This is a genomic window from Microcystis aeruginosa NIES-2549 (assembly GCF_000981785.2).
GTDB lineage: Bacteria > Cyanobacteriota > Cyanobacteriia > Cyanobacteriales > Microcystaceae > Microcystis > Microcystis aeruginosa_C.
Genome location: NZ_CP011304.1, coordinates 2,706,337 through 3,167,709 on the forward strand (window position 1 = coordinate 2,706,337; position 461,373 = coordinate 3,167,709).

415 protein-coding genes, 3 tRNA genes and 18 pseudogenes (1 of these 436 only partly in view) are annotated in these 461,373 nt (G+C 42.9%); 214 read left to right on the forward strand and 222 right to left on the reverse strand.

The genetic code is table 11. The features are described 5' to 3' along the window. The first annotated feature begins 53 nt into the window (after positions 1-53). The 7 genes from myaer_RS13300 to myaer_RS13330 all read left to right on the forward strand — a co-directional run bounded on the left by myaer_RS13300 (position 54) and on the right by myaer_RS13330 (position 4,872). Positions 54-1,232 carry an agmatinase family protein gene (locus tag myaer_RS13300; protein ID WP_046662446.1) on the forward strand — a complete coding sequence of 393 codons (1,179 nt, stop codon included), beginning with the start codon at positions 54-56 and terminating at the stop codon, positions 1,230-1,232. 6 nt (positions 1,233-1,238) lie between these two features. Further along, complete coding sequence (gene hypA / locus myaer_RS13305; protein ID WP_046662447.1) at positions 1,239-1,595, forward strand: hydrogenase maturation nickel metallochaperone HypA; 357 nt, start codon at positions 1,239-1,241, stop codon at positions 1,593-1,595. A 58-nt stretch (positions 1,596-1,653) separates the two neighbouring features. Next, a complete protein-coding gene (gene hypB / locus myaer_RS13310) occupies positions 1,654-2,343 on the forward strand; it encodes a hydrogenase nickel incorporation protein HypB (RefSeq protein WP_012265166.1) in 690 nt (229 codons plus the stop codon). A 217-nt stretch (positions 2,344-2,560) separates the two neighbouring features. After that, positions 2,561-3,055: a phosphohistidine phosphatase SixA gene (gene sixA / locus myaer_RS13315; protein ID WP_046662448.1), complete on the forward strand. Its 495-nt coding sequence runs from the start codon at positions 2,561-2,563 to the stop codon at positions 3,053-3,055. A gap of 366 nt (positions 3,056-3,421) precedes the next feature. After that, a complete protein-coding gene (locus myaer_RS13320) occupies positions 3,422-3,859 on the forward strand; it encodes a hypothetical protein (protein WP_046662449.1) in 438 nt (145 codons plus the stop codon). Beyond that, complete coding sequence (locus tag myaer_RS13325; protein WP_046662450.1) at positions 3,856-4,272, forward strand: type II toxin-antitoxin system VapC family toxin; 417 nt, start codon at positions 3,856-3,858, stop codon at positions 4,270-4,272. The genes myaer_RS13320 and myaer_RS13325 overlap by 4 nt, the downstream gene beginning before the upstream one ends. A gap of 312 nt (positions 4,273-4,584) precedes the next feature. After that, positions 4,585-4,872 carry a YggT family protein gene (locus tag myaer_RS13330; protein WP_002763635.1) on the forward strand — a complete coding sequence of 96 codons (288 nt, stop codon included), beginning with the start codon at positions 4,585-4,587 and terminating at the stop codon, positions 4,870-4,872. On the opposite strand, the gene myaer_RS13335 is transcribed toward myaer_RS13330, so the two are convergent. Then, positions 4,869-5,309 carry a hypothetical protein gene (locus myaer_RS13335; RefSeq protein WP_046662451.1) on the reverse strand — a complete coding sequence of 147 codons (441 nt, stop codon included), beginning with the start codon at positions 5,307-5,309 and terminating at the stop codon, positions 4,869-4,871. The two genes, myaer_RS13330 and myaer_RS13335, sit on opposite strands and share 4 nt — an antisense overlap. Before the next feature lie 471 nt (positions 5,310-5,780). On the opposite strand from myaer_RS13335, the gene grxC reads away from it, so the two are divergent. From grxC to myaer_RS13370, 6 genes are all read left to right on the forward strand, one after another. Beyond that, positions 5,781-6,041 carry a glutaredoxin 3 gene (gene grxC, locus myaer_RS13340; RefSeq protein WP_002803525.1) on the forward strand — a complete coding sequence of 87 codons (261 nt, stop codon included), beginning with the start codon at positions 5,781-5,783 and terminating at the stop codon, positions 6,039-6,041. A 15-nt stretch (positions 6,042-6,056) separates the two neighbouring features. Continuing rightward, complete coding sequence (gshB, locus tag myaer_RS13345) at positions 6,057-7,037, forward strand: glutathione synthase (RefSeq protein WP_046662452.1); 981 nt, start codon at positions 6,057-6,059, stop codon at positions 7,035-7,037. A 150-nt stretch (positions 7,038-7,187) separates the two neighbouring features. Next, complete coding sequence (locus myaer_RS13350) at positions 7,188-7,499, forward strand: DUF2499 domain-containing protein (RefSeq protein ID WP_002734463.1); 312 nt, start codon at positions 7,188-7,190, stop codon at positions 7,497-7,499. Further along, a complete protein-coding gene (locus myaer_RS13355) occupies positions 7,492-7,797 on the forward strand; it encodes a DUF3593 domain-containing protein (protein ID WP_046662453.1) in 306 nt (101 codons plus the stop codon). Before myaer_RS13350 ends, myaer_RS13355 begins: the two co-directional genes overlap by 8 nt. Positions 7,798-8,061: 264 nt before the next feature. Further along, positions 8,062-9,081, forward strand: a complete 1,020-nt coding sequence (locus myaer_RS13365) for a glycosyltransferase (RefSeq protein ID WP_046662454.1) — start codon at positions 8,062-8,064, stop codon at positions 9,079-9,081. Positions 9,082-9,205: 124 nt separating this feature from the next. Next, complete coding sequence (locus myaer_RS13370) at positions 9,206-10,081, forward strand: Tab2/Atab2 family RNA-binding protein (RefSeq protein ID WP_046662455.1); 876 nt, start codon at positions 9,206-9,208, stop codon at positions 10,079-10,081. Positions 10,082-10,125: 44 nt separating this feature from the next. Here the strand turns inward: myaer_RS13370 and myaer_RS13375 are convergent, their stop codons facing one another. Further along, positions 10,126-11,595 carry a carotenoid oxygenase family protein gene (locus tag myaer_RS13375; protein ID WP_046663770.1) on the reverse strand — a complete coding sequence of 490 codons (1,470 nt, stop codon included), beginning with the start codon at positions 11,593-11,595 and terminating at the stop codon, positions 10,126-10,128. Between the two features lie 114 nt (positions 11,596-11,709). Beyond that, entirely contained in the window at positions 11,710-13,881 is a 2,172-nt protein-coding gene (locus myaer_RS13380) for a glutamine synthetase III (protein WP_046662456.1), read from the reverse strand. Between the two features lie 414 nt (positions 13,882-14,295). Between myaer_RS13380 and myaer_RS13385 the strand changes: the two genes are divergently transcribed. Further along, complete coding sequence (locus tag myaer_RS13385) at positions 14,296-15,192, forward strand: PEP-CTERM sorting domain-containing protein (protein WP_046663771.1); 897 nt, start codon at positions 14,296-14,298, stop codon at positions 15,190-15,192. Between the two features lie 56 nt (positions 15,193-15,248). On the opposite strand, the gene myaer_RS13390 is transcribed toward myaer_RS13385, so the two are convergent. After that, positions 15,249-15,521 (reverse strand): Txe/YoeB family addiction module toxin, encoded by a 273-nt coding sequence (locus myaer_RS13390; protein WP_012264430.1) that lies wholly within the window; start codon positions 15,519-15,521, stop codon positions 15,249-15,251. Further along, complete coding sequence (locus tag myaer_RS13395; RefSeq protein ID WP_002763657.1) at positions 15,505-15,804, reverse strand: type II toxin-antitoxin system Phd/YefM family antitoxin; 300 nt, start codon at positions 15,802-15,804, stop codon at positions 15,505-15,507. The genes myaer_RS13390 and myaer_RS13395 overlap by 17 nt, the downstream gene beginning before the upstream one ends. A 377-nt stretch (positions 15,805-16,181) precedes the next feature. Between myaer_RS13395 and myaer_RS13400 the strand changes: the two genes are divergently transcribed. The 5 genes from myaer_RS13400 (at position 16,182) to myaer_RS13425 (ending at position 17,795) form a co-directional block, all read left to right on the forward strand. Next, on the forward strand, positions 16,182-16,394 hold the full coding sequence (locus myaer_RS13400) for a type II toxin-antitoxin system HicB family antitoxin (protein ID WP_002734412.1): 213 nt from the start codon (positions 16,182-16,184) through the stop codon (positions 16,392-16,394). Then, a complete protein-coding gene (locus myaer_RS13405) occupies positions 16,391-16,615 on the forward strand; it encodes a type II toxin-antitoxin system HicA family toxin (RefSeq protein WP_046662457.1) in 225 nt (74 codons plus the stop codon). The genes myaer_RS13400 and myaer_RS13405 overlap by 4 nt, the downstream gene beginning before the upstream one ends. A 77-nt stretch (positions 16,616-16,692) precedes the next feature. After that, positions 16,693-16,965: a hypothetical protein gene (locus tag myaer_RS13410; RefSeq protein ID WP_002773681.1), complete on the forward strand. Its 273-nt coding sequence runs from the start codon at positions 16,693-16,695 to the stop codon at positions 16,963-16,965. Between the two features lie 363 nt (positions 16,966-17,328). Then, complete coding sequence (locus myaer_RS13420) at positions 17,329-17,574, forward strand: type II toxin-antitoxin system HicB family antitoxin (RefSeq protein WP_002753457.1); 246 nt, start codon at positions 17,329-17,331, stop codon at positions 17,572-17,574. Next, positions 17,574-17,795 (forward strand): type II toxin-antitoxin system HicA family toxin, encoded by a 222-nt coding sequence (locus myaer_RS13425; RefSeq protein WP_002732388.1) that lies wholly within the window; start codon positions 17,574-17,576, stop codon positions 17,793-17,795. The genes myaer_RS13420 and myaer_RS13425 overlap by 1 nt, the downstream gene beginning before the upstream one ends. A gap of 96 nt (positions 17,796-17,891) precedes the next feature. Here myaer_RS13425 and myaer_RS13430 read toward each other — a convergent pair whose 3' ends face one another. From myaer_RS13430 to crtE, 5 genes are all read right to left on the reverse strand, one after another. After that, on the reverse strand, positions 17,892-19,328 hold the full coding sequence (locus tag myaer_RS13430; RefSeq protein ID WP_046662458.1) for a folate/biopterin family MFS transporter: 1,437 nt from the start codon (positions 19,326-19,328) through the stop codon (positions 17,892-17,894). Positions 19,329-19,876: 548 nt separating this feature from the next. After that, complete coding sequence (locus myaer_RS13440; protein ID WP_046662460.1) at positions 19,877-20,521, reverse strand: DUF3226 domain-containing protein; 645 nt, start codon at positions 20,519-20,521, stop codon at positions 19,877-19,879. Between the two features lie 2 nt (positions 20,522-20,523). Continuing rightward, positions 20,524-21,672 (reverse strand): AAA family ATPase, encoded by a 1,149-nt coding sequence (locus myaer_RS13445; RefSeq protein WP_046662461.1) that lies wholly within the window; start codon positions 21,670-21,672, stop codon positions 20,524-20,526. A gap of 64 nt (positions 21,673-21,736) precedes the next feature. Beyond that, positions 21,737-22,189: a divergent PAP2 family protein gene (locus myaer_RS13450; protein ID WP_046662462.1), complete on the reverse strand. Its 453-nt coding sequence runs from the start codon at positions 22,187-22,189 to the stop codon at positions 21,737-21,739. Positions 22,190-22,206: 17 nt separating this feature from the next. Beyond that, complete coding sequence (gene crtE / locus myaer_RS13455) at positions 22,207-23,136, reverse strand: geranylgeranyl diphosphate synthase CrtE (protein ID WP_046662463.1); 930 nt, start codon at positions 23,134-23,136, stop codon at positions 22,207-22,209. A gap of 467 nt (positions 23,137-23,603) precedes the next feature. Between crtE and myaer_RS13460 the strand changes: the two genes are divergently transcribed. From myaer_RS13460 to myaer_RS13475, 4 genes are all read left to right on the forward strand, one after another. Further along, complete coding sequence (locus myaer_RS13460; RefSeq protein ID WP_046662464.1) at positions 23,604-25,001, forward strand: serine/threonine protein kinase; 1,398 nt, start codon at positions 23,604-23,606, stop codon at positions 24,999-25,001. Positions 25,002-25,234: 233 nt separating this feature from the next. Then, a complete protein-coding gene (def, locus tag myaer_RS13465) occupies positions 25,235-25,810 on the forward strand; it encodes a peptide deformylase (RefSeq protein ID WP_046662465.1) in 576 nt (191 codons plus the stop codon). 31 nt (positions 25,811-25,841) lie between these two features. Beyond that, complete coding sequence (locus myaer_RS13470; RefSeq protein WP_008203353.1) at positions 25,842-26,039, forward strand: hypothetical protein; 198 nt, start codon at positions 25,842-25,844, stop codon at positions 26,037-26,039. Positions 26,040-26,273: 234 nt separating this feature from the next. Continuing rightward, on the forward strand, positions 26,274-26,591 hold the full coding sequence (locus myaer_RS13475) for a 2Fe-2S iron-sulfur cluster-binding protein (RefSeq protein ID WP_002768334.1): 318 nt from the start codon (positions 26,274-26,276) through the stop codon (positions 26,589-26,591). An 81-nt stretch (positions 26,592-26,672) separates the two neighbouring features. Here myaer_RS13475 and myaer_RS13480 read toward each other — a convergent pair whose 3' ends face one another. After that, entirely contained in the window at positions 26,673-28,313 is a 1,641-nt protein-coding gene (locus tag myaer_RS13480) for a CTP synthase (RefSeq protein WP_046663772.1), read from the reverse strand. Positions 28,314-28,577: 264 nt separating this feature from the next. Between myaer_RS13480 and myaer_RS13485 the strand changes: the two genes are divergently transcribed. Continuing rightward, on the forward strand, positions 28,578-28,931 hold the full coding sequence (locus myaer_RS13485; RefSeq protein WP_046662466.1) for a membrane protein: 354 nt from the start codon (positions 28,578-28,580) through the stop codon (positions 28,929-28,931). A gap of 54 nt (positions 28,932-28,985) precedes the next feature. On the opposite strand, the gene myaer_RS13490 is transcribed toward myaer_RS13485, so the two are convergent. The 5 genes from myaer_RS13490 to myaer_RS13510 are packed head-to-tail and all read right to left on the reverse strand — an operon-like array spanning position 28,986 to position 33,419. Next, the gene (locus tag myaer_RS13490) at positions 28,986-29,756 is read right to left on the reverse strand and encodes an ABC transporter permease (RefSeq protein WP_046662467.1); all 771 of its coding nucleotides are present in this window, start codon (positions 29,754-29,756) and stop codon (positions 28,986-28,988) included. A gap of 12 nt (positions 29,757-29,768) precedes the next feature. Continuing rightward, on the reverse strand, positions 29,769-30,977 hold the full coding sequence (locus tag myaer_RS13495; protein ID WP_046662468.1) for an ABC transporter substrate-binding protein: 1,209 nt from the start codon (positions 30,975-30,977) through the stop codon (positions 29,769-29,771). Positions 30,978-30,981: 4 nt separating this feature from the next. After that, positions 30,982-31,764 (reverse strand): ABC transporter ATP-binding protein, encoded by a 783-nt coding sequence (locus myaer_RS13500; RefSeq protein WP_046662469.1) that lies wholly within the window; start codon positions 31,762-31,764, stop codon positions 30,982-30,984. Then, on the reverse strand, positions 31,761-32,876 hold the full coding sequence (locus myaer_RS13505) for an acyl-CoA dehydrogenase family protein (protein WP_046662470.1): 1,116 nt from the start codon (positions 32,874-32,876) through the stop codon (positions 31,761-31,763). The genes myaer_RS13500 and myaer_RS13505 overlap by 4 nt, the downstream gene beginning before the upstream one ends. A gap of 12 nt (positions 32,877-32,888) precedes the next feature. Beyond that, on the reverse strand, positions 32,889-33,419 hold the full coding sequence (locus tag myaer_RS13510) for a DUF4242 domain-containing protein (RefSeq protein ID WP_046662471.1): 531 nt from the start codon (positions 33,417-33,419) through the stop codon (positions 32,889-32,891). Between the two features lie 371 nt (positions 33,420-33,790). Between myaer_RS13510 and myaer_RS13515 the strand changes: the two genes are divergently transcribed. Then, positions 33,791-35,158, forward strand: a complete 1,368-nt coding sequence (locus tag myaer_RS13515; protein ID WP_046662472.1) for a serine/threonine-protein kinase — start codon at positions 33,791-33,793, stop codon at positions 35,156-35,158. Here the strand turns inward: myaer_RS13515 and myaer_RS13520 are convergent. The 3 genes and pseudogenes from myaer_RS13520 to myaer_RS13530 form a co-directional block, all read right to left on the reverse strand. Next, positions 35,150-36,589, reverse strand: a complete 1,440-nt coding sequence (locus myaer_RS13520) for an aminotransferase class I/II-fold pyridoxal phosphate-dependent enzyme (protein ID WP_046662473.1) — start codon at positions 36,587-36,589, stop codon at positions 35,150-35,152. The genes myaer_RS13515 and myaer_RS13520 overlap by 9 nt on opposite strands. Positions 36,590-36,719: 130 nt before the next feature. Then, positions 36,720-36,935: pseudogene (locus tag myaer_RS22695) on the reverse strand (RNA-guided endonuclease TnpB family protein); the annotation flags it as partial. A 14-nt stretch (positions 36,936-36,949) separates the two neighbouring features. Then, complete coding sequence (locus myaer_RS13530) at positions 36,950-37,531, reverse strand: hypothetical protein (RefSeq protein WP_046662474.1); 582 nt, start codon at positions 37,529-37,531, stop codon at positions 36,950-36,952. Between the two features lie 205 nt (positions 37,532-37,736). Here myaer_RS13530 and pyrH point away from each other — a divergent pair, with 205 nt between their 5' ends. The 4 genes from pyrH to myaer_RS13550 all read left to right on the forward strand — a co-directional run bounded on the left by pyrH (position 37,737) and on the right by myaer_RS13550 (position 40,562). Then, complete coding sequence (gene pyrH, locus myaer_RS13535) at positions 37,737-38,459, forward strand: UMP kinase (RefSeq protein WP_002762234.1); 723 nt, start codon at positions 37,737-37,739, stop codon at positions 38,457-38,459. Between the two features lie 13 nt (positions 38,460-38,472). Next, positions 38,473-38,994 carry a ribosome recycling factor gene (gene frr / locus myaer_RS13540; protein ID WP_374704973.1) on the forward strand — a complete coding sequence of 174 codons (522 nt, stop codon included), beginning with the start codon at positions 38,473-38,475 and terminating at the stop codon, positions 38,992-38,994. Between the two features lie 348 nt (positions 38,995-39,342). Then, positions 39,343-39,633 (forward strand): nucleotidyltransferase family protein, encoded by a 291-nt coding sequence (locus myaer_RS13545; RefSeq protein ID WP_043996335.1) that lies wholly within the window; start codon positions 39,343-39,345, stop codon positions 39,631-39,633. 164 nt (positions 39,634-39,797) lie between these two features. Continuing rightward, positions 39,798-40,562, forward strand: coding sequence for a hypothetical protein (locus tag myaer_RS13550; protein ID WP_149039033.1), 765 nt, complete (start codon positions 39,798-39,800; stop codon positions 40,560-40,562). A 157-nt stretch (positions 40,563-40,719) separates the two neighbouring features. Here myaer_RS13550 and myaer_RS13555 read toward each other — a convergent pair whose 3' ends face one another. After that, positions 40,720-41,577 carry an Rpn family recombination-promoting nuclease/putative transposase gene (locus myaer_RS13555; protein ID WP_046662477.1) on the reverse strand — a complete coding sequence of 286 codons (858 nt, stop codon included), beginning with the start codon at positions 41,575-41,577 and terminating at the stop codon, positions 40,720-40,722. Between the two features lie 278 nt (positions 41,578-41,855). On the opposite strand from myaer_RS13555, the gene cbiD reads away from it, so the two are divergent. From cbiD to myaer_RS13580, 5 genes are all read left to right on the forward strand, one after another. Beyond that, positions 41,856-42,968 (forward strand): cobalt-precorrin-5B (C(1))-methyltransferase CbiD, encoded by a 1,113-nt coding sequence (gene cbiD, locus myaer_RS13560; RefSeq protein WP_046662478.1) that lies wholly within the window; start codon positions 41,856-41,858, stop codon positions 42,966-42,968. A gap of 155 nt (positions 42,969-43,123) precedes the next feature. Next, the gene (guaA, locus tag myaer_RS13565) at positions 43,124-44,749 is read left to right on the forward strand and encodes a glutamine-hydrolyzing GMP synthase (protein ID WP_046663774.1); all 1,626 of its coding nucleotides are present in this window, start codon (positions 43,124-43,126) and stop codon (positions 44,747-44,749) included. Between the two features lie 88 nt (positions 44,750-44,837). Then, positions 44,838-46,079, forward strand: coding sequence for a DUF262 domain-containing protein (locus myaer_RS13570; RefSeq protein WP_046662479.1), 1,242 nt, complete (start codon positions 44,838-44,840; stop codon positions 46,077-46,079). Positions 46,080-46,093: 14 nt separating this feature from the next. After that, entirely contained in the window at positions 46,094-46,732 is a 639-nt protein-coding gene (locus tag myaer_RS13575; protein WP_046662480.1) for a HEPN domain-containing protein, read from the forward strand. A gap of 85 nt (positions 46,733-46,817) precedes the next feature. Then, positions 46,818-48,086, forward strand: coding sequence for a DNA cytosine methyltransferase (locus myaer_RS13580; RefSeq protein WP_046662481.1), 1,269 nt, complete (start codon positions 46,818-46,820; stop codon positions 48,084-48,086). Positions 48,087-48,174: 88 nt separating this feature from the next. Here myaer_RS13580 and myaer_RS13585 read toward each other — a convergent pair whose 3' ends face one another. The 5 genes from myaer_RS13585 to myaer_RS13605 all read right to left on the reverse strand — a co-directional run bounded on the left by myaer_RS13585 (position 48,175) and on the right by myaer_RS13605 (position 53,181). After that, positions 48,175-49,794: a S8 family serine peptidase gene (locus myaer_RS13585; RefSeq protein WP_046662482.1), complete on the reverse strand. Its 1,620-nt coding sequence runs from the start codon at positions 49,792-49,794 to the stop codon at positions 48,175-48,177. Positions 49,795-49,838: 44 nt separating this feature from the next. Then, positions 49,839-50,924, reverse strand: coding sequence for a calcium/proton exchanger (gene cax, locus myaer_RS13590; RefSeq protein ID WP_046662483.1), 1,086 nt, complete (start codon positions 50,922-50,924; stop codon positions 49,839-49,841). Then, a complete protein-coding gene (locus myaer_RS13595; protein ID WP_046662484.1) occupies positions 50,921-51,382 on the reverse strand; it encodes a cupredoxin domain-containing protein in 462 nt (153 codons plus the stop codon). Before myaer_RS13595 ends, cax begins: the two co-directional genes overlap by 4 nt. Before the next feature lie 162 nt (positions 51,383-51,544). After that, positions 51,545-51,853, reverse strand: a complete 309-nt coding sequence (locus myaer_RS13600; RefSeq protein WP_002757875.1) for a DUF6679 family protein — start codon at positions 51,851-51,853, stop codon at positions 51,545-51,547. A gap of 485 nt (positions 51,854-52,338) precedes the next feature. Then, positions 52,339-53,181 carry an alpha/beta fold hydrolase gene (locus tag myaer_RS13605; RefSeq protein ID WP_046662485.1) on the reverse strand — a complete coding sequence of 281 codons (843 nt, stop codon included), beginning with the start codon at positions 53,179-53,181 and terminating at the stop codon, positions 52,339-52,341. Positions 53,182-53,414: 233 nt separating this feature from the next. Between myaer_RS13605 and myaer_RS13610 the strand changes: the two genes are divergently transcribed. Both myaer_RS13610 and myaer_RS13615 read left to right on the forward strand, forming a co-directional pair. Continuing rightward, complete coding sequence (locus myaer_RS13610) at positions 53,415-53,867, forward strand: hypothetical protein (protein ID WP_046662486.1); 453 nt, start codon at positions 53,415-53,417, stop codon at positions 53,865-53,867. A gap of 192 nt (positions 53,868-54,059) precedes the next feature. Continuing rightward, positions 54,060-54,332, forward strand: coding sequence for a lipopolysaccharide assembly protein LapA domain-containing protein (locus myaer_RS13615; protein WP_046662487.1), 273 nt, complete (start codon positions 54,060-54,062; stop codon positions 54,330-54,332). Between the two features lie 97 nt (positions 54,333-54,429). Here myaer_RS13615 and cmr6 read toward each other — a convergent pair whose 3' ends face one another. The 3 genes from cmr6 to cmr4 all read right to left on the reverse strand — a co-directional run bounded on the left by cmr6 (position 54,430) and on the right by cmr4 (position 57,938). Beyond that, positions 54,430-56,373 (reverse strand): type III-B CRISPR module RAMP protein Cmr6, encoded by a 1,944-nt coding sequence (gene cmr6, locus myaer_RS13620; RefSeq protein WP_046662488.1) that lies wholly within the window; start codon positions 56,371-56,373, stop codon positions 54,430-54,432. 63 nt (positions 56,374-56,436) lie between these two features. Next, positions 56,437-56,826: a hypothetical protein gene (locus myaer_RS13625; RefSeq protein ID WP_046662489.1), complete on the reverse strand. Its 390-nt coding sequence runs from the start codon at positions 56,824-56,826 to the stop codon at positions 56,437-56,439. A 332-nt stretch (positions 56,827-57,158) separates the two neighbouring features. Beyond that, positions 57,159-57,938, reverse strand: a complete 780-nt coding sequence (cmr4, locus tag myaer_RS13630) for a type III-B CRISPR module RAMP protein Cmr4 (protein WP_046662490.1) — start codon at positions 57,936-57,938, stop codon at positions 57,159-57,161. 306 nt (positions 57,939-58,244) lie between these two features. On the opposite strand from cmr4, the pseudogene myaer_RS22505 reads away from it, so the two are divergent. Then, positions 58,245-58,370 (forward strand): annotated as a pseudogene (locus myaer_RS22505) (IS982 family transposase); the annotation flags it as partial. A gap of 2 nt (positions 58,371-58,372) precedes the next feature. Here myaer_RS22505 and myaer_RS13640 read toward each other — a convergent pair. The 4 genes from myaer_RS13640 to tnpA all read right to left on the reverse strand — a co-directional run bounded on the left by myaer_RS13640 (position 58,373) and on the right by tnpA (position 65,101). Beyond that, positions 58,373-59,500 (reverse strand): type III-B CRISPR module-associated Cmr3 family protein, encoded by a 1,128-nt coding sequence (locus tag myaer_RS13640; protein WP_046662491.1) that lies wholly within the window; start codon positions 59,498-59,500, stop codon positions 58,373-58,375. Then, positions 59,473-62,487, reverse strand: a complete 3,015-nt coding sequence (gene cas10 / locus myaer_RS13645) for a type III-B CRISPR-associated protein Cas10/Cmr2 (RefSeq protein ID WP_046662492.1) — start codon at positions 62,485-62,487, stop codon at positions 59,473-59,475. Before cas10 ends, myaer_RS13640 begins: the two co-directional genes overlap by 28 nt. 898 nt (positions 62,488-63,385) lie before the next feature. Next, the gene (locus tag myaer_RS13650; RefSeq protein WP_046662493.1) at positions 63,386-64,003 is read right to left on the reverse strand and encodes a PEP-CTERM sorting domain-containing protein; all 618 of its coding nucleotides are present in this window, start codon (positions 64,001-64,003) and stop codon (positions 63,386-63,388) included. 666 nt (positions 64,004-64,669) lie between these two features. Then, positions 64,670-65,101 (reverse strand): IS200/IS605 family transposase, encoded by a 432-nt coding sequence (gene tnpA, locus myaer_RS13655; RefSeq protein ID WP_071846466.1) that lies wholly within the window; start codon positions 65,099-65,101, stop codon positions 64,670-64,672. A 50-nt stretch (positions 65,102-65,151) separates the two neighbouring features. Between tnpA and myaer_RS13660 the strand changes: the two genes are divergently transcribed. Together myaer_RS13660 and myaer_RS13665 are read left to right on the forward strand one after the other, a co-directional pair. After that, positions 65,152-66,411 carry an RNA-guided endonuclease InsQ/TnpB family protein gene (locus tag myaer_RS13660; RefSeq protein ID WP_046662494.1) on the forward strand — a complete coding sequence of 420 codons (1,260 nt, stop codon included), beginning with the start codon at positions 65,152-65,154 and terminating at the stop codon, positions 66,409-66,411. Positions 66,412-66,747: 336 nt separating this feature from the next. Beyond that, a complete protein-coding gene (locus myaer_RS13665) occupies positions 66,748-67,101 on the forward strand; it encodes a hypothetical protein (protein WP_149039034.1) in 354 nt (117 codons plus the stop codon). Between the two features lie 172 nt (positions 67,102-67,273). On the opposite strand, the gene myaer_RS13670 is transcribed toward myaer_RS13665, so the two are convergent. Then, positions 67,274-67,699, reverse strand: a complete 426-nt coding sequence (locus myaer_RS13670) for a lysozyme inhibitor LprI family protein (protein ID WP_046662496.1) — start codon at positions 67,697-67,699, stop codon at positions 67,274-67,276. A 170-nt stretch (positions 67,700-67,869) separates the two neighbouring features. Here myaer_RS13670 and myaer_RS13675 point away from each other — a divergent pair, with 170 nt between their 5' ends. Beyond that, positions 67,870-68,889: a methyltransferase gene (locus myaer_RS13675; protein ID WP_046662497.1), complete on the forward strand. Its 1,020-nt coding sequence runs from the start codon at positions 67,870-67,872 to the stop codon at positions 68,887-68,889. Positions 68,890-68,931: 42 nt separating this feature from the next. On the opposite strand, the gene myaer_RS13680 is transcribed toward myaer_RS13675, so the two are convergent. Together myaer_RS13680 and myaer_RS13685 are read right to left on the reverse strand one after the other, a co-directional pair. Further along, positions 68,932-70,365 (reverse strand): phosphoglucomutase/phosphomannomutase family protein, encoded by a 1,434-nt coding sequence (locus myaer_RS13680; RefSeq protein WP_046662498.1) that lies wholly within the window; start codon positions 70,363-70,365, stop codon positions 68,932-68,934. A 68-nt stretch (positions 70,366-70,433) separates the two neighbouring features. Next, positions 70,434-70,778 carry a hypothetical protein gene (locus myaer_RS13685; RefSeq protein WP_046662499.1) on the reverse strand — a complete coding sequence of 115 codons (345 nt, stop codon included), beginning with the start codon at positions 70,776-70,778 and terminating at the stop codon, positions 70,434-70,436. A gap of 373 nt (positions 70,779-71,151) precedes the next feature. Here myaer_RS13685 and myaer_RS13690 point away from each other — a divergent pair, with 373 nt between their 5' ends. Continuing rightward, on the forward strand, positions 71,152-71,985 hold the full coding sequence (locus myaer_RS13690; RefSeq protein WP_046662500.1) for a photosystem II manganese-stabilizing polypeptide: 834 nt from the start codon (positions 71,152-71,154) through the stop codon (positions 71,983-71,985). 667 nt (positions 71,986-72,652) lie between these two features. Here myaer_RS13690 and myaer_RS13695 read toward each other — a convergent pair. Further along, the gene (locus myaer_RS13695) at positions 72,653-73,753 is read right to left on the reverse strand and encodes a type I restriction endonuclease (protein ID WP_046662501.1); all 1,101 of its coding nucleotides are present in this window, start codon (positions 73,751-73,753) and stop codon (positions 72,653-72,655) included. Between the two features lie 205 nt (positions 73,754-73,958). Here myaer_RS13695 and myaer_RS13700 point away from each other — a divergent pair, with 205 nt between their 5' ends. From myaer_RS13700 to myaer_RS22060, 4 genes and pseudogenes are all read left to right on the forward strand, one after another. Next, positions 73,959-74,408: a DUF29 domain-containing protein gene (locus myaer_RS13700; RefSeq protein WP_046662502.1), complete on the forward strand. Its 450-nt coding sequence runs from the start codon at positions 73,959-73,961 to the stop codon at positions 74,406-74,408. A 12-nt stretch (positions 74,409-74,420) separates the two neighbouring features. Beyond that, a complete protein-coding gene (locus tag myaer_RS13705; protein ID WP_046662503.1) occupies positions 74,421-75,170 on the forward strand; it encodes an amino acid ABC transporter ATP-binding protein in 750 nt (249 codons plus the stop codon). A 242-nt stretch (positions 75,171-75,412) separates the two neighbouring features. Beyond that, positions 75,413-75,535, forward strand: a pseudogene (locus myaer_RS22510) (response regulator); the annotation flags it as partial. A 190-nt stretch (positions 75,536-75,725) separates the two neighbouring features. Beyond that, positions 75,726-75,920: a winged helix-turn-helix domain-containing protein gene (locus myaer_RS22060; RefSeq protein ID WP_235614860.1), complete on the forward strand. Its 195-nt coding sequence runs from the start codon at positions 75,726-75,728 to the stop codon at positions 75,918-75,920. Here myaer_RS22060 and myaer_RS13715 read toward each other — a convergent pair. Together myaer_RS13715 and psbD are read right to left on the reverse strand one after the other, a co-directional pair. After that, entirely contained in the window at positions 75,917-76,444 is a 528-nt protein-coding gene (locus myaer_RS13715) for a DUF3011 domain-containing protein (RefSeq protein ID WP_046662504.1), read from the reverse strand. The genes myaer_RS22060 and myaer_RS13715 overlap by 4 nt on opposite strands. Positions 76,445-76,589: 145 nt before the next feature. Continuing rightward, complete coding sequence (gene psbD, locus myaer_RS13720; protein WP_002737445.1) at positions 76,590-77,645, reverse strand: photosystem II D2 protein (photosystem q(a) protein); 1,056 nt, start codon at positions 77,643-77,645, stop codon at positions 76,590-76,592. Between the two features lie 559 nt (positions 77,646-78,204). Between psbD and myaer_RS22065 the strand changes: the two genes are divergently transcribed. The 7 genes from myaer_RS22065 (at position 78,205) to myaer_RS13755 (ending at position 84,622) form a co-directional block, all read left to right on the forward strand. Beyond that, positions 78,205-79,518, forward strand: a complete 1,314-nt coding sequence (locus myaer_RS22065) for a DNA cytosine methyltransferase (RefSeq protein WP_066029916.1) — start codon at positions 78,205-78,207, stop codon at positions 79,516-79,518. Beyond that, positions 79,433-80,371: a Bpu10I family restriction endonuclease gene (locus tag myaer_RS13730; protein ID WP_046662505.1), complete on the forward strand. Its 939-nt coding sequence runs from the start codon at positions 79,433-79,435 to the stop codon at positions 80,369-80,371. Before myaer_RS22065 ends, myaer_RS13730 begins: the two co-directional genes overlap by 86 nt. Before the next feature lie 220 nt (positions 80,372-80,591). Then, positions 80,592-80,846, forward strand: coding sequence for an AccI family restriction endonuclease (locus tag myaer_RS13735; RefSeq protein WP_046662506.1), 255 nt, complete (start codon positions 80,592-80,594; stop codon positions 80,844-80,846). Next, positions 80,839-82,416: an HsdM family class I SAM-dependent methyltransferase gene (locus myaer_RS13740; RefSeq protein WP_046662507.1), complete on the forward strand. Its 1,578-nt coding sequence runs from the start codon at positions 80,839-80,841 to the stop codon at positions 82,414-82,416. The genes myaer_RS13735 and myaer_RS13740 overlap by 8 nt, the downstream gene beginning before the upstream one ends. Before the next feature lie 302 nt (positions 82,417-82,718). After that, a complete protein-coding gene (locus myaer_RS13745; RefSeq protein WP_002756830.1) occupies positions 82,719-82,988 on the forward strand; it encodes a hypothetical protein in 270 nt (89 codons plus the stop codon). Between the two features lie 346 nt (positions 82,989-83,334). After that, positions 83,335-84,003 (forward strand): energy-coupling factor ABC transporter ATP-binding protein, encoded by a 669-nt coding sequence (locus myaer_RS13750; protein ID WP_046662508.1) that lies wholly within the window; start codon positions 83,335-83,337, stop codon positions 84,001-84,003. A 73-nt stretch (positions 84,004-84,076) separates the two neighbouring features. Then, a complete protein-coding gene (locus myaer_RS13755) occupies positions 84,077-84,622 on the forward strand; it encodes an NYN domain-containing protein (protein WP_174236790.1) in 546 nt (181 codons plus the stop codon). Between the two features lie 144 nt (positions 84,623-84,766). On the opposite strand, the gene sfsA is transcribed toward myaer_RS13755, so the two are convergent. Then, positions 84,767-85,486 carry a DNA/RNA nuclease SfsA gene (gene sfsA / locus myaer_RS13760; RefSeq protein WP_046662510.1) on the reverse strand — a complete coding sequence of 240 codons (720 nt, stop codon included), beginning with the start codon at positions 85,484-85,486 and terminating at the stop codon, positions 84,767-84,769. 941 nt (positions 85,487-86,427) lie between these two features. On the opposite strand from sfsA, the gene myaer_RS13770 reads away from it, so the two are divergent. The 4 genes from myaer_RS13770 to myaer_RS13785 all read left to right on the forward strand — a co-directional run bounded on the left by myaer_RS13770 (position 86,428) and on the right by myaer_RS13785 (position 89,617). Further along, positions 86,428-87,390 (forward strand): orange carotenoid-binding protein, encoded by a 963-nt coding sequence (locus tag myaer_RS13770; protein WP_046662511.1) that lies wholly within the window; start codon positions 86,428-86,430, stop codon positions 87,388-87,390. A 167-nt stretch (positions 87,391-87,557) separates the two neighbouring features. Next, positions 87,558-87,947 carry a hypothetical protein gene (locus myaer_RS13775; RefSeq protein WP_046662512.1) on the forward strand — a complete coding sequence of 130 codons (390 nt, stop codon included), beginning with the start codon at positions 87,558-87,560 and terminating at the stop codon, positions 87,945-87,947. A gap of 167 nt (positions 87,948-88,114) precedes the next feature. After that, the gene (locus myaer_RS13780) at positions 88,115-88,630 is read left to right on the forward strand and encodes an alpha/beta hydrolase (protein ID WP_046662513.1); all 516 of its coding nucleotides are present in this window, start codon (positions 88,115-88,117) and stop codon (positions 88,628-88,630) included. 72 nt (positions 88,631-88,702) lie between these two features. Next, complete coding sequence (locus tag myaer_RS13785) at positions 88,703-89,617, forward strand: DNA adenine methylase (protein ID WP_046662514.1); 915 nt, start codon at positions 88,703-88,705, stop codon at positions 89,615-89,617. Between the two features lie 73 nt (positions 89,618-89,690). Here myaer_RS13785 and myaer_RS13790 read toward each other — a convergent pair whose 3' ends face one another. The 3 genes from myaer_RS13790 to myaer_RS13800 all read right to left on the reverse strand — a co-directional run bounded on the left by myaer_RS13790 (position 89,691) and on the right by myaer_RS13800 (position 90,411). Further along, positions 89,691-89,975: a type II toxin-antitoxin system YafQ family toxin gene (locus myaer_RS13790; protein ID WP_046662515.1), complete on the reverse strand. Its 285-nt coding sequence runs from the start codon at positions 89,973-89,975 to the stop codon at positions 89,691-89,693. Further along, entirely contained in the window at positions 89,968-90,186 is a 219-nt protein-coding gene (locus myaer_RS13795; RefSeq protein ID WP_002798317.1) for a hypothetical protein, read from the reverse strand. The genes myaer_RS13790 and myaer_RS13795 overlap by 8 nt, the downstream gene beginning before the upstream one ends. A 75-nt stretch (positions 90,187-90,261) precedes the next feature. Then, a complete protein-coding gene (locus myaer_RS13800) occupies positions 90,262-90,411 on the reverse strand; it encodes a type II toxin-antitoxin system HicB family antitoxin (RefSeq protein WP_080949758.1) in 150 nt (49 codons plus the stop codon). Positions 90,412-90,634: 223 nt separating this feature from the next. Between myaer_RS13800 and myaer_RS13805 the strand changes: the two genes are divergently transcribed. Then, complete coding sequence (locus tag myaer_RS13805) at positions 90,635-91,318, forward strand: DALR anticodon-binding domain-containing protein (RefSeq protein WP_046662516.1); 684 nt, start codon at positions 90,635-90,637, stop codon at positions 91,316-91,318. A 109-nt stretch (positions 91,319-91,427) separates the two neighbouring features. Here the strand turns inward: myaer_RS13805 and psaK are convergent, their stop codons facing one another. Further along, positions 91,428-91,694, reverse strand: coding sequence for a photosystem I reaction center subunit PsaK (psaK, locus tag myaer_RS13810; protein WP_002756861.1), 267 nt, complete (start codon positions 91,692-91,694; stop codon positions 91,428-91,430). A gap of 120 nt (positions 91,695-91,814) precedes the next feature. On the opposite strand from psaK, the gene myaer_RS13815 reads away from it, so the two are divergent. Further along, on the forward strand, positions 91,815-92,453 hold the full coding sequence (locus tag myaer_RS13815) for a phosphoribosylanthranilate isomerase (protein WP_046662517.1): 639 nt from the start codon (positions 91,815-91,817) through the stop codon (positions 92,451-92,453). 167 nt (positions 92,454-92,620) lie between these two features. On the opposite strand, the gene myaer_RS13820 is transcribed toward myaer_RS13815, so the two are convergent. The 4 genes from myaer_RS13820 to myaer_RS13835 all read right to left on the reverse strand — a co-directional run bounded on the left by myaer_RS13820 (position 92,621) and on the right by myaer_RS13835 (position 97,129). Continuing rightward, positions 92,621-94,117, reverse strand: coding sequence for an IS5-like element ISMae6 family transposase (locus myaer_RS13820; RefSeq protein ID WP_046660474.1), 1,497 nt, complete (start codon positions 94,115-94,117; stop codon positions 92,621-92,623). A 284-nt stretch (positions 94,118-94,401) separates the two neighbouring features. Then, complete coding sequence (gene folE / locus myaer_RS13825; RefSeq protein ID WP_002738197.1) at positions 94,402-95,100, reverse strand: GTP cyclohydrolase I FolE; 699 nt, start codon at positions 95,098-95,100, stop codon at positions 94,402-94,404. A 49-nt stretch (positions 95,101-95,149) separates the two neighbouring features. Continuing rightward, positions 95,150-95,878 carry an SDR family oxidoreductase gene (locus tag myaer_RS13830; protein ID WP_046662518.1) on the reverse strand — a complete coding sequence of 243 codons (729 nt, stop codon included), beginning with the start codon at positions 95,876-95,878 and terminating at the stop codon, positions 95,150-95,152. A gap of 345 nt (positions 95,879-96,223) precedes the next feature. Next, positions 96,224-97,129: a hypothetical protein gene (locus myaer_RS13835; RefSeq protein ID WP_046662519.1), complete on the reverse strand. Its 906-nt coding sequence runs from the start codon at positions 97,127-97,129 to the stop codon at positions 96,224-96,226. A 48-nt stretch (positions 97,130-97,177) separates the two neighbouring features. Here myaer_RS13835 and myaer_RS13840 point away from each other — a divergent pair, with 48 nt between their 5' ends. Together myaer_RS13840 and myaer_RS13845 are read left to right on the forward strand one after the other, a co-directional pair. Continuing rightward, entirely contained in the window at positions 97,178-97,585 is a 408-nt protein-coding gene (locus myaer_RS13840; RefSeq protein WP_002784438.1) for a hypothetical protein, read from the forward strand. Between the two features lie 77 nt (positions 97,586-97,662). Further along, positions 97,663-98,022 carry a hypothetical protein gene (locus myaer_RS13845; RefSeq protein WP_046663777.1) on the forward strand — a complete coding sequence of 120 codons (360 nt, stop codon included), beginning with the start codon at positions 97,663-97,665 and terminating at the stop codon, positions 98,020-98,022. Here the strand turns inward: myaer_RS13845 and nblS are convergent. The 3 genes from nblS to myaer_RS13860 all read right to left on the reverse strand — a co-directional run bounded on the left by nblS (position 98,003) and on the right by myaer_RS13860 (position 100,712). Continuing rightward, positions 98,003-99,994, reverse strand: coding sequence for a two-component system sensor histidine kinase NblS (gene nblS / locus myaer_RS13850; protein ID WP_046662520.1), 1,992 nt, complete (start codon positions 99,992-99,994; stop codon positions 98,003-98,005). The two genes, myaer_RS13845 and nblS, sit on opposite strands and share 20 nt — an antisense overlap. A 115-nt stretch (positions 99,995-100,109) precedes the next feature. Continuing rightward, the gene (locus tag myaer_RS13855) at positions 100,110-100,457 is read right to left on the reverse strand and encodes a DUF4359 domain-containing protein (protein WP_046662521.1); all 348 of its coding nucleotides are present in this window, start codon (positions 100,455-100,457) and stop codon (positions 100,110-100,112) included. Between the two features lie 75 nt (positions 100,458-100,532). Next, positions 100,533-100,712 (reverse strand): hypothetical protein, encoded by a 180-nt coding sequence (locus myaer_RS13860; RefSeq protein WP_046662522.1) that lies wholly within the window; start codon positions 100,710-100,712, stop codon positions 100,533-100,535. A gap of 292 nt (positions 100,713-101,004) precedes the next feature. Between myaer_RS13860 and myaer_RS13865 the strand changes: the two genes are divergently transcribed. The 4 genes from myaer_RS13865 (at position 101,005) to myaer_RS13880 (ending at position 108,530) form a co-directional block, all read left to right on the forward strand. Next, positions 101,005-102,138: a glycosyltransferase gene (locus myaer_RS13865; RefSeq protein ID WP_046662523.1), complete on the forward strand. Its 1,134-nt coding sequence runs from the start codon at positions 101,005-101,007 to the stop codon at positions 102,136-102,138. 248 nt (positions 102,139-102,386) lie between these two features. After that, the gene (locus myaer_RS13870; RefSeq protein WP_046662524.1) at positions 102,387-103,586 is read left to right on the forward strand and encodes a proton extrusion protein PcxA; all 1,200 of its coding nucleotides are present in this window, start codon (positions 102,387-102,389) and stop codon (positions 103,584-103,586) included. Between the two features lie 6 nt (positions 103,587-103,592). After that, a complete protein-coding gene (locus tag myaer_RS13875) occupies positions 103,593-106,895 on the forward strand; it encodes an efflux RND transporter permease subunit (RefSeq protein WP_046662525.1) in 3,303 nt (1,100 codons plus the stop codon). A 57-nt stretch (positions 106,896-106,952) separates the two neighbouring features. Then, entirely contained in the window at positions 106,953-108,530 is a 1,578-nt protein-coding gene (locus tag myaer_RS13880; RefSeq protein WP_046662526.1) for a cation:proton antiporter, read from the forward strand. A 350-nt stretch (positions 108,531-108,880) separates the two neighbouring features. Here the strand turns inward: myaer_RS13880 and myaer_RS13885 are convergent, their stop codons facing one another. Further along, positions 108,881-109,711, reverse strand: a complete 831-nt coding sequence (locus myaer_RS13885) for a hypothetical protein (protein WP_046662527.1) — start codon at positions 109,709-109,711, stop codon at positions 108,881-108,883. A 363-nt stretch (positions 109,712-110,074) separates the two neighbouring features. Here myaer_RS13885 and myaer_RS13890 point away from each other — a divergent pair, with 363 nt between their 5' ends. Both myaer_RS13890 and myaer_RS13895 read left to right on the forward strand, forming a co-directional pair. Beyond that, entirely contained in the window at positions 110,075-110,569 is a 495-nt protein-coding gene (locus myaer_RS13890) for a hypothetical protein (protein ID WP_046662528.1), read from the forward strand. Positions 110,570-111,001: 432 nt separating this feature from the next. Then, positions 111,002-111,592 (forward strand): Uma2 family endonuclease, encoded by a 591-nt coding sequence (locus myaer_RS13895; RefSeq protein WP_046662529.1) that lies wholly within the window; start codon positions 111,002-111,004, stop codon positions 111,590-111,592. Positions 111,593-111,851: 259 nt separating this feature from the next. Here myaer_RS13895 and myaer_RS13900 read toward each other — a convergent pair whose 3' ends face one another. The 3 genes from myaer_RS13900 to myaer_RS13910 form a co-directional block, all read right to left on the reverse strand. Continuing rightward, positions 111,852-113,054 (reverse strand): glycosyltransferase family 4 protein, encoded by a 1,203-nt coding sequence (locus tag myaer_RS13900; RefSeq protein ID WP_046662530.1) that lies wholly within the window; start codon positions 113,052-113,054, stop codon positions 111,852-111,854. A gap of 13 nt (positions 113,055-113,067) precedes the next feature. After that, positions 113,068-114,168 (reverse strand): chorismate synthase, encoded by a 1,101-nt coding sequence (gene aroC / locus myaer_RS13905; RefSeq protein ID WP_046662531.1) that lies wholly within the window; start codon positions 114,166-114,168, stop codon positions 113,068-113,070. 259 nt (positions 114,169-114,427) lie between these two features. Next, on the reverse strand, positions 114,428-115,651 hold the full coding sequence (locus myaer_RS13910; RefSeq protein WP_046662532.1) for a DHH family phosphoesterase: 1,224 nt from the start codon (positions 115,649-115,651) through the stop codon (positions 114,428-114,430). Between the two features lie 382 nt (positions 115,652-116,033). Here myaer_RS13910 and myaer_RS13915 point away from each other — a divergent pair, with 382 nt between their 5' ends. From myaer_RS13915 to myaer_RS13930, 4 genes are all read left to right on the forward strand, one after another. Next, entirely contained in the window at positions 116,034-116,729 is a 696-nt protein-coding gene (locus tag myaer_RS13915) for a Uma2 family endonuclease (protein WP_046662533.1), read from the forward strand. A 289-nt stretch (positions 116,730-117,018) separates the two neighbouring features. Then, positions 117,019-118,158, forward strand: a complete 1,140-nt coding sequence (locus myaer_RS13920; RefSeq protein WP_046662534.1) for a citrate synthase — start codon at positions 117,019-117,021, stop codon at positions 118,156-118,158. 198 nt (positions 118,159-118,356) lie between these two features. Next, complete coding sequence (locus tag myaer_RS13925) at positions 118,357-120,099, forward strand: ABC transporter substrate-binding protein (protein WP_046662535.1); 1,743 nt, start codon at positions 118,357-118,359, stop codon at positions 120,097-120,099. Further along, positions 120,099-121,367, forward strand: coding sequence for a glycosyltransferase (locus tag myaer_RS13930; protein ID WP_046662536.1), 1,269 nt, complete (start codon positions 120,099-120,101; stop codon positions 121,365-121,367). Before myaer_RS13925 ends, myaer_RS13930 begins: the two co-directional genes overlap by 1 nt. A gap of 294 nt (positions 121,368-121,661) precedes the next feature. Here the strand turns inward: myaer_RS13930 and myaer_RS13935 are convergent, their stop codons facing one another. The 4 genes and pseudogenes from myaer_RS13935 to myaer_RS13955 all read right to left on the reverse strand — a co-directional run bounded on the left by myaer_RS13935 (position 121,662) and on the right by myaer_RS13955 (position 126,115). Beyond that, the gene (locus tag myaer_RS13935; protein WP_046662537.1) at positions 121,662-122,900 is read right to left on the reverse strand and encodes an RNA-guided endonuclease InsQ/TnpB family protein; all 1,239 of its coding nucleotides are present in this window, start codon (positions 122,898-122,900) and stop codon (positions 121,662-121,664) included. After that, the gene (locus tag myaer_RS13940) at positions 122,872-123,498 is read right to left on the reverse strand and encodes an IS607 family transposase (RefSeq protein WP_235614748.1); all 627 of its coding nucleotides are present in this window, start codon (positions 123,496-123,498) and stop codon (positions 122,872-122,874) included. The genes myaer_RS13935 and myaer_RS13940 overlap by 29 nt, the downstream gene beginning before the upstream one ends. 211 nt (positions 123,499-123,709) lie before the next feature. Continuing rightward, positions 123,710-124,189 (reverse strand): annotated as a pseudogene (locus myaer_RS13945) (pentapeptide repeat-containing protein); the annotation flags it as partial. A 930-nt stretch (positions 124,190-125,119) separates the two neighbouring features. Next, entirely contained in the window at positions 125,120-126,115 is a 996-nt protein-coding gene (locus tag myaer_RS13955; RefSeq protein ID WP_046662538.1) for an L-lactate dehydrogenase, read from the reverse strand. Between the two features lie 235 nt (positions 126,116-126,350). Between myaer_RS13955 and myaer_RS13960 the strand changes: the two genes are divergently transcribed. Beyond that, complete coding sequence (locus tag myaer_RS13960) at positions 126,351-126,692, forward strand: DUF952 domain-containing protein (protein ID WP_046662539.1); 342 nt, start codon at positions 126,351-126,353, stop codon at positions 126,690-126,692. On the opposite strand, the gene myaer_RS13965 is transcribed toward myaer_RS13960, so the two are convergent. Then, positions 126,669-127,982 carry a cytosine deaminase gene (locus tag myaer_RS13965; RefSeq protein ID WP_046662540.1) on the reverse strand — a complete coding sequence of 438 codons (1,314 nt, stop codon included), beginning with the start codon at positions 127,980-127,982 and terminating at the stop codon, positions 126,669-126,671. The two genes, myaer_RS13960 and myaer_RS13965, sit on opposite strands and share 24 nt — an antisense overlap. Before the next feature lie 437 nt (positions 127,983-128,419). Then, positions 128,420-129,307 carry a 7,8-didemethyl-8-hydroxy-5-deazariboflavin synthase subunit CofG gene (cofG, locus tag myaer_RS13970; protein ID WP_046662541.1) on the reverse strand — a complete coding sequence of 296 codons (888 nt, stop codon included), beginning with the start codon at positions 129,305-129,307 and terminating at the stop codon, positions 128,420-128,422. 112 nt (positions 129,308-129,419) lie between these two features. On the opposite strand from cofG, the gene myaer_RS13975 reads away from it, so the two are divergent. Beyond that, the gene (locus tag myaer_RS13975; RefSeq protein ID WP_046662542.1) at positions 129,420-131,084 is read left to right on the forward strand and encodes a transglutaminase domain-containing protein; all 1,665 of its coding nucleotides are present in this window, start codon (positions 129,420-129,422) and stop codon (positions 131,082-131,084) included. On the opposite strand, the gene myaer_RS13980 is transcribed toward myaer_RS13975, so the two are convergent. Together myaer_RS13980 and myaer_RS13985 are read right to left on the reverse strand one after the other, a co-directional pair. Next, complete coding sequence (locus tag myaer_RS13980) at positions 131,081-131,347, reverse strand: hypothetical protein (RefSeq protein ID WP_002763196.1); 267 nt, start codon at positions 131,345-131,347, stop codon at positions 131,081-131,083. The two genes, myaer_RS13975 and myaer_RS13980, sit on opposite strands and share 4 nt — an antisense overlap. Positions 131,348-131,453: 106 nt before the next feature. Then, on the reverse strand, positions 131,454-131,966 hold the full coding sequence (locus tag myaer_RS13985; protein ID WP_158524800.1) for a transposase: 513 nt from the start codon (positions 131,964-131,966) through the stop codon (positions 131,454-131,456). A gap of 26 nt (positions 131,967-131,992) precedes the next feature. On the opposite strand from myaer_RS13985, the pseudogene myaer_RS13990 reads away from it, so the two are divergent. After that, positions 131,993-132,423: pseudogene (locus myaer_RS13990) on the forward strand (ISKra4 family transposase); the annotation flags it as partial. 363 nt (positions 132,424-132,786) lie between these two features. Further along, positions 132,787-132,918, forward strand: a pseudogene (locus myaer_RS22070) (flagellar assembly protein H); the annotation flags it as partial. A 206-nt stretch (positions 132,919-133,124) separates the two neighbouring features. On the opposite strand, the gene myaer_RS14005 reads toward myaer_RS22070, so the two are convergent. From myaer_RS14005 to myaer_RS14015, 3 genes are all read right to left on the reverse strand, one after another. Continuing rightward, entirely contained in the window at positions 133,125-134,468 is a 1,344-nt protein-coding gene (locus myaer_RS14005) for a chloride channel protein (RefSeq protein ID WP_046662544.1), read from the reverse strand. 148 nt (positions 134,469-134,616) lie between these two features. Next, entirely contained in the window at positions 134,617-136,062 is a 1,446-nt protein-coding gene (gene cobJ, locus myaer_RS14010) for a precorrin-3B C(17)-methyltransferase (protein WP_046662545.1), read from the reverse strand. Further along, positions 136,059-136,811 (reverse strand): Uma2 family endonuclease, encoded by a 753-nt coding sequence (locus myaer_RS14015; RefSeq protein WP_235614749.1) that lies wholly within the window; start codon positions 136,809-136,811, stop codon positions 136,059-136,061. The genes cobJ and myaer_RS14015 overlap by 4 nt, the downstream gene beginning before the upstream one ends. 341 nt (positions 136,812-137,152) lie before the next feature. Here myaer_RS14015 and myaer_RS14020 point away from each other — a divergent pair, with 341 nt between their 5' ends. Further along, entirely contained in the window at positions 137,153-137,860 is a 708-nt protein-coding gene (locus myaer_RS14020) for a hypothetical protein (RefSeq protein WP_046662547.1), read from the forward strand. A gap of 166 nt (positions 137,861-138,026) precedes the next feature. After that, a complete protein-coding gene (locus tag myaer_RS14025; RefSeq protein WP_046662548.1) occupies positions 138,027-138,458 on the forward strand; it encodes a DUF29 domain-containing protein in 432 nt (143 codons plus the stop codon). 66 nt (positions 138,459-138,524) lie between these two features. On the opposite strand, the gene myaer_RS22360 is transcribed toward myaer_RS14025, so the two are convergent. Continuing rightward, positions 138,525-138,653, reverse strand: a complete 129-nt coding sequence (locus myaer_RS22360) for a hypothetical protein (protein ID WP_268807274.1) — start codon at positions 138,651-138,653, stop codon at positions 138,525-138,527. Between the two features lie 489 nt (positions 138,654-139,142). Between myaer_RS22360 and myaer_RS22515 the strand changes: the two genes are divergently transcribed. The 12 genes from myaer_RS22515 to bchB all read left to right on the forward strand — a co-directional run bounded on the left by myaer_RS22515 (position 139,143) and on the right by bchB (position 150,657). Further along, complete coding sequence (locus tag myaer_RS22515) at positions 139,143-139,685, forward strand: hemolysin (RefSeq protein WP_046662549.1); 543 nt, start codon at positions 139,143-139,145, stop codon at positions 139,683-139,685. 238 nt (positions 139,686-139,923) lie between these two features. Beyond that, positions 139,924-140,148 (forward strand): DUF433 domain-containing protein, encoded by a 225-nt coding sequence (locus tag myaer_RS14040; protein WP_002745983.1) that lies wholly within the window; start codon positions 139,924-139,926, stop codon positions 140,146-140,148. Beyond that, positions 140,145-140,477 carry a DUF5615 family PIN-like protein gene (locus myaer_RS14045; RefSeq protein WP_046662550.1) on the forward strand — a complete coding sequence of 111 codons (333 nt, stop codon included), beginning with the start codon at positions 140,145-140,147 and terminating at the stop codon, positions 140,475-140,477. Before myaer_RS14040 ends, myaer_RS14045 begins: the two co-directional genes overlap by 4 nt. Positions 140,478-141,306: 829 nt before the next feature. Further along, positions 141,307-142,056, forward strand: a complete 750-nt coding sequence (locus myaer_RS14055) for a septal ring lytic transglycosylase RlpA family protein (protein WP_046662551.1) — start codon at positions 141,307-141,309, stop codon at positions 142,054-142,056. Between the two features lie 436 nt (positions 142,057-142,492). Further along, a complete protein-coding gene (locus myaer_RS14060) occupies positions 142,493-143,194 on the forward strand; it encodes an ABC transporter ATP-binding protein (protein ID WP_046662552.1) in 702 nt (233 codons plus the stop codon). 124 nt (positions 143,195-143,318) lie between these two features. Further along, positions 143,319-144,980 (forward strand): NAD(P)H-quinone oxidoreductase subunit 4, encoded by a 1,662-nt coding sequence (locus tag myaer_RS14065; protein WP_046662553.1) that lies wholly within the window; start codon positions 143,319-143,321, stop codon positions 144,978-144,980. Positions 144,981-145,134: 154 nt separating this feature from the next. Beyond that, positions 145,135-146,178, forward strand: coding sequence for a DNA cytosine methyltransferase (locus tag myaer_RS14070; protein ID WP_046662554.1), 1,044 nt, complete (start codon positions 145,135-145,137; stop codon positions 146,176-146,178). Between the two features lie 271 nt (positions 146,179-146,449). Further along, positions 146,450-146,785: a hypothetical protein gene (locus tag myaer_RS14075; RefSeq protein WP_046662555.1), complete on the forward strand. Its 336-nt coding sequence runs from the start codon at positions 146,450-146,452 to the stop codon at positions 146,783-146,785. Positions 146,786-146,942: 157 nt separating this feature from the next. Then, on the forward strand, positions 146,943-147,416 hold the full coding sequence (locus myaer_RS14080; RefSeq protein ID WP_080949762.1) for a tRNA (cytidine(34)-2'-O)-methyltransferase: 474 nt from the start codon (positions 146,943-146,945) through the stop codon (positions 147,414-147,416). A 225-nt stretch (positions 147,417-147,641) separates the two neighbouring features. Then, positions 147,642-148,229 (forward strand): pilus assembly FimT family protein, encoded by a 588-nt coding sequence (locus myaer_RS14085; protein ID WP_046662556.1) that lies wholly within the window; start codon positions 147,642-147,644, stop codon positions 148,227-148,229. Positions 148,230-148,378: 149 nt separating this feature from the next. Next, positions 148,379-148,975 (forward strand): ParA family protein, encoded by a 597-nt coding sequence (locus tag myaer_RS14090; RefSeq protein WP_002740297.1) that lies wholly within the window; start codon positions 148,379-148,381, stop codon positions 148,973-148,975. Positions 148,976-149,130: 155 nt separating this feature from the next. Further along, a complete protein-coding gene (gene bchB, locus myaer_RS14095; RefSeq protein ID WP_046662557.1) occupies positions 149,131-150,657 on the forward strand; it encodes a ferredoxin:protochlorophyllide reductase (ATP-dependent) subunit B in 1,527 nt (508 codons plus the stop codon). A 48-nt stretch (positions 150,658-150,705) separates the two neighbouring features. Here bchB and myaer_RS14100 read toward each other — a convergent pair whose 3' ends face one another. From myaer_RS14100 to myaer_RS14115, 4 genes are all read right to left on the reverse strand, one after another. Further along, positions 150,706-151,833, reverse strand: coding sequence for a class I SAM-dependent methyltransferase (locus myaer_RS14100; protein WP_046662558.1), 1,128 nt, complete (start codon positions 151,831-151,833; stop codon positions 150,706-150,708). 460 nt (positions 151,834-152,293) lie between these two features. After that, positions 152,294-153,178, reverse strand: a complete 885-nt coding sequence (gene lipA / locus myaer_RS14105; protein ID WP_046662559.1) for a lipoyl synthase — start codon at positions 153,176-153,178, stop codon at positions 152,294-152,296. Between the two features lie 300 nt (positions 153,179-153,478). After that, positions 153,479-153,802, reverse strand: coding sequence for a Grx4 family monothiol glutaredoxin (gene grxD, locus myaer_RS14110; protein WP_046663783.1), 324 nt, complete (start codon positions 153,800-153,802; stop codon positions 153,479-153,481). Positions 153,803-153,889: 87 nt separating this feature from the next. Continuing rightward, the gene (locus myaer_RS14115; RefSeq protein ID WP_046662560.1) at positions 153,890-155,854 is read right to left on the reverse strand and encodes a DNA polymerase III subunit gamma/tau; all 1,965 of its coding nucleotides are present in this window, start codon (positions 155,852-155,854) and stop codon (positions 153,890-153,892) included. Between the two features lie 242 nt (positions 155,855-156,096). Here myaer_RS14115 and myaer_RS14120 point away from each other — a divergent pair, with 242 nt between their 5' ends. Next, positions 156,097-158,319: a molybdopterin oxidoreductase family protein gene (locus myaer_RS14120; RefSeq protein ID WP_046662561.1), complete on the forward strand. Its 2,223-nt coding sequence runs from the start codon at positions 156,097-156,099 to the stop codon at positions 158,317-158,319. Positions 158,320-158,449: 130 nt separating this feature from the next. On the opposite strand, the gene myaer_RS14125 is transcribed toward myaer_RS14120, so the two are convergent. The 3 genes from myaer_RS14125 to myaer_RS14135 form a co-directional block, all read right to left on the reverse strand. After that, on the reverse strand, positions 158,450-159,346 hold the full coding sequence (locus tag myaer_RS14125) for a tRNA (5-methylaminomethyl-2-thiouridine)(34)-methyltransferase MnmD (protein ID WP_046662562.1): 897 nt from the start codon (positions 159,344-159,346) through the stop codon (positions 158,450-158,452). Continuing rightward, positions 159,306-160,100, reverse strand: coding sequence for an alpha/beta fold hydrolase (locus myaer_RS14130; RefSeq protein WP_046662563.1), 795 nt, complete (start codon positions 160,098-160,100; stop codon positions 159,306-159,308). Before myaer_RS14130 ends, myaer_RS14125 begins: the two co-directional genes overlap by 41 nt. Before the next feature lie 310 nt (positions 160,101-160,410). Continuing rightward, entirely contained in the window at positions 160,411-161,010 is a 600-nt protein-coding gene (locus tag myaer_RS14135) for a superoxide dismutase (protein WP_002762409.1), read from the reverse strand. Between the two features lie 441 nt (positions 161,011-161,451). Between myaer_RS14135 and psbH the strand changes: the two genes are divergently transcribed. From psbH to glgB, 3 genes are all read left to right on the forward strand, one after another. Beyond that, the gene (gene psbH / locus myaer_RS14140; protein WP_002736544.1) at positions 161,452-161,646 is read left to right on the forward strand and encodes a photosystem II reaction center phosphoprotein PsbH; all 195 of its coding nucleotides are present in this window, start codon (positions 161,452-161,454) and stop codon (positions 161,644-161,646) included. 104 nt (positions 161,647-161,750) lie between these two features. Beyond that, the gene (locus myaer_RS14145) at positions 161,751-161,999 is read left to right on the forward strand and encodes a TatA/E family twin arginine-targeting protein translocase (RefSeq protein ID WP_002743526.1); all 249 of its coding nucleotides are present in this window, start codon (positions 161,751-161,753) and stop codon (positions 161,997-161,999) included. Between the two features lie 316 nt (positions 162,000-162,315). Further along, a complete protein-coding gene (gene glgB, locus myaer_RS14150) occupies positions 162,316-164,595 on the forward strand; it encodes a 1,4-alpha-glucan branching enzyme (RefSeq protein ID WP_046662564.1) in 2,280 nt (759 codons plus the stop codon). A 601-nt stretch (positions 164,596-165,196) separates the two neighbouring features. Here glgB and myaer_RS14160 read toward each other — a convergent pair. Continuing rightward, entirely contained in the window at positions 165,197-165,598 is a 402-nt protein-coding gene (locus tag myaer_RS14160; protein ID WP_002803963.1) for a fasciclin domain-containing protein, read from the reverse strand. Positions 165,599-165,730: 132 nt separating this feature from the next. Then, positions 165,731-166,093 (reverse strand): annotated as a pseudogene (locus myaer_RS14165) (transposase); the annotation flags it as partial. Positions 166,094-166,537: 444 nt separating this feature from the next. On the opposite strand from myaer_RS14165, the pseudogene myaer_RS14175 reads away from it, so the two are divergent. Further along, positions 166,538-166,687, forward strand: a pseudogene (locus tag myaer_RS14175) (IS982 family transposase); the annotation flags it as partial. A gap of 116 nt (positions 166,688-166,803) precedes the next feature. Here myaer_RS14175 and myaer_RS14180 read toward each other — a convergent pair. The 3 genes from myaer_RS14180 to myaer_RS14190 all read right to left on the reverse strand — a co-directional run bounded on the left by myaer_RS14180 (position 166,804) and on the right by myaer_RS14190 (position 169,895). After that, positions 166,804-168,657 carry a hypothetical protein gene (locus myaer_RS14180; RefSeq protein WP_080949764.1) on the reverse strand — a complete coding sequence of 618 codons (1,854 nt, stop codon included), beginning with the start codon at positions 168,655-168,657 and terminating at the stop codon, positions 166,804-166,806. Positions 168,658-169,078: 421 nt separating this feature from the next. Further along, positions 169,079-169,630 carry a TolB family protein gene (locus myaer_RS14185; protein WP_046662565.1) on the reverse strand — a complete coding sequence of 184 codons (552 nt, stop codon included), beginning with the start codon at positions 169,628-169,630 and terminating at the stop codon, positions 169,079-169,081. Further along, positions 169,614-169,895, reverse strand: a complete 282-nt coding sequence (locus tag myaer_RS14190) for a helix-turn-helix domain-containing protein (protein WP_046662566.1) — start codon at positions 169,893-169,895, stop codon at positions 169,614-169,616. Before myaer_RS14190 ends, myaer_RS14185 begins: the two co-directional genes overlap by 17 nt. Before the next feature lie 491 nt (positions 169,896-170,386). Here myaer_RS14190 and hisA point away from each other — a divergent pair, with 491 nt between their 5' ends. Then, complete coding sequence (gene hisA / locus myaer_RS14195) at positions 170,387-171,148, forward strand: 1-(5-phosphoribosyl)-5-[(5-phosphoribosylamino)methylideneamino]imidazole-4-carboxamide isomerase (protein WP_046662567.1); 762 nt, start codon at positions 170,387-170,389, stop codon at positions 171,146-171,148. Here the strand turns inward: hisA and myaer_RS14200 are convergent. The 3 genes from myaer_RS14200 to myaer_RS14210 all read right to left on the reverse strand — a co-directional run bounded on the left by myaer_RS14200 (position 171,145) and on the right by myaer_RS14210 (position 176,854). Continuing rightward, positions 171,145-172,914, reverse strand: coding sequence for an HlyD family efflux transporter periplasmic adaptor subunit (locus myaer_RS14200; protein WP_046662568.1), 1,770 nt, complete (start codon positions 172,912-172,914; stop codon positions 171,145-171,147). The two genes, hisA and myaer_RS14200, sit on opposite strands and share 4 nt — an antisense overlap. 133 nt (positions 172,915-173,047) lie before the next feature. After that, complete coding sequence (locus tag myaer_RS14205; RefSeq protein ID WP_046662569.1) at positions 173,048-176,017, reverse strand: peptidase domain-containing ABC transporter; 2,970 nt, start codon at positions 176,015-176,017, stop codon at positions 173,048-173,050. 75 nt (positions 176,018-176,092) lie between these two features. After that, positions 176,093-176,854 (reverse strand): peptidylprolyl isomerase, encoded by a 762-nt coding sequence (locus myaer_RS14210; protein ID WP_046662570.1) that lies wholly within the window; start codon positions 176,852-176,854, stop codon positions 176,093-176,095. Between the two features lie 421 nt (positions 176,855-177,275). On the opposite strand from myaer_RS14210, the gene myaer_RS14215 reads away from it, so the two are divergent. The 3 genes from myaer_RS14215 (at position 177,276) to myaer_RS14225 (ending at position 178,097) form a co-directional block, all read left to right on the forward strand. Further along, positions 177,276-177,360: transfer RNA gene (locus myaer_RS14215), tRNA-Ser, on the forward strand. A 107-nt stretch (positions 177,361-177,467) separates the two neighbouring features. Continuing rightward, a complete protein-coding gene (locus tag myaer_RS14220) occupies positions 177,468-177,983 on the forward strand; it encodes a GNAT family N-acetyltransferase (RefSeq protein WP_046662571.1) in 516 nt (171 codons plus the stop codon). Between the two features lie 40 nt (positions 177,984-178,023). Next, positions 178,024-178,097, forward strand: a tRNA-Pro gene (locus tag myaer_RS14225). A 219-nt stretch (positions 178,098-178,316) separates the two neighbouring features. On the opposite strand, the gene myaer_RS14230 is transcribed toward myaer_RS14225, so the two are convergent. The 4 genes from myaer_RS14230 to rpsT all read right to left on the reverse strand — a co-directional run bounded on the left by myaer_RS14230 (position 178,317) and on the right by rpsT (position 187,206). After that, a complete protein-coding gene (locus myaer_RS14230; protein ID WP_046663786.1) occupies positions 178,317-182,348 on the reverse strand; it encodes a DNA-directed RNA polymerase subunit beta' in 4,032 nt (1,343 codons plus the stop codon). A 306-nt stretch (positions 182,349-182,654) separates the two neighbouring features. After that, a complete protein-coding gene (gene rpoB / locus myaer_RS14235; protein ID WP_046662572.1) occupies positions 182,655-185,966 on the reverse strand; it encodes a DNA-directed RNA polymerase subunit beta in 3,312 nt (1,103 codons plus the stop codon). A 116-nt stretch (positions 185,967-186,082) separates the two neighbouring features. Further along, positions 186,083-186,862, reverse strand: a complete 780-nt coding sequence (locus myaer_RS14240) for a TatD family hydrolase (RefSeq protein WP_046662573.1) — start codon at positions 186,860-186,862, stop codon at positions 186,083-186,085. A 50-nt stretch (positions 186,863-186,912) separates the two neighbouring features. Further along, on the reverse strand, positions 186,913-187,206 hold the full coding sequence (gene rpsT, locus myaer_RS14245) for a 30S ribosomal protein S20 (RefSeq protein WP_002783892.1): 294 nt from the start codon (positions 187,204-187,206) through the stop codon (positions 186,913-186,915). Positions 187,207-187,494: 288 nt separating this feature from the next. On the opposite strand from rpsT, the gene gmd reads away from it, so the two are divergent. Continuing rightward, entirely contained in the window at positions 187,495-188,577 is a 1,083-nt protein-coding gene (gmd, locus tag myaer_RS14250) for a GDP-mannose 4,6-dehydratase (RefSeq protein ID WP_046662574.1), read from the forward strand. Positions 188,578-188,645: 68 nt separating this feature from the next. Here gmd and myaer_RS14255 read toward each other — a convergent pair whose 3' ends face one another. Then, positions 188,646-189,602: a glycosyltransferase gene (locus myaer_RS14255; RefSeq protein ID WP_046662575.1), complete on the reverse strand. Its 957-nt coding sequence runs from the start codon at positions 189,600-189,602 to the stop codon at positions 188,646-188,648. A gap of 268 nt (positions 189,603-189,870) precedes the next feature. Here myaer_RS14255 and myaer_RS14260 point away from each other — a divergent pair, with 268 nt between their 5' ends. Further along, positions 189,871-190,062, forward strand: a complete 192-nt coding sequence (locus tag myaer_RS14260) for a DUF2949 domain-containing protein (protein ID WP_002758191.1) — start codon at positions 189,871-189,873, stop codon at positions 190,060-190,062. Between the two features lie 289 nt (positions 190,063-190,351). On the opposite strand, the gene myaer_RS14265 is transcribed toward myaer_RS14260, so the two are convergent. From myaer_RS14265 to myaer_RS14275, 3 genes are all read right to left on the reverse strand, one after another. Continuing rightward, on the reverse strand, positions 190,352-190,810 hold the full coding sequence (locus myaer_RS14265; protein WP_046662576.1) for a nitrate reductase associated protein: 459 nt from the start codon (positions 190,808-190,810) through the stop codon (positions 190,352-190,354). A gap of 74 nt (positions 190,811-190,884) precedes the next feature. Further along, positions 190,885-191,724 carry a prephenate/arogenate dehydrogenase gene (locus myaer_RS14270; protein ID WP_046662577.1) on the reverse strand — a complete coding sequence of 280 codons (840 nt, stop codon included), beginning with the start codon at positions 191,722-191,724 and terminating at the stop codon, positions 190,885-190,887. A gap of 5 nt (positions 191,725-191,729) precedes the next feature. Beyond that, positions 191,730-192,092, reverse strand: a complete 363-nt coding sequence (locus myaer_RS14275; RefSeq protein WP_046662578.1) for a cupin domain-containing protein — start codon at positions 192,090-192,092, stop codon at positions 191,730-191,732. Between the two features lie 104 nt (positions 192,093-192,196). On the opposite strand from myaer_RS14275, the gene myaer_RS14280 reads away from it, so the two are divergent. From myaer_RS14280 to myaer_RS14365, 15 genes are all read left to right on the forward strand, one after another. Beyond that, positions 192,197-192,649: an SRPBCC family protein gene (locus tag myaer_RS14280; protein WP_046662579.1), complete on the forward strand. Its 453-nt coding sequence runs from the start codon at positions 192,197-192,199 to the stop codon at positions 192,647-192,649. Between the two features lie 333 nt (positions 192,650-192,982). Further along, positions 192,983-193,813, forward strand: a complete 831-nt coding sequence (rfbF, locus tag myaer_RS14290; protein WP_046662580.1) for a glucose-1-phosphate cytidylyltransferase — start codon at positions 192,983-192,985, stop codon at positions 193,811-193,813. A gap of 273 nt (positions 193,814-194,086) precedes the next feature. Further along, entirely contained in the window at positions 194,087-195,367 is a 1,281-nt protein-coding gene (locus myaer_RS14300; RefSeq protein WP_046662581.1) for a hypothetical protein, read from the forward strand. Positions 195,368-195,693: 326 nt separating this feature from the next. Further along, complete coding sequence (gene rfbG, locus myaer_RS14310; RefSeq protein WP_046662582.1) at positions 195,694-196,812, forward strand: CDP-glucose 4,6-dehydratase; 1,119 nt, start codon at positions 195,694-195,696, stop codon at positions 196,810-196,812. 74 nt (positions 196,813-196,886) lie between these two features. Beyond that, complete coding sequence (rfbH, locus tag myaer_RS14315; RefSeq protein WP_046662583.1) at positions 196,887-198,227, forward strand: lipopolysaccharide biosynthesis protein RfbH; 1,341 nt, start codon at positions 196,887-196,889, stop codon at positions 198,225-198,227. A gap of 180 nt (positions 198,228-198,407) precedes the next feature. After that, positions 198,408-199,343, forward strand: a complete 936-nt coding sequence (locus myaer_RS14320) for an NAD-dependent epimerase/dehydratase family protein (protein ID WP_046662584.1) — start codon at positions 198,408-198,410, stop codon at positions 199,341-199,343. Position 199,344: 1 nt separating this feature from the next. Continuing rightward, positions 199,345-200,292, forward strand: a complete 948-nt coding sequence (locus myaer_RS14325; RefSeq protein ID WP_046662585.1) for a glycosyltransferase family 2 protein — start codon at positions 199,345-199,347, stop codon at positions 200,290-200,292. Between the two features lie 48 nt (positions 200,293-200,340). Continuing rightward, positions 200,341-200,586: a hypothetical protein gene (locus myaer_RS14330; RefSeq protein WP_046662586.1), complete on the forward strand. Its 246-nt coding sequence runs from the start codon at positions 200,341-200,343 to the stop codon at positions 200,584-200,586. A gap of 457 nt (positions 200,587-201,043) precedes the next feature. Continuing rightward, on the forward strand, positions 201,044-201,349 hold the full coding sequence (locus tag myaer_RS14335; RefSeq protein ID WP_046662587.1) for a hypothetical protein: 306 nt from the start codon (positions 201,044-201,046) through the stop codon (positions 201,347-201,349). A gap of 136 nt (positions 201,350-201,485) precedes the next feature. Next, positions 201,486-202,205: a Uma2 family endonuclease gene (locus myaer_RS14340; RefSeq protein WP_046662588.1), complete on the forward strand. Its 720-nt coding sequence runs from the start codon at positions 201,486-201,488 to the stop codon at positions 202,203-202,205. A gap of 115 nt (positions 202,206-202,320) precedes the next feature. Next, positions 202,321-203,112, forward strand: a complete 792-nt coding sequence (locus myaer_RS14345) for a DUF874 family protein (protein WP_046662589.1) — start codon at positions 202,321-202,323, stop codon at positions 203,110-203,112. 116 nt (positions 203,113-203,228) lie between these two features. After that, the gene (locus myaer_RS14350) at positions 203,229-203,996 is read left to right on the forward strand and encodes a Uma2 family endonuclease (protein ID WP_046662590.1); all 768 of its coding nucleotides are present in this window, start codon (positions 203,229-203,231) and stop codon (positions 203,994-203,996) included. Between the two features lie 34 nt (positions 203,997-204,030). Next, complete coding sequence (locus tag myaer_RS14355; protein ID WP_046662591.1) at positions 204,031-204,777, forward strand: Uma2 family endonuclease; 747 nt, start codon at positions 204,031-204,033, stop codon at positions 204,775-204,777. Between the two features lie 61 nt (positions 204,778-204,838). Next, entirely contained in the window at positions 204,839-205,879 is a 1,041-nt protein-coding gene (locus tag myaer_RS14360) for an NAD-dependent epimerase/dehydratase family protein (RefSeq protein WP_046662592.1), read from the forward strand. Positions 205,880-205,889: 10 nt separating this feature from the next. Continuing rightward, positions 205,890-207,095, forward strand: coding sequence for a class I SAM-dependent methyltransferase (locus myaer_RS14365; RefSeq protein ID WP_046662593.1), 1,206 nt, complete (start codon positions 205,890-205,892; stop codon positions 207,093-207,095). Positions 207,096-207,136: 41 nt separating this feature from the next. Here the strand turns inward: myaer_RS14365 and myaer_RS14370 are convergent, their stop codons facing one another. From myaer_RS14370 to myaer_RS14390, 5 genes are read right to left on the reverse strand one after another with little or no spacing between them, the layout of a single operon-like run. Further along, entirely contained in the window at positions 207,137-208,234 is a 1,098-nt protein-coding gene (locus tag myaer_RS14370) for an N-acetylneuraminate synthase family protein (protein ID WP_046662594.1), read from the reverse strand. A gap of 49 nt (positions 208,235-208,283) precedes the next feature. Beyond that, positions 208,284-208,937 (reverse strand): HAD family hydrolase, encoded by a 654-nt coding sequence (locus myaer_RS14375; RefSeq protein ID WP_071846469.1) that lies wholly within the window; start codon positions 208,935-208,937, stop codon positions 208,284-208,286. A 7-nt stretch (positions 208,938-208,944) separates the two neighbouring features. Beyond that, a complete protein-coding gene (locus myaer_RS14380; protein WP_080949767.1) occupies positions 208,945-209,688 on the reverse strand; it encodes a class I SAM-dependent methyltransferase in 744 nt (247 codons plus the stop codon). Between the two features lie 31 nt (positions 209,689-209,719). Further along, positions 209,720-210,901 (reverse strand): FkbM family methyltransferase, encoded by a 1,182-nt coding sequence (locus tag myaer_RS14385; RefSeq protein ID WP_052734185.1) that lies wholly within the window; start codon positions 210,899-210,901, stop codon positions 209,720-209,722. 26 nt (positions 210,902-210,927) lie between these two features. Further along, on the reverse strand, positions 210,928-212,112 hold the full coding sequence (locus myaer_RS14390) for an FkbM family methyltransferase (RefSeq protein ID WP_046662597.1): 1,185 nt from the start codon (positions 212,110-212,112) through the stop codon (positions 210,928-210,930). A gap of 216 nt (positions 212,113-212,328) precedes the next feature. Here myaer_RS14390 and myaer_RS14395 point away from each other — a divergent pair, with 216 nt between their 5' ends. The 3 genes from myaer_RS14395 (at position 212,329) to myaer_RS14405 (ending at position 215,565) form a co-directional block, all read left to right on the forward strand. Beyond that, the gene (locus tag myaer_RS14395) at positions 212,329-214,140 is read left to right on the forward strand and encodes a thiamine pyrophosphate-binding protein (protein WP_046662598.1); all 1,812 of its coding nucleotides are present in this window, start codon (positions 212,329-212,331) and stop codon (positions 214,138-214,140) included. Positions 214,141-214,210: 70 nt separating this feature from the next. Next, on the forward strand, positions 214,211-214,636 hold the full coding sequence (locus myaer_RS14400) for a GtrA family protein (RefSeq protein WP_046662599.1): 426 nt from the start codon (positions 214,211-214,213) through the stop codon (positions 214,634-214,636). After that, the gene (locus myaer_RS14405; protein ID WP_046662600.1) at positions 214,633-215,565 is read left to right on the forward strand and encodes a glycosyltransferase family 2 protein; all 933 of its coding nucleotides are present in this window, start codon (positions 214,633-214,635) and stop codon (positions 215,563-215,565) included. Before myaer_RS14400 ends, myaer_RS14405 begins: the two co-directional genes overlap by 4 nt. A gap of 267 nt (positions 215,566-215,832) precedes the next feature. Here myaer_RS14405 and myaer_RS21350 read toward each other — a convergent pair whose 3' ends face one another. The 4 genes and pseudogenes from myaer_RS21350 to myaer_RS14415 all read right to left on the reverse strand — a co-directional run bounded on the left by myaer_RS21350 (position 215,833) and on the right by myaer_RS14415 (position 217,454). Continuing rightward, positions 215,833-215,997, reverse strand: coding sequence for a hypothetical protein (locus tag myaer_RS21350; protein WP_158524801.1), 165 nt, complete (start codon positions 215,995-215,997; stop codon positions 215,833-215,835). Further along, positions 215,995-216,152: pseudogene (locus myaer_RS22700) on the reverse strand (ISKra4 family transposase); the annotation flags it as partial. The pseudogene myaer_RS22700 and the gene myaer_RS21350, both read right to left, overlap by 3 nt. Positions 216,153-216,461: 309 nt before the next feature. Next, complete coding sequence (locus myaer_RS14410; protein WP_046662601.1) at positions 216,462-216,857, reverse strand: hypothetical protein; 396 nt, start codon at positions 216,855-216,857, stop codon at positions 216,462-216,464. 282 nt (positions 216,858-217,139) lie between these two features. Continuing rightward, entirely contained in the window at positions 217,140-217,454 is a 315-nt protein-coding gene (locus tag myaer_RS14415) for a hypothetical protein (RefSeq protein WP_002758945.1), read from the reverse strand. Positions 217,455-217,744: 290 nt separating this feature from the next. On the opposite strand from myaer_RS14415, the gene myaer_RS14420 reads away from it, so the two are divergent. From myaer_RS14420 to myaer_RS14430, 3 genes are all read left to right on the forward strand, one after another. Then, entirely contained in the window at positions 217,745-218,248 is a 504-nt protein-coding gene (locus myaer_RS14420) for a hypothetical protein (RefSeq protein WP_002735260.1), read from the forward strand. Positions 218,249-218,734: 486 nt separating this feature from the next. Continuing rightward, positions 218,735-219,949 (forward strand): hypothetical protein, encoded by a 1,215-nt coding sequence (locus myaer_RS14425; protein ID WP_046662602.1) that lies wholly within the window; start codon positions 218,735-218,737, stop codon positions 219,947-219,949. A gap of 48 nt (positions 219,950-219,997) precedes the next feature. Then, complete coding sequence (locus myaer_RS14430) at positions 219,998-220,597, forward strand: hypothetical protein (RefSeq protein ID WP_046662603.1); 600 nt, start codon at positions 219,998-220,000, stop codon at positions 220,595-220,597. 21 nt (positions 220,598-220,618) lie between these two features. Here myaer_RS14430 and myaer_RS14435 read toward each other — a convergent pair whose 3' ends face one another. The 6 genes from myaer_RS14435 to myaer_RS14460 form a co-directional block, all read right to left on the reverse strand. Then, positions 220,619-221,824, reverse strand: a complete 1,206-nt coding sequence (locus tag myaer_RS14435) for a tetratricopeptide repeat-containing serine protease family protein (RefSeq protein ID WP_046662604.1) — start codon at positions 221,822-221,824, stop codon at positions 220,619-220,621. A gap of 28 nt (positions 221,825-221,852) precedes the next feature. Continuing rightward, the gene (locus myaer_RS14440) at positions 221,853-222,758 is read right to left on the reverse strand and encodes a S1 family peptidase (protein WP_046662605.1); all 906 of its coding nucleotides are present in this window, start codon (positions 222,756-222,758) and stop codon (positions 221,853-221,855) included. Between the two features lie 106 nt (positions 222,759-222,864). Further along, complete coding sequence (locus myaer_RS14445; RefSeq protein WP_046662606.1) at positions 222,865-223,488, reverse strand: COP23 domain-containing protein; 624 nt, start codon at positions 223,486-223,488, stop codon at positions 222,865-222,867. Between the two features lie 160 nt (positions 223,489-223,648). Continuing rightward, entirely contained in the window at positions 223,649-224,737 is a 1,089-nt protein-coding gene (locus myaer_RS14450; protein ID WP_046662607.1) for an isocitrate/isopropylmalate family dehydrogenase, read from the reverse strand. A gap of 440 nt (positions 224,738-225,177) precedes the next feature. Next, positions 225,178-225,414, reverse strand: a complete 237-nt coding sequence (locus myaer_RS14455) for a NifU family protein (RefSeq protein ID WP_046662608.1) — start codon at positions 225,412-225,414, stop codon at positions 225,178-225,180. A 73-nt stretch (positions 225,415-225,487) separates the two neighbouring features. Continuing rightward, positions 225,488-226,135, reverse strand: coding sequence for a DUF3386 domain-containing protein (locus tag myaer_RS14460; protein ID WP_039900206.1), 648 nt, complete (start codon positions 226,133-226,135; stop codon positions 225,488-225,490). Positions 226,136-226,475: 340 nt separating this feature from the next. On the opposite strand from myaer_RS14460, the gene myaer_RS14465 reads away from it, so the two are divergent. From myaer_RS14465 to myaer_RS22525, 5 genes are all read left to right on the forward strand, one after another. Further along, positions 226,476-226,712 (forward strand): type II toxin-antitoxin system HicB family antitoxin, encoded by a 237-nt coding sequence (locus myaer_RS14465; RefSeq protein ID WP_046662609.1) that lies wholly within the window; start codon positions 226,476-226,478, stop codon positions 226,710-226,712. Positions 226,713-226,980: 268 nt separating this feature from the next. Next, positions 226,981-228,846 carry a formylglycine-generating enzyme family protein gene (locus myaer_RS14470; protein ID WP_046662610.1) on the forward strand — a complete coding sequence of 622 codons (1,866 nt, stop codon included), beginning with the start codon at positions 226,981-226,983 and terminating at the stop codon, positions 228,844-228,846. Positions 228,847-228,956: 110 nt separating this feature from the next. Then, a complete protein-coding gene (gene avd, locus myaer_RS14475; RefSeq protein ID WP_046662611.1) occupies positions 228,957-229,310 on the forward strand; it encodes a diversity-generating retroelement protein Avd in 354 nt (117 codons plus the stop codon). Beyond that, complete coding sequence (locus tag myaer_RS14480; RefSeq protein WP_046662612.1) at positions 229,307-230,365, forward strand: reverse transcriptase domain-containing protein; 1,059 nt, start codon at positions 229,307-229,309, stop codon at positions 230,363-230,365. The genes avd and myaer_RS14480 overlap by 4 nt, the downstream gene beginning before the upstream one ends. 22 nt (positions 230,366-230,387) lie before the next feature. Further along, on the forward strand, positions 230,388-230,534 hold the full coding sequence (locus myaer_RS22525; RefSeq protein ID WP_327348259.1) for a hypothetical protein: 147 nt from the start codon (positions 230,388-230,390) through the stop codon (positions 230,532-230,534). A gap of 433 nt (positions 230,535-230,967) precedes the next feature. Here myaer_RS22525 and myaer_RS14490 read toward each other — a convergent pair. Continuing rightward, a pseudogene (locus myaer_RS14490) lies at positions 230,968-231,282 on the reverse strand (Rpn family recombination-promoting nuclease/putative transposase); the annotation flags it as partial. A 76-nt stretch (positions 231,283-231,358) separates the two neighbouring features. Further along, a complete protein-coding gene (locus tag myaer_RS14495; protein WP_080949810.1) occupies positions 231,359-231,850 on the reverse strand; it encodes a DUF29 domain-containing protein in 492 nt (163 codons plus the stop codon). 148 nt (positions 231,851-231,998) lie between these two features. On the opposite strand from myaer_RS14495, the gene purL reads away from it, so the two are divergent. Together purL and purF are read left to right on the forward strand one after the other, a co-directional pair. Further along, a complete protein-coding gene (gene purL, locus myaer_RS14500; RefSeq protein WP_046662615.1) occupies positions 231,999-234,269 on the forward strand; it encodes a phosphoribosylformylglycinamidine synthase subunit PurL in 2,271 nt (756 codons plus the stop codon). Between the two features lie 137 nt (positions 234,270-234,406). Beyond that, entirely contained in the window at positions 234,407-235,870 is a 1,464-nt protein-coding gene (purF, locus tag myaer_RS14505; protein WP_046662616.1) for an amidophosphoribosyltransferase, read from the forward strand. 214 nt (positions 235,871-236,084) lie between these two features. Here the strand turns inward: purF and myaer_RS14515 are convergent, their stop codons facing one another. Both myaer_RS14515 and aroA read right to left on the reverse strand, forming a co-directional pair. Beyond that, positions 236,085-237,800, reverse strand: coding sequence for an ABC transporter ATP-binding protein (locus tag myaer_RS14515; RefSeq protein ID WP_046662618.1), 1,716 nt, complete (start codon positions 237,798-237,800; stop codon positions 236,085-236,087). Positions 237,801-237,995: 195 nt separating this feature from the next. Further along, positions 237,996-239,336, reverse strand: coding sequence for a 3-phosphoshikimate 1-carboxyvinyltransferase (aroA, locus tag myaer_RS14520; RefSeq protein WP_046662619.1), 1,341 nt, complete (start codon positions 239,334-239,336; stop codon positions 237,996-237,998). 59 nt (positions 239,337-239,395) lie between these two features. Here aroA and myaer_RS14525 point away from each other — a divergent pair, with 59 nt between their 5' ends. The 4 genes from myaer_RS14525 to myaer_RS14545 all read left to right on the forward strand — a co-directional run bounded on the left by myaer_RS14525 (position 239,396) and on the right by myaer_RS14545 (position 242,389). After that, a complete protein-coding gene (locus myaer_RS14525; RefSeq protein ID WP_080949768.1) occupies positions 239,396-239,671 on the forward strand; it encodes a hypothetical protein in 276 nt (91 codons plus the stop codon). A 3-nt stretch (positions 239,672-239,674) separates the two neighbouring features. Next, entirely contained in the window at positions 239,675-240,022 is a 348-nt protein-coding gene (locus tag myaer_RS14530; protein WP_071846528.1) for a type II toxin-antitoxin system PemK/MazF family toxin, read from the forward strand. Positions 240,023-240,063: 41 nt separating this feature from the next. Next, positions 240,064-240,606: a peroxiredoxin gene (locus tag myaer_RS14535; RefSeq protein ID WP_046662621.1), complete on the forward strand. Its 543-nt coding sequence runs from the start codon at positions 240,064-240,066 to the stop codon at positions 240,604-240,606. 442 nt (positions 240,607-241,048) lie between these two features. Beyond that, positions 241,049-242,389, forward strand: a complete 1,341-nt coding sequence (locus myaer_RS14545) for an AAA-like domain-containing protein (RefSeq protein ID WP_046662622.1) — start codon at positions 241,049-241,051, stop codon at positions 242,387-242,389. A gap of 498 nt (positions 242,390-242,887) precedes the next feature. On the opposite strand, the gene myaer_RS14550 is transcribed toward myaer_RS14545, so the two are convergent. Continuing rightward, positions 242,888-243,826 (reverse strand): WD40 repeat domain-containing protein, encoded by a 939-nt coding sequence (locus myaer_RS14550; protein WP_046662623.1) that lies wholly within the window; start codon positions 243,824-243,826, stop codon positions 242,888-242,890. A 459-nt stretch (positions 243,827-244,285) separates the two neighbouring features. Between myaer_RS14550 and myaer_RS14555 the strand changes: the two genes are divergently transcribed. Together myaer_RS14555 and myaer_RS14560 are read left to right on the forward strand one after the other, a co-directional pair. After that, positions 244,286-245,416, forward strand: coding sequence for a glycosyltransferase family 4 protein (locus myaer_RS14555; protein ID WP_046662624.1), 1,131 nt, complete (start codon positions 244,286-244,288; stop codon positions 245,414-245,416). A gap of 16 nt (positions 245,417-245,432) precedes the next feature. Then, the gene (locus myaer_RS14560) at positions 245,433-246,503 is read left to right on the forward strand and encodes a glycosyltransferase family 4 protein (RefSeq protein WP_046662625.1); all 1,071 of its coding nucleotides are present in this window, start codon (positions 245,433-245,435) and stop codon (positions 246,501-246,503) included. A gap of 224 nt (positions 246,504-246,727) precedes the next feature. Here the strand turns inward: myaer_RS14560 and myaer_RS14565 are convergent, their stop codons facing one another. Next, positions 246,728-247,681, reverse strand: coding sequence for a DNA-methyltransferase (locus tag myaer_RS14565; protein WP_046662626.1), 954 nt, complete (start codon positions 247,679-247,681; stop codon positions 246,728-246,730). 244 nt (positions 247,682-247,925) lie between these two features. After that, entirely contained in the window at positions 247,926-248,708 is a 783-nt protein-coding gene (locus myaer_RS14570; protein ID WP_046662627.1) for an MBL fold metallo-hydrolase, read from the reverse strand. 408 nt (positions 248,709-249,116) lie between these two features. Between myaer_RS14570 and gnd the strand changes: the two genes are divergently transcribed. Beyond that, complete coding sequence (gnd, locus tag myaer_RS14575) at positions 249,117-250,538, forward strand: decarboxylating NADP(+)-dependent phosphogluconate dehydrogenase (RefSeq protein WP_046662628.1); 1,422 nt, start codon at positions 249,117-249,119, stop codon at positions 250,536-250,538. 245 nt (positions 250,539-250,783) lie between these two features. Here the strand turns inward: gnd and myaer_RS14580 are convergent, their stop codons facing one another. From myaer_RS14580 to myaer_RS14600, 6 genes are all read right to left on the reverse strand, one after another. Next, positions 250,784-252,445 carry a GUN4 domain-containing protein gene (locus tag myaer_RS14580; RefSeq protein WP_052734186.1) on the reverse strand — a complete coding sequence of 554 codons (1,662 nt, stop codon included), beginning with the start codon at positions 252,443-252,445 and terminating at the stop codon, positions 250,784-250,786. 111 nt (positions 252,446-252,556) lie between these two features. Then, positions 252,557-253,060: a hypothetical protein gene (locus myaer_RS14585; protein WP_046662630.1), complete on the reverse strand. Its 504-nt coding sequence runs from the start codon at positions 253,058-253,060 to the stop codon at positions 252,557-252,559. A 51-nt stretch (positions 253,061-253,111) separates the two neighbouring features. Next, positions 253,112-255,124, reverse strand: a complete 2,013-nt coding sequence (locus myaer_RS14590) for a phospholipase effector Tle1 domain-containing protein (protein WP_046662631.1) — start codon at positions 255,122-255,124, stop codon at positions 253,112-253,114. 365 nt (positions 255,125-255,489) lie between these two features. Then, positions 255,490-256,659 carry a DUF6014 family protein gene (locus myaer_RS14595; RefSeq protein WP_046662632.1) on the reverse strand — a complete coding sequence of 390 codons (1,170 nt, stop codon included), beginning with the start codon at positions 256,657-256,659 and terminating at the stop codon, positions 255,490-255,492. Between the two features lie 61 nt (positions 256,660-256,720). Further along, a complete protein-coding gene (locus tag myaer_RS22530) occupies positions 256,721-256,855 on the reverse strand; it encodes a hypothetical protein (RefSeq protein ID WP_327347163.1) in 135 nt (44 codons plus the stop codon). Positions 256,856-256,887: 32 nt separating this feature from the next. Beyond that, complete coding sequence (locus myaer_RS14600) at positions 256,888-258,789, reverse strand: ABC transporter ATP-binding protein/permease (protein ID WP_327347165.1); 1,902 nt, start codon at positions 258,787-258,789, stop codon at positions 256,888-256,890. A 640-nt stretch (positions 258,790-259,429) separates the two neighbouring features. On the opposite strand from myaer_RS14600, the gene myaer_RS14605 reads away from it, so the two are divergent. The 5 genes from myaer_RS14605 (at position 259,430) to myaer_RS14635 (ending at position 285,975) form a co-directional block, all read left to right on the forward strand. Beyond that, positions 259,430-260,083, forward strand: coding sequence for a sulfotransferase family 2 domain-containing protein (locus myaer_RS14605; RefSeq protein ID WP_079206648.1), 654 nt, complete (start codon positions 259,430-259,432; stop codon positions 260,081-260,083). 87 nt (positions 260,084-260,170) lie between these two features. After that, positions 260,171-266,569 (forward strand): non-ribosomal peptide synthetase, encoded by a 6,399-nt coding sequence (locus tag myaer_RS21700; RefSeq protein WP_201261996.1) that lies wholly within the window; start codon positions 260,171-260,173, stop codon positions 266,567-266,569. Next, positions 266,566-280,731 carry a non-ribosomal peptide synthetase gene (locus myaer_RS14625; protein WP_046662633.1) on the forward strand — a complete coding sequence of 4,722 codons (14,166 nt, stop codon included), beginning with the start codon at positions 266,566-266,568 and terminating at the stop codon, positions 280,729-280,731. The genes myaer_RS21700 and myaer_RS14625 overlap by 4 nt, the downstream gene beginning before the upstream one ends. Positions 280,732-280,896: 165 nt before the next feature. Next, the gene (locus tag myaer_RS14630) at positions 280,897-285,114 is read left to right on the forward strand and encodes a non-ribosomal peptide synthetase (protein WP_046662634.1); all 4,218 of its coding nucleotides are present in this window, start codon (positions 280,897-280,899) and stop codon (positions 285,112-285,114) included. 381 nt (positions 285,115-285,495) lie between these two features. After that, complete coding sequence (locus myaer_RS14635) at positions 285,496-285,975, forward strand: hypothetical protein (protein ID WP_046662635.1); 480 nt, start codon at positions 285,496-285,498, stop codon at positions 285,973-285,975. A 172-nt stretch (positions 285,976-286,147) separates the two neighbouring features. On the opposite strand, the gene myaer_RS14640 is transcribed toward myaer_RS14635, so the two are convergent. Both myaer_RS14640 and myaer_RS22535 read right to left on the reverse strand, forming a co-directional pair. After that, entirely contained in the window at positions 286,148-286,306 is a 159-nt protein-coding gene (locus tag myaer_RS14640; protein WP_041804430.1) for a microviridin/marinostatin family tricyclic proteinase inhibitor, read from the reverse strand. 212 nt (positions 286,307-286,518) lie between these two features. After that, positions 286,519-286,728: pseudogene (locus myaer_RS22535) on the reverse strand (MvdC/MvdD family ATP grasp protein); the annotation flags it as partial. Between the two features lie 85 nt (positions 286,729-286,813). On the opposite strand from myaer_RS22535, the gene myaer_RS14645 reads away from it, so the two are divergent. Together myaer_RS14645 and myaer_RS14650 are read left to right on the forward strand one after the other, a co-directional pair. Further along, positions 286,814-287,602: a class I SAM-dependent methyltransferase gene (locus tag myaer_RS14645; RefSeq protein WP_046662636.1), complete on the forward strand. Its 789-nt coding sequence runs from the start codon at positions 286,814-286,816 to the stop codon at positions 287,600-287,602. A 38-nt stretch (positions 287,603-287,640) separates the two neighbouring features. Beyond that, on the forward strand, positions 287,641-288,375 hold the full coding sequence (locus myaer_RS14650) for an SDR family oxidoreductase (RefSeq protein ID WP_046662637.1): 735 nt from the start codon (positions 287,641-287,643) through the stop codon (positions 288,373-288,375). Here the strand turns inward: myaer_RS14650 and myaer_RS14655 are convergent. The 10 genes from myaer_RS14655 to myaer_RS14700 all read right to left on the reverse strand — a co-directional run bounded on the left by myaer_RS14655 (position 288,372) and on the right by myaer_RS14700 (position 301,734). Continuing rightward, positions 288,372-288,947, reverse strand: a complete 576-nt coding sequence (locus myaer_RS14655; RefSeq protein WP_046662638.1) for a ribonuclease HII — start codon at positions 288,945-288,947, stop codon at positions 288,372-288,374. The two genes, myaer_RS14650 and myaer_RS14655, sit on opposite strands and share 4 nt — an antisense overlap. Further along, positions 288,944-291,115: an Rne/Rng family ribonuclease gene (locus myaer_RS14660; protein ID WP_046662639.1), complete on the reverse strand. Its 2,172-nt coding sequence runs from the start codon at positions 291,113-291,115 to the stop codon at positions 288,944-288,946. Before myaer_RS14660 ends, myaer_RS14655 begins: the two co-directional genes overlap by 4 nt. Positions 291,116-291,803: 688 nt before the next feature. After that, a complete protein-coding gene (locus myaer_RS14665) occupies positions 291,804-291,995 on the reverse strand; it encodes a hypothetical protein (RefSeq protein WP_046662640.1) in 192 nt (63 codons plus the stop codon). Positions 291,996-292,006: 11 nt separating this feature from the next. Beyond that, complete coding sequence (locus myaer_RS14670) at positions 292,007-292,762, reverse strand: DUF2232 domain-containing protein (protein WP_046662641.1); 756 nt, start codon at positions 292,760-292,762, stop codon at positions 292,007-292,009. Positions 292,763-293,211: 449 nt separating this feature from the next. Then, entirely contained in the window at positions 293,212-294,795 is a 1,584-nt protein-coding gene (locus tag myaer_RS14675; RefSeq protein WP_046662642.1) for an SUMF1/EgtB/PvdO family nonheme iron enzyme, read from the reverse strand. A gap of 306 nt (positions 294,796-295,101) precedes the next feature. Further along, positions 295,102-296,397, reverse strand: coding sequence for a CO2 hydration protein (locus tag myaer_RS14680; RefSeq protein ID WP_046662643.1), 1,296 nt, complete (start codon positions 296,395-296,397; stop codon positions 295,102-295,104). A gap of 57 nt (positions 296,398-296,454) precedes the next feature. After that, positions 296,455-298,005 carry an NADH-quinone oxidoreductase subunit M gene (locus tag myaer_RS14685; protein ID WP_046662644.1) on the reverse strand — a complete coding sequence of 517 codons (1,551 nt, stop codon included), beginning with the start codon at positions 298,003-298,005 and terminating at the stop codon, positions 296,455-296,457. Positions 298,006-298,083: 78 nt separating this feature from the next. Next, positions 298,084-298,809: a carbonic anhydrase gene (locus myaer_RS14690; protein ID WP_046662645.1), complete on the reverse strand. Its 726-nt coding sequence runs from the start codon at positions 298,807-298,809 to the stop codon at positions 298,084-298,086. A gap of 80 nt (positions 298,810-298,889) precedes the next feature. Further along, the gene (locus myaer_RS14695) at positions 298,890-300,743 is read right to left on the reverse strand and encodes an NAD(P)H-quinone oxidoreductase subunit F (protein WP_046662646.1); all 1,854 of its coding nucleotides are present in this window, start codon (positions 300,741-300,743) and stop codon (positions 298,890-298,892) included. A 46-nt stretch (positions 300,744-300,789) separates the two neighbouring features. After that, positions 300,790-301,734 (reverse strand): LysR family transcriptional regulator, encoded by a 945-nt coding sequence (locus tag myaer_RS14700; RefSeq protein ID WP_046662647.1) that lies wholly within the window; start codon positions 301,732-301,734, stop codon positions 300,790-300,792. 350 nt (positions 301,735-302,084) lie between these two features. Here myaer_RS14700 and myaer_RS14705 point away from each other — a divergent pair, with 350 nt between their 5' ends. Further along, positions 302,085-302,816 carry a Uma2 family endonuclease gene (locus myaer_RS14705; protein WP_046662648.1) on the forward strand — a complete coding sequence of 244 codons (732 nt, stop codon included), beginning with the start codon at positions 302,085-302,087 and terminating at the stop codon, positions 302,814-302,816. Between the two features lie 118 nt (positions 302,817-302,934). On the opposite strand, the gene grrM is transcribed toward myaer_RS14705, so the two are convergent. The 4 genes from grrM to myaer_RS14725 all read right to left on the reverse strand — a co-directional run bounded on the left by grrM (position 302,935) and on the right by myaer_RS14725 (position 307,176). Next, complete coding sequence (gene grrM / locus myaer_RS14710) at positions 302,935-304,095, reverse strand: cyclophane-forming radical SAM/SPASM peptide maturase GrrM/OscB (protein WP_046662649.1); 1,161 nt, start codon at positions 304,093-304,095, stop codon at positions 302,935-302,937. A gap of 78 nt (positions 304,096-304,173) precedes the next feature. Then, a complete protein-coding gene (locus myaer_RS14715; RefSeq protein ID WP_046662650.1) occupies positions 304,174-305,295 on the reverse strand; it encodes a murein transglycosylase A in 1,122 nt (373 codons plus the stop codon). Positions 305,296-305,518: 223 nt separating this feature from the next. Beyond that, positions 305,519-306,850 (reverse strand): hemolysin family protein, encoded by a 1,332-nt coding sequence (locus myaer_RS14720; protein WP_046662651.1) that lies wholly within the window; start codon positions 306,848-306,850, stop codon positions 305,519-305,521. Positions 306,851-306,882: 32 nt separating this feature from the next. Next, positions 306,883-307,176 carry a hypothetical protein gene (locus myaer_RS14725; protein ID WP_046662652.1) on the reverse strand — a complete coding sequence of 98 codons (294 nt, stop codon included), beginning with the start codon at positions 307,174-307,176 and terminating at the stop codon, positions 306,883-306,885. 610 nt (positions 307,177-307,786) lie between these two features. On the opposite strand from myaer_RS14725, the gene ltrA reads away from it, so the two are divergent. Beyond that, positions 307,787-309,517: a group II intron reverse transcriptase/maturase gene (gene ltrA, locus myaer_RS14730; RefSeq protein ID WP_046661207.1), complete on the forward strand. Its 1,731-nt coding sequence runs from the start codon at positions 307,787-307,789 to the stop codon at positions 309,515-309,517. A 294-nt stretch (positions 309,518-309,811) separates the two neighbouring features. On the opposite strand, the gene myaer_RS14735 is transcribed toward ltrA, so the two are convergent. Both myaer_RS14735 and myaer_RS14740 read right to left on the reverse strand, forming a co-directional pair. Next, entirely contained in the window at positions 309,812-310,027 is a 216-nt protein-coding gene (locus myaer_RS14735; RefSeq protein ID WP_046662653.1) for a hypothetical protein, read from the reverse strand. Positions 310,028-310,091: 64 nt separating this feature from the next. Beyond that, positions 310,092-310,682 carry a hypothetical protein gene (locus myaer_RS14740; protein WP_103672893.1) on the reverse strand — a complete coding sequence of 197 codons (591 nt, stop codon included), beginning with the start codon at positions 310,680-310,682 and terminating at the stop codon, positions 310,092-310,094. Between the two features lie 299 nt (positions 310,683-310,981). On the opposite strand from myaer_RS14740, the gene myaer_RS14745 reads away from it, so the two are divergent. Continuing rightward, positions 310,982-311,875: a DNA adenine methylase gene (locus myaer_RS14745; protein ID WP_016515558.1), complete on the forward strand. Its 894-nt coding sequence runs from the start codon at positions 310,982-310,984 to the stop codon at positions 311,873-311,875. A 9-nt stretch (positions 311,876-311,884) separates the two neighbouring features. Here myaer_RS14745 and myaer_RS14750 read toward each other — a convergent pair whose 3' ends face one another. From myaer_RS14750 to myaer_RS14780, 6 genes are all read right to left on the reverse strand, one after another. Next, the gene (locus tag myaer_RS14750; RefSeq protein WP_046662654.1) at positions 311,885-312,715 is read right to left on the reverse strand and encodes a hypothetical protein; all 831 of its coding nucleotides are present in this window, start codon (positions 312,713-312,715) and stop codon (positions 311,885-311,887) included. Continuing rightward, a complete protein-coding gene (locus myaer_RS22085; protein WP_036386251.1) occupies positions 312,693-312,953 on the reverse strand; it encodes a helix-turn-helix domain-containing protein in 261 nt (86 codons plus the stop codon). Before myaer_RS22085 ends, myaer_RS14750 begins: the two co-directional genes overlap by 23 nt. A 113-nt stretch (positions 312,954-313,066) precedes the next feature. Further along, complete coding sequence (gene tkt, locus myaer_RS14760; RefSeq protein ID WP_046662655.1) at positions 313,067-315,073, reverse strand: transketolase; 2,007 nt, start codon at positions 315,071-315,073, stop codon at positions 313,067-313,069. A gap of 82 nt (positions 315,074-315,155) precedes the next feature. After that, positions 315,156-316,406 carry a beta-ketoacyl-ACP synthase II gene (fabF, locus tag myaer_RS14765; protein ID WP_046662656.1) on the reverse strand — a complete coding sequence of 417 codons (1,251 nt, stop codon included), beginning with the start codon at positions 316,404-316,406 and terminating at the stop codon, positions 315,156-315,158. A gap of 69 nt (positions 316,407-316,475) precedes the next feature. After that, entirely contained in the window at positions 316,476-316,727 is a 252-nt protein-coding gene (locus myaer_RS14770) for an acyl carrier protein (RefSeq protein ID WP_008203202.1), read from the reverse strand. 435 nt (positions 316,728-317,162) lie between these two features. Further along, complete coding sequence (locus myaer_RS14780; RefSeq protein ID WP_046662657.1) at positions 317,163-317,882, reverse strand: heme oxygenase (biliverdin-producing); 720 nt, start codon at positions 317,880-317,882, stop codon at positions 317,163-317,165. Positions 317,883-318,695: 813 nt separating this feature from the next. Here myaer_RS14780 and myaer_RS14785 point away from each other — a divergent pair. Further along, positions 318,696-319,436 carry a response regulator transcription factor gene (locus myaer_RS14785; protein WP_046662658.1) on the forward strand — a complete coding sequence of 247 codons (741 nt, stop codon included), beginning with the start codon at positions 318,696-318,698 and terminating at the stop codon, positions 319,434-319,436. A 198-nt stretch (positions 319,437-319,634) separates the two neighbouring features. On the opposite strand, the gene myaer_RS14795 is transcribed toward myaer_RS14785, so the two are convergent. The 3 genes and pseudogenes from myaer_RS14795 to ylqF form a co-directional block, all read right to left on the reverse strand. Beyond that, the gene (locus myaer_RS14795) at positions 319,635-321,119 is read right to left on the reverse strand and encodes a glutamate synthase subunit beta (protein ID WP_046662659.1); all 1,485 of its coding nucleotides are present in this window, start codon (positions 321,117-321,119) and stop codon (positions 319,635-319,637) included. 157 nt (positions 321,120-321,276) lie between these two features. Then, a pseudogene (locus tag myaer_RS22705) lies at positions 321,277-321,465 on the reverse strand (hypothetical protein). A 31-nt stretch (positions 321,466-321,496) separates the two neighbouring features. After that, positions 321,497-322,336, reverse strand: coding sequence for a ribosome biogenesis GTPase YlqF (ylqF, locus tag myaer_RS14800; RefSeq protein ID WP_046662660.1), 840 nt, complete (start codon positions 322,334-322,336; stop codon positions 321,497-321,499). Between the two features lie 107 nt (positions 322,337-322,443). Between ylqF and myaer_RS14805 the strand changes: the two genes are divergently transcribed. Together myaer_RS14805 and myaer_RS14810 are read left to right on the forward strand one after the other, a co-directional pair. Beyond that, the gene (locus myaer_RS14805) at positions 322,444-322,986 is read left to right on the forward strand and encodes an NUDIX hydrolase (RefSeq protein WP_046662661.1); all 543 of its coding nucleotides are present in this window, start codon (positions 322,444-322,446) and stop codon (positions 322,984-322,986) included. Between the two features lie 239 nt (positions 322,987-323,225). Beyond that, the gene (locus myaer_RS14810) at positions 323,226-324,167 is read left to right on the forward strand and encodes a hypothetical protein (RefSeq protein ID WP_046662662.1); all 942 of its coding nucleotides are present in this window, start codon (positions 323,226-323,228) and stop codon (positions 324,165-324,167) included. A gap of 25 nt (positions 324,168-324,192) precedes the next feature. Here the strand turns inward: myaer_RS14810 and myaer_RS14815 are convergent, their stop codons facing one another. Next, positions 324,193-325,134: a TIGR04168 family protein gene (locus myaer_RS14815; protein ID WP_046662663.1), complete on the reverse strand. Its 942-nt coding sequence runs from the start codon at positions 325,132-325,134 to the stop codon at positions 324,193-324,195. Between the two features lie 328 nt (positions 325,135-325,462). On the opposite strand from myaer_RS14815, the gene myaer_RS14820 reads away from it, so the two are divergent. Beyond that, complete coding sequence (locus myaer_RS14820; RefSeq protein ID WP_012264871.1) at positions 325,463-325,660, forward strand: hypothetical protein; 198 nt, start codon at positions 325,463-325,465, stop codon at positions 325,658-325,660. A 1-nt stretch (position 325,661) separates the two neighbouring features. Here myaer_RS14820 and myaer_RS14825 read toward each other — a convergent pair whose 3' ends face one another. From myaer_RS14825 to myaer_RS14845, 5 genes are all read right to left on the reverse strand, one after another. Continuing rightward, the gene (locus myaer_RS14825; protein WP_046662664.1) at positions 325,662-326,828 is read right to left on the reverse strand and encodes a cysteine desulfurase family protein; all 1,167 of its coding nucleotides are present in this window, start codon (positions 326,826-326,828) and stop codon (positions 325,662-325,664) included. Between the two features lie 170 nt (positions 326,829-326,998). Further along, entirely contained in the window at positions 326,999-328,243 is a 1,245-nt protein-coding gene (locus tag myaer_RS14830) for a M23 family metallopeptidase (protein ID WP_046662665.1), read from the reverse strand. A gap of 39 nt (positions 328,244-328,282) precedes the next feature. Continuing rightward, positions 328,283-329,002, reverse strand: a complete 720-nt coding sequence (locus myaer_RS14835) for a biotin--[acetyl-CoA-carboxylase] ligase (protein ID WP_046662666.1) — start codon at positions 329,000-329,002, stop codon at positions 328,283-328,285. A gap of 476 nt (positions 329,003-329,478) precedes the next feature. Further along, complete coding sequence (locus myaer_RS14840) at positions 329,479-330,123, reverse strand: histidine phosphatase family protein (protein WP_008205937.1); 645 nt, start codon at positions 330,121-330,123, stop codon at positions 329,479-329,481. A gap of 49 nt (positions 330,124-330,172) precedes the next feature. Beyond that, positions 330,173-330,811, reverse strand: coding sequence for a histidine phosphatase family protein (locus myaer_RS14845; RefSeq protein WP_046662668.1), 639 nt, complete (start codon positions 330,809-330,811; stop codon positions 330,173-330,175). A gap of 681 nt (positions 330,812-331,492) precedes the next feature. Here myaer_RS14845 and ndk point away from each other — a divergent pair. The 6 genes from ndk to myaer_RS14880 all read left to right on the forward strand — a co-directional run bounded on the left by ndk (position 331,493) and on the right by myaer_RS14880 (position 340,395). Next, positions 331,493-331,942 (forward strand): nucleoside-diphosphate kinase, encoded by a 450-nt coding sequence (gene ndk / locus myaer_RS14850; RefSeq protein ID WP_002800982.1) that lies wholly within the window; start codon positions 331,493-331,495, stop codon positions 331,940-331,942. Positions 331,943-332,497: 555 nt separating this feature from the next. Continuing rightward, a complete protein-coding gene (locus myaer_RS14855) occupies positions 332,498-333,424 on the forward strand; it encodes an RluA family pseudouridine synthase (protein ID WP_046663797.1) in 927 nt (308 codons plus the stop codon). A gap of 682 nt (positions 333,425-334,106) precedes the next feature. After that, a complete protein-coding gene (gene dnaK / locus myaer_RS14865) occupies positions 334,107-336,269 on the forward strand; it encodes a molecular chaperone DnaK (RefSeq protein ID WP_046662669.1) in 2,163 nt (720 codons plus the stop codon). Positions 336,270-336,414: 145 nt separating this feature from the next. Further along, entirely contained in the window at positions 336,415-337,290 is an 876-nt protein-coding gene (locus myaer_RS14870; RefSeq protein WP_046662670.1) for a J domain-containing protein, read from the forward strand. 97 nt (positions 337,291-337,387) lie between these two features. Further along, the gene (locus myaer_RS14875) at positions 337,388-338,536 is read left to right on the forward strand and encodes a quinone-dependent dihydroorotate dehydrogenase (RefSeq protein ID WP_046662671.1); all 1,149 of its coding nucleotides are present in this window, start codon (positions 337,388-337,390) and stop codon (positions 338,534-338,536) included. 269 nt (positions 338,537-338,805) lie between these two features. Further along, the gene (locus myaer_RS14880; RefSeq protein ID WP_046662672.1) at positions 338,806-340,395 is read left to right on the forward strand and encodes a DUF3352 domain-containing protein; all 1,590 of its coding nucleotides are present in this window, start codon (positions 338,806-338,808) and stop codon (positions 340,393-340,395) included. Here the strand turns inward: myaer_RS14880 and myaer_RS14885 are convergent. Then, positions 340,369-341,616: a bifunctional folylpolyglutamate synthase/dihydrofolate synthase gene (locus myaer_RS14885; protein ID WP_046663798.1), complete on the reverse strand. Its 1,248-nt coding sequence runs from the start codon at positions 341,614-341,616 to the stop codon at positions 340,369-340,371. The genes myaer_RS14880 and myaer_RS14885 overlap by 27 nt on opposite strands. Before the next feature lie 304 nt (positions 341,617-341,920). Further along, complete coding sequence (locus myaer_RS14890) at positions 341,921-342,646, reverse strand: 2-phosphosulfolactate phosphatase family protein (RefSeq protein WP_002759138.1); 726 nt, start codon at positions 342,644-342,646, stop codon at positions 341,921-341,923. Positions 342,647-342,986: 340 nt separating this feature from the next. Here myaer_RS14890 and myaer_RS14900 point away from each other — a divergent pair, with 340 nt between their 5' ends. Continuing rightward, positions 342,987-344,195: an RNA-guided endonuclease InsQ/TnpB family protein gene (locus myaer_RS14900; protein WP_046662673.1), complete on the forward strand. Its 1,209-nt coding sequence runs from the start codon at positions 342,987-342,989 to the stop codon at positions 344,193-344,195. A gap of 383 nt (positions 344,196-344,578) precedes the next feature. Beyond that, on the forward strand, positions 344,579-344,773 hold the full coding sequence (locus myaer_RS14910; protein ID WP_046662674.1) for a hypothetical protein: 195 nt from the start codon (positions 344,579-344,581) through the stop codon (positions 344,771-344,773). Positions 344,774-345,053: 280 nt separating this feature from the next. Here the strand turns inward: myaer_RS14910 and myaer_RS21355 are convergent, their stop codons facing one another. Continuing rightward, positions 345,054-345,224: a hypothetical protein gene (locus tag myaer_RS21355; protein WP_158524802.1), complete on the reverse strand. Its 171-nt coding sequence runs from the start codon at positions 345,222-345,224 to the stop codon at positions 345,054-345,056. 276 nt (positions 345,225-345,500) lie between these two features. Between myaer_RS21355 and myaer_RS14915 the strand changes: the two genes are divergently transcribed. Together myaer_RS14915 and recA are read left to right on the forward strand one after the other, a co-directional pair. After that, complete coding sequence (locus tag myaer_RS14915) at positions 345,501-346,454, forward strand: aldo/keto reductase (protein ID WP_046662675.1); 954 nt, start codon at positions 345,501-345,503, stop codon at positions 346,452-346,454. Between the two features lie 126 nt (positions 346,455-346,580). Continuing rightward, on the forward strand, positions 346,581-347,648 hold the full coding sequence (gene recA, locus myaer_RS14920) for a recombinase RecA (protein ID WP_046662676.1): 1,068 nt from the start codon (positions 346,581-346,583) through the stop codon (positions 347,646-347,648). 23 nt (positions 347,649-347,671) lie between these two features. Here recA and myaer_RS14925 read toward each other — a convergent pair whose 3' ends face one another. Both myaer_RS14925 and myaer_RS14930 read right to left on the reverse strand, forming a co-directional pair. Next, complete coding sequence (locus myaer_RS14925; RefSeq protein WP_046662677.1) at positions 347,672-348,268, reverse strand: hypothetical protein; 597 nt, start codon at positions 348,266-348,268, stop codon at positions 347,672-347,674. A gap of 44 nt (positions 348,269-348,312) precedes the next feature. Next, entirely contained in the window at positions 348,313-349,182 is an 870-nt protein-coding gene (locus myaer_RS14930) for a bile acid:sodium symporter family protein (RefSeq protein ID WP_046662678.1), read from the reverse strand. Positions 349,183-350,068: 886 nt separating this feature from the next. Between myaer_RS14930 and myaer_RS21360 the strand changes: the two genes are divergently transcribed. The 3 genes from myaer_RS21360 (at position 350,069) to myaer_RS14945 (ending at position 352,170) form a co-directional block, all read left to right on the forward strand. Further along, the gene (locus tag myaer_RS21360) at positions 350,069-350,221 is read left to right on the forward strand and encodes a hypothetical protein (RefSeq protein ID WP_158524803.1); all 153 of its coding nucleotides are present in this window, start codon (positions 350,069-350,071) and stop codon (positions 350,219-350,221) included. Between the two features lie 172 nt (positions 350,222-350,393). Continuing rightward, positions 350,394-350,867, forward strand: coding sequence for a CRR6 family NdhI maturation factor (locus myaer_RS14940; RefSeq protein ID WP_046662679.1), 474 nt, complete (start codon positions 350,394-350,396; stop codon positions 350,865-350,867). 94 nt (positions 350,868-350,961) lie between these two features. Continuing rightward, positions 350,962-352,170 carry a 4-hydroxy-3-methylbut-2-enyl diphosphate reductase gene (locus myaer_RS14945; RefSeq protein ID WP_046662680.1) on the forward strand — a complete coding sequence of 403 codons (1,209 nt, stop codon included), beginning with the start codon at positions 350,962-350,964 and terminating at the stop codon, positions 352,168-352,170. Positions 352,171-352,375: 205 nt separating this feature from the next. Here the strand turns inward: myaer_RS14945 and myaer_RS22090 are convergent, their stop codons facing one another. The 3 genes from myaer_RS22090 to myaer_RS14960 all read right to left on the reverse strand — a co-directional run bounded on the left by myaer_RS22090 (position 352,376) and on the right by myaer_RS14960 (position 353,674). After that, the gene (locus myaer_RS22090) at positions 352,376-352,570 is read right to left on the reverse strand and encodes a hypothetical protein (RefSeq protein WP_046662681.1); all 195 of its coding nucleotides are present in this window, start codon (positions 352,568-352,570) and stop codon (positions 352,376-352,378) included. 68 nt (positions 352,571-352,638) lie between these two features. After that, positions 352,639-352,824: a hypothetical protein gene (locus tag myaer_RS14955; RefSeq protein WP_002798718.1), complete on the reverse strand. Its 186-nt coding sequence runs from the start codon at positions 352,822-352,824 to the stop codon at positions 352,639-352,641. A 4-nt stretch (positions 352,825-352,828) separates the two neighbouring features. Next, entirely contained in the window at positions 352,829-353,674 is an 846-nt protein-coding gene (locus myaer_RS14960; protein WP_046662682.1) for a hypothetical protein, read from the reverse strand. Positions 353,675-354,139: 465 nt separating this feature from the next. Between myaer_RS14960 and bchL the strand changes: the two genes are divergently transcribed. From bchL to myaer_RS15005, 8 genes are all read left to right on the forward strand, one after another. Beyond that, a complete protein-coding gene (bchL, locus tag myaer_RS14965; RefSeq protein WP_046662683.1) occupies positions 354,140-355,009 on the forward strand; it encodes a ferredoxin:protochlorophyllide reductase (ATP-dependent) iron-sulfur ATP-binding protein in 870 nt (289 codons plus the stop codon). A gap of 238 nt (positions 355,010-355,247) precedes the next feature. Continuing rightward, positions 355,248-356,012 carry a DUF5331 domain-containing protein gene (locus tag myaer_RS14970; protein WP_046663799.1) on the forward strand — a complete coding sequence of 255 codons (765 nt, stop codon included), beginning with the start codon at positions 355,248-355,250 and terminating at the stop codon, positions 356,010-356,012. A gap of 16 nt (positions 356,013-356,028) precedes the next feature. Beyond that, complete coding sequence (locus tag myaer_RS14975; protein WP_046662684.1) at positions 356,029-357,429, forward strand: ferredoxin:protochlorophyllide reductase (ATP-dependent) subunit N; 1,401 nt, start codon at positions 356,029-356,031, stop codon at positions 357,427-357,429. A 170-nt stretch (positions 357,430-357,599) separates the two neighbouring features. Beyond that, positions 357,600-358,892, forward strand: coding sequence for an AAA family ATPase (locus myaer_RS14980; RefSeq protein ID WP_046662685.1), 1,293 nt, complete (start codon positions 357,600-357,602; stop codon positions 358,890-358,892). 1 nt (position 358,893) lies between these two features. Beyond that, complete coding sequence (locus myaer_RS14985) at positions 358,894-359,538, forward strand: RloB family protein (protein WP_046662686.1); 645 nt, start codon at positions 358,894-358,896, stop codon at positions 359,536-359,538. Between the two features lie 111 nt (positions 359,539-359,649). Further along, a complete protein-coding gene (locus myaer_RS14990; protein ID WP_046662687.1) occupies positions 359,650-360,453 on the forward strand; it encodes a nucleoside phosphorylase in 804 nt (267 codons plus the stop codon). 416 nt (positions 360,454-360,869) lie between these two features. Continuing rightward, entirely contained in the window at positions 360,870-361,271 is a 402-nt protein-coding gene (locus tag myaer_RS14995) for a hypothetical protein (RefSeq protein WP_046662688.1), read from the forward strand. Between the two features lie 147 nt (positions 361,272-361,418). Continuing rightward, positions 361,419-361,709: an addiction module antidote protein gene (locus myaer_RS15005; protein ID WP_046662689.1), complete on the forward strand. Its 291-nt coding sequence runs from the start codon at positions 361,419-361,421 to the stop codon at positions 361,707-361,709. 12 nt (positions 361,710-361,721) lie between these two features. Here myaer_RS15005 and myaer_RS15010 read toward each other — a convergent pair. Continuing rightward, positions 361,722-362,612: pseudogene (locus myaer_RS15010) on the reverse strand (CHAT domain-containing protein); the annotation flags it as partial. Positions 362,613-362,775: 163 nt separating this feature from the next. Here myaer_RS15010 and myaer_RS15015 point away from each other — a divergent pair. Then, on the forward strand, positions 362,776-364,002 hold the full coding sequence (locus myaer_RS15015) for an ISL3 family transposase (RefSeq protein ID WP_046662691.1): 1,227 nt from the start codon (positions 362,776-362,778) through the stop codon (positions 364,000-364,002). 25 nt (positions 364,003-364,027) lie between these two features. On the opposite strand, the pseudogene myaer_RS15020 reads toward myaer_RS15015, so the two are convergent. Continuing rightward, positions 364,028-364,627: pseudogene (locus tag myaer_RS15020) on the reverse strand (IS4 family transposase); the annotation flags it as partial. Between the two features lie 101 nt (positions 364,628-364,728). Beyond that, positions 364,729-366,441: a hypothetical protein gene (locus myaer_RS21705; RefSeq protein ID WP_327347196.1), complete on the reverse strand. Its 1,713-nt coding sequence runs from the start codon at positions 366,439-366,441 to the stop codon at positions 364,729-364,731. 346 nt (positions 366,442-366,787) lie between these two features. On the opposite strand from myaer_RS21705, the gene myaer_RS15030 reads away from it, so the two are divergent. Beyond that, positions 366,788-367,195 (forward strand): GxxExxY protein, encoded by a 408-nt coding sequence (locus myaer_RS15030; protein ID WP_002759175.1) that lies wholly within the window; start codon positions 366,788-366,790, stop codon positions 367,193-367,195. A 147-nt stretch (positions 367,196-367,342) separates the two neighbouring features. Here the strand turns inward: myaer_RS15030 and myaer_RS15035 are convergent, their stop codons facing one another. The 3 genes from myaer_RS15035 to myaer_RS15045 form a co-directional block, all read right to left on the reverse strand. Continuing rightward, on the reverse strand, positions 367,343-369,865 hold the full coding sequence (locus myaer_RS15035; protein WP_046662692.1) for a glycogen/starch/alpha-glucan phosphorylase: 2,523 nt from the start codon (positions 369,863-369,865) through the stop codon (positions 367,343-367,345). Positions 369,866-370,064: 199 nt separating this feature from the next. Then, on the reverse strand, positions 370,065-370,358 hold the full coding sequence (locus myaer_RS15040; RefSeq protein WP_046662693.1) for an RNA recognition motif domain-containing protein: 294 nt from the start codon (positions 370,356-370,358) through the stop codon (positions 370,065-370,067). Between the two features lie 221 nt (positions 370,359-370,579). Then, positions 370,580-370,834: a DUF3493 domain-containing protein gene (locus myaer_RS15045; RefSeq protein ID WP_046662694.1), complete on the reverse strand. Its 255-nt coding sequence runs from the start codon at positions 370,832-370,834 to the stop codon at positions 370,580-370,582. Positions 370,835-370,901: 67 nt separating this feature from the next. Here myaer_RS15045 and myaer_RS15050 point away from each other — a divergent pair. After that, positions 370,902-370,973: transfer RNA gene (locus tag myaer_RS15050), tRNA-Thr, on the forward strand. A 206-nt stretch (positions 370,974-371,179) separates the two neighbouring features. Here the strand turns inward: myaer_RS15050 and myaer_RS15055 are convergent. Both myaer_RS15055 and myaer_RS15060 read right to left on the reverse strand, forming a co-directional pair. Then, entirely contained in the window at positions 371,180-371,680 is a 501-nt protein-coding gene (locus myaer_RS15055; protein ID WP_046662695.1) for a hypothetical protein, read from the reverse strand. A 38-nt stretch (positions 371,681-371,718) separates the two neighbouring features. Then, a complete protein-coding gene (locus myaer_RS15060) occupies positions 371,719-372,687 on the reverse strand; it encodes a DUF4351 domain-containing protein (protein WP_046662696.1) in 969 nt (322 codons plus the stop codon). Between the two features lie 248 nt (positions 372,688-372,935). Between myaer_RS15060 and myaer_RS15065 the strand changes: the two genes are divergently transcribed. Both myaer_RS15065 and myaer_RS15070 read left to right on the forward strand, forming a co-directional pair. Beyond that, positions 372,936-374,441 (forward strand): AAA family ATPase, encoded by a 1,506-nt coding sequence (locus myaer_RS15065; RefSeq protein ID WP_046662697.1) that lies wholly within the window; start codon positions 372,936-372,938, stop codon positions 374,439-374,441. A 12-nt stretch (positions 374,442-374,453) separates the two neighbouring features. Continuing rightward, positions 374,454-374,963 (forward strand): SH3 domain-containing protein, encoded by a 510-nt coding sequence (locus myaer_RS15070; protein WP_046662698.1) that lies wholly within the window; start codon positions 374,454-374,456, stop codon positions 374,961-374,963. 166 nt (positions 374,964-375,129) lie between these two features. Here myaer_RS15070 and myaer_RS15075 read toward each other — a convergent pair whose 3' ends face one another. The 5 genes from myaer_RS15075 to myaer_RS15095 form a co-directional block, all read right to left on the reverse strand. Then, the gene (locus myaer_RS15075; protein WP_002800917.1) at positions 375,130-375,603 is read right to left on the reverse strand and encodes a phosphate-starvation-inducible PsiE family protein; all 474 of its coding nucleotides are present in this window, start codon (positions 375,601-375,603) and stop codon (positions 375,130-375,132) included. Between the two features lie 261 nt (positions 375,604-375,864). Then, positions 375,865-376,704 (reverse strand): nitrate ABC transporter ATP-binding protein, encoded by an 840-nt coding sequence (locus myaer_RS15080; RefSeq protein ID WP_045361277.1) that lies wholly within the window; start codon positions 376,702-376,704, stop codon positions 375,865-375,867. Positions 376,705-376,783: 79 nt separating this feature from the next. After that, a complete protein-coding gene (locus tag myaer_RS15085; protein ID WP_046662699.1) occupies positions 376,784-378,802 on the reverse strand; it encodes a nitrate ABC transporter ATP-binding protein in 2,019 nt (672 codons plus the stop codon). Between the two features lie 70 nt (positions 378,803-378,872). Then, positions 378,873-379,703 carry a nitrate ABC transporter permease gene (ntrB, locus tag myaer_RS15090; RefSeq protein WP_046663803.1) on the reverse strand — a complete coding sequence of 277 codons (831 nt, stop codon included), beginning with the start codon at positions 379,701-379,703 and terminating at the stop codon, positions 378,873-378,875. Between the two features lie 112 nt (positions 379,704-379,815). Next, complete coding sequence (locus tag myaer_RS15095) at positions 379,816-381,174, reverse strand: CmpA/NrtA family ABC transporter substrate-binding protein (RefSeq protein WP_046662700.1); 1,359 nt, start codon at positions 381,172-381,174, stop codon at positions 379,816-379,818. A gap of 266 nt (positions 381,175-381,440) precedes the next feature. On the opposite strand from myaer_RS15095, the pseudogene myaer_RS15100 reads away from it, so the two are divergent. The 3 genes and pseudogenes from myaer_RS15100 to myaer_RS15115 form a co-directional block, all read left to right on the forward strand. Continuing rightward, positions 381,441-381,761 (forward strand): annotated as a pseudogene (locus tag myaer_RS15100) (photosystem II q(b) protein); the annotation flags it as partial. Between the two features lie 207 nt (positions 381,762-381,968). Beyond that, the gene (locus myaer_RS15110) at positions 381,969-382,199 is read left to right on the forward strand and encodes a hypothetical protein (RefSeq protein ID WP_046663804.1); all 231 of its coding nucleotides are present in this window, start codon (positions 381,969-381,971) and stop codon (positions 382,197-382,199) included. A gap of 2 nt (positions 382,200-382,201) precedes the next feature. Continuing rightward, entirely contained in the window at positions 382,202-382,558 is a 357-nt protein-coding gene (locus myaer_RS15115) for a type II toxin-antitoxin system PemK/MazF family toxin (RefSeq protein WP_046662702.1), read from the forward strand. Positions 382,559-382,742: 184 nt separating this feature from the next. Here myaer_RS15115 and myaer_RS15120 read toward each other — a convergent pair whose 3' ends face one another. From myaer_RS15120 to pstS (myaer_RS15160), 8 genes and pseudogenes are all read right to left on the reverse strand, one after another. Continuing rightward, positions 382,743-383,558, reverse strand: a complete 816-nt coding sequence (locus myaer_RS15120) for a hypothetical protein (protein ID WP_046662703.1) — start codon at positions 383,556-383,558, stop codon at positions 382,743-382,745. A 439-nt stretch (positions 383,559-383,997) separates the two neighbouring features. After that, on the reverse strand, positions 383,998-384,372 hold the full coding sequence (locus tag myaer_RS15125; RefSeq protein ID WP_046662704.1) for a putative quinol monooxygenase: 375 nt from the start codon (positions 384,370-384,372) through the stop codon (positions 383,998-384,000). A 234-nt stretch (positions 384,373-384,606) separates the two neighbouring features. Continuing rightward, positions 384,607-384,861: pseudogene (locus myaer_RS15130) on the reverse strand (toll/interleukin-1 receptor domain-containing protein); the annotation flags it as partial. A gap of 282 nt (positions 384,862-385,143) precedes the next feature. Then, positions 385,144-385,908 (reverse strand): type I methionyl aminopeptidase, encoded by a 765-nt coding sequence (map, locus tag myaer_RS15135; RefSeq protein ID WP_046662706.1) that lies wholly within the window; start codon positions 385,906-385,908, stop codon positions 385,144-385,146. 341 nt (positions 385,909-386,249) lie between these two features. Next, the gene (gene pstB / locus myaer_RS15145) at positions 386,250-387,059 is read right to left on the reverse strand and encodes a phosphate ABC transporter ATP-binding protein PstB (RefSeq protein ID WP_046662707.1); all 810 of its coding nucleotides are present in this window, start codon (positions 387,057-387,059) and stop codon (positions 386,250-386,252) included. Between the two features lie 11 nt (positions 387,060-387,070). Next, positions 387,071-387,955: a phosphate ABC transporter permease PstA gene (pstA, locus tag myaer_RS15150; protein ID WP_046662708.1), complete on the reverse strand. Its 885-nt coding sequence runs from the start codon at positions 387,953-387,955 to the stop codon at positions 387,071-387,073. 4 nt (positions 387,956-387,959) lie between these two features. Then, on the reverse strand, positions 387,960-388,934 hold the full coding sequence (gene pstC / locus myaer_RS15155; RefSeq protein ID WP_046662709.1) for a phosphate ABC transporter permease subunit PstC: 975 nt from the start codon (positions 388,932-388,934) through the stop codon (positions 387,960-387,962). Between the two features lie 175 nt (positions 388,935-389,109). Next, positions 389,110-390,123: a phosphate ABC transporter substrate-binding protein PstS gene (gene pstS / locus myaer_RS15160; protein ID WP_046662710.1), complete on the reverse strand. Its 1,014-nt coding sequence runs from the start codon at positions 390,121-390,123 to the stop codon at positions 389,110-389,112. Between the two features lie 714 nt (positions 390,124-390,837). Here pstS (myaer_RS15160) and myaer_RS15165 point away from each other — a divergent pair. Beyond that, the gene (locus myaer_RS15165; RefSeq protein WP_004268311.1) at positions 390,838-391,854 is read left to right on the forward strand and encodes a PstS family phosphate ABC transporter substrate-binding protein; all 1,017 of its coding nucleotides are present in this window, start codon (positions 390,838-390,840) and stop codon (positions 391,852-391,854) included. Between the two features lie 106 nt (positions 391,855-391,960). Here the strand turns inward: myaer_RS15165 and myaer_RS15170 are convergent, their stop codons facing one another. Further along, complete coding sequence (locus myaer_RS15170) at positions 391,961-392,293, reverse strand: hypothetical protein (RefSeq protein WP_046662711.1); 333 nt, start codon at positions 392,291-392,293, stop codon at positions 391,961-391,963. A 254-nt stretch (positions 392,294-392,547) separates the two neighbouring features. Here myaer_RS15170 and myaer_RS15175 point away from each other — a divergent pair, with 254 nt between their 5' ends. Continuing rightward, on the forward strand, positions 392,548-392,934 hold the full coding sequence (locus myaer_RS15175) for a hypothetical protein (RefSeq protein WP_046662712.1): 387 nt from the start codon (positions 392,548-392,550) through the stop codon (positions 392,932-392,934). Between the two features lie 265 nt (positions 392,935-393,199). Here the strand turns inward: myaer_RS15175 and pstB (myaer_RS15185) are convergent, their stop codons facing one another. The 5 genes from pstB (myaer_RS15185) to pstS (myaer_RS15205) form a co-directional block, all read right to left on the reverse strand. Continuing rightward, positions 393,200-393,997 (reverse strand): phosphate ABC transporter ATP-binding protein PstB, encoded by a 798-nt coding sequence (gene pstB, locus myaer_RS15185; protein WP_046662713.1) that lies wholly within the window; start codon positions 393,995-393,997, stop codon positions 393,200-393,202. A gap of 146 nt (positions 393,998-394,143) precedes the next feature. Continuing rightward, positions 394,144-394,947, reverse strand: a complete 804-nt coding sequence (gene pstB / locus myaer_RS15190) for a phosphate ABC transporter ATP-binding protein PstB (RefSeq protein ID WP_046662715.1) — start codon at positions 394,945-394,947, stop codon at positions 394,144-394,146. Positions 394,948-395,147: 200 nt separating this feature from the next. After that, positions 395,148-396,041, reverse strand: a complete 894-nt coding sequence (gene pstA, locus myaer_RS15195) for a phosphate ABC transporter permease PstA (RefSeq protein ID WP_046662716.1) — start codon at positions 396,039-396,041, stop codon at positions 395,148-395,150. 170 nt (positions 396,042-396,211) lie between these two features. Further along, entirely contained in the window at positions 396,212-397,171 is a 960-nt protein-coding gene (gene pstC / locus myaer_RS15200) for a phosphate ABC transporter permease subunit PstC (RefSeq protein WP_046662717.1), read from the reverse strand. A 94-nt stretch (positions 397,172-397,265) separates the two neighbouring features. After that, positions 397,266-398,387, reverse strand: a complete 1,122-nt coding sequence (pstS, locus tag myaer_RS15205; protein ID WP_046662718.1) for a phosphate ABC transporter substrate-binding protein PstS — start codon at positions 398,385-398,387, stop codon at positions 397,266-397,268. A 510-nt stretch (positions 398,388-398,897) separates the two neighbouring features. Between pstS (myaer_RS15205) and myaer_RS15210 the strand changes: the two are divergent. Then, positions 398,898-399,372 (forward strand): annotated as a pseudogene (locus tag myaer_RS15210) (hypothetical protein). A gap of 145 nt (positions 399,373-399,517) precedes the next feature. On the opposite strand, the gene myaer_RS15215 reads toward myaer_RS15210, so the two are convergent. From myaer_RS15215 to myaer_RS15225, 3 genes are all read right to left on the reverse strand, one after another. Beyond that, the gene (locus myaer_RS15215; RefSeq protein ID WP_046662719.1) at positions 399,518-401,059 is read right to left on the reverse strand and encodes a ferredoxin--nitrite reductase; all 1,542 of its coding nucleotides are present in this window, start codon (positions 401,057-401,059) and stop codon (positions 399,518-399,520) included. Between the two features lie 279 nt (positions 401,060-401,338). Continuing rightward, entirely contained in the window at positions 401,339-402,373 is a 1,035-nt protein-coding gene (gene trpD / locus myaer_RS15220) for an anthranilate phosphoribosyltransferase (protein ID WP_046662720.1), read from the reverse strand. Between the two features lie 79 nt (positions 402,374-402,452). Further along, on the reverse strand, positions 402,453-402,980 hold the full coding sequence (locus myaer_RS15225; RefSeq protein WP_046662721.1) for a GIY-YIG nuclease family protein: 528 nt from the start codon (positions 402,978-402,980) through the stop codon (positions 402,453-402,455). A 241-nt stretch (positions 402,981-403,221) separates the two neighbouring features. Here myaer_RS15225 and myaer_RS15230 point away from each other — a divergent pair, with 241 nt between their 5' ends. Continuing rightward, positions 403,222-403,809, forward strand: coding sequence for an L-threonylcarbamoyladenylate synthase (locus myaer_RS15230; protein WP_046662722.1), 588 nt, complete (start codon positions 403,222-403,224; stop codon positions 403,807-403,809). Continuing rightward, positions 403,764-404,621 carry a sensor histidine kinase gene (locus myaer_RS15235; protein ID WP_052734189.1) on the forward strand — a complete coding sequence of 286 codons (858 nt, stop codon included), beginning with the start codon at positions 403,764-403,766 and terminating at the stop codon, positions 404,619-404,621. Before myaer_RS15230 ends, myaer_RS15235 begins: the two co-directional genes overlap by 46 nt. Here myaer_RS15235 and myaer_RS15240 read toward each other — a convergent pair. Next, a complete protein-coding gene (locus tag myaer_RS15240) occupies positions 404,557-405,027 on the reverse strand; it encodes a GNAT family N-acetyltransferase (protein WP_046662724.1) in 471 nt (156 codons plus the stop codon). The genes myaer_RS15235 and myaer_RS15240 overlap by 65 nt on opposite strands. A 476-nt stretch (positions 405,028-405,503) precedes the next feature. Between myaer_RS15240 and myaer_RS15245 the strand changes: the two genes are divergently transcribed. Further along, positions 405,504-406,499 (forward strand): carbohydrate kinase family protein, encoded by a 996-nt coding sequence (locus myaer_RS15245; RefSeq protein WP_046662725.1) that lies wholly within the window; start codon positions 405,504-405,506, stop codon positions 406,497-406,499. A 10-nt stretch (positions 406,500-406,509) separates the two neighbouring features. On the opposite strand, the gene myaer_RS15250 is transcribed toward myaer_RS15245, so the two are convergent. From myaer_RS15250 to myaer_RS22545, 5 genes and pseudogenes are all read right to left on the reverse strand, one after another. After that, entirely contained in the window at positions 406,510-407,580 is a 1,071-nt protein-coding gene (locus myaer_RS15250; protein WP_046662726.1) for a YheT family hydrolase, read from the reverse strand. 65 nt (positions 407,581-407,645) lie between these two features. Beyond that, positions 407,646-408,014 carry a DUF1818 family protein gene (locus tag myaer_RS15255; protein WP_046662727.1) on the reverse strand — a complete coding sequence of 123 codons (369 nt, stop codon included), beginning with the start codon at positions 408,012-408,014 and terminating at the stop codon, positions 407,646-407,648. Positions 408,015-408,020: 6 nt separating this feature from the next. Beyond that, entirely contained in the window at positions 408,021-408,596 is a 576-nt protein-coding gene (locus myaer_RS15260) for a hypothetical protein (RefSeq protein WP_046662728.1), read from the reverse strand. Positions 408,597-408,787: 191 nt separating this feature from the next. Continuing rightward, on the reverse strand, positions 408,788-408,985 hold the full coding sequence (locus myaer_RS22540; RefSeq protein ID WP_046662729.1) for a S26 family signal peptidase: 198 nt from the start codon (positions 408,983-408,985) through the stop codon (positions 408,788-408,790). A gap of 107 nt (positions 408,986-409,092) precedes the next feature. After that, a pseudogene (locus myaer_RS22545) lies at positions 409,093-409,206 on the reverse strand (S26 family signal peptidase); the annotation flags it as partial. Positions 409,207-409,532: 326 nt separating this feature from the next. Here myaer_RS22545 and myaer_RS15270 point away from each other — a divergent pair. Continuing rightward, on the forward strand, positions 409,533-409,820 hold the full coding sequence (locus tag myaer_RS15270) for a hypothetical protein (RefSeq protein ID WP_046662730.1): 288 nt from the start codon (positions 409,533-409,535) through the stop codon (positions 409,818-409,820). A 143-nt stretch (positions 409,821-409,963) separates the two neighbouring features. Here the strand turns inward: myaer_RS15270 and myaer_RS15275 are convergent, their stop codons facing one another. Beyond that, entirely contained in the window at positions 409,964-410,440 is a 477-nt protein-coding gene (locus myaer_RS15275; RefSeq protein WP_002735370.1) for an NAD(P)H-quinone oxidoreductase subunit N, read from the reverse strand. 290 nt (positions 410,441-410,730) lie between these two features. Here myaer_RS15275 and myaer_RS15280 point away from each other — a divergent pair, with 290 nt between their 5' ends. Next, positions 410,731-411,600, forward strand: coding sequence for an ABC transporter permease (locus tag myaer_RS15280; protein WP_046662731.1), 870 nt, complete (start codon positions 410,731-410,733; stop codon positions 411,598-411,600). Between the two features lie 48 nt (positions 411,601-411,648). Here the strand turns inward: myaer_RS15280 and phoU are convergent, their stop codons facing one another. From phoU to myaer_RS15295, 3 genes are all read right to left on the reverse strand, one after another. Further along, positions 411,649-412,317 (reverse strand): phosphate signaling complex protein PhoU, encoded by a 669-nt coding sequence (gene phoU / locus myaer_RS15285; RefSeq protein WP_046662732.1) that lies wholly within the window; start codon positions 412,315-412,317, stop codon positions 411,649-411,651. 119 nt (positions 412,318-412,436) lie between these two features. Next, complete coding sequence (locus myaer_RS15290) at positions 412,437-413,738, reverse strand: sensor histidine kinase (protein ID WP_046662733.1); 1,302 nt, start codon at positions 413,736-413,738, stop codon at positions 412,437-412,439. Positions 413,739-413,785: 47 nt separating this feature from the next. Beyond that, complete coding sequence (locus myaer_RS15295; RefSeq protein WP_046662734.1) at positions 413,786-414,538, reverse strand: response regulator transcription factor; 753 nt, start codon at positions 414,536-414,538, stop codon at positions 413,786-413,788. A 74-nt stretch (positions 414,539-414,612) separates the two neighbouring features. Between myaer_RS15295 and myaer_RS15300 the strand changes: the two genes are divergently transcribed. Both myaer_RS15300 and myaer_RS15305 read left to right on the forward strand, forming a co-directional pair. After that, positions 414,613-415,380: a creatininase family protein gene (locus myaer_RS15300; protein WP_046662735.1), complete on the forward strand. Its 768-nt coding sequence runs from the start codon at positions 414,613-414,615 to the stop codon at positions 415,378-415,380. Between the two features lie 69 nt (positions 415,381-415,449). Next, positions 415,450-416,214: a hypothetical protein gene (locus myaer_RS15305; RefSeq protein ID WP_046662736.1), complete on the forward strand. Its 765-nt coding sequence runs from the start codon at positions 415,450-415,452 to the stop codon at positions 416,212-416,214. A 459-nt stretch (positions 416,215-416,673) separates the two neighbouring features. On the opposite strand, the gene glcD is transcribed toward myaer_RS15305, so the two are convergent. Both glcD and myaer_RS15320 read right to left on the reverse strand, forming a co-directional pair. Then, positions 416,674-418,140 (reverse strand): glycolate oxidase subunit GlcD, encoded by a 1,467-nt coding sequence (gene glcD, locus myaer_RS15310; RefSeq protein ID WP_046662737.1) that lies wholly within the window; start codon positions 418,138-418,140, stop codon positions 416,674-416,676. Between the two features lie 429 nt (positions 418,141-418,569). Then, positions 418,570-419,121, reverse strand: a complete 552-nt coding sequence (locus myaer_RS15320) for a 2'-5' RNA ligase family protein (RefSeq protein ID WP_008199737.1) — start codon at positions 419,119-419,121, stop codon at positions 418,570-418,572. A gap of 160 nt (positions 419,122-419,281) precedes the next feature. Here myaer_RS15320 and myaer_RS15325 point away from each other — a divergent pair, with 160 nt between their 5' ends. The 11 genes from myaer_RS15325 to rpmE all read left to right on the forward strand — a co-directional run bounded on the left by myaer_RS15325 (position 419,282) and on the right by rpmE (position 424,860). Beyond that, positions 419,282-419,548, forward strand: coding sequence for a YciI family protein (locus myaer_RS15325; protein ID WP_046662739.1), 267 nt, complete (start codon positions 419,282-419,284; stop codon positions 419,546-419,548). 439 nt (positions 419,549-419,987) lie between these two features. Next, positions 419,988-420,218: a translation initiation factor IF-1 gene (gene infA / locus myaer_RS15330; protein ID WP_002737109.1), complete on the forward strand. Its 231-nt coding sequence runs from the start codon at positions 419,988-419,990 to the stop codon at positions 420,216-420,218. Between the two features lie 127 nt (positions 420,219-420,345). After that, the gene (gene rpmJ, locus myaer_RS15335) at positions 420,346-420,459 is read left to right on the forward strand and encodes a 50S ribosomal protein L36 (RefSeq protein ID WP_012593611.1); all 114 of its coding nucleotides are present in this window, start codon (positions 420,346-420,348) and stop codon (positions 420,457-420,459) included. A 93-nt stretch (positions 420,460-420,552) separates the two neighbouring features. Then, positions 420,553-420,936, forward strand: a complete 384-nt coding sequence (gene rpsM, locus myaer_RS15340) for a 30S ribosomal protein S13 (RefSeq protein WP_002735415.1) — start codon at positions 420,553-420,555, stop codon at positions 420,934-420,936. Between the two features lie 39 nt (positions 420,937-420,975). Then, positions 420,976-421,368 (forward strand): 30S ribosomal protein S11, encoded by a 393-nt coding sequence (gene rpsK / locus myaer_RS15345; protein ID WP_002735413.1) that lies wholly within the window; start codon positions 420,976-420,978, stop codon positions 421,366-421,368. Between the two features lie 193 nt (positions 421,369-421,561). Next, positions 421,562-422,503 (forward strand): DNA-directed RNA polymerase subunit alpha, encoded by a 942-nt coding sequence (locus tag myaer_RS15350; protein WP_046662740.1) that lies wholly within the window; start codon positions 421,562-421,564, stop codon positions 422,501-422,503. Positions 422,504-422,524: 21 nt separating this feature from the next. Then, positions 422,525-422,875, forward strand: a complete 351-nt coding sequence (gene rplQ, locus myaer_RS15355) for a 50S ribosomal protein L17 (RefSeq protein WP_046662741.1) — start codon at positions 422,525-422,527, stop codon at positions 422,873-422,875. A 2-nt stretch (positions 422,876-422,877) separates the two neighbouring features. Next, complete coding sequence (gene truA, locus myaer_RS15360) at positions 422,878-423,693, forward strand: tRNA pseudouridine(38-40) synthase TruA (RefSeq protein ID WP_046662742.1); 816 nt, start codon at positions 422,878-422,880, stop codon at positions 423,691-423,693. Positions 423,694-423,733: 40 nt separating this feature from the next. After that, positions 423,734-424,189 carry a 50S ribosomal protein L13 gene (rplM, locus tag myaer_RS15365; RefSeq protein ID WP_002735375.1) on the forward strand — a complete coding sequence of 152 codons (456 nt, stop codon included), beginning with the start codon at positions 423,734-423,736 and terminating at the stop codon, positions 424,187-424,189. Positions 424,190-424,193: 4 nt separating this feature from the next. Continuing rightward, complete coding sequence (gene rpsI, locus myaer_RS15370; protein WP_002737094.1) at positions 424,194-424,607, forward strand: 30S ribosomal protein S9; 414 nt, start codon at positions 424,194-424,196, stop codon at positions 424,605-424,607. Between the two features lie 19 nt (positions 424,608-424,626). Further along, on the forward strand, positions 424,627-424,860 hold the full coding sequence (gene rpmE / locus myaer_RS15375; protein WP_002760058.1) for a 50S ribosomal protein L31: 234 nt from the start codon (positions 424,627-424,629) through the stop codon (positions 424,858-424,860). 310 nt (positions 424,861-425,170) lie between these two features. Here rpmE and myaer_RS15380 read toward each other — a convergent pair whose 3' ends face one another. After that, positions 425,171-426,112 (reverse strand): hypothetical protein, encoded by a 942-nt coding sequence (locus myaer_RS15380; RefSeq protein WP_046662743.1) that lies wholly within the window; start codon positions 426,110-426,112, stop codon positions 425,171-425,173. Positions 426,113-426,202: 90 nt separating this feature from the next. Here myaer_RS15380 and myaer_RS15385 point away from each other — a divergent pair, with 90 nt between their 5' ends. Continuing rightward, positions 426,203-427,024 carry a nucleoside triphosphate hydrolase gene (locus tag myaer_RS15385; protein WP_046662744.1) on the forward strand — a complete coding sequence of 274 codons (822 nt, stop codon included), beginning with the start codon at positions 426,203-426,205 and terminating at the stop codon, positions 427,022-427,024. 96 nt (positions 427,025-427,120) lie between these two features. Here myaer_RS15385 and myaer_RS15390 read toward each other — a convergent pair whose 3' ends face one another. Continuing rightward, a complete protein-coding gene (locus myaer_RS15390) occupies positions 427,121-427,321 on the reverse strand; it encodes a hypothetical protein (RefSeq protein WP_002735656.1) in 201 nt (66 codons plus the stop codon). A gap of 497 nt (positions 427,322-427,818) precedes the next feature. Here myaer_RS15390 and myaer_RS15395 point away from each other — a divergent pair, with 497 nt between their 5' ends. Further along, positions 427,819-428,772, forward strand: a complete 954-nt coding sequence (locus myaer_RS15395) for an ABC transporter ATP-binding protein (protein WP_046662745.1) — start codon at positions 427,819-427,821, stop codon at positions 428,770-428,772. A 16-nt stretch (positions 428,773-428,788) separates the two neighbouring features. On the opposite strand, the gene myaer_RS15400 is transcribed toward myaer_RS15395, so the two are convergent. Then, positions 428,789-429,544: a tetratricopeptide repeat protein gene (locus tag myaer_RS15400; RefSeq protein ID WP_046662746.1), complete on the reverse strand. Its 756-nt coding sequence runs from the start codon at positions 429,542-429,544 to the stop codon at positions 428,789-428,791. Positions 429,545-429,588: 44 nt separating this feature from the next. Between myaer_RS15400 and nblB the strand changes: the two genes are divergently transcribed. Beyond that, complete coding sequence (nblB, locus tag myaer_RS15405; protein WP_046662747.1) at positions 429,589-430,254, forward strand: phycobilisome degradation protein NblB; 666 nt, start codon at positions 429,589-429,591, stop codon at positions 430,252-430,254. Positions 430,255-430,319: 65 nt separating this feature from the next. Then, complete coding sequence (locus tag myaer_RS15410) at positions 430,320-431,411, forward strand: tetratricopeptide repeat protein (RefSeq protein ID WP_046662748.1); 1,092 nt, start codon at positions 430,320-430,322, stop codon at positions 431,409-431,411. Between the two features lie 104 nt (positions 431,412-431,515). Here myaer_RS15410 and myaer_RS15415 read toward each other — a convergent pair whose 3' ends face one another. Together myaer_RS15415 and myaer_RS15420 are read right to left on the reverse strand one after the other, a co-directional pair. Further along, the gene (locus myaer_RS15415; protein ID WP_046663805.1) at positions 431,516-431,989 is read right to left on the reverse strand and encodes a DUF29 domain-containing protein; all 474 of its coding nucleotides are present in this window, start codon (positions 431,987-431,989) and stop codon (positions 431,516-431,518) included. A 100-nt stretch (positions 431,990-432,089) separates the two neighbouring features. After that, positions 432,090-433,076: an RNA polymerase sigma factor, RpoD/SigA family gene (locus myaer_RS15420; RefSeq protein WP_046662749.1), complete on the reverse strand. Its 987-nt coding sequence runs from the start codon at positions 433,074-433,076 to the stop codon at positions 432,090-432,092. Positions 433,077-433,778: 702 nt separating this feature from the next. Here myaer_RS15420 and myaer_RS15425 point away from each other — a divergent pair. Beyond that, on the forward strand, positions 433,779-435,203 hold the full coding sequence (locus tag myaer_RS15425) for a Ni/Fe hydrogenase subunit alpha (RefSeq protein WP_046662750.1): 1,425 nt from the start codon (positions 433,779-433,781) through the stop codon (positions 435,201-435,203). Between the two features lie 89 nt (positions 435,204-435,292). On the opposite strand, the gene myaer_RS15430 is transcribed toward myaer_RS15425, so the two are convergent. From myaer_RS15430 to myaer_RS21370, 14 genes are all read right to left on the reverse strand, one after another. Further along, entirely contained in the window at positions 435,293-435,955 is a 663-nt protein-coding gene (locus tag myaer_RS15430; RefSeq protein WP_046662751.1) for a Na(+)/H(+) antiporter subunit B, read from the reverse strand. Then, complete coding sequence (locus myaer_RS15435) at positions 435,955-436,497, reverse strand: DUF4040 domain-containing protein (protein ID WP_046662752.1); 543 nt, start codon at positions 436,495-436,497, stop codon at positions 435,955-435,957. The genes myaer_RS15430 and myaer_RS15435 overlap by 1 nt, the downstream gene beginning before the upstream one ends. Positions 436,498-436,505: 8 nt before the next feature. Beyond that, positions 436,506-436,775 (reverse strand): monovalent cation/H(+) antiporter subunit G, encoded by a 270-nt coding sequence (locus tag myaer_RS15440; RefSeq protein WP_045358951.1) that lies wholly within the window; start codon positions 436,773-436,775, stop codon positions 436,506-436,508. Then, on the reverse strand, positions 436,772-437,023 hold the full coding sequence (locus myaer_RS15445) for a hypothetical protein (RefSeq protein WP_002771873.1): 252 nt from the start codon (positions 437,021-437,023) through the stop codon (positions 436,772-436,774). The genes myaer_RS15440 and myaer_RS15445 overlap by 4 nt, the downstream gene beginning before the upstream one ends. Beyond that, positions 437,020-437,403, reverse strand: coding sequence for a Na+/H+ antiporter subunit E (locus myaer_RS15450; protein WP_046662753.1), 384 nt, complete (start codon positions 437,401-437,403; stop codon positions 437,020-437,022). The genes myaer_RS15445 and myaer_RS15450 overlap by 4 nt, the downstream gene beginning before the upstream one ends. Next, positions 437,400-438,836 (reverse strand): cation:proton antiporter, encoded by a 1,437-nt coding sequence (locus myaer_RS15455; RefSeq protein ID WP_046662754.1) that lies wholly within the window; start codon positions 438,834-438,836, stop codon positions 437,400-437,402. Before myaer_RS15455 ends, myaer_RS15450 begins: the two co-directional genes overlap by 4 nt. After that, positions 438,833-439,180: an NADH-quinone oxidoreductase subunit K gene (locus myaer_RS15460; RefSeq protein WP_002801104.1), complete on the reverse strand. Its 348-nt coding sequence runs from the start codon at positions 439,178-439,180 to the stop codon at positions 438,833-438,835. The genes myaer_RS15455 and myaer_RS15460 overlap by 4 nt, the downstream gene beginning before the upstream one ends. Before the next feature lie 615 nt (positions 439,181-439,795). Next, on the reverse strand, positions 439,796-440,278 hold the full coding sequence (locus myaer_RS15470) for a hypothetical protein (RefSeq protein WP_235614754.1): 483 nt from the start codon (positions 440,276-440,278) through the stop codon (positions 439,796-439,798). 69 nt (positions 440,279-440,347) lie between these two features. After that, positions 440,348-440,581 (reverse strand): hypothetical protein, encoded by a 234-nt coding sequence (locus myaer_RS15475; protein ID WP_046662755.1) that lies wholly within the window; start codon positions 440,579-440,581, stop codon positions 440,348-440,350. 51 nt (positions 440,582-440,632) lie between these two features. Beyond that, entirely contained in the window at positions 440,633-441,064 is a 432-nt protein-coding gene (locus myaer_RS15480) for a hypothetical protein (protein WP_046662756.1), read from the reverse strand. 27 nt (positions 441,065-441,091) lie between these two features. Next, positions 441,092-442,138: a class 1 fructose-bisphosphatase gene (gene fbp, locus myaer_RS15485; RefSeq protein ID WP_002801107.1), complete on the reverse strand. Its 1,047-nt coding sequence runs from the start codon at positions 442,136-442,138 to the stop codon at positions 441,092-441,094. Positions 442,139-442,466: 328 nt separating this feature from the next. Beyond that, entirely contained in the window at positions 442,467-443,249 is a 783-nt protein-coding gene (locus myaer_RS15490) for a DUF3153 domain-containing protein (protein WP_046662757.1), read from the reverse strand. Between the two features lie 2 nt (positions 443,250-443,251). Beyond that, positions 443,252-445,504: a ribonuclease R family protein gene (locus myaer_RS15495; protein WP_046662758.1), complete on the reverse strand. Its 2,253-nt coding sequence runs from the start codon at positions 445,502-445,504 to the stop codon at positions 443,252-443,254. 52 nt (positions 445,505-445,556) lie between these two features. Beyond that, positions 445,557-445,721, reverse strand: a complete 165-nt coding sequence (locus tag myaer_RS21370; protein ID WP_158524804.1) for a hypothetical protein — start codon at positions 445,719-445,721, stop codon at positions 445,557-445,559. Between the two features lie 203 nt (positions 445,722-445,924). Here myaer_RS21370 and myaer_RS15500 point away from each other — a divergent pair, with 203 nt between their 5' ends. Continuing rightward, positions 445,925-446,746, forward strand: a complete 822-nt coding sequence (locus tag myaer_RS15500; protein ID WP_046662759.1) for a hypothetical protein — start codon at positions 445,925-445,927, stop codon at positions 446,744-446,746. A gap of 703 nt (positions 446,747-447,449) precedes the next feature. Further along, positions 447,450-448,490, forward strand: a complete 1,041-nt coding sequence (locus tag myaer_RS15505) for an acyltransferase family protein (RefSeq protein WP_158524805.1) — start codon at positions 447,450-447,452, stop codon at positions 448,488-448,490. A 189-nt stretch (positions 448,491-448,679) separates the two neighbouring features. Here the strand turns inward: myaer_RS15505 and myaer_RS15510 are convergent, their stop codons facing one another. After that, positions 448,680-449,876, reverse strand: a complete 1,197-nt coding sequence (locus myaer_RS15510; protein ID WP_235614755.1) for a DUF4377 domain-containing protein — start codon at positions 449,874-449,876, stop codon at positions 448,680-448,682. A gap of 616 nt (positions 449,877-450,492) precedes the next feature. On the opposite strand from myaer_RS15510, the gene myaer_RS15515 reads away from it, so the two are divergent. The 3 genes from myaer_RS15515 to myaer_RS15525 all read left to right on the forward strand — a co-directional run bounded on the left by myaer_RS15515 (position 450,493) and on the right by myaer_RS15525 (position 451,998). After that, on the forward strand, positions 450,493-450,837 hold the full coding sequence (locus tag myaer_RS15515) for a YbaB/EbfC family nucleoid-associated protein (RefSeq protein WP_046662761.1): 345 nt from the start codon (positions 450,493-450,495) through the stop codon (positions 450,835-450,837). Between the two features lie 59 nt (positions 450,838-450,896). After that, positions 450,897-451,619, forward strand: coding sequence for a pyridoxine 5'-phosphate synthase (locus tag myaer_RS15520; protein ID WP_201262018.1), 723 nt, complete (start codon positions 450,897-450,899; stop codon positions 451,617-451,619). 67 nt (positions 451,620-451,686) lie between these two features. Then, on the forward strand, positions 451,687-451,998 hold the full coding sequence (locus tag myaer_RS15525; RefSeq protein ID WP_002783106.1) for an MgPME-cyclase complex family protein: 312 nt from the start codon (positions 451,687-451,689) through the stop codon (positions 451,996-451,998). A gap of 40 nt (positions 451,999-452,038) precedes the next feature. On the opposite strand, the gene myaer_RS15530 is transcribed toward myaer_RS15525, so the two are convergent. Further along, positions 452,039-453,679: a DUF655 domain-containing protein gene (locus tag myaer_RS15530; protein WP_046663806.1), complete on the reverse strand. Its 1,641-nt coding sequence runs from the start codon at positions 453,677-453,679 to the stop codon at positions 452,039-452,041. A gap of 228 nt (positions 453,680-453,907) precedes the next feature. Here myaer_RS15530 and myaer_RS15535 point away from each other — a divergent pair, with 228 nt between their 5' ends. From myaer_RS15535 to myaer_RS15560, 6 genes are all read left to right on the forward strand, one after another. Beyond that, positions 453,908-456,334 carry a dynamin-like GTPase family protein gene (locus myaer_RS15535; protein WP_046662763.1) on the forward strand — a complete coding sequence of 809 codons (2,427 nt, stop codon included), beginning with the start codon at positions 453,908-453,910 and terminating at the stop codon, positions 456,332-456,334. A gap of 175 nt (positions 456,335-456,509) precedes the next feature. Continuing rightward, on the forward strand, positions 456,510-457,370 hold the full coding sequence (locus myaer_RS15540) for a formylglycine-generating enzyme family protein (RefSeq protein ID WP_046662764.1): 861 nt from the start codon (positions 456,510-456,512) through the stop codon (positions 457,368-457,370). Positions 457,371-457,416: 46 nt separating this feature from the next. Then, positions 457,417-457,725, forward strand: coding sequence for a nucleotidyltransferase family protein (locus tag myaer_RS15545; protein ID WP_024970637.1), 309 nt, complete (start codon positions 457,417-457,419; stop codon positions 457,723-457,725). Then, positions 457,712-458,053, forward strand: coding sequence for a DUF86 domain-containing protein (locus tag myaer_RS15550; protein WP_002734383.1), 342 nt, complete (start codon positions 457,712-457,714; stop codon positions 458,051-458,053). The genes myaer_RS15545 and myaer_RS15550 overlap by 14 nt, the downstream gene beginning before the upstream one ends. Positions 458,054-458,196: 143 nt before the next feature. Further along, positions 458,197-458,772 carry a Uma2 family endonuclease gene (locus tag myaer_RS15555; protein ID WP_045361533.1) on the forward strand — a complete coding sequence of 192 codons (576 nt, stop codon included), beginning with the start codon at positions 458,197-458,199 and terminating at the stop codon, positions 458,770-458,772. Between the two features lie 49 nt (positions 458,773-458,821). Next, positions 458,822-459,718 (forward strand): AEC family transporter, encoded by an 897-nt coding sequence (locus tag myaer_RS15560; RefSeq protein ID WP_046662765.1) that lies wholly within the window; start codon positions 458,822-458,824, stop codon positions 459,716-459,718. A 618-nt stretch (positions 459,719-460,336) separates the two neighbouring features. Here the strand turns inward: myaer_RS15560 and myaer_RS15565 are convergent. Continuing rightward, positions 460,337-461,373, reverse strand: partial view of an O-antigen ligase family protein gene (locus myaer_RS15565; protein ID WP_046662766.1) — the 3' portion only. Its footprint extends 238 nt past the window's final position; only the last 1,037 of its 1,275 coding nucleotides appear in the window; the start codon falls outside the window, past its right edge; it ends in the stop codon at positions 460,337-460,339.

Genomic DNA, 461,373 nt, shown 5'->3' on the forward strand with positions numbered 1-461,373 from the left:
TTTGAGGCAGTGTCTTTGAAGACTCCCGGGTTATTGTATTTTGAGGTAAAATGATGTCCGAGGAATCTACTTTTCAACCCCCGCATTCAACCGAAGCTGAACAGGCCCTAGAAAAAGAACGCCATTTGCCCCTAACCGGTTGGCAACAGGAAGTTTCCCAGGGGTTAACCTACGGTTTAGAGGCGGCCGATAGTATTCGCGATCGCAGTATTCCCACCTTTTCCAGGGGTGAGTTACCCCACTATGCGGGAATTAACACCTTTATGAAGGCCCCCTATTTGGAAGATGTGCGGAATGTGGGCAATTATGACGTGGCAATCGTCGGTGTTCCCCATGATTCGGGGACAACTTACCGACCCGGAACTCGTTTTGGTCCCCAGGGAATTCGGCGGATTTCGGCCCTTTATACGCCCTACAATTTTGAATTAGGAGTAGATCTGCGGGAACAAATTACTCTCTGTGATCTGGGGGATATTTTCACCATTCCTGCTAATAACGAAAAGTCCTTTGATCAAATCTCTAAGGGGGTTGCCCATGTCTTTAGTTCCGGCGCCTTGCCGATTATTTTAGGGGGTGATCATTCCATTGGTTTTCCGACAGTGCGGGGTATTTGTCGGCATTTAGGGGATAAAAAAGTCGGTATTATTCACTTTGATCGCCATGTGGATACCCAGGAAACAGATTTAGATGAACGGATGCACACTTGCCCCTGGTTTCATGCCACCAATATGAAAAATGCTCCTGCTAAAAATCTCGTCCAATTAGGGATTGGCGGTTGGCAAGTTCCCCGTCAAGGTGTTAAAGTTTGCCGCGAGCGGGCCACTAATATTTTGACCGTCACCGACATTGTAGAACGAGGCATTGATGCGGCCGCCGAATTTGCCTTAGAACGAGCTTTAGATGGCACGGATTGCGTTTGGATTAGTTTCGATATTGATTGCATTGATGCCGGTTTTGTCCCCGGTACAGGTTGGCCAGAACCTGGCGGTTTATTACCCCGTGAAGCCTTAGCTTTATTAGGTAAAATTATCCAAAAAGCTCCCATTTGTGGTATGGAAGTGGTGGAAGTTTCCCCTCCCTACGATATTAGTGATATGACCTCTTTGATGGCTACCCGTGTTATTTGTGATGCCATGGCCCATCTGGTTATTTCAGGTCAATTACCGCGTAAAGAAAAGCCCTATTATATTCATCCTGAAGCCAATCTGGCCGTTGACGAACCTTGGCAGTAATTTCCTATGCACGAAACTGATATGACCAAGGCGTTAATTATGACAGTTCGAGATTGGTATGATAGCCAACCTGAAAAGCTCAAAATTGAAAAAATTCATCTCATGGTTGGTGAATTTACCTGTGTCGAACCGGTCAGTTTACAATTTGCCTTTGAAGTTCAAACTGATAATACTTTTCTTGCTGGTGTGGAATTAGCGATTAAAAATATTCCCCTAATTGCTTATTGTCATTGCTGCCAAAAGGATTATAAACCCCAAATTGGCCAGCAATATTCCTGCCCAACTTGTCGATCACCGATGGAGGATATTCGTTCAGGTCGAGAGTTAAAAATTGATCACATTGAATATTCTTTAGATTCTTAAACAAAGTTGGGCGATCGCTTCTACAAGTTCGATGATCAATTATTCATTCTCAACTAAAATGCACCAAACTTTTGACGCAGCCCTAGAAATTAATCTACTTCATGCCAATCAAACAGGAGCCGATCACAACCGGGAACATTTTGACGAGTGGGGCATTACCTGTTTAAACCTGATGAGTAGTCCTGGTGCGGGTAAAACTGTATTATTGGAAAAAACCCTCGCAGCCTTAAAAGATCAATTAAAAATGGCTGTTATTGAAGGAGATATGACTACAGAACTAGATGCAGAGCGCCTGAGACAATATGGAGTTCCCGTGATTGCCATTAATACGGGTCGCTCCTGTCACTTAGATTCCAAAATGGTAGCTGGGGGAATTCATCGTTTCAAAGAAGATTATAACCCCAAAGAGTTTGATTTATTGTTGGTGGAAAATGTGGGAAATTTAGTTTGTCCCGCCGAATTTGAGGTAGGGGAACACGCCAAAGTTGCTCTATTAAGTATTACTGAAGGAGAAGATAAACCCCTCAAATATCCAATTATGTTTCAAGAAGCGGATTGTCTGATTATTACCAAATTAGATCTGGCTCCTTATTTAGAGATTGATTTAAAACGTTTAGAGGCAAATGTTCGTTCTATGAATCCTGATGTAAAGATTATCGCTCTTTCTGCTCAAACAGGAGAAGGTTTAGAAGAGTGGTTAAATTGGCTAAAAAGCCAAGTCAATATTCCGAGGTTTTTGAATTGTTAATCAGTAACAGTTTTTGAGATTGATTTCTGTTTTAATTAGGCAGGTGTTAAAAATTCTCAGATTCCTTCCTTATCAAGGGGGGATCAGCACCCCCTTATTAAGGGGGACAGGGGAGATCAAAGGCAAAATCTATCTTCTATTTAATTAGAACCACTTACTTGCTAATTTATTAGTAAGCTAGAGATATTATCATCGCAAAGACCGACCCGACACTGATATGAAACTTTATTTTGTGCGTCATGGATTAGCAGGGCAATCTGGGGATTATCCCAACGATAGGGAACGTCCTTTAACCGAGGAAGGTAAGGCAAAAACTGCTAAAGTTGCCCAAAGATTAGGACAGTTGGGGGTGAAATTTGACCTAATTTTGACCTCTCCCCTGGTGCGTGCGGTGCAAACCGCCGAAATTCTCCAAAAAGCGGGTTTAAGCCGTAAAATTGAGCAATTTAATCCCCTATCTCCCAACGGCAATATTCAAGATTGGGTGCAGTGGTGGCAAAAGTCGGACTATCAGCGAGAGGAAAACGCGATCGCACTGGTAGGCCACGAACCGGATTTAGGCTATTGGACGGAAATGCTAGTTTGGGGCAAGTTTCAAGGAAAATTATCGCTCAAAAAAGCGGGAATAATTGGTCTAGAGGTTCCCAATCAACAAAATCCCCTAGGCAAGTGTCAGTTATTCTGGTTGACAGCCCCAAAATTACTCCTCTAGGAATTAACCTAGGTGTATCTATCCTTTTTGGGGACTAAGTACAGCCTTTCTCATAAAGATGAAGTATAACCTAATTTGGTATTGACGACCGGCTCCCCAAAAGGAAAACTTCCTATCTCACCATTAAGATAAATGCTGTAAATAAACCATGCCAAGAGAAAATATCTGGTATGTTGATAAGGCTATATTTTGAGCAACTTTTGTCAATTTAGCCAGATAATCAAGTTATTTTTTTGATTAGTTAGGGTAAGAACATTACTACAGCCTTGTCATCGGAGTCAGCGATGGGAATTTGGCCGCTATTGTTTTCCTAATGGCGGGTTATACTAGAAGTCAAATCCTTTCCGTTATTTATTCGTTAAAAAAATGACACGAGATACTCTACATATAAGCACTCAGGTTTTACCCGGTAATAAAATTGAAATTGCCACCCCTGAATTAAATGTGGGTGAGGTGGTTGAAGTTTTGATACTTGCCAAAACTCCTCAAAATAATCAAGATAAAAATCAATCTGATCCCTTAATAGGTTTATTTAAAAGTTACCCCGATTTAGCAACTCAATCTGAAGAAAGTGTACAAGGTTATCCAGTTTATCTAGAGCAGACGGAGGGAGATTTAGCTAAGAATGGAAAAAATATTGAGCAACTTAATAATAATTCCAATATCGGTCAAACACAGTTGGGTTTTGGAGAATTTATTCAAAAATTTCGCCAAGAACATAATCTAGAACAAAATGGTATTGAATCAGAAGAACTTTTGGAGGGAGTGCGCGATTTATCCTCGGGAAGCGAGATAATTTGGTGAATTTACGTTTTTTACTCGATAGTAATATCTTATCAGAGCCTTTACGACCTCAACCGAATACAAAGGTTATGGAAAAACTACTTGAACATCAGCAAGAAATCGCTACAGCGACAGTTGTTTTGCATGAGCTTCTATTTGGCTGTTATCGTCTTCCTGATTCAACAAAACGAAAAAATATTGAGGAATATCTCAAAGAAACTGAATTAATATTACCTTTATTATCTTATGATCACAAGGCTGCCATCTGGCACGCACAAGAAAGATCACGTCTTGTTAAATTGGGCAAAACACCGCCTTTTGCTGATGGTCAAATTGCAGCAGTTGCCTACGTTAATCAACTTATTTTAGTCACTAATAATATCTCAGATTATCGAGAATTTCAGGGACTTAAAATAGAAAATTGGCATTATTAATTCAGGGAACGTAAACCTGATAACTTCCGTCCCCTTCAAAATTTGTTAATCCTCTGTATTGTCCTCTTAATTGCACTTTTTAGACAGCAATGCACCTAAACCTATCGGAGTCTCCCCAAAAGGAAAACTTCCTATCTCACCATTCAGATAAATGCTGTATCCAGTTTTCTTACCCGGTGTCCGTCAACCGGGAGGAATGCCGATAGCTGGTTAAAACCAGTAAGACAGGGCGGAGAGAGTAACTAAAGACCATTTTTTTGGTAAGATCAAAGCTAAACTAACCATCACGCCCTCTTGAGGAAAGATTTATTTATGAGCGATATAGGGTTTATTTTGACGATAATCAACAATTTCCTGCAAATTTACTCGGTAATCCTAATTGTTAGGGTTTTACTGACTTGGTTCCAAAATGCCGGTTGGGCCTATCAGATTATGTCTTTTCTCAGTCCGATTACCGATCCCTATTTAAACCTCTTTCGCTCGATTATCCCACCCCTAGGCGGGATGGACTTGTCCCCGATTCTCGCATTCCTGCTGCTCAACGTCGTTCAGAGTGTCGTAGCCACAGGGGCCAGCAGTCTGGTCAGCAGCAGTTTCTAAATACGCGGATCCACACTACTGGTAAAACCGGAAGCTTTGAATTTTTCCAGTCGCAAGGGGGTTGGTTGATTGGTAGAAACAGAAATTCTGATCTCGAAATCACTAATCCCCGGTGGCACTTCGGGAATTGCCCCGACTCGGCTACGATTTTGTAAAGCCGGTTCCCCGTTAGCATCGTAAATCCGACCAAAAACATCGGCATCATAGACGGTTTTTCCAGAATTATTTTTAGCCTTGCCGGTGATTAAAAAACAATTAGCAGGAAAACTGGTTCCCCCACTGGTGACACTCCCCTCGGCTAATTCGGGGGGACAGTCTTTATAAGATACATCTAATAGTTGAATTGGGGTCAAAGCTTGAGCAGTAGGGATGATAAGCCAGCTAGACAGCCAGAAGAGAGCAGAAAGGAGCAAAACAGTGAGCGAGCGTGGTGTCATAGAAGAGTGATTTTACGGTATGATTTCCCCAATACTTAGATTATCGTGGATCGTCACCCTTTGAAATCAGCTTTTTTAGGACTCTCATGGGAATGGATTCCCACAGACGCTCCCGATAGTTGCGACGGGTTTACCTGTGAGGTAATAGGTGTAGGGCTAATTCATGAATTAGCCCTACAATGGGCGTTGTCAAATTGAAAGATGCTCCGAATCAGCACCGGAACTGAAATTACTTTGATAGCAAGGATTGCATTGCATCTTTACCTATTCTGATCTGACAACGCCGTAAATGAAAGTGAGGATGATTCCCCCCCTGTTAGTTGCCGTATTCGCTTTCAAAACGGTGAAGAATGGGAAATACAAGGAATATATCAGTGGAATCGCCCTAATTGGCGTTTTCTGACCTGAAGGAAGATCACTGCTCGGTTATCGGCTAAAATTTAAGATATGTAAAGAAGGGAGATAAATTTTATGGCCGCTAATGTTGAGATCTATACTTGGAGTTCCTGTCCTTTCTGTATCCGCGCCAAGGCATTACTCAAGAAAAAAGGAGTCGAGTTTACCGAATATTGTATCGATGGCGATGAAAGAGCGCGAGCCAAAATGTCCGATCGAGCCAATGGTCGTACAAGTGTACCACAAATTTTTATAAACGATCAACACATCGGGGGCTGCGATGACATCTATGCTTTAGATAGAAGTGGTGGTTTAGCTCCCCTGTTGCAGAATTAAGGATAAAAACTATTAATGAAACTAGCCTTTATTATCGATCCGATCGAATATCTAGATCCGGGCCATGATACCAGTGTAGCTATCATGGAAGCAGCCCAACTATTAGGTCATGAAATCTGGATAACTTCCATCACGGCTCTCAGTGCAATTGCGGGAAAAGCTTGGGCAAAACTAACCAGAATTGAACTGGTTCCTGTGGAGTTAAAAGATAATCATTGGGTGGCTGTATCTCAATGGTATCAAAGACAAGAGACAGTTTTTACCTGCCTAGAAAACTTCGATTTTGTCTGGATGCGAAAAGACCCACCCGTGACAATTGCCTATCTTTATGCCACCTATTTATTAGACCTGATCGACCCACAAAAAACCCAAGTAATTAACTCAACTAGGGGTTTACGCCATGCCAATGAAAAGTTATATACTATTCACTTTGCTCAGGTAATGCCCGCCACAATTGTTTCCCAAGATAAAGCAACGATTAGGGAATTTGTCAACCAAAAAGGGGCGGCAGTTATGAAACCTTTAGGGGGCAAAGCAGGGGAGGGAATTTTATTTCTTAGTCCCGAAGATCGCAATCTCAATTCAATGATTGAAATTAGCACAAAATGGGGACAAGAACCGGTAATGATTCAAGATTATTTACCAGCTGCCCAAGAAGGAGATAAACGCATTATTGTTCTCAATGGTGAACCCATCGGGGCAGTTAATCGCATTCCCACCGGTTCGGAATTTCGCGGTAATATGGCGGTGGGTGGACGGGTGGCAAAAACAGAAATCAGCGATCAAGAATTAGAAATCTGTGCCACTTTAGCCCCAAAATTACGAGAAGATGGCCTATATTTTGTCGGATTAGATGTGATTGGTGGCTACCTCACGGAAGTTAATGTCACCAGTCCCACCGGCATTCGCGAGATCGATCGATTAAACAATGTTAGTTTAGGTCAACAGGTGATTAAATGGCTAGAAAGTTTTGCTGGTGCCAAGGAGCTGCCTTGACACACAATATTTAAGGCTCTTAAAATATCCTTCAGGTAGAACAGGGGAACGAGATAAGAGAGTAGGAAACTTCTATTTAATACTGCTCACTTAAAACTCAAATCTGATAACTGATAACTTACCCACTGATAACTGATAACTGTAAAAAAAATGAATGCTTTATCAATACCGACGTGGATAGTTCATGTATCGAGTGTCGTAGAATGGATAGCGGCAATCTGGTTAGTCTGGACCTATGGCGATATCAGTAGCGATCGATCGTGGCGAATGTTATCTTGGGGAATGTTACCCGCTTTAATAGGGGCAATGTGTGCCTGTACATGGCATTTTTTTGATAATATCAGTGCCTTATCCTGGTTAGTCACCCTACAGGCAGCCATGACTGTCTTAGGAAATTTTACCCTCTGTGCTGCCGGTTGGTGGCTGTGGCGTTCCAGTAAAATTAGCGTTAACAATGAATAAAGAGAGTTTATTTGCCATTTCCCTGTTTCCCTATCTGGGGTTTCTTTGGTTGGTCACTCGTTCGGGAAAAATGCCACTTTTAGCCTTAATTGGCTTTTATGTGCTGTTAATCTTCGTTTTTATCACCATTCCTGCCGGTATCTACGCCAAAATTCACTATGGTCAAGAATTAGCCAACGTCGATTGGTTACACGGCAGCGCCGAATTTTTCCTCACCCTCTCCAATATTCTCGTCGTCCTAGGTTTTCGTCAGGCAATTTTAGCCAAAAAGCAAACAGAGAAAGGGGAACAGGGATAAGGGGTGTGGGGTGTGGGGTGTAGGGTGTGGGGTGTGGGGTGTAGGGTGTAGGGTGTAGGGTGTGGGAAGTGGGGAAGTGGGGAAGTGGGAAGTGGGGGGTATTTTCAGGGAACAGTGGACAGTGAACAGTAAACAGTAAACAGTAATCAGTGAACTGATGACTGATAACTGATAACTGATAACTGATAACTGATGACTGATAACTGATAACTGATAACTGAATTGTGATACAATCGCCCCAAAAGGCCCCTGCGTCAGTCAACTATGTACCCGATTACACCGTCCATCAGTGTCAATGAACCAAACCCGCAGGCTGCTATCCAGACTTTATCGGTAGTGGTTCCCATTTATAACGAAGTGGACAGTATACCCCATCTCGTCGAGAGTATCGCCACGATTTTGCGTTCTTATCAAATTAACTACGAGATTATCTGTGTTGACGACGGTTCTAAGGACGGTTCCACCGAGGTTTTAACTAATTTAGCCAAAAATCGCGATGATCTCAAGGCGGTGATATTGCGACGCAACTACGGACAAACCCCCGCCATGGCTGCCGGATTTAATTATGCCACGGGACAGGTCATCGTTACCCTCGACGGCGATTTACAGAATGATCCCAATGATATACCCCTATTATTGGCCAAATTGGAGGAAGGTTATGACCTCGTGAGTGGCTGGCGCAAAAATCGCCAAGATGACCGGGTAAAACGGCTGTTACCCTCAAAAATAGCTAATTGGCTAATAGCAAAGGTAACAGGGGTCAAATTACACGACTACGGTTGTTCTTTGAAAGCCTATCGAGCCGAATTAGTGGCCGATATGAATCTCTACGGGGAATTACATCGCTTTTTACCCGCGTTAGCTTTTATTGAAGGGGCAAAAATCACCGAAATTCCCGTTAATCACCACGCTAGACGGTTCGGACAGAGTAAATATGGTTTAGGTCGCACAATTCGCGTGATTATGGACTTATTTACTGTCTTTTTTATGAAAAAGTTCCTCACCCGTCCGATGCACATTTTTGGACTCTACGGACTGTTATCGATGGTAGTGGGGATTATTTTAGGCACTTATCTGACTATTCTCAAACTCGGTTTCGGACAAGAAATCGGCGATCGACCTTTGTTAATCCTGGCCGTGTTATTCTTTTTAACTGGGGTACAATTACTCTGTTTTGGTCTTTTGGCAGAAATTTTGATGCGAACTTACCATGAATCCCAAAAACGTCCTATCTACCGCGTTCGTACTGTTGTCGGGGATAGGGGATTTTTCAGTGAGCAGTAAACAGTAAACAGTGAGCAGTAATCAGTGAAAAGAAATCTCGGAACTTGCCACTTAATATTGTTCACTTAAAACTCAAATCTGATAACTGATAACTGATAACTGATAACTGATAACTGAAAAAAATATGACTATTTGGGAACTTGATTTTTATTCGCGGCCGGTGCTGGATGAAAATAATAAAAAAAGATGGGAATTATTAATCTGTGAAACTCCGGCAACAATCGATCGCTCCTCCGATACAATATTTAAATATGCCAGTTATTGTCCTAATACGATGGTTAATTCCCAATGGTTAGGAGAGGCAGTTACTGCAGCTATCAAGGCAGCGGGAGTAACTCCCAAAAAAATTCGCTTTTTCCGTCGTCAGATGAATAACATGATTAGCAAAGCTTGCGAGGATATCGGTATTCCCGCTTCCCCTAGTCGTCGCACTCATGCTCTCACTAGATGGATAGAAGAAAGAATGGCCAATTTCTACCCTCAAGAAGTTGGTTATGATCAAAATTTAACTAAAACTGCTTCCGTGAATTATCCTCCTTTAAACGCTGTTCCCCTTCCCGATGCTGTCCGGGGAGATAAGGCAGATAAATGGGCCTTTGTCACGCTAGAATTGTCTTCTTTTAATGATTTAAAAGATTGGGATATTAGCTTCGGAGAAAATTTGCCCATACTGGGAATGGGATTAGATGAGAATCTAAAAATCCCCGGTTTAGTTATTTTTTCCCCCCGTGCTTTACCCCTAGCTGGTTGGATGTCAGGGTTAGAAATGGCCTATTTAAAGTTAGAAACCAGTTCTCGTCCTCTGCTACGTTTAGAAACGGGTGCTAGTGATAGTTGGATTCTCGTCAATGTCACTAATGCCGAGACTTTAAACGAAGCCAAAAACTTTGAAGAAGCTAAACAAAAAGCCAATAATCTGCATTTTTTAGCCATTCAATCTAACCCTGAATCGGAATCCTTCGCCGGTTTTTGGCTACTACAAGAAGGCTCTCAAGAGTAAAGTTTAGTCAGGGTGGGTTTTCAATCCACCCCTAGGGAATTAACTTAAAAACATTGTCCAGTCCAACTACCGTGTAACCCGTAGGGAATATGATGTTTAAGATGGATAACCACTAGGGAATTAGTGATATCTTTAGCATCTAAGATTACCACATTCGATCGATGATTGGCTGCATCGTAAGTAACTACCAATAACCAACCATCATCTTCAGCGATTCCATCGGGTTTAGGCACAAAAATTGGCTCACCTGCGAATCCCCGGGGAGCAAAAGAATGTAATTGTTTTTCTCCCGTTAATAGGTCCAGTTTTAAGATTGCTTGCAAAGGAGCATTACCAGTGGCATGATGAGCGGCAGCGATGTATAAATAACGGTAATCTCGACCAACTTTTGCCGGATTGATGCTGGGAAATTCACAACAATGCTCTAGAATACATTCTCTTGTAACCGTATTTTCTGATAAATTTAGTGTAAATCGCCACAGATGTCCGGGTGCTAAACTATCAAAATTTACCGATTGAAAACTGCTATTTGAATCCAGTTGTGGTAAGGATTGATAACAAATAGAATCAATATAAATTTTCTCCCCTTGTTCAAAAGCATTGCTATGGTGGAAGACAAAACCCGATGGAGTTTCTAAAACTTTCACTTCTCTTTTGTTAGGATCCCGGGAGATAATAATAATCTTAGTTAACTTGTCCGGTTGATTGATGACGCATTCTCCCGCACCTTTTAACCCAAAAAGAAAGGGAAAAGGATTATAACCAACCGGGTTTTGGAAAAAGATAGCGTAGTGGGGAGTAATAACAAAATCGTGGATAAAACAGAAGCCCGGTACACTGTGGGTATGACGACGTAATAACTTACCCGTGGGACTAATTTCGTAGAGAGTAATTGAACTAGACAAACCCGTTTTGATGGCAAAATTTACCAGACAAGGTTGATGATTATCGAAAATACAAGCGGGATCGATGCGAGGATGAGCGGCAAAAGAATCGCCTTTTTCTAAGATACCATCGAGATAGTCTAAACCAATAGTATCAAGGGTTTTAGCATCGAGGCGATGGGGTTCGGCCGCTTCCCAAAGTGCCAGTAATTTATCACCCCAGTAGATAACATTAGTATTAGCAATATTTTTCAGACGCAAATCAAAAGCATTGCCGAAAATTCCCCCCGGTTTTTTCGTGCCGAAAACACCGCGATAAAGGGGTTTTCCCGCTTTCTGTTCCTGGAGATAACCCTCGGTTTTCACAAAACGATTACGATAATGTACGCGGCCATGGTTGAAGCTAATCGCGCTGATCATACCATCCCCATCAAAGGGATGAGCGATCGCAGTGCCAGCGATATCCAGTAAACCGGGGCCGTTTTTAAAGACTGTACCCTGTAAATCGGGGGGAATTTGCCCCTCAATGTCCTCTACCTCGTAATCGTACTCGTTAGGTTGGGATTGATAGCCTTTTTGCCAATCCTGACGATTATAGGATTTTTCGCCAATTGTCGGAGTTAGTACCATAGTAGTTTTAGATTTATATTTACTTTTCTTAACATAACTTAAAACTACCAGAGCTAAAAAGAAGGGGGTGGCCAATCATTTTTTCAGCCTATTTACCCCCTCCTTGTCGTCTTGTTATTTAACAAACAACATTTCTTGATAGGTAGGTAGGGGCCAGAAATTGTCGGCCACTTCTCCTTCCAGCGTGTCAGCATATTCGCGCACCTTATCCATCAAGGGACGGATTGTTTGAGCGGAATACTGCATATGTTCCTCGATCGAGTCAAAATCGTCTTTAGCCATGGCCTCACTCAGTTTGCCAACGCTATCCATCAGTAATTTAATTAAATTCGAGACGGTTTGGGCCCTTTCCTTATCCATCTCGATGCCGATCGCCGCAGCATTAGCGATCGCCAAAGACAATTCCGACAAGTAGCGAACGGCAGCGGGATAAATAATCGTTTTAGCCATACTTACCACCAGTTCCGCCTCCACCTCGATGGCCAGCAAATACTGTTCCGCATAGACATCAAAACGACTTTCCAGTTCAACGGGGGTAAACACACCCATGCGGGCAAACAGTTCTTCGATATAATCAGCTTTCAGCACGGGTAAAGCATCGGCAGTGGTGCGGAGATTAGCCAAACCGCGCTCTTCTACCGCCATTTTGTGCCATTCTGGGGAATATCCGTTACCTCCGAAGATCACATTTCTGTGTTTGTCCATGATCTCCTTGAGAACACCCTCGGCGGCAGTATTGAGGTCTTCCCCGGCTTTCATCCGGCTTTCTAGGTTATCCGCCACCCAAGTCAGGGAATCGGCTAGAATCGTGTTCATCGCCACCAGCGGCCCGGAAACTGACTGATTAGAACCCACAGCGCGGAATTCAAAGCGATTGCCCGTAAAAGCAAAAGGAGAGGTACGATTGCGATCGCCAGGATCCTTGGGGAATACCGGCAGGGTATCGACACCGAGATCCATCAACCCCGGAGCATCAGAACCCTCAATTCGGCCTTGGCTAATTTGGTCGAATACCTTTTCTAACTGGCTGCCCAAATATACCGAAATAATCGCGGGAGGAGCTTCATTTGCCCCCAAACGGTGATCATTGCTGGCGGTAGCCACCACTGCGCGTAAAAGCGGCCCGTACTTGTGAACACCACGAATCACCGCCCCACAGAATAACAAAAACTGCATATTAGCGTGGGGAGTATCGCCCGGATCCAACAGATTGCCCTGGGTGGCGTTGCCGACGGACCAGTTAACGTGTTTTCCCGAACCGTTAATTCCTGCAAAGGGTTTTTCATGCAGTAGGCAGACAAAACCGTGTTTTTTAGCCGTACTTTTCAGCAAAGTCATAATTAACTGCTGATGGTCACTGGCCACGTTAGCAGCCTCGAAAAAGGGCGCAATCTCGAACTGTCCGGGAGCGACTTCGTTATGGCGGGTTTTGGCCGGAATGCCGAGGCGATACATTCTTTCCTCCACTTCCTGCATAAACACCTGAACCCGTTCGGGAATCGCGCCAAAATAATGATCGTCGAACTGTTGACCCTTAGCGGCGGGTTTACCAAATAGGGTGCGACCGGTGAGCAATAAATCGGGGCGACTATGGGCAAAATGAGCATCTACGAGGAAATATTCCTGTTCAGCACCGCAGCTGGAGTTAACGGGGGCGACTTCCGTATGTCCTAAGAGCTTCAGCACCCTGGTGGCGGCTTTACTCATCGATGAAATCGAGCGTAAAAGCGGCGTTTTTTTGTCGAGGGCCTCTCCTGTCCAAGAGATGAAAACCGTGGGGATACACAGGGTGACACCATTATCCGTCTCCATGACGTAGGCGGGACTGGTGACATCCCAAGCGGTGTAACCCCGAGCTTCAAAGGTGGAGCGAAGTCCGCCGTTAGGAAAGGAAGACCCGTCCGGTTCTCCCTGTACTAAGACTTTGCCCGTAAATTCTGTGATCACCGAACCGTCGCTCTGCACGGAGATAAAACCATCGTGTTTTTCGGCGGTGGCGTTGGTCATCGGATAGAAGACGTGAGCATAGTACAGCGCCCCTTTGGACGTAGCCCAATCCTTCATCGCTGCCGCTACCGTGCCGGCGATGGAAACGTCTAATTTTCCCCCGGTTAAAATCGTGTTTTTGACTGATTTGAATACGTCTTTGGGGAGACTGGCCTGCATTTTGCTCAGGGTAAAGACATCGGTTGCCCACAGAGCCTCTAAACGTTGAGGAATTTTGCTAGGTAGGGGTTTACGGTCTGTGACTTGAGAGATAGCTTGAACACGGGTTCCATAACTCATAAGTATTTTTCCTATTGTGTTGTGTCGTGGATAAGGGGTTACTTTAACTTAGGCGATGACAAGTTTCCTACTGATTTTGATGTTGAATTCTGGTCAGAGGCTATTCTCCGCTTAATAATTTTGATCCCACGGCACAAGCTTCTCTGCGGTTTTTATCTGCTTGCGCCGGCCTCTTTTCCGATCAATTAGCAACACCAGCCTTAATCTTAAGAACAGATGATCGAGAGATTTGTATCAAAGATTACAAATATCCTAAACCCGATCTTCCACAAGCGATCGCTCCTCACTCCCCCTCAACCCAGAAGATTTGACGAAAAACAGAGATAAAACCCTATAAAATCGATGAAAATAGCGATATTTGACAAAATCGGGGGGGGTGATAAGCTTTTTCACATAATTTACCCGAATAAACCGATGGCTACTCAAAAAAGCTCATTCTTAAGCCGCTCCTGTTCCTTAAAGCCTTTCTCAGATTTTCTCGGGACAACAATCGGCATGGCCACTGCTGTCACCCTCGGAACGGTAGTTAGCTTGCCCGCACAGGCAACTACTCTATTTAGCCAGACAAATATCGTCACCAACCCAGGTGCAGGATTCAACGGCTCAGATGTCAGTCAAGCCTCTGCTACTGTGGATAGAGCGGGGCAGACTGCAACCGGTAATTTACGCTTGGCACAAAGCTTTACCATTTCTGATGCAGGACTGTGGGCGATCGATACGGTATCGGTGATGGCTTACATGACATCAACCGGTTATGGGTTTCCCCCCACTTCACCTTTTACTGGCATCTCAGTTAATATTTGGGACAATGCCCCCGGTCTTGCCGGAAGTAATATTCTCGGTTCGTCCACAACTCTACTATCTACTAACTGGACTGGCGTTTACCGCACTTTCAATGGCGTGTTAGACAATGCCCAACGCCCGGTGATGAACATTGCCGCCAATTTCAGTGGTTCTGGTCTTACTCTCGCGCCAGGCACTTACTGGGCAGACTACCAACTAACGGGGCTGTCACCCACAGGAGGTACAACTGCTTTTACTCCTTTTCTAATGACAACTTCAGGGGGAAATCCCGTAACTCTAACTGGAAATGCACGGCAGTTTAACACCTCGGCTGCCCCAGGTGATTGGATTACCATCAGCGAGGGTAATCCGGCTCAAGGGCTTTCTCTTCCCTTAACCGTAACAGGACAGAACGTTCAAGTACAGCAAGTTCCCGAACCTAGTACCGTTCTAGGATTGGGACTGTTAGGCTTGGGTGCATTGGTTAAACGCCAGTTAAAGCCAAAGCAAGGCAGTGATAAAGCTTAATTGCCATAGAAAACGGGTTTCTTTGAGAAACCCGTTTTCTGGAATACATAAGCTGTTTAAGTATAGTGATATCGTGCTGCTAAAAACTCAATGCGGTCATCTTTGACTCGATAGACTAGACGGTGTTCTGTGGTAATTCGGCGTGACCAAGTATTAGCTTCAAGATACTTTATGGGTTCTGGTTTGCCTATCCCAGTAAAGGGATCGGCGGTGACAGATTCTACGAGATCGAGTAGGCGAAAGGCGATTTTTTTATCTGTTTTGTACCACCATCTTAAATCTTCTCGAAATTGGTGATCAAAGACAATTGCCCTACTCTTGGCGTTCAATTCCTAACTCCTGACAAAGTTCTGTAACTGTCTGTCCCGGTATTGTTTGAACGTCCCTCTCCATTGAACGTTCCAGTGCTGCCAATAACTTTCGAGCATTCGCAGGCGATCGCAAAAGATAAACGGTTTCTAATAAGCCAGTTAATTCCTCTGCGCTTAATAGTGCCATATCTTTATGACCAGGGCGAGTAATAATCGCCATACTATTCTCGCTTTCCAGTCGATCCAGAAGGCTCGCTAAATTTTCTTGAGCTTGAGTGTAGGTAGTTTGGATAGAAAACATAAGGCGAGGGCAACGAGTTGATTCGATTTTAGCTTATTTCATCAACTGAGAAAACGGGTTTTTTAAAGAAACCCGTTTTCTGGACTTAGGGCGATCGATCTTCACTCCTACCTCATCCCAGAATAATTGACGAAAAACATCGATAAAACCCTATATAATCGCTTAAAACAGCGATACTTGACAAAATCGGGGGGGATAGGCTTTTGGATAGAATTTACCAAAAGACAGGACTTGGTTCCCTAATCCGTGCCATAGAAAAGGGGTTTCTTTGAGAAACCCCTTTTCTGGAATAAGCCGCGATCGCTAGGAGTTGCTAACTCGCGCTAGACTGGATTCAAATAATTAACTTCCAATCAATTCAAAGCAAGGACAAACCCATGAAATATCGCGTCTTAATTGAGCAAGATGAAGATGGCATTTATGTGGCTGAAGTTCCCTCCCTACCCGGCTGTATTTCTCAAGGCAATACCCGGGAAGAGTTACTCGCCAACATTCAGGAAGCAATTGCTTTATATCTAGAAAGCCTAGAAGCGCACAATGAACCGATTCCACCACCAATTTCTGAGGAACTGGTAGAGGTTAAATTATGAGTGAACTCCCTCCTATCGCTGGTCGCCAAGTCGTTAAAGCACTAGGCAAGATTGGCTACGAATTAGATCGGCAGCGAGGAAGTCATATCATACTCAGACAAAAAGCCTATCCCTATCGACGCATCACCATCCCTGACCATCGAGAAGTGGCTAAGGGAGCACTGAGATCTATCATTCGTCAAGCGGGATTGACAGTGGCAGAGTTTAAAACTCTCCTTTAGCTTGAGTCACCAGAGTCGAAACAACCGCTCATAAATCGCCAATTCAAAAATAGACTATTAAACAATGTAAACGCTATATGAGTCAATCTGCTACTGCAATCAATACTAAACTAATTGATTCCCTTGCTCAAATTATCCTTTCCTTAACTGACGAAGAACAACAGCTTCTGCTACAAAAAATTCAGCATCCAGCCTTATCTGATGTCGATTTTCATCAAGGTTTTCCCTTTGATGTTCAAATTCCTAATACAGAAACGCTCGCCGCCATTGAAGAAGTAGAAAAACATCCTGAGCGTCTTAAGCGTTATACTAGCGTTGGGCAGATGTTCGAGGATTGGAACAGTGATTAAGACAACCCAAGTGCCGATTCCTGCCTTGATGCGTAGTGTCGAAGAAATTAAACTTGAATGGAGTTAAATATGGATTTTGTTCCTCAGCTTCCCCGGGATTCTGATCAACTTAAGCAAACTTTGGCAAAAGCACACCGCAATTGTCAAGAGATGGAATTAGTTGGATTACAATGAGAAGAAGCGATTAGTCGCTTAGAAGCGGAAAATCGTCAAAGACGAAGACAGCAGTTAGAAAACCTAGAAAACGGGTTTCTTTGAGAAACCCGTTTTCTGGAGAAACAGGGCAAAATTATCGCCAAGTTCAAAACAACTGATAATCACATCGACAATCTTCGAGACAATCACCGAGCTTTATTCCTGTCAATGATGCTAACAAAATATCTAAAACAAGCAATGGAACTGGCAACCTATGAAGTTCTAGAAGACGGTACTTTTTATGGAGAAATTCCGGGATTTGAGGGAGTATATGCTAATGAAACAACCCTCGAAGCTACTAAGGAACAGTTACAGGAAGTTTTGGAAGGCTGGGTTATTTTAGGACTACGCTTACAGCATCAGTTACCGATTGTTGACGGTATCAATCTAACCCCTCAACAAAAAATCGCCTGATGCCACCTTTTGCCCCCATCAAAAGGAAAGAGTTAATTCGCCAGTTGAGAAAGCTGGGATTTTCTGGTCCTCTGGTAGGAGGAAATCATCAATATATGGTGCAGGGAAAATTAAAAATCTGGATTCCTAATCCACACCAAGGAGATATCAGTAAAAGCTTGCTGGCTAAAATTTTACAACAAGCAAATATTAGTAGAGAAGAATGGGAAAAATTACGTTAAACAATTCTGTCTTGGAAAAGTTAAAAACTGTTATCAATTAAGCAAGATGAATGCCATAGAAAAGGGGTTTCTTTGAGAAACCCCTTTTCTGGACTGTCAATCTCTTGTCTCGATTAATTCGGGGACAAGTTCGGGAATAAAACCGGGTTCAGCTAAAGAACCGGTAACATGATGTTCAAAGACTTCTGCGGGGGGAAAAGTTTTCTTGACTTCCTGAGATTGCGGATCCGTAGAAGGTAGCCATTTAATTAGGGGTAAAGGTAGGAGAGTAGAGAGATTAGTAATCACCACCAATAACCAAAGGTTATCAAAATTAGTTTCGGTGACTCCCAACCAATGGGTTAATAAAGCGCCGATTTCTTGGGAAACTAATCCCGACATATTCCAGATAGACATTAATAAAGCGAATAGAGATGCTTCAATGCCCACGGGACAAAGACGCGCTGATAAAATTAAGACGGGTAAAAAGGCAATTTGTCCCATGACGGTGAGGATGAGACTATCCCCCAAACTAAACCAATGATCGTCAATACCGAGCGCTCGATTAGTATGGGTAACTAAGAGTAGGGTAGTCATGCCTAAAAGCGCAGAAATCACCGTACTCCAACCCAAAATTAAACGAAAGGAAATCGCTTTTAAAAACCGTTGATATACCCAGATGCCCAGGATCGAGGCTAAACTGGTGACTAAGCGCACTCGTCCTAAAAATTCCGGTTCAAATCCTAACTCGTTGGTGGTGAAGTAAAAAAAGGCAGAATCGGCGCTAGGAGTAGCCTGCCAGAGAAAAATAAAGGCAGTGGGTAATAAAATTGATTTTTGTCTAATTGCTGACCATAATTGCCCTATTTGCTCCTTGACTTTGGGCGTGGATTGTGCATCATCATTATTCTTGACTTTTTCCTCTGTAATTAAAAACGCCATGGCTGAGGCAATCAGGGGAAAAATAGCCGTGAGAGCGAAGACGGGACGAGTGCCGAGGTGTGCGAGTAACCAACCACCGAGATAAGCTGTAATTAAGCCGCCTAGGGCCGATATTCCCCAAGTTAAGGACTGTAGAGAGCCGGATTGAGTGAAGGACTCTCTGCGGGCCCTTTCTACTACCAAAGAATCGACGATGACATCACTAATGGTGACAGAAAGGGAACCAAGCAGGATCGCCGCCGTCGCTTGCCAAGCATTCTCCACCACAGTGGCTAGGGCCAACCACGCTAAAACACCGAGAATTCCTGATAAAATGAGGTAAGGCCGACGACGATAGCCGAAAATAGGCAAACCATCCGAAAGAAAGCCAAAAGCTGGTTTAATCACCCAAGGAATCGCCGCCACTCCGATTAATGCCCCCATCTGGGAGGGACTCAAGGCCAAATCGTCTTTTAAAAAGAAGCTAACCGCTAATCGGGAGAGTCCGAGAATGCCTTGCACGAAATAAACCCCTAAAATGCCGATTAATTCGGGATTAGGGTCATTTCCGAACAAGATAGTCTCTTTAAGGAATTTTTTCCCGCGATCGATGCCAAGGCGATTAATAAGCATGAAGTTTCATAAATATTTGTTACTGTCTCTATAATAATGATTGAGCGCTCGATCGGTGCGTTAGCTGTTAGGGTTTAACTGTTGAGCTTTAGGTTTTGGCGGTTGGGTATTGGGTTTTAGGGTTTTAGTTGAATTTCCCCTGCTCCCCACTTCCCCATCCCCAATCGGCATAAAAGGCTTATTTTGATGTTATGTGGAAATTTTCTGGCGATCGCTCTATCTGAAAGTAATATACAGAAAGATTTTAAAAAAAATGTGTATTTGGTGTGATATACAGAAAGTTTCCGTATAATATGGTCAGGCGTGCAACTAAAAAAGGGGTTTCAAGCTAACCTGGGAATAGTTGAGACAGTTATAGCGGGCATTATCGTTGCAGCAATTTTGGGTATTACAAAGTTTGTCGTCAAGTCAAATGGTATTTCTCAATTGCCATCTCAAATAGTCTCTAATTCCTTATTAGTAGATAATCAAGATGAACTATATAGAAAATTAATAAAGCACAGAGAAATATTATGAGGCTGTCATTCCCATCTGGAGCCATAGTTCTCTCAAATCTCGTATAACTCCTGTAACCATCTCAAAAAAATTGCCGATTGGGGATGGGAGCAATTAAGTATTTTTTGTTTTACTGCATCGTGAAGTTGTTTCCCCGGCGGATCTTGCCAAGCTAAATAGGTATGAATATTAGCCTTATCTAGATGATAATCTCTATAGGTTGCCCCTTGTTGTTTTGCCTCTATCACCTTGTTTTGTGTATATTGCCAAAGATTATTATCGGGAACTAAATAGGCTAAAAAAGTCTCTAACATCCCTCTAGATTGATTGTCAGGCATCATCCACACACCGAATTTTATACCCGATTCTAGAGTTATAATTAATCCCTCTGCTGGTAAATTTTGAGGGAAGTTAGGTATATTTGGTAAACAGGCATTATATAAACTTTTCCAACGATTATCAGGTTCTTGGTCTGCATCCATAATAATTCCTAAATGAGTTAGTCCACTATCATTGATTTCGTTGTAAATATTATCGCTATCGAGTAAACTCTCAATGCTACCAGCGGGTTTAATATAGATAATAGCTGTGTCCTTTGTCTCTCCCCAAGAGATGCCATGGGCTTCTGCTAATTCGGGAATCACTCTCATGTCTTCTCTTCCCTCTACCAAAAGTTTTTTAGGATGTATTCTGGGCATTTTTAGCGAACCTCAATATCTCTTTCAGAAGCGAGGTAAATTTGTCTAGCATTGAAGGAAACTGCTTTTTCTTTGTCCCTATCTATCCTTTGAATAGTAATCTCGTTATCGGTAATTTTTTCTTCGGTAATTAATTCGGCTAAACTTTGCCAACAATCCCGGCTGTGAGTGGTGGCGAATACCTGAATATTGAGTTTTTTAGCGGTTTCCCAGACGACTTTCCACATATCAGTCATGACAGTAAAGTGCAATCCGCTATCAATTTCATCAACTAATAAAATTCCATTTTCAAGATTAACCATCGCTAAAACTAATCCTAACATTCGCCAAAATCCATCGCCTAAACTGCCAATAGGTATAGGTTGATCATGATTTTTAATTTTGATTAAAAACCCACCTCTAACACCTAGGTTATTTGCAGTTGAATACTTGCCAGAACCAATACTGGCTATTCTTTCAATTTTTGGCTCAATAATTTTCAAAGATTCAATAATTAAATCTTCTAAAGGAGAGAGAACAATGTTGTCAAAAAGTGCCGCCATATCAGAACTTGTTAGAGAAAATGGTGTTAAGAACCTCAATTCAATTTTATTATCAATACCTATTTTATGGGAAATTCTGCTTAAACTAGCCATTCTTCTGGAATCTCTGGCAAGAGTACCGTTGGCAAGAAGTTCCAGTTCAATAGGTTTTTGTGATTGACTCCATCTAATACTTAAAAGAAGTTTATTCCATTCCTCATCGTCGAAAATATTATCATTATTTAAATCATCATTTTTGTCTGAAAATAGAGATAGTTGTATAGGAATACTTTTAACAGAAATAGTAACACTTTCCTGATGTGATTCCCTAGATCCAATGATAATAATTTCCTTACTTGGGATGATTTCATGCCCAGGAAATAAATGACAAATTTCAAAAACTTTAGTGCGACCAGCTAACTTATTTTCCAACCAAGCGAACTCACCTCTATAGCTAATAGTTTCAAGAAATATATCTATATTATTCTGAGCATACAAAAACTGAATCGCTTCTAAAATAGAAGTTTTACCGCTATTATTTTTACCTACTAAGAGATTAATTCGACCAAGATTGGCCATCTCAAAATTTTGAAAACCGCGAAAGCCTTCAATTTTTAGGGATTCTAACATGAGTAATTACCCCGGATTTTCCGTTATTAAATCTAGTTTATCTCAACCTCAGAAAACACCTCAATTAACGACAGAGCAGCACCATGGCGATACCGATACCTAAACTTAAACCGACCAGCACTTGAAAAGGAGTATGACCAATTAATTCCTTTAAACGTTCCTCGTTAAATTCCTTGCCCTCCTGGAACATTTCATCGATAATTTGATTGAGAATCCGGGCCTGTTTTCCTGCTGCCTGACGCACTCCAGCCGCATCATACATAACAATAACCGCAAAAAGTGCGGCGATGGCAAATTCGGAACTAGACCAACCCACCTGTAATCCTACTCCAGTAGCCAAGGCCCCCACCAGCGCCGAGTGAGCGCTAGGCATTCCCCCCGACGAGACTAAATAGCGCAGACTCACCTTACCATCGCGGATTAACTCAATCAGCGCTTTTAGTCCTTGGGCAGTGAAACAAGCTAAAAGAGAGATTAGCAGTATTTGATTGTGTAACACCTGCTGGAAGTCCTGCATCATCTCACTCGTTTAATTTAATTTTTACGATTAACAATATACTCGGCGATGGCCCGTAAAGGTTCAGCGGCCTCATCGTAGCTACTCAATTCACCGATGGCACTATCTATTAACTGTTGAGCTTGCTGGCGGGACCCTTCTATCCCCCAGAGACTAGGATAGGTGGCTTTTTGTGCCTGTAGATCCTTACCGGCGGTTTTGCCTAATTCCTCCTTTGTCGCCGTGATATCGAGAACATCATCGATAATTTGGAAAGCCAAGCCAATATTTTGGGCATAACGGGCTAATTTAGCTATATCTTCCCCTTTTGCCCCCGCTAAAACTGCCCCCGACACCACAGAAGTCTCCAAGAGGGCCCCGGTTTTCTGAGTATGGATAAAACCGAGAGTTTCCGCCGAAATATCGGGTTTTCCTTCGGATTCCAAGTCTAAAACCTGACCCCCTACCAAACCCGCTGCCCCGACCGTGCGACCTAAACGAGCAATTACCTCTAAAATCTGTACGGGATGCACATTACGAGTCTGGGTAGCCACATACTCGAAAGCGTAGGCCAGGAGACCATCCCCGGCTAAAATAGCGATATCTTCCCCAAAAACCTTATGGTTGGTTAATTTCCCGCGTCGGTAATCATCGTTATCCATGGCGGGTAAATCGTCATGAATTAATGACATAGTGTGAATCATTTCTAGGGCGCAAGCGGTGGGTAAAGCCATCTCTAGGGAACCCCCCATCAGTTCACAGGTAGCCAGACATAAAATCGGTCGCAGACGTTTGCCCCCAGCAAGGAGAGAATAGCGCATCGCCTCGTAGATTTTGGCAGGATTGCCGATAACTAAAGAGCTATCTAAAGCTGACTCGACAATCAACCGCTTTTCCTCCAGATAGGAAGCCAGAGAAAAGTTCTCGTTTTTCCTCACTTCTACCCCTTGTTCGCCCCTAGTAACCATGTCTTTTTGTCTTGAACCGACTGCTTTTAAAACTATATCAGGAAACTCCACCTCGATGGGAATTAAACTGACTGCTCCCTTGTACCCTAAGCTGTTGAGTATCTAAATTACCCCTTCAGACTGCATGGCAGCTCCGCAGTTGACAGCCTGAGCATTTGTACTAAGATTTTCTAGACGGAGAGAGGTCTATTGGCTCTCTTATTCTTTGTGTAACCAGTTTAACTTATAGAGGAGCGCTTAATCTTTGTGTTCTTTGTGTCTTTGTGGTTCGTTCCACTCGCTCGCCAGCAGCAATGTATCTTAGAATACATTTTACCCACCAAACCCAGAAGATCCGTCAATTTTCTTTTCTGATGCCTATTTTCTCTTTTAACCTGAAAAAATACCTCCCTCAGCCTAGTAGAGGGATTGCGGTTGGGAAATTTCTCGATTAGCCTATAATTAGGGTTATCCTAGTAATATATTGTATGCTGCCAGGGCAAATTTTAGGCGATCGATACCAAATTCAAAGTCAGTTAGGTAAACAAACCGGAAGACGCACTTTTCTCGCCCAAGATCTAAAAACGGGCGCTACTGTTGTTGTCAAATTATTAATCTTTAGTACCGATTTTGAATGGACAGATTTAAAACTTTTTGAACGGGAGGCCGAAACTCTTAAACATCTAGATTGTCGCTCGATTCCCGAATATATCGACTATTTTGAAGTTCGCACCGATACCTACCAAGGTTTTGCCCTTGTTCAGAGTTATATCGAGGCTAAATCTCTCAAGGAACAGATAGAAACTGGTCGCAAATTTAGTGAAGCAGACCTACAAGAATTAGCTAAATCTATTCTAGGTATTTTAATTTATCTCCATGGACTTAACCCGCCAATTATCCATCGAGATTTGAAACCTAGTAATATTTTACTAAAAGATCGATCGGGTCATAGTATCGGTAATGTTTATTTAATTGATTTTGGTTCTGTCCAGACTGTTGCTCAACAGGAACAGGCCACTTTAACTATTGTCGGAACCTACGGTTATATGCCACCGGAACAATTTGGTGGTCGCACCGTTGCCGCTTCTGATTTATACAGTTTAGGAGCCACTTTAATCTATCTAGCTACAGGCATTCATCCCGCCGATTTACCCCAAAAAGATGGCAAAATTCAATTAAATAATTTAGCCAATTTAAGCCCTGCTTTTGTTCATTGGTTAGGGCAGTTAATCGAACCTAGTCTCGAAAAAAGGTTTGTTTCAGCACAGGCAGCAAATCAAGCTTTAAATACTCTCCACGAAATGCAATTAACTTCCTCGAACCTTGAAAAACCCGCCGGGAGTCGGGTACAGTTGCAAAAAAATGAGGAGAAAATTAAAATATCTTTACCTCCCGAAGGTTTTACCCCTAAATTAATTTTTCTTGGAGCTTTTGCCATCGCTTGGAACGCTTTTTTATTAGTATGGACAGGAGGAGCCGTTTCTATTCCTCTGTGGATGAGTTGGTTTTTTCTGCTCTTTTCTTTGCCTTTTTGGTTTGTGGGTTTAGGAATGCTTGGCGGGATTATTTATTGTCTCAAAGGGGAGGAAATTATCACTATTGATAGTCAAGAAATTGTGGCCATTCAGCGAATTTTTGGTTTGACACTTCCGGGCAAAAAGAAAATGGCACGAGAACATATTAATAAACTGGTGAAAGCTGATAGTTATCATACCAAAGATGGTGATGGCGATCGAGTTTATGTGCCGATGGCTTTAACTATTTGGGCGGGGACTAAAGAATATACTATTAGCAGTAAGACAAAAGAATATCTGAGTCAACCCGAAATTGAATGGTTAGCAGCGGAATTGAGCCAATGGTTAGGAATACCAATTACTAATAAGTAGCTGGTTAAAATCAGCTTTTTTCTCCCCTCTCCCCACTCCCCCACTGATTACTGCTTACTGATAACTGAAAAATCTCCCCACTTCCCACTTCCCATCCCCTGATATGGACGAACTGTGTGTGATCAGTGTAAAATTTTATGAAGAGTCTGGGCTTTTTTCTCCCTTTTCCAGAGAAATGCCCCAGAGCCAGTGACTAAGATCAACATTGTGTAATCCCATCGATAATTAAGTTTATGAGCGCCACTATTACCGTAGAAAAACGCAAATTAGAAAAACCCCCTTTAGAACTGCATTATCTCGGCGATCGAGTCCTGCGTCAACCGGCCAAGCGGATTGCTAAAGTCGATGACAGCATTCGCCAATTAGCCAAAGAAATGCTACAAACTATGTATAGTGCCAATGGTATCGGGTTAGCGGCTCCGCAAGTGGCAGTCAATAAACAATTGATTGTCATCGATTGTGAACCCGATAAACCAGAAAATCCGCCCCTAATTCTGATTAATCCCCAAATTATCGGTTATGGTCGGGAATTGTGCAAAGCGGAAGAGGGTTGTTTGAGTATTCCCGATGTGTTTTTAGATGTCATCCGTCCCCAAGCGATCGAAGTGAGTTATAAAGATGAACAGGGGAAACCGCGAAAACTGCAAGCTAACGGTTTACTAGCGCGGGTAATTCAACACGAAATGGATCATCTCAATGGTGTCATGTTCGTGGACAGAGTAGATAACGATTTGGCACTGAATGAAGAATTAAAAAAACACGGTTTTTCCGTGCAGGCGGTGAAACCCGTCGAGAAAGTGACAAAATAAAGGCATTAGTTAATTTAGGTGAGGAGTGAAGATGACCCCGAAAAGCGGCGTTTTATTGTTATTATCCTGTATTGCAGCAATCGCTGGTGTGGGTTGTGTCTTTGAAATTAGTTCGGGAGAACCGGATTTAGGCAATACCACTACTGGCTTAATTTTAGCGGCAAGCATACCACTAACAGCCCTATTTTTTTGGGCGGCGGTTAAAGACACGAGAGCCAATTACAAATAGAATAACTTCCCCTCGGTTGCAGAAGAGAGAATTTATTTCTCTCTTTTGTTTGTTTTAACTACAGGACAAATTGCCAGAAAAAGTTACTACTTTTGAGGATTTTATCAGCTTTTATGACAATCAATTATCTACCGACCGGTGAAAATCTGATTAGGTAAAGATTTCCCCCCTCTCTCCTATATCCGCAATCTAGAATGATAAAATAGGTGACGTTAAAAGCATCATTCATTAGCTATGACCACAACCTACAAAGTAGAAATTTCCCATTTAGGAACAACACAAACGATCGAAGTTAGGGAAGATCAAACTATACTACAGGCGGCCTACGATGCGGGGATTGACTTACCCAGTTCTTGCAATGCGGGCGTATGTACTACCTGCGCCGCTCAACTTTCCCAGGGTAGCGTCGAACAAGGTGAGGGCATGGGATTATCCCCCGACCTGCAAAAAGAAGGCTATGCTTTGTTATGTGTGGCCTATCCTCGCTCGGATATTAAACTGGAATCTGGCAAGGAAGAAGTAGTTTATCAACGTCAATTCGGAAAACCCTAGGCCAAACTGGGGTTAAGATGAGAAATTTTCGGGGGTTTCCCCCCAAAAAAACAGATTTTGAGCCAATCAGACCAGCAAACCCTAACTAATAGCCGAATGCTGACTAATAAGGGAGAACTTTTGCTCTGCACTCTTGAGGGCCGCTTTCATGAAACCAGAAAAGAGAGGATGAGCTTTATTGGGACGAGAGCGAAATTCGGGGTGAAATTGGGTAGCAATAAAGAAAGGATGTTTTGGTAGTTCGATAATTTCCACCAAACGACCATCGGGAGAAGTGCCACTCACCAGATAACCAGTCTCGAAAAAGAGACTACGATAGGCATTATTGAACTCGTAACGGTGACGATGGCGCTCATAGATAACCTCTTGACCGTAGAGAGAGAAAGCTAGACTATCGGGATTTAAACGACAGGGATAGAGACCTAAGCGCATTGTTCCCCCTAAATCTACCACATCTGCCTGTTCTGGCAGTAAATTAATCACTGGATTCGGTGTATCCTCTTCAAATTCGGAACTATTGGCCCTTTCCAATCGGGCCACATTGCGACCCCATTCGATAATCGAACACTGCATCCCTAAACAGAGACCCAAAAAAGGAATATTATTGACCCTAGCATACTCGATCGCCTTAATTTTGCCATCCACACCCCTAATACCAAAACCACCTGGTACAACAATACCGTCAACACCGCTTAAATGGGCTTCGGCCGAATCATTATCCACATCTTCGGCACTTACCCAACGCAATTCTATCTCGCTATTAAGAGCAATAGCGGCGTGTTTGAGGGCCTCCACCACCGAGAGATAAGCATCCCCCAACTGCACATATTTACCAACGATAGCTATCTCTAATTTTTGACTGGGGGATTGCATCTGTCGGATGAGATTTTCCCACTCCTCCAGATGGGGGTATCGGGGACTGAGGTTTAATAATTCTAGGGTTTGTTGCGCTAATCCCTCTTTTTCCAGATTAAGGGGAACTTCGTAGATACTGCTGGCATCCTGAGCAGTAATCACCGATTCCACCGGCACATCACAGAAAGCTGAGAGTTTTTCTTTTAACCCCGGTTGTAGGGGTAGATGACAACGACAGACTAACACATCCGGTTGAATACCGATCGATCTTAATTCCTTGACCGAGTGTTGCGTCGGTTTAGTTTTCATCTCCTTGGCCGCCGGAATCCAAGGAATTAGGGTAACGTGCATATAAACCACGTTATTTCGACCTACATCCTTCCTAAATTGCCTAATTGCCTCTAAAAAAGGCAGAGATTCGATATCTCCCACCGTACCACCAATTTCTGTGATGACAATATCGGGGTTGGTATCCTTGGCCACCCGGAGAATCCTTTCCTTGATTTCGTTGGTAATATGGGGGATTACCTGCACCGTTCCCCCCATATAGGCACCACGGCGCTCTTTATTCAATACCGCTTGATAAATCGAGCCAGTAGTCACGCTATTGAGACGGGAGAGTTCCGTATCGGTAAAACGTTCGTAGTGGCCAAGGTCGAGGTCGGTTTCAGCCCCATCATCGGTGACAAATACCTCTCCGTGTTGAAAAGGACTCATTGTACCCGGATCCACGTTGATATAGGGGTCTAATTTCAGAATTGAGACGGAATAATCGCGACTTTTCAACAATCTTCCCAAACTAGCGGCGACAATTCCTTTCCCAATACTGGAGACAACTCCCCCAGTAACAAAGACAAATTTACTCATAAAATTTTTCCTGCGATCGATTATACCTAGCAAGGGGTAAGAGTTTTCGGGATGGGGTTGACCCTGAGAGAAGCCGAAGGGCGGTGTCATTTTCCCAGATTTCATTATAACCGGAGGATCTATACCCCGATCCTCGTTTTAGCTCCCTCTCCAAAATCTATGGGACCACAGCTTCATCCCTCTTCAGTCGCCTTCATCCCGATCATCTAAATTTTCCGCTACAATCGAGAGTACTAAGACTCAGGCAATTGTAAAGTAATATTAATGATAGATTTTAATACTCTCGCTGAATTTTCCCGCAACTATTGCGTCTCGATTTGTGCCTTTTTAGTACCCGCTAACTTAGTAACCACCCTTTTAACGGTTCTTTTTCTCTATTTCGGTCGTCCTACCCGTCAAATCTTCCCCATTGCTTCCCTAGCTTTGTTGTTCGCTGTCACCATGTTTCTCCACGTCGCCACTTGGTTAATGATTGGTGTGGTTATGGCCCCCACTTTTATCCTCTTTGGACTGGGTTTAACCTGTTTTGTGATCAATTTTCAAGCCATCAGCGATCGCCAAAGCTTGGAACAGTTATTACACACCGGGGTTAGTCGTCTGGCCCGCTCTTTCAACTAAGGAAAAGTGCCAAGACTTCTCACTTCCCACTTCCCCCATAGTTGAACCAATAGGCTAATCTTGATGCGTCCAAGAGCGATGGGCCAGACGCAAACCCCAATCGAGCAGATAACCAATCGCGCCAATAACGAGAATCACCGCCATCAACTCTGAATAAGCGAGTCGATCGCGTGTATCGAGAATATAATAACCCAAACCCGCACTAACCCCCAGCATTTCCGCCGGGACAAGAACGATCCAGATAATACCGATAGCCAAACGGAAACCAGTTAAGAGATGGGAGAGGATCGCAGGCAGAATAATCTGGAAAACCGTTTCCCCTCGCGTAGCACAGAGACTGCGGGCTAAAGTCAACCAAGAGCGATCAACCGCATTAACCCCAGCAGCCGTATTGAGAAGGATCGGCCAGATGGCCGCCACCGTCAGCAAAAAATACACGGGTAGATCACCAATGCCCAAAACCATCACCGCTAAAGGCATCCAAGAAAGGGGCGAGATCATGCGTAGAAATTGAAATAGGGCCGACAAAGCCGATTCAAGGGAGCGATACAACCCGATTAATATCCCCAAAGGCACACCGATGGCACTAGCGAGAACCAAGCCCACAATAACCCGGCGGCAACTGGTGAGGATATGGGGCATAATCTCCCCCCCAACAAAAAGACGTAATAAAGCGACAAAAGATCGCTCAGGGGAAAAATCATTTAAAATCGCGTTTGAGTGCCATAGAGGACTGGTAAATAGCCACCAGAGCAATAATCCAAAACCGATACCCCATAAGGGTAGTAAAGCTCTTGGCGGGGAGGTCAAAGATTGTGACTTCATAGGTTCGGATTCTTAAAATTTGATCGTCTCGATGCGGGAGAGATTATTCGGTAAGCCGAAAGCTTTCGGTCCGCCCACCTGTTGCAAGGCATTACGGACAAAAGAGTCATCCACGAGATCCCGCGCCACCTGTCGGGGTTGCAGTTTTTGGAGAAAATCCGTATTTCCTTCTACCTGAGTGGTTTTGAGCAAGCGTACCAGTTCCTCCGTATAGGAAGGGAAAGGATAGGGCTGGAAATCGATCCGGTTGACCTGCCAGTCTGGATTCTCGATCGCTCCGTCTTTTTTATAGAAATTGCGATCATAGTAAGTAAGCGCCCGTTGCAATACTGGCAGCGGGTGAGGGGTATATTTTCCACCATCTTTAGAGAGAATCCGGGCCACTTCCGAGCGATTGCCCCGGGACCAGAGTTGGGCTTTAACGAGGGCGTTTACCACCCTCTGCGTCCATTGTTTCCGTTGCCTAATATCCTCCTCGTGAACAAAGACAACGCAACAGGCGTGATTCTTCCAGACATCGCCGGTGAAACGGAGCACCCTACCGGTTTTTAGATTTTCCGCCGCTGCGTTGAAAGGTTCAGCAACGATATAACCACCGATGCTCTTATTGGCGAGGGCTGATACCATATCCGGGGGCGGGAGAACCACTAGATTAACCTCGTTAGAAGCGATCGGCGCGTCTTTGGGTTTGCGAACTATTTTCAGCCCGTTACGTTGTAAGAGTTGTTGCAAGACCAAATTATGAATCGAATACCAGAAAGGAACCGCGATCGTTTTGCCTCCCAATTCCCTGGGATTTTCAATATCGGGAAGGACGGTGAGGGCTGAACCGTTGGTATGGTTCCAAGCGACGATTTTAGCGGGGAAATTGCGCGCGTAACGAATCCAGATCGAGGTGGGAAAAAGAACATGAATAACGTTCACCTGCCGAGCGAGAAAGGCTTCAACAATCTGCGCCCAAGAGCGGAATAGGCGCGGTTGTTCTGTAGTTAAACCTTCCGCTTGATAAAGTTTTCGCGAGTGGGCCACCAATAGGGGGGCGGCATCCGTAATCGGTAGATAACCGATTTTCACAGGCTGATCTTTGGCATTGGCGTGAACAGGGAGATTCCAATTATCGGCGGCGATCGCTGCCCCGAAGGAACTGGTAAACAGTGCCGAAAGTTTCAGGAAATCTCGACGGCTCATGCCGCAACAAGCACAATTATCGTGTAGGTTCATAGATTTACAGTGTCATCACAAGGGCTAATTCTTGAAAAATTGACAGGCGTAGATCACTCAAAAGCTTGGCTGACTCGAAACGGGGTTTCGGCATCGTGATCGTCCATTCTCGGCGGATGCCCACCGGATGACGGCCCATGAGAAGAACTCGATCGGCCACTAATAGGGCCTCGTCGATGTCGTGGGTAACGAGGAGAACCGTGCTGTTATAGAGAGCTATGACTTCTAGGAGGAGTTTTTGCATCTCGAAACGGGTGATCGCGTCGAGGGCGCTAAACGGCTCATCCAGGAGCAGGAGAGAGGGGCGGCGGGCGAGGACGCGGGCTAGAGAAACTCTCTGAGCCATACCGCCCGATAGTTGATGAGGATAGGCACGCTCGAAGCCCTCTAGTTTGACGCTTTTAACGGCGGTGTGAACCCTTTCGCGCAATTGCTGATGATCGAGGCGGGGCATCCGCTTTAATTTCAAACCAAAGGCCACGTTTTGCCAAACGGTTAACCAAGGTAAAAGGGCGGGGGATTGAAAGACGATCGAGCTGCGGATGTCTGGTGCTTGTAGGGGTCGTGAGTGCAATTGTATTTCTCCGCCATCGGCACTTTGCAAACCAGCGGCGGTAGCAAGGAGGGTAGATTTACCGCAACCACTGGCCCCGAGCAAACAAACCACCTCACCGCAGCGCACCTGTAGGTTAATATCCTCAAAAACGGTACGGTAGCCATGGCGGGTTTTATAGCGTTTATGGAGATTTTTTAGATTGAGGACGGGGTAATCCGTGGCGATACTCATTCCCTCACCCCCGCTCGCTCGAGTTCGCCAGTGAGAATTTTATCGGTAGAGGACTGACGTTGTAATTCTCTTTCCAGTTGAATCAGGCTCGGAGTTAACACTGGTAAAAAGGCGACCTCGCGCAGCCGTCGGGCCGTGTCGCTATTACGAAAATAGCCTTTTCCTCCCTTAATTTCCGCTTCTAACCCTACGGATTCCACCGCTAACCGGGTAATGTCCACTCTGAGGGTGAATAGTTGGCGTGTTCGTCCGAGATCGAAGCTTTCTAGGGTGCTGAATTGCTCGATTGTCTTTTCTAGACGAGTCAGACGCTCCCGGGCGAAGAAATAACGATCGCTGGCTACCGCTGCCTTTCCCCCTAAACTTTTCTCTGTCTCCGCGAGGGATTTACGCGTAATGCCAAGGGCCAGTCCGCATTGTAACAGCAAGAAACAGGGGCGGACTGAGGGTAAAAATTTTGCTGCTTCCAAGCTGATAATCCAGTCGTGAGATAACTGAACTCGATCGAATTCAAGGGTACTGGTGCGGGAAGCTTGTAAACCCAATAATTGTAGGTCTTCACCCCGTTTTAACCCCTCTGCGAAGGAGGGAAGGGCGAGGATAAGAGTTTCTCCCGATGTAGTTTGAGCGGCAACGGCCACTATAAATTCTCCCTTAGAGTCGAGGTTAGAGGCCCAGGGCAGGAAGCCATTAACAGTGACGTTTTCTCCCTCGATCTTTGCCTGTAAACGCAGCTCCTCGATCCCGCCGAGGTACTTCATGGCGTTGGAGAGTCCTGTGGCTCCGGCTATCTCTCCCTTGAGAACAGCAGGTAGAATTTTGTTTTGTAGGTAAGTGTTATTACTGGCGGCCAGATATTGAATGAAGACGCGCTGACACCAGAAAACAAAACCGGTGGTCAGGCAGCATTGGGACACAGAGGAGATCGCCTCTACTGCCTGTAATAAGGAGCCACCCCGGCCTCCTAAGTTTTCAGGTATAGCATAGCCGAACCAGCCCGATTCTCCTAGCTTGGTTAGGGCCCAACCGACGTTGAGATTAGCTGTACCGTTGTTGAGGTCAGTGGCTCTTTCTTCCAGAAAAGAAAGAATTTCGGAGCCTCGATCGAGCATAATTGTTCTCTCCTAGGGGTGAATATTTTCAATCGAGGTCAAACTATCTATAGGTGCGCCGACCACTTCTCTGGCTCTTTTTACCGCCGCTTCATCGGGACTATCGTAGAAACAGAGACATTTACTCAAGTCTTCGCAAACATAGGTACGCTCGAAACTGACTTCCGGCACTTGAGCATAAAGGGGGGTTTTCTCGGCTTTTCGTTGCAGGTAAGTTTCCATCGTTAGCCCCGGAGGTAAATTCCACTGTACTAGATAGTTGGCTTTGTCTTTGCGCTCTCGCACAGTGGCTAAGTCCTGCCCAATCAAGCGCATTTCCTTGATTAGTTGCCAACCTAGCCCAGCGTTTTCTAGTACTTGTTCGAGGGAGGCGCGATCGATCGCTTTGATAATCAGGAATAACCGCCCTTCTGTTTCACCGATTAGGGCTTCGATTAATTCTCCCTGGGATTTTGATGCCAGTGTGGCAATGCGCTCCAATATCTCGCTCACCTCTTCTTTTGTCCTTTCTTGTCGATCATCCTCTACTAGATATAGAGTCATAATTCATCTCAAATACATTTACAATACATTTGAGTTTAATGTCTTTGAGAAAAAAAAGCAATATTTTCAAGAGCCTCAAAACGAGGTGACACGGGAGGGGATGGTTCAAGACCGTTTCGCTCAAGTCGTGGCCAGAACCCTTGCCTTGGGTGATATGCGTAACCCGATTTTTTCGATAATCGCCCTTATCTGGCTGGATTTTTTTCAGCCAAAGACTTGACAAACTCCAAAATTTCTGCTAACCTTGTAGTAGAATGGGAATCCGTGTCGGCCTACGAACGCTCTTTTTAACCCTTTCTCAAGAATAAAAATTTTAACCCGAATTGCCGGTAGTAGCTAAACTAAGAGCAGTACCACGGGAAACGGTGACTATGGAAGTTATTTGTACGCGTCCCCACTGTCCGAGACCGCGTAATCAATGCCCAGACCTAGACGATAGCAATCGCTTAACCTCGATCGAGCAGAAATATTGTACTGCTTGCGGGATGCCATTAATTTTAGGGGGACGTTATTTGCCGGAACGTCTATTGGGAAAAGGAGGATTTGGGGCGGCATTTTTAGCAGTAGATCGTTATAGTCCCACAAGAGCTAGATGTGTAATCAAACAATTTCAACCTTCCGGTAATTTAAGTCCGCAAGCTTTAGAAAAAGCGAAAAACTTATTTTTTCAAGAAGCGCGGGTTTTAGAAGATTTAGGAAGAAAACATCGCCAAATCCCTGATCTCTATGCTTTTTTCCCTTTAACAGTCAAGAATCAATTAACGGGAGAAGAAGAGCAATTTTTCTATCTGGCCCAGGAATATATCGACGGTAAAAACCTAGAAGAAATTCTCCAACAGCAACAAAAACCCTTTCAAGAAAGTGAAGTTAAAAACCTTCTCCAAGAATTACTTCTTATCCTCAAATTTATCCATGAAAATGGTTCCATTCACCGGGATATAAAACCATCTAACATCATGCGCGACCAAAATGGTCGCCTCTATTTGCTCGATTTTGGGGCAGTAAAACAGGCTACCAATAATCCCAATAATACACAAGAGAAATCCACAACAATTTATTCAGCCGGATTTGCTCCTCCCGAACAACAATTAGGCAATCAGGTATCGGCAGCCACGGATTTATATGCCCTAGCAGCTACCTGTGTTATGCTCTTAACTAATCGCGATCCTGACGAGCTATACGATCCGCGAAAACAGGTCTGGAATTGGCAAAATTATGTCTCGAACATCAGTGCAGATTTAGCACGAGTATTCAATAAAATGTTACTGGCAAATCCGCTGGATCGATTTCAATCCTGTGAAGAAGTTTTAACCGCTTTAAATACACCTCCCCCATCTCCTCCACCTTCTCCAATTCCTCCACCTCCTCCAGCTTCTCCAGTGATTAGAAAAACTTCCCGCTTTTCTCTTGGGGAAACTTTCGCTAATGCTGCCTTTACAGGATTTGAGGGGACATTATTAGTAGTTGCCTTAAATAGTTTAGTCCCCTCGGCAGGAATTGTCATCGCCTTTATGATCTTAGGTGGCTTAGTTTTGGCATTATTTAAAAAAGTGATTGAAGGAAAAGATCTACCAATTATCGCAGCAATTACCCTCACCCTCCTCTTCTTTCTTTCGCGACTGCAAGGAAGCCTAAATTTTCCTGAAATTGCTATCATTGCCGTGATGGCAGCCATCGGAGCAATTGCTATTACCGCCTTTTTCCGGTTAATATATCAGATAATTTTGCGATTATTTTAAAACCCTAAAAGTTGCAAAATTATCATCACTACCGCCAGTAATCGTGCCACCGAGGTCTAAAATAGTTTGCAGATAGTCGAGGATTTCCTGAGAAATTAACTCTCCCGGCATCAAAACGGGAATACCGGGGGGATAGGGACAGATAACATCGGCACTAAGACGATCGAGGGCATTTTTCCGGGATACTATCTCTGTAGGGGCAAAAAAAGCCTTTCTAGGAGAAATAGCCGAATTTGCCGTGACTGGAGGAGGAGTGGGGGGTAAACTGGTAGAGCAAGGGGATTGAAGGCATTGAAAAGCAGTAATTAGGCGATTAATGTGTTCGCGATGATTGCCGATGGAGATAATAAAAGTAAGTTGGCTTAAAGTCGGTAATTCCGCCGTGACAGCGTATTTTTCTCGCAAAATATCGTCTATTTCGTAACCAGTTAAGCCAAAATCTTTGACGATTACCGTTAAACGAGTGCGATCGAACCAGTGACAACCCGGGATAGAATGGGGAAAGTCTAAAACAGAGATATTAGGGATTTTATCGAGTTCTTTTCGGGCAGTAGCGGCTAAATCGAGGGTTTTGGTTAGTAAATCTAGGCCTTGCGTCGCCATTTGCTTTCTAGCACTATCAAGGGAGGCGAGAAGCAAATAACTAGGGCTAGTGGTCTGAACTAATTGTAAGGCTCGATCGACTTTTTCGGAACTAATGCGATCGCCTTTTAAGTGTAACATCGATGCTTGAGTTAAGGCCCCTAAAACCTTATGGGTGGACTGAATAGCCATATCGGCGCCGAGAGAGAGGGCAGCCGGAGGTAAATCGGGATGAAAGGCAAAATGGGCCCCGTGAGCCTCATCAACGAGCAGCGGGATGGAATAATGATCGGTAATCTGGGCGATAGTTTCTAAGTCACAGCAAACCCCTTGATAGGTGGGAGAGACTACCATCACCGCTTTGGCATCGGGATGGAGTTTCAGGGCATTTGCGAGGGATTGGGGGGTTATATTTAAATTTAGATCGATAGTGGGATTATATTCGGGATTGATAAAGATAGGTTGCGCCCCGGAGAGAATTAAGCCCGAAATTGCCGATTTATGAATATTTCTCGCCAAAATAATTTTATCTCCCTCGTCGCAAGTGGCTAAAATCGCCGCAATAATGCCACAACTGGAACCATTGACCAAAAACCAGCTTTTATCTGCCCCAAATGTCTCGGCTGCTAAAATTTGCGCTTCTTTAATCACTCCCGTCGGGGCAAACAAATTATCAAGGTCGGGTAATTCGGGTAAATCGGCTTTAAAGACGTTTTTTCCCAGTAAATTACTTAAATCTTCCCCGATTCCTTCCCCCTGCTTATGCCCTGGAGCATAAAATGGTACATCTAAACTATTGACTTTTCTTTGCAGTTGTGCTAATAACGGAGCGGATTCTGACGAAGGCATTGTGGGAAGGGATTGGGAATTAGGAATTATGAATTATCAAGTGGGAAGAATAAATAAAAGCTGACTCCTGACTCCCCAAAAGGAAAACTTCGTAGCTCACCATTAAGATAACTGCTCTAACATCTCTAGGGACATTTAAGGCTTTTTGGTCCCTATGTCCACAGCAACAGTCAGACTTTTGGCTTTGTTGGTTGCCATTGAGAAATTAAGCGAGAATACCGACCATATTAAGCGGATTTCGCCGATAGCATATCTCTGGAAGAACGCCATCCTAAGTCTGATATAGCACGGGATAGCTTACGGTTTTAACCATTCCCGATGTGTTGAAATCTTCTAGAACTATCGTAGTGAAAAAGCCAATTAGGCAAGGGATTCTCCCACTTCTAAGAGGGGACAAAAGGGAAAATAGGGAGAAACCGTCCAACGATAGAATTTTTTGCTGCTGGTGGACTGGAGATTAAAACGCAGGGAAACAAAGGGGAAAAAGGGAGATACGGAACAATTCCAACTGAAAGCCGGCTTAGAAGTGGTATTATCGCCCTGCAAAGACCAAGCGGGGCATTGAAAAACCTCCAGGACGAGGGATTTTCCTTCATCGGTAACTTGAGCGCAGCTGCGACTAATGCCCGAAACCAAACAGAGACTATTACCGATACAATTGTCATTAGAAGCCACAATCAGGAGATTTTCCCCGGTGGTGGTTAGTTCAAAAGCGATAAAATCTCCAGCTTGCCAACGACTAAGGACTTGTCCCTGGGCATTCTGGTAGATAGCGCTGCAGTTTTCGGGATCGAGAAGACGATTACTATCGGGGTCTAAGTAACCGCAAACCTTGCCCATCAGACGAGTTCCATCCTGAAACCCATACACCCAATCAAAGGTATTGATGTTAGCGGCCTTTTGATTGTTTTTGTTAACCAATAGTAATCGATCGCTGACCACGGTTATTAATTCTCAATAAAACTAAGCTTCTCTTGATAACAAAGGTATCACTAAATACTAATTTGCCAAGGAAAAGATTTATTAATCTTAACTTGTCGGCCCCGGGGGAGAGTGAACTGGTCAGCTTAAATCAAGGCCAAAACCTGCTATCTTATGGGGAGACAAAAATTATCTAGATCTTGTTTTAGCGAGTGGTAGTAAGGGCATGGCGTACAAGCGGGTATTATTAAAACTGAGTGGGGAGGCCCTGATGGGCAATCTCGGCTATGGGATCGACCCGATGGTGGTTTCCGCTATCGCTCAGGAAATCTCCGAAGTGGTTGACCAAGGCATCCAATTGGCGATCGTGGTCGGTGGCGGCAATATTTTTCGCGGGGTGAAAGCCGCCTCGGCCGGCATGGATCGGGCTACGGCCGATTATATTGGTATGATAGCAACAGTCATGAACGCCATGACCTTGCAGGATGCCCTAGAACGAGCGCAAGTACCGACCAGGGTATTAACGGCGATCGCTATGCAGGAATTAGCTGAACCCTACATCCGCCGGCGGGCCATCCGTCATCTGGAAAAAGGTCGGGTGGTGGTTTTCGGTGCGGGATCGGGTAATCCTTTCTTTACCACCGATACCACGGCAGCCCTGCGCGCTGCCGAAATCGATGCGGAAGTGGTGTTTAAAGCGACGAAAGTGGATGGGGTTTATGATTCCGATCCCTCTCACAACCCTAACGCGCGACGCTTTCAAAGTCTCACCTACGGTCATGTGCTGACCCATGATCTGCGGGTGATGGACGGAACTGCGATCGCTCTGTGCAAGGAAAATAATATCCCGATAGTCGTTTTCGATCTGTCGGTGACAGGTAATATTGTTCGCGCTGTCAAAGGTGAACCCGTTGGAACATTGGTAGGAGGATTCTGTGAAGTTAGCTGAAGTTCAAGACCATATGCAGAAAACCGTCGAATCAACCCAGAGAGGTTTTAATACGATTCGTACTGGCCGGGCAAATGCTTCTCTTTTAGATCGGATCATGGTGCAGTATTATGGCATGGAAACTCCCCTCAAGTCCCTGGCCACTATTAGCACTCCCGACGCAACCACGATCGCTATTCAACCCTTCGATCGTACCAGTATGGGGGCGATCGAAAAGGCGATTTCTCTCTCGGACGTGGGTTTAACCCCCAGTAATGACGGTCAGACCATTCGTTTGAATATCCCTCCCCTCACTAGCGATCGCCGCAAGGAATTGGTCAAATCGGTGGCGAAATTGGCCGAAGAGGGAAAGGTGGCGATCCGCAATATTCGCCGGGATGCGATCGATGCTATCCGTAAACAGGAGAAAAGTCACGAGATTTCTGAGGATGAATCCAGGGATTTACAGGATCAGGTGCAGAAATCCACCGATAAATTTATCGCCAAAATCGAGGATTTATTAGCGACAAAAGAAAAAGATATCATGACGGTTTAAGTTTTTTTCTACTCAGGGATAGAACAGGCTTTTTGTCTGTTCTATTTGGCTTTTTATCTCTATTTAAAAGGTATAGAGGAGTGGGAAGGTTTGGGGATGAAGTCTTTCAGTATCGTGGGCATCTCAGGTTATCGAAAATTCGGGTTTAAAACCCCCTAGTTTTATGATGGGGTAATGTGCTTTTGCTTACACTGATTTTTGATTTTTGGGAGTCATATAAGACAAGACAGTAATTCCTGGTAAAGGTCATCGAGCAAAGAATTTATAGATTAGTAAGAAAGAGTCCATTTTTCTCTAAAAATAGGAAAAACTCATCTTGCTTAAAAAAATATTCGGGAAATTATGAAAATGAAACGCTATCAACTTCTTCAAGAAAAACGAGAGAATATTATAAAAATTGCTCGAAAACATGGAGCATTTAATATTCTAATATTTGGATCAGTTGCCAGAGGAGAAGACGGTAATGACAGTGATATTGACTTTTTAGTAGAAATGGAACAAGGGCGCAACTTATTAGATAGAATTGGTTTAATTCAAGACTTAGAAGATTATTTAGGCTGTAAGGTTGATGTGGCTACTATTAACAGTTTACGAGATTGTTTTCGGGAAAGAATCATGAAAGAGGTGATTCCTTTATGAATGATGACTTAATTTATTTAGGTGATATTTTAGACAGAATTGAACGAATCGAATCTTATACACAGGAGGGAAAAGACAGATTCTATCAATCTTTATTAATTCAATCATCAAATTATTGCCAATGAAAAGAATTACAATTAGTTGACAACATGGAGGTTAAACAAGTGAATCAAATTATTTGTATCGGCGATTGCATTGCAGGAAAAACACATCTTTGTCTAGAAATTCTTAATCCTGATGGTCATTATATCAAAGTTGTAGAACCCGATTATAAATTCATGAAATCTTTTATACTTGACGATAGAGGAATTACAATAGCCGGAACAAGAAACGGAGGAAAATGCGGGTTTTCTGAAACATATATGGAGTTTAAGGCTTATTTAACAGCTGGTCTTCAAACAATTGACTTAGATATAATTGATACATTAGGAGAAATTTGGCGAAAATCTTGGCAAGATGTTCATGATGAGATGTGGCAAGAAACATTAAATAAAATTCAGACAGCAGATGCGGTTTTAGTTATTTTAGAACCTTATCGAGAGATTATTAATCCTGAAAAAGACAATCTAGATCATTTTATTACTCGTCAACAATGGATCAAAAGATTTGAAAAATGGGTTGACTTTTTGCTCAAAGAATGCTCTCAAGTTTCTCACTTATTAATCTGTTTAAATAAAGTGGATCTCTGTCCGATTAATCTCACGGAAGAAGCTAAAAAACTAGCTTATGATCCTCATTATCAATACCTTAATTGGCAAGAAAAAGACAGTTATGTTTATCATCGTTATTTTACCCCCGTACAGTCTCAAATTCAACGACTAAATCAGCATCGAAAAAAGGCTGCACGTTTCTTTATTACTAGCATTTATCAGCGAGATTTACTAGAACTTCCGTTAATTTATATCAGTAGTTATGTAAATTTCTCTTAATTATTTCAAGACAACTTTATTATACAATGCTATAGGCGATCGCTTTGATTTAATTCCTCAAATATAGCGTTATTGGTTGTGTACGGGTAAAATGCTATGATCAGGAAAGAAAATTTTCATCAATGACAAGTATTATTTATTAGATTGCAGGGTGTAACTATCTAATATTTTTTTTATTTTCTTCAAGATAATTAAACCAGTTAATTAAATCAGATTGAGAGGTAAAATCTAATAAAGCTTCTCCTAAATCTTCTAATTGTTCTAAAGATAATTCTTGAATTTTGTTGACCCAATCAGTTGAAATATTACCAACTCGGCGATTAATTTGTTTAAGAATTAGATTGGCTTCGCCTTTTTTAAAGCCTAAAATCTCACCTTCTGTGATTCCTTTAGCGAGAATTTCTTGATAAATAACCGATTCCTTCATAATTTCCTCCTTGAGTAATCTTTTAATGATAGATTGATTTAAAACTAACCCTGCAATAATACCAGTTGAGGCAGCAATGTTATTTCTCTCTATGTTATCAGAAATTTTTTCAATTTGACGAGCTACTTGTTGTAATACTTTTTCTGGATTATCAGTTTGAGACAACACCGCAAACGGAAGTAAACCTGATACATCTAGAAAAGTTTCACTGGGAACTTCCCAGAGTCTAACTACATTATAACGATGTTGTAGTTCTAATAACTCAAAGGTATTAATTTTGACAGCAGCAGATTGATTTTTTCTCAGATAAATAACCACTTGATAAACTCTTTTTCGAGGAAACCGACGATAAATCCTCAGACGATAATCAGCCATTCTAAAAGGAATATCTTCTTTCGGATCTGTCTGAAATTCGATGTGAAGAATTAAGTCTTCTGATTGTAAAAAAATCAAACTATCTACTCTAATTGGATCTAGCAGTAACTCAGTCGGTTCCAACTCGGTTAATGTAATCGGTTCTCCGATTAACCAAGTGGCTATATCCCTTGAAAAAAGTGACGCTAAGATTCGACAAACATTATCATACATTCTTTCATCATATCATAAATTAGTCTCATTGTAGAATTTGCCATCTCAATTGTTAAGCAACAATCGACCAAATAAGTCGAGTTTGTAACTATTCTAATTGCTAGTATCCCTTAAAATTCTTATAGGCAAGTGTATCACAAAATTGGCCAATTGCCAATAGCGTTTGACATCCTCTGCACCCAGGGTGAGGATGTCAAACAATCATCAAAAATAGCAGAGGTTGCCCCTTAGTTATATAATGAGATCACGGCTAATTTGATTGGCTATCGATCCTATTCATGTCTATCTCCCCACCCCGTTCCGGTTACACTTTACCAGTTTTTGCCTGTGCCAGTGCGATCGCATCTCTCCAGCATCTCCACGGCGAAAATGAGCTAAATTCCGTTACTTTTAATCTTTTAGAACCGCCAGAAGCCGTTACAATTGCCATCGAACAAGTTGCCCGACTCAACCCCGATGCTGCCCTAGCCATCACCCGCAGCGATCCGGGGGACAATTTAGATTTAACTAGAAATACCCCTATATGGGCGTTAGTAGAAATAAAGACGGGTAATCAAGAGATAGAGATTCAAGGCGGCGAAGGAATCGGCCTACAGATTGATAATGGTGGAAAATCAGCTATTTATAGTTATGCCCAGCGTCTGCTGCAAGAAAACCTCAGACCCCTGTTACTGCCCCAAGAAAGCATCAAAGTGACGATTATCCTGCCGGAAGGCAAAAAACTGGCCACAAGGACTTCTAACGCCGCTTTTGGGGTGGTAGAGGGATTATCTTTGTTGGGTACCACTGGCATTTCCCAACCCCTGAGCGCTCCCGGACAGTTGGAAATCTTTCGCGAGCAATTAAAAATTTTATCCCGTCGTTTCGATCGCTTGGTGTTTTGTATCGGGGAAAATGGCTTAGATTTAGCCACTCAAATGGGCATTAATCCTGATATTTTGGTAAAAACAGCCAATTGGATCGGGCCGATGTTATTAGAGGCACAATTACAGGGAATCTCTGAAATTCTTTTGTTTGGTTATCACGGTAAATTAATTAAACTTGCCGGGGGAATCTTTCAGACTCACCATCATCTGGCCGATGGTCGTCGGGAAATTCTCACCGCCTACGCCGCTAAAATGGGTTTAGCTACCCCCCATCTCCGGCAAATTTTTGACAGTAGCACCAGCGAAAACGGTCTGGAATATCTGCGTCAATTAGACCAGCAAACGGGCGATAATTGGGTGGAACGCATCTATGGAGAAATGGCTAATACTATTGATCGCCGTTGCCAAGAATACGTTTATAACCACAGTAACGGTCATCTTGGGGTCGGTTGTATTTTATTTGATCGCTCTCGTTCTTTGATCAGCAAAAGCGAAAATGGCCTTAAATTTTTGCAAAATCTATAAGTTACTCCCCAGTGACCGTGCTATGATCGTGGGAATATTTAGTTTTAAAAAATGAAACTAATAAGGCTAGACTATTATAGCTTATTTTCAGAACAATAGCCGATTTAGGTTACAAATCTTTAACCTTTTCCTGCCAGTTTCTTTTTTTGATCGCAGTGACAACTCAAACCCCCCTTCCTACCCCTCAAGAGACTTTGCCCTCAGAGTCCTTCACTAATAGCCTTAATCGTCAAATAATCATCATTCTTGACTTTGGCTCCCAGTATTCTGAATTAATCGCCCGCAGAATCAGGGAAACGAACGTTTACTCCGAAGTTCTCTCCTATCGTACCAGTGCCGAACAATTGGCCCAAATCAACCCGAAAGGAATAATTCTTTCGGGCGGTCCCAATTCCGTCTATGATCCGGGGGCGCCCCACTGTGATCCCGAAATTTGGAATTTAGGTGTACCCATCCTCGGAGTTTGCTACGGGATGCAATTGATGGTACAGCAGTTAGGGGGCAGGGTAGAACGGGCAAAACGGGCCGAATACGGCAAAGCATCCCTATTTATCAACGATCCTACCGATTTATTAACCAATGTCGACAACGGTTCCACCGCTTGGATGAGTCACGGGGATTCCTGCGTGGAATTGCCCCCAGGTTTTCAAATTCTCGCTCATACCGATAATACCGATTGTGCGGCCATTGCCGATCACCAGAAAAAACTCTTTGGAGTGCAGTTTCACCCGGAAGTTGTCCATTCTGTGGGAGGAATCGCCTTAATTCGCAATTTCGTCTATCATATCTGCAAATGCGAACCCACTTGGACCACGGAAGCTTTTGTCGAGGAATCGATCCGAGAAATTAGGGCAAAAGTGGGCGATAAGCGAGTTTTATTGGCTTTATCTGGCGGTGTGGACTCCTCTACCTTAGCATTCTTGTTGCATCGAGCGATCGGTGATCAACTAACCTGTATGTTTATCGATCAGGGATTCATGCGTAAGGGTGAACCAGAACGATTAATGCAGATATTTAACGAGCAATTCCATATTAGAGTCGAGTATGTCAACGCTAGAGAGCGATTTTTAGCGCAAGTGGCCGGTGTCACCGATCCCGAAGAAAAGCGCCGTCGTATCGGCCATGAATTTATTCAGGTGTTTGAAGAAGAATCGAATCGTTTGGGACCCTTTGATTATCTGGCCCAAGGAACTTTATATCCCGATGTGATTGAATCGGCCGATAGTAATGTCGATCCCAAAACCGGGGAAAGAGTCGCGGTTAAAATTAAAAGTCATCATAACGTTGGTGGACTGCCGAAAAATCTCCGGTTTAAATTGGTCGAACCCCTGCGAAAATTATTCAAGGATGAGGTGAGAAAATTAGGTCGATCGATCGGTCTTCCGGAAGAAATTGTTCGTCGTCAACCTTTCCCCGGCCCTGGTTTAGCGATTCGCATTTTAGGGGAAGTCACCGCAGATAAATTAAATATTTTGCGCGATGCAGATTGGGTGGTGCGCGATGAGATTAATAAGCAGGGAATGTATCACGATTTCTGGCAAGCTTTCGCGGTTTTATTGCCTGTCCGCAGTGTGGGAGTGATGGGAGATCAACGCACCTACGCTTATCCTATTGTCCTACGTTTAGTCAGCAGTGAAGACGGAATGACTGCCGATTGGTCGCGGGTTCCCTATGATTTATTGGAGACAATTTCTAATCGCATTGTCAATGAAGTTAAGGGAGTTAACCGCGTGGTTTATGATATTACTTCTAAGCCACCCGGAACTATAGAATGGGAGTAGTATTGAATTATTGATTGATTGTTATTCCCGTCCAAATATTGGGGCGGGATTTTTGCAGAATAGACAATTGAGGAGATTAATTACTACCATGGCACAGTTAGAGATGTTGGAAGAAAGAGAAGAGGTGGATTTTGCGGAAGAAGAAGAAGATATTGAAGGAGAATCAGCAAACCAAAAAAAGCTACAACTCAAAGAAATCTCCGAGACTGTTGTTGCTGGAAGTGATTGGACTACCGCAACGATCCGCGATCAATTAACTCGAGAAAATATTCAACTCAATCCGCGCTTTCAAAGACGAGATGCTTGGAATATTACTCGTAAAAGTCGATTTATTGAATCCCTAATTCTAGGGTTTCCAGTCCCACTGATTGTCTTAGCTGCTAATAATAAGGAAAAAGGTAAATTTATCGTTCTTGATGGCAAACAACGCCTACTAACAATTTTACAGTTTTATGGTGACAGTGACACACCTAATAATAGTTTTACTTTAAAAGATTTAGAATTTCTAGATAATCTCAATGGCTGCCAATATCAAGATCTAAAAAATGACTTCAATTTAAATGATTTCTTAGACCAACTGGATAATCAAACTATCCGCACGATTGTTATCCGTAATTGGAAAACGGAGAGTTTCCTCCATAAAATTTTTCTGCGTCTCAATGTGGAAAATACCCCTTTGTCTTCTCAAGAATTAAGACAAGCATTACACCCAGGGGGTTTTATTAATTTTTTAGATGATCGAGCGATCGAAAGTCAAGCATTAAAGAAAATATTTAAATCTTCCTATCCCGATTTCCGGATGCGCGACACTGATACACTATTGCGTTATGTAGCTTTTCATTATTATTTATCCGATTATCGCGGTGATGTTAAGATACTTCTAGATAAAACCTGTCAAAATTTCAATCAAGAATGGGAAAAACGCTCAGATGAAATTATCAATGTTGTTGATCAATTTGAAAAAGCTGTCCAAACAACAATTAATATTTTTGGAGAGAAAAACTTTTCTCGTCTCTGGTTATATAAAGAAGGAAAGTATCGAAGTCAGTTCAATCGAGCAATTTTAGATGTGATGGTTTTTTACTTTTGCGATGATCTAATTAGAGCAGCTGCCGAGAAAAACAAAGAACAGATAGAAAATGCTTTTAAAGAATTATTATCTAACCCTGACAATGAATTTAGGAACTCAGTAGAAAAAACTACTAAAAGTATTAGAGCAACTTACAATCGTTTTAATTTATGGGGTCAAGCTTTATCAAAAGTATTAGATATTAACTTCAATATTCCTCAGATGGAAGACAATCGTATTATTTTTAAGGGGTTAAGATAGTTAGTTTTTTTACTATGCCGAAATCTCTAAGATTTAGACAACTAACCAAAGAATTGAATCGACTAAAAAAACAATTCCTACCTCGTAAATTTAGCGAGATAAATGAATATTCTGAAAGACAATTAGCTTTAACTTTTGCCTATCGAGTTTTTGCTCATGCTGAGATTGAATCTTATCTTGAAGATCGAGTTTGGGATACAGTACAGACAGCAAAAAATATCTGGGATAATCAAGGTAAAGCTAGTGGAGTTTTGTTATGTGTAATCGCTTTTTCTGGTCAAGAAATGGAAGCTCCTCCCGACACCCTTACTCCTCTTAAAGGTAAGAAAAATCTGCCTGAAGATAAACTAAAAATAACTAAAAAAATTGACATAGTGATTAGATGTTTTAAATCAGTTATCGATCAAAATCATGGGATTAAGGAAACTAACCTATTAAAATTACTCTTACCAATCGGCATCGATAGTGATGACTTAGATAAAGTTTGGTTAGCCAATATGAATACTTTTGGAGAAGAACGCGGTGAAATCGCTCATTCTTCGGCAATAAAAACGAAAAAACCGCCTAACCCTGCCGACGAATTAGAAAGAGTTAAACAAATTATTCAAGAATTAGAGAAAGTCGATCAATTGATTACTAATTTGCTCAAGTAATTCCACTCTTAATAAAACTTAAATTGTTAATTATATCAGAAATACAGTATAATAAAAGGCAGACAATAGAGAGCTAATCATCAAAGTGAAACATAGACCAATTGCGATCGATTTATTTGCCGGCTGCGGTGGGATGTCCCTTGGTCTAGAAGCGGCGGGATTTGATATTGCTGTAGCGGTGGAGTTTGATGCAGTCCATTCCTTGGTTCATCATTTTAACTTTCCCTATTGTCAAACTATTTGCCGGGATATAGCCAAAGTAACAAGTAGAGAAATATGGGAATTATTAAAACTAAAAGGCTATGCCACCGATGTTAGTTTAATTGCCGGTGGTCCCCCCTGCCAAGGTTTTTCACTGATTGGTAAACGACAAATAGATGATCCTAGAAATTCTCTTGTATTTGAATATCTGCGGATTGTAGGGGAAATTAAACCAAAGTATTTTATCTTTGAAAATGTCCCCGGCATGGCGACGGGTAAACATAAACAATTTTTAGAGGAGTTAATCTCTGAATTTGAAGCTATTGGCTATGCAATCAATCAGCCAATTAAAATCCTTGATGCCAGTGAATACGGCGCACCACAAAAGCGCAGAAGATTAATCTTAATTGGTAGTCGAAAAGACGTGACGATGGCTAAATATCCCCTGGCAAAGACCGTCGATTTGAACTGGGCCAAAAAATCAGCTTTTACCAGCGTCTATGATGCGATTTCAGATTTAGAATTAATACCGGCCTTTATCGATACTGATTTAGGCATACCCGCATCAAAATTAGATTATAGTGGTAAGAGGAAAAAATATTCAGTGCAGCCAAGGGATATTTTTAAACTTTGCCATCAAAGAACAGTAGATACAAAAATCTATGGACATATAGGCTCAGTTCATACCCAAAGATCAATTGATAGATTTATCTTAACCGAACCGGGTACAGTGGAACCAAAAAGTCGCTTTTTCAAGCTTTCTCCCACTGGTTTATGTAACACTCTCCGGGCCGGAACTAATAGTGATAAAGGGGCCTATACTGCTCCTAGACCCATTCACTATTCTATTCCTCGTTGTATTACTGTACGAGAAGCCGCCAGATTACATACATTCCCCGATTGGTTTCAGTTTCACCGCACAATATGGCATGGTTTTCGTGAGATTGGTAACGCAGTTATTCCGCTATTATCGAAAGAACTTGGCTCCTCTGTGATGGGAGCAATGAATATCAATACCGCTAATCTCAACCGAGTTATTTTAGAAAAAATGCCCGAAGACTTATTGCTGTATAATATGTCTCAGGCATCAAACTATTGGGGAATCTCTGACGATGTTATCCCGAAAAGAAAACGAGGTGTCTCTCAGAGATAGTACGATTAACTGCCAATCGAACTTGACAAACTCGCTCCCATCTTCTCACTCTCCTATACTTTTTAAACAGGATTTACTATCATTTTTATTATTCGGGAACCGTCCACCAAGCGAGAGCAAAAGCTTGTTCTTTCTCGTTAACTTGTTGACGATATTGAACCCGAATTTTATACTTTCCAGAGATGGGGACAGGACAAAAAATATGCTCTAAACTATCACTATCACTCAGGGAAGCACAGGTGTATTTAACATTATTATCCTCTTGAGCAGGTAACAGATAAACATCTAAATTATTCAAGCCGCGATCCTGGAAACTTTCATCGATATCATAGAGATTATTGCGATTAGTATCGATTAGTTCTACCAAACGATCCCAAGCTAAAGTTATCGAAACAAAACTATTAGCTTTTAAGGGCTTCTCTAGGGCATAATCTTGATAACTATTAGCGGTAACTGTAGCGTAATCCCAACCAATGGCAGGAATAGATTCTGTGGCGGACCATTGACCATTACTAAACTGTTGGTAGGCGCGAAAAGTGTTAAGATGTCCCGTCCCCATCTGCATATCTAAAGGAATTTTCGGGTTCTTATAAGCATCAGACTCTAACCAAGTTTTTTGGTCTTTAGTTAAGACTGTCCGTCTCATACCTAACCGTAACCCATCCCCCGTATCTTTAATTTTATCGGCAGCATTAAGCATTACTGCCTTCATCACTTGATGATGACGAGAATCGAGACTCCAATGGGGATTTTTTTGATTAATTTGTTGATCGCCGTATTCTTGTAAAAGCGCCACGGATGCCGTAATATGAGGAGCGGCGAAACTGGTGCCACTAACAGTATTTAATTTACCTTTGAGGTCATAAAGCTCTATTTTATTGCCGGGGGCAACTAAATTAATTGACCGCCGCAAACCATCATTAATTTCCCGTTTAATTAAACTGCGACCAATACCCACCGGTAAAGCACTAATATTAGCAAAATCAACTTTAGTAAATTTTCCTTCTCTTTTGGCTGTATAGGCGGTAGTAATGCCGTTAAAATGATCGGTGGGAATGGGAATTCCTCCCTTACCTTGATTACCGGCAATTACATAAAGAACATCATCAACTCGCGATGACCAATCAACACATTGAGTTAATAAAGCTTGACCATCTAATTTTGGTTCCTGTCGCTGATCTCTTTGCAAAGATTCCCCAAAACTAAAGTTAATTGCTCGCACATCACCGCTATTTTGTCGGGCAATATTTTGACTGGTAAGACATTCTTCCGGTTGTCCGCCGCGTCGCAAAGAACCCACCGCCCCCGAATATAATCTCGCTTTTGGGGCCACTCCGGGGATTTTTTTATCATCACTGACCATCACCGTTGCCACCATAGCGGCGTGATTATCGAGATAGGTGTTGGGTTTGGCAATTTGATCGCGAAAAAAAACACCAGCTAATTTATAGGGAGGCTGCCAAGCTGCCACTTTATCATAACCGAACTGAGCCGGTCGGCCGATTTCCACTTGACCAATGGCAATTTTTCGCCCTAATAAATTATAGGGTTCCCCCCGCAGGCGATCGGCATAAATTCCCTGTTCACCGATGGAATTAGAAAGAACTAGGGAAGGAAGCAGAATTATCGTTACTACTAACCCGACGACAAACCAAAACCCTCTTTTCATCATCAGCAATCCTGCGGCGGTAAGGTGATATCGATCCATTTTAAGACAGAAATCTCAGAAAATAGCGAAATCTCTTTTTTTTGCTAGGTGGGATGGTAATAAAAAGCCACGGACAAAATTAAATAGGTGGCTAGTAATAGGGTTCCATCTAACCAATTGGAACGACCAGTAAAGCTGATTAAATTAGTGACAACCACCGCTACAATTAAAGCCACCACGTTAAAGGGATTAAAGTTTAAATCCATCGGTTGCTGCCAAAATTGACCGATAAAAACTAATAAAGGAGCCACGAATAAAGCCACCAATAAACTATCCCCCATCGCCACGGAAACCGTTAAATCCATCTGATTTTTTAGGGCTAATTGAGTGACGGTAACTATTCCAGAAACATCGCTAATTAAAGGAATAAAAATCACCCCGATAAAGAGAGGAGTGAGATTAAATCCTTCCATAACCGATTCCACTACATTAACAAATAAATCTGACTCATAGGCTACAGCTACGGTGGAAGTAAGCAGCACAAGTAACCAAATCCACACTTGAGCTTTTTCTTCCTCACTAACCTGATTGTCGGGGGTATTTTCGTTACTTAATCCCACTTCGTAGAGATAGCTATGGGTTTTGAGGGAAAATAATAAAGTTAACCCGTAAACTATTAATAAAACCGTAGCGGTGACTAGGGAAAGACTGAGAATATCGGCAACTTCCACCACGTTAGAAGTATATATTACCAAAGTTGGTAAAGCGATCGCTATTACTGCTAAAGTCATGGAAGAACCATTTACCCGCGCTAAAATCGGTTTAAATTCTTGCTCTTTGTAGCGAATTCCTCCCGTGAGCATTCCCATGCCCATAAATAATAATAAATCGCTGAGAATACTACCGGTAATACTGGCTTGTACGATGTCCACCAAGCCTTTTTTTAAGGCAATTAAGGCAATAACTAAAGTGGTAGTATTACCGAAGATAGCATTAACTAATCCTCCCAAAGTTGGCCCGGTGACTACGGCAACCCTTTCGACAGCCGTACTTAACCAAATTGACAGGGGAATGATCGATAAAGCGGCAGTGATAAAAATAGCTTGATCTCCCCAATTAAGACGACTAGCGACCACCGATAGGGGAATAAATAATAGGAAAGCAAAGGAGACAATTTTTCTTAAATTCATGGGTTATTAATGGCGATTTCTCCCACCATTCCCGCTTCGGCATGACCCGGAATAGTACAGATTAATTTATACTTACCAGTTTTGAGAGGAACTATGACCCATTCTGCCTGTGCATTAGGTTTTAATTCTAGTTCGTGAATTGCCCCTTTAATCTCCACTTTTCCCGCTTCAACTTTCTGCGTCCAACTAGCATCAGCGAAGTCTTTAGCGGTAAAATAATGTTTAGTGGGACTGGGATTATCGAGGATTAATTTGTATTTTTGCCCAGCAATAAAGTCTAATTGACTAGGAAAGAATTTTAATTCTCCTTGCCCGGAGCCTAGACTAATTTTAACTTCTAGAGGGGCGGATCCGGCAAAGGCCGGAAAAGTTACTAACCAACAACTAATTAAAACTATTACTACTGCCACAAATTTTTGATAGATATCCTTGGCATGGAAGTAGGGACTAGAATTCATTTTGCTCCTCCAGCTTATAATAGAGAAAATCCGGCGGCTTTGACGATAATTTTAGAACAAGTGGTGATTCTTTCCGGCTCTCTTCCCTTCCATTCCCTAAAAGTCCCTTGGCCACTGTTCAAACCGCGGGACTTCTAGCCACTGTCAGTTAAATCGACAAAATTAATCTAAGCTATCGGGAGAATGGGGATAAAGTTGTTCTGCTTCTGGACAATCTTCCGAGACATTAATATCAGGATTCGTCCGCGACACCGATGCCAGTTTTCTGCTCACCGCACCGATACTTTCTAAACGCACCATTTCTTCCCAAGAACTAATTTCGTCTTCTTCTTCTGTTTCGTAGCGAATGGTGACGAGATCGCTTTCTAGATCGACAATACGAGCATTATCAATCCATCTTTGCTGATCGCGCAAGAAAATGCAGACTTCCTGACCATCCATACAGAATTGATAAATCTTGCGGTGTAACATAAATTGCTCCTAAACAGCTTCTTTTGTTGGATTTAACTAACGGGAAGTGAAAAAATGCCAATCTCAGCAATAGCTCAAAAATTCCCGCGGATAACACAAAAGGGAGAAAAATTCCGCTAGTAGTGGCAAAAATGGGAAAGAAAAGTCAGGTTTCCGGTTTGGGGCTACGTTCTTTAAAGACATCGATTCGATTAATAGACGGCCTCGGCGATCACTAAAAAATCGCCCTTATAGAGTCATTGTGACATAAATTTTCACTTCCTAACAGTATCTGTGGATGGAATGGGGAAATGGGGGAATTTCACCCAAAACCCTAAAACCCCAACACCTAACACCGATGCTGATTTAAGTAGCTGGTTATAATTAAATTAAAAATGGATTTTGCCTTTAATCCCCCCTGCCCCCCTTGATCAGGGGGGTGCCGATAGGCGGGGGGATCCCCCCTGCCCCCCTTGATAAGGGGGGTGTCTGACAACTTTTAACGCCTACCTACTTAAAATAGCCATCATCTTTTCGGCCACCGCTGCTGTTTGTTCGAGCATGGCAAAATGACCACAACCGGATAACTCAATCACGTTGCCGCCAGTTTCAAACAAGGGATGAAAACTGGCCAGATGGTTAACGTACTTAACTTCCATAATCGTATCCTCTTTCCCCGCCAGAAAATAGACCGGTTGCGGGAGACGGGAGACAATCTGGGGTAAAAGATGAACTTCGCTGATAGTGGTGGTTTCCAAAAGTGATCCTAGGGCTGCTTGGTAATCGGCCCGGACAAAATCAATCACTCGCTGTTTGCCCCATTTTTTACTTAGGGTTTGCTTGACCATCATCCGCGAGAATAAAACATCAATCAAGGGAACACTAGGCAACCAAGGCGGTCTTCTCTGTAAAATCTGTCTTCCAGCTTCCCGAAATCGCTCAAATTCCTCCTTTAGATAGATGCCGCCGCCGGCATTCATACAGATTACCCCTTTAATGCGTTCAGGACAGATATCCGCGGCCCACAAAGCCACACTGCCACCGAGGGAATGACCGACTAACCAAGCAGCATCGAGGTTTAAGCGGTTAAGAAGGGTGATAACGTCTTGGGAGTAGGATTCAAGATTATAACTACTAGGAGGACTGTTAGAGGTGATTTTTTGGGAGTCGCCAAAGCCCCGGAGATCGTAAACTAGACAGGGATAATCTGGGGAGAGAATATCTACCAAAGGCTGCCAGTAGTGACGACTCAGCAGCCAACCGTGTATAAAGACTAAAACCGGTTTATCCGCTCGGGGCGAAAATAACTCGTAACTGTGGGATACTCCCGATATGTCGATGGTAGGCATATAATCAATCTCAACCTAAATTAAACCGTTGATAGGGGTTACTAGGAAAACTTCTAGGGAAAAATAACTGTATTTAGCCTTGTTTATAGAGCAGAATCAGGGAAGCTTAGGATATTCCCCCCTATAGCTGATGACTAACCGCTATAGACAATTTCAAAAGCTTCTACTTAAAGTATAAAACACTGGAGATACCTCTCTAAAATAGGATAAAAACCCTAGACCAGGATTCATCTATGAAATGCGATCGCTTTTTGACTTTTTCCCTAGTGTTAAGTCTGGGATTAGCTTTTCCCCCCTCTTTACCCGCTCAAAATCCCCCCGCTACCACCTTTCAACCAGGTCCTTGGCAGCCGGTTGCGAGGGTGAATATCAGTCGTCCTGTGGAGATTAAAATTATCAATCAAACCGATATTGACCTCAATTATGACCTATCGGCCAATATTGATTCCTCTCCCCAATTATTATCTCCTGGTACGGAGACAACTCTAAGAGGTTTGGTAATTCCAGCATATATTCTGATTAATCGAGCTAATGCCGCCGCGGATCGCTATTCTTCTAGTTTAATCTATGCCGTAGAGGTCAATGATGATAATTTAGTCACGATTACTGTCACCAAAGTTCCGGGGAGTACCCCCGGTTATACCACCTTTAACATCAATCAACAGGGTGCTATTTATATTTACTAGCTCTAGCTTAGGGCGATCAGACTACAATTATATGATCGCGATCGAGATTTATTTGAGATCGATCGACAATTGTAACGTTTTAGTCAATTAACGGTAATTTCCGCCCCACGGAGGTTAAGTTAATAGGGGTCTAACTCCCAAATTAGCCTACAAAAGATTAAAAAATCTCCTACAAACCTGGCGAGGACAAGCATGAATACAATCACTAATTTTTTAGCTAGTGCTATTGTCGGTGGTTGGATTATGACTATGGCAGTTTTTGCCATCCAAAATATCCAACCAGTTTCTTTAAAGTTTCTACAATTTGAGTCAATTAAACTACCCATCGGCATTTTATTGGCTTTTTCTTTGGCAATGGGATTTTTTATCGCCGCAGTTATTCCCGCTTTTTTGCGAAAGTCGAAAAAATCTCCTCGCAGTCGCTTTTCTCCCCCAGAATCGGGGTTAGACGAGTTTGATTTTTAAATAGGACTGTCTGAATAATAGCAAATCCGTTTTTAATAGTCTGGTTAACTCCCAAGCGAACTTTAAAAACCCACTTCCCACTTCCCACAGCCTAGGATTATAAAGGGAAGATTTGAGCGAAATTTTGAGAAATAGTTTTAGCTTTCAATTCACTGACGAAATTTTTACGAGGAGCTGCCGTCGCTCCGAATACAGTAACTATTTGGTAATCTCCTAAATCAGCAATCCACACAGGAGAAGGTTTAGCTCCACCACTGACTTTACCACAGAGATTACCATCATATTCTCTTTGACCATTTTTACTGGTAATTTTCAAAGTATCACTGTGAAGAATCGCTAAAGCATGGGGTTTACCTCTTTGTTCATTTCCTGCACAGACAAAAATTTGACAGTTACTATCGGCTGCATCAATCCATTGATTTTGTGAAACTTGATCTACTGTTCTGAGATTATTAGTATTGATATTGGTTTCACTAATGTTATCCAAAATACCATAAAAATCTCGCAATCTTTGCTGAAATTGTTGTTTAAAACCCTGCAGATCATTGGGAATTGCCCAAAAATCTTCTTCACTGTCAATATACAATGTCGAACCACGAAACCAGGGGGCGTGTTCACGACTTTTGCGAGAATAACTAGGTCGTCTTGCACCTTGACCAATACCACCCATATCAGCTAAAAACCAAGTCAAATGTTTAGCTAATTTTTTGACAGCTTCTTCTTTATCTTTTGGGGTTTCAGAAGATAAAGATAAAACTAAAGTTCCCTGTTGTTCACCACAGGGATCATTTTTACCCTGAGCATTGGTTCGAGGTTCTTTTTGGCTAACTTTACCATCAAGAATATTCACTTGTAGATAACCGTATTTTTTAGGATTAATACCGCCAAATAATTCAGTTTCAATGTTTTGAACTTCGTTAATAGGTAAAACTCCAGATGCCAAAACACGAAACCAGTATCGCAGCATCGATTTAAAGGCTGTCGGACGAACTTCTGCGACGGGTGCGCTCCGCATTTGCCATTCATTGCGTCGCTCATTCCATTGCCATTGGGTGAATCGTTGATAACCATGAATTAATTGACCTTCTAGCTCGAAATCCAAGCGATAAAACCCCGAATCATGGCTATTTTTATTATTATCAGGATGACTCGTATCATCAATTTGCTTTAATTGACCGTAACCACTATTTACTTGTGAACCTATGCCAAGCTGTAAACCTTTTTTAAGCCATTGTTTTACCTGTTCCAGTATCTTTTCATCACCACAGTTACTAGCTAGACGTAAACCAATTAAAAAAGTTGGTTCTTTGAGAGACAAAAAAGGATTAGGGTTAGGAGAATATTGCGTAGAGTCATCTTTCCATGACCAAATATTATTAGCCATGTCCACTTCTAATCCACCATTTTTAGTCGGTAAAGGATAGGCATCAAAAAAGATAACTTTACCCGTTTTATTTTTTTTCTCTTTGGCGTTTATATCACCAAAATAGAGAGTGGTTTTTTCCACAGCTTCTTTCCATTCCAGATTATTTTCCGCCATGATTTCTCGGATGGCTTGGTTTCTGGCAACACCGCGCAAGGTACTAGATGGAATATAGGGCATTCCGAGGGCATCAAAAGCAGGTAAAAGAATACTTTCCGGTCCACGATGACCACTGACACGAATACGCCAAGTGGATTTGACTTGAAAAGTGATTCCGTCTTTCGCTAACAGTTGGGTACGTTGATTGAGTTGGTCAAGACGCTGAGTATAGTTAGCATTTTCTTGGGCTGTTTGCAGAATTTGGACTTTGGTAGCGTCTTTGTAATCATGGTCAGCAGCACGCATCCAACGGAGATATTCGACAAAACTGGCTGATTGGTCAGGTTGAGGTTCCTTTTCGGCGTTTAACCAGGGTGAGGGTTGAGGAGGATTATTATTGCCGCCGCCACCACTGGGAGGCTTTTTGGGGGGTTGGTGGTTATTTTGCTGCTGTATAGCCGGATTTTTTAGGATGGGTTTTTGGGGGCGATTAGGGCGTGGTAAGGGGCTATGGGACATAATGATTATAATTTCCTTTCTGGTTCAATGAATGATAAAAACTGTGGTGACAATTTACCTGAGCTAGTCGCCACTTTCCACATCGGAATAGATGGCGTTAGCCCAGAAGCTAAATTCTTGGGCGATTTCCAAGCCTAAACCCGTTAGACCCAGATAATCATCGGTAGATAAATCTTTAAGAGTAGTTAATCCTTGAGAATTAGAAAGATGATTTCTTTGAGATAACTCTTCTAGGCATTGAAAATACTTGGCAACTACCTCTTTTTTTCCTTCTTGATTTAGGGCAGTTTCCTCGGCTTTTAGGCGCATCATTCCCCAAGTAGAAAGATAGGTATAAAGTTCAAGAGCTTGTTTTTTTTGTTCTTTGCGGCGACTATCATCACCAGTATTTAAGTACAATTCTTGTAAGGCATTGAACACGGGCTTGCTAATCGTTCTGGGGTCGAATGTCATGGTTATTTTGGCTCCAAACGTTAAAAAATATTCCCTGACCAAAGGGCATCAAGAGAGATGGCAATATCGGTAAATGTCGGGTTCAGGTTCCGAGTTTTATAGGGTAATTAGACAGCTTCTCTTATCTGTGCTTTCCCCTCGAAACGCTGACGGATAAAGTTGGACAACTCCTTGCCACTATCTCTGTGTAAAGGGAATTATGGACTCATTTCGAGAATATTAACCTTCGGTAATTCTACACGCCGATCGATTAAAATTACCCCGGCAATCATGCGGTGATAATCGACCACTGACTATTGAGCGATGGTGAGATTATCGGTCATAAATTACCTCTACAATTGTTGAACAAAACCGCGTCCTAAACTTTCCTGTCCACCTATTTGAATAATTTCATTATCTGCTAATAACCGTTTAAAATCAGCTTGTGATTGTTGTCCAGTTCCATTAGCTTGAGAGGTAATACCCCAAGGAAAATACATTAAGGTATCGGGGGGAATAGCTTCTTCATAACGAAATCCACCATCGACGGATTTATGCTCATCTAATTTAATTTTAACTTGTCTCCATAAACTCATTTGAATGAGAGTCGTGCAATGCTGATCGGGTAATACTAAGACTTTATTAATGCCACTGCTAACAGAGTTTTGGGGAATAAAACTTGTCCAAGTTGACCAGTCTTTTAGATCATTATCCTTGAGAATGGCATCCTTGAGATAGATGTTCGTGTTGGGCTTTGTAAAACTACAGCTATATTCGGGGGGAATTGTCAGACGAGTATTAGTTAATCTTGTCCAACGACGGAGAAGTAAAGGAGAAGTGATCCAGACGACACCGTGACTTAGAGAAGAGACGGGCAACCAGAGAATCGAGCCATCTCCTATCCAGATGTCTCCCTGTACCAAGTTTTCTGCACCTTGATCGATTTCATTACCGAATAACTTAAATTTTAGGGTTTCTTCGGTAGCTAAAGAACGGATTTTCCCGCGAATTGTACTGGAGGGAATATAGGGTAAAGTGGTATGGGATTCACGAGCAATACCGACTAGATTCCCCTCTTGAGTGGTTCCTCCGGTGTGTAGGGGAGAAAGTAGGTAAAAGTGAATTAAGTTCATGATTAATTAACCTGAGTTCAGCATAAGGAAAAGGACAGGTAGTAAGCTGAAAGTAACCTAAAATTCCGATAACCTGTCCTATATTTAGTCTAGATGCTTTATTTTATCTTGTAGATGATTTCTGTCACCAGTTTGAAGGGCATTGGCCGCAGAAGTTAAGTAAGTAGTTATAATTAAATTGAAGATAGATTTTGCCTCTGATCCCCCCTGCCCCCATTATTAAGGGGGGTGCCGATAGGCGGGGGGATCCCCCCTGCCCCCCTTATTAAGGGGGGTGTCTGACAACTTTTAACACCTACCTACTTATTGCATCATGGAGTAATCAAACGAGTAAGGGCAAAAAGTCTCTGTTTAAGTGAGATCATGACCATTTTGATTGCTTTTCATCAGAATCATTACCGCAATTTTCAGCACTTCTATCTCGATTCTGTAGGTTAACTATTCTCCTTATAGTTGATCCAAAGTAATTCTGAGTAGCCTAATTTGCGCCAGCGTTGGTGATATTCGGGACTATCGGGCTGATCTTGAAATAGGCGATCGGGTTGATTTAAATAGTATTGACTACCCGGGGGGGCGGCAAAGACTTGGGGGGCAGGAATGCTAGTATTTTCTTTTGATTGAATGCGGCAACTGATCGGGATAGCTCGATCGGTTGCGACACTGACTAAATGTCCTGCTTTCTGATTACTATTAACAGTATGGGCGAGTTTCCATTCCCAGGGCCAAGAGCGACAAATCGCTTGATTATTATCGTGACGGCGTTCGAAAATCCCGGGGGTAGCGAGATAGGCGATCGCTTTCCCCTCCGCTTGAAAATTCTTCCGCGATTGTTGTTTTAATTGTTCCCATTGTTGACCTAAATCATCGCATTTTTCCAGCATAACTCGGTGTCCTTCTCCTCCTAACCTTAAAGTTGTGGGAGTGGGAATATTAACATCGATTCCGATCGCTATACTCCAACCGGGTAGCATTCGGATCGCTTTTTCAACAAAGTATCCATCGGCATCTTTTAGCCGTTTGCTTCCGGGTTGCATGGCGTTATGGTAACGAATTTCTTCTCGCCAGGGTTTATCTTCTCCTTCGTGCTTTACTAACCACTGAGAGGGATCGATCGCTCCTGTTTTTAAATAATCGAGAATAACTTCAAAAGGTAGATACTGACGATATTTACTTTCGTTCTCTTCTTGCCCTTCATTTTCTCGATTTTGGCAATTTTTGCGAGGGTTAGCCTTAGCTAAGGGGGCAGGTTTCAATGGATCCCAAAATATATGGTTTTCTGAAATCGCTAAATTATCACTCCAAGAAATAGGAATTAATGGGTCAGAATTAGCGAATCCTAAAGGACGGGGTAGATATAAAGTATCTCCCGCAAAAGATAGGAATGGGCCGGTGATTTTAAAATAGCTATTTTTAGAGCGATTTAGTAAAGAGCTTAAAGCACCAGCGATCGTGTAACTGTTGGGGGGAAATGTACTTCCCGCCCAGGCTGTTTCCTTGGAGCTAAAGGGTTTCGCATCGCGGAGGAGAAGGACATCTAGGGGAGTGATTGTGTACCAATACATAAAAGGGAACCTCCGATCTTAATCTCTCTTTTTCGAGTCATAAAAGCTGCTAATTTCATCCAGCTATCCACGGCTTCCTTAAGATTGTTGGCATCATTTTCCGTGGTTAACCAAAGATGTTTGAGAAAGTTGCTTAGATCTTCTGGAAATTCTCTGTTGTCTGTTGTTAGATTTTCCTGACGGCTAGAGAAGGCCTTGACCCAAACCTCGATCGCTTCTATCATCGGTGCGGGATGCTGTTGCCAAAGGCCGGCCACTGCCTCGAATAAACTGGCATCGGAATTACTGGCGAGAAGTTTTTGCCAGAGGGGGAAAACATCAAACTTAGCCGTAGATTCGAGGCCGTTACCGTTGCCGTAGAGAACGCGGACCTGTACAGCGTCTTTTTTGACTTTTTTGCCGTCAAAGCCTTTATAGGTGTGTTCTTTGGCTTTTTTCTCGGCTTCCCAGAGATTTTCTAGGGCGATAGCAAGGGGTACGGAATGGTGAGCGATGACCATACCGAAACTGATAGTCGCCCGCTTTCCCATGGTAAATAGGGGACGTTTGGCGAGATTTTCGGCAGGTTTTTCGCCTTTCCATTGCCAATAGTCACCGGCGTTATTAAATTCCCCATGGGGGTCTTTTTCTCCCTTAAAACATTGCCGGATATCCCATAACCATTTGTCCCATTCCCAGAGATTAGTATAGGCGAGAACATCATCACCGCCACCATAGATTAAGCGTCCTGCATAACGCTGTTCGGTGAGGTAGGGAACGAGTTGATTAGAGAAGTCTAAAAGGGCGCGACTGAGGGCATGATGAGTAGATGGTCCGATGCGTTTATCGAGGGTGACAAAATCGCCAAAAGCTTTTTGAACTTCTTTTTCTAGGGTATCGGTTTCGGTCGGGGGATGATCGGCGTATTGATGAAGTGACTTGGGGATATAGTCTCGATAGGGTTTCATTTTTTGGCCTTTTAACCATTCCCCCATTCCGTCACCATCTCCTGCGGCGATAACATACCAATCAGCCGGGTTATTGTGGGGATAGTTTTGGTCAATTAATTGGCTTAATTGATGGCGATAATTAGCCATTTCTTCATCGGGTATCTCCAGTTCTTCTACTAACCATCCCGCATTAAGAAATCGAGGGTGATAACGTTTATATTCCGGTTCGATGTGATTGTCAATGTAAGGGATTCCCCAGGGTTGGGTAAGTGCCGTGGGAATCTTTTTACCGTCTTCTCTTAACCTACGCGAGATGGTGCGACAAACTCGATGGAAATAGTCTAGATCACCACCTGTTTTGAGATAACCGGCGACTCCCACAGTTAAATCGGGATAAGCGGCATCTAGACGCTTTTGGTCGCTATTTTTTAAGAGTTTTGGCAGGATTAGGTGTAATCCGCGTTTAACGGTTTCGGTGGCGTTGAGTTGTTCGATACCATTAAATAATCCGGCATTTCGTTGCCAATATTCTTTGCTTGCTTTTTCGCTAATCCAATCATTGTTACCATCGGGATGGACGACAGGCCCCAGTCCAGAAATGGTGGAACGGGGACCGAAAGCGGTGGGAATCTGCCAATCGCGGGCATTTTTGACGGCAGCAAGGGCAGAAAGGTTTTGCTCGAAAGCACTACTCCACCAAGAACCAACATTTGAACTAAAAGGAGGTCTTTTCCACTTCTGATGAGCTAATTCTCCGGCTTTTTGCAAAAATTCCCGCTCTTTTTCTAAAAATAGAGCTTTTTTATCGTAGAGATTATAAAGTTCGTTTTGTTTATCTCGCCAGCTTTGCGCTTTTTCTGGGTCTTCGGCTTGATTTTCGGCGATATTTTCGTTTTCTTGGTAAATTTCGCCACTGGTGAGGGTTTGGTCTTCTCTACCGATGGGAACCCCCACATAATAGGTTTGCCATTGGGCATTTAACCAACTGTCCCAGGTACGACTATTTTCTTTTAATTGAAGTTTCTCGAAAACTTGCCGACTAATTTCTTTCCATTCTTTTAATAATCTAGATTTAGCGGTTTGCATGGCCGCCGCGACTTTATCTTTGGGCAAGATGAGAATAATAACGTTGGGAAATCCGGCGGTTAGTAATTGTTGATCCCCCGGTGGGTCGATCCAGGAGCTAAAATCGGAGTATTTTTCTAATAACCATTGATCGATTAAGGGTTGTGCGTAGAGAGAGGGATAGATCAAACTATCGGGGCCGTATTGTTGGGCGAGTTGCCAGCAGACTTTAGCAGATAGATAGTGTAATATCCAAGAACCTGCCCAAAAATCGCCCATTTTGCGGCTGGCTTTGATTAGTTCTTGCACAGGGGAAAAGCTGAAACTAACGAGGTAAGGGTGGGATAATTGTTTTCCCGTCGGCCATTTATTGACCACATCCTCGGGGGTGAGATCATATCCCGCTAGGGACCCAGCGATGGCCGCCGTTACACTGGCATGACTCCAGATCGATCCGTCTGGTATTCTGGTTTCGGCGGGCATTAAAAGCAGATTTTCGTCATCGAGTAATTTCGTCGCCGCTTGGGGAAGACAGCGCCATAACCACCAAAATAGTTCTTTAGCTTCGTTTTCTGAGATTCCTGTGCGTAGTCTGGCGGGAATCTGGTTAAATAGTCGTGTTTCCTGTTTTTTTAAGTAATCGGTGCGGTTAGAAGCGATTTTCTTATGGGTTGTGTTAGCTAATTTGAGAGCTAAAGGTTCTCCAGAGAGGAGATGACGCAATTCTAGTCCTGTTTGTTGATCGTAGTTAACGAATTGGGTTAAACTAGAGATCGCCGCTCGATCGCTGGCTGAGGTGATATAGTCTGCCAGTTTGATTCGTTTAAGAATTTTTTTAGTCGATTCTTCGGAGTTATGTTTTCCCCACAACTTCATTACTTCTAAATCTCTCCAAAAGCTGTCACCGCTGCGTCCTGAGTTGCTATGTAGAGCTTTCAAGACGGGAGCTTGTAGTAATCCCCAGATTTTCGCTTGCCAGTATCCTAGAGCCACAAACGCCTCAACTTTTTGCTGACTGATCTTCTTTATACAATCAATATGCCCAGGAAGCCGCCAGAGATAACAAGATGTTAAAAAGATTTTTGGTAAAATGCTTCAAAAGCTTATTCTGTCTGAGTTTCTGTTGCCATAGATTTTTTTCTATGATTATTGTCTTTGGATAGTTTTCAGTGTATGAGCTAAGACGCATCTTAACTTCCTATCCTTAGATTAGCTGAATCTCCCCTAATCCCTTTACTTTTGCTTCTTGCCCCTTGGCCCTTGCCTCATCTCAATAAGCAATTTAAATGCGCGGGCAGCTGACAAACTCGTTATCCGGTAGAATCCCTCGATGTACCACAGGCTGGAGATTTTGGCGGTTTATATGGCTGATTTACGACCATATATAGCTATAATTAGCTTATCGGCCGCAACTGGCTTCTGAACTTCAATCCTGTTCGGACGTTTGCTGACCGACTCTCTCTACTCAGTAGAGAAATTAATTGAATGGAAACCAGTGTTGTTCGATCGGCTTAAATTCGTTGATAATTTTCTCTACTCAGTAGGCAAATTAATTGAATGGAAACTTGACAAGATATTTATAGGGATGTTAAATTAACATCATCTCTATACTCACTGAAGAAATTAATTGACTGGAAACAAAAGGGTTCTCCCTCTTTCAAGTTTTCAACTGCCTGACTCTCTACTCAGTGGAGAAATTAATTGACTGGAAACAAAAGGGTTCTCCCTCTTTCAAGTTTTCAACTGCCTGACTCTCTACTCGCGCTTAGAAATTAATTGACTGGAAACATTTGTAGGGTTAATTCATGAATTAACCCTACTCTCCACTCGCGCTTAGAAATTAATTGACTGGAAACCCCCGCGTAGGCGGGAATACCTGTGCTACAATAGCTTACCCCTGGAGTTTACGCGATAATGCACCCAATGAACCCACCGCTAACAGTCCTAAAATGGTACTAGGTTCGGGAGTGGTAGTCGGATTACTAGCTGGAGTCACTTTGAGTTCAGACCATTGAATAAGATCATTAATATCACCCGTGCCAAAAATTACGGAAAAGGAAACAGTTTGTCCCGCAGCAACGGTAAATTGATTATTAAAATTTCTTGATCCGGTTGAAAAAGGCGAGGTTTCTACCGAACTTGAACTTCCATTGCTTAGGGTAAAGCTTTCATCACCTTCTAGACCTTCAATAAAACCAATATTATAAGAGGTGAGTTGAACTGCACTAGAAAAGGTCAGGTTAAAGCTGGTAGTTACCTGTCCGGGAGAACTAGGACCACCTAATACAGCAACACCATCACCATCCGCAAAAAAAGAACCTCGTGGCTGGTTATTGGATATGGTCAAGGTAATGCCATCAACTGTTTTAGTGATAGAGGATAAAGCGTTATCACCTCCATTAAAGGTAAAAACGGCAGCCTGAGCAGAGTTATTGATGGTCAAGGCGAGAGGGACAAGAGTTACACCGAGTCCAAAGGTGGCCAATTTGGCAATATTCAAGATATTCATGGTTTTATGGACAATTAAATAGATAAATGTGGGAATATTCTACCCACCACCGCATTTTGTCAAGATATCTTTTTTTTTGACTTAAATACCCGACTTTTATCGTAATTATCCACTTAAGTAGGTAGGCACAATTATTTGTAGGATGGGTTAGCGGTAGCGTAACCCATGCGGGAGTTGGGTTTCATGCTTCAGCCCAACCTACGTTCATTTTATATTTAATTCCACCCACCTACTTATTTCATAGCTTGCCTTTTATATAGAATATCCTGAGTCGTTCAACCATCCGTAGGGGCAATCCCCTTGTGGTTGCCCCGAAAAGATTATGATATAAGTAAGGCAATTTCTCAGCATGGATGAGGACAATAGCAGATGGCAAGTTTTACCAAATCAGATACTATTGTTTTAAGGTTAAGAACCAGAAGTGTTGAATGTTAAGATTTTGAAGATCATGACCAAGTTATGTATTCGCTCTGATGATACCAAAAAGGACTGCTTATTGACTCTATTCTCAATATTGAATCTAATTTAGCACTGTAAAATACTGGTTTTGTGAAGTTTTATTGCAGGATTCAACACTTCTGACCGATAATCTATCTCAAGGTCGCGAGAGGACTCCCGTTAAACTCCGTAGCGGTTAACGGGAGATGAATCACGACCAGAATAAAACTAACGCGGTAGCGTTTCCACTTTCGGGGAGTTTTGGTTCTCGACGTATTTTTTTAGTTGTTCGATGGTAATGTCGCCACAACTGGCCACGAAATAAGCTCCCGTCCAAAAATAAGGTTTATTGTAGAAATACTTTGCAGCCAAATCCGGAAATTCTTTTCTAATTAAGCGACTACTAACTGTTTTAAGGTTAGCGATTAATTTGGATAAAGCGATGTCAGGTTTGTAATCGATAATCCGGTGAACGTGATCCGATTCACCGTTGAAATCAAGTAAAGTGCTTTCCCATTTTGTCAGCGTTGACACAAAGATTTCTTTCAGTCGGACTAAGATTTCATTATTAATAGCTTTTCGTCGGTATTTGATCACGAATACGACAGGAGCGGTAAGTTTATAAACAGAACAAAATCTATGATTGTAATCAGTTGAAATATTGGGCGGTAAGTGTTATGATTTAACTATACATCACGAAACTAACAACAATGATAACGCTTACCTACCAGTACAAACTAAAGGTAAACAGACAACAGGAACGGGAGATAATCCACATTCTTGATGTTTGCAAAAGCGTTTATAATTACGCTCTTTCAGAACGGAAAGATTGGTTAAACTCTCGAAAGTGTCTTGCGGATCACTGTTCGCTAGTTTCCGAGTACATAATTCCTGCGGATCAACCCTATCCTAATTACTTCGTTCAAGCTAAAAATCTAACGGAAGCTAAAAAAATCTATCCGATATTAAAGACGGTTAACGCTCAAGTTTTACAGCAAGTATTAAAAACTTTAGATAAGGCGTTTAACCAGATGAAGTCGAAAAGTTTTGGCTTTCCTAGATTTAAGAAAAAGATGCGGAGTTTTGTTTTTCCTGCGCTGTCAAAAAACTTCTTAGGTGACGAATACTTAAATTTTCCACAATTGGGAAAAATTCGGATTAGGAAATCTAGGGAGTACCCGTCTGGGTTTGAGCCTAAACAAGCTCGAATTATCCAAAAAGCGTCGGGATTTTACGTTTCGGTTTCTTTCCAATCTACGGAATTAGTTCCCGATATGACAGTAGGGAAGACCTGTTTAGGAATTGACGCGGGAATTGAAAGTTTTGTTGCTACTTCACGGGGAGATTTAATCAAAGACCCTCGATTTTTGTTGAAAGTACAGAGTAAGCTTAAATTGCTACAAGGACGCTTGAAACGGAAAACTAAAGGCTCTAGCAATTGGTTAAAACTTCAGGAGAAGATAGCAAGATTACATGAAAAAGTGTCTAATACTCGTAGAGATTGGCACTTTAAACTAAGTCATTACCTTTGCGATCTCGCTGATAATATCTTCGTTGAAGATATTAACTTCGTTTCTTGGTCTAGAGGGATCGTTAGAAAACAATCTCTAGATTCGGCTATCGGTAGTTTTATTAACGAGATACTACCGTTTGTTATTTGGAAACGGGGAAAATATTATCTTAAAGTCGATAAAAACGGAACTTCCCAGGATTGTCCGAATTGTGGCGCGTTCACTGGTAAAAAGTCGTTATCGGAAAGAGTTCACCGGTGTGATTCTTGCGGTAACATCGAACCAAGAGATACGGCATCAGCAAAGGTAATCGAGAACCGAGGAAAAAACGCGGTCGGACTGACCGTGTTAGAAAACGCTCGCGGAGGCGATTTGACGGGGATCGACCGGTTAAACCAAGTCGATCTAGTTAAAAGCCTAAGAACCGAGAATCCCCCGCTACACCGCGCGAGCGGTTAGCGGGGGAGAGTCAACAGGATACTTTAGATTATGTTCAAGAAAAAACTGGGTTTTCTGGCGATTTTCCATCAGAATGAGGCATGGGCAAGGGGCTTAAACCCTTTGTTGGCAAAACTTGTCGATACCTCAGTAACGTGAAAAGCGCTACATACCATTTTTCTAAAGTAATGGCAAAGATGGTTAATTGCCCTCACCCCCAACCCCTCTCCCAGAAGGGGAGAGGGCAGTAGGATGCCTGCCACTAATAAAGAAAAATGGTATTACTTGACAAACAGTTGTTTGTTAAGGGACACTTGTGAAGTATTCTTTTTGACATTTAGAGGGTTGTAACTAACTATGCAACTAAGAGCGTTTTTCATGGGTCTGACTGTAGCTGGTTTGGTTATACCCAGTGTATTAGGAAGTACATCAAAAGTTTTAGCTGAAGACATTACCTTTACCTTGGAAAATAAAACCAGGGTAAATATGACAGAATTTTACGCTTCTCCTAGTGGGGTTAAAAGTTGGGAAAACGATATTTTAGGTGATGATGTTTTAGGCTCTGGAGAGCAGGTGGAAATTAATATCAATGATGAGCGTACAACTTGTAACTATGACTTTCAAGCCAAATTTGCTGATGGCGATGTAGTGGAAAAATATAATATCAATATTTGTGAATTGGCAGGTGGTAGTTACGAATTTTATGATTAGGTCGAATAATTACTCTCTACTTGTGCTTAAGAAATTAATTGAGATGAACGTAGTGGATTGTTTCAGCTAATTTGGTGTATTAGAAAAATGCTAGAAATTCTATAATCTAAGACTTTAAGCCGAAATCTATTGTCCTATTTTAGCTGAAACAATCCACTACAAATAATTTTACTTAGCGATCACTATCTTCTAAATATCTCTGCAAATCTTTGGTACGCTGCTCGGTGACATCTGCCAAACAAAAACCGTAAACCATCGGAGCCATAGATCCTCCTTCAAAGGCACTTCTTTCAAATTCGCAACTGCTGTCTCTAAACTTAATCCAAGCTTGTTGGGCGCTAATTAATTTTTGTTTGTGAGCAGCTGACAGTTTTGGCAGCAGTTGTTGATAAACTTGGTTTAACTTGCGATCGGCATTTTGATAAGCTATGCTGGCACAAATGTTCATTTCGCTTTGAGTCTGCGGATTGTTACAGTTAGGGCGTTGAGCTAGTTGCCGGTCCCTCGCTCCAGATGTTGGACCAGCAATGCTACGGGTAGCCATCCCGACGGTGAACAAACTTGCGATGCTTAACACTGTTAGTAAAAACTTACCCATATCTATTTATTTTAACGATAGTAAAAATAAGATAGCAGAAATGCAATAGAGCCGAAGATACGAGTCTTGGACGATATGAAGGTTCAGGTTCCCCGCGTCGGGGGTATTCCCACATTTTATCTAAAAACACTATATGGTAATGTTTAATTTTATTCGCGTAAAAGTTGCTTATGTCCTTACCTGAACTCCCTCTTCATCTTCAATTAACCCAAATGGTTTCGGGTTACTGGCTATCTCAGGCCATCTATGCTGCGGCTAAATTAAGTCTAGCCGAGCATTTGAGCAAAGGAGCGAAATCTTGTCAAGAGTTGGCCTCCCTAACGGAGACTAATCCTGCTGCTTTATATCGACTGATGAGAGCGTTAGCTAGTGTGGGAATTTTTCAAGAAACTGAATCTCAACAGTTTATACTAACTCCCTTAGCTGAACATTTATCTAGTGACCATCCCCGGTCAGTGAAAGCGACAGCGATTATGTTAGGAGAAGCCCCCCATTATCAAGCCTGGGGAAATGTGTTACATAGTATTAAAACGGGACAACCATCCTTTGATGATGTCTTTGGGATGGGGGTCTTTGAATATTTTCAAACTCATCCGCTAGATGCAGAGATTTTTGAACAGTCGATGAATAGTTTTTCTTTGTCGGAGGAGAAAGCTATTTTAGCTGTGTATGATTTCTCGGAATTTCAAACCCTAGTAGATGTGGGTGGTGGGTACGGTGAGATGTTGGGGACAATCTTAGAGCAATATCCCCAACTAAAAGGGATTCTTTTTGATGAAGAATATGTAATTTCCCATTGTCAACCCACTTTAGAAAAACACGGTATTGTTGATCGTTGTCAAACCGTTGGAGGTAGTTTTTTTGAATCCGTACCGTCGGGAGGAGATGGCTATTTATTAAAACATATTATTCATGATTGGGATGATCGACGGGCGATTGCTATTTTGAAAAACTGTTGTCAAGTTTTAGATAGTAACGGTAAAGTTTTGGTCTTGGAAATGGTTGTTCCTGCGGGTAATAATCCTTCGGCCGCTAAAATGTTAGACTTGAATATGTTAGTTATGTGTCCAGGAGGTAAAGAAAGAACCGCAGAAGAATTTGAGGAATTGTTGAGCCAAGCAGGTTTAAAATTAAATCGAATTATTCCAACTCAAGAAGATATTTGTATTATTGAATGCGTTAAAAAATAACATAGAAAACGGTTTTCTTTCAAGAAAACCGTTTTCTATTGTTTAGATATAGGTAGCCCAAGATTTTGCCCAGGCGAGAATTTCATGAACTCGATCGAGGGTTGAAGATTCACAGTAGAGACGCAAAACCGGTTCTGTGCCACTAAAGCGAATTAACAACCAACTGCCATCTTCTAAACGGAATTTATAACCGTCTATAGGATTACAATCAGTCACTTGTTTACCGGCAATTTCCCTTAAGGGTTCCTGATCCAAAGCAGTAATTAACTGATGGCGAGCTTCCATATTAGCTAGGGGTAAATCAATACGATCATACTGAGAATAAAAACCAGTTTTATCCTGTAATTGCGCGTAAAGATCGCTTAGATCTTGGCCCGATTCTACCACTGCTTCCAAAACGTATAAAGCTGATAATAAGGCATCCCGTTCGGGAATGTGACTACCATAACCGACACCTCCCGACTCTTCCCCACCAATTAACACAGGAGTGGTCAACATTCGATCGGCGATATACTTATAACCGATCGGGGTTTCAAAGACCGATAAACCGTATAAACTGGCTAATTTGGGGATTAAATCGGAACCGCTCACCGTTTTCACAATTTCCCCTCTCATTCCCTTTTTGCCGGCTAAATGCTCGATTAAAATCGGGATGAGATTTTGGGTGCTTAAAAAATTCCCCCGACCATCGATCGCCGCCACTCGATCGCTATCCCCATCGAAGACCAAACCTACTCGCAAAGGGGCTAAATTTGCGCTGTGAGCCAGCTTATCGATAATTTCCGTCAAATTTCTCGGTAAAGGTTCCGGAGAGCCGCCACCGAACAAAGGATCGCGATTGCCGCGTAATTCCGTGATCCCCACCCCCAAAAGACGCTCTAAACCGGTAGCCGCCGCACCGTGCATAACATCGGAATAAACTTTTAGTTGTCCCGATTCGATCGCCTCGGCAATAGCGGCAATATTAACTTTTTGGCGTAAACCCTGACAATAACCTGACCATGGCTCAAAAGTGCTTAATTTACCCGCAGCTGCGTTAAACTGCGGCGGATTAGACAATAAAGCTTCAATTTGTTGGGTAATTTCTGGCGAGACAGAACCACCAAAATAACCTTTAACTTTCAAACCGAGATATTTAGCCGGGTTATGACTGGCGGTTAACACGATCGCACCGAGAGCATTTTCTGATCGAGCTGCCCAACTAAAAGCGGGAGTGGGAGCGTAGGATTGGGAGAGAAGCACATCAAAACCAGCTTTTTGCAGCGATTCCGCCGCAGTTTGAGCAAAATCCTCCGCCATAAACCGCCGATCATAGCCGACGATAATCGTCCGCGAACCCGTGATCTGACCATAATTATCCGCTAAAACCCGAGCCGCCAAGGGAGCGAGGAGAGCGACTCGATCGAAAGTAAAATCGGCGGCGATAATCCCGCGCCAGCCATCGGTTCCAAATTTAATCGGGTTCACGGTGGTCATGATTTATGAACTACCCCTAAAATATCCATTTTCCCAATACTGTAACCCGCTCCGTAACCTCTGGAAACTCATTTTTCTCGATCATCGGTTTTTGCCGCCGGATCGAGCGCACCGACTTCACTGGCTAATAATTTTTCCATTAACATTTGTAACTTCATCCGTTCTATATAGGGCCATCCCCCGGTTTCCTCGATATCCCGGAGTAATCCGTATAAGTCCTTACGAGTATTGGGTAAAGATGGCTCGAACATCTGCTCGCGAATTTGCCGATGTAAATTTTCTAAAGTTCGCAGCAACATTAACAAACCGTTACAATCTTGCTGATGCTCTTCGGCGATCGCTGTCACCGTCGTTACAAGGGAATGTAGTTGGCCATCTAATTGGCTGTTATCTCCCGGCAGTGCGCTATTCATGTTCCTATCTGAAAACAGTCACACCAATCATATCAGTCATCAGCTATCAGTTACTTAGAGCCTCCTGACTTGAAAGAGGGTGTGGGGTGTGGGGTGTAGGGTGTAGGGTGTGGGGTGTAGGGTGTAGGGTGTAGGGTGTGGGGAGAACAAAGCTGCCTATTGCCTATTGCCTATTGCCTATTGCCTCTTGCCTATTGCCTCTTGCCTCTTGCCTCTTGCCTCCTGTTTCCCGTCCCCTGTCCCCCATCTTCTCAATGGTCACGGATCTTTGATAAACTGAGTTTCGGTGAATTGGCCCGACCGATTCGATAATTCATCAGGCTATGGATCAAGGGTAGTAATTGTAAAGATTGACAAAGAGAGGTTGACATAGATGAGATTTCGTGCCTTGTTAGTTGCCTTTTTAGCCTTGTGCTTAGGGGTGTTGACAGCTTGTAGTGACGCGCCTAGTGCCGTCCTGAATAGAAACGAGCTAACCTATGATGAAATTTTAAACACGGGATTAGCTAACAAATGTCCCCAGATTTCCGAGTTCACCCGGGGTACTCTCCCCTTAGAACCCGGCGAAAGTTATGTGGTGACAGATTTATGCTTGGAACCCCAAGAATATTTTGTCAAGGGTGAACCCGTTAATAAGCGGGAAGCAGCCACCTTTATACCGGGTAAACTCCTAACCAGAGATACCACCAGTTTAGAACAGATGACAGCGAGTTTAACCGTAGGTGAAGACGGTGTTTTAACCCTCAAGGAAGAAGACGGTATCGATTTCCAACCCATTACCGTACAATTACCCGGAGGTGAAAGAGTTCCCTTGTTCTTTACCATTAAAGGTTTCACCGGCAAAACCGAAGCCGGATTTAGCTCGATTAACAGTTCCACCGATTTTGTAGGCGACTTTAAAGTTCCCTCCTATCGTGGCGCTGGTTTCTTGGATCCCAAAGGTCGGGGTGTGGTGACGGGTTATGATAATGCTGTCGCTTTACCCGCTAGTGCTGATAGTCAAGATTTCCAGCGTGCTAACGTCAAAGCGACGGAACTGGGTAAAGGTACTATGTCTTTACAGGTAACTAAAGTTGACGCTTCTACTGGCGAATTTGCTGGTGTTTTTGAAAGTGAACAGCCTTCTGATACAGATTTAGGCGCAAAAGATGCTGAAGAAGTGAAAATTCGCGGCATTTTCTACGGTCGTCTCGAAGCTCGTGCCTAATTAATAAATTCAGAGTTTCTGGAAATTAAGGCGAATTTCTCCCTAGAGAAGTTCGCTTTTTTTCTAAGCTTTGACACAATTAAGTTAAGTAGGTAGGTGTTAAAAACGATCAGTTCCCCCCTTATGAAATTGTAGGGCTAATTCATGAATTAGCCCTACACCTATTACCTAGCTATATTCCACTGCTAAATCGAGCGACCCCTTCGGCCTGGCTCAGGGCAAGTCTTGTTCCCCACTTAAGCCCGCCATAAAAGGCACTATTCGTTCATTAAACACTATAGGAAAGATGCCATGCAATCTTTCCTATCAAAGTAATTTCAGTTCCGGGCTGGTTCGGAGCATCTTTCAATTTGACAACGCCAGGGGGGATATATCTTCAATTTAATTATAACCAGCGACTTAGCTGAAAAGGGTGACAAAAAACTAAGTTATCTCCTCAAATCTGTTGAAGTTTTAATGAACTTCTACTTATCAGCTTTTTCCTCTCTCCTGTTTCCTGTCTCCTTTGCCTGACCACTTACTTAACCGTAACTTCCTATCCCTAGATAAAATTTTACAACTATAATCAGCGATTACTAAAAATTATATCATTAAAAACCCCGATCTGACATTAAAGAGATAGGGACTAATTATTTTAGATACTTTATGTTTTTTCTGACCTGCTTCTCTAAGTATCTTTAGTCAGATAGCGGATACGAGATTTCAGAAATTCAGCGACTCCATAAATTTCATCAAGACTGTTTATATTCGTGGTTGCTTCTTTACCAGTTTCGACGTTATCGGGAATACTGATTGATTTCTTGCCAGTTCTTTCATTGAAGCGCAGACGACAGACTGTTTTGGTTACTTTTCCATCTAAGTTGATACCAAAATAACTTCTAGTGTCTTTGAATTGAATGCGTGCGGTATTGATTTCTTCGCGTAGAATTGATTTAATAATGTAAAATCCTTCCAATTCTTCGAGGGTCGTATTAATTCCATCTCCCCCTGTTTCTTCTGGTGGAGTATCTGCTGCTGCATCAGCAGGATTTGGTTCGGGTTCTTTTCTAAAAACTTCCTCAAATTTTTCTTTGATGATATCATTGATATACTCTTTGAGAGAACGCTTAATAATTTCTGTGAATTTTTCGACAACCGATGCAGTTCTCACTCCAGAATACACATGACTAACAAAAAACTTAACAAAGTCGGGGGAAGGATCATTTAATTGCTGGGCAATCACTTTTTTAACTTCTTTGGTGTACAATAAATTGCGAGCAGCCTCTTTTATTTTGCCAGAATTGAAGTCAGATGTGCTAGTGCTAGATTTAGAAAATCGTTTTAATTCGTTAACAGAAGATTCGTCAAAGTCGAGGATGTTAAACTCAAAAAATGGCTTATCGTCCATGATATTATCCTTGACAGTATCCGTATAAAAACGATAGATAATCCCATTAGTTAAAACTCCAAAGTTAGCTCCAGTTGCATTAAAATATCGATGCAGTTGGGAACTATGTTTAGGATGCTCAAGATTTTGATGACAGCTTTTACATTCCATCAAAATAATCGGTTGATTGTCCAAACAAATAGCATAATCTACTTTTTCCCCTTTTAATCCAGTTAAATCGGCACTATATTCGGGGTGAACTTCCATCGGATTGAATACATCGTAACCCCATGCTTGCAAAAAAGGCATAATAAAAGCTGTTTTGGTTGCCTGTTCGTTTTGGATTTGAGAACGAGAGGTTTCAACTTTTTGAGCAATTTCTTTGAGTTTATCGATTTCCATGATAGCCTCATTATCTAGGATGTGTGATTTATCTTCTCAGCCTAACCATAATTTAACCTTTTTTTTACCTCATGGTCAAGCATTTTTGACAGTCATCATCATTAATTCAAGAATATTTACACTAATCCAGCGCCATTCGGATATTTTATGCTATCATTAGTAGGAACGGGTTATGTTTAATAATGTCCCCATTTGATCAAAGACAATGCTTGCTTTAGAACAGCTTTATGAACGGGAGTATGATCGCTGGTTAAGTGAGACGATCGAGTTATTAAAAAATCGTCAGTTCGATCGGGTAGATTACGAACATTTAATCGAGGAGTTGGCAGCTTGGGGACGAAGGGAAAAAACTACTGTTAAAAGTTTAAGTTTATCGATAATAATCCAGCTGTTACTCTATCAATTTTGGACAACAGAAAGAGAAAGAAATAGTAATCATTGGGCGGCAGAGATTATCACTTTTCGAGTACAATTAGAAGATAAGCTCACAAGCGATTTAAGCAAATTTATAGAACTAGAGTTAGACAATATCTATGAAAACGCCCGCTTAATTGCCGAAAAAAAGACAGGATTAAAAAATTTACCGATAATTTGCCCCTATTCTCTGACACAAATTCTTGAGAAACAGTGGTTTCCCGATACAGACAATCAATAAACTCTCAAAAATATGGAATCTCACAACAGTGAACCGATTATAATTGCCGAAGCTGTGGAAAAATGGTACGATAACCGCTTTCATGCTTTGCGGGGAGTCAATCTCACCGTTAATAAACAGGAAGTTGTGGTGATTATGGGGCCGTCTGGTTCAGGAAAATCCACCTTTATCCGCACTTTTAACGGGTTGGAATCCTATCAAAAAGGCCGCATTATTATTGACGGAATAACTGTCTCCCACAACCTGAAAAATATCGAGGCAATCCGTCAGGAAGTCGGCATGGTTTTTCAACAATTTAACCTCTTTCCCCATCTGACGGTATTAGATAATGTCACCCTCGGTCCGATGTGGGTGCGCGGTTGGAAAAAAGCGCAAGCGGAGGAAATAGCGAGAAAACTCCTCGAAAAAGTTGGTATTCTCGAACAAGCGCTTAAATATCCCCCTCAGTTATCGGGAGGACAACAGCAGCGGGTGGCAATCGTTCGCGCTTTGGCCATGCAGCCGAAGGTGATGTTATTCGATGAACCCACCTCAGCTTTAGACCCAGAAATGGTGCGAGAAGTCTTGGAAACGATGCAAAGTTTAGCCAAATCGGGGATGACCATGGTTTGTGTCACCCACGAGGTAGGATTCGCGCGAGAAGTGGCCGATCGAGTGGTATTTATGGATCAGGGTTTAATTTTGGAAATTGCCCCCCCAGCAGAATTTTTTAATAATCCTCAATCCGATCGAACTCAGCAATTTTTAGCAAAAATTCTTTGATTTTCAGTGGGAGAGTATCGACAAAGTAAACCTTCAAATAGGTGTAGGAGCTTTTAAAATTTACTGACACACCAAAAAAAGTTTTTAATAAGTAACCTGAGTTCGGGATAAGCTAAAACCCTGATGCTACCGTAGCCTGAAACTCCTATTCTTTCGTGGAAGCTATGGCAAAATTCCCTTATCCCGAACTGACGTTAGAATACATCAGGGCCAGCGATTACGACCTGTTACTATTAGATGTCATGTTGCCGCAATTAGATGGCATTAGTTTTTGTCAACAATTGCGATCGCGTGGTGATCAGATGCCGATCCTAATGGTGACGGCCCGGTATACAGTTAGCGATAAAATTTCTGGTTTAGATGCAGGAGCCGACGACTATATCGTTAAACCGGTGGATTTAGGGGAATTATTCGCCAGGGTGCGGGCTTTACTCCGTCGCAATGTGGCCTCGCTGCCGCCGATTTTAGAATGGGGTCATTTACGCCTAGATCCCGGGTTATGCCGGCGTTGCCATCCATCTCACCCCCAAAGAATACTGTATTTTAGAACTGCTGCTGCGCCACGGTTATCGCTTAATCAGTCGCCGCACCATTATCCAGCACGTTTGGCCGATGGGGGAATCCGTGGAGGAAGATACGGTCAAGGTTCACCTGCGCGCACTACGACAAAAGCTAAAAGCGGCAGGAGCGTCCGAAAATTTTATCGAAACCGTCCACGGTGTCGGCTATCGTCTCTGTAAAATCGACTAACCCCGATCCTCACAAACAAAGTCCACTACTCGATCGATTTCCCGGGATGAGCGGATGCGACGACTACCGCTGCCGAGTTCGCCGCCACGACAATTGGCCCACCAACGCTCGCGACTGCCATTGACAATCGCGTCAAATTCTCTAATTCTGCCACTATCATAATAACTGCGGCGATCGACGACAAAACGACCGATATTGGGGAGGCGAAATTCTTCATAAACATTACCTTCCCAACCGCCACCAACATTACCGTGATGGTCGTCCATGCGTACCTCAAACTCGCCCCGACAACCATTTATGACCACAATATTGCCGTTTTGGAAATCCCAATTACCCTCACAGGGAGCAGCGGAGCGAGTGCGGGTTAATCTCACCTGGGCCCATCGAGCATTGACGGGACAGCGAGTAGTGCGACCGCTTTGACTTTCACAATTAATTCTCATGGTTCTGGCCGCTGCTGGCTCGCTCCCTAGGGGATAAATTAGCAACAAACCGAGACTAGATAATAAAATTTGGCGAAACATTGTCTTAATCTCCAAGAAATTCTCTAGTTTATCTTACAGGGGTATCCAGAAAATGAGTAGTAGTGCTTGAAGTGCGTTAATCAACAAAAAAGAAGGGTGATTTAACTTCACCCTTCCCCCTATTCGGTAAATTTTCTTGCCATCCTTAGAGAGCGTTACCGCGAGGTAATACTTCTTCAGGGAAGATAAAGTTTTCGTGGGGTTGGTCTTGGGGAGCCATCCAAGCTCTCAGACCTTCGTTAAGCAGAATATTTTTAGTGTAGAAGGTTTCAAATTCCGGGTCTTCCGCCGCTCTCAATTCCTGAGAAACGAAGTCATAGGCCCGTAGATTAAGCGCTAATCCCACTACACCCACAGCACTCATCCATAAACCAGTCACGGGGACAAAGAGCATGAAGAAGTGTAACCAACGTTTGTTGGAGAAAGCGATGCCGAAGATTTGCGACCAGAAACGGTTCGCAGTGACCATGGAGTAGGTTTCTTCCGCTTGGGTGGGTTCAAAAGCCCGGAAAGTGTTGGAACCTTCACCGTCTTCAAACAGGGTATTTTCTACCGTCGCTCCGTGAATAGCACAGAGAAGCGCACCACCGAGGATACCGGCTACACCCATCATGTGGAAGGGGTTCAGGGTCCAGTTGTGGAAGCCTTGGAAGAAGAGAATAAAACGGAAGATACCAGCCACGCCGAAGCTAGGGGCAAAGAACCAGCTAGACTGACCGAGGGGGTACATCAGGAAGACACTGACGAACACCGCAATCGGGCCAGAGAAGGCGAGGGCGTTGTAGGGACGAATGCCGACTAAACGGGCGATTTCAAACTGACGTAGCATGAAGCCAATCAAGCCGAAAGCACCGTGCAGGGCGACAAAGGGCCATAAACCGCCGATTTGACACCAACGGGTGAAGTTACCTTGGGCTTCCGGTCCCCAGAGAAAGAGGATGGAGTGACCGAAGGCATCGGCGGGGGTGGAGACGGCTACAGTCAGGAAGTTGCCGCCTTCCAGGTAGGAACTGGCTAACCCGTGGGTGTACCAGGAGGTGACGAAGGTGGTGCCGGTTAACCATCCACCTAGGGCCATGAAGGCGCAGGGGAAGAGTAGTAAACCAGACCAACCGATGAAGACGAAACGGTCTCTTTTGAGCCAGTCATCGAGAGCATCAAACAGCCCTCTTTCTGGGGCGCGTCCGACAGCAATGGTCATGGGGGTTTTCTCCGAAAAATGTATATTATTGCTAAGATTCCGCGCTCTCTTCTCCATCTATCCGAGCAGGCCAGCAGATGTGTAGAAGAATTGTGAGAAATCTTTACTTTTCTTAACTTACACTATATTGGAAAAAATGGCTAATGTTTTTTAGGTCGATCTTAAGAAAATCTAAAATTTTTCGGGGAGACCACTTGCTGGGCGTTGCGGGAGGAGACCACTTCGTGCGCGTTGCGGGGGGATTTGGGGAGATGGGGAGATATGCCGCCTCAATTGCTTGGTATTGTCGTCTTCACGTCTTGAGTGGAATGCTGGACACCTCTGTGGGGTAATTATCCCCAAATTGAGGTGATTAAACCGCACGGTGCGCTATTAAGTCCTATTAAGGGGTGTTAGACCGATGGCAGTGGGATACTATAATAGAGGGGGTTGCTCGATCGCAGGGGGCGGTATAATTAATAGTTAGCGCAGCCATGTCTTCCCACAATCCCTTCTTAAGTGGTAGAATACACGTTCTAATTATGGTTGTGTTTTAGGTGAAAATGAAAAGGGATTGAGAATGGATGTAAAGCAGTTAAAGGTGATCGACCTTTTTGCGGGTGCGGGTGGGTTTGGTCTAGGGTTTAAGTTGGCTGGGTATGATTTATTATGCTCGCTGGAATTTGATCAATGGGCTTGTGATACCTTAAGAGAGAATGATAAACAGCAGGTTGTTGTAGAGAAAGATATTCGTGATTTCCAAGCACCTGATGAAATCAAGTCTGTTTGTTCTATTACGCCTGACTTAATCATTGGAGGGCCACCTTGTCAAGGCTTTAGTATTGCTGGTCCAGCGCAAAAAGATCCAAAGGATCCTCGAAACAGCTTGTTTGTTGATTTTGCTCGATGGGTTGAATATTTACAACCTACAGCCTTTGTAATGGAGAATGTAAAAGGGTTATTGTCACGAAACAATGCGGCACATGAGCGCGTGATAGACATTATCCAAAACACATTTGAAAATATTGGTTACAGTGTAGAACTTTGGGTATTGAATGCCGCCAATTTCGGTGTGCCTCAAACTAGGGAAAGAATATTCATTGTTGGAAACAATTTAGGTATAGATAAAATCGGGGAACCCCAAATAAACCATAATCTAGATATCACAGGTTATCCAGAACAAAATGAACAATTATCATCATTCCCAAAGGGAGAATTTTCTCTTGTCCCCGCGATAACTTTGTGGGACGCAATATCTGACTTGCCAAATCTACAAGCTAGTGAAGGGTGCGAGGTGCAGGCATATTTGCATAGACCGACAAATTCTTATCAGGAATGGGCAAGAGAAAATTCTAATGTGCTGTTCAATCATGTAGCAATGAATCATTCACCTCGTCTGGTCGAAAGATTCAAACATATAGGATGGGGGGAATCAAGCGCAGATGTCCCTCCAGAACACATGCCACGCACACGTAACGGCAATGGCAATCTGTCTCATCAGGCTTATGACCAGAACAATCGCAGGTTGCATCCTTATAAACCGTCTCATACCATTGCCGCTTCTTTCTATGCCAACTTTATACATCCTTTTCAACACAGAAATATTACGGCACGAGAAGGAGCACGCCTTCAATCATTCCCTGATTGGTACAGATTTATGGGCAAGAAAACAACTCCTTCCCATAAATTACTAAAACGCGAAGGGCGGTTGGAAGATGCCCATTTATGCCAATATAACCAAATAGGCAATGCCGTTCCACCTTTGTTAGCTAGAGCGATAGCAATTCATTTACGCAAGGAGTTGTTTGATGTTAGTACACGGTTCCAATCTGCTTCAAAAAGAAGCACATCAGACGAAATACTTGGACGCAGAGAGCCGTCAATACCTCGCTGAGATTAGAGAAAAATACAATGCTTGGCATCTAGCCAATGCCCAGTTAATTGGGCCATCTGCGAAGTGCCTAGATCAGGATCAAGAAATAGTTCAACAACGTGTTGTTCTGCTTGAAGAGTATAAAGATTTTCTTGATCAACAACATTATGCAGAAAAGTTTGACTCTCGCTCTAATCTTCATTCCTCTGTTCTGGAAGAATTTTTGTACTACTTGTTCCGGGATTTAGTAGCAGACTTTGGGAAAAACGCACTTATCGGCAAATCCCATGCCTTCAAGGACATATTTTTTACCCCACCTAATTATCAAGGTATGATGGAACGTGCTCATGCTCGCATTGAGCGCAAAGATCATGACTTTGTAATTGGGGTAACCATATCGGCAAACCTTGATTTGAAGACAAATCGCGACCATGAAAAGGATGGGCAATTGAGAATTGCAGAGGAACCGGGCGAATATACTGCGCGTTGGCAAGAAAACTCTGAAATACACTACTTTGATATAGCTGCTGTAGCTATTGAATGCAAAACGTATCTGGATAAGACAATGCTTGAAGGGTCATCGCGTGCTGCTGAACAATTGAAAGCTCGTAACCCTAATTCTTTGTACATAGTTGTCATGGAATGGCTTAAGCTTACCAGTGCCGTCAATCTCCACAAGTATGAGGTTGATCAAATATACGTTTTTCGGAAACAGAAAAACACAGACAGGGAATTTCGATTTGCTGGCAGTTACCACAAGAAACCTATTGATCCCAATGTCGTATGGCATCTGTATAAAACTGTCCGCAATCACCTTACAAAAGATTGGGAAGGTGGGGTAGAACAAGGATTAGAGCGGGGGTGGTTACTCTAGAGCGATCGCAGATATTGTCGGGTGCATTAACCAAATCTAACGCAGCCTTTGATCGCTATCGCTGTAGTCAAGAGTGCAATCTCCGATCTTTTTGGGTGCGTTAATAAAATGTAACGCGCCTTATTTTGTTTTAACGCAAGCGATTGTCTCGCAGTAGATTCAGATCGGGTATAATGCCAGATAAGGCAGCAATTTAAGAAAATTTACAATCAAGGATATTTTGGCACTGGTTTCAAACGATAACAATGATGGAAATAATTTTTCAATAGAAAGAGATGTAAAAAATCAAGGTAAAACTACGATCAAGATCAATGGGCAAATTGGAAAAGAAGTCATTGGAAAAATTGATATGCCTGAACACAAATCAGCTAGGAAAGAATTAGACCGAGTACGTCTGCTTTTTTATGTGACTTTTGCAGGCGGCAAGGGATACCTTGATAATAAAATATTTCTAAGGGATGTTATTAATGCGTGAGTTAAAATATATAGCTGAAACTCCACTTAATCATAGGAAGGATTACGGTCAGTTTTTTACACCTATGTGCGTTGCTCGCCTCATGGTACAGTGGGTTTTAAAAGATAATCCAGAAACAGTATTAGACCCAGCGTTTGGCTTAGGCGTTTTTTATGATGAAGCAATAAAAATACCTTCAGGTAATCAAGTACATTTCATTGGATATGAGATTGATAGAAATATATTTGAGTTTCTCAATCGTAATGGTGACAGTCCTTATTTGAGAGTTATCAATAGTGATTACCTCGAAGCTGAAACTGAAAAATTTGACGGTATCATTTGTAATCCACCATATATGCGATTTCAGAAATTTCTTAAGCGTCATGATATATTACCAAAAATTGAAGAAAAAATAGGGAAGAAACTTATCGGTTACTCTAATATCTCTTCCGTATTCCTTGTCAAGTCTTTAAGAGAACTTAAAATCAATGGTAACTTGGCATATATTATGCCTTTTGAGTTTTTTAATACTGGCTACGGACAAGAAATCAAAAAAAGTCTCCTTGAAAATCATTTATTGAAGCAAATAATAATCTTTGACAATGAAAAAGAAATTTTCCCAGAGGCAACGACAACTGTTTGTGTGCTTCTTTGTAAAAATGACGGAAAAAAAGAAACCATTAAAATTTTACAGATCAAAAAAAGTGATGAAATAGATAAAATATCTGATATTAGTAAATTCTATCAGTGGGAAATCGAACCATCGAATTTACCATACAACCAAAAGTGGACACCTATTATTTCATCATTGTTCACTGAACAAGTATCTCCAAATGGCTTCTGTAAGTTGTCCCTATACGGTACGTTTACGAGAGGTATTGCTACTGGCGCAAATGAATTTTTTGCGTTAAAAAAATCAAAAATTGAGCAACGGAAGTTGAGTGATAATAATATTTGTAAGTGTATTACAAAAAGCTCTCAAATCCGCAAAGCAATATTTACTGAGCATGATTTTAATATACTATACAATGAGGATAAGCCAGTCCATTGTTTAGATGTAAAAGACCACGACAACTCCGAAATACGAAATTACATAAAAGAAGGCGAAAAATTGGGATACCATGGGAGGTATCTTACAAAAACAAGGAAGACTTGGTACAAAATTGAAAAGAGAAAACCGGCTCCAATTTTATTCGGAGTCTTTAGCAGGGGCAGGTTAAAAGTAATACGCAATTTCACAACAGCAATAAATTTTACCTGCTTTCATTCCTTTTATCCAAATAAATTCGGAGAACAATTTATTAATAAATTATTTGTGTATTTGCTCAGTGATATTGGACAGGAAATAATAAAAATCAATAAACGAAGTTATGGTGATGAATTAGACAAGTTTGAACCAAGGGATTTGAATGATAGCTTATGTCCAAGCCAGAAACAATTTGAAATGATCAGTGATGAAGATGCTGAAGAAGTAATTAGTATTGCACAAAATGATCACAAAAAAGCAATTCTCATGAGTAATGCTCTGATCAAAAGACTTATGGACTCCCAACAATGCGCTGCACCAGACGGCAATTCCGCCGCACCCTAAGTGCGATCGCCGTTGTGCTGTAGCTGTAGGGTGCGTTCCCTGATGCAACTCCTACTGCTGCACCGATAGATTTTTGGGGAACGCACCATGCTCATTCATTCAAGCAAGTGATTGCCAGCTAACAACGCCTCTGCACACCGACTGCCGAGAGTCAATCGGTTATGATGCTAGGGTTATCCCCACAGTGAACAGCAATCAGTGAACTGAAAACTCACATCTGATCACTGATCACTGATCACTGACTTCCCAAGCCCTGCTATACAATGGTTTTTGATTTGTTTTTTGGAAGGGAACGCTAAACTATGTATTCGATCGATATTACCCTGAAACTCTCCCCCATCCCCATTTCCGTGCAGCGCAAGGAAGAAGCAGCAGCAGACGCTTTGTATCAAACAATTATTAACGCTATGCGATCGCCGAATCCGGAATTATTAGAATTAACCTGCGAAAAACAAACCGATAAAAAGGTGGCGGTTTTGAGCGATCAGATCAGTGCGGTGATTGTGTCACAAAAATCCGGGGCTGCCTCCACTGGTAGAGCGCCGGGGTTTGTCGCTTTAGCCACAGAATAGTTCTTTAATCAGTTATCAGTGAGCAGTAATCAGTAATCAGTGACAAGAAAACGGCAACCGCCTACATAACACTTTCCACTGAAAACTCAAAACTCAAATCTGATAACTGATAAGCTGTTCATAATTTAAATTGCTTGTTGAGACGAGGCAATAGGCTTCGGCCGTGAGCTCAGCCGAACGGCAAGAGGCAACAGTAAAGGGATTGGAGGAGATTCGGCTGATCATTAAGAATAAGCGGTTTAAATAAGTCTTAGCTTAACTGATAACTGATAACTGATAACTGATAACTGATAACTGATAACTGATAACTGATAACTGATAACTGATAACTGATAACTGATAATTCATGACTATAAAAGTAAAAGATCTCTGGTTTAGCTGGCCGAATGGGAAATCAGTATTAAATGGCTGCTCTTTGCAAGTTCCCAGAGGGGAATTTTGGATGTTGTTGGGGACAAATGGCAGCGGTAAATCAACCCTGCTGCGGCTCTTAGCGGGATTATTAAAACCTAGTCGCGGGGAAATAGAGATACCTAACCCCCTCGGTTTTGTTTTTCAAAATCCCGACCATCAGTTAGTTATGCCAACAGTGGGGGCAGATGTGGCTTTTGGGTTGGTATCCGAGGGTTTATCCACGCCAGCAATTCGGGCCCGGGTGAGGGAATCCCTAGGGGCGGTGAATTTATTAGAAATGGAAAAACGACCGATCTATGCTCTCAGTGGCGGACAAAAGCAAAGAATCGCCATTGCGGGGGCTTTAGCTCGTCATTGCGAGGTTTTGCTCTTTGATGAACCCACCGCCCTTTTGGATGGGGATACTCAGTTAGAATTAGTCTCTCAAGTGCAGAAATTGGTCAAAAACCGGGGGATTACGGCCCTTTGGGTGACGCACCGCCTTGATGAATTGGATTACAGCGATGGAGCATTTTTGTTAGAGGGGGGCAAGGTAACGGATCGGGGAAATCCCCTAGAATTAAAAGCGAGATTATTGGCCAGTGCGGCGGGAGAATCCTAAATTTTTTGTTAATATCATTAGGATGCTGTTTTTTAGAACTGCCCTTAATGCCACACAAATTACTCTCAAAGCCATGCTTAATTCTTCCGATCGTTCTCTCCTGCTGGTTGACGGCTACAACGTCATCGGCGCTTGGTCGTCCCTGAAAAAAATCAGCGATCGCCATGGTCTCGAACCGGCGCGAGACAAGTTAATTGAAACCCTAATCGGTTACACCCACCATCAGGGTTATCAAACCCAAATCGTCTTCGATTCCTACTTTCAAGACACCCCCGGCAGCCAGGAACGCTACACTAACCATTTATCGGTTTATTTTACCGCTCACGCTCAAACCGCCGACACCTATATCGAGAAAACCTGCGCCGATTTTTGGTACAATCGCGCCCCGGCTATCGGACGCATTATCGTCGCTACCTCTGATAATGCCCAAAAAATGACCGTTATGGGTTATGGGGCCCAGTGGATTTCCGCTCAACGTCTGGAAATCGAGGTGGATTTAACCGGTCGTCGTCTGAGAAAATCCCAGAGTTCTTCTCAAAGTCCCAAAGGGCGTTTTTTATTCCATTCTCTCGATGCTCAGGTGCAACAGAAATTAGAGAAAATGCGCCACGGAATTTAGTTATCAAAAACCTTGACAAATTACCTCAAATATGTATCGACAAAATCACCAGTAGAGGCACAGGTAACTGTGTCTCTAAGCTTTTCAAGGTCAGTTGCGGTTCAGGGGATTTTGTCAAAAGCTGGTCCCTCTAAACCACTGGTTTCACAGTTGCAATTGTGCTAAACCTAAATAATTAATTCCCGTGGGTGTCACTTGGAAGCGACAGGGTAAAACCTTGACTCCTTTAGCCACTGCTTGACGCAATAACTGCCCGTATTTAGCATCTTTACTATCCCCCGGAGCAAATCGGTCACAATCACCCCGATTGATAAAGTAGAGCATAATCGCTTCCGCTGCCGGCAATAAAGCCATTAATTCCTGTAAATGCTTCTGTCCCCGCGTGGTGACAGTATCGGGAAAAAGTGCCGTTTCTCCCTGATTCCAAGTGGTATTTTTGACCTCGATATAGGTGAGAGAATTATCCCCATGGCTCAAAAGAAAATCAATTCTACTGCCATTATTTTGACCGTAGGCCACTTCCGATCGCACCTCGGTGTCATTTTTGACCAAATCGGGAAAAACCCCTTGCAACAGGGCATTTTTCACCACCTGATTAGGAAGATTGGTATTAACTCCCACCCAAGTCTCCCCCAGTTGAATCATCTCCCAGGTGTAAGCTAATTTTCGCTTCGGGTTATCACTGCGAGAAAGATAAACCAGTTGACCTTCTACGCATACATCCGTCATCGGTCCGGTATTAGCGCAATGGGCCGTAATTAATTCTCCGTTGTCCAATTGTATCTCGGCAAAAAAGCGTTTGTAACGTTTAATTAAAATACCCTTGACAAGAGAAGGGTATGTGTGAACCAACAAGGAAGTCATCAAATTTTCGCCTGGCTATATAAGGTAAAGAATAGCCTTTTTTTGGGATCTTAACCTTAGTTTTGCGAGAAAATAGCTGATAGTCCCCAGTCAATCCTCAAAACCTCAAGGAGTGACAGAACAGTTAAAGAGCTTGAAATCGCTATGTCTTTCGGGAGAACGATTAGATTCTTGGCTCTCTTAGGTTTGGTGGGCAAAATGTATTCTAAGATACATTCTTCCTAGCGAGCGAGTGGAAGGAACCACAAAGACACAAAGGACACAAAGATTGATCGATCCTATATAAGTTAAACTTATCACACAGAACCTAGAAGAGCCGATTCTTTCAACCGACAAATATAAATACGATGGGATAAAGTATTAAGTTGTTGACTTTTAATGGTATTTAAAGAATAGGCGATAGCAATCAATAAAACAAGAGCTAAAAAACGAGGTTCGCTAACTTTTGTCTTTTCGATAACAATTTTACACTTAATTACGGTAACTTAAGAAACCTCTGTAAATTTCTCCTGCTGCTTTCAACGACAATTGGTAGAGGAAATAGGGCGGCTCATCTCTCTAATTGTATCGTTCTACGACGAGAGTAAGATCAGTAGGAGGATTTGCGGGGTAAGATATTGTGCTTGTGTCAAGCTGGCTTGTCAACAGGTCTAATAGAATGATGGTAACATTTCAGAGTTATAACCACTCTATTTCTTTGGGTACCATTTGGCTAGAGTCTTTATCCTGCCTACCTTTGAACTTCTTTGTCACCCCTTGAGCGCAAAACTAGATAAGTGATAGAACAGTTGTTCAACCATTAAGATTTTGTGATAATCCCGGGTAAGTGTGATCTAAACTACAGCTTTTTTTGGGAAAGTTTCCCCAGGGGTGCTGCCTTGGCGCGCAAATATGATAGAATGCCAGTAAATTGATACAAAACTTTACTTCAAGGTGAATCTATGCCGTTTACGATCGAATCAGCGCGGAGCATTTTCCCCAACACGCTATCAGCGGATGTGGTTCCCGCCACGATTGCGCGTTTCAATCAGCTGAATACCGAAGATCAACTAGCCTTGATTTGGTTTGCCTATCTAGAAATGGGCAAAACCATCACCGTTGCCGCCCCCGGCGCTGCTAGTATGGTGTTTGCCGAAAAAACCATGAATGAAATTCGGCAGATGTCTCCCCTGCAACAGTCGCAGGTGATGTGCGACTTAGCCAACCATGCTGACACCCCGATTTGTCGTACCTACGGCACTTGGTCTGCTAACATCAAACTGGGATTCTGGTACCAATTAGGACAATGGATGGAAGATGGCAGTGTTGCCCCAATTCCCAAGGGTTATCAACTATCTGCTAATGCCAGCGCCGTTTTAGACGGGATTAAAAAATTAGAGTCGGGACAACAAATCACGGTTCTGCGGAATTGTGTGGTGGATATGGGCTACGATCCCAAGAAACTGGGCGATTATAACCGTATTTCCGAACCCGTGGTTCCTCCCCAAAATGTTGCCGAACGGACTAAAGTTAGCATTGAAGGCGTTACCAATGCCACCGTCCTCAACTATATGGACAACCTCAACGCTAACGACTTTGATGTATTAATTGAATTATTCACCCCTGACGGCGCTCTGCAACCACCTTTCCAACGTCCCATCGTCGGTAAAGAGGCAGTATATCGCTTTTTCCGCGAAGAATGCCAAAATTTGAAATTAATCCCCGAACGCGGTGTAGTGGAACCCGCCGATGACGGTTTTACTCAGATTAAAGTGACGGGAAAAGTACAAACCCCCTGGTTTGGTGCGGGTGTGGGTATGAATATGGCATGGCGCTTCCTCCTAACTCCTGATAATAAAATTTTCTTCGTAGCGATCGATTTATTAGCTTCTCCGAAAGAATTATTAAACTTTGCCCGTGGCTAAATAGCTACTGAGAGAAATCATTAAAAATTCTGATGAAATTTATTAGAGTTCCTTGTCAAGTGAACTCTTTTTTTTCTACAATTAAAAGGCTGACTTAAAAAAATTGGGAAATACACTGGTTTCTTCTCCGATCTAGGTAAGAATAACTAAACAATCATTCTTAACAGATGTCGGCGAAAAGAGTCGAGGTAGTTCAAAAACCCAAAATTATCATCCCTAAAACTAAAATCATGCCTATGAGTGAAATAATTTGGTCAGATACCGAACAAGAAATTGCTCAAACTGCTTTCCAAAAAGCCTATCAGCGAGAAACTAGCACTTTAATAGAACATATTAAAGAACAGTCTGGTCAGATCACCGTTTTAGATGATATCTGGCAAATGCACGATTATCTGAGCGCCCGACGACATCAGATTGATGGTAAATATGACTATCGCTATACTTCCCTAATTTTTGTCTTTGCTCAACTATTAAAGGAAGGATGGTTAAAGCTAGACGATCTCAACGGTTTGGAAAAAGATAAACTAGCGAAAATCGCTGCTCTCTCGCGAATGTAAATTAATGATTAGCATTAAGCTATCAGCTTTCTGCTTCTAGTTGGGTGACTAAAAAATTCATCTCTAGATAATCCACACCGTCTTAAGTTTTTCCTAAGCGGCAACCAATCCCGCTAGAATGAGTCAATCATCCCGAGCGCTTCTCGCTTGTTTTGCACCTTTGGTTTATGTTCAAAAATCTTTTACTTCCCCTAGGAATATCTATCTTTCTCGGTGTTTGTCAGTCTTTGTCAGCCGCCGAATCAGCTATCATCAAATACCACATCTTCCAAGGGTCCGTATCGGTATCAGAATTAAAGCAATTGAGCGAAACAGGCGAATTAGCCCCCGCTTTAGCGTCACAATTAAAGATGGCTAACCAAAAACCCGAAGAATTCCGCAAAATCCTTAATCGTCGGGTAGCGGTGGATGCCGTCTTTCTTTCCAAATTTCTTAATAGTTTTTTTGGCGAAAGTTTGCTAGACTACGCCGCCGAAATTGTCCACACCCCCAATCGAGCCGCTAGTCGGCAAGCTTTACGCGGTGCTTTAGTCACTTCTGCCCTCAACGATAACGAGATTCAAGTCATCGAAGTCCTCGATAATTATCCCACCAGCGAGGTTCATGTGGATGGCAATCGTCTGCTGGATTTAATCAACCAAATTGAATCAGTATTGAAAAAAATGCCCCGTTTACCTTTCTGATCCCAAATCCGCCTTCAGGTTTTCTTGAATTGCGCTGTAAATTGAATAAATTAGGATAATCTGGTAGGAATAATGACCACTTCTTTGTCTCAAAGGAAAACAGTTAGCGGCAAACCTTTTTTAAAGTGGGCGGGAGGCAAAACTCAACTGGTTCCTAATATTCTATCTTTAATTAATTCCCAGATTTCTCAAGATTGTCAGTTTAACTACATTGAACCTTTTGTCGGAGGTGGGGCGGTTTTATTCTCAGTTTTAAATAACTTTTCTCCTGTTCAAAAAGTTATTATTAATGACATTAATCCTGATTTAATCATGGCTTATAATGTTATTAAAGATAATGTCAAAGAATTAATAGTAAAGCTTAAAAAAATTCAGCAGGATTTTTATGAACTTAAAAATCTAGAGGAACAACAAAAGTTTTTTTTGGATAAAAGAATAGAATTTAATTCTCCCAGCTGCGATGACTGTCTAGAAAAAACAGTTTTGTTATTATTTCTCAATAAAACTTGTTTTAATGGACTTTATAGAGTCAATAGCAAAGGACTCTTTAATGTCCCTTTTGGAAAATATGTCAAACCGTTGATCTGCAATGAAGAAAACTTATTAGCTGTCAACCATCATTTACAAAAAGTAACGATCCTACAAGGAGATTTTGTCCAAACCCTAAACTATGCCAATAACAAGACTTTATTTTATTTTGATCCTCCCTATAAACCGATTACAAAAACATCAGCTTTTACCTCTTATACTAAAGAAGATTTTAACGATGAGGAGCAAATAAGATTAAAACAATTTATCGATCGAGTGGATCAGGCCGGTTATAAATTTATTTTAAGTAATTCCGACGTTAAAAACTTTGACTCTGACAATAATTTTTTTGATGATTTATATAAAGATTATAATATTCAAAGGGTAAAAGCTCGACGAAATATTAATTCCCAGGGGAATAATAGGGGAGAAATCTGGGAATTACTGATCAATAATTGACAAAAATTAAGCCTAACAGAAAAGACGACATGAATAAAAATATTTCTTCAAGAGATCGAGGGTGGCAAGACTATTAATATACTTGATCATGAGTTCCAATATCGATTAAATTGATTTCTTCTTGCAAGGTTTCTTGATTTTGCTCAAAGCAAAAGACAATACGACAATCATATTCAACCGAACAAGCCCAAGCTCCTGATAATTTTCCTTTAAGTTTATGAGTGCGTAATATAGGATTATAGGGATCCTCAGCAAGTAATCTTAATTTAGCCTCAATTTTGCTTTTTAAATCGGGTCGGCTTTTAATGATTACCTTAAAAGCTCGTTTAAAGGATGAGCTTAGAATTAATTTAGTCATTGTTTAATTCTGCGATAATATCATCAATGTTTCCGCGAAAGACTTTCCCTTGTTGGTAGTCTTGACGCGCTTGATGGATATTCTTGGCGATTTCTTCTCGTCTTTTTTCAATTTGTCTATGTCGAATAATACTGATTAAATCATCTTGTTCATCACAGGAAAGATTGTCAATCATTTCTAAAATTTGATGAAATTGAATAGTTTGTGACATTGTGGCTTTTCCTTTTTCAAATTAAAGAATAAATTTATTATCAGTACCTAAGCAAAATTAATTACACAGAGCTAACTACCTCTTGCATGAGTGCCTATTTTTTAAGCTTTCCTTGGCTTCTTCAATGGTTTCTCCTTGACCATTTGCACCTGGGATTTCAGGACAAATCGCCCAGTATCCCCCTTCTGTTGCCGCTTCAATGATAGCAGTAAACTCCCCTTTCATGATAGTCTCCTTCGATAATATATTAGATATAGCACCCACGCAAAAGTGAAGTGCAACCCCCTGGATTGACAGAGGTAAGCCCCTAGAGATAGTCTGAAGTTTCTGACAAGAGAAAGACTATCCGAGCGCCTATATCCATCTTAAGCCAAAAATTTGCTTTGACCACAGTGCCTATCTCGCCAATAGCAATTAATTTGGCACGACTACGTTTACCCTTCTGAGTATGAATTTTATCTGCAATCATCCCTCGATCGAGCATTGCTTAAAACAACAATTAATTAATATTTTTCCAGAAAACAACCATAAATTAACTTTCTATCGTTGCCCAAAAACTGATAGTATCCTCTATCGTTCACCTCTGTTTTATTATTTTACGCCCGCTCAATGTCAAACCATATTTAACCATTTAATCGCCCTTTTTCCGCAAATTCAGCTTAGGGAAGGATGGCTAGAATTATTATTAGATCAGCAATTTTTGTCCTTTTGGTTACTGAAACTAAACGATTTAATTGATAAATTTTTCTGGGATCAGCTTCCTCTCCATCCCGAAGGAGAATTTTTCTTTTTATTTCAATATACCCACGCTCGCTATTCTAGTTTGTTACAACTGCTCAATCGGGAAAAAATTAGATTAACCGAGTCTGAACCATTATCCTGGCATCATCCCGCCGAAATAGCCTTAATCCTGCAAATTTTAACCGTTTGTGATTGTTGGGAAAGCCAGAAACTCTATCCCTTAACTGCGAATTTTTGCGAAGCGATGCTCAATTTTGAGCGTAACTGTCGCATTATCGGAGAATCGGCCCCAATTCAGCGATCGAGATTAATCCTGATTAGCGTCAGTCAAAAACTACTTAACTGTCTTCTCCGTCAAAAATGGCAACTGCTGCCGATGACGGAACTTTGACACTCCCCGAAGCACTCAAGCGAGGGATTCTTCATTCACGGGGAGATGCCTTGCAAAAGCAGTGCCTTTACTGTTTACTGGTCACTGATTACTGATTACTGATTACTGATTAGAGAATACCCGCGTTAGAAAGACCGAGAACCAGTCCCGCACCGAGAATATGGCCAAAACTCATGGTAGCCAATAATTCCGGCAGACCGAAGCTTTTTTTCGAGGCTAACTGCGGCAAGGGTAAAGCAGGGCCGGCCCCAGTATTTTGGATAGCAAAATAACCGATAACGAAGGCTACTAGGTTAGCTAACGTCATGGTAATCCCGACGGATAAATTCCAGGGAATGGTTTGAGCGGTGGCTAAAAGTAAGGCGGAAGGGATCATTTGCGCTCCAGTCTTGATAAGATTTTGTTAATCACAGGGCATTATAAAAAGCTCTTGACCCGAAACTGCTTTTTGTTTGAATACTTAACAGTTTTTGTAACGTTTTGCGAATAAGATTAAATGCGAATTAAAATTTGCGGCATTACCCAACCAGACCAGGGACGAGCGATCGCCAATTTAGGAGCTACGGCCTTAGGTTTTATCCTCGTACCGAGTTCGCCTCGTTACGTCAAAATAGAGCAAATTAACGCTATTATCGCCGCAATACCCGACAAAATTGATTTTATTGGGGTTTTTGCCGACGAGCAACCGGAAATTATTCAGCAAATAATTGTTAAAACCCCCTTGACAAGTGTGCAGTTACATGGTATGGAATCTCCCGAATATTGCCAAAGGTTGCGGCAATTATTACCCGACCGGGAAATTATCAAAGCTTTGCGGATTAAAGACAGAGAAAGTTGGGAAAAGTCGGCAATTTACTTCAATAGCGTCGATACTTTACTTTTAGATGCCTACCATCCCCAATTGCTTGGCGGTACGGGACATACCTTAGACTGGCAAGCCTTAGCCAGTTTTTCGCCCCCCTTGCCCTGGTTTCTGGCCGGAGGACTCAACCCCGATAATATTGGTGAAGCTTTAACCAGGCTGCACCCCGATGGTATTGATGTCTCTAGCGGCGTTGAGCGATCGCCTGGTGATAAAGACATCAAAAAAGTCGCCCTCTTGTTAGAGCGACTGCAAAAATCCAGTGATCAGTGATCAGCTTCTCAAGGCAAGAGGCAACAGGCAAGAGGCAAAAGACAGAATCTGACAATTCTCCTACCTAAAAAGAAGGTTAGAAACTAAGCACATCAAAGCTTTTAGCTTAACCAATTAGGGTTTGCTGAAAAAGTCATTGAAAAGTACAGGTCTCTTAATCAATGATTTCACTTAGCTACAAGCATAAGCTTTAGTTGTTGATTAATTTTTAAGTTATAACTTATCCTAATCATTGACCGAGAAAAAGTGCTGTTTTTCCATTTCAGACATAAAAAAGCCCAAAAAACCTGCCTCAACAGGTTAGAAAGATTCATGACTAAAAAAGTAATAGCAATCGCTGAAAAGGAAGTATGAGGAAGTTTAGCCATCACTTTACCTAAGCTAAATCTTCTTTTCCCCTGTCCAAATTTGCCCTCTATACAATTCCGAATCCTCTCATCATCGGTAGCTTGTTTCTTTTGTTCTTTACTAACATTTTTGGCTGGTCTTCCTAATGGGGGACCACTGATTCTGATTCCCCTTTCTTTACACCAAGCTCGGTTTTCTCTGGTTCGATAAATTTTGTCCACATGAACTGATTCTGGATAGTATCCTGTATAGTCATAATAAGCTTCTATTTGTGCTTTTAAATCTCCTGATTCATTAAAGTTATCCCAACTAATTCGGTCTAAAAATATGTAACCATCTATACAGCTTGCTGAGAATTTAGCCCCAAATTCTACGGGTTTTCCAGCTTTTCCTCTGACTATCGGACGGATGTGGGGTTGAGTTAAGCTGACAATTCTGTCTTCAATACTCTGTTTGTTATTTTGGTACATCCAGAGTTGTTGACGATAAACTTCTGTGACTACTAACAACAGTTTATAGTCTCTTTTTTTCAAGCTTTGTAGAGAGGCTCCTTCTGCTAAAAGTTGTTCAATATGGTCGAGATTTCTTTTCAGATATTGCAGTTGTCTTTTCAGAGCTTTTCGTCTTTGTTTGACGGTAGGTTTTCTTTTTTTCGCTACTTCTAAATAACTTTTTCTGGCTAGAAGACGATAGGTTCTCGGTTTTTGAACAAGTTTTCCTTTTAAAGTTTCATAGAGAATATCAATAATTTTTTCGGTTTGTTTTCTTCCTTGATTTAACAGGTTTAAATCCGTAGGATAACTAATATCTGCGGGCGCACAACTGGCATCTAAAATTAATTTACCTCGATTTTCTGGTTGACTTTGGGTTTCGCTCTCTAACTTTTTTTCGGTGTTTTCTTCTTCTTTTATTTCTCTCGAATTTTTGACCATAAAGCGATTCACTTTATTAATTAGTTCCAGAGTGATTCTTTCTCGAAAGTGAACCAACATTGACGCTTCAAACCGGGGTTCATTGCTGTAGGATGAAAACCCCAAGAAGTATTGTAAATAAGGATTTTCTTTGATTTGTTCTACCGTTTCTCTATCGCTTGTTCCTAATTTTTCTTTAATAATTAATGCTCCGAGTGCTGTCCTGAATGTTTTGGCGGGTGTGCCCATTTCTTCTGAAAAAAGTGATGCGTATTCCGCTTCAAATTCTGACCAGGGAATGAGGTTGGCCATAATTACCCAACGATTGTCTTGGGATAATTTCCCCTCAAAGGGCAGCTCGAAGTTTTCTGGTGGGGTTGAGGGTAACTCGCTTTTACGGTACATTAGCACTAATTAGAGAAGATGCAAGGGTGATGCAAGGGTTTTAAGAGATTCTAGCAGATTTAAGTGCATTTGGGAAGCTCTCAATCAAGCTAAAAGCCCTTTCCTGTAAGGTTTTTACCATTATTCAGCAAACCCCAATTAGGTCTTAGATTCGGTCGAGTTAGAAGGTTTTGGGTTTTAGGGTTTTAGGGTTTTAGGGTGTTGGGGTGTTGGGGTTTTAGTTGAAATTTCCCCATTCCCCCATTCCCCCATTTCCCCATTTCCCAATTTCCCCATTTCCCTGACTAGAAGAAATTGGGTTTATGACGGATCAGGTTAAGATACTCCTCGCGGGTTTTCTGCTCGTCTTGGAAGACTCCTAACATGGCGCTGGTGACAGTCCAAGATCCCGGTTTCTGCACCCCGCGCATCACCATGCACATATGAGTTGCTTCCATGACGACTGCAACCCCTTGGGGGTCGAGAATTTCTTGAATCGCTTCGGCAATCTGACGGGTGAGGCGCTCTTGCACCTGTAAACGACGGGAATACATTTCCACAATGCGGGCCAATTTACTTAATCCGACCACCTTTTGGTTAGGAATATAGGCAACGTGGGCCCGACCCATGAAGGGTAACATATGATGTTCACAGAGACTAAAGAAGTCAATATCGCGCACTAATACCATCTCATTATGACCTTCATCGAAGATCGCACCATTAACGAGGGTTTCTAGGGATTGTTGATAGCCCTGGGTGAGAAACTGCATCGCTTCGGCCACCCGTTTGGGGGTTTTTAATAAACCTTCTCTTTCGGGATCTTCCCCCACCGAGATCAGGATATTTCTGACCGCATCCATCATCTGTTCTTTATTTTCGTCGGAAGTTGGATGAATTTGGGCGGTTTTGCCATTGTGGGTGTTGCGATCGGGGCGAGTGGTCACGCGTGCTTGGATAGCGTCGGTTAGATTACCGTTTAAACCGTTAGAAGAAGCTATGGTCATAATGAGGATGCCTGTAGGCGAATTGATCAATAAATAGAAGTATTTTGGGTTATAATGCCCCCGCACTGGGCATAATGGTCATCGTTTCCACTACGGCCTGTTTGGGCAGTAACACCGCTTGCAGAATGGCCTGAGCGATGATATCCGGGGTTAACATGGCCGAGCGATCGAAATCTGCTTTGACGCTATCGCTGTCCCAGATGGGAGTATTGACAGCCCCGGGGGTGATAATCGTGACGCGAATGGCGTTAGCCCGCTCCTCGATCGCTAAAATGCGAGAAAATGCCACTAATGCCGCTTTGCTGACACTATAGGCCCCCCAATCGGGGAAAAAATTATCGGCGGCGATCGAAGAAACGTTAATAATCGTGCCTCCCCCCTGTTGACGCATAGCAGGTAAAATCCCTTGCACGCACTGGTAAACACTGGTTAAATTCAGGTCGATCACCCGCTGCCAGTCTGACAAAGGTGTGTCGGCCAAGGGGTTTGTGTAACCCATGCCGGCATTATTGATCAGAATGTCGATCGGTCCGGATTCTTGGGCGATTTTAGCGATACTAGGAGCTACTTCCGGGATATCTGCCAAATCTAAGGGGTAAGCTTGGGCTGATACGCCTAAATCTGCCGCCATTGCCGCCACGGTTGCCAATTTTTGTTGATCGCGACCGATTAAAACCAGATTAATTCCCGCCTTGGCGAAAGCGAGGGCGGTTTCTTTGCCGATGCCGCTACTGGCTCCGGTGATCAGCGCTCGCTGTTGACGAATAACAGAGTTCATGGTATAATCTGAAATCTCTTAATTCCGGGTAGTTAGGGCAAAATTTTGGCGGTCAGGGAGACCCTAGAAAGGTTTAAGGGAATTGGGTTGGATCGGAGCAATTTTTCTCGCACCAAAATTGCCGCGTCCACCTGGGACGGGGGGAAGCATTGACTATCGGGTAGGTTCAAGATTAAGAATCGTTACAAAATTTTACCTAGCCAATTATAGCACTGTTAAGTCAGGGATCACTAATTTTTGTGTATATTCAGATAGATATCTAACCAGGGAGAGAAAAAAGCGGCCTGGTGGGCGAGAATTCTTGAGGCTGTCTTGGTGGAAAACTCCCTCTCCCTGCGCTCAAAACTACTCACCGGAGGAGATGGCGGCGCTGGGTTGACTGCGATTGACAATCACCACTCGATCGCCGACAACGGGACTTCTAGCTAGGAGAATTCCCTCGTTATCCTTCATTTCCAAGCGGCGAAAATCGAGACTTTGGCAACGTTGAAAAACCGAATTAGCCAATTTATCCTGTTGTGATGCCTCCAGGCTATACCAATTATCGCCCAAAATAACTACTAGACGACTAGCTAAAAAGTCCGCTTCTACGCTAGAAATAATCCCGGCGGGATAACGAGTAGTTAAATCGGTAATTTCCTCTTGAATGGCTGCGACTAAACTTTGTTCGGGAGTTAATCGCGGTTTTGCTTTGGTAATCGGGACCGGAATCGGTGCCTCTGGTGCGGTTAATTCCGGGGGAGTTTCGATAATTTCCCCGGCTGCCGGTGGAGGACTGGGGACAACTTCAGGCATATTTTCGGCAATTTCCGCCGGATTTTTCGGTAAACTGATCACGGCTACTAAGAGGATAGTGACTAAACTTCCTGTTAACAAGCCGGTGATTAACCAATCGGGAATTTTTTCGCTAATTCCCCCGGGTAAAAGTCGGCGAATTTTGTTCAAAATTGCCGTCCACCACCCTTCCACCTGATCGAAATCCGGTAAAATATCGTCGATTCCCTCGGCTGCTTCGATGGGAGAATCTGGGGTTAAACTTTGCTCAACTCCGGCGAATTCATCTGGTTTTAAAGCAGCGGCTAACTGTTGCGTTGAGTTAAGAAGATTATCAACAGCAACTTTTGGGGGTAACACTGTCCCCGTTCCCGTGTTAAGTTGGGAAACGATCGAATTTAACTGCTCGATCGCCTCCTGTAGTCGGCTCACCGTTTCTGCTTGGCTGAAATTCTCTCGCTCATTTGGTTGAGTCATAATTAATTCTTCTTAACCCGCTGCCATTCTTTTTCAAAATATCATTGTATGCGCCGTTTTCTCGGTTTTTTAACCAGTATTTTCCTTGTCTTCCTGACTGCTTGTGGTAGTGTTACTCCCCCGCAAGAATTTGCACCCCCTGGAGAAATCGTCACTAAAGCCCTTTTATTACAATTTCGTCACACATCCGATCGCCTTAGTCAATCTTTACAGATCGATGAGCCGCAGGTAAAAATTGCTAAAATTAATGTCACCAGTCTGGAACCGATTTATGTGGGCAATTTGCCCGCTTATCACTTGCAGGGAGATTACGATCTAACTCTGCAATTGCCCCATCAAAAAGATACCAAACAACACAACAATTTTGATCTTTATTTACAAAGACAGATCGAGGGGAAAACTTGGCGTTTACTCGAAGAAGTTGCCTCCCAATGGCGCAGCTATTTAGTCAAATAACCGGAAAAAGCCGAGGGATTTTGCTATAGTCTATGATCAACAGCAATGACAATCCTCAAAGGGAAAATTTAGCGATCATGATTACCTGTCCTCGTTGTCAGCACAAGGTCGATAGTCAAGCCTTACGATGTCCCTACTGTGCTAATATTTTAAAGGCCTATGGTCATCCCGGCATGACCCTGCATCAAGCCGTCACGGGCGAGTTTTTATGTGAAACTTGTCTCTACCATGGCGATGATAGCTGTAATTTTCCCCAACGTCCCTACGCTACCAGTTGCACTTTATACAAAAATAGCCAAATAATAGCCGAAAAAATTCCTCCTCTCCCGCTGCCTAGGGTTTTTAAAAATTGGTGTCTTAGAAATAAGGGATTATTACTATTATTAACCATGATTTTGGGCAGTATTGCCCTGGCTTTTATAAACTCACGTCGTTAATTTTCTTGCTGGCGATCAAGCCTTGATATAGAGCTAGATCGAACCAGAAAGTTGTGCCAATTCCCACTTCACTAATCAAATTAATTTGACTATAGTGCTTTTCAATAATATTTTTGACTATCGATAATCCTAATCCCGTCCCTTCTAGGGTATGAACGCGATTTTCTACCCGATAGAAGCGATCAAATATGGCACTTTGATCCTCGGCATCAATGCCAATACCAGTATCGGATACTTCCACGCGAATTTTGATAGTTTCTTGGGGATTATCTTTGGTTATTTTATAGGCACGAATCACCACTTTACCGCCGGCAGGAGTAAATTTTAGGGAGTTACCGACTAGATTAGTTAATACCTGTAAGAGTAGATCATAATGGCCTAAAATTGGTAGTAAATTGGCTTCAATTTCCGAGCTTAATTCTAGTCCTTTATCCCTAGCATTGAGTTGATAGGTCCTTAGGGTTTGTTCGATTAATTGTCCGATATCGATCGCATCTAAGTTATAGTTACGCGAGGATTCTAACCGAGAAAGATCGAGAACATCATTAACTAAACGAGTTAAGCGATCGGTTTCATGATTAGCGGTTTCTAAAAACTCTCTTTTTTCTGTATCGCTGAGATCCTCACCAAATTCTGTCAGGGTTTCAATGAAAGATTTGATGTTAAATAAAGGGGTTCTTAACTCATGGGAAACATTGCTGATAAATTGACTTTTTGCCTCATTTAATTCTGTTTCTCTGGTGATATCCTGTAGCGTCATGGCAATTCCCCGGACATTCTCCCGATACTGATCGAATACCTGAGTTAACAAAATGCGAATTGTGCAGGGTTTCGGGTTAGTTAAAGATAATCTAAATTCCGCAGGAGAATAGTTATTATTTTCCCCATCAATAACAGCATTTTTCTGATTTTGATTAGCGGTTTCTTCAGTCTGGAGGGGTTCTCCCGCCGCAATTTGATAGAGAGGTTTAGTTAGTTTAACCGTTAACTCCGAAGGAAAAAGATGTAGAACATTTTGACCGATAATTTCCCGATCTTCCCAGCCAAATATTTCCCGAGCTGCGGGATTAATTAATAATAATTGAAAATTAGTATCTAAGAGAATTGCTCCATCAGCAATAGTGGACATTAACGTATCTAGTTTGGCTTTTTCGGCGGTCATTTCTTCGATATTTTGTTCCTCGTATCGCTCTAACTTTTCCGCCATTTCATTAAAACTGAGAATTAATTCCCCCAACTCTCCTCCCAGGGGTAAATCAACGCGCTGCTTAAAATTTCCCGCTGCAATATTTTTGACCCCGACTAATAACTCCTTGATCGGTTTGGTGATAGTTAAAGCATTAAAAACCGCTCCGAGAATCACCATAGCCCAGATCGAGACAAAAACGGCAATAGTCACATCACGGGTTAGATTAGAAGAAGCCACCACAATAGCGTTAGGATTGATCCCGATCGCCAATACTCCCAAATATTTGCCTTCGTGATTCAAGGGAACAAAGACATCGGTTACTTCACCGTCGGGGGTTTTATGCTGACGGACGAGGGGAGTTTCCCCATTTTCGCCATAATTTTCCGGTAATTGAATGCGACGCTCGATCGTCAGGGAATTCTTAACTTCGGCGGTAGAATAGGGAATGCCGAAAAATATTTGACCCTCTTCGTTAGCGTAGATCAAATAACGAACACTGGAGGTACTACTGTAAAAACGGGCTGAAAAACGGGCTAAATCGGTTAAATTATCTTCAGCAATGAGAGGGGAGACATTAGCGGCTAATAACAGCCCCAAATCCCGGCCAAAACGGGTATCATTGAGACGCACATCCTGCTGGATCGTGTTAACCGCCCAAAAGGTTAAACCACTCATCAACAAGGAGACGGCTAAAGTAGCCGCAGCCATTAATTTAGTTTGGAGAGTGAATTCGGACCACCAACGGGCGATCGCTTTTCGGAGACTGGGCAGAAAATTAGACACGGTTAGGCAGGATTAATCTGTATTCTTGACTACTCTATCGCTCAAATCGCGGGTTAATATGATCATCTTAACTCATTATTAAGCTGGTAGCCGTTAAACCGGCACTAATCAAAGTCTAAGTCTCCGAGAAAGTCAAGAAATGCCCAAAAGCGCCGACAGTTCTAATTTTAGCCACCCCCGGTACTTCTGTGGTGTAGATACTGAACACACCTAGATTTTGCCGTTGACTAGAGGTTTCAATCGCTGGTTTTAAGATTTGATTTTTGATCACATTTCTGGCTGCCACCGGCAAAGAATCGATCGAGTCACAGAGACTGATTTTCTCGCAAGCAATTTTGTCGGCATGAGCGAGAAGTTTTTCCGAGGCGTATTCGCTGTAAAGTTCTTGGGGGGGATTGGTAAATCCCATAATCCCCGCTACCACCCCCAGGGCGATCGCTCCCTTGAAGAAATTACCCCCCATAGCTAGTTAGCTCCTTGATTTTGTCTTCTCCACTCTATTTTGACAAGACATTTTCGATCTGACTAGGGAGCGGTGTTAATTTCTTAAACCAATACCGGGTGCATAGCACTCTAGTACATTTCCCGTGAGACTGCAGCTAATTAACAGATAATCACAGTGAGAACAGGCGGTGCTAATGAGATGATGTTCTAAAATATGCTGTCTTTCGGCAAAATTTCCACAATTAGGACAGCGTACTTGTTGTCGGGTGATCATAGCAAACCTCGTTAATTAGTTATCTTTTGTATATAAAGCTAGTTTTTCTTGATCCCAATTGGTTTAAGTCTATTTTTTCCTTGATCCCCATTATGGAGTCGCTAATCTGATCTGGCTAGTAATTTTTACTAAACTTTGCAATTTTTCTTGAAAAATTTAATAATTTCTTTCTAGTTTTTTTTACCGTGATCGGATATGTGTCGTAATTTTGGGGAAGAGAAAGCCAGAAAGCGAACTTTTAAACTGCCGATCCCTTACTGCTATAATTACGGCTGAGATTATTGATTATCCTATGAAGTATGCTCTGGTTCACGAGTGGTTAACCCCAAAGGCGACGGGGGGATCGGAATTAGTGGTTAGGGAGATTTTACAATGTCTAGAGGCGGATTTATACGCTTTGATCGATTTTGAGTCCACTAATCCCGATAGTTATCTCTATGGTCGCTCGATCGGGACAACTTTTCTGCAAAATTTCCCGAAAGCAAGCAATGGCGTACAAAAATACTTACCTTTTCTTCCCCTGGCGATCGAGCAGTTAAATTTAGAGGATTATGATGTAATTTTATCCTCCTCCCATTGTGTGGCTAAAGGGGTTTTAATTCGACCGGATCAGGTGCACATTTGTTATTGTCACACCCCGATGCGTTATGCTTGGGATTTAACTTTTGACTATCTGGCTAATAGTAAGTTAGGACAGGGATTACCCGGTATTTTCACCCGTTATCTCTTGCATGGGTTGCGTCAGTGGGATGTGATTTCTGCTAATCGTGTGGACTATTTTCTGGCTAATTCCCACCACACCGCTAGACGAATTTGGCGCTGTTATCGACGGGAGGCAAAAGTTATTTATCCTCCCGTACAAATCGAGCGTTTTCCCTACCAAGAGAAAAAAGAAGATTTTTATTTAGTAGTCTCTCGTTTGGTTAGTTATAAAAAAGTCCCTTTAATTGTGGAGGCATTTAATCAATTGGGATTACCATTAGTAGTTATTGGAGATGGTCCACAGATGACTTTAATCAGACAGTTAGCTAAGGATAATATTCAGATTTTAGGTGCGGTTTCTGATCGAATAGTAGCAGAGTATATGTCGAAAGCAAAAGCGTTTATTTATGCTGCCTGTGAGGATTTTGGTATTGCTTTAGTGGAAGCGCAAGCTTGTGGCACTCCTGTGATTGCATTTGCTGCCGGAGGTGCTTTAGAAACCGTGCGGGATCTGCGGGAAAATTCTCCCCAGGCAACAGGATTACTTTTTGGGGAACAAAATCCCCAATCCTTGCAGGAAGCGGTTAAATATTTTGTCGATCATGCGGATAAAATTGATCCGGAAAATTGTCGGCAACAGGCTAATAGATTTACTCCAGAGGTTTTTAGAAATGCTTACAGTTTGTTTATAGAGGAACATTCAATATCTAAAAATTATTGCTAACTTTAATTAGATCAGTTATCCTAATGGTGAGCTACGAGGTTTTCGTTTTAGAGAGTCAGTCATTGGTAGTTGATAACAAATTAGGTTACACTTCCTCTTGATGAGAAAGGCTGTATTTCCCCAATGATGAGGACGCAGCCAATGCGCCCAAAATGTAATATCATGGATATTTCTCTAAAATTGAGATCTAGCCAACGCTGATAGCTTACCGTGGTGATTGTGATGACAGAAAAGTGAGGATTATAGCCGTGCCTTGGAATCGAGTTAATCAATGGGTAGAAAGACGCTCTTTAGTGGCCCTAGAATCAGCTTATCAGAGAGCGCTAAAAATTAAAGCGATCGAAGATAAACATTTTGGGGGACAAAAAATTTCCCCGGCTGCCGTGGGAGGAAAAAGTGTTTATGATTACTTTCAAAGTACCCTAGATCGAGAATTATTACAGATACGTTTCGATTTAACTCAAGTGCGTCTGGGTAATTTTATCAATCCGCAAACTAACCCAGAAAATAATAACATTTTAGAGACTTTAAAGGTGATCGAGGATATTATCGGTAAATATCGCCTAGACTTAGGGGAATTGCTGCCCCCATTACCGAATAATGAAACCCCCAATCTGCCTAATGCCAATCTCACTGGTGATACCCCTAGCGATAAAACTAAGCAGACAATTTCTCCTGCAACTGGTAATAAATTTTTTAACTTCCAGCAAGAATTAACCCCCGAATACGAACAAACCGTTATTAAACAACTCCGTACTTTGCGACAACAACAACGGATTGCTATTCGTTTTATCCTGATTATTATTTTAGTTCCTCTCTCGGTACAGGTTATTAGTAGAAACTTTATTTTTAGCCCTGTTTTAAACTATTTTGGTGTGGATAGAGCGAAAATATCAGAAGTTTATATTTCTCAGGAAATTGGCGAAAAATATCTCAGGGAATTTGCTAGACTTCAAGAAATTGAAGAAATCAAGCAGGTTTTAGGAGTAGCAAAAGCAGGGCATGAATCAGAAGAAACCTTTCGAGAACAGGTCGAGGAATTATTTAAAGAAGCGGGTTATGAAAGTCAAGATGGTTGGAAAAACTTACTATCGGATCTGACTGGATTAATAGCCTTTATTGCCATCTTAATTTTTGGTCGTCAACAATTGGCAATTACGCGAGCTTATGTTAGTCGTTATTTTCTCAGCTTAAATGATATCACCAAAGCCTTTATCTTTATTCTCTTTACCGATATATTTGTCGGGTTTCACTCGGCGGAGGGTTGGACGGTAATCTTAGAAACTTTGTTCCGGCACTTTGGTTGGCGCGAGAATATTACATTTATCAGCTTGTTTGTGGCCACTGTTCCCGTTATCCTAGATACCATCTTTAAACTATTAATATTTAATTATCTGACCCGTAAATCTCCCACCGCCGCAACTATCCTAGAAAAGATGAACCAGTAACGCCCTATGATCCTTAGCATTGCCGATACCTTCATTAAAAGACCCGTTCTGACCACGGTTTGCTCGATTTTAATCGTTTTGATCGGAGCGATCGCTGTTCCCTTTTTACCCCTAGAAAAACTGCCGCAGTTGGCATTTATTCAGGTAGCGGTAAATGCCAACTATTTGGGAACCGATGCCAAAACCGTACAGGATAACGTTACCACGGTACTCGATCGCCAGATTAACGGGACAGAACAGATTGTTTATATGCAGTCCCAGAGTACCAACACCGGACAAAGTACGGTGAATGTCTTTTTCCCGGTAGAAATGGATCGTAACATTGCCCAAGTCTTGGTACAAAACCGTGTCAGTACCGCCGCCGCTAGTTTACCTGAAGAAGTGAACCGGCAGGGGGTGACAACCAATACCCAATCCCCCAGCGTTACCCTTGCCTACGGTATTTCCGCCAAACCGGACGAAAAGGGCAATTATCCCTACGATACAGTCTTTTTAAGTAACTTTGTCGATCGGGTCATCGATGCGGAGATTCGCCGGATCGAGGGAGTTGGTAGTACAACAATCATCGGGGAGAGGGAATACGCCCTGCGTTTTTGGCTTAATCCCGATGCTTTAGCCGCTAGGGGCGTATCGGCGGAACAAGTAGTACAGGCAATCCGAGAACAGAATATTCAGGTGGGTGCGGGGACAATTGGCGGTGATCCCAGTCCCGAAGAGCAGCAATTCCAGATCGCCATTCGCGCCGTTGGTAGGGTTGCCACCGGGGAGGAAGCAGAAAATATCGTCGTCAAAGTCGGGGAAAATGGCGATTTAATCCGAATTAAAGACGTAGGACGCGCAGAAATCGGAGCCGAAAGCTACAGTACCGCCGCCTATTTCGACAAATCCCCCGCCGTCGTCTATATCGTCTATCAGTTGCCCGGTTCCAACGCTTGGAATACCGCCAAACTGGTGAAAGAAAAAATGGCGGAACTAGAACCGAGTTTCCCCCCGGGGTTAAATATCGCCATTACCCTCGATAATACGGCTTTTGTCGCGGCTTCCCTAGAAGAAGCCTTTGGCACTCTGGTGGAGGCGATTTTACTGGTTATTCTAGTCATTTTTATCTTCCTTCAGGACTGGCGCACCACGATCATTCCGGCGATCGCTATTCCCGTATCTTTGATCGGAACCATGGCCGTCGCCCTAGCTTTAGGCTATTCTCTCAATAACCTCTCCTTGTTTGCCGTCATTCTAGCCACCGGTTTAGTGGTGGACGACGGCATCGTGATCGTAGAGGCGGTATCGGAAAAATTACGGCAGGGGATGCGGCCATTGCAAGCTGCCCTCGATGCCATGGGCGAGTTAACCTCGGCGGTAATTGCCAGTTCTCTTGTACTACTAGCGGTTTTTATTCCCGTCACCTTCTTCCCCGGTACGGTGGGGATCGTTTATCGACAATTTGCCGTCATCATCTCCGCTTCAATTATCATCTCCACCTTTAACGCCCTCAGTTTTTCCCCCACCATGTCGGCGATTATCATGAAACCGCCCCAAGGCACCCGCGGACCCTTGGGACTGTTTTTCGATGGCTTTAATCGAGGTTTCAACGCAGTTAAAGAAGGCTATCGACGCTCGATCGAATTTCTGATCCGGCTTCGGTTTCTGGTGTTACCCTTCTTTATTGCCGCCCTCTTTCTCACAGCTTGGAGTTATAGCACCACTCCCCAGGGTTTTATCCCCGAAGAAGACCAAGGTTATGCCTTCGTTTTGGTGCAAGCACCCGCCGGGGTTTCCCTGCGCTACACCGACCGGGTTATCCGTGAGATTAACGAAGAAATTCTCGACGGTATCGAAGAAATCGATCACTTTGTCGGTATGGCGGGCTTTAGTTTTGCCGGAAGTGGTAGCAACCAAGGGCTATTTTTTGTCAAGTTAAAAGAATGGTCGGAACGGCCCGGCGAAGATAAGTCGGTTTTCGGGGTTCTGCGGAAAATTAACCAACAATTAGCCACTAAAGTCCGAGATGCTCGCGCTTTCGCCGTTAATGCGCCCCCCGTGGATGGATTAAGTTCTACCGGCGGTTTCGAGTTATTTATCCAAAACCGCGCTTCTTTCCCCATGGACGCTTTGATTGCCAACGCTAATAACGTCATGGCCGAGGCCCGAACAAGACCGGAATTATCGGGAATTTTCACCCAATTTACCACCGACACGCCGATGCTGGAACTTTCCATCAATCGCAACCAGCTACAGGCGCAAAACGTCGATATGCAGGCCGTTTTCGGTACCCTGCAAACCTATCTCGGTTCCAACTTCGTCAACCAATTCGTCTTAGGCGATCGCTTGTATCGAGTCTTTGCCCAAGCAGAAGCGGATTATCGTTCTAATCCCGAAGATATTAACCGTCTTTACGTCCGTTCCCGTACCGGGGCCAATATTCCCCTATCGGGTTTAGTTAGCGTCAAACGCTTCACCTATCCACCGATTATCACTAACTTTAACCTCTATCCCTCGATTAACGTTCAGGGTAGTCCCGCCCCCGGTTTTAGTACGGGACAGGCGATCGCGGTGATGGAAGATGTCTGCCGCAAAGTCCTGCAGCCCGGTTTCGGTTACGCTTGGACGGGGACAGCTTTCCAAGAAAAAACTTCCGCTGGGGCTGCCCCAGTTATCTTCGGATTAGCCTTTATCGTGGTTTTCCTTGTTCTTGCGGCCCAGTACGAAAGCTATATCGACCCGATTATCATCATGATTACCGTTCCCCTAGCGATCCTAGGTGCCATGGGGGCCTTACTGTTACGGGCGAATTTCCTACAAGTGGGTAGTCTCTTCCCGACGGTGAATAATAATATTTATGCTCAGGTGGCTTTGGTCATGTTGATCGGTTTAGCGGCTAAAAATGCCATCTTGATCGTGGAATTCGCTAACCAGTCCCGTACTTTGGGTTTAAGTATTCCCGATGCGGCAGCCCGGGCCTCGACGGAACGCTTAAGACCGATTCTGATGACGGCTATTTCCGGTTTAGTCGGTTTCTTGCCCTTGGTTATCGCTTCCGGCGCCGGGGCGATGAGTCGTTGGTCCCTGGGAACTGCAATCCTAGGCGGTTATCTGATTTCCACGGTGTTGAGTTTATTTCTCGTCCCGGTTTTGTATGTGCTGATCAAACAGTTCGAGGCCCGATTCCTCTCCTCGAAACCCCCCAAAGGTGGCGGTTCTGGCAATAGTAAAACTCCCTCTCTCGGTGGCGAAAGAAATACATCAGAAACCTCCATAGAAGAAGGGGCCATTTCTTCTTTGAAAATCTCTCCTCAGTCCCCGAATGACTAGGGTGTTAGGAGACTTTTTCAGTGATAACTGATAACTGATAACTGATAACTGAAAATAATGAGTCTAGAATCTACAGCTAATGAGGCGATCGCTCATAATTTAGAGCAATTCCTGCTAGTTTTGACCATTTCCTTGAGTGTCGCCACTTTATCGAGAACCGTTGCCTTCCTCCGCAAAATTCCCTACACCCTGCTGTTAGTTATTGTCGGTATGGGTTTAGCTTTTTTAGATTTGCGTCTAGTTAATCTTTCCCCGGAATTAATTCTGGAAATTTTTCTGCCTCCCCTCCTTTTTGAAGCCGCTTGGAATATTCCTTGGGCTAAATTAAAGGAATATTGGGTTACTATCGTCCTTTTTGCCGTTATCGGGGTGATTATCTCCGTTTTGGGGGTCGCCTATCCCCTACATATCTTTGCTAATTTACCCCTATCGATCGCTTTCCTGTTGGGTGCTGCCCTAGCTGCCACCGATCCCGTCTCTGTAATTGCCCTATTTAAAGAATTGGGGGCCAGTAAAAAACTGACGATCCTGATGGAAGGGGAAAGTCTCTTTAATGATGGGGTCGCTGTGGTGGCTTTCGTCCTCTTGGTGGGGATTCCCTTGGGAGTCGATACCTTTTCCGTCCCCGTCACGATCGCTCGTTTCTGCACCTTTGTGGGGATTGGCATCGGTGTGGGTTGCGTGATCGGTTTCGGCATTTCCTACCTTACCCAACGCTTCGATTTGCCTTTTGTGGAACAGTCTCTGACTCTAGTTTCTGCATACGGAACCTATCTCGTCACGGAAAAATTAGGCGGATCCGGTGTGATTGGGGTGGTAATTGTCGGGATTATTCTCGGTAATCTCGGTTCGCGCATTGGTATGAGTCCCCGCACGCGCCTGGTAGTTAGCGAATTTTGGGAATTTATCGCCTTTTTTGTCAATTCTATCATCTTTTTACTGATCGGTGATCAAACCCGTTTTGAGAGTCTCGGCAGTCACTTAACTGGGATTTTAATAGCGATCGCTGCTATGGTGGTTTCCCGTCTGTTCTCAATTTTTGGACTAGGGGGAATTAGTAACCTAATTACGGGTAATAGCGTCAATTTTAAGGAAAGAACGGTGTTATGGTGGGGAGGATTACGCGGTTCGGTTTCGATCGCCCTAGCGTTAAGTGTTCCTACGTCTATCCCCTACCGTCAAGAAATTATTGACGTGGTTTTTGGGGTGGTTTTATTTACTTTATTGGTGCAAGGATTATCTATACAATGGCTATTAAATGCCCTCAATCTTATCGGTGATCAACCGATTCGTAGCGAATATTCGGCCTTAATTGCTCGTCAAATTGCCTTAACTAGGGTTGCCAATTATCTGCAACAACCAGAACGTTTTCCCGATATCGATACCGAATTTTATCGCGACAAAAAAACTCTGGTGGAAGGACAATTAAAGTCCTTGGGCGATCAGTTGCAAAAATTACTAGAGGAACACCCACAATTAAAAGATGTGGTAGCCGAACAATTTCAAGATACTTTACTCGATATCGAAGCTAATACCTACGCAGAATTAATTCGAGCCGGTCGTTTAAATGAAAATCTCGTTCCCCTTTTAGTCGAGGTAGAAGAAGAAAAAGAGATGGGGCATGATAGTTATTAGGGCAATTAGGTCTTTGGGCATCTCGAATAATAGATTTTCTTAAGAATTGCGTCGCCTGCAACCCTAATTAGGGTCTGCTGAAAAAGCTTTTCCTGGAGGCAGGGTGTGGGGTGTGAGCTTCGGCCGTGAGCTCACCGTCGAAGTCTCGCCGAACGTCTGAGGTCCGAACGGTTTCATCCCGTCGCTAAAAGCGAGGGTCTTCACCCCGACATTTTTGATAAAAATATCAACTTTTGTGAATTTAGTAGATAAAATCACCAGCTTATGATATATTTCAATTAGTGTGAGGAGCGAACCAGAATAGAGAGCCGAGACGAAACATGGACAGTCGCCGGCTCTCTTTCTGTTGTTTAGGAATTATTTTTTTCTTGGCGATATTTAATAAAAGTGGGCAAATCAACCCGAAAAGAGGAATATTTCGGGGAATGAGAGATGATGGGTGCGGGCCAATCCCTGTCTTTCTTATTTAAGGATTCTGCTGGCTCAATTGTCTCTAATTCCGCTAAAAACTCATCGATGGGAGCCACTTCATCGCTTTCTTGGCTCTCTGTCTGAGACCAAGGCTCGATCTCGGCTGCCTTGGCGACAATGGCTAAATCTGGGGGAGAATTGCGATCGCTACCGCGCTGGAAATACTGGGCTAAGGCCGCCTTATACTGGAGGGTGTAGCGTTGCTGACGTTGAAGACGGGTGCGTAATTCCTGCAATTGCTGGTCATAGTTGCACAGTTTTTGGCTTTTTTCCTGATAACTTTCCTGAATTAAGGCACATTCTCGCTCTAAACGGGCTAATTGTTGACGTGTGCGGGTCAATTCTGCGGTCAAATTGGCAATAATCATCGGTTGCCGTTGTTCTGCTTGACGATACTGTTCGATTTCCCCTAAAGCTCGCTGTAATTGTTGCTTTTCGTATTGCAGTTCCTCGTTTTGCTGCTGGATTAGGGTATCACAACTTTGCCAGCGACGATTTTGCTCGGCTAACTGCGATCGCAATTCCGCAAGAGCTTGCTCCCGTCGCCAGATCTCCGCTTGTAATTCTTGATTTTGTTGACGTAAATGAGAGGATAGAGCTGCCCAATCTGTCTCATCTGTTGATTGACTCTCATGCTCGACAATTTCAGCAGTGATGACATTATCCGCATGGGTGAGATGATCGAGGTACAGGTCGGAATTATCGTTCATAAAAGCCAAAGGATGAGGAAACCTAGAAGTTTAGAGACGTTAAAAGCCTTCTATCGTTCCAAAAAAAAATGGGAACCGCATTGTTAGAGACTGCCGCGCGGTTCCACTGCCGATCCTTAAGAGGAGAACACTATAAATAACCATAAGCTTATTAGGAATTTTTGTCAATACTTAATGAGAATATTTTTTAATAAGTTGGGGGGGAGAGGAGAATCAACTAATTCCTAAGATAGCTGTTGCGGGTATCTGGCCCGAGGCCGGGGAAGAATTAGCCACAGCAAAATTGATACAGGCATCGGTCGGGCGGGTTAGCGGCTCGATGTGCTTCAATAATTCTATAGTTTTTATTTTCCTTGTCTTACCATGCCACGTCCCCCGAAAAAAACCCCTAGCACCCCTGAACCCCCCGAAGAGCCAATTAAAGCCACTCCTCCCCTACAACCTCTACAAATTATTAAAAAGGGTTCTAGGGCTGCAGTACCCCCCAAACCCCCAGAAACCCCTCCAGAAATCATCGAGGAAAAACCAGCCGCAGAAACGGTAAAATCAGTCAGTAGCGAGATAAAATCTCCTTTCCGTCCCCGTTCCGATTCGGCTCCTCTATTCCGAAAACCGATTCCCAAAGCAGAAATTCCCGTCATCGAAAAAGCGACGGGAGCCAATGGCGAAGTATTTAATCTGACCGATTCTGTCCTGATTACCGAACCTTTTGGTACTCGTATTGCCGCTATTATCGATAGTTTTTATGCCGATGCTCAAGGCGAAATCTGGGCGCGACTCAAACCGGTGGAAGTTAATCCCGATTGTCGCTGGGAACAGGCCTGTATTCGCTCTCAGGGTTTGGTAAAAGCTGAGTAAGACAGTTATCAGTTATCAGTTATCAGTTATCAGATTTGAGTTTTAAGTGAGCAGTATTAACAAGTAATTTAGGCTCTCCTAGACTGGTTATAGCAAATTAGTAGTTTAAATGAGCCTCACCCCTTAAATAGGCTGGAATCCAACCAAGCAAAAAGCTTTTTTTATTAAAATTGCTTTTTTGAATTCTGGTGAACTTTACTTGACAAGGCTTGCGTGGATTATTTTCTGCTAAAATATCATAACTACTCTGGAAGAGCCGTAATTTATAGCGTTTCCTAAGCTAGTGAGGCACACCTATTTTTCTTCCCTTTTGCCTAAAATCCCTAACTTTTGTACCTCAGCAGACTGAAAAACGCTATATTTTTCATGATAATCTGTTTTTATCTGATATCATGTTGAGAAAAATTCACTCTCTAAATTTGGGTTTAAATTATGATAACTACACTCATTGAACGAGAAGCAGAACCAATTTTAATTAGTGACTTAACCTGGAGAGAATTTAAAGCTGTTGAACAGCTGATCGATCGCCCAGGGTTAAGGTTATCTTTTTTAGATGGAGTTTTGGAGATTAGAAAAATGCCAGGGAAAAAACACGAAACTATCAAAGAACGTATTGGTGCTTTACTAGAAATTTATTTAGAATTTTTGGGATTAGATTTTACTCCTACTGGTTCTGTCACCTTAGAAAATGAATTTGAAAAGGTTAAAAGAGAAGGTGATAAATCCTATGAGTTGGGAGCCAATAGAAAACATCCTGATTTAGTGATTGAGGTGGTTGTTAGTAGTGGAGGAATTAATAAACTGGAAGCATACAAACGCTTACAAATTCCCGAAGTTTGGTTTTGGATGAATGATGAGTTATTGTTTTATAGTTTAGGAAATGATGGATATGAAGCTGTTAGTAAATCGCAACTTTTACCGAGTTTAGATGTAGGTTTATTGATGCGTTGTATTAATACAGAAAATCATGCTCAAGCACTGCGGGAATTTAGAGCAGGGATAAAAATTATTGAATCAGCATAACAATAGAAAATGCTGATTTTTTCCGCCTATCTAAAAATTATGGGTTAACTTAACAGTTGCAGAATGCCAAGAATTAAATTTTCAATATTCCATCAAAAGGGACCAAGTATTTAACCGTTTCATCGCCTCCGTATTATTAGAAGAAAGACGAGCAGGCAATATTCCTGCTTAGGAAGGAATTAGGATTGTAAGAGAAAGGATTTAATAGCGATATGAATCCTTTGAAAGACAGTATTTTTGGGAAAATGCTCTCATTTCATCAACTCAATAACCAATCTAGATGATCCTGTAAACATTGTTTGAGGTCGTAGCGTTGCTTGATAGTTTCCCTGGCATTTAAACGCAGATTTTGCCAACCCTGGGGATAATCTAACACTTCATCGACGCGATCGGCTATTTGTTGGGGAGAAAAGAAATCCACTAATAAACCATTTTCCCCATCGGTAATTAATTCTCGCACGGGGGGAGTATCGGAACCAATCACGACGCAACCCATGGCCATAGCCTCTAACATTGACCAAGAAAGCACAAAAGGACGAGTAAGATAGATATGGGCTGCTGATGCCTGTAAAACCTGTTTATATTGACCGTAGGGCAGAGAACCGGTAAAATGCACCCGGGATAAATCCAAAGAAAGGCTTTCTAACATCAATTGTTTATAGGTTTTGCCGTCCGGTAGAGTTTTTCCATAAGCGACTCGATCCTCCCCGACAATCACCACATGACAGTTAGGCCGACGGGCTAAAATTAGGGAAACAGCCGTCATAAATTGGGGAAAACCGCGATAGGGTTCCATTCCCCGGGTTGCATAGGTGACAATCTCCTTAACACCCGATAAATCTAAACCTATCTCTGGAATCACTAACTGCACATCGGGACGGGGACAGAAATAGTCCGTATCGATGCCATCGTGTAAAACCGTCAGTTTCGAGTGAAATTCGGGGGGAAATTGTTGTTTTTGCCAGATAGTCGGCGATAAACCTCGATCGCAACTGACCAGATCGATGAGGATTGGCGCATTTTTAATTCTAATCCGGGCCTCGGCATCAGCATTAAGGGGATCCGCCGGATCAAAATCAGCATCGGAACCATGGGCATGATAAAACCATTCAAAATAGGCTAAAAACTTAGTTTTCGGGAAAATATCCTTGATAAATAGGCCCGGCCCCCAGCCAGAATGTGCATAGACAATATCGGGATAAAATCCTTGTTGTTTCAGTTGTTGGCAAACACCATAAACCGCTTGACCTTGCAAAACCGCACTTTCCAGGGGACGGACATAATGATGGGTTTGGGGAGAAACAGCGCGACTTTCCTTGTAAATAAATTTTTTTACCCCCGCTATCTCTCCCTGCTGCCGGGTAGTGCCGAAAATCACTTGATTTCCGGGGTCTTGAGCTAAAACCGTGCTTAAATGGCGAAATTGGGCGGGAAAGTTGGAATGAAGGAATAAAAATTTCATCGCGGCTAAAGGTTTAGAAAAAGCGATCGCTAATCGTACATTGTCCCTGAAAACGGAGCAGATGATCGCATAATACCAAAGCCATCATCGCTTCCACCATGGGGACAGCTCGGGGTAAAACACAAGGATCGTGTCTTCCTTTGGCTGCCAGGGTGGTTTCTTCCCCGCTGCGCGTCACGGTTTTTTGTTCTTTACCGATAGTTGCGGTGGGTTTAAAAGCGGTGCGGATAATAATATTTTCACCGTTACTGATTCCTCCTTGGATGCCTCCCGAACGATTGCTCGTGGTGCGAATTTCCCCGTTATCATCGATAAAATACTCGTCATTGTGTTCGCTGCCGGTTAAGAAGGTTCCCGCGAATCCCGATCCGATTTCAAATCCCTTACTCGCGGGTAAGGACATCATCCCCTTAGCTAAATCGGCTTCTAGCTTATCAAAAACGGGTTCTCCTAGACCTTTCGGCACATTTCTGGCTACACATTCCACCACACCGCCGATCGAGTCTTTATTCAGGCGAATTTGGTCGATCAGGGCGATCATTTGGGCGGCCGTTTCCCCGTTGGGACAACGCACTATATTACTTTCCACCTCGTCGAGGGTGACGGTGTTGGGGTCGATGATTGCCTCAATATCTTTAATTCGCTTCACATAGCCGATAATCTCGACATTATAGACAGATTTAAGGATTTTTTTAGCGATCGCTCCTGCAGCCACCCGGCCGATGGTTTCCCGGGCCGAAGATCTGCCTCCTCCTTTCCAGTTGCGAATGCCGTATTTTGCTTCGTAGGTGGCATCCGCATGGGAAGGTCGGAATTTCTCGGCCATTTCGTTGTAATCTTGCGAACGAGCATCCTGATTCCGCACTAAAATAGCGATCGGTGTACCGAGGGTTTTGCCGTCAAAAACGCCCGAAATTATCTCACAAATGTCATTTTCCCGACGCGGGGTCACGATTCTGCTTTGTCCCGGTTTGCGACGGTCTAAATCGATTTGAATCTCCTCTTCGGAAATTTCTAAGCGCGGAGGACAACCATCGATAACCACTCCTACCCCACCCCCGTGAGATTCTCCAAAAGTGGAAACCCGAAATAGTCGTCCGAAAGTGTTACCCATAATCTCAATATCTACTAAGCCTCAAGCTTTTATTGTACCTGAGCGGTTATCAGTTTGTTAGCCATCAGCCGTCAGCCGTCAGCTATTAGACGCTGATTCTGCTATCAGGATACATAGCTTTTTACTTCCTCTCAGATTAACTGATGCCAGTTCGCCCTGCTAGGCACAACAATCAGTAACCTCTGTCCGTTACATTTTATACAAAACGACGCGCGACATATTTTCTGTTCTAGATTTTTGGAAAAATCAAAGCCGATAACTAGGTGCGAATTACCTTTTCATCAGGGTTAACTAGATGGGAAAGTTTCTGTTTAATTTGGGTGTCATACAGTTCCCACTTAAGTTTTGCGTATTCGGCATTATTATTAAAACCACCGAGAAAACCGATAGGAATTTCAAAACCTCCGGCCATATAACGACCACCACCAAAAAAGCGACCTTGGTTATCCTGTCCGAAAGCTTCCTTGAGAAATTCATCGGGATCTAGGGTAATTTTACTGGTACGCATAGAACCGATGACTAACTCGATATCCTCATCTTCATCGTGAACGATACCATAAACTAAAGCCGTGTGAACATTTTCTTCTGTCACCAAAAAATCGGCAGCCTGGGGAATCGCATCCCGGTCATCATAACGCAAATAACCCACCCCAGCGATCGAATAATTATTTTTAATAATACGGTTTTTCAGGGCCCGTTCAATCACATCCATCACCCGTCGGGATCTGGCCGATTGCAGGACCGCGTTTAATAATTGAGCATCGTAGAAACGACTGAGATAACCAGCAGCGATAAATTCACACTCTTGCGCTTGCATTAAATTATTCGTATCCGATCGCAATCCGTGCATCAAAGCTGTGGCACACTTAACATGGACGGTATCGCTACTATTAAAACTTATTAACCCTTTTTGGATATATTGGGTTAACATCGTCGCTGTTGCCCGGATTTGGGGACGAATATCGACAAATTCCGCCTCTAGATCCCCTTGGCGAGTATGATGATCAATCACGACAATAATGGGAATTTTTGCCTGTTTAACCAGAGTGGTTAACTGACTATTGGTTCCCTGACCATCGACAAAAACACAACCCTGATAAACCGAAAGATCTCTATCCTTGAGGGTATGGACTCCCCAACGTTTAGCCGGTAAACCCGTTAGTTTTACCAAGGCGACATTTTCCTGATGGGAGAGAGTACCCGCGTAGACTATATCACAGTGAATATCGTACTGTTCGGCGATAATTTGATAGGCCCAGGCACTAGAAAGAGCATCGGGATCCGGGAAATCCTGCATCACCACAATTTGATTTTCGCCACGATGATTTTCCAAAGTACGTCGCAGGCGATCGATCAGGGAAATAAGTAGGGTATCATTACTAACCGTGACTGGAGGAAGGGGACATACTGCCGACGCTTCCCCTACCACTACATCGGTTTCGAGGGACTTGGCAGGAACTAGACTCAGCAATTCAGCCATCATTTTTAGAAAAGTTCGCTTAAAGGTAGATTCAGTCAGGATTTTTTGAGTTAATTAATTCTAGACGATATTCTGGCTCGATCGGTTCATCTCAATTATTAAGCTTTTCTTGCCCCTAGCTCCTTACTCTGGGGCCATAACTCTAGTCTATCGAAAGACCGCTGCCGTTTGTTCTGGGAGAGGGGTTAGGGGTGAGAGCAATTAACCATCGCTGCCATTACTTGAGAAAAATGATATAACTGGACTTCCCCACTTCCCCACTTCCCACTCTCCCATACTTTTTAAACAGGATTTAGGATCATCACCGTCCCTAAATATTTGCTCCGATTTTTTGTAGTAAAGTTATACTATTAAGGAAGCAAAGACGAAATTCTAGGGTTAAGCAATGGTTAGACAACTCGACGACAGCCCGAAAACCACAATCGTCTATCCCGATAGCGATGGTAAACCGATGGCCGACAATACAAGACAATTTCGCTGGATTACGACGATTAAAGCGAATCTAGACTGGTTATTTGCCAATAATGCCGATGTTTTTGTCGCCGGTGATTTACTCTGGTATCCCGTGGAGGGAGATAATAAGACTCGACAAGCACCCGATGTCATGGTAGCTTTTGGCAGACCAAAAGGCGAAAGAGGTTCCTATCAACAGTGGAAAGAGAACAATATCCCCCCGCAAGTGGTTTTTGAAATTCTCTCTCCGGGTAATACCCAAACGGAAATGACCAGAAAACTACTGTTTTATGACCGTTATGGTGTGGAAGAATACTACATTTATAATCCCGATAAAAATGATTTGGGTGGCTGTATTCGTCGGGAAAATCGGCTCGAAAGTCTGGAAAATCTCGATAATTGGGTCAGTCCTCGCTTGGGCATTCGTTTTCAATTGGCCCAACCAGAGTTACTCTTGTATTATCCCGATGGTCAACCTTTCACCAGTTACAACCAAGAACGACAACGGGCCGAAACGGAACGACAACGGGCCGAAACGGAACGACAACGGGCCGAAACGGAACGACAACGGGCCGAAAGGTTAGCGGCAAAACTGCGGGAGTTAAATATTAATCCCGAAGAAACTTAAAAAAATTATCGATTGATGGAGTCGATCGAGATAGTCTCGATACAATGAAAGTAGATAAATATCAAGTCCACTAGCTAGAGTCGGAACGGTAAGCCCAGAAAAAATGCGCTAGGGCAGGGCTGACTAAATCGACGAAGCAATCGCTAAATAGGGGTAATTTCCGTCCATTTCTCCCCAATCCTGAACAGGAGAGGCAGAACCGAAAATTTTCTATAAAATTTTCGGTAAGGGTGGAAAGATCAAGTAAGTTAGCGTTAGGGCTTAATCTTCGCCACGGAAAGGTAGAACTATGACAGTTTGTGAATATCGGCCAGGTTTAGAAGGAATTCCCGCCGCCCAATCGAGTATCAGCTTTGTGGATGGGCAAAAGGGAATCTTAGAGTATCGGGGCATTCGGATTGAGGAACTCGCCGAAAAAAGTACCTTCCTCGAAACCGCCTATCTCCTTATCTGGGGTGTTCTGCCCACGGGGGCGGAACTGGAAGAATTTGCCGATGAAATCCGTTATCATCGACGCATCAAGTACCGTATCGAAGACATGATGAAATGCTTCCCCGAAAAAGGTCATCCCATGGATGCGCTACAAACTTCGGCGGCGGCTTTGGGGTTATACTATGCCCGTCGGGCTTTGGATAATCCCGAATATATCCGTCAGGCAGTAGTGCGGCTATTAGCGAAAATCCCCACCATGGTGGCGGCGTTTCAATTGATTCGCAAAGGTAATCACCCCATTCAGCCCAATGATAGCCTTGATTATGCGGCCAATTTCCTCTATATGTTGACGGAAAGACGACCAACGGATTTAGCGGCGAAGGTTTTCGATGTCTGTTTGACTCTCCACGCCGAACATACCATGAATGCCTCGACTTTTTCGGCCATGGTGACGGCCTCCACTTTAACCGACCCCTACGGTGTCATCGCTTCAGCCGTGGGAACTCTCGCCGGCCCCCTCCACGGTGGGGCCAACGAGGAAGTATTGTTAATGTTAGAGGAAATCGGTTCGGTGGCTAATGTTCGTCCCTATGTGGAAAAATGTATCGCCAATAAACAAAAAGTTATGGGTTTTGGACACCGGGTATATAAAGTTAAGGATCCCCGGGCGACGATTTTACAAAATCTTGCCGAACAATTATTCGCGGAATTAGGTTCCGATGAATACTACGATATCGCGCTAGAATTAGAAAAGGCAATGGTGGATATCTATGGTGAAAAAGGTATCTATCCTAATGTGGATTTCTATTCGGGATTGGTCTATCGGAAATTAGGTATCCCCAATGATTTGTTTACCCCGATTTTTGCCATCTCCCGGGTGGCCGGTTGGTTGGCCCACTGGAAAGAACAATTAAATACTAACCGCATTTTCCGTCCTACCCAAATCTACACTGGAGAACACGAAGTCCCCTATACACCGATCGAAGAACGTTCTTAGATTTGATCTCCTATTCTTGATGGAAACACGGTTTCTCGCCTTTGTCAATCTCACCTAGGCGAGATTTTTTGTCTCATTTCCTGTTATATTGATGGGGCAAGGAAACAGTCCAGCGGCTTTCAGCTTGGTCAGTTTCGGTGTATATAGCCAGGCAAGGTCTTTACTTCTAGATAGTCGGACAGAAAAATATTAAAGATTATGGTGAAATTTTGGCAGGGATTAACGGTATTTTTAATTTCTTGTTTATTGCTGATTTCTCTAACTGCTTGTGATAATCAAGTTAGACGCAATCAAGTGGTCATATCGGTATTAAGTGACCCAAAAACCTTTAATGCTGTTTTATCGGCCGAATCCCCGAATATTTTTGGTTTAACCTACGAAGGACTATTAACAGAAAATCCCATTACTGGCAAAAAAGAACCGGTCTTGGCAGAATCTTGGACAATTTCCGATGATAATTTGAACATTATTTTTACTATCAGAGAGGGTTTAAAATGGTCAGATGGTCAACCCTTAACCGTTGATGATGTGGTTTTTACCTATAAATATTTATATCTAAATCCTGATATTCCTAATAACTACCGCGATAGTTTAAGAATAGGATTAAAAAAAGAATTTCCAGTTATCACTAAACTAGATAATCGCAGAATCGAATTTAAACTACCCGAAGCTTTTGCCCCTTTTTTAGATGCTGTCAGTTCACCAATTTTACCTAAACACGCTTTAGAAAAAACTATTCAGAAAAAAAGCCCGGATGGTAGGTTAGAATTTCTCTCCACTTGGGGGTTAGATACTCCTCCCGATAAAATTGTTTTTAATGGTGCTTATAAACTAAAAGAATATATCACGGGACAAAGGATTATTTTTGAGAATAACCCTTACTATTGGAAAAAAGATGCCCAGGGACAACAATTACCCCATATAACTTCAGTAATTTGGGCAATTGTTGAATCTCAGGATACAACTTTACTACAATTTCGTTCGGGAAGTTTAGATTCTATTGGGGTAACTCCCGAATTTTTCTCCCTCTTAAAAACCGAAGAAGAAAGAGGAAATTTCACTATTTTTAACGGTGGACCTGCCTACGGAACCCAATTTATCGGTTTTAATCTCAATCAAGGCAAACGCGACGGGAAACCCCTAGTAGAGCCAATTAAATCCAGGTGGTTTAATAACTTAAATTTCCGTCAAGCTATTGCCTACGGCATTAATCGTCAAAGAATGATTGATGATATCTATCGAGGATTGGGAGAAGCACAAAACTCTTTTCTTTCTATCCAATCGCCTTTTTACGATAAAACCCTGAAAGGTTACGATTATAATCCCGAAAAAGCCAAAGAATTATTATTAGAGGCGGGATTTAAGTATAATAGTGATAATCTCTTAGTCGATGCTGATAATAATCCCGTTAGATTTAACCTGATTACTAATGCGGGTAACAAAATCCGGGAAGCAATTGGCGCACAAATTAAAAATGATTTAGCCGCAATAGGAATTCAAGTGGATTTTCAAGCGATCGCTTTTAGCAATTTAGTTGATAAACTAAGTAATAGTCTAGATTGGGAAGCACATATTTTAGGTTTTACCGGCGATAATGAACCCCACGCCCCCAATATTTGGTATGTAGATGGAAATCTCCACGCTTTTAACCAACAACCTCAACCCGGCAGCCCTCCGATTCAAGGCTGGCAAGCGGCGGATTGGGAGAAAAAAATCGCCGATTTATACGTCAAAGGTTCCCAAGAATTAGACTTTGAGAAGCGCAAAGTTATCTATAATGAGATTCAACAACTTCAACAGGAATACGTCCCCTTTATTTATCTAGTTAATCCCCTCGCTTTGGGGGCCGTGCGTAACTGCTTTGAAGGAATACAATTCTCCGCCTTGGGTGGAGCATTCTGGAATCTCGAAGAATTAAAGAAAACCTGTGGAGGTGTTTAATGACTCATTTTGGCATTCTTTGTCCCACCGCTTCTGGACATATTAATCCTCTCCTACCTTTAGGAAAAGAATTACAAAAACGCGGTCATAAAGTTACCTGTTTTCTAACTATTGATGGTGAAGAAATGGTGCAAGCAGCCGGGTTAGATTTTCAGGCAATTGCACCCGACAAATATCCGAAAGGCACATCAGCCAAAAATTTAGCCGAAATTGGTCAATTACGGGGAACAGCCGCCGTCCGTCGCACGGTACAATCAGTGACTAATTCTACCGCTGCCCTCTTTGAAACTATCCCTCAAGAGATGCGTCGCTTGGGAATTGATGCCCTAATTGTCGATCAAGTCTCCCCCTCAGGGGGTACAATCGCAGAAAAATTAGCTATTCCCTTTGTCAGTTTTGCTGGGGCATTGGTTTTAAATCGTGACCCGCTTATTCCGCCCTTTATGACTACTTGGGACTATAATCCCTCATTTATCGGGGTTATTCGCAATAAAATTGGCTATAAACTCCTTGACTCTCTGACTCGTCCTCTGAATGAGTTAATCAACCGGCAGCGTCAAGAATGGGGATTAATTCCCTATCAAAACATCAATCAACGCTATTCCCCCCTTGCCCAAATTAGCCAACAACCTGCCGAATTCGAGTTTCCTCGGCAAAATTTACCCGCTCACTTTCACTTTACCGGTCCCTTTCACGATTCCTCCACCAGAAAAACGATTCCTTTTCCCTACGAAAAATTAACCGGACAACCCTTGATTTATGCTTCCCTTGGTACAATTCAAACTCGCCTACAATCGACTTTTAATGCGATCGCCGAAGCCTGTGCCGATTTGCCGGTACAATTAGTTTTATCCTTGGGCAACACCGACTCTAACATTCAAATAACGACAAAAAACGCCCTAGTTGTTCCCTACGCTCCCCAATTAGAGCTTTTAACTAGAGCCTCTCTTACTATCACCCCCGCAGGCTTAAATACTACCCTAGAATCCTTTGCCCAAGCTGTACCGATGGTGGCCATTCCCATCGCTAACGACCAACCGGGGGTATCTGCTCGGATAAAATGGTCGGGGACAGGGGAAGTGATTCCGATTTCCCGTCTAGAAGTTCCCCGTTTACACAAGGCGATTGAAAAGGTGTTATCCGTCCCCAGTTACCGAGAAAATGCCCTGAGAATGCAAAAAGCACTACAGAAGACTGGAGGAGTGAAAATGGCCGCCGATATCGTCGAAAAAGCCATTTCTACCGGCCAACCAGTCCTATCGGTATAATGGCTAGGGTCTGCTAAAAAAGTTTTTCCTGCGGACAGGGTGTCGGGTGTCGGGTTTTAAAAACGTTATCGAAAACAATTGACAAAAATCGCCCTTTACAACCCGTCCATCGCCTAACACAAACCGAAGAACTATAAAGATTAGATTGAACATTTCTGGGATTTCTGTCTAACAGCAATGGTCAGCGGTGATGAATGAACTAGAACATCGCCGCTTCATCGTGTTAGCTGGCTTGTGCTTAGAGTGTAAGTTTGCGGAGAAATCATGCGTATAGTAACTGATTATTAATAGTTACTAATTCTGTACGCAAATATTGCATCTAGAATTAGCTTTGTACGCTTTGACCCGTACTGGGTTAACTACGAACCTCTCTATCGGATTCCCGCTAAAGGCGGCCTCTCCGACTACCTTTCTTCCAATATTTAAGGAACCATTAATATCTGCTCCATAGAAATAACCCGACGAGCTTCTGAATAGTCCTCTTTTAATTCTCTTGCCTAAATAGCTTTTTTGCTTTTGAATAGACTCTAAGTCCAAGAAACTACATTTAGAGGTATAGCTTTCATTAGTTGTTTTGACCTCTATTCCTACTAAATTTGCTTTATAGGTAAGTTGTTCGATCAACCTTGAATGAGGAATATTTACGAATGACTGGTTATTTCTATCTCCAATATTAATGTTTTGTTTCCAGCCTTGATTATGACCAATAACTAAAAGGTTAATTTGATGAGCTAGTAATTTATCAATAATATATTTACTAGCGGTGTGGAGGTAATAATCCACCTGGCAATTACGCTTTAAAGTTAAACCTTGTATTCTTTTACTGGTCTTCTGTAGACTGGGTAATTCCGATTTGAGTTTAGCTAGTGTCTTGTTGTACTTTTGATTGCAGGATTTTAAGGCTTTTCCACATACTAAAGTTGGCTGAAATTCGGGAATATTAGAGGTAACAGCAGCTAGGTTATTTAAGCCTAAATCGATAAAAGCATATCTTTCTCCCTCTTGACTTGATGAGGATGGTTGTTCATAGACAATCTCTAAACAATAAGCACCCAATTTAGGAATAATCCTGACCTCTAAGACTTCCTTTAAATTAGTTTTAAATTCTAAATTAGTCCCTGATAGCTTGATTAAACCTTGCTTCAACGCTTTTTTAGAAATGGCTTGATAGTTATAAGTTAAAACGTTTCTACCTTTTTCTTTGTCTTTGTATCTTGGCAACTTAGGCTCTCCTGTAAATTTATCTGGCGATTTTTTGTATTGTTCTTTCGCTTTTTGGTAGGATTTAAAGGTTTTTTCTACTTGCTTTAATACTAACTGACTTACTTTGGCGGGTAAGGCTTGATAATCTGGACTCATTTTTAAGGCATGATGTAACTCAGTCATTGTTAAAAATGGTTGATGTGAAAAGAAAACTTGACGGTTTAAATAAACAGCACAATTATACAGATTCTTCGATAAAAATCCTAATTTATCAATGACTGAATAATTTTTGTGATTAAATTTAATTAGATGTTTTTGAACTAATTTCATCATTCTCCTCAAGGCATTTAATTAAACATTCTGTCTTTCTATTTCGTTGTCTTAATGAGTATAATCGAGCGCAAAATGAGGTAATTATGCTCACGAAGTCTTGCATTAAATCGTCTTTTCTTTCTTCTGCTAGATTAACGACCTCTATATCTCTATTTGTTTGAGTTAAAAGAACTTTCAGATAATTAAACCCTACTCTGCTTAAACGATCTTTATGTTCTACGACAATCAAATTATCATCAGTTTGTTCTAGAAGTTTTAATAATAGCTTTCGATGATCATTGACTCCACTTCCTACTTCTTTAACTACTCGAACAATTTGATAGCCTTTCGCAATACAATAAGCTTCCAATCTTTTTGCCTGAGTCTCTAAGTCAGATTGATTTTCTGAACTAGAAACTCGCGCATAAATAGCTACTTTATTTTCACCGCAAAAACGGTCATCTTCAAAAATAATAATTGTTCCTGTAGGAAGACGTTCTCCTTGTAACTGCCCTCGATTCCACATTCTCCAAGCAGTGTCATAACTGATCCCTTTTTTCTTAGCATAATCTGATAGTTTTATATGAACTGCAATGTAAACTTGTACTAACCACATTAGCAGTTGTTTGCAGTTATTTGCATATATTTTTTATAAAACTTTACAATACTCAGACAAAGTGCAGAAAGTCAAAATCCGTAACTTTCTTGAATCCATGCTGACAACTACTCAATTTGCGCCCCTGCTAAAGCAATGATTACTGATAACTGTTTACTGATCACTGTTTACTGGACGGCTACGCCGTGCCTTTGGCAACACTGAAAAAAGATTACCAGGAAGCGCGTTTACCATTGGGCATAACTGTTAACCAATTGGTTTTTGCTAGGGCGATTTGTTGCGGATTTACTTGAGCATCAGAGAGATTAGCTCCGCAAAGATTAGCGTTTTTGAGATGAGCGTAGCGAAGATTGGCTCCGATGAGATTCGCCCCGCGTAAATCGGACTCTTCCAGGTTTGCATAACCGAGATAGGCATTATTTAAATTGGTATTTTTGAGAATAGCTTGACTGAGATTAGCCCGGCCCAGATCCGCATTGGATAGATCCGCTCCTTGTAAATTAGTGCCTGTTAATTTGCATTGAAAGAAATTTACCCCCAAAAGTTTTGCTTTAGACAGATTGAGATTCGATAATTCCTCCTGGGCAAAATTGCGCCGGCCGTTATTGTAAGCATCGAGAATCGCTTTTTCATCTAAGCGGCGTTTTCTCTTCAGTAAGGTTATATCTGCGCTGCTGTGGTCTTTGTTTCTATTGCGGAGATATTGTTTAGCTATAATCGCCCCTGAAAATAAGTCATCACTTGATGCAGTCTCAAGACGAGCTAATTGAGATAGATAGTTTGCTCCATCAGATGGATTCGGGATTTCTTGTTGAAAAACTTCTCGCGCCCTGGCTATCAATGAAGCAGGGGCCTGCTCACTTTGTATCTGAACTAAATCTTCAACTTGTTGCCGAAGTTTATCGCTGTCTTTGAGTCTAGTTGCAAGGTCTTGTTTCATCTTCTGAAGTTCATCCAGTTGCTTGGTAAACTTCTCACGAATTTCCTTAACTAACCCAAGATAACTTCCAACACCAAAAAGCGCAAACCCTCCAGAGACAGTAGCAAAAACTATGGTTGACAACTGAACCATAGTTGTCATGCCCTGAACTTGCTTCTGAATAGTATCTTCGACTACACTAATCCTTTTTTCTAAACGTTCAATGTCAGACAGAGATTGTGGAACTGTTGATTGGGCAATTATCGGTTCGGGATTTAAAACTGAAAGTAGTGCAAGCATGAAATATGCAGATAGCACATATGACCGACGAGATTTCATAACCGCATTCCTCCTTAGAACAACACTATCTTGTAGTTGACACTCCTTGATCTAAAGATGCAAGTATCTTAAGAAGTAAATTTTTAAAGGGTTGGCCAAAAACCCACTAGACAATCGCTCAATTGAGTCTGTGCTTACTTTTCTGGTTCTTCAGTTTGTCTTATGCAACGGACAGGATTATAATAGATTAAACCCTTATAGAGAAAGATATTTGGCTATTTTTGTCAATTGTTTTTGATCTAGAGGGAACTAATCAATTAAATCTCTTGCCAGATAAGGATTTAGTCGATTTATGCCCCCCCATCGAACCATACCAAGTAACGAAGAGCCCAATGTTTTTAGATTTATTCAGCCAACCCTAAGTTAAATTTTGAGTTGGTCGATTAAATCGCGCATAATTTTGGCCGAATTATGTAACTGTTCCATTTCTCTGGGACTGAGAGCAAGATTCAGAGTTTTTATCACTCCTTTCTCGTTAACCACCGAGGGAATACTTAAACACACATCTTTGAGACCGTATTGACCATCAAGGAGAGTGCTAATAGTCAGAATTCTTTCTTGGGAACGTAAAATCGCTTTAACGATATCTGTGGTAGCTAAACCGATCGCATAGCTAGTATAACCCTTGCGTTTGATAATTTCATAGGCGGCGTTTTTAACCTGAAGAAAAATTTCTGTTAAGCTTTCTTGGTCGGCTGCGCTTAAATCCTGCCAATCTCCTTCTAGTAACCTTGCTCCTCCGATATTGGCCGAACTCCAGACAGCAAGCTCACTATCCCCGTGTTCACCGATAATATAAGCGTGGACGTTACGCGCATCTACATGGAGTTGGGTGGATAAAAGAGAGCGTAAACGGGCAGAATCTAGCACCGTACCCGAACCAATCACCCTAGAAGGCGGAAAATGGGTGATTTTCAGGGTAACATAGGTCATGATATCGACGGGATTACTCACCACCAAAATCAAAGCACTGGGGCAGTAAACAGCCACATCCGCAAGAATACGGCGAAAAATCGCCACATTTCGTTCAAGGAGATGTAATCTGGTTTCTCCCTCTTTTTGGGCAGCCCCGGCAGTAATAATCACCACATCGGCATTTTGTCCCACATCGGCCACGGTTCCCATTTTCAAGTCTGTGGGTTCAATAAAAGGCATTCCGTGCCTTAAATCCATCACTTCCCCTTCGACTTTATCCGTGGCGATATCTTGCAGAATTAATTCATCAAAACAGTCTTGAATTAACATCGAGTAAGCGCAGGCCATCCCCACCTGACCAACACCGATAATCACCCCCTTGCGAGGACGCAGAGGTGCGGGTTTTTCAGCGTAGGGATTGGGGGTAAATATTTTATCTAGCATAGATTTTTGCAGTTATTGCCTCGGTAAGCCCATTTTAAAGGGAAATGGTTAATATCAGGTAAAAAGAGACTATAAACAGATTTTGAGGCCGTTATCGGCAATTTTTTTCTGGTCAGTGGTCGGACAAATTTCTTGTCTTTATTCCCTGACCCCTAGTTTAAGAGAATTGAGGGCTGCTGACAGCTTCAGGCTATATCCTAAAATTAGGAATAAGGTTACAGTAGGAGGCGAACCGATGATCTATCACATCACTACAGAAAGAGGTTGGCAAATAGCTCGTGAAATGGGGGAATATCGGGCGTATTCCCTAAAAAATGAGGGATTTATCCATTGCTCCACCTTAGAACAAATTCCGAAAGTTGTGGCCGCTTTTTATCAAAATCAGCCAGATTTGCTGGTTTTAGCCATTTCTCCCGAACAATTGCAGTCCCCGGTCAAATGGGAGCAGCCCCAACATCCTAACCCAGAAAATGCCACTTTAGAGCTAGAAAAAGAGACCTTTCCCCATATTTACGGTGCTATCAACCTAGAATCGGTGGTTTTTGTCAAACCCTTACAGGAGTTCATCAATTCCTAGAACTAAATCATCTAACTCTTGGTAATCGGGGAGAGTAGTATCGATGCTCAACCCGCGCCGAATCACGAGGCGATCCCACTGTGGTCGCGATAATAGCTCGCTAAAGTAGCGAGCCTTGAAAATTAACAAATTTGCCTCTAGACCCGTCTTAATGCGCCCTAAATGGGGCAATCCGAGCAGATTTGCTGGGGTGAGGGTGACACTATTTACCCAGTCAGCGTAGGGTGTATCGAGATGAGCAATCCGCACCGCTTGGGTAAAGACTTCTAAACCATCGTGATCCCCAAAACCATAAAAGGGATCGCGACAGTTATCACTGGCAAAAGCCACCGGAATTCCCGCTTTTTTCATCTCTTTTATCTTAGTTGTCCCGCGCCAAAAAGGGGTTTTTTCCTCTTGACGATCCTGTAGGTAGAGATTGCACATCGGCAAGCTAACGATAGCAATGCCCGCATTTTTGACTAAATTTAGGGTTTCTTTGATTATTTCAGGCGATTGTACCGCTAAACTGCAACAGTGACCACAGATGATTTGTCCAGAAAATTGCTCTTTGATAGCAGTACGCGCGATCGCTGCTAAACAGGTAGAATCGGAATCGCCGTTTTCATCCAGATGAAAATCGAGATTTAAACCCCTTTCTTGGGCTAATTTGAAGGTAATATCAATTTGTGCCTGTAAATCGGGATTTGTGTAGGCTACTCCCCCTAATATGCCCCCAAATTCGGCAATTTTATCGGCTAAGGCCGCTCCCTCGGAGGTTTGATAGTAGTCAAGGGAAACTAGAGAAACCGCTTGCAGGGTGATTTTACCGGCCCATTGTCGTTGCAATTCTGCCAAAGCGGTTAAGCTAATCTGTGCCTGTTGACCAAAAGAGTCGATATGAGTGCGAATAGCGGCGGTTCCGTGGGCATAACTGCATTTAACGCCGAATTCCATGCGACGATACACATCCTCTAAGCGCCACTCCCGTCGGGAATCCTCTAGGGCCATTTTTAAGGCGCCGTCAAAAGTGCCATCATGGTTAGGACAACGATGCCAACTATGACCTTTATCGAGATGGGTGTGCATATCGATAAAGCAAGGAAAAACAATCTTTTTTTTGAGGTCAATAACGGGAATATTATCTTCGGGGGGGATGGTTGAGGTGATGCGATTAATGTTACCGTCATTAATTTCCAGATTAACTAAGGTTAATCCCTCGGAGGTTTGGGGAGAAAACCCCTCATTTTCTAGCAGGGAAACGGGAATATGAGCATTTTTGAGCCAGTAGCGCTCGCTTGAGGGAATCATAAGACCTCTGGTAAAAATCAAAAATTGTTGTTAGGGTTAGGAGTCGGTCGTCGGTGCATCTCACATTTGCAGGAATACCGACAATCAGCAATTATCAGTAACTCTTAGATGATTACAAATGTATCAGCAGCTGCGTGTAAGCATCCCACCGAAAAACTAATGCGCGGGGGGTTTGGGGGCGGCGCCACGCCCCCAACGGGGGGTTTGGGGGGTAGAACCCCCCAAAAGCTTGGATTGAGTGATAAAATTCGGAAGTAATGCCCGATCTTAGCCGAGAGTTTCCCCGTAAAAATCCCAATTGGTAGATTTACAAAAATGAGATGCAGCCTCGGTCGTCGGTCGTCAGGAGAATTAAGAATGAATAATAATCAATTATGCGGTATTAAGTAAGGAGTGTTAAATGGCATTAACAGTGCTATCTTTTCCCTGATCACTGATTACTGATAAACTGGCAGACGCGGCTTTAATTCCCAGCCATAAACTGCTAAAAACTTCTTTAATTTATCGGGGTGTAAATGGAGGTAATCGGGATTAACTTCATCGATAATGCCAATACCGCCTAAATCCCGCGCTCCTGCCGCTAAACAATCCAAGAGAAAAAGAGGATCGGGTACTAGATTCGGGGGAATTTGAATGACAATATCCGGTGGCAAAATTTCCCTAGCTTGCCTAACCAGATCGGGTAATTTTTGCAGATTAAAAGGATTATTTTGCCACTGTTCTCTTTGGCCCGGATTGTAGGGTTGTAGGATCACTTCTTGAATATGTCCCCAACGTTGATGAAGAGCGGCAATAGTTTCTAAGGTTACTAAGCGATCGCATTCTGTTTCACCAATTCCTAATAATAACCCCGTGGTAAAAGGAATTCCTAATTCTCCCGCCCATTGTAACTGCTCTAAGCGCAGGGATGGCACTTTACTAGGAGCCTGACGATGGACAGTATTTAATAAAGTCACCGTCATTTGTTCTAACATTATGCCCATAGATAGATTGACATTTTTTAGTTTTTCCATCTCAGCAAAAGTTAAAATCCCCGCATTGGTATGGGGATAAAAACCCATATTTAAAGCCAATTCTCCCAAATTATAAATATGCCGAAACCATAACTCTCGATTGGCTGCTAAAGGATGAACTTCGCCGCTAAGAATTAAAATTTCCGTAATTTCCGAACCCTGCAAAGCAGTTAAAATCTCTTTTGCCTTGTCTAAACTTAACCAGCCATCAGTGCCTAAATCCCTGCGAAAATTACAATAACTGCAACGATTGAAACACTCGTAGGTAGGTACAAGGGTATGAGAGGGACTATAGGTGACAATTCTTGACATTTTTTTCAGAATTGGAGTTCATTACGAGCATTCAAGGGCGATAAAATTTGCTATCGTGGGGAGAATTGCTGTTTTATTCACTTAAAAACACCCTCCCTTTTCGCTTCCTCCTATGATTTTCGATCCTGCCAGTCTTCCCTCCCATCGTCAAACGATTCGTCCGATTAGCGCCACAGCCCTGCACGGAATTGTATTTCAAGATAACAAATTAATCGCTATCGACGCAAAAAACGGCTATTTATACCAAATTGTCCTCGATAATGGTCATACAAGCGTACTTAATTCCCATCGCTGGCAAGAATTCGTCGGGACGACGGGATTGGCAATCGATGATCAAAATAACCTCTGGTTTACTACCCGCGAAAATCTCTACTGCTGCACTCTCGAAGATTTTACTCCGAAATTTTTTACCCGTCTTCCCTACACCGCTAACGGAGTCGCCGTAACCGGTAACACAATTTATGTCACTTGTCAACGTTCTGGACAAATCTTTATATTTGATCGCCAATCGGGACAGGAAATTACTCGTTTGTACGCACCTGGTATCGGCATCGAAAATATCACTATTCGCGGGGAAGAACTTTGGTTAACGGATACCCTAGAACAAACGGTTTACTGTCTTGATCGCGGCACGGGAGAACAGCTTTTTAGCATGATAACTCCTTTTGAATCGCCGACGGGATTAGCATTTTATCGCGATGCTAACAGTGGCAAGGATATCCTATATGTAGCCTATGCTTTCCAAGAACCCTTTATCCGCGATAATCCCAATTCCGAACAGGTTTACGAACTTAGTTATCGTCCGCGTACTTTTGTCCATCCTCTATATTTTCACCACGATCCCGCTAAAAAATACACCCTTTCTAACGGTTATCTGATTGAATTATCCTACGTCGAGGAATTGGAACCTCTCTATAATGTCGAACTAAAAGATGTGGAATGGCGCATCGCTTTACCCTTAGAAACACCACGGCAAAAAATTCGCAGCGTCGAAGCGGTGGGATTGCCTTTTATTGAAGAAATTCAAGACGGGCAGCGGGTGGCAGTATTTAAGTTCGAGCAAATAACCGCCAAACAACGTCATATTTTTGGGTGGAAAGTAGTCTTAGAAGTATGGGGAATTAAATACCAAATTACCCCCAAAGATTGCGAAGATTTACCCCCCTTACCCGCCGATTTTCCCGATCGCTATTTGATCGATAATGATGATCTGGCTATGAATACAGAAATTATCCTCAATGCTGCCGAAGAAGCGATCGGTCGGGAAACCAATCTACTCAGAAAAGTTTATAGTATTCGCAACTACGTCTATGATCAGCTTTCCTACGGCATCAAACCCAACATCGACACCCCCGATATTGCCCTGCGGCGCGGAGTGGGTTCCTGTGGGGAATATGTGGGTTTATTATTGGCTTTGTGTCGTCTCAATGGTATTGCCTGTCGTACGGTAGGACGCTATAAATGCCCACCCCATCCCCTTGAACGTAATTTACCCCTCGAACCGGATTACAATCACGTCTGGATGGAATTTTATCTTCCCTCTATCGGTTGGGTTCCCATGGAGTCCAATCCCGATGATATTTTTGAAGGCGGTCCCTATCCCAATCGTTTCTTTATGGGTTTAGCTTGGTATCACACGGAAATTGCCAAAGATATCCCCTTTGAACGAATGTTCAGTGAAGGACAACCGGTGTTAAAAACCCAAGTCCCCATCGGCGATTTAGCGATTAATCACGTTCAATTCGTCATTCTTGAGGAATTAGCCCCAAAAGACTAGAATTCTGAGCCATCATCTAGGATGCCCATTTCTCTATCTCTTTCTTCTTTGAGTTCTTTGACCATTTGCAAACCAGCACCCACACAGAAGCCTAGGGCTGCCCCGGCACCGGCAAAATAACGTCCATAGATGATTTGATAGTTATAGGGATTTTTATAGTTGACTTGGCTGGGATTGCGTTCAATGCGGCTGATGCCATAACCGATACCTGCCCCGACTAAAGCCGTTACTAGGCCTGAAAATAGAACTAGACGAAAGTTCATGATCTTATCTCCCGATGGACTCTGACTTTAGATTATCGCTGAAAATTAGTTCCTGGCAAGCGATCGCAATAATTCGTTAAGTAGTCGTGCCAAAATATAGCGGTTTTCAGATGAATGAGGTAAGTAATGGTGACTGGGAAGTGTCAACAAAAGGGGAATTACAATAGCAACCATGTGTGAACCAGCCATGAATATCTTTAAGGGTAATTGCGCTTAAAGCACCACAAACGGCTTGCCTGAGTTCTGAATAGTTGCGAGGTTCCAATGTTTTCAAAATTTGCTTAATTTTAGACCAACAATTTTCAAGAGGAGAAAAATCAGGAGAATAAGGTGGAAGAAAAATTAAATGAGCACCAGCGGTTTCAATCAATGGACGAATATATTCCTCTTGGTGAATTTTAGCATTATCCATAATTACGTAAGCACCATCCCAAAGGAGTGGGACTAAAACGCTGGCAATAAATGCCTCAAATTGAATCCCCTTGGTGGAACCTACAATCTGAACTAAAGCTAATAATCCTTTCAATGCTATAGCGGCAATGTAAAAACCAGCGATCAGCAAAATTTGGTTTTGCAAGTGAAAAGAAATAGTGTACAATGACGAGAGACTAAAACTCAAAATTATCTCAATTAAGGAATAATTCAATGTTATCAGAAAATGAAAAAATAATTAAATAGTTATGTCAAGAGTTAGGGCAATGTCTTTATGAACAATCCCAAGTTGAGAAATTTAATAACTCGGCAGAGATAGAGGAGACTGTTAGAGATTTAATGATTCAGTATGTCAACCCAGAAATAGGTATTTTTTTGTCAAAACAAGCACAGGAGAAACAGCAGGTCGGACAAGAAAAGTAAAAAGTATTTTGGGTGAATTACCAATTACATAAAAACAAGCGAAAAAATTAGAAATAAAGCCTCGGACTCACATGATTCCAATGTTAGAGAAGAACTGTTTGCTATTAAGTGGCAATGAATCATTAGAGAAATCGGCGCAGAAAATCAAATCATTGACAGGAATTGCTGTTCCTCACAGTACCCAACAACGCCTCGTACATCGCTATCATTTTGAAGAATTATCGTTGGCAAAAGATGTCGGGTTATCGGCAGAAAAAATTGTCCTATTAGTGCAAGATAATGCTGGGGGCATAGAAGTCAAAAACTTGAAGTTACCGATGGAATCATGATCTATTTTCTACTTTGCTTATTCGCCAGAATTACAGCCAGCCAAGAGATTGTGGTCTCTAGTAGATGAACCTCTGGTTAATGAGCATTTTGAAAAGATCGAAGAAAGGTCAGAAATTCTGATAACTCGTTGTCAGTATCTCGAAACAATGACTAATGGAATTAAAAACTTGACTAACTATCATTGGCTAACTTATGATTGATTGTTATCAGCGTTTCAAAACAGGATTTGGTAGAAAGTGTATCAGGAAGCTTGAGAAGAAGGTGAATTAGCGGCAAAATTAGCCTCTATTCCTCGTTTATTGGCATTAGGATTAAACTTTGAACAGATAGCACAAGCTTTAGAATTAGAGATCGAACAGGTTAGACAAGCGACTCAAGGGGAATAGGAAAAGTTCCAAGCGATCGCATTTTAATAATGGTTTCCCAATCTCGATCGCTATCAATCAACAGTAAATTATTCTCCAAACTTTGATAAATTAATATAATTTCTGGGGTCTATCTATTTAGCGATCGAGGTAGCTACATTAGGACTATTGGGGCGCAAAGAACTTGCACCCTCTGGATATCACGGTAATTCCCCTGACCGTGGCCCCTAGCGGAACATTGCCCGCAGGGAACTGGAGACTTGATTGGCTGCCCGTGCGGCCACCAATCCCGAAAGGGCAGCAACCACCACTGTGGCAAGGCAGGTTAGCTGGGCTGCTCCCGGTCCACCCACCCCCAGCACCATCGCCATGGCGGTCAGAGGTAGGCGATAGCCGCCAGCAATACCGGCCGCTGCCCCCGCCGCACCCGCCAGATCCCCCGAAATCTCAAAGGTGGTTGCGAACACCCGGCCAGTGAGGTCGCCGATCGCCAGAAAAGGGACAAACACGCCGCCACAGCCACCGGCCAAAACCGCAGCGGTGGTAGCCGCGGCCCGGAGCAGAGCTACCGCCAACAGGTGGTAAGGAGTTGTTTCAGTGTTTTCGGCCCAGAGGATAGCGCCCACCCCCGGTCCAAAAGCCGCTGCTGGAGTCGCCACCTGTCCGATCACGATCGCCAAGAATAGCATCACCAGGCCACCGATGAGGAGACGAGTGGCGGGCCTGTCCCGCAAGCCTCTGGCCCAGTAGATCGCCTCACCGGTGAGGGCTGTAATCGTGCCAGCGATCACTCCGATCAACAAAGTGGCAGCCACCGCATCCCAGAAGTCAGTCGGGGCAATCTGCGGCACCACCAGCCGGATCAGTTGCAGCTTAAAGGCAGCGTTGACCCCCCATCCCACCAGTCCCCCGGCTAACATCGCCGCCACTCGCTCCGGGGTGATCGGAACCTGACGTCGCTGACTCAACTCAAACATAAAAAAGCTGCCCACCAGAGGGATTCCCATCAGAGCCGAAACACTTGCCGCACCGCCGCCGATGGCCAGGGGCCGCACCAGTTGACCCAGGGCTGGATTGGTGCTGCCTAACCAGGTTCCCGTCGCCACGCCAATATGAGCCGCCGGTGATTCTGTTCCCATGGGCGCCCCCAGTCCAACAGTGGAGAGGATGGCCATGGCCCGCAACGGTGCTAGATTCCAGGGGAAGCGCTCTTCGGCACCGGATGCGTTAACCACGTCACCGGTCAGATCGGCGCGAGCAATGTCATGGGGGAAGGAGTACCAGGCCATGAGAGAACCCCAGCGGCCAGAGGCAGTCGCCCCGCGGGGAGCTAAGGTCTGCACAGGTTGGCCCCTACCCAGTCCAAACAGGACTAGCACTGCTAAAGTAACGCCCACCAGAGGCAGCAGCAGTAGCCAGACGTTGCCTAGGTTAGAGGCAATTCTGAGGGTTTGCTTAATTGCCTCAGTCAGCAGTACCGCGGCCAGAGAACCGATCAAACCGCCGAGCAGACCAGCAACGGCCCATGGGCCTACCCTGGTTAAGAGAAGTTGTAGTTTGTTATTTAGCATCGCGCAAGGAAAGTTAAGCTTTTATTGTTCTGATAGCAAGTCCATTTGAGTAGTCAAGCAAAACACCCTGAAAGTCTTTACTATATTATCTGTAACTACCTTCTGCCTATTGCCTATCCCAACCAAGAAATTAATTTTACACGACTACTTAATAGTGACGTGGAGTATAAACCCATTGCTTGCTTTTACCCTGCTCAATAAGGCGAGTTTTACTCGACCCGATCAAAATTATGGTTCGCATATCCCCATCGTTAATAGTCATATCCTCTAGGAATTTTACCGTCACCGTTTCCCCTTTTCGTCCTAAATTACGCGCTAATACCACGGGAGTTTGCGGCGATCGCCATTGTAATAAAATCTCTTTTGCCTTCTCTAATTGCCAAGTGCGCTCTTGAGACACAGGATTATAAAATGCGATCGCTAAATCTGCTCGGGCCGCTAACTCAATGCGCTGAGAAATCACCTGCCAAGATTTGAGAATATCCGATAGGGAAATCGCACAAAAATCATGGCCTAAAGGTGCGCCAACCCTGGCGGCCGCCGCCTGCATGGCCGAAATCCCCGGACAGACCTGAATGGCCACCTGCTGCCATGCCGGTTTTGCTTTTTTTTCTAATACCTCAAACACGGCCGCAGCCATGGCATAAATTCCCGGATCTCCAGAGGAAACTAAGACAACCGATCGCCCCTTAGCCGCTAAATCTAGGGCCATTTCTGCTCGATCGAGTTCCACCCGATTATCCGATTCATGGCGGACAATTTCTGGTTTTCTCAGGGATTCTACCAAATCCAAATAAGTTTTATAACCCACCCAATCCGTGGCTTTTTCCAACACTTCTCGAACTTCTGGCGACATCCAATTTAGCGCACCCGGTCCGGTTCCGACTATGGCTAATTTACCTTGACTTTCCTGGGCCAAATCCCCCGGTAGTAAACCAGATTTTTCCTTAATTTGCTGGCTTTGCTCCCAGAGATAAACTAAACAGTCACTGCTAGGTTTTGCCAAGTTTAAGTTATTTTTATCGATAATCTCAATGCTCAGTTTTGCTGCTGATGAAATTGGTAAATTACTATTTTTTAACCAGTCCGCTTCACCGATTAATTTTACTTTTTCACCCGCCAATAAATCGGACAGAAACTTCTTAGCATCATCGGGATTAACTAACTGATAACCGGGTGGTGGCGATAATAAGGTCGTTTTAAATCTAATATCACCAGTGGTGGTAATTGCGGGGGAAATTTGCAAAACCGAGGCAATTTGACGAGCGAGATCATTAACCCCTTGTAAACCCCCCAACAAAGGCACTACGGCGCTGCCATCTTCGGCGATTGCTAATACAGGTGGTTCTTGCCATTTATTAATTAATAAAGGTGCTAAAGTACGAATTAAAATACCCGCCGCACAAATGCCAATAATTGGCGTTCCTGTCTGGAAAAATTCTCGCACCGTTTCGCCAAAATTAGTATAGGTAAAATCAGCCGAATGGGTACGATCTATTAACCCATAAACCACTGCTTCCGGTAAGGCCATTTGCACTTGACGAGCAACGGTGATACTGGTTTCTCCTAAAATCAGAATAGCTGGAGGTTTCATTTGGCTTCCCCCGACTGCGTTGCGGTTAACTTTTGGATAAATTCTTGATGTTCTTCCGAGTTAATTCCAGCTTTTAAGATGTCCAACACCCGTGACATATTGCCGTTGAGCATGGCAGATTCGACAAGCTCACTGCAAGCTGAAACATCTAACCACAAACCCGGAAATACTAGAGAACAAATCACCCCTTCTTGGTTGGGTAACAAAGAAATATAATCACCATCTTGTAAACTAAACCAATCAATTTTTTGATCAAATACCTGCCAAATAAGGTATTCTTGAATGCCACCGCGTCGATAAGCACGTTTTTTATCCCCTAAATCTATGGCGGCACTACTAGCGGCAATTTCTACCACTAATTCCGGCGCTCCTTCTAGGTATCCCTCTACAGTTAGGGTTGATTTTCCACCGCTTTCTTGACTAATTAATAACACCCCATCCGGCTGTAGTTCGTTGTCGATATCCAAGCGAACGGTTGGCTCAATACCCATTTGTACTTGGGGTGTAGCAGCTTGATAAACTCCCAACCAAGTGATTAAACGTCCGTGGGGTTCAGCATGAAATTTAAACCTTAATGGGGATGCCATATACACAACTCCTTCGATCAGTTCGGCTTTTTTTAATCCTGGCATAGCTTGATAACGGCGCTCGAATTCGGGACGAATTAAGCGATCCCCATTTTCTAACGGGGGTAAATGTTGAGTGGTTACAGTCTGAGAATTTAAGGATTTAACCGGGGAAGAAGTCATGGTGGCAGTCTTTGGGAACAAAACAGCATTGATTTTATTATAGATTGTTTCATCGGACTTCTTAAGGGATTTAATTTTTAACTGAAATTTCGCCGGAAGTCCTGAGCTTTTAGCGATGGTATGAATGGCGACCAACAGATAGACAATTACCCAAAACTATACCATTTATCTTAGTGATGAGGTACAAAATTTTCCTTTTAGTAAGTCGGTAGTCGATACCAAATTAGGTTACACTTCATCTAGTTATGAGAAATGCTGTCATAACTGATATAGCGCACCTAAATGAAATGTAAACGTCCTCTTCTAGAGCCTACCCATTCACGAATAACCGATAACTGATAATGTTGGTTCCCCTTACCCGTCAATCGATCGAGCAAATTGTCCCAATTATCGCCACAGGTCCCCAGTACGCTCACTATTGGGGTAAATGGTCTGATTTTCTGCGCCGTTTATTCATTTCTATCATCGCTCTCACCGCAGCCTGGTTAATCGGTAATTTATTCGGCCCCGGTGGTTTAACAATTAAACTGATTTTCGACATTATCGCCGGTTTATATTGGCTCTGGGGTCCGGTTTACTGGGCCAGTGTTCGCAATAATACCTATCGTCGTCTTCCCTACGGGGGATTTTGGCGCGGTCGCGTTTTCGATGCTTTTGTGACTGAGGAATTAATCGGGGAAGAAGAAAGGGTCAATAAACGCGGGGAATTAGAGATTATCGAAAATCGCCAACGCTGTATTAATCTAGAAATCGGTGATCAAACTGGCTTTTCGGCGATCGTTCGCGCTCCCCTCAAACGCATCCATAAATCGATCCGTCCCGGGATGGCGGCCGAAGCTTTGTTAATGTCTCGAGACCCCGATTTAGGGGATATCAATCAGCTTTCTGATGTCCATCTTCCCCAACTCGACCAGTGGATAGGGGAATATCCTGTGCTGCGACGGGATATTTTTCAGCAAGTTAGTCGCGAATTGGGAGGGGGAAAAGAACCCCGGCCAAAACCTTCTCGTTATTCTAATAATGTCATCCGAAGACGCAAAACCCGTTAATTGTTCGGCAATCTTTGAAAAGATACCAGTTTCTCAGTCATCAATGAATCATAATTTACAGATTTTGGCTAATTTAATCCTTGTTTTTGCCGTTTTTGAACCATCAAAAATTAATTATGCAAGAGGTTTAATATAATGTTAATTGAGCTTAGAAGGAGATAAATCGATGACGGCATCCTATGAGCAAGACTTTGGACTTTGGGCCGAACAAATGGCCGATTTATTAGCCTCCGGTCGGTTTTCCGAGTTAGATATTGAGAATTTAGTCGAAGAGGTGCGGGATTTGTCGAAACGGGAGCGCGATCGCTTACTCGCTAGTCTCAGATTAATTTTGCATCATTTATTAAGGTGGGACTATCAACCTCAACGGCGATCCAGGGGTTGGTTGGGAACTATTCAGCGAGAAAGAGCTAATATTAGGCTTTATTTGGACGATAGCCCCAGTTTCAAGCGATATTTAACCGATGAAAGCCTATTTAAACTCTATGCTGTTGCTTGTTGCGATGCCTTTAGAGAGACGGGATTAGAGTTTCCCCCCATTTGTCCCTACGGTATTGAGGATATTTTAAATCGTTCTCTTCATTTGTCGGAACGATAGACGAATCTCCTCACCTAACGACTGTATCTTAGAATACATTGTGCCTACCAAAACCAGCCGAAACCCCTAGTGATTTTCTTCTTCTCTATTTTCAATATTTATTGCTGACATTTCTGAAGGCAAAGGAGTTGCTAAACGAATATTGACATCAATCATCAATTGATTTTTTTCAATCTTTATATTCGCTCTTTTCACAACAATGAAAGCAGAAATAGAATCACTGGCATCGTATTCAAGAGAAAAATCTTTTTTATAACCAGCATCCTCTAACCATTCAGCAATATTACGCCAATTCTCTACCTTGCCATTATTATTACCAACCAGTTCTTTAACGTATTGATAGAGCGTAGTGCATAAATCTACCTCAACTCCTTTACGACTCTTCTTGAGTTTTTCAGCAATTTCTGTGGGACTATAACCGCAGAGTAATCCTTGTAAATGTTTTTTTCAGTAGGAGTCAGTCGCTTTCCCTTAACAGAAGCAAGATCAAGATAAAGAGTTTCTAAGTCCCATTGACTCATAGCTCGGGAAAAAGGGTCATTATTGGTATCCATAAATTTTTGCCTAAAAATTTCCTAGTCAGATTCTAGCATAATTCCTAGTGTTGACTAATTGAATGATGTAGAACTATAACTTATTGTAAATGATTAGTAAACAACCACTTTTTAATTGAGGTAATTAAATATGCCTAGTTATACTCCTCCTACCAGTTATACTGGTACTAAAAATAGCGATAGAATCTACGGATCTGCTCAAAATGATTATATTTTTGGGGCTGGTGGGGATGATAAATTATATGGCGGTCTTGGAAATGATACTCTTGCGGGAGGTGAAGGAAATGACTATCTTGATGGAGGCGATGGTGACGATATTTTGCAAGGATCGGACACTCTTAATTATTACTACGGCATCCCCGGTCTAACTGTCCCAGAATATGATACTTTAGTTGGAGGTGCGGGTCGTGATACATTTGTAATTGGGAATAATCGAGGTAATCTTAATATGGGACCAGGTTATGCAGTAATAGCTGATTTTACCTCTTTTGTTGATCGCATTCAAGTTAAACAAAGTGGAGTATCTGCAGTAACTGGTATTACTCTTAAAAAACAAAATATGGTTGGAGGAGGTGCTTCAGATACACTTATTTATAATGGTACAGATTTGATAGCAGTTGTTCAAGATAATAGTAGTTTGGAATTAAATAGTAGTTATTTTAACTTTGTTTAATGCAACTATCAGATTTTGTAGGGTGCGTTAGGTGGCCACCAATTCTGATCAAAAACCAAAATCAATAATCCGCGCTCCACGCAGCAAATTTATTATTAAATTGGTGCATTATGCTTTCGCACTTCACACCCTAAGAGTGGTAAGAAGTTGAAGGGTGATCGTTCTTGTCGGTGGGGTGGAGTGCGATCTCTGTCATCGAATAAGATATAATTGGGAAAGTCCAAATAATTAAAGCATTATGAGTTACCAAAACATTATTACCATTGAACCAGGAAAACGCAGCGGAAAACCCTGCATTCGAGGAATGCGTATAACTGTGTACGATATTCTAGAATATTTAGCAGCAGGAATGACAGAAGCAGAAATTCTTGAGGATTTTTCAGAATTAACCTCCGAGGATATCAAAGCTTGTTTGGCTTTTGCTGCTGATCGAGAGAAAAAATTATTTATCACCTCTTTATGAAACTGTTATTAGATGAAAATTTGTCAGATCGTATTATTGATAAAATAATTGATTTATATTCTAATTCTCAGCACGTCAAGACTTTAGGACTGATCAATACTGATGATGCACTTATCTGGGAATTTGCCAAATTCAACGATTTTGTAATTGTCTCTAAAGATGCCGATTTTCATCAGCGCAGTCTATTATATGGTCATCCACCCAAATTTATCTATCTTCGTATTGGTAATAGTCCCACTGCAAAGATTATCGAAATTTTAAGGGATAATTTTTTAATCGTTATTAAATTTTACAATAGTGAAACAGAAAGTATGCTGATATTAAGTTGAGTGTGAGCGCTTAATCTGGTAGGGTTTGTGTTTGCGGCCACCAATTCTGTTAAAAAATCAAAATCAATAATCTGCACCCCACGCACCAACTTTGTCATTAAATTGGTGCGTTACTACGATTAATTTTCTCACTGGATTGACCGAAGGAAACCCAACACACAATTAGATAGGGTTTGCCGAAAAAGCTTTTCGTGGGGTTAGGAGTCGGTCCGGATGAAAAAATTTTCACCCCCACAGATGAAAGAGGTTTCTTTCCCCAATCCCCTATCCCTTTTAAACAGGATTTAGTAATTTAGTATTAGCCTGTATCAGCATTTCTGATTCTATAGTTAAGTTTGACTAATAACAGTTTATTTTTAGTTTTTTGTCAAGCCCCTATTATAATTTTTAATCTTTGACCCTTAGTCCCATTGAACATTGATCTTAAAAATCTGGTTTTTTGTAGCGAAGACAACAGTTTTATTAACTGTTATCTGCTGCTATAGAGGGAAATCGGGGAGGGCTGATAATCCTTGAAACCCTTATCAATACTAGCATTATTCCCCCTCGAAATTTCACTAATTCCCCAAGTTTTCCTAACCTTGCCCCCCCTAGGACACAAAAAATTAAAAACTTACCATCCTAACTTGGTTTTTGGCGCAAGTCAACCCTTTATTTAAATTTTTGATTCTTTTTGCCGATAACGATATAAATTCTCGTAATGACCAACCAATTTTCCGTGATACGGTTGAACAGAAAGCAACCAAGTTAGCTCTGCAAGCAAAAAGGAATGTTAGCAAATTCCTTCAGCTTTGCATTGGGAACTTGCTAACGCACAATAAGAAAGTCTATGAACAAACAACAATTGAACAAACTACAAGCTATAACTGCCCTCACTTTAGTGGGGACTACAGCCTCAATAATTTGTTCCCAGACAGTAGGACACAGTAACAGCCTGACGGATATTAGCCTAGCTCGTCAAACTGTTATCGAGTCCACTTCTCAAACCGTTCTGCCCGCTTTTTCTAATAGTCGAACATCTGATTCAGATATTAAAATATCACGTTCGGCTCAAGATAATGGTAACGAAATTCTAAAAACTTTGGAGTCCCTAGTGGACAAAGAAAATACCGTCCCTGCAAGCGTTACACCCCAGACCCAAGAGGCCATTCCTTCGACGGTACAACCCCAATCACAACCCAATCAAGTCAAGCCAGCCCCAGCCAATGGCCAATCTACTAATCCTGCCTCAGTCACACCAGCAGAGAAGCCGAAAACAACCCAAGCGGTAAAAACCAGCAGTCGCCCGCGTAAACAGGGAATGGCCTCTTGGTATGGTCCTGGTTTCCACGGTCGTCGCACCGCTAGTGGTGAGACTTTTAACTCTAGTGGTTTAACTGCCGCTCATCGCTATCTGCCTTTCGGCACTAGGGTTAGGGTAACTAATCTGCGTAACGGGCGCTCGGTGGTGGTGCGAATTAACGATCGCGGTCCGTTTAGCGGTGGTCGCGTCATCGACCTTTCCAGAGGTGCGGCAGCGATTATCGGTGTCTTCCAATCGGGAGTTGCCCCAGTTGTCTTGGAAGTTTTAGGCAGATAATCAGTTATCAGTTATCAGTTATCAGTAAACAGTAAGCAGTAATCAGTAAACAGTGAAAAGACAGCACTGTTAATTTGTGTCTGGGAAAATTTAGTACAAATGCTCAGACTTCCTCCTTATCTCTGACTTGAAAGAGGGTGTAGGGTGTGGGCTTCGGCCGTGAGCTCAGCGTTCGACTGAGCTCACGCCGAGGTCCGAACGGGTGTAGGGAAGGAAACCTCTTTCCTCTGTGGGGGTGAAAATTTTTTCATCGGGACTGACCAAAAACTCACATCTGATCAGTGGTAACTGGTAACTGGTAACTGATCAGTGATCACTGATAACTGATAACTGGTAACTAATCAGTGATCACTGATAACTGATCACTGGTAACTGATCACTGATAACTGATCACTGATCACTGCTATAGTGATCCTATTGGGATTTGACAGGGTTTATGTTAGAAATTAACGATTTATCGGTTAATTATGGCGGAATAAAGGCATTACAGCAGGTTAGTTTAAGGGTAGAAACCGGGGAAATTGTCACCCTCATTGGAGCGAACGGAGCAGGAAAAACGACGACTCTAAAGACGATATCTCGGCTTTTAACGGCAAAGACTGGGCGAATAATCTATCAGGGTCAAGATATTACCCATTTACCGCCCCATGAAATCGTTAAACGGGGAATTGCCCATAGTCCGGAAGGGAGAAGAATCTTAGCGCGTCAAACAGTCTTGACAAATTTGCAGTTAGGGGCCTATACGAGAAGCGATCGCCTAGGAGTAAAAAGCGATATCGAAGAGCAGTGGCGACTGTTTCCCCGACTATCGGAGCGCCGAGAGCAGTTAGCGGGAACCCTAAGCGGTGGGGAACAGCAGATGCTGGCGATCGCAAGAGCTTTAATGAGTCGTCCCAAGTTATTGTTACTAGACGAACCCAGTTTAGGACTAGCGCCGCAGATAGTGCGAGAAATCTTCAGTATTATCCGTAAATTAAATGAATCGGGAGTAACTATCCTGTTAGTGGAACAAAACGCCAATTTAGCCCTAGAAACTGCCAATCGCGGCTATGTTTTGGCAGCGGGACGCTTGACCATCGCAGGAGAAGCCGGGGATTTACTCAAGGATGAGCGAGTCAAACAAGCTTATTTGGGTTAATCGATGATGATGCGCCAACTATAGACAAAATTCTATAGTAAAGGTAGGAGAAAAAATATTCACAAAATTTTACAAAGTCGCATAAAATGAACACATAACGAAATAGGTATTTTTTCTTACTGCCATGCTAACGGCTAACTTCCCCTGGCTCACTGCCATCATTTTGCTCCCCTTGCTTGCCTCTTTCCTAATCCCTGTAATCCCCGACAAAGAAGGAAAAACTGTTCGCTGGTTCGCGCTTGGAGTCGGACTAGCAGACTTTATATTAATGTGCTACGTCTTTTTACAAAAATATGATTTAAGCAACCCCAACTTACAATTAGTAGAAAAAATCGATTGGGTTCCCCAAATTGGTTTAAGTTGGGCGGTGTCGGTAGATGGTATCTCGGCACCGTTAGTTTTATTAGCAGGATTGGTGACAACCCTTTCTATCTTGGCAGCGTGGCAAGTGGACCGCAAACCCCGTTTATTCTACTTCCTGATGCTGTTGCTCTACGCCGCTCAGATTGGTGTTTTCGTCGCCCAAGACTTATTATTATTCTTCTTAATGTGGGAAATCGAGTTAATTCCCGTTTATCTACTCGTTTCCATCTGGGGTGGTCAAAAACGTCGTTATGCCGCCACTAAATTCCTACTCTACACCGCCGCCGCTTCTATCTTCATCCTCGTTGCCGGTCTAGCCATGGCCCTTTACGGTGGTGGTGCGATGACCTTTGATATGGCGGAATTAGGATTTAAAGATTATCCCCTCGCTTTAGAATTAGTCCTTTACGCCGGTTTATTAATCGCTTTCGGGGTCAAACTCGCCATCTTCCCCCTCCATACTTGGCTCCCCGATGCTCACGGTGAAGCTTCTGCACCTGTATCGATGATTCTCGCTGGTGTTCTCCTCAAAATGGGTGGTTATGGTTTAATCCGTCTTAATATGGGGCTTCTACCCGATGCACACATCTACTTTGCCCCGATTCTAGCGATTCTCGGTGTCGTTAATATTATCTACGGTGCTTTCGCTTCCTTCGGTCAACAAAACATGAAACGCCGTCTCGCTTATTCCTCGGTTTCACACATGGGATTCGTCCTTTTAGGGATTGCTTCCTTTACCGATGTGGGTATTAGCGGCGCTATGTTACAAATGCTCTCCCACGGTTTAATTGCCGCCGTCTTATTCTTCCTTGCCGGTGTCACCTACGACCGCACCCATACCTTAGCTTTAAACGAGATGGGTGGGATTGCTCAAGCGATGCCGAAAGTCTTCGCTCTCTTTACTGCCGGCGCCATGGCTTCCCTAGCGTTACCCGGAATGAGCGGTTTTGCCAGTGAAATTACTGTATTCATCGGTGTCACTAGCAGTGAAGTTTATAGCCAAACCTTCCGGGTTGTGACTGTCTTCCTCGCTTCCGTTGGTTTAATCCTCACCCCGATTTATCTACTCTCCATGCTTCGTCAAGTTTTCTACGGAGATGGTTCTTCCTGCGATATTACTAACATTACCCCCAACAAAAGCAACGAACAAGCAGTTTGTTTCGGTACTAGCTGTGTCCTTCCTGACGAATCAGAATATATTGACGCTAAACCCAGAGAAATCTTTATCGCTGTCTCTTTCCTCGCTTTGATTGTCGCTATCGGTTTTTATCCCCAACTGGCTACCCGTATCTACGATGTCAAAACGGTGGCAGTTAACTCGGAAGTGCGTCAAGCTTACACAGAAATCGCCGCTACTCGTCAAAATATCTACGCTGAAACTCAACCCGACGTAAGCGCCAAAGTTGCCAGTATATTCCAATAAATTGGCAAGTCTAAAGTGAATAGGTTATCAGGAGTGGAAATTCTGCTCCTGATTTTTTTGGCGAGGAAAAAGATGCGAGCATTTATACTAAAATCTAAGATAGCTGGTTTAATATCGTCTCTGGGATCAAAACAAAAGCTTAAAATAGAGAAATATGTGGACTTTTATTGATTTATTTGCCGGTATAGGAGGATTTAGAATCGCCCTAGAAAATCTCGGTTGTCAATGCGTTTTTTCTTCGGAAATCGATCCTCACTCCCAAAAGGTTTACTTAGCTAACTATGGTCATTTACCCGATAATCAAGACATCAGAAAATTAGAGGTAAAAACTGTCCCCGATCATGATATACTCTGTGGCGGGTTTCCCTGTCAAGCCTTTAGTATCGCCGGCAGAAAACACGGTTTTGAAGATGCACGCGGAACCTTATTTTTTGAAGTTGCCCGGATCCTACACGAAAAGAAACCGAAAGCTTTTATCTTAGAAAATGTCCAGGGTTTAGTCCATCATGATCGAGGTAAAACTTTAAAAACTATTTTAGATATACTAGAAAAGGATTTGCATTATTTTGTCCCTAGTCCCCAGATTTTAAATGCCAGATATTTTGGGGTTCCTCAAAACCGTCCCCGAATTTTTATCGTCGGTTTTCGAGAGGATTTAAATATTTACCATTTTTCCTATCCCCAACCAACCCATCAAGAAACTTGTCTCAAAGATATTCTAGAAGAAAAGGAAGTCAGCGTTAAATATTATCTCTCTAATCAGTATTTAGAAACCTTGTTTAAACACAAGGCCAGACACGAAAATAAAGGTAATGGGTTCGGTTATGAGATTATTTCTCCCGATGGTATCGCTAATGCTATTGTGGTGGGAGGTATGGGAAAAGAAAGAAATTTAGTTATCGATCAAAGACTGACTAATTTTACTCCCGTTACTCGCATTAAGGGAGAGGTAAATAAATTATTCGTCCGCAGAATGACCCCCAGAGAATGGGCAAGATTACAGGGATTTCCCGATAGTTTTCAGATTGTTGTTAGCGATGTCCAAGCTTATAAACAGTTCGGCAATTCTGTGGCTATTCCCGTGGTAAAAGCGGTGGCAAAAGAGGTGATTAAGGTTTTAGATTTATCCAGAAATTCTCAAGAAAATATCGGGGTTAAAGACCTACAGGGAAAACAATTAGAACTATTGTCAATCTGAGGAACAATAACAATTTTGTCTAGGGGTTTGGGTATATTAAGAATAGTTATTATTCGCTCAATCTGATCGCTGTTTATGCTTGACTATAACTGGATTAACAGTAGACTTCTTGAATAATTAATTTTCGAGAGTTCAAAAATGGGAAAAATAGCCATGAGGTAACAATAAAAGAGCAGCAGCGGTGATGGTTTCGCCGGTTGTGCTTGTTAAAGGTATCTTGCTTATACTACACTTGTAACACCAATAGGTTTAGTATTCGGGAGAAAAAATTATGCGGACAATCACACGTACCACCACTACCGATATGGAAGTCACCAGCATTCGTCTGGAAAGAGTACTTAAGGACAAGCTGAAAGAGATTTCCGGCAATCAAGGTTATCAAGCACTCATTCGCGATGTCCTATGGAATTTCGTTCAGCAGAAATCAGGAGATTATCGACCGCAGTTTTGTGCTGGTGATATAAGGGCAGTATTTAACGCTACAGCTAGAAAAAATGAGATTTGCGCTCTTACAGGTAATTTAATCCCCGCTAATGAAACAATGTTGTTAGGTTTGACGATTCATGGCGATTTAGTTCCGTTGAGTATGGATAGTTATCCCAATTAAATTAAAATAAGTTTGACTAGGGTGGGGCAGAATCTGGTATAGTTAGTCCTCACCCAAGGGAGATGGGAATTATAAATTATAAATTATGAATTATGAATTGAGAGGTGGGGAGTTTTTTGCTGTGAACAGTGAACTGATAACCGATAACTGATAACTAATGACTGAATCGATTTTACGAGTGGTTTTAATTAATCCGCAAATTCCGCCAAATACGGGGAATATTGCCCGTACCTGCGCCGCAACGAGGACAGAATTGCATTTAGTTGGTCCCTTGGGGTTTGAAATTAGCGATCGCTATCTAAAGCGGGCCGGCTTAGATTATTGGCCCTATGTAAAACTTATGTACCACTTGACAATAGATGATTTCTGTGCATATCAACAAAAGAGCGGCGGACGAGCGATCGGGTTTAGCGTGCGCGGCAGCAGCAGTTATGTCCAGTACACCTATCAAAGCGGAGATTGGCTACTTTTTGGCAGTGAAACCGACGGTATTCCGGCAGATTTATTAAATAAGTGCGATGACACGGTTTATATTCCCATGGCAGAACCGGGGGTGAGAAGTTTAAATCTTTCCGTTAGTGTGGCCATCGGATTATTCGAGGCTAGACGACAATTAGGATTTATTCGTTAGCGGGACATTTGGCTATATAAACAGGGAAAATAGACTGAATTGATCATAAAATTGCAAAATTGCTTTTATTTAGCTCATTTTTGCTTATATCACGAAAAATTGTGATCGCCGTCAATTTTGTCCGTAATAACAGCAGTAAATTATGTGGATTATCCTAGCGCAAATTAATTGTTGCTCCTTTCTAATCCCATAATTTATTGAAAATAAAAAGGCAAGATGAGGCTTATGAATATCTTCGACCTTTCTTCTAATACTTTTCGCAATTTACAGCTTTTTAATCGGCAAAAATCCACCTCTGGCTTAACTCAAGTCGAGATGTTAGTTACCCTAGTTTTATTAGGAATTCTCTTAACCATTGCCCTTTCTGTTTATCATCGTTTCATGGCTTGGATTCGCTTAAATATCGCCACCTTTGAAATATCCCAACAATGGAAAAATACCCGTTATCAAGCCACAGGAGGAGGTTCTCACCCTATATCTTTGTGCATGGCCGCAAGTGAAACCGAACAGATTAAAGTGGCAAAAGTGGAAGGGAACGAATGTGAAAATGTCACCGATTGGACTCCCATCACTCGCGGTGTTAGCATCGATACTAATAATTCTACCCTACGCCGAGTTAACGGATCGGCGGGTAATCAAGGGACAATTTATCGCGCTAGTTGGGGCGACACAAGAGAGGGGTTAGGGGGTTCTTGGGGACAGTTAGGCAGAATTACTTTAGTTGCTGCCGGTACACCCGACAAACGCTGTTTATTTTTATTTCGTGTTGATGGTAGTTGGGATATTCGCCAAGATAATAGATGTGTGCCTTAAACCGGAAAAAGTTATCGATATGATATCGAGAGAGCCACGCTCAAAAATCTAGAATCCCGACTGATAGCCTTTCTGCGGGGAAACTTAAACGGTTTTCAGTCCGTCTGGGAGTACACTAGAAAATACTCACTTATTCGATCGAGCCGTTCATGATTATTTCCGTCGTAGCACTAAAGGGAGGGGTCGGGAAAACCACCACATCGATTCATTTGGCCGCCTATTTTCAAGAAAAAGCGCCCACCTTATTGATTGATGCGGATAAAAATCGTTCGGCTCTCCATTGGTCCCGGGAAGATACCCTTCCTTTTATGGTAGCGTCCCAAGCCGGAGCGACGGGACTGGTGAAACAATACACTCATATTATCGTCGATACCCAGGCCCGGCCAGAGCCAGACGAGTTAAAAGATTTGGCCCAGGGCAGCGATTTATTAATTTTACCCACCACTCCCAATCATCTCGATATCGATGTCACCATTAAAGCGGCAGAATTGCTGTCCACGATGACCGATAATTATCGAGTTCTTTTAACCCAAGTGGATTCACGGACAAAAACAGGAAGAGAAGCGCGGAAAGCTCTAGAAGAAGCAAAATTACCCCTATTTAAGCGAGAAATTCCCCGTTTAGTTGCTTTTGAACGAGCGGCCGAAAAGGGAGTCATCGTCAAAGATTATCCCGACCCCCGGTCGAATTTCGGTTGGCTTTGTTACCAAGCGGTCGGTAAAGAAATTTTTGCCCTCATGACATAAATTGTTAAAAAAGTTAATATTAATATTTGTGTCATTTTTCCCCGAAAAGATACTTAATCTGCATGGGGACTTTTTGTAATCTTCCGTTAAGCGTTCACTCCTAAATAGGTAAAGTCTGAGACAATCAAAAAAGTCTGACTGTAGGAGAACCCTCTATGAAATTGGCCTATTGGATGTATGCGGGTCCCGCTCATATTGGCACTTTAAGGATCGCCAGTTCCTTTAAAAATGTTCATGCTATCATGCACGCTCCTCTGGGAGACGATTATTTTAACGTCATGCGCTCGATGCTGGAAAGGGAGCGTAATTTTACCCCCGTCACTGCTAGTATTGTCGATCGTAATGTTTTAGCCCGGGGTTCCCAAGAAAAAGTCGTCGATAATATTGTTCGCAAAGATCGCGAAGAAAGTCCCGATTTAATCGTTTTAACCCCCACCTGTACCTCCAGCATTCTCCAAGAGGATTTACAAAACTTTGTCGAAAGAGCGCGACAGGATGCCGAGGGGGATGTGCTGCTGGCCGATGTTAACCACTATCGCTATAATGAACTACAAGCGGCCGATAAAACCCTCTATCAAATTATCAAATATTATCTCGATAAGGCCCAGAGAAGAGGGGAAATTATCTCCCAGAAAACCCCTAAACCTTCGGTTAATATTATCGGTATTACCACCCTCGGTTTCCATAACCAACATGATCGCACGGAATTAAAGCGGTTAATGGCAGATTTGGACATTGAAGTTAACGAAATTATTCCCGAAGCTGCCTCGGTGGAAAACTTAAAAAATCTGCCCCGCGCTTGGTTTAATCTGGTTCCCTATCGAGAAGTGGGATTAATGACAGCCAAATATCTCGAAAGTGAATTCGCCATGCCCTACGTTGATATTACCCCCATGGGAGTGGTGGAAACAGCCCGATGTATTCGCAAAATTCAAGAGGTAATTAATCCCCAAGGTGCAGCAGTAGATTACGAAGATTTTATCAATGAACAAACTCTGCATATCTCCCAAGCTGCTTGGTTTTCTCGTTCCATTGACTGTCAGAATTTAACGGGCAAAAAAGCGGTGGTTTTTGGTGATAATACCCACGCAGCCGCTATGACAAAAATTCTCGCCAGGGAGATGGGAATTCATGTGGTTTTAGCGGGTACTTATTGCAAGTATGACGCCGATTGGTTCCGGGAACAAGTGAGTGAATATTGCGATGAAGTGTTAATTAGTGATGATAATGGGGCGATAGGAGATGCTATTGCTCGATTAGAACCAGCGGCGATATTTGGTACTCAAATGGAACGTCATGTGGGCAAACGTTTAGATATTCCCTGTGGAGTAATTGCCGCACCTATTCATATCCAAAATTTCCCCCTCGGTTATAAACCTTTCTTAGGTTACGAAGGCACTAATCAGATCGCTGATTTGGTCTATAATTCCTTTACTTTGGGTATGGAAGATCACCTATTAGAGATATTCGGTGGTCATGATACAAAAGAGGTAATTACTAAAGGTATTTCGGCAGATTCTGACCTAAATTGGAATAAGGAAGCTACGACAGAATTACAGAAAATACCCGGCTTTGTGCGCGGGAAAGTCAAACGAAATACCGAAAAATTCGCCCGGGAGCGAGGGATTGGTGAAATAACTTTAGAGGTAATGTATGCCGCTAAAGAATCCGTAGGAGCTTAATTATTTCTTAGGGCTGAAAGTTAACAGCATTCAGCCCTATTTTTTTAGTTATTTGCTTAATCCCTGAAGTATTCTTTCCTCTACTCCTTTCCCCTGAATTAAAACCCCAAATCTTCCTAAACCAGTGGGATTGATTAATTGATGTAGGGCGTCTCGACGCTGAAATATAGTTGATATATCGATTTTTCCTTGAGAAAGTTCATTTAATCTATCTCCTAATCCCAAAGCCATTAAAAATAATCCTTGCTGAGTAAAACCGAGATTTTTTAAGCCTAATTTCTCCCCTTGACGTTGTAAAGCAGTAAAATCCACATGAGTGGTAATATCTTGTTCTCCCACCCACAAATAAGGATGATCATGATGCTGATGTTGTCGATAACATTGTAGGGTTCCTTGACTTCTTTGGGGATGATAATATTTTTCGGCAGTGTAACCGTAATCTATGGTTAAGATATAACCTCGATCGAGTTTCCGATTAACCGTTTCTAACCAGTCTAAAGCTAATAAGTTGACCTCGGTTTGATAACCCTCCGGATAAAGTGGGGAAGGAATATGTATCCCCACTAAATCAAAATAATCTTTGATTCTGTCAGTAGATAAATCTGCGATAATCTCCTGAAAAGGTTCCCCCAATCCTAGATAAATTTCTCGTAATTCTCCCGACTCAATCACAACTCGATGGACAGGAAAAGCATCGATTAACTCATTACTAAACACACAACCCACAAGGGAATTATCGGCTAAATTCGGCCAACTTTGCCAAGATACCGGGGAATATCCCGCTAAAGTTGCCCGTTGTCTTTCCCTGAGTTTCTGAGATTGTTCGATAATTATATAACTGAGATTTTGATAAAAATCAGCATAGCTATGACTTAAATAATCAAGAATATCCTTCGCTAAAATTCCCGAACCTGCTCCCACTTCCACTAAAGTAAATCCTCGCGAATTGCCCAAAAATTCCGCCATCTCGACAAATTGCTCCGCCAACAATTCACCAAAATCTGCCCCTAGGGACGAGGAAGTAAAAAAATCTCCTTTTGAGCCAATTTCTACTTTTCCAGAGGTGTAATAGCCATAATCGGGGTGATAGAGAGCTAAATCCATCCAGCGCTCGAAGCTAATTCGACCTGCTACTGATTGTTTAATTTCCTCTAGGATGATTGCTTCTAAATTCATCTTGATCAGGGAATTATGAATTAGGAATTATGAAATGGGAAGTGGGAATTAGGAAGTGGGAATTAGGAATTAGGAATTAGGAAGGGTGCATCTAACATTTGCAAAAATACCGACAATCAGCAATTATCAGTGACTCTTAAATTATTACAGACGTATCAGCAGCTGCGTGTAAGCATCCCACCGAAAAACTAATGCGCGGGGGTTTGGGGGCGGCACTTCGACACATTTCGACACATTTCGACAAGCTCAATGTAAAGGCTCAATGTAAAGGCTCAGTGACCGCGCCACGCCCCCAACGGGGGGTTTGGGGGGTAGAACCCCCCAAAGGCTTGGATTGAGTGATAAAATCGAAAGTAACGCCCAATTTTAGCCGAGAGTTTCCCCGTAAAAATCCCAACTTGGTAGATTTACAAAAATTAACTTAAAACTTACATCTGATAACTGATAACTGATAACTGATTTAATCTCCCGCATGATAGGAACTGCGGACTAGGGGGCCGGATCTAACCTGGGAAAAACCCATTTTTTGGGCGATTTCTCCCAACTCGCTAAATTCTGCGGGAGTCCAATATTTCTGTACGAGCAAATGTTCCAGAGAAGGACGCATATATTGACCAATAGTAACTCGATCGCAGTCGATCGCGCGTAAATCTGCCAAAGTCTCGATAATTTCCTCTTTTGTCTCACCGTGACCGACCATTAGGCCAGATTTCGTCGGAATTGATCGATCGATTTCCTTAACATAACGCAAAACCGCCAAAGAGCGATCATATTTAGCCCCGCGTCTAACCGGCTTTTGCAAACGGCGCACCGTCTCGATATTGTGATTGTAACAGGCAGGTTTTGCCCCCACCACCGTCGCCACCCGTTCCTGTTGACTTCCCTTACCTCCAGCAAAATCCGGGGTTAACACCTCAATTAAAGTGTGGGGATTGAGTTCGCGAATGGCTGTCATCGTCCGCACAAACCAACTAGCCCCGCCGTCTTCCATATCATCTCTGGCCACAGAAGTCAAGACAACGTAACTTAAATTTAACAATTGCACCGCTTCCGCCACTTTTTGCGGTTCCTCCAGATCGAGAGGCATGGGTGCATGACCCTTATCCACTTGACAAAAAGCACAGGATCGTGTACAGGTGGGACCCATCAACAAAAAAGTCGCCGTACCTTGGGCATAACATTCGCCGCGATTGGGACAGCGACCCTCCTCGCAGATAGTATGAATGTTCCTTTGTTTGATAATGCGCTGAACCGTGGAGATTTCGCTAGATTTGCCGAGTGAACGCCGTAACCAAGGAGGTAAAGAGGTGATTTCCTCGCGCCACTGTGGGGGTATATTGGACATGAGAAGTTAACTAATGTTGGGGGTTGGGGACTTCAGTTATCAGTTTCTGAAGGCAAGGGGCAAAAGTAAAGAACCTGGCAATTATCCTACCTAAAAATAAGGTTAGAAACCAAGTACATCAAAGCTTTTAGCTTAACAAATTAGTTTTTAGATTCGGCCCTTGTTAGCAGTTAGCAGTTAGCATTTATCAGTTTTTAGTGGACAGTCTTAAGTAGAAAATTGCCGTCTTTTCACTGTTTACTGATCACTGTTTGGTAGGTTTGGACTAGGTTAGGATAGCTAACCTAACCTAGAAAATTTTTAGGAAGCTAAGGCTACCTCGACTATTTGTTGTAGTTCCCCATTTTGATAGAGTTCGATCATAATGTCGGAACCACCAATAAACTCACCGTTGATATAGACTTGGGGAATAGTCGGCCAATTGGAATACTCCTTAACTCCTTGTCTTAACTCCTGATCTTGCAGAATATCGACAGTTTCGTAGGAAACCCCCAGAATATTGAGAATTTGTATGACGTTATTCGAGAAACCACACTGAGGCATTAATTTATTGCCCTTCATGAACACAAGAACTTTGTTATTCTGAACTAATTGATCGATTCTTTCCTTAGTTTCGGGTGTCATAGGTCTAGTAGCTAGAATTTGAGCAAGAATAGCCAATCCTGAGACGTGGCATATCTTATCAGTTTAGCACAAGCCGTTGAGATAGCTTTAAAAAGGCAGGTCTTCGTCCTCCTCCAAACTGTCTAAAATTTCGTTAACATCAGGTCTCCCGCGCACGATAGTCATATTTTCCACAGACTTATTAACTTTAGTTTCTGCGGCCGAATTTTCCGGCAGTGAATAACCCATATTGACCACTTCACCATCAAAAGATTTCGCTAACTTTTGAGCAGCCGCCAAAATTTCGCTAACATCTACATCTTGATCTAATGTCTCTAAAGATGAATCAAAATTTAAGATTTTTTGGGGCAGTTCTGTGCTAGGAGTTTTTGGGTTTCTGGCTGCGGTGATCTTTGCTTCTTTTTTCTCGATAATTGCTTCTTTGACCGGGGGAATATCCACCACAGTCATAACTTTATTTTCGGGAGTTATTGGTGGGGTTGGTGCGGTTTCCGGTGATGCTTGTATCCTGGCCGCCGGTGATGGGGAAACTTCCGCAGCCATGGCAGCAGTGGCGAAACCTACCTGTAAATGAACTTTAATCCGGCGCCGAAAAACTGCCTCGAAAGCTGACTCAATATTAGTCAAGCGCAGCCGGGCCATTTTTAATAATTGTTCCGAAGATATGCTTAAATAAGCACTCGATTCTTCCATATTAAAAAGACTGCCGTGCTGACGCAAGAGAGTGCGAGTAGTGGGGGGTTCCATTACTTCTAAAACCTGCTGCCAAATTTGTTCATGATTGTCATCACTGGCAACAGTTTTAACCTCAGTTTTCGGCACTGCGACGCTAGTTGTCGGGGTGATAACCGCCGGTTTGATCGGTTGATTCACCGGCGCCGGTGCTGTGATCACTTCAGGGGGCCTCTCGACGCTGGTTTGGGGACGGGAAGGCACTGTCGTGGTAACTAGAGGAATCACCTGTGCTTGCGGTAACAGTCCTAATAGAGTGACTTCTAACCAGAGACGGGGTTGAGTGGTGTTTTTTAGTTGCGTTTCGCTGTCTTTAAGCAGTTGTTGACCGCGGAGAATTTCCTCTAAAGACCAAGTACGCGCTTCCGTACACAGTTCCTGCCAAGTGGGAGCGGTGACAGCCACCATTTCTGGACGATTAGGGGCGGTTTTGGCTAAAAGTAGGTTTAAATAGAATCCCGCTAGATTTTGCAAGACGATTAAAGGTTCCTTCCCGCGATTCATCAGATGGCGACATTGTTCGATAACTTGATCGGGAATATTGCCATGAATGACTTTAAGTAGGGTTAAGAGGTCTCTTTCGGGGACTGCACCGACTAAATCCCAGACTCGCTCGGCCGTAATCGTTCCTGCGAGTAAACTTAATTGATCGAGGAGACTTTCGGCATCGCGTAAACCACCGTTAGCGATCTGAGCCACAAGGGTTAATGCTTCTAGGTTAATATCGATCGCTTCTATTTGGGCGATTTTTTGCAGGTGCGCCACCATCGCATCGAGAGCAATACGGCGATAATCAAAGCGTTGACAACGGGAGATGATGGTAGGCAAGACACGCTGAGGATCCGTGGTAGCAAGCACAAAAATCACTCGATCCGGCGGTTCTTCCAGAGTTTTCAGCAAAGCATTAAAGGCCGCCGTACTGAGCATATGGCATTCATCGATGACATAGACTTTATAACGACATTGGACGGGGGCAAATTGCGATCGCTCGATAATTTCCCGAATGTTATCCACACCGGTATTACTAGCGGCATCAATTTCGATCACGTCTAGGGCCGAACCATTGGCGATCGCTTGACAGACGGAACACTTACCGCAGGGAATCGGTGTCGGATGGTCACTAGACAGACAGTTGAGGGATTTGGCTAAAATTCGCGCCGAGGAGGTTTTCCCCGTGCCTCTGGGTCCAGTAAATAGGTATGCAGGAGCGATTCGCTCACTGATTAAGGCATTACTCAGGGTCGTGGCGATCGCTGATTGTCCCACCAAATCGGCAAAGGTTTGGGGACGATACTTATGATGTAGAGGTTCGTAGGTCATGACTGGCTGAAAACTTTTTCCGCACCCTAGAGACTACTATTATCCTATCCCGATTCTTTTTCAACACGAGAACAAGTGTATGCTTTTGATCTAGACAGGTTTAATGCGCGATTTGCATCACGAAAATGGCAATTTGGCTAAGGCTTGTAATAAATTGTATTAATAACTACAATTTGGCCGAGAAAATCTGCCGACTATCTTAGTATGCCCAAAGACAGCGCCACTAATCAGACCAACTGCTTATGACTGAATCTACAAAAACCCAATGTCCTTACTGTGGAGTAGGTTGTGGTTTGACAGTCACCCCCCCCGCGTCGGCCGGACAAGCATGGAAAGTCTTCGGGGACAAGTCCCACCCCTCCAGTCAAGGTATGATCTGTGTTAAAGGGGCTACCGTAGCGGAATCAATCGATAAAAATCGCCTCAAAACCCCGATGATCCGCGATTCTCTCCAAGAGCAATTCCGTCCTTGTACCTGGGAAGAAGCCCTTGATCGCATCGTTAACCGCATTCAAACTCTAATCGCTCAGGGGGAAAAGGAAAGTATCTGTCTATACGGTTCGGGACAATTTCACACCGAAGATTACTACATCGCCCAAAAACTGGTCAAAGGCTGTCTGGGAGTCAATAACTTTGATGCTAATTCCCGTCTCTGTATGTCTTCGGCCGTGGCCGCTTATCTGGACAGTTTCGGATCCGACGGTCCCCCCTGCTGTTACGATGACCTAGAATTAACCGATTGTGCCTTTTTGGTGGGGACAAATACGGCCGAATGTCACCCCATCATCTTTAACCGTCTGCACAAGTATCTCAAACGCAACCAACAAGCGAAATTAATCGTCGTTGATCCCCGCAGCACCAAAACCGCCGAGGCCGCTAATCTCCACCTAGCCATTAACCCCGGGACCGATATTGACCTATTTAACGGGATTGCTCACCTGTTACTGAATTGGGGGGCGATCGATACCTATTTTATCGATAAATGTACCCGAGATTTCCACAAATACGCCGAAATTATCCGCCATTATCCCCCCGAAATAGTCGCCCCTAAATGCGGTATCCCCATTGAGGATTTAGAACAGGCTGCCCGCTACTGGGCCGAATCGAAAAGAGTCCTTTCCCTTTGGTCGATGGGTATCAATCAATCTAGGGAAGGCACGGCCAAAGCCCGCACTTTAATCAATTTACACCTAATGACGGCTAATATCGGTAAGCCCGGGGCCGGTCCTTTTTCCCTAACCGGACAACCTAACGCCATGGGGGGACGGGAAGCCGGCGGCCTCTGCCATCTTCTGCCCGGTTATCGTTCCGTCAAAAATCCCCAACACCGGGCCGAAGTGGAACAAGCTTGGGGTTTACCTGCTGGTCGGATTTCTCCGGTCCCCGGTCGCGATGCTTGGAGTATGATTACCGGTTTGGAGACGGGAGATGTCAAACTTCTCTGGATTGCCGCCACTAATCCGGCTGTTAGTATGCCTGATCTAAAACGTACCCAGGCGGCCCTGTTAAAATCACCTTTTACTGTCTATCAGGATGCCTACTATCCCACAGAAACCAGTGCCTACGCCCATTTATTACTGCCAGCAGCCCAATGGGGTGAAAAAACGGGAACAATGACCAATTCTGAGCGCGTGGTGACTTTAAATAAGGCTTTTCGTCCTCCCGTCGGTCAAGCTCAGGCCGATTGGCAAATTTTTGCCGAAGTTGGTCGCCGTTTGGGGTTTCAGGCACAATTTAATTTTCAGGATTCGGCCGAGGTACATTCCGAGTTTGTCCGCTTGACATATAAACGTCCTTGTGATATGACGGCGATTAATTATGATCGCCTGGCCGAGACTCCCCGACCGTGGCCCGATTCCATCGATGAAATTTCCGCCCCTAAAACCGCTAATTCTGGGGAATTACTAGGTAATTTAGTTAAAAATGACCATAAAAGCCAAAAAACAGCCGCAAAACGCCTTTATACCGATGGTAAATTTAATACTGCCGATGGTCGTGCTGTTTTCGCCGCCTACCACAGTAAAGGTCTAGCGGAACCCCCCGACGAGGAATATCCCCTAGTGTTGACCGTGGGGCGTTTGTACGGTCACTGGCACACCCAAACCCGCACCGGCCGCATCGAGAAAATTGTCAAAATGCACCCCGCACCTTTTCTGGAAATTCATCCCCAAGATGCGGCAAAATTGGGCATAGAAGCTGGGGAATGGGTGGAGGTGCGTTCTCGTCGCGGTTCTGCCCGTTTTCCCGCTTTAATTACCAAAGCAATTGCTCCTAATTGTGTCTTTGTGCCGATGCACTGGGGGGCTTTATGGGCAGAAAATGCTGAGGCCAATAGTCTCACCCATCCGGCTGCTTGTCCGATTTCCCTGCAACCGGAATTAAAAGCTTGTGCCGTCAAATTAATCCCGATCAAGTCTTTAGTTAATGCCGAATTATCTCCCGGTCAATTTCTGGCAACTCCCTAATCAAATTTGGCTTTCCCTTTGGTTACTTTTGTTATACCAATTGGCTACAATCTCATAGGTAGTTTTTGTTGAGAAAATTGCTATTACAAGAACAAAATCCCCAATTATCAGGCATTTAACTAGACTATTCTCATTTCGAGATTTCGATCGAATTAAACGATCTTTGCCAACGTTTTTTCCAGTGGCTAGTCGGTTCTAAATCAGAGAGGGCCTGTTCGCTGCGACGACGTTGTATAATCACTTCGGCTGGGTCGCTTAAAGTCGCGTCTCGATAGGGAATAGCGGCTTTAGTTTGCAGATGTTCCCGTTCCTGTGCCGATAAAGATGGGGGTAAGGACAAAAAACTGGCTATTGTCCCCGGCGATCGCCGACCGACGCTATCGGTGGCCCCAATCTGCAATCCCGCTAATTGTAACGCCCTTCGCACCGAGGCAGCACAGGAATAGGTGACTAAATAACCCGTCGGACTCAGGCATTTGGCCACTAAAGCTAAAAACTCCACCGTCCACAGTTGCGGACATTTACCCGGGGAAAAGGGATCGAGAAAAATTGCCTCTGCTTGAAAACCCGCCTCAATCACCTTGGTTATCGTCTGTCGCGCATCCCCGATTAACAGTTTAGCTGTGAGATTAGGCAGGTCTAGCCGGTGATTATGGGCAAAATCATTTAAATATTGGGGAATTGGTTGACTCCAACTATTTAAGAGATTTTCTCTAATAGCCGCGAGGGGAACCACTCGATCGCTTTCTAAAGCTAATAATTCTACCCGACAATCCCCCCTAACTTGCCAAATGGCCGCTAAGGCCGCGGCGGCATTATACCCTAAGCCGTAACAAATGTCAAGAATTTTTAGATTATTGCTCTGGGTTGCTTTTGCTGCCAGACGACTGGAGAGGATAAATTTTTTCTCGGCTTCTTCCCTTGCCCCGGAGGTAGAATGATAACATTCTCCGAATTCGGTCGAAAAAAAGGTATAAGAACCATCCTCAGTGACTTTTTGCGGGTAAGCTTCGGGGGAGACAAGCATGGTGATGGAGAATGTCTTTGAGGTGAATATCGGTTTCCAGCAGGCAAGCGTGACCACTATTGGGTAGAATCGTTAATTTTGCTGCGGGTAACTGCTGAATTAGGCGTTTAGCCTCCGCTACCGATGGTAACAGTCGGTCCCCTTGACTGGCTATCAATAACACCTCCAATTGCAGAGCTTTTAACTCGCTGGCACTAACCTGAAACCGTTGTAACTGGGATAAACGCCAGCTAATCGTCTTCGGTGGGACGTATTGCATGGCTTTGAGGAGAGAGCGGCGATCTTCCCTAGACATTCGACCCAGAGCGGCCAGAAAGGGTAAAATAGTTAGGGCCGAGCTGCTGTGGATGAAATCGGGCATCATCTGGGTGATACCGATTCCCAAGCTTAAAAGAGGTCTTTGATTAAAAGAAGAAGCGGGGTTAATTAAAATCAGTTTTTTAATTAATTTTGGTGATTTTGTCGCTATTTTCAAGGCTAAACAGCCACCAAAAGACTCTCCGCAAAGATAGACTTTTCTCGATTGTTGCTTTAATTCTTGGGCCAATAAAGCGATCACGCAGTCGCTTAATTCCTCCCAATCACCGAGATATTGCGGGGAAATCGCCAAACAACGCAGATCGAAGTAAGGGGCAAGGTTGTTAATCTGACGATGGTACAGTTGACCGCTGCCATCCATTCCGGGTAAAAATACAAACAGGGGATAATCGGGACGGGGATGACGGGGAATAATCCAACTGACAGGTTGTTCCATTGTGCGAGAAGCGCGATCGATGTTAAAAAAGTTTTTTCTGGTTATCTATTTTTAAGGATAATTAATATTAGAGAGATTTGCCAATTTTAAGAGTAGTATTAACCCCCAACCTATGGATGGTTTCTCCCTGCTCCCCAACCCCTGATAACTGATAGCTGATAACTGATAACTGATTAAGTAGGTAGGCACAATTATTTGTAGGATGGGTTAGCGGTAGCGTAACCCATGCGGGAGTTGGGTTTCATGCTTCAGCCCAACCTACGTTCATTTTATATTTAATTCCACCCACCTACTTAACTGAGCTAAATTTTTAGGCTGCGGCTAAATTAGCAGCCACGAAATCCCAATTAACTAACTTGGTTAAAAAGTCGCTGATGTAATCGGGACGACGATTTTGGTAGTCGAGATAATAAGCGTGTTCCCACACATCCATAGTTAGGAGGGGAACCTGTCCGGCGGTTAAAGGATTGTCAGCGTTGCCGGTTTTGGTAACTTTGAGAGTACCGTTATCGAGAACCAACCAAGCCCAGCCGCTACCGAATTGAGTAGCGCCCGCAGTTTTGAAAGCTTCGACAAATTTCTCGAAACTACCGAAATCTGCGTTAATTTTATCGGCTAAAGCACCGGTAGGCGCACCGCCACCACCCGGTTTCATGCAGTCCCAATAAAAACTATGATTCCATGCTTGGGCGGCATTGTTGAAAACCCCAGCTTTAGAGGCATCACCGGCAACCTTAACGATAACTTCTTCTAAAGAGAGAGCATCGAGTTCCGTATCTTTGACCAAACCGTTATAGTTATTGACATAAGCGGCGTGGTGCTTGTCGTGGTGGAATTCTAGGGTACTTTTGGTGATGCAAGGCTCTAAGGCAGTGTAATCGTAGGGTAAAGGGGGAAGTGTGTAAGCCATCTGTGGTTCTTTATATCCTCTCTTGAGAGCTTGTTTAAGGTAGTGTTGATAAAACTTTACATCCTTGATCATAGCACCGAAGGAGACTTGATCGGTTATTAGTGATCAGTGATCACTGATCAGCTTTTTTCTCCCTTCTCCCCCATCACCCCAACCCCTGACTGATAACTGATTACTGAAAAATCACCCCAACCCCTATTGACCGTCTCCTAAATCCTGAGAAGATCACCAAACAATGTTAAAATAATTCCCATACTGTAGGCGCTTGCAGATTCTTGTGGGCGTGGCAGGGCAGGCGAAAAACGATTCCGTTAGGAATTAGACCAAAAAAGTTCCACTGGCAACAGCAGTAGATTTTATCTCACTGGGTTGGCCGGTTGGCAGTTCGTCAAATTACGGATCAATACAAAATTATCATTTACAGATCTTTCTTGGTAACTTATGGCACAGCGTACACGCTTAGGTGAAATCCTTCGTCCCCTCAACTCGGAATATGGTAAAGTTTCCCCCGGTTGGGGAACTACCTTGCTGATGGGAGTGTTTATGGCTCTGTTTTTAGTCTTTTTGCTGATTATTTTACAGATCTACAACTCCTCCCTAATTTTAGAAGGATTTAATGTAGATTGGGGTCAGTAAGCAGATTCCAACAATCTCGTCGGCATTTTTGGCCGCAGAATTGTCCCGCGGACTTTGGCAGGTGGGTTATTGCCCACCGCGATTTTTTTATTAGGAGCAAAAACATGAATATTTTTGGGATTGGATTGCCAGAAATGGGATTAATTCTCTTGATTGCCCTGCTAGTTTTCGGACCAAAAAAATTACCAGAAATCGGTCGCAGTTTAGGCAAAACGATTCGAGGATTTCAAGAAGCATCAAAGGAATTTGAAAGTGAATTTAAGCGAGAGGCCCAGCAGATTGAAGACTCGGTAAAAATCAAAGCTGAATTAGAAGAAAGTCAATCTCCTAGGGATCAAACTCGTTCCAGTTAAGAACCGTGTAGAGATGTAGTGTAGGTCAAATTCGAGGCTATCCGCTAGATTAACATCGAGAATGACCAGAGCCGGATTAAATTGGCAGTTTTACCATCGGCCGCCACTTTTACTCGCTAGTTTTTTTGACCAAAAAAGCGGGAAATCAGGTTTCGGAGCGCAAAATCGTCTTTAAAGACGACAATTTTGGCAGCAGTCAAGGCCATAGTTCGATGAGTAGGCAGAATATATCATTAGTTTGAGAATTCCCAGAAGACAAGGAAAAAATGACTATTTCCTTGCTATAAGTATTGTAGATGTCAAGAGTGGTAAATGAATGTCTATAGTGGTATCCCCCGAACAAGTCCATCAAATCGTCAACAACCTCCATCACGATCCCTTTGAGGTTTTGGGGGCCCATCCCCTAGAAGAAGAAGGAAAAGTAAATAAATGGGTTGTTAGAGCCTATTTACCGAAAACCACGGCTGCTTGGGTTATTTTACCGTCCCAAAGACAAGAATATCCCATGACGACCGCTTATCACCCCCATTTTTTCGAGTGCGTCATCGATATCGGTGAACTGAACAATTATCAATTACGCATCCAGGAGGGAGAACAGGAACGGGTCATCTATGATTCCTATGCCTTCCGTTCTGCCAAACTGAGCGATTTTGATTTACATCTGTTTGGGGAAGGCAACCATCACCGCATTTATGAAAAATTAGGGGCGCATTTAGCTGAAATCGAAGGTATTAAAGGGGTTTATTTTGCCGTTTGGGCCCCTAATGCCCGCAACGTCTCGATTATTGGTGATTTTAATAGCTGGGATGGTCGGGATCACCAAATGCGGAAACGTAATAATATGGTCTGGGAATTGTTTATCCCAGAAATCGGTGTTGGCACTAAATATAAATACGAGATCAAAAATTGGGAAGGTCATATTTACGAAAAATCTGATCCCTACGGTTTTGCCCAAGAAGTACGCCCGAAAACCGCCTCGATCGTGGCTAATTTAGATAGCTATACTTGGGATGATAGCGATTGGATGGAAAAACGCCGCCATAGCGATCCTTTAACTCAACCGGTTTCCGTTTACGAATTACACCTCGGTTCTTGGCTGCACGCTTCTAGTGCCGAACCTCCCCGTTTACTTGCCGGGTCCGGGGAAGCGGTTCCCGTGTCGGAATGGAACACTGGGGCGCGTTTTTTGAGTTACTACGAGTTAGCCGAAAAACTGATTCCCTACGTTAAAGAATTAGGTTACACCCATATCGAATTATTACCGATCGCCGAGCATCCCTTTGATGGTTCTTGGGGTTATCAAGTGACGGGTTATTTTGCCCCCACCAGTCGCTACGGCAATCCTGAAGATTTTATGTATTTTATCGATCAATGTCACCAAAATGGCCTTGGTGTGCTAGTGGATTGGGTCCCCGGTCACTTCCCCAAAGATGGCCACGGGTTAGCTTTCTTTGATGGTACTCATCTTTATGAACACGGCGACCCGCGCAAAGGGGAACACAAGGAATGGGGAACCTTAATTTTTAACTATGGTCGCAACGAGGTCAGAAATTTCCTGGTGGCTAATGCCCTATTTTGGTTCGATAAGTACCATATTGATGGTATTCGCGTGGACGCGGTGGCTTCTATGCTCTATCTCGATTATTGTCGTAAAGATGGGGAATGGGTGGCTAACGAGTACGGTGGCCGGGAAAATTTAGAGGCCGCGGAATTCCTGCGTCAAGTCAATCATGTAATTTTTAGCTATTTCCCCGGAATTCTCTCTATTGCCGAAGAATCCACCGCTTGGCCGATGGTATCCTGGCCCACCTATATGGGCGGTTTAGGCTTTAATTTAAAGTGGAATATGGGCTGGATGCACGATATGCTCGATTATTTCGGCATGGATCCCTGGTTCCGTCAATTCCATCAAAATAATGTCACTTTTAGTATGTGGTATAACCACAGCGAGAATTATATGCTGGCTTTGTCCCACGATGAAGTGGTTCACGGCAAAAGTAATATGATTGGCAAAATGCCGGGGGATGAGTGGCAAAAATTTGCCAATGTCCGGGCATTATTTAGTTATATGTTTACCCACCCCGGCAAGAAAACCATGTTTATGAGCATGGAATTTGGTCAGTGGAGTGAGTGGAATGTTTGGGGTGATTTGGAGTGGGGTCTTTTGCAGCATCAACCCCATCAACAGCTAAAACGCTTTTTCTCGGATTTGAACGCCACCTATAAGAGTGAACCTGCTTTATATACCCAGGATTTTGGTCAGGATGGCTTTGAGTGGATCGACTGTAGTGATAATAGTCATAGCGTCGTTTCTTTCCTGCGCTGGAGCAAAAATTGGCAGGAGTTTCTGGTGGTGGTCTGTAATTTTACTCCCCAACCCCACAGCCATTATCGCGTTGGTGTACCCCATCCCGGTTTTTATCAGGAAATCTTTAACAGCGATGCGGGTAAATATGGCGGTAGTAATATGGGCAACCTCGGCGGTAAATGGTCGGAGGAATGGTCCTATCATAGCCGTCCCTACTCGATTGATCTCTGTTTACCACCTTTAGGGGTTTTAGTTCTCAAAATCAGTCCTAATGCTTCTGGGGAATAGGTAAGTGGGGTGTAGGGTATGGGGTGTGGGGTGTGGGGTGTGGGAAGTGGGGGAATGGGGGAATTCAACTAAAACCCTAACACCCTAACACCCTAAAACCCCAACACCCAACCCCTAACAAAAAAATTTAGAGGTCATCTTGCGGAAAGTGGCCTCTTTTTTGGCTGAATTTTCCAGAAACTATTAAGTTGTTAGATTAGCGAGCAGTGTTTGCACCCATTCTTGAGCGAGTTCTTCCACGTTACCATTACTGTCGAGATGGCTAAGAATATATTTTTGTCGTTGGTGAGCTAATTCAGCGAGACTACCGATATGAACAAAACTTTCTGGTAAACGATCATTCTCAAAGGAATATTGACCGACGTGGATAAACCGGCATTCTAAGGCGAAAATTAATCAGGGGGAGAAACTGGTTAACCATTTTTCATCTCCCTTAATATTTCCTTACTTTTTCGTTAATATTTATGGTAGCAAAGCCATTAGATGGTCTGAACAGGTAGTCGATCATCGCAACCATAAACAAGCAAAAGTTTCTGTATATTTGGTTACTAAATAATACAGATTTGCCCTGGATGCAGCCCGGGGAAAAGCCGGTCAAAAACTAACCCATCAGGATCACCGTATCGATGACGTGGATGACACCATTATCCGCCTCGATATTACCTGCGACAACCGTGGCATTTTTCACCTCAAAACCTTCGCTACAATCGATGGGAATCGGTGAACCCTCCAGAGAAGTCACTACAGCCAATTTCGCCAAATCTTCCTGCATATATTTGCCCGCAACGACGTGATAGGTGAGAATTCGGGTTAATTGGGGGATATTCTGCACTAGGGTTGTAATCGTCCCGGGGGGCAATTTGGCAAAAGCTTCATCGGTGGGGGCAAAAACCGTGAACGGGCCAGGACTTTTTAGGGCGTCCACGAGATTAGCGGCTTGTACCGCCGTCACTAGAGTTTTAAAATTATCGGCACTGACCGCAATATCGACAATATCTGCCATAAACTTGACTCGATCCTCAAAAAAATCATCTATTTCAGATTTTAAACTTAATCTTGTCCCAAAGATCTAAAATCCAAAATCCAAAAACATTTCAAGTTTGTCGATGCTTTAAGTTCTACTGCTAGTGGTCTGTCAAGATGTTATTGACGGATACAATCTTTTTAATTTAATTCGGGCATCTTCAGTGGTAAATCGCCAATCTACAGGAGCAGAATTTTCATTTCTGCGTTTTTCCCCAGCTGCTACTTCTTCTGTTAAGATTTCCTTGTCTTCAATACGCCGATCAAGGCACTGTCGGCTTAAAACACTCAACTCAATTTCAGCCATATTTAACCAACTTCCATGTTTAGGAGTATAATGAAACTCCAATTTATCCAGAATGCGTCTTGCTTCGACTGGGGTAAAAGCTTGATAAAGAGATGCTTTGACATGAGTATTCGGATTATCTTGAACTACTTTAATTTTCTTGGCTTGAGGATGACGTTGAGCAACTAATTGACATCCTCGCCGCCGTAAAACGGACGGCGATTCCTCACCACGCCACTTTTTTAGGGTGGTCGCTGAATGGGGTTGACGCTTCACCGAAAAACGCTTAATTGCTTAAGTCTGACTCTTTCTCCACGTCCGTTTTGAGTGTCCGAATGCCCTCCGGCCACTTTGAACAAGTCGAAAAAATCTAATGTTCAACCTTATTTCCTAGAAAGTTTTACTCGTTCAAGGCCGAATTTGAATTCTTTTCTGAACAAAACCCCCTACTATCTGTTGTCAAGGTTCAGTTTTTAGCTTGGTTATCGCTTTTTTATTCTAGCTTAAAGCCGTCCTAAAAGGACGGGGTTTTAACCCAAATTTTCGATAACGTCAGTTGGGGATAAGGGTGGAAAGAAAAGGCGGGGGCCAGTAAGCTGAAAAATATATAAACTCAGCACCCCCAACCCATCTATGTCTAGTCGAGAAGCTCTTTTCTGTCATGTCGACGACGGATGCCGTGTATTTGAACCTAAATTAGAACAGACAAGGCTTTGGCCCGATAATAAAGCTCGTAAACGTGGCAAAATCTTGACTTTAAGCGAAATTATGACCATCTTGATCCCCTCCCGACTCCCGACTCCTAACCCCACCAATAAACTTTTTCAGCAGACCCTAGTTACAAGATAACTTTGATCTGGCTAATAACTGATAACTGATGACTGATGACTGATGACTGATTAAAGACAGTTTTGCTGCCAGAGTAGTTCTTTTTCGATTCCCTGTTTTTCTCCGGGAGGGACTGTCCTTTCCCGCATAATATAAAGTTGCAGGGATTTAATCTGTTGATCACTACCGTGCTGCTGATTCCAGTTTTGACAGAGATACTGACCAAACTCTCCATAAACTGACCGACCGATAGCTCGATTAAGATTAATAAAATATTGTCGCCACTGCATGGTTTTATACAAATGATTGCGATCGCTTTCCGTGGGTTTATCCCAAATTACCGGCTGTCCTTCCCTAAATATATCCACCGTGGAACCATCGGCTAATTGACTGACTGCCACAAACCAAGCATCATCGCGAGGCGGACCAGGAGCAAAAATAGTCCAATATTGGTCTAAACGGGTAACTCTTGCCAAAATATCAATTGTATTAAAAGTACGACGGGTGAGCAAGCGATCGAGGGATTGAACTAAAGGTGTATTTAAATCGCCCCTATCGACCGATTGCCGGACAAAACTGCGTAAATTCCAGATACTGGTCAACAATAAGAAGAAAATTACCAAAATATTTAAAGGTAAAGAGGATTTAATCGTCAGGGGACGAAACTTGAGCGGTTTGGTGAAATTGCCCATAAAACGACGATGGGAGGCAATCCACTCATAAATTCTCGTTCCCAGGGCCATGAGGAGCGGTAAACGCAAAATTGGCTCTAAAAACCAGAAAATTGGCGAAAGACTGACAATATAAACCACTGCTGACCATTTAAACCGACGTTTTCCCTGCCAATCTTCCACCACCCAAGAATTTTGGGCCACCATATCCTCGTATATTGAGGGGTTATCCTGAGCGACTAACAGGGGAGTGCCGGGTAAAATAAGAAAAGTGCGGAGAAGATGAACAACTTTTTTGCAAAATCCACAATCTCGATCATAATTAATCCTTAAACCTTCTCTTTCTGGGTTTCTCATCCGTTTTTGTCCCCAATCCCAGACAAGACTAGGGATGATGGGCAACCAATGGGTAATACTCAAAAACGGGAAAATTCCCAGATGAAAACTGAGACCAAAACCGATATGTAAGAGAATAAACGAAAGAATAGCGACTATTTTGAAGAAACTATTGCGAAAGGGGATAAAAATTAGCAGTGGACCCACCCATTCAAAGATTAAGGCTGAAAAGGTGAGGATTTTTAGTAATTGTGGCGGTAAAGATAGTAAGAAACCGGCAAAAGCAGTACCGTATTGATCGTAACTGAGAGAGTAATAAACGGCTGTACCGTCGGGCCACCAAGTCTCACTTTTGGTTTTAAAGGCCGCTGACCACATATAGATGTAACACACCTGTATCATAAAAGCCACCGTGGCAGCCGAAACCACACGCTTGGGTAAGGGGTTAGGATTGGTGTTTAAGGCACTTTCCACGGAATAACAGGCGCCGAGAGGTAAAAACATCGCCCAGAATAATACTGCCCGGATTACGTCATCGGCGGCAAATAGTAACAGGGGGTTGCGATGATGTAAAGAGACGATTAGCGCCCAAGTGGCGATCGTGACTAAACGGGTATGATAGCCAATTAGAAGCAATAATGCCATCCCTATAGCCACAATAAACAGGATACTCTGCACCAGTACCGAGTCACTGAGAGCAAAAATCGACCAGTAAAAAGGACTAGCAGAGACTTTCGATAAGCTTTCTAGTGGTAAAACCCCTAATTCGCTGTAATGGGCAGTTACTTGGCTAAAACGAACCGATAAATCTACTAAAACCACTAACGCCAAGGCAATGCGAAATAAAGCCAGCGATCGCAGGTCAAACCCGAAAATCTCTGCCAGTCTTTGTCTAAATGATTTTGCCATTATCGCCATAGGATGATGATTGCCTCCACTTCTTCAATAAACCTACTTTATAGCAAGTAAAAAGGCCAAAGGCAAAAGAAAGCTGTCGGCCTTATCAGTTATCAGTTATCAGTTATCAGTTATCAGTTATCAGTTATCAGTGAGTAGTATGTATTAAGTGAGCATCATTAGACATCTCCAAAAATTATAACCCAGTCACAGCTTGCTTTTGGTCTATGTACTAACTAAGCAGTTCAATGGCTGTAATGTATATCTATCGTTGCTAATTCAATTTTACTGAAAAAATATGAGGCAATTAAAATAATTTTTATTCAGGTAGATTCCTTAACTAGAAATACTTTTGGTCTTGGGATAATATTAGGTCGAGGTCTATTGGCAGTAACAGTGCTGTTTTTTCACTGATTACTGATTGCTGTTTACTGATCACTGATCATCGGGACGGGGAAGAATTGATCGGGGGTAAAGAAGGAGAAATTTCACCACCTCGATCGAATATTTCCAGATTCCATTGACCAAAACGATTACTTTCAAAAGCAATAAAACGACCGTTACCACTAATCGTCGGACGACGCACTTCTCCTAAAATATTGTCGGTGATATTTTTTGCTTGCAGAGTTTGTCGATCATAAATATATATATCGGGTTTACCGGACTGTTCCGATACATAAACAATATAGCGACCATCGGCACTAATATCCGGTTGATCTTGATAGGTTTTTGCTTGATTTAACCCGGGTAGGGGAACTAAACGATTAGCCACTCGATCGAATAAATAAATCGTTCGTTGACCCCTGCGATCGGAGGCAAAGACCAGATAACGACCATCGTAGTTAAAACGGGGATTATCTTCAGAGGAAGGAGTATTTAAAGTATTTCCTAAAAGCTGTTGGGGAGGGGTGACAAAACCCGCATCACTACATCCCCCCAGACTGATGATATTAACCGCAAGCAAAAGTCCCAGAAGTTTAGGAAACCTGATCATCGGTCGCTGCTGGGGAAGGAAGGATACAACAATTAATATCATCAAGACAAACTTTACCCCAATGCAATGCCCAGCGCACCAATTCCACCCGATTATCGGTTTTTGTTTTTGTCAAGATATTGCTAATATGATTATCGACGGTACGCTTACTAATCTCTAGCTTTTCCGAGATTTCTTGATTAGTTAAACCATTAGCCACCAAATCGAGTATTTCTAGCTCTCGATCGGATAATGAAGCGGCTGTTTGAAACTTCCCAGCAGACATGAGTATAATTCCTCTAGTATATCTACTTATCATTCTAGAAGAAATTTTTCTCCTAGGAATCGATAATCAGTAATCAGTGATCAGTAATCAGTGAAAATACAGCACTGTTACTGCCATTTGATGATGCACACTTAATACATACTGCTCACTGAATACTCAAAACCTGACAGGAGGACAAACTGGCTGAACTCCTTACAGCACAGGCTTTTTGGGGTGTTCGAGCCAAAAAGTTCGATGCAGCTGATCCCCCGTTGTTGATAAAGATTTCTAGTAAGTTCGCCCAAATCCCTGATTCTCTCCTTAGCTTTTTGGCTGAAAGCGATGTATCTGTTTGTAACTGAAGAGCCTCAAAACTTTTGTGGACAATGCTTTGAGAGGGTTTGTTCCCCTGTCAGACTCAAAACTGATCACCGATCACTGATAACTGATTCAAGGCTGACGGCTGGTACTATATAATAAAAAACGCTCCTTAGTTAGATATTAAGAAAAACATGGAAGTTATCCCCGCTATTGATATTCTCGATGGCAAATGTGTGCGACTTTATCAGGGAGATTACCAACAATCGCAGGTTTTTAACGATAATCCCGCAATAGTGGCGCGAGAATGGGTCAATCAGGGGGCAACCAGATTACATTTAGTTGATTTGGATGGAGCTAAAGAGGGTAAATCGGTTAATTTGTCAACTATTGAAACAATTCTTAATGATATTGCCATTCCCGTGCAGGTGGGGGGTGGACTGCGAGATCTAGAAACGGTGAGTAATCTCCTGAAAATCGGGGTAGAAAAGGCGATTTTAGGGACAGTAGCCGTAGAAAAGCCGGAATTAGTCAGCGAACTTTGTCAAAGCTTTCCGGGGCAAATAATTGTCGGTATTGATGCTCGCGATGGCAAAGTAGCCACGCGGGGTTGGTTAGAAACTTCCGAGGTAGAGGCGATCGCTCTTGGTCAAGATATGGCAAAAAGAGGAGCCAGCACGATTATCTACACTGATATTCATCGAGATGGCACCCTTTCTGGTCCTAATCTCGCCGCTTTGCGAGAATTAGCCGAATCTGTCGAAATTCCCGTGATCGCCTCTGGGGGCATTAGTTCCCTGACAGACCTACTGAGTTTATTGTCTTTGGAACCTTTAGGAGTAACGGGAGTAATCGTGGGCCGCGCTCTTTATACCGGTGCGGTTAACCTCTCGGAAGCGATTAACGCCATCGGTTCGGGCCGTTGGCAGGATGTACCCCCGAATTTTTTCGTTTAACGGACTTGTTTGAGAGTATCCACCTGTTTATTGAACATATCGGTAAATAGTCCCAAAACGGTGCGATTTTCATTGACTTTGATGTTAACGCTCACGGACATCCCCGATTGCAGCGGTAGAGTGGATTGATCTTTCAAAACTAAATCTTGACTGTTCAAGCGTACCCGGACGGGGAACCGATAAAAACGGTGATTTTCGTCGGGAGGTAGAGCATCGGAACCGATCGAGATTACTTCTCCCTTAATATCGCCGTATTCACTGTAGGAAAAGGAATCAATGCGAATATCGGCCTTTTGTCCCACGCGCACAAAACCGATGTCTTGGTTAGTCACGTCCACCTCTGCCACTAAACAACCTTTAGCGGCATCTTTCACCTCAGTGGGACAGCCATCGGGAACAAGTTTTAATAATGCTTCCGCTTGACTTGGTTGGGGAACAAACCCGGGCCGGGCCTTGAGATCGAAGACCACACCATCAATCGGGGCGGTAATTTTTTGATATTTAATCGTCTGTTGTGCTTGACTAATTTCACTATCTAACTCAGCAATGCGCTTGTTATTATCAATGATAACGCGACTGATCTGACTATCGATTTCAGCGATCCGTTTGTAATTGTCCGCCATTTTATCGCGCACATCTTTTTCCGTGATTACCGTGGTATTAATCAGCTTTTCTCGCGCTTGGGAGATCAACAGGAAATAACGCTTTTCTTCCTGTTCCAGGCGGGAAATTTCGGCGATGCGGGTTTGTACTTCTTTCTCTTGTTTTTCTCGATCGATTTTGCCGTTAGCCTCTTGCTGCTGCAGTTCATTCTGGCGGTCAGTGACCGACTGTCTTTGCTTGTTGATCTGATAACGGGCGACCGCTCCTTCTTCTTCCAAGGGTTCAATATCCTTAAGAATATTACGCTCGATATCCAAGCTTTCTTCGCCCTGTTTCATCGCATTGGCATTACGAGTCTTAATTTCTTCTAAGACGAAGCGATCATTGATTAATTGCGAGCGGGCATCGGCCAACTGTACCCTGGTTTGGGCCAATTGTTTTTCTAATTGTTCCATTTCCAATCTAGCAGCCGCTTGTCGAGAATTGGCCTCCCGTTGGGCCGCCTCTAAACGAGCTAATTGCTCCCCTTGTAAAGCAGAGCTAGAGGCAACTTCACTGACCTGTGCTTGATAAAGTTGATTTTCTGCCACCAAAGCGGCACGATTACGCGCTAAATCGGCGATTTCACTCGGTAATTTTAATTGAGTGATCGAACTTTCCACTTGTGCCGGCGTCAGATCCTGCGCCATTAAGAGACGATAGAATTGATTTTCCTTCTCGGCAGTGGCGCGAATTGTTCTCAAAGATTCCAACTGCACTTTCGAGGCACTGGAATCCATTAAAACCAGTACATCACCTTTGTTAACTCGATCGCCGTCTTTAACTGTAACTTCCTGTACTACCCCATTCACCGGTGATTGTACTTCTTGCACTTTGCCCTGGGGTTTAAGTTGTCCTTGGGCGCCCACCACCTGCTCGATTTTGGCGAATGCTGACCAAATTAAAGCGGCAGTGGTGACACTCATTAATGTCCAGATAATCGTCCGCGACCAAATGGGCGATTGTTTCAGGATCACCGATTGTTCCGGTGGGCTGAAAGTGGGTAAAGAAGGGGTAATACTTTTATTTTTCGTGGTAGTAGCCACGTTTTTACCCGCTTGGGTCAGTTCATCGCTTTTACCGTTGCCGTTGCCGTTGTGGCCGTTGTTAGAATTACCGTTCATGAAGATTCTCCTATATTTATTTTTTCAGTGTTGCCAAAGGCACGGCGTAGCCGTCCAGTGAACAGTAAACAGTAATCAGTGAACCGATAACCGTTTACTGATAACTGATAACTGATAACTGATAACTGACTGACTAGATTTGCGAATCCTGTTGTTTATAGAGGGTATAGTAAAGGCCTTTTTTGGCCATTAATTCCTCGTGGGTGCCTTCCTCCGCTACTGTCCCTTTATCCATCATGACAATAACATCGGCGGATTTAATCGAAGCTAAACGATGGGTGATAAAGAAGACCGTATGATCCTTGAAAGCTTCTTTGAGATTCAGACACACTTGCCGTTCGGTATTATAGTCGAGGGCGCTGGTGGCCTCATCAAGAATGAGAATTTGCGGTCTTTGCAGGACGGAACGAGCGATCGCAACCCGTTGTCGTTGTCCCCCGGATAGGGATGCCCCCCGTTCACCGACGCGGGTATTATAGCCATTGGGTAGGGTCATAATAAATTCGTGGGCTGCAGCTGCTCTCGCTGCCGAGACAATTTCCTCCACAGTCGCATCGGGGTTAGTCAGGGCGATATTTTCCTGTACCGTACCGTCAAATAATAGGGTTTCTTGGGGAACCATGCCGATTTGACGACGCAGGGAATAGAGTTCCACTTTGTTGATATCATAGCCATCGATGAGAATCCGTCCCGATTCTGGTTCGTAGAGACGGGCCAATAGTTTAGTGATGGTACTTTTCCCGGCGCCACTTTCTCCCACCAAAGCGACAAAGGTGCCGGCGGGGAATTCTAAATTGACGTTGTATAGTTGCAGGGCGCCGTGGGGATTGAAGCGGAAAGCGAGGTTTTCGTAGGTGACATGGCCTTTAATTAAGGGCATGGGTATATTTTGGCGATCAAGTTCCGCTTCTTGGGGAGTATCGACGATATCGGCTAATCTTTCCAGGGATAAGCCGGTTTCTTGGAAGTTTTGCCAGAGTTGGGTCAAACGCAGAATCGGCGAGGTAACGTAGGAAGCGATAATCCGGAAGGCGATTAATTGACCAAGGGTGAGTTTTTGGTCCAAAACTAAGGCCGCCCCCACCCACAGCACTAATAAACCCGATAATTGGTTAAAGAAGTGACTAAAGGAACCGGCCAAAGTGGAGGTCATTACCGTTTGAAAACCTTCGGCCACATAGCGCGCATAACGTTCTTGCCACTGCCAACGGGAACGCAATTCGATATTCTGTGCTTTCACCGTTTGAATTCCCGTCATTACCTCCACTAGATAGGATTGGGTTTCGGCATTTCGTTCGGCTTTTGCTCGCAGTTGTCGCCGCACGATCGGTGCGAAAATAGCTGTGGAGAGAACTAAAATCGGCACGACTCCCAGGGCCCAAACGGTTAGGATCGGGCTATAGATCAACATAACCACGATGTAGATAACCGAGAAAATGGCATCTAACACCACTGTTAGGGCTGTCCCCGTTAAAAATTGCCGAATATTCTCTAATTCGTTGATTCTTGTCGAAATTTCCCCCACTGGCCGCCGTTCAAAGTATTTCAGGGGTAAGCGCAGCAGGTGATCGATAATTTCTGAACCAAGGGTCATGTCGATGCGGTTAGTGGTATCGACAAACAGGGATGTTCTCAAAAAGGTTAAAATTCCCTCAAAAACGGCAATTACCAAGAGGAAAACCCCGAGGGTGTTCAGAGTTTCCGGGCTATTCTGCACGATCACTTTATCGATGATCACCTGAATCATCAAGGGATTGGCCAGGGCAAATAACTGCACGAAGAAAGAAGCAATAAAAACTTCTATTAAGACTCGTTTATGTTTCTTGACAGAAGGCCAAAACCATGATAGGCCAAAACGCTGTTGCTGGGTGTGTTTGGTGGGTTTAAGCAGAATTACTTCCCCTTTTTCGCCCCAAGATTCCAGAAATTCGCTGGTTTTGCGTTTAATTATCCCCCGTTCGGGAACGGCGATCGTGGTTTCCCGTTGATTAATTTCGTAGAGGATAACGATGCTATCTTGCCAGCGAATTAGGGCAGGAGGGTTGATATTGGGCAAGGAAGAAGCATTTAGGGGTACTAATTGGCTATCGAGTCCTACTACCTCGGCCACAGCCCCACACAGGGGCAGGGAAAGGCTGCCAGTTCTTTGCAGTTGATCCCCTAGAATGCGTTGGATCACGTCCTTGCGAAAGGGGATATTAAAATATTTGCAGAGCATCTGAAAACAGGCACTCACCGCTTCTAGTTCCGTTTTTCCCCTGAAAAAAGGATAGGATTTGCCGTTTTTCTTGACAGTTTTTTCAAGGTCGATATCGCTGGTGATGTCGCTTATTCTTCCTTGGGGGATATCTAATACCTGGGTGGGTTTATTTCCCTTGATGACTTGGGTTTCTAGGATATCATCCGTTTCTGTTGCTGCGGCCGCTTCGGTTTCCACTGTCAAGAATTCATCTAACTGGTCGGAGGAAAGACCTAATAATCTGGTGTTAGTCAGATTATTCTGGGTGATAACTGTGCCGATAGGATAATTATCGGTATTTTCGCTGACTAACCAGAGATAATCATCGTCAATCTGGTTGTAGGACACACAAGCTTTGTTTAAAAGAGCCTGAGCAATTTCTTTGAGGTCGCCCCCACCCCAGGCCTGTTGATTAAGATAGGAGCCTAGGACAGCATAAACTTCAGCGATCGAGCTTTGTTTAAAGAAATATTGCTTAAATTCAGGATAATTATTGATTAAAGACCAAAAATCCTCTTGTTTTAAGGTTAAACAGATAGTGACTTCCGAAGAAGCGATGACTGTTTCACAGGGGGTACCGCGCAGAAGACTGATCCACCCGAATAAATCTCCTGGCTGCAATTTAGCCAAAGTGACCGGCAGCGGATTGTTAACCCTAGCATCGTAACCCAAAAGTCTGGCCTCTCCCTCGTAGAGAAGGACGAGGTGAGAGGGTAAGAGATCGCACTTGAGCATCGCATTGCCCATCTCATAGCGAAAGGGTTGTAATTTCTGGCCAAGGGAACGTCTAACCTCGACGGGCAGGCGATCAAAGGGCTGTACAGTCTCCAGAAAAGCGGTAAAATCTAAAGTGGTGTAACTCATTAGCTAGGCGAAAATTGACTAAGTTGGCAAATAATTAGGCGAGAAGACTGGGTTTACCCAGTGTTGCAAGGGATGCTATATAAGTGATAGCTGCTCGCCATTGACTGGGGTTGATTCGGAGATAAATTTCACTGTTTGCATTTGAGCCGTTAACCATTGTTGGAATAAATCATTGCGTAAGCGTTGACGGGTGGGAGGATCCAGTTCACAGGATAAATATTTTTCTAGCCGGACAATCACGACCCATTCTCCCACTTGCGTCGGTGGCCACACTTGCCCCGGTTTACTTGCCTTGAGAATTTGCCCAATCTGGGGATGGGGGGCGCTCAGTTCCACCGGTCCAATTAGTCCTCCAGTTTCCGCTTCTGAGCCTTGGGAGTATTTTTTGGCTAGTTCAGCGAAGCTATTTTCTCGATCCTGTATCCGGAAAAATAGTTCCTGGGCAATGCCGAGATTTTTTGTCCGAATCAGCGAATAAACCACCTTATCCAACTGATTTTTGACTTGCAAGAAGTAGGATTCTACTTTGTTATCCCAAGTCTCCTGTTTAAATTTTTCCAATTTAATGTCCCGAAGAATTAGATATTCTAGTTGTTCGGAATCCATTCCGTTTTGTTGTAACCAAGATTTCATTTGTTCATCGTTGGCAATTTGATTATTTTGATAGAAACGGGAATAGGCGGCGTTTCTTTCTTCGGGATTGCAGCTGATATTGGCGATCGCTTTCTCGATAATTACTTCCCGGATTAACTGCGGTAACATACCATATTTTGCCAAAAGAGGCAATACCTGTGACTCGCTAACTTTTTGGTCGCCGATTTCAATAATTGAACTCATAATAAATACATTTTCCTCACAGAAAGGCTTAAAACTATAAACTCTAGAAGCTTCTAAATTTTATTGAGGTGATTATACGTCAAAAGAGGGATTTCAAGGTATTCCCCCCTATTCTAATTTGAGTTTTCCCCCGTGAAAGCCGAAAATTACAGAAATTAAAGGAATAAGTCGGTCCTCTTGGTGGGGGTGGTGAGGGGAATTGGCCCGGCCAGTAGGCCTGCCTAAAATCCTGCTCAGAAACCCCTAATCACGCCTCTAATTGACTAGAATAGACTTCTTGCAGAAGTGGGGGAAGGGGAAAAGCGGAAATTTTAACCCTTAACCCTTAACCCTATAATATGCACCCCTTTTGCCTACATTTGCGGAAAATTTTTTGATTTATGCAAGAGATATAATGATAGGATATAGGTCTAGCTGCCTTGGAGAGGTGGCAGAGTGGTCGATCGCGCTCGACTTGAAATCGAGTAACCAGCAATGGTTCGTGGGTTCAAATCCCACCCTCTCCGTACTCAACCAATCAAATTGAGACTCAGGTTGCCCGATTGTTCGTAGACAGGGGAAAATAAAATATACTAGGCTAAAAAGATAACATTGAGGCAGTAGCCCCCCCGGCATGGTTTTTTGGAAAAGATTGTTTAATAGCTCGGAAGTCACTGCATCACCTGACTATTCGGGAGACTTGGTAGAGGTTGGCCAGAATGACCTCGGACAGACGCGAGTGTTTTTTAGTACCGATCGAGAGCTAGATCTGTATGAGTTAGAAGAACTTTGTGACTCGGTAGGTTGGGCCCGTCGTCCTTTACGCAAAGTTAAAAAGGCGATCGAATGTAGTTTTTTAGTGGTATCGATGTGGGAAGTGCGAGGTAATCGCCGTCGTTTAGTGGGTTTTGCTCGTGCCACTTCCGATCACGCTTTTAATGCCACGGTCTGGGATGTGGTTGTTCATCCTCACTATCAAAGTAAAGGCTTTGGTAAAGCATTAATGAAATTTATGATCAGGAAGTTGCGGGGCGAGGATATCAGTAATATAACTCTTTTCGCCGATCCACAGGTGGTGGATTTCTATCGTCGTCTCGGTTTTGTTCTCGATCCCGAAGGTATCAAAGGTATGTTTTGGTATCCCGATTAAGAATGCCGCTCTTAGGCTATACTAAAAAAGGAATTCACTTCGGGATGTAGCGCAGCTTGGTAGCGCGCCTGCTTTGGGAGCAGGATGCCGCAGGTTCAAATCCTGTCATCCCGACTGGAGAAAAAATTATTAAAATCTTAACCTTGTCTCCTTTCCGGTTGACAAAAAAGGCTGCCTTCTTTTATTGCCAAACGGAGGTGAATTAGCCAGAAAATTAGGGACTTTGGGGAGAAAAGCAGGAGATTTTTGGGGAATAACAAGGATTTTTCTCTAGAAAAATTGCCCTTGCCTCCCCGTGTCTCCCACTGCTCTTTGTAATATCTCGACAGACGATTATTCTTCTTCTTCGTAATCCTCCTCGAAATCTTCTTCCTCCCCTTCCTCATCAGCTGCTGACCAGCTGTCGCTGATAGGTTGGCGACTAAAGCGACTGCTGCCGCGGGAGGAGAGGAAAGCCATCTCATCATCCTCTAAATCGACCACATCACCCTCAGCGTAGGCGCGAGCGGTTTGATCGTCAAGAATCATATCGCTATCGTCACTACTATCGCCGAAACCGGGACGGGGGGGGAAGCCGATCGCGCCGGGGGCAGCGTAATAGCTACGATTGTTGTAGTTATATTCCTCCTCTGGGGGGGTGTAATCGCTGATCCCCGCCGTGTTTTCGTGGGAATTGAAGCCAGTACCCGCCGGAATCAGACGACCGATAATCACGTTTTCCTTGAGACCGCGTAACCAGTCGGACTTGCCTTCGATCGCCGCTTCGGTGAGGACGCGGGTGGTTTCTTGGAAGGAGGCGGCACTGATAAAGCTATCGGTATTCAAGGAAGCTTTGGTGATCCCCAGTAGTACAGGCGTATATTTAGCCGCCGCCCCACCGGTGATCGACATGGCTTCGTTTACTGTTTCCACCTGTCGCAGTTCCAACAATTCCCCGGGTAACATACTGGTATCGCCGCCGTCATCGATCCGCACCTTAGAGGTCATCTGACGCACAATCACTTCAATATGTTTATCGGCAATATCGATCCCCTGGGACTGATAGACCGACTGTACCTGATCGACGAGGAACATCTGGGTTTTTTCCAAGGCTTTCAGGGCTGCCTCGTAACTGCCCAAGCTATCCACATAATAATTAAAGAACACCTCTAAAATCTCGTGCGGATTAGCCTGACCATCGGTTAACGCCTGACCCACATCAATACGCTGATTATCGCTCACCAGAGGGTTTTGACTGCCTAAAAGCGGATATTCACTGATCGTGCCGTCATCCTCGACCACCTTAATATCGACGATCTCAGAATCTTGGTACTCCACTTGACAAAATCCCGGTTTGCGTGCTAGGACACAAGCCTCTTTCGGCTTACGCGCTTCGAGCAGTTCTTCGATTCTGGGTAAACCTTGAATGATATCCCCAGTTTTCGAGCGCTCAAACACCAACAGGACCAAATTATCGCCCCTTTGGACTAGATCTCCCTCATCGATGTGCAGAATGGCCCCCGCCGATACTCGGTAGGGTCGGGCGCTACGCAGACGGATTTCGTAGCCGGTGGCGGTTTTGTCAACGGCCAGCACTTGACCGGAATTGGGGGCTAAAACTCCGGCACCGATCTCGGTTTCGGCGATCACCAGATCCCCAGCTTTGACGGTGGGAGCAACAGCCTTGCCCTGAGCTACGTCGAAGGGGAGCGGGAGAATAAACTCGTCACGGTCACTCACAATTAAAAGACGGCGCACCGCTTCGCTACCCTTGCGAATCCCGCGAATTTCTCCAACTTCCTTACACTGGATCTCGGTTCTGGCCACCACTGCTCCAGGTGGAATTTCATCGCCATCTTGGACGAGAACGCGAGTCTGAATATTCCCCCCTAAAGGATCACTATCACTATCCCGACGCAGCACCAGAGATTCCAGAATAACTAACTGTAAACGCTGACAATCGCTGTCCTCAATCGGTTCTAACTCGATATCAGCCGTCAGATGGGAGACTGATTCTGGTTCTTCGCTAGAAATTTCTAGGACTAATTGGGTGCTAATCAGTTGACAACCCTCAACGGATTTAACTCTTTCCCCGTCTTTAAAGAAGATGCGCTGCACCGATCGCAGTTCGATATGTCGTCCTCCTTCTTGGTTAGCGGAACCTTGGGTGGGAGAAGTGGATTGGTCCTGTACGGTGAACTCCTGTACCGGTCGCAGCAGTAACCCCAAACCCTCGTTAGTTTCTACCCATTCGGCTTGCCGTAACTCCTCGATCGTCACTTCGGGAGTCAACTGTGTTCCGGGGTAAATTAACTGTTCTTGGGCAATTCCGGAGGATTCTGGTTCGAGATCCATAAATAACAGCCCCGGTTTGACAATAATCTCCCGGAGGATGTCATTTTTCTGGATAACTTCCACCACACCGCTAGAGTTACAGAAGATGTCTTTAACCACTTCTTCCCCTGCCTCCACATACTGCCCATCTTCCACCTGTAAGAGGGAGATATCTTTATTGACTTCGTGGGTTTCTTCGGGAATCCAGAGGATCGTGCCGCCTTTAGTGATTTCATAACCCTGTTTGCGGCTGCCTTTGGAGACTTCGATATCGACGTATTTAATCATGCCGCCGGTGTGGGTTTGATAGCGATCATCGATTAACTCAGCGACAATGGCATGATTCTGTACTTTTGTCCCCGGAGTGGTTTTCAGCAGGAAGCGTTGACCATCGGCCGTATGAATAATAAATTGTTCCCGACCGGCACTACTTTCTACTTTTACTTCGGCCTGATCCAAAGACACGGAAGCGGTGACGATATCGATTTCCCGGCTATTGGGGGCTAAACGCACCAAACCGCCGTTAGTGGATACCAACTTAGTTTCCGCCAGAACATCCCCCACTTGTACTTGATCGCCGTTACTGACCACGGGTTCAGCCCCTGGGGGCAAGTTATACACTTCTCCGGAGAGAATCCATAGTAATCCCCCCCGTTGGGCGATGCGGGTGGTGTTGCCTTGGCGATCGGTTTTTTCTTCTGGGACTAATTGGGAGAATAGCACCTCGCCGGCTAAGTCACTGGTTACGTCTTTTGTGGCTTTTTCCGTGGATTTTTGGACTTTATCGGAGGTAATTTCCGCTAGTAACTGTTCCTCGCTTACTGTTGCCCCATCGGTGACGAATAGCAGCGACCCCGGAGTCAAAGAGTAGGTGACGGTTTCCTTAGTTTTATCCTTGGGCGTTAATTTAATTTCCCCCGGTGCCTCCACTTGATCCCGTTCATCCCCGTGGCGAGTGCGCACGTTACGGATACTTAACCCCGGCAGAAAACGCACAGTTCCCTCGAAGGGACTCCGCACTTGCCGGGCCACTTCTCCGGTAAATACGCCCCCGGTGTGGAAGGTACGCATGGTTAACTGAGTCCCCGGTTCTCCGATCGATTGGGCGGCAATAATTCCCACTGCTTCCCCCATATCCACCGGATGACCGTGGGCCAGACTCCAACCGTAACAGGTTTGACAAACCGAGCGGGCTGCTTCACAGGTTAAGGGGCTGCGGACTTTGATTTTATCGACCAGTTTGCCCAATTTTTCGGCGGTTTCGTCATCGATAATCTGGTTGCGGGTGGCGATCACTTCTCCATTGACCACCACATCTTCGGCCAGGGAACGACCTAATAGGCGATCGCTTAAGGGAATTAACACACGATCGCCATCGGTCATGGCGGTTAATTCGATGTAACGATTGGTGCCACAATCGGCCTCGCGGACGATGACATCTTGGGACACATCGACGAGACGACGGGTCAGATAACCGGAATCTGCCGTCCGTAAGGCTGTATCAACTAAACCTTTGCGGGCCCCGTAGGAGGAAATAACGTATTCGGTAACGGTCAATCCTTCCCGGAAGTTAGTCTTAATCGGGAGGTCGATAATTTCCCCCTGGGGATTAGCCATTAATCCCCGCATTCCCACTAACTGACGCACTTGGCTCATATTACCCCGCGCTCCGGAGAAAGCCATCATATAGACGGAGTTGAGGGGATCGGTGACTTGGAAGTTGCGAATTACTTCATCTTTAAGGGATTCAGATGTACTATTCCAAGTGTCAATTACTTTTTGGAAGCGTTCCACTTCAGTGATTTCCCCGCGCACATAACGCTGTTCGGTTTGCCGGATTTCCTGTTCGGCACTTTCGATCATTTGTCGTTTAGCTGGCGGTACGGTTAAATCATCCACACTAATGGAAACCCCTGCTTTGGTAGCGAAACGAAAACCGAGGTTTTTCAATTCATCGGCCATTTGTGAACAGCGCGCCGAACCGTAGTTTTGATAGGCCCAAGCGATCAGTTTTTTCAGTTTTCCTTTGTCAACAGTTTGGTTATAAAACATCTCGATCCGGGTAACAAGTAAACAGCTATTAGCTATCAGCATTCAGCATTCAGCTATCAGTTAGAAAAGGGAACAGGAAACAGGGAATAGGAAACGGGGAATAGGCAAATTTTTACTTTACTGTCCTTTTTTTGGCTTTTTCCTGGAAAATTCTCTCCTGTCTCCTGACTGGAAAGAGGGTGTAGGGTGTGGGGTGTGGGGTGTGGGGAAAGAAACCTCTTTCATCTGTGGGGGTGAAAATTTTTTCATCGGGACTGACTCCTGACTTCTCACTGATAACTGATAACTGATAACTGATAACTGAAATTACACTTCCGATTCTTCTTCCTCAAGGTCTTCCGTGGTTAAGGATTCGTAGGTGGGGCGAGAGGGGGCGCGACGGCCGACATCGACCATCAGATCCACCTCCACATCGCGGGAAGTACCATCGGGGGCATTTTCCACCTTGTGAACGGCGATATCGAGGCCGAGGGATTGCAATTCTCGCATCAAAACCTTAAAGGATTCTGGCGTACCCGGGCGGGGAATCGGCTTGCCTTTTACGATCGCATTTAAAGCCTCATTCCGTCCTTGCATATCGTCGGATTTCACCGTTAGCAATTCCTGCAAGGTATAGGCCGCCCCGTAGGCCTCCAGGGCCCAGACTTCCATTTCTCCGAAGCGCTGGCCTCCCTGTTGAGCTTTACCGCCCAAGGGTTGCTGAGTAACCAAGGAGTAGGGACCGGTAGAGCGGGCGTGAATTTTATCATCAACCAGGTGAACCAGTTTTAACATATAGGCCATACCGACGGTAACGGGACGGTCAAAGGGTTCGCCGGTGCGACCATCATAAACCGTGACTTTGCCGGCGTGTTCTTCCTTGAACACCCAATCGCGATTGGGTTTTTTCGAGGCATTTTCGAGCAATCCGTGAACGGTTAAACGGCTGGCTTCTTCCCCATACATTTCGTCAAAGGGAGTAATCTTAAAGCGTACGCCCAGATTTTCGCCGGCCCAACCCAGTAAACATTCAAACACCTGACCGACGTTCATGCGACTGGGAACCCCTAGGGGATTGAGAACGATATCGACGGGGCGACCATCGGGTAGGTAGGGCATATCTTCTAGGGGCAGAATGCGAGAAATAATCCCTTTATTGCCGTGACGACCCGCCATTTTATCGCCCACTTGGATTTTGCGTTTTTGGGCAACGTAGACCCGCACCACCATATTAGCCCCGGGGGGTAATTCATCCCCCTGTTCGCGGGTAAATACCCGCACATCTACTACCCGGCCTTTTTCGCCGTTGGGGACGCGGAGGGAGTTATCGCGTACATCCCGTGCCTTTTCGCCGAAAATTGCCCGCAGTAGTTTTTCTTCAGGAGGTTGGTCTGATTCGCCTTTCGGGGTGACTTTCCCGACGAGGATATCGCTGGCTTCTACCCAGGCACCGACGCGAATAATGCCGCGTTCATCGAGGTTTCGCAGGGCATCTTCACCGACGTTGGGAATTTCCCTGGTGATTTCCTCAGGTCCAAGTTTAGTTTGACGGGCTTCGATTTCGTATTTTTCGATGTGGATACTGGTATAGACATCTTGTGCCACCAGTCTTTCACTGATTAAAATTGCGTCTTCGTAGTTATAGCCTTCCCAGGGCATATAGGCGACGAGGATATTCTGGCCGAGGGCGATTTCTCCTCCTTCGGTGGCGGAACCATCGGCGAGGATCTGTCCGGGGACAACCTGTTCACCTTGATAGACTAAAGGACGCTGATTTAAGCAGGTATCTTGGTTAGAGCGTTGATATTTCTGAATTTCGTACTCGATCTCGCTCTTGCCAAAAATCTCTTTGTCTTGATCCGCTACTTTGATGCGAATCCGGTTAGCATCGACGTAGGAAACGACCCCATTGGTACGCGAAACGATGACCATGCCAGAGTCGCGAGCGGCCTGTGCTTCCAATCCCGTTCCCACAAGGGGACGTTCGGGACGCAGCAGGGGAACCGCTTGTCGCTGCATATTAGAACCCATGAGGGCGCGGTTAGCGTCGTCGTGTTCGAGGAAGGGAATCAGGGAAGTGGCCACCGAGACAATTTGCACGGGGGAAACGCAAACGTAGTCCACTTGTTCGGGGGAAGTGGTGGAGAATTCCTGCCGATAGCGCACTGGGATAGTTTCGCCGAGGATATAACCATTTTCATCGGTGGCCACGTCTCCCGGTGCGACTCTGAGATCGTCTTCTTCGTCGGCGGTGAGGTATTTAACGGGGAGATCGTAGCGGACTCGGCCATTTTCCACCACATAACAGGGGGTTTCAATAAAACCGTAGTCGTTGACGCGAGCGTAGGTGGCCAGGGAACCGATTAAACCGGCGTTGGGGCCTTCTGGGGTTTCCACCGGACAAATGCGACCGTGGTGGGAGGGGTGAATGTCGCGCACGGCAAAACCGGCCCGTTCCCGGGTGAGACCGCCGGGGCCAAGGGCGGAAATGCGGCGTTTATGGGTCAATTCCGCTAGGGGGTTGGTTTGATCCATGAACTGGGAGAGTTGCGAGGAACCAAAGAATTCTTTAATCGCCGCTACTAGGGGTTTCGGGTTGACTAGGGAAGCGGGGGTGAGGTTTTGGGATTCGCTGACGGTCATCCGTTCCCGAATGATTCTTTCTAAGCGGTTTAAACCTACTCGCACTTGGTTTTGTAGCAGTTCACCCACGGAACGGACGCGACGATTGCCGAGGTGGTCGATGTCGTCGGTGTTGCCGATGTCAAATTCGAGGTTAATTAGGTAGTCGATCGCCGCTAAGATGTCGGTGGTGGTGAGAACGCGCTGGTTATCGGGGACGTTGAGGCGTAGTTTTTTGTTGAGTTTATAACGACCAACGCGCCCGAGATCGTAGCGTTTATTGTCAAAAAAGCGCGATTCGAGCAGTTGTTGTCCGCCGGTGACGGTGGGAGGTTCTCCGGGGCGTAGTTTGCGGTAGAGGTCGAGGAGGGACTCTTCTTCGCTGGGATTGCCTTCTTTGTCGAGGGTTTTTTGGTAAAATTCGGGATGGCGTAGGGAGTCAAAGATTTCGTTATCGCTCAATCCGATCGCTTTCAGGAGAACTTGGGCGGATAGTTTGCGAGTTTTGTCGATTCTGACCCAGACTAAGCCGTTTTTGTCGGTTTCAAATTTTAACCAAGCTCCTCGGTTGGGAATCAGGGAAGCAGAGTAGGTGCGGCGACCGTTTTTGTCGATTTCGGCTTTGTAGTAAACGCCGGGGGAACGGACGATCTGATTGACGATGACTCGTTCGGCCCCGTTAATGATAAAAGTCCCCCGTTCGGTCATCAGGGGTAAATCGCCGATAAAGACTTCCTGTTCGATGTTTTCTCCCGTTTCTTTGTTGATTAAACGGGTGGGAACGTACATCTGAACGGAATAGGTGCTATCGCGTCGTTTGGCTTCATCGACGTTGTATTTTGGTTCTTTGAGTCTGTAGTCCTGGCCGAGAAAATGTAGTTCTAATTTACCTGTATAGTCGCTGATGGGGGAAAAGCTGTTCAGTTCCTCGATTAGTCCTTCTTCCAAAAACCACCGAAAACTGGAGTGTTGGATTTCGATGAGGTCGGGTAAGAGATTAAAGGTAAGATTGTTCATTATGGTTACAAGGGCTGATGACACGATAGCGACGGTCGGATATCAGTGAGCAGTTTTCTTTGGTTCAGTTATTTCTGTTTCCTGAATCCTGTTTCCTGTCTAATAAACTATGTTTTTTAACTGGGGAGTTGAAATAAGTTGCGGGCGTTGTGGGTGGTTTGTTCGGCTAGGGTTTCGACCGGATAGCCGCGCAGGCGGGCGACGGTTTCGGCCACATGGAAGACGAAAGAGGGTTCACAGGGTTTACCGCGGTGGGGATTGGGGGAGAGAAAGGGGCAATCGGTTTCGATCAGTAGGCGATCGCTGGGGACGATTTGGGCGGCAGCTTGCACGGTTTTACTGTTTTTGAAGGTGACAATGCCGCTAAAGCTGATGTAAAAACCCAAATCTAAAAACCATTGAGTTTCTTCGGGGTTGCCCGTCCAGCAGTGCATCACGCCGCGAATTTGGCCCACTTGTTGCCGAAAGGCGCTGATTTCCTCCCGCATGACCATGGCCGCATCTCGACAATGGATAATCACGGGTTTATCGAGACGATGGGCGATTTCTAGTTGCGTCCAAAAGACCTGTTTTTGCTGCTCTTGATTATCCGCTTTATAGAAATCTAAACCCATTTCCCCGATCGCCACAACGCGCCGATCAGATCGGGCTAGGGATTCGATCTGATCGGCACTATTATCTCGCCATTTTTGGGCATCTAGGGGATGTAAACCGACGGCGAAGGAAATTTCCTCAAATTGATCAGCAATGGCTTTAATCGCCGCAAATTCTTCCGGTTCAACACAGGAGTGAACCAGATGAACGACTCCTACACTTCGCCAACGTTCGGAGATAGCGGGCAAGTCGGCTTGCAAAACGTCAAAGTTCAGATGAACGTGCGTATCTATTAATTGCATCAACCCCCGATCGCTTGTTGCGTCTGTCCTGATTACAGCTTACTCGTTTCTTAGGAAGCTTGGCTAACTTTTTGCAAAGCTTTGGCTAAACTGGCTTTTTTTCTAGCACCGTTGTTTCGGTGCAAGACGTTGCGCTTGACGGCTTTATCGATTTTACTGTAGGCTTCAGATAGAGCTTGTTGGGCGCTTTCTAAGCCTTCTGGGCTGGGGTTGGCTCCGTAGGCCGAGACAGCGACAAGACATTTTTTGATCAGGGTTCTTACGGCTGACTTGTACGCTTTGTTGCGTAGACGATTTCTTTCGGAGATTTGGACTCGTTTGAGTGCAGACTTTGTATTAGCCACAGTCGTTTCTTGTTCTCAATACTGGTATGGTTAATCGGGACACAGACAAACCATCATAACAGATTTGTGCTATTTGTTGCAAGAGTTTTCTGGACAAGATTGACGCAACCCCACAGACGGGGAAGGATTGAGGGTTAAGGGGACTGCTAAACCTAAATTCACGTTCAGGGGATTTTGCCGTGACTGTGCCGATAACTAATGGCCAAACTTGTCCTGAGGGGCTAAAGTGTGCTATAAGCAGTCAGACCCTACCCTGGTCTTTATTCTTTCCGATTAGGTAAATTACTAATGACTCAACCGAAACGCGCCCTCATTACCGGCATCACCGGTCAAGATGGTTCCTATCTGAGCGAATTGTTACTAGAAAAAGGCTATCAAGTCCACGGTATCATCCGTCGTACCTCAACTTTTAACACCGATCGCATCGATCATATCTACACTGACCCCCACCAGCCCGATACTAAATTATTTCTTCATTATGGCGACCTCACCGACGGGACGACCCTGCGGCGTATTCTCGAACAAGTGCAGCCGGTAGAAGTGTATAATTTAGGGGCCCAATCCCATGTGCGGGTTAGTTTTGATGCCCCAGAATACACCGTTGATGCTGTGGGGGTGGGAGTTTTAAGATTACTAGAAGCAATTCGGGATTACCAAAAAAGAACCGGCATCGAAGTGCGTTTCTATCAAGCAGGTTCCTCGGAAATGTTCGGGAAAGTCATGGAAGTTCCCCAAAAAGAAACCACGCCATTTTATCCCCGCAGTCCCTACGCTTGTGCGAAAGTTTACGGTCACTGGCAAACAATCAACTATCGGGAATCCTACGACTTATTTGCCTGTAACGGCATTTTATTTAACCATGAATCCCCCCGGCGTGGAGAAACTTTTGTCACGCGCAAAATTACCCGCGCTTTGGCCCGAATTATTGCTGGACAACAGAAAAAACTCTATTTAGGAAATCTCGATTCTAAAAGGGATTGGGGTTATGCTAAGGATTATGTGCGGGCGATGTGGTTAATGTTACAACAGGAAGAACCGGATGATTATGTAGTGGCGACAAATGAAACCTATTCTATCCGGGAGTTTCTCGATATTTCTTTCCAATACGTTAATTTAAATTGGCAGGATTATGTGGAGTTTGATGAACGTTATTTGCGTCCGGCGGAAGTGGATTTATTAATAGGAGATTCCACAAAAGCCAGGGATAAATTAGGTTGGCAGCCGTCGGTGACGTTCGAGGGACTGGTAAAATTAATGGTAGATGCGGATTTAGCGGCTTTGGGGATTAATCTTAATAACGCTGGTGATAGCGAACAGTTATTAAAAGATTTGGCTTATCTTCGCAATCGTTCCTTAATTGCCGTCGATTAAAAAGTCGGGTGGGTTAGGGAAGCGCAACCCATCCCCCGTCTTGATCCATCGCCATTTTTACCTGACTTTTAGGAATAAATAGGGTCTTTTTCCAGCAAACCTAGCAATTTTTGCATTTTAATCCAAGCCCTTCTCATTTGCCAGAATTTACTTTTTTCCATTGCGGCTATTTTACTGTCAGCTTCTCGATAATCCAATTGGGTTTTTTGCAATTCTTGTTGCAATTCTTGTTCATGAATTTCTAATTGTTTAATTCGTTCTCTAGCCTGTTCCAACTGAGCGAATATATCGACTTTTAAGGTGACTAAAGCGGCAAAAATGGCTTGGATATTTTGGGAGTAAAGTTGGGGATGATTATAGAAAAGCTGCGTATAGGAATAAATATAGTGTTCTGCGGTCATTGAGCGACTCATAGAATCAGCTTTTTGTCGATAGAAAAATAACACTTCTGGGATACGATAGACTTCTCGACCTAATTCGATCAGAGATAACCAAAAATCGTGATCTTCCCAACCATAAATTAAATTAGTATTATAGCCCCCCACAGTTTCCCAGTCGGATTTCCGAAACAAACCGGAGCAAAATATCATATTATCTACTAATATATCTGGAAATTTATACTCAGGCAGCGGCCAAATTCCTTGTCTATCCCCAAAATACTCCGCTTCGCAATAAACTATCCCTAATTGCTCATTACTTTCTAGCAAAGTAACCGCTTTTTCTAGATAAGAATCGGCAATTTTATCATCGGCATCAAGGGGAAGAATATAGGTTCCTTGCGCTTGGGCAATTCCTAGATTTCTCGCTGTGGCAACCCCTTGATTTTCTGTGCGGATGATCCGGGTTTTTGGCTGTTGATAATCTTGTAAAATCTCGATGGTTTCCGGTTCTGTGGAGCCATCATCGATGACAAGGATTTCAAGGCTTTGGTATTTTTGTACTAAAAGAGATGAGATCGCATCATCAAGATAGCGACCTTGATTATAGCAAGGAATAATTACGGAAACTTGAGGAGCATGACTCATTGGGGCAATTCTCTCCTACTCGATCAAAAACTAGGTTATCAATAGCTTATCCCAAAAGTTCCCCTTTCTCGTTTTTCTACGTCAAGGAAGTGTTGATATCCCCACTAGCAATTTCGGGATAGTAGGACATATTCTGGATAAATCCTTAAATTATTCTGATGGTTGGACAAAATCACCCAATTGGGTGATCCCCGTGAGGGAAGTATCTCTTTTTAATAGAGGATAAGTTATTCAATAATCCGATTATCGTTACAAATGATCCTTAGTCATGGAAGCTCATCAACAAAAACAACTCCGCACTTTCCTCTTGGAAAAATTAGCCATTTCCCCCCGTTCCTTCGATATGGCTGTGCGTCTCTGTGAAGCATCGGTGGGTTCTTTGCCGATGGTTTTATGGCAGTACGGTTTAATAGATTTGTCGCAATTGAATCAAGTTTTTGACTGGATGGAAACTGTCTAATTATTTTTCAAGATAGGACATTAATTATCATTTTTATTAAGAAAATTGACCAAGCTCTAGAGCTGCAAGTTACTGCAATTTAAGTAGGTGGGTGAAATTAAATATAAGATAGACTTAGATTAGATTGAGGGGGAAAACCGAACAACCGCATGGGTTACGCTGTCGCTAACCCATCCTAGAAATAATTATGCTTTCCCACTTATTTAATTTTATACCCCTTGATCGTCATTTTGCTTGTCATGACAGTAAGATAGGAAAAAACTTAATTAATATGGCATAGGTTCTTGAGTTAGGCATCGACTAAATGGAACTCTTTCAGGGCCGGATAGAAGTTGAGATTTTCGTGACCCAGACGACTAAGTTTAATCAGGGCAAAACGTTGGGATGGTTGCAATTTTTGCCATTGTTCTAAACTAATTTCGATCTGGAATTCTCGGGCTTTTTGTAGGACTGTATCGGGAATCTGGCTATCATCTAGCCAAGCGGGATGGGGATCTATCGCTAGTTCTCCTGGGGGATTACCAGTTTTTTCGATGATTAATTTTTGCAGAAAATCTCGATAGATTTTGGCTTCTGCTGCCGTCGTACAAGCCATATTAACTAATACCATTCTTTCCGGTTGACTCAACTGCATCCAATGGGATAATTTTAATTTAACTCCACAGGTATCTAGTTTCATTCTCACGGTCATCGGGATACAACGCAAGGAGTCAACAAATTCGGCTTCAAAGTCGAAAAAGGTGGTCATATCATTTCATCGGTTTACTGAGGATAAATTTATGATACAGTGTCGCGGGATAACTGCTAATCAAAATGATATTTTTATTGAATAAAATTGGCTCGATATTGATGACTAGAGACGAGAATTTTCTCTAGTTCCTGCCATTTTTCTCCTGCAATATAGTCAATAACTTTATCAAGATTTTGCCGATAATTGGTCAAGGATATCAATAAAGCTTGACGATTGTATTTAGCCATCATTAAACCTAATTCGGGATTACCGCCACCGACGCGACTGGTATCGCGAAAACCAGAACTAGCTAAATTTTCCGCTAATTCGCGAATATTCAGGTCTTGTTCTTTCGCACAAGCTTGGATTAAACTGGTACTAATCATTACTGGCAGATGGGAAATCCAAGCCACGGCTCGATCGTGTTCTTCGGGGGAAGAATAATAAATTTGACAGCCTAATTGTTGTACTATTTCGGTTAAGATTTCCACGGCAAAATTAGGAGTAGATTCAAGGGGAGTAATCAGATATGGGGCATTGACAAATAAATCAAATTGTGCCGCATTAATTCCCTGTTCGGTTTTCCCTGCCATAGGATGACTACCGACAAAATTTGGCCATAATTGACTACAATTGTCCACAATTGCCCCTTTAACCGATCCCACATCGGTGACAATGGCTTGGGGTTTTAAATAGGGAGTTAATTTTTGCAAAGTTGGCACAATTAAATGTATGGGAGTACAGATAAAGATTAAATCGGCAGTAGCCAATAACTCTAAACTGGTACTAGATTCATCTACCACGCCTTTTTGTACAGCGATATCACAGGTGGATTGTTGACGGGAAACTCCCAAAACCTTATAAGCTTGCGATCGAAAATCTAACCCCAAAGAACCACCGATTAAACCCAGTCCAATAATGCCAATATTCATTAGTTTTACTCAAAGATAATTTCGTCTTCCACTCGCCAAGCGGGATCAACAATGCACAAAAAAATTAAGGGTTCCTCGCCACAATTATGAATATATTGTTTAGCTAGAGGAGGTATATAAATGGCGGCACCGACAGTCACTAATTGCACTTCCTCATCGATGTGCATTTCCCCTTGTCCTTGCAAAATATAATAAACTTCCGCAGTTTTTAAAGCGTGGGGAGTAGAAGTTTCCCCCACATCTACCTGGGCGTGGGCTAAACTATAACGTAGATTTAACGGCTGTTTATCGGGATGCAATAACTCCCGCAATCGGGTATGATCACCGGCGATGAATTCCTCGCATTCGAGCAGTTTTCTGATTAACATGGTAGAGTTAAACCTCGAAGATTGTTTTTATTTTATCATTGAGTCAAAGGCTAAAGACTAATAGCCGTTATCATAGAAATATTCAGCATCGCCAGAATTAACGAATGACTTGGTTAGAACATAGTGTACAGGTAGAAGTGGACGCGCCGATCGATCTGGTTTGGGATCTCTGGTCAGATTTGGAACAAATGCCCCAGTGGATGAAATGGATCGAATCGGTGAAAATTCTCGAGGAGGATCCAGAGCTTTCCCGTTGGAAGTTAGCCAGTGGTGGTCTAGAATTTACTTGGTTGTCACGGATAATGAAAATTGTCCCCCACCAGATGATTCAATGGGAATCCGTGGACGGTTTGCCTAACCGCGGGGCGATTCGTTTTTATGACCGTCATGGTAGGAGTATTGTGCGACTGACAGCAGCCTATGCTATACCGGGTTGGTTAGGAAAATTGATGGATAATCTTTTCCTCGGTCGAGTGGTGGAATCGACCCTGCAAGCTGATCTAGAGCGTTTTCGCCTTTATGCGCTCAATATTGTCAATAATACGCCGCCAAGCTGAGGTAATCATCCGTAGTAAGCTGTTGACTATCTAAAGCACTTGTTAAGACTGTCTATGAGTAAGGAGAAGGCGAGCAGTTGTACTGTCTTAATACCAAGTTTTAAGGCAGTACAGCTTATTGCTGACTACGGACGACCGACTCCCCAAAACGGAAACTTCCTACCTCACCATGAAGATAACTGCCATAAGATTTAAGAGCCTGTTTAACTATAAACTGGGTACACTCGCTTAACAAAAATTTTTTTAGACAGATCTTGGACAGAATCGGGAATCCAGTGTTAAACTGCCTCGATAAGATGATGTCACTCTCAAAGCCCTTCACTATATAATCCAATGGTAATACAATCGGTCAGTTTAACAGTTAAGGACTATAAGTCTAACATTCCCGTGGCCATCTTGTGTGGTGGCAAAGGAACCCGACTACGGGAAGAAACCGAATTTCGACCTAAGCCGATGATTGCCATCGGAAATCGACCGATTATTTGGCATATCATGAAAACTTATGCCCAATATGGGTTAACTGACTTTATGCTCTGTCTAGGGTATAAAGGGGAAATAATCCGGGACTATTTCTTTAACTATGATTGGAATCAAAGTGATGTCCTCTTAGAGTTAGGCAATAAAAAAGTGACCAAACTCGATAGTGGACACCAGGAGGAAGACTGGCGTATTTGGTTAATTGATACGGGACCCGAAACCATGACGGGAGGCCGTCTTAAACGTCTCACCCCTTACATAGAGAGAAGTGGAAGCGAGATCTTTTTGGCCACCTATGGGGACGGGGTTTGTGATGTGAATATTGCGGATCTGTTGGACTTTCATTACTCTCATGGGAAATTAGCCACGATGACGGCGGTTCGTCCTTCTTCTCGCTTTGGCGAGTTAATCATTGAGGGTAATTTAGTCACCCAATTCCAAGAAAAGCCCCAAACGGCTGAAGGATGGATTAATGGGGGGTATTTTGTCTTAAATCGCAAGGTTTTGGATTTAATTGAGGGGGATGCGACGACTTTTGAAGCACAGCCCCTAAGAACCCTGGCTGCTTTGGGAGAACTCGCCGTCTATAAGCATGAAGGGTTTTGGCAGTGTATGGATACTTATCGAGAAATGGAAATGCTCAATCACCTTTATGACACTGGACAAGCTAGATGGAAAATATGGTAAAGGAAGCATTTTAGCCTGGCAAAAAAGTCTTTATTACTGGTCATACGGGCTTTAAGGGGTCTTGGCTGGCCTTTTGGTTACTCCATCTGGGGGCAGCGCTAAAAGGCCTCAGTTTAGCTCCCAATACCACCCCCGCCTTATTTGACCAATTAGACTTAGCTCAGAACCTGAGTCATCATAACCGAACTCAAGTCATTGACAGATAATCAATCCTTTAATAGCAGGGGGGACTAAGTGGACATAGTGAATTCAATACATCTCCAGATTAAGCAGATGCTCAAAAAGCCATCAAAAATTGATGGCAGATTTTTGGTAATTGCTGCAGTCTTAGGATATTTTGGGTTATTGTATGTAGCTAATTTTTTTGTTCCCTATCACAATTTTTGGTGGAGACTTGGGGTTCCTGCGGCTACAAACCCCTTTATCGATCTTGCAGCCGTATTAGGTGCTTTTGATTGTGATCGATTGACTGAGGAAGTTTCGCTAACAAATAATTCTTGCTTCAATCAAATATCTTATCCTAGTAGTTGGTCTTCGTTAACTTGGCTGGGGTTAGAGCAGCGTGATACTATATTTTGGGGAGTTTTCTTTGCTTTAATCTTTTATGGGATAACTTTAATTATCATTGGCAGATTAAATTATCAAGAAGCTGTAGTTTATGCCCTAATTTTATGCTCACCACCGGTAATGCTTTTAGTGGAACGTGGCAACGTAGATATTGTTATCTATTCTTGGCTGGGTGTCGCACTAATGATAATTAAGAATAGCCGAGAATTAATTTTTAGGTTGTGTGCCTACTTATTAATATTTTTTTGGGGAGTTGTTAAACTATTTCCCATTTTCGGTCTGGCAGTAATTATTAAAGAAAAAAGAAATCTATTTCTGTTCTTGTCGGCTATTTTTACCACTGCTTTTATTACTTATTTTCTCGCTAGTATAGGGCAGTTGAAAACTATCTCAAGCGTTCATGATGGGAGAATTTGGTATAGTTTTGGCTATAAAGTCCTCTTTGGTGCAGTCACATATATTCTATCAAAGCTTACTAGCGGCGAAACTGATCTTAAAAATACGATCATATATATGATGTATATAATTATGATTTTATTTACTATGTCAATCTTGACCAGATTTTTATTGTCGAAATTTAAAATTTTTCGAGAATGGCTTAGGTCTGATTTTGTGTCAGCAGATTCGAGCAAATCTTTAGATAAAAGTCCATATATTGATTACTTCCGTCTTGCGGCAGCAATTCATTTAGGAAATTTTCTTGTTATTGGCATGCTTTATGATTACAAATTAACTTTTCTAATCTTTGCCCTTCCTCAAATCTTGGATTGGATTAAGCAAGAAAATCAATTGAGCTTACCTGCCAGTATGGGTTTAGTCGCTATGGTGGCAACCTTTTACGCAAGTCCATTTTTATATCCTTGGTTAGTTGATGAAATGATCAATTGGCTCTTAGCTGCCAATTTATTATACATGGCAATTCTCTCTATGCCTGAATGGCTAAAAAGTTTAGTCCATAGGAGATTATCTGGCAAATTTTCCGTATAAAAGTTTAACCCCGGGCTAATATATAGCAAAATTAGATGAATTGTCAAATCCCCTTAAGCAATTGACATCCTCGGTCAAGTTCCTGTATAGTAGCTCCCAAAGAGTTAGGGGGATGGGTTTAAGCCTTGACGAAAACTCTTTGGGAGCGATTACTTGCACAAAGCTGCTGCAATTAACTGAAAACCCAGTATAGCGAGTCTATTTGACTTGTGAACAATAATAGCTCCCCTCTCCTTCCAGGATGAGCCTGATGGGTTTTGGCAGTGTATGGATACTTACCGAGAAATGGAAATGCTCAATCACCTTTATGACACTGGACAAGCTAGATGGAAAATATGGTAAAGAAAGCATTTTGGCCGGGCAAAAAGGTCTTTATTACTGGTCATACGGGCTTTAAGGGGTCTTGGCTGGGGTTTTGGTTACTCCATCTAGGAGCAGAGGTAAAAGGCCTCAGTTTAGCTCCCAATACCACCCCCGCCTTATTTGAGCAATTAGACTTAGCTCAAAACCTGAGTCATCATATAGGAGATATTCGAGAGCCTGAGTTAGTGGCTCGTTTAATCGCTTCATGGCAGCCGGATGTAGTCTTTCATTTAGCGGCACAACCCCTAGTGCGGCTTTCTTATCTTGAGTCGGTGGAAACGTGGAACACAAATGTTATGGGGACTATTCACGTTTTAGAGGCCCTCAAGAGCCTGAATCATCCCTGTGCCGCCGTGTTTATTACTAGCGATAAGTGCTATGAGAATCGGGAATGGGTCTATGGTTATCGGGAAAATGACCCCTTAGGGGGTTATGATCCCTATAGTTCTAGCAAAGCGGGGGCGGAACTGGCGATCGCATCTTGGCGCAGTTCCTTCTTTAAAACTCCTCAAACCGCCATCGGCATTGCCAGCGCCAGGGCCGGAAATGTCATCGGTGGCGGAGATTGGTCTCTAGACCGGATTGTACCCGATGCAATGCGGGCCTTGATGAAGTCCGAAGCGATTCCGGTGCGGAACCCTCTAGCGACTCGCCCTTGGCAGCACGTTTTAGAGCCTTTAGGGGGCTATTTACGGTTAGCTGAGTCGATTTATGAGCAGTTGATGACGGCTAATTGGCAGCAAGACAGCCGGGGGTTATATGGGGCGTTTAATTTCGGTCCGTCTCTGACTTCTAATCGTCCGGTTAAAGAGTTAGTTGAGTCTATCCTACAACTTTGGCCGGGGACTTGGCTCGATCAAAGTGATCCGAAGGCTGTTCATGAGGCTAAATTGCTTAATCTAGTCACAGATAAGGCTTTCCATACCCTAAAATGGCAACCCGTCTGGGATTTTCGGCAAACCCTCAAGGAAACCGTGACATGGTATTATCAAGCGGCGCAAATGGACTCTCAAGATAAGGCACAATTCCAGGAACTTACCCGCCAACAAATCGAATATTATCAAAGTTGTCTGAGCGATTAGTGAACTCAAGGCTGATAATAGTGCAAATTAAGTGATAATTAAGTTCAAATTTCTCCCCTGAAAGGAAATTAACCATGACTCAATCTATTTCTCCCCTCAATACCAATACTGAAGCAGAACTGCGAGAGCAAGTCTTTCAAGCCGTACAAGAATATTATAAGCACAAATTTCACCCCCGGGCTTTTGTGGCGGGGCAGACCTATATTCCGGCATCGGGTAAGGTATTTGATGAGCAAGAATTAGTCAAATTAGTGGATTCTTCCCTAGATTTTTGGTTAACGACGGGCAGATATGCGGCAGAATTTGAGGAACGTTTTGCCCAGTGGATGGGGGTAAAACATTGTTTATTAGTCAATTCCGGCTCTTCGGCCAATTTAGTGGCCTTAAGTGCCTTAACTTCCCCTAAACTGGGGGAAAAACAACTTAAACCGGGGGATGAAGTCATTACCGTCGCCGCAGGTTTCCCGACTACAGTTAATCCCATCTTTCAAAATCAGCTAATTCCGGTCTTTTTAGACGTTAAATTACCCGGTTATGACCTTGATATTGATCAACTGGAATCGGCCTTGTCAGAGAAGACTAAAGCGATTATGATCGCTCATACCTTGGGAAATCCGTTTAATTTAGAAGCGGTGATGGCTTTTGCCGAAAAACATGACCTCTGGGTAGTCGAGGATAACTGTGACGCGGTGGGAAGTCTCTATAAAGGGCAAAAAACTGGCACCTTTGGGCATTTAGCAACGGTTAGCTTTTATCCTGCTCATCACATGACTATGGGAGAAGGGGGAGCGGTTTTAACCAGCGATACCCGCTTGAAAAAGATTGTCGAGTCATTCCGTGACTGGGGGAGAGATTGTTGGTGTCCTCCGGGTGTAGATAATACCTGTAATAAGCGCTTTGGTTGGCAGTTAGGAGATTTACCCTTTGGTTATGACCATAAGTACACCTATTCTCATGTGGGTTATAACCTGAAGATGACCGATATGCAAGCCGCCGTCGGGGTAGCGCAACTGGATAAATTGCCCGGATTTATCAAAAAGCGTCGGGAAAATTTCGACTTTTTGCATCAAAAGTTACAGGAGCTTCAAGATGTTTTAATTCTGCCTGAAGCCAGCCCGGATTCTGAACCGAGTTGGTTCGGGTTTCCGATTTTTGTTAAGGAAAATGCTCCTTTTAGCCGCAATGATTTGGTTAAGCATTTGGAGGAAAAACGCATCGGCACAAGGCTATTATTTGGGGGAAATTTACTGCGACAACCTCTTTATAAGGGGTTAAATTATCGAGTTATTGGGGATTTAAGTAATGCCGATAAAATCATGAGTAGTGTTTTTTGGCTGGGCATTTATCCCGGATTAACCGAGGAAATGTTAACCTATGTAGCAACGACCATCAGAGAATTTTGTCATGGCCAATAAAATTACCGAACTTTTGGGACAAAAGTTCAGGTTAAGGAAAATATGGCGGCTCTTCTCGTTTCTGTGTGGAAGGAAGAAGAATAGGGATGATTTTCCAAAAGTATAATGTTCAAAGTCTTGCTAGGCAAGACTTCTAGGAATTATAAGCACTGATTATAGAAAGTCGAGAAGACTCAAAATATGAAAGTATTGATTACTGGTGCCAGTGGTTTTGTTGGTTCCCATGTAGCAAGGCTTTTAATAGCCGAAGGGTGTGAGGTACACGCACTTGTGCGAGAAAACGGCGAACAATGGCGAATTCAAGATATTCTTCCATCACTACATTTATGGCAATCTGACTTAGTAGCATTTGAAACAGTGAATGCTTATTTACAGAAAATCAAGCCTGAATTGTGTATTCACTTAGCTTGGTATGTTGGGTCAGGAAAACAACTAAATTCTCGGGAAAACTTGAATTCATTTCAGGCAAGTCTTAATTTATTCTCTCAACTAGCTGAAGTAGGTTGTAAGCGGTTTGTGGGTATAGGGACTTGTTTTGAGTATGATTTCAATCTAGGATATTTTTCTGAATCAAGTCCGACAAAACCCATCACCTTATATGCAGCGACCAAGGTGGCACTATTCACTATTTTACAACAACTAGCCCAGAGCGCCGAAGTAGAGTTAACATGGGTTCGTTTGTTTTATCAGTATGGTCCAATGGAGGATGAGCGACGGTTAATTCCGTCGGTTATTTGTTCACTGCTGCGGGATGAAGTGGTAAAAACAACTAAAGGTGAACAAGTTCTGGATTTCCTTCATGTTGAGGATATAGCATCGGCAATTTGGGCAGTTGCGAAGAGCAACGTTTCAGGTGTAGTTAATGTTGGTTCTGGTCAACCTGTAACCGTTGGACAAATAGCACTTGAACTTGGTAATTTATTAGGTAAACCTGATTTAATTCATCTGGGTGCTTTACCTTACCGTCCCAATGATCCCATGTTTATTTGTGCTAATAATGAGTTGCTTAGGAGAAAGACTGATTGGACACAAAAATATAATTTAACGACGGGATTAAAAAATACAATTGAATGGTATAAAGACCATTTAAACATAAATAAAATTGAGGAAATTTAAGATGAGTAAAAAATTAATTAGTGTTGTTACTCCCTGCTACAATGAACAAGATAATGTTGAGTTTTCATATACTGAGGTCAAAGATATTTTTGCAAGATTAGGAAAGTATGAATACGAACATATTTTTATTGATAATGACTCTCAAGATAAAACAGTCAGTATATTAGAGAAAATCTCTCAAAGCGACTCTAGAGTCAAAATTATCATTAACGCTAGGAATTTTGGCTTTGTTCGTTCTACCTATTACGGCCTCTTACAAGGAACTGGAGATGCGGTTATTTTAGTCTTCGCCGATTGTCAAGATCCTCCCGAACTAATCGTCGATTTTTTAGAAAAATGGGAGGAAGGCTATCAAGTTGTTAAAGGAATTAAAAGCTCGAGTCAAGAGAATTCTTTGGTCTATGGTATAAGAAAATTTTATTATTTTTTAGTTAGGACTCTATCAGAAGAGATTGACTTAACTGCTAATTTTACGGGCTTCGGTTTATATGATCACAAAGTGATAGAAGCATTGCGTTTGATCGATGATCCTTATCCCTACTTAAAGGGTCTTATTTCAGAAGTCGGTTTTAAGAGCACTAAAATCGAATATCATCAGCAAGTCAGAAAACGAGGTAAGAGTAGTTTCAATTTTTATCGAATGTACGATCTGGCAATGCTGGGCATCACTACCTATTCTAATTTTCCGCTAAGATTGGCGACAATGATCGGGTTCGCTCTATCTCTAGTGAGTTTTCTGGTCGGTCTGGTGACTTTGATTTTGAAGCTTCTGTTTTGGAACCTTTTCCCCATAGGAATAGCAGCGATCATTATCGGATTGTTTCTTTTTTCTTCTGTACAGTTATTTTTTATAGGTATTTTAGGAGAATATATTGGTTTGATAAATAGACGAAGCTTAAAAAGACCTCTAGTGGTAGAGAGAGCGCGAGTCAACTTTGATATTAAATAGTGAACAGTATTTTTAGACAATTTCGTACCGAAATGAGAATTTATTAACATGGAACGCCATACTAAAATCAGATTTATTAGCACAATTATAGTTATAGGCTTTGCCATCGCCGTTTTTTATCACTACAGGATGGGAGCTTATTTAGGCAATCAACATCCTCTTAATACTTTTTTATTTACACCTAACGATAAGTTTAATGACTTTTGGAACATGGTTAAATTTATCAAAGAACTTAATCCCTACAGAAGTGATGTTTATATTTTTGGTATATATAGCAAAGAGCGGGGTGGTTAGGACAATCAATCGCTGAAACCCTTGACCGATAAGAGTTTGAAAATTGAAAGCGTCCTAACTAACTCGTTCTATGCCATATTATCCATTGGGGGAGTTATTTTTCTTCCCGTTTACTATATTTAAGAGCAGAGATTTAGCACTATTAGTATTTTTGAGTATTTTTGGCTCTACCGAACCTGTCATGTAAAACTATCAACAATTCGTGCTTGTAAAGTTTGTATACTAAGGCTTTGAGTTTTTGTTAGATTGATATTTATCAACTTTAGAGCATTGCTGGGCAGAGAGGGAGCTTGAGGAATTTTCTACAGTGTAAGTTCGGAAGAACCTTTTTGATTGGGTTTCACTACTTTTGAGACCCTATTCTGTACTATCGTTAATAATAGTAGGATTGGTAAGTTTATACATTCTGACTAAGGAGAAACTTTTCTGGAAAAAACTAGCTCTTTTAGTTTTTGTGATGAATGTTATCCCCCCCACATCAGGAGATTATCGACTGCTCAATCTTTTTATTCCTTTGGCTTTTTTTATTAATGAACCAAAGTCAAGTAAGTTTGATTTAGCCTATCTGATCCTGTTTGGTCTTTTGCTCATTCCCAAAAATTACTTTATTATTCCAGCCATGACCGATATCGGACTTAGCATAGGAGTTATTATTAATCCATTGTTAATGTTAATATTTGGGTTTTTGATTATTAAGGAAGGATTAAGTAAGACAACAAGAGATATACCCAAACAAAGCCTTGATAGGTCAGTTCGAGAATAAGTTTAACCTGATTGCCCAATTGTGAGAGACAATAGACAAAATATGACTAATACTGACAATTGAGAGCGCTAGGGGTTGACATTGATGATAGTTTATGATAGGAAAGTAGCACCAGTTGTTCACCCCAACTAATCCAATGGCTGAAGAAACCCTCCTAATTGCAGCTAACCCACAAGGGATCAAGCTACCACCGACCCAAGATGAGCTACCTTCTGATGATGGTATTCCCATGGAAACCCAGCGACACGGACTGCAAATGCAGTTATTAGTTAGACCTCTCTCCCAATGGTTAAAAACTCAGGGACGAGAAGCGTTTGTCGGAGGCAATATGTTTGTTTACTTTAGCCCTAATCAAGTGCGTAACGAGGATTATCGCGGGCCCGATGTATTTGTAGTTGTGGACGTGCCTCGAAAAGAAAGGAAAAGCTGGGTCGTCTGGGAAGAAGAGAAAGCCCCTGATGTGGTGATTGAGTTGCTCTCTGAAAGTACAGCGCAAAAAGATAAAGAAGAGAAAAAACTCATCTATCAGAATCGTTTGCGGGTGACAGAATACTTTTGGTATGATCCCTTTGACCCAGAAGATTTAGCGGGACATCGCTTAGAAGGGGGTGTTTATAAATCTTTAAACCCAGATGCTCAAGGCAGGTTCAGCAGCGAAATATTAGGGCTAGTGTTAGTGCGGTGGCAGGGAATTTATGGGGATGAACAAGAGCCGATTACTTGGCTACGTTGGGCAACAGCAGAGGGGCAATTGCTCCCCACCATAGAGGAGTTGGCCGAGCAGGAAAAGCAACGGGCTGAACGCTTGGCAGCAAAATTAAGAGCGCTAGGAGTTGAAGTTGATGATAGTGTATGAAATAATTGCAGGCATTGTCCACCTACAGGTCTATTTGATAATTAATTTAATGCACCTACTTAGTCGTGGACAGTTTATGAGAGCTTATTAAATATAGGAAGGACTGTTTACGACAATGACACCATCTACAATTAATTTGTTCAAAAAATCAACGATAATCACCTGGGAAAAACTGCCAGATGATTTTATTCTACCTGACGAACCTGTGGACAACAACTTGCAACCCCTATTAGCAGCAGCTTTACGAGAATCGTTAGAATTAGCAGGACTAATTCTAGAATCGATGCTAATTGCCTCTAATTTTGGCTTGTGTGCTACCGTTAAAACTCAAACTGTTGTCAAAGCACCTGATTGGGTTTATATTCCCTCAGTAAAACCGATTGCTAGTGGAGAAATTCGGCGCAGTTATACTCCCCATCTCCAAGGAGAAATTCCTACCATCGTCCTAGAGTTTATCTCGGAAACCGAAGGGGGTGAGTATTCCATCAATCCTCACTATCCCTATGGAAAATGGTATTTTTACGAGCAAATCTTACAAGTACCTGTCTATGGAATATTTCAGCCAAAAACAGGAGAATTAGAAATTTATCGATTGAATCAAGGAAGGTATGAACAACAAAAACCTGATGAAAACAATCGTTATTGGATAGCAGAGATTAACTTATTTTTGGGAGTCTGGCAAGGAACCAAAGCTGAATTTACTACTAATTGGTTGCGCTGGTGGGATAAGTCGGGCAATCTGTTATTATGGGGGAGTGAGTTAGTAGAGCAAGAAAAGCAACGGGCAGAGCAAGAAAAGCAACGAGCCGCGCAAGAAAAACTGAAGGCCGAGCAAGAAAAGCAACGGGCCGAACGCTTGGCGGCACAATTGCGATCGCTGGGAGTTGAAGTTGATGATAGTGTATGAGATAATTGCAGGCATTGTCCACCTAGATGTCTATTTTATAATTAATTTAATGCACCTACTTAGTTGCGGGCAGTTTATGAGAGCTTATTAAATATTAGGAAGGACTGTTTACGACAATGACACCATCTACAATTAATTTGTTCAAAAAATCAACGATAATCACCTGGGAAAAACTGCCAGATGATTTTATTCTACCTGACGAACCTGTGGACAACAACTTGCAACCCCTATTAGCAGCAGCTTTACGAGAATCGTTAGAATTAGCAGGACTAATTCTAGAATCGATGCTAATTGCCTCTAATTTTGGCTTGTGTGCTACCGTTAAAACTCAAACTGTTGTCAAAGCACCTGATTGGGTTTATATTCCCTCAGTAAAACCCATTGCTAGTGGAGAAATTCGGCGCAGTTACACTCCCCACCTCCAAGGAGAAATTCCTACCATCGTCCTAGAGTTTATCTCGGAAACCGAAGGGGGTGAATATTCCATCAACCCTCACTATCCCTATGGAAAATGGTATTTTTACGAGCAAATCTTACAAGTACCTGTCTATGGAATATTTCAGCCAAAAACCGGAGAATTAGAAATTTATCGATTGAATCAAGGAAGATATGAACAACAAAAAACTAATGAAAACAATCGTTATTGGATAGCAGAGATTAACTTATTTTTGGGAGTCTGGCAGGGAAAAAAAGCGGAAGTAACAGCCTATTGGTTACGTTGGTGGGATAAGTCGGGCAATCTGTTATTGTGGGGGAGTGAGTTAGTGGAGCAAGAGCGTCAACGAGCCGAACAAGCTGAGTTAGAACTTGAGCAAGAACGAATTTCTCGCCAACGTTTGGTGCAAAAGTTAAAAGAGTTGGGAGTCAATCCTGAAAATCTATAGCCCATTTTAGATATTTGAATTAGTGAAATTACTTATGACAGCCATGCAACTACTTCAGTCAAACCCCTTACCAACTATTACCTGGGAAAAACTGCCAGAAGATTTCATTCTACCTGACGAACCTGTGGACAACAACTTGCAACCCCTATTAGCAGCAGCTTTACGAGAATCGTTAGAATTAGCAGGACTAATTCTAGAATCGATGCTAATTGCCTCTAATTTTGGCTTGTGTGCTACCGTTAAAACTCAAACTGTTGTCAAAGCACCTGATTGGGTTTATATTCCCTCAGTAAAACCCATTGCTAGTGGAGAAATTCGGCGCAGTTACACTCCCCACCTCGAAGGAGAAATTCCTACCATCGTCCTAGAGTTTATCTCGGAAACCGAAGGGGGTGAGTATTCCATCAATCCTCACTATCCCTATGGAAAATGGTATTTTTACGAGCAAATCTTACAAGTACCTGTCTATGGAATATTTCAGCCAAAAACGGGAGAATTAGAAATTTATCGATTAAATCAAGGAAGGTATGAACAACAAAAACCTGATGAAAACAATCGTTATTGGATAGCAGAGATTAACTTATTTTTGGGAGTCTGGCAAGGAACCAAAGCTGAATTTACTACTAATTGGTTGCGCTGGTGGGATAAGTCGGGCAATCTGTTATTATGGGGGAGTGAACGAGTCGCACAAACTGAATATCAACTCGAACAGGAGCGAATGTTACGGCAAAAATTAGCTGAAAAATTAAGAGAATTAGGCGTTGAACCAGAAACCTTGTAGGAGACTTGTCAAATGCTGATAAAATCATGGAAGGAATCTTGGTAATGATTCGGGGCTGAAGATGCAACCTAACCTAACAAATGACTTAAATCACATTCTTGCCCATACTAAAACCCTGTGGGAGGAATTGCGGGGACAACGGATATTTATTACCGGAGGTACAGGCTTTTTTGGCTGTTGGCTTCTGGAAAGTTTTATCTGGGCCAATGATCAGCTAGACTTAAAAGCATCGGCAGTGGTTTTAACCAGAAATCCTGATAGTTTCAGGCAAAAAGCTCCTCATTTAGCCAATCATCCCGCTATTCAATTCCATAGCGGTGATGTTAGGTCATTTCAGTTTCCTGAAGGGGAGTTTTCTTATATTATTCATGGTGCCACTGAAGCGAGTGCCAAGCTCAATCAAGAAGATCCCTTACTAATGTTTGATACGATTATTGAGGGAACACGACATACTTTAGAATTTGCTAAATTTTGTCAGGCTAAAAAGTTCTTATTAACCAGTTCCGGTGCCGTTTATGGCAAGCAGCCATCAGAAATCACCCATGTTTCTGAAGACTATTTAGGCTCTCCTGATTTAACTAATCCGGGTTATGCTTATGCAGAAGGAAAACGAGCCGCGGAAATGCTCTGTACTCTTTATGCTAAACAACAGGGATTAGAAACGAAAATTGCTCGTTGCTTTGCCTTTGTCGGTCCCTATTTGCCCCTGGATACCCATTTTGCTATTGGTAATTTCATTCGAGATGGTATGACGGGGGGGCCGATTCTCATCCAGGGGGATGGTACTCCTTATCGTTCTTACCTCTATGCGGCGGATTTGGCGATTTGGCTGTGGACAATTTTGTTTAAGGGAAAATCATGCTACCCTTACAATGTCGGTTCAGATGAGGATTTAACTATCGCTGAATTAGCAAAAGTTGTTGCCACTACATTTGCATCAAAAGTCGAGGTAATTATAGCTAAAGAACCTATCCCCGGTAAACCTGCTGAACGTTACGTTCCTTCAGTAAAACGAGCCTTTTCTGAGTTACAACTTAAACCCTTGATTCCCTTAAGGGAATCAATTATCCGAACGGCTAGTTATAATTCATCGAAATTTTAGGATTTACACCATGAATCAGAAAAAATCCCTGCGGAATTGTCCAATTTGTCAAGAAGAAAATGGGGAGATTCTTCACACACAAAATTTTGTTTTACCTGAAGGTCATCCCCTCTCAAATGGATATGATATACTATGTTGTGATCGCTGTGGTTTCGTCTATGCTGATACAACAGTAAGTCAGAAAGATTATGATGTTTTTTACGCCAAATTATCCAAATACGAGGACAAAAAAACCGCTACGGGAGGAGGGGAATCTCCCTATGATGCCGCACGACTTCAAAAAACGGCTGAATGTATTGCTGAATTTTTACCCGATAAGAGCGTTCGCATTTTAGATATTGGCTGTGCCAATGGTGGTTTATTAGGCTATCTTAAAAAACTAGGATATAACAATTTATGTGGTTTAGATCCATCTCCTGCTTGTGTTGAGAATACAAAACAGCTTTACGGAATAGAAGCTTATGCTGGTTCTATTTTTACGCCGCCTCAAGATTTAGGAGATTTTGATCTTGTCATTCTTTCTCATGTGTTAGAGCATATACAGGATCTGAAATTTTCTGTAAAATTAATAGAACAATTAATAAAAGTAGGGGGATATCTATATGTAGAAGTTCCCAATGCCTCGGGATATGTTGATCATGTTTTTGCCCCTTTTCAAGATTTTAATACTGAACATATTAATCATTTTTATCATCCCCATTTGTCAAATTTATTAATTCAATTTGGATTGACCAATAAGTTAATCGGAGAAAAAGTTTTTGATGTCTCTCCGGGGATGTCTTATCCAGCCATTTATAGCTTTTGGCAGAAGCAAGAGTCTAATTCATCGGAATTGGTAATTGCTCAGGACAAAATGCTCAAACAAAGAATCCTGCTTTATATTGAAAGCTCAAAAAAAATAATGACTGATATAGATATTAAATTACAGTCAGTGTTAGAGGATGCTGCCGATGTGATTGTTTGGGGAACGGGACAATTAGCCATGAAACTACTGGCCGAAACTTCACTGGCAAAAGCCAATATAGTTGCTTTTGTTGATGGAAATCCCATTAATCAAGGTAGTGTTATTTCAGGGATTACGGTGCTATCACCTCATGAAATTCAATTGAGAGAGATGAGACAGCCGATTATTGTAACCTCAATTTTATCTCAAGAAGCTATTTACAATGCTATCCAAAAAATGCAGCTGCCTAACCCAGTTATTTTATTGAGATGAGCAAAGGCGAACTTAGCAATTAGTTCACCTTTTTCTCAAAATTAAAGACCCCGTTGATAGATAATCTTTCTGAGACTATCATTAGTTGAATAAGGGCTATCAATGGAGTCAATCATAATGGGTTCATCCTTGTTGCAAGCTCTAGTTAATATTTCTCCTGACATTAACTCCCGGCAAGAAATCTGTCCTTTCTGGAGGGGAACCGCTAAATATAAATCTTCATTGATGCGGTCATGGTTGAGAATGTAACCTTCTGGCAAATCTCTTTTAGCATAAACCCCTCGAACCAGCGCATCAAGATACTTAATTTCTCTTTCAGGGGGCATTCTTTTTTGAGTACCAGGCGCGCCACACATTTCTTTAGCTTTTTGAAAAGCTTTAAACCAAATATCGACCTGTTCGGGTAAGGAACAATAAGGAGAGACAGGGACTCCATCCATCTCAATATCGATATGTCTTTCAAAAGTTCTCGCCCCCTTAGCGTAGGCTATCAGCATTGAGGATGTCCAATCAGTATATTCATGGGTTGAAAAACCAATGACATGATTGGGGTAGCGATTTTTTAAATAATCAATTTGATTCATCTCTAGCTCAGAATCTTCGGAAGGGTAGAGAGAAACACAATGGTTAATAGCCAAAGGAACATTACGATTTTCAAAGAAGATGACTAAATCATCTATATCCTTGAGGGAAGAACCTCCCGTTGACACAATTACCGGTTTGCGAGTTTCGGCGATTTTCTCAATTAAAAACCAGTCGTTGAGATCTGAACTAGCGATTTTAATAATGGGGATGCCCAGTTCAACACAAAGATTAACAGACTTTTCATCAAAAGGAGTCGCCATCGGAATACATCCACCTTGACGTACTGCTTTCACTAGAGTTGCGTAATCATCTTCTGTCATTTTTGTATCGAGAGTTTTTTTGATATAGCGAATATCAGTCCTGTCCCGAAAATCTCGATGAATGAAATTGTCCACATCTCTGAATTGAAGCTTGATCGATGCTCTGACATTATTAAACCTAACAATTCTAGAGAAGTCAGTGATGATTTTTAATCCTCTCTCTAAACTACCCCAATGATTATTAGCAAGTTCTAAAACAAAGAGTTCGTCAAAAATATCGCGGTTAATAGACATTGGATAATCCTCCTTAAAATTAGACTCTATTATTCCCTTGCATGAAAAGCTAATGCTTTATTAGACCTATCAATTCGGGAAAACTATAAATTTTACATAACTGCTCGGAAGTTTCAGATTCGTGTACTTTTCCATAGCCATAGGTGGCGGCAATGAAACTAAGTCCACAGGATTTGGCTGCCTGAGCATCATCACGAGAATCTCCAACCAAGATAGCAGATTGTTGATCGATTTGATACTTTGTCAAGATATGTTGACAAATTGCCGATTTAGAGGAATAGGGATGAGTTCCCGTATCTGGAGATATAACATCGGCAAAAAAATGTAGCATCTGGAGATGATCTAAAATCTTAAAGGTTGGGTGGCTAGGCTTGTTAGTAACAATAAACATTGTAATATTAAAGTCGGACAATTGGCAAAGAGTTTCTACAACTCCTTCATAGATATCAGTTTTTTCCCAACCTTCACTATCGTAGCTTTTGCGAAACTCCCGCGTTAAATCATCAATCAGATCTGGATCAGCATTGCCGATCATCTGTTTGAACATTTCGGCCACAGGGGGGCCAATTAAGCTTGTAGAAATCTGATCTAGAGCAAAGTCTGGAAGTACAGATGACAACGCCTTTGTTAGAGAATATTTAATTCCCCTTGACGAATTAATGAGTGTACCATCTAGATCAAAAAATATGTTTTGGATTTTCATATCAGTTTTAAGGTTTATAGGCAATAATCCCAACTCCCTCCCGACCATCATCTTGAGCATCAGGTAAGTAATCGATACGGGAAATGAACCCTCTTCTCTCAACTATAAGACCCATCTGGGTACAGACACGCGCTAATATATCTGGATCTAGAGTATGAAAAAAGTTGGGCAAATTGGGAGCCAGTTCTGTGGGCATAAATTGGGGGAAGTTATCAATTTGTCCCGGCCAAAGATCGCCCCGATGCTTTCTTTCTTCATAGATAGGTAAAAATGATTTTAAAAATCTATTATAGGGAGTATCGGCAATCAAATAAACTCGACCCCCAGAACAAAGCCAACGGGACATATTACGGACTGATTCCTCAATTTCCGTCCCGGTTAAAAAGTGTAGGACTCTTGAGCAAAGGATGGCTCCCAAACTTTCCTCCTCCAGATTAATCTGATCGGGTAAAGAGCCTTGTAACAATCTAAGACGATTTTTTTGGTGAGAAGGTGTTTTTTGAAGACAAATTTCTAGATGCCGCCGATCTGGATCACAGGCAATCACTTCCGCGCCTGTTGCTAAAGCCGCTAAACTTGCGATCCCGTAAGCTGCCCCGATATCAAGACAAGCTTTGGGAGCCAAGGGAGCAAACTTGACAAAAGCTTCGGTATAAGGATCTATCCAAGCAGTCATAAACCCCATCAAGTTTAGGGTGGGGATGAGCATTTCAGAAACGGGATCAGGCATCTCTACAGAGTTAGACGACATTGAATTGAGTTTCTCCTCAAATTAACGGCAATTAGGCTTCGCTGGTAAAGCGAGAATTGGGAATAGCATAAAAAACTGACTCTAGACCATTCTCACCATGAGGTATAAGAAAATAAGAGTAATCACTGCATATACTATTTACCAATAAGGGAAGTCTCCATAAATGATCCTGTAGATGATAAGTTGAAATAGCCAAGATAGGAGTATATTTCTCGATTATGTTACTTGCTCCCAGAATAGTATCTATTTCTGCACCTTCAATATCCATCTTGATAAATGTTGGTGCTTCATCAGCAATAGTTTCATCAAGGGGAACTACATCTACTTCTAAGTTTCCTTGACTGGAAATTGCCGATCCTTCTGAACCAGCCGCTAAAAATCTCAGTTTTTCTCGTTCTTTACCTGTAGCATTTTGGTAAATTATCACCTTGGCTTGAAGCTGATGATCTAAATTAGAAAGATATGCTTTTAAGTTTGTTACATTAATTGGATCGGGTTCAAAACAAATTATTTTCTCAATTGAATCTCCCTGAAGATCAATAAATGTCTTCAGGGTATCACCATCAAAAGTGCCACAATCTACAAAAACTTCCTTTTTTAAAAGAGGCCTTAAGAAAGTCGGGAAATATTGTATTTCCTGAGACGAAAATAAACCATCAGACTCTAGTAAAATTCGCCACTTAATCTGCTTCAAATATTCCCGCTTAGATTCTGTATCTTGCCAAAGATCAAAAGCTGCGATAACATCCCCCGTTTGTTCATAAATTTTGTGAGGTAAATCAAGATAAAAATGAGGCAAAAATTCTTGTGGATGGCACCAAAAAAAGACGGCACACAGGGCAACATTTTGACACCCTAATTGATGTAATTGCTCCTGAATCAAAGTCAGGCTATTCTCTCGATTAAATACGGTAATAAGGAATAAAGCATTTTGACCATAATTAAGAGCAGCAATTTCAGGGGAAAGAACCTCAACTCCCTCAAGTTTTGTATTCCAGATAGCCGCATTATTATCAGCAAAAGCCACTGGTTCTATGCCAATCTTCCGTAAACCTTTAAGACACTTTCTTCCTAAGTTGCCAGAGCCAAATAAAACAACTTGTCCTTGAGATTTTTCTAACAACCCGCCAAAAACAGAGGTTTCATAATTGATGACGGCATCAATCGGCTTTGCTAGAAGGTTTTTAAGATCAACTAATAAGTCGGAAGTCATAGGCTGTTAAGTATCTAATGTATTGGTTAAGGTTGGGTAAAGCGAGAATTAGGAATAGCATAAAAAATGACATCTTGACCATCGTGCAGATGGGGTTCAAGAAAGAAAGAATAATCTTGGCACATACTCTTGATTAATAAGGGAATTCGCCATAAATGATCCTGTTGGTGATAAACTGAAATTGCCAAAATTGGGGAATGATTCTTGATAATCTCTCTTGCTCCCATAATTGCATCTATTTCCGCCCCCTCAATATCCATTTTAATAAAGGTTGGTGCTTCATTAGCTAAAACTTCATCAAGAGAAATTGCTTCTATTTCTAAAGTTCCTTGGCTGGAAATTGCAGATGCACCCGAACCTGTTGCTGAAAATCTTAGCTTTTCTCGTTGCTTGCCTACTGCATTTTGATAAATAATTATTCTATCTCGAATTGTGCTATCTAAATTAGATAGAGAATGCTGGAGCTTTTCAACATTCTGAGGATCGGGTTCAAAACAAATTACTTTTCCTATAGCACCCGCATTGATAGCCGCTAAAGATTGAACGGTATCCCCATCAAAAGCACCACAATCAATAAACACTTCTTGGTTGATTACAGGTAACAAAAAACGAGGGAAATAAGTGATCTCTTTGTAAGCTGACAAGCCGTCAAAATCTAATAATATTCTACATTTTAATTGATTAAGATATTGTTCTTTTGAGTAGTCATCTTGTAGAATCATAAAAGCGGCGATGACATCCTCGGCTTGCTCATAAATTTTGTGAGGCAAATCGATGAAATAGTAAGGTAAAAAAAACTGATTATATCGCCAGAAAAGAGCGATAAAAGAAGCGACATTGAGAAAACCTATTTTTTGTAATTGATTTCTAATTGTGATAAAACTGCGGTTTCTTCCTATGCTCCAAATGGCCACTATAAATAAGACATTATCGCCATATTTTTTCATCACAGTTTCAGGAGAAAGAACCTCAACCCCTTCAATCTTTGTCCCCCACAAAGCCATATTATTATCAGCAAAAGCCACTGGTTCTATGCCAACACTCCGCAAACCAGCAAGACACTTTCTGCCTAAGTTGCCAGCCCCAAACAATACAATCTGTCCTTGAGATTTTTCGAGCAATTGCTCGAAAAGAGAACTTTCATAATCTTTTATAGAAGCAATTGGTTTTTTGAGTAAATTTTCTAATTCGAGTAATAAAGAAGAAGACATAAGTTACCACATCAGGGAAATAAAGCTAGTCTCGCCCAATTACTCAGTGTAACAGGGTAAAAAGATTCTAGTGTTTGTTCGTCGGGCAGTTTAAACGGGATTGTTGCTCAGGGTACACCAGATTACTATCCTTGTCAAGGATAATCTATAAAATTGCTAAATAGACTCAATAGAGTCATAATAATCATAATCAACTGGATTTATGGCATCAAAACAATGATTAGAGTTGCCGATTATATCGCCCAAACCCTTGTCAATCAAGGCGTTCATCATATTTTCTTAGTGACAGGTGGCGGCGCCATGCACCTCAACGATGCCATCGGGCGCTGCCAAGGCTTGAGTTATATTTGTTGTCACCATGAACAAGCCTGTGCCATGGCGGCAGAAGCTTATGCTAGAGTTACTGGCAAGATCGGGTGTATTAATGTCACCACCGGACCGGGGGGTATTAATGCCTTAAATGGAGTTTTTGGTGCTTGGACAGATTCTATTCCTATGCTGATAGTATCGGGACAGGTGAAGCGAGAAACCTGCCTAGCAACCTACAACCTTCCTCAGTTGAGACAACTGGGGGATCAGGAAGCAGATATTGTTAGCATGGTTAAAGGAATTACGAAGTATGCCGTTCTGATTGATGATCCCCAATCGATTCGATTCCATTTAGAAAAAGCTCTACATTTAGCTGTTTCCGGTCGTCCGGGCCCTTGCTGGATTGATGTTCCCATTGACGTACAATCCAGTAAAATTGATGAAAGTCAATTACAAGGTTACGACCCCTCAGAGGATGGAGAACTATGGGATTTACCGTTAATTCAACAACAATGCCGTGAGGTAATTAGTCGGCTGAAAAACTCTCCCAGACCTGTGATTATGGCAGGCAGCGGTGTGCGAATTGGCGGTGCTGTTGAAATTTTTGAGAAAGTTATCCAAAGGTTGGGAATCCCAGTTACTACGGCTTGGACTCATGATATAATCGCCTCTGATAATCCTTTTTATTGCGGTCGTCCTGGTACAATTGGTGATCGCCCTGGCAATTTTACCGTTCAAAATGCAGAAACTGTACTGATTCTTGGGAGCCGTCTAAATATTCGTCAAGTCAGTTACAATTGGCAGTCTTTTGCTCGCTGTGCCTTTAAGATTCAAGTGGATGCTGATCAAGCAGAATTAGACAAACCGACAGTTAAACCTGACCTGCCAATTCATTGTGATGTGAAAGTTTTTCTGGAAGAATTAAACCGCCAATTGGATGAAGATAATTTCGACCCCGAAAGTCATTGTGATTGGTTGGCTTGGTGTCAAGAAAGGGTTCAACGTTATCCGATCTTTTTACCCCAAAAACATCAGTCCCAGGAAAATGCTATTAATCCCTATCATTTGATGAACACCTTATTTAAGTGTTTAGATAAGGATGATGTGATTGTCTGTGGTGATGGGATGGCCTGTGTTGTTACTTTTCAGTCAGCAATTATCCAAAAAGGACAAAAATTGTTTTCTAACTCCGGCAGTGCCTCAATGGGGTACGATTTGCCGGCTGCCGTGGGGGCAGCCATCGCTCAACAAGGCAAACGGGTTATCTGTTTTGCTGGAGATGGTAGTCTTCAGATGAATATCCAAGAACTCCAAACCGTCGTCCACCATCAACTTCCCATCAAAATCTTTGTTCTTAATAATGGTGGTTATCTATCGATTAGAGCAACACAGATTAACTTTTTTGGCAAGCTAGTTGGGGAAAGCTCTCAGAGTGGCGTGTCCTTTCCTGATATTGTTAAAGTTGCTGAAGCTTATGGCATTCCTGCGACAAGAATTAATTCTCCTGATTTTCAGTCTCAACTGATCGAGGTACTTGAGCAACCCGGTCCAGTGGTGTGTGAAATCATGTTAGATACCCAACAGTTATTTGAGCCTAAATTGAGTTCAAGACAACTACCTGATGGCAAAATGGTTTCATCCCCCCTAGAGGATATGGCTCCCTTCTTAGATAGGGAAGAACTCTTGAGCAATTTATTAATTCCACCGGTGGAGAATTAATGATTAGAAAATACTTCCGTCACTGGACAGAATCTTATTATTTTATTGATGGATGGTTCACTTGTAAGTAATGTATATTCTCAAAAAGGCTAAATTGGTTAACCTGATTAAAAAACATAAATTTGCCCGTTTTTTGCTGGTTGGTGCAATAAATACCCTGTTTGGTTATTTTTTATATGGTAGTCTTATACTGATAGGACTAAATTATAAATATGCTGTCTTGCTGGCTACTATTATCGGAGTTTTATTTAACTTTCAAACCACGGGAAAGTTAGTTTTTGGTAGCAAAAACAACAAATTGATTTTTCGTTTTGTCTTAGTTTATGTGGTGACTTTTCTCTTGAACGTTGAGGCCCTGAGAATTGTTGATGCTATTGATATTGGCATCGAGCAAAAAACTAAAATGTTAATCGCGGGTGCTATCTTGGTTCTTCCCATGGCTGTCATCTCTTTTATTTTAATGAAACTATTTGTTTTTAGGGAAAGATCACAATGAAAAAAATTACGATTATGACCCCTTGTTATAATGAGGAAGGAAATGTTGAAGACCTTTACCTGCGAGTTAAAGAAGTCTTTAATCAGTTACCTAACTATGAGTATGAACATCTTTTTATCGATAACGCTTCCCAAGATAAAACTGTAGATGAATTAAAAAAATTTGCTCAAAAAGACCCCGGGGTAAAGGTCATCGTCAATGCTAGAAATTTTGGTCCGGTTCGTTCTGGTTACTATGGGATTCTTCAGTGTTACGGGGATGCGGTTATTCCCATTGTAGCAGATTTGCAAGATCCTCCCGAATTAATCCTAGAATTTGTCAAGAAGTGGGAAGAAGGCTATAAAGTTGTAAAAGCGTTTAAAACGCCGATGAAAGAAGGAGCTTTTTTCTATTTTGCTAGACAAATTTTTTATTCTTTAATGGATAATCTTTCAGATATAAAAATTACTAGAAATTTTACAGGTTTCGGGTTATACGATCAGAAAGTCATCAATGTTCTACGAGAGATTAACGATCCCTATCCCTATTTTAGGGGACTCATTGAAGAGTTGGGTTTTGAAAGTTTCTCTTTTGAGTATCAACAACAACGGCGAAAACGGGGTATAAGTAGTTACAACTTCTATCGATACTATAGCGATGCGATGCTGGGTATTACCAGTCACTCCCAAGTTCCCCTCAGACTAGCCACCATGTTAGGCTTTACTTTGTCCCTCTTGAGTCTGCTAGTGGCGTTAGGTTATTTAATCGCCAAATTGTTGTTCTGGGATTATTTTCCTTTAGGAACCGCACCAATCATGATCGGACTATTTTTACTCGCTTCTGTGCAACTATTTTTTATCGGTATTATTGGGGAATACATTGGCTTAATGCACATGAGAATTTTAAAAAGGCCTTTAGTTGTCGAACGTGAACGGATTAACTTTGAGTGAAGACTGTATTTGTTATAGCGTTTCCTAAGCTAGTGAGGTACACCTATTTTTCTTCCCTTTTGCCTCTTGCCTTTTGCCTTTTGCCTAAAACCCATAACTTTTGTACCTCAGCAGACTGAAAAACGCTATATACTAACCTAATCTTCGAGGACAAATAGTAATGGCTAGAATGCAAGTTTCCCGATAGCCTTCAAACCGACATTTTAGGTAAGGGGAGCATCTCACATTTGCATTAAATATGAATGCTTAACGAGGTAAATAAAAAAGTTAAAAAAGAGAACCATTCAGATAGGCCCAGCAATGACGAAAGACTTGCGGTAAATTGCCAGAATTCCACATTGCACTAGCAATTCTAACAAGAAAACCAATTTGTTTGACTTGAGATGACCCGAAGCTAGAACCAATGGAAATTCCCTTTAAAATAAGCATCATTGGTAATTCACCCAAAATACTTTTTACTCTTCTCGTCCGGCTGGTGGTTTCTTCTATACTTATTTTGATCAAAAAATACCGAGTTCTGGGTTAACACACTAGATCATTAAATCTCTGACAGTCTCCTCTATTTCTCCCAAGTTATTTGGATTGTTGCTGCCATCGAGATAGAGAACGCAGCCAGAAAAACCACCGATCTCGTCGAAAAAGTCGGGGAACTGAAAAACTGGAAACAGATCGGGGTAGTGGTGATCACCGCTTCGCTCAGTTCGATCTAGTCCTAGATTTTAAAAATTACCCAAGAAGACAGGCAATAATTATCCCCAAAATACTCTAGGGAGTAACCTAAATAACCAACCTCAAAAAAACTCTCTGCTAAACTTGAGTCAGTAGATGCACCCTGATGAAAAAGGAGAGTCAAAGAAAGCTCTCCTTTTTTTTTTGAGAAAGCAATCCGGGGGGATTTAGCCGCGGTTAGCAGGTAATTTCGCCTTGCGCGCCATATCTTTGAAACCATTCAAACTTGGACCGGGGCGACGGCGAGACAGACTAGGAGTAATCAAGTATTTTGTCGCAAATTCCACTTCTTGTGGCTCTACTTTACCGTTAGTGGTGGCTACGGGGGCCGGTGCGCTCACAGGAGCGGCGGGAGTTTCTTTTGCTTGCTTTTCTTTCTTGATAGAAGTTTTTTGGGCTTTTTTCTCGGCTACAGGGGCGGCAGCAGACTCGACAGCAGCGGCGGGCGCTTCCACAACAGGGGCGGCTGCTGCCGTGGTTGCTGTTGCTTGTTGTTCACCATCGGTTTCTTTTAGTTCTAGGTAAAAGTCAGATTTTTTGCCACCAAAGAGATTTTTTAACATCGGGGATCACTCCGAGAGTTGGGAAAATGTAAAAGACTGAGTATTTTAAAATTTATCATTGACCGGGATCAGGCAGCAAACAAGATTATTGTCTTGACAATTTCTCTGCTTCATCTATTTTTCTTTGGATAATCACTACCAGAAAAAGGTTTTAAAAACAAGTTAAATTTACAAAAATTTACAAAAATTAAGGACGAGAAACCCCGACGCAAACAATGGCAAAAACTGCTAGAGACGTTGTCAGCAACGTCTCTAGATTATTTATGGGGGATTTGGTCGGATTTAGCCGGCTGCGGGTACACGGCTGCCGCTAACTCCGGGTACAGGACCACGACGAATATTGGTTTCCGTTTCGATGGGAACGAATTCAATATGATTGAGGAGGGTAGTAACAAAAGCAAAGAGTAAAAAAGGCAAAGAGAGGACGACGACTAACCCCACGGTAGCGAGGGCAAAAATTTGTCTAGTGCTACTCCAAAGAGCTAGAGTGGAAGCCAGAGTAAGAAAAATAACGATTAACCAAACGATTATTTGTCCGTAAATATCTCCGAAGGTGAGGGTGCAAACCATGCGATAGTTACGAAAATCCTTATCCATAACAGTAAACCCCTAGATAGTTAGTTATTGTTTTAGGGTAAGTCTATAATTGTCAACTTGGTCAATATTTAAAGGTTTTTATAAACACTTGTTGATAAATCTTTACAATTCTGCGCCGAGCGGGTAGCCAAATCTAGAGGTAAGAGCGGTATTGTTTGGTTGCCCTTCCGGAAAACTAAGTTGATATTATAAGAATTGCTAAGAATTGCTAAGAATTACCAAAAAACTGGCCAAAATTTTGGCGAACGCTCTTTACAATTAAGTTAGAAAGGCAAGGAGGAGCAAGCCTAATGAAAACTTTTGTTGAGCGTTATCGGTCTTGGTTTAATTGGACAACCCTAGCCATGGTTGTTCTCGGTTTCTGGTTAAGTGCCAGTTTCGTCATCGATTTAATCATTATCCCCAGCTTATCCGTAGCTGGCATGATGACACAAAATGGCTTTGCCAGTGCCGGTTACTTGCTATTTGGCATTTTTAACCATCTGGAATTAGTTTGTGCGGCGATTGTGCTGTGTAGCTTTGTTGTCTTCCACCGCTATCATACCTTAATCCATCTCCCCGAACATCGATCGCTCCTATTCGCTGGTGTTCTCTTAGTAATCACCCTAATTTACACCTATTTTCTCACTCCCAATCTGAGTGCTATGGGTTTACTGGCTCCCGTTACCGCGTCGGGAATGTCGGGAGAAATGATGTCCTTGCAGATTGGTTACTGGTTTCTAGAAGTGGTTAAAGGTTTGATAGCTTTTACCCTGTTGCGCTGGTGTTGGCGAGATGCCTTTAAGTTAGCTTAGTTGTTGATTACAAGCGGGGTTCAACCCGCTTTTTTTAGTTCTAGTGGTATAAGCCGCCTATTGGATTCATGGACGAAGAGGCACCACAACTGGCGAATCCAAGAATAGAGGTGGTAAATTTTTTACACTTCATTTAGGCAGACTAGGGCCAAAAAGAATCAAGGAAATTTTTAAACCATACTTTCAGTGAGGACAAGGATTTTCTTCAGTAATGCCGATGGGGTAGGCGAATTGACAATTTCAGACACCGGCAAAGGAAAGATGGTTCTTCTCGTTTCTGTAGGGATAATTTTCTTTCCAGAAAGATAGTCTTCAAAGCCTTGCCTGGCAAGACTCCTACCAATGATAAGCACTGATTATCACACCAACTTCGAGGAGAGCCGAGGGATTCCATGATTGATAACGGACAACTTTGATAACTTGCTATCTAAGAATAAATCAGTTACAATTCTTGCAAATTAACTTCGTCTGTGAGGAAAGCTGGAAGTGTTGTTAAAAAAAGCCAAAAGAAACAGCCAGATGAGACACATATTTTCTGGAGGAATTTTCATTACCTCCTGTGTGGGGACGGCCATACTTTGCGATGGGGTGAAAGCCATTCCTTCCCCCTTAGACATTGACGCTGCTTCTATTCGGGTATCCCAGGAAAAAATTATCATTAATTCCCCCGTGGAATTAGAGAGGACAGACAGAATTCTGACAACCAATTCCTTCTCGACAACAGAGGGATTAGCCGACAGTAATCTGCCCTCATCCTTAGAAAATAAACTAGAGAAATCTTCCCTCGATACTCTAGCAACAGAAAAGACCGGGACAATTTCAACCCTAGAAGAATGGAAGGCGAATCTAGGGACAATGCAAGCGAGTCAGCTTTTCCCAGCAGGGGGTAATAACTCTCCAGAAGTCGAAAAATGGCAAGCACAAGCATCTACCCCCGTTGATACCAATGTTTCTCCCGAATTGCAGCGTTTACGTCAAGAGTTTCTGATTGAGGAACCGCAAACCCTTTCTGCGAAACTGGCGGAAGTTGTGGTTGCCCCTGGTGCCAGTATCTCTACTCCCATCGGTTTTGGAGCAAGTCTTGGGCAGATTTTCGGTGGTTTCGGTTTCCAGTCGAGAACCCGTTTCACCAATCAAGCAGATGGTGGGTTATCCCTAGGGGGCGGTTTGGGAGACCCCCAGAAAATTGTCGGTTTAGATGTAACTCTGGCGATTTTGAGCCTTTTTGATGATAATGCTGGACGGGGTAGTTTTAGCTTTAAAATTCACCGTTCTCTGCCAGAAGGTTTTGCTGTGGCCCTAGGATTTGAAAACGCTATTAACTGGGGTGGGACAGATGGCGGTAGCAGTATCTACGGGGTGGTGAGCAAATTTTTTCAGTTAACAGAAACAACGAAAGAACCCTTTAGCCAATTGACGCTCTCTTTGGGTGTTGGTGGTGGTCGTTTTCGCTCGGAAGGAGCCATTGAAGATGGGGTAAACTCGCTCGGTGTCTTTGCTAGTGCGGGTTTACGAATTGTTGAACCTGTCTCGGCCATTGTCGAATGGTCGGGTCAAGATTTAAACGCGGGTATTTCCCTGATTCCCTTCCAGAACATCCCCTTGACGGTTAACCTTGCCGGTGCTGATTTAACAGGCAATGCCGGGGACGGCGCTCGCTTCGTGATGAGTATCGGCTACAATTACTTTTTCCCCCGTTAGTCGGTTTTCACATTGTGTAACTTAGTTTTTTGAATGAGGATTAATACCATGTTGATGAAATGGTTGACTAATTGGCAAGTTTCCCTAGTGGCGGCGGTTTTGCTGACCAATGCCCTAGTCTCTCCTAGTATGGCGCAAACCGGCAACCAATCCGATGTCACCGGGCCGATTCTTTCCACCGGTGATTTTGCCGGTCAAACTATCCCCACCACCACCGTCACGGTGACGGGATTTCAGGGGGGAGAACCGGCTCAAATTTCTGTTAATCAAGCGGCGGCTTCTGTGAATACTCAGTTAGCTAATAATGGTTTAACCTCCCCCACGGGTACCCCGATTTCCCCAACCGTTCAGCAACCGATACTGAGCATCTTAACAGCAGATGCACAGGCGGGTAATAATATCACTGCTGTCACTGCCGCTCTTACCACTGTACCAGGCGCACCGCCTTTAAGTGTTATTCAAAACTTATTGGACGGCTTAAACGGATTAACCTCTGGTGGTGCGGTTAATCCAGCTAACTTGTTGGCGGCGGTGCAGACCTATAATGAGATGATTTTAGCCAGTAACGAAGCGTTTCTGGCAAGTCCTCCCGCAGAACTACGGGCAATTCAAGCATCCTTAGCTGCATTGGTGGAAGCCGCTCGCTAACCCGCATTTTCCCTGCTGACTTCACCATAGTCTCCTCGGATTAGAGGGCTGTGGTGAAGGCTCCACGGTGGGCGCGGTGGTTGGCTGTGAGGGGGTTAGAGAAGGGGTATTTCCTCCCCCTAAGGATTCTTGGAGCTTGTCTCGCAGTTTTTTGGCGGTATCGGAGTCAGGATTAATTTTGAGAGCTTGTTCGTAGGCGGCCAGCGCCTCTTGGTGGCGTTTCCAGTAGGTCAAGAGCAGACCTTTCCCGTACCAAGCTTGATAGAGTTGAGCATCGAGTTGCAAGGCTTTTTCATAGGCGGCATAGGCGAGGGCTAATTGTCCTAACCGCCACATTTTATTGCCTTGATTAAGCCAGTTTAGGGGATTAGTATCGTTCTTATTGGGAACTTCAAAAGCCTTGTATAATTCATCACCAATTTCTCGCAAAGATAAGGCATTGGGAGGCGAACTTTCGACATTTATCTGCCCTTGAATGCCAGACTGGGGTGCTAATTTCAAAAAAGTAGTGATGGGAATAGCGAGACTAAAGCCAATTGGCACGGGAACCTTTTCGATTTTTTCGGCTTCATTTTGTCCGTGAACTGCGATGACTCGTCCATTGATATCCAACACTGGACCGCCACTCATGCCCCCATAGGTGACACTGGTATAAACTATCTCATACCCCAACTCCGGGGGAAATATTTTCAGCAAGGGTGTAATGTCCTTGGGTAGCACTTTCCCCACATTGAACAATCGTTTCCGCTTGCCGATAAATTTCGGGTCGGGCCATCCAGAAGCAAAAATAAATTGTTCGTCAGCTACTTGATAGTTACCCAAGGTCGCCAATTGATAATTTTGGTCGCTCTGAAACTGCACGAGGGCTAGATCTACTCCTGGTAATTTTTTGATGCTATTGTAATCGAGCGGATATTGCTTGCCATCCCAGGTAATAATTTTTAGTTGATCGTAATAGAACTTGCAGGCATCTCTAGCATCTTTACAGATTACATGACTAGCAGTAAGAACAGTATAAACCCTTCCTTCTTTGGCAATAATTGATCCAGAGCCATTAGCAGTAATTTTCCCATTCGCCCCCTCTTCTTCTGAGGGGATTAAAACGGTAATCTTTTCAGCAGTTTTTTCTATCTGCTCAGTTGTTGATGCCTTAGCAATCTGAGGAGAAACCACAAACACCGCTATACTAACTAGGGCGGCGGAAATTTTCAAGAAATTGTTGCTCATCTGGTTTAAAAATACAGTTGAGTGGAATTTACCAGAGGGGTGTGGGAGCGGGATTCTTTTCTCTTGGGGTTGACGAGGATGGAGAAGGAAAATCTTCCGAGAAAGTGGGTTCTCTATGGGTGGGAAGCGATGGGGGTGACACTGCGGGCCGTTGCCGACTGGAAGCAGATGGAGAAGATGACCCCGATTTTAAAAAAGTCCCGATAGGAATCGCCCAACTTAATCGACTCATTTGTTCCCACAGTGCTGGTGAAGTCACTGTTCCATCAGCAAAAACGTAGGATTTACCCCAGAGAGGATAAGCATGAATCCCGTTAATACCAATAACTTTACCTTGCCGATTCAGCAGCGGTCCGCCACTCATGCCATTTTTAATCTTATTGGTATAGCCGATTTGGTAGCCCCCCGAAAAGGATTTATCACTCAAAAGCGACACTTTACCAACGGTGAAGGTAAAATCAAAGGGATAGCCGGCGGCGAAAACTTCATCTCCGATAGTGAGATCATCGACATTAGCCAAATCAGCAATAGAATAAACTTGGCTACTGCGAAAAGAAACTAAGCCTAAATCATAATTATTCAAGCGAACTGTTCTGACCAACTCACCCCGATGTATCTTGCCGTCAGGGGTTTGTATTTGCCAAACCCGAGAGCGATACCGCCCTAAAACATGGTCATTCGTGAGGACTTTGTAGGAAGAACCCTGCTTTTCAACTAAAATGCCCGAACCCCAGCCTTGCCCTGATAACACTTTAACGGTAATTGCTCTGGCTAACTGAAGCAGCTGTTGTTCTGAAAGTTGTTGAGAGCTATAGGCATTGGCCCGGTTAGGTTCCAGAGCGGGAGCATAGCTTGGGACAGCAAGCAAAGGTGTGGACAGTCCCAATAATAAACCGCCCACACCAGCCAAAATTCTTTTTATCGCCCGACTCACTTGATTACTACGCTCCTATCTATAGAACTAGAAAAGTTTACCAAACAGCGGGCGTTGGGTTTCCTTGCGTCAACCCAACCTACCTTATCTATAGAACTAGAAAAGTTCACCAAGCAGAACCGCCTGATGGTTTTTGGGGCGACTGTTCGGGGGAAGTCCCCGGCGCCGGAGAAGAGGACGAACCCGTAGCGGGATTTGTTTCCACGGGAACGCTTTCTAGGAATTTGCTGAAATCGATAGTGGCAGAATCCGATGAGCTTTCAAACAAAGGACTGCTGCTGGCTCCTTGCCGGAGGCCAAATAACTGCGCAAGTTTTTGCCTCGCATCATCTCCTCTCTTGAGGGTAAATAATAGGTTAGCACTATTAGCCCGTTCTCGCCCACTACTGGAGACATAGATGACTGGTTCACCATTCAGATAGCCCGTGTTAATATTACCAATTCCGCCTGGTCGAGAGTTCAGGCTATTGAATCTTCCAGTTACTTCTTCACACCGTCGCATGGGAGTGTAACCGGAACCACTAAAATAATCAGAAGACCAACGAATCACCGCTCTGTATTCATTAGGGCCGGATTGGACAAAAGTTGTGGGAACTCCCACATGGGGACCCGTCACTGGCACAAGACACTCGAATCTGGTTTGAGCTTGGCTCGGTGATTGTAAGGTCAAGGCAGCTCCTACACCAATCAGAGCAATGGTCAGAGTTTTTGTCAAAGTTTGTAGTTTCATTGTTCTTATCCTAATCCTGCAAAGGGACTCCGTTGTACACTTCAAAGGTAGCTTTTATTTTTCCGCAAAACAAACAAAAGCAAGGCCTTTGCAACAATTCTTATTTTTTGGGATTACCCTTTCTTCAAACTCCTTTAAGAGAGCAATCAGATGAGTTCGTTTACCCCAAAGCAGACCAAACTTCTAACTTACTGACCACGCGACGAATCACCTCATCGGTAAACTCACTCATGGTCATTTGTCCCCCTAAATCGGGGGTTTTTTTGCCCTCGTGAATAGTTTCAAAGACACTTTCATAAATTGCCCGAGAAGCTTTGCGCGCCTCGCTAGTTTCGATATAACCTAACAAAGCTGCCGAGGCTAAAATCATCGCCATGGGATTAGCGATATTTTTGCCCTCTAAAGCCGGGGCCGTGCCGTGGGGAGCTTCTGCCATAATAGTTTTAACCGCTAGGGTCTCCTCATCAAATCCCAAAACTAAACTTTCGGCCCCGGCAATACTGCCATAGAGTTGCAAGACAAAATCGGATAATAAATCGCCATCGCGATTAAGTGCTGGAATCACCAAAGCTTCGCCGTCGGTTTGTAAAAGTAGGGCAAAAGTTGCATCAATTAACAGGGGTTGATAACGCACTTCCGGATGTCTTTGGGCTGCTGCGTCTAATTCCTCTTTAAACATCCCTTCGTAGGTGGCACTAACGGTGAATTTTGGGCCGCCAAATACCCGCGCCCCGGTTTTTTTGGCCTGTTGAAAGGTAAACTCGGCCACAGCGCGACTGGTAGCCCTAGAAATGCGCGAGGTGCGATAGGCAATTTCATCGCCGGTGGCGGTGGTTTCTCGCCATTCTTTGGCCCCGTAGGCATCATCAACGGCCATGCGGACAATGGCAATGGGAGAATTAACGCCCCCAATCGGACGAATACCGGGGATACGGCGACCGATGCGGAGAATTACCTGAGAATTCATTGCTTCTCTTAAAATAGCGTTAGGACTGCCCACATCTCCTTTAATTTCTGGGGTAATAGTGGCAGCTTTGAGAGCTAATCCGGTTTTTAGAGTCGCTTCGGCGGCCTCGTGAACCACTTGATTGTTACTCTGGCGACGCTGGGCTAAACTAAGATCAAAATCGGCAAAGTTAAGCGGTTGACGAATTATCGAGGGTTGTAATACTCTCAGGGCTTCTAGTAATAGTTCTTCTCCAGTTTGGTCGCCGTGCATGACCACAATGGTGGGGATATTTTCCGTCATAATTTTTGAGTTTTAATAAAAATTTTCGAGTATATGTTAATGCTTAATTGGCTGGTTAATTGGCTAAAAAAGATACTTTTTACCTTAATTAATTCTGTAATTTTATCAATCTTGCAGAAAAAAATATATAATACCAAGTCTGGTTATTGAAAACTGATTATTTATTCTCCCTTTTGCATAAGTGCCTCTTGCATGAGTGCCTCTTGCCTTAAACCCTAATTAATATTATGCCCGATCGCTAATTAAATTAGCAATCGGGCAGTGGTGAGAATTAATGGCTCTCCCAGGTTTGGTGGGTAAAATGTATTCTAAGATACATTGCTCCTAGCGAGGGGGTGGAACGAACCACAAAGACACAAAGGACACAAAGATCGATCGATCATATTGTAAGTTAAACTCATCACACAGAACCTAGAAGAGCCAATTAATTAACCCAAGATTTAGAGAGCTTGTTCAACTTCGGCAATTTCGGGAATCTCTTCCCGGAGACGACGTTCGATGCCCATTTTTAGGGTCATGGTGGAACTGGGACAGGAACCGCAAGCGCCTTGAAGACGCACTTTGACGACTGGCCCGTCGATTTCGACTAATTCCACGTTACCACCATCGGACATCAGGTAGGGGCGCATTTCATCTAAGACTTTTTCGACGTTATCGGGAGTCAGTGTTAAAGACATAATCAGCCTCTGGTCAGAGATTTATGAGAGTGTAGTTACTTCAATCCTAACGCTTTTTGGGCGGGGATAACCCTTAAGATTCTAAAAGCTGTAGATTGATAAAAGTGAATTCTGTGGTGGATTTTTCGCCACCGACATCGATTGCGTTAATCACTTGACAGGAGGGTAAATAATAATTACCGATTTTTTCGTAGGTTTCCTTAAAGTCACGTTTTCCCTTTAATTCATCGGTTTTAGCATTGCGGAAAATGGCATTATAGCGAATAGAAATATAACCTTCTCCCGTATCGAGACTTTCCTCGGTATTAATAGTAAAAGCCATCGGTCCCATGACTCGACTGACTTGACAGATTTCCTGGCCGCGGACCTTATAATTAGATCCCATCGCATCGCCGGTGACAAGAATTTCTACCGCACCGGTGGGATCATCTTGCCCGAAATTAAACTGGTTTTTGCCGTGGGAAGCCTCAAAATTGCCTCTTTTACGGTGAGTAACGATGTCGCGCATTTGATTATAAATACTTTCTTGCACTTTCTCGTCATCAATGCCCGTTACTTCCACACTATAATCGGCATTAACTTGAATTTTGCCCGTATGGACTTCCTCTCCTTGGGTGAGGATAATATCAGCAGTGTAACCGGGGAATCCTTCATCCCAAGTGTAACGGTTTTCGTAGGCGGAGCGGAAAATATCTCGGGCGTTCGTCGTGGCTACAGTCATAATCGCTTTACTTGTGTTGATAACTCCATTTATATCATTGTCGCTGATTTTTTCGGCTCTGGCCGAGATTTCTAGAAAACTAGATGAATTTGACAACTTAGGGAAAAGTCGGCTCTCCCAGCTTTGGTGGGTAAAATGTATTCTAAGATACATTTCTCAAGAGCGAGGGGGTGGAACGAACCACAAAGACACAAAGGACACAAAGATCGATCGATCCTATGTCAATTAAACTTATCACACAGAACCTAGAAGAGCCAAAAGTCAGTTAGAATGGGTCAATGACCCGTCCCTTGCTCGATTGCCATAAATCTAAATAAGCAAAAAATAAACATGAGCAATTATGACAAAATTAAGTCCAAAAGTTACCGCAATTATTCGTTCTGGTGAACAACAAGGATATGTAGGTGAATGCGTGGAAATTTCGATTGTCACCCAGGGAAATACCTTAGATGAGGTGGTTAATAATCTCCAAGAAGCCATTTTACTGCATTTAGAGGGAGAAGACCCCAGGGAGTTCGGTCTAGTTGCCCAACCTTTTCTACAGATTATATTTGAGTTACAGCCAGAATATGCCTAAGCTGAAACAACTATCCGGCAAAGACATTATGCTGTTCTTAATTTAAATTGCTTGTTGAGACGAGGTAAGAGGCAACCCCCCTCCGACATTGGGGTAGGGTTGATTCATGAATCAACCCTACTATTAATCAACCCTACTATTAATCAACCCTACTATTAATCAACCCTACCAACATCGGGGGGGTTTAAGGATAGGCGGTTAAGATACGTCTTAGCTGATCAAAAAATCGGGCTAAAATAGAAAAAACTCACCCTCAGCGATCACGGCGATGGCAGAAGAAACGGCGAAAATCAAGCTTTATCGGAAAACCTATCAACTTCCCCAACTAAATCGCCCCGATTTATTGGTTTTGCAGGATCAGATTCAAGAAAGACAGCAACTGATTAAAACTGGAAAACGGGTCCGCAATACATGGTTAGGATTGAGGAAAAAAGAAGAACCCCTCAATTTCGAGGAAACTTTTCAAGAATTGGAAAGATTAGTCGGGGACTATAACCAGTTAATCGGATTTCTCACCGACCATAAGGATGAATACCGACGGTTTTTCCAGTCACTGACCGAGGAAATCAAGGAGGCAGTGGCGGTTAAATGCCAGAAATTGGCAGAAACAGAGCGAAAACGCCAATCTTTGGAGAATAGCATCGGCTCGGCCGACCTGCGAGATACCCTGAGACTACAGAAACAGCAGATTTTCCGCACCGTGATTCTTGTTGGTCGCGCCAGCTTGCTTATGCTCAAGAAAATCGACTTAATCAGCGAAAGTATCCAGAAATTAGCCGAAGATCAGGATACACAAAAACAGGTTTTCTCGAAAATGATCGGCGAGTTGAACGGGTACAAACAAGTGTATCAGTTGCAGCTGGAGTTAGATAATCTGGAAAAAGAAGCGATCGAAATGGCCAAAGTAGCCATTAATCTAGAACAATACCTAAAACCAATTATCGGGCAGTTTCAAGGCTTAATCGATCGAGTAGTGACCATTGACGGGGAACTTTCCCGCAGTGTCAGCGAAGTGGAATCCCTCGTCCAGAACATTCTTAGTTCCGAATCGGCCGTATCTTTCCGCAAAAACGAGAATCTATCGGCTAGTTTGCTCAATTTCCTCGTCACCAGCGAAGAAAAGCGCGGCCGTTTAGCGATCGCATTAGAGCGAGCCGAGCAGGAAGGATGGCAATGGACAGACGTGGAAATCCCCGACGAGGAAATCGAACTGGAAACCGCCATTCAACGCATCAACAACCATGTAATCGAGAGAGTTGGGAATTTTACCACCTCCGTCGTCGGTGATTCTCCTATTCCTCCCCCTTCCCAACCAAAGACACCCCTAGACAATAAAACTCCTTCTTCTCCATCAGATTGGATGATTCCATCTAAATCTGCTCAACCAGAGACACCCCTAGACAATAAAACTCCATTTACCGAAAACCTACCCAATGGGATAACACTAGAGATGGTGAACTTACCAGCAGGTCAATTTCTCATGGGATCTCCTGACAGTGATCCCGATGCTAGGGATTGGGAAAAGCCTCAACACCAAGTTAAAGTCAACAGTTTTGCGATTGGGAAATATCTGGTGACTCAGGCACAATATGAAGCGGTAATGGGAACCAATCCCTCTTATTTTAAAAACAATCCGCAAAATCCGGTAGAAATGGTTACTTGGAACGATGCTCAAGCCTTTTGTCAGAAATTGAGTCAAATAACCGGGAAAACCTATCGCCTCCCCACAGAAGCGGAATGGGAATATGCCTGTCGTGCGGGGACTACTACTCGCTATTATTTCGGTGATGATGCCAATCAGTTAGGAGATTACGCTTGGTATATCGGAAATCCTCAGCAGACAACTCATCCTGTGGGCCAGAAAAAGCCCAATGCTTGGGGACTGTATGACATGAGTGGCAATGTTTGGGAGTGGTGCGAAGACGATTGGCACGATAACTATATCGGAGCGCCAAAGGATGGATCTGCGTGGACTATCAATAATGATAATCGTTCTCATCCCAAGTGTCTGCGCGGCGGTTCTTGGAACATCAACCCTTATGACTGTCGTTCTGCCGACCGCGGCAGGAGCAACCCCGTCTACGTCAACGACGACGACGGTTTTCGGGTTGCGTGTGTCTCCCCAGGACTTTAACCCTTTGTTCTTTTGCTCTTTTGCCCTTTGTCTCCCGCCCTTAGGCGGGTCGATTTTTTTTTTGAGAAAAGAATGTTAAGATTTATTACAGATAAAGAGAGGTAAAGTCGTTGAGCGAACTATCAATTATCCAGAAGATGTACGATTTAATTAAATGGTATGTCCCAATCCTAACACGAATTCCCAAAACGCACAAATTTACCCTAGGAGAAAGACTGATCAATAACTTGTATAGTGTACTAGAGGAACTCATTCTGATTAAATACGAGCGAGAAAAATTAGATAGATTGGTAGCTCTCAACGCTCGACTGGACGTTATCCGTTATCAAACCCGACTCCTATGGGATTTTTCTCCGCTTTCTCCAGAAAGATACGAATATGTGAGTAAATTGATAGAAGAAATTGGTCAAGAGCTAGGTGGCTGGATCAAACAGCAAAAAAATAAACGGACACCAACGAAATGAAGCGATACGGCAACCTCTACACGGATATTATCAACTTCCAAAATCTCACCCTAGCGGCCAATAAAGCGCAGAAAGGAAAAAGATTTAAAGAGAATGTTTTAGAATTTAATTATAATCGAGAGCGAGAATTAATTATTTTAGAGCAAGAATTACGAGATAAAACCTACCAGCACGGAAACTATAAGACTTTTTATATTCGAGAGCCAAAAATCCGCATGATCTCGGCTGCACCCTATAGAGATAGAGTCGTTCATCACGCCTTATGTAATATAATCAATCCAATTTTCGAGCGGACTTTTATTAATAATTCCTATGCCAATCGAGTGGGATTCGGTACTCATAAAGCTTTAAGAAAGTTTATTCAATACTCCCGAACTAGCCGCTATGTTTTGCAGTGCGACATCGAGAAATATTTTCCCAGTATCGATCACGAAATTCTTAAAATAATGATCGAAAAAAAAATCAAATGTCGCGATACCCTCTGGCTAATCGAAAGCATCATCGACAACAGTAACGAACAGATTCCAGTTAACCATTGTTTTGATGATGAGGATTTGCTAACCTCTATATCTAGAAGAAAAGGTTTGCCGATGGGAAATTTAACCAGCCAGTTTTTTGCCAATATTTTTCTGAACGGACTAGATCATTTTGTTAAAGAAAACCTCAAAGTCAACAAATATTTACGCTACGTCGATGATTTTAGCTTATTTTCCGATGATCGAGAGTTTCTCTGCTACGCTCGACAGGAAATCGAGAAGTATTTAGCTTCAATAAAGCTAAGAATCCATTCCGTTAAGAGTCAACTATTCGAGACAAAAATCGGAGCTACTTTTGTTGGATTTCGAGTATTTCCCGACCGCGTGAAGGTAAAAAATGATAATCTACATCGAGGAAGAAGAAGAATTAAGCGACTCAAACAAGAGCTGGCAAATGGTACGATCACGCTCGAAGAGATGTCTCGTTCTTTACAAAGTTGGTTCGCACATCTTCAACACGGTGATACACGACAGTTAAGAGAAAAGCTATTTGATTCTCTCATCTCGATGAGAAATTAAAGAAGGAGTAGAACAATTTCGACTGCGCGGCGGTTCTTGGAACAACAACCCTAATAACTGTCGTTCTGCCAACCGCAACAGGAACAACCCCGACAACGACAACAACAACAACGGTTTTCGGGTTGCGTGTGTCTCCCCAGTACTTTCCCTCACCAGAGTCGGTGCATGAGAATGTATCGAGCGAGTAAGGAAAAGTCCAGTTCTATTCCCGCGATGCTGGCGACAGTATCCGAACATTGCCACGAAATCGGTTAGCTTGGTAGGAGATATCCGAACAGTTAACCGATTTCGGATATTTTTGGTGTTGAGGTTTCAGTGCCTCTGTCGTCTCTCTTTTGATACTAAATCCGTTGAGTATAGGCTACATATCAGGACAGGCACTCATGCAAGAGGCAAAAGGGGCGTTGCTGATTTGATATCTGAATCTTCTTTTCTGGTATTTTTAAAACCTAGAGCCAAACTAACTTTTGCCCGGGAACCTGCACATTTGGCATTCATACCTTGATTCAGCAACGCCGACACAGCTAGTCTCTCTGCTATAGTACAAAAGTAGTTTAGCATGATACGCTATCTAACCTTATTGCGATCGCGTTGAACTTTTCCTATTCCCCTTGAGTTGCTTGTCTAACCTGTTCGATCTCTAATTCTAAAGCTTGTGCTATCTGTTCAAAGTTCAATCCTAATGCCAATAAACGAGGAATAGAGGCTAATTTTGCCGCTAATTCGCCTTCTTGTCGGCCTTCCTCTCTACCTTCCTCTCTACCTTCCTCTCTACCTTCTTCTAAAGCTTCCTGATACACTTTAGTTTGTTTTAAATCACTTAAACTAAACATCGCTTCTATCTCCTTTCTACTGACTTGGGGTAACTTATAAACCAAGATTGTCTCTATCAATTCTAAAAGTTCTTGCTGTTGTTTGACTTACGGTGGCACACCATAAATCATCCTCTTGCCAAACAATAACTTTAATATTCATCTTTAACTTTTTTTGTCCTTATATGTCGAAGTAATGATCGATATCAATCGGGAACCATTCCCCATCTAATACCTGTTCGAGGGAGAAAGGAGGCTCTAGAGGAATCGCGTCGCGAGTGACTGCTTTCGCTTGTATTAAAGTTTTCCGAGCGTTCGAGTAGGCTTTTTGAAAATAATCCCGCGCGTGGTTGGTGAGAGTGGTGGTTTCTAGCCACTCTCCTAGTTGAGTTCGGAAACTGGCGATTTCTCCTACCCAGTGACAGACGTTGCGTTCTCGCTCCCGTTCCGATTTGTGATAAGCTAACTTAAACAGGTGTTCGATAAGTCGGGTTAATAAACTTTCTACAGCCCGTCTGTCACTTTTCCCCATGCACTCCACTTCCTCGATCAGATTTTCCCAGTCCACCTCATCAAACTTTTTTAGCTTTAAAAGTTCGGCGGTTTTTGAAGCCCAGAGAACAAAATCCTGATCGTATAAGGCTTTCATTGATAAAGCTGTTTCTACTGCCATAGTTTCGTTCCAACTGCTCATAAAACTATGTCTTCAGCTTAACTTGACTGGCGCAAACCTTTTTAACTTTTTTGTCTTTTACTAAGCATTGTAACTCGATCTCATCAGACGTTATACAATAAGTCTTGTCCCTCGATCGCATTGTCCCATGACTACCCCCTTCACTGCCGCAGAAATTGCCTCAGAAGGCATCAAACCCGAAGAATACGAAGAAATAGTCAAAAGACTGGGAAGACACCCCAACAAAGCCGAATTAGGAATGTTTGGCGTGATGTGGTCGGAACACTGCTGTTATAAAAACTCCCGGCCGCTGCTCAAACAATTCCCCACTACTGGCGAAAAAATTCTTGTCGGACCGGGGGAAAATGCCGGAGTAGTGGATTTAGGCGATGGATTGCGATTAGCCTTTAAAATCGAGTCCCATAATCATCCTTCTGCGGTGGAACCGTTCCAAGGTGCCGCTACTGGAGTCGGAGGCATCCTGCGGGATATTTTTACCATGGGGGCCCGGCCCATTGCTATCCTCAACTCCCTCCGTTTTGGTAACTTGCAAGATGCCCGCAATCGTCGCATTTTTGCCGGAGTCGTGGAAGGAATAAGTCATTATGGCAATAGTGTCGGCGTTCCCACGGTGGGCGGTGAGATATACTTCGATAATGCCTACAATGGCAATCCCCTCGTTAATGCCATGGCTTTAGGGCTAATGGAAACCGAGGAAATCGTTAAATCTGGGGCAAAAGGCCTGGGAAACCCGGTTTTATACGTTGGTTCTACCACCGGCCGCGACGGTATGGGAGGAGCGAGTTTTGCCAGTGCCGAATTAACCGATAAATCTATGGATGACCGGCCCGCAGTGCAAGTGGGCGACCCTTTTCTGGAAAAATCCCTGATAGAAGCTTGTTTAGAGGCATTTAAGACCGGCGCGGTGGTGGCGGCCCAGGATATGGGGGCCGCCGGGATCACCTGTTCTACCTCCGAGATGGCGGCCAAGGGAGGGGTGGGAATTGAATTAGATCTCGATAAAATCCCCGTCCGGGAAACTGGGATGGTCCCCTACGAATATCTGCTGTCGGAATCCCAAGAAAGAATGTTATTTGTGGCAGCATCGGGACGAGAAGGCGAATTAATCGAGATTTTCCATCGTTGGGGACTTCAGGCTGTGGTCGCTGGCCAGGTAATTGCAGAACCGATCGTCCGTATATTATTTAAAGGGGAAATTGCCGCCGAAATTCCTGCCACGGCCCTAGCGGATAATACTCCGATTTATCATCGGGAATTACTGGCAGAACCGCCGGAATACGCCCAAAAAGCTCAATTATGGGAAGATGCCACTATTCCTATTCCCGAATCCCATAACGAGATTTTATTAAAACTGCTCGATAGTCCCTCGATTGCCTCAAAACGCTGGGTTTATCGTCAATATGACCATCAAGTCCAGAATAACACCGTTATTCTTCCCGGGGGGGCCGATGCGGCCGTGATTCGCGTGCGTCCTCTGGGTGCTAATCCCGCCAATTCTCGGCGAGGTGTAGCGGCGACTACAGATTGTAATCCGCGATACGTTTATCTTGATCCCTATAACGGAGCTAAGTTGGCCGTGGCCGAAGCGGCCAGAAACCTTAGCTGTGTTGGGGCCGACCCCATTGCTGTCACGGATAATCTCAATTTCGGAAGTCCAGAGAATTCAATCGGTTATTGGCAATTAGCCACTGCTTGTCAGGGTATTGCCGAAGCTTGTCGGGAAATGAATACACCAGTAACTGGGGGTAATGTCTCTTTGTACAACGAAACCGTTGATGCAGCTGGCAGCCCCCAGTCTATTTATCCCACTCCCGTGATTGGGATGGTGGGATTAGTGCCGGATATCGGGCAAATTTGCGGCCAAGGTTGGCAAAAAGCGGGGGATTTAATCTATATTTTGGGTTTTTCCTTGCCAACTATCGGCGCATCGGAATATTTAGCCGTTATTCACGGTTTGGTGACGGGAAAACCGCCAGTAATTGATTTTGAATTAGAAAGAAAGGTACAAGCGGCCTGTCGTCGGGGAATTCGCGCCGGTTGGGTGAAATCTGCCCACGATTGCGCCGAGGGAGGTTTAGCCACTGCTCTGGCAGAATGCTCTATTAGTGGGCAGTTAGGGGCGGAAATTGACCTTTCTTGGCAGCATCAGGGCCGTTTTGACGCGGTGTTATTCGGAGAGTTAGCTAGTTGCATTATTGTCTCCGTTTCCCCCGAAAATCGGCAAGATTGGGAAGAATATCTAAAGACACAATTGGGAGACTATTGGCAAATAACCGGCAAAGTTAGCGAAAAAAGCGATAATCTTCTGATTTTTGACCGGGATAAACAACCGGCGATCGATGTTAGTCTAGAAACTATACAGCAAGTTTGGTCAAAAGCGATCGAAAGAAGGCTGTAATCTTGAGGCCGTCAGCTAGATAAGATGGCCGATTATATCGGTAAATAAAGGCTGATAGCTGATCAATAAATCGTTAAAAGAAGATTAAGATCGGTTAAGATTTTGTTACCAAAGTATTCTGCAGCCCCAACCCTCCCATGTCTAGCCATCTCGACTCATATCTATCCCTGAACCGTATCGATAAGCCTGAAGAAGCCTGTGGAGTTTTTGGACTCTATGCCCCCGAGGAAGAAGTAGCAAAACTGACCTATTTTGGACTCTATGCCCTGCAACACCGAGGACAGGAATCGGCAGGTATTGCCACCTACGACGGGGAAACGGTGCATTGTTACAAAGAAATGGGCTTAGTTTCCCAAGTTTTTAGCGAAACTGTCCTTAAAACCTTGCCCGGTACTCACGCCGTCGGTCATACTCGTTACTCTACCACCGGTTCTAGCCGTCGCGCCAATGCCCAACCTGCTGTGATCGAAACCCGTTTGGGTAAACTTTCCTTAGCACATAACGGCAATTTAGTCAATACTTTTGAGTTAAGAAATGTATTAGAAAAGCGCGGTTGTGATTTCGTCACCACCACCGACTCGGAAATGATCGCCGTCGCTATCGGTCAGGAGGTGGATAGTGGCAAGGATTGGATACAAGCGGCGATCGATGCCTTTAGCTATTGTAGCGGGGCTTATAGCCTTGTTATCGGCACACCGACGGGAATTATCGGGGCGCGGGATCCCAATGGTGTCAGACCGTTAGTAATTGGGGTTTTGCAAGAAGAAGGCAATCCCTCCCGTTATGTTTTGGCTTCGGAAACCTGCGGATTAGATATTATTGGGGCCGATTATCTGCGGGATGTGCAGCCGGGGGAATTAGTTTGGATTAGTGAAGATGGCTTATCTTCGGTGGATTGGGCCATGAAACCGGAGAAAAAATTATGCGTTTTCGAGATGATTTATTTTGCCCGTCCCGATAGCATTGTTCACGAGGAATCTTTATATACTTATCGGGTACGTTTGGGGGAACAATTAGCCAAAGAGTCGCCGGTAGAAGCAGATATGGTGATGGGAGTTCCCGATTCGGGTATTCCGGCTGCGATCGGATTTTCGCGCATTTCTGATATTCCCTACGCGGAAGGATTGATTAAAAATCGTTATGTGGGACGAACTTTTATTCAACCAACCCAACACATGAGAGAGTCGGGAATTAAGATGAAATTGAATCCTTTAAAGGATGTTTTACAGGGGAAAAGAGTTATTATTGTTGATGATTCGATCGTGCGGGGAACCACTAGCCGGAAATTAGTTAAAGCTTTACGCGATGCTGGAGCAAGAGAAGTTCACATGAGAATATCTTCGCCTCCGGTGACTCATCCCTGTTTTTATGGCATTGATACGGACAATCAAGAGCAGTTAATTGCGGCAACTAAATCGGTGGCGGAAATTCAGGCACAAATCGGGGTGGAGAGTTTAGCTTATCTCAGTCAAGATGGAATGTTAACAGCAACGAAGGAAGATCCGAAAACCTTCTGTACTGCCTGTTTTAATGGCGATTATCCGATTCCTGTACCTGATAATGTTAAGCGATCGAAGTTGATCTTAGAAAAAGTTAAATAAGGGTTGCTGAATAAATCTAAAAACCTTGCTGGGTAAGGTTTTTAGGCTTTTTTTCCCTCGAAAAGTGCCGACCATTGGAGTGATTGGAGGGAAAATTCCGGGACTTTTTCCATGAAAATTAGGTAATTGACCACCTGAAAATGGGTAAAACCCCACACCCCACACCCTGTCCCCACGAAAAACTTTTTGCCGCAAACCCTAGATAACCTCAAGGCTAAATCCTCTGAAAACAATCGGCAATTTCTTGGGGGGTTAAAAGAGAATTAGGATAACCAGAAAGTTGTCCTAATTTTTGTGCTAATAAAACTGCTTGGGGTGGAGTTAGATAGGTTTTGGCTAAGAGATCGGTTTGATGATAAGCTTGCCGGATTGGGGCATCTAAAAGGATAGTTCCTTGACCCATAATAATTACTCTTTCGGCGTATTCTGGCATTAAATAGAGATGATGGGTGATCACAATCACGGTTTTGCCCATCTGGTGTAATTGACGACTCACCTCTAAAATTGCCTTAGCCCCTTGGTAATCTTGGCCGGTGGTGGGTTCATCGAAAACAACTATACGCGGTTCCATGGCTAAAATTGCCGCAATCACTACCCGCGCTCGATCGCCTTTCGGTAAGGAGAGAGGATGATAGGAGCGATATTCTAGCAATCCCATGGCTTCTAGACTTGCTTCCGTGCGTTGGGTGACGATTTCTGGAGAATAACCGAGATTAGTCAGGGCAAATGATACTTCTTTCTCGACAGTGGTGTTAAAAATCTGATTATCGGGATTTTGGGCTACATAACCGATCGATCGGGCTAAATCACTAACAGAAAAGCTATTGATAGAACGTCCATCAATCATAACTTGACCGGTGGTCGCCGAGAGAAGATTGAGAAAATGCTTGACTAAAGTGCTTTTTCCCGCGCCATTTTGACCGATAATCAGCAGATATTCCCCTTCAGCAATATCGAGGGACACATCCCGCAAAGCGGTAGTACCATCAGGATAGGTATGGCAGAGATTTTTTACCCTCAGTAGGGGGTTTAAGGGGTCAGAAACCGATGATAAGGGAGGGTGTGGGGTAAGATGATGATAAAAGGATTTAAGCTCGTTTAAACGGGCAAAACTGCGGTCTAGGGTGACAGGAATGGACTCGACCGCCCCGATTTTTTGATTGATCAAGGCAAAAGTAGTGGCCACTTGCGGGGGACGCAGGGCATTTTCCTGTAAACGTTGTACTTGGGAGTAGATCTCTGCTGGGGTTCCCATGGCTTCGATCGCACCCTCCCGTAATAGTACCAGGCGATCGGCATATTCGGCCATTTCCTCGGCCGCGTGGGAGACCATCACAATCGTGACACCGAGATGGCGATTTAATTCCTTAATGGTGGCGAAAACTTCCTGAGATCCCACCGGATCCAGTTGGGAGGTGGGTTCATCGAGAATTAACAAAGCGGGCTGAACTGCGAGAGCAGCGGCGATCGCTAATCGTTGTTTTTGTCCTCCTGATAATTCCCCTGGCGATTTTTTTTCCATTCCCTCTAACCGGACTGCCGCTAAAACTTTGGGAATACGCGCTTTAATTTCCTCTCGCGGTAGCCGTAAATTTTCTAGGGTAAAAGCGATTTCATTTTCTATGGAAGTGGCTAAAAGTTGCGTTTCGGGATCTTCAAATACTGCCCCCACATAGCGGGCCAAGGTGCTAACGGGATGGGTTAAAGTATCTAAACCGGCTACCGTTGCATAACCAAAAAAACGCCCTCCGTAGAATTGGGGGACAATACCGTTAAGAGTTAAACAGAGAGTAGTTTTTCCCGCACCTGTGGGCCCGATAATACCTAAAAATTCTCCTCGATGAATTGCTAAAGAGATATTTTTAAGCACTAGATTGGAGGATTCGGGATAAATATAGGAAACTTTCTCTAATTGGGCGATGATTTCCATTATCGGTGGGGAATAGAAGACGAGAGAGGGGTAGATAGGGAGATATTTTTCAGGGAAATGCGAGTTAGGGACGCTTCTATTTTCCGCTATTTCGATCGATGAACTCGATTATCACACAGGTGGCCCACTACTCTGTGATTTATCCTGCAATTGTACCAGTTACTCCTCGCCCACTCGCAGAAAAACTTAATATTTTCACTCTTGACAAATTTGCTGTAAGGTGCTAACAAAATCGGGGTAGGAAATGCCGGCCGCTTCAGCGCGATGGATAGTGGTGGGTTGACGGGAATTGAGGGCAGCGATCGCTAGACTCATGGCAATGCGATGATCGGTAAAACTGTCCACTTCCGTGCCGAATAGGCCCGTACCGCCGGTAATCTCTAAACCATCGGGTAATTCCCTTACTTTTGCCCCTAGGCGATCGAGTTGGGTGGCCATCACCGTCAGGCGATCGCTTTCTTTCACCCGTAATTCCTCAGCATCCTTGATAATTGTCGTTCCTTGGGCAAAAACCGCCGCTACTGCCAAAATCGGAATTTCATCGATCAGACGGGGTATAATCTCACCGGCGATCGTGGTTGCCTGTAGTTGACTGGATTTCACTCGCAGATCCGCCACTGGTTCCCCCGTCACCACCCGTTGATTTTCGAGGGTGATATCTGCCCCCATTGCCTGTAAAACCTGTAAAACTCCGGTTCTAGTCGGGTTTATTCCCACATTTTCGATTAATAACTCGGAATTAGGCACGATTGCCCCCGCTACCAACCAAAAGGCCGCCGAACTGATATCCCCGGGTACAATCACCGTTTGTCCAGTTAAAGTGGGATAACCCGTCACCGTGACGCTATTAGTCTCCCCATCCACCTCAATATTTGCCCCAAAAGCGCGCAGCATCCGTTCACTGTGATCGCGAGATAAAGCGGGTTCCGTGATCGTGGTTTTCCCCTCCGTTAACAGTCCTGCGAGGAGAAGACAGGATTTCACCTGTGCAGAAGCAACGGGAGAATAGTAGTGGATCGGTTGCAGAGATTCCCCAGAAACGGCCAAAGGAGCCAAAGAATTGGCTTTTCTGCCCCAAATTTGCGCCCCCATTTCCTTGAGGGGTTTCACCACCCTGGACATGGGACGCGATCGCAGGGAAGCATCACCGGTAACGACAAAAAAACGGTCCTGATGACCCGCCAATAATCCTAACATCAAGCGGATCGTCGTGCCGGAATTGCCCGCGTCGAGGATTTCTAAAGGTTCCTCAAGATTGCCTAAACCCCTACCTTTGACGATTACTTTCTCGCTGTTGAGTTGGGAAATTTCCACACCCATGGCACGAAAACAACTAGCGGTACTGCGGGGATCTTCGCCTAATAATAACCCATGAATAACGGTTTCTCCTTCGGCGATCGCTCCTAACATCAGGGAGCGATGGGATATGGATTTATCGCCGGGGATAGTGATTTTTCCGCGTAATCCCGTGATTTTGGCTGGATCGATGACTAAATCTTGATGGGATTGAAGGGGGTTAAGGGTGACAATAGACATGATCGTTAGGCAGATGAAGACAAGCTCGATCTATTTTCCCCCTTTACCTCGTCCTTTCCTTGTCAAGTTATGTAAAGAATATTAAGCTAGAAGCATTCAGTCATCAGTTTTTTGTTATGCCCACTACTGCCCAAGAAGTTTATAATCAAGTGGTTTGTCACTTATCATCCGGGGAACGTTTGCGATTGGCCACAATCATTCTCAATGAACTTGTCGGACAACAACAACCATCGCTAGATCAAAGTGATACCTGGACTGAGGAGGATCAGATCGATCTTGTCAATTTTTCCCTAAACTATGCGGCCAAAACTTGCTCTGATGTGGAGGGGATTTAATTGGTGACGTTTTCTTCTGGAGATGTGGTGACAGTTGATTTTCCCGGTGTGACAGGAATTAAGCGCCGTCCTGCTGTGGTTTTGTCATCAGAGACTTACCACTCTCTTCGACCTGATGTAATAGTTGGACTGATCACAACTCAGTCAAAAGTTCTAGGAATTACTGATTATGCGCTTCAGGATTGGGTCTCGGCCGGGTTACGGGTCGCTTCGATATTTCGTTGTTTTATCGTAACTTTGCCACCATCTGCAAATTTAGCTGTGATTGGACATTTATCAGAGCGTGACTGGCAGGGAATCAAGGCTCGTGTTAGAATTTCCCTCGCAAGTTTAGATGAAACAAAACCATAGAGGCAAGTCGCCTCATCTAACCCACCCGACAACTTAAATTTATGTCTCGTCGTCAACTGTTGAGTTTTTTAAGCGTAGTAATTCTGGCATTTTTTGCCCTTATTCCCGATGCTAACGCTTTAGGTGGTTCCCAACCCCCTTTAAATCAACCGGCACCCGATTTTAGCCTACCGACTAACACGGGAGAAGGAAATATTTCCCTATCGGACTATCGGGGTAAATGGGTAGTTTTGTATTTTTATCCCAAGGATTTTACCCCCGGCTGTACCCTAGAAGCGCGGCGTTTTCAGCAGGATTTGCCAAAATATATGGCTAAAAATACGCAAGTTTTAGGGGTAAGTGCCGATGATGTCGATTCTCATGCGGAATTTTGTGACTCGGAGGGGTTAAAATTTCCCTTACTGGCAGATACTACCGGAGATGTTAGTAAAGCTTATGGTTCTTGGATGGGTTATGTTTCCCTGCGTCATACCTATCTTATCGATCCCGATGGGATTTTAAAAGAGATTTATTTAGGGGTAAATCCTGCCATTCACAGTGCCGAAGTTTTAGCACGTTTAGAGGAATTACAGGCGAGTTCTTGAGATAATTGGTCTTGAATCTAGAAATTATCTTGATAAAAGCTATCTGCAGCCGATGAGATAAAAAAAATCCCGACCACGATTTTTTCATCGGTGGGGGATATAGACTAACAACCTTAACCGAGATAATCAGGACTAATTGCAATTATCGTCCTTGTCACCCTTACAGTCACGGTTTTGTAAAATTAGCGGCGAAGAGGAACGGTCAAAATGGTTATCTTGACTATTAACCGCTAAAGTGTGAGGAAGAGAACCCAACAGCAAGGAGACCACAACAAACAAGGTTAATGAGATTTTCATGGCTTTTACTCCCTTAGACACCATCAGGTAATTGACCTATTTTTACCATAGGGCTTTTTCTCTCGGATGTCAGTCCCATTGCCAAGAGGGAAAAAGGGGTTAACATGGAAAAAAAGGGAATATAAGTAGAACAAAGTAGAACCGGATGAAACCACAGGGATGGGACGAGTTTCTTAAACATCTAGCTAGAGAATACGGTGTTCAGGGTAAATTAAAGGAGATTTTTTTGGTTCGTTTTGCCTACGAAAATTGGCGCAAACCAGATGAGGAAATTTGGGAAATGGCCGAGGCCGCCAGCCATGAAACCTATAAAAAACAAATGACTAAAATCTATAGCTATTTCTCGGCAGATAAAGATAATGGCTGTCCGGAACTAGAATTAGGTAGTAAAGGGCCGGGTAAGTTCCAAATCCTCCGAGAATGGTTCAAAGATATCAAATATCCTGAATGGAGAAATCAACCCGTCCCGATACTAGCAGAAAAATCAGTTATAGATAGTTATATTAGCCGCCCTCCCGTCGAAAGCGACTGTTATCAAGAAATTAATCGTCCGGGGTCACTCATTCGCATTAAATCCCCCGAAAAGACTGGTAAAACTTCTCTCCTTAAACATCTGCTCGCTCAGGCAGATAGTTGGGGACATAGCACAGTTTATATTAATTGTCAAGTGGCAGAAAAGGCGATGTTTGCCAGTTTAGACCGATTTTGTCGCTGGTTTTCGGCAAATGTTAGCCGAGAATTGGGTTTAAAGCCGCAATTAGATGAATATTGGGATGAGGAACTATTTGGCAGTTTAATCAGTTGTCAAACCTATTTTCAGTCCTATCTTTTGGAACAGATTAACGGGCCGCTCTTTTTGGCCCTAGATAATTTAGACAGAATTTTCGAGTATCCGGACATCGCTAGGGATTTTCTGCCGCTTTTGCGCTGTTGGCACGAAGAAGCTAATAATTTGGAAATCTGGCAGAATTTGCGGTTAGCGATTGCTAATTCCACGGAAATCTATATTCAATTGGACGCTAATCAATCTCCCTTTAATGTCGGTCGTGCGATTAAATTACCCGGTTTTAGCCTCGAACAACTGGAAAACTTGGCTAGTAGCTACGGATTGCCCAAAAATGAGGATAATCAGCGTTTTCTTAGGGATTTAATTGCTCTAGTTGCTGGTCATCCCTATCTTAGCCGTTTGGCCTTGGAAGCGCAGGTGCGCGGGGAAAAAAATATTCTCCCTAATGCTGCTACCCAAGGGGGAATTTATGCGGCACACCTGCGTCATCACTGGGATAATCTGCAAAAACAGCCGGAATTATTGACAGCGATGGGGGAAGTGGTTAATTCTCCCGATAAGGGAGCGCGATTAGAACCGATTACTGCCTATAAACTGGAAAGTATGGGTTTAATTCAGTTAAAAGGCGACCTAGCCCAGCCTAGCTGTCAATTATATCAGCTTTACTTCCGAGAGGAACAGACCGGCAGCGATCTCTAGTAGATAATTATACTAAATCCGTTGAGTACAGGCTACATATCAGGACAGGCACTCATGCAAAGGGGAATAAATAATCAGTTTTTAATAACCGGATTTAGTATCACATTTGCAGAAATATCGACAATCAGCAATTATTAGTGACTCTTAAATTATTACAAATATATCAGCAGCCGCGTGTAAGCATCCCACCGAAAAGCTCATGCGCTCCGGGGTTTGGGTAGGGTTGATTCATGAATCAACCCTACTATGAATCAACCCTACTATGAATCAACCCTACTATGAATCAACCCTACTATGAATCAACCCTACTATGAATCAACCCTACTATGAATCAACCCTACTATGAATCAACCCTAGGAGTTTGGGGGGTTCTACCCCCCAAAAGCTTGGATTGAGTAATAAAATCGGAAGTAACGATCAATTTTGGCAGATAGTTTCCCTTTAAAAATCCCAACTTAGTAGATTTACAAAAATGAGATGCACCCGCTCAAAGATTGCTCAACTTGCTAAAGATTGTAGTTCGGAAGTGCCATAAACTCTCACGATTTTGTCTTGGCAGGCCGTGGCGATATAATTACCATCGGGACTAAAACAAACCGCATAGATTTTCTGAGGATGGGGAATAGAAATAATCGCTTTTCCTGCTTTTAAATCCCATAATTTTAAGCTTTTATCATCACCACCACTGGCTAATAGTTGATTATTAGGACTAACACTAACTGAATTGATATGATCACTATGTTCGCTGAGAGTTTTTACCTCTGTACCTCTTTGAATATCCCAGATTTTAATGGTTTTGTCTTTGCTGCCACTGGCTAAAAATTTGTTATTACTGCCGAAATCTACAGATAAAATACCTCCAAACCAATCGGAATGACCTTTTAAGGTAATACTGCTTTTTTCTCCCAGATTCCAGATAATTACCGTTTTGTCATTTTCGCCGCCACCACTGGCTAAAAGTTGACCATTTTGACTAAATTTAACTGTTAGAACTTTATCGCTATGACCTTGTAAAGTAGAAAGAATTTCTCCAGTTTTTACTGACCATATTTTCACCGTTTTATCTTCACTACCACTAGCAATAATTTCCCCATCGGGATGAACAGCTACTGCTGTAACTTTATCTTGGTGTCCCGTTAAGGTAGAGATTAGTTCTTTAGTTTCCAGTGACCAAATTCTTACGGTTTTATCATCTCCTCCACTAACCAAATATCCTTGACAGGGACTAAAAGCAACAGAGTTAACTCCCTGATCCCACCAACCAGCTTTTTCATGTCCTTGTAAACTAAATTTTTGATTCTTTTGCCAATCCCAAACAATAATAGTTAACTCGTTATCTCCACTAGCCAAAAATTGACCATCTTGGGAAAAAGTTAGACATTTAACCTCACCTTCATGGCCTTCTAAAGATTTAAAAGATACTAAACGATTAAACATAGTGAAGACATTAGTTAATCAGTATTTTTCGGCATTACCCGATGTTGGTTGTTCTGTAGGGGACTAAGCCATCCCTGAGATAACCTTTGAGAAATCTCCGCTGACCACAAGCACGGGGAAGCTATTCTTCCGTAATTATAACTAATTACAGCGTTTCTCGTCAAGGAGATGCAGCTAATCTAAGGATAGGCGATTAAAATAGGTCTTAGCTTATAAGTACCCGTTGACAATCATAGTAATAGGGTGGGTGAGGGGACAATAATCGAAAAAATTGCCCGATAAATTAAGTATTGGCTGTAACCTAGCCAAAAAAGGCTGCCATTTAGGATCGCTATAGGGTAAGATTAACTATTAGGGTGGAGTTTATTGCCGATTTTAATCTTGTCCTAACCGCGCAAAATTGACAATTGAATCTGTAATTTTAAAAATATCTATCCCGTCAATCTCATCTAACCACAAATGCTTAAAATTTTAGTTGATGGTACACCGATAAGACAAAATCCTAGTGGAATTGGATTATATGCTTATCACCTGATTGCCGAATTAGCTAAATTACAAAACCAAGAAAACTTTTCCCTGTCCCTCTGTTTTCAACCATCGGTAAAAAACTGGCTGCGGGGTAATCTTTCTATACCAGAAAAACTGCAATCCTATCCAGAGGTTAAATGTTTACCAATTCCCGTCAGTCTTAGCAATATCTTAACCCGATTTCCTAATCCTCTAATTCCCTATCTAGAAAACTTTCTTGATTCTCCCGATATTCTCCACGGATTGGATCATGTGGTGTATCCTTGTCGTCAGAGTCGTCAAGTTATGACTATTCATGATGTTACTTTTATAAAATATCCTGAGTTTGTCACGGGGATTGTCAAAACCTACACCCAACGCATTAAACAATCTCTACAATGGACAGATTTAGTTATTGCTAACTCCGCAAGTACCAAACGAGATATTATTGAATATTTAGATGTGAACCCAGAGAAAATTTTTGTTACTCCCCTTGCAAGTCGTTATTATTCCCTCCCCAATCCTCCCTCATCTCTAACTATCACTAAACCCTATTTACTCTTTGTTAGTACCCTAGAACCACGAAAAAATATTATTAATCTTATCACCGCTTTTAACTATCTCAAGGACAGGTATAAATTAGACCATAATCTGATTCTGATTGGCAAAAAAGGATGGAAGTATCAACCAATTTTTGAGAAAATATCTCAGTCTCCCTTTCGAGATAGTATCCAACATCTTGATTATCTTGCCGATGACTTAGTTGCAGATTATTATCAAAAAGCCGATGTTTTTATCTATCCTTCCTTTTATGAAGGTTTTGGATTACCAGTTTTAGAAGCGATGACTTTAGGTTGTCCCGTGGTAACTGCTAATACTGCATCCTTACCCGAAGTCACTGGGGATTCGGCCATATTAATTAATCCCGATAATCCCCTAGAAATTGCTGCGGCAATCTATCAGGTGATTAGTGATACCTCTCTCCGTCAAGAATTAATCACTAAAGGAAAAAAACAAGCAGCAAAATTCTCTTGGCAAAAAACTGCACAAGCTACTATAAAAGCTTATCGTTCTCTTTTATAATAACTAGCCAATATCTATGAATAGGAATCATCAATTATTAATCAATCTCGCTTTTCTAGGTACTAAATATACTGGGTTGACTACCTATACTAAAAATCTCATTCCCCAATTAGCTAACTTAAATCCTACCCTAATCACTTCTAATAGTTACCCAGATTTTAACACCTATCCTGTGTCGGCAAACCTCACCCAGGAACAGGGAACTAAAGGCAATATTAAGCGCTTAATTTGGACAGAAACCCAACTCTATCAAACCTATCAACAATTGAAGTCTTCCCTGCTATTTACCCCCATTCCCGAAGCACCTATTTATGGAAATTGCCGCTATATTGTCACAGTTCATGATTTAATTCCCCTGCGATTTCCGAAATTTTCTCCCCTAACTTTTTATAATAAATACTATTTACCCCAAGTCCTGAAAAAAGCCACACATATTATCGCTGTTTCCCAAGCAACGGCCGCCGATATTAATAAGTTTTTTAACATACCTCTTGACAAAATAACCGTGATTCTTTCTGGATATGATTCTGATAATTTTCGTCCTCTAAATCTGGCGACTCGTCCCTATTTTCTCTATCTTGGTCGTTATGATCCTCATAAAAATCTCGCTCGTTTAATTACTGCTTTTTCCCAAATCGATCCCGAATATCAATTATTAATTGTCGGTCAATTTGACCCCCGTTTTACGCCGGCTCTACAGCAACAGGTAGAAGCATTATCAATCTCTCAAAGAGTGCAATTTTTAAACTATGTTTCCTATGAAGAATTGCCGCAACTTTTAAACCAAGCAACTGCTTTAATTTATCCCTCCCTTTGGGAAGGTTTCGGATTACCTGTACTAGAAGCGATCGCCTGTGGAACTCCTGTAATTACTTCTAATCTTTCCTCTCTCCCGGAAGTCACAGGAGAGGCGGCAATTTTAATTAATCCCTATAGTATTGATGAGATGAGAGAGGCAATGCAGCAAATCGCTACCGATGAACAATTACGCCTAAAATTAAAGTCCCTCAGTCGTCAACGCGCCGAGCTTTTTAGTTGGGAAAAAACTGGTCAAGAAACCGCCACAATTCTGCAAAGTTTTCTCTAAAAATGGTGATAAAAAAACTTATCAATCATTTTAGGATGAGTTATACTAAATCCGTTGAGTAACGCACAGAAAACGGGTTTCTCCGAGAAACCCGTTTTCTACTCATGCAAAAGGCAACAGGGGGAATAAATAATCAGTTTTTAATAACCGGATTTAGCATCAACTCGTAGTAGGTGGATTCATGAATCCACCTACCTGGGGTGGGGGAGATTGAGTGTTACTTCCTATATATTACTATACCATTCTTCGGGAATTTGAGCGACTTTTTCTTGGCCAGTAGGCTGATGAATAGGTTTTCCTAAAGGACGAATTTTGAGATTTCCTTGCAAATAAGCGGCGATTCTTTCCCTGGCAATTTTCACATATTCTGCTTCTTTTTCACTCCCCATCACTCGACGATTGTGCATAATACTAGCAATCAGAGAAGTTCCAACCCCGGCAAAAGGATCAAAAACCCAATCCCCCTCATTTGTCAAGGCTAAAACACATCTTTCTACTAATTCGATTGGATATTGACAAGGATGGATAGTTTTCTCTGGATGATTAGATTTAACGTTAGGAATATCCCATAGTAACTCATCCCATTCTTGTGCTAAAAACTCCCAAACATCGCTGGGATTTTTCCCTAAAGGATTACCAGAGGGTTTACCGATATTTTTACCTTTAAAATGGCGCTTACCAGGGTATTTAGCGGGGATTCTCACCGGATCAAGATTAAAGATATATTTATCGGTTTTTGTCAACCATAAAATAGTTTCATATCTGCCAGAAAATCTTTTAGAGGTATGTAATCCATGGCCAAAATGCCAGACAATTCTATTTCTTAAAAAGAAACCCATTTGTTTAAATAGCTGATAATAAAAAATATCTAAAGGATAAACTTCTCCCTCTTGAACGAAATTTCCCACCTGCCAGCAAATACTGCCATTATCTTGCAAGATTCTAGGGAATTCTCGCATAATTTTGGTTTGGGTTTCCAGATAAGTATCCAAAGAGATTTTTTTTTCGTAGTCTTTTCCTAAATTGTAGGGAGGAGAAGTAATAATCAAGCTCACAGAATTATCTGGTATAGTCTTGATAAAATTATTGGTATCTCCTTGATAAAGAATTATTTCGGCATCAGGTTGATAAAAGTCTCGCACTGATTTTGATTGAGAAAATAAGGGCAATTGATTCATAGAAAATTTAGCAGAGAAGAGCCACTTTTAATTAGGTTTTGCGGCAAAAAGTTTTTCCTGGGGGCAGGGTGTGCGGTGTGGGGTGTGGGGTTTTACCCATTTTACATCCAATATTCAAGAGAGCCAGTTTTTTCAAACAATTAATGTCATCTGTAGCCAGCAAAGATATAACAAGAATTCTACTTTTTTAGATAAAAATCGGGAAGAAAGTTTTAACTTTTTTCTATTCTTCCCTTAACTCAGATTAGCTCAAACCAGAAACGCACTCGCCTAATTCCACTGTAAAAGGTTGCCAAGGACGAGGATCAATTACTTTTGTCGGTAAGGCATGGGATGTTAATAATTCTTGAAAAGATTCGGGACTACCCTCGGCACTTAACACCGCCATCAATAAACCTTTAAACTCGATATCACCACCGGCAGCCGTAGAAATAATATATTCGGGCCGCAAGCGTTGACAGACTGCCAAGGCGCTTTCTTGTCCTTTGATTACCGGTCCGAGGAAAGGTATTTTTAAGTCAATCAAAGGAGTGATAATCACGGAGATTTTACCGAGAGAATCGAGGCTAGGAGAATGATAACCGTGGGGTTCGTAGTAGATACTCTGATTTGTCGCTAATTCCTTGATAACATAACCATTTTCCACCAGAGTCGGCCCGACTGGAGAACCGGGGACGGCAGTAATTTCGATCGCATTGTCAAAGATATAACTAGAGCCGTGGGTTAAAGAAATGCGATGGGTATAATTAAGCGCTCGAACTACTTTCTCGGCATTTGGAGAAGCTACCACGGGAATTTGGCGATCAAGTACCTGTAAAGTAGGAGGATGGGCGTGATCTTCCAAACCTTGGGAGAGAAGAATCAGATCGATATTTTGGGGAATGGCATGATTAGCGGTTTTTTTGCCCTCAAATAGCCAAGTTAAATTACCAAAAGTCAGGGAACCTACCAACCAAGGGTCGAGAAGCAGGCGTTTTCCCCCGATTTCGATTAACCAAGAATTACTATCAAGCCAAGTTAACTGCATATAAGCCGAGGAATAATGGAGATTTTCTTAATTTAATTTAACATTAGCATTAACTTTTCTGCGCTTGGGGGTTTTTCAGTCATCAGTGAAAACACAGCACTGTTAATGCCATTTATAGCAGTTATCTTAATGGTGAGGTAGGAAGTCTCTGGTTTTAGGGAACGGGCAACAGTAGCCAGTCGTCAGGGGGTGATACCAAATTAGGTTACACTTCATCTTGAGGAGAAACGCTGTCACACTCCTCACTCAATGCCGGTCACTGAAAACCCAAATCTGATCACTGATTACTGATTACTGATCACTGATCACTGATTAGTCAAGGCTTAAGAAATAGGGAAAGTTTAGCTATCTTAGGGAAAGTAGGCGCTAAAAGGGGAGGAAGAACGCATCAGCCGAGACTGAATTTCTATGACTAAACGTACCTTCGGTGTTATCGGACTAGCTGTCATGGGAGAAAATCTCGCTCTCAATGTGGAGAGTCGGGGTTTTCCCATCGCTGTTTACAATCGCACCGCCAGCAAAACTCAAGAATTTATGGAAACTCGCGCCGTCGGCAAAGATGTCAAGGCGGCCTATAGTTTAGAAGAATTCGTCCAAATTTTAGAGCGTCCCCGCAAAATTCTGGTCATGGTAAAAGCTGGCCCGCCGGTGGATGCCGTGATTGAACAATTAAAACCCCTTCTCGAAGAAGGAGATATGATTATCGATGGCGGTAACTCCCTCTACGAGGACACGGAAAGACGCACCCGCGACCTAGAATCGACCACTAAACTGGGTTTTGTCGGGATGGGGGTCAGTGGTGGCGAAGAAGGCGCTCTGCACGGTCCTTCCCTGATGCCGGGGGGTACAGAGTTCGCCTATCGGGAATTAGAGCCGATTTTAACCAAAATTGCCGCCCAAGTCGATGATGGTCCCTGTGTCACTTATGTGGGGTCCGGGGGTGCAGGCCATTATGTGAAAATGGTTCACAATGGCATCGAGTACGGCGATATGCAGTTAATTGCGGAAGCCTACGATGTGCTGAAAAATGGTCTAGGACTAAGCAATCAGCAGTTACAGGAAACTTTCGCCGAGTGGAACCGCACCGATGAGCTTAATTCTTATTTAATTGAAATTACCGCCGATATCTTTAAGTGTGTTGACCCAGAAACCGGCCATCATCTGGTAGATTTAATCTTGGATTCGGCGGGACAAAAGGGAACAGGACGCTGGACAGTGTTAAGTTCCTTGGAGTTGGGGGTGCCAATTCCGACCATTTATGCTGCGGTTAATGCTCGCGTTATGTCCGCTTATAAGGATGAACGGGTGGCCGCCGCAAAAGAGTTACCCGGACCGGGAGAAACCTATCCGGGGGATGCGGCACTATTTGTGGATAAGGTGCGTGATGCTCTTTACTGCTCGAAAATGTGTTCCTATGCCCAGGGTATGGCTTTAATCGCTAAAGCTTCTCAGGAGTTTAACTATAATATCAGTCTGCCGGAATCGGCCCGCATCTGGAAGGGCGGCTGTATTATTCGGGCCGGTTTCTTGGATAAAATTCGCAAGGCTTTTGCGGAAAATCCGGGCCTGCCGAATTTGTTGTTAGCACCGGAATTTAAGCAAAGTATCCTCGATCGCCAAGAAGCATGGCGTGAGGTGTTAGTCTTGGCTAATAAGTTGGGAATTCCCGTCCCGGCTTTTAGTTCTTCTTTGGACTATTTTGATAGTTATCGTCGGGCCAATTTACCGCAAAATCTCACCCAAGCACAACGAGATTATTTTGGCGCTCATACCTATGAACGTACCGATAAACCCAGAGGTGAGTTTTTCCATACGGAATGGATGGCCTAAACGGCAAGGGACTTAAGAGCTTTTTCCCTCCTTTTCTTCGTGATCAAAGGGGGGATTTTTTGGCGATATTTTTCTGATTAAGAGTTATACTAAATCCGTTGAGTAATACTAAATCCGTTAAGTATATGCTACATATCAGGAGAGGCAAGAGGCAGAAGGCAAGAGGCAAAAGGGGGAATAAATAATCAGTTTTTAATAACCAGATTTAGTCTGATAGCAAATCAGTTTTTAATGGGATCATGGCTTTAAAAGTCAGACAGAGGAATAATTCCACAGGCTTGAATTTTGCTGAAAACGAGGTGAAGTTGCCACAATAACCAATTGCCAACTCTCCAGAAAGCCACGGAGTTTTGATGGTCAGCCACCTCGGCAGATGGATAACAAAGATTTTCCTCAAAAATCAACCAATGAACCGGTAAATGACCGAGGGGAGAATTCGGCTCTAATTGAAAGTTTAGTTGCTCATAATTGAGCCATTGACCTTCCTTCCGCCAACCTAGGCGATCGCCTAGTTTCTTTTGGGTTTCATAATCCACTAAACCACCGAGACTAGAGAAAATAGCCTGCTGAATACTAAACCCGAAATGACCATTACTATAATGCAGCCAAAGTTGATCAATTTTTTTCAGTTCCGAACAAGGTAATTGAGCAATATCTTGAGGATAAACCTCATTCCAGTAGGTCCTACCCAAAATTTTCAATAGTAGTTTAGTCGTTTGGCGATCGGCCGCTTGCCACTGTTGCTGTCTTAGCAAATCTTGTAATTGATTATAATCAAGATCCGCCGATTCTTGAGTTAAGATATTTGGGGAAGTCTGGGGATTTTTGGAAGTAGAAGATTTGTCAATATTGTTTTGAGTGAATTGAGAAACAACTATTGCCGGGGGATTTTTTGACCTAGTGTCTTTTTGACAAGCCTCTTGTTCTGCTAAATGATCAGATAATTTATTGATGGTTTTTTCTAGGGAAATAAATTGTGCTGACCATTCACTTTCAGTGAATAAGTAATCATTAAATTGATCAGAAGAAAAAGCATCTTTTAACCTTGCTTCTTTCTCGTAACCAGTCGCCAGAAAATTCAGCAAAAACTCAGAATTTATTGCTGAATCTGAGGTTTCTAACAGATCAGGCTGAGGTATAAAAATATTATCTACCAAATACTTAATTTCTCCAACTGTTGCATAAAATTCTTCATCCACCTTAATGACTTCTTCTATTAATAATTGAAAAGGAGCAAAATAGTCCTGTAAGTAGTTTTCAAAATTAATCGCATTTTGGGCAAGATCAGCAATTTCTTGGCGAACTCGTTGAGATTTGAGTTGATAATGATTTAATTCCTCATAAATTTTGAGTTCTTGAATAATTGCTTGCACAATTTTTTTCTGCTTTTGAGTATCCTCGGCTAATTTCTGAACTCCTTCCCCTAGTAATTTAGTTTTTCTCAACATCAAAAAAGATGTTTTTCCCAGTAGCAAAATTGCCCGAAAATTTTCCTGTTTTTCCAACTTGAGTTGATCGAGAATATTTTGATTATTATTATTTTTAATTTCTAACTTTATTCTCTCGTAGTCTAAGATTTTTAATTCTTGATATTTTTGGGAAAATAAAATTTTGAGATTGTCACTGAGTTGGAGTAAAAAACGATAATATCCGTCTTGATAGATTTCTAGTCCATTAATTAATAAATTATAGTCTTTAATTAATAACTGAGTCTCGATCAAGATTTCTTGTTGAGTAATTTTTTCTTTTCGTTTAATAATCTTACCAAAATAGTAATGGTAGCGAACTCCTTCTTGAATTAATTTCCGACGTTCCTTGATGATTTTCTGAAAATTTTTTAAGTATCTATTTTTAAAAACAGGAAGTTGATAGCTTTGCTCATAAATGGCAATTTTTTTATAGGTCATCAGATGTTGAGAGTTCCTATTTAGCATAGCTATCTTAGACCAAAAAATTCCTCATTACTTAGCAATAATCATTCGCTGCTCCCATCTCTTGCAAGAGGGAGCAATACCTAATTAAACATTTTCAACTTCAACAATAACTGGTTCATTTTCAATAACTGGTTCATTTTCAATAACTGGTTCATTTTCAATAACTGGTTCATTTTCAATAACTGGTTCATTTTCAATAACTGGTTCATTTTCAATAACAACTGTTTGAGGACTTTCAGGAGTTGGCTCAGTTACCGTTTCTTGCTGCTTTACTGTCTGTTCTTGATGGTCAGTCAAGTATTTTTTAGTTTTTAATTTCAGGTCATCAGTCAGAGGTAAAGCATCAATTTCAGACAAAAGTGTTTCCAGGGATTCTTGTTTACTTCGCTCGGCGTAAAAAGCATTCAGAACCGCTTCAATTCCGTACTGAGCAATCGCATCTCCTAGGACAGTAACCAACCCCATCGCTCCAATACCCAGAAAAACTACAAAGGGTTGTCCGAGGGTCAGAATTAGCACGATGACAGCAATAATAGCCGAAGCTAAATAAGTACCTGCCACTTTTTTGATAATGTTATCGAGTTCCATAAAAATCACCTCAAATTTCTAGCGAAGGATTAGTTTAATTCTAAAGCAAGGTTAATCTGTCTGTTGATCGCCGTCAAGTAAAGCTTGAAGAAAAGGTTCAAGACTTTTAGGACGATAATCGGAAAAAGCCTTTAATCGTTTTACCACACTGTGATGAACAGTGACAACTTTGGCATTGAAATATCGCCATTGCTCACCTCCCAAGGCCGACAATCCTTTAACAGTATTATCGAACTTGATGGTCGGGTCTAGTTTAATTGGGAATTCCTCAAATTCAGAGGTGGTTGAGTCAAACTCTAATCCCAATTTTTTGGCTTGATTAATCATCCATTGTAACGGGTAATCGGAAAGTCCTTGATATTCTTTTTTGCCACCACCTAGACAGGTATGTTCACCCACAAATAAAACTTCTTTGACAACTTGTTCGGGATTTTCTGGATTGGCTTTTATCGGAGTGGAAGGGAAGTTTTTCCGTTTTTCATCAATGGCAACAGCATGAAAAGCATTCTGGATAATCGGACTTAATTTTGTGTTACTAAATTCATATTTTTTATGATAAAACTTAGCCAGGGGAAACCAAGGAGTTAAATCAGGAATACCAAAATTGCCAACTGTATCCCAACAACCTAACATCTTAACTGGAATACGATCTTGAAAATCTTCCTTTTCTGTCTCAATTTTTTTAGCATTAGCGGCACGGAATTGTTGAGCTTTGGCACTATCGGAACTAACGGTGTGGTCTCGATATAGTTGATAAGCTAGGGGAATTTCTTTAATCTTAGAGCGTTTTAGGATTCCACATTTATCGATAAAACTAGCCAAACAACGAACGATATATGCGCCTCGACTAAAACCTAACAAATAAATTTCATCCTCGGTTGTGGGATTGTAGTTAAGGACAAGAAAACGATAGGCATCTTGAATCATTCGATCAAGGCCCCAGCCAAAAGTTTCATTCCCTAAACTTTTAATAAATTCGTTATCTTCGGGGGTGCCAGAACCTGACAAAAAGACGATTTGTGGGGTTTGATCCTCGGCAATATACTTAATAGATTCGGCGAATTTAACCACATTGGTGGGGTAAGCACTGGTAGAGTCTTCCCAAGAACCATCACAGCAAATAATTAACCGTTTTTTCTGGTTTGAATAAGTGAGGATATCCGGTTCAGAAATTGCAGTTTCAGTAATCTCCTCAATTTCATTTTTGGGAAGAGCAGCTTCTTCAGGGATTATAATTGATTCTGGATTCTCTTCCTGGGAAGGTTCTTGATTTTCAGCTTGAACAGCCTGTTCAACCACTTCGGTTTCTTCCAGGGAATTAAAAATTGCGTTGACCATTGTTATCCTTCTGGCATTCTTTCTAGCTTTACTGCTAGTCTGAATTTTTGATTTAGGGATCGAGGTCGGTTTAGAGGGAAGACTATCTAGTTGCCAGGTTGTCCCATAAAGAATACCATGATTGCTATAACTTGTTTGATCCTCGGCACTGCCATTGAGTGATAAATAAGTAACTAAGCCAAGGTCATCAACCCGGGGAGATTGATACATCGCTTTTTGGATTTCTTCTTGGCTACGCGCTTGATTCCAAAGAGAAAGTTCTGCAAGACAACCTTGCCAATAATGGGAGAGATTAACAGAGGCTCCCAAGATGATTTTTTCAACCCCCGTTAAGGCACGGTTATGACCGTTGCCACGATGCCAAATGATACCATTGCGATAGATCAGCATTCGGCCCGTGGTCGCATTTTTGACAAAAGCCCAATGAGTCCAATTATTATAATCTTTAAGCTTGACTTTTTTTTCAATTCGATCGAAACCTTCTTCATTACCCGCATCCCAAAAAATCGCAGGTTTAACGGAATCGCCCCAGGGCAAGGTAATATGTAGAACGCGGTTATTTTCCTGATTAACAGCTTCTAAAAGAGTGGTTTCTGTAGCTAAATTATTTTCCCCTTTTGCCCAAAATGTAATGGTAATACTCTGATCGATGTCAAGAAATCCGTGGGATAAATCAATATGATCATCAATGCCATTAAATTTTAGTACAGAGCGTTGTTCAGCCATTGGTTTTGTCATCGACTGGGGAAAAAGAGGGAATGCTACCGCCTAGCTTAACACATTTTAGTTATCTAGCGATATATATAAATAAATGTGTAAGTAGATGGGCGTAAAAAACTCTAAGATACCCCCGCCTGTCGGCACTCCCCTTATTAAGGGGGGCAGGGGGGATCGAGTGCAAAACCTATCTTCTATTTAATTGCAAACAGCTACTTAGGAGTCAACGACTAATATTCCAGAGCCGGCACTTGCTGGGGCCAGAAACTCAGAGTAGTTGACCCCAATCCCTATCGCCATCAATAGGCTTTGGTGGGATGCTCATGGCTGATTAACATCCCTCCCGGGGCCTGTTAACAGCAAACCCTAGGTACTTATTGTAACTCTGACCAAATTCCGCGGCATCGCTCTACAATTAGTCCCTGAAAAATTAATTGGGTTGCGGGATGAATCTCTACTTTATACAGAGCAAAAAGACCTGTTGGACTATTTAGATTCAACTCCCTTCGCGTTAGAGATAAAGCTTTTGTTCGGTGTATTTCCACCGCTTTTAGTAAGCCTGGATAACTAATATTACGCAGGGACAATTGACCATTTTTTGTGAGATAAATAGCATCATTCTGCAAGAGATATTCCAAGCTGATCAAACTAGCGTGGACATCCACATCTTTTTCTAAACCCCCTAAACGGTGAGCATCTAAACCAAAGCGAATGCAGAAATTAACAGCGACTAATTTTCCCGCTTCTTCGGCAGGTAAAGCACAATCGGCAAATTCAAAGCCTAAACTATCTGAGCGCCACTCCTCGACTCCGGCATAGGTATAGTTTTGAAACAGTTTATTTTTGAGTTTCAAGTCAAATCCCAACCCACTAGCATGACCCGCTTCATGGAATTGGGTATCGAGATGACGATAGCGTTCACCATTAATTTGATCCTCTAGGGGTCCTAATAGTAAATCGGCCGTTTCTGGCTCAAAAATTTTTCGGATACATTCGTAGCTAGAGCCAGAAAAGCGTCTTTTTTGCTCACTGGCATTATTTAAAGCTGGCCCTTGAACACTATTGGGAAAAGTCCACCTATGGGGAACGATAAAAGCCTCCCCCTTTTCACCTTTAATCGTGCCACAACTGGCAATTTCAGTAAAGGATAAATTTCTGGGAATCGGTTGTCTTAGACTGCCAAATTTTTCACGAGTTAAGCTTTCTAGTTGTTCGATAGAAGGTTGACTATTTTGGTGAATTTTTCCGTAAATCGCACTCAAAGTGAGTTGTCGTTCTCCCTGACGATTGATGCGATAGGGAGCAATCATCAGAAAATAACCATTTTTGCCGATAAAATTCAGATTAATGAAATCTTCTGATAAAATGCTCCAGTCGTTGGTTTCTAAAGCCTCTGCTGTTTTCCACAGCCACTGAGCCGGAATTTCACAGCTATCTGCTTCCTGTTGACGCAGTTTTTTCGCCGCAATCGCAATTTTATTTTGTTCGATATCTTGGACGATTTCTTGGAAGAACTGTTGTTGATTGACCAGAGTTTGATTCATTTTTTTGGTAGCTAAGTTGGTGTAATGGTTTAACGTTGTTTTTTGACCCGTCTCTCATCGGCTAAACTCTTAGCCATTTTAAGATTTTAGGGTCTTTGTCATAGCGATAGGTCAGTCCATCTTTCGCCGTAATTGATTTTCCCTGACTGGCTTTGTTTCTAATGCTACTGAGGGAATAGTCGCTTAATTCCTTCATTTGTGCATGGGAAAGTCCCTCTTCGACTTCTGTTAAGATTGTTGTCGTTGGCGATTCGGGGGGGGTTCCCCGGCAGAATTGATTTTAGGATTGACCTCGGTTTCCTGATTCGCTAAATCTTCGAGCCTATCTTGAGAATTATCGACAGAAATATTAATAATTTCTTTCACTTTTTGTCGGCGATATTCCTCCACTGTAAGCAGTTGCCAATGGGAATTACTAGAGAGTTCTAAAACCCATTGATGATAGTTAAAGAGACTTTCACGATGTCCGACACTAATAAAAGTTGTGTGAGTTTTCTGCAATTGCCGATATAAATTTTCCTCATTGTTTAAGTCCAAAGCACTTGTGGCTTCATCGAGGATAGTAAAACTGGGACGGGTAATTAAGACCCTGGCAAAAGCCAAACGTTGTTGTTCTCCCAGGGACAAAATGTTTTCCCAAGGCTCTTCTGTATCAAAGCTATCGACTCGATTTAGTAAATTTTGGAGATTGACTTCTTGCAAAACTTCCCTTAATTTTATCTCATTGGTTTCTTGATTGCGATTGGGATAAAGTAACTGTTCTCGCAAGGTTCCTAATATTATGTAGGGACGTTGGGGCAGAAACAATACTTCTTCTAGGGGGGGACGCACTAATCGGCCGGTTCCTGCATTCCATAAACCGGCGATAGCGCGTAGCAAAGAACTTTTACCCCGACCACTCGGACCGACAATTAATAAACCTTGTCCAGGCTGAACAGAAAGGGAGAGGTTTTCGACAATTACCTGTTCATAATCGGGAGTTTGCAAGGTGACATCTTCAAAGGAAAATTGGGTTTCTTCGATAGTTGTAATCGTGCTTAAATTTTCCGGTTGTTTAATGACTTCTTCTAAGGCTTGGGAAAATTGCGATAGACGTTCAACATAACTGCTAAATTGTGCCGAAGTGCCAAATTCACTAATTAATTCCGCCAGCGCCGTAGCAAACAAATTAGCCGCTAAACAGGCTTGCCCGACCTGTCCGAAACTAATGCCCTCACTATTGATATACAAGGGACCCAAAATGACAAAAGTAAATACTTGAATTGCCGCCTGATAGCCTCGACTAAAAATTTCTGTGCCTCTCTCCCAATCAATTTTACGTTTAGCGCTGTCTAAGAGTTTATTAAATCGCCGCTGAATAATATTTAATTCCTGATTTTCTCCCTCAAAGAAAGCGATCGACTCCGCATGATTACGAATATGAGTTAGAGCATAATTATAGTTAGCCTTAAGTTCTAATTCTTCTTGAGTAATTTTATTTAAAGCTTGGTTAAAATAGATAGCAATGACGTTACCGAGAATTGTCCAAACGACTAAAATAATGGCGACAGAGGAAGAAATTGACCAGAGAATCACTAAAAAAGTGATCATATCTAGGACATTTTCTAGGGCAACTGCAAAAAAGGAGAGAGCTTTACTGGTAATCGGCTCAATTTCCTGGGATAAACGCTGATCTGGGTTGTCGATATCGGATTTAAAATTAATTCTGTAATAGGCGCGATTATGCAAATATTTGTTGAGAATCCAGTCGTTGAGCCAAGCATACCAATCCAGGGCGATTCTTTTCCTGAGAAATTTAAGCAAGCCAACCAAAAGGGTGACAAAGAGCAGTCCAACCGCAAAAACTACCAAAGTTTTGACAAATTTATCAAAATCACTTTTTTCAAGAATGACATCAACTAAGTAATTACTAACAAAGCTATTGAAGGCATTTAATCCTACAACTCCTAGTATTACCCCGATTAGTAGGATGAGCATTGCCCAAGCTTGAATCACATCGGCAAAAGTCCTTCCCCCCGACTCGGTAGGATACCAATAGGGAGCAGCGATCAGCTTGACACTGTGCCAAAATTTGCTGACATCGGAGATAATATTAGTCGTCGATCGATCTTGAGGGACTTTGGCGGACATATAGCATTTATATTTGAGTTGTGGACATTTTGCCGGAATGATTTTAGATTTTGGCTGGATTGGCGGAGTTGATCCTGAGGTTGTCTGTGTGGGCTAGTTTCAGGAGAAACCCTCCCCTGTGTAGAAGGCAATTGGCGAAAATATAATGCTCCCCGACAATTTTAAGGTTATTGTGTTTGAGTTGTGTTAACATACCCCAGTCGCTTTATCTGTCAGTATAAAGAAATGGCTTTCTCATCGCCCTGCTAAGCTATTTGTAATTTAAATTGCCTGTTCAGATGAGGCAAGAGGCAAGAGGCAACAGGCAACAGTAAAGGGATTGGGGGAGATTCGGCTAATCTAAGAATAAGCGATTTAAATACATCTTAGCTTACTGCTTTTTTAACCCTCGTTATCTTACTACAAGTAACCGTTGTTTGGATAGCTAGAGCTAGTGAGCGCTTCTCAGACTACCACATATTACCGAATTTCGTTGACCATGACAAATTGTTTTCTGTGACAAGTTTTTTTTCTCTGTGATCTGTGATATGATTTCAGGGGACGAGGGTCGGCTATGCTCCTCCTGTGCTGCTTGCTACCCTTAGCTTCTTGTTTTGCTTTTCTCAACTTTGTCTTTCTGTCGCCTTTAACAGACTAACTCATGCCAGTAATGCCAGCCTTTGCTAATCAGAAAATAGAGTTTACAGATATACTATATATTCACTATTATGTCGGTGAACAAGTTAAACTTTTGCGTCAACGCTATTTTGGCAATGTTGTCTTTATTCATATTAATAAGACAGGTGGCAGAAGTATTGAGAAATCTCTAAATTTACCTTTTGAGCATAAAACTGCTTTAGAAAAAATTGACGAAATGGGCAAACAAAGGTGGGAGCGAGTATATAAATTTACAAGTGTTAGAAATCCTTGGGACAAAGTTATTTCTCACTTTCATTATCGTGTTGAAACCAATCAGACAAATTTAAGGACAAAACCAATAAAATTTAAAGAGTGGGTTAAGTTGACCTACGGGAATAAAGATCCTTTCTATTATGACAGCCCTAAAATGTTTATGCCTCAGTTGGATTGGATTACAGATCATGAAGGTAAAATTTTAGTAGATTTTATTTGCCGTTTTGAAAATCTTAATAACGACTTCAGTGTCCTATGTGAAAAACTTGGTAAAAATGCGACTTTACCTCATATTAATTCCTCAAAACATGGCAACTACCGTGAATATTACGATGATGATACTATTGAGATTATCGCAAAATCCTTTAGCAGAGATATAGAGAAATTTGGCTATAAATTTTGATATATTGGATTAACTAGGAAAACCGTTTGAAGATAAAATCAGATAGACTTCGTATTGTCGCTGCCAACAGAGTAACCCATGCCAATAATGAAAGCCCTTGCTAATCATAAAATCGTTATTACAGCTACATTTACCAGTGAACCAGTGGAGGATTCCCTGTCATATTGGCTCAAAAAAATAGGATTTCCTTATTCAATAGAATTTGCTCAGTACAATCAAGTCTTTCAAGAATTACTCAATCCTGCTAGTCTTTTAGCGACTAATCAAAATGGGGTTAATGTGATTCTGGTTAGGTTTGAAGACTGGGAAGGAAGTAAAAACAAGGCCGAATTGACCTTAGAGCAAACCCTTAGAGACTTTGGTAATGCCTTGAAAACGGCGACAATGCGCTCACCAATTCCCTATTTAGTCTGTGTCTGTCCCCCCTCTCCAACCCATGATACAACGTTCAATAGTTTACATGAGAAATTACAAGAACAATTAGACCGTGATCTCCAGAATATCCCTAGCATATATCTAATTAAAAGTCAAGCATTACTCAAGACTTATCCTGTACAAGAGTATTATGATCCTTATGGAGAAGAACTAGGAAATATTCCCTATACCTTGGCTTTTTTTGCGGCTTTGGGGACAATATTAGCGCGAAAAATCTTAGCCTTGATAAACTCTCCTTACAAAGTGATTGTCCTTGACTGCGACAATACATTATGGCATGGGGTTTGTGGAGAAGATGGAGTTAAGGGAGTGAAAATTGATGCTCCATTTCGAGCTTTACAAGAATTTATCATCGCACAGCAAGCAGCAGGAAAGTTAATCTGTTTATGTAGTAAGAATCAACCAGAGGATGTCTTTGCCGTTTTTGAAGGACATCCCGATATGTTGCTTAAGGAAAATCATTTAGTAAATTGGCGCATTAACTGGCAAGAAAAATCTCAGAATTTGCAGTCCTTAGCGGAGGAATTACAACTAGGATTAGATAGCTTTATTTTTATTGATGATAATCCGGTTGAGTGTGCGGAAGTTAGAGCAAACTGTCCAGAAGTTTTGACATTACAACTTCCTGAAAATTGCGATCATATTCCAAAATTTTTAGAACATATTTGGGCTTTTGATCAACTCAAAACCACTCAAGAAGACCGACAAAGAACTAATCTTTATCAACAGAATATTCAGCGTCAGAATTTACAAAAATATTCCCTTTCTTTTGAGGATTTTCTCGGCCAACTCAACTTAGAAATAGAGATTTCCCCGATGCAAACGGAGGAATTGACGCGAGTTGCCCAACTTACTCAACGTACTAACCAATTTAACTTAACAACTATCCGACGCTCAGAATCCCAAATTCAAAAACTTTGTGGTCTAGGGGAATTAGACTGTCGAGTGGTTAAAGTAAAAGATCGTTTTGGGGATTATGGTTTAGTTGGTTTGCTATTATTTACTGCTCAAGAAAAATCCCTGATTGTCGATACATTTTTGCTCAGTTGTCGAGTATTGGGTCGCGGTGTAGAACATAAAATGTTAGCTTATTTGGGTACAATTGCTCAACAAAAAGGGTTAGAACAACTCAAACTTATTTATAAACCTACCCCCAAAAATCAACCAATTTGGGATTTTTTAAGGACTGTTGGTCAAGAATTTCAGCAGGAAAAAGAGGAGAGATATTTATTTAATTTTCCTAGTTATATTGCGTCTAAAGTTAATTTCACTCCTCTCGGTGATGAACATAAAATAGCTACTAAAAATTCATCTAAAACAGTTAAGAGAATTATCCGATCAGAGTTTTTTGAAGAGATTGGAAATAACTTATATGATGCTCAACTAATTCTGCGAAAAATTAATTCTCAAAACCAGCGTCAACGGACTCAGTTAGACACAGAATTTATTGCTTCTCGTACTCCTCTAGAAAAAGTGATTGCTTCTCTATTCGCAGAAGTCCTTAAACTTGACAGAGTGGGGAGAGATGACGATTTTTTTGAGCTTGGTGGTGATTCAATTCGGGGAGCAATTCTAATTAATAAACTGCAAGCACAACTAAACGAAATTATTCACTTTATTGTTTTATTTGACAGAAAGACTGTTAAGGAATTAGCCAGATATATAGAGGAACATTATCCAAAAGCAGTTACCAAAATACTAGGTAAAGAAAGAACCGAAATTAACAACCTACCACAAGAGCGCATTGCTGAAGCTAAAGTGTTACAAATGCGCTCCCTAATTCCTGCTCTTAGCAGCCCAATAGATGATGACAATAGCAAAAATCCACCAGCTATATTTATCCTTTCTCCTTATCGTAGCGGTTCCACCTTACTCCGCGTTATCTTAGGAGGAAATCCACAGCTTTTTGCACCTCCAGAATTGGAACTACTAGGGTTTAATACCCTTGGGGAAAGAAAGGCGAAATTTTCTGGCCGTTACAACTTCTGGATGGAAGGAACAATTCGCACCATCATGGAAATTAAGGGGTGTAATGCTGAAAAAGCGATCGCAATTATGGAAGAATTAGAAGAGAAAAATCTGACTAGCAAACAGTTTTACCGTCTTCTACAGGGATGGTTGGGAGATAAAATCTTAGTGGATAAAACTCCATCCTATTCTCTAGATTTAGAAACTCTAAAACGAGCAGAAATAAATTTTGATAACCCTCTATATATTCATCTGGTGCGTCATCCTTTAGGAATGATTAACTCTTATGAAGAAGCTAAAATTGAGCAAATATTTCCCTATCAAAATCCTTTCAATAATCGAGAACTTGCCGAACTCGTTTGGCTGATTAGCCATCAAAATATCTGCGAATTTTTACAACAAGTTTCTCCCCAACGTCAGTATCAAGTTAAATTTGAAGACATCGTTAAGCAGCCACAAAAAACCCTAGAGAGTTTATGTCAGTTTTTAGGAGTAGAATTTAATCCTGATATGCTGCAACCCTACCAAGAGAAAAAGCAGCGCATGACTGACGGTATTTATGCCGAATCTAGAATGCTAGGAGATGTAAAATTTCATCAACATCAAAGCATTAATCCTAACACCATTGAGCAATGGAAAGATTACTACAACACTGACTTTTTAGGTAATGTAACTTGGCAACTAGCAGAGTCTTTTGGCTATCCGAAAAATAACAATAATATCCCCCAAATTAGTCGAGAAAATCCCGCCGAACCTCAGACTTTTCCAGTTTCTTTTGCTCAACAGAGACTATGGATTTTAGCGCAATTAGAACCAGACAGCCCTTTTTACAATATGTTTAAAGCGGTTCATCTTCAGGGACGTATAAATATAGAAATTTTAGAACGCAGCCTCAACGAAATTGTCCATCGTCACGAAATTCTACGCACTAATTTTAAGGAAGTAACAGAAACTCCAGTACAGGTAATTGCTCCCCGCGCAACTCTGAAAATTTCGGTTGTGGACCTACAAGGATTATCAGGACAAGAACAGTCACAACAATTACAACTTTTAGCAACTGAGGATCAATTACAACCTTTTGACCTGACTACGGGAATATTGCTAAGAGTCACCTTAGTGCAACTTAAATCAGAATCATCAGCTTTGTTATTGACCATGCACCACATTATTAGTGATGGTTGGTCAATGGGAGTATTGCTCAAAGAATTGTCAAGTTTATATCAAGGATTTTTGCTTGATGATGGTTCTGTTCTCTCAGAATTGCCGATTCAATATGCCGATTTTACAATTTGGCAACGGCAATGGTTACAAGGAGAAACTCAAGGTTTTATCACCATCCAAAACCAAATTAATTACTGGAAACAACAGTTAGCCGCAGCCCCTCCTTTGCTAGAATTACCTACGGACAGACCCCGTCCCTCTGTGCAAACTTTCCGAGGTGGATGTTTTTCCTTCCAGTTAGATGCCAAACTGACAGCATCTCTAAAAGAACTCAGCCACAAATCAGCAACTACCCTATTTATGACGTTGATGGCGGCTTATGTTACTCTATTATTCCGCTATAGTGGTCAAGATGATATTCTGGTAGGAACACCGATTGCTAATCGCAACTATCAAGAATTAGAAGGATTAATTGGCTTTTTTGTCAATACCCTAGTGATGCGAACTCGCTTAGAAGGTAATCCCAGTTTTGAAGAATTATTAAGACAAGTGCGTTCTGTTTGTACGAATGCTTATGCTAACCAAGACGTTCCTTTTGAGCAGATTATCGAAACTTTGCAAATAGAGCGCAGTCTTAGTCACAGTCCTTTGTTTCAGGTGATGTTTGTTTTACAAAATGTGGCAATGGAGGAATTAGAAAATCCTGAGTTAAAAATATCGCATCTACCTCTAGATAATGTTAACGCCAAGTTTGATATCACCTTACAAATGTGGGAAACAAATACAGAAGAAGGCAACTCTCTCCAAGGATTTTGGCAATATAATACAGATTTATTTGATCAAAACACAATTGCTCGCATGACTGGTCATTTTCAGACATTATTAGAGACAATTGTTACTAATCCGCAAGAGTCGGTAGGAACCTTGCCATTACTAACAAAAAAAGAGCGTTATCAACTGTTATTAGAATGGAATAATACTGATACACCATACAGTTATACTCAGTGTATTCATCAGTTATTTGAAGAGCAGGTAAAACGGACTCCTGATGCTGTAGCTGTAGTATTTAAAGGTGAAAAATTAACCTATAATGAGTTAAATCATCGAGCTAATCAGTTAGCGCATTATTTGCAATCTTTGGGAGTAAAACCTGATCAATTAGTGGGGATTTGTCTTGAGCGTTCTTTAGAGATGATTGTGGGGTTATTGGGGATATTAAAAGCGGGTGCTGCTTATGTTCCTCTTGACCCAGAATATCCGATTGAACGGTTAAGCTTCATGTTAGAAGATGCTCAATTATCAGTGCTGTTAACGCAACAAAAGCTAGGAGAAACTCTACCTCAACATCAAGCGCAGATTATTTATTTAGATACCGACTGGGAAAAAATTGCCGAAAACAGCCATTCCAATCTAGAAAACAGGGTCACTCCAGATAACTTAGCTTATGTTATTTACACTTCCGGTTCCACAGGTAAACCGAAAGGGGTGTTAGTCAATCACTCCAATGTCGTGCGATTATTTGCCGCTACAGATGCTTGGTATAATTTTAGTAGTCAAGATGTCTGGACTCTATTTCATTCCTACGCTTTTGACTTTTCGGTGTGGGAAATGTGGGGAGCTTTGTTATATGGTGGACGCTTGGTAGTTGTCCCCTACTTAATAACTCGTTCCCCCGAAGCATTTTATCAGCTATTATGTCAAGAAAAAGTAACAATTCTTAATCAAACTCCTACCGCTTTCCGTCAGTTAATTCAAGCTGAAGAATCCTTAAAAGGAAGTTTTCCCCCCTTATCAAGGGGGGTTAGGGGGGATCGTTCATCGACAACAGATAACGATTTAAGCTTACGTTTAGTTATTTTTGGAGGAGAAGCTTTAGAAATTAACAGCTTACAACCTTGGTTTCAGCGCCATGGCGACCAATGCCCCCAATTAGTTAATATGTACGGAATTACAGAAACTACCGTTCATGTCACCTATCGACCATTAAGTATGACCGACTTGGATAGTACAGCTAGTGTGATTGGTCGTCCCATTCCCGACTTACAAGTATATTTACTAGACCAACATTTACAACTTGTACCGGTTGGTGTACCTGGGGAGATGTATGTGGGGGGTGCAGGAGTAACAAAAGGTTATCTCAATCGTCCTGAATTAACAACAGAAAGGTTTATTTCTAGTCCTTTTGAGAAGGATGAAGTGATCCCCCCAACCCCCCTTAATAAGGGGGGCAATGAGCCGTCAAAATTATATAAAACGGGAGATTTAGCCCGTTATTTACCTAAGGGAGAATTAGAATATTTAGGACGCATTGATAATCAAGTTAAGATTCGGGGTTTTCGGATTGAGTTGGGGGAAATCGAAGCATTATTAGCATCTCATCCCCAGATTTGGGAAACAGTAGTAATAGTGAGGGATGATACAACAGGAGATAAGCGTCTTGTGGCCTACATTGTGCCACAATCGGAAAAAATAATTACCATTAACGAAATACGGCAATTTCTGAAAGCTAAATTACCCAGTTACATGATACCTAATGCTTTCGTTATTTTAGATGCCTTACCCCTTACTGCTAATGGAAAAATAGATCGTCGAGCTTTACCACCACCAGAATCTAGTAGTGAACCATCAGAAAAATATGTTGCTCCGCGTAACCCGATCGAGGATATATTAGTAACTGTTTGGTCAGAAGTGCTAAAAGTCGAGAAAGTGGGTATAAATGATAACTTCTTTGAGTTGGGAGGACATTCCCTACTAGCCACTAAATTAGTAGCACAGATACGCAATCGCTTGAAAGTTGAACTTCCCTTACGTCAGTTATTCAACTCGGCCACACTAGCAGAATTAGCCCAAGGGATTGAACAGTTAAAACAGGAAAAATCCGCTCCCATCGTTCCAGCCATTTTACCAAGAAAAAGAAAATGAATTTTGAAGAATTACCTTTATCTTATGCCCAACAGCGTTTATGGTTCTTAGATCAATTAGAACCAAACAGTCCCTTTTATAATATTTCCCTGGCCTTGCATTTAGCAGGAAATCTCCAGGTAGATGTCCTCGAAAAAAGCCTACAAGAAATTATTCAGCGCCATGAGTCCCTCCGCACAAATTTCGCCACTATTGAGGGAAATCCTGTACAAATAATCAAACCAGAAAGTAATTGGCAATTAACGCTTGTCAATGGGAAAGACAGCCCAAAATATCGAGAAGAGCAGGAAATAAAAAAATGGCTAGAAATTCACAGCCATCAACCCTTTGATTTGGCCAATGACTCCCTAATTAGAGTCACCCTACTTAAGTTATCAGACACAGAACATTTTTTGCTGATTTGTCTGCACCATATTGTCTCTGATGGTTGGTCAATGGGGGTATTTATTGAGGAATTGACAACCCTTTATAATGCCTATACTAAAGGTTTAGAACCTCTTTTACAAGAGTTACCAATCCAGTACGCAGATTTTGCAATTTGGCAAAGGGAATATTTACAGGGAGAAATCCGACAAAATCAGTTAAATTACTGGCAAAAACAGTTAGCAGCAGCACCCGCTTTATTACATCTACCTACGGATTATCCCCGTCCTCTACAACAAAGTTTTCAGGGAGATCGGATAAAATGTATCCTTTCTCCAGAACTTAGTCAAGGCTTAAATAAGCTGAGTCGGGAAAAAGGTGTCACCTTATTTATGACCCTCCTGACCGCATTTAAGGTCCTACTCTATCGTTACACAGGACAAACAGACATTTTAGTCGGTACTCCCATCGCTAACCGTACTCGTAGTGAATTAGCTGGGTTAATCGGCTTTTTTGTCAATACCTTAGTCTTAAGAACAGATTTAGCCAGAAATCCCAGTTTTAGCGAGTTATTAAAACAGGTACGAGAAACAGCAACGGATGCTTACGACCATCAAGATTTACCTTTTGAGATGTTAGTAGAGGCCCTACAACCTGAAAGAAACATGAGTTATACTCCTTTGTTTCAGGTGATGTTTGGGTTAGATAATGAAATTGTAGATAGCATAGATTTAGAAGGAATAAAAGCCACTCGTCAGCCTTTAGAATTTAAGACATCTAAGTTTGACTTAAGTTTATCTATACAGGTAAAAGAAGCTGGATTAACTGCGATTTGGGAATATAATACAGATCTGTTTGACAAAAGCACAATTGAGCGACTATCAGAGCATTTTGTTAACCTATTAACTGGGATCATTGCTAATCCAGAACAAGTAATTGGTCAATTACCTTTACTAACAAAAAGCGAGAGTAATCAGTTATTATTTGATTGGAATCAGACTAAAATTGACTACAAAAATGATTTATGTCTGCATCAGTTGTTTGAACAACAAGTAAAACAGAATCCACAGGCGATCGCTGTTAGACTAGAAGATGAATTTTTAACCTACGATGAGTTAAACTGTAAGGCTAATCAGTTAGCCCATTACCTACAATCTTTAGGGGTAAAATCCGAGAGTTTAGTCGGGATTTTTGTTGAACGTTCCCTAGACATGATTATCGGAATCCTGGGAATACTTAAAGCAGGGGGAGCTTACGTTCCTTTAGATATTAATTATCCAAAAGAGCGAATTACCTATATTCTTGAAGATACTCAACTTAGTATTCTCCTGACTCAATCACAACTTCTGGAACAATTACCAGCATTTCAAGGAACAACCATCTGTTTAGACCAAGACTGGTCAACAATTGCCAAACAGAGTACAGTTAACCCTTTGGTAGCAGTTGAGCAGCACAATTTAGCCTATCTTATCTACACCTCTGGCTCCACAGGTCAACCCAAAGGGGTAATGATTGAACATCGCTCAGTAGTCAACTATATACTGACTACTATTCGAGAGTATGGTATTACCTCAGAGGATCAAATTCTGCAATGTTCCTCTATCTGCTTTGATGCTTCCGTTGAAGAAATCTTTGTTAGTTTGTTATCGGGTGCGACCTTGGTATTGCGAACAGAAGAGATGTTGCGCTCTAGTGAGGATTTTTGGCAATGTTGTCAAAAATGGCAATTAACAGTTTTGGGTATTCCTACTGCCTATTGGCATCAATTAGCCTCTGAATTAACCCCTGATACCCTGCCAATTCTCTCAAAGATTAAACTAATTGTCATTGGTGGGGAAGCTATTCAACCGGCAAAAGTACAGCAATGGCAAACAATCACAGGCCAATATTCCCCTCTTCCTCGACTATTCAATGCTTACGGACCAACAGAAGCAACCATTGCGGCGACTTTCTCCGAATTTACTTCACCAACTATAACCAATATTCCCATTGGGCGACCCATCAGTAATACTCAGGTTTATATTCTTGATGCTTGCTTACAACCTGTTCCTGTGGGGGTAGCTGGAGAATTACATATTGGTGGTATGGGATTAGCGCGGGGTTATTTTAATCGTCCAGAATTAACTCAAGAGAAATTTATCCCTAATTCTTTTGAGAAGGATGAAGTGATCCCCCCAACCCCCCTTAATAAGGGGGGCAATGAGCCGTCAAAATTATATAAAACGGGAGATTTATGTCGGTATTTACCCGACGGTAATATTGAGTATTTAGGACGGATTGACAATCAAGTAAAAATTCGGGGTTTTCGCATTGAATTGGGAGAAATTGAAACCGTTCTTAGTCAGCACAATGCAGTAAAAACGGCTGTTGTTATTGCCCAAGAAGATGAGACAAATCAGAAACGTTTAGTCGCCTATATTATTCCCAAAATAGAGATTATTTCCGCCCCAAAAGAGGAAAATTCGCTTAATGTTACTGAACTGCGGCAATTCCTGAAAGCCAAGTTACCAGAGTATATGATTCCTAGTGCCTTTGTCATTTTGGAATCCCTACCCTTAACGCCCAATGGTAAGATCGATCATCGTGCTTTACCGGCTCCCGAATTCCAAAGCCAAGAGCAGTATATCGCGCCGCGTAACCCCATTGAGGAGATATTATCCTCGATTTGGGCAAAAGTGCTAAAAGTTGCACAGGTGGGAATTCACGACAACTTCTTTGAGTTAGGTGGACATTCATTATTAGCAACGCAACTAATTTCGCGCATCCGTGAGGCTTTTCAGGTAGAAATGCCCTTACGCGAGTTATTTGTTGCACCGACAATCGCCGAATTGTCCCAAGAAATAAAACGGCTTTCCGAAGGAGAACAACTAACTGAACTGCCGATTTTACCCAGGGACAAAGCAGCAGAATTACCCTTATCTTTTGCTCAGACTCGTCTCTGGTTTTTGGCTGAATTTGAGTCGAATAGTTCTTTTTATAATATCCCCCTAGCCTTGCGTTTAGAGGGAACTTTAAACTCAGAAATCTTAATCCAGAGTTTAGAAGAAATTTGTGATCGCCACGAAGCTTTACGCACCAACTTTATTACCGTTGATGGTATCCCTACCCAGGTTGTACAAGCACGAAACTGGACAGTTACGGTTGTTGATTTACAGCATTTATCTGGTAGTGAAAAAGTAATTGCCTCCCAAGAGTTAGCACAAAATCAAGCGATTCAACCCTTTGACTTAGCTCGTGAACCCTTAATCAGAATCACTTTAGTGGTGTTATCTGAAACGGAACATCTCTTATTAGTCTGTATGCACCACATTGTCAGTGATGGCTGGTCAATGGGGGTATTTCTTCAGGAACTAACCGCCCTCTATAATGCCTATATTCAGGGTTTATCTTCGCCTCTAAATCCCCTATCTATCCAGTATGGAGATTTTACCCTTTGGCAAAGACAATGGCTGCAGGGAGAGGTATTGCAACAGCAACTAGACTACTGGCAAAAACAGTTAGCCGGCGCACCGGCCCTCCTATCTTTACCAACAGATAGACCTCGACCCAATCAACAAAGTTTTGCTGGGGGACATTTACCCTTTAGCCTTTCCCTAGAATTAACCGAAAAACTGACCCAATTAACCCAGGAACAGGGTGTCACCTTATTTATGACCCTGTTAACAGCTTATGCTGTCTTACTTTACCGTTATACAGAACAGGAAGACATCTTAATTGGTACTCCCATTGCTAACCGTAATCGCAGTGAACTTGAAGGTTTAATCGGCTTTTTTGTCAATACTTTGGTTCTGCGAATTGACTTGTCAGGTAAGCCCAATTTTAATCAGTTATTGGGTCGAGTACGGGAAATGGCAATGGATGCCTATGCTCATCAGGATTTGCCCTTTGAAATGTTAGTAGAAGTCCTACAACCTGAACGAGATTTAAGTCACGCGCCTTTATTTCAAGTGGATTTTCTGCTGCAAAATAGTCCTCCGTCTCCCTTGGAACTAACAGGCTTAACTGCCACTCCCCTCACCACGGAAAATGAGACCGCCAAATTTGATCTAACCCTGGCGATGGAGAATACTGGTGCAGAATTAAAAGGGGTATGGGAATATAATACCGATTTATTTGATCGCAGCACCATTGAGCGATTAACAGGAAATTTCATCACCCTACTAGAAGCATTAGTTGTTAACCCGCAGCAGCCAATCTTTCAACTACCATTATTAACCGAAGTAGAGGCAAAAGAATTATTAAAAGACTGGAATGCCACCGAAAAAGAATATCCTTTACATCAGTGTATTCATCATTTATTTGAAGAACAAGCAGCACGAACACCAGCTGCAGTAGCAGTGGTCTTTGAAGGTCAAGAATTAACCTATCAAGAATTAAATATCCAGGCGAATCAATTAGCCCATTATTTACAATCTTTGGGGGTAAATTCAGAAGTTTTAGTTGGTATTTATCTAGAGCGGTCGCTGTTAGTTATTGTCGGATTATTGGCAGTTCTCAAAGCTGGAGGAGCCTATATACCTTTAGATCCAGATTATCCCCAGCAACGGTTGACTTATATGGCAGAAGATGCCCAAATTTCTCTACTGCTAACTCAAGAAAGTTTACTCGATTCTTTGCCAGTAGAAGATCTAGGGGTAATTGTCTTAGATAAATTAGCCGAAAAATTGACGGTTCAAAGTCCAGAAAATCCCCTCAGTGAAGTGGTTCCAGAAAATCTACTATGCCTATTATATACATCTGGTTCAACCGGTAAACCTAAAGGAGTGATGTTAACTCACGCAGCCTTAGTTAATCATAGTTGGGGCATTAGTGAAGTATTCGGTTTAACAGAATCTGATCGCGTTTTACAGTTTGCTTCCTTTGGTTTTGATGTCGCCGCCGAAGAAATTTTCCCCACCTGGTTAAAAGGTGGCACAGTGGTCTTAAGACCAGGGCAAATGTTCCCAACTTTGACTGATTTTGCCGATTTTATCGAACAAGAAAGCCTCACCGTTTTAAATATTACCCCCGCCTATTGGCATGAATGGGCAATCGCCGTTTCCCAATCATTAGCTACTGTACCATCCAGTCTGCGAGTTGTGGCCGTGGGAGGGGATGCAGTGTTACCAGAAACCGTCAATATTTGGCGACAAATGGTCGGGAAACGGGTTGAATGTATTAATGTCTATGGCCCCACAGAAGCGTCTGTAACCGCCATAGTTCATGACTTGCTAGATTATCAGTCAGAGAAAATCAATTCAGTGCTGATTGGTCGTCCTATTGCTAACACAAAAGCATACATACTAGATCAAAATCTGCAACCTGTACCCATTGGAGTTAAGGGAGAATTGCATCTATGCGGTGTTCGTTTAGCGCGGGGTTATCTGAATCGTCCCGAATTGACTGCTGAAAAATTTATTGACAATCCCTTTGCTAATGCAGCTTTCAATCGGTTGTATAAAACGGGAGATTTAGCGCGTTATTTACCCGATGGTAATATTGAATGTTTTGGCCGGATTGACAATCAGGTTAAAATTCGCGGATTCCGTATTGAGTTAGGAGAAATTGAAGCGGTACTTAACCAAAATATTGATGTACAAACATCTTGTGTGATTATTCGGGAAGATACTCCGGGGGATAAATATTTAGTCGCCTACATAGTAGCTCATTACGAACGCATACCGATGATTAGTGAACTGCGTCAGTTTCTGTCCAGTAAATTGCCTCTGTATATGGTTCCTCAAGCTTTTGTTTTTCTGGAATCTTTACCCCTTACTACTAATCGTAAGGTAGATCGTCGCGCTTTACCCGCACCAGATAAAATAGGAAATCGCCGGGATCAATATGTAGCACCACGCAATGGAATTGAGGAGATGTTGGTGCAAATTTGGACAGAAATACTCAAAATAGAGCAAGTGGGAATTTATGATAATTTCTTTGAAATTGGCGGCCATTCTCTCCTCGCAACTCAATTAGTTTCTCGGATTCGGAGTTTATTTAAAATAGAACTACCTTTGCGGAGTTTATTTGCAGCAGCTACGGTAGCCGAATTAGCGCATCTTATTGGACAATTACAGCAGCAAAATCTCACTCTAACAGTACCCCCGATTTTACCGAGAACTAAGGATACAGAACTACCTCTATCTTTTGCTCAACAGCGTTTATGGTTTTTAGATCAATTGCAACCAAATAGCGCTTTATACAATATACCGATGGTGTTGCATTTCCGAGGCAACCTCAATCAAAAGGCCTTAGAACAAAGTTTACGAGAAATCTGTGATCGCCATGAAGTATTACGGACTAATTTTGTCACGATTGATGGACAACCGACTCAGATTATTCAAACAACAAGGGAGACAATATCGGTCGTTGATTTACAAGATTTACCCATCCATGAACAAGAAGAAAAAACAGAGCAATTAAAGCAAAAACAAGCCACTCAACCCTTTGATTTAGCCAAAGAATCCTTAATCAGAATCACTTTAGTGGTGCTATCGGAGACGGAACATCTCTTATTAGTGTGTATGCACCACATTATTAGTGATGGTTGGTCAATAGAAGTATTTATTCACGAATTGACCACCTTATACAATGCTTATGTGCAGAATCATCCCGCAAATTTAGCTCCTTTACCGATTCAGTATGCAGATTTTGCAGTTTGGCAAAAACAATGGTTACAAGGGGATGTCCTACAAAGTCAATTAAATTACTGGCAAAATCAACTAACAGCTGCACCCCCTTTATTATCGCTTCCCACAGACCACCCTCGGCCTGCGGTGCAAAGCTTTGTCGGTACTCAGCAAGAATTTTCCCTTTCCCCCAAACTTAGCCAAGCTTTGACCGAATTGAGTCGCCAACAAGGGGTGACATTATTTATGACGCTGTTGGCTGCTTTTGATGCTTTATTGTATCGTTATACAGGGTCAAGTGATATTTTAGTAGGAACTCCCATCGCTAACCGGAATCGCGGTGAAATTGAGGGTTTAATCGGCTTCTTTGTTAATACTTTAGTGATGCGGACGGATTTATCAGATAATCCGAGTTTTAGTCAGTTATTAACCCGGGTTCGGGAAGTGACAATGGATGCTTATGCACACCAAGACTTACCCTTTGAAATGTTAGTCGAAGCGTTGCAACCAGAACGGGATTTGAGCCATACTCCCCTATTTCAAGTCGCTTTTGTCCTGCAAAATACACCTAAGTCTGAGATTGGAATGACGGGATTAACGGTGACAGATTTGCCACCGGAAAATACTACAGCTAAATTTGATTTAACCTTAGCTATGGTTAACACCGATGATGGCTTAAAAGGTGTCTGGGAATATAATACTGATTTGTTTGAGAGTAGCACTATTGAGCGATTATCTGGGCATTTTCTCAACTTATTAGGGGGAATTGCGGCCAATCCTCAAGCGCGGATTTCCCAATTACCCTTACTGACAGAAAGTGAGACTAATCAGTTATTAATTGAGTGGAACAATACTCAAGTTGACTATCCTGAGTATAAGTGTATTCATCAATTATTTGAGGAACAGGTAAAACGCACACCCGACGCGGTAGCGGTGGTCTGTTCAGATCAACAATTAACCTACAATGAATTAAATTGTCGTGCTAATCAATTAGCTCATTACCTGCAAAAATTAGTAGTAAAACCAGATGAATTAGTGGGGATTTGTCTAGAGCGTTCCTTAGACATGATTGTGGGATTATTGGCTATTCTTAAAGTCGGTGGAGCTTATGTTCCTATTGACCCAGATTATCCCCAAGAACGCATTAGCTTCATGCTCCAAGATACCCAAGTTAAAATAATATTAACCTGCGAATCTTTACAGAATTCCTTGCCAAATCATCAGACTATTGTTATCTGTTTAGACAAAGATTGGGAACAAATTAATCAGGCAAGTCCGGAGAATCTGAACAGCACAGTTTCTGCGGATAATTTAGCCTACGTTATTTATACTTCTGGTTCTACAGGAATACCCAAGGGTGTTATCGTCACTCATCAAGCAGTTAATCGACTGGTATTAAATACTAATTACATCCAGTTTACTCCTGATGACCGCGTTGTTCAAGCGTCTAATATTGCTTTTGATGCCGCTACTTTTGAAATTTGGGGGGCTTTACTTAACGGTGCTAAGATTGTTATTATCGCTAAATCAGTTTTGCTCTCACCCCAAGAATTGGCACTAAGCTTAAAGGAAAATCGGATTAGTGTCTTATTTTTAACCACAGCACTTTTTAATCAGTTAGCCAATTTAGTTCCGCAAGCTTTTAGTAGCTTACGCTGCTTACTATTTGGGGGTGAAGCAGTTGAACCAAAATGGGTACAAGAGGTACTAGAAAAAGGTGCGCCACAACGGTTGCTTCATGTCTATGGTCCAACGGAAAATACAACGTTTTCTTCCTGGTATTTAGTGGAAAACGTAGCTTCTACAGCCACAACTATTCCCATTGGTAAAGCGATTGCCAATACCCAAATCTATTTGCTGGATAAAAATCTCCAACCTGTCCCGATTGGTGTAGTAGGAGAATTACATATTGGTGGCGCAGGATTAGCCAAAGGTTATCTCAATCGTCCCCAATTAACCCAAGAAAAATTTATTCCTAATCCTTTTGAGAAGGATGAAGTGATCCCCCCAACCCCCCTTAATAAGGGGGGCAATGAGCCGTCAAAATTATATAAAACGGGAGACTTAGCCCGTTATTTACCCGATGGTAAAATCGAATATTTAGGACGCATTGACAATCAAGTAAAACTTCGCGGCTTCCGTATTGAATTAGGAGAAATTGAGGCCTTACTCAACCAAAATGAGGCGGTACAGTCTTCTTGTGTGATTGTTCGTGAAGATAATCTAGGGGATAAACGCTTAGTTGCTTACGTTGTACCGCAACCCGAAATCCACCTGACAATTAACGAAATACGGCAATTTTTGCGAGCAAAATTACCCGATTATATGGTTCCTACTGCGTTTGTCCTTCTTGATACTTTCCCCTTAACTCCCAATGGCAAAATCGACCGCCGTGCTTTACCTGTTCCCGATTTACAGAGCCAAGGTGAATATATAGCCCCCCGTAATCCCATTGAAGAAAAAATGGCGCAGATTTGGGCTGAGGTACTGAAATTAGAACGAGTCAGTATTGAGGATAATTTCTTTGAATTAGGGGGACATTCTCTGTTGGCGACTCAAGTTATTTCTCGATTACAGGAAACCTTTGAGATTGTTGTTCCCTTGCGTTATCTGTTTGAATCCCCAACCATTGCTCAGTTAAGTGGGGTAATTTTAAAAGAACTGCAAACAGGTTTAGGGTCAAAGCTACCATCAATTGTCCCCGTTAATCGAGAGGAGGACATTCCCCTATCCTGGGCCCAGGAACGTCTCTGGTTTGTGAATCAATTAGAAGGAGAAAGTGGGGCTTATACTATTGATTTAACGATGCGTTTGCGCGGAAATCTCAATGTTAAAGCCTTAGAAAAAGCTTTCCAGGCAATTATTCAACGCCATGAACCCCTACGGACTCAATTTAAACTCAAAGATAACAAACCAATACAAGCGATCGATCCTAATGTAACCTTCACCTTACCAGTTGTTAATCTGCAAAACCTCAGTCATTCTGAGCAACAGGTAAAAAACCTGTTATTAGCAGCAGCATCCGAACCCTTTGATCTCGAATCAGGGTCAGTATTACGAGTCAAATTATGGCAAGTCAAGACAGAGGAATATGTACTATTATTAGCTATTCATCATATTGCGGCGGATGGTTGGTCATTAGGTGTTTTAGTTGACGAATTATCGGTCTATTATCGAAGTTTCTGCACCGGTACAAAAGCAGATTTACCTGATTTATCAATACAGTATGCTGACTTTGCCGTGTGGCAGCGTCAATGGTTAACTAATGAAGTATTAGACCGTCAATTAAGCTACTGGAAGCAACAATTAACCGGGGTTCCCCTACTACACCAACTTCCCACAGACCGTCCCCGGCCAGCAATCCAAAGTTTTCGCGGTGGGACGGAGCGACTGCAACTAGATAGTCAACTAACGCAACAACTGAAAAAACTCAGTCAAGAGTCCGGTAGCACTCTCTTTATGACATTACTAGCGGGTTTTGCTGTGTTACTATCTCGTTATAGTCAACAAACAGATGTGGTAATTGGTTCACCAATTGCTAACCGTAACCGCACCGAAATTGAAGGGTTAATTGGCTTTTTTGTCAATACTTTAGTGTTAAGATTTAATTTATCTCAAGACCCGACCTTTGAAGATTTTCTCGCGCAAGTCAGACAAACTACTCAAAACGCTTACGACCATCAAGATTTACCCTTCGAGATGTTAGTCGAAAAATTACAAATTGAGCGTCATTTAGATCGTAATCCTTTAACACAGATAGTTTTTGCCCTTCAGAATGCTCCTAGTTCTCCCTGGGATTTACCCGGAGTAAACATTGAGGAGATACCATCAGGACTTGATTCAGTTAGGGTTGACTTAGAAGTTTACCTCTGGGATGCACCCGAAGGATTAGGCGGTTTTTGCTCTTATAACAGGGATTTATTTGATGCTGAAACTATTGTCCGTATGATGAATCATTTTACGACTTTGTTAGCGGCAATTGTGGAAAATCCCCGTCAATCATTAGCTTCACTACCCTTATTAAACCCAGAGGAAGAGTATCAACTATTAGAGGAGTGGAATGAGACAAAAGCAGATTACTCCTATAACAAGTGTATTCATCAATTAATTGAGGAACAAGCAGCGCGTACCCCTGATGCAGTAGCAGTAGTCTTTGAAAATCAACAGTTGACCTATGCAGAATTAAATAGTCGGGCCAATCAACTAGCTCACTATTTACGCTCTTTAGGTGTAGAAACCGAGGTAATAGTCGGTTTATGTGTAGAGCGCTCTTTAGACATGATTGTGGCATTAATAGGCATCCTTAAAGCCGGTGCTGCCTATCTACCCCTTGACCCAGAATATCCTCAAGAACGCTTACAATTTATGTTAGAGGATAGTCAAGTACCCTTATTACTAACCCAAAGTTCACTGATTGATAAACTCCCAAATCATCAAGCTAAAGCTGTATTTTTAGCTGAAATTTGGACAGAAATTAAACCAATGAACTGGGATAATTTGACGGGGAAGGTAACAGCTTCTAATTTAGCTAATGTGATTTATACTTCTGGTTCTACGGGTAAACCTAAAGGGGTGATGGTTGAACATCAAGGGTTATGTAACTTAGCTCTGGCGCAAATTCAGACTTTTGCTGTGTCTTCTCAGAGTCGAGTGCTTCAGTTTGCTTCTTTTAGTTTTGATGCCTGTATTTGGGAAGTTTTGATGGCTTTGGGAGCAGGAGCGGCACTTTATTTAGCAAGTAAAGACAATTTAATGCCCGGTTTACCCTTAATCAAGCAATTACGGGAGAATAAGATTACTCATATTACTCTACCGCCATCAGCTTTAGCGGTTCTGTCTTGGGAAAATCTTTCCTCTCTGCAAACTATTATTGTCGCCGGGGAAGCTTGTTCTCCTGAATTGGTGAAAAAATGGTCACAGGGACGAAGTTTCTTTAATGGTTATGGACCCACAGAAGGAAGTGTTTGTGCAACGGTAGCTAAATGTACGCCTGTTGATGCAAAAATAACTATTGGTCGGCCAATTCCTCATGTGCAGGTTTATATTTTAGACTCGCATTTACAACCGGTTCCTATCGGTGTACCGGGGGAATTACATATCGGAGGAGCAGGGGTAGCCAGAGGTTATTTGAATCGCCCAGAATTGACAGCAGAGAAATTTATCTATTTAGAAAACAAGGAACAGTTAAAAGGTAAACGTTTGTATAAAACAGGAGATTTAGCTCGTTATTTACCTGATGGAAAAATTGAATATCTGGGACGAATTGACAATCAGGTTAAAGTAAGGGGTTTCCGCCTTGAATTAGGGGAAATTGAAGCAGTTTTGAGCCAACATCCCCTAGTACAAGAAGCGGTTGTGATGGCTCGCGCTGATCAGGCAAGTGATCATGATTATGATCAGCTTAATACTAATTTGGTAGCCTACTTAGTTCCGGCTCTCAAGGGTCAAGTATTGCCCGAACAGCTTGCTCAATGGCAGAGTGAATATGTTAGTGATTGGCAAAAGATTTACGAAGAATCCTACAGTAAACCCCAACCTCAAACCGATGACCCCACTTTTAATATTAGTGGTTGGAATAGTAGTTATACGCGACAAGCTATTCCCGCAGCAGAAATGCAGGAATGGGTTGATCAGACGGTGAGCCGAATTTTAGGAAATCAACCACCACAACGAGTGTTAGAAATTGGTTGCGGAAGTGGATTATTGCTATTCCGTGTGGCGAAACATTGTCAGGAATATTGGGGAGCCGATTATTCCGCTGCTACTATTAATAACCTCGAACATTTATGTAGCACAATTGAGGGTTTAGAGGGCAAAGTAAGATTATTACACCGAACAGCCGATGATTTTACCGGCATTCCCCAAGCTACTTTTGATCGAGTAGTAATTAACTCTGTGGTTCAGTATTTCCCTAGTGTCGACTATCTATTACAAGTTATCGCAGGAGCAGTCAAGACGATTGCAGATCGGGGTAAGATTTTCTTAGGCGATATCCGTAGTTTGTCCTTACTAGAGCCTTACCATGCCGCGGTACAGTTAGCTCGCACTGAAGCTAATAAAACCCTTGAAGAATGGCAAAAACAGGTGAATCAAAGTGTAGCTACCGAAGAAGAATTGTTAATTGAACCTCAGTTCTTTATCGCGCTTAAACAACGCTTTCCGCGAATTTCTTGGGTAGAAATTGCACCGAAACGGGGTCAGGCTGACAATGAGTTAACCCAATTCCGCTATGATGTTACTTTACATCTGGATACTGATGGGCAAAAAACGACAATTCCTTGGCTAAATTGGCAGCGGGAGCGGTTTTCTTTAGGGCAACTACAAGATAAACTAAAACTGGAACAACCAGAATATTTAGGTATCAGAGATGTCCCCAATCAACGAGTACAAAAGGCACTACAAATTTTAGACTGTTTAGAAAATCCTCCAGGGGTAAAAACGGTGGGAGAATTGCGGCAATTGTTAGCAAAAAATACCGGAATAGGGATTAATCCTGAGCAAATGTGGCAACTGGGAGAACAGTTAGGTTACACTGTTCATCTCAGTTGGTGGGAAGGTAGTCAAGATGGTTCTTTCGATGTGGTTTTCTGTCGCCAGAATGCCATCCTAGAACCGATAATAAGTAAAGTTGATCAACAACCATACCCCAATTTTTGGAATGATGAGACGATTATTCCCAAATCCTGGACTGATTATACGAATAATCCTCTATATGGAAAATTAGTCCAGAAGTTAGTGCCACAGGTGCGGGAATTTGTCCAACAAAAGCTACCTAGTTATATGGTTCCCCAGGCTTTTGTTTTGCTTAATACCCTACCCTTGACTCCTAATGGTAAAGTAGATCGGCAGGCTTTGCCTACCCCCGATACAGCTACACGCAATTTAGCTACGGGATTTCTCGCACCTCGCACCCCGATTGAAACTCAAATGTCTCAAATTTGGAGTGAAGTTTTGGGAGTCGAACGTATTGGAATTAAGGATAATTTCTTTGAATTGGGAGGACATTCTTTGTTAGCAACTCAGGTTATCTCCCGTTCCCGCGATCTTTTCTCGGTGGAATTGTCTTTACAAAATTTGCTGGAATACCCAACTATCGCTAATTTAGCCCAAATCATCGAAGTTCTTACCGTTGCACCGGGAGAAACAGCTATGACTGAAAGCTTGGAAGATTATGAGGATGGTGAATTATAAAAACAGTTAAAGTTTTAGCTGATTTCAATAGTTTAGCAAGACAGTTAAAACGGCAAAGGACAAATATTGATCCTAGTCAATGGCAATCTGATGGACTTTTTCATCCTCAGGGCAAACTTCGTGATTTAGAGCTAATTTAACAACAACTTTGGAGGCAATTGGTAAGTGAAAGTAGGAGATTTTTTAGCGTATTTGAAGGGTTTAGAGATTAAACTATGGCTGGAAGGCGAAAAACTTCGTTTTCAGGCTCCCAAAGGGGTTATGACCCCAGAAATTAAAGAAGAAATCGCCGCCAAAAAACCTGAAATTTTGGACTTTTTAAGAGCGGCAAAAATCCCAACTAATACTGTTGATTTAGAGATTATTCCCGTGTCACGGGATCAGGATTTACCCCTCTCTTTTGCTCAACAGCGACTCTGGTTTTTACACCAACTTTCCCCCGATAGTCATTCCTATAATCTGTTGGACGCTTTACGGTTAGAAGGCTCCCTCAATCTGTTGGCTTTAGAACAAAGTCTCAGCGAACTAATTCGCCGTCATGAAATTTTAAGAACCACTTTTCCCATGATTGAAGGGCAACCAATTCAGCGCATTGCTCCCCCTTCCCCCGTCAGTTTACCCCTAGAAGATTTACAAAATTTATCAAAGAATGAACAGACAGAACATTTGCAAGAAATAGCGATTGCTTTCTCCTTAAAACCCTTTAATCTAGCCAAGGAATCCTTAGTCCAATTTAAGTTACTTAAACTCAGTTCCCAAGAGTATGTATTGCTGTTGAAGATGCACCATATTATTTACGATGGTTGGTCTTTGAGCATCTTCTTTGATGAATTATCGCAACTTTATGCGGCCTTTGTCCGGGGGTTGCCTTCCCCTCTCGCTAAATTATCGATTCAATACGCCGATTTTGCCGTATGGCAACGTCAATGGCTCACCGGTGAAGTCTTGGAACGTCAACTTAATTACTGGCAAAAACAGTTACAAGATGCACCTACTATTTTAGAATTGCCGACGGATTATCCCCGTCCTCCAATTCCTAGTTTCCGGGGTGATGGGCAGGTTTTTCGCCTGAATCAAGACTTAACGCAACGCCTCAAAAGGTTAAGTCAAGAGTCAGGAGCAACGCTATTTATGACTTTACTGGCGGCTTTTTTTGTCCTAATTTCTCGTTATAGTGGTCAATTAGATGTGTTGGTGGGTTCTCCCATCGCTAATCGTAATAGTTCGGCAATTGAGAAATTAATGGGCTTTTTTGCCAATACTTTGGCTTTAAGGGGTGATATGTCGGGAAATCCGAGTTTTCTGGAGTTATTAGAACGAGTAAAGCAAACAACTTTATCAGCTTATGCTCATCAAGATTTGCCTTTTGAAATGTTAGTAGAAAAATTACAATTAAACCGCGATTTAAGTCACAATCCTTTGATACAGGTAATGTTCTCACTGCAAAATACTCCCCAATCTGAGGCCAGTTTATCTGGCTTAAAGATGGAGAGTTTGCCTTTATCTGTTGAGCTTAAAGCGCGATTTGATTTAGAGGTAAATTTTTGGGAAGTTTCTGATCGTTTAGAAGCGGTTTGGTGTTATAGTACGGATTTGTTTGCTGCCCCCACCATTAACCAAATGGGGCAACATTTTCAAAATCTCTTAACTGCGATTGCAGCTAATCCCAATATGGGAATTTTTGAGTTATCAATGTTAAGTGATGAAGAACGTTATCAATTGTTATCATTGTGGAACGAAACTCACACAGATTATCCCTCTGATAAATGTATTCATCAATTATTTGAAGAACAGGTAAAACGCACACCCGATGCGGTAGCAGTGGTATGTTCAGAGCAAAAATTAACCTACAATGAATTAAATTATCGTGCTAATCAATTAGCTCATTACCTGCAAAAATTAGTAGTAAAACCAGATGAATTAGTGGGGATTTGTCTAGAGCGTTCCTTAGACATGATTGTGGGATTATTGGCTATTCTTAAAGTCGGTGGAGCTTATGTTCCTATTGACCCAGATTATCCCCAAGAACGCATTAGCTTCATGCTCCAAGATACCCAAGTTAAAATAATATTAACCTGCGAATCTTTACAGAATTCCTTGCCAAATCATCAGACTATTGTTATCTGTTTAGACAAAGATTGGGAACAAATTAATCAGGCAAGTCAGGAGAATCTGAACAGCACAGTTTCTGCGGATAATTTAGCCTACGTTATTTATACTTCTGGTTCTACAGGAATACCCAAGGGTGTTATCGTCACTCATCAAGCAGTTAATCGACTGGTATTAAATACTAATTACATCCAGTTTACTCCTGATGACCGCGTTGTTCAAGCGTCTAATATTGCTTTTGATGCCGCTACTTTTGAAATTTGGGGGGCTTTACTTAACGGTGCTAAGATTATTATTATCGCTAAATCAGTTTTGCTCTCACCCCAAGAATTGGCACTAAGCTTAAAGGAAAATCGGATTAGTGTCTTATTTTTAACCACAGCACTTTTTAATCAGTTAGCCAATTTAGTTCCGCAAGCTTTTAGTAGCTTACGCTGCTTACTATTTGGGGGTGAAGCAGTTGAACCAAAATGGGTACAAGAGGTACTAGAAAAAGGTGCGCCACAACGGTTGCTTCATGTCTATGGTCCAACGGAAAATACAACGTTTTCTTCTTGGTATTTAGTGGAAAACGTAGCTTCTACAGCCACAACTATTCCCATTGGCAAAGCGATTGCCAATACCCAAATCTATTTGCTGGATAAAAATCTCCAACCTGTCCCGATTGGTGTAGTAGGAGAATTACATATTGGTGGCGCAGGATTAGCCAAAGGTTATCTCAATCGTCCCCAATTAACCCAAGAAAAATTTATTCCTAATCCTTTTAGTAATTACCCAGATTCCCGTCTCTATAAAACGGGAGACTTAGCGCGTTATTTACCCGATGGTAATATTGAATATGTAGGACGGATTGACAATCAAGTAAAAATTCGCGGCTTCCGTATTGAATTGGGAGAAATTGAGGCTGTACTTAGTCAAAATCAGGCGGTACAGTCTTCTTGTGTGATTGTTCGTGAAGACAATCCGGGGGAAAAACAGTTAGTTGCCTATATTGTACCTAAGCTAGGAGTAAAGCTAACAAGTGGCGATTTGCGTCAATTTCTTAGCCATAAATTGCCCGGTTATATGGTTCCGGGTGCTTTTGTGATGCTGGAGTTTTTCCCTTTAACAGCTAACGGAAAAATTGATCGCCGTGCGTTAAAAGCTCCTAGTAACCCCAGTGATTCAGACAGATTTATTGAAGCGCGTAATCAGTTAGAATTAAACCTAGTACAAATCTGGTCAAAAGTGCTAAAAATTGACAAAGTTAGCGTGCATGATAACTTTTTTGACCTCGGTGGCCATTCCCTTTTAGCTCCTTATTTAATCACCCAAATTAAAGAACAGTTAGGCAAGGAAATTGCCGTAACAACACTGTTTCAAAACCCAACTATTGAACAGTTAGCGACCATTATCCAAACCGATGCAGATTCCTCTAACCAGTCTTGTTTGGTTCCCATTCAACCCCAGGGTTCAAAGCCTCCTTTCTTCTGTGTTCCAGGCGCCGGAGGACGACCATTTTATTTTTACCATTTAGGACGTTATTTAGGAAAAGATCAACCTTTCTACAGTTTTGAAAATGATCTCTATCAACAGTTTGGAGAAATCACTCGCATTGAGGATATAGCCAGTATTTATCTTAAAGCCATGCAGGATTTACAACCCCAAGGACCCTACTTTTTGGGAGGACATTCCTACGGTGGTAATGTGGCTTTTGAAATGGCTCAACAGTTGGTTAATCAGGGTGAACAAGTGGCATTACTAGCAATCATTGATTCTTCAGCACCCACTTATAAAGACAAACAAATTTTGCTTGATTATATTAATTGGGATCATGCGCGATGGTTAGCTGAAGTCAGCAAAGGTATCGAAGTTTATTTAGATAAAACCATCGATATTTCCTATGAAACTCTTCAACTCTTAACAGTGGAGGAACAATTAAAATACGCCTTAAACTTTTTTAAACTGGCTAATATGCTTCCTCCCAATGCGGAAACTAGACAGCTTGAAAAAATTGTCCAAGCCTATAAAACTAGCTGTTTATGTCTGATTGATTATCTCCCTAAACAGACTTATCCGGGTAAAATTACGATTATACGGGCCAGTGAGGAATTATCTGATGATCCAAATAAAGATTTAATAGCTGGAGATTGCGAGGATTCCTCTTTAGGCTGGAGTGAATTTTCTACAGAGCCAGTTGAGATTCATTTCGTCCTAGGAAATCATGTCTCGATTATGGTGGAACCCCATGTCCAGATTTTAGCCGAAGAGTTAAAAGTTTGCCTTGAGATTTGATACCAAACCCGTTTTTAAGACTATGGTTAACTCCCAATCCAACTTGAAAAACCCAGTTATGTACCTAAGCAAAATTAGTGACACATTTCGATAAAGCTTTTGCCTTTTGCCTCTTGCATGAGTGCCTATCTTCAGTAGGAAATTTATTTTGCAAGACTACTTATCAATTGTTTCTCCCCAATCTCCTCTATCTTTTAAACAGGATTTAATCTAAGAACTGACGATTTTCTACAAGTTGTGTGAACAGTAAGACTAATGTAGAATGCTGCAAGGCATCTGATTGCTAGACAGCCGATTTGTATTCTTTTGCCTTACCATGGATTTTATATGACTGAAATCCCGACCAACCAATCCAACTTAGTGATTTTAGGAGTCTCATCAATGACGGAAACTACTGAAACGGCCATTCCCCATGATTTTCTCGAAATTAATCCCACAGACATCAACAAAAAACTTGTCTCCTGGGGAATTTCTCTGGATGAAGTTGTTCAAAAACTTGCATCTCTTGGACTCCCCGGCATTATTTTCATTATTGCTGTTGCCGCATCCGGTGGTACTGCCTATCCTGCGATTTACGCACTTTTTGGGTTAGGCGGTCCGCTGGGACTAATTGGTGGACTTGGGGTCTTAGGCATCTCTACCATTATTGGTGACATTGTTACGCGTTATGGCATTGAGGCACTGCTTAAAACGGTCTATCTCAAACGTCGTGAAACAGAAACTCAAGAATATCTCATCAATGAGTTGGAAGGTTTACCAATTTCTCAAGTTCTAAAACTTAACCTGAAAAAGGCTATTGAAGTAGAAATTGCTGCCGAAGAACCCATTGCTCCCAAAGAAGTCGAAATTGCTGAAGAGTAGTTTTAACTTGACTAAGCACTTTCTCCCTCCTCTCTCCTGCTGCCCTCACCGGCAAATTGACTTTTTCAGCAAACCCTAAATACAACAAAAAACCGCCATAAATCTTACTCCTGCTTGACTTATGGCGGTGGTTGTTTTCTGTGTGAATTACTGAAAGCAATCTTGAAATTAATTAACTATCTTCCCAGTCAGAAGGCCATTTCCAAGTCCAAACGGGAGCCGGTTCAGAATCGGGGGGGGAATCGGGAGTCGGAGCCTCGTCTTGGTCCACAGATAAAAAACGAGCAAAGAAGGGTATTGCTTTACTTTGTTCGGTATTGGGATAATTCATGGTCATTCCTAGTTTTGAGTAGCAGCTTTTTCAAGATAGCTGCGATTACCTTGTGATAGTAACATATATTGCCGTCTTACTCAAGTCAAATACTCACCTTACCCGCACTCCCATCGGTGACACTTATAGCTTTATTCAGGGTCATCAGGTACGCCAATTTTCTTCCCTGTTCTCCGCTCCCCATTCCTAATTCAAAAGCGATAACTTCTGTCCCTCACCAGATATGATAATATAGATTGATGGTTATAGGTTAATTGATAAAAACTTTTTTTACCATTAAATTGGGCTGTTAGTTGAACCTCTAAGGGAAATTTATCAGTATCTAAGGGAAAAGGTGTGGCTCCTTTTTTTTATATCGCCTCAGCCACGCGGTCAATATCTAGTGCCTTAACAGGAGTTTGGCAAGCATTGCTATAACCCACTTCTCACTTCTCACTTCCCGCTCTACTAAGCCCAATCGTGTTAAACTAATGTAGTTTTTGCCGAGAGAGTTAAGTGAGTTGAAAAATGGATAAAAATGAATGGATTGCTAGATTCGATGATTTAATTTGTAGTCCTTCGATTCGAGAGTTTTATGGTGAAAGAGAGTTTTTTAATGTCGGTTATTGGCTCTCCCATACCCAAGATCAACAGGAAGCATCCTCTACTCTGATGGAGAAACTTTTAGAATTTATTCCCAACAAACAGGGAACAATTCTTGATGTTGGCTGTGGTTTAGGAGCAACTACCCATTATCTTCTCAAATATTACCCATTGATAGCAATTGTGGGGATTAACATTTCTCCGACACAAATTTCCAGAAGTCTCTTGAATTTTCCCGAGGGTAAATTTCTGTTAATGGACGCAGTAGAGATGGATTTTGCCGATCATTCTTTTGAGCAAATTATTTGTGTAGAAGCGGCTTTTTATTTTAATACCAGGCGGCAATTCCTACAAGAAGCTTGGCGAGTATTAAAGCCGGGGGGAACCTTAATTCTCTCAGATCTGAGTTTTGCCACAACGGAACTTTTAGGTGATTGGACAGTTCCCCAAGCAAACACGGTCAAAGATATGGCAGAGTATCAAAATCTTTATCAACAGGCAGGGTTTAAAGATGTTCAATTTGTCGAGGTGACGGAGGAGTGCTGGTTCAGACATTTTCGCCATCTTAAGTCTTGGTTAACAGAGGAATTGCAATCGGGAAAATTAGACGAAGAAACCTATAATTTAAACATTAAGCCTCTGGATAATTTGCTAAGTTCCTCGGCCATAACTTATTGGTTAGTTGCTGCCCAAAAGCCAGTAAATATACTGTAATAGTTGTCAGTTTTTCTTGAATTTTTGGAGACAAAAAAATGTTTGATTCCTTATCGGGTAAAAAAGTCGTTATTATTGGTGCAAACTCGGGGATTGACCTAGCGATTGCCGAAAAATTGCTCTCCCTGGGGGCAAAAGTGGTGCTTTCCCATGCTTCTCAAGAGAAATTAGCTGCCGCTGTTGCCCTAATTTCCGGGGAGATTGAAGCCAAAACTGTTAATTTTTTAGAAGAAGATTCTGTTAATGCCTTTTTTGCAGAAATTGGCAACTTTGACCATTTAGTAGTCACCTCTCTGGGAGACAGAAATATGCCGCGAGCCTTATTAACCGAAATGACCGCAGAAACGGCCCGGGGAGGTATGGAGAAATTCTGGGCAACCTTTTTAGCAGTGCGTGGCTCCCTGAAAACTTTGGCCAAGGACGGTTCTATTACCCTGACATCCAGCGTCACTATGTTCAAATATTCCAAAATGGGCGGAATTTCTGTCCTAGCCGCCGCTAATAGTGCCGTAGCCGTATTTGGACGCGCCCTCGCCCTAGAACTCGCTCCTATTCGCGTTAACGTTGTTGCCCCCGGATTAATAGAAGATACAAGTATCTGGAGCAGTCAAGGTGATTCGGAACGCTCCGACCTGAGCAAATGGGCGGTTTCTGCTCTACCTGTCGAACATTTAGGGCAACCCGAAGAAGTCGCCCTAGCAGTATTGAGTTTGATTATCAACCCCTATATGACAGGTGTAGTTTTACCCGTGGACGGTGGAGTTACTCTTTAATGTTGACAGGGACTAAAAGAGCGCCGGTGCTGAGAAGTAAGTCCATAGTTGCCAATCGCTTCTAGGTGTTGAGCAGTGCCATAACCCTTGTGACGAGAGAGTCCATAATTGGGATAGCGTCCGTGCCAACGAGTAATTAAGTCATCGCGCCAGACTTTCGCCACGATACTAGCTGCCGCAATTACTGGCGATTGTTGATCTCCCCGAATTACCGCCTTTTGGGGGATTGACAAATCTTTAATAATGTGCCTACCATCGAGCAAGCAGAGATTGGGGGAAAGGGGTAATTTCCCGATAGCTCTGCTCATTGCCAGTAGGGAAGCATGAAAAATATTCAAGCGATCGATCTCTTTAACCGTAGCATAACCGATGCGACAAACAAAATCCCGTTGTATTTGCTGGCTCAATTTTTGCCGTTTTTGGGGGCTAAGTTGCTTACTATCCTTCACCCCCAACTCCCACAGCTGCGGAAAACCAGAGGGGACAGTGACCACTACCGCCGCCACCACGGGGCCAAATAAAGCCCCGCGCCCCACTTCATCGACACCGGCAATTAAGGGTTCTGCACTCATGACTCATCGGCAGTGGCGGAAGAACGACGACGACGACGACGCAGCACCATGGTTTCAGCCTCTATTTGTCGGTCTTCTGTCACCTCGTCGCTCACCGGGGTCTCTAAAGGAATGACTTCACCCAGAAAAACTGGAGTTTCGGGCGCAATCGGTTCGGGGCTAAAAGTCACTGGCGGACTAGCTTCTTGGTCGATTTCCTGACTAACTTCGCTAGTGGTGGAACGACGACGACGGCGCACCAAGGGACGATTTTCGGCTTCCTCGCCGGTTTCCGTCGCCTCTATTGGGGCAGTGGCGGCTGTGTCCTCGGCTTCTGGGGTGGGAGTCAAGGATATTTCAGGAGTGGCAGGCGTTTCTGGGTTTTCCGCTTTTCTTTCCCCTGCCAGTTTCACGGAAACAATCACCGATTTCGGGTCTTTAAACTCCTTATCCACCAGAATCAGGGGTGAAATGCCCATTAAAGAATAAACTTCCTGTTCTACGGGGGTCATTTCCACGGAAACCCTTTCCCGTTCGGCGACGGGGATATTTTTGCCCGCACTGGCATCTTCTCCCCGTTTCGATAGACGGGCGGGGCGTTCTCGTTTTTCCTCAAGGCGTTGGGGTTCTGATTCCGGCTCGATTTCGTTGTTAACACCGTTAGTAGAGGCTTTTTCGCTCCGTTCCTCTTTGAGTAACAGTTCCGAGGGACGACGACGACGGCGACGGCGAGAATTATTAACCTGTTCTTGATAGTTGGGATGGAAGGAAAGATCCATTCCTTGGGCGTTTTCTTCGGCCTCAAATTCGGGGAAAACTTCTAGATAGGGTTCGGCAGCGGCAACGCTAGGAGCGCTCTTATCGGGCAGAACTTTTGTATTAGTCGGCGCAACGACAAAGGTTTCTTTTTCCGCACGGCTAACGGTGGCGGTTTCCAGGGCGATGGCGTTGCCTTCTCCGGGTAGATGGGCTAAATGGCCTAGTCCGCCGCAATGGTCACAGGTTTTGCCGAATAATTCATAAATGTTTTTCCCTTGACGCTTACGAGTTAATTCCACTAACCCCAATTCCGATAATTGGGCAATCTGGGGCCGGGCCTTGTCACTTTTCAGGGCCTTATTAAACAATTCCAGTAGTTTCAACTGGTCGCGACGGGAATCCATATCGATGAAGTCCACCACCACCACACCGCCGATATTTCTCAAGCGCAGTTGTCGGGCGATTTCTGTGGCGGCCTCGCTATTAGTCCAGAGTACGGTTTCTCGGGCCGTGGCCGAACGGGTAAAGGAACCGGAGTTAACATCAATTACCGTTAAAGCTTCCGTCGGTTCGATGATAATGTAGCCGCCGGAGGGTAAATCAACCCGGGGTTTCAGGGCCTCGCGAATGGCGGCGTTAACCCGGAAATAGTCGAGAATTGGCTGGGTTTCCCGATGGGAGTCGATATAAACCCCTTCGAGAGCTTTGCCGCCGCCCCAGTTCGTCAATTGTTGTTTAACTCGTTTTACCGCCACCGGGTTATCCACAACAATGCGATTGACATCGGCACTGTACATATCCCGCAAAACCCTTTGAATAAAGTCATCATCGCGGTTCAGCAGGGCCGGGGCGCGGCTGCTGACGGCCATCTGTTGGATATTCTCCCACTGTTTTTGCAGAAATTCCAAATCCTCGATAATCGCTTCTTCCGCTTTGCCTTCGGCCTCGGTGCGTACCAGCAAACCCATCCCCGCCGGTTTGACCAAAATCCCTAAAGCTCGTAAACGGGAGCGCTCATCTTCACTGCGAATGCGACGGGAAAGATTCACCCCGCGACCATTGGGCATCAATACCAGATAACGGCCCGGGAGAGTGACATTTCCCGTTAGCCGCGGTCCCTTGTTGCCGGTGGGTTCTTTCATTACCTGTACCAGCACTTTTTGCTGGGGGGCCAGTAATTCGGTGATAGCACCGGCAGTTTTTTTCAGTCTTAAGGGGCCCAGGTCGGTGACATGGATAAAGCCATTGCGTTCCGCATCGCCAATATTGACAAAGGCCGCATCTATCCCAGGGATGACATTTTCTACTAATCCTAGATAGATGTCGGCCACCTGCTGATTACCTGTGGCTACAACTAATTCCTGAATTTGATCTTCCCAAAAAACAGCCGCTATATGGTGTTGTTCGGCTATGATTATTTGTTTTGGCATTCAATTTCCTCAATCTTTCGGTTTCAAAAGCGACGGACCATGGGCTATTTGTCTATGCTTTGAGGCTACTTCTGGAAATCTGGTCTTGTTAAGAAAGTTCTAAGAAGATGAGTCCGCATCGTTAAAGCCTCATCTTGATGTTCATCTGCCTCTCAGACCTGGGAACTGAGTCTTGGTTTCAGTTGTTAAGTCTGTTTGGCAACTGCCGGCTTGACCCACAATTGGACAAGCACAGCCAGGAGACGAGATTTTCAATTAATCCCTGAGTCTTGCTCGATAACAGCATTTTTTATCCGTTTCCGCTGGTTCTGTCTATCAGAATCTAGGAAAAAAGGAGTTTTTGAGTTACTCCCCTCGGCAACGGGTTTCTGTGGACGGGAAAAATAGCGCACTTTTCAATTTTCCAAAAACCACGATTCTTTTAAGAAATGCTTTAATCGAGTCTTATAGACGACTATAACTCACTGGGTCACTCTCTGACAAGACGATGATCCCCTGACCAAGATAAATTTTTCGGGGCAAGAAAGGAGTCAGGAGCAATGATAGGCAATAAAATAGACCTAAAAAGCTATATAGCCGACTTTTTAGGCTAAAATTCCCTTTTTATCCCCTTTTGGCTTTCTTAAGAATTAATTAACCCGCTAGTACCGCTAGTATTATCGACGAGATGACCAGATTGACGGTTTCCTTAATCCCTTAATTCCTGTTCTGGTAAGGCGATAACGTTCAAAATTCCCTGTAAATCGGCTTCTGACTCGATTTCTAGCAATTCTTGCCGGTAGGGACGATAACGGTATAGTCGATAACCTTTCCCCTTTAACCATCGGGCCGCGGCCAAATTACTGCCTTGATTACCGGCAATATTTTCGTAGAGAATCAAGCGCTAAATAATCACTCATAATCTAGTATGGCCTGCACCCATTTGGGCGGACGAGAAATCGGATTACCGAGGCGATCAAGAACTAATAACGCCACTAAATGCACGGCAAATAAGTATAATAAACTATTGACAAATATGCCCACAACTGCTACCGATTGCACTTGCAGCAGCGTCGGTTTAGCGAGAATCCCTAACCAGGTGAAAATCCAATCGATAAAATTAGTCGCTTGGGTAATCACATATAACCAGAGATTTTCGCCTAAAAGAATTGAAAACAGCCAAAAACGAAAGAATAAACCAAAAGCCCCCAACAGTCCCCCGGTCAAGATAGAAAATTCCCAGCGCGCACCCCGGCGCCAGCATAGCCCCAATTGTAACCCCATCAGGCCGTGGGGAATCAAAAAGACGATACTGCGAGTCGGTCCCATTAACACCGACAAAAGTAAACTAGAAACTAATGCTGTCATCCAAGCACAACGAGCGCCCCAACGTAAATAGGCTAAAGCGATAGGAATCGGGAAGAAAACCCTTAATAACGGTCCCAGGGGAAAATAATAATCAATTAACCAGATTAAACTGGTAGCACTGGCCAAAAAAGCCGTCTCCACCGTGATCAGGGTAGCGATAGACTTGAGAGGAGATGGTTGGATAGGTTTGGTTGTGGGTTTATCTAGGGGTTTCTCCTCTTCCCCCAGATCTACCCAATTGGTTTCATCTATTGTCTCTTGTGAGGATTGAGCGGGAGCATTAGCGTTAGAATCGTTCATTCTATCAGTTATCCGGTGGTCGGGACGGGGTGGCCAGCTATTCTTAGCTTAGACTGGCGACTCCCAGTCAGACAAGAGGCAAAAGGGGGAATAAATAATCAGTCTTTAATAAGGGACTTGCATGGGAATAATATCCCAATCGATCGGAGGGCGCAAGCTTTGCGCCCCTACAGTAACGGATTTTGTCCACAATGTAGGGGCGAACTGCGTTCGCCCAAAAGGTACAGGGTTTGCGGCAAAAAGTACGGGCGAATGAGTAGGTAGTGGATTGTTTCAGCTAATTTGGTGTATTAGAAAAATGCTAGAAATTCTATAATCTAAGACTTTAAGCCGAAATCTATTGCCCTATTTTAGCTGAAACAGTCCACTACGGCTCTCAATTTTCTAAAAAAAAAATCGACCCGTCTAAGGGCGGGAGACAAAGGGCAAAAGAGCAAAAGAACAAAGGGTTACAGAGTCCTCCCAGCACCGCACACCACCCGAAAACCGAAGTTGCCGGTGTCGTCGTCGCGGCGGTAGTAGTAGTAGCGGTAAGCAGAACGGCAGTAAGCGGGATTGAAGCACCAAGAACCGCCCCGCAGACACTTAAAGTGCTGAGAACGATTATCATTATTGATAAGCCACGCCGATCCATCCTTTGGCGCTCCGATATAGTTATCGTGCCAATCGTCTTCGCACCATTCCCAAACATTGCCACTCATGTCATACAGTCCCCAAGCATTGGGGTTTTTCTGGCCCACAGGATGAGTTTTACCCCGAAAGAACCCCGAATTTCCGTCATACCAAGCGTAATTTCCTAATTGATTAGCATCATCACCGAAATAATAACGAGTAGTGGTCCCCGCACGACAAGCATATTCCCATTCCGCTTCCGTCGGTAGGCGATAGGTTTTCCCTGTTATTTGACTCAATTTCTGACAAAAAGCTTGAGCATCGTTCCAACTAACATTTTCTACCGGATTTTGCGGATTATTTTTAAACCGAGAGGGATTGGTTCCCATTACTGCTTGATATTGTGCCTGAGTCACAGGATATTTCCCAATCGCAAAACTGTTGACTTTAACTTGGTGTGAAGGCTTTTCATAATTGAAAGCATCAGAATCACTGTCAGGAGATCCCATGAGAAATTCACCTGCTGGTAAGTTCACCATCTCTAGTGTTACTCGATTGGGTAGTTTTTCGGTAAATGGAGTAGGTGAAGCAATTAGGGGTATTGGTGAAACAGGCTTTTTGAGTGCTTGTAAGGCATTTAAAACCTGTTGTGCTGTCCATCTTTGTCTTCTATCTTTTTGCAAACACCCTTCAATAATCGGTTTAAACTCTTTCGGTAAACTGGGGATTTGTAGCTCACAATTTATCACCTTTACCATTAATTGATTATTGTCATTATTGAACTTATAGGGAAATTGATTAGTGGTCATTTGGATTAACATAATACCTAATGACCACAGATCCCAAGCTGAGGAAATATCACCCCTAAAGGCTTCGGGAGGCATATAAATAATTGTACCGGTATTGTGGACTGTTTGAGTGTGGCTTTTGTTATTTAAGGTTCTAATTAAGCCAAAATCTGCTAACTTGTATTGTTGATTAACCTTGAGGATATTACCCGGTTTTAAATCTCGATGGACTTTATTTTGTCGATGAAGATAATTTAAGCCCTGGGCGACTTGAGCAGTAATATTTTTAATCTCATCCGCTGACAAACTGGCTTTGGCAATGTGATTTTCTAGGCTACCCTGTGCCAATTCCATCACTAAATAAAGCATTTCAGTATTGAGAAAAGTAAATTCCCCCACCGCATAACTCTTAATTAAATTAGGATGTTCTAACTTTCTGGAATTTGTTAACTCAATTAATTTATCATCGCTACTTTCGGGGATAACTTTAATGGCAACTTCTTTGACCGATGTATTTCTGACCATTTCACTAGCATGAAATACACCACCAAAACCACCCGCACCGAGAAATTTATTAAGACGATAGGAGCCTATTTGTTGCCCTTCTAACATCTTCATCATTTGGTCTAGCATAATAATAACTCCTGAATTAGCCAATTTTTACGTTCTGTAACTATCCTATTAAGTGGGTGGTTTTAACGAAGGCAAGAGGCAAAAGCTTTATCGAAATGTGTAATTAATTTTGCTTAGGTACTTAATACTAAATCTGGCTATTAAATACTGATTATTTATTCCCTCGAGTAGAAAACGAGTTTCTCGGAAAAACCCGTTTTCTGTGGGTTACTCAACGGATTTAGTATTAGTATGACTTGGGGTTCGGTTATCTCATAATCAAAAAAAGGTGGGCGATAAACCCACCAGAAAAATAACCCAAAAACCTTAACGATAATTAGGACTTTGGATATCTCTAAGACGCGCTTCGGGACGTTTAAATCTGTCCATTTGTGCCTCAAAGAATTGACGATTTTTAAGTAAATGTTTGGGATTAGGATCGTCGAGGGGATAGAGTAAAGCAGTGCGTAGAGCTTGAATAACTGCTGAAGTGACATTATACATCGAGCGCTGGAAACTAATCCCCAATTGAATCAAAATATCATCTTCCCCCCGGCAGTTTTGCTGATAGTAATCAATCAGATATTGGGGTAAAAAATGATACATATCATCCATTAACAACGTCGGCGGAATTCCCGCAGTACCCACGGGGAAAACATCCGCATAAAGAATGCCATAGTGAAAGTCTTTTTGTTCGTCAGGAACCTGTTTTGCTTGGGCATTATAGGACTTTGTACCCCGGAAGGGAGCAGTACGATAAAAGACCGCTTCCACATAGGGTAAAGCCGCTTCATAAAGCCAAGTAAAAGCCTTTGATTTGGGGATAATTTCGTAGCATTGACCATCAATATAAACGTGATGATAAATCGGCCGGCCAGCGATGGCAAAAATACCATTAACGAGGAAATTCATGGCATCAGGAACACCTTTAAACCCTCCTTCATCGTAGATATCGGACATCTCGAAAAATACCGGGGCCATCACTTCCCAGAATAGTCCTAAATTAGAGTAGTAGGACATCATCCGCACCTGTTCCAAAAACATATCGGGGAACAGGTCATAAAGTTTCATCATGACGGGATTTTTCTTGAAATAGGCCTTAATAGCGCGGTCGGCATTTTGGCGATATTCTTCTGAATCAAGATAGGCATCAAATAAACCCCAACCCATATCGCGGCCATGCCATAACATGGCTTGCATACAAGCTTCGGCAAATTCCATATTAACGCGGTCATGCCAGAGGTGATGGATTAATCTGGGCATTTTTCGGGTTTTATCTTTATCCATGAATTCTAACAATTCAGGGTGAGCGGAACCCGTACCGCGCCAGATGCGTAAATCGGCATTATCGCCAGCGTAATGATTTTGTAGGTCTAGGTATTCTTGGGGCAGAAAATATTTAAAAAAGGGCAAAGGATCGAGGAAAACTCGTTCGGCAATATAGAGCAGATCTCGCCAATAAAAATCCATCGGCACGGCATAAGCTTTATAAATGCCGATAATTTGCATCAGGTTTTCGGGAGTATCCGGCAACATGGATCCACCCGCTTCTAAACGATAGATAATGTCGGCGAATTCGTGATTAGAAGGGGGAATTTTGGCTTTGATTAATGTCCCAGTCATAGTTTTAGGTAAAGTAATTAGCAGCGGTTACAATAATTCGGAAACAGCAAGGGATAACTAACTATTACTCAAATATTTACCCCGATTCAACCAGTTGGTTTTTGAGGACTTTTGCGGAGATTTTTTGAAGACAAAACTAGGTTTTGCTTCTCCCGATAAGCTGGCAACCATCGAGTTAGTGGTGGGTTCAATCCAACGGACTAAATAATTGGGTTGAATACCTAAAAAGACGATTAATACCATTAGGACAAAAGCGGGGATAGTTTCCGATTTCAGGACTTTGGGATAGTAGGCAAGTTTATTATCCAATTTACCAAAACAGGTGCGATTAAGCAGGATAACAAAGTAAACCGCCGTTAAACCGGAAGCGATGATACAGAGAACCGTCTGCACGGGAAAACGGGAGAAACTACCCTGAAAAACGATAAATTCCGCCACAAATCCCACTAATCCGGGAATCCCGGCGCTGGCCATACCGGCGAGAATTAATAGGGCGCTAACCAGGGGTAAACCGCGAATTGGGTTCATTAAACCGTTTAAAACGTCTAAATCTCTAGTTCCGGCTTTGCGTTCGACGATGCCCACCAGATAGAATAAGAGGGCGAGAATAAGACCGTGGCTAATCATTTGCGCGACGGCACCAAGGACGCTTAAACCCGTGCCGGCGGCGGCTGCTACCAGTATATAGCCCATGTGACCGATCGAACTGTAGGCCACCATGCGTTTAATGTCTTTTTGGGCAATAGCGCTCAAGGCCCCGTAAATAACGCTAATAACGCCGATAATTGCCAGTCCGGGGGCGATTAAAGACCAAGTTTCTGGGAATAATTGCAGACCAAAGCGAACTAAGCCATAAGTACCGAGTTTAGCGAGGATACCACCTAGTAAAATGGCTGTAGCGGGGGAAGCTTCCGTGTAGGCATCCGGTAGCCAAGTATGGAGAGGTACGAGGGGGATTTTGATGCCAAATCCCACTAACAGCAGAGTTAAGAGCAGTAATTGGGTTTTTTGGGAGAAATCGGCGGTGGAGAGGGAGGAATAGTCAAAAGTACCACCGTTGAGAAAACCTATGCCTAAAAATGCCGCTAGGACTAATAACCCGGAGACAGCAGTGTAGAGAAGAAATTTAATCGAAGCATAGCCACGTTTTTCGCCTCCCCAGATAGCAATCATCAGATAAAAGGGGATTAATTCTAGTTCATAGAAAACGATGAACAGCAGCAGGTTTTTAGCCATTAATGCCCCAGAAACCCCGGCGTTAATCAGGAGGATTAGGATGTAATAAAGTCGGGGACGCTCTACTTTTTCTTCGGTACTATAGATAGCTATTCCTGTCAAGAAACAGTTTAAAATAATTAACGGTAAGGACAAACCATCGACTCCGAGGTTATAACTTAAACCGATTGGTTTTGCCCATTCGCGGTATTCAGAAAATTGAAAGCCATTACTGGTTAAGTTATATTGGGTCAGCAGATATAAAGACCACAAGAAGACGGCGGCAACAAAAAAGAGGGTAATTTGACGTAATTTTGCTGGGGCAAATTTATCGGGGAAAAGACCGACGATAATTGCTCCAAGTATTGGCAACCAAAGCAGGGTACTGAGCATATTGGTATCGATCGAATTTATAATGACTGGGATGAGAAAAGGATTAGCCAAACGACACGATGACTAATCTGGAATTGACTAAATTAAATTCACTTTGCCGGTATCGAGATCGTAGTAGGCTCCAACAATTTTTAATTGTTTTTTATCTACTAAATCACCCATGACCGGGGACTTGCCTAATTTCTCTACTTGATAGACAACATTGGATTTAATGGCTCGCTCAAGTTTGTCGGAACCGGGTTGTTTTTCAGACCGATCAACTCCCACCTGTAGGCCATCGATTAAACGACCGATTTGTCCGGGAAAACGACCCCCTTCAATGGTGGCTTTTACCGCTCCACAACGAGAATGGCCGAGGACAACAATTACCTTAGCTCCTAACACCAACGTGCCGAATTCGAGGCTACCAATTTCTTCGGAAGTGGCTAAATTTCCCGCTACCCGACAAACAAATAGATCTCCTAATCCTTGATCAAAAACAATTTCTGCCGGCACGCGAGAATCGGCACAGCCCAAAATTGCCGCAAAAGGGGCTTGACTTTCGGCCACTTCTGTGAGTCGAGCTTGATCGCGGTTAGGACTTTTTTTTCTTCGTTCCCAGAAACGTTGATTGCCTTCCATGAGCATAGTTAAGGCCTGGTCTGGGTTCAATCCTTGATTTTGAGCGGTTAGCCATGGCTGGGAATTAACAGCAGTTTGGGCGTTAGTTTTGGACAACTGAGAACCCAAAACAGAGGCGGTTAGACTGGTTCCCAAAAAACCACCCCCATAACGAATTAATTGGCGACGAGAGGTATTGAACATAGGTAATTGTTTCCATTAATCAGGACAAATCCTATTGTCAGGGCCGGGGATGCTAAAGAAAAGCCTAAGTTATCAAATCTTTAACTGAAAACTAGAGAAATTTGTGCTAGTAGGGGCCAGCAGATGATAATACCAATCAAAGCCACCCCCAAAATAATCGACAGAAAGTAAAATTGGGTCTGTCCTGAGACGTTATATTTCAAACTCTGACCACCAAAAACCGTGGCTAATCCCACCAGATTAACGATCCCATCCACCAGAAAGGTATCGATCCAGTTAATAATTTGCGAAATTAATCCGACGACAAAAACGATGGTGACTTTATACAATTGGGCTGTATAAAGGTCGTTGGCAAAGAAATCTTGAAGGGCTTTCGGTTGAAAAACGATCGGTTTGGAGATATTTTCATTCAGATAAATATAGGCTGCCGGAATTACGCCCCCAGCAGTGGAAAGTACCAAGAGAAAAGCCACTCCCAGATTTAAGTTACTTGGTAATAAATGCCATTGCGCTAATAAAATCGGCAGATGAAGGGCGAAACCCATGGTCACAGTCATGGGGATAACTAAGGGCCAAAGAGCTTCCGGAGAGCGCAGGGTCATCGGTTTGATTTTACCGCCAAAGAAAACGCAAAATTCTCTAGTGACACTAAAAGCAGTTAAAGCATTGACCAACAATAGCACTAATAACAGTAAACCACTGACTTCTGCGAGGCGATCGCCCATGCGGGCTAATGACCAAAAACCACCAAAGGGAGGCAGTGCGACTAAACTAGCGGCACCGACGAGATAACAAATGCCGGAAACGGGACGACGGGACCATAAACCGCCGTATTGGCTTAAATCTTGGCTGATATTATTCCAAACGATGTTACCCACCACCATGACTAACAGGGACATAGCGATCGCATAAGTAAAGAGTAACACTAAAGCGGTTTCCGTTTGTCCGGTGGCCACAGCGATAAAAATCAGTCCCATGTAGGCACTGACGGAATAGGAAAGGGAGCGCTTGACATCGATCTGGGCGATCGCAATTAACCCCGCACCGATAGCGGTGACAGAGCCAACAATGATCATCACCTGTAAGGTTAAGGACGATAATTGTAGCACTGGCTCTAATTTGACCAATAACCAAGCGCCAGTGGAAACGACGACGGTATTCCGCAGAATTGTCGCTGGCATCGGTCCTTCCATGGCCTCATCTAGCCATAAATGCAGGGGAAATTGAGCGCATTTGCCCATTGGACCTGCAATCAGGGCTAAACAGAGTAAATTAGCCACATTGGGGTTTAAATCGGCTGTAGCCGCCCATTCTGCCAATTGGTCAAAGTTCCAGGTTCCCGCCAGGGGTAAAAGGGCCACCACTCCCATCAAGAGGATTAAATCGCCAATCCGTTTGGTTAGGAAAGCATCCCGCGCCCCCGTTACCACCAGAGATTGATTGAACCAGAAACCAATCAGTAGATAAGTGCCGAGGGTGAGAACTTCTAGCACACAATAGCTGAAAAATAGCGAATTACAGATAACTAGGGCGCACATACCCCCTTCAAAGAGGGCGACGAGAGAATAAAACCTTGCCCAACCCCAATCCATTTCTAGATAGGCGATCGCATATACCTGGGCGGCGAGGTTTAAGCCGGTAATTAGCAGTAAAGCCCCGATATTAACGGCCGAAATCTGCACATCTAAAGATATGCTTAAATCTGCGGCATTTAGCCAATTAAATGCTATAGATTGCGGCGGACGACCCCAAACGGCGAGCAAAGCAAAAAGGCTATGCAAAAAAGCCCAGCAGGTCATGATCAAGTTCAGATAACCGGCCGGTCGCGGGCCGGTTTGCCGGATAATACCGGGAGACCAGGGTAGAGCGAGAAGTGCGCCGGCGAAGGCATAAAGAGGTACCAACCAGATAGTCTGGCTGAAGGACTCGAACATATAACCACCTCAAGAAGAAAAATGATCCTGAATTAAAGTTTAAGGTTTAATGGCTCACTAATAAGCTGTCACCATTTTTTAACGGGGCATGAATGGGGATGGTTTGACTAGCTTCCAGCAGGTATTTTAAAAAGGCATCGGCAATCACGGAAAGTTGTTTTCCGGCCAGATAACAAACGTACCAATTGCGCTGAATTGGAAACTGTTCCACGTCGAGGATGGTTAATTCGCCGTTTTCCCCTTCCGAGATGAGAGTATGCTTAGATAGTACCGATATTCCCAAACCCCCAGAAATAGCCTGTTTAATCGCCTCGTTACTGCCTAATTCCAAGCGCACCCTAACTTTAATATCGTGGAGATTAAATAATTTTTGTACCGCTTGCCTGGTTCCAGATCCCGATTCGCGCATAATAAAAGGTTGATGGTTGAGGCACTCAAGGGGAAGATTTTTCTGTCCCACCAATGGATGATCTCGTCGCGCCACCACCACTAGGGGATTTTCTAGGAAAGACTGAGAACACAGTTCCACTTCTTCCGGCGGTTGACTGAGAATATACAGGTCATCCTCGTTATTTAACATTCGCTCTTGCAGTTTCTGATGATTAGTCACTTGCAGGGCAATGTCAATACCGGGATACTGTTGACAGAATGCCCCTAGTAATCGCGGTACAAAGTATTTAGCGGTAGTAATTACGCCTAAAGTTAGCTTTCCCTGTCTAGTTCCCTTAATATCGGCCACTTTCATTTGAAAGTTGTCCAATTTCTTAAAAATCTCTTGACAGGTGAACAGTAATTCCTGACCCGCTTCGGTTAAAAATAAACGTTTGCCAATTTGCTCGAATAGCGGTAAACCCACGGCTTTTGTGAGTTGTTTGACTTGGGTTGAGACGGTAGGTTGAGTGATAAATAACTCCTCGGCCGCCTTGGTAAAGCTACTGTGTCGAGCGGTAGCCTCGAAAACCCTTAACTGGTGCAGGGTTGCCTGTATCAAGTTCTTATCCTCTTCTCAATAACAACTATTTGTCACCATCAATCCTAACGCCTTTATAGATTCTAGTCAATTAACTTTTTGATAAATATAGACTCTACTAGATATAACCGCAGCTTAAGACCTTTTGTAGCTGTCAGCTTTTTTCTCCTTCCTCCCCTCTCCCCCACTTCCCTGCTCCCTTCTCCTCTTCTCCCTTCTCCCTAGGGTTGATTCAAGGTAGGGTTGATTCATGAATCAACCCTACCCTTAATCCCCCCTTGATAAGGGGGGTGTCTGATAATTTTTAATGCCTACCTACTTAATTATCTTGCTACAATCAAAAAACAACCATCTATTAAAATTAAAAGACAATGGTTAGTTATCTTGATATTGACGACGATCTTCTTTTCCCCGATAGTGATGGTCAACCGATGGCAGATAATACCGAACAATATGAGTGGATTGTTAAAATTAAGGAGAATTTAGAAATTATCTTTGCTGATGACCCTAGGGTGTTTATTGCTGGAGATTTACTCTGGTATCCTCTGCGTTCTACTTTGGTTTCACCGGTTGCTCCCGATGTGATGGTAGCTTTTGGCCGTCCCAAAGGACGAAGGGGTTCCTATCGTCAATGGCAGGAGGAAAATATCGCTCCTCAAGTGGTTTTTGAAATTCTATCACCGAAGAATACAAAAGCAGAAATGAGTCGAAAATTAGAGTTTTATGACACATATAATGTAGAAGAATACTATTTATATAATCCCATGCGCTGTCGTTTACAAGGTTGGCAAAGACAGGGAGAAAATTTAAGAGAAATTATCCCCATCAATGACTGGATAAGTCCCCGCTTAGGTATGCGTTTTATCTGGGATAAATCTAGTTTAGAATTGTATCGTCCCGATGGAGAGAAATTTTTAACAACTGTTGAGTTAGAGTCTCAAATGCGTCAAGAAAAGAAACGTGCCGATAAAGAACAGAAACGCGCTGATAAAGAACAGAAACGCGCTGATAAAGAAAAAAAACGTGCTGATAAAGAAAAACAACGTGCAGACCGACTAGCGGAACGCTTACAGGCGTTAGGATTAAGTTTAGAAGAAGAATAATACCATGCCATTACTTTGGAAAAATGGTATTTAGATCAAGTTTTTTTCATAAGTTATTAGTAAACAATAATCAGTGAACTGATAACTGATAACTGTTTACTGATAGCTAAAAAAATCTTTAAACTTCTAATAAATTTTCTAGGCGATCAAGAACGATATCGGTGATACACTTAATTCGGTATAAACAGGCTTTAGTATCTGTGGAGTTGAAAGTGCCATTTTCCCAATATTTGTTACTACCGGCACCACCCCCACAAACCCCAAAATAATCACAGTTTTGCCGACATAAATCGACTCCACCGCGCATATCAGCGTAAATTTGTTTAAATTTCTCGGTTTCACAGATAGATTCCAGAGAATCGGTCAAAACATTACCAAAGATAAAATCGCCGTAGGGTTGGGTTTTAATCGATAGTAATTCCGGATCAAAGGTGGAAAAATTACCTTGATTATCAAAATTGACAATCATAAAAGGTCGATTCATATCGGTATTTTCTAAGCGTTCATCGGCATAAATCAAACTACAGATAGATTCAAATTCCCGCAGCTTAAATTCTCCTTGTTTGGCCGTGACTAACTCCCAAAATCTGGCAATAAACTGGCGATAACGTTGTTCAATACCTAATTTATCTAAGGAAGATTGTGAATGAATACCCTCAGTTTCTTCCATATTAAAAGCCACATCGGTAAGACCATGATCCCAAAAAAAGTTAAAAATTTCGTCGGGATAGTCGAGGGAATCTTCTGTTAAAACAGCGATAACACTCACATCAATTTCATGTTTTTGCAAGAAAGAAATCCCCCGCATTGTAGCAGCATGACTGCCAGTTCCCTTGCGGTTTTGCCGGTGGATATCGTGAATAAAAGCCGGTCCATCAAGACTGACTCCCACATAAACATCATGCTTTTTAAATAATTGACACCAAGCATCGTTAATATAAGTGGCGTTAGTTTGTACTGAATGACGAAAACAGTAACCCTGCTGATTATATTTCTCGCTAACTTCCGCAATTTTAGCAAAGGCACTTTCATAAAAACTGATGGGAACTGCTAAGGGTTCGCCGGCGTGCCAGCAAATGGTAAAATCATCTTGGAGAAAACGACTACTAAAAACCCTCTGAAAAATCGGCTCGATTAAATCTAAGGATAGGGTATTTTTTAAATGGCGATCGGGTAAATAACAGTAATCACAATTGAGATTACAAAAAGAAGTCGGCTGCACGACTACTAAAGTAATTGGACCACAATCCGACCAATCTATATTTATGGTTTTTTTCATGATTCTATTGTTTAAATTCTCACTTAAGTATGATAACTGATTCTGGGGAGTCTATCTTAATTTTACCTATACTATTTCCTATTCCCTCAATAATAAATAATATAATTGACCCGGAGTATTAATTAAACCGGCTCGCTCACCCGCATTTTTTCCTGTTCCCATAAAAATATCTACCCTACCAGCACCTTTAATCGCGCTGCCAGTATCTTGATCGAGAACATAGCGACTAACTAATTTTTTATTAAGATTTCCCTGGGGAATTTCTGTCTCAATTACTGCTAAAGCACCGGGGGGAAAAATACTTTTATCTGTGGCGATCGATCTTTCGGGTAAAACTGGAACTCCAATACTACCAGTGGCGGGTGCGCCGTGGGTTTCTCGAAAGAAAATAAACCTATTATTGCGGGGAATATAATTCTTTAATTGCTCAGGATTACTTCTGAGAAAATCCAAAACCATTGGTAAGGTTAACCCCTCGGCGGGAAAAATACCATCGGCAATCATTTCTTTTCCCAGACTTGTGTAGGGATGCTCGGTATTGCCATCAAAACCAATGCTCATAATTTGACCATCAGGTAAACGTAATTTCGCCGAACCTTGCACATGAACTAAATAAGCTTCTAAGCGATCTTTTAACCAGACTAATTCGTATCCCGCTAGACGGCTATTTTTCCCCAGTAAACCATCTTTTCCCTCTAATTCTACCCTAGCTGGATGGGGTTTTGACCAGCGAGAAAAGTTAGAAGGTCGGCGATAGAGAGGATATTTATAATCGGCGTTTTTTTGCCGACTTGCTTGATAAATTGGCTCAAAATAACCAGTAAATTTAACATTTCCTTGGCTATCATTACCCAAAGAACGATACCAAATAAATTCTTTTTTAACTGCCTTTTGTAGAGCTGCGGGAGTGGGAGAATTCTGCACTAATTGACGAAAACGTACTAAGGAACGCTGCACTCGCTGACGAGTTATTTCAGGAATAGGATAATTTTGATAGGCGCGGATTGCTGCCGAGCTATTCAGATAACGTAAACTATGATCGATCGCTTGTAGGAGGGTTTTTTTGTCGGTTAGCAGTCGTTCATCGTATCCCGTAGATGTTCCTAATTGTGAGATTTCAAAACGTTCTAGGGGCAAATTTGCGGGGGTGAGGGCAATTAATCCCAAGCTGAGGGGGAGGAGTGTCAAAAGGTGTTTCATGGTGACAGGAGTGGGCAGCTATTGACGCGATTAAGTAGGTAGGCGTTAAAAATTATCAGACACCCCCCTTATCAAGGGTAGGGTTGATTCATGAATCAACCCTACCTTATCAAGGGAGGCAGGGGGGATCGAACCTAAAATCCATTTTTAATTTAATTATAACCAACTACTTAACAATCAAAAAGAATAAATAAATGAGAAAAGTTGTTTCTTGTTTATATCCTTAGGATAGTTGTTGCCGATAAATCTTAATTTGTTCCAAGCGAGGGCCGACCTTAGAAATGATGGTAAATTCTAAATTTTGGTAATATAATTGTTCTCCCACCTTCGGTATTTTTTGCCAATGATGGAGGACAAAACCAGCTAGGGTTTGGTATTCATCGGCCAAGGGTAAACTTAAATTTAATGCTTTGTTCACGTCCTCTAAATTCATTTGTGCTTGTACGAGAAAAGTCGATTCATCGAGGAGTTGATATTTTACTGTTCCTGATTCATCACTAGGGGAAAAAGTTCCCAGAATCTCGCCGATTAAATCTTTTAGGGTTAATAAACCGGCTGTTCTGCCAAATTCATCCACAATGATAACCATCTTTAAGGATGATTCCCGCATCACTGTTAGTAATTCATTTAAAGCAGTGGTTTCGGGGAAAAAACGCGCAGGTTTTAACCAAGGTTTAATCGGGGTTGTTAAATTTAACTGACCTTCGGCAAGGGGTAAAGCTAAATCTTTAAAATCGATCAGACCACGGATATCATCACCGGAATCTCCTTCCACAGGATAACAAGAATAGCCGCTGTTAACTACTTGGAGCAGTAATTCCTCAAAAGTTGCGGTCGAGGGAATAGCTATTAAACGGTTATGGGGAACCATGATTTCTGCGGCAGTGATTTCGCTAAACTGGAAAACATTATTTAAAATTTTCCTTTCCGCTGCTTCTAATCCCGTTAATTCCCCTTCCATGCTGATAATTAATTGTAATTCCTCGGAAGTTACCCGACTAGAACGCTGTAGATCCACTTCGGGGATACGGGTTAAAACCAATAAAAAACGAGTTGATTGATTTAGAATACCGATAAAAGGCTTAAAAATCCTGGAAATAACCCCAATAGGTGCGGCTAATAATCGCGCCATCGGTTCGGCATAAATTAAAGCTAGGGATTTGGGATAAAGTTCCCCAAAAACTATCTGGAGATAGGCCACGATTAAAAAAGCTAGACAAAGAGAGAAGCCATGGGAGAGAAGATTTTGCCAGTTTAAAGAAAAGGGTAAAAAACTTAGTAATTTCCTCACAAAAACGGTCATGGTACTCTCCCCGATCCAACCTAAAGCTAAACTAGAAAGGGTGATACCTAATTGGGTAGTGGAAAGTAAGCGATCGAGACTTCTTTGTAGAGATTGGACCGTCTGCGCTGGCACATCTCCCGCAGCCACTAGCTGACTGATGCGGGTACGACGGACAGACACAAGCGAAAATTCGGCCGCTACGAAAAAAGCATTGAGGACGATTAGTAAAAAGACTAAAATTAAACGAGTCAATAAATCCTGATTATCCATAGCGAAAAGGCAAAATTCGCCTTTTTTAAAGCCTATCCTTTGGTTTCGTCCTTTGATTGCGGTTGGTTTTTCTGTTGTTGCATATAAACTCTCACTCTTTTCAGCACCTCTTCTTCCTTCACGGGGATAAAAGTTTGATTGCGACCATAACTGGTGCGATCGTTGGTAAACTTTTTAGCGGGGTTGATATCCGGTTGACTGACCCCCTTGAGGGAGGCGATTCCTAATTGATAGGCTACCCAACCGCTACCGAAGCCGGCGGCTAACATGGCTACCATCAAAAGGAGTCCTAGCTGCAAGGAGGTGCTGATTGAAAATTTTTTCATCTTGGTAGGTCCGAATTTTCACGTTCAGAGTGATTACTGATCTATAATGAGTTAATAGTATAACCCAGGGTTGGCCGAGCGGTTGAGGCAACGAACTCAGTGCGACGTACACAACCCCAGTCATGAGGGTGTAAATCCCCCCACCTTATCGGAAGGTGACTCCACAGCCCACTTCCTATCTCTGACAAAGATAGGGGGGGAAGCAAGGGCAAAAAAAGCTAGGAAAGACAAGTCCAGTCGGAACTAGAAAGTGGGAGTCTATATGGTTAGCGAAAGCGAACTCACGCCCGAACTACGGAAAAGTGCAGCAGTGAAAAGGACTGATACACTGCGACCAAAAGGTCAATACGGCCAGTGGTATAACCTATGTTGAGTAATAGGAATCCGATTACCCAGACCGTACCGTAGAAAGTGAGAACCTAAGTGGACAAACAATGACAGGGGAATAAGGTACGGGAACCTCCAGACTCTCAACCTACTACCGTAGGAGATTAAGTCAAAATCTGAGAATGGGGGGAAGGAACTTATCTCAAGCCAAAGCTCTACCGTAATAGTAGAGATATGCCGAAAGATAAGTGGCTACATCAGAGTAAATCAACAGGTTGAACTTATGTCTAAGGCTCAAGAAGCAGAATGGATACAAGTGGATTGGACAAACATCCAATACACCGTATCAAAGTTACAATCCAAAATTTACGAAGCATCCCTAAAGGGTGACAAAAGTTCGGTTGTTAAATACCAGAAAATCCTAATTAACTCTTTCAAAGCTAAATTACTAGCCGTAAGAAGAGTGACACAGGATAACAAAGGTAAGAGAACGGCAGGAATAGACGGCAAGAAAATCCTCAATTACGAGGAAAGAATCAAACTAGCTGAAAACCTGAAACTAGATGGTAAGGCAACGCCACTGAGGAGAGTAGAAATACCCAAATCAAACGGAAAAACCAGAAATCTAGGAATCCCCACCATAGAGGATAGAGCCAAGCAAGCATTAGCGAAAATGGCACTAGAACCCGAATGGGAAGCTAAATTCGAGCCTAACAGCTACGGATTCAGACCAGGTAGAGGCTGTCATGATGCTATAGATGCCATCGAACTCCAAGTCCGTCGAAAAACCAAGTACGTCTTGGATGCGGATATCAGTGGCTGTTTTGATAACATCAAACACTCAGCGATAATCGAGAAATGCAATACTTTTCCAGTCATGGAAACCCAAATCAGAGCTTGGCTAAAAAGCGGAGTAATGGTGGGGGATGTATTTCATCAAACCGAAAAAGGCACACCACAGGGGGGAGTAATATCTCCGTTACTGGCAAACATAGCTTTACACGGTTTAGAAACTCACATTTCAACCAAATTCCCTTGTAGAAAGACCAGAATAGGTCAGACTAACGGAAAAATGGAGGAAATAGGGGAAGCTAGATTAATCAGATACGCTGATGACTTTGTTGTACTTCATGCCAGAGAAGAAACAATCAAAGCAGTCAAGATTGAGGTAGAGAACTGGCTAAAGGATTTGGGATTAAGCCTAAATCCTGAAAAAACCAGAATAGGTCATACTAAAGAGGAATACAACGGTGAAAAACCTGGACTTGACTTTTTGGGATTTAATATCAGAACCCATGATATAGGGAAATATAAATCCAATAAGAAAGGAAATGGGGAACCACTAATGATGTTAACTAAAGTTAAACCATCGGAGAAATCGGTGGAACAATTTATCAACAACATCAAAGAAATCCTCAATAGTGGACACGATAAAGCCCCGATAATAATGATTAACCAATTAAGCTGGTTAATCAGAGGATGGGCAAACTACTTCAAAATAGGAAGCCATTCATGGGAAACCTTTGGGCGACTAGAATTTCACAGGCTAAACAAGCTATACCTAAACTGGGGAAGGAAAAGATTCGCCAAAGAAGGAATAGGGTACATTAGTAAAAAAATATTCCACCAAACATCCAAATCCAAATACACTTTCGGATGGAAGATTGGAGACAAAAAATATACAGTACCTACCCTATACGATTTCCCATACACCCAACATATCAAGGTAAAAGGAAATAAAAGCCCTTACGACGGAGATTGGGTATATTGGACAAAAAGAATGGCAGACCATCCGCAAGCCCCAAAAGATATAACTTACGGGATAAAACAGCAGCAAGGTAAATGCTACATCTGTGGACAAAACCTAACTGTAGAAGATTCCCTAGAGATACATCATATAGACGGAAACAGGGAAAACAACAAAAAAACGAACAAGGCAATAGTGCATAACTACTGTCACAAGTCACACCATAGAATGGCGGTATCTCTCCAAGAGATATTGGATGTAGCTTGAAGCCGTGTGCGGTGAAAGTCGCACGCACGGTTTTGCAGCCGAGCTAATCAAGTAATTGGTTAGTTTAGGTAACTAATTCGTGCTAGGCAGGTTCAACTCCTGCACCCTGGATAGTTTTGATGGCTTCAGGCGATCAGCTTTGACTGCACTAGAGTAGTCGGCGGTGACAGATTACCTGACCATTTTCGGCTGCTTTGAGAACAGAAATACAATCATTAATTTTATCCTTTTCATTTTTCAGGAAAGCTAAAAAAACACAAGAATCCCAGTAGTGTAGCTTTTTTGTTGGACGAATCACTTACTTTCTCCCAAAATTCCGATCATTTCCTCAATGGTAGGTAAATCTTTTTCCTGAGGAAAAAGATCAATTGACTCAACTTTAATCCCGATTTTTTCCCCATCTTCTCTAGAGGTAACTATCCCCGATACAGAGACTCTTTTTTCTAGATATTCTTTGATATTATCAAGTAAATTTGGTTCAAAGTAACATTTAACACTTTTATTAGTCAATAAATTGTAAACTCTAAAAATAGGTTGACGACTTACATCAATAGCTTTAAGTAGTCGTGCAAAATTAATTTCCTAGTGAAGATAGGCAAGAGGCAAGGGGCAAGAGGCAAGAGGTGGTTAGATATGTGTAATTAATTTTGCTTAGGTACTTAAGCACACCTTCTACAGTACCAAAACTTTGATATTTTCCCCCGATAATTTCATCAACATTAGCAATCAAAGCTTGATTCAAGTCGATACACCTCGAATCAAAGCCCAATTGCACCATAAACTCATCTCTTTTTTTCAATATTGCTAATGATCGCGCACTTTCTAAAGCTCGATCAGAAAAATACTTAGGGCGAATCGGATGTTCTAAAATTGTTACTATTCCCCTTTCTACAGTCTTAATAACTTCAGAAATTTGACTAGGTGTGATCTGATCTTGAGGCATTCCTTCTAAAGTAAGATGAATGCTGCCACTATGAATTTGAGAGATTCTCCAATTTATCAGGAGGCGATTTTTGTTAGCAAGGGTTTTATCTACTTCATGGAGTAGTATTGCTAATTGTTCTTGAGCCTTGATAAATTTATCAAAAGACAACAGTGAGCCTTCTATATCTAGTGTTAGGCTCTTGATTGTTTCCTTCGATATAGGGCTTTCCCCTTTAGTCATGGCTCTAGGAATCGTGATAATTATCTCAAGTGTAAAGGTTTTGGCTAACTACTAAAGCTTCCTACTTTACATTTTTACATGAACTAACCCTAAAGCCTAAACTAGGTTGACCTATAACCACAAAAAAACCCGCTGGCGCGGGCTTTTTTCACAAAAGCAAAGTTTTAATTAACCTAACAACGCTTTTGCCTTCGCTACCACGTTATCCACGGTAAAACCGAACTTCTCTGACATTCCTAGATAAAATATCGTAATTTTGTTAAAATAATCTCAAAGAAAAGCCTCTAAAATCAAAGGTAATGTCCAAAATCGCTAAAAAACTTAGTAATTCTCCTTTTCGTTATCCTGGCGGTAAATTTTATGCCCGTAAGCTAATCTTAGCTTGTCTTCCTAGTCACCATAAGTATTGTGAACCTTTTGCGGGGGGAGCATCTATATTCTTTGCTAAGGAAAGTGTAGCAGAGAATATTCTCAATGACAAAGATGAGGAATTAATGAACTGTTATCGACATATCAAAGATCATCTTGATAGTCTAATTGAATTATTAAAAGATCTAAACGCTACCAAAGAATTACACAATTATTATAAAAATGAATTTCAACCAGCCAATGACCTAGAAAGAGCCATGCGTTGGTATTATCTAAATAGAACTTCCTACTCAGGAATTATGAAACTTGAAAATTGTTATTGGGGCTATGGTGATAAGTATTCTATGCGTCCTGAAAACTGGCCTTCTCACCTAAAAACCACTTCGGAAAAACTGCAAAATGTCAATTTATCTTGTTTAGATTTTGAAGATTTAATCAATCAATTACCCGATGATTACTTTTTATTTGTCGATCCTCCTTACTTTCAAGCAGATCAAAATAAATTCTATTCCTGCTTCTTCAGTCTAGAAGATCATGAAAGGTTATGTAAGACGTTGAAAAAACATCAACATCGATTTAAATTTCTTTTGACTTATGATAATTGCTCCGAAATTAGAGAAATGTATGATTGGTGTATTTCTTTACAAGATAATGAATGGAATTACACTATTAATCGAACTGATGATCAAAAAAATGGTTTAAAATTAGAACATGGTTATCAGAGTGAAAGACGCAAGGGCAAGGAGGTATTTATTGCTAATTATGATCTTGAGAAACCTGCAAGATTTACACCTCTACAATTAAGTTTATTCGATGTATCTTGATTCCTAATTTTAATCAAGTAAATCCTCTATTTTTTCGATAGGTAGCCATGGTTGTAGAGGTTCAGCCGTATTAACATCAAAGAAAATTTTGGGATAATTAGGGATGAAATTACAGTTTTGATCCTGGCATTTCTGGCGAGAACAATTGATATTATTGGTTTGATTTGCTGTTAAATCTTTACTTCTGGCAACGTACATTTTTAAAAGGGCTTCTTCTTGATTATTAATATTAATTTTGCTTAAAAATATTTGCTCTTTTGGTGTGGGATTCCAAACAAATAGTCCTGTTTCTAAATTGGTCTGAAAAAAAGCATTGGCAAGAGATGTAATCACTAAATCAAAATCTGTTTCAATATATTGATCTTTGTGAATATTGAGGCTTGTTGAAGGTATTCCTATCAATTTAGACCTTTGTTCTGCCGCTTTGTCTCCTAAGGTTCTTGATCTCATACATTTGACTTCAATAAAAGGTCTGATACCTCCCTGAAGACGGAAACTACCTTTTTTGGCTAACTTACATTCAGCAGAGTATTTTTTGGCGTTTTTTTGATTGATAATAGCTACATCTATATCGTGAGAACCAGCTTGAGGATTTAAGCGAGGATTAGTAACTAAATAATTATTCGCGAGTATTTTTGACAGTTTATCTTGTACAGTGAACTCAAAAAACTTGCCACGAATCATAGGAATAACTTTTGGATCATTGAGAACTTCTGTAATATATTTGATATTCAAACTATAACTCTTACAAAAACTTTCTATTTTTTCAAACCATTCCCATTCAAGCTCGTTATCATGCAAAAACTGCTCAAGCAATTTAATCAAATCTTCTGACATCATCAGTATTTACATCGGAATTTATAGACATAGTGTTAAAAAGCTCCGAAAGACTTATGTTTAATGCTCTACATAAAGAAATCAAGCATAGTAAAGAAGGATTCCTTTTACCACGTTCAAGAAGACTGATGTAAGTTCTATCCAAATTGGCCGCTTCGGCCAACCTTTCTTGGGATAAACCCTTTTGAATACGAGCATTATGTAAACATCTGCCAAATTGAGCTAAATTGTCCTTTGCCATGCTTCGATTAAACTGCCTGACGTGACCCCTAGTCCACTGACTGACAGTCACAATAGAAAAACAAAAAAATGAGCCAGATTTTTCTGACTCATTACAGCTAAGATTTCAGGTAATTAACCTAACAACGCTTTTGCCTTCGCTACCACGTTATCCACGGTAAAACCGAACTTCTCTAGAATCACACCCCCCGGAGCAGAAGCGCCGAAGGTATCAACCCCCAACACATCCCCCTCATCGGTGATGTAGCGATGCCAACCCATAGTTGAACCCGCTTCCACCGCGAGACGTTTTTTCACTGCTTTCGGCAGTACCGATTCTTTGTATTCTGCCGATTGTTCCTCGAATAGCTCCCAACAGGGCATAGAAACGACGCGAGCTTTAATTCCTGCCTCTTTTAACACCGCAGCCGCTTTATCGCAGAGATACAACTCGCCACCCGTACCGATGAGAATGACATCGGGAGTACCTTCACAATCGGTGATAATATAAGCACCTTTAGCCACACCCGCAAGGGAAGTTCCCGCTAAATTGGGCAGATTTTGACGGGATAATGCTAGTAACGTCGGGCGCTTAGTTTCGCTCACCGCTACTTTATAAGCACCGGAAGTTTCCGTACCATCTCCCGGACGCATGACTAACAGGTTAGGAATAGCGCGCAGAGAAGCAACGTGTTCCACGGGTTGGTGAGTCGGTCCATCTTCCCCGAGGGCAATGGAATCGTGAGTCATTACCCAGATGACGCGGGTTTCTGACAATGCCGATAAACGGATAGAATTCCGCATATAGTCGGTGAAAATCAGGAAAGTTGCCCCGTAGGGAATCAATCCCGTGTTATGGAGAGCAATCCCGTTACAAATCGCCCCCATCGCGTGTTCCCGCACGCCAAAATGGACGTTACGCTCCTGATAACTGCCTTTTTGGAAATTACCAAAATGCTCTAATTCCGTGTAGTTAGAGTGGGTTAAATCCGCCGAACCACCGATTAAACCGGGTAAAACCCCCGCAAGGGCATTTAAGCAGATTTCCGAGTGTTTACGACTAGCGAGAGCCTTATCTTCGGGTTTATAAACCGGTAAAGCTTGCTCCCAACCTTCCGGCAGTTGACCGGTGGTTAACTGTTCAAATAAAGCGGCTTCTGCGGGATATTTAGCCTGATATTCGTTAAATAACTTATTCCAGTCCGTTTCTGCCGTCGCTCCCTTGTCCACTGCTTGTCGGAAACGATTTAACACCTCATCGGGAACCACAAACGGCTCGTACTGCCAACCTAAGGCTTTCCGGGTTAACTCGATTTCCGTTGCTCCTAAAGCTGCCCCGTGAACATCGGCGGTATTAGACTTATTGGGGGAACCATAACCGATGGTGGTGGTGATTTTAATCATCGAGGGTTTATCGGTGACAGCTTTGGCAGCTGCGATCGCATTGGCAATGGCATCTAAATCGGTGTTACCATTCTCGACGTGCTGAACGTGCCAACCGTAGGCTTCAAAACGCTTGCTCACGTCCTCGGTAAAAGCGATATCGGTGGAACCATCGATCGAGATATGGTTATCATCGTAGAGAGCGATTAACTTGCCTAAACCCCAGTGACCGGCTAAAGAACAAGCTTCCCCGGAAATTCCCTCCATATTGCAACCATCACCCAAAATCACATAGGTGTAATGGTCGATAATTTTGGCATCCGGTTTGTTGAAACGGGCCGCTAAATGGGCTTCTGCTAGGGCCAAACCCACACCATTGGCAATCCCTTGACCCAGAGGACCGGTGGTCACTTCCACCCCTTCCGTGACGAAATTTTCGGGGTGGCCGGGGGTTTTCGATTTCCACTGCCGGAATTGTTTAATTTCCTCTAGGGGAACGCTATCGTATCCGGTCAGGTACATCAAAGCGTACTGCAGCATACAACCGTGACCGGCGGAGAGAACAAAACGATCTCGATTGACCCATTGGGGGTTTTTCGGGTTAAAACGCAGGAATTGATCCCAGAGAACAAAGGCCATGGGAGCGGCTCCCATGGGCAGTCCGGGGTGTCCGGATTTAGCTTTTTCCACGGCATCCACCGCTAAAAAACGCACGGCATTAATACAAAGTTCTTCGAGGGATTGGGAGGCGACAACCATAATGTTTTTTAGAATGAACTACAAAAATAAGACCAGGTTAAAGAGGGAGCCACTCACAGATTACTCTTTCAGGGGCATCGACTCAAGCATATTTTCTAAAAGCTAAGGTGACGTTATGGCCACCAAATCCAAAGGAGTTGGAAAGGGCAGCGTTAACTATCTGCTGACGACTTTCGTAGGGGACGTAATCGAGATCGCAATCGGGGTCAGGATTGTCCAGGTTGAGAGTCGGGGGAATCTGGTCATTAGCGATCGCCATCACCGTGGCCACGGCTTCAATGCCGCCAGAACCGCCTAAAAGGTGGCCTGTCATCGATTTGGTGGAACTGACAGGGATTTTGTAGGCCGATTCTCCTAAAGCTTTTTTAATCGCCTTGGTTTCCGTGGGATCATTGGCTCCCGTACTGGTCCCGTGGGCGTTGATGTAGCTAATTTCCGCCGGAGTCAAACCGGCATCTTTGATCGCTAATTCGATCGCTCTGGTGGCCCCACGACCATCGGGAACCGGTGCCGTCATGTGATAGGCATCGCAAGTCAGACCATAACCGATCATTTCGGCGTAAATACGCGCCCCACGGGCCAAGGCCGTTTCTAATTCCTCTATAATCAAAATTCCTGCCCCTTCCCCCATGACAAAACCATCCCGATCCTTGTCGAAGGGACGACTGGCCCGGGTGGGGTCATCGTTGCGGGTGGACAGGGCCTTAGCGGAGGCAAAACCAGCCAATCCTAGGGGGGTAACGGCGGCTTCCGTCCCACCGCAGATCATCCCTTTGGCTAAACCCCTTTGTACTAGACGGAAAGCATCGCCGATGGCATTGGAACCGGCAGCGCAAGCGGTCACGGTGCAGTTACTCGGTCCTTTGGCCCCCGTGTGAATAGCGGTTAAACCGGCGGCCATATTGGCAATCATCATCGGGATCATGAAGGGACTACACCGGCTCGGTCCTTTTGTCAAGTAAATTTCCTGTTGATCCTCAAGCACTTTTAAGCCACCCACGCCCGTACCAATTAGTACACCTATATCATCGGCATTGAGAGCGTCGATCACTAATCGAGAATCTTGCAGTGCTTGCAAACTGGCGGCGACGGCAAATTGAGCGAAACGGTCCATGCGTTTTGCCTCTTTGCGATCCACATAGTCATGGGGGTCAAAACCCCGCACTTCCCCAGCAATGCGACAAGCGTGACGGGAGGCATCAAAGTGGCTGATTAAACCAATGCCACTTTTGCCGTTGATTAAGCCTGTCCAATAGTCTGCTAGATTATTGCCGAGGGGAGTGATCGCACCCATCCCCGTGATGACAACCCTTTTTAATGGCAATTCTGTCATGTTTGTTCAAAAATAAGGGCAGATTTTGCCCCAGATATTTAATTCTAATTGTCAATTTTCCCGCAATAACTAGGCGGTTGCTCCTACTTTCTCGCTAATATAATCGACAGCTTTGCCTACAGTGTCAATTTGTTCGGCTGCGTCGTCGGGAATTTCAATATCAAATTCTTCCTCTAAAGCCATCACTAACTCGACCACATCAAGGGAATCAGCTTTCAGATCATTAGCAAAGCTTGCTTCGGGGGTAACTGTACCCAGATCCTCTACTTCTAATTGTTCCACAACAATTTTTTTAACTCGATCGAAAATTTCTGTACTCATGGATGTCAATTTTTATCCGCTGGTTTACCGGACTCTAGCCTCTAGGGTCTGGGGAAATGGGGCGGTGTTACCATTTCCGACAATAAATTTCGGTTAGCTTTTTCACTGACCATTTTTCATCTTACTGGAAGTTGTTCCCCTCTTGATGAAGTTTTTTCGCGATCATCAGAAGAGAAGGGTGTGGGGTGTGGGGTGTGGGGTGTAGGGTGTGGGGTGTAGGGTGTAGGGTGTGGGGTGTAGGGTGTAGGGTGTGGGGTGTGGGGAGAATAAATAAAAATAATCTCCTGTCTCCTGACTCCTGACTCCTGATTCCTGACTCCTGCCTCCTGAATAAAAAGCCAAAATATAACGGATAACTCCGAAATCCAGATAATAATCATGGCTGACCATTACCCCAATTCTAGAATTATCCGTTTTTTTTGGTTTTCTTGACTACTATTCGGCGGTAGCCAATCCAGTTTCGGTGCTGCCAGTGCTGCGACGACGGGTGAGAGTATTAAAGAGCATAATTCCGATCGCCTTGATTAGATTGCCTTCCAACTCTTGGAACATTTTCATGTTCATGCCAAAAGCGGCGTTAGCTTCGGTGACAATGCGATCGGCCATGGCTTGATCCACTGGTAACTCGTCGAGGGTTTGACGATAGTGGTTTTTATAGGCTTTTTCGTCGGAAATATCTTTGAAATCATAGAAAGCCGTGCCACCAGTTTCCAGATTCATCGCTTTTTCGGCGATTTTTTTCAAGATTTGCCCCCCGGACAGATCGCCGAGATAACGGGTATAGGAATGAGCGACTAATAATTCGGGTTCTGTTGTGGCGATTTCCCGAATCCGGTTAACGTAGGCCTGACCTGCGGGAGATAAAGCGATCTCGTTGCGCCAATTGGGACCGTAATAAAAATATAAATCCTGTTCCAGCGTATTTTTACGATTGAGTTCAGGAAAACAGATTTTAGAAACGACGGGATGACTAGGAAGTTTTTCCATCTCCTCCTCCATGGCCGAATAGACGAAGTAGAGGTTAGCCACCAGTTTGCGATAGGAAGTTTTTTCTACCACGCCTTTGAGAAAACACTTGACAAAACCGACGTTTTCTGCCATGGTGTGGGATTTTTTCGTGCCTTCCCGCAGTTGAGTTGATAAATTAACGCTCATATTATGATCACCTGTTTGGATGAGTAGAATGGATCGGGTTCGTTACAGATGCTTACTAAAACCGCCTATTTGGGTAGATTAAACTGAATCGAACGGTAATTTTATTAAGAATTTTTACAGTGCCGCCGGGGAAGCTGAGGGGGAAATTTACCTCTAGAAGGACTTGACCGCCGGTTGAAACCGGTATCAAGCCAGATGGCGCAATTGTAAAGATTAGTGAAAAACTGCTCCCTAGTTGATCTTGGGGAGAGAGAGGGTATAATTTAGCACTAATATCGATTATCGAGCAACATTCTTCACACTTCTTAGCAATTCTTAACATTCACGAGACTTATCGGAAATTTGGGTTGAAAACCCCGTCCTAAAAGGACGGCCTTGTGCTAGAGTATTTGTAGGTAGTTCCGACCGTGAGAACGTGAGCAAACGGGTTAAACGTCCTACTCCGTCATCTCAAAATTTCTGACAGTCAATGGTGTTCAATTAAGTCCAAACTGTCAGAACTCCAAACAATTAAATACTGTGGGACACACAGAAATTTACGCTTGGGGAGTAGTCTTTAAGAGTGCTGGCCTTATAGGTGTAGTCGGACTAGACATGAAACTGTAAGACCAAAATTAGCGTTGCTAGTAGAGGCAAGATTCAGCCCAAGAATCTCCGCACTTCTAGGGCGGAGAGTGTCAAGCTTATAATCAGTACAGGATTCTTTATGTTGTGCTAAACTCAGGCCCTTGAGAGACAAAGCCCTAGTGGCGATGTCAGCGAGAACACATTTAGCAACTCCCTACCCAAACCCTTAGTCATAACACTCTGGTAATGCCCCGAATACTTGTAATCGATGATGATCCTGCAATCGCGGAATTAGTCTCCATCAACTTGGAGATGGCGGGTTATGACGTTAATCCCGCAGAGGACGGGATTAAAGGCCAGGCCTTGGCCGTCCAGTTACAACCCGATTTAATCATGCTGGATTTAATGCTGCCCAAAGTCGATGGTTTTACCGTCTGTCAGCGTTTGCGACGAGATGAACGCACGTCCGACATCCCGATTTTGATGCTCACAGCCTTAGGACAAACCCAAGATAAAGTGGAAGGTTTTAATGCGGGTGCTGATGATTACCTGACCAAACCTTTCGAGGTGGAGGAAATGTTAGCTAGGGTGCGCGCCCTGCTCAGACGCACCGATCGCATTCCCCAAGCCGCTAAACACTCAGAAATACTCAGTTTTGGACCTTTAACCCTGGTTCCCGAACGTTTTGAGGCGGTCTGGTTTGAAGGTGTGGTCAAGTTAACCCATCTAGAATTCGAGTTACTCCACTGTCTTCTCCAACGTCACGGTCAAACCGTTTCCCCCAGTGATATTCTCAAGGAAGTCTGGGGATATGATCCCGATGATGATATCGAGACTATTCGCGTTCATATTCGCCATCTGAGAACGAAACTAGAACCCGATCCCCGTCATCCTCGCTATATTAAAACCGTTTACGGTGCGGGTTATTGTCTGGAGTTACCCACCAATGAACAGATGGTGCTTGATTCATCGGTGGCAACAGTTTAAACAGGGAGCAATTGTCTAAATAGGCAATAGAGACAATTGTTTCCTCTCTCCTCCTCCTCTTGAGATTGAGAAGGTTTGACCGGCGGTTGGGTTTTGATGGCTATTTCTGAGGACTCTTTTGGGGCATGACGATAACAAGCTGAGGGCTGATAGCTATATGGATGGGAAAACACCCCCAGCAAGTTAGTAACTACTGGTTTAAGGTAAATCCGTCGCCCCCATCAAAAAGCGATCGCATTCCCTGGCGGCCCCGCGGCCTTCATTAATCGCCCAAACCACCAAACTTTGACCACGACGACAATCCCCCGCTGCAAAGACTTTCGGTAAGCTAGTGGTAAATTGACCGTGTTCGGCCTTGATATTGCTGCGGGCATCCTTTTCTAGGCCCAAATCATCGAGTAAAGGCTGTTCTGGTCCCAAAAATCCCATGGCCAATAAAACTAACTGCGTCGGGATGACTGTTTCGGTTCCTGCCACCGGTTGGGGGATAAACTGCCCTTTTTCGTTGCGTTGCCATTCCACCTGTACCGTGTGGATCCCCGTCACGTTGCCCTCGCTATCCCCCTCGAATTTAGTGGCCGTGGTGGTATAAACCCGGGGGTCATCGCCAAAGCGCGCGGCCGCTTCCTCTTGTCCATAGTCCAGACGGTAGATTTTCGGCCATTCGGGCCAGGGATTATCGGCGGCCCGTTCGCGGGGCGGTTGCGGCATAATCTCTAATTGGGTGACGCTACGGCAGTTATGACGCAGGGAAGTCCCCACACAGTCGGTTCCCGTGTCGCCACCGCCGATAATTACCACGTCTTTACCCGCGGCCGAGATAAAATCCTCCCCGGGCTGTCCGTCTAATAGTGCTTTTGTATTAGCGGTGAGAAACTCCATGGCGAAGTGAATGCCCTTTAATTGGCGACCTTCGATGTTTAAATCCCGGGGTTTGGTCGCCCCGGTACAGATAACCACGGCATCGTATTCGTTTAATAGGTCTTGGCTGCTGATATCCTTGCCCACTTCCGTGTTACAGACCATTTTTACCCCTTCCTGTTCGAGCATCTGGAGACGACGCAGAACCACTTCTTCCTTATCTAACTTCATGTTGGGGATACCGTACATTAATAGTCCCCCGGGGCGGTCGGCCCTTTCATAAACTGTCACCCAGTGACCGGCTTTATTTAACTGGTCGGCGGCTGCTAATCCAGCAGGTCCAGAACCGATCACGGCCACTTTTTTGCCAGTACGGATGGCGGGGGGATTGGCAGTAATCCACCCGGATTCCCAACCTTTGTCAATAATCGAACATTCAATATTTTTGATCGTAACGGGGGGATTATGAATACCGAGAACACAGGAACCCTCACAGGGAGCGGGGCAGACTCTACCGGTAAATTCGGGGAAATTATTGGTTTTATGAAGGCGATCGAGGGCTTCTCGCCACAATCCTCGATAGATTAAATCATTCCATTCCGGAATCAGGTTATTAATCGGGCAACCACTGGCCATGCCACTAATTAGCGTTCCCGTGTGACAAAAGGGTGTACCACAATCCATACAACGGGCGGCCTGATTGCGGAGTTTATCTTCTGGCATGGGAAGATGAAACTCATCCCAATTATGAAGGCGATCGAGGGGGGTAAGTTCGGAAGGAAGTTCACGCAGGAATTCGATAAAGCCAGTCGGTTTGCCCATAGTCTTTTTTGTCTCTGTCGTTTATTCCCTATCTTCCTTCAGGGTTCGATCGATCCCCGCAACTTTACCGATTTCTTTAATCTTATCCGCAACTCAGTGGACTAACAGGCGGTAATTTTGACAAATTCGGGAATTAACTAGGGCTTGCTGAATAAATCTAAAAACCTTGTTGGATAATGCTTTTAGACTTTTTTTCCCTCAAAAAGTGCCGACCGAGGGATCGGGGGTAAAATTCAGGTACTTTTTCCCTGAAAATTAGGTAACTGACTACCTCAAAATCGGTAAAACCCTACACCCCACACCCCACACCCCACACCCTGCCCCCACCAACAAACTTTTTCAGCAGACTCTAACTATTGAGTTAAAAACAGGCGATTTCAAGAGGAAGGGGGCAATTCTAAGGGGATAGCCCCGATTATTCCCTTACGAAAATCATTGAGTAACTGCATGGCTGCCCTTTCTTTATCTTCTTGATATTTGAGATTGGCCAATTTTTCGATAAAATCTTCCCCGGTCATGTCTAGGGTATTCAACCCATAACGAGATTGTAAAAGACCTTCATAGTTTAATTCTATTAATAAATCGACAAAAGCCGCCGCTATCCTTTGGTTATCATAACCAGCATCCCCAATATCCTCACAGATAGCTAATTTCACCGCATCCTTTTGATTTTCTAAACGGGAAGGGATCACCCCCGGCGCGTCCAATAATTCTAAGGTGTCGGAAATTCGCACCCATTGTAATTGTCGCGTTACTCCGGCCCTGCGGGCGCTGGCAACGACTTTTCGCCCTAATAAACGGTTAATCAGGGCAGATTTGCCCACATTGGGAAACCCAATCACCACGGCCCGCACTGGACGCGGTAACATTCCTCTCAGTTGGCGTTTTTGGTTAATTGCATCGCCAATTTTTTCCGCCGCTTTGATAATTGCTTTAACTCTTTCTCCCTGTTTAGCGTTAGTAAAATAGACGGTTTCTCCTTGACTTTTAAACCATGTTACCCATTGTTGCTGGGCAGATTCGGGAATCATATCGAGACGATTTAAGATTAACAAGCGCGGTTTATTGCCAATCCAATCGTCCACCTGCGGATGATGGGAGGCTAAGGGAATGCGAGCATCGCGCACTTCTAGGACCACATCCACGAGTTTAAGATGTTCCTTGAGTTTTCTTTCCGCTTTGGCAATATGACCGGGATACCATTGAATTAACGACATGGGAGATGGGAGTATAAAATTAAATTTTATCAGAAATAGTCCCTAGATAGCTATAATTATCTGAGAAAAAGTTTAGTAATTTCACTGCAATTATAACAGGATTGTCGATGACTAATTTAAAAAAATGGCAAATTATTAAATCTGAGCTAGTTTTTAATAATCGTTGGTGTCAAGTCCGTCAAGACGCGGTGAAGTTATCCTCCGGACAAGTTATCGATGATTATTTCGTTAATATTCGTCCTGAAATTGTTTTAGTTGTTCCAGTTACTGGGGATAATCAATTGGTTTTTGTTCGTCAATATCGTCACGGAGTTAAGGAAATTTTATTGGAATTTCCCGCCGGAGCAGTAGATGCGGGTGAAGATAATATTACTGCGGCAGCGCGTCGGGAATTCGAGGAGGAAACTGGTTATCAAAGTGATTCTCTAATAGCTCTGGCTGTTTTGTACGATAATCCTGTTAAAGATACTAACAGAATTCATATTTTTTTGGCTCTTAATGCTACTCCCACTGGTCAACAAAAGTTAGATGTTACCGAGGAAATTGAAGTTATTCTTCGACCTTTACAGGAAATTAATCCCCAGGAAATTACTGTCTCTGGTAGTTTAGCTGCTTTCTATCTAGCGAGGGATTTTTTAAAGCAAAATTAAGGAGTTATAGCGGTTATATTAATAGGGAGGTAGGAAGTTTTCGTTTTCGGGAGCCAGTTGTCAGGAGATTATTTTTATTTATTCTCCCCAATTCATAATTGATAAGTAAGTAGTTATAATTAAATTGAAGATAAATCCCCCCTTAATCCCCCCTTGATAAGAGGGGTGTCTAACAACTTTTAACAGCTGCCTACTTAATTCATAATTTATAATTCCCACTGTCTATGAGTAATTTTTTTATGATTGCTGGCTTTATTCTATCAGCTTATGCAATCGTTGCTAACGATTCCCTACAAACTTTAGGGACTTTTTTAAGTGCCAATGAAGAACGTCCCTGGTGGATTTTATGGCTGTATTCCAGTATAATCTTAGCCTCGATTTTTATCGCTGGTTGGTACATTAATCAGGGAGATGTGGCTTATAATCGACTAGAAATGATTCCCTTCCCAGAAAATTTTACTTGGATTTATATCGTTCCTCCCTTAGCAATTTTAATTCTCACCACTTGGGGAATACCTGTGAGTACAACCTTTTTGGTTTTAACAGTTTTTGCTCCCCAATCTCTAGATGAAATGTTAGTTAAATCCGCTTGGGGTTATGCTCTTGCTGTTATAGTGGGGTTAGTCATCTATCGAATTATTTATCGATTAGAAAACTTTTTCCTAGAAACAGTTAATAAAGAACCTCAAAAAATCTGGGTAGTTTTACAGTGGTTATCTACTGGGTTTCTCTGGAGTCAATGGTTAATGCAAGATTTTGCTAATATTTTCGCCTATCTTCCCAGAAAGTTAGCGGCAACATGGTTAGTTTTATCTCTAACAGTTATGCTACTCCTGCAAACCATCATTTTTATTAATCATGGGGGTCAAATCGAGAAAATTGTCACTAGCAAAACTAACGCCCATGATCCGCGTTCTGCAACAATTATTAACCTAATTTATGGCTTAATTTTACTGTTTTTTGTTGGCTATAATCATATTCCCATGAGTACCACTTGGGTATTTTTAGGTTTATTAGGAGGTCGAGAAATTTCTCTGACTTTAACCAGAGAAACCCCTAATTTAGCCGCCACGGGTAAACTGGTGTTCGGGGATGCCTTGAAAGCTTTTATCGGTATGATTGTTAGTGTTGCTATCGCTCTTGCTTTACCTCTACTCGCTCAAAAACTTAACTATCTATAGGAAGTGGGGTGTGGGGAGAGGTAAATTAAGAATAACAAGATTGGGGAGATAGGCGATCGATTGACGCTCCGGAGTGATAAAGTTTTCTATTACTGATAATCTCGAAATTATCATTCAACCAGATTAAAGATGCTTCTGTGACTAGACCTTCTTCAAGAGTGACTAGGGAAAAATTGCGAGATTTACCCCTATCGGAGTGGAGAATGCGAGGGACACTCGCAGCATTCAGATAAACAGTTCCCATCTCGGAAGTGACCACGGGATTGCGTAAACGGGAAGTAGTATGACGGAGACGGTGGTGCATATGACCGAAACTGACGAGAGGAACCTGTTTTCCTAATAGCTGTGCTTGTGCGATGGCCGCCGCTAAATCGGGATCCCCGTGGTCCCCTCCCAAGGGTTGCCAATCGCGACCACAGATAGCTTCCGCTTCCTTTCCCAGTCCGGCTGGACCATTGTGACCTAAAAAAATCAGGTTATTATAGGCAGTATCTTGAATATTAGCGATAATTTTGGCGGTAGATTCGGCAAAACTGCTGATATTATAGCGTTCTTGCAAAAATTCTCCATTTTTCCACTCGGATCCCCCCCAAGTAAAGGGACGACCCCCAACAATCGAAAGCTCTAAACTGGGTAGGTCTAGTTTTGAGTAACCCACATGGGCAACCCCTAATAATTCTAACTGGGCGGTGACACGATCTTCTTGATCGCGATCGTAGGGACATTGCTTTCGTCCCCAGGGGGTGGCGCTATACCAAGCGTCATGATTACCGAGAATAACGGCTTTTGGTAAGGACAAACTAGCAATCCGACCGACAATTTCTAGGGATTCATTGCCAAAATCGCCGACAAATAGGGCTAAATCCACTTGTAAAGCTTCTAGAGCTAAATTATCTTCTATTTCCCATTGGTCGTGAACGTCACCGATGACGGCGATTTTATAGGTGCGAGGGAAAGAACTTACCATTACCAGTTATCAACTATCATTTATCAGTAACGATCATAACTAGGATTGGCCGAATAAATAGACCTCTTGCAAAAATCAAAAATCTTCCTTTAGGTGAGGAGTAAGGAGCCAGTAGTCAGTAGTCAGGAGAATTAAGAATGAGCATTAATCAATTAAATGCTCTATTTAGTGATTTTATGCAATTTTATGCCTATTTTTCTCATTTTTGCCCTCTCAAAAATTAATTTTGCAAGAACTCTGGTAAAGATGTAAAGATTTCAAACAAAGTTACCCACAGTCATCGGTTTGTTTGTAAATTTAGATACAGAATTATCAGGGTGATCTGTGTATGTCTTTACTACAATACCGCACTACTGCCGTTGTTACTTGCCCCCAAGCAAACACATGGGTACAACTCAGAATGCTTCCCTCTCCCTACAGCTTTGATGAAGCGCTACTACTCTGTGAACAGGATCAGGGACGTTGGGTGGCATGGATTCCCGATTTTGGCGAAATTATCTTGATCGAAGGACAATTTGAGGGATAAACTAACTCTTGCTTACAATTAAAGCAGATAAACAGCGATCGATCACTTGTTTTAATACAAGCGCCGTCCAATCGATATCGGCTGCACTGGTGTCCCTTCCTAGGGTTAAACGAATTCCCGCCAATGCCTCTCGATCGCTGTAGCCCATAGCTTTTAAAATTGGACTAGGGGAAAGTTTGCCACTATGACAGGCGGATCCGGAACTAATGCCGATTCCTGCTAAATTAAGCTGACGAACTAGCTGTTTTCCCGTGATGTGACTGTCATCGTCCGGACGGACAATAAAGCTGACGTGGTGGGGTAAACGATAGAATCGGTCCCCCGTGGGCAGCAGATAAGGATAATCGGCTAAGAGGTCAAATAATCGATCTCGCAAGGCGATTAAACGCATTTTTTCGCTAATTAAGTCTTTTTGGGCTAATTCGGCCGCTAAACCGAAAGCGGCGATCGCTGGTACGGCTGGGGTTCCCGATCGCAGGCCTTTTTCCTGACCACCGCCCCGCAGTAATGGTAAAATATCGACACCTGCTCTGATGTATAAAGCCCCCGATCCTTGCATTCCATAAATTTTATGGCTAGAAAGAGATAATAAATCTACGGGCAGTTTCCGTACATCAATATCGCATCTTGCCGCCACCTGCACCGCATCGGTGTGAAAAAGCACTCCCCTTTCTCTGGCAATGCGGCCCAATTCTTCAATCGGTTGTAGGGTTCCCACCTCACTTTGTCCGTAAATAATGGAAATTAAGACCGTATCGCTTTGAATTGCGGCTTTTAGGTCTAAAGGATTAACCCTACCTTGACGATTGACGGGAAGACGAGTAATTTGCCAACCTTGCTGCTCTAATTGTTTACAGGGTTCAGCGATCGCCGAATGTTCCACACTAGAAATAATTATATGACGGGGGCGGTTATACTGTTGAGCAACCCCGATAATCGCTAAATTATCGGCTTCCGTGCCGCCAGAAGTAAAGATAATCTGGTCTGGATTGGCATTAATTAACCCTGCTACCTGTTCTCTGGCCATTTCGATGACTGTTGCCGTATCCTGTCCCCAAGTGTGTAAACTGGAGGGATTGCCCCAATGATGTTGGAGAATAGTGGCAACCCGCTCGATTACTTGGGGATGAGTGGGGGTAGTGGCACTATAGTCAAGATAAATTTGCATTATTTTACAATCTGAGAAATGAGAGCCAAGACAGGCAGCTATTCTCAGTTTAGCGGCTTAGGTTTAACACTCGATCGATTGTCGGAGCAGTTCAATCATCCCCTGATAAAAATAGAGATGCCGATTAAAGCATCCCCACAGATCTGATTTTAGTTGTCAGCCTGGACTAATCAATTCTGATTAGGGTCAGTGGCTGCGGCCATTTGCATTCTCTGTACCAGATTATCGAGGGCTAATTCTAGATGTAAACCGGCATCTACGGCGGTCCAACCCTGTTCCGTTAGGTGTCGCCATTCAAAGTGTAGGTGCGGACCGGTAGAAAGTCCCGTACTACCCACGCGACCGATAACCGCACCCTGTTCCACCCATTCTCCCGGTTTGACAGTAATTTCCGAAAGGTGGGCATAACGAGATTCTTGACTACCATCGAGGTGACGTAAAATCACCGTTAATCCGTAACCTCCTAACCAGTCGGCGGTGGCCACTTCCCCCGCGTAGGCGGCTAATACAGGTGTTCCCATCGGTGCGCCTAAATCAGTACCCGCGTGCATGGCCCGATTCCCGCTGACTGGATGATTTCGCCACCCGAAAACCGAGGTAATTTGGGCGGGAAGGGCGAGGGGAAAAAGTAAATCGGTGCGTTGAGTTGGGTTAGAATCCGTGGGACTTAAACGGGTGGCCCGCTCATAGGTGGTCGCTTCGCTGATTGCTTCCACTTCTGCGCGAGTCACCGGGGCCAAAGCCAATTTTACGCCATTCCATTCCGGGGGATTGAGAGCCACTACCTGACTTGGAATCACCGTCGGGGCAGCCAGACGTACCTGGGCGCTAGAAGCGACGAGAGTGGGGGCATAACGACGCAGGGAATTATTAGCGATAACCGGCTGATTTCGGGGCTGCCGTCCTACTCGCACGGCCGGATTAGGATTGAGACGCACCCGGGCCAGATTAACCGGGGGTAAGGGTTTGGCCACAGTGCTGACCGGCTGACGACGGGGGGACCGGGCCGCCAGATTACAGCTACCTCCTACCAGTTGACCATTTTGGGCGATCGTTTGGCAACCACTGCGGCGCTCGGTGACAACAACGGAACTGGGGGGGTTAAAGTTTCTGGTATCGATAAAATTATTTTTACCGCCGGCCCGGGGGGCAAGGGTAGGCATATCGGTTTGATGGTTTTCGGGGATAGCCAGACGGGGGGCAGGATTAGTATTTTCTTTGATAACGGGGGCTTTTAGAGTTGCGGCGGCATTTTCCACCACTGGGGTTTCGCTGCCAGTTTCGGAATTAGCGATCGCATTGGGAGCAAGAGTGATCAGACCGCTAATCACTAAACCGAGACCACTGCATAAACTCAGCTTCTTTTTTAGCGATTTTCCTAGAAAAAGTTTCAATATCACCGATGAAGGATACATAGGGCGGCCTCACTTCTCACAGTTTAGTCAAAAAAATATTTAGACTTGATTATAGCCGAGACTGACCCTACCGGCCGGTATATCGATTTCGCTACTGGCATTGTCCGAGGTGAGTTTAACTTTTAATTCCCCTCGATCGCTTACCCCCGTTATTATGCCCTGATAGCCCTCGAAAAATATCTTTTGACCAAAATTGGCAAAAAGTTCTAAATAGGAGGCTAATAGGGCTTTTATGCCGTGATTACAGTAATATTCATAGCCGTATAGGATAGCATCGCTGGTGACATCGGTTAATTGAGCGATCGAGGTGATTTTATTGCCGGCCAAAGCTTGTAAATTAATACCCGTGGGGGGGACAGGATTAAACCAATTGAGGCCCACTCCGATGACTGCTTGCGGGATTTTTTGACCCTGAATACGGGTTTCTAGGTTAATTCCCCCTAGTTTGCGCCCTAGTAATACTAAATCATTCGGCCATTTGATTTTAACGGGTATTTCCTGACAATTCAGGTGATAAGCGATGCCCCAAACTGTAGCGAGAACGAGATGGGCAGATTTATCCACCTCTAAATCCAGATTTAACGCCAAAGATAAATATAATCCTCCCGGTTCAGAAATCCATTCCCGTCCCCATTGTCCTCTCCCGGCACTTTGTTGACTAGCAGTCACCACAAAAGGCGGATTTTCCCCCAATGCTAATAATTGCCAAGCTTTAGTATTAGTGGAAGGTAATAGCTCAAAGTGATGGATTTTGGTCATAAATGGGGAGTGGGGAGTATTTTCAGTGTTGCCAAAGGCACGGCGTAGCCGTCCAGTAAACAGTAAACAGTTATCAGTGACCTGATACTAAATCCGTTGAGTATAGGCTAAATATCAGGAGAGGCACTCCTGCAAGTGGAGTGACTCTTAAATGATTACAGATGTGTCAGCAGCTGCGTGTAAGCATCCCACCGAAAAACTAATGCGCGGGGGGTTTGGGGGCGGCGCCACGCCCCCAACGGGGGGTTTGGGGGGTAGAACCCCCCAAAAGCTTGGATTGAATGATCAAGTGGGAAGTAATGCTAAATCCGTTGAGTATAGGCTACATATCAGGACAGGCAAAAGGCAAGAGGCTTCGGCCGTGAGCTCAGCCGAACGGCAAAAGGCAAAAGAGGGAATAGATAATCAGTTTTTAATAACCGGATTGAGTATCAAAACTGACATCTGATAACTGATCACTGATCACTGATAACTGATTAGGTGCAAGGAAGAGAACGCAGGTACTCACTGAGGTGGGAACGTAAACCGATGCCATGGAAAAGCGGGCCACGACTGCCTAATTCGACAATACTGACAGCGGCCACGGGCATTTCAAATCGATCGCGATAACGGCCCACATCGATGCCCATCAGACTACAGAGCATGATCCGGATGGTAGCCTTGTGGGAAACGATCAGGATATTGCCATCACTGTGGGTGTGTTCAATTTCCTCCAAAACGGCTGCGGAACGACGGGCGATATCGATCCCCCTTTCCCCGTTGGGGGGAGCATTCCAAGCCGGATCCGTCAACCAGCGCACATAGAGATCATGATATTGACGATCGATATCGTTGGGGTGCATACCTTCCCAAAGACCATAACCGATCTCTTGTAATCCCTGGCGGATTTCTAATTTCAGTCCCACCGCTTCACAGAGGGGTTTAGCGGTTTGAATAGCTCTTTGTAGGGGACTGACGTAGGCTGCACGCCAAGGTAAAGAACGATAGACATCGGCGAATTCCTGCGCCATTTCGATGCCTTCGGCAGTCAAACCGGGGTCATTTTCTGGAGTACCACAGTATCCTCCCGTTTTGCTATAGGCCGTTTGTCCGTGTCGCAGAAAATATAACATCAAGCACATAGTTTTTCAGCAGACCAAATCCGGGGCTTCCCTTGTTACTGTTGACTGGTTAGGTTCCCGCTCGCCAGCGTAGGTCATTGCGGAGGTAAGAGCGATCGCCCATAACTTGAAAGAGGGGACCGTGTTCGGCTAATTCGACGATCGTCACCGAGGCCACGGGCATGGCAATTCGATCGCGATAACGGCCGATATCAATGCCTAAAAGAGAACATAACATGATTCGGATCGTTGCTTTATGGGAAACGATCAAAATATGGCCATCATCGTGATTATGGTCGATTTCCTCTAATACTTCCGAACTGCGGCGAGCGATATCGATGCCTTTTTCGCCCCCCGTGGGAGAATTCCAGCCCGGATCTGCTAACCAGCGCACATAATCATCATGAAACTCCCGATTAACCTCGGCTGCGGTTTTTCCCTCCCATTGGCCGTAGGCAATCTCTTTTAATCCTTCCCGTTTCTGGATGGGAATCCCTAAGAGATCGCTTAAAGGGATGGCGGTGGCCAGGGTGCGCTTGAGGGGACTAGAATAGATCCCTGTCCAAGGCACATCTCGATAGACAAGGGCGAAATCCTTGGCCATTTCATCCCCGGCCGGGGTTAGTGGCAAGTCTAATCGACCGCAAAAACTACCCGCTTGACTGGCTGTGGTTTCGCCATGACGCAAAAAGTAAAGTTTTAGACTCATCTTTTGGGTGCATCTCAATATTTGTGACTCTCTCCCACTTATAGTGATAAGCAGAAGTTATTAAAAGAGGGCGAAGGCAATTCGCCGCGACAATCATCGGAAATTTTGGGTCTGAAACCCCGCCGTTCTAGGTTGGCTTTACGTTAGAATTAAAAGGCCAGTCTCGAAAACCAAGTGGACGGCGCAGCACCTTGAAAACTCGGCTTAGGGGGTTCCGACCAGAAAAGCTTGGCCGGGTAAAAAGTCGCGCGCAACAAGTACAAGAAGCTATAGGCGGTCAACGTACCGTGGGACACACGGAATCGGGCTTCTGAAATGGGGCGAAAGTCTGTGGACTCTGTGTAAGACAGTACATGGTTTTTTAACTGTGGTATGCGACGGTGGTGGAAGCAGAAACTTAAATCGTGAGGTTTAGGAATCGCCGCACTTTTAGGGCGGCGAGGATGTCAACCTTTTTACCTTTTGTTTCCCAGTAATTCTCTAAATTACCACTATATTTAGGGTTTACTAAAAAAGTTTTTCCTGGGGGCGGGGTGTCGGGAGACAAAACGAAAACTTTCTATCTCAGTCGGACAGCAAGCTGACTCAGCAATTGAAGCGAAAATTCTGCCATTCTCTAGGATGCCATTCCGGGTTAATCTGGGTTTTGTGACAATTTATGGCTAAATTTTAAGAGGCAGTATGGAACGCACTTTCTTAATGATTAAACCCGACGGTGTACAGCGCAATCTGGTGGGGGAAATTATTCAACGCTTTGAAGCTAAAGGTTTTACGCTGGTTGGGTTGAAAATGATGCAGGTTTCTAGCGAATTAGCGGAAAAACACTACGCTGTTCATAAAGAAAGACCCTTTTTCCGTTCTCTAGTCGATTTTATTACTTCCTCCCCCGTGGTGGCTATGGTTTGGCAAGGAGAAGGAGTAATTGCCTCCGCTAGAAAAATTATTGGCGCCACTAATCCCCTCAATGCCGAACCGGGTACGATTCGCGGTGATTTTGGCATTAGTGTTGGACGCAATCTTATCCATGGTTCCGATGGTCCAGATACCGCCAAAGATGAAGTTAGTCTCTGGTTTAGCGATGCAGAATTGGCTAATTGGACTCCCGCCATCACTCCCTGGGTCGTAGAGTAATTCCCTTTGAAGTAGTCAGGAGTCGGTCGTCAGTGTTCTCCGAGTCAGGAGACAGGAGATTGTTTTACTCCCTTCTCCCCTCTCCCTTCTCCCCACTTTGCAATAACTACTCCTGCATACTTTGTGCTTTTTGTCAAAAAAACTTTTTTTTTGCAACAAAACTACACAAAAAAAAGATCATCGTTGTGGGTGAAATTGACTGATTTACCTGTCTTAATTGGGATCACCTTGTAGGTGTGGCAAGGGTTTCAACCCTTGCTGTCCAAAAAAGCACAAAATAACCCATTATGAAATTCAGTAAAATCGCTGTAACCATTGTAACATCGTTGTTAAATAAAAATCTTTCTCAATTAATTCTTAAGAATTTGTAAATATTGCGGAATGTTAATTTAAATATTCTCAATTTTTTGGAGTCAATGAATAATTTTTGCTTATCTTTGTCGAACATTGAGTTAGAAGTCAGGAGTCAGGAGATAGGGTGATAGGGTTTTGGGGTTTTGGGGTGTTAGGGTTTTAGTTGAAATTCCCCCACTACCCCACTACCCTACTACCCCAATGGCCAATCAAGGTTGGATTTATCGAGATAAAATTAGCAAAAATCAGGCAGGATTAAGCCTATTAGCCTACTATACGGGCAAATATCCCCATTCTAGCCCAGAAGAATGGCTTGATCGCATTTTATCAGCAGCAATTCTAGTCAACGGTCGTCCCGCTTGCCCCGATACAGTTTTAGAAATCGGGCAGCAATTGACCTATCAGCGCCCACCTTGGACAGAACCGGAAGTGCCGCTCTTTTTTGAGGTACTCTACGAGGATGCCGAGGTGTTAGTGGTGGCGAAACCTTCGGGATTACCCGTGTTAGCGGGGGGTGGATTTCTCGAACATACTCTCATCCATCTGGTGCATCAGCATTATGCCGAGGTCACTCCCTATCCAATTCATCGTCTTGGTCGCGGCACTTCCGGTATAGTCTTAATGGCGAAATCAAAGCCAGCTAGAGCTAAATTGAGTCAACAGATGCGAGAGGGGAAAATTACCAAAATATATCGAGCTTTAGTGGGTCGGGGCGACATACCGGATAACTTTACTATTAATCAAGCGATCGGGAAAATCGCCCATCCCATTTTAGGCTACGTTTACGGTGCGCTCACAGATGGGTTATCGGCCCGCAGTGATGGTCGAGTCTTAAAAAAACATCCTGATAGTACCCTATTAGAAGTACAAATTTTTACGGGCAGACCCCATCAAATTCGCATTCATCTGGCCTTTTTTGGCTATCCCTTAATCGGTGATCCCTTGTATGGTCTGGGGGGATTACCGCGACCGAATGCGGTCCCAGGAGATTGTGGTTATTATCTCCATGCCAATCAAATCCTTTTTAATCATCCCAGTACAGGGGAAAGAATCTCTATTTGTTGTCCAGCACCGCCGGAATTAGTGGATAGACTTCTTGCAGAAGTCAGGCAACAGAAAGAAGAATAGATGCTTTCAGCATCAGGATTGATTACTTTTGGCTCTTCTGGTTTCTGTGTGGAAACGAGGTCTATACTGATAGTTTCTTCCACAAAATAGTCCTAAAAGTCTTGCCCAGTAAACATTTAACCTTACATAAGCAAAAATTATCACACAAAGTCGAGAAGAGCCTACTTTTTGACTTTTGCAAGCGGTTTAATAGCGCAAATCTCCAAATCTAGCAATATTTAGGGTTGGCTGAATAAATCTAAAAACCTTGTTGGATAAAACTTTTAGACTTTTTTGACCTCAAAAAGTGCCAGTCGAGAGTGATCGGGGCGAAAATTGAGGGACTTTTTCCCTGAAAATTAGGTAATTGACCGTCTGAAAATGGGTAAAACCCCACACCCCACACCCCACACCCGACACCCCACACCCCACACCCCACACCCTACACCCCACACCCCACACCCCACACCCTGCCCCCAGGAAAAACTTTTTGCCGCAGACCCTATTTAAAACTCCCCAAGCCGGATCGCCAGCGATCACTAAAAGACCACTTCGGTAATCACACCCTGAATCGCCCCGAACCGAGAGCGAGAACCTAAGACAATTCGATACAATATTGTCAACAAGCATTAAGCGATTTAAACTATCGATCGAAGGTAAAAGTCCCGAAGTTATCGAAATCTAGGGGGAGACAAAAACAAGCATGGGTAGAGTAGTAGGCATTGATCTAGGGACAACTAACTCCGTCGTCGCCGTGATGGAAGGCGGAAAGCCAGTGGTCATCGCCAACTCGGAGGGCATGAGAACCACCCCTTCTGTGGTCGGTTTTAATAAAGATGGGGAGTTAGTGGTCGGTCAAATGGCCCGGCGACAAGGGGTACTCAATCCCCAAAACACCTACTATGGAGTCAAACGCTACATAGGTCGTCGCTACTCGGAATTAAACCCCGAATCGAAGCGCGTCCCCTACACCATCCGCCGGGATGAGATGGGCAATATCAAAATTAAATGCCCCCGTCTGCAAAAAGAATTCGCCCCCGAAGAAATTTCCGCCCTAGTTTTACGCCGATTAGCCGAAGAAGCCAGCCGTTATCTAGGGGAAGAAGTGACCGGGGCCGTAATCACCGTCCCCGCCTATTTTAATGACTCCCAACGTCAAGCCACCCGGGATGCCGGCCGAATCGCCGGGTTAGAAGTGCTGCGGATTCTCAACGAACCCACCGCCGCTGCCCTAGCCTACGGTCTCGATGAACAGGAAAGCAAGAAAATCCTCGTTTTTGACCTGGGGGGCGGTACTTTTGATGTTTCTATCCTAGAAGTGGGTGACGGCGTTTTTGAGGTGAAATCCACCAGTGGCGACACCCAATTAGGCGGCAATGATTTCGATAAAAGAATCGTCGATTGGTTAGCCAATCAATTTTTGGAACAGGAAGGCGTGGAGCTGCGCCAAGACCGGCAAGCCCTACAAAGACTCACAGAAGCGGCAGAAAAAGCCAAAATTGAACTGTCTGGGGTCAGTGTCACCGATATTAATCTACCCTTTATCATTGCCACGGAAGACGGACCAAAACACATCGAAACTCGTCTGAGTCGGGCCCAATTTGAGGAGTTATGCGGCGATTTAATCAGTCGTCTCCGTCGTCCTCTCAAACGCGCCCTTTCTGATGCCGGTTTGTCCCCCGTCCAATTAGACGAAGTGGTACTGGTGGGCGGCGGCACGCGGATGCCGGTGGTGAAGGATTTAGTGCGGAGTTTTATCGATAGGGAACCCAATCAAAATGTTAACCCTGATGAGGTTGTAGCGGTCGGGGCGGCTATTCAAGCGGGAATTTTGGGCGGCGAGGTCAAAGACGTGCTGCTCCTCGATGTGACCCCTTTATCCTTGGGTTTAGAAACCATCGGCGGTGTGATGAAAAAGTTAATCCCCCGTAATACCACTATTCCCGTCCGCAGATCTGACCTTTTTTCCACCTCCGAAAATAATCAAACTGTGGTGGAAATTCACGTTTTGCAGGGGGAAAGGGAAATGGCCAGCGATAATAAATCCCTGGGACGTTTTAAATTAACCGGTATCCCCCCCGCACCCCGGGGTATTCCCCAAGTGCAGGTGTCCCTCGATATCGATGCTAACGGGATTCTACAAGTCACCGCTAGGGATAAAATGACCGGACGGGAACAAAGTGTCACCATTCAAGGCGCTTCTACCCTCAGCGAAGGGGAAATTAACCGCATGATCGGCGATGCTGCCCGATTTGCCGAAGAAGATCGTACCCGTCGCGAAAAGGTGGATAAACGCAATCGCGCCCGCTCTCTGGTGGATCAAGCTCAACGACGCTTAAAAGATGTTACTCTCGATTTTGGTAATGAGTTCACCCGTTCCTATCGTCGTCAAATTGAGTCTTTGAGTACGGAAATTATCGACGCTTTGGAGAAAAATGATGACCGTCGCATCGATCGCGCCCAGGCGGACCTACAGGATGTTATCTATGAATTAAATCGCGAGGTACGGCTACAATACGACGAGGAAGACGAGGGCTTTTTTAGTGCTATTCGCAAGACTTTTACCGGGGATAAGGAAGATGATCTTCCCTCCGAACCGCGTCGCGATCGTTATCGTCAGGATTATCGTCCCAGTACACCGGGTTATCAAAGCGATTATCGACCCAATTATTCGGCTAATCAAGATAGTTATCGCCCCCGCAATCAGGACAATTACTACAATGGCCGCGATAGCGATTGGCAAAGTCCCCCCCCTTCGGAGGAAAAAAGTTATAACAATAGTAAAAGTAGCCGCAGCAGCGGCAATCGTTCCCGCAATATCCCCCCCCAAAATAACTGGGATGATGACGATGATGATTGGTTTTAATCAGTGATCAGTAAACAGTAAACAGTAATCAGTGAAAAGACAGTGGGAAACTACTATTTAATACTGCTCACTTAATACATACTGCTCACTTAAAACTCAAATCTGATAACTGATAACTGATAACTGATAACTGATAACTGAATATATGCCACAATTAGTTAATTATTATGATGTTTTAGGAGTATCTCGCACGGCTACCAGTGACGAGATAAAAAAGGCTTTTCGACGACTGGCTCGCCAATATCATCCTGATGTTAATCCGGGGGATAAATCGGCCGAAGAAAAGTTTAAAGATATTAATGAAGCTTATGATGTTCTCTCCGATGAAGAAAAACGGGTTGAGTATAATCGTTCCTTGACGGGGATTAAGCGCCGTGGGATACGTCCGGGGGAAAAAGCCAATAGTAACGGTAATGGAAAAATCCCCCGTACAGAACAGGATTTATGGAAGTTTAAAGATTTTAATAACCTTAATACTAAGCGGGCTAAAATTGCCTCCTCTCCCCGTTTAACTCGTCGAGATGTGGAGGCGAAATTGACTTTACCTTTAGAGAAAGCCTATCAAGGTGGCAGACAAAGAATTCGTCTGGAAGATGGCCGATCAATAGAGGTTGATATGCCGGCAGCTATGATCGATGGGCAGAAAATTCGTCTCAAAGGTCAGGGGATTGAAGGGGGTGATTTATATTTAAAAATAACTATCGCTAGGCATCATTTTTTTAGGATTCAAGGTTCTGATATTGTCTGTCAAGTGCCGATTACTCCTAGCGAGGCAATTGTGGGCGGTTTTGTGGAAATTCCTACCATTGACGGGTTAGTTAAAATGATGATTCCTAAGGGAGTTAGAAGCGGTCAAAGATTACGTTTGGCTAACAAAGGTTATCCCACTTCCCAAGGAGAAAGGGGCGATCAATTAGTGGAAATTCTATTAGTTAATCCTCCCAATCCTAGCCCCGAAGAATTAGAACTTTATCAAAAAATACGGGCGATTGAAACTTTTAATCCTCGTCAAGTTTTATAAAGATTATGCTAGGTGGGTTACGGCAAATTTGAAATTTTTTGTCAAAAACATAACTTGTCCTTGCCTAACCCACCCTACACCTTAATCCCGCTTGATTATGACAAATATAATTGATACAATTAAACCTTTTTATCCTCTAGCTTTCAAGGCTATTCAGGGCGATTTAGAGGGAACACAAAAACAATTATTAAATACTCTGCAAAAAATCGATCGCTCGCGGGGGGGATTTTGGGGACAATGGCTAATCTCACAATTATCAGAATCCCTCAGTTTTAGCGATTCTCGCCTATCGCAAAGCCTCTGGGGGTTAAATTTCCCCAATCCCGTCGGATTGGCGGCAGGATTCGATAAAGACGGTGTAGGGGCAGGACTTTGGCATAGTTTCGGCTTTGGTTTTGCCGAGGTGGGTGCTGTCACCCTAGAAGGGCAACCGGGCAACCCAAAACCGAGATTATTTCGTTTACCGAAAGATTTAGCCGGATTAAACCGTATGGGGGCAAATAACCTCGGTGCGGCAGTTCTAGCGGCAACTCTCCAGCAATCTTGGCAACGACAACCCCGACAGATTCCCATCGGCATTAACCTCTGTAAATCGAAAAATACGCCCCTAGAAAAGGCTCCGGAGGACTATTTAGGCAGTTTTCGCTATTTATTCCCCCATGCTGATTATTTTGTCGTTAATGTTAGTTCTCCCAATACTCCAGGTTTGCGTTCCCTGCAAAGTGGGGAACAACTCGATAAAATCCTCGACATTTTACAAACAGAAAATCAAGGCAGAAAACCCCTATTAGTGAAAATTTCTCCCGATTTGGAATGGGAAGATATCACAACGATTATTGAGTTAGCTTTCTCCTATCAATTAGCCGGAATTGTCGCTACTAATACCACCACTAAACGCACGGGATTAAAAACTACAATTCTGCCTGAAACTGGTAAACCAATCACTGAAGAAGCAGGGGGAATTAGTGGGCAACCTTTGCGGGAACGTTCCACAGAAGTGATCCGTTTTATCTATCGGCAAACCCAAGGCAATTTACCGATAATTGGAGTGGGAGGCATTTTTTCCCTCGATGATGCTTGGGAAAAAATTACCGCCGGTGCGAGTTTATTACAGATTTATACTGGTTGGTTATATCGAGGACCCTGGCTAGTATCAAATATTTTACAAGGATTAACAGAAAAATTAGAGGCTAATGGGTTGACTAACATTAATCAAGCGGTGGGTTGGCAAGCTAACCAAGAATGAGCCAATTTTCTCTGGTAATTAGCAATAATTTCGCAAAAATTAGCTAAAATGTTATCTGTTCCCTTTGGGGATAAGATAAGATATAGCGTTTCCTGTTTGCAAGAGGTACATTATCGGTGATGAAAAGCTTAATCAACAAAGGTTTAACTGTGCCACCCAGATGTGAGAAACGCTATAATTAAGATAACTACAATAGGACTGATCTAGAGACTACAGCTAGATAAAAATTGATCGCCAAGTATGGAACTTTTTAACCAAACCATAATTTTATGTCAAAAAAATCATTTTTACCCGGTTGTTTAGTCGTCCTAGGATTAACAGCAGTAACCGCAGGAGGTGTCTATCTTTATCTACGAGGACAACTACCTTGGCAAAGATTCACCCCCTTAGAATCGGCAAAAGTTATCCCAGAAACTGCCTTTGCTAGTAGTTTTGTCTCCACGGATGCAAAAGCTTGGTCAGTGTTAGCTAAATATGGTACACCAGAATCACGAACTGCGGTTAGTCAAGGACTAGAAGAATTACAAAAAAATATCTTCACCGATAAGATTGATTATCAACGGGATGTCGAACCTTGGATCGGTAGTATTAGCTTTGCTTTCCTTCCTGCAGCTACCCCCGGACAATCGAAATTATTAACGGTTATCGGGATCAAAGATAAAATTAAAGCGTCAGAATTCCAGAAAAAACTAGGACAACAAGTTAATCGCAAAACTAGCACCAGTGACTACAAAGGTGTTAAAATTACTGCTATAGATTGGCAGGATAACACCACTATTTATACTGCTGTTACTGGCGATTTTTTGTTGATATCCTACGATAAAAAGGTGTTAGAAGCAGCGATCGATACCTATCAAGGACAGCCATCTTTTAGCAGTAAACCGGAAGTGAGAAAACTGCTTTCCCAATCCCTCAACCTCCCCAATACCCTAGCGACAATTTATATCGATGATTATGCCGCAATCTTGGGACCAGATGCTAATTTATCTCCCCAAAGTCGGCAAGAATTAGCAAAAATTCAAGATGTTGTCGCAGGAGTGGGTGTCACCGATACGGGATTACAGTTACAAATGGTGGCTAAATTGGCCCCTGAAACTATTTCTACCCTACCTTCCCCTAGCAAAAATCAAGTTTTAAATTATTTACCCGGAGATACCATTGCAGTCTGGAGTGGGAATAATCTTAAACAGGGATGGGAAGAAGCAGAAAAACAGTCCCAAACTAACCCAGAATTACAAGTTTTTCTGCGTCAGATCCGTGAGAATTTTCAGATGGCAACTCTTGACGCGGATAAAGAAGTTTTTAACTGGATGGATCGAGAATTTGCCTTCGGAATTATCCCCAACCAGCAAGCAGTGGGAGGGTTAGGTTTCGGGGGAATGATGATCTGGCAAACCGGCGATCATAAAGCGGCAAAAACTACCCTCGATAAGTTAAATGAATTGGTGAAAACTGTTCCCTTTATCACCATAAAAAACAGTCAAATTTCTGGCCAAGATGTGACTGAATGGAAAGCGGAAGAACAAGCGATTTTAACCTATGCTTGGCCTAATAATGATACCCTAAAAATGACCGTCGGAATTCCCTATCAACCCCAACCGAATCAACCGATTAGCAAAAGTGAGAATTTCCAAGCATCGATCGCAAATTTGCCTAAAAATAATCTCGGTTATTTCTTCATCGATGTGGAGCAAATTATCGCTAAAGCAGGGGGAATTAATAATCTTCCAGCCGGGGAATTAACCCCAGAAGCAAAGGCCTTTTTAGAATCGGTACGCGGCATCGGAATTACTGCCACTATGCCTGATAAAACCACCAGTAAAATTGATGTTTTATTTTCCCTGAAGCAAACTCCCTAAAAAGTAACCGACTAGATAAAGCGATCCACAGAGAATTATCTGACTATCGGCAGATTCTTGGATGGCTTTTTTTAGTCCTAAAAATACATCGGAACAAGTCTCTAGGTGAGATAATTCTGGACAAATTGAAGCCGCTAATTCCGCTAAGGTTTCAGGATTGGCACTGCTATGATCTGGGACAGGAACTAAATATAAACTATCGCCTTTTCTTAATAAAGCTTGGAATATTTCTCGATGATCTTTAGTCGATAAAATACCCATCACCCAGATAATTTTTGGAGCCTTTAAACTATCTACATACTGCCTTAAACCAATAGCAGCAGCGGGATTATGAGCGCCATCTATTAAAATTTCTCGCTGACACCAACTAACGGTTTGTAAACGTCCTAACCAGCGAGTTTTTGCCATTCCTTCCTGCACGACTTCATCGCTAATTTGCCAACCTTGCTGACGTAAAATATTAACAACAGCGATCGCTATAGCCGAATTAGTTAATTGAAAATCTCCCGCTAAGGATAAAGGATATTCTAACCCTTGATATTTGGCCCGATTATCAGCAATTTTTTCGGCAGCTTCTACCCATACCGTCGGACAATTTAACAGCTTGATTCTCTCCCTAACTACCCCCTGCGCTGATTCCGGTAATTGTCCGATAACTGCGGGACAATTCGCTTTTAATATCCCCGCTTTCTCCCCGGCAATATCGGCAACCGTCGGCCCTAAATTTTGCCAATGTTCCCGACTGATAGAAGTGATGACAGTAACCAAAGGTTGAGCGCAAACATTAGTCGCATCTAATCTTCCTCCTAAACCCACTTCCATCACGGCAATATCCACCTTTTCCTGAGCAAAATACAGCCAAGCAGCGGCAGTAATTACCTCAAATTGAGTAGGACTTTCCTGCTGGGGATCGATAAGCGATTGTACATCTTTAAGCAGGTTTTCTAAAGTGGCAGTTTCAATATTTTCGCCATTAATAGAGATTCTTTCTGTCCAATCAATTAAATGGGGAGAAATATAACGTCCGACTTTGTAACCGGCAGTGCTGAGAATAGAGGATAGATAGGCACAAACTGAACCTTTGCCATTAGTTCCCGTGACATGAATAATCGGAATTTTATCTTGGGGATTGCTTAAAATCTCCAGCAGATTTTTTATTCTTTCTAAACCGAGATTGACACCAAAACGCTGAAAAGGTTGCAGTAAAGAATCGATAGTCATGGTTGGCAAACTATAAATAGGGTTTGCGGCAAAAAGTTTTTCGGTGGGGGTAGGGTGTGGGGTGTGGGGTGTGGGGTGTGGGGTTTTACCGATTTTCATCTGCTCAATTACCTAATTTTCAGGGAAAAAGTACCTGAATTTTCCCCCTGATCACTCCCAGACGAGGCACTTTTGGATTTCAAAAAGGTCTAAAAGTTTTATCCAACAAGGTTTTTAGATTTATTCAGCAGACCCTAAATAAAGGAATCCGGCTAGGATTGATGCTCCTACCGGCACTGATGACCCTTTCTCTGGGTGGCAATGTCTAAAGTTTGACTAAAATGCTCGGTTCTTTTTGGATCGGTAAAACATCAAGAGAGTCAATATTAGCGCAGTATTTTAAATCTTCTTGACAGTGGAGACGCAAGAGGCGCTGACCGTGACTACAACTGTGGAACATTCCTAAAAGATCATTTTGCCATTGACGATAAAGAGCGATCGAGGCGATCACCTCATCATTACCGATCGCCATTTGCCCCGATTGTTCTTGTAGCGCATCGGCGATCGCTCCAGCACAGGCCGTATCTTCCAAAGAATAACCCCCTTCCCAACCAGAGCCAACAATCCAGACGGTTTCGGGCTGCCTATCCAATAAGTAATTAACGGCAGCTTGCCGATTGATCATGGCCGCAGTGATCACGATCGGGGATTCTTCCACTCTTTGCAGAGCGCGGGTGCCGTTAGTGGTGCTGATAAACAGACGACGACCTTTCATTAAATCAGGGGTACAATCGAGGGGAGAATTGCCCAGATCGCAGCCTTCCACTTTCGCGCCGCCTCTTTCTCCTGCCCGGAGACGTTTTTCTGGTTGCCAGGTATCACTCACCTGCATCAGGGTTTTCAGATCGCTAAAGGTTTGCACTGCTTCTGCACCGGCATTGAGGGCAGTGGCGATCGTGGTTGTCGCTCTTAAAACATCGATAACGACGGCGCAATCGGGTAGAGTATGGACGGGGGTAAGTTCGGGAGTATGATAAATGAAAACCTGCACGATTTATACCAAGTAAAAAGTAAAAGGGGAAATAAGCTCAACATACCGCCGCTCGGCGTTGCGCTGGCAGAAGAAAGACAAGGCCGATTTTATCACAGATGTCGGGGTAAAGACCCTCGCTTTTAGAGACGGGATGAAACCCCGACCATTACAAAACAGCACTTCGACAAGCTCAGTGACACGAAGCACGACATTTCGACACATTTCGAGGGGCTTCAATGTAAAGGCTCAATGTAAAATCTCAGTGTTCAAATTTCGACAATCTCAGTGTTCACTAAAATCTTGATAATCCGATGCTCTACAGGTTAGAATAAAATAAGTTGTTTGAGGTCGATAAACAATGATTGTCTTAGAAATGAAAGCCGTGGTTAAACCAAGTCAGTGTTCTGCCATTGATGAAGCTATTCGTACAGTACAATTCATCCGTAATAAGGCTTTAAGGCTTTGGATGGATGCCAAGAGAGAAGACAAAATCGATAAATATTCTCTCAATAAATATTGTGCAGTTCTCGCCAAACAGTTCAAGTTTGTCGATACTCTAAATTCTACTGCTAGACAAGCATCGGCTGAACGGGCATGGTCAGCTATTGCTCGTTTCTATGACAATTGTAAGAAAAAGGTTAAAGGTAAAAAAGGTTATCCCAAGTTTCAGAAAAATAATCGTTCTGTGGAATATAAAAACTCCGGATGGAAATTATCAGAGGATAGAAAGAAAATCACTTTCACAGATAAGAAAAACATTGGCACGGTTAAACTAAAAGGAACTAGAGACCTAAACTTTTACCCCATAGACCAAATTAAACGAGTTAGGATTGTTAAACGAGCAGACGGTTATTATGTCCAATTCTGTCTAAGTGTTGATATTCGGGAATATGCTAAACCCCTAGAACCAACAAAAAGATGTGTAGGATTGGATGTAGGCTTAAAAGTTTTCTACGCTAACAGTGATGGGGAAACGGTAGAAATACCGCAATACTATCGCAAGGCAGAAAAAAGATTAAATCGACTGAATCGGAAGAAGTCTAAAAAGTTTAGAAAAGGTCAACCTCAATCAAACAACTACCAAAAAGCTAGAAAGAGATATGCTAAAAAGCATTTAATAGTAAGTAGGCAACGTAAAGGCTTTGTCGAAAAAGAGGCATTGCGCGTCATTAAATCTAACGATTTCATCGCTTACGAAAACTTAAATATTCAAGGCATGGTAAAAAACTCTAAACTCTCTAAATCTATTAATGATGTTGCTTGGTCAACTTTTCGACAATGGTTAGAATATTTTGGTTTTAAATATGGTAAGGCTACGGTAGCAGTACCGCCTCATAACACGAGTCAAAATTGCTCTAATTGTGGTCAAAAAGTCCCTAAATCTCTATCTACGAGAACCCATATTTGTCCCCATTGTGGCTATGTAGAAGATAGAGATATTAACGCCGCTATCAATATTCTCAAAAAGGGACTAAGTACGGTAGGGCATACCGAAACTAATACGCTTGGGGAGAGATTCCCTCTGGTTTGGTTGGATACGTCCTGCCAGATTAAGGAAACTCGATGAACCAAGAATCTCTCGCATGAGCGCGACGGGAGTGTCAACACGATGGATGTCAGCTAGTTACCTAGGGTTGGCTGAAAAAGTAGGGGCGAAGCATTCGGATAGAAAATCTACGGTTTCAGCGATAGGTTATTGTCCGAATGCTTCGTCCTTCAAAATCAGCAAGGGATTTCGATTTTTTGACCTTTCTGTATTTTTTTGTTAACAAAACTTAACAATTATCGGCAAAATTTTGCTTGCTTTTGTCGGGAGATTTTGGGATAATATTTTTAAAAGATTTTATTCATAATGGAAATCTATGTGTCTAAAAAAAAATTGCACAGATTCCGATTATAAGAAAAGCATAGCGCAAGTCGCCGGCAAAGTCAAGTCCTTTCCCATTAATTATGGGTGCGAATTTCCCAGAATCAAAAAAGGGGGTTAGTGGAGGACAGGTGTTGGGGAGATTTTTGCTGGGTTCGGTGAACAGTTATCAGGTAGAACCGGGGAACCAGATACAAAACTTAACAATTATCGGCAAAATTTTGCTTGCTTTTGTCGGCAGATTTTGGGATAATATTTTTAAAGGATTTTATTCATAATGGAAATCTGTGGGTCTAAAAAAATTTTGCACAGATTCCCATTATAAGAAAAGCATAGCGCAAGTCGCCGGCAAAGTCAAGTCCTTTCCCATTAATTATGGGTTGGCTGAAAAAGTAGGAGCGATCGCCGGTTAAGATACAAGGTTTTTGAGCCACCAGCTTGAAAATCTTGCAGCTGCTTGGCTAAACAGGCCGCCAAACCCCTTACCTCGTCTATATTTCACATTTATTCAGGCAACCCTACCTAAATCTCTGCTGAAGGTGGAGATCAAAGGCTGTTTTAAACTAATACTTTACTGCGATCGTTAGAAGTATCCCCAAAAATTGCCCCTCGTCGAATTAAATCCTGTTTTTGTTCAGGGGTGATCCCCGTTGCACCGATAAAGATAGCGTTTTTAACGTCTTCTTCCCTTGCTGATCTCTGTATTTTTTTGTTAACAAAACTTAACAATTATTGGCAAAATTTTGCTTGCTTTTATCGGGAGATTTTGGGATAATATTTTTAAAGGATTTTATTCATAATAGAAATCTTTGCGCTTAAAAAAATTTGCACAGATTCCCATTATAAGAAAAGCATAGCGCAAGTCGCCGGCAAAGTCAAGTCCTTTCCCATTACTTATGGGTGGGAATTTCCCGGAATCAAAAAAGGGGGTTAGTGGGGAGTCAGACCAAATATAGGTTACACTTCATCTTTAAATGAGAAACGCTGTCATTCTTTGTAGGGAATATGACTAGACAAACCGCTAATCTCGGACAAACAGGAATTGCCGTCAGTGCTTTGGGAATCGGGACTTGGGCATGGGGAGATAAATTCTTCTGGAACTATGGCAAGGAATACGGAGCTAGTCAGGTAGAGGAAGCCTTTAAAGCGGCAGTAGAGGCAGGAATCACCTTTTTTGACACAGCCGAAGTCTATGGACTGGGGGAATCGGAACGACTCTTAGGAAAATTTACGCAAGAGACTGATATTGCCATCGATATTGCCAGCAAATTTGCCCCCGTACCGTGGCGATTGGGGGCGAATGCGGTTCATAATGCCATTAGCGAGAGCTTAAACCGTCTAAAAACCGATAAAATTGCCCTTTATCAAGTACATTGGCCCTTCACCTTCCTAATTAGCCAAGAAACCCTGATCAATGCCCTAGGGGAAGAAGTAAAAAGCGGCCGGATTGGTTCCGTGGGTGTAAGTAATTATTCCGCCGAGCAAATGCGTCAAGCAAGCCAGATTTTGGCGAAAAAAGAGGTTCCCTTAGCGGTCAATCAGGTGCAGTATTCGCTTTTGTATCGCAAAATAGAAACTAAGGGAATTTTAGCCACGGCCAAGGAATTAGGTGTCACCATCCTCGCCTACAGCCCTCTCGCTCAAGGACTACTGACGGGTAAATATAGCCCAGAAAGCCAGAATTTGCCCGATGGAGCCAGAAAAGTTGACCCACGGTTCAAAAAAGAAGGTTTGGAGAAAATAGCCCCAATTTTAAGGGTACTGCAAGAATTGGGCGAAAAATACCAAAAAACCCCCGCACAAGTCGCCCTCAATTGGTTAATCGCCCAAGGGGATGTAATTCCCATTCCGGGGGCAAAAACTGCGGCCCAAGCGATCGAAAATGCCGGGGCTTTAGGATGGAGTTTAGAAGCGCAAGAGGTGACGCAATTAGAACAGATGAGCCGACCTTGGCTGTAAAAATCAAAACTTTTGATTTTTGATCACCATTCCGGAAAAAGTCTCTAACTTTTTGGTGATCAAGATTAAAACAAGCTACAATCTTTGCATACTGCTGTACTACTTAAGAAAACTGGGACAAAATTAATGGCGACAATGACAAATAACTCCGATCGAGATAAGGCCTTGGGTTTAGTCTTAAATCAAATCGAGCGCAACTTTGGCAAAGGTTCGATTATGCGTTTAGGAGACGCCACCCGGATGCGGGTGGAAACCGTGCCTAGTGGTGCCTTAACCCTAGATATGGCCTTGGGTGGCGGTTTACCGAAAGGCCGCATCGTCGAAATTTACGGGCCGGAAAGTTCTGGAAAAACCACCTTAGCCCTCCATGCGATCGCAGAAGTGCAGAAAGCTGGGGGAGTGGCGGCCTTTGTCGATGCGGAACACGCTTTAGATCCCACCTATTCCGATGTTTTAGGGGTAGATATCAATAATTTACTGGTGGCACAACCGGACACGGGGGAGGCAGCCTTAGAAATAGTTGACCAGTTAGTGCGTTCTTCGGCCGTGGATATCGTCGTCATCGACTCGGTGGCCGCTTTAGTGCCACGGGCGGAAATTGAAGGGGAAATGGGGGATAATCAGGTGGGATTGCAGGCCCGTTTGATGAGTAAAGCCCTGCGAAAAATTGCCGGTAATATTGGTAAATCCGGTTGTGTGGTGATTTTCCTCAACCAACTGCGGCAAAAAATCGGTGTCACCTACGGTAATCCTGAAGTGACCACTGGAGGAACGGCCTTAAAATTTTATGCCTCGGTGCGTTTAGATATCCGTCGCATTCAAACTTTGAAAAAAGGCACGGAAGGGGAATACGGAATTCGGGCTAAAGTTAAGGTGGCTAAAAATAAAGTTGCGCCTCCTTTCCGGATTGCTGAATTTGATATTATCTTCGGTAAAGGCATTTCCCAAGTGGGTTGTATGCTCGATATCGCCGAACAAACCAACGTGGTTACTCGTAAAGGGGCATGGTATAGCTATAATGGCGAAAATATTGCCCAGGGTCGCGATAATGCCGTTAAATATCTTGAAGAAAAGCCAGAAGTAGCGGCGGAAATTGAGAAGTTATTGCGGGATAAATTAGACATGGGTTCGGTTCCTTTCCCCACGGAACCGGCCGATGAGGACGAGGAGGACGATCTGGAACCAGAAGTTTAAAAGAAGAGGGTTTTAAGTCTTGGTTATCCCCCAGTTTTGGGGGATTTTTTAGCTTCAGAATCGATAGATTTAGCGGCTTCTAACCATGATTGTAAACCTTTTTTAGTCGGTGTTCCTTTAGTGGTAAAAGTCCATAAATCTCGTTTATGTTGTGGTCCGTAGCTGATATGAATTGGGCGATTAATTCCGTAAAAATAGAGAGAGTCAAAGGGTAATTTTGCGGTTAAAATCCAATCTATCAGGCGATCGCTCGTTAAATCGATAATCCGAAAATCACAGGCTGCCCCCAATCGCTGACAATAATATTGACCTTTTTGATTAATTTCGTGGGCGCAATGTTGATCACGACTGGGATCGATTCTACCGTTTTTTAAGCCGGTGATCGGGTCTTTTTTTTGGAGAAATTTTCTCAGATCATTAGAACAAAATCCATAGGTTAATTGAAATTTTTGTCGACCAAAATTATCAATAATTGGATCGATAATAAAGTGAGCGAGATTTTGCCAAGCGGTGATCGTTGCGGGATTTTTGGGGTAGGGATCGATTTGTGCCGCGTACTTTTGATAGGTTTGGGAACAGGTAGATAATTCCTCTAGGGTTAAATATTTACCAATTAACATAATCATTTATCAGTTTTTTAGCTATATCCTATCACCCCATTTAGCTATTTTACCAAAGCTGCTTTTTTGCGACCATAATAAACAGCGATAAAAGCGCTGACATACATCCATAAACTATAGACCATTGCGGGAATGGCCAGATCGGGATTCTTTAATAAACCGGCAGTGATAGCAATAGCTAAAGTGCCGCTTTGAATACCCACTTCGATGGCGATACAAATTCTTTGGGGAATAGTTAATTGAAATAAACGACCACTGAAAAAGCCAATTAGGGAAGCAATCGTGTTTAAAATAATCACTGCCAGGCCAGTTTGAGCGATAAATAAAGGTAAACGTTGCCATTCTCTCAGGATTAATAAGAGGATAATCACTGCTAGAAAAATCACAGCAAAACGATTAGTTATCGGTTCCAGACTTTTGGCCAGTAAAGGGAAGTAATGGCGGATAGTCATACCCATAACCAGGGGTAAAACTATAATCAAAAATATCTGCGCCATAGTGGGACCAATGGGTAGGGAGATGGCGGCACTTTCACCCATAAAATGCTGAAGAGTGAAACTAGCTAAAAAAGGTATTGTGAAAATGGTGATGATGCTGCTAAAAGCGGTTAAAGTAACAGAAAGGGCCACATCTCCCTTAGCTAAATAGGTTAGAACATTGGAGGAAGGGCCGCTGGGGCAAATGGCGACAATCATTAAACCGACGGCAATTTCTGGCCGGAGAGGCAAGAGAGAAGCAATAATAAAGCCGACGATCGGTAGAATAATAATTTGATTGACTAAACCGATCAGGACTGCTTTGGGATAACGGGTGATACGCTGAAAATCGGCGGGAATTAATCCTAATCCCATGCCCAACATTAAAACGCCTAGGGCAACGGGTAAGAGGATATTAGTAAAAAAGTCGGCCTGCATGGGATAAAATCGGAAAAGATGAGCTTATTTTCCCATAAATTGACTAATTTATTCGTGTCCCTGGTTACCGATTTTGCCGACTAAAAAACCCCGGTGTGCAAGGGAGGTTAAATTGTGGGAGAAATCCAACCTTGGGGATTTTAGTCCAGTTTCCCTTGCCGCTCCGGGATGATATCCTAGTCATACTTCAGTTGCTTGGTGGCAACCATGGGATTACAGCTAGGGAACTGCCGATGCGACTGCCACTTTTGACATCAGCAATGCCTAGGGAATTTTGCCGCAGGACTTCCATCAAGAATAACGAGGGAAAATTTTCCTTCTAAATCCCACAATCCTTGAATTCCCTACCGTTGATAAATTGCTAGGGTGACCAAGGTGGTAGATTTTTGGTGAACGATAGGTGAATTTTCGCAGAGTTTTCCCTTCTCGATCGAGGGGCAGTTTTCTGTCATCTAAGTTGTGTGTAAACATAGCAACCCTCCAGATCTCTACAGTTCTATTGTACCTTTATTTCTGGTTCGAGTGCGGGAGAATGTAATAATGTGTATTATTCGTCAGAGAAGACTCAACCTTTGTTTGTTTTAAAGGTAGTCGCAAGTGTGAGCGGATTAATTTTCCTGAGCTTGTTCAGCGATTCCCTCAGCAGGATTACCAGTTGACTCTTTGCTTCTTTGTGCGATCTAGTTTGAGGATTTGTCTGGTGTAAAGTAATTGATAAAGTAGCTAATTTCCCCGAATCACTCTCTTTGATAATCCCGATGGATTGCCCTTAATTAAGTTAAGGGAAAAAGGGTTAAATTCTCTAGAAGAATTATCCTGATAATTGCCCATTTTTGATGAACCGACTGCCTCCCTTGATGCTAATGCAGAATAGGAAATCTAGCAAATGTTTCGCACTCTAGCCACCGATAAAATAACCATAGTAATTAGTCATCGATTAGCTCTTTGTCAAGCGGAACTGATGAGCAAACGAGGACAATATCACCCTAATAGTTATCAATCTAAAAAACCCCGGTGTGCAAGAGAGATTAAATTGTAGGAGAAATCCAATCATGAGGATTTTAGTCTGGTTTCCCTCTCTCGCTCCGGAGTGAGAGAATAGTCATAATTAGTTTTTTTGTCCCAATCGAGAGTATTTTCTGAGATAGATCATTGCCGATCTAGGGATAAAAAACAGTAATTTCGTCCGATATAACCTTTTATTTGCCCCTATGACTGTCAAAATCGCTCTTAACCCCAATCAAATCCAAAATCTCGATCTTTCATCTTTAGAGACTATTATTCAAGATTATCAGTCGCGAGCAGCGATCGCCGAACTGGAACAAGCTCTACAATTAGAGATAGATTATCCTCGTGCGGAGGGTGATATGCGGGAATTATCGGAGATACCAGAAGTCAGGCTATGGTTTTTGCGTTTAGATGCGATTTATCCCTGGTTAATCTTTATTCTTGACCCAAAACATGGAGAAATCGCCCGTTATGCTGCTATGTTAGTCCCCCATCAATTCCATCGCGGGGAAGGAATTCAATATAACCCCGAAGCTTTAGAGATTTTTGTGATGCAAAAACTCTTTATTTTGTCTGATTGGCTGAAAAGTCAGCAAATTCCTGCTTTATCTCGCTTAAAATTTTTCGCTCAACAGTTTGGTTACGATATCGACGAGGAATTTCTCTCTAGTCTCTAAAAGCCTCCTGGGCTGACTAGATAAGGTATCTTTAATATATGACAAGCTACTGTCTCACCCAATTTAGCGCCACCAATACCCCTATCAGAGAATCATGGATACAAAATCCTTTAAACGTACCCTACAGCAATCGGATAACTATAACCGCAAGGGATTCGGTCATAAAGAGGAAGTAATGGATGCGATGACCAATGAGTATCAAAGCGACCTGATCCAAAAAATTCGTGAAAATAATTATCGTTTAGAACGGGGGGACGTGACTATCTATCTCGCTCAAGCTTTTGGTTTTTGTTGGGGGGTAGAACGCGCTGTTGCTATGGCCTACGAAACTCGTCAACATTTTCCCCAGGAACGTCTCTGGATTACTAACGAAATTATTCACAATCCCTCGGTTAATCAGCGTCTGCGCTCCATGGCCGTGGGTTTTATTCCGGTGGAAAATGGCCAAAAAGACTTTACTGTGGTGGAATCGGGGGATGTGGTGATTTTACCTGCTTTTGGGGCTAGTGTCTCGGAAATGCAAATACTTAACGATAAGGGTTGCATGATTGTGGACACCACTTGTCCCTGGGTTTCTAAGGTGTGGAATTCCGTGGAAAAGCACAAAAAAAGCGACCACACTTCGATTATTCACGGCAAATATAATCACGAAGAAACGATCGCCACTAGCTCTTTTGCCGGCACTTATCTAATCGTTTTAAATTTGGCTCAAGCTAATTATGTCGCTAATTATATTCTCCACGGTGGCGATAAAAACGAGTTTTTAGAGAAGTTTAAAAATGCTCATTCCCAGGGTTTCGATCCCGATCGCGATCTAGATTATATCGGTATTGCCAATCAAACCACGATGCTGAAAAGTGAAACGGAGGAAATTGGCAAACTCTTCGAGCATACTATGTTGAGAAAGTACGGACCGATCGATTTTAAAGATCATTTCATGAGTTTTAATACCATCTGTGATGCCACTCAAGAGCGTCAAGATGCCATGTTTGAACTGGTGAAAGAACCGCTTTCTTTAATGGTGGTAATTGGCGGTTATAATTCCTCTAATACCACTCATCTACAGGAAATAGCGATCGAGCGTGCCATTCCCTCCTATCATATCGATAGTGCCGAGCGCATTCTCCCCGGTAATCGCATCGAACATAAACCTTTAGGTGGCGATTTAATTATCACCGATAACTGGTTAAATGAGGGAAAAATTGTCGTCGGAGTAACTTCCGGTGCTTCCACTCCCGATAAGGTGGTAGAAGAGGTAATCGAGAAAATTTTTGCGCTCAAATCTTCTTTAGTCCCCGGTTAATTAGCCTAGGTATGTTAGCCTTTGGCAATGGCTGCATCTCAATTTTGGAGAAATATCTATGGCTCACCATCAGTTATTTTTATCCGTGGGATTGCTGACAAATTGACCTTTGGGTTAATCATTATCAGTAGAACCGTTCGGCTCTTCTTGTTGGGTGTATCTCACATTTGCAGAAATACCGACTATCAGCAATTATCAGTGACTTTTAAATTATCACAGATATATCAGCAGCCGTCTGTAAGCATCCCACCGAAAAACTAATGCGCTCCGGGGTTTGGGGACGGCGCTTGCGTCCCCAACGGGGGGTTTGGGGGGTAGAACCCCCCAAAAGCTTGGATTGAGTGATAAAATCGAAAGTAACGCCCGACTTTAGCAGAAAGTTTCCCCTTAAAAATCCCAACTTAGTGGATTTACAAAAATGAGATGTAGCCTTCTCGTTTCTGTCTGGAAGTAAGGTTCTATATTTTCCTAAAAACGGCGGGTTTTATCGATTCCGTAGATAATTCCCGTCACCACGGAAGAGAGAATCAATAACAAAATTAATCCTCCGGGTAAAAAAGATAATATTCCCATGCCGCGCAATATATAAACTAACACAGTCACTAATAGGAAACCGAAAAAAAGAGACTTTAAATAACTAGAATTTGAGCGCATTTACTTAGATTAACACTTCCTCTTGAGTTAAGTTTAACTTTTCGGCAATCATTGCCAGGATTTTTTCTTCCCTTTTTCCGTTACTGATAGATTCCAGTAAACGGCTATTTAGAATGATTTTTTCCCCGTTCGCTAGAGTTAAAATAATCCTCCAGTAATTAGACCACAAAAAGCCTTTGTAATCTTCTACCTTTGCCTCAACAATTCTCTCTAGAAGATAATCACTTTTACTTCTAAAAATTAAATGTTGTCGCCTACGGGTTAGGGTAGCGTTGCCTTGATTAAAGACATAACTCTCCCAATAGCTGGCATCATAAAGTAACAATAGACCAGACAATAAGCATAACATACCCCAGAGATAATAGGGATAATTATGATGCTGTTCTAGCATTGCTGACAAGGTATCTAGGGGACTTTTGGCAATAATTCCCCGATTTTGATATCTATTCACAAAACTATCAAATCGAGTTTTAAAATTACTAGCTGACTGCACATCCCGAAAATTCTCGATGTAGAGATAGTTATTTCTTCCGACCAATAAAACCGTGTTATTAACAGTTTTTTTCTGCTCAACACTGATAAAAACTTCTTGATAGACAGCCGTGGCTTTAATGTGAGTTAAAGAAAAATTTTCCCGACTAGAAACAGGAAAATTATACTCTTGAACATATTTACAATCTATCCTTTTTGTGCCTAACCTAATGCAGTCGAGATAAGCGCGCTGGAAAGAAACCAAATATGCTAAAAACAGCAAGGGAACCCCAGCGAGAAAAAAACCCAGAAAAGGACGATATTTAGGAGCCTTATTCTCTAACAAGAGTGTAGTCAGCGTTTTTTGCTTAACTCGCATAGGAAACCCTACAGGTACTTTGTTCTAATTGTACTACAGCTTTTTTCAGTATCCTTATCCTTCTGAGGATTGATTTATTTAATCTGCTGACGGGGAAAATTGTAATGATTATTCACGAAAATCCTACATCGGTCTCTAGACTGCCTCTATCTTGACCCTTTTTGTCCCGGTTTGCCACGGTAAAACCCTGTTTATCGAGTTTTTGTAAAGCTTTGGCGGTTTTTGTTTATTGTTTGTATTTAAATTAAATATATAAACAAAGCTGTTTTTATAAGTTTTTATCAATTTCAGAGACTCTATAAGCTCTAAAAAATTATATAAATAATTTTTACTCTTTTAATCTCACTCTAGCTATAGCAGACAAAAATTGAGCCTCTTTCCAAGGAGTGGGGAGATGGTCAATAATTGCGATCAAAGCAATGATAAACAAACTCACCATTCAAGCGCACATTTAGGAGAACTTCCATGCCTTTAACACTCGCAGTCTACGGAAAAGGTGGCATCGGTAAATCGACAACAAGCTGTAATATTTCGGCCGCTTTAGCCAAAAGAGGTAAAAAAGTCCTACAAATAGGCTGTGATCCCAAGCATGATAGCACTTTCACCCTGACAGGCTTTCTTATTCCCACAATCATCGATACCCTGCAAGAAAAAGATTTTCACTACGAAGACATCTGGCCCGAAGACGTTATCTATGAGGGTTACGGTGGTGTCAAATGTGTGGAAGCAGGTGGCCCTCCGGCCGGTGCCGGTTGTGGCGGTTACGTCGTCGGGGAAACGGTAAAATTATTAAAAGAATTGAACGCTTTTGATGAATTTGACGTGATTTTGTTCGATGTTTTGGGGGATGTGGTCTGTGGAGGATTTGCCGCACCCTTAAATTACGCCGATTACTGCATAATTGTCACAGATAACGGCTTTGATGCTCTTTTTGCCGCCAATCGCATCGCTGCTTCCGTCCGCGAAAAAGCGCGCACCCATCCCCTGCGACTAGCCGGATTAATTGGTAATCGCACCTCAAAACGCGATTTAATTAATAAATATGTAGATCATGTTCCCATGCCAGTGTTAGAAGTTTTACCCTTAATTGAAGATATTCGCGTCTCCAGAGTTAAAGGTCAAACTCTCTTTGAAATGGCCGACAAGGATCCGATGTTAAGTTATGTTTGTGAATATTATCTCAACATTGCCGATCAGATTTTAGCCAAACCAGAAGGAGTTATTCCCAAAGAATCTGCCGACCGGGAATTATTCACTTTATTATCGGATTTCTATCTTAATGCCGATAAACCCAAAGTTAACGCCGAGGAAGAATTAGACCTGATGATGGTTTAGATTATTTTGTCGGGTGGGTTAGGGACAGCGTAACCCACCAATAACCACCAATAACCACCAATAAACTCTTTTTATGGGTGGGTTACGGCGAAGAATTAACTTATTAGTTAATAGCCTAACTTATCGTCGCCTAACCCACCCTACCCACGAATTTTATCGAGGACTCGATGATGATAATTTTTCCCTCTCATTGGGAATTCTAATAGAGAGAACATTATTATTCAGTCAAGGGGACAAAATGAGCAACTTTGAGGAATTAAAAGCCAGCTTACCGAGGCGATGGTTAGATTACTACCAAAATAATCAAGCTTGGATTAAGTGTTTAATGAATTCCAGAGGTTCGTGGCGAAAAACTCCCGACGGTGGTAAACGTCCTAGTGCTGACATAATTATAGCGGCAGCAACAGCTTTAGAACCTAAGTTATCAGTGTGGATGTATCCCTTTTGTCAACTTAGTTCCGATGGGGACAAACTGGTAGAAGTCTTAGGACTAAATTTTGATTCTGAAAAAAAGGAGTTGGAAAAATCGGAAAAAGAATTACTGATTTCTAATTCGCACACTGAATATCTCAACGGATTCCGAGAAAAACAATTATCAGTGGAAAAAAACAAAGTAATTATTTTTGAGGAATTGCTAAAAATCTTACCAGATAAATGGTTAGATTACTACCAAAACAATCAACCGTGGATTAAGTCTTTAATGGATTCTAGAGGCTGGTGGCGAAAAACATCAGAGGGGGGTAAACGTCCGAATTCCGACATCATTATAGGTGCAATGACCGTTTTAGAATCTCAATTATCAGTGTGGATGTATCCCTTTTGTCAGCTTAGTTCCGATGGAGACAAACTTCTAGAAGTTTTAGGATTAAATTTTGATCCTGAGAAGAAACAACTAGAAAAGAAAGAAAGAGAATTAAGTAATTCTTTATATCCTACTGAGGATCCTGTACTGCAAAAAATCCGCCAAGAGTTACAACGAGAAAACCTAAATAAACCAAGTTAAAGGAGAACCTAAAAACATGACCGCCACTCAAGAACCGAGCGCTTTACAATTTGATTGTGAAACCGGCAACTATCACACCTTTTGTCCGATTAGCTGTGTTGCTTGGTTATACCAAAAAATCGAAGATAGTTTCTTCCTTGTTATCGGCACAAAAACCTGTGGTTACTTCCTGCAAAATGCCATGGGTGTCATGATTTTTGCCGAACCACGTTATGCTATGGCCGAATTAGAAGAAGGGGATATTTCCGCTCAACTAAAAGACTACGAAGAACTAAAACGCCTCTGCTTACAAATTAAACGAGATAGAAACCCTAGCGTTATCGTTTTTATCGGTACTTGTACCACCGAAATCATCAAAATGGACTTAGAAGGATTAGCACCGAAACTAGAGTCAGAAATCGGTATTCCTATCGTAACAGCACGCGCTAATGGTTTAGATTATGCCTTTACCCAAGGGGAAGATACCGTCCTCGCTTCTATGGTGCATAAATGTCCCGAAAAAGTTAAGCACGAAGAGGAAAAAGAAGAACGAAATGCTATCCAGAAACTCTTAACTTTTGGACGGAAAAAAGAAGAAATTAAACAGGAAGAATCGGAATATAAAGACCATCCTCCTTTAGTTTTATTTGGTTCCGTTCCCGACCCGATTGTGACTAATTTAACCCTAGAATTGAAAAAACAAGGAGTTAAAATTGATGGTTGGTTGCCGGCCAAACGCTTTACTGAATTACCAGTAATTGAAGAAGGTTATTATGTGGCTGGTGTCAATCCTTTTCTATCACGAACTGCCACCACTTTAATGCGTCGTCGTAAGTGTAAATTAATTGGCGCACCCTTTCCCATCGGTCCGGATGGAACCCGCGCTTGGATAGAAAAAATCTGTTCGGTTTTGGGAGTACAACCGCAGGGATTAGAAGAAAGAGAGGCAAAAATTTGGGAAAGTTTAGAGGATTATCTGCAACTTGTGCGCGGTAAATCGGTCTTCTTTATGGGGGATAATTTACTAGAAATTTCCCTGGCGCGTTTCCTAATTCGTTGCGGGATGACTTGTGATGAAATCGGTATTCCCTACATGGATAAACGATACCAAGCGGCCGAATTAGCATTACTAGAAAAAACCTGTAATGATATGGGTGTTCCCATCCCGAAAATTATCGAAAAACCTGATAACTACAATCAGATTCAGCGCATTTACGAGTTAAAACCCGATTTAGTGATTACAGGAATGGCCCATGCAAATCCCTTAGAAGCGCGGGGAATTAACACTAAATGGTCGGTAGAATTTACTTTTGCTCAAATCCACGGTTTTACCAATGCGCGAGATATTTTAGAATTAGCTACTCGTCCCCTGCGTCGCAACAATAACCTCAAGGAATTGGGTTGGGATAAGTTAGTTAAAGAGTCAGCAAAAGTGTAAATTTGTTTTCAAAAGGCTACAATCATCAGGTAAGGAAAATTAATTCCTTACCTTTTTTCCTGTGATTGTTTGCCGATTCTGAGGACAATTCTTGTTCAAATGCTCAACAAGTGCATAAAATAAAAGTATCGTCTCCTTTATTCCTTAGAGACTTTTAGGGTTAATATGCAATGCTCATCGGATTTAGTGTCGGCAATTATCGCTCTTTTAAAGATGTAGTAACTCTCAGTATGGTAGCTGCAGAGGATGCCTGTAGTAATGATGAGCTTGATAAAAATAATGTTTTTAAGGTTAATCAACAATTTAGTTTACTGAAAAGTGCCGCTATTTATGGAGCAAATGCCAGTGGTAAGAGTAATTTAATTCTGGCATTCAATTTTATGCGACGGTTTGTCATGAATTCTGCAAAATTACAAATCACTGACAAAATAGATGTGGAACCCTTTAGATTAAATACCGAAACTGTTGATAAACCATCCTTTTTTGAAATAGTTTTTCAGCTAAAAAATAAAACTTATAGATATGGATTTGAAGTAACTCAAAAGCGAGTAGTTTCCGAATGGTTATTTTGTACGCCCAGAAGTCGTGAAACTAAAATTTTTAATCGGCAAGACGATAAAATAGAATATAGCAAAAATATTGAACAAGGTAATATACTAAGAGGATTGACCAAAAAAAATACTCTGTTTTTATCACTAGCGGCTCAATTTAATAATTCTCTAGCGGTGGAAATTGTCTCTTGGTTTAGTCACTTAGGTGTTGTGTCTGGGTTAGATGTGGAATTATTAAAAGCGATTACGCTTGAGCATCTTTCTAATAGACAAGATTTGATTGATGATGTGATTAAGTTAATTAAAAAATTAGATTTAAGTATTGACAATCTCAACCTAGAAATAGAAAGCAGAAAAATTTCCTTAGACAGTCTCCCGCAAGATTTACCGGATGTTGTCAGAAATATCATCAGTCACTCTAGCGGTGAAATAAAGTCCGCTACCATAAAAACCTATCATCCAAAGTATGACTCAACAGGTAAAATGATTGAGTTAGAAATTTTTGATATGGACAATCATGAATCTGATGGAACTAAAAAGATTTTGGCTCTGTCAGCACCGATTTTAGACACTTTGCAAAGAGGGGAAGTTTTAGTAATTGATGAATTGGATGCCAGACTTCATCCTTTAATGACTAGAAGTATAATCGAATTATTTAATTCTCAGAAAACTAATCCCAAAAATGCTCAACTTATTTTTACTACTCACGATATTAATTTACTTAGTCATAAATTTTTAAGGAGGGATCAAATTTGGTTTACCGAAAAAAATCATCAAGGAGCAACAGATTTATATTCTTTGGTGGAATTTGCTGATATTAATAATAATAATACCTTTGAAAAAGATTATATTCAAGGTCGTTATGGAGCAATACCTTTTATTGGTGATTTAAGTACAATTATTGGTAATTAGTATGAGTAACAATAGGAATACTTCTGATTATTTGCGTCGCCAAACTAAGACTAGAGAAACAAGAAAAAGATTTTTAATTATTTGCGAGGGAGAAAAAACTGAAGTTAACTATTTTAAGGCTTTTACTGTTCCTAAGAAAATTGAAGTTAGGGTGAAAGGTGAAGGTAAAAATAGCTTGAGTTTAGTAGAAAAAGCTATTAAGATGATAGATAATCTAAAAAAAGATGACTCATTTGATCAAATCTGGTGCGTTTTTGATAAAGATAACTGTTCTAAAGAGCAATTTAATCAAGCAGAAGGACTGGCTAAAGAACAAAATATCAAGATTGCCTATTCTAATGAAGCTTTTGAAATTTGGTTTATTTTACACTTTCAATATCTGGATATTGCCACATCCCGAAGTGAATACCCAAAAATTTTAAATACCCAGATGAAAAAGTGTAAATTATTAAACGAAAAAGAACAATATGCAAAAAATCGAGAGGATATGTACGAAAAATTAAAGCCATACCAGACAACAGCAATCACTAATGCAGCAAAACTTATTCAAGATAGAGATGAAGCAAAAAAACATCCTTTTGATGCCAATCCCTCAACCACAGTGCAGGAATTAGTGCAAGAACTTAACATCAATAGTCGTCCTTAAGCTTGATTCTATTTTGTCAATAATTAAATATTTAATTTCAATTTAAACCTAAAGTTGTTATAATAACTAAAAGCCTATTTAACCAAAGTAACTGCTCTTAATTTGATTTAAATGTCCAATAACTTATCTCACCAAAAACCCTATCATCTCAACTTTAGCAGTGAGGATTTAGGCACGGCAAAACCGACTATCACCCTATTATCGGGGGAACCAGAACGCTCGCGCTATATTGCTGAAACTTATTTACAAAATGCACGTTTACTATCGGATTATCGCGGATTAAATAGTTATCTTGGCTACCTGGATAATTCTACCCCAATCCTTCTGGCTACCAGTGGTATGGGTGCGCCATCTTTGAGTATTGTGGTTAATGAATTAATACAGGTGGGAATTAAAACTATTATTCGTATCGGTACTTGTGGCGCAATTCAAAATAGAATAAAAATCGGTGATATTATTATCTCGCAAGCGGCTTTATGTAGGCAAGGTGCAGCTAATGATATTGCTCCTCTGGAATATCCCGCAGTGGCGGATCCTTTTTTGACAGTTGCTCTAGTCAAATCGGCTCAATTTTTGGGAGTAAATTATCATTTAGGTATTACCGCTTCTGTGGATAGTTTTTATGAAGGACAGGAAAGAATTGTGTCTTCTGCTAACCCTTATCTTCAGCGTCACTTAGAGGGAATCACGGAAGAATATCGACGTTTAAATATTCTCAATTATGAAATGGAAGCGGGAACTTTATTTAAAATGGCGGGGGTTTATGGATTTACTTCCGCTTGTGTTTGTGCTGTGATTGCCGCAAGAAGTAAAGAGGAAGGGATTAGTTTAGAAAGCAAACAACAGGCTATCGAAAAAGCGATTCAGGTGGCAATATTGACCGTTAGCAACCTCTCCCTATCCTCAATTAATTAATGTTCAGAAATCATTTTCATTAAGACTTCCTCTTTTTCCTGACTTTCGGGATAACAGGAGATAAGTTTAGCGCGTAATTCCTGGGACAAAATAATCGATCACCTTGTCTAAGTAGGGTACATTAATTGGCTCAAAAAAGTGTATTTTGTTGCGAATATGTAATGATTTTTGACAAAAGTAAATTCTCACCCCAAAAAATTCGCTTCTTCCTAGTCTTCTAAGCTAATCTTGACTGGATTAACTTGCCATCGGTAAAGTCAAAACCTTTAGCGACGAGACGATTATAAAGTCGCGGACAAGCTAAAGCGAGGGATTTTCCTTACGGCATCCTTAACCGCTTTTTTGCTTTGGTGGTATTAGGAGCTAATAAGATGAGATAATAGAAAAAAATTGGTTTTGGCTTTAAGGATGGTATTATGTCAGACGCAACTCGTTTAACACCGGACAAAATTGCTCAGTACCGTATTCAATTTGCCGACAATGAGAACGCTTTAATTGCACTTGATGTTATTGAGGAATGGGAGGTAGATTTAGCAGATGCTGCTGAATCTATTGCCACTCGTAACGGTATTGAAGGGGTAGAAGATAATGCTGATTTTCGTTGGTTTGTTATTATTCTTAATAAATGCCGTGATTCTATCTGTCAATCGAAGTTGCGAGAAAAATATTTACCCGCACTTATTCCTACTCTAACAGGTATTATTGTAGGATATATTATATTATCTCCGCAAGTCGCAGGAATTTTATCAACTATAGTTGCTGTTTATATTCAAGAGCAAGGACTCGATAAGTTTTGTCAAAATTATTCCGATTCTTAAACGGTTGAACGGATAAGACATGATCGAAATTCGCCAGACTAAAACTTATTCTGAGTGGTTTAGTGCTTTGCGCGATCGCCAAGCAAAAGCGCGTATAGACATTCGTATTCGTCACTAGGTTTAGCCGGCGACTTATAGGAGGTATTTATGGCTACTATCCAAACCTATCCTTGGAATGCTGCAGATCATCTGCAAACACAAGAAGATATAGCGGCATATCTTGAAGCTGCTCTCGAAGATGGTGATCCGAGTTTAATAATAGCAGCATTAGGTGATATTGCCCGCGCTAAAGGAATGACAAATATTGCCAGTGAAACAGGGTTAGAAAGTGAAAATCTCTGCAAAGATTTGTTAAGCGAAGGTAATCTAGAGTTTACTACAGTTATTAAGATTTTACAGGCATTTGGATTACGTCTCCAGATTGTACCCATTACCTAATTCTTCTGACTCTTAAATCCCTGTTGCGATAAATGCCGTCCAATAATAGGGATTGGCAAAGGGATAGGGTTGACGTTTAACCGCAGCTTCTAATAAGTCTTGGAATTTTCTTCTATCCCGTTTACTCTCAAAGACTCGATCGAGTAATTGTTGGAATTTTTGACTATCTTTAATTCTGGCTAATTTTTTACTATTCAATGTTCTTAACCATGTTTGTGTATTATTTAAAACAATGGCAATACTCCCTTGATCTTGGATAGAAATCCGTTTAAGATCGTGATAAAATTTAGTCATAAATAACGTATTTGTTAGGGGATATACTGTCCAAAGGGTACTAACTACACTAGAACTTCCTGCAAATAGAAAACCACTGGGTAACCCCACATATTCATCACTAATACTATCAGCTTTACTTTCGATTATACCACTTTCACAAGCAGAAAAAGTAACTAAGCGGCATTCTCTTAAGTCAAATTTTTCAAATACTTCTGCTAGGGTTAGGTTAGCTAATTCTCCTAAGTTACCGTCTGGATCTGCTAACATTAATGCGGAGTCTCTAGGGGATTTACTATCAAATTTTCCATGACAGGAAAAATGAATACAATGGGATGCTTGTAATTCTTGACGACGGTTTTCTAGGGTTTGTTCTGATGCTTCTAATTCCCCAATAATAATAGTTTTTTCAGTAGCAAATACTTGACTAATTCTCTCGATTTTTAGATTTGCACCTAAGAGAGGTTTTAGGTCTTTTCTGGTGGGGTTTTTAATGGCAAAAAGACGAGTAAAGTTTTCTCGCTGTGATAATTTTACCAGTTTTAAAAGTTGGCAACTGGGAACGTATCCTACACCATTAGAAAAGCGTTGATAGAGAAATTGTCCATTGTTTAGGGGTAAACAATGAAGGCTCTTCCGAACTTGTCATGTAAAATTAAAAAAAAACAGACAATTATTGCTGACCAATAAAACAATAATTTATCTTTAAAAGCTGACTATGCTTGCAATACAGCAATTTATTGTTTAAAATATAGACAGCCAAGACCAGCAATTTTAGACACAAGCTATACTTATGCCATCAAATCCACAATTAAAGTTAATGACCGAGCTACTTCACCTAGAAGGAGTTGTCGTTACCAATTATCAAATTATTACCGATATAGGAATTGTTTTACATTTAGAAAATATGTCAAGAGAAAGCCAGTGCATTCATTGTGGAAGTAAAACGGAAAAAGTTCATCAAAACAATGAATTAACAATCCGAGATTTACCCTTTGGAGAACAGGCATTATATCTGAGAATCAATCGTCGTCAGATGAGATGCGAGAAATGTGGGAAAAAATTCACAGAAGAACTAAATTATTTGCCGAAGAAAAGAACCTACACAGACAGATTTAGAAAAAAAATAGTGGCCGAAGTCCTGAATAGTGATCTCAAAAATACGGCAGAAAGAAATGGAGTAAGCGAACAAGAAATAGAGACGATGCTCAAAGACTTAGGAGAAGAGTTAATAACCGCAAAACCTCAAGGGCTAAAAAAACTAGGAATAGATGAAATAGCCATGATAAAGGGAAAAGGAAATTACTATGCTGTGTTAGTAAATATAGACACAGGAAAAATTATAGGCTTAGGGGAAAAAAGAACAGAAGAAGCATTAACAGAATATCTGAAACACTGGGGAGAAGAGGTTTTGAGCCAAATAGAGGAAGTAAGTATAGACCTGTGGATAGGGTATAAAAATGTGGCAGAAAAACTAATGTCTCAAGCTCAAATAGTAGGGGATAGATTCCATGTAATGAAACAAGTAAATAACGAGCTAGATGAAGCAAGAAAGGAGGTAAAAAGAGAGGCAGCTAAGATAAAAAACAAGAAAAATAAAGAAAATATCTTAGCAGGAATAGCCAAGAGCAAATATGCCTTATTAAAGAATGAAGGAGACTTAGTAGAGAAAGAAAGGAAAAAATTGGAAGAAATATATAAAGTGTCTCCAAAACTTGGGGAAATGCACAAATTAAAAGAGGAATTTAGAGAAGTATTTGAGAAAAATACGGAGGGGAATGAGGGATTATTTGCCTTGAGTGATTGGCTCAAAAAGGCGATGGCTTACTTTCCTAAAAGCTGCCAGACAATTCGGCGGTGGATTGACGAAATAACTGCCTATTTTGATAACCGAACAACCCAGGGAACAGTTGAAGGAATTAATAATAAACTGAAGGTGATTAAAAGGAGAGGCTATGGATTTAGAAACTTTAAAAACTTTAGTCTTAGATGTTTATTAAATTGGCATTTTGCTAGTTGATTTTACATGGTAAGTTCGGAAGAACCGGATTTCTTGACTGGGCAAATAAGTCAAATATGTCTGCCTCACAATCTCCGATTGTTACTACTTGAATTTCTTCGGGTATTTGTTGTTGTGTTTCTGACAAAGAATCTAACCATCTTTGACTTTCTTTTTCTTGAGTTTCTCTTTTTTTTCTTTGCTTGGCAATCCCTAAATTCTTTTCTTCTCTTGCCCAGACATATTGATTAATCAGTCCTAAAGGTACTCCTTGCGCTGAGACTCCTAATGTGGTATGAACTTTGAGACCAAAGGATGTTTTACAATCTAGATAACCCATTCCTTTTTTGGCTTTTTGCGTCGTAAAGTCTAAACTTGTTGTGTCTTGCACTGCCAAAACTATTGGATGTTCTTTGATTCTTTCTACTGTACTTTTAGCTTGGGCGGCAATTATATCTGAGGGGTGAAAATAGGGGGAATTCCAAAAGTCGTAGGTGGCACTGGCGGCGGCTAGATTTCCCGAAGCTTGTGGCACACTTGTACTAGGTTGGCTGGCCAAGTTTTCTACGATACTGATTAACCTTTTCTTTCTTCTGGTGTCCCCTAGGTCTGCATACTGTAATTCTTGGGCTGCCCATTTCTCCATTTTTTTGCTTACCTCCACCTTAATTCCTTCTTTCAAAACTATACCTATCAATCGTTTCCCCTTTTTTTAAGTTTCTTCTCTTTTTGTTAAGAAAGATCCGACTAATGGATAGCTTTTGAAGGGGGGTTAGGGGGGATCAAACCTTTTGAAGGGGGGTTAGGGGGGATCAAACCCTCATTAGTAACAATAAACGCCATAATACTATCCCCTGCAATATACCATTCTAAAATAGCAGTATCTTGATCAATTAAGGATTGAATCTCACTTAGAGGAATACTTTCAACCTTTTGAGTTAAGCTAAAAGTGGGGTCTATGGGGGTTATTTCTCGGTCAATGAGTTGATTTAATTCTTGTTTTAACTGATTGAGGTGAGTATAGTCATTTAAGATGGGTTGTTTTTGTTCATCTAGGGTTAAAATTACTCCCCGATTGCGGGTTTGTTCTTGGATGGCTAACCGTTGTTCTTCCCCAATAATGGCACGACGGAGGCGATCTAATTCGGTAATAATAGTTGGGGGGATATTACCTTTAGGATAAATATCTCGGTCGGTAAGCAATTGGACTAAATAGCGGGTTTTGCTGCGTTCAACGTATTCTAATGCGCGATCTTTTTGATTGAGGTTGAGATAGGATTGAACTATGCCATGATAAACATCCATTGCATCGGAGAGAATTTCTTGTTGTCGTTGGGGGTTTAAAGCTTCGAGTCGAATATTTTCTACTGCTTTGATCGCTAAGTTGTAGCCTTTGATGGCGTTTTCCCAGTCTTCGATCAGGTTAGCAGTCTTTCCTAAGTTTCGTCCTGTTCCTAAACAGTTTATAGGAAAAGATGTGGGGGTATATACTTCTAATGACAGGTTATAAGCTGCGATCGCTAACTCTAGATTTTCAATAGCTAACTCTAGATTTTCTGCCCTTTTCCAAAGAATGGGATCTCTATAAGCATTCCCCAGATTATGTTTTGACCTTGCCCATTGTTCAGGAAAGTTTTCACGGGTATATACTTCTAAAGATAGGTTATAAGCTGTGATCGCTAACTCTAGATTATTCGCCCTTTCCCCTCTGATGCGATATAGATAAGCAGTCCCCAAATTATTTTGTATTATTGCCCAATCATAAGGAAAAGCATCACGAGTATATACTTCTAAAGACAGGTTATAAGCCGCGATCGCTAATTCTAGATTTCGTTCTCTTTCCCCTCTGATGCGATATATATAAGCAGACCCCAAATCATTTTGTATTATTGCCCAATCATAAGGAAAGGCATCACGGGTTAATACTTCTAAGATGGTCTGATAGCCTGTAATAGCAATTTCCAGATTATTAGCCCGACTTCTCAAGGGGAACTGTCGAATACTAATACATAAATTTTGAATCACCCCTGCAATAACCGCCACTTCTTCTGCCTTGCCTTGAGAAAACACATTTCTAGCGTATTCTTGCAACAGTTGGGCAAAAGTATCATCTAACAAATGTTGACGGCGTTGTAGGATAGGATAAACCACCGTAGGATCGCTATTACTGTCATATTCTGCTTGTAAGACTTCTAATAAAAACTCCTGATATTCCTCTATACTTCTCGCTTGAGGGTTGAGAAACTGCCCCAACTGTTGCGCTATATCCCGTAACAAAGCCGCAGGATTATTATTTCCTTGTTGTTCTAACCCTGTTGCATAGTTTTCCATCACCTGCAAAAATTCGGGGTCAATCAATTCCTGATTAGCTTGCAGAATATTATTGAGTTCCTCATCATCAGTACAAGCGAGCAACTGTTCAATTAAATTAATATATGCTTGGGCGCGTTGTTCATTCATTGTCTGTACTGTGATTGATGTGATTATGTGATAGAATATGGTTTTTTCGAGAGAACGACCCTATCATAATAATAAATACTCATGATTGTCAAAAACAACCCAATCATAGTCCATCATTCAATCATTTTAATCATCGTCTTAACTATGATTTTTGTGATTATGTGATGGACTGTGATTTTTTTCGAGAGAGCGACCCCATGATTTGATATAATACAATAAATACTCGTGATTGTCGAAAGATAACCTAATCATAGTCTATCATTCAATCATTCTAATCATAGTTTAGACATTTAATTGTCAAAGACAATCTAATCAAAATCCTCGCTTCATCATCTAAATCCTAGCCATGACTTTTATTAATCCCCAATACCCTGAAAGTGAACTAACAGGTAAAATTATTGGTTGTGCAATGGAAGTTCACCGTATCTTAGGAAATGGTTTTCAAGAAGTAATTTATCAACGTGCTTTGGCAAAAGAAATGAACCTACAGGGATTATCTTTTTCGAGAGAACACGAAATGCCGATCTTTTATAAAGATGATCAAATAGGTACAAGACGAGTTGACTTTTTTGTTGAAGGTAAAGTGATGGTAGAATTAAAAGCCGTTATTCAACTTGAAGATGTTCACTTAGCACAAGCTATCAATTATCTCGAAGCTTATGGGTTAGATATTGGATTATTGCTTAATTTTGGAAATATCAGTTTACAGTTTAAAAGAGTTCACAAGCCTAAAAGAAAACCTAACTATAACTAGAAATAATTGAAGTGTATAAAACTTAAAATCCTAGTCCATCAAACAATCATAAAAATCATAGTTTAGACGTTTTCACAAAGCATTTTTGGGGCGACGGTTCCAGAATTCGGGCTAGTCAAAGACTAAACCCGAACTTGACCGAGTTTTTTAATCCTCTAAACTAATCTTGACCGGATTAACTTTCCAAATCTCTTGACAATATTCCCAGATTGTGCGATCGCTAGAGAATTTCGCCATACGAACCGAGTTAAGAATCGACATCCGCGTCCACTTGTCCCGATCGCGATAAGCTTGACTTACCTGTTCCTGACAATCAGCGTAGGATTGATAATCAGCTAAAAGCATATACTGGTCATCGTAGAGGAGAGAATCAACGATCGGCCTGAATAATTCCTGGTCACCATGGCTAAAATAACCACTCTTGATTCGATCGATCACTCCCTTCAATTCGCGATTATTTTTGTAATAGCTCATCGGTTCATAACCGTGGGCTTTCTTACCATAAACTTCTTCTGCTGTCAAGCCAAAAAGGAAGAAATTTTCTGCCCCTGCTTCCTCGCGGATTTCGATATTAGCACCGTCCAGAGTCCCGATGGTGAGGGAGCCATTCATGGCAAACTTCATGTTACCGGTTCCGGAAGCTTCCTTACCCGCCGTGGAAATCTGTTCGGAAAGATCCGCCGAAGGATAGATGCGCTGACCCAAAGAAACGTTAAAGTTAGGCAGGAAAACCACTTTTAAACGACCTCTGACATCAGGATCCTTATTAACAATTTCAGCTACAGCATTAGTTAACTTAATAATTAACTTCGCCATAAAGTAACCGGGGGCTGCCTTACCACCAAAGATAAAAGTGCGCGGCACGATATCGACGTGGGGGTTCTGTTTAATGCGATTGTAAAGGGCGATAATGTGCAGAACTGCCAGATGTTGGCGTTTGTATTCGTGAATCCGTTTTACCTGCACATCGAAAATCGAATTAACATCCACCTCGATATTGCAGGTTTTCAGAATATAAGCCGCTAAATCAGCCTTATTCGCCTGTTTAATTTCATACCAACGCTGACGAAATTCGGGATCATCAAGGTATTGTTCCAGTTTTCGCAATTCCTTCAGGTCTTTTAACCAATCATCGCCGATTTTTTCGGTAAATAGTGCCGATAATTGGGGATTGCTCAATAAAATCCACCGGCGCGGGGTGACACCATTGGTTTTATTGTAGAATTTTTCCGGCCAGAGCATGGCAAACTCTTTCAGGGTGTCTTTTTGCAGTAACTCCGTGTGTAAAGCGGCGACTCCGTTAATCGAGTGACTACCCACACAGGCTAAATTAGCCATGCGAATTTGTTTATTACCCCAACCAGCTTCTTCAACTATCGACAATTTGCCCAATAATTCCTCGTTATCGGGAAACCAAGTCCGCACATCATCGAGGAAAAAGTGATTGATCAGATAGATAATTTCTAGATGTCGGGGCAGCAGTTTGCCGAGTAGAGCCGCCGACCAACGTTCCAGGGCTTCCGGCAAGAGGGTATGATTGGTATAAGCGAAGGTTTTTTGGGTAATTGTCCAAGCTTTTGACCATTCTAAGCCGTTTTCATCCACTAACAAACGCATTAACTCAGCGATGGCAATGGCGGGGTGAGTGTCGTTCAGTTGAATAGCGGCGGTTTCGTGGAAGTTTTGCAGATTTTTGTGGTTTTTTAGGTGAATGCGAATTAAATCTTGCAGGGAAGCTGCCACAAAAAAGTATTGTTGGGCGAGACGTAATTCGCGACCGGCGGGGGTGTTATCGTTGGGATAAAGGACTTTAGAAATGGTTTCCGCGTCCATTTTTTCGGCCACGGATTGATCGTACAACCCGGCGTTAAAAGCTTCAAAATTAAACGATTCACTCGCTTCTGCTTTCCAGAGACGCAAAGCGTTAACCGTGTTGGTTTTGTACCCCGGGACGGGGGTATCGTGGGGAATGGCTAAAACCCGACGTTCCGGCAGCCATTGTACCCGTTCTTGTCCCTTATCATCGTGATAGATTTCCGTCCGGCCGCCCAGTTTTACTTCCACACTTTCATCGGGACGGGGTAATTCCCAAGGATTGCCGAAGCGTAGCCAGTTATCGGGGATTTCCACCTGCCAACCGTCTTGGATGATTTGATGGAAGATGCCAAATTCGTAGCGGATACCGTAACCGATGGCGGGAATTTCTAGGGAAGCGAGGGAATCGAGGAAACAAGCCGCTAAACGCCCTAAACCGCCGTTTCCGAGGCCGGGATCCGGTTCCTGTTCGATAATTTCCTCAAAATCAAGACCTAATTCTTCGATCGTCTCTTTGATTAGGTCGTAAATACCTAAATTAGCGAGATTATTGCCTAAATACCGCCCCATGAGAAATTCGGCGGAGAAATAGCAGACGAGTTTAACTTTTTCTTGTTTGTAGGTGTCGGTGGATTTCAGAAAACGACGCAGGAGGCGATCGCGAACGGTGTAGGCAAGGGCGACATAGTAATTGTAGGGACTAGCATTGGTGCGGTTAACCCCTTGCAAATAAAACAGATTGTCCAGAAAAGCCCGTTTTAGGGTTTCGGGACTCATGCCCGTGCGATCGTCTTCAACTAAAGTGGGGCATTGAAGTGCTTCAGGCCCATCAGCTAGGGTATAGGTTGTCTCCATGGGTTTTTGTTGTCCATATATTCGGGAGTTGATCGCCGATCAGATTCTGATCACGATATCCTTTATAGTTTACTTGTTACCTTTTGGAGAGACTCAGACATTTAGATTTCTATTGGTTTTGAGGGGAACCGCGATCGCAATTGCCGACAAAAAAAGGGTGAACCCTGTCCACCCTCCCACAATTATTCACAAAAAAAGCTTAATAGCGTTTTCTTCTGTCACCACCACCACCATTGAAGGACGCACGCTCTTCACGCTCGCGGGCCTGGTTAACTTTAATTGCTCGTCCCATCCATTCAGCACCATCCAGTGCCTCAATCGCGGCGGTTTCCTGGGCTTTACTTTCCATTTCCACGAAGGCGAAACCGCGTTTGCGGCCTGACTCGCGATCCACGGGAATATGGACTCTTTGAACCTTGCCGTAGTCTTTAAAGACATCGACCAGATCCTCTTGGGAAATCTCGTAAGAGAGATTACCAACAAAAATAGACATAATACTTGAATCCTCGATCAATACTCGAAACGGTGTGGAGACACAAAATTCAGGGAGAAGCCGAACAATACTAAAGTAAAAGACTTACCGAGTTAATACTGAAAACGAACTTGAACACCAATCTTGACTCTCCCTCCGATCATAACACGAAAAGACTAGAGTTAATGTTAACTTTTATTCTCCCTGGAAAGAGACTGTTTTGGCTATCGGTGGCTACTCCCTCAACCCTGAGCTTTTTTCTCCCGACGAAATAACCAAATCATCAGGGCCACCACACCGATTTGTAGGGCAAAATTGGGTAAGGCGGTGGCTACGTCCCTCGCTGCCGCCAATTGGGCCAGAAAAACCACCGCACCGATAAAACCAGAAGCCCCTAAACCGAGATAGATAAACTGCCGCATCCCTCGATAGGGATTGGCCGCTTCCGCTTTCAAGCGGGCGTATGTTTGGGGATCAAGTCGAGGGGATTTGCTCATAAAAAAATCTAAAAATCTTTCTAGCTCTGTATCTATTGTCCGTGATATAATCGGAAATTGGCAATGTGCCGATGTAGCTCAGTGGTAGAGTAGTTGATTCGTAATCAATTGGTCGTGGGTTCAAATCCCATCATCGGCTTGGGGTTTTCCTCCCCAAAGTTGACTAGGAAATACCGAACTCCGGCTGAATAAATCCAAAAAGCTTGTTGGATAAGACTTTTAGACTTTTTGGCCATCCAAAAGTGCTGGACCCTGTATTGATCGGAATGGGCAAAACCCCACACCCTACACCCCGCACCCTACACCCTGCTCCCACCAACCAACTTTTCCAGCAAACCCTAGTTACTAAAGAAAAAGTTGAATAATTTCTGCGATCGCTTGACGTTGGCAATCGTCATATCCCCAGCGTTCTAGAAAGGCTTGATATTCTCCTTGTCCGCTGTTTAAACTGGTGGCTAATTGTTGTAATTTTTCTCCCAAGGCAGGCGATAATAACTGCTTAATTAGTTGACCAGTTTTTTCTTGGACCTTCTCAGAACCTCGGGCGTTTTCTTCGTCTCCTTGACCGCGATGATAGATGACCATTGCCGTGGACATAGCCAGATTTTTAACCAATAATTCATTCACCAGTATCGGGGAAGTTTTTAAAGCAGTGATGACTTCTAAACTAGGATATTCCCTATAGGATAAATCGCTGGTTAAATAAGTAACAAAAAATCCTCTAGCTCCATTTTCTGTTGAGACTAGATCGGTAATTTTTTCAGTGATTACATTGGCATCTAAAAACTCAATTTGACTTAGTAAATCTTGAGTTTCTTGGATAGCATTTTCAAAAGTTATAACCATAATATAAATAGCCTTCTGTGAAGTTTAATAGAAAAATACTAAGCATCTAAAGCATTTAACAAATTAGTTAAATCCTCCCCTGTCGAAAAATCTAATAAAGCTTCCCCCACTCGTTCCAGATCATCAATATTCAAGGTCATAATCCGACTCTCTAGAGTCACATCAATAGCTCCTAACTTACGTTTAATCAGACGAATAATTAGATTTCTTTCTCTTGCTAAACCCTGTTCTAAACCCTGTTCCAAACCCTGTTCTAAACCCTGTTCTAAACCCTGTTCTAAACCGCGGCGCATCCAACTGGTGGTAATCTGCATAACTCCCTCCTGTTCGGGTTGAATAAATGTGCTAATCTCCTGTTGAAATTCTATCTCCTCGGACGAGTTGAGATTGAGATAGGTATCGACAAAGCCTGAAATCAATTGCATTCTAGCCGCATCTAATCTTAATGTTACCAATAATCTTAGACATTGTGCCTTAACTTTTGCTCTATCCCGAGGGGCAATTTTCATCTTGGCCATCAAAGCGGCGGCGACGGGATTAGCTTGATTGAGAAAATCCCGCCAATGCAAGCGATTTAACTGGACAACTTGATAGTTAAATTCTAACACTTTTAAGTCAGGAAAATCAATTTTGTATTGACGAATTGCTTCTTTTTGTGGACGCTCATAGGAAAATATGACAATCGGATAAACTGGTAAGGCAAATTTTTGATGCAGACGAGCGAAATAAGTAAACATTCGCCGATTAAATTCTGGTTGAGAGCTAGACTGTGCTTCTAGATGAATTAAGAAAAATGATGATTGTCCTCGAAATTGAACTTGGGCGACTAAATCACTTTCATACTTTTCTCCTTCCGTGACATCGGTAAAGACTTCTTTGTCTAAAAATGTGATCTGATTAGGCTCTAAATAATTAATAACCGCGGGGAAAAACAACTGAATAAATTCAACAAAAAAAGTCGAAATTAATTCCTTAAATAAACGATCATGGTCAATAACATTATTCATACATAGCAGTTATCCTAATGGTGAGGTAGAAAGTTTTCCTTTTGGGGAGTCGGTCGCCGGCCGTCGATATCAAAATTAGGTTACACTTCATCTTGAGGAGGAATGCAGTAAACTACTCGTTAAGACTACACCAGAACAGGGATATCCGGAGAGAAACTTCGAGCATTTGTACTAAAATATCCAAGAGACGGCTAACTGCTATATTTTTTGATGACGATATAAATAGCAAAAACTATAGACGAATAGCTATGAGCTTTGGTGAAGAATTTGAATTACTGCTGCGGGCCCGCTATCCTCTCATCTATGTTACCACCCTAGAAGAAGAACGTCTCGAAAAAGCGATCGCCGATATTGCCAAACAGAGCCATAACCGTGCTGTCTATGTCTGGGATTTCGTGGATGGTTATCAAGATAATCCCAATAATGAGAACTTTGCTCGGCGTAATCCCCTGCAAGCTCTTGAATTCGTCGAAAAGCTGCCGACTAACATCGCCGCCATCATAATTTTACGCGATTTCCAGCGCTTTTTAGAAGATATTTCCATCGCCAGAAAATTGCGAAATCTGGCCCGTTCCCTGAAATCTCAGCCCAAAAACCTAATTATCGTTGCTCCCGAACTGTCTATCCCCTCGGATCTAACCGAAGTAATCACCGTCGTCGATTTTCCCCTACCCAGTGGCGAAGAAATTAAACGGGAAATCCAGCGATTAATCGCCGCCACCGGACAACCGGTAAAAGAACCACTCCTCGATGAATTAGTGCTTTCTGCCCAAGGACTATCCCTAGAGAGAATTCGTCGGGTTTTAGCCAAATGTTTAGCCAGTCACGGCAAAATTGAGCCAGAGGACGTGGAATTAATTTTGGCAGAAAAACGCCAATCGATTCGTCAAACCCAGATATTGGACTTTTATCCCGCCACAGAGCAGATTTCTGACATCGGGGGACTAGATAATCTCAAAGATTGGCTGATTCGTCGCGGTGGTGCCTTTAGTGAACGCGCCCGCGCCTACGGTTTACCAAATCCCCGGGGTTTACTATTGGTGGGAATTCAAGGGACGGGTAAATCCCTGACAGCGAAAGCTATTTCCCATCATTGGCACTTACCCCTACTACGTCTGGACGTGGGGCGTTTATTTGGCGGATTGGTGGGAGAATCGGAATCGCGTACCCGTCAGATGATTAATCTCGCCGAAGCTTTAGCTCCCTGTGTGCTGTGGATAGACGAAATCGATAAAGCTTTCGCCGGAGTGGATGGGAAAGGCGATGGGGGAACCACCGGGCGAGTTTTCGGGACTTTTATCACTTGGTTAGCCGAGAAACAATCGCCGGTTTTTGTCGTCGCTACAGCTAATAACATCCAATCTCTGCCCCCGGAAATGCTGCGAAAAGGACGCTTCGATGAGATATTTTTTGTCGGACTACCTAGCCAAAAGTCCCGCGAGGAGATTTTTAGCGTTCATTTAGGGAAAGTTCGGCCCCATAACCTGAAAAGTTATGATATAAAGCGATTAGCCTACGAAACTCCCGATTTTTCGGGGGCAGAAATCGAACAAACCATCGTGGAAGCGATGCACATCGGGTTTAGTCAAAATCGCGACTTTAGCACCGATGATGTGCTTGAGGCCGCTAGTCAGATTATCCCCCTGGCCCGCACTGCCCAAGAACAGATTCAATTTCTACAGGATTGGGCTAAGTCAGGTAAAGCTCGTCTAGCCTCTCGCGATGATCGTTTTAATCTCAATTCTAGCAGTTAATTTAGCACCAATATGAAGCGTTTATCTGGTTTATTGCAATTTATGGTCGGTTTTGTCATGGGAGTGGCGATTCTGGTCGGTGGGGCTACTGCTGTCGCCTATATGCTTCTCTCTGGTATGAATTCTAATCCTCCTAAACCCGTCTTTACCGAGGAGAAAAAAGAGGAAACTAAGGAGGAAAAAGCTGCTAAACCCATCCCTACTACTCCCCTCCAAGAACAACCCCAAGCTGAGGTGAAAGAGTCTCCCAATGCCCCAGCAGCAAAAGCTTCCCCGAAACCCAGTCCCGAAGAAACAAAAAGAGAAACCACATCCGAGGGTTATCAAGCGCGGGTGACATGGCAAAGCGGTTTAAGTCTGCGCTCTGAACCTACCAGTGAATCGACTCGTCTCGGCGGTCTGGATTACAATACTAAAGTCAGTGTGGTGGGAACCAGCAGCGATGGGCAATGGCAGCGCGTACGTCTGTCCGATGGTCGCGAAGGTTGGATTAAAGCGGGTAATATTTCTAGAGTCGAGTAAATATTTAGAAGGGTTAGGTTTTAGGTTTTCTCAATCTAACCCTTTCCCTAATCAGTAGTTGGACAAAATTAAATTGACACTCTGGAAGGAGAGAACCCCAGAACTGCTCAACTCCAGAAGTAAAAAATATCTGTGATTAATTCTGTCTAGGTACTTAATCACTACTTCAAGAACGATTATCGCGATTAACTTTTCTGATTAACCAATAACTTGCCGCTAAAGCTAAGGTTCCCACGGTGAGGGCAATTAAATCATCTTTACTGTATTTATTGGGATCAAAAATAATAATTTTTCGAGAGATAGCAATTAAAGCCGTAACTACTACTAATTCAACCTGTACGATGTGTTTTCTTAAGTAAGCAGTGACGTTTTCTAATAACTCTAAGGCGATCAAAATATTGAGAAATAATCCGAAGATTTCAATTAAAGTTTTACTAAAAAAACCGACGGGTTCCGTAGTAAATAGGTCTTTGATTAGGATAACTACTAGGTCATAAAGAGAAACAATAATAACAACAATTAAGGCTACGGATAAAACCTTAGAAACTATGTTTTCAATGAGATGAATCGACCTCATGAAATCTTCATCGCGCCATTGTTGACCGAAATTGATAAGTAGTTTCCGTATCTGTTTGAGCATGATCGATTAAGTAAAAAGTAAAAATTATTATTGTATTTTATTGCTAATTGTTCTATTTAGCTAACAAGTAAGTATATCCCCCCTTGATCCCCCCTTGATAAAGGGGGTGCTGATCCCCTCTTATTAAGGGGGGTATCTGACAATTTTTAAAATCTACCTACTTAGAAATGATTTTACTTGAAGAAGGCTTCTCTAGAAAAAAAATCTAGGTGCGATCGCTATTAAGTCAACCGCACCCAAAACTAATACAAATGCTCACATCTAGCTAACATCATCGTGAGCGAAACGATTATAGAGGAAGTCGAGGGCATAGTTACGCAGACGATAATATTCCGGATCCTCCATAATTCTCTCTCGATCGCGGGGACGGGGGAAATGAATATTCATCACTTCGCCGATTTTCGCTTCCGGTCCATTGGTCATCATTACCAGCTTATCAGCGAGGAAAAGGGCCTCATCGATATCGTGGGTAATCATCAACACCGTACAGCGTTTATCTTGCCAGATTTTCAGCAATTCTTCCTGTAATTCCTCTTTAGTAATCGCATCCAAGGCACCGAAAGGTTCATCAAGAATCAACACTTCCGGACGGATAGAAAGAGCGCGAGCGATCGAAACCCGTTGTTTCATCCCCCCGGAGATTTGGGGAGGGGTTTTGTCCATAGCTTCGGTTAAACCCACCATAGCTAAATGTTCGCGCACGATCGAGCGTTTTTGTGCCTCTGGAGCATTGGGAGACACCGCATCTACCGCGAGATAGACATTTTCAAAAACACTTAACCAAGGCAATAAAGCATAGTTTTGAAACACTACCATGCGATCGGGCCCGGGTTTAGTAATTTTCTTGCCGTTAACTTTAACAATGCCATCGGTGGGAGAAGAAAAACCCGACACCATATTTAATAGGGTGGATTTACCGCAACCGGAGTGACCGATCACACAGATAAATTCACCTTCATTGATACTGAGATTAACATCCTTGAGGACGGTGTAGGGGCCTCTAGGAGTGGGATAAACCTTAGAAACTCCTTCAATGGTAACAAAAGCTTCTTTAGTGGGGGCCTGGGTTGCCCGGTTAACGGTGTCGGTGGTGGTATACATGATTAGTCTTTGGGGGAAATTAGTTAATAGGGGCAATGGCCGGGGATAATTGGCTAGGAATTATCCCCTTAGTCGATTTTTAGGCAATTTTGCGAGATTCACTGGCACTAGGACGAGCATCAATAGCCACTTCGGCCATGGTGACGTTTTGTTTGATCTCTAAACTATTGAGATAACCGATCGGATCCTCGGCATCAAACTCGATACCATCGAATAAAAGGATCGGTGTGCGACGATATTTAATATCCCCTAGACCCAATTCCCGGGCCGCGGTACTAAAAACACCCACCCGACAGACGCGTTCGAGAATTTCTACCCAGTTACGGGGGAAAGGAATGTGGCCCCAGCGTGCCATTTGGGTCATCATCCAGAGGTGTTCGGTACGACTGGGACGATTTACCCCTTCTCCATAGAACAGATGGTGTGCATATTCTTTCATCGGTCGATCGAGACTGCACGCATAGGAGTTGGGATCACCCAGTTGGATATAATCGATATTGGTACTAAGATACTGACGACTGGCGAGGATTTGACGAATTTCTTCCTGATTCCCTTCCTCGGCACAGTAGCGACAACCTTCCAGCAGTGCTTTAACTAAAGCGACATGGGTATTAGGGTATTTATTGGCCCAATCTTCCCGGACTCCCAGGGCCTTACCCGGGTGGCCCTGCCAGATTTCTAAGTCGGTGGCGACGGTGTAACCGATACCTTCCATGGCGGACCTGAGATTCCAAGGTTCACCGACACAGTAACCGTCAATACTACCGGTTTTCAGGTCGGCTACCATTTGGGCCGGGGGAATAGTTTCGAGGTGAACATCTTTATCGGGGTCAATTCCCGCTGCCGCTAACCAGTAACGCAGGAGCAAATTGTGCATCGAGGAGGGGTGAACAATGCCAAAAATATGGCGCTGCTCCTTCGATTCCAATAGCATCTGTCTTAAGGCGTTACCGTCAATCACTCCCTCGTCATAGAAGCGTTTAGCGAGGGTGACACCGTTACCGTTACGAGTCATAGTCAGGGCGCTGACAATCGGCAAAGGTTGCTCCTGATAACCACCGACGGTTAACCAGGTGGGCATTCCTGAAGGCATTTGCGCCCCGTCGAGGAATCCCCCCGCGATCCCGTCCACAACGCCTCGCCAACTGGTTTCCCGGACTAAATTCACCTCATCTAGACCATGTTTAGTGAAGAATCCCTTTTCTTTGGCCACTGCTAGGGGCGCGCAAGCGGTGAGGGGAACAAAACCGATTTCTAGATTGACTTTTTCTAAACCGTGACGGGCAATCACTTCGACTTTGCGGGCGCGTAGTTTTTTGATCCGTTTTTGTTGGTTGAGGAAATAGATAATTTCACTCCGGAGACTGTAGTAACTGGGGTGTTCCACCACTTCCATGCGTTTGCGGGGACGGGGGATATCCACTTCCAAAATACCGCCAATTTTTGAGCCGGGGCCGTTGGTGAGCATGACGATGCGATCGGATAACAGCACCGCTTCATCCACATCGTGCGTCACCATTACCGAGGTCATTTCGTATTCTTCGCACAGCTGCATTAACTGTTCCTGTAGATTACCTCTAGTCAGGGCATCTAACGCCCCAAAGGGTTCATCTAAAAGCAGGACTTTCGGACGAATGGCTAGGGCGCGAGCGATCGCTACCCGTTGTTTCATCCCCCCCGATAATTCGTTGGGACGTTTATCCACTGCATGACGAAGATTGACCAGATCGATATATTTTTCGACTTCGGCTTTTCTTTCGTCTTCTGATAGTTGGGTGAGAACTTGATCGACGGCTAGAGTGATATTTTCTTTGACGGTTAACCAGGGTAAAAGGGAATAGTTTTGGAAGACTACCATGCGATCGGGACCTGGTTTTTTAATGCTTTGACCTTGCAAAGTCACCACCCCTTCTGTGGGCAAATCTAAACCAGCGATCATGTTTAAGAGGGTGGATTTTCCGCAACCGGAGTGACCGATGAGGGAGATAAATTCCCCTTTTTTTATCTGTAAATCGATCCCTTTCAAGGCCACATATTCACCGCCACCACTAAGGGGGAATACTTTATCAATGTTATCGACAGCGACAAACAAACTCATAGTTTTTTCTCCTTAAATTGGCTCAAGTTTCAGTTATTTGAAAAATGGGGAAACTTTCCCCATTAATTCCCTATTGACGAACGATTTGATTTTGCAACCAAGCCATAAAGCGATCGAGTAATAAACCCACACCACCGATATAAAACAGCGCAAGAATAATATCGCTGATGTAGTTATTTTGGTAGGCATCCCAGATAAAGAAACCGATACCGACGATACCCGACATAACAATTTCCGCCGCAATAATCGCTAACCAAGCTAAACCGATCGCAATTCTCAAACCAGTGAATATGTAGGGAAGAGCCGAGGGAATTAATATCTTGAAAAAGAATTTTTTGCTGGACAATTGCAAGACTTGTTTAACGTTGATATAGTCTTGGGGAATTTGTTGGACACCGACGGTGGTATTAATCAAAATCGGCCAAACTGCGGTAATAAAGATAACGAATAAAGCAGCAGGTTGGTTTTGTTGTAAAGCGGCCAAAGATAGGGGAACCCAAGCAAGAGGAGGAACTGTTCTCAGGAATTGAAAAAGGGGATCGAGGGCCTTATTTAAGAAAGAATTTAAACCGACCATAATCCCAACTCCAATACCAACCACTGCGGCTAAAGAATAACCGATTAATACCCGTTGCAGACTGGCTAAAGTTTGCCAGAATAGTCCCTTATCAATGCCCCCACGATCAAAGAAAGGATACATTAAATAAGTACGAGTCCGTTCATTGGTGATTAGGTCGGATGGGGGGGGTAATTTGATTAATCCCACCATCGAGACTAATTGCCAAACAATCAGAAAACCCAAGGTACCGATAATGGGGGGAAGAATGTCTTGGGAATGCTTTTTCCAGAATTTACTGAAGTTGAAACCACCTTTACTTGTTTTGCTGACGCTACTTGCCATTTTGCCGTTTTCCTTTGTTGAAGATAAAGTTACTTGATTGGGGAGAGAAGAAAACACTTTTGGGATTAATAGACTAGATATTTTATGCCCCTAGCCTATCGAGAAAAGCTCGCTATTTTTTGATCGCCAAACTATCGAGATAAGCTTGGGGATTGGCAGGATCAAAAGTTTTGCCATCAAAGAATTTTTCGACACCCCTGGAGGTACTGGTGGGAATATCAGCTGCGGGAACCCCTAACTCTGTAGCTGCCGCTTTCCAAAGATCCTCGCGGTTAACTTTGTCGATTAAGGCTGAGGCAGTGGTTAAAGTTTCTTTCGGCAAGAAACCCCAACGAACACTTTCGGTTAAAAACCAGAGATCATGACTCTTGTAGGGATAGGAAACGCTACCGGCGGGATCTTTCCAGTAGAAAACCCCTTTATTTTTGTCGGTGATTTCCGGTTTACCGTCACCCATTTTCTGCATTCCTTTGAGGGGACTGGCGATAATTTCTTCTTTGAGGTTGAAATAAGCCGGTTTAGCGAGAATTGCCGCCGCTTCTGCCCGATTTGCCTCTTGATCGAGCCATTGCTGCGCTTCCATAATTCCTTTTAATAAGGCCTTGGTGGCTTTCGGGTTTTTATCCACCCAATCGGCGCGGATAGCGAGGTATTCTTCCGGGTGATAGGGCCAGATTTCTGCGGTTAAAGCTGACATAAAACCGATCTGATCGGCCACAATTCGCGCCGGCCAAGGATCACCGGTACTAAACGCATCCATGGTTCCCGTTTTCATGTTGGCCACGGTTTGGGCTGCGGGTACGGCAATTAGATTAATATCCGTATCGGGGTTAATACCACCGGCGGCTAACCAGTAACGAATCCAGAAGTCTTGGTTAGCTTTCGGGAAAGTATAGGCAGCTTTGAAGGGAGTTCCCGTCGTTTTCATGCTGAGGATGTAATCTTTGGCGGGTTTCAGGTCTAAACCGATATTTTTGCCCTCGTGTTTAGATGCGATCGCGATTGCGTTACCCTGGGTGTTTAACTGCGCTAACACATACATGGGGACTTTAACGTTATTTTTGGTGATTAGTCCCTCAGAAATTAGGTAAGGCATGGGCATTTGCCACTGTCCTCCGTCAATTCCGCCCGCATCTGCCCCAATTTCGACGTTATCTCTAGCAGATCCCCAGTTTGCTTGTTTGGAGACTTCCACATCGGCCATCCCGTATTTAGCAAAAAAGCCTTTTTCCTTGGCAATAATTAAGGGTGCGGCCTCAACGATAGGAATATAACCTAATTTAATTTTGGTGGTTTCGGGGGCCTCTCCGGGGGCCACCGCTACGGGAGAAGCAACCGGGGCAGCGGGCGCGGTGGTGGTGGTTCCACCCGTAGTGTCGGGGGGATTACCCAAACAACCTTTGAGGACAACAGCCCCTGCCGCTGAAACTGCCGCCGTGGTTAAAAATTTCCGTCTCGAAAAATTTGACATAGAATCTCCTACCTGCTGCTAAAGCAAATATGTGTGCTGAATTATGGGTAAAGGAATCCCTCGCTAAACTTTCCTTCTAGCCCGTGCTATAGAAATTTAGCTATGGAATATCGAGTCTCGATTGAACTTACTAGATAAGTCTAGCGGAATTTGGAAAAAATAATTAATCCGATCGAGAATTTTATTTACAAAAATTTAATTCGATTGATAAGAATTAATTAAGTAGGGTCTGCTGAAAAAGTTTTTCGTGGGGGCAGGGTGTGGGCTTCGGACGTTTAATCTTCCAATACGCTTCTTTCAACAACAGCCGCTCTCTGCACTTCTTCTTAGGTGCTTGGCCGGTAATCGGTATCTGGTTTACCGCGATGGGTGTTAGCACCATGGCGTTTAACCTCAACGGTTTCAACTTCAACCAGTCGATTCTCGATTCTCAAGGTCGTGTAATCGGTACTTGGGCCGATGTGCTGAACCGCGCTGGTATCGGTATGGAAGTAATGCACGAGCGCAACGCTCACAACTTCCCCTTAGACTTGGCTAGTGGCGAACAAGCTCCCGTAGCTCTGATTGCTCCCGCTATCAATGGTTAATTCCTAGTCTGAACGAAAAGGCACTCCTGCGAGGGGGTGCTTTTTTGTTGTTAGAATTATGATATATAGCGTTTCCTAAGCTAGTGAGGTACACATATTTTTCTTCCCTTTTGACTTTTGCCTCTTGCCTTTTGCCTAAAAACCATAACTTTTGTACCTCAGCAGACTGAAAAACGCTATAGCTCAATGTTAAATGGAGTTAATCTTATGATATCCCCTCAAATTATTGAACTGGAACAAAAGTTACGAGACTGTTCTCTTGAAGATAAAAAATGGTTATTGGAGCAGTTACATCAACAATTAGGATTGAATAATCAAAAAACAACTAAACAACGATTAATGGATAGTTGGAATGAAGCTTATAGTGATGGATTGGACGAATCAGAAACTTTGATGTTAGAGGGAATACGCCATCATCAACGCCAATTATCTGAGTAAATATGACGATTTTCCAAGGTGATATTTATTGGATTGATTTAGGAGAACCACAAGGTTCTGAACCTGCTTATCTTCGTCCTTGTGTTGTGGTGCAAAATGATGCTCTGAATCAGTCACAAATTGGGACGGTTATTGTGTGTCCATTAACAACCAATTTGAGACGAGCAAAAGCTATTGGTAATGTTTTATTGAATGAGGGTGAAGGGAATTTACCTGAATCCAGTGTTGTTAATGTTTCACAGGTTTTCACGGTTGATAAACGTCTTTTAACGGAGTCTATCGGAAGACTTTCTCAGGAAAAAATCAAATTAATTATTCAGGGAATTAAGTTGGTTATTGAACCTCAAGAACTCGAATAATAGGGGGTTATAAAAGGATTTAAAGAATCCATTTACCCTTAGACTTAGCTAGTGGCGAACAAGCTCCCGTGGCTCTGATTGCTCCCGCTATCAATGGTTAAGTTCTAATCAAATAATTACGACAAAAAAGGTCGGGGTGATCTAATGTTCGCCCCGACCTTTTTTAATTGAAATTCTCGACAAATCACCTGACCAATAACCACTTCTCGCTCCAAGCACCGTTGACATTGAAGCCACTGCCCGTAGGGGTGAAAGTAAGAGAACCGTAGTCGAAGTTATTGCAGATGGTTCCGAAAATAGTGGCATGGACTCGCTCAGGTGGACAGATATCTGCGGCCCCGTAGCCGTTCTTTCCGCGAGTCCCCAGGTGGGAATAGGTGTTGCCATCCCAATCCCCGTTACCGAACCAGGTTGTGTTGGCTGGACCTTCTTTCAGCATACAGCGCAGACCTTTGCCTCTGCGCCCACCTGTCAAATCAGTTACCTGATATTGATTGAAATGGCTACCGCAGGTTTTGGGACGGGGTAGGGGGTTGTAGTTAACGGAGGAAGCCAAACGCCACTCCTCATTCCAGGCACCAGTCACCCGAATCACTCCTGGTCTGACCGTTCGGATCTCGAGATTACCCGGATAGTTGAAGTTAGCATCCTCCCCGTTACCGTGAATGTCGGACGCGAACCCGACCAACATTCTGCCTCGGTCAATCGCCTGTCCCAGATGGCGGTAGGTAGCCCCTTCCCAGGTTCCTTCCCCGTACCAGGACAGACGGGGAATGCTTGAGCCTTGCTGTCCTTTACTGAATTTGACACAACGAATCCCAGTTCCCCGTCGGTTATCTAGCGAACGAACTATATATGTTTCTAAGTGGGGACCACAATTGAAGCGAGTAGCAGTGGTCAGACGGATCGGCTCTATTTGAATTTGAGCGAGGCTGGGCAAAGTTGCCACCAACAGGGCTATACCGCCTAATACCATAGTCTTGACAGAACGTAGATTCATAATTTTTTCCTGAAATTGGGAAGCCGTGTTTACTTGCTAATTTCAGAATATTCGGAGTCTCAGGGTGATGTCAGTCCCAAAATAAGTGGAAATTGACGATTTCAATCATTTCTACTTTCAGGAATAGAGTGGAAGAACATGGAAATTCGCTACCATTTATCTCCTCTTCTCCTGATCTTTCTCGTATGGTCGATATGTACTGAAAGTTTAATTGTCTCTCAATCTTTCTAATAAGTAGTTGGACAAAAGTAAAGTTAACTGTGGGGTGAGGAGCCAGTCGTCAGGAGTCAGTAAGAATTGCGGCAATTTACATTTTAAGATAGACAACAGAATTTATGTCCGACTACTTAGTTGGGCGCAAGACAAATTCGCCGGAGAAAGAAGTAATCCGGTGCGTTTCGAGACGGGAATAGGGCATCCGTTTTCTGTCAGTACGGGGTTAGGCTTCGCTGGTGCGGCGAATACCTTCGTCGAGAATGAAGAACTGAGGGTTAAGAGAGGCCAACTGCTCTCGCAGCTTTTCGATTTCGGCAGCGGGAGCGTGAACTTCTACGCGAATAATCTTGGCGATTTTGAGAAGTTCGTCTAGCAGTTCCCCGACGTTTTGTAGGTGGGCAAGAACTGCGGAGGCATCGACGTAACCCTCGCGGCAATGAACAATATTACCGCTAAAGGAAAAAGCATAATGGATACAGCCCTCTTCGGTGCGGGTTCTCTCAATGAACTTGGGGCTTAGTTCCTTAAAGGCAGCAATTTTTCCTTCTTGTATTTCAAAGTAGGGTACGAGAGTACAGCAAGTATCGATTTTGAACATCAGATTCTCCTTCTAGGTGTTGCGGAGGGATATCCCGCGTTTGTGGTGCAGAAAAGGTTATCTCAGGGGTTGTCTAGGCCGTGCGCTCCTACAGAATAATGCCCTGCTGTCGGGGTGAACGGCTTTCTCACAAAATATAACAGACTTCAGGTCAACCCTTGTGCAACTTTTGGAGAAGTTAAGAAAAAGCGATCGCTAACTCAAACAAGGTAGAATGAAAAGCTGAATATCATTATCAAGTGCAATCCTCAACTCCCGTTGGATGTATCCCTGTTTATTAGCCGATTTTGCTGACAGACAGGCGAGAAAAATCTGACTGGCTTTAATCGCTTTCGGAATTTCATCTCGCCAAATTTGACCCGGAATCAGCTCTTTTTTATCCAACCAAGGTTTATATCCCACTTGCTTAAGGCGGTTATACAGTGCCAAAACTGGTGGTTTATCCTCATTGGCATGGGCCAAGAAAATTTGAATCTTTGACTTCTTCACTTTGGTTTTTACCAGTGTAGCCGCTACTGATTTACTAGGTAACTTAGGAGATTCTGGGGGTTAGAGGTTGGGGGAGTTTCCCTTGTCACCGACTGCAAATGCTTACTTAACCTGAGTTCGGTTTAAGGGAATTTTGCCATAGCTTGCACGAAAGAATAGGAGTTTTAGGCTACGGTAGCATCAGGGTTTTAGCTTATCCCGAACTGAGGTTACTTACTTTTTTCTAAAGTAGTTGAAGCGACAGAAACCCCGCATAAAGCGTTAGCGGCGTGCGTGGGTAGTTCATTCGGGTACAGTGAGAATTTCGACACCGGTTTCGGTGACGGCGATGGTGTGTTCAAATTGGGCCGAAAGTTTACCATCTTTAGTAATAGCAGTCCAACCGTCTTTTAAGACAATATGTTGCCAGGTTCCCTCATTAATCATTGGTTCAATGGTGAATACCATGCCGGGGCGAATTTTTTTGCCCTTGCCGCGAATGCCGTAGTGGGGAACCTGTGGACCAGTGTGAAAAACATTACTGATACCATGACCGACAAAATCTCTAACCACCGAAAATCCTTGGCCTTCGGCATATTCTTGGATAGCTGCGCCAATATCGCCGATTCTCCCCCCCGGCTGCACTGCATCTATGCCTCTTTGCAGACATTCTCTGGTAACTTCCACTAACTTTTTGGCCAGGGGGGAGGGAGTACCGACAAAGAAAGTCTGGGAGGTATCGCCGTGATAACCTTCTAAAATCGGGGTGACATCGATGTTAATAATATCGCCATCTTTGAGGATTTGATCGGCGCTGGGGATGCCGTGACAGATAACCTCGTTAATGCTAGTACAGATGGACTTAGGAAAGCCGTGGTATCCTAGGGGCGCACTTTTGGCTCCATGGGCGCGAGTCCAACGTTCTGCTTCATCATTGATTTCTAGGGTACTTACCCCCGGTTTAACCATATCTGCCAGATGATCTAACAGTTTAGCCGCTAATCGTCCGGCTCGTCGCATTTTGTCAATTTCCCGCGGGGAGAGTAAGGTGATGGTATCGTTGCCCATGAATTATCCGACTGTTGAGAAAGATTCTTGTTACATTTCTTATCCTACCAAAATCGGGCAGTCTTAGGGTTTAGGGAGTGGGGTGTGGGGTGTAGGGTGTAGGGTGTAGGGTGTGGGGTGTAGGGTGTAGGGTGTAGGGTGTAGGGTGTAGGGTGTAGGGTGTAGGGTGTAGGGTGTGGGGAGAATAAATAAAAATAATCTCCTGTCTCCTGTCTCCTGACTACTGATAACTGATAACTGATAACTGATCACTGATAACTGATAACTGATAACTGATAACTGATAACTGATAACTGACTACTGATAACTGATAACTGATAACTGATAACTGATAAGAGAAATTAACCGAATCTACCGGCTACATAATCGCGAGTTTGTTGATTAACTGCATCGGTGAAAATTTTCTGGGTGGTGTCAAATTCCACCAAACGACCGACACGGGTTTCATCGGCATTAAAAAAGGCCGTGCGATCGGATACTCTAGAGGCCTGTTGCATATTATGGGTGACAATGACGATCGTGTATTGTTCTTTCAATTCATGGATTAATTCCTCGACTTTGAGGGTAGAAAGAGGGTCTAAAGCAGAACAAGGTTCATCCATTAATAATACTTTTGGTTTTACTGCTAAAGCGCGAGCAATACACAATCTTTGTTGTTGTCCCCCCGATAATCCTAAAGCAGATTTATTCAACAGATCTTTAACTTCATTCCAAAGAGCAGCTCCTTTTAAAGCTGATTCCACAATCCCATCTAATTCACTGCGACTAGCGGAACGATAAATTCTAATACCATAGGCAATATTATCGTAAATAGTAGCGGGAAAAGGGTTAGGGCGCTGAAACACCATACCCACCTGTCGCCGTAAGGTATGAAGGTTAACTTTGGGGGCGTAGATATCTTGACCAAAAAACCTAACTTTCCCTTTAACTGTCACTTGCCCCTCTAATTCCCCGATACGATTGAGAGCTTTTAAGAGAGTAGATTTACCACAACCAGAGGGGCCGATCATGGCGGTTACTTGCCTTTGCGGGATTTCTAAAGAAACACCTTCCAGGGCTTTTTTGCTACCGTAGAAAAAGCTAAGATTTTCGACTTTGATCGCCGAATTAGCTAGAGACGTAGGATTGTTCATGATAGAGGAATCGATCATCAGAAAAATACTTAATTTGAGCGTTTACGAGTAACAAAACGGGAGAGAAGGCTAGTAATTAAAACTAAGATAATTAGGACTAAAGAAGCTGTCCAAGCCAAGGAATTTTGTTCAGGAAAGGGGGAACTAGCATAGTTATAAATCAACACCGTTAAAGCCGGTGTGGGCGACCAAAGACTTTCTTGCCAAAATTGACTAAATAAAGCCGTAAACATTAAGGGGGCGGTTTCTCCAGCGGCCCGGGCCACCGCTAATAATATCCCGGTCATAATCGGTGCGATCGCTGCTGGTAGGACAATGCGAAATACCGTATCGAAACGGGAACCCCCCAAAGCGGAGGAGCCGAGACGGTAGGATATGGGTATTAGTTTTAGTGCCTCTTCCGTGGTTAAAGCGATGATCGGCAACATGATCACCCCCAAAGCAAACGCCCCCGCCACGGCGGAAAATTGTTTGGTAGTTAACACCAAAACCCCGAAAGAAAACACCCCGACGATGACGGAAGGGGTACTACTCAACACCACGATCGCAAAGCGCAGAATCCCACCAATTTTGGAACCCCGAGCGAATTCCGAGAGAAAAACCCCAGTGAGAATCCCCAGAGGTATGCTGCCCAGGGATGCTAAACCGACCATAGTTAAAGTACCCACGATCGCATTAGCGAAACCATTGGGAACACTAGGATCGGAGCCAACCGGGGCGGGTAAAGAGGTGAAAACTTGCCAATTGAATCCGGGTAAACCTTCTTTGACAATTTGAAAGAGGATAGCGAATAAAGGCAGAATGGCGATGGCACTAAGAGCGATCGCTAAACCCGTGAGACCGTTGGTAAAAAAATGTCGCCACGGTGACAGGGGTTGCTGTAAATCTTCTTCGGGAAAAGCTCCTTGGCTCATAAAATTAACGATTGCGGTTGATAAATTGTACTAATAAAGCCGCTACACTATTGACGGCCAAGGTAATAACAAATAGAATCAAAGCTAGATACATCAAGGCTCCGATGTGGATTTTTTCAAAAGCTTCTGGGAAGGTATTGGCTAGTACAGCAGGAATAGTATAACCGGGGGCCAAGAGGGAGGGACTAATAATCGAGGAGTTACCGATTACCATGGCCACCGCCATAGTTTCCCCTAAAGCGCGCCCTAAACCGAGGATAATCGCCCCGATAATACCGGAACTGGCCGCCGGCAACAGCACGCGCCAGATGGTTTCCCAACGAGTGGCACCTAGGGCCATGGAGGCGCTGCGTAATTCAGAGGGGACGGTAAGCAAGACATCGCGACTGATAGCAGAAATAGTCGGCACGATCATGATCGCTAGGATCACACCGGCGATCAGCATACTTGGTCCCAAAGGTTGGGTATTAAATAAAGGGAACCAAGCAAAATTTTGAAATAACCATTCTTGCAGGGGTTTAAGCACGGGAATTAGCACAAAAATCCCCCATAACCCGATAATTACACTAGGAATCGAGGCAATTAATTCTACTAGAAAACCGATGGGATAACGGATACTTGCTGGCAAATAATTCTCGCTAGTGGTTAAAGCAACGGCAACACTGAGGGGAATAGCTAATAAAAGAGCCAGAATCGAGGAAACAACGGAACCGAAAATAAAGGGTAAACCACCAAATTTGAGGACGTTCACATCCCAAGTGGTTCCCCAGAGAAATCCCCAACCGAATTCATTGATCGCCGGCCGCGCATCCTGAAAAACAATCCAGGCCATCCAGAGCAGAAAAATTAAACCAGAGGCGGCACAAATCCAGACTAAGACAGTAAAAATGCGATCAAATAAACCCGCAGCGCCGGGGTTTTCGTTAAGATTGGCCGCCGAGACATCCAAGTACTCGACAGGTTCAGAAAAATTGGCCATAAGGTAGAGAGCGATTACCAGTTATCAGTTGTTTAGAATGCAACTGTAGGGGCTGAACATTGTTCAGCCCACAGAAAAGAAATACTTGCAGTTATTAGTTATGGACTTAACCGGTAACTTTTTTCCATCTTACTGGAAAGCGGTGACAATCAAGCTTAAACTAATACAAGAGTATTTATTTAATTTTATTAACTTCGGCTAAAACTCTTTGAGTCACCGATTGGGGAATCCGAGTAAATTCCAATTGATTGTTAATACCTTGACCGGTGGTGAGAATCCAAGTCAACAGTCTTTTAATTTCCGCCGCTTTTTTGTTATCAGCGTAGTCTTTCGGTACTAATAACCAAGTAATCCCGACGATCGGATAACCACTGCTCGGATCGTCCATATTAGCGGTAAAATCGGCGTTAAATTTGATCCCTTCCATCGCCTTGTTAGCTTGGGCGAGACTGGGTTCGACAAATTGACCGGCTTTATTCTGAACTTTGGCGGTTCTCATGGTTGCCCCTTCATTTTTGCGGGCAAAGGTATCTTGAACGTAACCGATCGAGCCTTCTGTTTGTTTAACCAGGGCCGCCACACCATCATTTTTCGGTCCTTTGAGAACGGTAAAACCCCAGTTCGGTTCTTTGCTGGTTCCCACCTTACTTTTGAAGGAAGGACTAATCGCACTCAGGTGAGAGGTAAAAATCTCGGTAGTACCGCTACCATCAGCCCTAACCACCACTTTAATGGGTCGGTTGGGCAGTTTCGGATCCACTTGTCTCCAGTTAGTGATCTCGCCACTGAAGATTTTACCGAGGTTAGCCCTGGAAATTTGCAGGTTATTTACCCCCGGCAAATTATAAACCACGGCGACGGCTCCCCCGGCGGTGGGAACCAGCAGTAAACCGTTTTTCATCTGGCTTTTTTCCGAGGAGGAAGGAGCGGCATCGGAAGCGCCAAAATCGACCGTTCCGGCGATAAATTGCCGGACACCGGCACCGCTACCGACGGAATTATAGTTAACGGTGACACCGGTGGCGTTTTTATAGTCGGCAAAATAACGCTGGTATAGGGGCGCGGGAAAGGAGGCTCCTGCACCGTTCAGGGTTTGGGCGAAAGCTTCTCCCATCGTCCCTGCTAAGGCCGCTGCCGTGGCGAAGGAGACAGCACACACACGAGTTAGGGTAGCAGTTGAGAATATCATAAGTTTTCCGGTTGAAGAATCCTGCACAATTGGAGAAAGTTGAACTTTCTTCAAGATATAGTTTAAGGCACAAATATTACTTTTAAATCTAGAAATATTTGCGATTTTTTTGGTTAAGATTGGGTAAAATTTTGGTTAAGTTTAATTTAAAAAATCCACAGCTTTTAGCAACAATTTAGATCGATCAAGACCAAAATCCATTGTATCTATTCAAGGATGAAATCTTAATTTAAAGCATCTGTTGGGGAGAAATTGCCCAGACAAAGCTTTTTATCTAGGGCTTGCTGAATAAACCTAAAAATCTTGGCTCTCCCAGCTTTGGTGGGTAAAATGTATTCTAAGATACATTTCTCCTAGCGAGGGGGTGGAACGAACCACAAAGACACAAAGGACACAAAGATCGATCGATCATATTGTAAGTTAAACTTATCACACAGAACCTAGAAGAGCCAAATCTTGTTGGATAAGGCTTTTAGACTTTACGCCCCACACCCCACACCCCACACCCCACACCCCACACCCCACACCCTGCCACCACCGAAAAACTTTTTCAGCAGCCCCTATCTAGGTGTGTGAAGGCAAACAGGGCCACCGCTGCTTTTCGATACTGTTAAGTTTGTTATCTTTTTGGTAGAATTTTTACATCAAATCAATTTTTTTTGAAATGATGGAGAGAGATTTTTCTGACTCCCAGAAAAGCAAGGGGATGGATAAATGCTGATAAATCTCGATAAATTGCTCAAAAAGGCTCTTATTTTTGTTAGTGCTGGTGTTTTAGTTGCTTGCGCTCCCGTTGACTCCCAATCAAATAAATCAATTATTATTGATGGGTCTAGCACCGTTTACCCGATCACCAAGGCTGTCGCCGATGAATACAAAAAACAAAAACAGCCGTCTGCGGATATAAGCGTCAACTTTTCGGGTACTACTGGCGGATTTCGGCAGTTTTGCGCTGGAAAAACCGATATTAGCAATGCTTCGCGACCGATTCGCAGCGATGAGATCGAAGCCTGTAATCGGAATAACATTAGATTTATCGAATTGCCGATCGCCTTTGATGCGCTCACCATCGCAGTCAATAAAGAAAACAATTGGATTGATAGCATCACTTTAGAGGAATTAAAAAAAATCTGGGAACCTGCGGCCCAGGGTAAAATTACCAAGTGGAGTCAGGTGCGATCGGGATTGCCGGATAAACCTCTCAATCTCTTTGGTGCGGGCAAAGATTCGGGAACTTTCGATTATTTTACGGAAGCGGTGGTAGGAGAAGAAGATGTTAGCCGCAGCGATTACGTTGCCAGTGAAGATGACGACACTTTAATCCAAGGAGTTAGTCAAGATGCCAATGCCCTAGGATATTTTGGTCTAGCTTACTACGAAAAACAAGCGGCGAACTTAAAAGCCTTAGCAATAGACAGTGGTAAAGGGGCTGTTTTGCCCTCCCGGGAAACGGTGCTACAATCCACCTATCAACCCTTAGCCCGTCCTTTATTTATCTACGTTAACGCCCAAAAAGCCCAGTCTAATAAGGATTTACAGCGTTTTGTCGAGTATTATCTCAGTCAAGCTCAAAATATCGTTCAAGAGGTCGGTTATATTCCCCTGAGCGGTGAGCATTATCATTTAGCCAAGGTCACTTTCTTTAACGGGGAAGCGGGAACAGTTTTCGGGGGACACTCAAAATTCGATGTGACTTTAGCCGAATTACTGCGCCAGAAAGCCAAGTTTTAGAAACTTAAAATAGGGTGAGATTAACTCACCCTATCAACTTTTATTTATGCTGCGGGAATAAAGCTAAAATTCTTGGGTTTGCTTCCTTTTTCTTGAGAAGAGGCATTTATCGGCGTTGTATAAAGAATTGATTAGGGTTGATCAAGCTTTTTGCCAGTGATTTGGCTAATCTTTCCTCCTGATCTGGGGATTGTCCGAAAAGATGCTCTACAATTCGCTTAACTTCTGTACGGATACCGGTGACTTCGTTGCGGAAAAACTGTTGATCGCTCTCAGCTTGAGTGATAAATTGGTTTAAGCACTCGTTGGTTCGTTCAAAACTCCCTGCTATTGTCCTAACCTCACGGGTTAGCTGTGCTATATCTTCTCGATTCTGTTGCGTGAGGACAACGGTAGCCTGTAGTATGCTCTCGATCCGTTCTAATCTTTCATCCGTCATCGGTTACAATCCCTTTAGAGCTTTTTATCTGTCTCTTGCCAATAGTAGTCGTTAAGGGACTATTTTAATTATGGGAGATCAATCACGGAACATGAGGATTATTATGTCTCACGGTCGAGAAACTGTTAGTAACTCAAGGTCAAAATTCTTGCCAGAAGAAGAACATAAGCGATTGCAAAATTAGCCCTATTCCCATAATAACAGAAAAGGTTTGAGTTTGAGTTTGAGTTTAATTTTATCTAGAAAATTTTGTCATGAAAAATCTTCAACAAACTATTAGATTTACTTTATTATATTTACTTCTTACTGCCAGAGTTCTTGCCGCACCACCTCCCACTCGTATTAATGATTGTTCTAACACTTTTATCCAAGAAATAACCACCAGATTTGATGACGACCCTGATGCGGAAGCAGTTGTGGTTCTAACCAACGGAGTTGTTCTGTTTTTCTATGTTAAACTTGATGAAGTTCCAGCTTTAAAAACAGCTTTACCCGGCGATAAAGTAAAACTCTGTTTAACTAAAGTGCCAGATAATTGTCCACCGGGTGATGAACGAGGTAAAATTTATAGTGTGTTAAACTATAGAACTCAACAGTATTTTAAAGCGATGAATTCTTGGCATTACTGTGGGGGTGCTTAACATTAGTAAGCTTATTTTTGTAAGCCATATTTAGTCTTAGCCATCTCAAACAAACTAAAGTCTATCAAGAAGCAATAAAAGAAAGTAGAAAAGAAGGTCAACAACGGGGGAAATTACCGGCATAACTTAGATTATCTTACCCTCGCTATTTCCTTAGACTTGGACAACGTTTTTGCAATCAGTTAAGTTAATCGTTTTTCAATCATTCCAGATGGAAAAAATTAATCTATCCCGGAATCATGAATAACGATTAATTATTAATACTTTAACCAAAACGACCGCTAACATAATCTCTAGTGGACTCTTGAGCGGGATTTTGAAAGATAACCTCTGTGCGATCATATTCCACTAAATAACCTACTTTACCGCCTTTTCGGGTCGGTTCAGCATTATAAAAAGCCGTTAAATCAGAAACCCGCGACGCTTGTTGCATATTATGAGTAACAATAACTATAGTATATTGGGTTTTCAATTCGTGAATTAATTCCTCAATTTTTAGGGTAGAAATTGGATCGAGTGCCGCACAGGGTTCATCCATTAAAACAACTTCCGGTTTAACCGCAATAGCGCGAGCAATACATAACCTTTGTTGTTGTCCCCCCGATAAAGCTAAACCACTTTCTTTGAGTTTATCTTTAACATCATCCCAGAGAACGGCTTTTTTTAAAGATTCTTCCACTAATTGATCCATATCGCCGATGTAGCCATTTAAGCGCGCCCCAAAAGCGATATTTTCATAGATAGATTTAGGAAAAGGATTCGGTTTCTGAAAAACCATACCGATGCGACTGCGTAACCCGATAGGATTAACGGAATTACCATAAATATCTTGACCGCGAAAGGTAACTTTTCCTTCAATTTTGGCACTTTTAACTAGATCATTCATGCGATTAAAACAGCGTAAAACTGTACTTTTTCCGCAGCCAGAGGGACCGATAAAAGCGATCACTTTTTTCTCAGGAATATCAAGGTTAACATCACGAACAGCGAGATTAGAACCATAGTAAACATTTAAGTTTTTGGTTCTCAAAACTGCATCGGTGACAACATCGGTACTATACATAATTTTCAAAGGAAATAAGGAGATGGGTGTTTTTTTCAGTGACCAGTAAACAGTAATCAGTGAAAAGAAAACTCCAAACTTGCCACTTTATACTGATAACTGATAACTGATAACTGATAACTGATAACTGATAACTGATAACTGATTTAGCCAAAACGTCCACTAACATAATCTTTAGTTGCTTTTTCTTGAGGATCACTAAAGATTTTGTCCGTATGATCAAACTCGACTAGATAACCAATTTTGCCACCTTTATCGGTGGGTTCAGCGTTATAAAAAGCCGTTAAATCCGCTACTCTGGTGGCTTGTTGCATATTGTGAGTAACAATAATAATTGTATAACGTTCTTTTAATTCGTGCATTAATTCCTCAACTTTTAAAGTTGAAATTGGATCCAGTGCCGAACAGGGTTCATCCATTAATAATACTTCTGGTTGAGCGGCAATAGCGCGAGCAATACATAATCTTTGTTGTTGTCCCCCCGATAGGGAAAAACCGCTTTCTTTTAGTTTATCTTTTACCTCGTCCCAGAGAGCAGCTCGACGCAGGGAAGTTTCTACTAATTCATCTAAATCACCTTTATAACCATTTAATCGCGCTCCGTAAACCACATTATCATAAATGGATTTGGGAAAAGGATTAGGGCGCTGGAACACCATACCGATATATTTTCTTACTTCGACCGGATCCACATCTTGAGAGTAAATATCTTGGTTATGATAAAAAACTTTGCCGTCAATACGAAAACCGTGAATTAAATCATTGAGACGATTAAAACACCTGAGAATGGTACTTTTTCCACAGCCAGAGGGTCCGATAAAAGCGGTGACTTTATTTTTGGGAATATGGATGGAAACGTCTCGTACTGCTCGATAATTACCATAGTAAATATTAGCATTATCCACCTTTAAAACGGTTGCAGTTGATTGGGTAGTGCGATTAGTTAGCATAAATTATTGACCTTGAATTTGGATAATTGAGAAATTGGAAAGATAGGTAGATTTTTACTTAAATATCCCTTTTTACTTTTTCCCTGACTTAAGTAGGGAGGCACAATTATTTGTAGGATGGGTTAGCGATAGCGTAACATAATCGGGCGTTGGGTTTCATGCTTCAACCCAACCTACGTTCTTTTTACTTTTTCCTTGACTTAATAGGTTTTCTGGCGCGTGGCTAAACGGGATAAAATGTTAGTTACCAACACCAAAAACACCAGAATTAAAGCTCCTGCCCAAGCTAATTGCTGTTGGGGGGCAAAAGGGGCAGTAGCAAAGTTGAAAACCAGGACCGAAAGGGTGGCAATCGGTTCCAAGATACCCCGAGGCCAAAAGTTAGAGAATAATGCCGTAAAAATTAAAGAGGCGGTTTCTCCAGCCGCCCTAGCAATTGCTAAAGTAACACCGGTCAAAATAGCGGGAACTGCGGCAGGAAGGACGATTTTTAGGACGGTTTGGTAATTATAGGCCCCCAAACCCATGGCCGCCCAGCGGATGTCTTGGGGAACGATTTTTAAAGCCTCATCGGTGGTTCTAATAATAGTGGGTAACATTAACACGGCTAAACCGATCGAACCGGCAAGGGCAGAAAAGCCTAAAAGGGCTGTTCCTTCGCCAAATAATGGCGCAACTAGCAAACCGTAGGCGAAAACCCCGACAATAATCGAAGGAACGCCCGCTAACACGTTGGTAGCGAAGCGCACACCCTGGGCAAGTTTGTTATCACCGCTAAATTCCGAGAGATAAACCGCCGCTAAAACGCCGATGGGAACTGCGATCGCTGTGGCTAGGGCAACGACGATAATTGTGCCTAAAATGGCGTTAGCGATGCCTCCTCCTCCTAACCCCGGCGGTGGCGGTAATTTGGTAAAGAGATTGGCGTTTAAACTGCCCACCCCTTGTACAAAAACGAAGCCTAGGACGGCAAAAAGCGGAATAATCGTCACTGTTAAACATAAACCCGATAGAACGGTCATAATTGTCCCCAATAGCGATCGAGGACTACCCGGTTTCTTTTTGAGATTATTGCCTAAATTCGCACTATCCATATCAGTTATCAGTTATCAGTTATCAGTTATCAGTTATCAGTGAAGAGTGAACAGTAATCAGTAATCAGTAATCAGTGAACAGTAATCAGTGAACAGTGAAAAGACAGCAGTAAACTGCCATTTGATGATGAACACTTAATACTCAAAACTCAAAACTGATAACTGATGGCTTAATACTTAGCTTTGACACGATTAACGATTAATTCGGCGAAGATATTGACTACTAGAGTCAAAACCAAGAGAACAAAACCCGCATACATTAAAGCCGATATTTGCATTCCCGAGGCTTCGGCGAATTGGTTAGCCAATAAGGAAGCGATCGTGTTAGCAGGAGCGAGAATAGAGGCACTAATGCGGTTAGAATTGCCGATAATCATCGTTACTGCCATGGTTTCCCCTAAAGCGCGCCCTAAAGCTAACATAATCCCCCCGACAATCCCGGAAAAAGCGGCGGGAATTAATACCCGAAAAATCGTTTCCCAACGGGTGGCCCCCAAGCCTAGGGAAGCTTGCCGCAAATCTGGCGGTAAAGCGGCCAAAGAGTCACGAGAGATAGCGATAATAATCGGCAGGATCATAATTGCTAAAATTACCCCCGCCGGTAACATCCCAGGACCCCCTAAAGGAGTACTAAAAAGAGGAATCCAACTAAAATTAGCATTTAGCCAGTTACCAAGGGGTCTGATGATAGGAATCAGTACAAATATACCCCACAATCCGTAAACAACACTGGGAATAGCGGCCAAAAGTTGTACGAGAAAAACCAAAATTGTCCGCGCATTTAAGGGAATAAAATCTTCGCTTAAAAAAATGGCCGAACCGATACCGAGGGGAACAGCAATCAGGAGTGCAATCAGAGAACTAACGAGAGTCCCGTAGATAACGGGCAGAACTCCGAATTCTTCCCGACCGCGCACGGGATTCCAAGCACTACTGGTCAAAAATCCCAGACCAAAGCTTTGAATCGCCGGTAAAGCCCGAATAAAAATAACTAGGGCAATCAGGAGCAAAATTAGCCCAATAGCGATGGCAAAGGCGGTAGTCAATCCCACAAAGCCTTTATCGAGGATTTTTTCCGATTCCGGACGTTCTTTAAAATTTGAGTCGGGTGAAACTGTGGGCGCACTCATGATTAGGGTTTAAATCCAGCTAGTTTGCGGTAGCTAAGGTCGAAATTGGCCTTTCTCCACTATTATTGTAACTTTGAATACATTTTTTCGGCGACTAATCCACCTTGATCGTGTAATCAGGATAGATGACATCGGCGGCAGCGGCTACTCGTTCGCGGACATTTTTCGGCAGGGGAATGTAACCAAGGGCGGCGGACTGTTCCTGTCCCTGATTGAGTCCAAATTCGATCATCGCCTCCATAGCTAAAGCTTTTTGGGGATTGTCGTATTTTTTATAAACTAACATCCAACTATAAGTGACAATGGGGTAGGAATTTTCCCCCGGCGGATCGATGATAAAAGCGCGTAAATTTTCAGGCAGTTCGACGTTAGCGAGGGTAGCGGCGGCGTTGGTTTCATCGGGGGCGACAAATTTACCCGCCTGGTTTTGTAGAGCGGCCATGGGCAGGTTATTATTTTTAGCGAAACCGTACTCAATATAGCCGATCGAGCCTTGATTTTGTTGAATTAGGGCAGTTACACCCTCATTGCCCCTACCACCGAGAAATTTACCTTTTTTGGTCGGCCATTGTACGGCTTTTCCTTCCCCGATGCTTTTTTTCCATTCGGGACTAACGGCGCTTAAAAACTTGGTAAAAACTCCCGTTGTCCCGCTACCGTCTGCCCGGTGAACTACGGTAATTTCTTCATCGGGTAGTTTTAAATCGGGGTTATCGGCGGCAATTTTGGCATCGTTCCAACGGGTAATCGTGCCTAAAAAGATGCCTATATATGCTTCTCTACTTAGTTTCAGCCCTTCTACTCCGGGCAAATTATAAGCCATAACGATGCTTCCCGCCGTCATCGGTAGCAGTAACACCCCGCGGCTAACTCTGGCCATATCCTCGTCACTCATGGCCACATCGGAAGCGCCAAAATCGATCGTACCTTGAATAAATTGTTCGACTCCTGCCCCGCTACCGGTAGATTGATAGTTAATTAGCAGTTTAGAAAATAGTTGATTGATGGTGACAAACCAGTTTTGATATAGGGGTGCAGGAAAAGAAGCACCTGCGCCATTGAGGGCGACCTCTCCTTGCAGAGGAACTTGGGCGATTCTATTGCTTCCCTCTCCGCTGGTTCCCGCCGTATCGCCGCCACCACAAGCGGTTAAAGTCGCTGTTAAAGTCGCTAGGGATAAGGCTGTTAGTAAATGAGTTCTGTTTTTGTTGGGCATAGGATTAATTTTGATCCGTAAACTGCCTTAAATTTTACGCTAAAAGTTACCACGGCTTGGTAAAGAATAGGTTAAGAAGTCAATAAAAAACATAATGTATTGCCAAGAAAAGTTTTCTCGATAACTAGACAAAAATCTCAACTTCTTTGACTATTTATTTTGACTAAACATTAGTTTTAAGTAGGGAGGCACAATTATTTGTAGGATGGGTTAGCGGTAGCGTAACCCATGCGGGCGTTGGGTTTCATGCTTCAACCGTTCGGACTTCGGCGTGAGCTCAGTCGAACGCTGAGCTCACGGCCGAAGCCCAACCTACGTTCTTCTTTTACTATTTATTTTGACTAAACATTAGTTTTAAGTCGCGGTAAAGCCGCTAACTTTTCCTGTTTAGATAGGGGTTTTCTCTTTCCCTATCATTGTAGGGACGTAAAAACAACAAAGAAAAGATTAAGGTTTACAGCCAAAACCTAACGCCATTTTTTTACTTTTTACTTTCTCCTTTTCACACCTATGCTAGAAATTTTTACTCATCTATCACCTCCCACCAAAGTAGTAGCAATTGTCCTAGGAACTGCCCTACTTTTACCCGCCTGTGTCAATATTTCCACTCAAGACCTGAAACCGATTAAAATCGATGGTTCGAGTACCGTAGCACCAATTACTGACAAAGTTCTCGAAGATTTTAAAGCTAAGAATCCCTCCCATGAGCGCGACGGGAGTGTCAACTCGTCCTTTGTTTATTTATGTTAATGCCCAAAAAGCCCAAGAGAATCCCGCTTTAGAGAAATTTGTCGAACATTATCTCGATCGAGTTCCCAATTTATTAGATAATATTGGTTATATTCCCCTACCCGACGAGGCCTATTATTTGGCACGGGTACAGTTGCAAAAATTTGAGGTAGAAACAGTTTTTGATTGCCGACCTCAACCCAATTTAACCATCGGGGAATTACTTCGCAAACAAGCCCAATTTGAAGCTAAGTAACGATTCCCATCTGGAAAATATATAGGAATTTTCCTGCTGCCATCTGACTCCTACTATAGCAAGAGGTTGGCCAATTTAAAGCAACAGAGATACAGAAAAAAAGAGGGGATAAACCCCCCATTCAGCGTATCGAGAAACTTGCTAATTAACCTTTCGGTGTCGCCCCAAATTGTTCGATGAGGATAGAAGTTAACACGGATTTTAGATCCTCACAGGGAATCCCTTTTTGTACACAGCTGCCCAGGTGGGCATCTTTACCCACTTTACCCCCCATGTAGAGGTCAACTCCTTCCACGGTTTTGCCGTCTTTGCGTGCTTTTGTCCCCATCAAACCGATATCGGCCACTTGGGGTTGTCCGCAGGAGTTAGGGCAACCGGTCCAATGAATCCGCACACCCCGGGGGATATTTAATTCGGCATCTAACTGACTAATCAAGTCCACAGCCTTATTTTTGGTTTCAATCAGGGCAAAATTGCAGAATTGCGCCCCCGTACAGGAAACGAGCGCTCGTTGTAAAGGAGTGGGATTGGGGGTAAACTTAGCCAGTAAAGGCTCGGTTAAAAGAGTTGGCATATTTTCAGCCGCTATATTGGGAATAATCACGTTTTGTTCCACGGTTAAACGCAATTCTCCGCTGCCATACACTTCGGCAATCCGGGCCAAATCGAACATATCATCGGCAAATAGACGACCAACGGGAACACAAAGACCGATATAGCTCAATCCCTCCTGTTTTTGGGGAAAAACTCCTAAATGATCCCGTTTTTCCCAGTCGATTGCGTCTTTTTCCGCTGCCGTTGCCAAGGGATAACCTAACTGATTGGCCACCCGGGTGCGGAATTCCTCAATTCCCCACTCATCAATTAACCACATTAAACGGGATTTTTGACGATTGGCCCGCAATCCGTTATCGCGGTAAACCTCCAAAATTCCTCGGCATAAATCCACCACCTCCTGATTCGGTCTCACCCAAACATTCATGGGAATTGCCGCTTCACAGCGTTTAGCCGAGAAAAAGCCACCTACCACAACATTAAAGCCTAATTCTCCCTCTTTATAAGCAGGAACAAAGGCAATATCGTTAATTTCCGCATGAACCGAGTTATCCCGGCCCCCCTCGATGGCAATATTAAATTTGCGGGGCAGATTGGTAAATTGATAATTACCTTGACCGTAGTTGGTAATCATATCTTGGACTTTTTGGACTAATTCCCTGGTGTCAATTAATTCATCCGCGTCTAGTCCCGCCATGGGTGAACCGGTAATATTTCTGACATTATCCATGCCCGATTGTACCGAAGTCATACCCACGGATTTTAGTCGTTGGAAAATATCAGGAATATCTTCGATACGAATACCGCGTAATTGTAGGTTTTGACGAGTAGTAATATCGGCATTGCCATCATCACCGTAACGCTGCACGATTTCCCCTAAAACGCGCATTTGCTCACTGCTAATAATGCCGTTAGGAACCCGTAAACGCATCATGAATTTACCCGGGGTGACGGGACGATAAAAAACCCCCACCCATTTTAAGCGATGTTCTAAATCGGTTTTATCCATCGCTTCCCAACCGATTTGGGCAAAATGCTCCAGTTCATCTTTAATGGCTAATCCGTCTTTTTCGGCTTTAAATTTCTCGAATTTATTGAGAGTTGTTCCATCTTTTTCAGGTGCTTGTACCACGAATCTATCTCCTTACTGGTCTGTGGGTGTAATTGTTCTAGTTGGTGCGGGTTAGAAATGAAGAAATCGGGATTTAACAATAAGTATTCTGTAAAATACTGTCGTCATTAGCAAAAATTTAGTAATTTACCTAGTCTCTATTTGTTATTTAATTCTTTTTAACTTGGGTGATTTTGTATTGTTTGTAACAGAAATCCTTTAACCATCGTGTTTAAGGATTTCTGTCATGCAGTAAGTGCATTGAGATGGGGTGTGGGGGGAAGGGAGCAGGGAATTGTCCTAGGCGAGAAACTTAACCAACTCCTCTAATTTTTGCCAAGCTAACCCACTGGCTAAAATGTCGCGAGCGAGGGCGAAACCGGCAGCATGGTCGCCAAAAGTGACCTTTTCTGCCACCTGTAGGGCAAGAGAGGCATTAATCGCCACAGCATCCCGTTGAGCGGGCGTTCCCCCCCCTTGCAGGACATTTTTGAGGATTTCGGCATTTTCTGGCACTTCCCCGCCTTTAAGGGCATTTAAACTGGCTCTGGGGATAGCAATTGACAGGGGATCGATCGCCGCAGAAATCACCTCGCCATTATTTAATAAAGCCATATCGGTCAGATCTCCTAACCCCACCTCGTCGAGTTTTTCCCGGCCGTGAACAATAATCGCCTTGGGGGTTCCCATTTGTGCCAAAGCTGTGGCCATGGGGGTGAGAAATTGCCGGTCATAAACCCCGATAACTTGACCTGTGGGACGCAGAGGATTAACTAGAGGGCCCAGAAGATTAAAAACCGTGCGAACTTTCAGGGTTTTGCGGAGATTAGCCACACTTTTCAGGGCTGGATGCCAACCGGGGGCAAAAAGAAAGGTCACTCCCACCCCATCTAAAGCCGCCGCCACCTTCTCGCCAGGGGCGCTTAAATTAACCCCAAGATATTCTAGAACATCGGCCGAACCGACTTTACTGGAGGCAGAGCGATTGCCGTGTTTAGCCACTTTTGCGCCCCCAGCGGCCGCCACAAAAGCCACGGCAGTGGAAATATTAAAGGTTGAGGCCCCGTCACCGCCGGTGCCACAGGTATCGATAACGGGAGTAGTATGGGGTTTAGGGTCTTCTAAGCGAGATTGTTGCCGTAAAACTGTGGCCATTCCCGCTAATTCGGCGGCCGAGACTCCTTTTGCTTGCAAAGCCGCTAAAATCGCCCCCGATAAAACTTCCGGAATCTGGCCGTTTAACCATCCGGTCATTAATTCTTCAGCTTGGTTAAGGGAAAGGGATTTTTGATCGAGTAGTTGCTGCAGTAGGTTTGGCCAGTCTGGAGTGGTCATCGCTGTTCCATTGGTGTCGGGATGGGGCGATATACTATCATAGCGGTTTGTCTGGAGAATCGATCGCTCCTAGGAATTTTTACTTTAAATCGAGCAAACCTTGTTCTTTTAACTTGGGATTAAAACGAATTTCCATCTGTACTCCCCGTTTTTCTAGGGTTGATAAAATATCGTTTTCTACTCGTCTGGATACCTGTTTTAATAACTTGATTTTCCCTACTTCGTCAGCACTTTGAAAAATTTCTTTTTCTGTCTCAGTCATGGATAATTTAGCATCAATTGGTTCTGTCCAGAGTTTTTCATTGCCGATTACTGCCTGAGTTTCTCTTAGCCAAGCTTGTTTAATCGATTCGAGAATAGTCCGATTAGGACGCTCAATCAACTGTATTTTTAGCCAATAACAAGCTTGGGGCTGTCGGGCAAGATGTTGTTTTAAACTGAGATAAATATCACGAGAATAGCCGACAAACTCTAGGACTTGATCTCGATCAAAAATGGCATAAACCCCGATTTTTCCCTGGAAATCAGCACAGATATTACCCGTGGTATCTAGGTAGGGAATATATTCTAATTGTTCGAGATTAGCAAAAGTATCAGGCTCATTCATAATTAATCGTCGCTAATTGGTTGGAGATAAGTAGGTAGGTGTTAAAAACTTTCAGATACCCCGCTGATCAAGTAGGGTTGATTCAAGGTAGGGTTGATTCAAGGTAGGGTTGATTCAAGGTAGGGTTGATTCAAGGTAGGGTTGATTCAAGGTAGGGTTGATTCATGAATCAACCCTACCCGTTTAAAATTGTACCAAAAAGTCTTAGGCTAAATTAGTCCCCAAAAATGATCAATTCTCAATGCCTACTGCTTCTCTTAACGAAATTGTTCACGCGGCCCTAAGTGGTCAAGTGGTTTCTTTTCCCACGGATACAGTTCCCGCTTTAGCGGTTTCTCCCCCCTATGCGGCCTTAGTTTTTGCCGCTAAAAAACGGACTTTTGATAAACCCTTAATTCTCATGGCGGCCTCAGCAGCAGATTTATGGGATTATGTCAAGGGAAATCAGGAAGAAAGGGAAATTTGGCAGCAAATGACCGAAAAATACTGGCCCGGCCCCCTAACTTTGGTTTTACCCGCTTCTGAAAAAGTACCAAAAGTTCTTAACCCTAAAGATCCTAGCACGATTGGTATCCGAGTTCCCGCTCATGCGATCGCAAGAGAAATTCTCGGTCGAACTGGTGTTTTAGCGACCACAAGTGCTAATCTGTCAGGACAAGAGCCTTTATTAACTCCAGAAGCGATTATGACTACTTTTCCCTCGGTGACGGTGTTAGCGCCCACAGAAAGGCAAGCATGGGGAATAATCAATAGTGGACAACCCTCCACCGTCGCGCGTTGGCAATGTCAAAGATGGGATATCTTACGACAAGGGGCAGTTTTTCTGTAAATATGGACGATATTGACGCTTTAAAACGGGAATTACAGCAAACTCGCCTCGCTTATCAGATGGCCGTGGCAATTAACCACCTCAAAAGCAGTTTTTTGGGACAGGTTGCCCACGAATTGCGATCGCCATTGAGCAGTATGATCAGTCTCCATCAACTGATTCTGGCCGATCTTTGTGAAAGTCCGGCCGAAGAAAGGGAATTTATCGCCCAGGGACAACTGGCGGGCCGTAAACTGATGGCAATGCTCGATGAGATGATTAATCTTTCCAAACTAGAGTCGGGTACTATACCTCTCGATCGAGAAATTTTTTCTTTAACTAAACTTTGGGAAGATTGGGCAAGTTTAACCTATTTACAGGCAGCTAATCGCCATATTAAGCTTAAATTTAGCCCTTTAACCGATGATATTGCTATTATTGGTGATTATCAGCGTTTATTTTCTGCTCTTGTCCTTCTCGTCGATGCAGCGATCGCTAACTTAACGAGCGGCTCTATTTGCATATCGGTAAGCGCCCTTGGCGAGAAAAAAGTCACTATTACCCTAGAATTTCCCGGGAAAATGGCTCTCTGGCAAATGCCAGAAATTTCTCCTTTGAGTTTAGAATCAAAGCCGGAAGAAGTAAAACAATTTACTCAGGCTCTCGGTCTTTCTCCCGGTCTTAAATTCCAGTTAGCGAAAGGCATTATCGAAGTATCGGGGGGTGAAATGAGCTTAGATCAAATCGATAACAATAATCGGGACAAGCTCACACGGATCGTTTTTTCTTTACCTCGATCGCAGGATAGGAAAACTCCTCGGGATAACGATTAAATAATACCATCGTCGTGGTGGCGTTGCTTTGGAAACCAATGCGCCGGTAAAAATTTTCTTGATTAGTAGTCATCAAATAGACTCTTTCCACCCGATTCACCCGGGGATGGGCCAAGACCGTTTCTACTAATTTACGCCCTAAACCCGCTCCCTGATAATCGGGATGAACGATCACATCCCAAATAGTAGCCCGATAAATGCCGTCGGAAGTGGCCCGAGCAAAACCAATTAATTGCCGCTCATTCCACACCGTCACCACTGGATCACTATAGTCAATTGCGGTTTCTAAATCTTCTAAACGGCGATCTATTGCCCAAAATGCGGTTAAATTAAATAATTCTCGTAGTTGCAATAAATCTATCTTGCTTTTATCCTCGTCAAACTGAATCTGACTACAATCAATCATTGATATTTCCTTAGTCTAAGACTGAAAAATAGGGGAAGATATAGGGACGAGAAAAAGGATTCACGCTCCCTCGGGCTAATCTACGAGCAATTTACCCTTATCTATGTATTTTATTATACTAAATGCCTAAGATAATCTTTAGTTGATTTATCGTCATTTCTTGACAAGTTATTAATCAGTGATCAGTGATCAGTTATCAGTGATCAGATGAGAGTTTTCAGTTCACTGATGGTTCTTCGGTTGGTGTGATGCCATGACGGGAGTTTTAACGGATGAAACCCTTACAGAAAAAAGCATTTGGTGATTTTTGTCAATTGTTTTCGCTCCTGAACGAACTAATCAATTAAGTCTCTTACCAAATAAGGATTTAGTCGATTTATGCCCCCTGATCGAATCATACCAAGTAACGAAGAACCTCACTGATTACTGTTTACTGTTTACTAATCACTGAAAAAAGTTTCCCACACCCCACAGCCATGCTTAACAATCAAAGATCTTCGCCGGTGTCTGTCATTTGTTTAGGGGAAATCCTCTATGATCTAATTGCCGATCAAAGCGATCGCGCTATAGAGCAGGTGACTTCTTGGACAACCTATGCCGGGGGTGCGCCGGCAAACGTGGCCTGTGGATTGCGAAAATTGGGCATAAATTCGGCTTTTATCGGTTGTGTGGGCAAAGATCAACCAGGAGAACAGTTAATCGCCTTGCTAGACGCTCTCGGAGTCGATACCACTGGTGTACAGTATCATGCCACCCTACCCACCCGAGAAGTTTATGTCACCCGCGATGCTGGGGGAGACAGACATTTTGCGGGTTTTGGCGGCAGAAAAACGACGGATTTTGCCGACACTGCCCTTAATGCTGACCTATTACCCGAAAATATGTTTAAAAATGCCGATTATCTCGTGATGGGAACCCTAGGGTTAGCCTATCCCCTTTCCCGCCGCGCAATGCAACGCGCCCTCGAATTAGCTAAAATTTACGCGGTGAAAGTATTGGTCGATATCAACTGGCGGCCGGTTTTTTGGCCTAATCTTGAGGCCGCTCCCGATCGAATTCGAGATTTTATCGTCCGGGCCGATTTGCTCAAATGTAGCGAGGAAGAAGCAGCATGGTTATTTGGCACTGATACCCCCGTCAGAATATCATCACAATACCCCAATTTAGAGGCAATTCTGGTTACTGGCGGCGCAAAAGGTTGTAAATATCATTTAGGCGAAAATAGCGGCACTGTCGAGGCTTTTCCCGGGGAGGTAGTGGATACAACCGGGGCGGGGGATGGCTTTGTGGCTGGTTTTTTAGCTCGTGCCGCTCTTGGAGGCGATCAAATCGGGGAAAATGCCGATTTAGCGCGTAAGGCGGTGATTTATGCCTGTGCGGTGGGGGCAATGGTGACAAGGGGGGCAGGAGCGATCGCATCCCAACCGACTCGGCAGCAGTTGGAGGAGTTTCTAGCGGCCTTTGAATCCTAGAAATTAGCTCTTATTTGCCAGTTTTTTGGTCAAACCAGTCTAAAACCCGATTCCATGCCCACCAGCGATCGCTATCGCCCCACTGACGCTGACAGGATAAACTGCTGATATAACCCACATGACCGCCATGGTTGGTTAAGAGTAGATCCACATGGGGATTATCGGCGATCGCTGCTTGCAGATCGGGAATAACTGCGGGGGAAAAGAGGGGATCATCGGCCGCATAGAGGATAAAAGTGGGTTTAGTTAAATAGGGTTGAAAGGGCAAGGGACTACTAGCGGCATAATAGTCATAGACTGTCTCAAATCCTAGCTTTTTAATCACTAATTCTCGATCGAATCCTGCAATCGTGGTGGCGCGAGTAATTGCTTCGGGATCGATATGATCGGGATGAGCCTTATGGATGCGTTTGGCTAACTTGCGTAATTCCCTGGCGATCGCTTTTTCCAAATGTTTCCCCCAGGGATCCTGGACGAGATAGGATAAAGAACGATTAGAATCTAAATTAGGGCAAATTACCGCACCACCACCGATATCGACGGGATCTATCCCTATATCTTCCTGATTATCTGCCGATTTAATTCCCCAGAGGGCCAATTGTCCCCCCAGAGAGTAACCTGTGAACCAAAAAGGGGCAGGACAGCCCATTTTTTGAGCTTGGGCGGCAATATGAATGAAATCTAGCCCTTCATAGATGCCATCGGAGGTGAGAGTCGGGGATAATTCGGCTGTCTTCCCGTGGGCCCGCCAATCGAAGAGGACGACTGCGTAGTTTCTTGCTACGGCTTTTCTGCCTAAAATCCTTAAAAACCATTGATTATCTAAGTCTCCCGTGATGCCGTAGGTCCCGATAATTGTTCCTTTTGCTTGCGGGGGAATGGAAACAATCGCGTAGATAGGGACGGCATTGGCCCCGGTGAAAATGGTTTCTTGATAGACTGGTTCGGGAATAGCGATCGTATTTTGCCAGGTTTCTCGCGCTTTGAGGGACACATAGAGAGTCATGGCAAAACCGTTTTTCAGCAATGGGGGCGGAGTGTAGGTGAGATTATCGGTCTTCGTCCTCGGATGGGCAATCATGGCAGCACAGGGGAATCAAAAAGTCAAGAGGGGGAAACAAAAATTAACTTATGTCCACCGCTTTCTTAAAAATTGTAAAGCAAATTGTCCCAAGCGGCGAGCAACTCTGGCAGGGCAGTGGCCGACCAATTGCCCTCACAACCGCGACCTTGATAGAGAATAAATCGCAGGGAATAATGATCGGGAAATCCTGCCGCTTCTAACCATAAAAGCTCGCTTTCCGCTTCACAAGCAATACTTTCTTCATCCATTAATTCTGTGGCCATGGCTGCCATAGTTGCGGTCAATTGTGATAGTAACCGACGCAAATCTTGCCACTCAGCCTCGGTTAATTCCATCGCCCAATCATCGCCACCAATTAATCCTTTATAAACGGCTGCCGTAGGATTCCAACCCAGTCGCCAACCCGAACCATATTTGAGAATTTTTTCCATAATTTTCTAGAATTTTAATAGGTCAGCATCTCCTGGTTTTGATAAAGAGGGACGACGGGGAGAAGGACTAGGAGAAGGGCTAGGATTGGGGGTTTCTTGGGGGAGAATGGCGGGGTTATAAATTTCGACTAGAAGGGTGACTAACTGCTGCCGTTGACGACGATTAAGACTGTTAATAGCTTTGATATCGGCGGCCATGGGATTAACGGTAAGGGTGGCCTGTCCGGGATAGTTTTCTTCGCTGATTTTCTCGTTCACTCCTAGATAATCTCCTAGGGTTAATTGCCAATCAAAACGGATGAGAGTAAACCTTTTTTTGGTGTCTTGATGATAACGAAGAAAGCGACTTATTAAAGTATTATTCGGATCAATCGCTCCTGTGTCTCGACGGATATAGTTGTTTTCTTTCGGTAAATCTGGCATTGCTTGGTAAATTTGTTGAGCAACTGTTTCGGGGCGTTGAATTTGGCTCATCCCGGTGGATTGCCACGATAACCACCAGAAAAATATCCCTATTACTAGGCAGAATACTAATAATATTATTTGCTGAATTTTCAGATTTTGAGGAAATTTTAAGATCATATTGATCGAGAAAAAATTGAATTTGATTCTCTAAGACCAGTGGGAATTTTTCGGGAACATTTCCAGAGGTTGGGAATGTTATAATTATCTAACAATCCCCAGATTAATCTAACTGGAGGAGCTAGGATCAAAATTACCCCAGTCATCCCCATCATAGCAAAGACTGGACACGATCGAGGGGCCAGTAAACTTTATATAGCGTTTCCTAAGCTAGTGAGGTACACATATTTTTCTTCCCTTTTGACTTTTGCCTCTTGCCTTTTGCCTAAAACCCATAACTTTTGTACCTCAGCAGACTGAAAAACGCTATAGACTTGACCAAGGATATGACTTTCGGGCAAAAAAACCCAAGTATGGGAATCAAAACTATGGTTACGATTATCTCCCAAAACAAACAGGGTTTTTGGGGTATAGTCATAAATTCTATTTCATAATTGACTAACTCGGCGGTGTAGGGTTCCTCGATAACGTGCCAGTTGAGATAAACTTTACGCCTGCGGATTTCAATGGTATCCCCAGCAATAGCGATAACTCGTTTCATCAAAAAATCTCCAGAATTAGGCTCTAGTTGCTTAATTTTTTCGGGAGTTTTAAAAACAATTACAGCGATTTTCCTACCCTATTTAGAAATCTTTGTCAAGTACAATTTATACCAAATTAGATGAGCTTACCCTGGAAAAAGGGAATAAATAGATGAGGCATCGACCTAATATTATCCCAAGGCTAAAAGTCTTTTTAGGCAAGGAGGAGAACCCACCCAAAGCTAGGATTGAGTGATAAAATCGGAAGTAACGCCTGATTTTAGCGGAGACTTTCTCTTTAAAAATCCCAACGTAGTAGATTGACAAAAATAAGACGCACCCAAGCAAGCTATGATTAGGTTATAAATTTTGAAGATGTCTATTGGTTTTATCTCTGAGGTTGCGATTAATCACAATGTTTGAAACTCTATTATCTTCGATTTTGCTTACCCAGTCTGATTATTTCCATCTGACTCCCACTAATAAGGTGGCAGTGGAGAGAAGAATTGCCGAAAAAAGTTTTGGTTCCGATCCTCAGATTAATCCTAGCGAAATCTCCAGTATTTTGAATCTTCAGCCCCAATGTGGTGCGAATCCTGCTAATTCTCAGATTCAATGCACTTGGAAAGAAGGAAATAGACAGATAAAAGCCTATTGGTTAAAACCTTGGCGCTTTCAGCGCTGGCAATCTACGGGATTCTAGCTATATCTTGAGGTAATATCAGTTCTCAAAATGAATAGCAAAGGGTAAGGGAGGAACAACAAACTCTCAAGAATTGAAGTTTCCCTCTCCGGGGAGAGGGTTTGAGGGAGGGATATTTTAGTACCCGTGTTATTTCGGTAATTCTAGGCAGCGACTAAAGATTTGCTCAAAGGTTGCCAACGGAAATATCTTTCCCCACCCAACTCGAGGACAAATTTTAACCGGGGTTCCTGTTGACTAAGATTAATTAAGTATTGTTTTTCTTCCGAGGATAAAACAAAACTTTCAATAATCCAAATCACTAAACCTTTAGATTTGGGTGGTAAATTTTCCAATTGATAGGTAGCAATGGGAGGAATAAAATAAACTGGTCCCACGGCTGCTTCCCGACCAATATTTTTTTTACCTAAATGGGGGGGACGGACTCCATGAATGCCGGTAAGATAGGCACTTAAATCGCCCAGACCTCTAGCGGTGATATGTAGGACATTGTAACCAGTGGCCCGTAAACGTCTTTGATAGCGTCCCTCGTAACCTCCTTCTAAGGGTGCGTAAACACCTAAAGCACCGTATTGTTCCAGATCGCGAATAAATGGTTTTCCTGTGGTCAGTAGTGCCATAGCTAGTAAAAAAATCTTTTTCCCTATAATCGCACGTTTTGTTAAGTTGTGCGTCAGCTGAACCGAGAAAGACTTAAGATCAAAGATAGAGAGAGACAATCGCTACTCTCCCAAGGAGGCAATATGTTTCACGATCTCCTTTATCCCAACGGACTGCTTTATATCCTCATTAAACTCACTGTTTTAGCTTTAGCAGTCTTGCTCTGGTTTATGGTCGTTTCGGCCCCGGCTGTTTGAAAAAACACTGCTCTTGTACAATTAGCGTTCTATGCAATGGCTAAATTTTGTCGATGACTCCTGTTAAATTGCCGATCGCTCCTTTTCTGAAACCCAACCTAACTACTAAGCTCCTAGGGGTTGGGTTGCTATTGACAATTATTTTTATCCTGATTGCCCTGTTTTCGCCCCTTCTGCAAGCGATCGGCCTGATTCAGGATCCAACCGACATTTTAAGCAATTATCCCCTACAAGCCCCCAGTTCTGGGCATTGGTTCGGGACGAATGTGCGCGGTTATGATGTCTTTTCCCGCACCCTATTCGGGGCCCGGGCGGCCTTGTCCGTGGTATTTTTGGCCACAGGATTATCTTTAGTCATCGGGGTTCCTTTAGGGTTAATTAGCGGTTATTTGGGGGGTAAGATCGATCGCGTTCTCCTCTTCCTCATGGATACCCTCTACACTTTGCCGGGGTTATTATTATCGGTGGCTCTGGCCTTCGTTTTGGGTCGTGGTATCCTCAATGTCGCCATCGCTGTTAGCATTGCCTATATTCCCCAATATTTTCGCGTGGTCAGAAATCAAACCGCCAGCGTAAAAAATGAGTTATTTATCGAAGCGGCACGAGCGATCGGTGCTAGTCCGGGTCGTATATTATCAAAATATCTTTTCTTTAATGTCATCCAGAGTGTCCCGGTTCTTTTTACCCTCAACGCGGCGGATGCGATCCTGGTTTTAGGCGGTTTAGGCTTTTTAGGCTTAGGATTACCAGAAGAAGTGCCGGAATGGGGTCATGATCTCAAGGAAGCTTTGGCGGATTTATCTACAGGCATCTGGTGGACCACTTTATTCCCCGGATTAGCAATGACCACGATGGTGGTGGGTTTATCCCTCTTGGGAGAGGGGTTAAGTGAAATTTTTAACCCTCTGAGTCGTAAACGCTAAAAGCGCAGGCCAGAGTTCGAGAGAAATCAACTCAAGACCCCCGCACCCTCAGCCTCTCTGTCCGGTAACGATGTAGGATACCCTTTGGGCGATATTGGTGGCGTGATCGGCCATACGTTCCAGATGACGGATTAGTAAAGCCATCAGCAGGATCGGTTCCACCACACCCTTAATATCTCTTTGATGGGCGAGAGTGTGATAAAGATAGTCATAGGCTCGATCGACTGTATTATCTAGTTCTTTGACCTTTGGACCGGCTTCTTGATCGAGGTCGGCCAGAGCGACAAGGCTCGTGGCTAACATATACTGAGCATGGTGGGACATAGCCTCGATCTCACCCATACAATCGTGGGGAGTATAGGCGAATAACTTGAGTGCTATTTCGGCTAAATCCTTAGCATAATCGCCGATCCGTTCCAAATCGCGCACTAATTGCATAAAAGCACTTAAAAGCCGCAAATCTTGGGCTACGGGAGCCTGTAGAGTCATGAGAGTGGCACAATCTAACTCGATTTGACGATAGTAGCGATCGATTTCCTTGTCAAGGGGGGGGATTTTTTTCGCCATTTCTAAATCCCTAGCAAAGAGGGATTGATGGCTAAGACGAAAGGATTCTTCGACCAAGGTTCCCATTCTCAGCACATCCTGCTCCAATCGCTGGAGAGAACGAGCGAAATAGGTGCGATCGGGATGATTGGTTTCTTTGGATAGGCTCACGGTCAGATTCGCTTAACATAAAACTACTCTTTCTCTACAGTCATAACAAGAAAATTTTAGATTTTGCACGGTTGTCTAGAGAACTTGACAGATTTTTTTCTCCCCACACCCCAACCCCATCACCCCACCGCCTTTTTTTGACGGGGGAGAGTGACTTGTAGGCGAGCGCCCCCGGTGTTAGGATCGTTTTTAGCGATGATCGAACCGCCATGGGCTTGAATAATCTCTTTGGCAATCGATAAACCTAAACCGGTACTATGATCCTTTGTGCCTTGTTTTTGACGGGTGCGGGAAGGATCACCGCGAAAGAGACGATCGAAAACGTAGGGTAGATCCGCTTCGTTAAATCCTTTGCCGTTGTCGATAACGTCAATTTTAAGCAATTTTTCCCCGATAGTGTCGGATATTTCCCGAATTTCTAGGCGTATAGTCCCTCGATCGGGACTATACTTGATGGCATTATCAAAGAGATTCAGGAAAACCTGCAGCAGACGAGCATGATCCACTTCCAGCGTCCAATCCACCGGAGAGGAATAATCTAAGCTAATCTGTTTTTGGGCGGCTATTGGGGTGACAGTCTGCCAAGCGGCGGTGATTAGATCCTGTAGATTAATCATCTGGTATTGTAAAGATCGACCAGCATCCGCTTGTAATTCACTGATTTCTAGCCAATCGCAGACTAATTGACTCAAACGCTCCACTTCTTTCGCCATTTGTTCTAACCAGCGTCTTTCGGGAGCTTGCAGGCGTTTTTGTAAAGCTTCGGTGAGGAGAGAAATGGAGGTTAAGGGAGTGCGTAACTCGTGCGTTAAGTCAGAGAAAGCTCGTTCGCGATTTTGCGATAATTCCACTAAAGGCTGTCTATTTTCGATAAATACACCGATTTGACCTTCCGGCAAGGGATAACCGTAACCTTTCAAGGCAATCGATTTAGGAGCAATCACTTGGTGATCGCTAATGGGAGTGACAGGATAATTAGTCGGGTAAAAAGTCCAAGTTTGCACCTGTGGACTCTGTTTTTGGCGAGTTTCTTGAATTAATTGATCTAATTCGTAGGAGCGCACCAATTCCAGCAGCAGACGCACTTGATCTGGCTGCCAGCGATCGAGTTTTAAGAGGGTTATTGCCTGTTGATTGCACCAGAGCAGTTGATTATCGGCATCTACATGAAGATAGGCGATCGGCGCTCGTTCTAGCAAGGATTTCTGAATTTCTAAGCTCTTTTCTCGCTCTTGCAGACTTTGGGAGAGAAACTGTAATTCTCGACGCACTAGGGAGGTAACGGGAAAAGAAGCCGACAAATCCGCCGAATCCGAGAGAGCGCTCAGGGTTCGCTTTAACTCTCTATTTAAGCGTGAGACTTGCCAATAACAAATACTCAAACCTAAAACTACCCCGAAAATAAAAGCGAAAATAGTCATTGTCTGCGCGAGCGGCGATCGCTAAACTTGAAAATATAATCGCTCACCTAGCCAAAACGATAACCGAAACCGCGTACAGTAATCAGGTATTCCGGTTGACTGGGATCGATTTCCAGTTTTTCGCGTAACCAGCGAATGTGAACATCGACGGTTTTGGTGTCTCCTAAAAAATCTGGTCCCCAAATTTGTTCAATTAACTGCTCTCTTGACCAAACTCGGCGCGGATAACTCATAAATAGGTCGAGGAGACGGAATTCTTTAGGAGAAAGGTTAATTTCTTCATCTCGCACTGTCACCCGACATTCTTGGGTATAGAGAAAAACATCGCGGAATTTCCGCACGGGAGCAGCCGCTAGAGAAGTAAATCCTTGACGACGAATGAGAGCGCGACAACGAGCGACTAATTCTCGCATACTAAAGGGTTTAGTCAGATAATCATCAGCACCCACTTCTAAACCCAAAACTCGATCGGTTTCGCTGGCCTTAGCACTTAAGATTAAAATCGGAATAATATTGCCGTGATAGCGCAACAGACGGCAGATATCAAGACCGTTGACTTGGGGTAACATTAAATCCAAAACGACCAAATCAAACCGAGATTCACCGTGATGAGATTCTTGACTTTGCAGTAATTCTAGGGCAGCGCGACCATCACTAACACCGAGCGCCTCGTAACCTTCTTCTTCCAAAGCCAAAATAATCATATCCCGAATCACTTCTTCATCTTCAACGATTAAAATCCGATGATTGGGAACGAAATCCGCACTCGCCGACAAGGGGGGGTTGTCAAGGGTTAACATAAAAATACTTGATTATTCGTCCCAATTTTATCTCAATTTGTCAACCCGCACTCGTTTTGGAGAGGTAGAGCCGAATGTTATTACAGTTATCTACCTGGTTAGAGGTGGAATCCTATCTAGAACAATCTCAGGGAATTATTATTCCTATCGGTTCCACGGAACAACACGGGCCGACGGGACTAATTGGTACAGATGCTCTATGTGCGGAGGCGATCGCTAAAGGAGTAGGGACACAGGTAGGAGCAATGGTAGCACCTACCTTAAATGTCGGTATGGCCCTACATCATACGGCTTTTCCCGGTACAATTAGCCTTCGTCCTAGCACTTTGATTCAAGTCATCCTTGACTATGTGACTTGTTTAGCTAGAGCCGGTTTTCGTCAATTTTTCTTTATTAATGGTCACGGGGGCAATATTGCTACCCTAAAAGCAGCCTTTTCGGAAACCTATTATCATTTGGATTCCCTTAATTTGCCTAACACAAACGAGGTTAAATGTCAAGTGGCCAATTGGTTTATGGTGCGAGATGTTTATCTTTTAGCCAAAGAATTGTATGGAGATCAGGAAGGTTCTCACGCTACACCGAGCGAAGTGGCGTTAACTCAGTATCTTTACCCTGAGAGCCTTAAAAACGCCTTTTTATCCGAAAAAGTGGCTTCTGGTCATGGTATTTACGGTGCGGCTAATTTTCGCCAAAACTACCCCGATGGTCGTATGGGTTCCAATCCTGCTTTAGCCACTCCCGAACACGGTCAGAGGTTCTATGAATTAGCCGTGAAAGAATTGAGTAATACTTATCTGGAATGGCTCTCTTGTCCTTTGTCTAAGTTGATTAGTGACTAGGCCACCGAGACCAGGAATAATTTAACTGTAACCCTAGAGACAAAACTTAAATATGCAAGGAGAAAATTGATGATTGCCACTACTGACAATAACTCCAATCAACCTCTGGTTAGTTTGCGGGAAATACAAGAACTTTCCATCGCAATTACAGCCAAAAGCCTCAATCCCGCCATGCTAACGGTTGATTTCCTCAAATATTCGGGAATAGTTCCCCCCGACTGGGAATTAAATGGCCAGCCGGTACTCAATCCTAATTACGCTCAAGTTAATTTTCAAAATGGTATCAGCATCGTCGCCCAACCCCGGAAAATTACCTTTGTGGAGATAATTAACTCTCCCGATAGCCTGAACCTGAAACTGCCAGAAATTGTTGCTTTATATCTAGATAAACTCCCTTTAGCCGAATATCAAGCCCTGGGTATCGCGCCGAAAAGTATTGTTCCTTTCCCTAGTAGTCCCGATGCCGCTAAAAAATATATCACCGAAACTCTTCTCGCCCCCGGTCCCTGGCACAATTTCGGTAAGGCCCCCCTACAAGCCGGCATCAATCTATTTTATCAGTTAGAAACCTCTCAGCTATCCCTGGCGATTAACGAGGCAAAATTGCAATTACCCGATGGCAAAATTTTAGGGGCGCTATTATTTGCTGGTAACTTTAACTATAATCTGGCCGAGGGCAGCGATCGATTAAATCTGCTCAAACAATCTCTGGGACAATGGCAAAAAGACCTAGAGATTTTCCGAGAATTAATCACTCAACGCTTTCTGGAAAGACAAGTCCAGGTTTTCCCCTCTAATATCAATCTGCCCCTAGGACCCCAAGCTGGACTGTAATCAGTAGTCAGTAATCAGTAATCAGTAATCAGTCAGAAAAATCATTAAACCTCTTGCATAATTAGGGTTTGCTGAAAAAGTAGGGGCGAAGCATTCGGATAGAAAATCTCCGGTTTCACCGATAGGTTATTGCCCGAATGCTTCGCCCCTACAGGACGCGGGCCGATGAAGATGCAAGGTTTTGAACCACGATTCTCTCAAAATCTTGCACCTGTTTCGCAAGAAAAGCCCCAAAACCCTTACCTTGCCTACATTTCACATTTATTCAGCCAACCCTAATTAATTTTTCAGGGTTCAAAAACAGCAAAAATAAGGATTAAATGGCATAAAATTTGTCAATAGACCATTTAATTGATTGTTATTCATTCTTAATTCTCCTGACTACTGACTACCGACTACTGACTCCTAACCCTAACAACGATTTTTGATTTCTGCAAGAGGTCTATTACTGCCGATAACCTAAAACACATCCACCCCCCCAAACCCTTGTATTTTTGCATTAGCGGCTTCTCCACAGCTGCGCGGGGTGGGGAATAATTTCCCCGGATTAGCTAAACCTTTGGGATTAAAACAGTCCCGCACATAGCCCATAGTTTCTAAGTCAATCTCATTGAACATGGCGGGCATATAACAATTTTTATCGATGCCGATACCGTGTTCGCCCGATAAACTGCCCCCAACCCGCACACAAAGTTTGAGAATTTCACCGCCTAATTCTTCCACTTCTTCCCAGGCCCCCTCTACCTTGTTATTGTAGAGAATCAACGGGTGTAAATTGCCATCACCGGCGTGGAAAACATTGGCGATTTTATAGCCGTATTTTTCACTTAAAGCCTTAATTTCCTGAAGAACATAGACCAATTGAGTGCGGGGAATCACCCCATCTTGCACAAAATAATTAGGGCTAATTTTCCCCGCCGCCGCAAAAGCCGCTTTTCTGCCCTTCCAGAGTTTTAAGCGGGTTTCGGCATCATTAGCCGTAGTGATATTTCTCGCCCCATTTTGACGGCAAATCTCGGCAACCCGATGTTTATTCCTGGCTACTTCTACCCCTAAACCATCCAATTCCACTAATAAAACTGACTCGGCATCCCGGGGATAACAGCCGGTAGCCACCACGTCTTCCACGGCGTTGATACTGAGATTATCCATAATCTCCATCCCCGCCGGAATCATTCCCGATTTAATAATATCCGCCACCGCTTGGCCCGCCGCCTCGATACTGGTAAAATCAGCCAGTAAAACACAGATAGACTCGGGAGTTTTCAGGATTCTTAAGGTGATTTCCGTGGCGATGCCTAAAGTTCCCTCGGAACCCACAAATAAACCAGTTAAATCGTAGCCCGGTTGTTCCGGTACTGCCCCCCCCACATCGATAATTGAACCATCGGGAAGGACGATTTTTAAGCCCATAACGTGATTGGTAGTGACACCGTATTTTAAACAGTGAACCCCGCCGGAATTTTCCGCCACATTACCGCCGATTGAGCAGATAATTTGACTAGAGGGATCCGGTGCATAATAAAATCCCGCCCCGCTTACCGCTTGCGTCACCCAATTATTAATCACCCCGGGCTGTACCACCACCCTTTGATTATCTAAATCAACCCTGAGAATCTGATTCATCCGCGCCGTGACGATGAGAATCCCCTCTTCTAAGGGTAACGCCCCTCCCGATAAGCCCGTACCTGCACCCCTCGCTACCCAGGCAATCTCGTTATCGTGACAGAGTTTCACCACCGCTGCAATTTCGGCGGTGCTGCGGGGCAGTACCACAAGAGCGGGTCTTTGTCTGTATCCTGTGATACCATCGCACTCGTAGGTTAATAATTCATCTTTGCGACGGATGACTCCATCTTTGCCAAGGATCGCTTCTAACTGTTTGATCAGATTGGGGGAGATTTTCGGGGGATTTTTGAGTAACATAGGTTTCAGGGCGGCGGAGTCGCCATAAAATCGCTCTATAGGTTAAATTTTCGCAAAAAAGCCAGAAATGAAGCTTTAAAAACTGCTCTCTCCTATTTTAGCACTATAACCCCTTCCTCTCTAGAAATCGGGTCTATCTCGCGCTTGCAGCAATACCGACAATCAGCAATTATCAGTGACTTTTAAATTATTACAGATATATCAGCAGCTGTCTGTAAGCATCTCACCGAAAAACTAATGCGCGGGGGGTTTGGGGGCGGCGCCACGCCCCCAACGGGGGGTTTGGGGGGTAGAACCCCCCAAAAGCTTGGATTGAGTGATAAAATCGAAAGTAACGCCCGATTTTAGCAGAGAGTTTCCCCTTAAAAATCCCAACTTAGTAGATTTACAAAAATGATATGCACCCGCAGAAACCCCCAAGGGTCTGGATTATAGAGGAAATTGCCGATAAATTTCCCAGTGCTTACCGTTATGGATTAGGAGGGTAATTTCATCGATTATCACCTCAAAAAATAGCTCTTGATTAGCATATTTTGACCAAGCTTTCCAGAAATTATCTTTAGTTAAATCTCGGAAGCCAACGGTTAAATGAGGCGAAAAAGCTCGGCTTTTTGAGGCATTATCGCTGATGTTCAAGGAAGATTCTAGCTGCTGTAAAAGCCGTTTTTGCAGGGTTAATAATTCTGGGGTTTTCTGGACATTAATATAAATGACTCGCGGTTTAAAGGCGGCAAAATCTCGGAGAATCAGGGGAATAGGAGAGTGCAAGCGGGCAAATTCCTCTAAACATCTTTCTAAATCCGTTAATTGTCCTAAATTCCACCGGAAAGGGGGTTGGAGAGTGACGTGGGGAGGCGATTTCAGGGCGGCGCGACTATTGTAAATTTCTGCAAACTCTAACTTGATTTTTGTGGCAATTTCCTGTACTTCTGGCGGCGGCAAAAGCGCAATAAAAAATAGAGATCCCTGGGGTTGATTCATAGAAACAAGCAAAGCTACAGAAATGAAGCTGTCACCTCGATTCTAGCAGTCTTCCACAACTCTAGCTAATTGTATATCTCTGTTACATGGCACCATCGACGGCCAAGATTAATCGGTATAATTATAGGGTTGTTAATCCGTCCTAGCCTACTGAGAATTTATGCCCTGGTTTGTCAAGATAGAAAAAGGCATTGTTGATAAAACTACCTTTGATCGCTATGTCAGCACCCATAAGGACTATGTGCGTGATTTAATTAGCCAAGGACGAGAAGCAAAAACCGGTTATTGGGCAGAAAGGGGCGGCGGAATGTTATTATTCAAGGCCGATTCTCTTGAGGAGGCTCAAGCAATTATAGTTCGTGATCCTTTAATCGAGAATGGTTGTGTGGAATACGAACTCCATGAATGGCGAATTGTCGTCGAGTAATCTAGCTTTTCAGGGAACAGTAATCAGTAATCAGTGAAAAGACGGCAATGTTAAGCTGTTGATTATCTAAATATTACTCCCTAATACTGCCTAGTAGTGGGGAGATGGGGGTGGAGAGTCGGGGGATGGGAGTGGGAAGATGGGGAGCTTTTTTGCTGTGAACTGAAAACTCGCATCTGATCACTGATCACTGATAAGCTATACTGGGGGAACTGTGGTGACAGCACGGTTGCTGCTGCCGAATCGGCTCTCCTACTAGGTTCTGTGTGATAAGTTTAACTTACAATATGATTGATCAATCTTTGTGTCCTTTGTGTCTTTGTGGTTCGTTCCACCCCCCGCTGGGAGGAATGTATCTTAGAATACATTTTAACCACCAAACCCAAGAGAGCCCCGAATCATTAAATAAATTGTCCCCAGTGAATTTGAGGAATTAACTTTGTCTAAACAAGATCTCATCGAAATGGAAGGAACCGTCACCGAATCTTTGCCCAACGCCATGTTTAGGGTGGATTTAGATAACGGTTTCAACGTCTTAGCCCATATATCTGGCAAAATCCGCCGTAATTATATCAAAATCCTCCCCGGCGATCGAGTCAAGGTGGAACTGACCCCCTACGACCTAACCAAAGGCAGAATCACCTATCGCCTGAAAAATCAAAAAAAATAGGGATAAATAGGGGTAGAGAAGCCAAAAAGTCTAATAAGCGGCCAAATTTATTTTAAAAAAATAGGTGACACGAGTAAAAGAAATCTGATATAATAATAAGCTTGCAGTGTTGCCAAAATACTTAGGCATGAAAGTTAGAGCGTCTGTCAAAAAAATGTGCGAAAAGTGCCGCGTCATCCGTCGGCGCGGTCGAGTCATGGTAATTTGTTCTAACCCCAAACACAAGCAGAGACAAGGTTAAACCACCAAAGTCACTGTCTTGGGGCAGAGAATCGTTACCGTTAATTGTAGTCGTTTTTGGAAAAAAAATCGTTCATAGGGAGAAAGAAAAAGCGTGGCAAGGATAGCTGGTGTAGACCTACCTCGCGATAAGCGTGTGGAAATCGCCCTGACCTACCTCTACGGAGTGGGTCTATCGCGTTCCCAAGAAGTCTTATCTGCGACGGGTGTTAACCCTGACACTCGGGTCAAGGATCTCAGCGATGAAGACGTGGCGGCGCTACGGACTTATATCGAAACAAATTATCAAATCGAGGGGGATTTGAGACGCTGGGAGGCGATGAACATTAAACGCCTCGCCGATATCGGCACCTATCGAGGTCGTCGGCATCGGCTAGGATTACCCGTGCGCGGGCAACGGACGCGAACCAATGCGCGGACCCGTCGCGGTCGTCGGGTGACAGTGGCAGGGAAGAAAAAAGCCCCCTCCAAGAAATAATTTTTTATTCATTGCGATATCCCCCAATCAAGAAAAACTATGGCGCGACCAACCAAAAAAACCGGACCGAAAAAACAGAAGAAAAATATTCCTACCGGAGTCGCTCACATTCAATCGACCTTCAACAATACCATTGTCACGATCGCCGATACCAAAGGCGATGTGATCTCTTGGGCATCGGCGGGATCGAGTGGTTTTAAAGGAGCCAAAAAAGGAACCCCCTTCGCCGCCCAAACCGCCGCCGATAACGCCGCCCGCCGAGCAATCGAACAGGGAATGCGTCAACTAGAGGTGATGGTTAGCGGCCCTGGGGCGGGACGGGAAACCGCAATCCGGGCCCTGCAAGGAGCAGGATTAGAAATCACCCTGATCCGGGACGTGACCCCCATCCCCCACAATGGTTGTCGTCCTCCCAAACGCCGGAGAGTGTAAACAGTGAACAGCTTTTTCAGGTGACAGGGATCTTGAGGCCGGCAGCCGTTAGCTTTTCGCACATCAGCAGGAGAATCGGGTCGTCAAAGACCATCTGATCAAAAAACTGAACGCTGAACGTTAAATGCTGAACGCTAGAGAAAACTGATAACTGATAACTGATAACTGATAACTGAACAAGGGAGGTCAATCGGTGGCGCAATTTCAAATCGAGTGTGTAGAAGCAAAAACTTACAAGAATCAGAGTCAGTACAGTAAGTTTGTACTAGAGCCTCTAGAAAGGGGCCAGGGTACGACCGTAGGTAATGCCCTGAGACGGATTCTCATTTCCAATCTGGAAGGGGCGGCCGTGACGGCCCTGCGGATCGCGGGAGTCAATCACGAATTTGCCACCGTCGAGGGGGTACGCGAGGACGTGATGGAACTCATGCTCAACATGAAAGAAATCATCCTCAAAAGCTACACCAATCAAACCCAGATCGGGCGTTTAGTGGCAACTGGACCGGCGACAGTAGTGGCGGCACAATTCGATTTACCCTCAGAAATCGAGATAGTTGATCGCAATCAGTACGTCGCCACCCTAGCCGAAGGGGCCAAGCTAGAGATGGAATTTCGCGTGGAAAAAGGCAAAGGCTATCGGACGATTGATCGCAGTAAAGAGGAGGCCACTTCGCTAGACTTTCTGCAAATCGACTCGATTTTTATGCCCGTAACCAAAGTCAACTACAGCGTCGAAGATATCCGTTCCGAAAGCGGTCAAGCTAGAGATCGTCTGCTCTTAGAAATTTGGACAAACGGGAGCATTAACCCCAAAGAAGCCCTTTCCCAAGCGGCCGATATGCTGGTTAATCTCTTTAACCCGCTCAAGGATCTCAACGCCCTCGAATCCTCCAGTAACTTTGACGACCAAGAGATCAACCAAGAAAACCAAATTCCGATCGAGGAACTACAATTATCCGTGCGCGCCTACAATTGTCTGAAGCGAGCGCAGATCAACACCGTAGCCGACCTCCTCGATTACAGCCAAGAAGATCTCTTAGAAATCAAAAACTTTGGGCAGAAATCGGCTGAAGAAGTCATTGAAGCCCTACAAAAACGGTTAGGAATCACCCTACCCCAAGAAAAAAGCAAGTAAACCCAATTCCAGGAAAATACCATGAGACATCGGTGTAAAGTGCCTCAATTGGGTCTGCCGGCTGACCAAAGAAAGGCACTGCTGCGCAGCTTGGCCACCCAGCTAATTCGCCACGGTCAGATCACCACCACCCTAGCGAAAGCGAAAGCGGTGCGAGCAGAGGTAGACCACATTATCACCCTAGCTAAAGACGGTTCCCTGAGCGCTCGTCGCCAAGCTATGGGCTACATCTACGATAAACAACTGGTTCACGCCCTCTTTGAAGGCGCCCAAACCCGTTATGGCGGTCGTAACGGCGGTTATACCAGGGTGGTGCGTACCCTGCGCCGTCGCGGGGATAATGCCCCCATGGCGATTATCGAACTGATGTAACGATGACAGCTTGCCCCCAGTCGCGGATCGCCCTAGTTATCCAGTATGTGGGAACTAATTTCCACGGCTGGCAACGGCAACCCCATCACAGGAGCGTGCAGGAAGAAATCGAGAAGGCTCTGGCCGATATTCTCGGTCATGCCGTCACTCTGCACGGGGCCGGACGTACCGATAGCGGTGTTCACGCCGCCGCCCAGGTTGCCCATTTCGAGCAGCAGAGTCCGATCCCACCTGCCCATTGGGCCAAGGTTCTCAATGCTCGGCTAGATGACGATATCGTCATTCGGGCCTCGGCCCGGGTTCCCGATCGCTGGCACGCCCGTTTCTCGGCCCTCTGGCGACGTTATCGTTACACCCTCTATACCGACCCCATCCCCAATCTCTTTGTTAGCCCCTTTAGTTGGCACTACTACCATCGTCCCCTCGATGCCGATTTGATGGCCAGGGCCTTGGGTCCTTTATTGGGTAAGCACCATCTGGCCGCCTTTCACCGTGCTAACTCTAGTCGTGACCATTCTTGGGTAGAAGTACAGGGGGTGGAATGCTACCGTCAAGGGCCGTTTGTACAGATGGAAATTCAAGCCAATGGCTTTTTGTATGGGATGGTGCGCCTATTGGTGGGAATGTTGGTGGAGGTGGGAACGGGTGAGCGATCGCTAGAAAACTTTACCGACATCTGGGTCAATCAGCGCCGAGAATTGGTCAAATACGCCGCACCAGCTAAAGGACTATGTTTACTGCGGGTGGGTTACGCCGATTTTCCCTTTGCCGATAGCGTCTGGTTTGAGACACAGCCTCTTTATTATTTCCGAGCATAGAGATTCAAAGTTTATTTTTGTAAACCAAGGCAAACTGACCATGAACAAAACACCTCTACCAAATTTAGAGACTCTAGAGCAGAAATGGTACGTCATTGATGCGGCCGATCAGCGTCTAGGTCGTCTGGCCACCGAAATCGCGATGATTCTACGGGGCAAAAATAAAGCCACCTTCACCCCCCATCTGGATACGGGGGATTTTGTCATTGTTATTAACGCCGAAAAAGTGACGGTGACGGGCAAAAAACGCCAACAGAAAGTTTATCGCCGCGACTCCGGCAGACCGGGTGGTATGAAGGTAGAAAGCTTCGATAAACTGCAAAAACGCATTCCCGAACGGATTATCGAACACGCTGTTAAGGGAATGCTCCCGAAAAATAGCTTAGGTCGGAAATTGTTCACGAAACTGAAAGTTTATGCCGGTGCGGAACATCCCCATCAGGCACAACAACCGGAAGTTTTAGCGATTAATACGATTCCCGCAGGAGGAAATTAAGTCAATGCAAGCCACGGACAGTAAAAATAAGGTAGTTTATTGGGGAACGGGACGACGCAAATCAGCGGTCGCTTCCGTGCGTCTGGTGCCGGGGACGGGGGCAATTACCGTTAACGGTCGCGACGGGGAAACCCATTTTAATCGCATTCCCACCTATATCCAGACGATTAAGGCTCCTCTGGAGACTTTGGGACTAGAAAACGAGTACGATATCATTGTTAAGGCCGAGGGCGGTGGTTTGACCGGTCAGGCGGATGCGGTGAAATTAGGTGTCGCTAGAGCTTTATGTCAATTGGCCCCGGAAAATCGTCCTCCCCTCAAGAGTGAAGGTTATCTGACTCGGGATCCCCGGGCGAAGGAACGGAAAAAATACGGTCTTCACAAAGCGCGCAAAGCGCCTCAATACTCGAAACGTTAGGTTAATAGAGAGGTTTATTATGCCGAAAAAAATTCATCCTACTTGGTATCCGGAAGCCAAGGTGATCTGTAATGGTGAACTGGTGATGACGGTGGGTTCGACAAAACCAGAAATTCATGTGGAGGTTTGGTCGGGTAATCATCCTTTTTATACGGGAACCCAGAAGATGATCGATACCGAGGGTCGGGTCGATCGCTTCTTGCGTAAGTACAAAATGGGTGATAAGTCAAGCAAAAAGGCCGATCAGAAATAATTCTTTACTTTTGCCTTTTTGACCTGGTGGGGAGATTTTCCCGCCGGGTTTTTTGCTATCTTTAGGCTAGTAGAGTCATTATCGCTCTTCGGGAACTTTCGGAAATCCCTGACCGAATCTAGATCCTGAAACCCTTGCTTGACAAGTGATCGCTAACTTTTTTTCTAATAAAAACTCAAATTTCTGGTTTCTGTTAGTTAGCACTTGCTTGAAGGCTTACCCCATAAGAGAGCTAGAGTTGAGAGACTGTGAGATTTTTGCCAGAGTCCTGAAAGAGCGCTCACCTCAAATCTAGAAAACTAAGGCTCTCTTAATACCATAATTCGGGGATCAGGTCATAATAACCAGCTTGGGTCGGTGGGTAAATACCCGCTTCGATTTTTTGGATAATAGTCGGCCAAGCTTGCCTAAAAGCGGCAGAGCGCTCGTTGGGGTGCAGAGTCCAACCCTTGCCATTGGTGAGAGTGGCGCGATAATAGTTGCTTTGTTCTAGGGAGCGAGAAACCATAATTTCCCAAGAGTCGAGTTTTCCTTTGCCGGTCAAAATATTGCCCCAAGCTTTTAAACCATCGGGTAAGTGATCGAGAAAGGTATTTTTATAAGAGCGCCAGAGGGGGGTCATCGGTAAAAGGCGATCATAGCGACGACAATTAAGTAGATAGGCACGACTGCCAAAAAATTTAAATTGATAGAATCCGTCGGTATTTTTCCAGCAAGGATGGGGAGAATAAATCGTACCATCGGGCCGCGGTGGACCGGACAAAGGACGCACAAACATCATTTCCGGATGGGTTTCCATTAACTCGATCCCTTCGCGGATCCAACTGTAATCCGGTTCTTGGTAGAGCATCATGTCACTGTCATAATGAACCATATAATCGCTGCGACATGACTCGATTTTGAAGATCGATCCGAAAATCGGATAACCTTTGTAGTTATGGGTGGAACGTAGGGGACTGCCGAAATGCTTTTGATAGATACGCTGACGATAGCTGGGATCGTAGTTAAAATCCACTAGGCGATCGATTATGCCATCTTTAACTAATTTTTCGCCACAGGCTCTTAATTCCTCCATTGTACCCAGTCCGGGGCGATTAACCTTTTCCCCGCTTAAAGGGGCCGTATCAATAGCGAGTACCTTTTCCTGGAAGGGAAACTGACTCATTTTGACTAGATGAGGGATAGTATTCATCATAAACCAGACATCGGTTCGCGCCGTAAAAAACCAGAGCGAACAACTTGGCAATCCCATTTTGTATAAACCTCACTTTTGTTTGGGTCTTAAATGGGATACATTATAGGGGAATCTTAGCGACAAGTTGACACAATTCCTTCTTAACCTATGACTATAGCCCTCGATCGCTTACCCCAATCTTGGCAGGGTTTAACCCATCGTTTAACTTATAAGTATTTTCAGCTACGCATTGATACACCCAAAGACCCCTATAAAATCCTCTTTCGTCCCCAACCCTATCAGGTTTTATTTATTCTTAGCCATATGCGATCGGGTTCGTCTTTATTGACCCATATCCTCAATTCTAACCCTGAAATTATCGGTTTTGGCGAAACTCATCTGGTTTATGAGAGTGAACAGGATTTTAAAGCTTTAATGTTTAAACTCTACTGGCGTTTGAAAGATTTAAACATGAATCATAAATATATTTTAGATAAAGTTCTTCACGATCAGAAGTTTTTGGATCATAGTTTTTTACAATCTGATGCGGTTAAAACCATATTTTTACTACGAGAACCGAAGCGCACTTTAGCTAGTATTCTAGATATTAAACCCCATCAAAATGAGCAGCACGCCCTGGGTTATTATACTGGTCGTTTAGCCACCTTAGAAAGTTATGCTCGCTTAATTAACAGCAAAGAAAAGAGTTTATTTATCACCCACGATCAAGTATTAAACCAAAGTCAATTGGTCTTTAATAGTTTACAGAGTCATCTCGATACTAAAACGGGATTTTCTGAAGAATATCGAGTTTTAAACACTACTGGCAGCCGTGGTATAGGAGATTCCTCCGAGAATATCAAAGCGGGTAAAATTATTAAACAAGCCAGAAAATTAGATATAGAAATTTCCGAGGATGTTTTAACCCAAGCCCAAAAAGCCTACGATCAATGCTACGAAACCCTCAGCCATTATTGTCATTGTATCTAAGCTGAATTGGGCATTAGCAATAGCCTTGATTCTCTCCTCCGCGTCCAAAGAAAATCCCCCTAACTAAACTCTAAGTTGATCATTTAAAAGGTCTGATTAGCCTTCAATATTAGCAATTGTAAAGCCCATCTGACACTCGTAGAGATTGGGCTGTTGGCTGCCCCCTTTGCCTAGAGAATGACCACAGCCTAGTTTACCCTCTCGCCACCGGGGCTGCCCCTGCTGGTTGGCTAAAAGACAGCCCTGACATACAGAACCCGTATCGAGAATGTGTTCGTCGGTTAAAATCACTAACATGACGTTCACCCCCATTGATCTCCGATCATTCTTGTCTCCATTGTAAGAGGTTTTTTCTAAGATGTAGTGCCGCGCTATACAGTCCGCTACTTTTTGGCTTTTTTTCGCCTGGAATCTTCTTATACAAGGTATTTACCGATCAATTATGAATGGTCAGAAGATGAGGCCGCTCTTCTAGGTTCTGTGTGAGAATGTTATAATATTAATACAGAATAGGAGATGGGTTATGTGGATAAATTTTGATCAACTCCTCGATTTACCAAATGTAACAGTGGTCAATTATCAAAAAATTGATGAGACAATTTAGTCTGTTTGCTTGCTTTAATTGATAACAAAAAGTAACAGAGGAAAACCAGAAGAGCCGATATTAAGGCTCAAACAATTTAACAACAACCATGAAAACCCTGACGCATATTACCTTTAATCTGGAAGTCATGGGAGATGAACCCTGTATTCGTGATTAGCGAGTCACCGTGAGAACCTAACTAAAAAACTTTATGAACCCACCAGAATTAGCCATTGCTACCGTTGGTTTAACCAAACAATTTGACCGCCATGGGGCTGTTAATCAAGTGGATTTACAGATTGAAGCGGGGGAAGTTTACGGGTTAATCGGTCCAAATGGAGCGGGAAAAACCACTTTAATTAGGATGTTAGCGGCAGCGGAAGAACCGACAACCGGAGAAATATATCTGCACGGAGAACGTCTTTTAAGAGATGAGAGTAATCCCCGTCTCAAAAGAAATTTAGGTTATCTACCCGATAATTTTCCCCTCTACGATGACTTAAATGTCTGGAATTATCTGGATTATTTTGCTCGTCTTTATCATATCCCTCGCTCCCAACGTCATCGCCGCATTTATGAGGTTCTAGAACTGGTACAATTAACCAATAAAAGCCATAATTTGATCGCTACTTTGTCCAGGGGAATGAAACAACGTTTAAGTTTAGCCCGAACGATTATCCATGAACCTTTAATTTTACTTCTCGATGAACCAGTTTCTGGATTAGACCCGATCGCTCGCCTACAATTTCGTGAGATTATTAAAGTCTTACAATCGGTAGGTATGACTATTTTAATTTCCTCCCATGTCCTTAGTGATTTAGCGGAACTTTGTAGTTCTGTGGGTATCATGGAATTAGGTTATCTAGTGGAAAGCACCTCTTTAGAGGAATTAAATCAACGTCTAGCCGGTCAATACTTGCAGATTACGACTCTAGGTAATTTAGAATCCTTAGAAACTGCCCTTAAACAATGTGTTTTTGTGGAAAGTTGGCAAAGAATTATTAATACTAATACTCTCCGTGTTAAATTTACGGGAACCCTAGAAGATAGTGCCGAATTGTTGAAATCTTTAGTGGTTTCTGGCCTGACCTTAAGCGAGTTTTATACTTGCCGCGAAGATTTAGAAACTATTTTCCTAAAACTGGGACATCGACAGGCATCCTAAGGGGAAATATTAACTTTTAAATCTCGGATAGTAACTTTTCGACTAATTGAATTTGCTCCTGACTAAAACCAGCTTCCTTCAGATGTGCCAGAAACCATTTTTGGCGATAACGACCGTCTAAATCCCTAGCCTTTCTATAGGTATCCCGCGCTTTTTTACTATCACCTTGATCTAAATAAATCATTGCCAAAGCCACAAGAGGATGGGGATTATTCGGCTCTAGTTTAACTGCTTTTTCAGCATTAGTAATAGCTGAATTCAAATCTTTTAAGCGATGATAGGCCAGGGATAAATTATAGTAGGCGATTTCATTATCGGGTTTTAAATTAGCGGCTTTAGTATGAGTGACTACGGCTTTTTCAAGATCACCGCTCACTAGATAAACAATACCCAAAGCATTATAAGCAGCCACATGATCGGGAGCAATTTTAATCGTTTCTTCGAGGGTTGTTTGTGCCGCAAAAGGTTGTTTAGCTAAGTGTTGTGTCCAACCTAAAATTACTCTCCCGTCTAGATGATTGGGGTTTAACTGTAGCGATTTTTTTAAAGCCTCAATACTTTTGATAAAATCTCCCTGTTGACGATACTGTAATCCCAATTGACGATAACGATTAGCAGCTTTAATGTCCGATGGGGAAATAATCGGACTGGGAGAAGGAGGAACAAGCATCTCGGCCGTAGGTTCTTTTTTAATAGGAGCGGGAGGACTACAGCCCCAAAAAACTGGGGAACTAAAGATGATCAAAATAGTCAGGAGTCGATAACTATTCATGGGACAATTAATACCAGTCCAATTGTTAAGGGTGTCATCAAATTATGAATTATTCCCCCGAATCCGTGCAACGGCTGCTCGATTCCGATGATTATGGCGATCGCTTATCGGGAGTTAATCAACTGCGTTATTTAGCCCCAGAAATCGCCTTCGAGATGTTACAGCCTTTAATTAACGATAGTAACGCTAGGGTGCGTTATTCGGCGGTAAGTCAGCTAGATATCCTCGGTCGTCAGAATCCTGATCTGGCCTTAACTATTCTACGCGATCGTTTGTTAAATGATCCCGAAGCAGATGTGAAAGCGGCCGCGGCCGATGCGATCGGGGGGTTAAAATTAACGGCAGCCTACGATGATCTGGTGGCCGTCTATCAACAATCCAGCGACTGGTTAATTCAATTTAGCATTGTGGCAGCTTTGGGCGAATTGGGGGAACCCCGGGGCTTTGAACTGCTCGAAATCGCCCTAAACTCCGATAATGAATTGGTAAAAACGGCCGCCGTTAGTGCTTTTGGGGAACTAGGCGACTCTCGCGCCGTCTCTTTACTTGTTCCCTTGGCTAATGATGATGACTGGCAACTGCGCTATCGTCTCGCTCAAGCTTTAGGCCGCTTAGGGGGGGAAGATGCGATCGCTGTTTTGACCCAGTTAACCAGCGATAAAAGCGCCCAAGTTGCCCAAGAGGCCCGCAATAATCTCGTTCAAGGGTGATGCAGAATGGTTGATTTTTGTCAATACCATTTACAATAAATTTTAATTAAGAATCGTTAACAAAGATGAAACAATTTACCCGTTTAATCTTGCTCGTCGGTCTTCTCGCGGGGGGCTGTTTCTCCCCCTCGATTGCGATCGCTGATAATCCGGCGGGGGCAATCGTGAGCAGGAATTCACAGGTTAACGAACTACTGCGTCAAGCGCGGCAATTGGTCAGAAATGGCAATTATGGGGAAGCTATAGCCGTTTACGAGCAGGCTGCCGCCCTTGATGGCAATAATGCCAAAATTTTCTCCGGGATCGGCTTTTTACAAACGCGGCAAGGGGATTATAACGCCGCCGCCCAAGCATACCAAAAAGCTTTAAGTCTCGATCCGAGTAATCCCGACTTTTTCCATGCTCTCGGTTATAGTTTGGCTAATATCGGCGATTATGACAATGCAGCCACCGCTTACTATTACGCTATCCAAATAGAACCGAAAAACGTCCAACACTACCTCGGTTTAGGGGTGGTATTATTACGGCAAAAAAACTATGCAAAAGCGGGCGAAGTTTACCAATGGGTTTTAGCTCTCGACCCCAATAATCAGCAAGCCCACGAAATCATGGGTAAAGCCTTGATCGAACAGAATAAAAGCAGCGAAGCCCTCGATTTTCTCCAAAAATCCCTGCAAAGATTCCCTAACAATAGTGAATTAAGATTGCAACTGGCCAGCCTTTTGCTCAAACAGGGCGATTTAAATGGCGGAACCCAAATTTTAAAGGAAATAGAGCGACAAAGTGCAGGAAATTTTTTAATTCAGCTAAAAATAGGGATTTTACTCGAAAAACAAGAGCGTTTTGATGAGGCTCTCCCCTTTTATCGTCGGGCTGTTTTCCTGCAACCCCAATCGTTGGAAGCACAAGCGGGAATCGGTCGCATCCATCTGGCCAGAAAAGATTATCTTGCAGCAATTATCGCCTATCAAGATTTGGCCGAAATCGCCCCCAATAACGCCGATGTCTATCTTAATCTCGGTCGGGCCTACGCGGGCCGGGGACGAAAAACAGAGGCAGCGGAAGCTTTTAAGCAAGCGCGAGCGGTTTATGCCCTAAAAAATAATCAATCCGGCCTGGAGGAAGTGGATGCCCTGCTGAAGAAATTGGTTGAGTAAAACCAGATCAGTGATCAGTTATCAGTTACCAGTTATCAGATTTGAGTTTTCAGTTCACTGATGACTGTTTAGCGATTTAAGGAGTGATTTGGATAGTCAATAGTTTATTCCCAATCGATTGGGAGCCATTGATTATCTAAAACCTGTTCGAGATTAAAAATTATCTGACTCGGTAAACCGCCGGGGGATAAACCCATTTTTTTCCGGACGGTCTCTAAAGCTGTATGGTAGGATGGCTCAAAAACCTCCCGAAGATAGGGCTTTAAACTAGGGCTATCCTCCAGTAAATCTTGGATTTCTGCCCGAAAATTATTGATTTCTCCATGACCATGATTGCCATTCTGGCCTCTTTCCGATTGCCAGTAAGTTAATTTGAGTAAATGTTCTAGGAGACGAGTTAAAAGACTTTTGAGCGCGTGTCTTTCACTTCTCCCCATCGATTCAATCTCCTCAATTAAGTTGTCTAAATCCACCTCGGCAAACCGGCCTTTTTTTAATTGTTCTGCCGTGGTTTTTAGCCAGAGATAAAAATCTTCTTCGTATAATGTTAGGGTCGCTGTTTCTGTCGCTCTAGTCATGACGGAACTGCCACAGGTGAAAACTAATCGGGATTCTATATTAATTAAACCCAAAAAAAAGAGAGCTTGCGCTCTCCTTCTGGGTTATTTGCTAATTTTACTAACTAGCGACAATATATTCCTTGACGTTGGCCCGGCGACGGCGTAAATGAGCCAGGGCCTGGTGTTCTAATTGTCGCACTCGTTCCCGACTGATGTTCATTCTCTGACCAATTTTGGCTAGGGATAACTCTTTGCCATCGGTTAAACCAAACCGGAGAGTAATCACTTCCCGTTGTTGGGGAGTTAATTCGGCCAGGAGATTGGCTAAGTCTTGCCGTAATAACTCTTGGGTGATGAAGGTATCGGGAGAAACTCCGCTATCTTCTAATAGTTCCGACAATTCCGTATCTTGGTTATCGCCGACGCGCACATCAAGGGAGATGGGTTGACGGGCCATACTGAGGTATTCGCGGATTTGAGCGGGTTCTAGCTCTAATTCCAGGGCAATCTCGGCAGGAGTGGCACTTCTGCCCAGTTTTTGGGCGAGTTCGCGCTGGGTTCTTTTGATTTTATTCAGTTTTTCGGTGATATGGATGGGTAAACGAATGGTGCGGGCCTGTTGAGCGATCGCACGAGTAATCGCTTGCCGAATCCACCAGTAGGCATAGGTAGAAAATTTATAACCTTTGGTGGGATCAAATTTCTCTACACCTCTTTCTAATCCCAGACTACCCTCTTGAATTAGATCTAGGAATTCCATGTTCCGCTTTTGATATTTTTTGGCGATCGCAACTACCAAGCGGAGGTTAGCTTCAATCATTTTCCGTTTAGCTCGATCGCCAGCCTTCAAGGCGCGATCCAGTTCATTTTCGCTTAAATTCACAGAATCCGCCCACTCCAAGCGATCTGGTTCCCGTCCTAATTGCTTCGATAGTGCTTCTTTCGCTTCTAACAGGCTCATCATCCGTTGGACTTGTTTGCCGTAAATAATTTCTTGTTCGTGAGTTAGGAGAGGAACTCGCCCAATTTCGTGCAGATAGGTACGCACCATATCGGCATTAAGGGTGGGCAGTGGTTGAGTTTGGTTGGTTTTTGCGGTGGGCATTGGTTTGGTGGTGACTCCTTGACACAGAAAAAGTCTGTTACTATTCCGACTCGCGGGTGAGTCTGGCTTATCTGAAGTCGGTATGAGTTCGATCGGAATTTCTTTGATTGTATCCTGCGCTTTTAGACGCAGACAATCCCCTAAAGGTTCAGAGTTAATTCATTCTTTGGTATGATGTTAGGTTTATCCTTTTTTCTCAACATCCAGAACAAAAGTATTATAGTGTAGGACTATCAACTACAATCGCTTGTTTTTGGGTCGCTTTTTCCTGAATCCTCGGTAGTGCCTCTGATACTGTTAGGTAAGATTACAGGACAAAAAGGTGATTTTCCCGATTAGCTGTAAACAATCTGGCCGACTTTCGACCTTTTCGCCCTCAGCTTTGAGAGCAAAGCAGAACCAAGCTGAAAACTGACAGCCGAGAACCGACTTCTATATATATAATGACCGATCAACACCAGCAAAGGGAGATGTAATCATGGCGGATTTCCGAACTATTTTCTGTAGTATTTGCTACAAAATGCCAAATTAGCCGCGATTGAGAATCGGGAAAAATTGTTATAAAAATTAGGATTGCTAGGGGGGTAATAACTATCATAGAGACAGCAGGGCGGAGATCGGGATAAATTATCGTTGAAACCAAGCTCGATCGCACTCTCCACAATACCGTTCTGTGGAACTCCTGAACAATGAGGACTTACTATGACTAAAACCGTCGTTATCGATCCCGTCACCCGGATCGAAGGCCATGCCAAGATCTCGATTTTCCTTGACGATGCGGGTGAAGTGGATGACGTGCGTTTTCATGTAGTCGAGTATCGCGGTTTTGAGAAATTCTGCGAGGGACGGCCGATGTGGGAGATGGCGGGAATTACTGCCCGAATTTGCGGCATTTGCCCCGTTAGTCACCTACTTTGTGCCGCCAAAACCGGTGATAAAATTCTAGCGGTGCAAATCCCCCCCGCGGGTGAAAAACTGCGGCGCTTGATGAATTTGGGACAGTTAACCCAATCCCATGCTTTAAGCTTTTTCCATCTTAGCAGTCCCGATTTTCTGCTTGGTTGGGAAAGTGACCCCGCCAAACGGAATATTTTCGGTTTAATCGCGGCCGATCCCGACCTAGCGCGAGCAGGCATCCGTTTACGTCAATTTGGACAGAAGGTTATCGAACTTTTGGGGGCGAAAAAAATTCACCCCGCTTGGTCTGTCCCGGGGGGTGTGCGTTCTCCCTTAAGCGAAGAAGGGCGACAATGGATTAAAGAACGATTGCCAGAGTCTAAAGCGACTCTTTACACCGCTTTAAACCTGTTTAAAGGACTTCTGGACAATTTAACCACAGAAATCGCCGCTTTTGGTAATTTCCCTTCCCTGTTTATGGGATTGGTCGGTAAACGGGACGAGTGGGAACACTACGGTGGTCATATTCGTTTTACCGATAGTCAAGGCAATATCGTGGCCGATAACCTGAGCGAAGACAATTATCGCGATTATATCGGCGAATCAGTAGAAAAATGGTCTTATTTGAAGTTTCCCTACTATAAACCCCTCGGTTATCCCAACGGTATCTATCGGGTCGGTCCGTTGGCACGCTTAAATGTTTGTTCCCATTTTGGCACGGAGGGAGCGGATATGGAGTTACGCGAATATCGCCATCGGGTCGGTGGTGTAGCTACTTCTTCTTTTTACTATCATTATGCCCGATTAGTCGAGATTTTAGGCTGTTTAGAGCGTATCGAACTTTTAATCGACGATCCCGATATCTTCTCTAAACGCTGCCGGGCCGAAGCGGGAATTAATAATCTGCAAGGGGTGGGAGTTAGTGAAGCGCCCCGGGGTACTTTATTCCATGATTATAAAGTGGATGAAAATGGTTTAATTGAAACGGTGAATTTAATTATTGCCACGGGTAATAATAATTTGGCCATGAATCAAACGGTGAAACAAATCGCCCAACATTATATCCATGGTGGCGAAATTCCCGAAGCGATGTTAAACCGGGTGGAAGCGGGTATTCGTTGCTATGATCCCTGTTTAAGTTGTTCCACTCACGCTATGGGACAAATGCCGCTACAGCTAGAGTTAGTTAATGCAGCCGGTGAGGTGATTAATACTCGACAAAGGGGTTAATTATCTAAGTTGTTAGGGTGTTGGGAAATAGGGCAAATTCCTCGCGCATTGATAGTATCAATCTTAATTGAAATGACTATATTAACCTCTCACAATAAACCGCGATAGCGGATAAAAACGAGGATTACTGCCCAGGAACCTAAAGCTACTTTAACGGCGACTAAAATGTTTAGTATTGGTAAAATGCCGCCACTAAATAGCGCCCCTAATTCCCCGTGGGGTAACTCAAATCCTGAGAGAGTAATGGCGGCTAAAACAATAAAAACTAAGACGGAAATTTTCTCCCATGTTGCCGCTTGCCAACGGCGATAAATTGCTTGCATCCATTCGGGAGACGAGGTAATTGCTATTAAACCAATTGCCGTACCTCCGGCGACTCCGGCGGCAAAACCTCCCCCCGGACTTAAATGTCCGCGGATAGCTAATTCAATGCCCACTAAAGCGGCAATTGTTGCCCCTAAACGGGCTAAAATAATTGAAGGTTGGTCAGTAAATTGATGGATTTTACTGGCGGGTTTTTCGGTGGCTAAAAGAAAATTCGCCCCCATAATGGCAATGGTAAAAACAATCACTTCATAGATGGTATCGTAAAGACGATTACGAAAAATAACCACCGAAACCGCATTAGGAACACCGCCGTCGTCCACCAGGGATTTAACAATTTCTAAGGATGATACAGAGGAAGCAGTATTGGGAATAATTACCATTTTGACAGCGAAGGCAATGGCGGCTAGAGTGTAAATCCATTTCATTAGTGTTTCTCCTCTAATTTGGGGGTTTCAATACAGGTTAAAATCGTGTTTGCTGCCGTTAATTCATTTTTAAAAATATCGTAGAGATAGGGTAATCTAATTGTGGTTTCGTAGGGGATGGTTTCTGGATTGTCTTGACGGATACAGACGGCATGAATATCCTTATCCATAAGTGCCTGTTGCAAAGCTTGTTTATCACTGTAGGCAACCAATTCTAAACGCATAAAACGTTTACTTAAAACCGTTTGTAGTTGAGTTTTTAACTGTTCTAAAACCGTATCGGTTTCCTCGGCAATTACTCCTAAACGCATCACTAAAGAGGAACGAATCGCCACCGCGTAGAGAGTTACGGCTAACATGGTTCCCATCAAAGCTTCGGTTAAAGACACATCTGCTGCCCCTAATAAAGCATAAACTAAGGCTGCTATTGCCCCTAAAACCCCGCGAATTACTAAAGCTTGGTAGGGATTGGATTGTAACATCACCATCGCCGCAGTTAAAGGCAAGAGGGCAACAATAACATAGAGATAACTTTCATTCATCTTTAATTTTACTCTCGATCGCTAGAAGTATAAGCTAAAACGTAGCCTAACATGGTGTTCCAAATTGCTAAGGAAATTATTGCCAATAATAATAAAGGCCAATTTTGGGGAACTTTCAAAAGTAGCCCGAAAATAATCGCCATGGAACCCAAGGTATCAGCGACAGATAGACCATGTAATTTATATAATACCGAGCGCTTGTCTAAAAGATGCGCCGTTCCCCAAAACCAGAAAAAAACTCCGATAGCGATGCAGATATAACTCAAAATGTCAATCATGATTCGTTCAGTCGTTTAAGAATTTGTGCTAATAACATAAAGCCAGCATTACCGACACTGAGAATAATCACTGCTACCACTCCAATCATCCAATCATCCCGCAGAACCGACACCACTAGAATAATAATCGATGATTTACTAGAAGCACTGGCAAAGGCGGCCATTTTTTGCCAGATGTCATCATTTCTTGCCACTTCATAAAGGGGAATTAATAGGGCGACAATCATGGCAATGAGAACAATATTCATCCCTGGGAACTCCGTTTAATTAGATGAACTTCATAACCTTCATTTTCCTTGTATTCGGTGACGATAGTTTTCGGGGTAAAGGTAATGAGAAATATATCCCAAAAAGCCAGTCTGGGTGAACGTTTACCCGAAATTCTCTCCAAAATAATTTCTTCTTCCTTGTGGGGACGAAGGATAATTTCAAACGCTTCTTTATAAGCTTGAGGAATAGCTATAAAGACTTTAATTATTACCTTTAACCAATCGCCTAAAGTTTCGCTAGAGGCGAAATTACGGGGCAAAAGAAAAGCAATAGCCACCCCGATCATAATGTTCGCAGGGGTAAAATTAGCGGTGAGTAAAAACCACATAGTTAAACGCAGAATTATATGTCCGATCATGCTAAGACCATCCAAAACAATAGAACTAACATTATACTCATCATACCGACCAGATTATCAAATTGTTCCCAGGCCCGTGATAATTTTAGGGATAACTTTTTGAAAACTCCCAGATATAACCACCACCCCGCACCGATGACGGCTAAAGCTTTGATAATATTGGGTAGATTATAAGCTTCAACATAGACGGCATTGGATAAAAATAGGGCGGCAAGGAGCAGAATTATTGCTGTCCAGAAACCGATAGTTAACTTCTGTTTACTTTCGCCACCCGCGTGGGGTAAAAAGATAAATTTAGCAAAGGAAATCGCCGTCCCAACCGCCACAAGATTGATCATAATCTCTTGCCAGGGGACTAAATTTTTCATCGTTAACGCTTTCGCACCAAAACCAGATAATAGGGGGAATCCGGAGATAGAAAAACTAGCAACCACTAGGGCAATCCAGAGAGAATTAGGGAGCGATTGTTGCTGTAATTCTTTAAAATTGCGACTGGGTAAAACTCCCGCTAACAGAAATAGGCAAGATTTAACTAAACCGTGGGTAAGGGTATAAAAACCACTGACTACCGGAGCCGCTAAAATAAAACCTAACTGGGAAATAGTATGGAAGGCTAACATCCGCTTGCTATCCTTTTCAAACACTGCGTATGACACGCCAAAAATCGCCGTTAGCACCCCGAAAATCCGAATTAGGACATCCAAATCGTCTAGGATTAAAGCACAGCGCAGGAGGGGAAAAATGCCAGCTTTTACCACCACCCCCGACATCAGCGCCGAGACGGAGGTTTCCGATTCCGAGTGTGTCATCGGTAGCCATAATCCCGAGACAAAGATTCCCCCTTTGACTAATAATCCCATGAAGATTAAAGCCAAGGCTTCGGGAGGTGCGTCCTTTAAACCAGCAAAAGCAAAGGAATTATTGGCTTTATAGACTAAAACTGCGCCAATAAGGTAAAATAACATCGCCACATTGCTGATAAACAGATAACGCAGGGCAACCCAGAGAGAGCGATCGCTGCGAGGGTAGGCAATCACCAGAAAAGCGGCAATACTAATTACTTCTAGGGCAACGTAAACGCTAATAAAATCCTCACAGACGAAGACAGAATTAATGCTGCCGTGGAGAATGATAGCTTGGGCGTAAAAAAAAGCGGTTTTGCTACTTTCCCAGTTATAAAAAATAACTGCCATCGTCACCAGGGCATTAGTGAGGATAAAATAGGCACTTAACTGATCGGCTACCAGTCTCACGCCATAATTATCTAGTAGGTTAAGGGTTATGGGGGAGGATTGGCTAAATAGAAGGAGAGAATAGGCGAGAGAGATAATAGTGGCGGCGAGAGCCAGATATTTGTCTAATCGCGGCAATAAATAGATGATAAAGCCGATCAAAAAGGGTAAACTTATCCAGGCGATCGTTAAAGTATTCATGGTGTGTTATTTTTTTCTATCTCGCTGCTGTCGAGGGTGGGGTTATCTTTGGCTAATTTCATCACTCCCACCAGCATTAACGCCTGAATCGAAAAACCGATGACGATCGCTGTTAAAATCACTGCTTGAGGTACAGGATCGGCGTAATCTTGCTGTTTAACTGTACTGAGGATGGGAGTAAATAAACCGTCACGGGAAGAAATCACCACATAGTAGGCGATAACGCCCGTACTCATGACATCCATGGCGATAATCTTCATGATTAAGTTTTTTTTCAGGAATGTTCCTAAAAATCCGCACAAAACGGTGGCGAATACAAACAACTCTAGGAGGGGAATCGTCACTGGGCTTCTTGATTAGATTTGGTTATGAGTCAAAATACTTTTTCTAATTATCCTCGATCGAGTCCCAATTGATCAAAAAATTCTCAAGATTATGGGGGGAATTTTCGGGCGGTCAATAGATTGTTTTAGATCTATAATTATTATTGAAAAAATAAAAGCAAGCGGTTTCGCTTTAATAATGTATATCTTGCCAGAGAGCGCAATCAGTAATGTTTTGGAAATATTTGATATTTTTGCTGGCAATAATAACCCGACGACTGGGATATTTTTCTTTGAGTAGAGACCATTGAGCCGATAGGATACAATCTATATCAATATTTTCTTTAACTTTTCAGCCCAAAGATAAGCGGCTTTTTGTAGTAAAATAAAACTGATTTTCTGAAACTTAATTACATTCCTTAACTTATCTAATTCTTGCACGCTTTTACTTCTCGTCTAACCTCATAATCACATAGATCAGATGAAGTCAGAAAAGCTCCTCTTGCCAGCAGACGATAAAACCATTCGGTACATTGATAAACTTCTGTAAATAACTTTTGATCTTCTGGCCAGTCTTCACCGATCGGGGTTACTAATAAGCTTAAAATGTTAGAGTCCAGAATTACAATCACTCTTTTAATCCCATCCCTTAACTTTTCTCAGATTTTCTAACTGTTCTAAGCGAGATTTTGCCCATGCTATCGCTGGCTGATTTTTTTGTTTCTGCACTTGATCAGTATCGGATTTATTCGAGGTATAAAAGTCTGTCCAATTGAGAGGTTTAGTTTCTTGATTTTCGTATTCTTGTATTTGCCAGAGGATTGCTCTAGCCGTATTCTTTAAAGAGATTAAAACTTGCTTAAACTGACTTGTTTTCTCTGGTTGCAAGCTAGGATCATCTAAAAAAGCCTTGGCGATCATCTTAAAAGATTCTAGGTAGTTGTGGGGAAAATAGCCAATATATTTTTCTATTATTATCTCTGAGAGTATGGTAAGACCGAAGCAAATACGATTATATTGAGCGGATTTATCTGTTGATTTTAACGAAGCATCTAACATTATTTTCTTCACTCGAATTAACTCGATAAAACCCTGTAAATAATTATCATAATATGCCATTTTTTTAAGCTATCAGCAGACAAAAATTCACCATACTTAGCTTGAAATTCTCTTGTTATTGGTTGATATTCAAGAGAATAAATATTCTCCGCTTGAGGTGGAGTTTGAGCTGCTCTGATTTTTTCTATAACTATCGTCTAATTCTAGAAAAATTCCCTCGGCATTGAGGACTAGATCTTCATCAGATAAGGGCGGAAAATCCAGGTGAATTGTCCGCTTCAGAATCTCTAATAGCAAATCTGAGCGCTCTGAGTCTGTCAAGCGGTCAAAGGTATCTAAAAGTTCCTGAACTATAGCAGTCATAGCAGTTACTCTATATCTGCTCAATACTATAACACAAGCTTAACAAGGAGCTTAGTCATTCCTTGACAGCCCCAATAAATTCTGAATGTAAGTTTGGAATCCCCCCAAACCGCCATCGTCATTCCAACGCTGTCTGAAGGTTGGTAACTTCTCCAATTCCATCACATTCCCACCCTGATACCTGACTCGATAATCAAACATCGCATCTGCTTTTGCTGATACAGGTGGATTATCAAAATCAATAGCCCAAAGCACCTCAACGCCAATTTCACGTTTGGCTTTGCAGTCGAGAACTTTTACTAAATGGGTAACATACCCTCGCTGTCTGAGTAGTATCAAACTACCTTTTTCGGGTTTATTGGCATTGACTTCATCGTCTTTCCATGCCAGTTTGAAGGAATTAGAAACCTTATATTCCCGATATGCCCATGTACCATCGTGTCGCCTGACATTTTTAGTCCACTTCAGAGCTTGTAAATCCATGTCAATATCTCTAAATAAAACTATAAGTTAAACTCGATCGCGATGACGACGATCAGCGATAAAAGACTCTACCAATTTAACATCTTCGACACTACCGATCACTAAAGGTGTGCGGTAGTGTAATTTATCGGGAACGATATCTAAAAGATTTGTCACCCCATCACTAGCTTTACCTCCTGCCTGTTCAATTAAAAAAGCAAGGGGGGCAGTTTCATAAATTAAGCGCAATTTTCCCTGGGGATTTTTAACAGTACCAGGATAGAGAAAAACGCCTCCCTGCATTAAAATTCGATGGATATCTCCCACTAATGCCCCACTGTAACGGGCCGTGTAACCATCATGACGGTGAACATAACGAGTATAGTCGCGAATTGCCTCATCCCACTGCCAAAAATTGCCCTCATTGGTACTATAAATCGGGCCATGGTCGGGGATAATAATATTCTCTTGGGCGAGGATAAATTCCCCTAGACTGGGGTCAAGGACAAAGGCATGAACACCGCGACCGATCGAGTAAACTAAAATAGTCGAGGGTCCGTAGAGAATATAACCGGCGGCGATTTGTTGACGACCATTTTGCAGTAAATCCCGCGCCTCTCCGTCTAAATCATTGCCTTCCTGTTGACGGATGGCAAAAATCGAACCCACATTTAGGTTAATATCCACATTGGAAGAACCATCGATCGGGTCGTAGAGTAGGGTATAGCGACCGATGGGACAGTTTTCCGGGATATAATAGGGTTTATCCATTTCCTCGGAAGCAAGACGGCAAACTAAACCACTTTGCTTAAAAACCGAGATAAATACTTCATTGGCAAAAACGTCCATTTTCTTGACCGATTCCCCTTGGACGTTGGTTTCTCCGGTAAAACCTAGCACATCCGCCATTAATCCCGCTTTACTGAGACGACGGGCAATTAATTTTCCCGCTAGGGCAATTCGACTCATAATTGCGCTTAAATCCTGCGCGTCGGGGGAAAAACTTTGTAGTTGTTGCAGGACGTGACGGGAGAGGGTGGTACAATCTCGATCGAGGCTATGTTCGGGGATAGAAAAGGGAATATTGCTAACCATAACTGTAATTGCCAGTAATAAAGTAAAAAAGGAAAACCCGTCTAGTCTCAATTATGACTATGATTTGATCCTAGCCAAGATTTTCCCTATTGTTGGCCAATTTTTGGATCAGTTTCATAAGTTGGCTAATTTTTCTCTCATTGATCATTAAATTTTGGTCAATAAGTAGCTGGTTATAATTAAATTGAAGATGGATCCCCCCTTAATCCTAGGGTTGATTCCGGGTAGGGTTGATTCAAGGTAGGGTTGATTCATGAATCAACCCTACCCTTGATAAGGGGGGTGTCTGACAGTTTTTAACACCTAACTACTTACTTGCCATCTCAATTTAAGTCGATGGGGATACACCGGGCAAGCGTTTATATTTCAAGTAATAGGCAAAACTTGTTAATAAAACAATAATTATTGTGCCGATACCTAAATAGTTAGGAACCCAAAAAGCCGCCGCAATGGTGTTAATTTCTCCCGGTTTTAAATGCCAAATTAACTGATTATCAACTTGTTCTACTGGGGGATTTAATCCTGAGTCATCTTCAATATTTTGACCAGCTAAGGGAGTCTTTAAAGCGAAGTCGATATCGACTAAAGAACCGGGACTAATGATAATATTTCCCTGTTCGGAAAGTACACCTAAAGCCCGCAGATCAACGGTTAATTTTAAGTTTTTCTGGGTCAAAAAGAACCAATCTTGTTCTGTAACTGCCAGTTTTGAATCTAGTTGCAGTAACTTTATATCATCGGTATTAGCAGAATTTTTGATTTTAAAGGAAGAACTAGGATCAAAAAATTGATTGAATTTTTCCTCTAATTCCTGACTATTACTAAAGGGAATAGTCACGATTATTTCTCGTTCGGAAATAGGAGCGGTTTTCCCCTTAAGTAATTTTGCCCTCTGTTCGATACTATTTAACCATTTAGTGGCTTCGGTTTGACTGAGACTGGTTAAGCGTTGTCCGAGGGTGATATGTTGAATAATTTCCCCGTGGTGTTGGTGGGGAAAATTAATGCCCACATCGTAACGGACACAGCCAGTTAAAAAGAGAAAAATACCGCATAAAAAGGGCAGAATAAAGCGGGTTTTCCCGATTTTTTCGGTGGTTGGTTGATTCATAATTAATCTTCTTCTAAGTCGTCATAACTTGCTGAACTGCCACCGCTAACCGTAACTAGATCGATTTGCTGACGATAATAGTCTACATCTTTTACCTCCACTTCTACCTCATCACCGAGACGATAGGCGACGCGATTTTTCCGTCCTACCAAACAGCTATGACGGGCGCGATATTCGTACCAGTCATCCTTGAGAGAAGAAACATGAACCAATCCTTCCACTAATAAATCGGAAATTTCCACGAAGAAACCATAGGATTGTACACCGGTAATTAAGCCGCGAAAAACTTGACCCATTCTTTCTTTCATTTTCTCAGCTTTTTTCAATCCTTCTAGGTCTTTTTCGGCATCTTCAGCAATTTTTGAGCGATCATTGAGATGGGAAACAATGAGGTGACTTTCTTCTTCTAACTCCTCCTGAATTTGACTTGGGAGAATATTCCAATTAATCTGTCCATGACAGCTATTACTGCCCAAATTAACCCCGACTTTGACGATTTTGCTGCGGCGATCTTTCCCCTCGGTTAATAGGAGTTTTAACACCCGTTGTACCCAAAGATCGGCATATCTTTGCAGGGGGGAGAGACAGTGGGTATAATTGCTAGGATAGGCCAAACCAAAATGGGGTAGAGGATGGCTGCTATATCTAACTAATTTGAGAGTTTCTTGCAGGAGATAATTGAGGACTTTCACCGATGAGGAAGCGGAAAAAGTGCGGGTGAGATTTTGATAGTCATTGGGTTTAATCTCCTCCTCGGCAGTTAAATTTAATTCTGCCCCTAAATTATTGGCTAATTTGAGTAAATCCTCCAATTCATCCCAATCCGGTTCCGATTGTCCGCAGTAGATACAGGGCAAGTGTAAAGCTTGCAAATGTTCAGCGACGACTTTGCCGGCTAAAATTGCCACTTCTGTCAGTAAAGAACGGGCTGGTAAATTATTAGAAGCGAGAACAGTCCCCCCCCGTCCTTCGTCTTTATAGGGAGAGATTTTGTCTAATTGAATATCAAAACTACCCCGCTGCAGACGTTGGGATTTTAGGGTGGGGCAAACGCTAAAAAATAAATCTTTCAGGGTTTCAACGGTATCAGTGGGGGCAGCTTCGCTATCTTCTTCACTGAGCAGATCGCGCACCTGTTGATAGGTAAAATGTTGATCCACTTGGATGAGGCTGCGGGTGATTTCGTACTCCATTAGATCACCCTTGTCATCGAGGGTGACGAGGATAGAGATAGCGGGGCGCTGTTCTTGCGGTGACAGGGAACAACGACTGGTAACGGCAGCCGGGACTAATGGCAGCACTTTTTCGCCTAAATAGACGGCAGTTCCCCGTTTTTTGGCAACTTTATCCAATAATCCACCCCGTTCAATGTAACGGACTACATCGCTGATATGAATGGCGACTCGCCAGCGATTTTGGTTGATTTTCTCCAAGGAAAAGGCATTTTCGATGATTGGGGGATAATCCAGGGGGGTGTCATCTTCGATGGTAAAGGTGAAGAGTTGGGTTAAATCTCGCAGTTGTTCTTTTTCGCCACTATCGAAGAAATCCGCTAAATTATCGGCAATTTCTAGGGCTTCTGGCGGAAAATTATGGGGTAGATCGTGTTTACAGGAGACGATATCCGTGTCGGCAGCGGCCTCGGCCGTGGAACCGAGAATGCGAGTAACTTTGCCGATGGGAGGCATTTCCCCTAGGGGATAACGGAGGACGGAAACATGAACGAGGTGATCGATGTTTTCTAGGAGATTTTGACCATTTTCGAGGAGATTAAGGGTAAATTTCAGACGATCATCGAGGGGAACCGCCACAAACTGCTCATTTTCCTGTTTTACTTGCGCTAGAAGCGAAGGATTAGCTCGTTCGAGAATTAATCTCACCTCTCCTTCCGGGGAACGACGACGGGTCCCCTCGCGGATGATTTTGACTAAAACTCGATCGCCATTCCAAGCGTTACTGAGATGATTTTTCGAGACGTAGATGTCATCAGCATCTTCGATATCTTGGATAGCAAAGCAAAATTCTTTACTGGAACAGCGCAGCTTTGCTTCTACGATATTTTCCTCGATCACGCGACGATAGCGCCCGCGTTCTTTGACAACCATTCCCAGACGTTCCAAAGCATCGAGAATCACTTGCAATTTTTCGCAGCTTTCGGGATCGTCTTCGCAGCCTAGTTTTTTTTCGAGAATTTTACCCGTAGCTAATTTATCATCACTAAGATGAGAGAGGAGTGTGGCGATCGAGAAGTCCATCTGACAATAATCCTTACTTACAAGACACTGACGGAATCGTGAATAATTAAGTTTAAATACTTAATAATGAGAAGGTGGATTGAAACCATTGACTCCAGAGATTATCTCTATCGGGGTAATTGCGATCGCTGGTGGTGACAGTGAGGGTAAACTGACCAAGCATCAAACACCCGAACCTACCCTGAGCATTATCGAAGCCTTCGTTAGTATAAGCCAATAGCGAACACCGGCAATTTTTTGGCGATCGCTAGTCTTTCTGGCGGAAGCTTCAGCCTAGTAGAATCTTGTTACTGTGGGCAAGGCTAATCCTAGGACTGAAAATTTTATCTAACCTTTAATCTTAGCAAGAACTTGCTACATTTTTCCATAATTACGATAGAGTATTCTCATATAAGTACAAAAGAACTCGAAAAAGTCACCATGTTGCAAAAGTTACGCCAACGTTACCCCCAAGTTGCCCTGATTAGTGAGTTAGTTCAAATCGATCACGGCAAGTATATTGTGAAAGCGAGCGTCGAAATTGAGGGAAAAACGGTCGTTACAGGTTTAGCGGCAGCAGATACGGTGGAAATCGCCGAAGATAGAGCCAGAGAACGAGCTTTACTGCTTTTAGAGGCTGAAAGCTCTCCCGATCTCCAGCCTGTGGACAAAGTCAGCCCCAATAATATTTCTCTACCGTCCGATTTACCTAAACCCGTCGCTAGTGCCAAAAAATCGACCAAAACGGCTAAAGTCACTGAAATACCTCGTCCTGAAGCTAAAATTGAACCGGAATTACCCCCAGTTAAGGATATTCCCCCGGCTAAAATTGAACCGGAATTACCCCAAGTTGAGGATATTCCCCCGGCTAAAATTGAACCGGAATTACCCCAAGTTGAGGATATTCCCCCGGCTAAAATTGAACCGGAATTACCCCAAGTTGAGGATATTCCTTTACCAGAACCAGAGCCTTTATTATTAGAAATGGAAACCGATAATTACTCCTTATTATCAGAATTGCCAGAAGAAGCGAGTTTAACTGAAGAAGAACCCCCAGCACCAGAACCAGTTGTTGTTATTCCCGAAGAAATCGATTATTCAGTCCTTAAAACTAAAATTGATGTGGAGATGAAACGATTAGCTTGGACTACAGAAAAAGGTCGGGAATACCTGATTTCTACCTATGGCAAAAAGTCCCGTTTACTACTAACTAACGAGGAGTTATTAGAATTCTATAACTACTTATCTAGTATCAGTGTCTGAGTAATTAGGGTTTGCTGAAAAAGTTTCTAGTGGGGGCAGGGTGTGGGGTGTGGGGTGTAGGGTGTAGGGTTGTACCCATTTTCATCTGGTAAATTCCCTAATTTTCAGGGAAAAAGTCCCTAAATTTTCCCCCCGATCCCTCCAATGGCTGGCACTTTTTGATTGACAAAAAGTCTAAAATTATTACCCAACAAGGTTTTTAGATTTATTCAGCAACACCTAATTATTAGTCAGCAGTTAGCTGTCAGCTTTTGAATGCTAGAAACCCATTAACTTGAGAGGGCATATCATATTTTCAAATCTATAAGTTGAGATTTCCCGATAGCAACTATATTCTAAGCTGTTGACTATCTAAATTGCTCGTTAAGAATGCACCAGAGTGCCGGAGTTGGGAGCAGGGAGAGGAAGTTTGAGCATTTGTACTAAAATTTCCAATAAGCAGTTTAAATTCAGTACAGCTTAGAATCGGGGGATATTTCTAATTTTTTCACTCAATCCCAACTTTTGGGGGTAGATACCCCAAACCCTAGCCCGTTGGGGGGGGACGCGACTGGACGGCCTGTGTACGCAGTTTCAGATAGCCGTGGCGTATTTTGACAAGATGATCATTCTGGCTTAATACATACTAGATTTTTGGGAAAGAATCGAGCATTTAAGAGTTGACTAATTTAGGAACTGTGGATATAATCTTAACCCAAAGACTGTGGGTTATTTTTCCATGAAGCGGATTGTCGGTTTAGATTCACTAAGAGCTATGGCTGCCCTCTGGGTAATGATAGGCCATGGTGCTGTACCACCAATTACTGCTGGCCATGATGAATCTTCGTTTTTTCCTTGGGCTTTGAATGGAATATACGGAGGCTCTTTTAGCGGTCCGGCTGCTGTTATTGTATTTTTCGTTATTTCTGGGTTTTGCGTACATTATCCATATTCCTGCCACAAAAAATTTAACTTGGGTGAATTTTTTGTGAGACGTTATCTAAGAATTCTGCTACCTATGGCTGCGGCAATTTTAATTATTCGAGCAGTAGGATATATTCCTTGGGATAGTCCGAGGCTTCTTTCAGGCATTCCTGGATGGTCTCTAGTGGCTGAATTGATCTACTATTCCTTGTACCCTCTTTTGGTTATTATTGGGCAACGGGTTAAATGGATTAATTTATTTTATATAACCTTTATCATCGGTATTTTCTTTGCCTTCACAGTTCCTATCAATAATATAAATTATCCAGCCTGGGGCTACCGAGGGGACTGGATTCTTGGATTACCCTGTTGGCTCTTGGGCATTTTGCTGGCGGAATCTTTGAAAAATCCACTGCCTAACCCGACTTCTTCTAGTATTTGGACTTGGAGAATAGGAGCGATTATTCTAGGTTCTATTACCCGTAATTTGGCTTTTCAAAGGATTATTGGTAATCATCTGACACTAAATTTCTTCGCTATATACGTTTTCTTTTGGCTATTGCGTGAAGTCAGTTATTACAATAAACAAGAGAATAAACCTCTAGCTTTTTTAGAATGGGCTGGACTATGGAGTTATTCTCTTTTTCTTATTCATCCTCTGGCTTTTTATCTATTCAAGTCCATGCAATTACCTAGTTTTGGTTATATGGTCGATTGGTTTCTGAAATTTAACTTTGTACTCCTTCTGAGCATTGCCTTTTATTTTGCTGTGGAAAAACCATCTCATCTGCTTTCCAGAAGGATTGGTCAAATGCTCACTATTAGTCCATCTCAATCTTAATCTGGACTTCAGTTAGTTTAGGGTAATTTTGTCATTACCTTCGGGAAATAATAGGGCTGACCTACTAATACCCCATCAGGATTTTAGGTTATATTCATGTTGAGGTAAATGCGCCTAATAAAACCAACTTGCCACCTAGACAAAGGGGAAGTTTGTACTGGGGTTGTTAAACCCAACATGATATTATCCCTAATTTCTCACAGCTTCTGTTTCCGCTTCTTTGGGAACAACCACTGGCAATCCGCTGACCGTTTCAATTTGATAAATAACGCGACTTAATTGGGAGGGACAACAGAGAGGATCCGTGTCTTTATAGCGATTAAAAACTACAATAATTCGATCGCTATTTTGTAAAACAATTCTCTGAGATGCCCCATCAGCGCGAGAATCCATCGGTCGCGGGGAAAGAGTGCCAGCAAATTTACCATCAACAAAAACAAAGTCTTGATAACCCATCGGTCGGCACATTCCATCCACTCCACTCATGGCCGAAATAACGCTAGTTTTGCCATAGGTTTGCACGGCCCCGTAGAGTAACCATCCTGCTTTATTAAGTGCTTGATCATTGGCAGTAATTGCCGGCCGAACCTGTTCACGACACTGGTTATCGATCACGGTTTTAACGGGAGATTTGGGGATAGATGCCTTGGCTTTATTCCAATTAGTTAACGGTCGATCAAACCAAGCTCGCGGAGTCTCTTTTTCTGGGGTTTGGCTAATAACTTCTAATAGCTTCCATGTCTCCGAACTTTGATTATTAGCTGGATTGGAGACGGTTTCAACACTAACTTTAATTTGATATAAAAATCCTGGTTTATAATCAAATCCCTCGATACTATTGGCGAACAATCTCCAGTTTTCCTCTGGTTTTTCTCGCATCTGTAAACAGTCTTTGGTTGTGCCTTGGCTGCAGGGTTGTTTCCGAGAATTGATATAAATTGTCCTTTCCGTGCGCGTGGTGGTCGGTGCGGGGGTAAAAGTGAGTATTCCTAAACCTTCGGGAGTACGATAAAATAATTGTAAATCGCCTTTAGCTGTCACTTGGAATTGTTCCACTCCTTGCAGGGCGGCCAGATATTGATTTTCTTGTTTCATCTGCGGTTCTGGACAAGCTTTTTTCGTAGTAGCGATCGCTTGGTTAACCTTGAGCGTGTCATCATTGACTTGATAGCCGGTATTATACTGGTTGCATCCAGCCGAACCACTGAGGATATTTTTCTGGAAAGCGGCAGTAATTTCCGTTTCTTTCACCAAACTTCCGGCTGTCCACCCCCTTAGTTTCCATCGAGTCCCCTCCAAAGGGGAAGTATTAGCGATCGCCGCTTTCCCCGCTAAAGCACAACTGAGGGCAATTGTCAAGAAAATTACCGTTTTTTTGGCGTTCAAAATTGCTATTCTCCTCGTCAAAGCAACAATTCTATTATGGCGTAGGGTAATCGAATGAGTGGTTAGGATAATTTTTAGGATTTCTCTTGCTGACCATGCCGTGACGGATTAAGAGAGAATAAGTTCCCGCAAACCTTAACCCAGTCAGAAAGTCATCGTTGTCATCGGAAATTTTGGGTCTGAAACCCCGCCGTTCTAGGTTGGCTTTACGTTAGAATTAAAAGGCCAGTCTCGAAAACCAAGTGGACGGCGCAGCACCTTGAAAACTCGGCTTAGGGGGTTCCGACCAGAAAAGCTTGGCCGGGTAAAAAGTCGCGCGCAACAAGTACAAGAAGCTATAGGCGGTCAACGTACCGTGGGACACACGGAATCGGGCTTCTGAAATGGGGCGAAAGTCTGTGGACTCTGTGTAAGACAGTACATGGTTTTTTAACTGTGGTATGCGACGGTGGTGGAAGCAGAAACTTAAATCGTGAGGTTTAGGAATCGCCGCACTTTTAGGGCGGCGAGGATGTCAATAATCACTTTTTGCCCTCAAATGGCCAAAAGTTGACCCCGGTTCACCTTAAGCAGTACAATAAAAACCTTGAGTGACCCCTTAAACAAAAAAAACATTATGGCACAAGGACAAGGATTCGGATTCGGTCTCGGTAAGATTAAAGAACTACAAGACGCTTTCCAAAAAGCGCAACAGGTGCAACAAGGGGCGAAAGTTCTGCAAGAAGAACTGGAAACTATGGAAATTCCTGGCCAGAGTGAAAATGGCTTGGTGACAGTCTATCTCAGTGGCAACCAAGAACCCCGGGGTATTGAAATCGATCCTGCTCTCCTCTCCCAAGAACCGGAGATTGTGGCCGAGTCTATTCTAGAAGCCATGAAGGCCGCCTATACTGCTTCTACGGAAACCATGCGCGCCAAAATGGAAGAACTGACCAGTGGTTTAAATATCCCCAGTATGTAATCGCTTTTGACCGCAATGGTAAAATGGAAAGTTGGACTAACAAGCGAGGAGGTTCAACTTTGCTGACTTTGGGTGTCAATATCGACCATGTGGCCACAATTCGCCAAGCTCGCCGCACCGTGGAACCAGATCCCGTGGCGGCGGCCGTTTTGGCCGAAATCGGCGGCGCTGATGGCATTACCGTTCACTTGCGCGAGGATCGTCGTCATATCCAAGACCGCGATGTGCGGCTCCTCCGGCAAACGGTGCGGACTCATCTGAATCTGGAAATGGCCCCGACGGAGGAAATGATCGCCATTGCTCTCGATATTAAACCCGATTATGTCACCCTTGTCCCCGAAAAGCGCCAGGAAGTGACCACGGAAGGGGGGATCGATATGCTGGGCAATTTTGACCGTTTTTGTCGGGTTGTAGAGCGCCTGCAATCGGCTAATATCCCCGTTAGTTGGTTTATTGATGCCGATTTTGCCCAAATTCAAGCGGCCGCTAACACGGGGGCGAAATTTATCGAACTCCACACCGGTCAATACGCCGACGCACAACAGGAGAGCGATCGTCAAGCGGAGTTAACAATTCTTAAAGAAGGTTGTGAATACGCTTCCTCTCTCGGTTTGCGGGTGAATGCCGGTCACGGTTTGACCTATTGGAATGTTTATGCCGTCGCCTGTTTGCCCAATATGGAAGAATTGAACATTGGTCACACAATTATCAGTCGTGCGGTTTTGGTCGGGTTAGAACGGGCTGTTAGGGAAATGAAATTGGCTATGCGTGGGGAATTGTAAAAGCCATCAGCTATCAGCTAATCTCCCGACTAACGAACAATTACACTGAAAAATTAAAGGAAAGATCATGACAACTTATTATTATTTGGTAGCCAGTCAAAAGTTTTTAGAAGAAGAAGCGATCGAAAAGGAAGTTTTGAAGGAAAGAATCAGGAATTATCAAGAAAAAGGTCAAGAAATTGATTTTTGGTTAATTGCCAATCCAGCTTTTTTAGATACTCCCGCTTTTGCCGATATCAAAAAGAAAACTCCCCAACCGGCAGCGGCGATTGTTTCTCTCAATCAACAGTTTATTACTTGGCTAAAATTGCGTCTAGAATACGTTATTACAGGACAGTTTGAGGCTCCTTCCGATACTATTCCCGAACCGTTAAAATAACCCTTTTGGACTGGGGCAAAAAATACAGACGAGGCAATCATCACCAGCTGACTTTGCCTTGCAGCTTGTTGATTTTTCCCTGACCGATTCCCGATACTCGATCCAAATCTTCTAGGGAAGTAAAGGGTTTTTGTTGCCGGGCTGCGATAATTTTTTCAGCTAATTTGCCACTGATACCGGGTAAACTATCTAATTCTTCTTTGGTGGCGGTGTTTAAATTAATTAAGCGCTCGCTTTTAATTGTTACAGATTGGGGGCAGTTTTTTCTATCCTGTTCGATCCGATTTTTAATAGTTTCCGGCAGTCCTAATTTAGCGGTACGGTAAAGATATTGAAATTCTCGATCGAAATGAGCGGCAACGGTGGGATTATCGATAATAACTAAAGCTTCATCGTTTTTATGGTTAGCGGCTCTTGACCAATTATGAGAACCAGTAATCACAATTTTATCATCGATTAAACCGAATTTATGGTGTAATTTATCTCCCGGGGCTAGAGCGGGAACTCCTAGGGTATTAATTGGGTTTTGCCAAGGCTGATTATCTGGTTCATAACGACATTTATTACTGAGAGCAACTCCTAATAAATCTAATCCTTCGCTATAGTATCGGAAGGCAAAACTAGGATCAATTAAAGCCTTAATTTCTATCCCTTTTTGATGTCGTTGGGCGAGAATATTAGCTAAAGGCTGTTCCGTAAAGACAAACAGGGCTAAATCCACGGATTTTTTAGCTTTATTTAAAGTTTCACCGATCAAACCATTGCTAGTAATTGCCCAGGGATAAGTGGTAGAATCGGGGGAAAATTTTACCGTCAGAATACTATTACCGATAAGGATTGTTTGCGGTTTTCTCTGGGGTTTATCTAAGCCAAATTTATGCTGATCTTCCCTTCCCCACATCAGATTAAATTCTCTTTGAAAAACTCTAGCTAGTGGGGGATTATTAATGACTAATAAGTGATTGGCATTCCCGACAGTTTGGGGATTAGAAAAGTCTCCATGAATATCACTTAAGGTATAGTTAGCTGAACTGATTAAAGTAGTGTAATTATCAATAACCATGAATTTATGGTGCATTAAACCGCTACCTTTTGAGCGATCAGTGCTATCATCAATTAGGGGAATACCAGCTTTTTTGAGGATAGTAATTGCATCTCTTTGGGCGATTTCCTCTGGAGTTAATTTACCATCGCGATTTATGTCAACTAAGTCAAAAAGATTTTGATAACGTTCCTGTTCTCGATCACTTAATTGTTCTTGGTTTTTGGCTAAACTATTAATAGGTTTATTGTAAATATTTTCGAGGATAACCCTAACTTTAATTCCCTGTTGCTGACGAGTAGCTAAAGCTTGAGCGATGGCGGGTAAACGTAACTCTTGCACTGCTAGATCGATCGAAATTTTTGCCGAGTTGATATGATCAATAATAACCTGTTCTAAATTATCCCCTGGGCGATTAATTTGGCGATAGGGATCGGTATAATTTGAATTTCGGGCTTGATTATGATTAAAATAGACTTGAATATATTGATCTTGGGGCAAGGGTTGCGGACGATTTTGGATAACATTCAGAGAATGACAACCACCCAAGAGAAAAACTGTTCCTAATAAAAATCCTAACTGTACCATGGGCAGAATTTTTTTTAATCTCCATTTATCTATTGCCATTTTTGCCCGCATAATTATCATTACCCTAGGATTCAGGAGACAGGAGGTAATTTTTACCTAAGCAGGTTCTCGGAAATCGGTATGTACTAAATTGATTATAATCAATCCTGATTCTAGATTCAAGACTAGGGCCTTTTCCTTGATTGCTTAAATTACTGAGCAAAGATGTGACATCTAGTTAGGGAATTTTGTTATAATCTGGGGAACAATAGCACTGTTCTTCTAGATCTGGGTTTTACCATGACTGAACTTTTACCCCAATGCAGTAATCTGGCTGGTAATGTTAACAGTATAATTGAACTATGCAAAGGCGAATCTTCTCTCCGCAATCAACAGGATACCAGCAAGATAGAAATTGCCCTACAAAAAGCCATTTCTCCCAAATTTGAAATCGTTTTTGCTGGTGCTTTTAGTGCCGGGAAATCAATGTTAATCAATGCACTTTTAGAGCGAGAATTGCTCTATAGTGCCGAAGGACACGCAACGGGTACAGAATGTTATATTGAGTACGCAGAAGCTGATGAGGAAAGAGTGGTTTTAACCTTTCTCAGCGAAGTAGAAATTCGTACTTTAGTCGATACCGTCTGTCAAAATCTACAATTAACTAATCCCAGTAACATTAATTCCCCCGAATACTGTAGTCAGTTAAACCAATACTGTCAAAAAATTATCGAACAGGAAGGGGGAGAAGGCAAATCCGAGCGAGCTAAACAAGCTCAGGGTTTAAAATTATTAATTGAAGGATTTACTCAAAATCGTGAGCGGATCCATACGCTGCATAATGCCACCTATTCCATGGAACAATTTCACTTTTCTAATTTAGCAGAAGCGGCCAGTTTTGCCCGTCGTGGTAGCAATAGTGCCGTCTTAAAACGTCTAGAATATTACTGTCATCATCCTCTCCTTAAAGATGGTAACGTTTTGGTAGATTTGCCCGGTATTGATGCCCCAGTCAAAAAAGATGCCGCATTAGCCTATCGTAAAATAGAGCATCCTGATACTTCAGCAGTGGTTTGTGTTTTAAAGGCTGCTTCTGCGGGAGAATTAGCCACAGAAGAAACGGAATTACTCGAAAAAATTCGCTCTAATGCTGGTATTCGTGATCGAGTTTTTTATGTTTTTAACCGCATTGATGAAACCTGGTACTCAGCCCAACTAAAACAGCGTTTAGAAAATCTAATTCAAACGCAATTTCGTGATACTTCCCGCATTTATAAAACCAGCGGACTTTTAGGGTTTTATGGGTATCAGGTGAAAAATCAAACCAATATTAATCAGCGTTATGGTTTAGATTCTATCTTTGCCGAAAGTGTTAAAAATTTAGGAGGAGAAGAAGAAACACCGCAATTTGTCAGCGAGTTTAATAACTATTGTGCCAACTCTGGGAAATTACTGGCAACTCCCTTTAAAGTTTCCATCCACGGTTATGAAACTCCTAATAAAAATTACTTCCGAGTTTTAAGTGAGTGGGGAACTCCTTTACTAGAGCAGTTAATTGCTGATAGCGGTATCGAAGAATTTCGCAGGGCAATTACTCGTTATCTCACCGAAGAAAAACGTCCGCAATTGTTTGCAACTTTAGCTGATGATTTACAATCTCTCTGTATCACTCTCAAAAATCATTACCAAGGGATTTATCGTGATTTAGAAAGTCAACCACGAGAAATTGAGGCGATGAAAGCTCTGGAGTTAAATCACCTCAATCAAGAGTTAAAGGAAGTGGGAGAGAAATTAACTAAACATATCGAGGGTTATGTCAATGCTATCGTGGTTAATAGCGATGAAAACTTTGAAGAAGACTTTAAGAAACTGAAAGCGAGAATGGTATCAAGATTGGATGAGTTATTAAATACTTTTTCTGTTAGAAATGCTTACTCGCAAGCGACTTTAACCCATCCTCGCAATGCTACAGCACCTTTATTAGCAGTATTAGTAGAAGCTTTTTATTATCTGTCTAACCAGCTAGAAGATGTGTTAATTGAGGAGTCAACCAGTTTAGTTAATCGCTTCTGTCAGCGTCTTTTAGATGCGGTAAGGCAAGGTGATTATTATCGGCAAATCTATCGTTTATTGGGTAACGATGGTGGCATAGAAAATCAGCTAAAACAGTTAGAATTGCAGTTAATTCATGCCTTAGTTTCTCAAGGGAGAACAGAGTGCGATCGTTATGTAAGAGAAAATCACAATTTTTACAACGAAGGCACTTTTTCTATCTTTCAATTTCGGCAAACTGTCCAACAAACTGCCCAAGGTTATGACTGTGAAAGTATTCTTGATGCCGAACCTGCTATCCGTCAATTACTTAAGTTAGATTTTGAGCCAAAAGTATCAGCGACAATTCAGATAAACTTCCGTCACACGGTTAATAATACTCTGAAAAATCAATTGATACCAATGGCAAAAAAACAAGCCGATACTATTCTACAACAGTTCAATCAAGCTCGTTCCTATCTAGAACAAACCTTAGAACAGGAAGCGGCGGAAAAAATTGCTAATAATGCCCACAAACAGCAAGAAATTCACCAAAAAATTGAGGATTATAATCAAGCGATCAACTCTCTCAATACTTGTTTAACTGCTATGGGTTTACAGAAAAATCATTTACCTGTAATTGGTGAACAAGAATTAGAGATTGTCCCAGAAGTTGTTAATCACTCCAGCAATTAATATGGGGAGTGGGAAGGTGGGAAGTGAGGGGGAACAATCCAAAAAATTAATTAAAATTAAAACTGATCGGGGGATAAGCGATCGAAGTCTTGTTATTCTTAAACTGGTAGGTTTCGAGATGTTTTTAGGCTCGCAGCTGAACCTGATCAACCGATAACCGATAGAGGGGTGCAGAATGGGAGAATGGTTAGATTTTACCGATGAGGTGGTCACTGTTAATAGCAAAGGTGAGGAAATTAAACGGGAAAAAGTCACTAATCGAGGTTATAAATATTTTTTAAGCAAAAAAACCTTTTTAGAGATGATTTCTATCCCTAGCGGTCAATACCTCATCGGTGCGCCCAAAAACGAGTTAGGCTGGAAATTGAGTCAAAGTCCCCAATCTCCGGTTAATATTCAGGCTTTTTGTCTGAGTCGCTACCCAATTACCCAACGACAATGGCGCGAGGTGGCAAAATTAGAACCGGTAAATATTGAACTTAATCCCTATCCGGCCCATTTTGAAGGTTACGATCGCCCCGTAGAACAAATTAACTGGTGGGAAGCGGTGGAATTTTGCGATCGCGTATCCCGTCTCACCGGACTGAATTATCGTTTACCCGCAGAAAAAGAATGGGAATACGCTTGTCGGGGAGGAACATCAACCCCTTTTCACTTTGGCCCGACAATTTCCACTGATTTAGCCAACTATTCCGGGGTGGACTGGGATTATGGCGGGAAAGTGTGCAGTTCTGGTCGTTATGGGGAAGGTTCCCTAGGTTGCGATCGCAGAGAAACCACACCGGTGGGAATGTTTGCCGTCGCTAACCCTTTCGGACTCTACGATCTGCACGGAAATGTCAGGGAATGGTGTGCAGATTACTGGCGCGATAACTACGAAGCAGCCACAATAGAAGATAGGGACAGACGAGTTTTACGCGGGGGTTCCTGGAATGACGGCCCTAACAAATGTCGCTCGGCCTACCGGGTCAAATTTCTGGCTACTGCTGGACTCTATGATATCGGTTTTCGTGTGGTTAGCGATAATTCTCCTTAAATCTGAAAACCGATCACTGATTACCGGTGACAGGGAGGTGAAAAAATTGAAAATAGAACTACCCCAGCAAATAATCAGCGAATTTTGTCAGAAATGGCAGATATCTGAAATGTGTTTATTCGGATCGGTTTTGCGGGAAGATTTTCGTCCAGATAGCGATATTGATATACTGGTCAGTTTTCAAGATAGTGTTTCTTGGGGACTTCTGGAGTTTTCGAGGATGAAACGGGAATTAGAGAATTTATTGGGACGGAAAGTTGATTTGCTAACGAAAAAATCGATCGAGCAGAGTCATAATTGGATTCGTCAACGAGAGATTTTAGAGACAGCACAAGTGATTTATGTGGCGGGATAAGGCTTTTTTACTAGATATTGTCCGAGCCGGTCAATTAGCTCAACAATTTGCCGAGCAACTGGATCGGGAACTACTAGAATCGGATTTACGCACCCAATCCGCGATTCTCTATCAAATTACTATTATGGGAGAAGCTACCAAGCGCCTATCCCCTGGATTTCGTAAACAACATCCAGAAATTCCTTGGGACGACATCGCCGGTATGCGAGATATTATCGCCCATCAATATGATCGGATCGATCTTGATATCGTCTGGCAGGTTATTCGACGGAATATTCCTGAACTATTGAACTTGTTAATACCTTTATTGCCCACACAAGATACTTGATTAGTGATATCTTTGATGAGGTTCGGTAAAATGAAAGAGAAATACTCACTTTAAATCAGACTTATGGTCAAATTTTAAAAATGTACCGCTCCTCGATCGAGAGTTAGAATTGATTTTAGAGACAATAAAGGTGATTTAACCAAATGATTGCTAACTTTGACTATAACTATCTTTCCCCGGAAGATTATTTAGCAACGGAGAGAATAGCCAAGGATAAACACGAATACATTCGCGGTCAAACCTACGCCATGGCTGGTGCAAGTAAAGCCCATGGTATGATTATTATCAACTTAGCCACACTTTTAAAAAACCGGCTGCGGGGTAGTGGTTGTCTTGTCTATGCCACAGATATGAAAGTTCGTCTAGAAATAGCTAATAGTTATTTTTATCCCGATCTTGTGGTCACTTGCGACTCGCGAGATAATCGGTCTTTCTCGGAAGATTTTATCCGTTATCCGCGCTTGATTGTAGAAGTATTATCCCCCACTACTGCTGCCTTTGACCGGGGCGATAAATTTGCCGACTATCGTTCGATCGAAACTTTAGAAGAATACGTTCTTATCAGTCAAGAACGCATCAGTGTAGATTGTTTTCGTCGCAATGACGAAGGATTCTGGGTTCTTTATCCCTACAGCAAAGGAGCAGATATTTATCTAGCTAGTATCGATTTTCACTGTGCGATCGAATCTTTATATGAAGATATAACAGAAATCTGTTAAAAAATCAGATCAGTTTTTTTCTGTTTACTATTTACTTTTTACTTGATTAATGCTTGCTATTCTCTCCGCTATTGTTCCAGTGGGTTTTATCATCCTCATCGGTGTGATAGCAGGAAAAATTCTCACTGTGGAAGTGCATTCCCTTTCCCAAATCACGGTATATATTCTTGCCCCCGCTTTGGTGATTGATGGACTCTATCACACCACTTTATCCGACAGCAATATCGGTTTAATTCTCCTAGGCTTTGCCCTTATTTCACTGGTAATGGTGATTGTCGTCGAAATTATCGCCTATTGTCTCAGTCTCGATGCCGATACCCGCAAAAGCATCATGGCTGCCGCCGTGATGCCCAATAACGGTAATATGGGTTTACCAGTGGCTAGTTTTGCCCTGGGTGCGGCCGGACTGGAAAGAGCGATAATCTATATGATTGGCTCTAGTATTCTTTTATTTGGTATTAGTCCCGCTTATTTGCAAGGAAAAAGCTTTCTTTCAGGATTTCGCTTAGTTTTTCAATTGCCCTTAATCTGGTCAATTTTTATCGGCATTGGCTTTCAAACTTTCCCTTTTCATCTTCCCCTGCAATTAGATAAAAGCGTTAGCTATCTGGGACAAGCGGCAATTCCCTTGGCTTTAATTATCCTAGGTATCCAATTATCTCAGCAAAAATTAGCGATCGGTAAATTAGAGTTATTAGGGACCTGTTTGCGTCTTTTAGTCGCTCCTCTTTTGGCATTTGCGATCGGCAGTAGTTTAGGATTAACCGGTATGGATCTAAAAATTCTCATCCTACAAAGTGCCATGCCCACCGCCGTTAATACTGTCATTTTAGTCACAGAATTCGGTGGTTCAGCCGCTTTAATGGCCCGCACAGTTGTGGTCACTACCCTTGCCAGTTTTCTGACTATTCCTTTTTTTCTTTGGTTATTAAAAGTCTATTTATAGCAGTTATCTTAATGGTGAGGTGCGAAGTTTTCGTTTTGGGGAGCCAGTATTCAGTTATCAGTATTCAGGGGGTGCATCTCATTTTGGTAAATCTACTAATTTGGGATTTTTAAGGGGAAACTTTCTCCTAAAATTGGGCATTACTTTCGGTTTTATCACTCAATCCAAGCTTTTGGGGGGTTCTACCCCCCAAACCCCCCGTTGGGGGCGTGGCGCCGCCCCCAAACCCCCCGCGCATTAGTTTTTCGGTGGGATGCTTACACGCGATTGTTCATATTTTTGTACTAATTTAAGAGTCACTGATAATTGCTGATTGTTGGTATTTCTGCAAGTGTGGGATGCACCCTTATTCAGGAGATTATTTTATTTATTCTCCCCTCTCCCCAATTCCCCAATTCCCCAATTCCCCACTTCCCCAATTCCCCAATTCCCACACCCCACACCCCACACCCTACACCCTACACCCCACTTCCCAATTCATAAGTAGGTAGGCACAATTATTTGTAGGATGGGTTAGCGGTAGCGTAACATAATCGGGCGTTGGGTTTCATGCTTCAACCCAACCTACGTTCTACACCCTACACCCCACTTCCCAATTCATAATTCATAATTCATAATTCATAATTCATAATTTAACCTTTGACTCACCCCGGCAATAGCAGCCAAGAGAAACCAAACAATAGTATTAATCTTGACATCGGAGAGGGTAACATCGACGAGATTAAATAAAACACAAGCACCAAAGGCCACCAGATAGGTAAAGATAATTAACTCACCCCCGGCTTTTTGTTGCCGTAGAAAGATAAATAAACGCAACCCTTGAGCATAAATCCAACCCACCCAAACAGACAATAAAATTAAGCCAATAATTCCCGTTTCTGCCATTAACATCAAATATAAATTATGGGGATGACCCAACCATAATCCCTGACTTTTTTCGTAGAGAGGTGTAAAACTGCGTAATCCCCAACCGAATAGGGGTCTTTCTTGGGTCATTTCTAGAGTAAAACGCCATTGAGTTGATCTGAGAGTAGCTAGAGGGCGATTAGGGAACATTTCATCGGATAATCGCGCCCAAATCGCCCTAGGAACCAAAAAACGCAAACTATCCCTGAAAGGATTTGGCCCCCAAGAAGCAAGAGAAATCACCCCTCCCAAGAGGACAAAACCGGCGACTAAGGCATTCCAACCCAGATAAAGGGCGAAAATTAGGCACCCTAAAAAGGCTAAGGCCCAAGCATTGCGAGAATTACTTAAAAATAGCCCTACACTATCGATAAATATGGTTAAAGTTAAAAACCCGATTTTGAGATTTAGATTCCGATTTCTTTGTCTGTGCCACTGCCGACAAGTTAGAATTAATAAACCGAGGGCTAAAATCAGAGTTATGAGTAAATAAGCCCCCAAAAGATTAGCATACATAAAAACCGAAGACATTCGCCCCAAAGGTTCACCCCCCGCTCCGTAGGGCCAGGTAAAAATCCCTTTTAATGCTTCCGGTTTTTGCCAACCGAGAAAAATTTGTCCCCATCCCATCACCACTACCCAAACTGAGGGGATAACCATCGCCCAAGCTAGTTGACGCAATTGAGAGGGTTTTTTAATTAATTGCCGAATATTGCTAAAAAAGAAGAAAAAAGGCAGGAAATTTCCTA

Bases quoted from the DNA above. Each gene is read 5' to 3' on its own strand.
- myaer_RS13300 (WP_046662446.1), top strand. From the start codon at position 54: ATGTCCGAGGAATCTACTTTTCAACCCCCGCATTCAACCGAAGCTGAA.
- hypA (WP_046662447.1), top strand. From the start codon at position 1,239: ATGCACGAAACTGATATGACCAAGGCGTTAATTATGACAGTTCGAGAT.
- hypB (WP_012265166.1), top strand. From the start codon at position 1,654: ATGCACCAAACTTTTGACGCAGCCCTAGAAATTAATCTACTTCATGCC.
- sixA (WP_046662448.1), top strand. From the start codon at position 2,561: ATGAAACTTTATTTTGTGCGTCATGGATTAGCAGGGCAATCTGGGGAT.
- myaer_RS13320 (WP_046662449.1), top strand. From the start codon at position 3,422: ATGACACGAGATACTCTACATATAAGCACTCAGGTTTTACCCGGTAAT.
- myaer_RS13330 (WP_002763635.1), top strand. From the start codon at position 4,585: ATGAGCGATATAGGGTTTATTTTGACGATAATCAACAATTTCCTGCAA.
- myaer_RS13335 (WP_046662451.1), bottom strand. From the start codon at position 5,309: ATGACACCACGCTCGCTCACTGTTTTGCTCCTTTCTGCTCTCTTCTGG.
- grxC (WP_002803525.1), top strand. From the start codon at position 5,781: ATGGCCGCTAATGTTGAGATCTATACTTGGAGTTCCTGTCCTTTCTGT.
- gshB (WP_046662452.1), top strand. From the start codon at position 6,057: ATGAAACTAGCCTTTATTATCGATCCGATCGAATATCTAGATCCGGGC.
- myaer_RS13350 (WP_002734463.1), top strand. From the start codon at position 7,188: ATGAATGCTTTATCAATACCGACGTGGATAGTTCATGTATCGAGTGTC.
- myaer_RS13355 (WP_046662453.1), top strand. From the start codon at position 7,492: ATGAATAAAGAGAGTTTATTTGCCATTTCCCTGTTTCCCTATCTGGGG.
- myaer_RS13365 (WP_046662454.1), top strand. From the start codon at position 8,062: ATGTACCCGATTACACCGTCCATCAGTGTCAATGAACCAAACCCGCAG.
- myaer_RS13370 (WP_046662455.1), top strand. From the start codon at position 9,206: ATGACTATTTGGGAACTTGATTTTTATTCGCGGCCGGTGCTGGATGAA.
- myaer_RS13375 (WP_046663770.1), bottom strand. From the start codon at position 11,595: ATGGTACTAACTCCGACAATTGGCGAAAAATCCTATAATCGTCAGGAT.
- myaer_RS13380 (WP_046662456.1), bottom strand. From the start codon at position 13,881: ATGAGTTATGGAACCCGTGTTCAAGCTATCTCTCAAGTCACAGACCGT.
- myaer_RS13385 (WP_046663771.1), top strand. From the start codon at position 14,296: ATGGCTACTCAAAAAAGCTCATTCTTAAGCCGCTCCTGTTCCTTAAAG.
- myaer_RS13395 (WP_002763657.1), bottom strand. From the start codon at position 15,804: ATGTTTTCTATCCAAACTACCTACACTCAAGCTCAAGAAAATTTAGCG.
- myaer_RS13400 (WP_002734412.1), top strand. From the start codon at position 16,182: ATGAAATATCGCGTCTTAATTGAGCAAGATGAAGATGGCATTTATGTG.
- myaer_RS13405 (WP_046662457.1), top strand. From the start codon at position 16,391: ATGAGTGAACTCCCTCCTATCGCTGGTCGCCAAGTCGTTAAAGCACTA.
- myaer_RS13410 (WP_002773681.1), top strand. From the start codon at position 16,693: ATGAGTCAATCTGCTACTGCAATCAATACTAAACTAATTGATTCCCTT.
- myaer_RS13420 (WP_002753457.1), top strand. From the start codon at position 17,329: ATGATGCTAACAAAATATCTAAAACAAGCAATGGAACTGGCAACCTAT.
- myaer_RS13425 (WP_002732388.1), top strand. From the start codon at position 17,574: ATGCCACCTTTTGCCCCCATCAAAAGGAAAGAGTTAATTCGCCAGTTG.
- myaer_RS13430 (WP_046662458.1), bottom strand. From the start codon at position 19,328: ATGCTTATTAATCGCCTTGGCATCGATCGCGGGAAAAAATTCCTTAAA.
- myaer_RS13440 (WP_046662460.1), bottom strand. From the start codon at position 20,521: ATGCCCAGAATACATCCTAAAAAACTTTTGGTAGAGGGAAGAGAAGAC.
- myaer_RS13445 (WP_046662461.1), bottom strand. From the start codon at position 21,672: ATGTTAGAATCCCTAAAAATTGAAGGCTTTCGCGGTTTTCAAAATTTT.
- myaer_RS13450 (WP_046662462.1), bottom strand. From the start codon at position 22,189: ATGCAGGACTTCCAGCAGGTGTTACACAATCAAATACTGCTAATCTCT.
- crtE (WP_046662463.1), bottom strand. From the start codon at position 23,136: ATGGTTACTAGGGGCGAACAAGGGGTAGAAGTGAGGAAAAACGAGAAC.
- myaer_RS13460 (WP_046662464.1), top strand. From the start codon at position 23,604: ATGCTGCCAGGGCAAATTTTAGGCGATCGATACCAAATTCAAAGTCAG.
- def (WP_046662465.1), top strand. From the start codon at position 25,235: ATGAGCGCCACTATTACCGTAGAAAAACGCAAATTAGAAAAACCCCCT.
- myaer_RS13470 (WP_008203353.1), top strand. From the start codon at position 25,842: ATGACCCCGAAAAGCGGCGTTTTATTGTTATTATCCTGTATTGCAGCA.
- myaer_RS13475 (WP_002768334.1), top strand. From the start codon at position 26,274: ATGACCACAACCTACAAAGTAGAAATTTCCCATTTAGGAACAACACAA.
- myaer_RS13480 (WP_046663772.1), bottom strand. From the start codon at position 28,313: ATGAGTAAATTTGTCTTTGTTACTGGGGGAGTTGTCTCCAGTATTGGG.
- myaer_RS13485 (WP_046662466.1), top strand. From the start codon at position 28,578: ATGATAGATTTTAATACTCTCGCTGAATTTTCCCGCAACTATTGCGTC.
- myaer_RS13490 (WP_046662467.1), bottom strand. From the start codon at position 29,756: ATGAAGTCACAATCTTTGACCTCCCCGCCAAGAGCTTTACTACCCTTA.
- myaer_RS13495 (WP_046662468.1), bottom strand. From the start codon at position 30,977: ATGAACCTACACGATAATTGTGCTTGTTGCGGCATGAGCCGTCGAGAT.
- myaer_RS13500 (WP_046662469.1), bottom strand. From the start codon at position 31,764: ATGAGTATCGCCACGGATTACCCCGTCCTCAATCTAAAAAATCTCCAT.
- myaer_RS13505 (WP_046662470.1), bottom strand. From the start codon at position 32,876: ATGCTCGATCGAGGCTCCGAAATTCTTTCTTTTCTGGAAGAAAGAGCC.
- myaer_RS13510 (WP_046662471.1), bottom strand. From the start codon at position 33,419: ATGACTCTATATCTAGTAGAGGATGATCGACAAGAAAGGACAAAAGAA.
- myaer_RS13515 (WP_046662472.1), top strand. From the start codon at position 33,791: ATGGAAGTTATTTGTACGCGTCCCCACTGTCCGAGACCGCGTAATCAA.
- myaer_RS13520 (WP_046662473.1), bottom strand. From the start codon at position 36,589: ATGCCTTCGTCAGAATCCGCTCCGTTATTAGCACAACTGCAAAGAAAA.
- pyrH (WP_002762234.1), top strand. From the start codon at position 37,737: ATGGCGTACAAGCGGGTATTATTAAAACTGAGTGGGGAGGCCCTGATG.
- frr (WP_374704973.1), top strand. From the start codon at position 38,473: ATGCAGAAAACCGTCGAATCAACCCAGAGAGGTTTTAATACGATTCGT.
- myaer_RS13545 (WP_043996335.1), top strand. From the start codon at position 39,343: ATGAAACGCTATCAACTTCTTCAAGAAAAACGAGAGAATATTATAAAA.
- myaer_RS13555 (WP_046662477.1), bottom strand. From the start codon at position 41,577: ATGTATGATAATGTTTGTCGAATCTTAGCGTCACTTTTTTCAAGGGAT.
- cbiD (WP_046662478.1), top strand. From the start codon at position 41,856: ATGTCTATCTCCCCACCCCGTTCCGGTTACACTTTACCAGTTTTTGCC.
- myaer_RS13570 (WP_046662479.1), top strand. From the start codon at position 44,838: ATGGCACAGTTAGAGATGTTGGAAGAAAGAGAAGAGGTGGATTTTGCG.
- myaer_RS13575 (WP_046662480.1), top strand. From the start codon at position 46,094: ATGCCGAAATCTCTAAGATTTAGACAACTAACCAAAGAATTGAATCGA.
- myaer_RS13585 (WP_046662482.1), bottom strand. From the start codon at position 49,794: ATGGATCGATATCACCTTACCGCCGCAGGATTGCTGATGATGAAAAGA.
- cax (WP_046662483.1), bottom strand. From the start codon at position 50,924: ATGAATTTAAGAAAAATTGTCTCCTTTGCTTTCCTATTATTTATTCCC.
- myaer_RS13595 (WP_046662484.1), bottom strand. From the start codon at position 51,382: ATGAATTCTAGTCCCTACTTCCATGCCAAGGATATCTATCAAAAATTT.
- myaer_RS13600 (WP_002757875.1), bottom strand. From the start codon at position 51,853: ATGTTACACCGCAAGATTTATCAATTCTGTATGGATGGTCAGGAAGTC.
- myaer_RS13605 (WP_046662485.1), bottom strand. From the start codon at position 53,181: ATGCCTACCATCGACATATCGGGAGTATCCCACAGTTACGAGTTATTT.
- myaer_RS13610 (WP_046662486.1), top strand. From the start codon at position 53,415: ATGAAATGCGATCGCTTTTTGACTTTTTCCCTAGTGTTAAGTCTGGGA.
- myaer_RS13615 (WP_046662487.1), top strand. From the start codon at position 54,060: ATGAATACAATCACTAATTTTTTAGCTAGTGCTATTGTCGGTGGTTGG.
- cmr6 (WP_046662488.1), bottom strand. From the start codon at position 56,373: ATGTCCCATAGCCCCTTACCACGCCCTAATCGCCCCCAAAAACCCATC.
- myaer_RS13625 (WP_046662489.1), bottom strand. From the start codon at position 56,826: ATGACATTCGACCCCAGAACGATTAGCAAGCCCGTGTTCAATGCCTTA.
- cmr4 (WP_046662490.1), bottom strand. From the start codon at position 57,938: ATGAACTTAATTCACTTTTACCTACTTTCTCCCCTACACACCGGAGGA.
- myaer_RS13640 (WP_046662491.1), bottom strand. From the start codon at position 59,500: ATGTATTGGTACACAATCACTCCCCTAGATGTCCTTCTCCTCCGCGAT.
- myaer_RS13650 (WP_046662493.1), bottom strand. From the start codon at position 64,003: ATGAATATCTTGAATATTGCCAAATTGGCCACCTTTGGACTCGGTGTA.
- myaer_RS13660 (WP_046662494.1), top strand. From the start codon at position 65,152: ATGATAACGCTTACCTACCAGTACAAACTAAAGGTAAACAGACAACAG.
- myaer_RS13665 (WP_149039034.1), top strand. From the start codon at position 66,748: ATGCAACTAAGAGCGTTTTTCATGGGTCTGACTGTAGCTGGTTTGGTT.
- myaer_RS13670 (WP_046662496.1), bottom strand. From the start codon at position 67,699: ATGGGTAAGTTTTTACTAACAGTGTTAAGCATCGCAAGTTTGTTCACC.
- myaer_RS13675 (WP_046662497.1), top strand. From the start codon at position 67,870: ATGTCCTTACCTGAACTCCCTCTTCATCTTCAATTAACCCAAATGGTT.
- myaer_RS13680 (WP_046662498.1), bottom strand. From the start codon at position 70,365: ATGACCACCGTGAACCCGATTAAATTTGGAACCGATGGCTGGCGCGGG.
- myaer_RS13685 (WP_046662499.1), bottom strand. From the start codon at position 70,778: ATGAATAGCGCACTGCCGGGAGATAACAGCCAATTAGATGGCCAACTA.
- myaer_RS13690 (WP_046662500.1), top strand. From the start codon at position 71,152: ATGAGATTTCGTGCCTTGTTAGTTGCCTTTTTAGCCTTGTGCTTAGGG.
- myaer_RS13695 (WP_046662501.1), bottom strand. From the start codon at position 73,753: ATGGAAATCGATAAACTCAAAGAAATTGCTCAAAAAGTTGAAACCTCT.
- myaer_RS13700 (WP_046662502.1), top strand. From the start codon at position 73,959: ATGCTTGCTTTAGAACAGCTTTATGAACGGGAGTATGATCGCTGGTTA.
- myaer_RS13705 (WP_046662503.1), top strand. From the start codon at position 74,421: ATGGAATCTCACAACAGTGAACCGATTATAATTGCCGAAGCTGTGGAA.
- myaer_RS13715 (WP_046662504.1), bottom strand. From the start codon at position 76,444: ATGTTTCGCCAAATTTTATTATCTAGTCTCGGTTTGTTGCTAATTTAT.
- psbD (WP_002737445.1), bottom strand. From the start codon at position 77,645: ATGACCATTGCTGTCGGACGCGCCCCAGAAAGAGGGCTGTTTGATGCT.
- myaer_RS22065 (WP_066029916.1), top strand. From the start codon at position 78,205: ATGGATGTAAAGCAGTTAAAGGTGATCGACCTTTTTGCGGGTGCGGGT.
- myaer_RS13730 (WP_046662505.1), top strand. From the start codon at position 79,433: ATGTTAGTACACGGTTCCAATCTGCTTCAAAAAGAAGCACATCAGACG.
- myaer_RS13740 (WP_046662507.1), top strand. From the start codon at position 80,839: ATGCGTGAGTTAAAATATATAGCTGAAACTCCACTTAATCATAGGAAG.
- myaer_RS13745 (WP_002756830.1), top strand. From the start codon at position 82,719: ATGTATTCGATCGATATTACCCTGAAACTCTCCCCCATCCCCATTTCC.
- myaer_RS13750 (WP_046662508.1), top strand. From the start codon at position 83,335: ATGACTATAAAAGTAAAAGATCTCTGGTTTAGCTGGCCGAATGGGAAA.
- myaer_RS13755 (WP_174236790.1), top strand. From the start codon at position 84,077: ATGCTTAATTCTTCCGATCGTTCTCTCCTGCTGGTTGACGGCTACAAC.
- sfsA (WP_046662510.1), bottom strand. From the start codon at position 85,486: ATGACTTCCTTGTTGGTTCACACATACCCTTCTCTTGTCAAGGGTATT.
- myaer_RS13770 (WP_046662511.1), top strand. From the start codon at position 86,428: ATGCCGTTTACGATCGAATCAGCGCGGAGCATTTTCCCCAACACGCTA.
- myaer_RS13775 (WP_046662512.1), top strand. From the start codon at position 87,558: ATGTCGGCGAAAAGAGTCGAGGTAGTTCAAAAACCCAAAATTATCATC.
- myaer_RS13780 (WP_046662513.1), top strand. From the start codon at position 88,115: ATGTTCAAAAATCTTTTACTTCCCCTAGGAATATCTATCTTTCTCGGT.
- myaer_RS13785 (WP_046662514.1), top strand. From the start codon at position 88,703: ATGACCACTTCTTTGTCTCAAAGGAAAACAGTTAGCGGCAAACCTTTT.
- myaer_RS13790 (WP_046662515.1), bottom strand. From the start codon at position 89,975: ATGACTAAATTAATTCTAAGCTCATCCTTTAAACGAGCTTTTAAGGTA.
- myaer_RS13795 (WP_002798317.1), bottom strand. From the start codon at position 90,186: ATGTCACAAACTATTCAATTTCATCAAATTTTAGAAATGATTGACAAT.
- myaer_RS13800 (WP_080949758.1), bottom strand. From the start codon at position 90,411: ATGAAAGGGGAGTTTACTGCTATCATTGAAGCGGCAACAGAAGGGGGA.
- myaer_RS13805 (WP_046662516.1), top strand. From the start codon at position 90,635: ATGAATTTTATCTGCAATCATCCCTCGATCGAGCATTGCTTAAAACAA.
- psaK (WP_002756861.1), bottom strand. From the start codon at position 91,694: ATGATCCCTTCCGCCTTACTTTTAGCCACCGCTCAAACCATTCCCTGG.
- myaer_RS13815 (WP_046662517.1), top strand. From the start codon at position 91,815: ATGCGAATTAAAATTTGCGGCATTACCCAACCAGACCAGGGACGAGCG.
- myaer_RS13820 (WP_046660474.1), bottom strand. From the start codon at position 94,117: ATGTACCGTAAAAGCGAGTTACCCTCAACCCCACCAGAAAACTTCGAG.
- folE (WP_002738197.1), bottom strand. From the start codon at position 95,100: ATGACCATAGCTTCTTCTAACGGTTTAAACGGTAATCTAACCGACGCT.
- myaer_RS13830 (WP_046662518.1), bottom strand. From the start codon at position 95,878: ATGAACTCTGTTATTCGTCAACAGCGAGCGCTGATCACCGGAGCCAGT.
- myaer_RS13835 (WP_046662519.1), bottom strand. From the start codon at position 97,129: ATGACTCAACCAAATGAGCGAGAGAATTTCAGCCAAGCAGAAACGGTG.
- myaer_RS13840 (WP_002784438.1), top strand. From the start codon at position 97,178: ATGCGCCGTTTTCTCGGTTTTTTAACCAGTATTTTCCTTGTCTTCCTG.
- myaer_RS13845 (WP_046663777.1), top strand. From the start codon at position 97,663: ATGATTACCTGTCCTCGTTGTCAGCACAAGGTCGATAGTCAAGCCTTA.
- myaer_RS13855 (WP_046662521.1), bottom strand. From the start codon at position 100,457: ATGGGGGGTAATTTCTTCAAGGGAGCGATCGCCCTGGGGGTGGTAGCG.
- myaer_RS13860 (WP_046662522.1), bottom strand. From the start codon at position 100,712: ATGATCACCCGACAACAAGTACGCTGTCCTAATTGTGGAAATTTTGCC.
- myaer_RS13865 (WP_046662523.1), top strand. From the start codon at position 101,005: ATGAAGTATGCTCTGGTTCACGAGTGGTTAACCCCAAAGGCGACGGGG.
- myaer_RS13875 (WP_046662525.1), top strand. From the start codon at position 103,593: ATGATCCTTAGCATTGCCGATACCTTCATTAAAAGACCCGTTCTGACC.
- myaer_RS13880 (WP_046662526.1), top strand. From the start codon at position 106,953: ATGAGTCTAGAATCTACAGCTAATGAGGCGATCGCTCATAATTTAGAG.
- myaer_RS13885 (WP_046662527.1), bottom strand. From the start codon at position 109,711: ATGAACGATAATTCCGACCTGTACCTCGATCATCTCACCCATGCGGAT.
- myaer_RS13890 (WP_046662528.1), top strand. From the start codon at position 110,075: ATGCCACGTCCCCCGAAAAAAACCCCTAGCACCCCTGAACCCCCCGAA.
- myaer_RS13895 (WP_046662529.1), top strand. From the start codon at position 111,002: ATGATAACTACACTCATTGAACGAGAAGCAGAACCAATTTTAATTAGT.
- myaer_RS13900 (WP_046662530.1), bottom strand. From the start codon at position 113,054: ATGAAATTTTTATTCCTTCATTCCAACTTTCCCGCCCAATTTCGCCAT.
- aroC (WP_046662531.1), bottom strand. From the start codon at position 114,168: ATGGGTAACACTTTCGGACGACTATTTCGGGTTTCCACTTTTGGAGAA.
- myaer_RS13910 (WP_046662532.1), bottom strand. From the start codon at position 115,651: ATGATGGCTGAATTGCTGAGTCTAGTTCCTGCCAAGTCCCTCGAAACC.
- myaer_RS13915 (WP_046662533.1), top strand. From the start codon at position 116,034: ATGGTTAGACAACTCGACGACAGCCCGAAAACCACAATCGTCTATCCC.
- myaer_RS13920 (WP_046662534.1), top strand. From the start codon at position 117,019: ATGACAGTTTGTGAATATCGGCCAGGTTTAGAAGGAATTCCCGCCGCC.
- myaer_RS13925 (WP_046662535.1), top strand. From the start codon at position 118,357: ATGGTGAAATTTTGGCAGGGATTAACGGTATTTTTAATTTCTTGTTTA.
- myaer_RS13930 (WP_046662536.1), top strand. From the start codon at position 120,099: ATGACTCATTTTGGCATTCTTTGTCCCACCGCTTCTGGACATATTAAT.
- myaer_RS13935 (WP_046662537.1), bottom strand. From the start codon at position 122,900: ATGAAATTAGTTCAAAAACATCTAATTAAATTTAATCACAAAAATTAT.
- myaer_RS13940 (WP_235614748.1), bottom strand. From the start codon at position 123,498: ATGTGGTTAGTACAAGTTTACATTGCAGTTCATATAAAACTATCAGAT.
- myaer_RS13955 (WP_046662538.1), bottom strand. From the start codon at position 126,115: ATGCTAGATAAAATATTTACCCCCAATCCCTACGCTGAAAAACCCGCA.
- myaer_RS13960 (WP_046662539.1), top strand. From the start codon at position 126,351: ATGATCTATCACATCACTACAGAAAGAGGTTGGCAAATAGCTCGTGAA.
- myaer_RS13965 (WP_046662540.1), bottom strand. From the start codon at position 127,982: ATGATTCCCTCAAGCGAGCGCTACTGGCTCAAAAATGCTCATATTCCC.
- cofG (WP_046662541.1), bottom strand. From the start codon at position 129,307: ATGTCAAGAATTGTCACCTATAGTCCCTCTCATACCCTTGTACCTACC.
- myaer_RS13975 (WP_046662542.1), top strand. From the start codon at position 129,420: ATGATTTTCGATCCTGCCAGTCTTCCCTCCCATCGTCAAACGATTCGT.
- myaer_RS13980 (WP_002763196.1), bottom strand. From the start codon at position 131,347: ATGAACTTTCGTCTAGTTCTATTTTCAGGCCTAGTAACGGCTTTAGTC.
- myaer_RS14005 (WP_046662544.1), bottom strand. From the start codon at position 134,468: ATGCTAAATAACAAACTACAACTTCTCTTAACCAGGGTAGGCCCATGG.
- cobJ (WP_046662545.1), bottom strand. From the start codon at position 136,062: ATGAAACCTCCAGCTATTCTGATTTTAGGAGAAACCAGTATCACCGTT.
- myaer_RS14015 (WP_235614749.1), bottom strand. From the start codon at position 136,811: ATGACTTCTTCCCCGGTTAAATCCTTAAATTCTCAGACTGTAACCACT.
- myaer_RS14020 (WP_046662547.1), top strand. From the start codon at position 137,153: ATGTTGGTTCCCCTTACCCGTCAATCGATCGAGCAAATTGTCCCAATT.
- myaer_RS14025 (WP_046662548.1), top strand. From the start codon at position 138,027: ATGACGGCATCCTATGAGCAAGACTTTGGACTTTGGGCCGAACAAATG.
- myaer_RS22515 (WP_046662549.1), top strand. From the start codon at position 139,143: ATGCCTAGTTATACTCCTCCTACCAGTTATACTGGTACTAAAAATAGC.
- myaer_RS14040 (WP_002745983.1), top strand. From the start codon at position 139,924: ATGAGTTACCAAAACATTATTACCATTGAACCAGGAAAACGCAGCGGA.
- myaer_RS14045 (WP_046662550.1), top strand. From the start codon at position 140,145: ATGAAACTGTTATTAGATGAAAATTTGTCAGATCGTATTATTGATAAA.
- myaer_RS14055 (WP_046662551.1), top strand. From the start codon at position 141,307: ATGAACAAACAACAATTGAACAAACTACAAGCTATAACTGCCCTCACT.
- myaer_RS14060 (WP_046662552.1), top strand. From the start codon at position 142,493: ATGTTAGAAATTAACGATTTATCGGTTAATTATGGCGGAATAAAGGCA.
- myaer_RS14065 (WP_046662553.1), top strand. From the start codon at position 143,319: ATGCTAACGGCTAACTTCCCCTGGCTCACTGCCATCATTTTGCTCCCC.
- myaer_RS14070 (WP_046662554.1), top strand. From the start codon at position 145,135: ATGTGGACTTTTATTGATTTATTTGCCGGTATAGGAGGATTTAGAATC.
- myaer_RS14075 (WP_046662555.1), top strand. From the start codon at position 146,450: ATGCGGACAATCACACGTACCACCACTACCGATATGGAAGTCACCAGC.
- myaer_RS14080 (WP_080949762.1), top strand. From the start codon at position 146,943: ATGACTGAATCGATTTTACGAGTGGTTTTAATTAATCCGCAAATTCCG.
- myaer_RS14085 (WP_046662556.1), top strand. From the start codon at position 147,642: ATGAATATCTTCGACCTTTCTTCTAATACTTTTCGCAATTTACAGCTT.
- myaer_RS14090 (WP_002740297.1), top strand. From the start codon at position 148,379: ATGATTATTTCCGTCGTAGCACTAAAGGGAGGGGTCGGGAAAACCACC.
- bchB (WP_046662557.1), top strand. From the start codon at position 149,131: ATGAAATTGGCCTATTGGATGTATGCGGGTCCCGCTCATATTGGCACT.
- myaer_RS14100 (WP_046662558.1), bottom strand. From the start codon at position 151,833: ATGAATTTAGAAGCAATCATCCTAGAGGAAATTAAACAATCAGTAGCA.
- lipA (WP_046662559.1), bottom strand. From the start codon at position 153,178: ATGTCCAATATACCCCCACAGTGGCGCGAGGAAATCACCTCTTTACCT.
- grxD (WP_046663783.1), bottom strand. From the start codon at position 153,802: ATGACACCCGAAACTAAGGAAAGAATCGATCAATTAGTTCAGAATAAC.
- myaer_RS14115 (WP_046662560.1), bottom strand. From the start codon at position 155,854: ATGACCTACGAACCTCTACATCATAAGTATCGTCCCCAAACCTTTGCC.
- myaer_RS14120 (WP_046662561.1), top strand. From the start codon at position 156,097: ATGACTGAATCTACAAAAACCCAATGTCCTTACTGTGGAGTAGGTTGT.
- myaer_RS14125 (WP_046662562.1), bottom strand. From the start codon at position 159,346: ATGCTTGTCTCCCCCGAAGCTTACCCGCAAAAAGTCACTGAGGATGGT.
- myaer_RS14130 (WP_046662563.1), bottom strand. From the start codon at position 160,100: ATGGAACAACCTGTCAGTTGGATTATTCCCCGTCATCCCCGTCCCGAT.
- myaer_RS14135 (WP_002762409.1), bottom strand. From the start codon at position 161,010: ATGGCTTACACACTTCCCCCTTTACCCTACGATTACACTGCCTTAGAG.
- psbH (WP_002736544.1), top strand. From the start codon at position 161,452: ATGGCACAGCGTACACGCTTAGGTGAAATCCTTCGTCCCCTCAACTCG.
- myaer_RS14145 (WP_002743526.1), top strand. From the start codon at position 161,751: ATGAATATTTTTGGGATTGGATTGCCAGAAATGGGATTAATTCTCTTG.
- glgB (WP_046662564.1), top strand. From the start codon at position 162,316: ATGTCTATAGTGGTATCCCCCGAACAAGTCCATCAAATCGTCAACAAC.
- myaer_RS14160 (WP_002803963.1), bottom strand. From the start codon at position 165,598: ATGGCAGATATTGTCGATATTGCGGTCAGTGCCGATAATTTTAAAACT.
- myaer_RS14180 (WP_080949764.1), bottom strand. From the start codon at position 168,657: ATGGCGATAATGGCAAAATCATTTAGACAAAGACTGGCAGAGATTTTC.
- myaer_RS14185 (WP_046662565.1), bottom strand. From the start codon at position 169,630: ATGATCAGGTTTCCTAAACTTCTGGGACTTTTGCTTGCGGTTAATATC.
- myaer_RS14190 (WP_046662566.1), bottom strand. From the start codon at position 169,895: ATGTCTGCTGGGAAGTTTCAAACAGCCGCTTCATTATCCGATCGAGAG.
- hisA (WP_046662567.1), top strand. From the start codon at position 170,387: ATGGAAGTTATCCCCGCTATTGATATTCTCGATGGCAAATGTGTGCGA.
- myaer_RS14200 (WP_046662568.1), bottom strand. From the start codon at position 172,914: ATGAACGGTAATTCTAACAACGGCCACAACGGCAACGGCAACGGTAAA.
- myaer_RS14205 (WP_046662569.1), bottom strand. From the start codon at position 176,017: ATGAGTTACACCACTTTAGATTTTACCGCTTTTCTGGAGACTGTACAG.
- myaer_RS14210 (WP_046662570.1), bottom strand. From the start codon at position 176,854: ATGAGTTCAATTATTGAAATCGGCGACCAAAAAGTTAGCGAGTCACAG.
- myaer_RS14220 (WP_046662571.1), top strand. From the start codon at position 177,468: ATGGTTTTTTGGAAAAGATTGTTTAATAGCTCGGAAGTCACTGCATCA.
- myaer_RS14230 (WP_046663786.1), bottom strand. From the start codon at position 182,348: ATGTTTTATAACCAAACTGTTGACAAAGGAAAACTGAAAAAACTGATC.
- rpoB (WP_046662572.1), bottom strand. From the start codon at position 185,966: ATGAACAATCTTACCTTTAATCTCTTACCCGACCTCATCGAAATCCAA.
- myaer_RS14240 (WP_046662573.1), bottom strand. From the start codon at position 186,862: ATGCAATTAATAGATACGCACGTTCATCTGAACTTTGACGTTTTGCAA.
- gmd (WP_046662574.1), top strand. From the start codon at position 187,495: ATGACTCAACCGAAACGCGCCCTCATTACCGGCATCACCGGTCAAGAT.
- myaer_RS14255 (WP_046662575.1), bottom strand. From the start codon at position 189,602: ATGAGTCATGCTCCTCAAGTTTCCGTAATTATTCCTTGCTATAATCAA.
- myaer_RS14260 (WP_002758191.1), top strand. From the start codon at position 189,871: ATGGAAGCTCATCAACAAAAACAACTCCGCACTTTCCTCTTGGAAAAA.
- myaer_RS14265 (WP_046662576.1), bottom strand. From the start codon at position 190,810: ATGACCACCTTTTTCGACTTTGAAGCCGAATTTGTTGACTCCTTGCGT.
- myaer_RS14270 (WP_046662577.1), bottom strand. From the start codon at position 191,724: ATGAATATTGGCATTATTGGACTGGGTTTAATCGGTGGTTCTTTGGGG.
- myaer_RS14275 (WP_046662578.1), bottom strand. From the start codon at position 192,092: ATGTTAATCAGAAAACTGCTCGAATGCGAGGAATTCATCGCCGGTGAT.
- myaer_RS14280 (WP_046662579.1), top strand. From the start codon at position 192,197: ATGACTTGGTTAGAACATAGTGTACAGGTAGAAGTGGACGCGCCGATC.
- rfbF (WP_046662580.1), top strand. From the start codon at position 192,983: ATGGTAATACAATCGGTCAGTTTAACAGTTAAGGACTATAAGTCTAAC.
- myaer_RS14300 (WP_046662581.1), top strand. From the start codon at position 194,087: ATGCTCAAAAAGCCATCAAAAATTGATGGCAGATTTTTGGTAATTGCT.
- rfbG (WP_046662582.1), top strand. From the start codon at position 195,694: ATGGAAAATATGGTAAAGAAAGCATTTTGGCCGGGCAAAAAGGTCTTT.
- rfbH (WP_046662583.1), top strand. From the start codon at position 196,887: ATGACTCAATCTATTTCTCCCCTCAATACCAATACTGAAGCAGAACTG.
- myaer_RS14320 (WP_046662584.1), top strand. From the start codon at position 198,408: ATGAAAGTATTGATTACTGGTGCCAGTGGTTTTGTTGGTTCCCATGTA.
- myaer_RS14325 (WP_046662585.1), top strand. From the start codon at position 199,345: ATGAGTAAAAAATTAATTAGTGTTGTTACTCCCTGCTACAATGAACAA.
- myaer_RS14330 (WP_046662586.1), top strand. From the start codon at position 200,341: ATGGAACGCCATACTAAAATCAGATTTATTAGCACAATTATAGTTATA.
- myaer_RS14335 (WP_046662587.1), top strand. From the start codon at position 201,044: ATGAATGTTATCCCCCCCACATCAGGAGATTATCGACTGCTCAATCTT.
- myaer_RS14340 (WP_046662588.1), top strand. From the start codon at position 201,486: ATGGCTGAAGAAACCCTCCTAATTGCAGCTAACCCACAAGGGATCAAG.
- myaer_RS14345 (WP_046662589.1), top strand. From the start codon at position 202,321: ATGACACCATCTACAATTAATTTGTTCAAAAAATCAACGATAATCACC.
- myaer_RS14350 (WP_046662590.1), top strand. From the start codon at position 203,229: ATGACACCATCTACAATTAATTTGTTCAAAAAATCAACGATAATCACC.
- myaer_RS14355 (WP_046662591.1), top strand. From the start codon at position 204,031: ATGACAGCCATGCAACTACTTCAGTCAAACCCCTTACCAACTATTACC.
- myaer_RS14360 (WP_046662592.1), top strand. From the start codon at position 204,839: ATGCAACCTAACCTAACAAATGACTTAAATCACATTCTTGCCCATACT.
- myaer_RS14365 (WP_046662593.1), top strand. From the start codon at position 205,890: ATGAATCAGAAAAAATCCCTGCGGAATTGTCCAATTTGTCAAGAAGAA.
- myaer_RS14370 (WP_046662594.1), bottom strand. From the start codon at position 208,234: ATGTCTATTAACCGCGATATTTTTGACGAACTCTTTGTTTTAGAACTT.
- myaer_RS14375 (WP_071846469.1), bottom strand. From the start codon at position 208,937: ATGAAAATCCAAAACATATTTTTTGATCTAGATGGTACACTCATTAAT.
- myaer_RS14380 (WP_080949767.1), bottom strand. From the start codon at position 209,688: ATGTCGTCTAACTCTGTAGAGATGCCTGATCCCGTTTCTGAAATGCTC.
- myaer_RS14385 (WP_052734185.1), bottom strand. From the start codon at position 210,901: ATGACTTCCGACTTATTAGTTGATCTTAAAAACCTTCTAGCAAAGCCG.
- myaer_RS14390 (WP_046662597.1), bottom strand. From the start codon at position 212,112: ATGTCTTCTTCTTTATTACTCGAATTAGAAAATTTACTCAAAAAACCA.
- myaer_RS14395 (WP_046662598.1), top strand. From the start codon at position 212,329: ATGATTAGAGTTGCCGATTATATCGCCCAAACCCTTGTCAATCAAGGC.
- myaer_RS14400 (WP_046662599.1), top strand. From the start codon at position 214,211: ATGTATATTCTCAAAAAGGCTAAATTGGTTAACCTGATTAAAAAACAT.
- myaer_RS14405 (WP_046662600.1), top strand. From the start codon at position 214,633: ATGAAAAAAATTACGATTATGACCCCTTGTTATAATGAGGAAGGAAAT.
- myaer_RS21350 (WP_158524801.1), bottom strand. From the start codon at position 215,997: ATGATGCTTATTTTAAAGGGAATTTCCATTGGTTCTAGCTTCGGGTCA.
- myaer_RS14410 (WP_046662601.1), bottom strand. From the start codon at position 216,857: ATGTTAAAAAATCTCTTTGGTGGCAAAAAATCTGACTTTTACCTAGAA.
- myaer_RS14415 (WP_002758945.1), bottom strand. From the start codon at position 217,454: ATGGATAAGGATTTTCGTAACTATCGCATGGTTTGCACCCTCACCTTC.
- myaer_RS14420 (WP_002735260.1), top strand. From the start codon at position 217,745: ATGAAAACTTTTGTTGAGCGTTATCGGTCTTGGTTTAATTGGACAACC.
- myaer_RS14430 (WP_046662603.1), top strand. From the start codon at position 219,998: ATGTTGATGAAATGGTTGACTAATTGGCAAGTTTCCCTAGTGGCGGCG.
- myaer_RS14435 (WP_046662604.1), bottom strand. From the start codon at position 221,824: ATGAGCAACAATTTCTTGAAAATTTCCGCCGCCCTAGTTAGTATAGCG.
- myaer_RS14445 (WP_046662606.1), bottom strand. From the start codon at position 223,488: ATGAAACTACAAACTTTGACAAAAACTCTGACCATTGCTCTGATTGGT.
- myaer_RS14450 (WP_046662607.1), bottom strand. From the start codon at position 224,737: ATGACGGAAAATATCCCCACCATTGTGGTCATGCACGGCGACCAAACT.
- myaer_RS14455 (WP_046662608.1), bottom strand. From the start codon at position 225,414: ATGTCTTTAACACTGACTCCCGATAACGTCGAAAAAGTCTTAGATGAA.
- myaer_RS14460 (WP_039900206.1), bottom strand. From the start codon at position 226,135: ATGACTGTAGCCACGACGAACGCCCGAGATATTTTCCGCTCCGCCTAC.
- myaer_RS14465 (WP_046662609.1), top strand. From the start codon at position 226,476: ATGACAAAATTAAGTCCAAAAGTTACCGCAATTATTCGTTCTGGTGAA.
- myaer_RS14470 (WP_046662610.1), top strand. From the start codon at position 226,981: ATGGCAGAAGAAACGGCGAAAATCAAGCTTTATCGGAAAACCTATCAA.
- myaer_RS14480 (WP_046662612.1), top strand. From the start codon at position 229,307: ATGAAGCGATACGGCAACCTCTACACGGATATTATCAACTTCCAAAAT.
- myaer_RS14495 (WP_080949810.1), bottom strand. From the start codon at position 231,850: ATGGCAGTAGAAACAGCTTTATCAATGAAAGCCTTATACGATCAGGAT.
- purL (WP_046662615.1), top strand. From the start codon at position 231,999: ATGACTACCCCCTTCACTGCCGCAGAAATTGCCTCAGAAGGCATCAAA.
- purF (WP_046662616.1), top strand. From the start codon at position 234,407: ATGTCTAGCCATCTCGACTCATATCTATCCCTGAACCGTATCGATAAG.
- myaer_RS14515 (WP_046662618.1), bottom strand. From the start codon at position 237,800: ATGGAAATCATCGCCCAATTAGAGAAAGTTTCCTATATTTATCCCGAA.
- aroA (WP_046662619.1), bottom strand. From the start codon at position 239,336: ATGTCTATTGTCACCCTTAACCCCCTTCAATCCCATCAAGATTTAGTC.
- myaer_RS14535 (WP_046662621.1), top strand. From the start codon at position 240,064: ATGTCTCGTCGTCAACTGTTGAGTTTTTTAAGCGTAGTAATTCTGGCA.
- myaer_RS14545 (WP_046662622.1), top strand. From the start codon at position 241,049: ATGAAACCACAGGGATGGGACGAGTTTCTTAAACATCTAGCTAGAGAA.
- myaer_RS14550 (WP_046662623.1), bottom strand. From the start codon at position 243,826: ATGTTTAATCGTTTAGTATCTTTTAAATCTTTAGAAGGCCATGAAGGT.
- myaer_RS14555 (WP_046662624.1), top strand. From the start codon at position 244,286: ATGCTTAAAATTTTAGTTGATGGTACACCGATAAGACAAAATCCTAGT.
- myaer_RS14560 (WP_046662625.1), top strand. From the start codon at position 245,433: ATGAATAGGAATCATCAATTATTAATCAATCTCGCTTTTCTAGGTACT.
- myaer_RS14565 (WP_046662626.1), bottom strand. From the start codon at position 247,681: ATGAATCAATTGCCCTTATTTTCTCAATCAAAATCAGTGCGAGACTTT.
- myaer_RS14570 (WP_046662627.1), bottom strand. From the start codon at position 248,708: ATGCAGTTAACTTGGCTTGATAGTAATTCTTGGTTAATCGAAATCGGG.
- gnd (WP_046662628.1), top strand. From the start codon at position 249,117: ATGACTAAACGTACCTTCGGTGTTATCGGACTAGCTGTCATGGGAGAA.
- myaer_RS14580 (WP_052734186.1), bottom strand. From the start codon at position 252,445: ATGACCTATAAAAAAATTGCCATTTATGAGCAAAGCTATCAACTTCCT.
- myaer_RS14585 (WP_046662630.1), bottom strand. From the start codon at position 253,060: ATGGAACTCGATAACATTATCAAAAAAGTGGCAGGTACTTATTTAGCT.
- myaer_RS14590 (WP_046662631.1), bottom strand. From the start codon at position 255,124: ATGGCTGAACAACGCTCTGTACTAAAATTTAATGGCATTGATGATCAT.
- myaer_RS14595 (WP_046662632.1), bottom strand. From the start codon at position 256,659: ATGAATCAAACTCTGGTCAATCAACAACAGTTCTTCCAAGAAATCGTC.
- myaer_RS22530 (WP_327347163.1), bottom strand. From the start codon at position 256,855: ATGAAGGAATTAAGCGACTATTCCCTCAGTAGCATTAGAAACAAAGCC.
- myaer_RS14600 (WP_327347165.1), bottom strand. From the start codon at position 258,789: ATGTCCGCCAAAGTCCCTCAAGATCGATCGACGACTAATATTATCTCC.
- myaer_RS14605 (WP_079206648.1), top strand. From the start codon at position 259,430: ATGCCAGTAATGCCAGCCTTTGCTAATCAGAAAATAGAGTTTACAGAT.
- myaer_RS21700 (WP_201261996.1), top strand. From the start codon at position 260,171: ATGAAAGCCCTTGCTAATCATAAAATCGTTATTACAGCTACATTTACC.
- myaer_RS14625 (WP_046662633.1), top strand. From the start codon at position 266,566: ATGAATTTTGAAGAATTACCTTTATCTTATGCCCAACAGCGTTTATGG.
- myaer_RS14635 (WP_046662635.1), top strand. From the start codon at position 285,496: ATGACGGAAACTACTGAAACGGCCATTCCCCATGATTTTCTCGAAATT.
- myaer_RS14640 (WP_041804430.1), bottom strand. From the start codon at position 286,306: ATGAATTATCCCAATACCGAACAAAGTAAAGCAATACCCTTCTTTGCT.
- myaer_RS14645 (WP_046662636.1), top strand. From the start codon at position 286,814: ATGGATAAAAATGAATGGATTGCTAGATTCGATGATTTAATTTGTAGT.
- myaer_RS14650 (WP_046662637.1), top strand. From the start codon at position 287,641: ATGTTTGATTCCTTATCGGGTAAAAAAGTCGTTATTATTGGTGCAAAC.
- myaer_RS14655 (WP_046662638.1), bottom strand. From the start codon at position 288,947: ATGAGTGCAGAACCCTTAATTGCCGGTGTCGATGAAGTGGGGCGCGGG.
- myaer_RS14660 (WP_046662639.1), bottom strand. From the start codon at position 291,115: ATGCCAAAACAAATAATCATAGCCGAACAACACCATATAGCGGCTGTT.
- myaer_RS14670 (WP_046662641.1), bottom strand. From the start codon at position 292,762: ATGAACGATTCTAACGCTAATGCTCCCGCTCAATCCTCACAAGAGACA.
- myaer_RS14675 (WP_046662642.1), bottom strand. From the start codon at position 294,795: ATGCTAGACCAAATGATGAAGATGTTAGAAGGGCAACAAATAGGCTCC.
- myaer_RS14680 (WP_046662643.1), bottom strand. From the start codon at position 296,397: ATGACTGGGACATTAATCAAAGCCAAAATTCCCCCTTCTAATCACGAA.
- myaer_RS14685 (WP_046662644.1), bottom strand. From the start codon at position 298,005: ATGCTCAGTACCCTGCTTTGGTTGCCAATACTTGGAGCAATTATCGTC.
- myaer_RS14690 (WP_046662645.1), bottom strand. From the start codon at position 298,809: ATGTTCAATACCTCTCGTCGCCAATTAATTCGTTATGGGGGTGGTTTT.
- myaer_RS14695 (WP_046662646.1), bottom strand. From the start codon at position 300,743: ATGTTCGAGTCCTTCAGCCAGACTATCTGGTTGGTACCTCTTTATGCC.
- myaer_RS14705 (WP_046662648.1), top strand. From the start codon at position 302,085: ATGGTTAGTTATCTTGATATTGACGACGATCTTCTTTTCCCCGATAGT.
- grrM (WP_046662649.1), bottom strand. From the start codon at position 304,095: ATGAAAAAAACCATAAATATAGATTGGTCGGATTGTGGTCCAATTACT.
- myaer_RS14715 (WP_046662650.1), bottom strand. From the start codon at position 305,295: ATGAAACACCTTTTGACACTCCTCCCCCTCAGCTTGGGATTAATTGCC.
- myaer_RS14720 (WP_046662651.1), bottom strand. From the start codon at position 306,850: ATGGATAATCAGGATTTATTGACTCGTTTAATTTTAGTCTTTTTACTA.
- myaer_RS14725 (WP_046662652.1), bottom strand. From the start codon at position 307,176: ATGAAAAAATTTTCAATCAGCACCTCCTTGCAGCTAGGACTCCTTTTG.
- ltrA (WP_046661207.1), top strand. From the start codon at position 307,787: ATGTCTAAGGCTCAAGAAGCAGAATGGATACAAGTGGATTGGACAAAC.
- myaer_RS14740 (WP_103672893.1), bottom strand. From the start codon at position 310,682: ATGACTAAAGGGGAAAGCCCTATATCGAAGGAAACAATCAAGAGCCTA.
- myaer_RS14745 (WP_016515558.1), top strand. From the start codon at position 310,982: ATGTCCAAAATCGCTAAAAAACTTAGTAATTCTCCTTTTCGTTATCCT.
- myaer_RS14750 (WP_046662654.1), bottom strand. From the start codon at position 312,715: ATGATGTCAGAAGATTTGATTAAATTGCTTGAGCAGTTTTTGCATGAT.
- myaer_RS22085 (WP_036386251.1), bottom strand. From the start codon at position 312,953: ATGGCAAAGGACAATTTAGCTCAATTTGGCAGATGTTTACATAATGCT.
- tkt (WP_046662655.1), bottom strand. From the start codon at position 315,073: ATGGTTGTCGCCTCCCAATCCCTCGAAGAACTTTGTATTAATGCCGTG.
- fabF (WP_046662656.1), bottom strand. From the start codon at position 316,406: ATGACAGAATTGCCATTAAAAAGGGTTGTCATCACGGGGATGGGTGCG.
- myaer_RS14770 (WP_008203202.1), bottom strand. From the start codon at position 316,727: ATGAGTACAGAAATTTTCGATCGAGTTAAAAAAATTGTTGTGGAACAA.
- myaer_RS14780 (WP_046662657.1), bottom strand. From the start codon at position 317,882: ATGAGCGTTAATTTATCAACTCAACTGCGGGAAGGCACGAAAAAATCC.
- myaer_RS14785 (WP_046662658.1), top strand. From the start codon at position 318,696: ATGCCCCGAATACTTGTAATCGATGATGATCCTGCAATCGCGGAATTA.
- myaer_RS14795 (WP_046662659.1), bottom strand. From the start codon at position 321,119: ATGGGCAAACCGACTGGCTTTATCGAATTCCTGCGTGAACTTCCTTCC.
- ylqF (WP_046662660.1), bottom strand. From the start codon at position 322,336: ATGTCGTTAATTCAATGGTATCCCGGTCATATTGCCAAAGCGGAAAGA.
- myaer_RS14805 (WP_046662661.1), top strand. From the start codon at position 322,444: ATGACTAATTTAAAAAAATGGCAAATTATTAAATCTGAGCTAGTTTTT.
- myaer_RS14810 (WP_046662662.1), top strand. From the start codon at position 323,226: ATGATTGCTGGCTTTATTCTATCAGCTTATGCAATCGTTGCTAACGAT.
- myaer_RS14815 (WP_046662663.1), bottom strand. From the start codon at position 325,134: ATGGTAAGTTCTTTCCCTCGCACCTATAAAATCGCCGTCATCGGTGAC.
- myaer_RS14820 (WP_012264871.1), top strand. From the start codon at position 325,463: ATGTCTTTACTACAATACCGCACTACTGCCGTTGTTACTTGCCCCCAA.
- myaer_RS14825 (WP_046662664.1), bottom strand. From the start codon at position 326,828: ATGCAAATTTATCTTGACTATAGTGCCACTACCCCCACTCATCCCCAA.
- myaer_RS14830 (WP_046662665.1), bottom strand. From the start codon at position 328,243: ATGTATCCTTCATCGGTGATATTGAAACTTTTTCTAGGAAAATCGCTA.
- myaer_RS14835 (WP_046662666.1), bottom strand. From the start codon at position 329,002: ATGACCAAAATCCATCACTTTGAGCTATTACCTTCCACTAATACTAAA.
- myaer_RS14840 (WP_008205937.1), bottom strand. From the start codon at position 330,123: ATGTGCTTGATGTTATATTTTCTGCGACACGGACAAACGGCCTATAGC.
- myaer_RS14845 (WP_046662668.1), bottom strand. From the start codon at position 330,811: ATGAGTCTAAAACTTTACTTTTTGCGTCATGGCGAAACCACAGCCAGT.
- ndk (WP_002800982.1), top strand. From the start codon at position 331,493: ATGGAACGCACTTTCTTAATGATTAAACCCGACGGTGTACAGCGCAAT.
- myaer_RS14855 (WP_046663797.1), top strand. From the start codon at position 332,498: ATGGCCAATCAAGGTTGGATTTATCGAGATAAAATTAGCAAAAATCAG.
- dnaK (WP_046662669.1), top strand. From the start codon at position 334,107: ATGGGTAGAGTAGTAGGCATTGATCTAGGGACAACTAACTCCGTCGTC.
- myaer_RS14870 (WP_046662670.1), top strand. From the start codon at position 336,415: ATGCCACAATTAGTTAATTATTATGATGTTTTAGGAGTATCTCGCACG.
- myaer_RS14875 (WP_046662671.1), top strand. From the start codon at position 337,388: ATGACAAATATAATTGATACAATTAAACCTTTTTATCCTCTAGCTTTC.
- myaer_RS14880 (WP_046662672.1), top strand. From the start codon at position 338,806: ATGTCAAAAAAATCATTTTTACCCGGTTGTTTAGTCGTCCTAGGATTA.
- myaer_RS14885 (WP_046663798.1), bottom strand. From the start codon at position 341,616: ATGACTATCGATTCTTTACTGCAACCTTTTCAGCGTTTTGGTGTCAAT.
- myaer_RS14900 (WP_046662673.1), top strand. From the start codon at position 342,987: ATGATTGTCTTAGAAATGAAAGCCGTGGTTAAACCAAGTCAGTGTTCT.
- myaer_RS14910 (WP_046662674.1), top strand. From the start codon at position 344,579: ATGGGTGCGAATTTCCCAGAATCAAAAAAGGGGGTTAGTGGAGGACAG.
- myaer_RS14915 (WP_046662675.1), top strand. From the start codon at position 345,501: ATGACTAGACAAACCGCTAATCTCGGACAAACAGGAATTGCCGTCAGT.
- recA (WP_046662676.1), top strand. From the start codon at position 346,581: ATGGCGACAATGACAAATAACTCCGATCGAGATAAGGCCTTGGGTTTA.
- myaer_RS14925 (WP_046662677.1), bottom strand. From the start codon at position 348,268: ATGTTAATTGGTAAATATTTAACCCTAGAGGAATTATCTACCTGTTCC.
- myaer_RS14930 (WP_046662678.1), bottom strand. From the start codon at position 349,182: ATGCAGGCCGACTTTTTTACTAATATCCTCTTACCCGTTGCCCTAGGC.
- myaer_RS21360 (WP_158524803.1), top strand. From the start codon at position 350,069: ATGTTTCGCACTCTAGCCACCGATAAAATAACCATAGTAATTAGTCAT.
- myaer_RS14940 (WP_046662679.1), top strand. From the start codon at position 350,394: ATGACTGTCAAAATCGCTCTTAACCCCAATCAAATCCAAAATCTCGAT.
- myaer_RS14945 (WP_046662680.1), top strand. From the start codon at position 350,962: ATGGATACAAAATCCTTTAAACGTACCCTACAGCAATCGGATAACTAT.
- myaer_RS14955 (WP_002798718.1), bottom strand. From the start codon at position 352,824: ATGCGCTCAAATTCTAGTTATTTAAAGTCTCTTTTTTTCGGTTTCCTA.
- myaer_RS14960 (WP_046662682.1), bottom strand. From the start codon at position 353,674: ATGCGAGTTAAGCAAAAAACGCTGACTACACTCTTGTTAGAGAATAAG.
- bchL (WP_046662683.1), top strand. From the start codon at position 354,140: ATGCCTTTAACACTCGCAGTCTACGGAAAAGGTGGCATCGGTAAATCG.
- myaer_RS14970 (WP_046663799.1), top strand. From the start codon at position 355,248: ATGAGCAACTTTGAGGAATTAAAAGCCAGCTTACCGAGGCGATGGTTA.
- myaer_RS14975 (WP_046662684.1), top strand. From the start codon at position 356,029: ATGACCGCCACTCAAGAACCGAGCGCTTTACAATTTGATTGTGAAACC.
- myaer_RS14980 (WP_046662685.1), top strand. From the start codon at position 357,600: ATGCTCATCGGATTTAGTGTCGGCAATTATCGCTCTTTTAAAGATGTA.
- myaer_RS14985 (WP_046662686.1), top strand. From the start codon at position 358,894: ATGAGTAACAATAGGAATACTTCTGATTATTTGCGTCGCCAAACTAAG.
- myaer_RS14990 (WP_046662687.1), top strand. From the start codon at position 359,650: ATGTCCAATAACTTATCTCACCAAAAACCCTATCATCTCAACTTTAGC.
- myaer_RS14995 (WP_046662688.1), top strand. From the start codon at position 360,870: ATGTCAGACGCAACTCGTTTAACACCGGACAAAATTGCTCAGTACCGT.
- myaer_RS15005 (WP_046662689.1), top strand. From the start codon at position 361,419: ATGGCTACTATCCAAACCTATCCTTGGAATGCTGCAGATCATCTGCAA.
- myaer_RS15015 (WP_046662691.1), top strand. From the start codon at position 362,776: ATGCCATCAAATCCACAATTAAAGTTAATGACCGAGCTACTTCACCTA.
- myaer_RS21705 (WP_327347196.1), bottom strand. From the start codon at position 366,441: ATGAATGAACAACGCGCCCAAGCATATATTAATTTAATTGAACAGTTG.
- myaer_RS15030 (WP_002759175.1), top strand. From the start codon at position 366,788: ATGACTTTTATTAATCCCCAATACCCTGAAAGTGAACTAACAGGTAAA.
- myaer_RS15035 (WP_046662692.1), bottom strand. From the start codon at position 369,865: ATGGAGACAACCTATACCCTAGCTGATGGGCCTGAAGCACTTCAATGC.
- myaer_RS15040 (WP_046662693.1), bottom strand. From the start codon at position 370,358: ATGTCTATTTTTGTTGGTAATCTCTCTTACGAGATTTCCCAAGAGGAT.
- myaer_RS15045 (WP_046662694.1), bottom strand. From the start codon at position 370,834: ATGAGCAAATCCCCTCGACTTGATCCCCAAACATACGCCCGCTTGAAA.
- myaer_RS15055 (WP_046662695.1), bottom strand. From the start codon at position 371,680: ATGGTTATAACTTTTGAAAATGCTATCCAAGAAACTCAAGATTTACTA.
- myaer_RS15060 (WP_046662696.1), bottom strand. From the start codon at position 372,687: ATGAATAATGTTATTGACCATGATCGTTTATTTAAGGAATTAATTTCG.
- myaer_RS15065 (WP_046662697.1), top strand. From the start codon at position 372,936: ATGAGCTTTGGTGAAGAATTTGAATTACTGCTGCGGGCCCGCTATCCT.
- myaer_RS15070 (WP_046662698.1), top strand. From the start codon at position 374,454: ATGAAGCGTTTATCTGGTTTATTGCAATTTATGGTCGGTTTTGTCATG.
- myaer_RS15075 (WP_002800917.1), bottom strand. From the start codon at position 375,603: ATGCTCAAACAGATACGGAAACTACTTATCAATTTCGGTCAACAATGG.
- myaer_RS15080 (WP_045361277.1), bottom strand. From the start codon at position 376,704: ATGTATACCACCACCGACACCGTTAACCGGGCAACCCAGGCCCCCACT.
- myaer_RS15085 (WP_046662699.1), bottom strand. From the start codon at position 378,802: ATGAGTTTGTTTGTCGCTGTCGATAACATTGATAAAGTATTCCCCCTT.
- ntrB (WP_046663803.1), bottom strand. From the start codon at position 379,703: ATGGCAAGTAGCGTCAGCAAAACAAGTAAAGGTGGTTTCAACTTCAGT.
- myaer_RS15095 (WP_046662700.1), bottom strand. From the start codon at position 381,174: ATGTCAAATTTTTCGAGACGGAAATTTTTAACCACGGCGGCAGTTTCA.
- myaer_RS15110 (WP_046663804.1), top strand. From the start codon at position 381,969: ATGATATCCCCTCAAATTATTGAACTGGAACAAAAGTTACGAGACTGT.
- myaer_RS15115 (WP_046662702.1), top strand. From the start codon at position 382,202: ATGACGATTTTCCAAGGTGATATTTATTGGATTGATTTAGGAGAACCA.
- myaer_RS15120 (WP_046662703.1), bottom strand. From the start codon at position 383,558: ATGAATCTACGTTCTGTCAAGACTATGGTATTAGGCGGTATAGCCCTG.
- myaer_RS15125 (WP_046662704.1), bottom strand. From the start codon at position 384,372: ATGTTCAAAATCGATACTTGCTGTACTCTCGTACCCTACTTTGAAATA.
- map (WP_046662706.1), bottom strand. From the start codon at position 385,908: ATGGGCAACGATACCATCACCTTACTCTCCCCGCGGGAAATTGACAAA.
- pstB (WP_046662707.1), bottom strand. From the start codon at position 387,059: ATGATCGATTCCTCTATCATGAACAATCCTACGTCTCTAGCTAATTCG.
- pstA (WP_046662708.1), bottom strand. From the start codon at position 387,955: ATGAGCCAAGGAGCTTTTCCCGAAGAAGATTTACAGCAACCCCTGTCA.
- pstC (WP_046662709.1), bottom strand. From the start codon at position 388,934: ATGGCCAATTTTTCTGAACCTGTCGAGTACTTGGATGTCTCGGCGGCC.
- pstS (WP_046662710.1), bottom strand. From the start codon at position 390,123: ATGATATTCTCAACTGCTACCCTAACTCGTGTGTGTGCTGTCTCCTTC.
- myaer_RS15165 (WP_004268311.1), top strand. From the start codon at position 390,838: ATGCTGATAAATCTCGATAAATTGCTCAAAAAGGCTCTTATTTTTGTT.
- myaer_RS15170 (WP_046662711.1), bottom strand. From the start codon at position 392,293: ATGACGGATGAAAGATTAGAACGGATCGAGAGCATACTACAGGCTACC.
- myaer_RS15175 (WP_046662712.1), top strand. From the start codon at position 392,548: ATGAAAAATCTTCAACAAACTATTAGATTTACTTTATTATATTTACTT.
- pstB (WP_046662713.1), bottom strand. From the start codon at position 393,997: ATGTATAGTACCGATGTTGTCACCGATGCAGTTTTGAGAACCAAAAAC.
- pstB (WP_046662715.1), bottom strand. From the start codon at position 394,947: ATGCTAACTAATCGCACTACCCAATCAACTGCAACCGTTTTAAAGGTG.
- pstA (WP_046662716.1), bottom strand. From the start codon at position 396,041: ATGGATAGTGCGAATTTAGGCAATAATCTCAAAAAGAAACCGGGTAGT.
- pstC (WP_046662717.1), bottom strand. From the start codon at position 397,171: ATGAGTGCGCCCACAGTTTCACCCGACTCAAATTTTAAAGAACGTCCG.
- pstS (WP_046662718.1), bottom strand. From the start codon at position 398,387: ATGCCCAACAAAAACAGAACTCATTTACTAACAGCCTTATCCCTAGCG.
- trpD (WP_046662720.1), bottom strand. From the start codon at position 402,373: ATGACCACTCCAGACTGGCCAAACCTACTGCAGCAACTACTCGATCAA.
- myaer_RS15225 (WP_046662721.1), bottom strand. From the start codon at position 402,980: ATGAATGAGCCTGATACTTTTGCTAATCTCGAACAATTAGAATATATT.
- myaer_RS15230 (WP_046662722.1), top strand. From the start codon at position 403,222: ATGCCTACTGCTTCTCTTAACGAAATTGTTCACGCGGCCCTAAGTGGT.
- myaer_RS15235 (WP_052734189.1), top strand. From the start codon at position 403,764: ATGTCAAAGATGGGATATCTTACGACAAGGGGCAGTTTTTCTGTAAAT.
- myaer_RS15240 (WP_046662724.1), bottom strand. From the start codon at position 405,027: ATGATTGATTGTAGTCAGATTCAGTTTGACGAGGATAAAAGCAAGATA.
- myaer_RS15245 (WP_046662725.1), top strand. From the start codon at position 405,504: ATGCTTAACAATCAAAGATCTTCGCCGGTGTCTGTCATTTGTTTAGGG.
- myaer_RS15250 (WP_046662726.1), bottom strand. From the start codon at position 407,580: ATGATTGCCCATCCGAGGACGAAGACCGATAATCTCACCTACACTCCG.
- myaer_RS15255 (WP_046662727.1), bottom strand. From the start codon at position 408,014: ATGGAAAAAATTCTCAAATATGGTTCGGGTTGGCGACTGGGTTGGAAT.
- myaer_RS15260 (WP_046662728.1), bottom strand. From the start codon at position 408,596: ATGATCTTAAAATTTCCTCAAAATCTGAAAATTCAGCAAATAATATTA.
- myaer_RS15270 (WP_046662730.1), top strand. From the start codon at position 409,533: ATGTTTGAAACTCTATTATCTTCGATTTTGCTTACCCAGTCTGATTAT.
- myaer_RS15275 (WP_002735370.1), bottom strand. From the start codon at position 410,440: ATGGCACTACTGACCACAGGAAAACCATTTATTCGCGATCTGGAACAA.
- myaer_RS15280 (WP_046662731.1), top strand. From the start codon at position 410,731: ATGACTCCTGTTAAATTGCCGATCGCTCCTTTTCTGAAACCCAACCTA.
- myaer_RS15290 (WP_046662733.1), bottom strand. From the start codon at position 413,738: ATGACTATTTTCGCTTTTATTTTCGGGGTAGTTTTAGGTTTGAGTATT.
- myaer_RS15295 (WP_046662734.1), bottom strand. From the start codon at position 414,538: ATGTTAACCCTTGACAACCCCCCCTTGTCGGCGAGTGCGGATTTCGTT.
- myaer_RS15300 (WP_046662735.1), top strand. From the start codon at position 414,613: ATGTTATTACAGTTATCTACCTGGTTAGAGGTGGAATCCTATCTAGAA.
- myaer_RS15305 (WP_046662736.1), top strand. From the start codon at position 415,450: ATGATTGCCACTACTGACAATAACTCCAATCAACCTCTGGTTAGTTTG.
- glcD (WP_046662737.1), bottom strand. From the start codon at position 418,140: ATGTTACTCAAAAATCCCCCGAAAATCTCCCCCAATCTGATCAAACAG.
- myaer_RS15320 (WP_008199737.1), bottom strand. From the start codon at position 419,121: ATGAATCAACCCCAGGGATCTCTATTTTTTATTGCGCTTTTGCCGCCG.
- myaer_RS15325 (WP_046662739.1), top strand. From the start codon at position 419,282: ATGCCCTGGTTTGTCAAGATAGAAAAAGGCATTGTTGATAAAACTACC.
- rpmJ (WP_012593611.1), top strand. From the start codon at position 420,346: ATGAAAGTTAGAGCGTCTGTCAAAAAAATGTGCGAAAAGTGCCGCGTC.
- rpsK (WP_002735413.1), top strand. From the start codon at position 420,976: ATGGCGCGACCAACCAAAAAAACCGGACCGAAAAAACAGAAGAAAAAT.
- rplQ (WP_046662741.1), top strand. From the start codon at position 422,525: ATGAGACATCGGTGTAAAGTGCCTCAATTGGGTCTGCCGGCTGACCAA.
- truA (WP_046662742.1), top strand. From the start codon at position 422,878: ATGACAGCTTGCCCCCAGTCGCGGATCGCCCTAGTTATCCAGTATGTG.
- rplM (WP_002735375.1), top strand. From the start codon at position 423,734: ATGAACAAAACACCTCTACCAAATTTAGAGACTCTAGAGCAGAAATGG.
- rpsI (WP_002737094.1), top strand. From the start codon at position 424,194: ATGCAAGCCACGGACAGTAAAAATAAGGTAGTTTATTGGGGAACGGGA.
- rpmE (WP_002760058.1), top strand. From the start codon at position 424,627: ATGCCGAAAAAAATTCATCCTACTTGGTATCCGGAAGCCAAGGTGATC.
- myaer_RS15380 (WP_046662743.1), bottom strand. From the start codon at position 426,112: ATGGGATTGCCAAGTTGTTCGCTCTGGTTTTTTACGGCGCGAACCGAT.
- myaer_RS15385 (WP_046662744.1), top strand. From the start codon at position 426,203: ATGACTATAGCCCTCGATCGCTTACCCCAATCTTGGCAGGGTTTAACC.
- myaer_RS15390 (WP_002735656.1), bottom strand. From the start codon at position 427,321: ATGTTAGTGATTTTAACCGACGAACACATTCTCGATACGGGTTCTGTA.
- myaer_RS15395 (WP_046662745.1), top strand. From the start codon at position 427,819: ATGAACCCACCAGAATTAGCCATTGCTACCGTTGGTTTAACCAAACAA.
- myaer_RS15400 (WP_046662746.1), bottom strand. From the start codon at position 429,544: ATGAATAGTTATCGACTCCTGACTATTTTGATCATCTTTAGTTCCCCA.
- nblB (WP_046662747.1), top strand. From the start codon at position 429,589: ATGAATTATTCCCCCGAATCCGTGCAACGGCTGCTCGATTCCGATGAT.
- myaer_RS15410 (WP_046662748.1), top strand. From the start codon at position 430,320: ATGAAACAATTTACCCGTTTAATCTTGCTCGTCGGTCTTCTCGCGGGG.
- myaer_RS15415 (WP_046663805.1), bottom strand. From the start codon at position 431,989: ATGACTAGAGCGACAGAAACAGCGACCCTAACATTATACGAAGAAGAT.
- myaer_RS15420 (WP_046662749.1), bottom strand. From the start codon at position 433,076: ATGCCCACCGCAAAAACCAACCAAACTCAACCACTGCCCACCCTTAAT.
- myaer_RS15425 (WP_046662750.1), top strand. From the start codon at position 433,779: ATGACTAAAACCGTCGTTATCGATCCCGTCACCCGGATCGAAGGCCAT.
- myaer_RS15430 (WP_046662751.1), bottom strand. From the start codon at position 435,955: ATGAAATGGATTTACACTCTAGCCGCCATTGCCTTCGCTGTCAAAATG.
- myaer_RS15435 (WP_046662752.1), bottom strand. From the start codon at position 436,497: ATGAATGAAAGTTATCTCTATGTTATTGTTGCCCTCTTGCCTTTAACT.
- myaer_RS15440 (WP_045358951.1), bottom strand. From the start codon at position 436,775: ATGATTGACATTTTGAGTTATATCTGCATCGCTATCGGAGTTTTTTTC.
- myaer_RS15445 (WP_002771873.1), bottom strand. From the start codon at position 437,023: ATGAATATTGTTCTCATTGCCATGATTGTCGCCCTATTAATTCCCCTT.
- myaer_RS15450 (WP_046662753.1), bottom strand. From the start codon at position 437,403: ATGATCGGACATATAATTCTGCGTTTAACTATGTGGTTTTTACTCACC.
- myaer_RS15455 (WP_046662754.1), bottom strand. From the start codon at position 438,836: ATGAATACTTTAACGATCGCCTGGATAAGTTTACCCTTTTTGATCGGC.
- myaer_RS15470 (WP_235614754.1), bottom strand. From the start codon at position 440,278: ATGGCATATTATGATAATTATTTACAGGGTTTTATCGAGTTAATTCGA.
- myaer_RS15475 (WP_046662755.1), bottom strand. From the start codon at position 440,581: ATGACTGCTATAGTTCAGGAACTTTTAGATACCTTTGACCGCTTGACA.
- myaer_RS15480 (WP_046662756.1), bottom strand. From the start codon at position 441,064: ATGGATTTACAAGCTCTGAAGTGGACTAAAAATGTCAGGCGACACGAT.
- fbp (WP_002801107.1), bottom strand. From the start codon at position 442,138: ATGGTTAGCAATATTCCCTTTTCTATCCCCGAACATAGCCTCGATCGA.
- myaer_RS15490 (WP_046662757.1), bottom strand. From the start codon at position 443,249: ATGAATCAACCAACCACCGAAAAAATCGGGAAAACCCGCTTTATTCTG.
- myaer_RS15495 (WP_046662758.1), bottom strand. From the start codon at position 445,504: ATGGACTTCTCGATCGCCACACTCCTCTCTCATCTTAGTGATGATAAA.
- myaer_RS15500 (WP_046662759.1), top strand. From the start codon at position 445,925: ATGTTGCAAAAGTTACGCCAACGTTACCCCCAAGTTGCCCTGATTAGT.
- myaer_RS15515 (WP_046662761.1), top strand. From the start codon at position 450,493: ATGGCACAAGGACAAGGATTCGGATTCGGTCTCGGTAAGATTAAAGAA.
- myaer_RS15525 (WP_002783106.1), top strand. From the start codon at position 451,687: ATGACAACTTATTATTATTTGGTAGCCAGTCAAAAGTTTTTAGAAGAA.
- myaer_RS15530 (WP_046663806.1), bottom strand. From the start codon at position 453,679: ATGCGGGCAAAAATGGCAATAGATAAATGGAGATTAAAAAAAATTCTG.
- myaer_RS15535 (WP_046662763.1), top strand. From the start codon at position 453,908: ATGACTGAACTTTTACCCCAATGCAGTAATCTGGCTGGTAATGTTAAC.
- myaer_RS15540 (WP_046662764.1), top strand. From the start codon at position 456,510: ATGGGAGAATGGTTAGATTTTACCGATGAGGTGGTCACTGTTAATAGC.
- myaer_RS15550 (WP_002734383.1), top strand. From the start codon at position 457,712: ATGTGGCGGGATAAGGCTTTTTTACTAGATATTGTCCGAGCCGGTCAA.
- myaer_RS15555 (WP_045361533.1), top strand. From the start codon at position 458,197: ATGATTGCTAACTTTGACTATAACTATCTTTCCCCGGAAGATTATTTA.
- myaer_RS15560 (WP_046662765.1), top strand. From the start codon at position 458,822: ATGCTTGCTATTCTCTCCGCTATTGTTCCAGTGGGTTTTATCATCCTC.